Annotated in this window: 407 protein-coding genes, 17 tRNA genes, 1 other RNA gene, 39 pseudogenes and 1 riboswitch (1 of these 465 running past the window's edge); of the genes and pseudogenes, 185 read left to right on the plus strand and 279 right to left on the minus strand. The window is 43.8% G+C overall.

The genetic code is table 11. The features are described from left to right. The 6 genes and pseudogenes from XBJ1_RS11585 to XBJ1_RS19945 all read left to right on the plus strand — a co-directional run. Nucleotides 1–2,486: the 3' portion of an MdtB/MuxB family multidrug efflux RND transporter permease subunit gene (locus tag XBJ1_RS11585; protein ID WP_012989141.1), read on the plus strand. 685 nt of this gene lie to the left of the window's left edge; only the last 2,486 of its 3,171 coding nucleotides appear in the window; its start codon lies beyond the left edge, outside the window; it ends in the stop codon at nucleotides 2,484–2,486. Then, a complete protein-coding gene (mdtC, locus tag XBJ1_RS11590) occupies nucleotides 2,483–5,566 on the plus strand; it encodes a multidrug efflux RND transporter permease subunit MdtC (protein ID WP_012989142.1) in 3,084 nt (1,027 codons plus the stop codon). The genes XBJ1_RS11585 and mdtC overlap by 4 nt, the downstream gene beginning before the upstream one ends. An 8-nt stretch (nucleotides 5,567–5,574) precedes the next feature. Continuing rightward, a complete protein-coding gene (gene baeS, locus XBJ1_RS11595) occupies nucleotides 5,575–6,963 on the plus strand; it encodes a two-component system sensor histidine kinase BaeS (protein WP_038198996.1) in 1,389 nt (462 codons plus the stop codon). Further along, entirely contained in the window at nucleotides 6,960–7,667 is a 708-nt protein-coding gene (gene baeR / locus XBJ1_RS11600; protein ID WP_012989144.1) for a two-component system response regulator BaeR, read from the plus strand. The genes baeS and baeR overlap by 4 nt, the downstream gene beginning before the upstream one ends. A 379-nt stretch (nucleotides 7,668–8,046) precedes the next feature. After that, nucleotides 8,047–9,423: a tRNA 5-hydroxyuridine modification protein YegQ gene (gene yegQ, locus XBJ1_RS11605; protein WP_012989146.1), complete on the plus strand. Its 1,377-nt coding sequence runs from the start codon at nucleotides 8,047–8,049 to the stop codon at nucleotides 9,421–9,423. Between the two features lie 508 nt (nucleotides 9,424–9,931). Next, nucleotides 9,932–10,157, plus strand: a pseudogene (locus XBJ1_RS19945) (class I fructose-bisphosphate aldolase); the annotation flags it as partial. 84 nt (nucleotides 10,158–10,241) lie between these two features. Here the strand turns inward: XBJ1_RS19945 and thiD are convergent. The 4 genes from thiD to mgrB all read right to left on the minus strand — a co-directional run bounded on the left by thiD (nucleotide 10,242) and on the right by mgrB (nucleotide 14,480). Further along, a complete protein-coding gene (gene thiD / locus XBJ1_RS11610) occupies nucleotides 10,242–11,042 on the minus strand; it encodes a bifunctional hydroxymethylpyrimidine kinase/phosphomethylpyrimidine kinase (RefSeq protein ID WP_173346417.1) in 801 nt (266 codons plus the stop codon). Nucleotides 11,043–11,083: 41 nt separating this feature from the next. Further along, nucleotides 11,084–11,176, minus strand: a riboswitch (TPP riboswitch). A gap of 120 nt (nucleotides 11,177–11,296) precedes the next feature. After that, entirely contained in the window at nucleotides 11,297–11,506 is a 210-nt protein-coding gene (cspE, locus tag XBJ1_RS11615; protein WP_012989151.1) for a transcription antiterminator/RNA stability regulator CspE, read from the minus strand. A 940-nt stretch (nucleotides 11,507–12,446) separates the two neighbouring features. Beyond that, the gene (locus XBJ1_RS11620) at nucleotides 12,447–13,817 is read right to left on the minus strand and encodes an amino acid permease (RefSeq protein WP_012989152.1); all 1,371 of its coding nucleotides are present in this window, start codon (nucleotides 13,815–13,817) and stop codon (nucleotides 12,447–12,449) included. A 507-nt stretch (nucleotides 13,818–14,324) separates the two neighbouring features. Continuing rightward, nucleotides 14,325–14,480: a PhoP/PhoQ regulator MgrB gene (gene mgrB, locus XBJ1_RS19950; RefSeq protein ID WP_071822495.1), complete on the minus strand. Its 156-nt coding sequence runs from the start codon at nucleotides 14,478–14,480 to the stop codon at nucleotides 14,325–14,327. 171 nt (nucleotides 14,481–14,651) lie between these two features. Between mgrB and XBJ1_RS11625 the strand changes: the two genes are divergently transcribed. Continuing rightward, nucleotides 14,652–15,038: a helix-turn-helix domain-containing protein gene (locus XBJ1_RS11625; protein ID WP_012989155.1), complete on the plus strand. Its 387-nt coding sequence runs from the start codon at nucleotides 14,652–14,654 to the stop codon at nucleotides 15,036–15,038. A gap of 110 nt (nucleotides 15,039–15,148) precedes the next feature. Here the strand turns inward: XBJ1_RS11625 and XBJ1_RS11630 are convergent, their stop codons facing one another. Next, entirely contained in the window at nucleotides 15,149–15,979 is an 831-nt protein-coding gene (locus tag XBJ1_RS11630; protein WP_173346418.1) for an N-acetylmuramoyl-L-alanine amidase, read from the minus strand. Between the two features lie 208 nt (nucleotides 15,980–16,187). Then, entirely contained in the window at nucleotides 16,188–17,642 is a 1,455-nt protein-coding gene (locus XBJ1_RS11635; RefSeq protein ID WP_012989157.1) for an alanine/glycine:cation symporter family protein, read from the minus strand. A gap of 782 nt (nucleotides 17,643–18,424) precedes the next feature. On the opposite strand from XBJ1_RS11635, the gene XBJ1_RS21900 reads away from it, so the two are divergent. The 3 genes from XBJ1_RS21900 (at nucleotide 18,425) to XBJ1_RS11645 (ending at nucleotide 20,005) form a co-directional block, all read left to right on the plus strand. Beyond that, nucleotides 18,425–18,616, plus strand: a complete 192-nt coding sequence (locus XBJ1_RS21900; protein WP_012989158.1) for a hypothetical protein — start codon at nucleotides 18,425–18,427, stop codon at nucleotides 18,614–18,616. A gap of 424 nt (nucleotides 18,617–19,040) precedes the next feature. Beyond that, nucleotides 19,041–19,523 carry a PliI family lysozyme inhibitor of I-type lysozyme gene (locus tag XBJ1_RS11640; protein ID WP_012989159.1) on the plus strand — a complete coding sequence of 161 codons (483 nt, stop codon included), beginning with the start codon at nucleotides 19,041–19,043 and terminating at the stop codon, nucleotides 19,521–19,523. A 110-nt stretch (nucleotides 19,524–19,633) separates the two neighbouring features. Beyond that, nucleotides 19,634–20,005, plus strand: coding sequence for a hypothetical protein (locus XBJ1_RS11645; protein ID WP_012989160.1), 372 nt, complete (start codon nucleotides 19,634–19,636; stop codon nucleotides 20,003–20,005). A 43-nt stretch (nucleotides 20,006–20,048) separates the two neighbouring features. Here the strand turns inward: XBJ1_RS11645 and prfH are convergent, their stop codons facing one another. Together prfH and XBJ1_RS11655 are read right to left on the minus strand one after the other, a co-directional pair. Continuing rightward, nucleotides 20,049–20,666: a peptide chain release factor H gene (gene prfH, locus XBJ1_RS11650; RefSeq protein ID WP_012989161.1), complete on the minus strand. Its 618-nt coding sequence runs from the start codon at nucleotides 20,664–20,666 to the stop codon at nucleotides 20,049–20,051. Then, a pseudogene (locus XBJ1_RS11655) lies at nucleotides 20,663–20,971 on the minus strand (RtcB family protein); the annotation flags it as partial. The pseudogene XBJ1_RS11655 and the gene prfH, both read right to left, overlap by 4 nt. 118 nt (nucleotides 20,972–21,089) lie before the next feature. On the opposite strand from XBJ1_RS11655, the gene XBJ1_RS11660 reads away from it, so the two are divergent. After that, nucleotides 21,090–22,127, plus strand: coding sequence for an IS630 family transposase (locus tag XBJ1_RS11660; protein ID WP_041573280.1), 1,038 nt, complete (start codon nucleotides 21,090–21,092; stop codon nucleotides 22,125–22,127). A 69-nt stretch (nucleotides 22,128–22,196) separates the two neighbouring features. Here XBJ1_RS11660 and XBJ1_RS11665 read toward each other — a convergent pair whose 3' ends face one another. The 5 genes from XBJ1_RS11665 to XBJ1_RS11685 form a co-directional block, all read right to left on the minus strand. Next, entirely contained in the window at nucleotides 22,197–22,934 is a 738-nt protein-coding gene (locus tag XBJ1_RS11665; RefSeq protein ID WP_012989163.1) for an ankyrin repeat domain-containing protein, read from the minus strand. Between the two features lie 668 nt (nucleotides 22,935–23,602). Continuing rightward, entirely contained in the window at nucleotides 23,603–24,850 is a 1,248-nt protein-coding gene (locus XBJ1_RS11670) for an amino acid permease (RefSeq protein ID WP_143827674.1), read from the minus strand. A gap of 38 nt (nucleotides 24,851–24,888) precedes the next feature. Continuing rightward, nucleotides 24,889–25,125 (minus strand): hypothetical protein, encoded by a 237-nt coding sequence (locus tag XBJ1_RS11675; protein ID WP_012989166.1) that lies wholly within the window; start codon nucleotides 25,123–25,125, stop codon nucleotides 24,889–24,891. Between the two features lie 96 nt (nucleotides 25,126–25,221). After that, on the minus strand, nucleotides 25,222–25,578 hold the full coding sequence (locus XBJ1_RS11680; protein ID WP_012989167.1) for a hypothetical protein: 357 nt from the start codon (nucleotides 25,576–25,578) through the stop codon (nucleotides 25,222–25,224). Between the two features lie 503 nt (nucleotides 25,579–26,081). Further along, nucleotides 26,082–26,351: a hypothetical protein gene (locus XBJ1_RS11685; protein WP_012989168.1), complete on the minus strand. Its 270-nt coding sequence runs from the start codon at nucleotides 26,349–26,351 to the stop codon at nucleotides 26,082–26,084. A 136-nt stretch (nucleotides 26,352–26,487) separates the two neighbouring features. On the opposite strand from XBJ1_RS11685, the pseudogene XBJ1_RS20845 reads away from it, so the two are divergent. From XBJ1_RS20845 to XBJ1_RS22560, 4 genes and pseudogenes are all read left to right on the plus strand, one after another. Then, nucleotides 26,488–26,731 (plus strand): annotated as a pseudogene (locus XBJ1_RS20845) (IS5/IS1182 family transposase); the annotation flags it as partial. A 142-nt stretch (nucleotides 26,732–26,873) separates the two neighbouring features. Next, nucleotides 26,874–27,170 (plus strand): hypothetical protein, encoded by a 297-nt coding sequence (locus tag XBJ1_RS11690; protein ID WP_038199000.1) that lies wholly within the window; start codon nucleotides 26,874–26,876, stop codon nucleotides 27,168–27,170. A gap of 207 nt (nucleotides 27,171–27,377) precedes the next feature. Beyond that, nucleotides 27,378–27,563: a hypothetical protein gene (locus XBJ1_RS22555; RefSeq protein ID WP_012989170.1), complete on the plus strand. Its 186-nt coding sequence runs from the start codon at nucleotides 27,378–27,380 to the stop codon at nucleotides 27,561–27,563. 12 nt (nucleotides 27,564–27,575) lie between these two features. Beyond that, a pseudogene (locus tag XBJ1_RS22560) lies at nucleotides 27,576–28,115 on the plus strand (hypothetical protein); the annotation flags it as partial. Here XBJ1_RS22560 and XBJ1_RS20855 read toward each other — a convergent pair. Together XBJ1_RS20855 and XBJ1_RS11705 are read right to left on the minus strand one after the other, a co-directional pair. Next, a protein-coding gene (locus XBJ1_RS20855; RefSeq protein ID WP_143827675.1) for an IS5-like element ISXbo1 family transposase occupies nucleotides 28,003–28,820 on the minus strand; the annotation gives its coding sequence in 2 pieces (ribosomal slippage) (nucleotides 28,003–28,460 and nucleotides 28,460–28,820; 819 coding nt in all). The pseudogene XBJ1_RS22560 and the gene XBJ1_RS20855 sit on opposite strands and share 113 nt — an antisense overlap. A gap of 34 nt (nucleotides 28,821–28,854) precedes the next feature. Then, nucleotides 28,855–29,196: a hypothetical protein gene (locus XBJ1_RS11705; RefSeq protein WP_012989173.1), complete on the minus strand. Its 342-nt coding sequence runs from the start codon at nucleotides 29,194–29,196 to the stop codon at nucleotides 28,855–28,857. Between the two features lie 262 nt (nucleotides 29,197–29,458). On the opposite strand from XBJ1_RS11705, the gene XBJ1_RS11710 reads away from it, so the two are divergent. Beyond that, nucleotides 29,459–30,496 carry an IS630 family transposase gene (locus XBJ1_RS11710; RefSeq protein WP_041573280.1) on the plus strand — a complete coding sequence of 346 codons (1,038 nt, stop codon included), beginning with the start codon at nucleotides 29,459–29,461 and terminating at the stop codon, nucleotides 30,494–30,496. 10 nt (nucleotides 30,497–30,506) lie between these two features. Here the strand turns inward: XBJ1_RS11710 and XBJ1_RS11715 are convergent, their stop codons facing one another. After that, on the minus strand, nucleotides 30,507–30,878 hold the full coding sequence (locus XBJ1_RS11715) for a hypothetical protein (protein WP_012989175.1): 372 nt from the start codon (nucleotides 30,876–30,878) through the stop codon (nucleotides 30,507–30,509). Nucleotides 30,879–31,024: 146 nt separating this feature from the next. Beyond that, nucleotides 31,025–31,438: a hypothetical protein gene (locus XBJ1_RS11720; RefSeq protein WP_012989176.1), complete on the minus strand. Its 414-nt coding sequence runs from the start codon at nucleotides 31,436–31,438 to the stop codon at nucleotides 31,025–31,027. Nucleotides 31,439–31,840: 402 nt separating this feature from the next. Between XBJ1_RS11720 and XBJ1_RS11725 the strand changes: the two genes are divergently transcribed. Then, entirely contained in the window at nucleotides 31,841–32,515 is a 675-nt protein-coding gene (locus XBJ1_RS11725; RefSeq protein WP_012989177.1) for a DUF7424 family protein, read from the plus strand. Nucleotides 32,516–32,721: 206 nt separating this feature from the next. After that, entirely contained in the window at nucleotides 32,722–32,943 is a 222-nt protein-coding gene (locus tag XBJ1_RS11730) for a hypothetical protein (protein WP_012989178.1), read from the plus strand. Here XBJ1_RS11730 and XBJ1_RS11735 read toward each other — a convergent pair. Beyond that, on the minus strand, nucleotides 32,912–33,835 hold the full coding sequence (locus XBJ1_RS11735; protein WP_012989179.1) for a DMT family transporter: 924 nt from the start codon (nucleotides 33,833–33,835) through the stop codon (nucleotides 32,912–32,914). The two genes, XBJ1_RS11730 and XBJ1_RS11735, sit on opposite strands and share 32 nt — an antisense overlap. A gap of 117 nt (nucleotides 33,836–33,952) precedes the next feature. Between XBJ1_RS11735 and XBJ1_RS11740 the strand changes: the two genes are divergently transcribed. After that, on the plus strand, nucleotides 33,953–34,888 hold the full coding sequence (locus XBJ1_RS11740) for a LysR family transcriptional regulator (protein ID WP_012989180.1): 936 nt from the start codon (nucleotides 33,953–33,955) through the stop codon (nucleotides 34,886–34,888). A gap of 99 nt (nucleotides 34,889–34,987) precedes the next feature. Here the strand turns inward: XBJ1_RS11740 and XBJ1_RS11745 are convergent, their stop codons facing one another. Then, nucleotides 34,988–35,482: a GNAT family N-acetyltransferase gene (locus XBJ1_RS11745; protein ID WP_012989181.1), complete on the minus strand. Its 495-nt coding sequence runs from the start codon at nucleotides 35,480–35,482 to the stop codon at nucleotides 34,988–34,990. A 142-nt stretch (nucleotides 35,483–35,624) separates the two neighbouring features. Between XBJ1_RS11745 and XBJ1_RS11750 the strand changes: the two genes are divergently transcribed. Beyond that, nucleotides 35,625–36,032: a DUF4440 domain-containing protein gene (locus XBJ1_RS11750; protein ID WP_012989182.1), complete on the plus strand. Its 408-nt coding sequence runs from the start codon at nucleotides 35,625–35,627 to the stop codon at nucleotides 36,030–36,032. A gap of 53 nt (nucleotides 36,033–36,085) precedes the next feature. Here XBJ1_RS11750 and cycA read toward each other — a convergent pair whose 3' ends face one another. The 4 genes from cycA to XBJ1_RS11770 all read right to left on the minus strand — a co-directional run bounded on the left by cycA (nucleotide 36,086) and on the right by XBJ1_RS11770 (nucleotide 39,993). Beyond that, nucleotides 36,086–37,492 (minus strand): D-serine/D-alanine/glycine transporter, encoded by a 1,407-nt coding sequence (gene cycA / locus XBJ1_RS11755; RefSeq protein ID WP_012989183.1) that lies wholly within the window; start codon nucleotides 37,490–37,492, stop codon nucleotides 36,086–36,088. Between the two features lie 211 nt (nucleotides 37,493–37,703). Beyond that, nucleotides 37,704–38,048 carry a hypothetical protein gene (locus tag XBJ1_RS11760; protein ID WP_012989184.1) on the minus strand — a complete coding sequence of 115 codons (345 nt, stop codon included), beginning with the start codon at nucleotides 38,046–38,048 and terminating at the stop codon, nucleotides 37,704–37,706. An 11-nt stretch (nucleotides 38,049–38,059) separates the two neighbouring features. Beyond that, complete coding sequence (locus XBJ1_RS11765; RefSeq protein WP_012989185.1) at nucleotides 38,060–39,205, minus strand: peptidogalycan biosysnthesis protein; 1,146 nt, start codon at nucleotides 39,203–39,205, stop codon at nucleotides 38,060–38,062. After that, nucleotides 39,199–39,993 carry a class I SAM-dependent methyltransferase gene (locus XBJ1_RS11770; protein ID WP_012989186.1) on the minus strand — a complete coding sequence of 265 codons (795 nt, stop codon included), beginning with the start codon at nucleotides 39,991–39,993 and terminating at the stop codon, nucleotides 39,199–39,201. Before XBJ1_RS11770 ends, XBJ1_RS11765 begins: the two co-directional genes overlap by 7 nt. 171 nt (nucleotides 39,994–40,164) lie before the next feature. Here XBJ1_RS11770 and XBJ1_RS21490 point away from each other — a divergent pair. Then, nucleotides 40,165–40,304, plus strand: a pseudogene (locus XBJ1_RS21490) (IS6 family transposase); the annotation flags it as partial. Nucleotides 40,305–40,694: 390 nt separating this feature from the next. Here the strand turns inward: XBJ1_RS21490 and XBJ1_RS22025 are convergent. Beyond that, nucleotides 40,695–40,787 (minus strand): annotated as a pseudogene (locus tag XBJ1_RS22025) (IS6 family transposase); the annotation flags it as partial. A gap of 220 nt (nucleotides 40,788–41,007) precedes the next feature. Between XBJ1_RS22025 and XBJ1_RS19965 the strand changes: the two are divergent. Together XBJ1_RS19965 and XBJ1_RS19970 are read left to right on the plus strand one after the other, a co-directional pair. Next, nucleotides 41,008–41,378 (plus strand): annotated as a pseudogene (locus XBJ1_RS19965) (helix-turn-helix domain-containing protein); the annotation flags it as partial. An 861-nt stretch (nucleotides 41,379–42,239) separates the two neighbouring features. Further along, nucleotides 42,240–42,416: pseudogene (locus XBJ1_RS19970) on the plus strand (IS1 family transposase); the annotation flags it as partial. On the opposite strand, the gene XBJ1_RS11775 reads toward XBJ1_RS19970, so the two are convergent. Beyond that, nucleotides 42,339–43,025 carry an ArsR/SmtB family transcription factor gene (locus tag XBJ1_RS11775; protein WP_012989191.1) on the minus strand — a complete coding sequence of 229 codons (687 nt, stop codon included), beginning with the start codon at nucleotides 43,023–43,025 and terminating at the stop codon, nucleotides 42,339–42,341. The pseudogene XBJ1_RS19970 and the gene XBJ1_RS11775 sit on opposite strands and share 78 nt — an antisense overlap. Nucleotides 43,026–43,280: 255 nt before the next feature. Between XBJ1_RS11775 and XBJ1_RS11780 the strand changes: the two genes are divergently transcribed. Next, a complete protein-coding gene (locus XBJ1_RS11780; protein WP_232503280.1) occupies nucleotides 43,281–43,937 on the plus strand; it encodes an IS4 family transposase in 657 nt (218 codons plus the stop codon). 21 nt (nucleotides 43,938–43,958) lie between these two features. On the opposite strand, the gene XBJ1_RS20860 is transcribed toward XBJ1_RS11780, so the two are convergent. After that, a protein-coding gene (locus tag XBJ1_RS20860) for an IS3 family transposase (RefSeq protein WP_430515360.1) occupies nucleotides 43,959–45,331 on the minus strand; the annotation gives its coding sequence in 2 pieces (ribosomal slippage) (nucleotides 43,959–44,860 and nucleotides 44,860–45,331; 1,374 coding nt in all). 43 nt (nucleotides 45,332–45,374) lie between these two features. On the opposite strand from XBJ1_RS20860, the pseudogene XBJ1_RS11795 reads away from it, so the two are divergent. Next, nucleotides 45,375–46,004 (plus strand): annotated as a pseudogene (locus XBJ1_RS11795) (transposase); the annotation flags it as partial. Nucleotides 46,005–46,184: 180 nt separating this feature from the next. On the opposite strand, the gene XBJ1_RS11800 reads toward XBJ1_RS11795, so the two are convergent. Then, nucleotides 46,185–46,949 (minus strand): hypothetical protein, encoded by a 765-nt coding sequence (locus XBJ1_RS11800; protein ID WP_012989197.1) that lies wholly within the window; start codon nucleotides 46,947–46,949, stop codon nucleotides 46,185–46,187. An 881-nt stretch (nucleotides 46,950–47,830) separates the two neighbouring features. On the opposite strand from XBJ1_RS11800, the gene XBJ1_RS11805 reads away from it, so the two are divergent. Then, nucleotides 47,831–48,109 (plus strand): type II toxin-antitoxin system HicA family toxin, encoded by a 279-nt coding sequence (locus tag XBJ1_RS11805; protein ID WP_173346397.1) that lies wholly within the window; start codon nucleotides 47,831–47,833, stop codon nucleotides 48,107–48,109. After that, entirely contained in the window at nucleotides 48,106–48,462 is a 357-nt protein-coding gene (locus XBJ1_RS11810; RefSeq protein ID WP_012989201.1) for a type II toxin-antitoxin system HicB family antitoxin, read from the plus strand. Before XBJ1_RS11805 ends, XBJ1_RS11810 begins: the two co-directional genes overlap by 4 nt. Before the next feature lie 510 nt (nucleotides 48,463–48,972). On the opposite strand, the pseudogene XBJ1_RS23025 reads toward XBJ1_RS11810, so the two are convergent. Then, nucleotides 48,973–49,635 (minus strand): annotated as a pseudogene (locus tag XBJ1_RS23025) (lysis system i-spanin subunit Rz). 14 nt (nucleotides 49,636–49,649) lie between these two features. On the opposite strand from XBJ1_RS23025, the gene XBJ1_RS11825 reads away from it, so the two are divergent. From XBJ1_RS11825 to XBJ1_RS11840, 4 genes are all read left to right on the plus strand, one after another. After that, nucleotides 49,650–50,630: a tyrosine-type recombinase/integrase gene (locus XBJ1_RS11825; protein ID WP_012989205.1), complete on the plus strand. Its 981-nt coding sequence runs from the start codon at nucleotides 49,650–49,652 to the stop codon at nucleotides 50,628–50,630. A 1,522-nt stretch (nucleotides 50,631–52,152) separates the two neighbouring features. Further along, nucleotides 52,153–53,190, plus strand: coding sequence for an IS630 family transposase (locus XBJ1_RS11830; protein ID WP_041573280.1), 1,038 nt, complete (start codon nucleotides 52,153–52,155; stop codon nucleotides 53,188–53,190). Between the two features lie 219 nt (nucleotides 53,191–53,409). Further along, entirely contained in the window at nucleotides 53,410–54,327 is a 918-nt protein-coding gene (locus XBJ1_RS11835; protein ID WP_012989206.1) for a hypothetical protein, read from the plus strand. 261 nt (nucleotides 54,328–54,588) lie between these two features. After that, nucleotides 54,589–55,461, plus strand: coding sequence for a phosphorothioated DNA-binding restriction endonuclease (locus XBJ1_RS11840; protein WP_012989207.1), 873 nt, complete (start codon nucleotides 54,589–54,591; stop codon nucleotides 55,459–55,461). A 431-nt stretch (nucleotides 55,462–55,892) separates the two neighbouring features. Here XBJ1_RS11840 and XBJ1_RS11845 read toward each other — a convergent pair whose 3' ends face one another. Further along, on the minus strand, nucleotides 55,893–56,435 hold the full coding sequence (locus tag XBJ1_RS11845; protein WP_012989208.1) for a chorismate mutase: 543 nt from the start codon (nucleotides 56,433–56,435) through the stop codon (nucleotides 55,893–55,895). 151 nt (nucleotides 56,436–56,586) lie between these two features. Here XBJ1_RS11845 and XBJ1_RS11850 point away from each other — a divergent pair. After that, nucleotides 56,587–57,343, plus strand: a protein-coding gene (locus tag XBJ1_RS11850; protein WP_268987534.1) for an IS5 family transposase whose coding sequence is annotated in 2 segments (ribosomal slippage) — nucleotides 56,587–56,652 and nucleotides 56,654–57,343 — 756 coding nt in all. Because the reading frame shifts where the segments join, the coding sequence is not laid out codon by codon here. Between the two features lie 94 nt (nucleotides 57,344–57,437). Here the strand turns inward: XBJ1_RS11850 and XBJ1_RS11855 are convergent. Beyond that, the gene (locus XBJ1_RS11855) at nucleotides 57,438–58,397 is read right to left on the minus strand and encodes a hypothetical protein (protein WP_038199014.1); all 960 of its coding nucleotides are present in this window, start codon (nucleotides 58,395–58,397) and stop codon (nucleotides 57,438–57,440) included. Between the two features lie 421 nt (nucleotides 58,398–58,818). Between XBJ1_RS11855 and XBJ1_RS22810 the strand changes: the two genes are divergently transcribed. The 4 genes from XBJ1_RS22810 to XBJ1_RS22765 all read left to right on the plus strand — a co-directional run bounded on the left by XBJ1_RS22810 (nucleotide 58,819) and on the right by XBJ1_RS22765 (nucleotide 60,583). Continuing rightward, a complete protein-coding gene (locus XBJ1_RS22810) occupies nucleotides 58,819–59,046 on the plus strand; it encodes a hypothetical protein (RefSeq protein WP_329840787.1) in 228 nt (75 codons plus the stop codon). A gap of 96 nt (nucleotides 59,047–59,142) precedes the next feature. Continuing rightward, the gene (locus tag XBJ1_RS11865; protein WP_012989214.1) at nucleotides 59,143–59,583 is read left to right on the plus strand and encodes a lysis protein; all 441 of its coding nucleotides are present in this window, start codon (nucleotides 59,143–59,145) and stop codon (nucleotides 59,581–59,583) included. A 28-nt stretch (nucleotides 59,584–59,611) separates the two neighbouring features. Next, nucleotides 59,612–59,983 carry a Gp49 family protein gene (locus XBJ1_RS11870; RefSeq protein WP_012989215.1) on the plus strand — a complete coding sequence of 124 codons (372 nt, stop codon included), beginning with the start codon at nucleotides 59,612–59,614 and terminating at the stop codon, nucleotides 59,981–59,983. A 474-nt stretch (nucleotides 59,984–60,457) separates the two neighbouring features. Beyond that, entirely contained in the window at nucleotides 60,458–60,583 is a 126-nt protein-coding gene (locus tag XBJ1_RS22765; protein ID WP_012989217.1) for a hypothetical protein, read from the plus strand. Nucleotides 60,584–60,761: 178 nt separating this feature from the next. Here XBJ1_RS22765 and XBJ1_RS11875 read toward each other — a convergent pair whose 3' ends face one another. Both XBJ1_RS11875 and XBJ1_RS22565 read right to left on the minus strand, forming a co-directional pair. Then, on the minus strand, nucleotides 60,762–61,133 hold the full coding sequence (locus tag XBJ1_RS11875; protein ID WP_012989218.1) for a LecA/PA-IL family lectin: 372 nt from the start codon (nucleotides 61,131–61,133) through the stop codon (nucleotides 60,762–60,764). Between the two features lie 42 nt (nucleotides 61,134–61,175). Then, a complete protein-coding gene (locus XBJ1_RS22565) occupies nucleotides 61,176–62,186 on the minus strand; it encodes a tail fiber protein (protein WP_012989219.1) in 1,011 nt (336 codons plus the stop codon). A gap of 52 nt (nucleotides 62,187–62,238) precedes the next feature. Between XBJ1_RS22565 and XBJ1_RS20875 the strand changes: the two are divergent. Then, nucleotides 62,239–62,923: pseudogene (locus tag XBJ1_RS20875) on the plus strand (IS1 family transposase). A 383-nt stretch (nucleotides 62,924–63,306) separates the two neighbouring features. Further along, complete coding sequence (locus XBJ1_RS11890; RefSeq protein WP_012987939.1) at nucleotides 63,307–63,849, plus strand: hypothetical protein; 543 nt, start codon at nucleotides 63,307–63,309, stop codon at nucleotides 63,847–63,849. Between the two features lie 12 nt (nucleotides 63,850–63,861). Here the strand turns inward: XBJ1_RS11890 and XBJ1_RS20880 are convergent. Beyond that, nucleotides 63,862–64,556, minus strand: a protein-coding gene (locus XBJ1_RS20880) for an IS1 family transposase (RefSeq protein ID WP_143827632.1) whose coding sequence is annotated in 2 segments (ribosomal slippage) — nucleotides 63,862–64,301 and nucleotides 64,301–64,556 — 696 coding nt in all. Because the reading frame shifts where the segments join, the coding sequence is not laid out codon by codon here. A gap of 1,135 nt (nucleotides 64,557–65,691) precedes the next feature. Between XBJ1_RS20880 and XBJ1_RS20010 the strand changes: the two are divergent. Continuing rightward, nucleotides 65,692–65,859 (plus strand): annotated as a pseudogene (locus XBJ1_RS20010) (NADP-dependent isocitrate dehydrogenase); the annotation flags it as partial. 123 nt (nucleotides 65,860–65,982) lie between these two features. Here XBJ1_RS20010 and XBJ1_RS11900 read toward each other — a convergent pair. Further along, nucleotides 65,983–67,091: pseudogene (locus tag XBJ1_RS11900) on the minus strand (phage integrase Arm DNA-binding domain-containing protein). Between the two features lie 333 nt (nucleotides 67,092–67,424). Between XBJ1_RS11900 and XBJ1_RS11905 the strand changes: the two are divergent. Then, nucleotides 67,425–67,697 carry a hypothetical protein gene (locus XBJ1_RS11905; RefSeq protein WP_012989223.1) on the plus strand — a complete coding sequence of 91 codons (273 nt, stop codon included), beginning with the start codon at nucleotides 67,425–67,427 and terminating at the stop codon, nucleotides 67,695–67,697. A 78-nt stretch (nucleotides 67,698–67,775) separates the two neighbouring features. On the opposite strand, the gene XBJ1_RS11910 is transcribed toward XBJ1_RS11905, so the two are convergent. Next, nucleotides 67,776–68,051, minus strand: coding sequence for a hypothetical protein (locus tag XBJ1_RS11910; protein ID WP_012989224.1), 276 nt, complete (start codon nucleotides 68,049–68,051; stop codon nucleotides 67,776–67,778). 226 nt (nucleotides 68,052–68,277) lie between these two features. On the opposite strand from XBJ1_RS11910, the pseudogene XBJ1_RS11915 reads away from it, so the two are divergent. Beyond that, nucleotides 68,278–68,577 (plus strand): annotated as a pseudogene (locus tag XBJ1_RS11915) (tyrosine-type recombinase/integrase); the annotation flags it as partial. Nucleotides 68,578–68,700: 123 nt separating this feature from the next. On the opposite strand, the gene icd reads toward XBJ1_RS11915, so the two are convergent. Further along, nucleotides 68,701–69,954, minus strand: coding sequence for an NADP-dependent isocitrate dehydrogenase (gene icd / locus XBJ1_RS11920; RefSeq protein WP_012989226.1), 1,254 nt, complete (start codon nucleotides 69,952–69,954; stop codon nucleotides 68,701–68,703). A 141-nt stretch (nucleotides 69,955–70,095) separates the two neighbouring features. Between icd and rluE the strand changes: the two genes are divergently transcribed. From rluE to XBJ1_RS11960, 8 genes are all read left to right on the plus strand, one after another. Further along, nucleotides 70,096–70,725 carry a 23S rRNA pseudouridine(2457) synthase RluE gene (gene rluE, locus XBJ1_RS11925; protein ID WP_038199019.1) on the plus strand — a complete coding sequence of 210 codons (630 nt, stop codon included), beginning with the start codon at nucleotides 70,096–70,098 and terminating at the stop codon, nucleotides 70,723–70,725. Then, nucleotides 70,718–71,170, plus strand: coding sequence for an NUDIX domain-containing protein (locus XBJ1_RS11930; protein WP_012989228.1), 453 nt, complete (start codon nucleotides 70,718–70,720; stop codon nucleotides 71,168–71,170). The genes rluE and XBJ1_RS11930 overlap by 8 nt, the downstream gene beginning before the upstream one ends. A 109-nt stretch (nucleotides 71,171–71,279) precedes the next feature. Continuing rightward, nucleotides 71,280–72,383: a tRNA 2-thiouridine(34) synthase MnmA gene (mnmA, locus tag XBJ1_RS11935; protein WP_012989229.1), complete on the plus strand. Its 1,104-nt coding sequence runs from the start codon at nucleotides 71,280–71,282 to the stop codon at nucleotides 72,381–72,383. Nucleotides 72,384–72,385: 2 nt separating this feature from the next. Next, nucleotides 72,386–73,012 carry a high frequency lysogenization protein HflD gene (hflD, locus tag XBJ1_RS11940; protein ID WP_012989230.1) on the plus strand — a complete coding sequence of 209 codons (627 nt, stop codon included), beginning with the start codon at nucleotides 72,386–72,388 and terminating at the stop codon, nucleotides 73,010–73,012. Between the two features lie 23 nt (nucleotides 73,013–73,035). Then, entirely contained in the window at nucleotides 73,036–74,406 is a 1,371-nt protein-coding gene (gene purB, locus XBJ1_RS11945; protein WP_012989231.1) for an adenylosuccinate lyase, read from the plus strand. Nucleotides 74,407–74,703: 297 nt separating this feature from the next. Then, complete coding sequence (phoP, locus tag XBJ1_RS11950) at nucleotides 74,704–75,387, plus strand: two-component system response regulator PhoP (protein ID WP_012989233.1); 684 nt, start codon at nucleotides 74,704–74,706, stop codon at nucleotides 75,385–75,387. Beyond that, nucleotides 75,377–76,837: a two-component system sensor histidine kinase PhoQ gene (phoQ, locus tag XBJ1_RS11955; protein WP_038199020.1), complete on the plus strand. Its 1,461-nt coding sequence runs from the start codon at nucleotides 75,377–75,379 to the stop codon at nucleotides 76,835–76,837. Before phoP ends, phoQ begins: the two co-directional genes overlap by 11 nt. A 96-nt stretch (nucleotides 76,838–76,933) precedes the next feature. Beyond that, nucleotides 76,934–78,055 (plus strand): cupin domain-containing protein, encoded by a 1,122-nt coding sequence (locus tag XBJ1_RS11960; RefSeq protein ID WP_012989235.1) that lies wholly within the window; start codon nucleotides 76,934–76,936, stop codon nucleotides 78,053–78,055. A gap of 179 nt (nucleotides 78,056–78,234) precedes the next feature. On the opposite strand, the gene cobB is transcribed toward XBJ1_RS11960, so the two are convergent. The 4 genes from cobB to lolC all read right to left on the minus strand — a co-directional run bounded on the left by cobB (nucleotide 78,235) and on the right by lolC (nucleotide 82,374). Continuing rightward, complete coding sequence (gene cobB, locus XBJ1_RS11965) at nucleotides 78,235–79,065, minus strand: Sir2 family NAD+-dependent deacetylase (protein ID WP_038199021.1); 831 nt, start codon at nucleotides 79,063–79,065, stop codon at nucleotides 78,235–78,237. A gap of 165 nt (nucleotides 79,066–79,230) precedes the next feature. Then, entirely contained in the window at nucleotides 79,231–80,478 is a 1,248-nt protein-coding gene (gene lolE / locus XBJ1_RS11970; RefSeq protein ID WP_012989237.1) for a lipoprotein-releasing ABC transporter permease subunit LolE, read from the minus strand. After that, on the minus strand, nucleotides 80,478–81,179 hold the full coding sequence (gene lolD / locus XBJ1_RS11975) for a lipoprotein-releasing ABC transporter ATP-binding protein LolD (protein WP_038199022.1): 702 nt from the start codon (nucleotides 81,177–81,179) through the stop codon (nucleotides 80,478–80,480). Before lolD ends, lolE begins: the two co-directional genes overlap by 1 nt. After that, nucleotides 81,172–82,374 carry a lipoprotein-releasing ABC transporter permease subunit LolC gene (gene lolC / locus XBJ1_RS11980; RefSeq protein WP_038199024.1) on the minus strand — a complete coding sequence of 401 codons (1,203 nt, stop codon included), beginning with the start codon at nucleotides 82,372–82,374 and terminating at the stop codon, nucleotides 81,172–81,174. Before lolC ends, lolD begins: the two co-directional genes overlap by 8 nt. Before the next feature lie 558 nt (nucleotides 82,375–82,932). Between lolC and mfd the strand changes: the two genes are divergently transcribed. Next, nucleotides 82,933–86,373 (plus strand): transcription-repair coupling factor, encoded by a 3,441-nt coding sequence (mfd, locus tag XBJ1_RS11985; protein WP_012989241.1) that lies wholly within the window; start codon nucleotides 82,933–82,935, stop codon nucleotides 86,371–86,373. A 72-nt stretch (nucleotides 86,374–86,445) separates the two neighbouring features. Here the strand turns inward: mfd and umoD are convergent, their stop codons facing one another. The 19 genes from umoD to yceD all read right to left on the minus strand — a co-directional run bounded on the left by umoD (nucleotide 86,446) and on the right by yceD (nucleotide 102,571). Beyond that, on the minus strand, nucleotides 86,446–86,913 hold the full coding sequence (umoD, locus tag XBJ1_RS11990) for a UmoD family flagellar biogenesis regulator (protein ID WP_012989242.1): 468 nt from the start codon (nucleotides 86,911–86,913) through the stop codon (nucleotides 86,446–86,448). Between the two features lie 299 nt (nucleotides 86,914–87,212). Then, nucleotides 87,213–88,517, minus strand: a complete 1,305-nt coding sequence (locus XBJ1_RS11995) for an NAD(P)/FAD-dependent oxidoreductase (protein ID WP_012989243.1) — start codon at nucleotides 88,515–88,517, stop codon at nucleotides 87,213–87,215. A gap of 414 nt (nucleotides 88,518–88,931) precedes the next feature. Further along, nucleotides 88,932–89,951, minus strand: a complete 1,020-nt coding sequence (gene nagZ, locus XBJ1_RS12000; RefSeq protein ID WP_012989244.1) for a beta-N-acetylhexosaminidase — start codon at nucleotides 89,949–89,951, stop codon at nucleotides 88,932–88,934. A gap of 90 nt (nucleotides 89,952–90,041) precedes the next feature. Further along, nucleotides 90,042–90,872: a phosphotransferase gene (locus XBJ1_RS12005; RefSeq protein WP_012989245.1), complete on the minus strand. Its 831-nt coding sequence runs from the start codon at nucleotides 90,870–90,872 to the stop codon at nucleotides 90,042–90,044. 19 nt (nucleotides 90,873–90,891) lie between these two features. After that, on the minus strand, nucleotides 90,892–91,458 hold the full coding sequence (gene lpoB, locus XBJ1_RS12010; protein WP_012989246.1) for a penicillin-binding protein activator LpoB: 567 nt from the start codon (nucleotides 91,456–91,458) through the stop codon (nucleotides 90,892–90,894). A gap of 50 nt (nucleotides 91,459–91,508) precedes the next feature. Continuing rightward, nucleotides 91,509–91,859, minus strand: coding sequence for a purine nucleoside phosphoramidase (hinT, locus tag XBJ1_RS12015; RefSeq protein ID WP_012989247.1), 351 nt, complete (start codon nucleotides 91,857–91,859; stop codon nucleotides 91,509–91,511). An 84-nt stretch (nucleotides 91,860–91,943) separates the two neighbouring features. Further along, the gene (locus tag XBJ1_RS12020) at nucleotides 91,944–92,729 is read right to left on the minus strand and encodes a metal-dependent hydrolase (RefSeq protein WP_012989248.1); all 786 of its coding nucleotides are present in this window, start codon (nucleotides 92,727–92,729) and stop codon (nucleotides 91,944–91,946) included. A gap of 13 nt (nucleotides 92,730–92,742) precedes the next feature. Next, nucleotides 92,743–93,741 (minus strand): DNA polymerase III subunit delta', encoded by a 999-nt coding sequence (holB, locus tag XBJ1_RS12025; RefSeq protein WP_012989249.1) that lies wholly within the window; start codon nucleotides 93,739–93,741, stop codon nucleotides 92,743–92,745. After that, on the minus strand, nucleotides 93,738–94,379 hold the full coding sequence (gene tmk / locus XBJ1_RS12030) for a dTMP kinase (RefSeq protein WP_012989250.1): 642 nt from the start codon (nucleotides 94,377–94,379) through the stop codon (nucleotides 93,738–93,740). The genes holB and tmk overlap by 4 nt, the downstream gene beginning before the upstream one ends. Beyond that, nucleotides 94,376–95,398, minus strand: coding sequence for an endolytic transglycosylase MltG (mltG, locus tag XBJ1_RS12035; RefSeq protein ID WP_038199028.1), 1,023 nt, complete (start codon nucleotides 95,396–95,398; stop codon nucleotides 94,376–94,378). Before mltG ends, tmk begins: the two co-directional genes overlap by 4 nt. Before the next feature lie 45 nt (nucleotides 95,399–95,443). Further along, complete coding sequence (pabC, locus tag XBJ1_RS12040) at nucleotides 95,444–96,268, minus strand: aminodeoxychorismate lyase (protein WP_038199040.1); 825 nt, start codon at nucleotides 96,266–96,268, stop codon at nucleotides 95,444–95,446. A gap of 171 nt (nucleotides 96,269–96,439) precedes the next feature. Further along, nucleotides 96,440–97,681 (minus strand): beta-ketoacyl-ACP synthase II, encoded by a 1,242-nt coding sequence (gene fabF, locus XBJ1_RS12045; RefSeq protein ID WP_012989253.1) that lies wholly within the window; start codon nucleotides 97,679–97,681, stop codon nucleotides 96,440–96,442. Between the two features lie 74 nt (nucleotides 97,682–97,755). Next, nucleotides 97,756–97,992 carry an acyl carrier protein gene (gene acpP, locus XBJ1_RS12050; protein ID WP_012989255.1) on the minus strand — a complete coding sequence of 79 codons (237 nt, stop codon included), beginning with the start codon at nucleotides 97,990–97,992 and terminating at the stop codon, nucleotides 97,756–97,758. A 151-nt stretch (nucleotides 97,993–98,143) separates the two neighbouring features. Beyond that, the gene (gene fabG / locus XBJ1_RS12055; RefSeq protein ID WP_012989257.1) at nucleotides 98,144–98,878 is read right to left on the minus strand and encodes a 3-oxoacyl-ACP reductase FabG; all 735 of its coding nucleotides are present in this window, start codon (nucleotides 98,876–98,878) and stop codon (nucleotides 98,144–98,146) included. Nucleotides 98,879–98,889: 11 nt separating this feature from the next. After that, nucleotides 98,890–99,819 (minus strand): ACP S-malonyltransferase, encoded by a 930-nt coding sequence (gene fabD, locus XBJ1_RS12060; protein WP_012989258.1) that lies wholly within the window; start codon nucleotides 99,817–99,819, stop codon nucleotides 98,890–98,892. Between the two features lie 18 nt (nucleotides 99,820–99,837). Beyond that, on the minus strand, nucleotides 99,838–100,791 hold the full coding sequence (locus XBJ1_RS12065; RefSeq protein ID WP_012989259.1) for a beta-ketoacyl-ACP synthase III: 954 nt from the start codon (nucleotides 100,789–100,791) through the stop codon (nucleotides 99,838–99,840). A gap of 6 nt (nucleotides 100,792–100,797) precedes the next feature. Beyond that, the gene (gene plsX / locus XBJ1_RS12070) at nucleotides 100,798–101,835 is read right to left on the minus strand and encodes a phosphate acyltransferase PlsX (protein ID WP_071822501.1); all 1,038 of its coding nucleotides are present in this window, start codon (nucleotides 101,833–101,835) and stop codon (nucleotides 100,798–100,800) included. A 28-nt stretch (nucleotides 101,836–101,863) separates the two neighbouring features. Beyond that, the gene (rpmF, locus tag XBJ1_RS12075; RefSeq protein WP_004247080.1) at nucleotides 101,864–102,034 is read right to left on the minus strand and encodes a 50S ribosomal protein L32; all 171 of its coding nucleotides are present in this window, start codon (nucleotides 102,032–102,034) and stop codon (nucleotides 101,864–101,866) included. Nucleotides 102,035–102,046: 12 nt separating this feature from the next. Next, on the minus strand, nucleotides 102,047–102,571 hold the full coding sequence (yceD, locus tag XBJ1_RS12080; protein WP_012989261.1) for a 23S rRNA accumulation protein YceD: 525 nt from the start codon (nucleotides 102,569–102,571) through the stop codon (nucleotides 102,047–102,049). 145 nt (nucleotides 102,572–102,716) lie between these two features. On the opposite strand from yceD, the gene XBJ1_RS12085 reads away from it, so the two are divergent. Next, nucleotides 102,717–103,310, plus strand: coding sequence for a Maf family protein (locus XBJ1_RS12085; RefSeq protein WP_012989262.1), 594 nt, complete (start codon nucleotides 102,717–102,719; stop codon nucleotides 103,308–103,310). Here XBJ1_RS12085 and rluC read toward each other — a convergent pair. Further along, nucleotides 103,304–104,260, minus strand: coding sequence for a 23S rRNA pseudouridine(955/2504/2580) synthase RluC (gene rluC / locus XBJ1_RS12090; protein ID WP_012989263.1), 957 nt, complete (start codon nucleotides 104,258–104,260; stop codon nucleotides 103,304–103,306). The genes XBJ1_RS12085 and rluC overlap by 7 nt on opposite strands. A gap of 555 nt (nucleotides 104,261–104,815) precedes the next feature. On the opposite strand from rluC, the gene rne reads away from it, so the two are divergent. Together rne and XBJ1_RS12100 are read left to right on the plus strand one after the other, a co-directional pair. Further along, entirely contained in the window at nucleotides 104,816–108,001 is a 3,186-nt protein-coding gene (rne, locus tag XBJ1_RS12095) for a ribonuclease E (protein WP_012989264.1), read from the plus strand. 180 nt (nucleotides 108,002–108,181) lie between these two features. Then, nucleotides 108,182–108,808 carry an NAD(P)-binding oxidoreductase gene (locus tag XBJ1_RS12100; RefSeq protein WP_038199031.1) on the plus strand — a complete coding sequence of 209 codons (627 nt, stop codon included), beginning with the start codon at nucleotides 108,182–108,184 and terminating at the stop codon, nucleotides 108,806–108,808. A gap of 40 nt (nucleotides 108,809–108,848) precedes the next feature. Here XBJ1_RS12100 and tmaR read toward each other — a convergent pair whose 3' ends face one another. Then, entirely contained in the window at nucleotides 108,849–109,169 is a 321-nt protein-coding gene (gene tmaR / locus XBJ1_RS12105; protein WP_012989266.1) for a PTS system regulator TmaR, read from the minus strand. Between the two features lie 458 nt (nucleotides 109,170–109,627). On the opposite strand from tmaR, the gene sbcB reads away from it, so the two are divergent. Further along, a complete protein-coding gene (gene sbcB, locus XBJ1_RS12110; RefSeq protein WP_012989267.1) occupies nucleotides 109,628–111,055 on the plus strand; it encodes an exodeoxyribonuclease I in 1,428 nt (475 codons plus the stop codon). Between the two features lie 137 nt (nucleotides 111,056–111,192). Here the strand turns inward: sbcB and dld are convergent, their stop codons facing one another. From dld to yieE, 8 genes are all read right to left on the minus strand, one after another. Further along, nucleotides 111,193–112,902 (minus strand): D-lactate dehydrogenase, encoded by a 1,710-nt coding sequence (gene dld, locus XBJ1_RS12115; RefSeq protein ID WP_012989268.1) that lies wholly within the window; start codon nucleotides 112,900–112,902, stop codon nucleotides 111,193–111,195. A 179-nt stretch (nucleotides 112,903–113,081) separates the two neighbouring features. Further along, nucleotides 113,082–114,464, minus strand: coding sequence for an APC family permease (locus XBJ1_RS12120; RefSeq protein WP_012989269.1), 1,383 nt, complete (start codon nucleotides 114,462–114,464; stop codon nucleotides 113,082–113,084). A gap of 661 nt (nucleotides 114,465–115,125) precedes the next feature. Next, nucleotides 115,126–117,099, minus strand: coding sequence for a ligand-gated channel protein (locus XBJ1_RS12125; protein ID WP_012989272.1), 1,974 nt, complete (start codon nucleotides 117,097–117,099; stop codon nucleotides 115,126–115,128). 152 nt (nucleotides 117,100–117,251) lie between these two features. Further along, nucleotides 117,252–118,040, minus strand: coding sequence for an ABC transporter ATP-binding protein (locus XBJ1_RS12130; protein WP_012989273.1), 789 nt, complete (start codon nucleotides 118,038–118,040; stop codon nucleotides 117,252–117,254). Beyond that, a complete protein-coding gene (locus tag XBJ1_RS12135) occupies nucleotides 118,037–119,122 on the minus strand; it encodes a FecCD family ABC transporter permease (protein ID WP_012989274.1) in 1,086 nt (361 codons plus the stop codon). Before XBJ1_RS12135 ends, XBJ1_RS12130 begins: the two co-directional genes overlap by 4 nt. A 20-nt stretch (nucleotides 119,123–119,142) precedes the next feature. Further along, entirely contained in the window at nucleotides 119,143–120,243 is a 1,101-nt protein-coding gene (locus XBJ1_RS12140) for an ABC transporter substrate-binding protein (protein WP_269763708.1), read from the minus strand. Between the two features lie 261 nt (nucleotides 120,244–120,504). Continuing rightward, a complete protein-coding gene (locus XBJ1_RS12145; protein WP_012989276.1) occupies nucleotides 120,505–121,992 on the minus strand; it encodes an amino acid permease in 1,488 nt (495 codons plus the stop codon). Between the two features lie 168 nt (nucleotides 121,993–122,160). Further along, a complete protein-coding gene (yieE, locus tag XBJ1_RS12150) occupies nucleotides 122,161–123,024 on the minus strand; it encodes a DNA-binding transcriptional regulator YeiE (RefSeq protein WP_012989277.1) in 864 nt (287 codons plus the stop codon). 190 nt (nucleotides 123,025–123,214) lie between these two features. Here yieE and XBJ1_RS12155 point away from each other — a divergent pair, with 190 nt between their 5' ends. Both XBJ1_RS12155 and nfo read left to right on the plus strand, forming a co-directional pair. Then, on the plus strand, nucleotides 123,215–124,303 hold the full coding sequence (locus tag XBJ1_RS12155) for a YeiH family protein (protein ID WP_012989278.1): 1,089 nt from the start codon (nucleotides 123,215–123,217) through the stop codon (nucleotides 124,301–124,303). 102 nt (nucleotides 124,304–124,405) lie between these two features. Further along, nucleotides 124,406–125,248: a deoxyribonuclease IV gene (gene nfo / locus XBJ1_RS12160; protein WP_012989279.1), complete on the plus strand. Its 843-nt coding sequence runs from the start codon at nucleotides 124,406–124,408 to the stop codon at nucleotides 125,246–125,248. Here the strand turns inward: nfo and fruK are convergent, their stop codons facing one another. Further along, the gene (gene fruK / locus XBJ1_RS12165; RefSeq protein WP_012989280.1) at nucleotides 125,249–126,187 is read right to left on the minus strand and encodes a 1-phosphofructokinase; all 939 of its coding nucleotides are present in this window, start codon (nucleotides 126,185–126,187) and stop codon (nucleotides 125,249–125,251) included. It abuts the gene before it with no gap. Between the two features lie 243 nt (nucleotides 126,188–126,430). On the opposite strand from fruK, the gene XBJ1_RS12170 reads away from it, so the two are divergent. The 3 genes from XBJ1_RS12170 (at nucleotide 126,431) to efpL (ending at nucleotide 128,977) form a co-directional block, all read left to right on the plus strand. After that, on the plus strand, nucleotides 126,431–126,850 hold the full coding sequence (locus tag XBJ1_RS12170; protein ID WP_012989282.1) for a nucleotide triphosphate diphosphatase NUDT15: 420 nt from the start codon (nucleotides 126,431–126,433) through the stop codon (nucleotides 126,848–126,850). Between the two features lie 179 nt (nucleotides 126,851–127,029). Beyond that, nucleotides 127,030–128,274, plus strand: coding sequence for a tryptophan permease (gene mtr / locus XBJ1_RS12175; RefSeq protein WP_012989283.1), 1,245 nt, complete (start codon nucleotides 127,030–127,032; stop codon nucleotides 128,272–128,274). Between the two features lie 130 nt (nucleotides 128,275–128,404). Further along, a complete protein-coding gene (gene efpL, locus XBJ1_RS12180) occupies nucleotides 128,405–128,977 on the plus strand; it encodes an elongation factor P-like protein EfpL (RefSeq protein WP_012989284.1) in 573 nt (190 codons plus the stop codon). A gap of 69 nt (nucleotides 128,978–129,046) precedes the next feature. On the opposite strand, the gene XBJ1_RS12185 is transcribed toward efpL, so the two are convergent. Together XBJ1_RS12185 and XBJ1_RS12190 are read right to left on the minus strand one after the other, a co-directional pair. Further along, nucleotides 129,047–129,310 carry a type 1 fimbrial protein gene (locus XBJ1_RS12185; RefSeq protein ID WP_232503281.1) on the minus strand — a complete coding sequence of 88 codons (264 nt, stop codon included), beginning with the start codon at nucleotides 129,308–129,310 and terminating at the stop codon, nucleotides 129,047–129,049. 330 nt (nucleotides 129,311–129,640) lie between these two features. Then, nucleotides 129,641–129,958, minus strand: coding sequence for a type 1 fimbrial protein (locus tag XBJ1_RS12190; protein WP_230578783.1), 318 nt, complete (start codon nucleotides 129,956–129,958; stop codon nucleotides 129,641–129,643). A gap of 471 nt (nucleotides 129,959–130,429) precedes the next feature. On the opposite strand from XBJ1_RS12190, the gene XBJ1_RS12195 reads away from it, so the two are divergent. Together XBJ1_RS12195 and mepS are read left to right on the plus strand one after the other, a co-directional pair. Beyond that, the gene (locus XBJ1_RS12195) at nucleotides 130,430–131,134 is read left to right on the plus strand and encodes a phosphatase PAP2 family protein (RefSeq protein ID WP_012989288.1); all 705 of its coding nucleotides are present in this window, start codon (nucleotides 130,430–130,432) and stop codon (nucleotides 131,132–131,134) included. 343 nt (nucleotides 131,135–131,477) lie between these two features. Beyond that, a complete protein-coding gene (gene mepS / locus XBJ1_RS12200; protein ID WP_012989289.1) occupies nucleotides 131,478–132,062 on the plus strand; it encodes a bifunctional murein DD-endopeptidase/murein LD-carboxypeptidase in 585 nt (194 codons plus the stop codon). Between the two features lie 73 nt (nucleotides 132,063–132,135). Here mepS and XBJ1_RS12205 read toward each other — a convergent pair whose 3' ends face one another. From XBJ1_RS12205 to rsuA, 3 genes are all read right to left on the minus strand, one after another. Next, nucleotides 132,136–132,480 (minus strand): YejG family protein, encoded by a 345-nt coding sequence (locus XBJ1_RS12205; RefSeq protein WP_012989290.1) that lies wholly within the window; start codon nucleotides 132,478–132,480, stop codon nucleotides 132,136–132,138. Nucleotides 132,481–133,150: 670 nt separating this feature from the next. After that, nucleotides 133,151–134,338: a Bcr/CflA family multidrug efflux MFS transporter gene (locus XBJ1_RS12210; RefSeq protein WP_012989291.1), complete on the minus strand. Its 1,188-nt coding sequence runs from the start codon at nucleotides 134,336–134,338 to the stop codon at nucleotides 133,151–133,153. Between the two features lie 46 nt (nucleotides 134,339–134,384). Beyond that, nucleotides 134,385–135,092, minus strand: a complete 708-nt coding sequence (gene rsuA / locus XBJ1_RS12215; protein WP_012989292.1) for a 16S rRNA pseudouridine(516) synthase RsuA — start codon at nucleotides 135,090–135,092, stop codon at nucleotides 134,385–134,387. A gap of 269 nt (nucleotides 135,093–135,361) precedes the next feature. Between rsuA and XBJ1_RS12220 the strand changes: the two genes are divergently transcribed. Together XBJ1_RS12220 and rplY are read left to right on the plus strand one after the other, a co-directional pair. Beyond that, nucleotides 135,362–137,119 carry a DEAD/DEAH box helicase gene (locus tag XBJ1_RS12220; RefSeq protein ID WP_012989293.1) on the plus strand — a complete coding sequence of 586 codons (1,758 nt, stop codon included), beginning with the start codon at nucleotides 135,362–135,364 and terminating at the stop codon, nucleotides 137,117–137,119. 162 nt (nucleotides 137,120–137,281) lie between these two features. After that, nucleotides 137,282–137,563, plus strand: coding sequence for a 50S ribosomal protein L25 (gene rplY, locus XBJ1_RS12225; protein WP_012989294.1), 282 nt, complete (start codon nucleotides 137,282–137,284; stop codon nucleotides 137,561–137,563). Between the two features lie 97 nt (nucleotides 137,564–137,660). Here rplY and yejK read toward each other — a convergent pair whose 3' ends face one another. Further along, nucleotides 137,661–138,668 carry a nucleoid-associated protein YejK gene (yejK, locus tag XBJ1_RS12230; RefSeq protein ID WP_012989295.1) on the minus strand — a complete coding sequence of 336 codons (1,008 nt, stop codon included), beginning with the start codon at nucleotides 138,666–138,668 and terminating at the stop codon, nucleotides 137,661–137,663. 277 nt (nucleotides 138,669–138,945) lie between these two features. Between yejK and XBJ1_RS12235 the strand changes: the two genes are divergently transcribed. From XBJ1_RS12235 to XBJ1_RS12255, 5 genes are all read left to right on the plus strand, one after another. Continuing rightward, nucleotides 138,946–139,173: a YejL family protein gene (locus tag XBJ1_RS12235; protein WP_012989296.1), complete on the plus strand. Its 228-nt coding sequence runs from the start codon at nucleotides 138,946–138,948 to the stop codon at nucleotides 139,171–139,173. A gap of 29 nt (nucleotides 139,174–139,202) precedes the next feature. After that, on the plus strand, nucleotides 139,203–140,942 hold the full coding sequence (gene yejM, locus XBJ1_RS12240) for an LPS biosynthesis-modulating metalloenzyme YejM (RefSeq protein WP_012989297.1): 1,740 nt from the start codon (nucleotides 139,203–139,205) through the stop codon (nucleotides 140,940–140,942). Between the two features lie 75 nt (nucleotides 140,943–141,017). Beyond that, nucleotides 141,018–141,094, plus strand: a tRNA-Pro gene (locus tag XBJ1_RS12245). A 489-nt stretch (nucleotides 141,095–141,583) separates the two neighbouring features. After that, a complete protein-coding gene (locus XBJ1_RS12250; RefSeq protein WP_012989298.1) occupies nucleotides 141,584–141,865 on the plus strand; it encodes a hypothetical protein in 282 nt (93 codons plus the stop codon). A gap of 350 nt (nucleotides 141,866–142,215) precedes the next feature. Continuing rightward, nucleotides 142,216–142,971 (plus strand): hypothetical protein, encoded by a 756-nt coding sequence (locus XBJ1_RS12255; protein ID WP_012989299.1) that lies wholly within the window; start codon nucleotides 142,216–142,218, stop codon nucleotides 142,969–142,971. A 442-nt stretch (nucleotides 142,972–143,413) separates the two neighbouring features. Here XBJ1_RS12255 and XBJ1_RS22570 read toward each other — a convergent pair. The 4 genes and pseudogenes from XBJ1_RS22570 to XBJ1_RS21510 form a co-directional block, all read right to left on the minus strand. Beyond that, nucleotides 143,414–143,709, minus strand: a pseudogene (locus tag XBJ1_RS22570) (Ref family recombination enhancement nuclease); the annotation flags it as partial. Between the two features lie 16 nt (nucleotides 143,710–143,725). Next, complete coding sequence (locus XBJ1_RS12265) at nucleotides 143,726–144,319, minus strand: DUF1367 family protein (protein ID WP_012989302.1); 594 nt, start codon at nucleotides 144,317–144,319, stop codon at nucleotides 143,726–143,728. 99 nt (nucleotides 144,320–144,418) lie between these two features. Further along, nucleotides 144,419–145,624, minus strand: a complete 1,206-nt coding sequence (locus tag XBJ1_RS12270; RefSeq protein ID WP_038199038.1) for a helix-turn-helix domain-containing protein — start codon at nucleotides 145,622–145,624, stop codon at nucleotides 144,419–144,421. Nucleotides 145,625–145,634: 10 nt separating this feature from the next. Beyond that, entirely contained in the window at nucleotides 145,635–145,850 is a 216-nt protein-coding gene (locus tag XBJ1_RS21510; RefSeq protein WP_012989303.1) for a hypothetical protein, read from the minus strand. Between the two features lie 272 nt (nucleotides 145,851–146,122). Between XBJ1_RS21510 and XBJ1_RS12280 the strand changes: the two genes are divergently transcribed. Then, complete coding sequence (locus tag XBJ1_RS12280; RefSeq protein ID WP_012989028.1) at nucleotides 146,123–147,244, plus strand: ISAs1 family transposase; 1,122 nt, start codon at nucleotides 146,123–146,125, stop codon at nucleotides 147,242–147,244. 4 nt (nucleotides 147,245–147,248) lie between these two features. Here the strand turns inward: XBJ1_RS12280 and XBJ1_RS12285 are convergent. From XBJ1_RS12285 to hexA, 15 genes and pseudogenes are all read right to left on the minus strand, one after another. Beyond that, nucleotides 147,249–147,560 (minus strand): annotated as a pseudogene (locus XBJ1_RS12285) (IS6 family transposase); the annotation flags it as partial. 214 nt (nucleotides 147,561–147,774) lie between these two features. After that, entirely contained in the window at nucleotides 147,775–149,232 is a 1,458-nt protein-coding gene (gene nuoN, locus XBJ1_RS12290; RefSeq protein ID WP_012989305.1) for an NADH-quinone oxidoreductase subunit NuoN, read from the minus strand. A gap of 6 nt (nucleotides 149,233–149,238) precedes the next feature. Next, nucleotides 149,239–150,759, minus strand: coding sequence for an NADH-quinone oxidoreductase subunit M (nuoM, locus tag XBJ1_RS12295; protein ID WP_012989306.1), 1,521 nt, complete (start codon nucleotides 150,757–150,759; stop codon nucleotides 149,239–149,241). A gap of 19 nt (nucleotides 150,760–150,778) precedes the next feature. Next, nucleotides 150,779–152,629: an NADH-quinone oxidoreductase subunit L gene (gene nuoL / locus XBJ1_RS12300; protein ID WP_012989307.1), complete on the minus strand. Its 1,851-nt coding sequence runs from the start codon at nucleotides 152,627–152,629 to the stop codon at nucleotides 150,779–150,781. Continuing rightward, nucleotides 152,626–152,928, minus strand: a complete 303-nt coding sequence (nuoK, locus tag XBJ1_RS12305) for an NADH-quinone oxidoreductase subunit NuoK (RefSeq protein ID WP_012989308.1) — start codon at nucleotides 152,926–152,928, stop codon at nucleotides 152,626–152,628. Before nuoK ends, nuoL begins: the two co-directional genes overlap by 4 nt. Next, nucleotides 152,928–153,455 carry an NADH-quinone oxidoreductase subunit J gene (gene nuoJ, locus XBJ1_RS12310; RefSeq protein WP_012989309.1) on the minus strand — a complete coding sequence of 176 codons (528 nt, stop codon included), beginning with the start codon at nucleotides 153,453–153,455 and terminating at the stop codon, nucleotides 152,928–152,930. The genes nuoK and nuoJ overlap by 1 nt, the downstream gene beginning before the upstream one ends. Nucleotides 153,456–153,467: 12 nt before the next feature. Then, a complete protein-coding gene (gene nuoI / locus XBJ1_RS12315; protein WP_012989310.1) occupies nucleotides 153,468–154,010 on the minus strand; it encodes an NADH-quinone oxidoreductase subunit NuoI in 543 nt (180 codons plus the stop codon). A 15-nt stretch (nucleotides 154,011–154,025) separates the two neighbouring features. Then, nucleotides 154,026–155,003: an NADH-quinone oxidoreductase subunit NuoH gene (nuoH, locus tag XBJ1_RS12320; protein ID WP_012989311.1), complete on the minus strand. Its 978-nt coding sequence runs from the start codon at nucleotides 155,001–155,003 to the stop codon at nucleotides 154,026–154,028. Continuing rightward, on the minus strand, nucleotides 155,000–157,726 hold the full coding sequence (gene nuoG / locus XBJ1_RS12325; RefSeq protein WP_012989312.1) for an NADH-quinone oxidoreductase subunit NuoG: 2,727 nt from the start codon (nucleotides 157,724–157,726) through the stop codon (nucleotides 155,000–155,002). The genes nuoH and nuoG overlap by 4 nt, the downstream gene beginning before the upstream one ends. 82 nt (nucleotides 157,727–157,808) lie before the next feature. Next, nucleotides 157,809–159,173, minus strand: coding sequence for an NADH-quinone oxidoreductase subunit NuoF (gene nuoF / locus XBJ1_RS12330; protein WP_012989313.1), 1,365 nt, complete (start codon nucleotides 159,171–159,173; stop codon nucleotides 157,809–157,811). Continuing rightward, entirely contained in the window at nucleotides 159,170–159,715 is a 546-nt protein-coding gene (gene nuoE, locus XBJ1_RS12335) for an NADH-quinone oxidoreductase subunit NuoE (RefSeq protein ID WP_012989314.1), read from the minus strand. The genes nuoF and nuoE overlap by 4 nt, the downstream gene beginning before the upstream one ends. Before the next feature lie 2 nt (nucleotides 159,716–159,717). Further along, complete coding sequence (nuoC, locus tag XBJ1_RS12340) at nucleotides 159,718–161,517, minus strand: NADH-quinone oxidoreductase subunit C/D (RefSeq protein WP_173346399.1); 1,800 nt, start codon at nucleotides 161,515–161,517, stop codon at nucleotides 159,718–159,720. An 80-nt stretch (nucleotides 161,518–161,597) separates the two neighbouring features. Continuing rightward, nucleotides 161,598–162,272 carry a NuoB/complex I 20 kDa subunit family protein gene (locus XBJ1_RS12345; RefSeq protein WP_012989316.1) on the minus strand — a complete coding sequence of 225 codons (675 nt, stop codon included), beginning with the start codon at nucleotides 162,270–162,272 and terminating at the stop codon, nucleotides 161,598–161,600. Between the two features lie 16 nt (nucleotides 162,273–162,288). Continuing rightward, a complete protein-coding gene (locus XBJ1_RS12350; RefSeq protein ID WP_012989317.1) occupies nucleotides 162,289–162,732 on the minus strand; it encodes an NADH-quinone oxidoreductase subunit A in 444 nt (147 codons plus the stop codon). Nucleotides 162,733–163,440: 708 nt separating this feature from the next. Next, nucleotides 163,441–164,397 carry a transcriptional regulator HexA gene (hexA, locus tag XBJ1_RS12355; protein WP_012989319.1) on the minus strand — a complete coding sequence of 319 codons (957 nt, stop codon included), beginning with the start codon at nucleotides 164,395–164,397 and terminating at the stop codon, nucleotides 163,441–163,443. Between the two features lie 812 nt (nucleotides 164,398–165,209). Between hexA and XBJ1_RS12360 the strand changes: the two genes are divergently transcribed. After that, nucleotides 165,210–166,424, plus strand: coding sequence for a pyridoxal phosphate-dependent aminotransferase (locus tag XBJ1_RS12360; protein ID WP_012989321.1), 1,215 nt, complete (start codon nucleotides 165,210–165,212; stop codon nucleotides 166,422–166,424). Between the two features lie 191 nt (nucleotides 166,425–166,615). Beyond that, entirely contained in the window at nucleotides 166,616–167,197 is a 582-nt protein-coding gene (gene yfbR / locus XBJ1_RS12365; RefSeq protein WP_038199049.1) for a 5'-deoxynucleotidase, read from the plus strand. A gap of 85 nt (nucleotides 167,198–167,282) precedes the next feature. Here yfbR and XBJ1_RS12370 read toward each other — a convergent pair whose 3' ends face one another. The 3 genes from XBJ1_RS12370 to yfbV all read right to left on the minus strand — a co-directional run bounded on the left by XBJ1_RS12370 (nucleotide 167,283) and on the right by yfbV (nucleotide 170,672). Next, nucleotides 167,283–169,112: an SLC13 family permease gene (locus XBJ1_RS12370; protein ID WP_012989324.1), complete on the minus strand. Its 1,830-nt coding sequence runs from the start codon at nucleotides 169,110–169,112 to the stop codon at nucleotides 167,283–167,285. Between the two features lie 162 nt (nucleotides 169,113–169,274). Then, nucleotides 169,275–169,943, minus strand: a complete 669-nt coding sequence (locus XBJ1_RS12375; protein WP_173346421.1) for a sugar phosphatase — start codon at nucleotides 169,941–169,943, stop codon at nucleotides 169,275–169,277. 273 nt (nucleotides 169,944–170,216) lie between these two features. After that, nucleotides 170,217–170,672 (minus strand): terminus macrodomain insulation protein YfbV, encoded by a 456-nt coding sequence (gene yfbV, locus XBJ1_RS12380; protein WP_012989326.1) that lies wholly within the window; start codon nucleotides 170,670–170,672, stop codon nucleotides 170,217–170,219. Nucleotides 170,673–170,936: 264 nt separating this feature from the next. Here yfbV and ackA point away from each other — a divergent pair, with 264 nt between their 5' ends. Continuing rightward, on the plus strand, nucleotides 170,937–172,139 hold the full coding sequence (gene ackA, locus XBJ1_RS12385) for an acetate kinase (RefSeq protein WP_012989327.1): 1,203 nt from the start codon (nucleotides 170,937–170,939) through the stop codon (nucleotides 172,137–172,139). 162 nt (nucleotides 172,140–172,301) lie between these two features. Next, complete coding sequence (pta, locus tag XBJ1_RS12390) at nucleotides 172,302–174,446, plus strand: phosphate acetyltransferase (RefSeq protein ID WP_038199052.1); 2,145 nt, start codon at nucleotides 172,302–172,304, stop codon at nucleotides 174,444–174,446. 265 nt (nucleotides 174,447–174,711) lie between these two features. Here pta and XBJ1_RS12395 read toward each other — a convergent pair whose 3' ends face one another. From XBJ1_RS12395 to XBJ1_RS12420, 6 genes are read right to left on the minus strand one after another with little or no spacing between them, the layout of a single operon-like run. Then, nucleotides 174,712–176,136 (minus strand): amino acid permease, encoded by a 1,425-nt coding sequence (locus XBJ1_RS12395; RefSeq protein ID WP_012989330.1) that lies wholly within the window; start codon nucleotides 176,134–176,136, stop codon nucleotides 174,712–174,714. A gap of 21 nt (nucleotides 176,137–176,157) precedes the next feature. Beyond that, nucleotides 176,158–177,132, minus strand: coding sequence for a succinylglutamate desuccinylase (gene astE / locus XBJ1_RS12400; RefSeq protein WP_012989331.1), 975 nt, complete (start codon nucleotides 177,130–177,132; stop codon nucleotides 176,158–176,160). Nucleotides 177,133–177,144: 12 nt separating this feature from the next. Further along, a complete protein-coding gene (astB, locus tag XBJ1_RS12405; RefSeq protein WP_012989332.1) occupies nucleotides 177,145–178,488 on the minus strand; it encodes an N-succinylarginine dihydrolase in 1,344 nt (447 codons plus the stop codon). 36 nt (nucleotides 178,489–178,524) lie between these two features. Then, nucleotides 178,525–180,003, minus strand: coding sequence for a succinylglutamate-semialdehyde dehydrogenase (gene astD / locus XBJ1_RS12410; RefSeq protein WP_012989333.1), 1,479 nt, complete (start codon nucleotides 180,001–180,003; stop codon nucleotides 178,525–178,527). Further along, entirely contained in the window at nucleotides 180,000–181,046 is a 1,047-nt protein-coding gene (astA, locus tag XBJ1_RS12415; protein WP_012989334.1) for an arginine N-succinyltransferase, read from the minus strand. The genes astD and astA overlap by 4 nt, the downstream gene beginning before the upstream one ends. A gap of 20 nt (nucleotides 181,047–181,066) precedes the next feature. Continuing rightward, nucleotides 181,067–182,278, minus strand: coding sequence for an aspartate aminotransferase family protein (locus XBJ1_RS12420; RefSeq protein ID WP_012989335.1), 1,212 nt, complete (start codon nucleotides 182,276–182,278; stop codon nucleotides 181,067–181,069). A gap of 1,409 nt (nucleotides 182,279–183,687) precedes the next feature. Between XBJ1_RS12420 and XBJ1_RS12425 the strand changes: the two genes are divergently transcribed. Beyond that, nucleotides 183,688–185,439 (plus strand): ABC-F family ATP-binding cassette domain-containing protein, encoded by a 1,752-nt coding sequence (locus XBJ1_RS12425; RefSeq protein WP_012989336.1) that lies wholly within the window; start codon nucleotides 183,688–183,690, stop codon nucleotides 185,437–185,439. 63 nt (nucleotides 185,440–185,502) lie between these two features. Here the strand turns inward: XBJ1_RS12425 and XBJ1_RS12430 are convergent, their stop codons facing one another. The 12 genes from XBJ1_RS12430 to yfcD all read right to left on the minus strand — a co-directional run bounded on the left by XBJ1_RS12430 (nucleotide 185,503) and on the right by yfcD (nucleotide 208,292). Further along, nucleotides 185,503–186,600: an ABC transporter permease gene (locus XBJ1_RS12430; RefSeq protein ID WP_012989337.1), complete on the minus strand. Its 1,098-nt coding sequence runs from the start codon at nucleotides 186,598–186,600 to the stop codon at nucleotides 185,503–185,505. Next, a complete protein-coding gene (locus XBJ1_RS12435; RefSeq protein ID WP_012989338.1) occupies nucleotides 186,593–187,537 on the minus strand; it encodes an ABC transporter ATP-binding protein in 945 nt (314 codons plus the stop codon). Before XBJ1_RS12435 ends, XBJ1_RS12430 begins: the two co-directional genes overlap by 8 nt. Before the next feature lie 71 nt (nucleotides 187,538–187,608). After that, a complete protein-coding gene (locus XBJ1_RS12440) occupies nucleotides 187,609–188,358 on the minus strand; it encodes an AMP-binding protein (RefSeq protein WP_012989339.1) in 750 nt (249 codons plus the stop codon). Nucleotides 188,359–188,413: 55 nt separating this feature from the next. Next, nucleotides 188,414–188,557: a hypothetical protein gene (locus XBJ1_RS21805; RefSeq protein ID WP_012989340.1), complete on the minus strand. Its 144-nt coding sequence runs from the start codon at nucleotides 188,555–188,557 to the stop codon at nucleotides 188,414–188,416. 12 nt (nucleotides 188,558–188,569) lie between these two features. Continuing rightward, a complete protein-coding gene (locus tag XBJ1_RS12445) occupies nucleotides 188,570–189,373 on the minus strand; it encodes an amidohydrolase (protein WP_038199053.1) in 804 nt (267 codons plus the stop codon). Nucleotides 189,374–189,492: 119 nt separating this feature from the next. Further along, on the minus strand, nucleotides 189,493–190,725 hold the full coding sequence (locus XBJ1_RS12450; RefSeq protein WP_012989342.1) for a thioester reductase domain-containing protein: 1,233 nt from the start codon (nucleotides 190,723–190,725) through the stop codon (nucleotides 189,493–189,495). Nucleotides 190,726–190,817: 92 nt separating this feature from the next. Next, a complete protein-coding gene (locus XBJ1_RS12455; protein ID WP_012989343.1) occupies nucleotides 190,818–191,585 on the minus strand; it encodes an SDR family NAD(P)-dependent oxidoreductase in 768 nt (255 codons plus the stop codon). Continuing rightward, nucleotides 191,582–194,662 (minus strand): PfaD family polyunsaturated fatty acid/polyketide biosynthesis protein, encoded by a 3,081-nt coding sequence (locus XBJ1_RS12460; protein WP_012989344.1) that lies wholly within the window; start codon nucleotides 194,660–194,662, stop codon nucleotides 191,582–191,584. The genes XBJ1_RS12455 and XBJ1_RS12460 overlap by 4 nt, the downstream gene beginning before the upstream one ends. Next, complete coding sequence (locus tag XBJ1_RS12465; RefSeq protein WP_012989345.1) at nucleotides 194,659–199,023, minus strand: beta-ketoacyl synthase N-terminal-like domain-containing protein; 4,365 nt, start codon at nucleotides 199,021–199,023, stop codon at nucleotides 194,659–194,661. The genes XBJ1_RS12460 and XBJ1_RS12465 overlap by 4 nt, the downstream gene beginning before the upstream one ends. 145 nt (nucleotides 199,024–199,168) lie before the next feature. Beyond that, nucleotides 199,169–205,993, minus strand: a complete 6,825-nt coding sequence (locus tag XBJ1_RS19095) for a type I polyketide synthase (protein ID WP_012989346.1) — start codon at nucleotides 205,991–205,993, stop codon at nucleotides 199,169–199,171. 547 nt (nucleotides 205,994–206,540) lie between these two features. Continuing rightward, nucleotides 206,541–206,924, minus strand: a complete 384-nt coding sequence (locus XBJ1_RS12475; protein WP_038199054.1) for a DUF6347 domain-containing protein — start codon at nucleotides 206,922–206,924, stop codon at nucleotides 206,541–206,543. An 834-nt stretch (nucleotides 206,925–207,758) separates the two neighbouring features. After that, a complete protein-coding gene (yfcD, locus tag XBJ1_RS12480; RefSeq protein WP_012989348.1) occupies nucleotides 207,759–208,292 on the minus strand; it encodes an NUDIX hydrolase YfcD in 534 nt (177 codons plus the stop codon). Between the two features lie 205 nt (nucleotides 208,293–208,497). On the opposite strand from yfcD, the gene XBJ1_RS12485 reads away from it, so the two are divergent. Both XBJ1_RS12485 and XBJ1_RS12490 read left to right on the plus strand, forming a co-directional pair. Next, nucleotides 208,498–209,118, plus strand: a complete 621-nt coding sequence (locus XBJ1_RS12485) for a glutathione binding-like protein (RefSeq protein ID WP_038199056.1) — start codon at nucleotides 208,498–208,500, stop codon at nucleotides 209,116–209,118. A gap of 140 nt (nucleotides 209,119–209,258) precedes the next feature. Then, nucleotides 209,259–210,173, plus strand: a complete 915-nt coding sequence (locus tag XBJ1_RS12490) for a TIGR01777 family oxidoreductase (RefSeq protein WP_012989350.1) — start codon at nucleotides 209,259–209,261, stop codon at nucleotides 210,171–210,173. Here XBJ1_RS12490 and XBJ1_RS12495 read toward each other — a convergent pair. From XBJ1_RS12495 to XBJ1_RS20895, 11 genes are all read right to left on the minus strand, one after another. After that, nucleotides 210,170–210,754, minus strand: a complete 585-nt coding sequence (locus XBJ1_RS12495) for a UbiX family flavin prenyltransferase (protein WP_012989351.1) — start codon at nucleotides 210,752–210,754, stop codon at nucleotides 210,170–210,172. The genes XBJ1_RS12490 and XBJ1_RS12495 overlap by 4 nt on opposite strands. Nucleotides 210,755–210,802: 48 nt before the next feature. Then, nucleotides 210,803–212,320 carry an amidophosphoribosyltransferase gene (gene purF / locus XBJ1_RS12500; protein ID WP_012989352.1) on the minus strand — a complete coding sequence of 506 codons (1,518 nt, stop codon included), beginning with the start codon at nucleotides 212,318–212,320 and terminating at the stop codon, nucleotides 210,803–210,805. 14 nt (nucleotides 212,321–212,334) lie between these two features. Continuing rightward, complete coding sequence (cvpA, locus tag XBJ1_RS12505; protein ID WP_012989353.1) at nucleotides 212,335–212,841, minus strand: colicin V production protein; 507 nt, start codon at nucleotides 212,839–212,841, stop codon at nucleotides 212,335–212,337. 192 nt (nucleotides 212,842–213,033) lie between these two features. Continuing rightward, a complete protein-coding gene (gene dedD, locus XBJ1_RS12510) occupies nucleotides 213,034–213,723 on the minus strand; it encodes a cell division protein DedD (protein WP_012989354.1) in 690 nt (229 codons plus the stop codon). After that, a complete protein-coding gene (folC, locus tag XBJ1_RS12515) occupies nucleotides 213,713–215,011 on the minus strand; it encodes a bifunctional tetrahydrofolate synthase/dihydrofolate synthase (RefSeq protein ID WP_012989355.1) in 1,299 nt (432 codons plus the stop codon). The genes dedD and folC overlap by 11 nt, the downstream gene beginning before the upstream one ends. Then, a complete protein-coding gene (gene accD / locus XBJ1_RS12520) occupies nucleotides 215,004–215,951 on the minus strand; it encodes an acetyl-CoA carboxylase, carboxyltransferase subunit beta (RefSeq protein WP_012989356.1) in 948 nt (315 codons plus the stop codon). The genes folC and accD overlap by 8 nt, the downstream gene beginning before the upstream one ends. A 114-nt stretch (nucleotides 215,952–216,065) precedes the next feature. Further along, nucleotides 216,066–216,755 (minus strand): DedA family protein, encoded by a 690-nt coding sequence (locus XBJ1_RS12525; protein WP_012989357.1) that lies wholly within the window; start codon nucleotides 216,753–216,755, stop codon nucleotides 216,066–216,068. A 46-nt stretch (nucleotides 216,756–216,801) separates the two neighbouring features. Then, nucleotides 216,802–217,641 carry a tRNA pseudouridine(38-40) synthase TruA gene (gene truA / locus XBJ1_RS12530; RefSeq protein WP_012989358.1) on the minus strand — a complete coding sequence of 280 codons (840 nt, stop codon included), beginning with the start codon at nucleotides 217,639–217,641 and terminating at the stop codon, nucleotides 216,802–216,804. Further along, nucleotides 217,641–218,651, minus strand: a complete 1,011-nt coding sequence (locus tag XBJ1_RS12535; RefSeq protein ID WP_012989359.1) for an aspartate-semialdehyde dehydrogenase — start codon at nucleotides 218,649–218,651, stop codon at nucleotides 217,641–217,643. The genes truA and XBJ1_RS12535 overlap by 1 nt, the downstream gene beginning before the upstream one ends. Before the next feature lie 53 nt (nucleotides 218,652–218,704). Further along, complete coding sequence (pdxB, locus tag XBJ1_RS12540; protein WP_038199067.1) at nucleotides 218,705–219,832, minus strand: 4-phosphoerythronate dehydrogenase PdxB; 1,128 nt, start codon at nucleotides 219,830–219,832, stop codon at nucleotides 218,705–218,707. Between the two features lie 163 nt (nucleotides 219,833–219,995). After that, nucleotides 219,996–220,690, minus strand: a protein-coding gene (locus tag XBJ1_RS20895; protein ID WP_143827612.1) for an IS1 family transposase whose coding sequence is annotated in 2 segments (ribosomal slippage) — nucleotides 219,996–220,435 and nucleotides 220,435–220,690 — 696 coding nt in all. Because the reading frame shifts where the segments join, the coding sequence is not laid out codon by codon here. A gap of 118 nt (nucleotides 220,691–220,808) precedes the next feature. Between XBJ1_RS20895 and XBJ1_RS12550 the strand changes: the two genes are divergently transcribed. Further along, nucleotides 220,809–221,696, plus strand: coding sequence for a DMT family transporter (locus tag XBJ1_RS12550; RefSeq protein WP_012989362.1), 888 nt, complete (start codon nucleotides 220,809–220,811; stop codon nucleotides 221,694–221,696). Here XBJ1_RS12550 and XBJ1_RS12555 read toward each other — a convergent pair. Together XBJ1_RS12555 and tctD are read right to left on the minus strand one after the other, a co-directional pair. After that, a complete protein-coding gene (locus tag XBJ1_RS12555; RefSeq protein ID WP_038199069.1) occupies nucleotides 221,661–223,094 on the minus strand; it encodes a sensor histidine kinase in 1,434 nt (477 codons plus the stop codon). The two genes, XBJ1_RS12550 and XBJ1_RS12555, sit on opposite strands and share 36 nt — an antisense overlap. Beyond that, nucleotides 223,094–223,759 (minus strand): transcriptional regulator TctD, encoded by a 666-nt coding sequence (tctD, locus tag XBJ1_RS12560; RefSeq protein WP_012989364.1) that lies wholly within the window; start codon nucleotides 223,757–223,759, stop codon nucleotides 223,094–223,096. Before tctD ends, XBJ1_RS12555 begins: the two co-directional genes overlap by 1 nt. 362 nt (nucleotides 223,760–224,121) lie before the next feature. Here tctD and XBJ1_RS12565 point away from each other — a divergent pair, with 362 nt between their 5' ends. Further along, nucleotides 224,122–225,099, plus strand: a complete 978-nt coding sequence (locus XBJ1_RS12565; RefSeq protein ID WP_012989365.1) for a Bug family tripartite tricarboxylate transporter substrate binding protein — start codon at nucleotides 224,122–224,124, stop codon at nucleotides 225,097–225,099. Nucleotides 225,100–225,348: 249 nt separating this feature from the next. Here XBJ1_RS12565 and fabB read toward each other — a convergent pair whose 3' ends face one another. After that, nucleotides 225,349–226,563, minus strand: coding sequence for a beta-ketoacyl-ACP synthase I (gene fabB, locus XBJ1_RS12570; RefSeq protein WP_012989366.1), 1,215 nt, complete (start codon nucleotides 226,561–226,563; stop codon nucleotides 225,349–225,351). A gap of 199 nt (nucleotides 226,564–226,762) precedes the next feature. On the opposite strand from fabB, the gene mnmC reads away from it, so the two are divergent. Next, the gene (mnmC, locus tag XBJ1_RS12575; RefSeq protein WP_012989367.1) at nucleotides 226,763–228,814 is read left to right on the plus strand and encodes a bifunctional tRNA (5-methylaminomethyl-2-thiouridine)(34)-methyltransferase MnmD/FAD-dependent 5-carboxymethylaminomethyl-2-thiouridine(34) oxidoreductase MnmC; all 2,052 of its coding nucleotides are present in this window, start codon (nucleotides 226,763–226,765) and stop codon (nucleotides 228,812–228,814) included. Between the two features lie 90 nt (nucleotides 228,815–228,904). Here mnmC and XBJ1_RS12580 read toward each other — a convergent pair whose 3' ends face one another. The 12 genes from XBJ1_RS12580 to hutI form a co-directional block, all read right to left on the minus strand. Next, on the minus strand, nucleotides 228,905–229,438 hold the full coding sequence (locus XBJ1_RS12580; RefSeq protein ID WP_012989368.1) for a GNAT family N-acetyltransferase: 534 nt from the start codon (nucleotides 229,436–229,438) through the stop codon (nucleotides 228,905–228,907). 165 nt (nucleotides 229,439–229,603) lie between these two features. Continuing rightward, complete coding sequence (locus tag XBJ1_RS12585) at nucleotides 229,604–229,897, minus strand: YfcL family protein (protein WP_012989369.1); 294 nt, start codon at nucleotides 229,895–229,897, stop codon at nucleotides 229,604–229,606. 22 nt (nucleotides 229,898–229,919) lie between these two features. Continuing rightward, nucleotides 229,920–230,471: an elongation factor P hydroxylase gene (locus XBJ1_RS12590; protein WP_012989370.1), complete on the minus strand. Its 552-nt coding sequence runs from the start codon at nucleotides 230,469–230,471 to the stop codon at nucleotides 229,920–229,922. A 22-nt stretch (nucleotides 230,472–230,493) separates the two neighbouring features. Further along, entirely contained in the window at nucleotides 230,494–231,294 is an 801-nt protein-coding gene (locus tag XBJ1_RS12595; RefSeq protein WP_012989371.1) for a sulfite exporter TauE/SafE family protein, read from the minus strand. Between the two features lie 89 nt (nucleotides 231,295–231,383). After that, a complete protein-coding gene (gene aroC / locus XBJ1_RS12600; RefSeq protein WP_012989372.1) occupies nucleotides 231,384–232,469 on the minus strand; it encodes a chorismate synthase in 1,086 nt (361 codons plus the stop codon). Between the two features lie 150 nt (nucleotides 232,470–232,619). Next, on the minus strand, nucleotides 232,620–233,552 hold the full coding sequence (prmB, locus tag XBJ1_RS12605; protein WP_038199072.1) for a 50S ribosomal protein L3 N(5)-glutamine methyltransferase: 933 nt from the start codon (nucleotides 233,550–233,552) through the stop codon (nucleotides 232,620–232,622). Between the two features lie 260 nt (nucleotides 233,553–233,812). Then, nucleotides 233,813–235,186, minus strand: a complete 1,374-nt coding sequence (locus XBJ1_RS12610) for an amino acid permease (protein WP_012989374.1) — start codon at nucleotides 235,184–235,186, stop codon at nucleotides 233,813–233,815. Between the two features lie 90 nt (nucleotides 235,187–235,276). After that, a complete protein-coding gene (gene hutH, locus XBJ1_RS12615) occupies nucleotides 235,277–236,809 on the minus strand; it encodes a histidine ammonia-lyase (protein WP_012989375.1) in 1,533 nt (510 codons plus the stop codon). 14 nt (nucleotides 236,810–236,823) lie between these two features. After that, entirely contained in the window at nucleotides 236,824–238,533 is a 1,710-nt protein-coding gene (gene hutU, locus XBJ1_RS12620) for a urocanate hydratase (protein WP_012989376.1), read from the minus strand. A 280-nt stretch (nucleotides 238,534–238,813) separates the two neighbouring features. Further along, nucleotides 238,814–239,545 (minus strand): histidine utilization repressor, encoded by a 732-nt coding sequence (gene hutC / locus XBJ1_RS12625; protein ID WP_012989377.1) that lies wholly within the window; start codon nucleotides 239,543–239,545, stop codon nucleotides 238,814–238,816. A 20-nt stretch (nucleotides 239,546–239,565) separates the two neighbouring features. After that, a complete protein-coding gene (gene hutG / locus XBJ1_RS12630) occupies nucleotides 239,566–240,525 on the minus strand; it encodes a formimidoylglutamase (protein ID WP_012989378.1) in 960 nt (319 codons plus the stop codon). A 16-nt stretch (nucleotides 240,526–240,541) separates the two neighbouring features. Beyond that, on the minus strand, nucleotides 240,542–241,795 hold the full coding sequence (gene hutI, locus XBJ1_RS12635) for an imidazolonepropionase (RefSeq protein ID WP_012989379.1): 1,254 nt from the start codon (nucleotides 241,793–241,795) through the stop codon (nucleotides 240,542–240,544). 261 nt (nucleotides 241,796–242,056) lie between these two features. Here hutI and smrB point away from each other — a divergent pair, with 261 nt between their 5' ends. After that, entirely contained in the window at nucleotides 242,057–242,599 is a 543-nt protein-coding gene (gene smrB / locus XBJ1_RS12640) for an endonuclease SmrB (RefSeq protein WP_038199077.1), read from the plus strand. A gap of 18 nt (nucleotides 242,600–242,617) precedes the next feature. Here smrB and sixA read toward each other — a convergent pair whose 3' ends face one another. The 4 genes from sixA to XBJ1_RS12660 all read right to left on the minus strand — a co-directional run bounded on the left by sixA (nucleotide 242,618) and on the right by XBJ1_RS12660 (nucleotide 247,389). Beyond that, entirely contained in the window at nucleotides 242,618–243,100 is a 483-nt protein-coding gene (sixA, locus tag XBJ1_RS12645; protein ID WP_012989381.1) for a phosphohistidine phosphatase SixA, read from the minus strand. A gap of 322 nt (nucleotides 243,101–243,422) precedes the next feature. Then, nucleotides 243,423–245,600, minus strand: a complete 2,178-nt coding sequence (fadJ, locus tag XBJ1_RS12650; RefSeq protein ID WP_012989383.1) for a fatty acid oxidation complex subunit alpha FadJ — start codon at nucleotides 245,598–245,600, stop codon at nucleotides 243,423–243,425. Further along, nucleotides 245,600–246,910 (minus strand): acetyl-CoA C-acyltransferase FadI, encoded by a 1,311-nt coding sequence (gene fadI, locus XBJ1_RS12655; RefSeq protein WP_012989384.1) that lies wholly within the window; start codon nucleotides 246,908–246,910, stop codon nucleotides 245,600–245,602. Before fadI ends, fadJ begins: the two co-directional genes overlap by 1 nt. A gap of 182 nt (nucleotides 246,911–247,092) precedes the next feature. Then, complete coding sequence (locus XBJ1_RS12660) at nucleotides 247,093–247,389, minus strand: YfcZ/YiiS family protein (RefSeq protein WP_080516004.1); 297 nt, start codon at nucleotides 247,387–247,389, stop codon at nucleotides 247,093–247,095. A 351-nt stretch (nucleotides 247,390–247,740) separates the two neighbouring features. Here XBJ1_RS12660 and fadL point away from each other — a divergent pair, with 351 nt between their 5' ends. After that, nucleotides 247,741–249,057, plus strand: coding sequence for a long-chain fatty acid transporter FadL (gene fadL / locus XBJ1_RS12665; protein ID WP_012989386.1), 1,317 nt, complete (start codon nucleotides 247,741–247,743; stop codon nucleotides 249,055–249,057). 62 nt (nucleotides 249,058–249,119) lie between these two features. On the opposite strand, the gene mlaA is transcribed toward fadL, so the two are convergent. Then, entirely contained in the window at nucleotides 249,120–249,869 is a 750-nt protein-coding gene (gene mlaA, locus XBJ1_RS12670; protein WP_012989387.1) for a phospholipid-binding lipoprotein MlaA, read from the minus strand. Nucleotides 249,870–250,339: 470 nt separating this feature from the next. Here mlaA and XBJ1_RS12675 point away from each other — a divergent pair, with 470 nt between their 5' ends. From XBJ1_RS12675 to XBJ1_RS12690, 5 genes are all read left to right on the plus strand, one after another. After that, entirely contained in the window at nucleotides 250,340–251,134 is a 795-nt protein-coding gene (locus tag XBJ1_RS12675) for a tail fiber protein (RefSeq protein WP_232503282.1), read from the plus strand. 74 nt (nucleotides 251,135–251,208) lie between these two features. Then, nucleotides 251,209–251,340, plus strand: a complete 132-nt coding sequence (locus tag XBJ1_RS22575; protein WP_012989389.1) for a hypothetical protein — start codon at nucleotides 251,209–251,211, stop codon at nucleotides 251,338–251,340. A gap of 311 nt (nucleotides 251,341–251,651) precedes the next feature. Beyond that, on the plus strand, nucleotides 251,652–252,560 hold the full coding sequence (gene hemF, locus XBJ1_RS12680; RefSeq protein ID WP_012989390.1) for an oxygen-dependent coproporphyrinogen oxidase: 909 nt from the start codon (nucleotides 251,652–251,654) through the stop codon (nucleotides 252,558–252,560). A 202-nt stretch (nucleotides 252,561–252,762) separates the two neighbouring features. Then, a complete protein-coding gene (locus XBJ1_RS12685) occupies nucleotides 252,763–253,830 on the plus strand; it encodes a M4 family metallopeptidase (protein WP_012989391.1) in 1,068 nt (355 codons plus the stop codon). A gap of 280 nt (nucleotides 253,831–254,110) precedes the next feature. Beyond that, nucleotides 254,111–254,332: a protealysin propeptide domain-containing protein gene (locus tag XBJ1_RS12690; RefSeq protein ID WP_012989392.1), complete on the plus strand. Its 222-nt coding sequence runs from the start codon at nucleotides 254,111–254,113 to the stop codon at nucleotides 254,330–254,332. A gap of 206 nt (nucleotides 254,333–254,538) precedes the next feature. Here the strand turns inward: XBJ1_RS12690 and der are convergent, their stop codons facing one another. The 25 genes from der to trmJ form a co-directional block, all read right to left on the minus strand. Then, nucleotides 254,539–256,029: a ribosome biogenesis GTPase Der gene (gene der / locus XBJ1_RS12695; RefSeq protein WP_012989393.1), complete on the minus strand. Its 1,491-nt coding sequence runs from the start codon at nucleotides 256,027–256,029 to the stop codon at nucleotides 254,539–254,541. Nucleotides 256,030–256,186: 157 nt separating this feature from the next. Further along, entirely contained in the window at nucleotides 256,187–257,359 is a 1,173-nt protein-coding gene (gene bamB / locus XBJ1_RS12700) for an outer membrane protein assembly factor BamB (protein ID WP_012989394.1), read from the minus strand. A 14-nt stretch (nucleotides 257,360–257,373) separates the two neighbouring features. Next, entirely contained in the window at nucleotides 257,374–257,994 is a 621-nt protein-coding gene (locus XBJ1_RS12705) for a YfgM family protein (RefSeq protein ID WP_012989395.1), read from the minus strand. 11 nt (nucleotides 257,995–258,005) lie between these two features. Then, nucleotides 258,006–259,283 carry a histidine--tRNA ligase gene (gene hisS, locus XBJ1_RS12710; RefSeq protein WP_012989396.1) on the minus strand — a complete coding sequence of 426 codons (1,278 nt, stop codon included), beginning with the start codon at nucleotides 259,281–259,283 and terminating at the stop codon, nucleotides 258,006–258,008. Nucleotides 259,284–259,403: 120 nt separating this feature from the next. Beyond that, nucleotides 259,404–260,525 (minus strand): flavodoxin-dependent (E)-4-hydroxy-3-methylbut-2-enyl-diphosphate synthase, encoded by a 1,122-nt coding sequence (gene ispG / locus XBJ1_RS12715; RefSeq protein WP_012989397.1) that lies wholly within the window; start codon nucleotides 260,523–260,525, stop codon nucleotides 259,404–259,406. A 135-nt stretch (nucleotides 260,526–260,660) separates the two neighbouring features. Further along, a complete protein-coding gene (rodZ, locus tag XBJ1_RS12720; protein ID WP_012989398.1) occupies nucleotides 260,661–261,632 on the minus strand; it encodes a cytoskeleton protein RodZ in 972 nt (323 codons plus the stop codon). Between the two features lie 114 nt (nucleotides 261,633–261,746). Next, entirely contained in the window at nucleotides 261,747–262,157 is a 411-nt protein-coding gene (locus tag XBJ1_RS12725; protein ID WP_012989400.1) for a hypothetical protein, read from the minus strand. A 72-nt stretch (nucleotides 262,158–262,229) separates the two neighbouring features. Then, on the minus strand, nucleotides 262,230–263,408 hold the full coding sequence (locus XBJ1_RS12730; protein WP_012989401.1) for a bifunctional tRNA (adenosine(37)-C2)-methyltransferase TrmG/ribosomal RNA large subunit methyltransferase RlmN: 1,179 nt from the start codon (nucleotides 263,406–263,408) through the stop codon (nucleotides 262,230–262,232). 207 nt (nucleotides 263,409–263,615) lie between these two features. Next, on the minus strand, nucleotides 263,616–264,044 hold the full coding sequence (gene ndk / locus XBJ1_RS12735) for a nucleoside-diphosphate kinase (protein ID WP_012989403.1): 429 nt from the start codon (nucleotides 264,042–264,044) through the stop codon (nucleotides 263,616–263,618). Between the two features lie 410 nt (nucleotides 264,045–264,454). Then, nucleotides 264,455–264,781: a hypothetical protein gene (locus XBJ1_RS22580; protein ID WP_012989404.1), complete on the minus strand. Its 327-nt coding sequence runs from the start codon at nucleotides 264,779–264,781 to the stop codon at nucleotides 264,455–264,457. A gap of 50 nt (nucleotides 264,782–264,831) precedes the next feature. After that, nucleotides 264,832–265,038 (minus strand): helix-turn-helix domain-containing protein, encoded by a 207-nt coding sequence (locus XBJ1_RS12745; RefSeq protein ID WP_012989405.1) that lies wholly within the window; start codon nucleotides 265,036–265,038, stop codon nucleotides 264,832–264,834. Nucleotides 265,039–265,046: 8 nt separating this feature from the next. Next, nucleotides 265,047–265,583, minus strand: a complete 537-nt coding sequence (locus tag XBJ1_RS12750) for a DUF2975 domain-containing protein (RefSeq protein WP_158304288.1) — start codon at nucleotides 265,581–265,583, stop codon at nucleotides 265,047–265,049. A gap of 198 nt (nucleotides 265,584–265,781) precedes the next feature. After that, nucleotides 265,782–268,118 (minus strand): peptidoglycan glycosyltransferase PbpC, encoded by a 2,337-nt coding sequence (gene pbpC, locus XBJ1_RS12755; protein WP_012989407.1) that lies wholly within the window; start codon nucleotides 268,116–268,118, stop codon nucleotides 265,782–265,784. 57 nt (nucleotides 268,119–268,175) lie between these two features. Beyond that, the gene (locus tag XBJ1_RS12760) at nucleotides 268,176–273,236 is read right to left on the minus strand and encodes an alpha-2-macroglobulin family protein (protein ID WP_012989408.1); all 5,061 of its coding nucleotides are present in this window, start codon (nucleotides 273,234–273,236) and stop codon (nucleotides 268,176–268,178) included. A gap of 138 nt (nucleotides 273,237–273,374) precedes the next feature. Beyond that, entirely contained in the window at nucleotides 273,375–273,806 is a 432-nt protein-coding gene (locus XBJ1_RS12765) for an enhanced serine sensitivity protein SseB C-terminal domain-containing protein (RefSeq protein ID WP_012989409.1), read from the minus strand. Nucleotides 273,807–273,929: 123 nt separating this feature from the next. After that, a complete protein-coding gene (gene pepB / locus XBJ1_RS12770) occupies nucleotides 273,930–275,240 on the minus strand; it encodes an aminopeptidase PepB (protein WP_012989410.1) in 1,311 nt (436 codons plus the stop codon). Nucleotides 275,241–275,397: 157 nt separating this feature from the next. Then, nucleotides 275,398–275,592 carry a Fe-S cluster assembly protein IscX gene (iscX, locus tag XBJ1_RS12775; protein ID WP_012989411.1) on the minus strand — a complete coding sequence of 65 codons (195 nt, stop codon included), beginning with the start codon at nucleotides 275,590–275,592 and terminating at the stop codon, nucleotides 275,398–275,400. 14 nt (nucleotides 275,593–275,606) lie between these two features. Then, nucleotides 275,607–275,942 (minus strand): ISC system 2Fe-2S type ferredoxin, encoded by a 336-nt coding sequence (fdx, locus tag XBJ1_RS12780; protein WP_012989412.1) that lies wholly within the window; start codon nucleotides 275,940–275,942, stop codon nucleotides 275,607–275,609. Nucleotides 275,943–275,944: 2 nt separating this feature from the next. Next, nucleotides 275,945–277,792: a Fe-S protein assembly chaperone HscA gene (gene hscA / locus XBJ1_RS12785; RefSeq protein ID WP_012989413.1), complete on the minus strand. Its 1,848-nt coding sequence runs from the start codon at nucleotides 277,790–277,792 to the stop codon at nucleotides 275,945–275,947. Nucleotides 277,793–277,848: 56 nt separating this feature from the next. Beyond that, nucleotides 277,849–278,370: a co-chaperone HscB gene (gene hscB / locus XBJ1_RS12790; protein ID WP_012989414.1), complete on the minus strand. Its 522-nt coding sequence runs from the start codon at nucleotides 278,368–278,370 to the stop codon at nucleotides 277,849–277,851. Nucleotides 278,371–278,428: 58 nt separating this feature from the next. Next, nucleotides 278,429–278,752, minus strand: a complete 324-nt coding sequence (gene iscA / locus XBJ1_RS12795) for an iron-sulfur cluster assembly protein IscA (RefSeq protein WP_012989415.1) — start codon at nucleotides 278,750–278,752, stop codon at nucleotides 278,429–278,431. 79 nt (nucleotides 278,753–278,831) lie between these two features. Next, nucleotides 278,832–279,218: a Fe-S cluster assembly scaffold IscU gene (iscU, locus tag XBJ1_RS12800; RefSeq protein ID WP_012989416.1), complete on the minus strand. Its 387-nt coding sequence runs from the start codon at nucleotides 279,216–279,218 to the stop codon at nucleotides 278,832–278,834. A 24-nt stretch (nucleotides 279,219–279,242) separates the two neighbouring features. Continuing rightward, nucleotides 279,243–280,457, minus strand: a complete 1,215-nt coding sequence (locus XBJ1_RS12805) for an IscS subfamily cysteine desulfurase (protein WP_012989417.1) — start codon at nucleotides 280,455–280,457, stop codon at nucleotides 279,243–279,245. 50 nt (nucleotides 280,458–280,507) lie between these two features. Continuing rightward, complete coding sequence (gene iscR, locus XBJ1_RS12810; RefSeq protein ID WP_012989418.1) at nucleotides 280,508–281,002, minus strand: Fe-S cluster assembly transcriptional regulator IscR; 495 nt, start codon at nucleotides 281,000–281,002, stop codon at nucleotides 280,508–280,510. A gap of 160 nt (nucleotides 281,003–281,162) precedes the next feature. Beyond that, nucleotides 281,163–281,897, minus strand: a complete 735-nt coding sequence (gene trmJ, locus XBJ1_RS12815) for a tRNA (cytosine(32)/uridine(32)-2'-O)-methyltransferase TrmJ (protein WP_012989419.1) — start codon at nucleotides 281,895–281,897, stop codon at nucleotides 281,163–281,165. A gap of 125 nt (nucleotides 281,898–282,022) precedes the next feature. Here trmJ and suhB point away from each other — a divergent pair, with 125 nt between their 5' ends. Next, on the plus strand, nucleotides 282,023–282,826 hold the full coding sequence (gene suhB / locus XBJ1_RS12820; protein WP_012989420.1) for an inositol-1-monophosphatase: 804 nt from the start codon (nucleotides 282,023–282,025) through the stop codon (nucleotides 282,824–282,826). 72 nt (nucleotides 282,827–282,898) lie between these two features. Here suhB and XBJ1_RS12825 read toward each other — a convergent pair whose 3' ends face one another. Then, nucleotides 282,899–284,140 (minus strand): 3-phenylpropionate MFS transporter, encoded by a 1,242-nt coding sequence (locus XBJ1_RS12825; RefSeq protein WP_038199083.1) that lies wholly within the window; start codon nucleotides 284,138–284,140, stop codon nucleotides 282,899–282,901. 88 nt (nucleotides 284,141–284,228) lie between these two features. Next, entirely contained in the window at nucleotides 284,229–285,482 is a 1,254-nt protein-coding gene (glyA, locus tag XBJ1_RS12830) for a serine hydroxymethyltransferase (protein ID WP_012989422.1), read from the minus strand. 448 nt (nucleotides 285,483–285,930) lie between these two features. Between glyA and hmpA the strand changes: the two genes are divergently transcribed. Further along, a complete protein-coding gene (hmpA, locus tag XBJ1_RS12835; protein ID WP_268987535.1) occupies nucleotides 285,931–287,136 on the plus strand; it encodes an NO-inducible flavohemoprotein in 1,206 nt (401 codons plus the stop codon). Between the two features lie 84 nt (nucleotides 287,137–287,220). Here hmpA and glnB read toward each other — a convergent pair whose 3' ends face one another. The 6 genes from glnB to purL form a co-directional block, all read right to left on the minus strand. Next, nucleotides 287,221–287,559, minus strand: a complete 339-nt coding sequence (gene glnB / locus XBJ1_RS12840; RefSeq protein ID WP_012989424.1) for a nitrogen regulatory protein P-II — start codon at nucleotides 287,557–287,559, stop codon at nucleotides 287,221–287,223. Between the two features lie 15 nt (nucleotides 287,560–287,574). Continuing rightward, nucleotides 287,575–289,197: an NAD+ synthase gene (locus tag XBJ1_RS12845; protein WP_012989425.1), complete on the minus strand. Its 1,623-nt coding sequence runs from the start codon at nucleotides 289,195–289,197 to the stop codon at nucleotides 287,575–287,577. A gap of 105 nt (nucleotides 289,198–289,302) precedes the next feature. Further along, complete coding sequence (glrR, locus tag XBJ1_RS12850; RefSeq protein WP_012989426.1) at nucleotides 289,303–290,640, minus strand: two-component system response regulator GlrR; 1,338 nt, start codon at nucleotides 290,638–290,640, stop codon at nucleotides 289,303–289,305. 2 nt (nucleotides 290,641–290,642) lie between these two features. Beyond that, complete coding sequence (gene qseG, locus XBJ1_RS12855) at nucleotides 290,643–291,518, minus strand: two-component system QseEF-associated lipoprotein QseG (protein WP_012989427.1); 876 nt, start codon at nucleotides 291,516–291,518, stop codon at nucleotides 290,643–290,645. Nucleotides 291,519–291,523: 5 nt separating this feature from the next. Further along, nucleotides 291,524–292,963 carry a sensor histidine kinase gene (locus XBJ1_RS12860; protein WP_012989428.1) on the minus strand — a complete coding sequence of 480 codons (1,440 nt, stop codon included), beginning with the start codon at nucleotides 292,961–292,963 and terminating at the stop codon, nucleotides 291,524–291,526. A gap of 881 nt (nucleotides 292,964–293,844) precedes the next feature. After that, nucleotides 293,845–297,732, minus strand: a complete 3,888-nt coding sequence (purL, locus tag XBJ1_RS12865) for a phosphoribosylformylglycinamidine synthase (protein WP_012989429.1) — start codon at nucleotides 297,730–297,732, stop codon at nucleotides 293,845–293,847. A gap of 264 nt (nucleotides 297,733–297,996) precedes the next feature. On the opposite strand from purL, the gene mltF reads away from it, so the two are divergent. Then, a complete protein-coding gene (gene mltF / locus XBJ1_RS12870) occupies nucleotides 297,997–299,493 on the plus strand; it encodes a membrane-bound lytic murein transglycosylase MltF (protein ID WP_012989430.1) in 1,497 nt (498 codons plus the stop codon). A 28-nt stretch (nucleotides 299,494–299,521) separates the two neighbouring features. On the opposite strand, the gene tadA is transcribed toward mltF, so the two are convergent. From tadA to XBJ1_RS12905, 9 genes are all read right to left on the minus strand, one after another. Beyond that, nucleotides 299,522–300,031 carry a tRNA adenosine(34) deaminase TadA gene (gene tadA, locus XBJ1_RS12875; protein ID WP_012989431.1) on the minus strand — a complete coding sequence of 170 codons (510 nt, stop codon included), beginning with the start codon at nucleotides 300,029–300,031 and terminating at the stop codon, nucleotides 299,522–299,524. Nucleotides 300,032–300,109: 78 nt separating this feature from the next. After that, on the minus strand, nucleotides 300,110–300,754 hold the full coding sequence (locus XBJ1_RS12880; RefSeq protein WP_012989432.1) for an HD domain-containing protein: 645 nt from the start codon (nucleotides 300,752–300,754) through the stop codon (nucleotides 300,110–300,112). A gap of 283 nt (nucleotides 300,755–301,037) precedes the next feature. After that, a complete protein-coding gene (locus XBJ1_RS12885) occupies nucleotides 301,038–301,934 on the minus strand; it encodes a DNA-3-methyladenine glycosylase family protein (RefSeq protein WP_038199085.1) in 897 nt (298 codons plus the stop codon). Between the two features lie 59 nt (nucleotides 301,935–301,993). After that, nucleotides 301,994–302,206, minus strand: coding sequence for a hypothetical protein (locus tag XBJ1_RS22585; RefSeq protein WP_012989435.1), 213 nt, complete (start codon nucleotides 302,204–302,206; stop codon nucleotides 301,994–301,996). Continuing rightward, on the minus strand, nucleotides 302,190–302,807 hold the full coding sequence (locus XBJ1_RS12890; RefSeq protein WP_012989436.1) for a hypothetical protein: 618 nt from the start codon (nucleotides 302,805–302,807) through the stop codon (nucleotides 302,190–302,192). Before XBJ1_RS12890 ends, XBJ1_RS22585 begins: the two co-directional genes overlap by 17 nt. Beyond that, complete coding sequence (locus tag XBJ1_RS20040; protein WP_193786118.1) at nucleotides 302,804–303,583, minus strand: DUF2515 family protein; 780 nt, start codon at nucleotides 303,581–303,583, stop codon at nucleotides 302,804–302,806. Before XBJ1_RS20040 ends, XBJ1_RS12890 begins: the two co-directional genes overlap by 4 nt. 13 nt (nucleotides 303,584–303,596) lie before the next feature. After that, a complete protein-coding gene (locus XBJ1_RS21810) occupies nucleotides 303,597–303,767 on the minus strand; it encodes a hypothetical protein (protein ID WP_012989438.1) in 171 nt (56 codons plus the stop codon). A gap of 125 nt (nucleotides 303,768–303,892) precedes the next feature. Beyond that, nucleotides 303,893–304,510: a hypothetical protein gene (locus XBJ1_RS12900; RefSeq protein WP_012989439.1), complete on the minus strand. Its 618-nt coding sequence runs from the start codon at nucleotides 304,508–304,510 to the stop codon at nucleotides 303,893–303,895. Continuing rightward, nucleotides 304,507–305,028: a DUF2515 family protein gene (locus XBJ1_RS12905; protein ID WP_012989440.1), complete on the minus strand. Its 522-nt coding sequence runs from the start codon at nucleotides 305,026–305,028 to the stop codon at nucleotides 304,507–304,509. Before XBJ1_RS12905 ends, XBJ1_RS12900 begins: the two co-directional genes overlap by 4 nt. A gap of 51 nt (nucleotides 305,029–305,079) precedes the next feature. Between XBJ1_RS12905 and XBJ1_RS12910 the strand changes: the two are divergent. Next, nucleotides 305,080–306,105: pseudogene (locus XBJ1_RS12910) on the plus strand (IS701 family transposase); the annotation flags it as partial. Between the two features lie 182 nt (nucleotides 306,106–306,287). Here XBJ1_RS12910 and XBJ1_RS12915 read toward each other — a convergent pair. Continuing rightward, the gene (locus tag XBJ1_RS12915) at nucleotides 306,288–306,785 is read right to left on the minus strand and encodes a hypothetical protein (protein WP_012989442.1); all 498 of its coding nucleotides are present in this window, start codon (nucleotides 306,783–306,785) and stop codon (nucleotides 306,288–306,290) included. Nucleotides 306,786–307,205: 420 nt separating this feature from the next. Here XBJ1_RS12915 and XBJ1_RS23030 point away from each other — a divergent pair. Both XBJ1_RS23030 and XBJ1_RS12925 read left to right on the plus strand, forming a co-directional pair. Next, nucleotides 307,206–307,481 (plus strand): annotated as a pseudogene (locus XBJ1_RS23030) (phage tail protein); the annotation flags it as partial. Nucleotides 307,482–308,364: 883 nt separating this feature from the next. After that, complete coding sequence (locus XBJ1_RS12925) at nucleotides 308,365–309,630, plus strand: IS4 family transposase (RefSeq protein ID WP_041573276.1); 1,266 nt, start codon at nucleotides 308,365–308,367, stop codon at nucleotides 309,628–309,630. Between the two features lie 21 nt (nucleotides 309,631–309,651). On the opposite strand, the gene XBJ1_RS12930 is transcribed toward XBJ1_RS12925, so the two are convergent. From XBJ1_RS12930 to XBJ1_RS12935, 3 genes and pseudogenes are all read right to left on the minus strand, one after another. Further along, the gene (locus XBJ1_RS12930) at nucleotides 309,652–309,981 is read right to left on the minus strand and encodes a transposase (protein ID WP_049778822.1); all 330 of its coding nucleotides are present in this window, start codon (nucleotides 309,979–309,981) and stop codon (nucleotides 309,652–309,654) included. 42 nt (nucleotides 309,982–310,023) lie between these two features. Beyond that, nucleotides 310,024–310,718, minus strand: a protein-coding gene (locus XBJ1_RS20900; RefSeq protein WP_143827612.1) for an IS1 family transposase whose coding sequence is annotated in 2 segments (ribosomal slippage) — nucleotides 310,024–310,463 and nucleotides 310,463–310,718 — 696 coding nt in all. Because the reading frame shifts where the segments join, the coding sequence is not laid out codon by codon here. Nucleotides 310,719–311,005: 287 nt separating this feature from the next. After that, a pseudogene (locus XBJ1_RS12935) lies at nucleotides 311,006–311,266 on the minus strand (IS630 transposase-related protein); the annotation flags it as partial. A gap of 674 nt (nucleotides 311,267–311,940) precedes the next feature. On the opposite strand from XBJ1_RS12935, the gene XBJ1_RS12940 reads away from it, so the two are divergent. Further along, complete coding sequence (locus XBJ1_RS12940) at nucleotides 311,941–312,426, plus strand: cupin domain-containing protein (protein WP_012989449.1); 486 nt, start codon at nucleotides 311,941–311,943, stop codon at nucleotides 312,424–312,426. A 641-nt stretch (nucleotides 312,427–313,067) separates the two neighbouring features. Here XBJ1_RS12940 and XBJ1_RS12945 read toward each other — a convergent pair. The 4 genes and pseudogenes from XBJ1_RS12945 to XBJ1_RS22590 all read right to left on the minus strand — a co-directional run. Beyond that, entirely contained in the window at nucleotides 313,068–313,607 is a 540-nt protein-coding gene (locus XBJ1_RS12945) for a YopT-type cysteine protease domain-containing protein (protein ID WP_012989452.1), read from the minus strand. Between the two features lie 547 nt (nucleotides 313,608–314,154). Further along, nucleotides 314,155–314,568: an antiterminator Q family protein gene (locus XBJ1_RS12950; protein WP_230578785.1), complete on the minus strand. Its 414-nt coding sequence runs from the start codon at nucleotides 314,566–314,568 to the stop codon at nucleotides 314,155–314,157. 820 nt (nucleotides 314,569–315,388) lie between these two features. Further along, nucleotides 315,389–315,565 (minus strand): annotated as a pseudogene (locus tag XBJ1_RS21535) (IS630 family transposase); the annotation flags it as partial. A gap of 275 nt (nucleotides 315,566–315,840) precedes the next feature. Then, nucleotides 315,841–316,030: pseudogene (locus XBJ1_RS22590) on the minus strand (IS110 family transposase); the annotation flags it as partial. A 1-nt stretch (nucleotide 316,031) separates the two neighbouring features. On the opposite strand from XBJ1_RS22590, the pseudogene XBJ1_RS12960 reads away from it, so the two are divergent. From XBJ1_RS12960 to XBJ1_RS12965, 3 genes and pseudogenes are all read left to right on the plus strand, one after another. Continuing rightward, nucleotides 316,032–316,388: pseudogene (locus XBJ1_RS12960) on the plus strand (transposase); the annotation flags it as partial. A gap of 16 nt (nucleotides 316,389–316,404) precedes the next feature. Then, nucleotides 316,405–316,539, plus strand: a complete 135-nt coding sequence (locus XBJ1_RS22770) for a hypothetical protein (RefSeq protein ID WP_269763709.1) — start codon at nucleotides 316,405–316,407, stop codon at nucleotides 316,537–316,539. 112 nt (nucleotides 316,540–316,651) lie between these two features. Next, the gene (locus XBJ1_RS12965) at nucleotides 316,652–317,539 is read left to right on the plus strand and encodes an IS982 family transposase (RefSeq protein ID WP_012989457.1); all 888 of its coding nucleotides are present in this window, start codon (nucleotides 316,652–316,654) and stop codon (nucleotides 317,537–317,539) included. Nucleotides 317,540–317,551: 12 nt separating this feature from the next. On the opposite strand, the gene mltD is transcribed toward XBJ1_RS12965, so the two are convergent. Continuing rightward, nucleotides 317,552–318,883 (minus strand): murein transglycosylase D, encoded by a 1,332-nt coding sequence (gene mltD / locus XBJ1_RS12970; RefSeq protein ID WP_012989458.1) that lies wholly within the window; start codon nucleotides 318,881–318,883, stop codon nucleotides 317,552–317,554. 72 nt (nucleotides 318,884–318,955) lie between these two features. Next, nucleotides 318,956–319,711: a hydroxyacylglutathione hydrolase gene (gene gloB / locus XBJ1_RS12975; protein ID WP_012989459.1), complete on the minus strand. Its 756-nt coding sequence runs from the start codon at nucleotides 319,709–319,711 to the stop codon at nucleotides 318,956–318,958. Nucleotides 319,712–319,751: 40 nt separating this feature from the next. On the opposite strand from gloB, the gene XBJ1_RS12980 reads away from it, so the two are divergent. Continuing rightward, a complete protein-coding gene (locus XBJ1_RS12980) occupies nucleotides 319,752–320,468 on the plus strand; it encodes a class I SAM-dependent methyltransferase (RefSeq protein ID WP_012989460.1) in 717 nt (238 codons plus the stop codon). Nucleotides 320,469–320,525: 57 nt separating this feature from the next. Here XBJ1_RS12980 and rnhA read toward each other — a convergent pair whose 3' ends face one another. Beyond that, on the minus strand, nucleotides 320,526–320,996 hold the full coding sequence (gene rnhA, locus XBJ1_RS12985; protein ID WP_012989461.1) for a ribonuclease HI: 471 nt from the start codon (nucleotides 320,994–320,996) through the stop codon (nucleotides 320,526–320,528). 63 nt (nucleotides 320,997–321,059) lie between these two features. Here rnhA and dnaQ point away from each other — a divergent pair, with 63 nt between their 5' ends. The 4 genes from dnaQ (at nucleotide 321,060) to XBJ1_RS13005 (ending at nucleotide 322,761) form a co-directional block, all read left to right on the plus strand. Continuing rightward, entirely contained in the window at nucleotides 321,060–321,809 is a 750-nt protein-coding gene (dnaQ, locus tag XBJ1_RS12990) for a DNA polymerase III subunit epsilon (protein ID WP_012989462.1), read from the plus strand. A gap of 138 nt (nucleotides 321,810–321,947) precedes the next feature. Continuing rightward, a tRNA-Asp gene (locus tag XBJ1_RS12995) sits at nucleotides 321,948–322,024 on the plus strand. Nucleotides 322,025–322,252: 228 nt separating this feature from the next. Further along, nucleotides 322,253–322,507 carry a YoeB-YefM toxin-antitoxin system antitoxin YefM gene (gene yefM / locus XBJ1_RS13000; RefSeq protein WP_012989463.1) on the plus strand — a complete coding sequence of 85 codons (255 nt, stop codon included), beginning with the start codon at nucleotides 322,253–322,255 and terminating at the stop codon, nucleotides 322,505–322,507. Further along, nucleotides 322,507–322,761 carry a Txe/YoeB family addiction module toxin gene (locus tag XBJ1_RS13005; protein WP_012989464.1) on the plus strand — a complete coding sequence of 85 codons (255 nt, stop codon included), beginning with the start codon at nucleotides 322,507–322,509 and terminating at the stop codon, nucleotides 322,759–322,761. The genes yefM and XBJ1_RS13005 overlap by 1 nt, the downstream gene beginning before the upstream one ends. 56 nt (nucleotides 322,762–322,817) lie before the next feature. Here the strand turns inward: XBJ1_RS13005 and XBJ1_RS13010 are convergent, their stop codons facing one another. Beyond that, nucleotides 322,818–323,363 (minus strand): GNAT family N-acetyltransferase, encoded by a 546-nt coding sequence (locus XBJ1_RS13010; RefSeq protein ID WP_012989465.1) that lies wholly within the window; start codon nucleotides 323,361–323,363, stop codon nucleotides 322,818–322,820. Between the two features lie 397 nt (nucleotides 323,364–323,760). Between XBJ1_RS13010 and tkt the strand changes: the two genes are divergently transcribed. From tkt to fbaA, 4 genes are all read left to right on the plus strand, one after another. After that, nucleotides 323,761–325,755, plus strand: a complete 1,995-nt coding sequence (tkt, locus tag XBJ1_RS13015) for a transketolase (RefSeq protein WP_012989466.1) — start codon at nucleotides 323,761–323,763, stop codon at nucleotides 325,753–325,755. Nucleotides 325,756–326,031: 276 nt separating this feature from the next. Then, the gene (gene epd / locus XBJ1_RS13020) at nucleotides 326,032–327,051 is read left to right on the plus strand and encodes an erythrose-4-phosphate dehydrogenase (protein WP_012989467.1); all 1,020 of its coding nucleotides are present in this window, start codon (nucleotides 326,032–326,034) and stop codon (nucleotides 327,049–327,051) included. A gap of 87 nt (nucleotides 327,052–327,138) precedes the next feature. Then, on the plus strand, nucleotides 327,139–328,305 hold the full coding sequence (gene pgk, locus XBJ1_RS13025; protein WP_012989468.1) for a phosphoglycerate kinase: 1,167 nt from the start codon (nucleotides 327,139–327,141) through the stop codon (nucleotides 328,303–328,305). A gap of 57 nt (nucleotides 328,306–328,362) precedes the next feature. Next, the gene (fbaA, locus tag XBJ1_RS13030) at nucleotides 328,363–329,439 is read left to right on the plus strand and encodes a class II fructose-bisphosphate aldolase (protein WP_012989469.1); all 1,077 of its coding nucleotides are present in this window, start codon (nucleotides 328,363–328,365) and stop codon (nucleotides 329,437–329,439) included. Between the two features lie 151 nt (nucleotides 329,440–329,590). Here the strand turns inward: fbaA and XBJ1_RS13035 are convergent, their stop codons facing one another. Further along, nucleotides 329,591–332,296 (minus strand): RHS repeat-associated core domain-containing protein, encoded by a 2,706-nt coding sequence (locus XBJ1_RS13035; RefSeq protein WP_012989470.1) that lies wholly within the window; start codon nucleotides 332,294–332,296, stop codon nucleotides 329,591–329,593. 196 nt (nucleotides 332,297–332,492) lie between these two features. On the opposite strand from XBJ1_RS13035, the gene XBJ1_RS13040 reads away from it, so the two are divergent. Continuing rightward, on the plus strand, nucleotides 332,493–333,551 hold the full coding sequence (locus XBJ1_RS13040; RefSeq protein ID WP_012989472.1) for a serine hydrolase domain-containing protein: 1,059 nt from the start codon (nucleotides 332,493–332,495) through the stop codon (nucleotides 333,549–333,551). Nucleotides 333,552–333,716: 165 nt separating this feature from the next. Here XBJ1_RS13040 and XBJ1_RS22775 read toward each other — a convergent pair whose 3' ends face one another. Then, nucleotides 333,717–333,839: a hypothetical protein gene (locus tag XBJ1_RS22775; RefSeq protein ID WP_269763710.1), complete on the minus strand. Its 123-nt coding sequence runs from the start codon at nucleotides 333,837–333,839 to the stop codon at nucleotides 333,717–333,719. Between the two features lie 44 nt (nucleotides 333,840–333,883). Here XBJ1_RS22775 and uhpT point away from each other — a divergent pair, with 44 nt between their 5' ends. Then, nucleotides 333,884–335,263 (plus strand): hexose-6-phosphate:phosphate antiporter, encoded by a 1,380-nt coding sequence (gene uhpT / locus XBJ1_RS13045; RefSeq protein WP_012989474.1) that lies wholly within the window; start codon nucleotides 333,884–333,886, stop codon nucleotides 335,261–335,263. A gap of 139 nt (nucleotides 335,264–335,402) precedes the next feature. Continuing rightward, nucleotides 335,403–336,032 carry a transcriptional regulator UhpA gene (gene uhpA / locus XBJ1_RS13050; RefSeq protein WP_012989475.1) on the plus strand — a complete coding sequence of 210 codons (630 nt, stop codon included), beginning with the start codon at nucleotides 335,403–335,405 and terminating at the stop codon, nucleotides 336,030–336,032. Nucleotides 336,033–336,122: 90 nt separating this feature from the next. Here the strand turns inward: uhpA and XBJ1_RS13055 are convergent. Continuing rightward, nucleotides 336,123–336,377, minus strand: a pseudogene (locus tag XBJ1_RS13055) (transposase); the annotation flags it as partial. Nucleotides 336,378–336,832: 455 nt separating this feature from the next. Between XBJ1_RS13055 and sra the strand changes: the two are divergent. Further along, on the plus strand, nucleotides 336,833–337,069 hold the full coding sequence (gene sra, locus XBJ1_RS20050) for a stationary-phase-induced ribosome-associated protein (RefSeq protein ID WP_012989477.1): 237 nt from the start codon (nucleotides 336,833–336,835) through the stop codon (nucleotides 337,067–337,069). Nucleotides 337,070–337,218: 149 nt separating this feature from the next. Here sra and cysS read toward each other — a convergent pair whose 3' ends face one another. Continuing rightward, a complete protein-coding gene (gene cysS / locus XBJ1_RS13060) occupies nucleotides 337,219–338,601 on the minus strand; it encodes a cysteine--tRNA ligase (RefSeq protein ID WP_012989478.1) in 1,383 nt (460 codons plus the stop codon). Nucleotides 338,602–338,875: 274 nt separating this feature from the next. Between cysS and ppiB the strand changes: the two genes are divergently transcribed. The 4 genes from ppiB to purK all read left to right on the plus strand — a co-directional run bounded on the left by ppiB (nucleotide 338,876) and on the right by purK (nucleotide 341,848). Continuing rightward, nucleotides 338,876–339,370, plus strand: coding sequence for a peptidylprolyl isomerase B (ppiB, locus tag XBJ1_RS13065; RefSeq protein ID WP_012989479.1), 495 nt, complete (start codon nucleotides 338,876–338,878; stop codon nucleotides 339,368–339,370). A gap of 11 nt (nucleotides 339,371–339,381) precedes the next feature. Continuing rightward, entirely contained in the window at nucleotides 339,382–340,104 is a 723-nt protein-coding gene (lpxH, locus tag XBJ1_RS13070; RefSeq protein ID WP_012989480.1) for a UDP-2,3-diacylglucosamine diphosphatase, read from the plus strand. Between the two features lie 134 nt (nucleotides 340,105–340,238). After that, on the plus strand, nucleotides 340,239–340,784 hold the full coding sequence (gene purE / locus XBJ1_RS13075) for a 5-(carboxyamino)imidazole ribonucleotide mutase (protein WP_012989481.1): 546 nt from the start codon (nucleotides 340,239–340,241) through the stop codon (nucleotides 340,782–340,784). Further along, complete coding sequence (gene purK / locus XBJ1_RS13080) at nucleotides 340,781–341,848, plus strand: 5-(carboxyamino)imidazole ribonucleotide synthase (protein ID WP_012989482.1); 1,068 nt, start codon at nucleotides 340,781–340,783, stop codon at nucleotides 341,846–341,848. Before purE ends, purK begins: the two co-directional genes overlap by 4 nt. Nucleotides 341,849–341,935: 87 nt before the next feature. Here the strand turns inward: purK and XBJ1_RS13085 are convergent, their stop codons facing one another. Beyond that, nucleotides 341,936–342,187, minus strand: coding sequence for a riboflavin synthase subunit alpha (fragment) (locus XBJ1_RS13085; RefSeq protein WP_012989483.1), 252 nt, complete (start codon nucleotides 342,185–342,187; stop codon nucleotides 341,936–341,938). Between the two features lie 343 nt (nucleotides 342,188–342,530). Between XBJ1_RS13085 and XBJ1_RS13095 the strand changes: the two genes are divergently transcribed. The 5 genes and pseudogenes from XBJ1_RS13095 to XBJ1_RS13110 all read left to right on the plus strand — a co-directional run bounded on the left by XBJ1_RS13095 (nucleotide 342,531) and on the right by XBJ1_RS13110 (nucleotide 344,838). Then, nucleotides 342,531–343,571: a zinc-dependent alcohol dehydrogenase family protein gene (locus tag XBJ1_RS13095; RefSeq protein WP_012989484.1), complete on the plus strand. Its 1,041-nt coding sequence runs from the start codon at nucleotides 342,531–342,533 to the stop codon at nucleotides 343,569–343,571. Between the two features lie 289 nt (nucleotides 343,572–343,860). After that, a pseudogene (locus XBJ1_RS22035) lies at nucleotides 343,861–343,944 on the plus strand (IS6 family transposase); the annotation flags it as partial. Then, nucleotides 343,937–344,014, plus strand: a pseudogene (locus XBJ1_RS23035) (IS6 family transposase); the annotation flags it as partial. The pseudogenes XBJ1_RS22035 and XBJ1_RS23035, both read left to right, overlap by 8 nt. A 174-nt stretch (nucleotides 344,015–344,188) precedes the next feature. Further along, nucleotides 344,189–344,443 (plus strand): annotated as a pseudogene (locus XBJ1_RS23040) (DDE-type integrase/transposase/recombinase); the annotation flags it as partial. A 143-nt stretch (nucleotides 344,444–344,586) separates the two neighbouring features. Continuing rightward, nucleotides 344,587–344,838, plus strand: a complete 252-nt coding sequence (locus XBJ1_RS13110) for a hypothetical protein (RefSeq protein WP_012989487.1) — start codon at nucleotides 344,587–344,589, stop codon at nucleotides 344,836–344,838. Nucleotides 344,839–344,999: 161 nt separating this feature from the next. On the opposite strand, the gene XBJ1_RS22595 is transcribed toward XBJ1_RS13110, so the two are convergent. Next, on the minus strand, nucleotides 345,000–345,446 hold the full coding sequence (locus XBJ1_RS22595) for a hypothetical protein (protein ID WP_012989488.1): 447 nt from the start codon (nucleotides 345,444–345,446) through the stop codon (nucleotides 345,000–345,002). Between the two features lie 47 nt (nucleotides 345,447–345,493). Between XBJ1_RS22595 and XBJ1_RS22600 the strand changes: the two genes are divergently transcribed. Next, a complete protein-coding gene (locus tag XBJ1_RS22600; protein WP_230578786.1) occupies nucleotides 345,494–345,583 on the plus strand; it encodes a SymE family type I addiction module toxin in 90 nt (29 codons plus the stop codon). A gap of 45 nt (nucleotides 345,584–345,628) precedes the next feature. Here XBJ1_RS22600 and cdiI read toward each other — a convergent pair whose 3' ends face one another. From cdiI to XBJ1_RS13150, 7 genes and pseudogenes are all read right to left on the minus strand, one after another. Continuing rightward, on the minus strand, nucleotides 345,629–345,994 hold the full coding sequence (gene cdiI, locus XBJ1_RS13120; protein ID WP_012989490.1) for a ribonuclease toxin immunity protein CdiI: 366 nt from the start codon (nucleotides 345,992–345,994) through the stop codon (nucleotides 345,629–345,631). 8 nt (nucleotides 345,995–346,002) lie between these two features. After that, a complete protein-coding gene (locus tag XBJ1_RS13125) occupies nucleotides 346,003–346,305 on the minus strand; it encodes a CdiA family toxin C-terminal domain-containing protein (protein ID WP_012989491.1) in 303 nt (100 codons plus the stop codon). A gap of 66 nt (nucleotides 346,306–346,371) precedes the next feature. After that, nucleotides 346,372–346,533: pseudogene (locus tag XBJ1_RS22115) on the minus strand (transposase domain-containing protein); the annotation flags it as partial. Nucleotides 346,534–346,590: 57 nt separating this feature from the next. Continuing rightward, nucleotides 346,591–346,944, minus strand: a pseudogene (locus XBJ1_RS22045) (transposase); the annotation flags it as partial. A gap of 32 nt (nucleotides 346,945–346,976) precedes the next feature. Continuing rightward, nucleotides 346,977–347,756, minus strand: a pseudogene (locus XBJ1_RS13135) (ISAs1 family transposase); the annotation flags it as partial. 32 nt (nucleotides 347,757–347,788) lie between these two features. Further along, a protein-coding gene (locus XBJ1_RS20910; RefSeq protein WP_143827682.1) for an IS1 family transposase occupies nucleotides 347,789–348,483 on the minus strand; the annotation gives its coding sequence in 2 pieces (ribosomal slippage) (nucleotides 347,789–348,234 and nucleotides 348,234–348,483; 696 coding nt in all). Between the two features lie 297 nt (nucleotides 348,484–348,780). Continuing rightward, nucleotides 348,781–349,818, minus strand: a complete 1,038-nt coding sequence (locus tag XBJ1_RS13150) for an IS630 family transposase (RefSeq protein WP_143827736.1) — start codon at nucleotides 349,816–349,818, stop codon at nucleotides 348,781–348,783. 234 nt (nucleotides 349,819–350,052) lie between these two features. Here XBJ1_RS13150 and XBJ1_RS13155 point away from each other — a divergent pair, with 234 nt between their 5' ends. Both XBJ1_RS13155 and XBJ1_RS13160 read left to right on the plus strand, forming a co-directional pair. Next, nucleotides 350,053–350,955 (plus strand): isocitrate lyase/PEP mutase family protein, encoded by a 903-nt coding sequence (locus XBJ1_RS13155; protein ID WP_012989497.1) that lies wholly within the window; start codon nucleotides 350,053–350,055, stop codon nucleotides 350,953–350,955. Nucleotides 350,956–351,280: 325 nt separating this feature from the next. Beyond that, the gene (locus XBJ1_RS13160; RefSeq protein WP_038199129.1) at nucleotides 351,281–351,646 is read left to right on the plus strand and encodes a YkgJ family cysteine cluster protein; all 366 of its coding nucleotides are present in this window, start codon (nucleotides 351,281–351,283) and stop codon (nucleotides 351,644–351,646) included. 127 nt (nucleotides 351,647–351,773) lie between these two features. On the opposite strand, the gene XBJ1_RS13165 is transcribed toward XBJ1_RS13160, so the two are convergent. From XBJ1_RS13165 to XBJ1_RS13195, 7 genes are all read right to left on the minus strand, one after another. Further along, nucleotides 351,774–351,849: transfer RNA gene (locus XBJ1_RS13165), tRNA-Val, on the minus strand. Between the two features lie 6 nt (nucleotides 351,850–351,855). After that, a tRNA-Lys gene (locus XBJ1_RS13170) sits at nucleotides 351,856–351,931 on the minus strand. A gap of 29 nt (nucleotides 351,932–351,960) precedes the next feature. After that, nucleotides 351,961–352,036: transfer RNA gene (locus XBJ1_RS13175), tRNA-Lys, on the minus strand. A 30-nt stretch (nucleotides 352,037–352,066) separates the two neighbouring features. After that, nucleotides 352,067–352,142, minus strand: a tRNA-Lys gene (locus XBJ1_RS13180). A gap of 42 nt (nucleotides 352,143–352,184) precedes the next feature. Continuing rightward, nucleotides 352,185–352,260 (minus strand) — tRNA-Val (locus tag XBJ1_RS13185). Nucleotides 352,261–352,302: 42 nt separating this feature from the next. Next, nucleotides 352,303–352,378: transfer RNA gene (locus XBJ1_RS13190), tRNA-Val, on the minus strand. Nucleotides 352,379–352,413: 35 nt separating this feature from the next. Further along, nucleotides 352,414–352,489 (minus strand) — tRNA-Val (locus tag XBJ1_RS13195). Nucleotides 352,490–352,758: 269 nt separating this feature from the next. Between XBJ1_RS13195 and gltX the strand changes: the two genes are divergently transcribed. The 3 genes from gltX to XBJ1_RS13210 all read left to right on the plus strand — a co-directional run bounded on the left by gltX (nucleotide 352,759) and on the right by XBJ1_RS13210 (nucleotide 354,592). Then, nucleotides 352,759–354,174 carry a glutamate--tRNA ligase gene (gltX, locus tag XBJ1_RS13200; RefSeq protein WP_012989499.1) on the plus strand — a complete coding sequence of 472 codons (1,416 nt, stop codon included), beginning with the start codon at nucleotides 352,759–352,761 and terminating at the stop codon, nucleotides 354,172–354,174. Nucleotides 354,175–354,370: 196 nt separating this feature from the next. Further along, nucleotides 354,371–354,446 (plus strand) — tRNA-Ala (locus XBJ1_RS13205). A gap of 70 nt (nucleotides 354,447–354,516) precedes the next feature. Further along, nucleotides 354,517–354,592 (plus strand) — tRNA-Ala (locus XBJ1_RS13210). Between the two features lie 128 nt (nucleotides 354,593–354,720). Here XBJ1_RS13210 and XBJ1_RS13215 read toward each other — a convergent pair. The 4 genes and pseudogenes from XBJ1_RS13215 to zipA form a co-directional block, all read right to left on the minus strand. Further along, complete coding sequence (locus XBJ1_RS13215; protein WP_038199138.1) at nucleotides 354,721–354,939, minus strand: DUF3820 family protein; 219 nt, start codon at nucleotides 354,937–354,939, stop codon at nucleotides 354,721–354,723. A 75-nt stretch (nucleotides 354,940–355,014) separates the two neighbouring features. Continuing rightward, nucleotides 355,015–355,296: pseudogene (locus tag XBJ1_RS13220) on the minus strand (NupC/NupG family nucleoside CNT transporter); the annotation flags it as partial. A gap of 318 nt (nucleotides 355,297–355,614) precedes the next feature. Then, nucleotides 355,615–357,633, minus strand: coding sequence for an NAD-dependent DNA ligase LigA (gene ligA / locus XBJ1_RS13225; protein ID WP_012989502.1), 2,019 nt, complete (start codon nucleotides 357,631–357,633; stop codon nucleotides 355,615–355,617). A gap of 61 nt (nucleotides 357,634–357,694) precedes the next feature. Next, on the minus strand, nucleotides 357,695–358,624 hold the full coding sequence (gene zipA / locus XBJ1_RS13230) for a cell division protein ZipA (RefSeq protein ID WP_038199132.1): 930 nt from the start codon (nucleotides 358,622–358,624) through the stop codon (nucleotides 357,695–357,697). Nucleotides 358,625–358,843: 219 nt separating this feature from the next. On the opposite strand from zipA, the gene cysZ reads away from it, so the two are divergent. The 5 genes from cysZ (at nucleotide 358,844) to crr (ending at nucleotide 363,920) form a co-directional block, all read left to right on the plus strand. Further along, the gene (gene cysZ, locus XBJ1_RS13235) at nucleotides 358,844–359,620 is read left to right on the plus strand and encodes a sulfate transporter CysZ (protein WP_012989504.1); all 777 of its coding nucleotides are present in this window, start codon (nucleotides 358,844–358,846) and stop codon (nucleotides 359,618–359,620) included. 287 nt (nucleotides 359,621–359,907) lie between these two features. After that, nucleotides 359,908–360,861 (plus strand): cysteine synthase A, encoded by a 954-nt coding sequence (gene cysK, locus XBJ1_RS13240; protein WP_012989505.1) that lies wholly within the window; start codon nucleotides 359,908–359,910, stop codon nucleotides 360,859–360,861. 382 nt (nucleotides 360,862–361,243) lie between these two features. Then, nucleotides 361,244–361,501, plus strand: a complete 258-nt coding sequence (ptsH, locus tag XBJ1_RS13245; RefSeq protein WP_012989507.1) for a phosphocarrier protein Hpr — start codon at nucleotides 361,244–361,246, stop codon at nucleotides 361,499–361,501. Between the two features lie 133 nt (nucleotides 361,502–361,634). Then, entirely contained in the window at nucleotides 361,635–363,362 is a 1,728-nt protein-coding gene (ptsI, locus tag XBJ1_RS13250; RefSeq protein ID WP_012989509.1) for a phosphoenolpyruvate-protein phosphotransferase PtsI, read from the plus strand. 48 nt (nucleotides 363,363–363,410) lie between these two features. Continuing rightward, entirely contained in the window at nucleotides 363,411–363,920 is a 510-nt protein-coding gene (gene crr, locus XBJ1_RS13255; RefSeq protein WP_012989510.1) for a PTS glucose transporter subunit IIA, read from the plus strand. A gap of 207 nt (nucleotides 363,921–364,127) precedes the next feature. Here the strand turns inward: crr and cysM are convergent, their stop codons facing one another. The 6 genes from cysM to XBJ1_RS13285 all read right to left on the minus strand — a co-directional run bounded on the left by cysM (nucleotide 364,128) and on the right by XBJ1_RS13285 (nucleotide 369,808). Next, nucleotides 364,128–365,009, minus strand: coding sequence for a cysteine synthase CysM (gene cysM, locus XBJ1_RS13260; RefSeq protein ID WP_012989511.1), 882 nt, complete (start codon nucleotides 365,007–365,009; stop codon nucleotides 364,128–364,130). Nucleotides 365,010–365,142: 133 nt separating this feature from the next. Then, a complete protein-coding gene (cysA, locus tag XBJ1_RS13265) occupies nucleotides 365,143–366,231 on the minus strand; it encodes a sulfate/thiosulfate ABC transporter ATP-binding protein CysA (protein ID WP_012989512.1) in 1,089 nt (362 codons plus the stop codon). 20 nt (nucleotides 366,232–366,251) lie between these two features. Then, nucleotides 366,252–367,091 carry a sulfate/thiosulfate ABC transporter permease CysW gene (gene cysW, locus XBJ1_RS13270; RefSeq protein WP_012989513.1) on the minus strand — a complete coding sequence of 280 codons (840 nt, stop codon included), beginning with the start codon at nucleotides 367,089–367,091 and terminating at the stop codon, nucleotides 366,252–366,254. Continuing rightward, nucleotides 367,091–367,924, minus strand: a complete 834-nt coding sequence (gene cysT, locus XBJ1_RS13275; protein WP_012989514.1) for a sulfate/thiosulfate ABC transporter permease CysT — start codon at nucleotides 367,922–367,924, stop codon at nucleotides 367,091–367,093. Before cysT ends, cysW begins: the two co-directional genes overlap by 1 nt. Beyond that, nucleotides 367,924–368,961, minus strand: a complete 1,038-nt coding sequence (locus XBJ1_RS13280; RefSeq protein ID WP_012989515.1) for a sulfate ABC transporter substrate-binding protein — start codon at nucleotides 368,959–368,961, stop codon at nucleotides 367,924–367,926. Before XBJ1_RS13280 ends, cysT begins: the two co-directional genes overlap by 1 nt. Nucleotides 368,962–369,187: 226 nt before the next feature. Next, entirely contained in the window at nucleotides 369,188–369,808 is a 621-nt protein-coding gene (locus tag XBJ1_RS13285) for an RpoE-regulated lipoprotein (RefSeq protein WP_012989516.1), read from the minus strand. A 189-nt stretch (nucleotides 369,809–369,997) separates the two neighbouring features. On the opposite strand from XBJ1_RS13285, the gene XBJ1_RS13290 reads away from it, so the two are divergent. Further along, on the plus strand, nucleotides 369,998–370,423 hold the full coding sequence (locus XBJ1_RS13290) for a hypothetical protein (protein ID WP_012989518.1): 426 nt from the start codon (nucleotides 369,998–370,000) through the stop codon (nucleotides 370,421–370,423). A 26-nt stretch (nucleotides 370,424–370,449) separates the two neighbouring features. Here the strand turns inward: XBJ1_RS13290 and XBJ1_RS13295 are convergent, their stop codons facing one another. After that, complete coding sequence (locus tag XBJ1_RS13295; RefSeq protein WP_012989519.1) at nucleotides 370,450–370,872, minus strand: GNAT family acetyltransferase; 423 nt, start codon at nucleotides 370,870–370,872, stop codon at nucleotides 370,450–370,452. 315 nt (nucleotides 370,873–371,187) lie between these two features. Next, nucleotides 371,188–371,544, minus strand: a pseudogene (locus XBJ1_RS20915) (IS1634 family transposase); the annotation flags it as partial. 64 nt (nucleotides 371,545–371,608) lie between these two features. Between XBJ1_RS20915 and XBJ1_RS22050 the strand changes: the two are divergent. Further along, nucleotides 371,609–371,851, plus strand: a pseudogene (locus XBJ1_RS22050) (IS5/IS1182 family transposase); the annotation flags it as partial. A 23-nt stretch (nucleotides 371,852–371,874) separates the two neighbouring features. Here the strand turns inward: XBJ1_RS22050 and XBJ1_RS13305 are convergent. Beyond that, nucleotides 371,875–372,240, minus strand: a pseudogene (locus XBJ1_RS13305) (transposase); the annotation flags it as partial. A gap of 136 nt (nucleotides 372,241–372,376) precedes the next feature. After that, entirely contained in the window at nucleotides 372,377–372,700 is a 324-nt protein-coding gene (locus tag XBJ1_RS13310; protein WP_012989522.1) for an IS630 transposase-related protein, read from the minus strand. A 69-nt stretch (nucleotides 372,701–372,769) separates the two neighbouring features. Between XBJ1_RS13310 and XBJ1_RS13315 the strand changes: the two are divergent. Continuing rightward, a pseudogene (locus tag XBJ1_RS13315) lies at nucleotides 372,770–373,051 on the plus strand (phage minor tail protein L); the annotation flags it as partial. Between the two features lie 307 nt (nucleotides 373,052–373,358). Next, nucleotides 373,359–373,619: a YfhL family 4Fe-4S dicluster ferredoxin gene (locus XBJ1_RS13320; protein WP_012989524.1), complete on the plus strand. Its 261-nt coding sequence runs from the start codon at nucleotides 373,359–373,361 to the stop codon at nucleotides 373,617–373,619. Between the two features lie 2 nt (nucleotides 373,620–373,621). Here XBJ1_RS13320 and acpS read toward each other — a convergent pair. From acpS to trmN, 12 genes and pseudogenes are all read right to left on the minus strand, one after another. After that, nucleotides 373,622–373,988: pseudogene (gene acpS, locus XBJ1_RS13325) on the minus strand (holo-ACP synthase). Beyond that, nucleotides 373,988–374,719 (minus strand): pyridoxine 5'-phosphate synthase, encoded by a 732-nt coding sequence (gene pdxJ, locus XBJ1_RS13330; protein WP_012989527.1) that lies wholly within the window; start codon nucleotides 374,717–374,719, stop codon nucleotides 373,988–373,990. The pseudogene acpS and the gene pdxJ overlap by 1 nt, the downstream one beginning before the upstream one ends. Nucleotides 374,720–374,787: 68 nt before the next feature. Further along, nucleotides 374,788–375,525, minus strand: coding sequence for a DNA repair protein RecO (gene recO / locus XBJ1_RS13335; RefSeq protein WP_012989528.1), 738 nt, complete (start codon nucleotides 375,523–375,525; stop codon nucleotides 374,788–374,790). Between the two features lie 9 nt (nucleotides 375,526–375,534). After that, nucleotides 375,535–376,440 (minus strand): GTPase Era, encoded by a 906-nt coding sequence (gene era / locus XBJ1_RS13340; RefSeq protein WP_012989529.1) that lies wholly within the window; start codon nucleotides 376,438–376,440, stop codon nucleotides 375,535–375,537. Beyond that, nucleotides 376,437–377,117: a ribonuclease III gene (gene rnc, locus XBJ1_RS13345; protein WP_012989530.1), complete on the minus strand. Its 681-nt coding sequence runs from the start codon at nucleotides 377,115–377,117 to the stop codon at nucleotides 376,437–376,439. Before rnc ends, era begins: the two co-directional genes overlap by 4 nt. A gap of 186 nt (nucleotides 377,118–377,303) precedes the next feature. Beyond that, on the minus strand, nucleotides 377,304–378,272 hold the full coding sequence (lepB, locus tag XBJ1_RS13350) for a signal peptidase I (RefSeq protein WP_012989531.1): 969 nt from the start codon (nucleotides 378,270–378,272) through the stop codon (nucleotides 377,304–377,306). A gap of 20 nt (nucleotides 378,273–378,292) precedes the next feature. Further along, a complete protein-coding gene (gene lepA / locus XBJ1_RS13355) occupies nucleotides 378,293–380,089 on the minus strand; it encodes a translation elongation factor 4 (protein WP_012989532.1) in 1,797 nt (598 codons plus the stop codon). Between the two features lie 190 nt (nucleotides 380,090–380,279). Next, nucleotides 380,280–380,744, minus strand: a complete 465-nt coding sequence (rseC, locus tag XBJ1_RS13360; RefSeq protein WP_012989533.1) for a SoxR-reducing system protein RseC — start codon at nucleotides 380,742–380,744, stop codon at nucleotides 380,280–380,282. Then, complete coding sequence (gene rseB / locus XBJ1_RS13365; RefSeq protein WP_012989534.1) at nucleotides 380,744–381,703, minus strand: sigma-E factor regulatory protein RseB; 960 nt, start codon at nucleotides 381,701–381,703, stop codon at nucleotides 380,744–380,746. The genes rseC and rseB overlap by 1 nt, the downstream gene beginning before the upstream one ends. Before the next feature lie 21 nt (nucleotides 381,704–381,724). After that, entirely contained in the window at nucleotides 381,725–382,375 is a 651-nt protein-coding gene (gene rseA / locus XBJ1_RS13370) for an anti-sigma-E factor RseA (protein ID WP_012989535.1), read from the minus strand. Nucleotides 382,376–382,407: 32 nt separating this feature from the next. Continuing rightward, on the minus strand, nucleotides 382,408–382,983 hold the full coding sequence (rpoE, locus tag XBJ1_RS13375; RefSeq protein WP_012989536.1) for an RNA polymerase sigma factor RpoE: 576 nt from the start codon (nucleotides 382,981–382,983) through the stop codon (nucleotides 382,408–382,410). A gap of 288 nt (nucleotides 382,984–383,271) precedes the next feature. Continuing rightward, entirely contained in the window at nucleotides 383,272–384,012 is a 741-nt protein-coding gene (gene trmN, locus XBJ1_RS13380) for a tRNA(1)(Val) (adenine(37)-N(6))-methyltransferase TrmN (RefSeq protein WP_012989537.1), read from the minus strand. Between the two features lie 143 nt (nucleotides 384,013–384,155). Here trmN and srmB point away from each other — a divergent pair, with 143 nt between their 5' ends. Next, nucleotides 384,156–385,499, plus strand: a complete 1,344-nt coding sequence (gene srmB / locus XBJ1_RS13385) for an ATP-dependent RNA helicase SrmB (RefSeq protein ID WP_012989538.1) — start codon at nucleotides 384,156–384,158, stop codon at nucleotides 385,497–385,499. Between the two features lie 96 nt (nucleotides 385,500–385,595). Here srmB and XBJ1_RS13390 read toward each other — a convergent pair whose 3' ends face one another. Continuing rightward, nucleotides 385,596–386,525 (minus strand): alpha/beta hydrolase, encoded by a 930-nt coding sequence (locus XBJ1_RS13390; protein ID WP_143827684.1) that lies wholly within the window; start codon nucleotides 386,523–386,525, stop codon nucleotides 385,596–385,598. Here XBJ1_RS13390 and XBJ1_RS21565 point away from each other — a divergent pair. After that, a complete protein-coding gene (locus XBJ1_RS21565) occupies nucleotides 386,519–386,719 on the plus strand; it encodes a hypothetical protein (RefSeq protein ID WP_143827685.1) in 201 nt (66 codons plus the stop codon). The genes XBJ1_RS13390 and XBJ1_RS21565 overlap by 7 nt on opposite strands. A 346-nt stretch (nucleotides 386,720–387,065) precedes the next feature. After that, nucleotides 387,066–387,746, plus strand: a complete 681-nt coding sequence (gene ung / locus XBJ1_RS13395) for a uracil-DNA glycosylase (protein ID WP_012989540.1) — start codon at nucleotides 387,066–387,068, stop codon at nucleotides 387,744–387,746. Between the two features lie 67 nt (nucleotides 387,747–387,813). Here the strand turns inward: ung and grpE are convergent, their stop codons facing one another. Further along, complete coding sequence (gene grpE, locus XBJ1_RS13400; RefSeq protein WP_012989541.1) at nucleotides 387,814–388,395, minus strand: nucleotide exchange factor GrpE; 582 nt, start codon at nucleotides 388,393–388,395, stop codon at nucleotides 387,814–387,816. 123 nt (nucleotides 388,396–388,518) lie between these two features. Between grpE and nadK the strand changes: the two genes are divergently transcribed. The 3 genes from nadK (at nucleotide 388,519) to bamE (ending at nucleotide 391,625) form a co-directional block, all read left to right on the plus strand. Further along, complete coding sequence (nadK, locus tag XBJ1_RS13405) at nucleotides 388,519–389,397, plus strand: NAD(+) kinase (RefSeq protein WP_049778823.1); 879 nt, start codon at nucleotides 388,519–388,521, stop codon at nucleotides 389,395–389,397. Between the two features lie 96 nt (nucleotides 389,398–389,493). Beyond that, entirely contained in the window at nucleotides 389,494–391,167 is a 1,674-nt protein-coding gene (recN, locus tag XBJ1_RS13410) for a DNA repair protein RecN (protein ID WP_012989543.1), read from the plus strand. Nucleotides 391,168–391,280: 113 nt separating this feature from the next. After that, on the plus strand, nucleotides 391,281–391,625 hold the full coding sequence (gene bamE, locus XBJ1_RS13415) for an outer membrane protein assembly factor BamE (RefSeq protein WP_012989544.1): 345 nt from the start codon (nucleotides 391,281–391,283) through the stop codon (nucleotides 391,623–391,625). 64 nt (nucleotides 391,626–391,689) lie between these two features. On the opposite strand, the gene XBJ1_RS13420 is transcribed toward bamE, so the two are convergent. Both XBJ1_RS13420 and XBJ1_RS13425 read right to left on the minus strand, forming a co-directional pair. Then, the gene (locus tag XBJ1_RS13420) at nucleotides 391,690–391,983 is read right to left on the minus strand and encodes an RnfH family protein (RefSeq protein WP_012989545.1); all 294 of its coding nucleotides are present in this window, start codon (nucleotides 391,981–391,983) and stop codon (nucleotides 391,690–391,692) included. Continuing rightward, a complete protein-coding gene (locus tag XBJ1_RS13425) occupies nucleotides 391,976–392,410 on the minus strand; it encodes a type II toxin-antitoxin system RatA family toxin (RefSeq protein ID WP_038187003.1) in 435 nt (144 codons plus the stop codon). Before XBJ1_RS13425 ends, XBJ1_RS13420 begins: the two co-directional genes overlap by 8 nt. A gap of 157 nt (nucleotides 392,411–392,567) precedes the next feature. Between XBJ1_RS13425 and smpB the strand changes: the two genes are divergently transcribed. The 4 genes from smpB to XBJ1_RS13440 all read left to right on the plus strand — a co-directional run bounded on the left by smpB (nucleotide 392,568) and on the right by XBJ1_RS13440 (nucleotide 395,932). Continuing rightward, nucleotides 392,568–393,050: an SsrA-binding protein SmpB gene (gene smpB / locus XBJ1_RS13430; RefSeq protein WP_012989547.1), complete on the plus strand. Its 483-nt coding sequence runs from the start codon at nucleotides 392,568–392,570 to the stop codon at nucleotides 393,048–393,050. 50 nt (nucleotides 393,051–393,100) lie between these two features. Beyond that, nucleotides 393,101–393,464, plus strand: a transfer-messenger RNA (tmRNA) gene (gene ssrA, locus XBJ1_RS20075). A gap of 893 nt (nucleotides 393,465–394,357) precedes the next feature. Beyond that, entirely contained in the window at nucleotides 394,358–394,735 is a 378-nt protein-coding gene (locus XBJ1_RS13435) for a LecA/PA-IL family lectin (RefSeq protein WP_012989549.1), read from the plus strand. A 159-nt stretch (nucleotides 394,736–394,894) separates the two neighbouring features. Next, nucleotides 394,895–395,932: an IS630 family transposase gene (locus XBJ1_RS13440; RefSeq protein ID WP_041573280.1), complete on the plus strand. Its 1,038-nt coding sequence runs from the start codon at nucleotides 394,895–394,897 to the stop codon at nucleotides 395,930–395,932. On the opposite strand, the gene XBJ1_RS19110 is transcribed toward XBJ1_RS13440, so the two are convergent. From XBJ1_RS19110 to nagE, 4 genes are all read right to left on the minus strand, one after another. Then, on the minus strand, nucleotides 395,929–396,675 hold the full coding sequence (locus XBJ1_RS19110; protein ID WP_012989550.1) for a glycosyltransferase: 747 nt from the start codon (nucleotides 396,673–396,675) through the stop codon (nucleotides 395,929–395,931). The genes XBJ1_RS13440 and XBJ1_RS19110 overlap by 4 nt on opposite strands. A gap of 291 nt (nucleotides 396,676–396,966) precedes the next feature. Further along, nucleotides 396,967–397,661, minus strand: a protein-coding gene (locus XBJ1_RS20920; protein WP_143827632.1) for an IS1 family transposase whose coding sequence is annotated in 2 segments (ribosomal slippage) — nucleotides 396,967–397,406 and nucleotides 397,406–397,661 — 696 coding nt in all. Because the reading frame shifts where the segments join, the coding sequence is not laid out codon by codon here. Between the two features lie 37 nt (nucleotides 397,662–397,698). Continuing rightward, nucleotides 397,699–398,340, minus strand: coding sequence for a phytanoyl-CoA dioxygenase family protein (locus tag XBJ1_RS13455; RefSeq protein ID WP_012989552.1), 642 nt, complete (start codon nucleotides 398,338–398,340; stop codon nucleotides 397,699–397,701). A gap of 678 nt (nucleotides 398,341–399,018) precedes the next feature. After that, the gene (gene nagE / locus XBJ1_RS13460; protein ID WP_012989553.1) at nucleotides 399,019–401,052 is read right to left on the minus strand and encodes an N-acetylglucosamine-specific PTS transporter subunit IIBC; all 2,034 of its coding nucleotides are present in this window, start codon (nucleotides 401,050–401,052) and stop codon (nucleotides 399,019–399,021) included. A gap of 332 nt (nucleotides 401,053–401,384) precedes the next feature. On the opposite strand from nagE, the gene nagB reads away from it, so the two are divergent. The 9 genes from nagB to XBJ1_RS13505 all read left to right on the plus strand — a co-directional run bounded on the left by nagB (nucleotide 401,385) and on the right by XBJ1_RS13505 (nucleotide 405,401). After that, nucleotides 401,385–402,191 (plus strand): glucosamine-6-phosphate deaminase, encoded by an 807-nt coding sequence (gene nagB, locus XBJ1_RS13465; protein WP_012989554.1) that lies wholly within the window; start codon nucleotides 401,385–401,387, stop codon nucleotides 402,189–402,191. Nucleotides 402,192–402,211: 20 nt separating this feature from the next. Next, nucleotides 402,212–403,375, plus strand: coding sequence for an N-acetylglucosamine-6-phosphate deacetylase (nagA, locus tag XBJ1_RS13470; protein ID WP_012989555.1), 1,164 nt, complete (start codon nucleotides 402,212–402,214; stop codon nucleotides 403,373–403,375). A gap of 12 nt (nucleotides 403,376–403,387) precedes the next feature. Then, nucleotides 403,388–404,611, plus strand: a complete 1,224-nt coding sequence (gene nagC, locus XBJ1_RS13475) for a DNA-binding transcriptional regulator NagC (RefSeq protein ID WP_012989556.1) — start codon at nucleotides 403,388–403,390, stop codon at nucleotides 404,609–404,611. Nucleotides 404,612–404,766: 155 nt separating this feature from the next. Then, nucleotides 404,767–404,843 (plus strand) — tRNA-Met (locus XBJ1_RS13480). Between the two features lie 5 nt (nucleotides 404,844–404,848). Further along, a tRNA-Leu gene (locus XBJ1_RS13485) sits at nucleotides 404,849–404,933 on the plus strand. A gap of 71 nt (nucleotides 404,934–405,004) precedes the next feature. Beyond that, nucleotides 405,005–405,079, plus strand: a tRNA-Gln gene (locus XBJ1_RS13490). Nucleotides 405,080–405,109: 30 nt separating this feature from the next. Beyond that, nucleotides 405,110–405,184, plus strand: a tRNA-Gln gene (locus XBJ1_RS13495). 53 nt (nucleotides 405,185–405,237) lie between these two features. Continuing rightward, nucleotides 405,238–405,314, plus strand: a tRNA-Met gene (locus XBJ1_RS13500). Nucleotides 405,315–405,327: 13 nt separating this feature from the next. Beyond that, a tRNA-Gln gene (locus XBJ1_RS13505) sits at nucleotides 405,328–405,401 on the plus strand. 122 nt (nucleotides 405,402–405,523) lie between these two features. Here the strand turns inward: XBJ1_RS13505 and XBJ1_RS13510 are convergent. Continuing rightward, complete coding sequence (locus XBJ1_RS13510) at nucleotides 405,524–406,480, minus strand: IS110 family transposase (RefSeq protein ID WP_012987297.1); 957 nt, start codon at nucleotides 406,478–406,480, stop codon at nucleotides 405,524–405,526. A 245-nt stretch (nucleotides 406,481–406,725) separates the two neighbouring features. On the opposite strand from XBJ1_RS13510, the gene XBJ1_RS13515 reads away from it, so the two are divergent. Then, nucleotides 406,726–407,730 carry an IS110 family transposase gene (locus XBJ1_RS13515; protein ID WP_012987226.1) on the plus strand — a complete coding sequence of 335 codons (1,005 nt, stop codon included), beginning with the start codon at nucleotides 406,726–406,728 and terminating at the stop codon, nucleotides 407,728–407,730. Nucleotides 407,731–407,755: 25 nt separating this feature from the next. Here XBJ1_RS13515 and XBJ1_RS21910 read toward each other — a convergent pair whose 3' ends face one another. The 6 genes and pseudogenes from XBJ1_RS21910 to XBJ1_RS13535 form a co-directional block, all read right to left on the minus strand. Further along, nucleotides 407,756–407,962, minus strand: a complete 207-nt coding sequence (locus XBJ1_RS21910; protein ID WP_162467458.1) for a hypothetical protein — start codon at nucleotides 407,960–407,962, stop codon at nucleotides 407,756–407,758. Between the two features lie 197 nt (nucleotides 407,963–408,159). After that, a pseudogene (locus XBJ1_RS19115) lies at nucleotides 408,160–408,321 on the minus strand (tail fiber assembly protein); the annotation flags it as partial. Nucleotides 408,322–408,341: 20 nt separating this feature from the next. Beyond that, on the minus strand, nucleotides 408,342–408,530 hold the full coding sequence (locus XBJ1_RS13525; protein ID WP_012989558.1) for a phage baseplate protein: 189 nt from the start codon (nucleotides 408,528–408,530) through the stop codon (nucleotides 408,342–408,344). A 131-nt stretch (nucleotides 408,531–408,661) separates the two neighbouring features. Beyond that, nucleotides 408,662–409,095: pseudogene (tnpA, locus tag XBJ1_RS13530) on the minus strand (IS200/IS605 family transposase). Between the two features lie 164 nt (nucleotides 409,096–409,259). Then, nucleotides 409,260–409,502 carry a type II toxin-antitoxin system RelE family toxin gene (locus tag XBJ1_RS20085; protein WP_012989560.1) on the minus strand — a complete coding sequence of 81 codons (243 nt, stop codon included), beginning with the start codon at nucleotides 409,500–409,502 and terminating at the stop codon, nucleotides 409,260–409,262. A 40-nt stretch (nucleotides 409,503–409,542) separates the two neighbouring features. Next, nucleotides 409,543–409,797 carry a type II toxin-antitoxin system RelB/DinJ family antitoxin gene (locus tag XBJ1_RS13535; RefSeq protein WP_012989561.1) on the minus strand — a complete coding sequence of 85 codons (255 nt, stop codon included), beginning with the start codon at nucleotides 409,795–409,797 and terminating at the stop codon, nucleotides 409,543–409,545. A gap of 202 nt (nucleotides 409,798–409,999) precedes the next feature. Between XBJ1_RS13535 and XBJ1_RS13540 the strand changes: the two genes are divergently transcribed. After that, a complete protein-coding gene (locus tag XBJ1_RS13540; RefSeq protein ID WP_143827686.1) occupies nucleotides 410,000–410,254 on the plus strand; it encodes an Arc family DNA-binding protein in 255 nt (84 codons plus the stop codon). 222 nt (nucleotides 410,255–410,476) lie between these two features. On the opposite strand, the gene XBJ1_RS13545 is transcribed toward XBJ1_RS13540, so the two are convergent. The 5 genes from XBJ1_RS13545 to ubiF form a co-directional block, all read right to left on the minus strand. Further along, a complete protein-coding gene (locus XBJ1_RS13545; protein WP_012989563.1) occupies nucleotides 410,477–410,740 on the minus strand; it encodes a hypothetical protein in 264 nt (87 codons plus the stop codon). 264 nt (nucleotides 410,741–411,004) lie between these two features. Next, entirely contained in the window at nucleotides 411,005–411,481 is a 477-nt protein-coding gene (locus XBJ1_RS13550; protein ID WP_012989565.1) for a DUF2846 domain-containing protein, read from the minus strand. A gap of 141 nt (nucleotides 411,482–411,622) precedes the next feature. Next, nucleotides 411,623–411,982 carry a hypothetical protein gene (locus tag XBJ1_RS13555; RefSeq protein WP_012989566.1) on the minus strand — a complete coding sequence of 120 codons (360 nt, stop codon included), beginning with the start codon at nucleotides 411,980–411,982 and terminating at the stop codon, nucleotides 411,623–411,625. A gap of 123 nt (nucleotides 411,983–412,105) precedes the next feature. Then, a protein-coding gene (locus tag XBJ1_RS13560; protein ID WP_232503283.1) for an IS1 family transposase occupies nucleotides 412,106–412,803 on the minus strand; the annotation gives its coding sequence in 2 pieces (ribosomal slippage) (nucleotides 412,106–412,554 and nucleotides 412,554–412,803; 699 coding nt in all). Between the two features lie 158 nt (nucleotides 412,804–412,961). After that, entirely contained in the window at nucleotides 412,962–414,149 is a 1,188-nt protein-coding gene (gene ubiF / locus XBJ1_RS13565) for a 3-demethoxyubiquinol 3-hydroxylase (protein WP_038199170.1), read from the minus strand. A gap of 203 nt (nucleotides 414,150–414,352) precedes the next feature. On the opposite strand from ubiF, the gene miaB reads away from it, so the two are divergent. From miaB to ybeD, 20 genes are all read left to right on the plus strand, one after another. Next, nucleotides 414,353–415,783: a tRNA (N6-isopentenyl adenosine(37)-C2)-methylthiotransferase MiaB gene (gene miaB, locus XBJ1_RS13570; protein ID WP_012989570.1), complete on the plus strand. Its 1,431-nt coding sequence runs from the start codon at nucleotides 414,353–414,355 to the stop codon at nucleotides 415,781–415,783. 24 nt (nucleotides 415,784–415,807) lie between these two features. Then, a complete protein-coding gene (locus XBJ1_RS13575) occupies nucleotides 415,808–416,854 on the plus strand; it encodes a PhoH family protein (RefSeq protein ID WP_012989571.1) in 1,047 nt (348 codons plus the stop codon). Beyond that, a complete protein-coding gene (gene ybeY, locus XBJ1_RS13580; RefSeq protein ID WP_012989572.1) occupies nucleotides 416,851–417,318 on the plus strand; it encodes an rRNA maturation RNase YbeY in 468 nt (155 codons plus the stop codon). Before XBJ1_RS13575 ends, ybeY begins: the two co-directional genes overlap by 4 nt. A gap of 73 nt (nucleotides 417,319–417,391) precedes the next feature. Then, nucleotides 417,392–418,270 carry a CNNM family magnesium/cobalt transport protein CorC gene (gene corC / locus XBJ1_RS13585; RefSeq protein ID WP_012989573.1) on the plus strand — a complete coding sequence of 293 codons (879 nt, stop codon included), beginning with the start codon at nucleotides 417,392–417,394 and terminating at the stop codon, nucleotides 418,268–418,270. A gap of 10 nt (nucleotides 418,271–418,280) precedes the next feature. Further along, the gene (lnt, locus tag XBJ1_RS13590) at nucleotides 418,281–419,810 is read left to right on the plus strand and encodes an apolipoprotein N-acyltransferase (protein ID WP_012989574.1); all 1,530 of its coding nucleotides are present in this window, start codon (nucleotides 418,281–418,283) and stop codon (nucleotides 419,808–419,810) included. Nucleotides 419,811–420,240: 430 nt separating this feature from the next. After that, a complete protein-coding gene (locus tag XBJ1_RS13595) occupies nucleotides 420,241–421,134 on the plus strand; it encodes an amino acid ABC transporter substrate-binding protein (RefSeq protein WP_038199173.1) in 894 nt (297 codons plus the stop codon). Nucleotides 421,135–421,287: 153 nt separating this feature from the next. Then, nucleotides 421,288–422,028 (plus strand): amino acid ABC transporter permease, encoded by a 741-nt coding sequence (locus XBJ1_RS13600; RefSeq protein ID WP_012989576.1) that lies wholly within the window; start codon nucleotides 421,288–421,290, stop codon nucleotides 422,026–422,028. 4 nt (nucleotides 422,029–422,032) lie between these two features. Continuing rightward, nucleotides 422,033–422,707 carry a glutamate/aspartate ABC transporter permease GltK gene (gltK, locus tag XBJ1_RS13605; RefSeq protein WP_012989577.1) on the plus strand — a complete coding sequence of 225 codons (675 nt, stop codon included), beginning with the start codon at nucleotides 422,033–422,035 and terminating at the stop codon, nucleotides 422,705–422,707. Then, entirely contained in the window at nucleotides 422,707–423,432 is a 726-nt protein-coding gene (locus XBJ1_RS13610) for an amino acid ABC transporter ATP-binding protein (protein ID WP_012989578.1), read from the plus strand. The genes gltK and XBJ1_RS13610 overlap by 1 nt, the downstream gene beginning before the upstream one ends. Before the next feature lie 198 nt (nucleotides 423,433–423,630). Further along, the gene (leuS, locus tag XBJ1_RS13615; protein ID WP_012989579.1) at nucleotides 423,631–426,213 is read left to right on the plus strand and encodes a leucine--tRNA ligase; all 2,583 of its coding nucleotides are present in this window, start codon (nucleotides 423,631–423,633) and stop codon (nucleotides 426,211–426,213) included. A gap of 32 nt (nucleotides 426,214–426,245) precedes the next feature. Further along, on the plus strand, nucleotides 426,246–426,791 hold the full coding sequence (gene lptE, locus XBJ1_RS13620) for an LPS assembly lipoprotein LptE (protein ID WP_038199159.1): 546 nt from the start codon (nucleotides 426,246–426,248) through the stop codon (nucleotides 426,789–426,791). Then, on the plus strand, nucleotides 426,788–427,828 hold the full coding sequence (gene holA / locus XBJ1_RS13625; RefSeq protein WP_012989581.1) for a DNA polymerase III subunit delta: 1,041 nt from the start codon (nucleotides 426,788–426,790) through the stop codon (nucleotides 427,826–427,828). Before lptE ends, holA begins: the two co-directional genes overlap by 4 nt. Continuing rightward, entirely contained in the window at nucleotides 427,812–428,492 is a 681-nt protein-coding gene (nadD, locus tag XBJ1_RS13630) for a nicotinate-nucleotide adenylyltransferase (protein WP_012989582.1), read from the plus strand. Before holA ends, nadD begins: the two co-directional genes overlap by 17 nt. A 95-nt stretch (nucleotides 428,493–428,587) precedes the next feature. Next, entirely contained in the window at nucleotides 428,588–428,914 is a 327-nt protein-coding gene (rsfS, locus tag XBJ1_RS13635; RefSeq protein ID WP_080516005.1) for a ribosome silencing factor, read from the plus strand. Between the two features lie 2 nt (nucleotides 428,915–428,916). After that, nucleotides 428,917–429,387 carry a 23S rRNA (pseudouridine(1915)-N(3))-methyltransferase RlmH gene (gene rlmH / locus XBJ1_RS13640; RefSeq protein WP_038199161.1) on the plus strand — a complete coding sequence of 157 codons (471 nt, stop codon included), beginning with the start codon at nucleotides 428,917–428,919 and terminating at the stop codon, nucleotides 429,385–429,387. Between the two features lie 36 nt (nucleotides 429,388–429,423). After that, a complete protein-coding gene (gene mrdA, locus XBJ1_RS13645; RefSeq protein ID WP_038199163.1) occupies nucleotides 429,424–431,319 on the plus strand; it encodes a peptidoglycan DD-transpeptidase MrdA in 1,896 nt (631 codons plus the stop codon). Between the two features lie 8 nt (nucleotides 431,320–431,327). Further along, nucleotides 431,328–432,440: a peptidoglycan glycosyltransferase MrdB gene (mrdB, locus tag XBJ1_RS13650; protein ID WP_012989586.1), complete on the plus strand. Its 1,113-nt coding sequence runs from the start codon at nucleotides 431,328–431,330 to the stop codon at nucleotides 432,438–432,440. Nucleotides 432,441–432,452: 12 nt separating this feature from the next. Next, a complete protein-coding gene (gene rlpA / locus XBJ1_RS13655) occupies nucleotides 432,453–433,496 on the plus strand; it encodes an endolytic peptidoglycan transglycosylase RlpA (RefSeq protein ID WP_012989587.1) in 1,044 nt (347 codons plus the stop codon). 182 nt (nucleotides 433,497–433,678) lie between these two features. Next, entirely contained in the window at nucleotides 433,679–434,887 is a 1,209-nt protein-coding gene (dacA, locus tag XBJ1_RS13660; RefSeq protein ID WP_012989588.1) for a D-alanyl-D-alanine carboxypeptidase DacA, read from the plus strand. 109 nt (nucleotides 434,888–434,996) lie between these two features. After that, the gene (ybeD, locus tag XBJ1_RS13665; RefSeq protein WP_012989589.1) at nucleotides 434,997–435,260 is read left to right on the plus strand and encodes a DUF493 family protein YbeD; all 264 of its coding nucleotides are present in this window, start codon (nucleotides 434,997–434,999) and stop codon (nucleotides 435,258–435,260) included. A gap of 256 nt (nucleotides 435,261–435,516) precedes the next feature. Here ybeD and XBJ1_RS13670 read toward each other — a convergent pair whose 3' ends face one another. After that, nucleotides 435,517–436,977 carry a TrkH family potassium uptake protein gene (locus tag XBJ1_RS13670; protein ID WP_012989590.1) on the minus strand — a complete coding sequence of 487 codons (1,461 nt, stop codon included), beginning with the start codon at nucleotides 436,975–436,977 and terminating at the stop codon, nucleotides 435,517–435,519. Nucleotides 436,978–437,148: 171 nt separating this feature from the next. Here XBJ1_RS13670 and lipB point away from each other — a divergent pair, with 171 nt between their 5' ends. The 3 genes and pseudogenes from lipB to XBJ1_RS13685 all read left to right on the plus strand — a co-directional run. Continuing rightward, nucleotides 437,149–437,796: a lipoyl(octanoyl) transferase LipB gene (gene lipB / locus XBJ1_RS13675; RefSeq protein WP_012989591.1), complete on the plus strand. Its 648-nt coding sequence runs from the start codon at nucleotides 437,149–437,151 to the stop codon at nucleotides 437,794–437,796. 117 nt (nucleotides 437,797–437,913) lie between these two features. Beyond that, nucleotides 437,914–438,879 carry a lipoyl synthase gene (gene lipA, locus XBJ1_RS13680; RefSeq protein WP_038180165.1) on the plus strand — a complete coding sequence of 322 codons (966 nt, stop codon included), beginning with the start codon at nucleotides 437,914–437,916 and terminating at the stop codon, nucleotides 438,877–438,879. Nucleotides 438,880–438,898: 19 nt separating this feature from the next. Then, nucleotides 438,899–439,093: pseudogene (locus XBJ1_RS13685) on the plus strand (CrcB family protein); the annotation flags it as partial. A gap of 113 nt (nucleotides 439,094–439,206) precedes the next feature. Here XBJ1_RS13685 and cspE (XBJ1_RS13690) read toward each other — a convergent pair. Then, complete coding sequence (gene cspE / locus XBJ1_RS13690) at nucleotides 439,207–439,416, minus strand: transcription antiterminator/RNA stability regulator CspE (RefSeq protein WP_012989594.1); 210 nt, start codon at nucleotides 439,414–439,416, stop codon at nucleotides 439,207–439,209. Nucleotides 439,417–439,601: 185 nt separating this feature from the next. Next, on the minus strand, nucleotides 439,602–440,087 hold the full coding sequence (locus XBJ1_RS13695; RefSeq protein WP_012989595.1) for a methylated-DNA--[protein]-cysteine S-methyltransferase: 486 nt from the start codon (nucleotides 440,085–440,087) through the stop codon (nucleotides 439,602–439,604). A 903-nt stretch (nucleotides 440,088–440,990) separates the two neighbouring features. On the opposite strand from XBJ1_RS13695, the gene proV reads away from it, so the two are divergent. The 8 genes from proV (at nucleotide 440,991) to emrB (ending at nucleotide 449,273) form a co-directional block, all read left to right on the plus strand. After that, complete coding sequence (proV, locus tag XBJ1_RS13700) at nucleotides 440,991–442,193, plus strand: glycine betaine/L-proline ABC transporter ATP-binding protein ProV (RefSeq protein ID WP_012989599.1); 1,203 nt, start codon at nucleotides 440,991–440,993, stop codon at nucleotides 442,191–442,193. After that, nucleotides 442,183–443,277 carry a glycine betaine/L-proline ABC transporter permease ProW gene (gene proW, locus XBJ1_RS13705; RefSeq protein ID WP_012989600.1) on the plus strand — a complete coding sequence of 365 codons (1,095 nt, stop codon included), beginning with the start codon at nucleotides 442,183–442,185 and terminating at the stop codon, nucleotides 443,275–443,277. Before proV ends, proW begins: the two co-directional genes overlap by 11 nt. A 44-nt stretch (nucleotides 443,278–443,321) precedes the next feature. Continuing rightward, nucleotides 443,322–444,326 (plus strand): glycine betaine/L-proline ABC transporter substrate-binding protein ProX, encoded by a 1,005-nt coding sequence (gene proX / locus XBJ1_RS13710; protein WP_038199179.1) that lies wholly within the window; start codon nucleotides 443,322–443,324, stop codon nucleotides 444,324–444,326. A 192-nt stretch (nucleotides 444,327–444,518) separates the two neighbouring features. Beyond that, nucleotides 444,519–445,310, plus strand: a complete 792-nt coding sequence (locus tag XBJ1_RS13715) for an AzlC family ABC transporter permease (protein WP_012989602.1) — start codon at nucleotides 444,519–444,521, stop codon at nucleotides 445,308–445,310. Then, nucleotides 445,306–445,638: an L-valine transporter subunit YgaH gene (gene ygaH / locus XBJ1_RS13720; RefSeq protein WP_173346423.1), complete on the plus strand. Its 333-nt coding sequence runs from the start codon at nucleotides 445,306–445,308 to the stop codon at nucleotides 445,636–445,638. Before XBJ1_RS13715 ends, ygaH begins: the two co-directional genes overlap by 5 nt. Before the next feature lie 129 nt (nucleotides 445,639–445,767). Next, nucleotides 445,768–446,295: a transcriptional repressor MprA gene (mprA, locus tag XBJ1_RS13725; protein WP_012989605.1), complete on the plus strand. Its 528-nt coding sequence runs from the start codon at nucleotides 445,768–445,770 to the stop codon at nucleotides 446,293–446,295. Nucleotides 446,296–446,537: 242 nt separating this feature from the next. Continuing rightward, nucleotides 446,538–447,716: a multidrug efflux MFS transporter periplasmic adaptor subunit EmrA gene (gene emrA / locus XBJ1_RS13730; protein ID WP_012989607.1), complete on the plus strand. Its 1,179-nt coding sequence runs from the start codon at nucleotides 446,538–446,540 to the stop codon at nucleotides 447,714–447,716. A 15-nt stretch (nucleotides 447,717–447,731) separates the two neighbouring features. Next, complete coding sequence (gene emrB, locus XBJ1_RS13735; protein ID WP_012989608.1) at nucleotides 447,732–449,273, plus strand: multidrug efflux MFS transporter permease subunit EmrB; 1,542 nt, start codon at nucleotides 447,732–447,734, stop codon at nucleotides 449,271–449,273. 96 nt (nucleotides 449,274–449,369) lie between these two features. On the opposite strand, the pseudogene XBJ1_RS13740 reads toward emrB, so the two are convergent. The 9 genes and pseudogenes from XBJ1_RS13740 to XBJ1_RS13780 form a co-directional block, all read right to left on the minus strand. Then, nucleotides 449,370–450,017 (minus strand): annotated as a pseudogene (locus tag XBJ1_RS13740) (Qnr family pentapeptide repeat protein). Between the two features lie 399 nt (nucleotides 450,018–450,416). Continuing rightward, nucleotides 450,417–452,825, minus strand: a complete 2,409-nt coding sequence (locus XBJ1_RS13745) for a GNAT family N-acetyltransferase (protein ID WP_012989611.1) — start codon at nucleotides 452,823–452,825, stop codon at nucleotides 450,417–450,419. Continuing rightward, entirely contained in the window at nucleotides 452,825–454,144 is a 1,320-nt protein-coding gene (locus tag XBJ1_RS13750) for a lysine N(6)-hydroxylase/L-ornithine N(5)-oxygenase family protein (protein WP_012989612.1), read from the minus strand. The genes XBJ1_RS13745 and XBJ1_RS13750 overlap by 1 nt, the downstream gene beginning before the upstream one ends. Nucleotides 454,145–454,430: 286 nt before the next feature. Then, complete coding sequence (gene fhuF / locus XBJ1_RS13755) at nucleotides 454,431–455,198, minus strand: siderophore-iron reductase FhuF (RefSeq protein WP_012989613.1); 768 nt, start codon at nucleotides 455,196–455,198, stop codon at nucleotides 454,431–454,433. Between the two features lie 68 nt (nucleotides 455,199–455,266). Beyond that, nucleotides 455,267–456,082: an ABC transporter ATP-binding protein gene (locus XBJ1_RS13760; protein ID WP_012989614.1), complete on the minus strand. Its 816-nt coding sequence runs from the start codon at nucleotides 456,080–456,082 to the stop codon at nucleotides 455,267–455,269. Further along, nucleotides 456,082–457,128, minus strand: coding sequence for a FecCD family ABC transporter permease (locus XBJ1_RS13765; protein WP_012989615.1), 1,047 nt, complete (start codon nucleotides 457,126–457,128; stop codon nucleotides 456,082–456,084). The genes XBJ1_RS13760 and XBJ1_RS13765 overlap by 1 nt, the downstream gene beginning before the upstream one ends. 3 nt (nucleotides 457,129–457,131) lie before the next feature. Further along, complete coding sequence (locus tag XBJ1_RS13770; protein WP_012989616.1) at nucleotides 457,132–458,139, minus strand: FecCD family ABC transporter permease; 1,008 nt, start codon at nucleotides 458,137–458,139, stop codon at nucleotides 457,132–457,134. Continuing rightward, nucleotides 458,129–459,157 (minus strand): iron-siderophore ABC transporter substrate-binding protein, encoded by a 1,029-nt coding sequence (locus XBJ1_RS13775; RefSeq protein ID WP_012989617.1) that lies wholly within the window; start codon nucleotides 459,155–459,157, stop codon nucleotides 458,129–458,131. Before XBJ1_RS13775 ends, XBJ1_RS13770 begins: the two co-directional genes overlap by 11 nt. Before the next feature lie 70 nt (nucleotides 459,158–459,227). Beyond that, nucleotides 459,228–461,372, minus strand: coding sequence for a TonB-dependent siderophore receptor (locus tag XBJ1_RS13780; protein WP_012989618.1), 2,145 nt, complete (start codon nucleotides 461,370–461,372; stop codon nucleotides 459,228–459,230). Between the last annotated feature and the right edge of the window lies 1 nt (nucleotide 461,373).

The raw sequence follows: 461,373 nt of genomic DNA on the forward strand, positions 1-461,373 counted from the left end.
TTGATGGCCCGACTCGCTCAGTGACGTTAACCACCAATGATCAAATGAAATCCATCGACGAATACCGCAATTTGATCGTGGCCTATAAAAATGGTGCTCCTATTCGTCTGCGTGATGTCGCGACTATTGAACGAGGCGCGGAAAATACCAAATTAGGCGCTTGGGCAAATGAGAAACCCGCCATTGTTATCAACGTTCAACGTCAGCCTGGTGCCAATGTCATCGATACCACGGACAATATCCGTGCCATGCTGCCAGAGCTGATCAACAGTTTGCCCAAATCGGTTAACATGGATATTTTGACAGATCGGACTGTCACTATCCGTGCGTCGGTACAAGATGTTCAGTTTGAGTTATTATTGGCCATTGCACTAGTCGTGATGGTGATTTATGTGTTTTTACGTAATGCAACAGCGACCTTGATTCCAAGCATTGCAGTGCCACTTTCTCTGGTTGGCACATTTGCCGTCATGTATTTCTGTGGCTTCTCTGTCAATAACCTCACGTTGATGGCATTAACCATCGCAGCAGGTTTCGTTGTAGATGATGCAATTGTTGTGATCGAAAATATCTCCCGCTATATCGAACGAGGAGAAAAACCGATGGCTGCTGCCCTGAAAGGAGCAGGAGAAATCGGTTTTACCATCATATCCTTAACGTTTTCATTAATTGCCGTTCTGATCCCACTTTTGTTCATGGGAGATATTGTCGGCCGGCTGTTCCGAGAATTCGCCATTACACTTGCTGTCGCCATCTTAATTTCTGCCGTGGTATCACTTACATTAACGCCAATGATGTGTGCACGGATGCTGAAAGCAGAAGCTGAAATTAAACATAACCGCTTTGAACAGGCCAGTGAACACTTCTTTGAGCGAATAATTGCAATATATGGCGGATGGCTGAAACGGGTTCTGAATCATCCTTGGATAACTCTCGGAGTTGCATTCAGCACATTGGCATTCACCGCCCTGCTCTATTTAACGATCCCAAAAGGATTTTTCCCATTGCAGGATAACGGCTTGATTCAGGGTACACTGGAAGCGCCACAATCTATTTCATTCAATGCCATGTCAGATAAACAGAGAGAAGTTACGGCTCTGCTGCTGCAAGATCCTGATGTGGAAAATGTGACAACGTTCATTGGTGTTGATGGCAGCAACTCAACGCTGAATAGTGGGCGTCTGCAAATCACCTTAAAACCTCTCAATCAGCGTGATATCCGAGTTGATGAGATCATCCCGCGTCTACAGGCTCGCGTCGCTAACGTACCTGACGTCAAACTGTATCTACAACCGACACAGGATTTAACGATTGATACCCAAGTTGCCCGCACGCAATATCAATTTACATTGCAAGGGACTGTCTCCAATGACCTTAACATTTGGGTTCCCAAACTACAGGAAGCACTGAAACAGCGCCCTGAATTGGTGGATGTTGGTACTGACTGGCAGAATCGGGGGTTAGTGGCTTATATCAATGTCAATCGTGATATGGCCAGTCGATTAGGTATTTCCATGACTGCCATAGATAATGCACTGTACAACGCTTTTGGCCAACGTTTGATTTCAACAATTTACACCCAAGCTAACCAATATCGGGTGATCCTTGAGCAGGATACACAAAATGAAGCGGGTATGAATGCATTCAATAATGTTCACCTGATCGGAACCGATAACAAGGTAGTGCCACTCAGTACAATTGCCACTGTTGAGCAACAATTGGGGTATTTATCCATCAATCATCTGCAACAATTTCCTGCTGTCACTTTTTCGTTCAATGTCGCACAAGAAGCTTCCCTTGAAGCAGCAGTTAATGCAGTCAAAGAAACAGAACGGTCGATTGGGATGCCAAAAAACATCAATACGCAATTTCAAGGAGCAACACTGGCGTTTCAGGATGCGCTTGGCAATACCCTATGGCTGATTTTGGCTGCCGTTATCTCCATGTATATCGTGCTTGGTATTTTGTACGAAAGCTTTATTCATCCTGTTACGATCCTGTCAACTTTGCCCACTGCCGGCGTAGGGGCATTGTTAGCCCTGATGGTAGGTGGCTATGAGTTGGATATTATTGCCATTATCGGGATCATTTTGCTGATTGGTATTGTGAAGAAGAATGCCATCATGATGATCGACTTTGCCCTGGCAGCGGAACGTGAAAAAGGCATGTCGCCTTATGACGCGATTTTTCAGGCTTGCCTTCTGCGTTTCAGACCCATTTTGATGACGACTATGGCTGCACTGCTGGGAGCATTACCGTTAATGCTCAGTACAGGAATCGGGGCAGAGTTACGCCGTCCATTAGGTATCTGTATGGTGGGCGGATTGATCATGAGCCAGATCCTGACGCTATTCACAACGCCTGTTATTTATCTGTTATTTGACCGATTAGCGAATTATTTTAAAAACAAGCGCCAAAACAGACTCCAGAGTCAGAATCAAAGGGAATTAGATCATTCACCGGTTAATCATCAGGAGCCGCTGTGAAGTTTTTCGCCCTATTTATCCAACGGCCTGTCGCCACGACGCTACTGAGTTTAGCCATTACTTTATGTGGCGCACTCAGTTTTATTCTGCTGCCTGTATCACCGCTGCCGAAGATGGACTACCCCTTCATTTCAGTTAGTGCTTACATGCCAGGCGCATCACCTGAAACCATGGCATCTTCCGTTGCTACACCACTGGAACGTTCACTCGGTAAGATTGCTGGCGTGAAGGAGATGTCCTCCAACAGTTCGCTAGGTAACACTAACATTACGCTGGAATTCGAGCTTAGCCGGGATATCAATGGCGCCGCACGGGATGTCCAAGCGGCGATCAATGCAGCAGAAAGCCTGCTGCCTTCCGGTATGCCAAGCCGGCCAAGGTACTATAAGGCGAATCTCTCTGATTCCCCGATTATGATTTTGACTTTAACGTCAACTAATCATAGTGTAGGGCAACTGTATGATATTGCCTCAACCTACCTTGCTCAAAAGCTTTCTCAAGTAGAAGGTGTCAGTAATGTGTCTGTCGGAGGCGGTTCTCTGCCTGCGGTAAGGATTGAACTGAATCCCAATGCCCTGTTTAATCAGGGTGTTTCACTCAATGATGTCAGCCAAGCCATCAACAGTGCCAATGCCCAACGCCCAACAGGACATGTGGATTCAGCGCAACAGAACTGGCAAGTACATACCAATGACGAACTGAAGAACGCAGACAGTTATCGTTCTATTATTGTGCATTATCGTAATGGTTCTCCTGTGCGTTTGCAGGATGTTGCTAATATCAAGGATTCCGTCGAAAATACCCGAGTAGCAGGAATGTCCGGAGGTGAGCCCGCCATCGTACTGGTTATTCGTCGTGAATCGGGAGCCAATATCATTGCAACCATAGACCGAATTCGTGCTGAACTTCCTGTTCTGCGTGAATCTATTCCTGCCAATATTCAGTTTAATATTGCACAGGAGCGCTCACCGACCATTCGTGCCTCCCTGCAAGAAGTGAAACAGTCACTTGCCATTGCTGTCGCTTTAGTGATTCTGGTGGTTTTTCTGTTTTTGCGTTCAGGCCGCGCCACCCTGATTCCCGCAATTGCAGTACCTGTATCACTCATTGGTACATTTACTGCCATGTATTTATGTGGTTTCAGCCTGAATAACCTTTCTTTGATGGCATTGACCATTGCGACAGGATTTGTTGTCGATGATGCCATTGTGGTACTGGAAAATATTTCCCGCCATCTGGAGGCTGGGTTGAAGCCTGCCCAAGCCGCACTAAAGGGGGTCAGAGAGGTTGGATTCACGGTTCTTGCCATGAGTGTTTCACTCGTCGCCGTTTTCATTCCGCTTGTATTGATCGATGAATTACTCGGCAGGATGTTCCGCGATTTTGCTGTGACACTCGCAACAGCTATCGGAATTTCACTACTGATTTCTCTTACCTTAACCCCAATGATGTGCGCACACCTGCTCAAATCATCACCGCAAAAATCGCAAAAACGCATTAGAGGTTTTAGCAAGGTACTGTTAAAAATTCAGCAGGGATATGGGCGTTCTCTGAAATGGGTACTCAATCATACCCGCTGGGTACTGCTAACATTAATTGGCATCGTTGTGCTGAATGTTTGGCTCTATATCAACATCCCGAAAACCCTTTTTCCTCAGCAAGATACCGGACGGATTTTGGGATTCGTCATTGCCGATGAAAACAGTTCATTCCAGTCCATGCGCGACAAGATGAAACATTTTATGCAGGTCATTAATGCCGATCCAACGGTCGAAAATGTGGAGGGATTTACTGAGAGCAGCTCAGGATTTATGTTTATAGCACTAAAGCCACTAAAAGAGCGTACTGAAAGTATCGAAAAAGTGATCATCCGTTTAAAAGGGAAACTCTCGAATGAAGCGGGTGCCCAACTGTATTTGCTCCCCATTCAGGAACTCAAATTGGGTGGACGCGGCGGAGCGAAATCAATTTATCAGTTTGCGTTGTTGTCCGATGATCTTGGTGAACTGCGCAAATGGGAACCGATTATTCGAAAAGCATTGGCGAAATTGCCCCAATTGACTGATGTTAATTCGGATTATGAAAATAAAGGCTCAGAAATAGCCATTATCTATGATCGCGATCTGATGGCTCGTTTGGGCATTAGTGTCAATGAAGCCAATGCCTTGCTTAGCAATGCTTTCGGTCAGCAGTCTATTTCCACAATTTATCTGCCCCGAAATCAATACAAAGTGGTTATGGAAGTCGCACCTGAATATACACAAGATGCCAGCTCGTTGGAAAAAATGTTTGTAATCAATGCCAAGGGTGAACGTATTCCACTTTCCTATTTTGCCCGCTGGCAACCTGCGAATGCACCATCAGGTGTTTATCATCAGGGGCTGTCAGCCTCCTCGACTATCGCTTTCAATGTTGCAGAAAACTATACACTGTCGGATGCAATCAGTGCGATAGAACGAACAATGACAGAGTTGAGTGTCCCTTCCGCAGTACGCAGCTCTTTCGCAGGCATAGCCCAAGATTTTCAGAAAACTCAGAGCTCACAATTGTGGGTGATCCTCGCAGCTATCGTGACCGTTTATCTGGTTTTAGGGGTACTTTATGAGAGTTATATCCACCCTCTGACCATTCTTTCAACTCTGCCTTCTGCGGGTGTTGGCGCTTTACTTGCACTAGAGCTGTTCAACACACCATTTAGTCTGATCGCCATGGTTGGGATCATGCTGCTAATTGGCATTGTGAAGAAAAATGCCATCATTATGGTGGATTTTGCCCTTGAAGCGCAGAAAAGCGGAAAATTGAGTGCACAAGAAGCGATACTTCAGGCCAGTTTATTGCGCTTCAGGCCAATTATGATGACTACCCTTTCAGCATTATTCGGTGCCTTACCTTTAGTTCTGAATAGTGGTGATGGGGCTGAACTGCGTCAGCCTCTGGGTATTACCATTGTCGGGGGGCTAGTGATGAGCCAGCTTCTCACATTATATACCACGCCTGTTGTATATCTGTTTTTTGACCGACTGCGTAAAAAATGGCACCACCGCCGTACGATAAAATCTCAGGTGGTAAAATCATCATGAGACACATGATAAGAACAAGTGTCAGTGGTAAGCTATTTTTGGCTATTTTCGCGACCTGTATGCTGGTGCTGGTGACAATGCACTGGGGGATTCGCCTCAGCTTCCAGCATAGTTTCATTGGTTATATCAAGCAGAATAGCCAAATACGCGCCAATAAAATGGCAGAAGCACTGACAGAACAATACCAGAAATATGGTAATTGGGATTTCCTGCTTCAAAACGATCGGATGATCTTTCAACTCATTCGAGCCATTGAACAAAACAGTGATAGCCACCAAAACCCGTCATCCCGTGGCTGGCGCAGTCAATTCTGGGTAGTTGACAATAAAATGCTTCGTCTGGTCGGTCATTCGGGTAAGATCCCTACGGACACCTATCGGAAACCAGTGATTTATCAAAATAATATCGTCGGATGGGTCATTGTCAGCACATCAGACAAAATCACTCGTCAAGCGGATATCAGTTTTGACCACCAGCAGCAATTAACCAGTTGGATTATCGCTGGTTTTTCAACCTTGCTGGCGCTGATTGCCACTTTTCTCCTGTCCCGTGGTTTTCTAAAGCCCGTTAAACGGTTGGTAGAAGGAACACATAAACTTGCTGCGGGTGATTTCAGTGTTCGGGTGAAGCCATCCAGTACAGATGAGATTGGTCAATTAGCATCAGACTTTAATCGGCTTGCCAGTACACTGGAAAAAAATGAACAAATGCGCCGTGATTATATGGTGGATATTTCTCATGAACTGCGTACTCCGCTTTCTGTGCTGCGTGGTGAACTGGAAGCTTTGCAGGATGGCGTTCGCCAATCAACGCCAGAGACAATCCACTCATTACTGACGGAAATCACCACACTGACAAAGCTGGTGGATGATTTGCACTTATTATCCCTTTGTGATCGTGGTTCGTTAGCCTACCGACAGGAACTGACCAATGCCAACGATCTGCTGCAAATCACCTTAGCCTCTTATCGTGGACGTTTTGCTGACAAGCAGATCACACTGGAACTGAACTTGACGGAAAACGCAATTTTGTTCGCAGACCCAGGTCGGCTAACACAGTTATTCCAAAACTTGCTGGAAAATAGCCTGCGCTATACCGCTGCTCCCGGAAACATCATCATTCGGACACATCTCACTCCCCAAAAGTGGATCCTGGATTGGCAGGATAGCGCACCCGGACTGACTGTCGAACAGTGCCAACAGATTTTTAAACGTTTTTACCGCTGTGAGTCTTCCCGTAATCGCGCCAGTGGTGGTTCAGGTTTGGGGCTGGCTATCTGTTACAATATCGTCGAAGCACACGATGGCATTATTTATGCTGAAAGATCACCTTTAGGCGGTCTTAAAATTCACGTAGAATTACCGCTGGTTGAACTGCCTGAATATAAAGCACAATGAGTACACATTCTATACAATACACCATTTTAATCGTTGAAGACGAGCCAAAATTAGGGCAACTGCTCATTGATTATCTGCAAGCCGCAGATTATCAGACACAATGGCTGATACGTGGTGATGAAGTTATTGCCCATGTTCAGAAACGCCAACCTGATATTATCCTGCTTGATATCATGCTACCCGGCCTTGATGGGATATCGATTTGTCGCGAAATTCGCCGGTTTTCTGATGTTCCCATTGTGATGATGACCGCCAGAACAGAAGAAATTGACCGGCTACTAGGGTTGGAAATCGGTGCCGATGATTATATCTGCAAGCCTTATAGCCCAAGGGAAATGGTTGCCAGAGTGAAAACCATTTTGCGCCGTTGCTATCGTCCACAAGATATCATCAGCGAACATGGCTCCCTGACAATTGATGAAAATCATTTTCAAGCACGCTATCTTGATCGCGTTCTTGAGCTGACGCCTGTTGAATTTCGCTTACTGAAGATCATGTCCAGCCAGCCGGGGCGAGTATTCTCCCGCGATCAATTGTTAAATAACCTCTATGATGATCACCGCATTGTTAATGATCGTACTATCGACAGCCATATCAAGAACTTACGCAGAAAACTGGAACAATTAGATGAGGATAAGTCCTTCATTCGTTCCATCTATGGGTTAGGCTATCGTTGGGAAGCGGAGATATGCCGTTTGGTATAAATGTTCATCATCACACTCACTATATTGAAAGCGTGATGCCGCTTTAACACACTATCACAAGCGTAATACCCACTCTTTGATATGACTCCAATGAAAATTCATCCAACTGGAACCGTGATAGTCAACCTCATCTGTCGGCTCCCGAAAAGATACCCAAAATACCACTGTTAATTATTTCCAAACCGAAGTGACTTTTCATAACCCTTCCGGCGATAATCACAAAAGCCAAGTTTTTTCCTTTTCCATCGACTGTAAGCACAAATCTATTCCCACAATAAATTTGTGCCATAGATAGATTAAACGTTAAAATTCTTGTTCCCGTAGCCTTGCTTTTAATGACAAGGCCTGATTTGAACTCAGATCGAGAACGTTATTAATGATGTTTACTCCAGAATTACTGTCTCCTGCCGGCTCCTTGAAAAACATGCGCTATGCGTTTGCTTATGGTGCAGATGCTATCTATGCCGGGCAGCCCCGTTATAGTCTGCGTGTCCGCAATAACGAATTTAATCATGAAACTCTGGCTCAGGGGATTAAGGAAGCGCACGAGTTAGGCAAACGTTTTTATGTGGTCGTCAATATTGCTCCCCACAATGCAAAGCTGAAAACGTTCATCCGCGATTTGAAACCTGTCGTTGAAATGGAGCCTGATGCGTTGATTATGTCCGATCCTGGCTTAATTATGATGGTACGTGAAGCATTTCCTGAGATAGATATCCATCTTTCAGTTCAGGCCAATGCCGTTAACTGGGCCACGGTTAAGTTCTGGAAACAGATGGGACTGACACGCGTTATTCTCTCCCGTGAGCTTTCGCTGGAAGAAATTACTGAAATTCGTCAGCAAGTTCCTGATATGGAGCTTGAAGTTTTTGTTCATGGTGCACTTTGTATGGCTTATTCTGGTCGCTGTCTGTTATCAGGCTATATCAACAAACGTGATCCAAATCAGGGTACATGCACCAATGCCTGCCGCTGGGAATACAATGTGCAGGAAGGCAAGGAAGATAATGTCGGTAATATCGTTCATATGCATGATCCTATTCCGGTCAAAAAAATGGAGCCGACACTTGGGCAGGGAACGCCGACAGACAAAGTTTTCATGATTGAAGAAGCTAAACGCCCAGGCGAATATATGAGTGCTTTTGAAGATGAGCATGGCACTTATATCATGAATTCGAAAGATCTTCGTGCGATTGAGCATGTCGAAAAATTGGCCAGTATAGGGGTTCATTCACTGAAAATCGAAGGACGCACTAAATCCTTCTATTATTGTGCCCGTACTGCACAAATGTATCGCCGTGCTATTGATGATGCCGCTGCTGGCAAGCCTTTTGACTCCACTCTGATGACCACACTGGAAGGTCTGGCACACCGTGGTTACACAGAAGGGTTCCTGCGGCGCCATACTCATGACGCGTACCAGACTTATGAATACGGCTATTCAATGTCAGATACCCAGCAATTTGTCGGCGAATTCACTGGCAATCGTGTAAATGGTCTGGCTGAAGTTACCGTAAAAAATAAATTTCTGGTCGGAGATCAACTGGAACTGATGACACCATCAGGTAATATCAACTTTACGCTGGAATCTATGGCAAATAAAAAAGGCCAGGCAATTGAAGTAGCACCCGGAGATGGTCATATCGTCTATCTGCCCATTCCTGAAGAAATTATTTTGAACTATACGCTGCTTATCCGAAATTTAAAGGGAACCAATACCAGAACACCACAACCAAAGGAAATACAAGAAAAATAACCGAAAATAAATTTTTAAAGAAATTGTTCTGTTTTTTTAGAAATAGATCACATCAATGCTATTTTATTTCTCGTATTATCGAGCTTGAAAAATGAAGAACTAAAAAAGTTTTACTGTAAGACTAGGAACCACCTCCTTGGCTGGCTCAATCTCCCTTGAGCTGGCCTTTTCTTTTTATTCGGAAATAAATAAAATTCAATAAATTCAAATAGTTAAAATTAATCCCATAATAAAAATATGTTGTTTTAATTAATACTTTCTGTTTCTTCATTACAAATACCCTAACAAATAATTAATAACTCTATTTATTATAAATAAAAAAATCATCTTATGATAAATATCATTAATAATCCTTCAGTTTAGTGAAGGAAATTTTAGGAAAACTCTTTTCAAATTATTAGATTGAAGAACAATACTTATGTTTAATTTTCATCATGCCAAACCAAATGATGATTATTTAACTTAACTACCCTGCAAGATAGTTAAGTTTTAATAAGTACTGTTCTAACTGGTTCGTTATCAGCTTGCTAACTGTTATATGGGACGTGCGGGATTGATCAACTCTGGCGGTGCATCCTGAGCGACTCTGTCCGCACTGCCTTCATCAACAAACGAGCGGTGGTATGGGGCTGATTCTTGGCCGTAAGGCGTTCAAAAAATCAATGAAAGAAGGAGTAGAATTAATCCACTCGGTTCAGGATGTTTACCTCAACAAGACAGTAACCATTGCCTAACCGCACTTCTTCAACTCGCCATTTTTCATGATGGGGATATAGTTATTCCCATTATTTAATCACCATATGGCTATGATGCCACTACTACCACCATTGATGAAAATGGTGCACTGGCCCTATTCCCTTTCCAACATCCAGTGTATCCGCCTGCGCCAGTGCATTCTGCAAATAAGTTTTCGCCGCTGGCAGTGTGTTTTTCCAATCAGGATAACGGGGACGTAATGCTGCAAGCGCTGCGGAGAGCGTACAACCTGTGCCATGAGTATGTCGCGTATTGATTCTGGGAGCAGTAAAACGCCACTCTCCTTCAACAGTAAACAGCCAATCTGGACTTTCTTCATTAACCAGATGTCCCCCCTTCAGTAAAACCGCCTGACATCCCATTGAAAACAGTTCACGCCCCTGCTGCAACATTTCACCTTCCGTTTCGGCAATGTTACATTTCAGTATGGCCGCCGCTTCTGGCAAATTTGGCGTAATTAGTGAGACGTTTGGCAAGAGTTGCTCTACCATCGTAGTTATTGCTTCTGGGGATAATAAGGGATCACCACTCTTAGCCACCATAACCGTATCCAACACGATATGGGGAACAGGGTAACGATTCAGAGCTTCTGCAACTACATTGACATTAGCAACATTGGATAACATACCTATCTTGATGCTATCCATTCTGACATCAGAAAGCACCGATTCAAGCTGCTCAGCGACAAAGCGGGGATCAATGTCATAAACTGATTGGACTCCCATTGTATTTTGAGCAACCAGAGCGGTTATTACTGTTGTGCCATAGGCTCCAAGTGCGGAGAAAGTTTTTAAATCAGCCTGAATGCCGGCACCACCGCTAGGATCGGTTCCTGCGATGGTCAATGAATTAATTCTCATGATGGTGACTCCTAGCACCAGCCAAAGAAAAGCCAGTATCAGAATAGGAGATACCATGACTTCCCTACGCTGGCATTATCCAGATCAGGTAATACGGGTACTTCTCAGCTCAATCAAGAACGCCCCGAGTCAAAATAAAAAATCACTCTATTAGTAACGCAATAGAGTGATTTTTGCAATCAGTTATCGTCAAGAAGCCAAACTAATGATAAATATATTTGGTCAGTAATCAAATACCAGCCAAAATAAGTTTGTTACTATAAAGCTGTGACGTTTGCAGCCGCAGGACCTTTAGGACCATTCTGAATTTCGAACTCAACTTGTTGGCCTTCAGACAATGTTTTAAACCCATCGTTCATAATTGCAGAAAAATGTACAAATACATCTTTGCTACCATCAGCTGGAGTAATAAAACCAAAACCTTTAGACTCGTTGAACCACTTCACAATACCAGTGATTTTTGCCATTTCAAAAATTTCCTTTGAATCGCTTTATTCGCCGATTGACATAAAAATAAACAAACCCATATTCGTCGCTGTTATTCATTAACAGAACCAATACTTCGTTTACCCATGTGTTTTATCACATACTCTTTATATAATCGCAAGCCATTTTTTTCAGGGGCTGAACCCAACGCACACATTTAAAACCCTTAACAACTGTTCCTGTTTTTAAATTACTAAAAAGTCCATAAATAACACAACAATATGAATTTATGTAAAAATAAAATTTTAACCCCAGGAAACCAATTTAAATAATCTAATACTTTATGCTGTTTTTCACACCTATTATGAAGCACACCAGAGATTTATAATTTCCAAAAAATATTTCAGATAACAATAAAAATTATGACTAACTTCATTTCAAGGCTGGTATATACAATATAATTATTTTAAACATAACTAAGTTATATTTTATTTATCCTTTATTAAATATTATTCAATCCTAATATGGAGCCATATTCATCCACTATTCTATTAGAGCAATATTTTATTTCATAAAGCTTACAGCGTGTGGATATCAGGCACTTTGGATAGTTTCAGAATCAGAATCAGAATGGGATTGGGATTGACATTAAATGTCACAGCAAATAATAATTATTATATCCCCCTCCTCTTGCCATTACCGATTTTTTATCGAATATAACAGGCTGTCATTTTAGTCAACTTATATTTCCGGGACCTACAATAGCAGGAATATGCTTTTTGGCTGGCTACGCTGGCAATGGTGATACAAGATAACTGAACGGAGAAGTTAGACTGAGTGGTACACATTATGTTACGCAAATTCTACTTCCTGTATCATTTCCCTGCTGAATATGATACTGGCTATAGGAAGTTTAATAAAACTAATCATAAGACCAGCCGGAAATAGATCCGGCTGGAAGAATACTGAACAAATTTACCGTTAGATAACTCGCACCTTTGCCTTTTTAGCCTTGGAAAACAAGTAGCCTCCCCATAACATGCCAATCCAGAACGGCATCAGGATAACTGAGATACGTATTTCCGGTGTCATCAGAATAATGACGAGAATGAATGCAAGGAATATTAAGCACAAATAGTTACCGAATGGATACCAAAATGCCTGAAACTTCGTCTTAATTCCTTCTGCATTTTTTGCAGTTCGGAATTTCAGATGTGCCAGACAGATCATGATCCAGTTAATGACCAACGTTGTCACTACCAACGCCATCAACAGTTCAAATGCTTTTCCGGGCATAATATAGTTAACCAGCACCCCTATAGATGTTGCCAATGCTGACAATCCTATTGATAAAACAGGTACACTGCGCTGATTAACTTTTGTCAGGATGCGAGGAGCATTACCCTGTTTTGCCAAACCATACAGCATCCGGCTGTTACAGTACACGCCACTGTTATAAACAGATAATGCCGCCGTTAATACAACCACATTCAGGATATTAGACACCCAAAAGTTATCCAAGTGATCGAAAATCAAAACAAATGGGCTGCCGCCTTCGACCACATTCATCCATGGGTAAAGCGAAAGCAGAATAGACAATGAACCAATATAAAACAGCAGGATTCGATAAACGACCTGATTAGTTGCCTTTGGAATATTTTTTTCAGGATCTTCAGCTTCTGCCGCAGTAATCCCGACCATTTCCAGCCCACCAAATGAAAACATGATCACAGCCATCGCCATAATCAGACCGGAAACCCCGTTTGGCATAAACCCGCCATACTGCCATAAATTGGTTACACTAGCCTGTGGCCCGCCAGTGCCGCTGATGAGCAAATAAGCCCCAAAGATAATCATGCCAATAATGGCAGTAACTTTGATGATAGAAAACCAGAATTCCGTTTCACCATATAACCGGACATTAATCAGGTTAATGGCATTAATCAGCACAAAGAATATTGCAGCGGAAATCCATGTTGGGATTTCCGGCCACCAATAATGAATATACATGCCGACTGCCGTCAATTCTGCCATTCCGACAAGAATGAACATTGCCCAGTAATTCCAGCCAGACAGAAAACCGGCAAAATTACCCCAGTATTTATAAGCAAAATGGCTAAACGAGCCAGCGACAGGCTCTTCGACAACCATTTCACCCAGTTGGCGCATAATTAGAAATGCAATAAAACCACCAATGGCATATCCGAGAAGTACCGAAGGCCCAGCCATTTTTATGGTTTGAGCAATCCCCAAAAACAATCCCGTTCCTACTGCACCACCGAGGGCAATAAGCTGAATATGCCTGTTCTTTAAACCACGCTTAAGCGTAGATTGTTCTGCTTGTTCTACCATCTAGTCCTCTTAATTATAATGCTTAGAACCCGTCTCATTAAGCTATTTTATTTGTCGTTTTGAACCTGAACAGGGCGAGAAATTCTCTCATTTCCCCTAATTTCTGCGCGATTTGTCGTGCTCAAACTACCTTAACAATTGTAGCTATTGGGTTAAGCTCTGATTTTAGCGCAACATTTAAACTAACCCCATTAAGCTATCTTATTTATCACTTTGAACCTAGACTGTGTTCATACGAAAGCAATAGTTTTTAAACGCGTTTTAGTACAACCCAAAGGGGAAGCTCCGCGAATCATCTTCACGTGCTACCCCTTAAGAAACTACGTTTATACTCCGGTTTCTACACACAGTCCGTGTTCGAACTGCCGTCAACAATTAACGCCTGCTGGGATAAGCTCTTAGTCCGCTAATTAGAATCAGATGAATATTAAAACATCATTTCCCAAGAATGAATACTGCAAACGTATGTTAGCACAGATAGTTGCAAGAGGATGATTGAGGTGAATATCAAAAAGGCAGGTATCGAGTAATTGAACAGATCCCCAACTCAAACCCTTCATTACCTTGATCACAATGGATATCCAATGCTAATAAATATAAAAACAGACACACTGTTATTAAACATAGCACTAAAAAAGTTTTTTTTATGTTCAATTGAGTCACCTTACAATAATTTCATTGTAGTTAGCTTTATAATAAAATATTATAGAGAGTTTTTATGTGGAAAAATTAAATTTCACGTTTGATTACTGAAAATACCTATGCTGATGGGTTTTGTCATCTTGAAAGGAAGTTGTGTATACTCCTTAAACCTTCAATCAATTTAAAATTGTAATGCCACAAGATAACCACTTAGCACTTGTATGCGCACTGAGTAAATGGATCGAAAACCACCTTGGACGAGTTATCCATCTTGAAGAGCTTGCTGCTTATTCTGGCTATTCGCTTTGGCACATGCAGAAAATATTCAAGGAAGTCACGGAAATTTCGCTTGGGAAGTACATACGCCAACGGCGGTTGGCCGGCGCTGTTCACCTGCTGAGAAACAGCTCCTTGTCTATTTTTGATATTGCCTTAGATTTCGGCTTCGGCTCTCAATCTCATTTCACCTATATGTTCCGTAAAGAATATGGCATTACACCTTACGATTTTCGTCAAAGTACAGATATAGAACTTGAGGTTAAGCTTCCATTGCATTTGACTTATAATTGCCAGTTATGAACTCTAGCACCATCAGCGGCCATTCGTTAAGGCCGCAGTTTCCTTCCCTCACGTCATGATACCTATTCCAGTGTTCTGAATAGCACAGCACTATCGTGCTATATTAATCATCATTTATATTTTTCGACTAATGCCAAAACAATCGCTTCCGTTTCCGCATCAGGAACACCACTGATATCTGATGGACGGAAGTGCATCTGAAACGCCTGAATGATTTTATGAGTATCTTCATCCAAATGACCTGTCTGAGGTATGGAGTAGCCATAAAGAGCCAACGCTTTCTGTATACCAATGACGGGAACAGGCATACTCGGCACCCTGTTGGCCAGATATTTATTAACCGTTATGAGATCCGGCCAAGCACCAATACCTTGTTGATAAAGTGCTTGCCACGGAAAAACAGGACCAGGGTCTTTTTTCCTGAGTGGCGCGATATCACTATGGCCAACAACATTCACAGCCTCAATTTGATACCTCTGAATAATATCTTTTACCAATCGGATTAATGCATCAATTTGTGATGGGTGGTATAAGCACCATTCTTTTTTGATAAAGTGCTGCTTAAAACCACAATTAACGATTTCAATCCCAATAGAATTACTATTTAAACTCTTATATCCCCTCCAGCCACTCGTCCCTGCATGCCAGGCCTTTTCATTTTCAGAAACCAACTGAAAAATAACGGGTTCTTTATTCTCATATTCTGGCCGCGATGGGATGAGATAATGGGCACTGACATTACCTCCGGTCAATATCTGTAAAGAATTTTGATCATTCAATGCCGTATAATGCAAAACAAGAAATCGGGCTGAATCGATACCTTGCTTAGTCGAATAAGAATACGAGTGATCAACGATATAATCATTTCTGACTTCCCGTTGAGGCTGATGACTACAACCAATCAACAACGTAATACATGCACCTAATCTTAATCTTCTTATCATTTTTGATGAGTGATTATGGAGGAAAAATAGAATCATCATGACTATATGTTACTCATAATGAATGTATACACTCACCTTTCAAATTGTTGCTTTATTTGTGGCTTTCACTCACCCCAGAAATATAGCTAGCTATATTCCTGGGGATTCGCTTCGCTCATTTACCACCGCGCTGCAACATGCAATTTATTAAGCATAAAACTCAGTATCAATGACTACACTTTTGGCTGTCCTGAGATAGCTTATTATCCCAGATGCCTTCTTCAACTTCCTTCTGAAGTTCTGGATACATATTGATATCGAATGTCGGCAACTGCCCTGCTTTTCTCTGCTGGTTGTAGTCCTTAGCCAGCTTTATCGCAATACCTGATAGCAAAAGAATAGCAATCAAGTTAACAATCGCCATACATGCCATCGATAAGTTCGCCATATTCCAGACTAATGGCACTTCTGCCAACGAACCAAACATCACCATGCCTAACGTAGCCAAGCGTAGGATAAACAAACCTGCGGTGTGGTTACGCTCCAGGAATATCATGTTACTTTCAGCATAAGCATAGTTGGCAATAATCGATGTAAAAGCAAAACAGAAAATTGCAATGGCAATGAATGTCGTTCCCCAATGCCCAACAGCCGATGATAATGCCCGCTGAGTCAATTCAATTCCACTGATAGCAGTCACATTTTCATTGAGAATACCAGAAGACAGGATAATGACAGCGGTTGCACTACAGATAACAATCGTATCCATAAATACCCCCAGCATCTGCACATAGCCCTGAGAGGCTGGATGTGGCGGATATGGAGATGCGGAAGCCGCCGCGTTTGGTGCAGAACCCATCCCCGCTTCATTCGAGAATAGCCCCCTTTGAACACCCTGAATCATCGCCTGAGAAATGCCATAACCCAATGTTCCCGCAATCGCTTCCTGAAGACCAAAGGCACTTTTGATAATTAATGCAAATACTTCTGGAATACGCTCAATATTGTGACCAATAACCCAAAACGCCAGTAACAAATAAGCACCAGCCATAAATGGTACAATTAATTCCGCAACCCGTGCAATCGAACGCAACCCGCCGAAAATAATCGCGCCACTGATAATGACTAATACAATACCGACATAAATAGGTTTGACATGAAAGGCAAAAGCAGCTGCTTCCGCAATTGAGTTTGCCTGAACAGAATTAAATACAAGACCAAACGCGATAATAAGGAAGACTGAAAACAATACCCCCATCCATCGCTTCTTCAACCCTTTCTCCATATAGTAGGCAGGGCCGCCACGATAATTCCCTTGATCGTCCTTCGTCTTGTACAACTGGGCAAGTGTGCTTTCCACAAAAGAAGTTGCCATACCAATAAAGGCGACTACCCACATCCAAAAAATAGCGCCAGGCCCACCAGCCGTAATCGCAATTGCAACTCCCGCCAGATTACCCGTTCCAACACGTGCTGCAAGGCTAGTACATAAAGCCTGAAAAGATGAAATGCCAGAATCATCTGACTTATTACTATTTTTCAAGACTGAAAACATGTGGCCAAAATGACGAAGCTGTATAAGACCAGTGCGCAGTGTGAAGTAAAGGCCAACTCCAAGGAGTAAATATAATAATACGTAGTCCCAAAGCATGTTGTTAATGAAGTTAATCAGATCCGTCAAGATATTTTCCCCTTACTATTAGCAAACATTAGCTGACCATAAATCAGTATCCTGCAAAATTTATTGTGCTCAATATCCTTTATAATTAACCAGTCACAAGCAACACAATTCTGTATACAAAAATACAGAGATACCTACCAGTAAAACGAAAAGAATGTAACACAATATCTATTTCAATGGGTAACTTTTAATAATTTTTTTACATTTACTTTAGCATTTATTAAGATTTACACTAAGTTTCACTGGATATTTATTGCCCATTTCAAGCCTCTCAAGCGCATTTTACCAGTAATATATGCTACGTAATCTTGTTTCCGGATATATTGCAAAAATACAATTTAATTAACATTTTCACCCATAATAAACAACCATTTGGCAATCAGAATACAACCACCACAAAGCAATCTCAATACAATACACTTATAAAAAACGTGCTTTAATCAGAAGTTCCCTTACTACAAGAATACCAAATGTATCACTCACTTTGCCTCCCTTCCATATACTGTCATGTACCTTATGTAGCAATAACTCTATTTATTAAAAATAATAAAATAATTACAAAATTTAATATTGAAATTTCTCAGATTTACGAAAACATATAGTAATATTCTTCTTCAAATGAGATTATTAAATTTTAATACTGTGATAGTTGGAAAAAACCATCATGGCATATTAAAATTTTCAATTGTTATTTTTACAGTAGAAACAACAACGATAAGTTAATAAGATGTTAATGTTCCACTATCTGGCCATCAGATAATCTGCTAGTGAGGTTATAATTGATGTTAGAGCGAAAAAGAAAAAACCCCGCAGACAACATTTTGCCTAAACGGGTTTATAGAGGAAAATCAAAATACGAGTATCACCCAGCAACAGGCGGTTCGATCTCTATCTGTTGTTTAAGTTCACCAGTATCCGTTGTTTGGAAAGAATACAACAAGGTTGTAGAAAAAATTGAAAAAAACAGCACGTAGAGTTTGATATATGTTGAGATTAATAAAGCGGGAGTTTCCACTCCCGTTGATTTTTTGGCTTTCAATTAATTTCATTCATACTTTCAAACAAAAAATAACCAATGTGTAACGAATTGTTGGATATTTCTCAAGAATGATATATCTCAATTAGAATAAAATTCAGCATCCATATCAAAAAAAACCATATTACGAAATATTTTCTTGTTATTTATAGTCAATAACCACACTTTTAATATTAAAATAATAATAAAATTTACTAATAATCCGCACTGAAATCACATTTTCTTACTTATAGGCTATCAACCTAACCCAATTGACAACTTCATCCGGCCAGTAAGCATCTCAGCTTTTGAAATCCATGCTACGATATAAATTTAATACCACCCACACGTTGAAACAAACAATAGCCAATGGAGTATTGCTTATGTATTTGTGTAAAATACTAAAAATTGCTGTTATCCCTGCTCTACTCGTTCTATCACTATCAACCCCGGCTCTCGCAAAAGACGCAGCATTGATTAATTTACCTGATAAGAGATTTGCCGTCATATCCGTTAGCGATCTGGAAAGTAGATCAATCGGCAGCTACTCTATCGCTGTTTTCAAAGATCGGGATCTGACGGAATTCGAAACCGGAGCTGTTTTTTCCCGTGATGGTTCGGTGTTCGAAGATAACAATAAGCCAAGAGTGACATTTGCAGATATTAACGGTGATGGCGTCAAAGAGTTGATTGTGTACAAACTTACGGCAGGCTCTGGGAATTATCTTGAAGTTGATGCACTCAAGATAACAGATAAAAATGTCAGATTCCTCGCCCGAATCAATACAGATAGTAAACATGACCCAATTCAGTTACTCCGCATCCTGTGTAAAAAAGGCCAGTGCACAGGTCAGCTACACCATTAATCACATAACCAAGGCACCCAGTTTTCCACCGGAATTCGGGGCAAGCCATGAATAATGTACTATTGTTAATGTTGTCACCACTACCCCGGTCTAGTCGATAAGAGGAAACTATGAAACGTCTTTTACTACCACTTTTCCTTGTCCCATTCTTCTCTTATGCCGCACATATGAATGCAGATAAAACAGCGGAAACCTATTGTGATTTATTTGGAAAAGCCTCTGTAGAAGCATTCAAAACTAATGCTTCACCAGATGCTATAGCTCAAAAAACCTTTAATGAGTTGAACAAGAAGGGATTCGATCTTAAGGAAATCCATAGCAACAAGGATGAACTGATTTCCTCTGTCAAACAAACAGTCATAGAAGTCAGAAAGAATAAACAGGTATTTCCGAGCCATAAACATTTTGACGAATCATTAGATAAGTCCGTCAAGACCTGCAAGGCTCAAATAAAAGATACCTTATCTCAAAGTACTCAATAATCGCGTCTAGAGCGACGGACACCCTTCGTCGCTCTATTTATCATCAAATTTGCGGACTAAACTGCATACCTGCAAAGGTACGTACAGGATTACCCCTTTCTATTTGATTGTGAAACAAACGTCGTTCAGCCTTAAGTTGGGCCTGATGCATATCCTGTTGCTGCTGTAGCCGATGCTCCAATAACAAACAGGCAAGCCGCCGATTAGCATGTTGGCTGCGCTCTGACTGTACCTTGACACTAATTCCACTAGCAATATGCACTGCCCGAATTGCTGATTCTGTTTTGTTGACATGTTGCCCACCAGGACCTGAGGCTCTCAATGTTTCAAAACGTATTTCACTTTCCATTATTTGCTGTAAAGGCTTAAACTGCGCCACACCAATAAACCAGTTTTTACGGCCGTCTCCTTTTCGCCACGGGCTTGCACAAATCCATTTGATGGTTCCGTCCCAGCGCTCAAAAAACTGCTGTTCATTTTCGCCCTGAATAGCAACCATCACAGAACGTAATGTACGAGAACGCCTCCCTGACTCTTTCTCCAATATATTGACCATAATACCTAATTCGTCGGCTTCATCGATCAACCGTTCCAAAGCCTTTCTGACGGCCAGCGCACATTCATCTGGCCCCTGAGCAGCGGAAATCTGCAACAATATCATTCCTTGTTACCCCGCGTTTTATATGTCAGAACCGGCTTAAGCCGCGCTATCAATTTCACCAGCCCCGATTGCAGCATAGCATCCATCACGCCGCCTATAGGTTTATAAGCCTCTGGAGCTTCCTGAAAAATCAGTTGTTTATCCAGGCAAATCACACGACTGCCAAATGCTGTACGAGAGAGCTGTTCTGCATTGTAACGCCCGGTTAAACGTGCTTTACACTCACCACGCATCCATTTCCGCCCCGCACCATGTGCAAGAGAAAAGAGACTGCGATCACTGGCCAGTGGCTGAACCAAATAGCTGGTAGTGACATATTTATATTATTACAAACAGATATAGCCATCTGTTTTCATAGATGACTATACCCGTCGTCATTGAAGATGCTTGATTTTTCATTTGTATCAGATCATGATTGCGCCCATGAAAATTAATCTAACAGATGCCCAAAAAGACGCCCTCGAATTGATGCATGATACGACTCGCGATGGACGAGTACGTGACCGCATCAAGGCCGTGCTTTTGGCCTCAGAAGGCTGGACTGCCCAGATGATTGCTCAGGCTTTGCGGATCCATGAAAGTACGGTGAGCCGCCATCTGAAAGATTACTTCTCTGAGGAAAAACTCGCCCCTGAAAATGGGGGCTCTGAAAGCCGTTTGTCTGCCGAACAAACAACAGAATTAGTTGAGTATCTGATGGCAAATTTGATGCACACTACCGCACAAATTGTGGCCTATGTTCGGGCACGATGGCAGGTGACTTTCACTGTCGCAGGAATGACGAAATGGCTTCACCGTCAAGGTTTCAGCTACAAGAAGCCAATGGGTGCTCCGCATAAATTTGATGCGGATAAACAGCAACAGTTTATTGAAACCTACAACGCGCTGAAAGAAGAATGTGGCCAGAATGCGCCTATTTTATTTATTGATGCGGTTCACCCGACCCTGTCCACAAAATTAAGTTATGGCTGGATGAAGAGCGGGCGGAAGCACGTCAAAGTGGTTGAAACCACAGGCAGTCGTACTCGACTCAACATCATGGGTGCCCTTAATTTACAACGGATTGAAGAGACTATTGTTCGTGAATATCCGACGATTAACGCGAAAAATGTCGTCCTTTTTTTCGGCTCAATCCGGGAAACCTATCCACTTTCGCAAAAAATCCACATTATTCTGGATGGTGCGGGTTATCACCGTTCCGGAGTCGTCCAATTTTTTGCCGAGGTTTTGAATATTGAGTTGCACTACCTGCCGCCTTACAGCCCTAATCTCAACCCGATTGAGCGATTATGGAAGTATGTGAATGAGCAGGTACGAAACAATGTCTATTTTCCGGATACCAAAACATTCCGTGAAACGCTGCGCCACTTTTTTCATGTCACATTGCCAGAAAAAGCGAAAGAACTCACCACTCGGTTGACTGATAACTTCCAGATTTTAAAACCCGCATCTTCAAGTTAATTGCGTATATATCTATAGTGATTACAAGTGAATTCGACTTTAATAATTATTTAATTATATCTTACAAAATTAATTACATGATGGATTATGTGTTTTGTGATTTAACGCCCCGTGCTTAATGAGTAATTTTTGCATTTCTTCTAAATTACGCTCACAGGCATAGGTTAATGCGCTTTGATCATAAGAATACATACTTTTATCATCCGTTATCGTAAATAGATTCAGATTCGCACCCTGCTCAACCAGGTATTTTACTGTCTCAATTCTATTATTGCTTGCTGCGATCATTACCGGTGTTTCGCCGTCATCCTCAATAGTTTGATCATTTAAATCAAGTTCATGTTTCATTAGGTTATGTATTTTCTTCACTATGTTGGTATTTTTACCTAAAATTGCCGATTTTAAGGTATGATGAACATCTCTTGTGTCTGTCGCCCACAAATTAGCTTTCTTTGATATTAAATAATCCACTATATCTTCATAACCAATAAAGGCAGCCCAACCCAGTGCGGTTTGATTTAAGCTACCGGTATCTTTGGCTTCAATATCCTGACCACTCTCAACCATTTTTTTGACGGTTTCAAAATCACCTTGCTTAATAGCATCAAACCACTTGCTGTTTTCTCCGGTAGAAGGCTCTTCATAAAAAACTCTATACGATAACCTTTCTGGGTTAGCCAGATCGACCATCTCCACATAATCCAGCCTGAATTTCTTGTACTTATCCGGATTATTCTCATTTAATACTTGAGCATTAACATTAATCGAAGTAAATAGTAACGTAAAAATCATTATTATCTTTTTCATAATTTCCTCATTATTTAACCTAATTTCACGTTTAAAAGAGTAAAGTACAACAATAAAAATATATTATTTTTTCTACTGTTATTCCTTATTATCGTTGAGTTACAATTCTTTAATATCTTACACTACTGATTAATCTTATCAATCGTTACCATGATGGACTGTGGTGAGTGACTCTGATATATTCATGACATCTACAATGGTATTTCATAATGGAGTATGTATGGCGGAATCAGTAAAATTCATAAGTTCAATTTTTTGTGATTATATTTTTTTATTTTGTTTCTTTTGGTGCATTTCTGTTCCTGTAGGACTGATTTTTACAGCTATGGCATGTGTATTCAAAAAAGCAACCTACAGAATTTCATGTTCAATATTGGCTATATTATTTTTATTTCCATTAATATTCACGCTTATGTATATTGCACTATCTAAATAAGTCATTAAATTAAATACCAGCCTCGCAAATGAGGGTGTTATTACCGGAACAACAGAAAAATATTATGGCACATAACGAATTTCTTGAGAGTTTTATTGATGTAAACACTCCCATTGTATTTCCTGTAAACATGAAAAATAAAGATGGGATGACCGAATGTCAGTTCCCAGATGTGGTCATAATGAAAGCATGGGGATTCTATTATTTTCAGAAACCCCATTGAAAATGGCTATCAGCTAAAAAGGCTAAACACAGCAATACCAAAACTACCAAGACCGACTAATAGAACCATCAAATTAGAAAAAGAACGATAGGGTCGTAGTGGTTCAACCAAGTATGTTGATAGAGATGGTAAAACAAACAAAATAAGCGCAATCATAGGTCCAGTGATGCCTGCGATAACGTTCAGAGTATTAGGATTCCAAATAGTAATCATTAAAGTAAGGACAAAAACGATAGCCATGCCGATCAACTTATCACGCACTTTATTTTCTTTATGATGGAGAATCTTACTCTCCAATGCTCCGACTAATCCTCTGACCCCTTCCAATGCCCCAAAGTAAGTTCCTAAGAATGATTTTGTCATAGCAATAATAGCAACAGGGGTTGCCGTTATTGCTATCCAATACAAGCCTTCTTTCTGCGCGATTGCACTGAGAATGGTAATATTGTTGTCTTTGGTTGCCTGTATTTCCTGAGGTGATAACGTTAAAACACAACTAAATACAAAAAACAAAATGACTACGCAAATTAGCGCATAAGTGGGTTTCACAATCTGTTTAATGTGATATTCCGCATCTGTTTTATAGGCTCGTTTACAGTGGTTAGAAAAAGTAGACATGATTGGGGTGTGGCTGAAAGAGAATACCATAACTGGCATTAGTAACCAAAGTGCTCTCACTGAATCCCAGTCAGTATGAATATTGCTGATAAGATGTTTAATGTTTGCACTATCCCATTGAGATACAAGCGTCACAGATAATGTCAGCAAGTAAAGAATGAGTGGAAGAACTAACACTCCCATGAATTTCAGTGTAATTTTTTTACCCAATAAGAAAATTAAGTGTAACCCTAGAACTACCATAAACGCTATTAATGTGCGTGGAAACTGAATCTTCCAAAATTGCTGCAACAAAATGTTAACGGAATTAGTGATAGATATTGCATAAACAAAAATAATAAGCAGGAAAGTTAGTGCATAAAAAAAGTTGATGATACGAGCTATCCTGATCCCATAATATTGTTTGGTTGCACTGAGTAGTGTGGGAGAATCGGAATTGCTGGTAATGATATAACGTGCAAGACCCAGGTGGGGATAATAGGTAAATGGGAATGCTATCAATAGCATAACCAACATAGCAAGTGGTCCGGATAGTCCTAATTGTATAGGGAGAAACAGAGTTCCTGCACCTACTGCCGTTCCGAATAGTGCATAAAACCAAATATTGTATTCATTAATCCACTTTTGTTCCATCTTCAAGTACGTCTCCTACTAAGTTTATAGTTTTTCATGTTTTCCTAAACCAGGATAAAAATAAATCTTTTCAGGAAAAACAGTGTGCCAACCACCGCCACCACACTCACTGCAAGCCATGCAATAAACCGATATTGCAGTCGGCTGTTAACATTTTCCAGTCTGTCACAAGCTGCTTTGAATCTTTTATCCAGTGCATCAAAAGATGCTTCTGTTATCTCCAGCCGTTGCGATAGTTTTTTGCCAAACGTTTCATTGAGCTTATCAAAGCTGCTCTGCATACCCTTGGTAACTTCACCCTGCGACTATTCAGGCACGTTGTGGCCTCACAGACAGTTTCGTGATGTCTGCCTTATAGAAAGTCTAAACGGGTTGTTTCAGGCTCTACAATGTTGCCAGCATCTCCCGAGACTGTTTATGCAGCAAGTCTGTCCGGCTGTCATTCTCCGGTGCATGAAGGTGTTGCATTGCCGTAGCTTTTCATCACGAGTCTGACTGCCGGCTATGATCAGTGCCTTTGTCGTTTTCTGGATTTCTTCCACGATGCGTTTCAGGCGCAGTGCACGTTCAAAATGCGGATTGCAGATATTCTGCCAGTTCTCACGAAACTGCATCAGACGTGCTTTACGGGTTGCAATGATCCGCCCGGAATAGGCTTCTGACAGCCTCGTGTTCGGGATTTTTGGGGTTATAACGTCGGAAATACTATTCAGAGTCACTGCGAATAGCATCATTGATGCGGACAAAAAACATCAGGTGACAGTGTAGCTGCTTCCCTCCGTCGACGGAGGTGGAAACGTGAATAGATCAACGCTTCAAACCCCATTAAGCGCGCCTTCTGCATTACTGCATTTTCTGGAAGGATAACCCATTATCAGCAATACTGGAAGTTTTGTTAAATTATCAGACTGGTAGTGGGGAAAAATAGCTGTTCATGTATCAGTTTATCTTGACGGTCGATTAGTACGGTTTTTATGACTTAATAGGCTGGATTTTAAGTAATTCTCAGTCTGCTATATGACGCAAATTATGTCATGTGTGCTCAGTGCTTACCAAGCGCAGTACTTACAACGAGTTTAAGTTATTTTCATAATATATGTCATACTTAGATTCGCCTCATAAGTATTTTCATCTATCAATACATCTCTATCATATATTTTTTCCTCCATAAACCATTTATTTACATACTTCCATATTACACAAATATAAATATGTCCATCGCAAATTACTGTGTCAACTATATACTCTCACCTTTAAGAAAAGATTGAACCAATATTTCTTTATTATCAATACCAAATATATTTTTATTTTTCAAAACAACTTCACAAGCATCAAAAACATCCCTTTCGTGAAAATAAATGGTAACACCATCAGTTGACGCTGAACTTAATGGTTTTATTACAAATGAATACCCACTTTTACTATTAATCCAATCAATACTATTTTTGTCTGATGATTTAATTTGACAAGCCGCTTTAATATTATTTTTATGAAGTATTTCACTCATATCATATTTATCTCGCCCTGTCCCAATAGAAGGTATTTGATATTATAGTCAGCCTATTTTCCTACAGTTAGGGGATTTTTTCATGAATAAGAAATCAATAGCCCAATGGTTCATTTCTGATGAATTCTGACAGAAAATTGAATCCTTACTCCCTCCTCATAAAACCCATCATCCTTTGGGCTGCCATCGTCGCCGTGTCGATAATCGAGACGAGATGAATGCTATCTTTTTTGTGTTACGAACAAACAGACCGCAATCCAATAGACCGGGGAAAACAAGGCGTAAAGCAAAGTTTGCTCACAGATGGACAGGACTTGCCATTAGCGATTGCCGTTGCGCCCGAGAATATTCATGATATCAGATTTGTCATAACCACCCTGGTCTGTAAACCGACCAGGGTGGTTATGACACCCAACTCCATCTGGATAAAGTTTATAAGGCGGAATGACTGTAAAAAGCAATGAATAATTTCGGTGCTCTGGCTATCTGTGCCTTGTCACCAGAGGTTAACCACTCAAGGGAATGAGTAAGGGAATATTGGCTTTAGTTTCAGGTGTTGACCAATTGTTGAGCGTTATTGGATTATTGTTAGGTGGAGCTAATATTATTAAGCTTATTAATTTTTCGATAATAACGTTACATGTGGAGAATAATATGAAGAAATATATTCTTTCTTGCCTGCTGGCAAGCACTACGCTTTTAGCTTCAATGCAGTCTTATGCTATAGCTTGTAATTTTTTCCCCCCAGATAGTCAAGAATGGAAAGCTTGCATAGAAGTCTGCAAACTGCTGCCCATTAGTCCCAAAATTTGTTTATAATAACATCAAGTAGGACGGTTCATTACTGCCGTCCTACTCCTAGCTTACTGCGCTGACTCCTAACATACTCCTTGCAACCCCAGAATCATTTGCTCTGCGGTAGTAATGTGTTATTTACTATCTGATTGTTGCCTATAATCCTAATCACTAGGCCGCCTTTCGTAGCTATCTTCATAGTCTGACCGTCCTGTATCTGGTCAAATCCAAATGCTAAAGCTTGTTAACAGCCTTCTGCTTTCGTTCTTCTTTACGGCGATTGTCATAGTAGGCATCGTTACAACACCGGAATATGTCAAAGATTCAATCAAAGAAGCCATTGAAGAACACGCTGCAAGCCGCAATCACCCATACGCAACTCAGGTAGAACCGGGATTTGTGACACTAAATAATTAGACAGACAGTGATAACGAGATAACCGTTGCAACCTATAAAGCTGTTAAAAAAGCCTACGACCTAGCCAATACCGCCAATCAAAATGTTAACTCTCGGTTGGAGAAAAATCAAAATGGTGAAGACATTCCCGATAAAACTGAGTTTGTAAAAAATATCGGTTTATCGGGAACGGTGGAATTAGCAAGAAATTCAGTGCAGGGAAAACAATATATTTATGATTTAACGTATGCCACGGCAGCTTGGATAAAAATTGCTGAAGTGACAATGGGAGTACCCAGCACTATCAATATTAATCTCATCGGCGGCTCTGGGTACAATGTAGGGTTCTTTGGACAATGTGCTATCACCAATATAGTTTTAAGGACAGGAAATAACAATCCTCACGGAGTCAATGCAGTGATGTATACAACTAATAGTGGTGCACCTACTGACTTAGAGTCTATCCCAATAGGATTATATTCCAGACAATTAAACTACAAGCCAAATGAAGCATGGCTTCATAATTTTCAACCCGTTTTTCCCAACGGACCAGAATCCGACGAAAACGATTAAGCCAACTGTGTGTCCTTTCAACAACCCAACGGTTCACTTTAAAATCCTCTTGTTCGGCCAGCGCATCTTGTTCTTCTTTTCTTGATTGTATGCAGGGGACGTATCCACGGGTTTTTAATTCTTTTTCCAGCCATTCCGCCTCATAAGCTTTATCCCGATGGAGTTTGGTTCCATAACCCCGGCATCCTGTCTGTAAACCGTCCAGGGTGGCTATAACAAGTCTGATATCATGAATATTAGCGGGCGCAACGGCAATCGCTAATGGCAAGCCCTGTCCATCCGTGAGCAAACTTCGCTTTACGCCTTGTTTTCCCCGGTTTGTTGGGTTGCGGCCTGTTTTTTTGAGCCGGCCAGGGGCGCTTTAGTCAAACAGCCATCCAGTGCCAATTTGCCCCAGTCGATAGCCCCTATTTTTTCACTGGCGAGTAAGCCATTTTGCCAGAGTCGCTCAAAGACGCCTCCCGCCACCCATTCCTGAAAACGGCGGTGAGCACTGCTTGAAGAACAAATCCCTGTGGCATTGAGGGCATTCCACTGGCATCCGGTTCGTAACACAAAAAAGATAGCATTCATAGCGGCCCGATTATCGACACGGCGGCGATGGCAGCCCAAAGGGTGATGGGTTTTATGTGGAGGGAGTAAGGGTTCAATTTTCTGCCAGAGTTCATCAGAAATGAACCATTGGGCTATTGATTTCTTATTCATGAAAAAATCCCCTAAATGTAAAAAAACAGGCTGACTATAATATCAAATATCTCCTATTGGGATACACTCTTAATGCCCGCGCCCCTATTTCAGGATCAATATCATCATCCGCACCTTTTCCGCCTAAATCACTTCTTTCTACATCTGATAGCGGTGTAAAATTGGTCATTCCTCGTCTAACAGCCCACCTATGTGCAGTCTTAGAGTATGTTAATATGCGGATACCAATTGATGGCACTTGCTTTGAAATATCTGCAATTAAAGAAAGCCAAACATGAAGCGGTACTTCATCATGAGGTAATTTGCCAATTTTGGGGAAAACATATAACTCAAAATAGCGCAATACATATTCTGCGTTAACCTTTAAGCCTTGCATTGTTGTTTTCTACCACTCCCGTATTAACTCTTCTACAGTCACGGCACTCAAGGCAGATCCTTTCCGAACACGTTTAACTATTTTGGGATTGCGGTGCTGCTCCAGTTCCCCGCGATAAAAAATCACGGAGTCGCGAGTATCTTTTAAACTTGTTGCTAGATATATACCAATGTCAATGCGATCACCTTTACCTCCCCACCTATATACCCGTCGTCATTGAAGATGCTTGATTTTTCATTTGTATCAGATCATGATTGCGCCCATGAAAATTAATCTAACAGATGCCCAAAAAGACGCCCTCGAATTGATGCATGATACGACTCGCGATGGACGAGTACGTGACCGCATCAAGGCCGTGCTTTTGGCCTCAGAAGGCTGGACTGCCCAGATGATTGCTCAGGCTTTGCGGATCCATGAAAGTACGGTGAGCCGCCATCTGAAAGATTACTTCTCTGAGGAAAAACTCGCCCCTGAAAATGGGGGCTCTGAAAGCCGTTTGTCTGCCGAACAAACAACAGAATTAGTTGAGTATCTGATGGCAAATTTGATGCACACTACCGCACAAATTGTGGCCTATGTTCGGGCACGATGGCAGGTGACTTTCACTGTCGCAGGAATGACGAAATGGCTTCACCGTCAAGGTTTCAGCTACAAGAAGCCAATGGGTGCTCCGCATAAATTTGATGCGGATAAACAGCAACAGTTTATTGAAACCTACAACGCGCTGAAAGAAGAATGTGGCCAGAATGCGCCTATTTTATTTATTGATGCGGTTCACCCGACCCTGTCCACAAAATTAAGTTATGGCTGGATGAAGAGCGGGCGGAAGCACGTCAAAGTGGTTGAAACCACAGGCAGTCGTACTCGACTCAACATCATGGGTGCCCTTAATTTACAACGGATTGAAGAGACTATTGTTCGTGAATATCCGACGATTAACGCGAAAAATGTCGTCCTTTTTTTCGGCTCAATCCGGGAAACCTATCCACTTTCGCAAAAAATCCACATTATTCTGGATGGTGCGGGTTATCACCGTTCCGGAGTCGTCCAATTTTTTGCCGAGGTTTTGAATATTGAGTTGCACTACCTGCCGCCTTACAGCCCTAATCTCAACCCGATTGAGCGATTATGGAAGTATGTGAATGAGCAGGTACGAAACAATGTCTATTTTCCGGATACCAAAACATTCCGTGAAACGCTGCGCCACTTTTTTCATGTCACATTGCCAGAAAAAGCGAAAGAACTCACCACTCGGTTGACTGATAACTTCCAGATTTTAAAACCCGCATCTTCAAGTTAATTGCGTATACCTAAACTGAAATATAATTTTTCCCACCAACTATGTATCCACTCCGACGTAATGCATCAATCGATACATTAGGAAGCGCTATTATCGACTTCATGCTTTTATTAATTTTCTCGATAATCTCTATTTTGGGGCCATTGATCCAACTATCGCTGCTATAAAAAGCAGTCAAAATATTATTCATTTCATCAAAATCACTAAAAGCACGAATCAGATAATATGAATCAGAGTTGTGCAATGAATTACCATAACTAATAACATCTATGCCAGTTTTCTCATGCAATGGCACACTAATTTCTGTCATTATTCGATGAAACTCCTTTCCTGTTGCTGCTTTTAACTCATATTGCAATATTTCTATAATTTTTTTATCCATATGGCACCATATGATTTTTGATCAGAATAATGACAAATCTTGTCCATTTCCCGAAAGAAAAAAAGCAAATTATCTTTTTTATTCGTGCATTGTCACAAAATTATAGAAAACCCCATCAATATCCGATAGGGTTTTTTATTTAAATCTTATTTAGCTTCAGACAATACGGCATTGGCTATTTTTGGGTGTAGCGTATACATACCTCCATTGAGGGGATCTACAATCAACCAGCCAATCAAGCCACCAAATACAAAATTACCCCCGATATACCATCCGTTAGGCTTTGCTACCAGCGGCAAAGTGAAAGATTTAAAATGTTCTTTCACAAAAGTTATCTGATAGTTCTTTTTACCAAAATAATGGCCATTTGATTTTTCAAGCATGACATTTTGGGGTGTATTTCCATGTGCAACCACTTTGCCAGTTTCATCTTTGATTGAAAATTCGGCGCCTGAAGGCTGGCTATTGACTTCAATAAGTTGATTTTTTTCACCAATGATGGTGGCACAACCACTGCACAACATCACAGCAGATAATAATAACGTACAAATTTTATTCATTTATAGTCCATGAAAGAAAAAATTATCAAATGTGCGGCGAATAGTACCAGAATCCTTCTTTTATATACAATAATTTTAATATATTTATATTGGTTATTAATATAAGGGATAGATAAAATCTACTATTTAAAAGGAAAAATAAAAAATCAAGATAGTCAATTCATTTAAATAAAAACATTTCATTAATTTATTTATTGATGTAATTAATAAATAAATTAATGAAATGTTTTTATTTATTGATGTAATTAATAAATAAAACGATCCTATCTTGCATGCAATCATGAAAATACCAAGAATACTTTATGTAATATAATGAATTTTGTGACCTGAATAATTGACGATATAAGCGTAAAAATATAGTTTTCTCTATTGCCAATTTTAAAAAATAATTTGAGGTAAGGAATGCGTAAATTATCTGTAATTGCTTTATCCGTACTGGCATTAACTGGTTGTAAAGTCGGTTTAGATACAGAAGTAAACCTCAGCGATATTCTTGCTCAAGAACACAAAATCGTGCAAGGTAACCTGAATGTTGAAGTCACTTCTTGCTCAACTTCCGGCGATTCCCGTCAAGAGTCTAAGAGTTTGATCGAGGCGAAAAAAAAGATCCCGACTATTTTTAAAAATGCCGAATTTGTGGAATGTTATCGAAAAGATTTTGATTCCTTCGCTCATTTCACCATTCCGATTGATGTCGGCAGTGCACAAGATCCTATTAATCAACAAAATACCGATGTCTATATTTATTCAAATAAAAAGCAGAAAATTATTGCTGAATTGAAATTAACAGATGCTCTAATTGGCCGTATTAACAAAGCGAAAAAAGATTTAAGCTCAATGAAATTTAATTTCTCTGTGAAAATACATAGAACCAAAGAACCGATTAATGTAAAAGCCCTTGGTGTATTTATGACAAGTGATAAAGGTCAAACCACCCCCATGGTTTATGAAGACTTTGAATGGTCTAAGTCCAAATATGCTACCTTTAAATTATCTGATGTTGCCGTCAATTCGTTGTTAGCTAAGGGTAAACATCCGTTATTATTAGAGATTGATTATTTTGAGAAAAATAAATAACATCGCAATTCATAATTAAATTTGACTTACAGCCCTGAAATGCCAGGGCTGTATTCAGTTATAAAAAAACGCCGAATTAAAATAACGATAAAACACTTTAGGTATTTCCCATAAAAACACCTAATAAATTAAAATTGTAGCACAGTAACAAGTGAATCAATTATCAGGAGCAATATAACCACCAATATAATAAATGGAGAGGGAATATGAAAAGCCGCATAATAAAGCAATACTACACCATCTATGCTTTAATAGCGGGTGTCTTTGATAGGATGTTTACCGTATCAGAAATCAGTCATGGCGGAGGGTTTGATATTGGCTGCTCACATGCACTCACAAGTGAGATTACGCAATTATCGGAAATAGCAAGGCAGAAAATCCTGCCTGCTCTTCCCCTTAATGTTTTTCCAAAATGCCTTTGGATGTGAACCACGCCGTGATAATACCTTGCCCTAAGAGCACTCCCACAATAGTCAGCATAATGCCAACAAGTTGTGGCAAACTTGGCGAATTTCCCATCATTAGCTGTATTATCAGGGCAAAAATAGGCACAAAGTTAAAGAATATCGCTGTCTTCCCTGCTCCTCTAAGCGCAACCCCTATGTTCCAAAAAAGATAAGCTAAAAATGAACCCGCAATCCCCATATAAGCGCTCGCTAAATGACTCTCAAACGTTCCTGATCGCATTGAAGAAATTGGTGATTCAACAAAAAAAGCGATCATCGCTAATATCACCACTCCAAAAAGCATCGTCCAACTGGTTATCTCAAGTGGCGTAGCATTGGTAATGAATTTACGGGTTCCCACCGTATAAATGGCCCAGCCGAGACTACCCGCGAAAATGATTGCATCTCCCGATGCCATATGAACCATACCGCCCACCAATTGACCATTAGTGATCACCAAAACAACACCCAGTAAGCTAATACCCATTCCTAACACACGGATAAGTTCAGGAAAACGACGATTCATGATGGCTTCCAAGATATTGGCAGAAATGGGTGTCGTTGCCATGATGAGTGCAGCCGTGATAGGACTGGAGCTTTGAAGGCCAACAAATAACGCTCCGTTGAATCCAGCCACACCAATTGCCCCAAGACAAATAAATGCCAGCAGGTTTTTCCTCAGCACTTTGCCATGAATGCCACTTTTTAATGCCATAAAAATAAAAATCGGTAAGACAGCAAAAACAAAGCGTTCAACTGAGGCTGTCCACGGAGGCAAGCTCTCTAGCGCAAATTTTGTCACTTGAAAATTTGAGCTCCAAAAAAATGTTGCAAATAACGTTAAAACAACAGCTGACTGTGGTGTATTTCGCATAGTAATGACCTTATTTTTAATTCTGCACACGTTAGACTGGATTGCTTTTATCGAGATCATTGTGGCATATTTCAAATTCGGAATATGCAGACAAAAATAGAAATCGATTTTCCAAAAATGAAAAATAAAACAGCGCAATCATTGGTTTGGGATGATATCCGTGTATTTCTGGCGATAGCACGGACAGGCACATTAAGTCGGGCGGCAGATGTTCTAAAAATCGGTATTGCAACGGTCTCACGAAAAATTGAGCGACTTGAAACGACCTTCGGGATGCCTCTATTTCTCCGCCATCAGGCTGGCTATCGGCTCACCGAAGACGGAAAAGAACTGCTGGAAAAAGCCAAAGCGATGGAAATAGCCGCCAGCTCTTTTCTGCTTGAAGCCGATACTCGGATTGCAATTTCAGGGAAAGTCCGACTCGCCACCACAGAAACATTCGCGAGTGACTTAGTAATACCGAGTTTACCAACCTTACAGAAAAACTATCCCGACCTCACATTGGAAATCACAACGGATATTCATACCGTAGATCTACATCGTCGGGATGCGGATCTGGCACTTCGTATCGTCAGGCCTGAACGAGGGCATGTTACCGTCCGTCAATTGGGAAAATTAGGATTTGGGCTTTATGGCAACAAAGATTATTTGGCAACTTGTTCACCTGACATACTGAGGGGTAAATATGAAAAGGCACGTTTTATTGGTTGGGCAGAGACCTACTCGTACCTTCCTTCATTCCGATGGACTGAGAAAAACCTCAAAAGCCGACCGTTATCTGTGGCTACAACTTCACTGAACGCACAATTGGCTGCCGTAAAAGCGGGGCTGGGGTTGGCGGTACTACCGCATTTCATTGTTCAATATACTGAACTTAAATGCATTTCTCATGATTTGGGAATAGATCAATCCATCTGGCTTGTGATTCAGGCCGATTTGGCACACTCTCCCAGAATACGTAAAGTCGCTGATTTTTTAGCGGAAATTGTTTTTCAAAACCAGGGGAAGCTTTCAGGACAAACTGGAATTAATTCTGTGATATTACCTGATTAAGTGTAATCAGCCAGAAATATAAGGAAGAAGGAAAAGCGACCAAAGGAACGCTTTTCCTCTGCCTACTTAAACACCATAAATCATTCAGTGTCATAATAATTAATTTTTTATTATAGACATAGCCATAACATCACAATATTGGCCATTTCTCAGGGAAGCCTTACGTAAAACACCTTCCTTTTCAAAGCCAAATTTGGTGTATAGGGCTATTGCTTTTTCATTATCGGTAAAAACTTCCAACTCAATTCTAACCGCAGCCAGCCAATTAAAAGCATAATCAATCGCGAATTCCATCATTTTTGAACCAATACCTTTGCCAGAATAATCAGCATCAACACTAATCCCAACTCCTACTACATGCCTGCGTCTTGGATTATCCAGAGTAAATAAACTCACCTTACCCACAACCTTACCGTCTATCTCAGCAACAAAATGGATAGTTCCCCTAGTTTTATTTTCCTTAATACGTTCCCGCCACATTTCACGCGAAGGGCATGGAAGTTGTAATGTATTCGGATACACATCGGGGTGGCTAAAAATTCGTTGAAAGTGCTCGGCATCTTCTGACTCAGCGGCCCTAATTATAATTTCCATATGAACCTCTTTTTCAACTTGACCCTTTTATAACTACCTGATAAAAAAATAAATGTAAATAGCATATTTAAAATTTATTTAAATAATAACAAAAGTATCGTCAAAATTATTCTTACATACCTGTCTATTCTCGGAGCCGTATATGCATCAAAAAAATTCAGCTATTTTTGAATTACTCAAAAATCTCGAAATCAGCCTGCATAAAGAAAAAAGAAATAATATCGATTGGCTAAACACTATCTTGCATGATGATTTTCTAGAAATCGCAAAATCGGGTTATGTTTATTCTAAAAAAGTCGTAATCGATGAATTAACCACAGAATTTAAAATGGTCTTGCCAATATTTTCGCAGGATTTTAACATCAAATGGCTGGATAAAAATATTGCACTGATTACCTATCAATCCTACGAAATAAATAAATCAGGCCATCCATTCAATAAAGCGCTTCGTTCATCTATTTGGCAATTATCTGTATCCGGTACATGGCAACTTAGGTTCCATCAGGGAACAATCATGGCAGCCCAACCGCTCAGCAATATCACGCTGTAGGTAAAAAAATGGCCCTGGATCCGGGCCATTGATTAATTAGGATTGATCCTTACTCAGCGATAAAGGCGAGTTCTGCGTTTTTTCACAATCTGGAACCCGATCACTAAAATAATGAACCAGACTGGTGTGGCGATTAATGCCTGTCGGGTATCTGGCTGCAAGGACAGTAATACCAGTACAAAAGCAAAGAAAGCCAAACACAGCCATGACATAACGATGCCAAAAGGCATTTTATAAATAGATGCCTTATGCAGCGCAGGGCGGCGTTTCCGATAAACCAGGTAGGAACACAAAATCATGCTCCAGATAAACATGAACAGAGTAGCAGAAACGGTTGTCACCAGTGTAAAGACCCGCATCACATCAGGAATAAAATAAATCAGAATGACGCCAAAAGAGAGGCATAAGCAGGTAAAGATCAATCCCGATGCAGGAACCGAACGGCGGGATAAACGACTAAACTGCTTCGGTGCATCCCCTTCTTTCGCCAAACCAAATAACATCCGGCTAGTAGAAAAAACCCCACTGTTTGCCGAAGATGCCGCAGAAGTCAGCACTACAAAATTCACAATGCTGGCCGCAGCCGGTAGCCCAATCAGGACAAACAGCCCCACAAACGGACTTTTATCCGTAACAACCGAACGCCAGGGCGTGACTGACATAATCACAATCAGAGCCAGCACATAGAATGTGATAATCCGGATCGGAATGGCATTAATTGCTTTTGGCAGGGATTTCATCGGATCTTTGGTTTCTGCGGCGGCGGTTCCCACCAATTCAATACCGACAAAAGCAAATATCGCAATCTGAAATCCGGCAAAAAACCCACTCAGCCCCATCGGGAACATACCACCATCATTCCAGACGTTGGATAATGCAGCAGTATGCCCCGCAGGAGATTGAAAATGGGTGCCAATCAAAATACCGCCTATGACAATCAGAGCAACAATCGCAACGATTTTGATCATGGCAAACCAGAATTCCAGCTCTCCGAACAATTTTACCGTCGCGAGATTCAATGTCAGCAATATCAAAACGCACAATAGCGAAGTTGCCCACTCAGGAAAGTCAGGCGTCCAATAACTGACATAAGAGGTAATCGCGACAACATCAGCAACGCCAGTAATTACCCAGCAAAACCAGTAAGTCCAACCCACAAAAAAACCGGCCCACGGCCCTAGCAAGTCTGCCGCAAAATCACTGAACGATTTATAGTGCAGATTGGAGAGTAATAGCTCGCCCATTGCGCGCATAACAAAAAACAACATAAATCCGATGATCATATATACAAAGATGATCGATGGCCCCGCAAGAGAGATGGTCTTGCCTGATCCCATAAACAGACCAGTCCCTATAGCACCACCAATTGCTATAAGCTGTATATGTCGATTAGTGAGACTTCTCTGTAGATGCGAGCCTTCAGTTTCAGGTGTGTGGGTAGATTGTATTTTTTCTTCCATAATTGTATCCCATTTATTCTCACAGCATGGAGCTAGACTTAATCCCCTCAGGCTGTGTTTAAGCTATCATTGTGACATAGACAGCCAAGGAATTAACAGAGGGATTTCAATTGAAAAGAGAGATGCTGACATTTCAATCTAGGGAATCTCCAAAAACTTTTCACAGCGACCAAATTGAGTAAAATACAGACTGCGTTGTATTAGATTCATATTATTTCCTGAGATTGACGATAAAAGGTGCGTCGTTCAACAAACTTGAATCAAGGATTTCCCACCACAGAGATTGCTCGGTGCGGATTTTTTCCCATTCGGGATCTTTGCAGAGTTTTGACACCGCACTGCGGTACTGTCCCCACGCGGCTTCGTCGGCGAATGTAACGTAATGTTCCAGACAATGGACGTTATCGCCAATAGTGCGGACATACCAACGGCGTTCTCCAGTCATTTCTAGTGTACGGTAGAACCATTCGTCGCGTTTTTCCACCCAATGCCAAAATGCGGTCATATCCAAATGGGCTTTTTGTGTCGGTTTCAGTAAATACATCAGATGCAGCATCAGGTTCTCCTTCAATCAAGCAGCGCCCAGTCGTGGGTCAGGTGTGTGCCGAATTGTTGTTGGTAATGTTGGTAAAAAAGGCGGTTATAGTCTTCACATTCACTTATTGATAGAGGGACGGCATTTTCGAACAGCAACAGCGCGGCGAGCGGCTCTATTTTTGCACCACGCCGCGTTTTGGCTCTAAGGGCGGAGATGGACAGCCGGCATTCACGGATCCCGTTTTTCGCCGCGTAATCTAATGAGGAGTAATAGTTCAGCACGAAATAACGGAAGTCGTTATCGTCTATCTGATAATTCGAACCGTAATAACGGGCATGAAGGGTTTCACCAAAACGGTAGAAGATGGTTACCCCCAGGATCTGCTCATCGCGTTTGGCTACAGCAGCCACCGCGGTGTTGATGACTGAGGATTTTTTTTGTCCATCAAATATGCGCTGCATCCAGTCAATACCTTGATGGCTACCGTATTTTCCCCGGTTATTAGCAATAAGTTCTGCCGCCGCCTCCAGTAGATAATCGTCCAGTCGGCACCATTCCACCCGGTTTCCTAAGCGGGCAAAAGCAGCCAGTTCCGCGTTGGCTCTTACCCTGTGGTGGGAGCATAATTGTTGTAATTGCGAATCAAGCCCCCCGGCCGGTACCGATAGGGTCGCTTCCCCTGAATGCATCAATACCCGAGCATGGGGATAGTAACGGGCAACCTCGAGGGCCTGATGCAGCGGCATAAAAGGCATAATCGTTGCGTAATATCCCCGGGTCCCGGCCAACTGGGCAAGCATTTCAGCCATGGTCGACAATGTTTCACCCCGGCAGCTCCCCTGCACGCAGGGGATTTCATTGTGCGTGGAACGGCGGGCTCCGCCCCACAAGAAGGGGTATTGCCAAGGACCGTCCAATCCGGGGAAGTAGTCTGGCAGATAGAACAGCCCGGACTGATCTTCGCCACCCCAGAGTGCGCAACCGCCTAACAATCCCGCATTGCCGTACAGTGTAAAAACGTCTCCCTTGCCCAAGGCGTAATCCAGTCCACCTAACCAGCCGTGACTGTGAAAAAAGTCATTATCGGAAACCAACGCATCCCACTCATGCCGGTCGATATGCTCAATGTCGGAAACTAAAGGGGAGAAGGCGGACTGGCCAACATTGATTAACATGCATCCCCCCTTATACATTCAAGAATGGCGGCATGCGGGCATTGAACGTAGGATGAAAGATTCGGGATCAGGGTATTGACCGGCACATTCAACGATTTCCAGTTTACCGTCTGAAAACCGACCTGTTGTAGCGTATTTTCCAGTGTCGGACGCGACCAATAGTAGGCCTGTATATTGATATCGTAAGGTGGCTGGCAGATATGAAGCCGAAGGGCGCTACCGTCCGTGCGCGGCTGCTCTTCAATCAGACGAAAGCCAAAGGGGCGATAATATTCGGGATCTGAATTGAAATCAGGGTGGATAGGGAGTGTGAGCAGCCGCCCTCCTGGTTTTAATACCCTGGCCATGGTTTGGCTCATCGCCATTAAGTCCGCGTAGTTAGCCGCATAAGGCATCACATAAACAGCAAGGACTATATCGAAATATACGTTATAATCTTCATTAATCTTTGAAATATAGTGAATTCTGCGCTGGTCTTTTTCCTCACGTCGGCGGGCATAACTAAGCATGCCTTCGGAAATATCATAGCCGACAATGCGTTTTGTGCCCCGTTCATTCAACCAACGTGAAATTACGCCAGGCCCACACCCGAAATCCAGAACATTTAAACTGGAGAGATCTCCAAGTAATTTTGCTAACGTTGGAAGCTCTAATTCCTGGCGATAAGGCCAAGAAGTCATTCTTTCATAGAGTTCTGCGTACTTATCAAACGTGGCCGGGTTAAATTTAGGTAAATTAGCCTGTTTTTCCCTGACAGATAAAGAGTCCGAAGATGGAGCTAAACGCATAATAATTCACCAATTACTCGTGATAATACAATAAATTAACAGTTTAATCTCTTACGACTTCGCCTATTTTTGCTCAAGGCAAATATGGACTGGAAAGAGTAAAATCTGTCGGTTCTGTCGCATTAGCGGAACATCGGATAAGCGCCTCTGTTTTTGAGCAAATCCAGAACGATGTCCCTGATCCGAAACGCATTTAAACGCCTCCATTACTCTGTCGATATCATGGCCCAATGCTGTCCTACGCTCTGAGCCTGCGCAATCTCGAGGAAATGAGGACGGAGCGGGGAATTAAGGTTAATCACGATACCGTATTAATTATGTTATTTAATGAATATAAGGAATGTCATCAGGTGATATCATTAAATTTACTTTTTTCAAAGTTATTTTACTTTCACGAAAACGGCGACATTCCATCATAAATTTGTAATTTTTTCATCATCATGTGGTGAATTGCACTCTTGGTTTTCCATACTAATTACATAGTTCTCACTATAAATAATTTAATTTAATTTAATTTAAATAGAAATTTCATTTTTTATTATTTTAATAACTATTTATGATGGTTATCCATATAAAATAAAATTTTCTAATAATTATTTAAGTATCTTCAGAGGGTTCTGTCGCATTAAGGTGAGGTCAGGTAATATGGTTCTGTTGCATTAACAGAGAAAGTCTGAGTCAATGTGGAGTTGGTTTGCTTTTTATTCAGCCAATCGATAAAACATCTCTGCCGGTGACAATGTCATATCTTCGGATTGTGAGTATTGTCCTTTACGCAGCATCGAAACGAGTTCTGTCCTCAGGGGTTACGCATGAAATTTTGGTAGGCTAAAATTGATTAAATAACCGCGCTTCCATGTAGCCATTATTCCACCCGGCTGATTTCCTTCGGACACTCAAACTCAACTTACTTATGATTCTGCTATAACTCAGCGATCACTTGAAGGGAACTCAGTCCGGTTTTTGCGATCTGATTAATCGCCAAATCAAAAAAATCCCAAAATAGACTGAGTGATGCCAATCATAGCACCCATACCCCGAAGTGAACGACGTCAGATGAAAAAATTTATTCATAAAACCTGGGATAAAGATTATGCACGCCGACTCATGGCACTCTTAATGTTACATGAAGGAAAAACCGTTTCTGCCCTCTCCAGAGCCCTTCATTGTTCACGTTTTTCGGTTAATCGTTGGATAAATTGGTTTACGTTGTATGGGCTGGAAGGATTAAAAAGTTTACCGTCAGGAAGACCTGCGATCTGGAATTTAGCGCCACTTTTTTTAGTTTGCTGTCGTTCTTATTACAGCACTCCCCGCAGTATTTTGGCTGCCTGCGTTCACGTTGGAGTATTGAGCTGATTACTTGGATAATCAGAGAGATATTGTATGGTACGTAACAATCTTCAAGATCAAAAAAATAGTTTATGAAGCATATGATATGCTTTGTCACGCAAACCCAAAATCATATATTCTGAATTATAAGAAAATATTTCGTTGATTATAACTCTCATCTAAATCTTAAAACACATCAACAATTTTTAACCCGCAGTCTCCCGCGAGTTAATCATTCCTTTACTTTGCCTGTTTACCCATTTCAACACCATCCACCTCATTCTGCTTCAAATTCCACACCAGCTCTGTCGGCATCTGGACACGGACGTCTAATTAATCTTTTAGGAGATCAGCCCCACGAGGTAGCATCAGCCATAAGCTGATTCCTCAAAGATTCATTCCTTTAACCAATCAAGGGAATGGGTAAAGAAATATTGACTTTAATTTCAATCATTGACTAATTATTGAACGTTATTGGATTATTGTTAGGTGGAGCTAATATTATTAAGCTTATTAATCTTTCGATAATAACGTTACACGTGGAGAGTAATATGAAAAAATATATTCTTTCTGGCCTACTGGCAGGCGCTACGCTTTTAGTTTCAATGCAGTCTTATGCCCTGGCCTGTAATATATTCCCCCCAGATAGCCCAGCATGGAAAGCTTGCACGGAAATCTGCAAACTGCTACCCCTTGGTATTCCAATTCCAATTTGTTTCTAATAACATCAAGTAGGACGGTTCATTCTTACCGTCCTACTCATAGTTCACCAACACAGCCCCCTAACATACTTCTGCAATCCCAGTATCATTTGTTCTGGGTGGTACTTGAGGCCTGTCTCATCCCCAATATATCGCCGGAAGTCACTCATAGTATGAAGCAGATAGTGGCGCATGTATTTGGTGATCGCAGCAGGAAAAAAATTTACTCAACGTATTGAGAGAACTAAATTCACCCTTCGTATTCGGATAAAGAGGCTGAATTTAAAAACGGTAGGCTATTCCAAATCACTATCAATTTATATCCACACCAAACTTTTGCATAAGCATTCTTTTTCCTTGCTCCGTCAATATCAATTCACGGCTATCTAATTGTCTAATCGCCCATTTTTTCTGTAAAAATGTCTTAAACAACGAGGCACCCAGAAATCCGCCAATATGAAAATGCCGTTCACTCCAATCAAGGCAAGAACAGGCAAATTTACGCCTTGACGAGGATTCAGCATCACAACACACGCCAATAGAAAGCAAAAAATCGTTCCCCCTCTGCGTCAATTGATAATCACGAGTCATCCAATGGTTCGTAAGCAGACTGTTATGGATTTTTACCGCAATTTCCCCTGCCATATGGTCATAGCAGGTTCGGAAAAAACGCAGTGATTTTGGTGTGGAAATTATGGCGATATTCCTGTGATTGCGATTGGCAAAGTGCATCATGCTTTCCAGCAATGCAGCCACTTCTTCGCTGTGAATTTTAAAATAACGATGCCGTCCCTGTTTAACGCAGATCACCAGTTTCCCTTCTGCCAATCGATTTAAATGAACACTGGCTGTCGAAGGTGCAACATCAGATGCCGCACTTAATTCCGTTGCAGTATAAGCGCGACCATCCATCATCAGAAACAACATACGGGTACGAGTGCGATCTGCAAGCACCGCCGCAATCATCGCAACGCTTTCTTCAAGGTTAAAGTCATTCATATTTCGTTAATTACCGAAGTAATAATGAAACCAGCAAGATATCTTAGCGTTTTCTGTCCTTCAAGGAGATAATCATGTTAGCTGTTATATTTGAGGTCGAAATCGCAGAAAACCAAAGTGATCGCTATTTTGATACCGCAGCCACATTCATATACAGGATCTTAAGCAATAACGCGTTATTTTAGGTAGAAAAAAGGCTTCATTTATGATCTGATAATCGTCGCCAAACTCATATCAAAACCACGGATGAAGCCTGTGACGATTATCGCTATAAAACACCAGTTAATGCAATTCTTCAGTGACATTTCTTTGCAACATATTGCCTTCCAATGTGCGTTTATGAAACGCATCAGAAATATCGAGCCCCACGTGTTGATCCTCAGCCTTATCGCTGCACTGAGCACGGGTAAAATCACGTCTATTGCCCAGTTACACCAAAAATTTAATGGCCTGTGCCCGGATAAAAAGCAACCAGTCAGTTACCGCCCCTTTTATAACCAGCTCCGTAAAGCGGCTTTTGTCGAATTTGTCAAAATATTGGTCAGATTTGCCATGGCGCAATGGGTGGAGAAACAGGTCTCCTCACCCCAAAAACTCATGAAATTTAAACAGGTTATTCTCCAAGATGGGAGTTCGTTCAAAGTCCATTCTGCCCTGGCCGATGTTTTTCCCTATCGCTTCAGGACAACGGGGGCCGCGGTGGAATGTCACATGACAATGTCCTTGCTGACTCAGTCACCGGTAAAAATGACCGTGACCGCAGATACCGCCCCTGAGCGGGCTTACCTGCCTGTACCGGCGATGTTACGTGACCAATTATTATTGGCCGATGCCGGTTATGTCGACTTTGCGTATTTTGAGCAAGTGTCACTTTCCGGTGGTTCGTTTATTGTCAGGGGAAGCATGATCTGACCCCAAAAAGTTAGACATATATTATATCCCCATAATGGATTGAGTTCTGTGCTCAACCGGACTCAATCCATTCAATTTAATTTTGATTCCGTCATGATTATAGTAATAAATATAATCGGTTATCGTCTTTTCCAACTCATCGATTGAGCTAAATTCCACTCCGTGATAACACTCAGATTTCAATATTCCAAAAAAACTCTCCATAGCGGCATTATCTAAACAGTTACCTTTGCGAGACATGCTTTGTATGAGCCCGTTTTCTGTTATTTGGTTCTGATAATGAATCATCTGGTACTGCCAACCCGGGTCGGAATGAATCAGGGGTTTCTCATGTGATTTCAGCTTTTCCATTGCATCAGATAACATATTTTTAACCAAATCAAAGACCGGCTTACGGGAAGTTCGGAAAGCAACTATTTCTCTATTAAAGAGATCCATCATGGGTGACAGGTACAGCTTTTCCCCCCGGTGGTTAAATTCTGTGACATCTGTCACCCATTTCATATTAGGCTGTTCTGCTTCAAATTGACGGTGCAAGAGATTATCCGCAACAGAGCCGGTTTCTCTTTTGTATGAATAGTATTTTTTAGCCCTTATCCGCGATTTCAGCCCCATCGTCTGCATTAACCGCTGCACGCATTTATGATTTAAATGAATCTGTTGTTTTCTCAGTGCTAACGTTATCCGTCTGTACCCGTACCGACCTTTATGCTGATGATAAATATCATAGATATGGATTTTTACATCAGCATATTTATCTTTTTGCTGAGTCTTTTTCTGGTGGTAGTAGGATGTACTGCGTGATATCTCTGCAACCTTCAGTAAAGTTTTCAGCGGGAAAAATTGCCTCAATTCGGTGATAATTTTTGTTTTTGCTGATATGTGTTTTTTTCCTTCCGAATTAAGGCGGTGAGCTTTTTTAGATAGGCGTTCTCCGCCCGTAAATAAGCTAACTCATCCAAAAGTTCAGGGGGCGATTTTGCGCTTTTTGTGGACTCCGGTTTATATTGGGTGGCAGCGTTGCGCGTACATGCTTTTCTGCTCCTTTTGCGGGGCTTCAGTAGCTCAATGCCCCCTTTTCTGTACAAAGCCAACCATCGAGATATCATCCCTGTATCTTTCAGTTTAAAGCGTTTCATGGCTTCAGATAATGAAAGTCCTTCGTGTTGGATGGTCAGTACGACATGCTTTTTAAATTCAAAAGAATAAGACCTGTTCAATGATTTTTTCAGTCCATGCTCACCATGAACGCGATAAATATCAATCCACTTGTTTACCAAATTACGATGCAGTCCGAAAAGTGATGCGGTTCGACTGTATCCGCAATCTGGGTGTGATAAGTAGTGCAGAACCACTTTCAGCTTGAATGTCTGAGAATATCTTTTCTTCTTCATAAAAAGCACCCCTTAAGTTGAAGTATAGCGTCCAACTTTTGGGGTGCAGATCAGCAAGTCCCTTAATCCTCAGATAGTGGTGGCCCGCAATGGTCAGGGGAAATTATTGTCCAAGCTGCTCAATAAGCCGCTGAAATCCATCACTCGCCGAACCAACCGTTCCGAAGTGCTGGATCTGATTTGTCGGCGTAATGGCTATGAATTTCGCTTAATTCGTCGCTGGTTTGCCGAAGAAAAACGCTTTTGTCTCTGGTTGAGCAACTTGTCCGTGAAAGAATTTACGGCTAATGACATCATGGATATTTATCGTTGCCGCTGGCAAGTAGAACTGCTGTTCAAAGAGTTAAAATCACACACAAACTGGCATCGATTTGCCACGAGAAAAGAAACGTTAGTCACGGGCCTCATTTGGCTGAGTTTGCTGGCTCTGTTGCTCAGACGTTCGCTGGCCAGCAGATTATTCCCCGCCGTTTCATTGCTCAAAGCAGCCCAAAATACGGAAGTCTGGCTGTGGCCCATAATCGAAAACCTACTCCAACGGGCGTGGTCGGAAACCTGTTTTTGGCTGGAAAAAGCCCAAGCGTATTTATGTCAGAACGCGTTCAAAACACCACAAAGAAAATCATGTAAGTACAAGACATTGGATGCGTGTTTTGAAAGGCTTAATGCTTAAGAGCCTGTATATGAGTTGATACTACAACATGTAGATTGCCTTTCAGGGCAATCTACTCTATCGCTTATTAATTGGCTTATTGCGACCATTACTACTTACAGATAATCAACACGTTGGAGACGTCATCAATCTATATTATAAGAATTGTTTTTATACTTGTATTAAGTCATGTATTTCTTTTTATTTTGGTAAGATAATTGCTTTAGAACCGTGGAGCACATCCCTATTGTCACTTTCATGCCGAGATGTGAAATTACCTATTTTTTCTTCTAGAAAATCAAACCATTTTCTGCCTAGGTTATCTATAAATTCAACAAATGAAACTTCAGCTCTATTGCTATAATTAGGTGACCAAATTAACTGTGGTTCATTCGAATTAGAAATCTCTATATATCTGTTTAAAGTCATATATACAAAGCAATCTATTGATGAATAAGAATGTAACAGAGCATCACAAGCTATATCCTGAACTAAGTTAGGTGGAACCCCAGTAAATCCATCATTAACAAAGAATAAAACCCCATAAGCTTCGGGAGCATGGAAGTGTTTTTTTGTTTCTTTAATCTGTGTGTTAGCTTTTTTTAAAATCCTTGTTATTCCTGGTCTGAATAATCTTATAAGTTCACTTTTAAACCATTCTGGGTAGAAGTTCCCTTCCTTAAGAGTTGATTCCCAATCTGGACATTCTTCCCGAAGTTTCTCCATCATTATTCCGAATTTTTTTTTCGCTCCTTTTTGATTAAGAAATTCAGTCTCAACTTCTTTCAATTCACCAAATACGCCATTCTCTTTAAATGAATAATCAGCGTTTTTAAAATCAGGATTTCCCGGCAATGCATCAGAAATAACAGACCCACCATATCCTCGAACGAACGCATGAAAGGTATGTTCAACAGGTAAAGGTGAGTGTGGGCCAATATCCCAAAAGTTTTCATACTTGTTCATATTGATATCTACCTAATAGTTACATTTTCACAACACATGACATGGTAAAATAGCACACAATGGAATATTACAACCATAAGGATTCTCTCTGTCAGCATAGTTGCATTCATTGTCAATAGAGCGCTTAAAAAATCTCTCTTCCGGTACTTGTTTTGTCTCCAAGACATGATTTATTTTCCCCGTAGTTAATATACCAAAGGTCAAATTTTGGACTTTATGATGTTGATGTCGGTAGCTGATCGTCTCAAATTGCGACTAATACATGTAAATAATCTTTCATCAACTCATCGAGCGCTCGTCATCAATATTCTGAATAACTGTAAAGTCAGTAAATCTGTAAATAACAGAGTTAGGGTTGACTATTATTTAATCTATTTTATAAATATTGAAAATTTATGGGGGGTCGGAAAAGCGTTACAAACGTTACAAAATTAAAATAGTCTTTTATCTTATTGATTATTAATAAAAATATAGAAACCTAAAAACGTTACAAAAGCATTACTTTGCCGTTACGTGTAACGGTTCTGAAAGGTTACAAATCAAAAATATAACCTATTGATTTATAAGGGTGTAATGTTTTACTCCCTGTTTTGTAATGCTTTGTAACGGTTAAAACGTTACATGAGAATTGTTTATCATCAGTAGGTTATAGGGTGTTTTTGGGGGTTGTAACGCTTTTCCGAAGGGGTCAGGTAAATCAGCAATCAAATTCAGGCATAACGCAGGTAATACACTGCTATTGTGAGGGTGTGATCTGTCACGAATAACGATAAAACCCGCTGTTACCGTGCGGGTTGTTTATTTTTATGACTTCATAATTGACTTCACTCTTTCTCTTCATTAATATGACTTCATTATTTGAAGTCGTGGTGTATTGGAATATGAACAAACAGATTTCCGCGCTCCGAACGAGGCAACAACGTACCTTAGAACAAATTTTTAAAACGCCGGTATCGTCGGGAATTAAATGGTCAGATATTGAATCGTTAATCAAGGCATTGGGCGGTGAAATCAAGGAAGGTCGGGGTTCGCGTTGTAAATTTTTGCTGAATGGGAGTATTGCCAATTTTCATCGCCCCCATCCGTCACCCGACACAGACAAAGGGGCTGTGGCGGGATTACGGGAATGGTTGGAAAGTATAGGAGTCACACCATCATGAGTAAGCAAAATACGAATATTATGGAGATCGCCGGACTCTCGGCGGTGATTAGTTATGTCCCTGAACTCGGTATGTTTCGGGGGAAGTTTTTAGGGTTATCCGGTTATTGTGATTTTGTGGCTGACAGTATTGCTGGGCTGCATGCTGAAGGACGATTGTCTTTGAATGAATATCTAGAAGACTGCCGTTCCGCCAATATCGAGCCTTATCAGAAACGTGAAAAAACAAAAACGTTTACTTTACGTTATCCCGAATCGTTTGGCGAACGGTTAAATCAGGCTGCAACCGAACACCATATTTCGGTCAACGCGTTCATTTTGGAGACATTGGGTGAGCGCCTGAGAAACATCTAATCAGTAAGATAATGGCATGATTGACGATCCATGCGTTGTTGCACCTAAAGCCATTTTTCTTTCATCCACAAATAAGGCGGGATTATATTACCCGCCTCTTGGTGTTAAGTTTCAGCTTAAAAACCGTCAAATTCATCCAGTTCTTTTTTCATGTTAACGCCCTTACCTATCGTGCAGCTTCACTGAATGGCGAGTCATGATGAAAACTTATCTCACAGAGCATCTGCCGTCAAATACCGGTGTTTTTTGCCTGTAAAATCGCATCACAATTTTGCGTAAAATTGCACAATTTTTCCCGGCATAACTACCCCGCCCAAGGCCAGTGCGGGCAAGGTCTCCGCGCCGATGCACAACTGCACAAAAACACGCCCTTTTTGTGTGCGGGCGAGGCGGGGGAGCAAGCGCCCGCAATGGGGGCGGATGGACGCGTTTAATCACCATTGTGAAGCATTGCTAAGACTCTATTTCTCAAATACTGGTTTTGGTCTATACCGAGAGTTAGCACGTTACTCATTTATTCCTCCTACACTCTGTATTAACGTAATCCTGCAAATATTTCAGTTTTGCCCGGTCGTTGATGATGTCTTCTCGGATATCGAGAACAGTTGATCCAGTTTCTCCAGAGAGTTCGACGGTGGTTGCATCGACCATGCTGCGGGAGGAAGTAGTTTCAGACACGGGACAGATGGCTTTGATGCGCAACTTGCGACGGCCAGCGGCAACATCAGCCCGAAGAGTGTCAATTTCAGTCTTGGCATTGGCGAGTACCCTACGCCGAGTCAGGCCGTTCATCACCTTACCAGCCGCCTTATTCCATCGGGGAAATTCTGACGCTGCACCTGCATAATCACCGGCATTGATTTTCTTTAGCAAAGTAGAACCGGAGAAATTGCCGGTACCGCAATTGAAGATAAAGGAGCACAGAGCATCAAACTAGCCTTGAGTCAGTAGCATCTTAACCAATCGCTCCAGTGTGGCGTAAGCGGGTATGAGGTCATCATGCAAGAAAGCTTCGGCCTGCTGCTCTGTGATTACTTGACCGGGCTTCACATCTTTCGTATGGCCATAACCAATCGTCCACGGGATGCCACCTGTTGCCGGGTCAGGGTAGGCTTTCAGCTTTAGTCCTTCCCATTGCTGGATGAATTCCAGTCCTTTATTGCTGATTTTCATCAGAGGATAACTGGATGCCTCCCCGAGTGTTTCGTGGGAGGTCTGCGTACGAATTCAAGCACCCAGATGGTCGCACAATACGTCTATGTGCTCTGATCGTCGATAAATCCGTTGTATGGAACCATTATGAGCAGTTAGTGAACGAAGAAAAAGCCACGTTTACTTACGGATCACTGGTAGATGATTTTTTACATTCAGCGGATTTTATTGAGCTGGCAAAAGATACGCAGAGTGACTATCGGAAGTATTCAAAAAAGGTCGTTCCGGTTTTCGGCAAGATGAACCCAAACAACATTAGACCCGATCATATCCGAAAATACATGGATAAGAGAGGATTACAGAGCAGAACACAGGCTAACAGGGAAAAATCTTTTATGTCGAGGGTGTTCCGCTGGGGATACGAACGCGGATTGGTGAAGAAAAACCCATGTCAGGGTGTTAAACAGTACCGAGAAAACTCACGGGAACGCTATATCACAGATGCAGAGTATCAAGCGCTTTATGAAGTATCCCCTACTGTTATTCAGGTTGCAATGGAGATCGCTTACCTTTGTTGTGCAAGGCAAAAAGATATTTTAGCACTGAGTAAATCCCAACTCATGGAAGCAGGAATTTATATCAAACAGCACAAGACAGGGAAAAGTCAGATAAAGGGATGGTCTGAACGATTAAGGAAAGCTATCAAGCTGGCTAATTCTTTGCCACTGAAAGAAGGCCTGCACAGCCTGTATGTCATCCACCAAGCCAACGGTAAGATATATTCCAGAGATGGATTTAATAGCCGCTGGCTCAAAGCCAAAGAAATTGCCGCACAGAAATATCCTGAATTACGTTTCAACTTTACCTTTCACGATTTGAAAGCAAAAGGCATCTCTGATCTGGAAGGAACGCTACAAGAAAAACAAGCTATTTCAGGCCACAAAGATATCGGTCAGACAGCTAGGTATGACAGAAAAACTGAAATTGTTCCCGTGGTAGGTAATCAGAAAAAATGACTGGCTATTCAATGAAAGGAAATTATCTTTTGAAAATGTTCTGAAAGGTGATTTGAGTCATAAAAAAAGCCACCTTTACGGTGGCTCTTTCTTAACGCTAACTCGCTGATACTAAAGCAAGTTTTTATTTGGTCAGGACGGGACTGGAAAATAAAAATAACTTATTGAATAAATTACATTTATTTTTAACTAATTTCTTTAGTGCCCCTTTTTATGCCCCCTAAATATTTTGTTACCTTCCACTGTATTAATCTATTTCCTTCGTCGTTATCTGATATCCCCATAATCAATGAAGTGAGGTCAATACACTAAATGTACTGAGCTAATGACTGACGACGAATATCGTATTCAGTGAGTAGGTTGGTACGTTTAACGTTCCGAGCTATAGAAGTCGCGACGAATTTCGTCGGAACCTATTGAGTGATTGAGCTGACAGCTAACTGATAGCCCTTCCAGTAAGAAGCCTTTCCCATAACAGTGATCGCCTGACCTTTCTGTAACAGCATCACCGAGAGCGCCATCTCATTAAAGCAATGGCACTCAATGGGTAATCACTGCGCTTTTACATAGTAGCGTTACCTGTCTGGCACTTTATACGCTTGGAGGCAACGGTAATCTTCCCTGTAACTGTGGTGACTATCGAGGGGCATTCTTCTGTCTTCGTGCTATTTTCCACAGCCTTTAGGTGATCTGGTTTTTTCATCATGATAAAAATCAATCAATTATACGAAAATGACCCACTGCGAACGTAATACGTACTCAGTCACTCAGTTACATTAAGTAACCTTGTGCTGGACGGCTTAAACTCAAGCCCTCCTGTATTGTGATTTTCACAATACAGATTTAGCGAATTTATTCAAAAATCACGCCTCAGCGAAAAAAACGCAAAATAACTGCGCTATATCTGTACCACGCACACGGGATAAATGACCAATTGCAACTATTACGATTTCCGTGATGGTTGATTAACTCATTGATTTGTCCGAGGTGGTCACTTTGACCACCCGAGACATATCTTCCGTAAATTCGTCTTTATTTCAACGGTTGGGAAAATCCCAATGGTTACTTTATGTGCTGGACAAAACGAATTAACCCCTTGTTTTTGACTCACTCTTTTGTCCACACCTCTTATTGAGTTGTGCAAATTTTGTGCGTAAATATCATTTACGCTCACCGTCATTTGCGAGTAACTATCAGTTACGTACAAAGTCCGATTATCAGATATTGGGTTTTGCATACCGACATTATCGTCGCTCAAATTATAAGCAGATCCCAGAATTCGAGGTCTGCTTAAATATCAATATCTTACCACCAAATCCCGAATTAGGGCTTTGCTCTGCCGTCAGATTTGTCGTTAGTCATTAAGTTACATGAGGGAAAATCCCGTATGTACAAAAGCATCAACTGCAAAAAATTTTCAGTTGTGAGAATCCCACATGAGCAGTTGAAAATAATCACCATGTATACCCGTCGTCATTGAAGATGCTTGATTTTTCATTTGTATCAGATCATGATTGCGCCCATGAAAATTAATCTAACAGATGCCCAAAAAGACGCCCTCGAATTGATGCATGATACGACTCGCGATGGACGAGTACGTGACCGCATCAAGGCCGTGCTTTTGGCCTCAGAAGGCTGGACTGCCCAGATGATTGCTCAGGCTTTGCGGATCCATGAAAGTACGGTGAGCCGCCATCTGAAAGATTACTTCTCTGAGGAAAAACTCGCCCCTGAAAATGGGGGCTCTGAAAGCCGTTTGTCTGCCGAACAAACAACAGAATTAGTTGAGTATCTGATGGCAAATTTGATGCACACTACCGCACAAATTGTGGCCTATGTTCGGGCACGATGGCAGGTGACTTTCACTGTCGCAGGAATGACGAAATGGCTTCACCGTCAAGGTTTCAGCTACAAGAAGCCAATGGGTGCTCCGCATAAATTTGATGCGGATAAACAGCAACAGTTTATTGAAACCTACAACGCGCTGAAAGAAGAATGTGGCCAGAATGCGCCTATTTTATTTATTGATGCGGTTCACCCGACCCTGTCCACAAAATTAAGTTATGGCTGGATGAAGAGCGGGCGGAAGCACGTCAAAGTGGTTGAAACCACAGGCAGTCGTACTCGACTCAACATCATGGGTGCCCTTAATTTACAACGGATTGAAGAGACTATTGTTCGTGAATATCCGACGATTAACGCGAAAAATGTCGTCCTTTTTTTCGGCTCAATCCGGGAAACCTATCCACTTTCGCAAAAAATCCACATTATTCTGGATGGTGCGGGTTATCACCGTTCCGGAGTCGTCCAATTTTTTGCCGAGGTTTTGAATATTGAGTTGCACTACCTGCCGCCTTACAGCCCTAATCTCAACCCGATTGAGCGATTATGGAAGTATGTGAATGAGCAGGTACGAAACAATGTCTATTTTCCGGATACCAAAACATTCCGTGAAACGCTGCGCCACTTTTTTCATGTCACATTGCCAGAAAAAGCGAAAGAACTCACCACTCGGTTGACTGATAACTTCCAGATTTTAAAACCCGCATCTTCAAGTTAATTGCGTATATAAGATATTGTTATTATTGGATTCGCCTCATAAGCGACCGCCTTGCGAACGACAGCTTTAAATTTATCGGATATAAATATCATTATATTTCATAATAATAGATAAAAAATTAATTTCATATGTGATTATGTGTTTTTGTTATTTTATTTTTGCTCTTGAATGGTGTAAGTTTGATTTTCCTAGCCCGACAATGCTATATAGGAGGTCGTTTTGTATAAACAGAAAAAAAAGAGAGATAATCGAGTAATTTCCCTGAGAGATCCCATCAGAAATAAAAAGATAGAAATCACCCTGCATCAGGAGATGGATTTTACAGATTGTTATCGTGATAATAAAGTTATCTTATCCAAGAGTTATATTTGTGGCATTAAGCTCAAAATCTTCGGCAAGGATGAAGAACATTCCAAGGATGAAGAACATTCTAAACAAATTAAAATGGAGTTTCTTCTTCCCATTTGTTACGCTATTAATAAAATTCATGCAAAAGTTAATAACTTATCTAAAATAGTGAGAAGTATTCACATTTATATAGAAGAGGAAAAAGGAAAAACTGAAGTTAGATGGCCAGCAAGAGAAGACAAAATAGCAGATAATACATCGATAACAAAAACAGGAGGTACAGTAGGTATTGGCCTCCCCCATCTTCATATAAATGCTAAAAAAGTTAAGGAAATAAAATCTCCTCAATATTCCTTCTGGAGAAGGAATAAGAATATAACAAATCAAATTGGATGGGGTGTACCAGATCAACTTCATCACGAAGCTATATCAGTAAGCAGGAAGTCATTGGAATTGAACTCCGAAAACTCAACAAAGGTCATTGCTACCATCGTACATGAAATTGGACATATCATTCATGCACAACGAACTGAATCAGAAGAAAAATTTTGGCTAGCCAAAAGGATTGATCAAAACAATATACATATTATTCCGGCAAAAATTGTTGAACAAGTGAGCGGTTATGCTATAGAGAAACAGAATTCTAATGAGTTTGTTGCAGAAGTTTTTACTGGTTTAGTGTATGGAAAAAAATACAGTCAAGAGGTATTAGAATATTATCAATATTATTCAGGGCCTGAACTCACTGGAATAAAACTTCCCAAATTACCACCTAATTGGAGTCCCTAAAGATCATAACGATTCACTTTCTTCAGGAAAAATTATTTTACTGCATTGAAAGCGAAATCTATTGGTTCGCGAATCGAATAGGATTCTTGCTCCATATGAATCTCATTTACATGTCATTCTAAATAAAAGGTGTATGGCTTACGTTCTATTACTCATACACCTTATTCAACAAGTCATAACCCCTTCCAAATCCACCACTTGCCCTCCACCACTTTTGCGAGCATGATCGCAATACCATCACCCATTAATCAAACAGCTTATATGTCCACCATCAAAGAACTCCAAGTCGCTATCTCAAACCTTTCTATTTGGCGCAAAGGCGATCAACGCGCACCACATAAGCCATTGTTGTTGCTTTATGTGCTCTCTCAATATCAGAAAGGCCATGAGCGACTGTTTGATTATGGTGAGGAGATCCACCAGCCATTACTGGCGTTGCTCAATAACTTTGGCCCAAGACGCAAAAGCCACTATCCCTCTTTGCCTTTCTGGCGCTTACGCGGCGACGGGTTTTGGGAATTGCAAAATAGCGAACGCTGTACGCCACAAAAAGGTAGCAAAGAGCCGCCAAAACGTGAGTTGATTGAGTTTGGCGTCAAAGGGGGCTTCGACCAACAAAGTTATCAGTTACTACGCAAGAAACCCACTACCATTAATAAACTGGCACAACAAATCCTGAGTGAACACTTCCCTGACAGCATACAGGAGCTTCTCGCTAATCAATTGGATTTTTCTTTAAGTGATATCCGCAAAATACGTGATCCGCATTTTCGCCAGCAGATACTGCGCGCCTATAACTACGAATGTGCAATATGTGGCTACAATCTGCGCCATGACAGTACTCCTGTTGGGCTGGAGGCGGCACACATCAAATGGAAACAATACGGCGGCCCCTGTACCGTCAATAACGGGCTTGCCCTCTGTTCACTGCACCATTCCGCATTTGATATGGGTTCAATCAGTATTGACGATAATATGAAATTATTAGTTTCAGAAAGTATTAATGGTGGCCCGATGGTAAAACAACTTTTTTGGAATTTTGCAAAACAGCCGATATTACTTCCCAAAAACAGAGATTATTTACCTTTAGAAAGTTTTATTACCTGGCATCGCAGCCAGGTATTTAAGCAATAATCCACAAAGGTATGGTGAAAATCCCCATACCCTCACCGTGAGTATAAAACCAAAGTAGGCATTCCGTTTGAAACGGAAGGATTGAATTAAAAGGTGAGAAATTCCCACCTTTAGATAACTTGTTGACTTTACTTAATTCTGTCACTGTACCAGAGATTAATTAAATCAAGGGGTTGGGTTAAATGGGAGGATTGTCCCCTTTAGATTGCATCATAACGCTACCTGATAATCATCTAAATAATACAATCCCATTTAAAAACAATCAATTATGTAACTACATTCAGGTTTCACACATTCAGTAAATTCCGATCTACCAATTTGCCTAATTAGTATAAGGTTAAGTTGATTACTCAAGATTAATAAGATTCTGGCGAATTGTATAGATAGGCTGACCATAATGCATAGTGGGATATGTCTATGGCTTATGCGAACTACTTTTTCAAAGTGATTTGTTTCATTGAGGACCATAGGCGTTCTTTATCGCCGTCTTTTAAGTGAGTTTGGTCAAGTACTTTAGTAAAGGCAGTTTTGTCGGTAAATAGATCACCCGTTGTTAATCTCGTACTGACCTCAGTAAGAATGTCGGTGTTTAAGACGCTAATTTTTGATCTTACCTGCTCCAGTGGCTCAGGTTGCCAACCTTTTTCCGATATAGATAGCCAGTCAGCACGGTAGCGATATTGAATCGCCTTGGCAGCATCCATCTGCGCTTGTATGAAGGGTTTTACCGACTCACCATCTAACCCCAACTTTTCTGCCTCGAGCACTGAGCTGGATAATACTTTGGCTTCCTGACGTAAATCTTCAATGGCAAGATGATTGTTCGCTTTGTATCCTGCTACATCCTTCATGTAAGACAAACGCTGATTAACCAATGAAGCCATCTCGTCGTTTTGTATTGGCATCGCCATAGCGGTTGCAGAAAAAAATAATCCAACCAAAAGCAGCAGTATTCCAGACAGTTGACTATCCATTTAACTTCACCTCTTTTTAATTAATTGATCCACATTTTTAATCAATACCTAATTTTATACTAGGGGCTGTTGACGTTTTGTGAAGGGAATTTGAACAGCATGATGATTGGGTATAATCGTTTTCGCCAAATAATAACTCAACTTTACCATTATGCTGCAAACTATGTTAACAGATACACAATGGGATAAGCTATCTGCATTCATGCAACATACTGGACTTATTTAACACAAAACATCGCCAAACATTTGAAGGCATTCTTTATCGTATGAAAACAGGCATTCCATGGCGCGGCCTGCCTTCCGAATTCGGGAAAGGGAATAGTGTCTTTCAGCGTTTTGATGCCTGGTCAAAGAAAGGTGTTTTTGATTTATTATTCAAAGAATTATCTAAAGACTCTGATACGGAATGGCTGTTCATTGATAGCAGCATTGTCCGCGCTCATCAACACAGTTCAGGCGCAACATCAAAGAAAGATGAAGCGATTGGGAAAAGCCGGGGAGGACGCTCAACCAAAATCCATTTAGCCGTAGACAGTTATGGACTGCCGGTGAATTTTGAATTGTCCGGAGGGCAAGTTCACGATATTGTTCATGCAGAAAGTTTGGTGGTGCAGTCACCGCCTTCGGGCGTTGTGATAGCTGACAAGGGGGTACAATGTCAGGCATTCAGAACTGATATCGAACAACAAGGGGCAACACCAGTCATTCCCTACCGAAAAAATAATCGAAAATTGGATCAAAAGATTGACAAATGTTTATATTGTTACCGACATTTGGTGGAGAATACCTTTGCCAGAATCAAGCATTTTCGTGTAATAGCAACAAGATACGATAAACTTGAACGGAATTACACCAGCACATTGGTACTGGCGTTTATTATTGTCTGGTTGCCAATGTGGGTTGATTGAATTATGACCTTAAAACATCAACAGCCCCTATTGTCCGACTGCTGCCGCGATTTTATCCGGAAAAGACCCTACAGTATGATCTCGCGACTGTTACCTATTTCTTAGCTAACCAGGGAGACGTCGTGCTCCAAAAAATGATATCTGCACCGAGATAATCTTCTGCAAATTGTACAAACTCATCCTTGCTAAATGGCTTACCCGTATTAGGGTTCTTGTAGGTCAAGGTCGGCTCCTGTACTGCCATGGCAATGAGTGCCAGTTTGCTTTTGTATTTATTGAAGAACGGGTATGAGTTCTTCATTTGCGCCTTGCGGTTGGGAACAATATCTGGGCCACCAAGTCCAATATTATTGGCACTGGCGAACTCAAACAGCCGGCCCATGTAATTGTGGTCGTTGTTCCATTCGCACGGCCAGAAATTGACATATTGTACTACATGTGATTTGGTGAACACCTTTCGCGCAAAGGTGAGATTTTCCATTTCTCCTGCGAAATAGTTATCGCAGGAGAATCCTTTGGGTAGCTTTTTCTTGTCAAAATCAATAGCTGTTTCGGGTAAGTTGACACCATAGACTTGACCATCGAAACGCTCTGCAATCGCTGCCAACAAAGCCTGATAACGTTGGCGCACAGCAGGATCCCATTGCTGTGCTACCCAACCCGACCCAATTGGCTTCCCTTCGCCAGGATTATCAAATTGTGGCGATATCCCACCGCCATACCTGGCATCATTCATCAGATAATCAGGAACGTACCGGGCATCTTGTTCGAAAAACCGGTCCTGAATTTGGATGAAAAGTTTTTTATTAGCTACCTTGAGGCGAGCCAGATCCCTCTCAATCTGCGAGAAGTCGTATTTGTTCTTCTCAGGTTCGAGTAAACGCCAATTGTAAACGATCTGCGCACCGCCAATGTCGCTACGCGCCATAATGACAGACGCTGTTTCGAGGTCACCAGAGCTGGTATAAATAAAGTTTTCTGGCATTTTAGCTAATACAGGCAGCGTTGCAGCAAGCAGTGTTACTGCAACAGTAAGCCTAATGCTTATGGTCATGGTCATGGTCATGGTCATGGTCATGAGATTGTCCTTTTTTGAAGGTTCATGAGGGTAAACATGATCTCCAGTCGTTAGCACTGGTGAGTTATTAAAATAATAGAAGTCCATAATCAGACCTGACCAAGCAGTTTCTCCCCATCAGGGCGCAACTTCCCATTTGGGGAAACATGCGGCAACACCACTTTTGCTAACTTGCCGCCGTTAAAGCGACATTGCCGTTAGCTTATTCCATAAAGGTTTTGATAACATTGTTCTTGGTATGATGGTCTGGGTAATGGTTTTTTCGCGAAGACAATGATACCAGACTCATCATGCTGTTCAAATTCCCTTCACAAAACGTCAACAGCCCCTAGTACTACAGCCGTACGCCCCATTGTGGCATGATAACGCCTGACATTTTTTCCTGAAATACGGGGAGGTGTTCAATGCACTTACTGCATCAGGCACTGGATCTCATGACGTCACAGGCCGACGCGGAAAAAAAGTCAAAGAGCCACTGACCTTCTTCATGATGACACTGGCGCTGCGGCTCGGCAAAACCCTGTATGAGCTGCAACGGGATCTGAGCGCCAGTGAACTCCTGTGCTGGATGGCCTACGACCAAGGCGTTAGGTGTCGATCATCATCAGGTGATTACGGTCGATAAAGTGACGTTGATTGTGTTGGCCAAGTCCATCATCCGGCACGAGAACGGCAAGCAACCTTATTCAGAGGCAACGTTTGAGAAAGCGTTTGAGCTTTTATGAAGTGGAAAGTTAAAGCTGTTTCAGTGGTAGTCGGTATCGTTCTGATTGGTTCGGCTGCATATTCCATCTATTCAGTGTATGTGGAAAATGGACGGCTCACAGATGAGAAAAAGTCACTGACTACTCAGCTATCAGAGAAAAACGCCATCATCACCAATCAGCAAGAGCGCATCCAGCACCTTGCTGAACTGGACACCAAGCACACTCAGGAACTCACCAATGCCAAATCTGAAATTGACACTCTTCGGGCTGATATTGCCGCTGGCCGTCGCAAGTTGCGCGTCCAAGCCGTCTGCCCAGTGCCTGAAACCACTTCCTCCCGCAGCATGGGCGACGCAGGAACCCCACAACTTACAGAAGCAGCTCGACAAGATTATTACGATCTCCTCCGAATGATGGCGGAGAACGAGCGGCAGACGAAGTACTTGCAGGATTAGTTAATACTGAATGTTATGAGGTGAAGAAATGACAAACCAAGATATTGAAAAAGAAACTCAAGAAAAAGGCAAAACAGCACCGCGTATTACTCCGCAGCACATTGAAGATACTATTACTTATGAAATGTATTTCACTGCTTACGATGGATTCTCTGCTTCAGCTAAAGACAATCCAGATGCGGTGTATGCTCCTATTGGAGTGAGAATAAACGCAAAGACTCTCACTTTTTGTGTTCTTACACTGAAAAACGGCTTCACTGTCACCGGTGAAAGTGCATGCGCAAGCCCTGAAAACTTCGATGCCGAAATGGGTCGTAAGATTGCCCGTCAAAATGCAGTTAATAAGATTTGGTCATTAGAAGGTTATTTGCTCAAACAAAAACTGCATGATGAGAAATAAAAACTGCAACCTCAGAGCAAATGATTCTGGGGTGGCAAGAGTGTGTTAGGGGGCGGTGTTGGTGAGATATGAGTAGGACGGCAGGAATGAACCGTCCTGATTGATGTTATTTTAAACAAATTTTGGGATTAAGCGCCAGTTTGCAGACTTCCATGCAAGCTTTCCATGCTTGACTATCTTGGGGGAAATAACGACAAAGAGCATAAGACTGCATTGAAGCTAAAAGCGTTGTGCTTGCCAGTAGACAAGAAAGAATATATTTTCTCATAATACTCTCCACGTGTAACATTATTATAGAAATATTAATAAGCTTAATAATATTAATTCCACCTAACAATAATCCACTGGAGCTCAATAATTAATCAACGATTAAAATGAAAGTCAATATTCTTTTACCCATTCCCTTGAGTGGTTAAAGGAATCCCCCATGCCATCAGTTAACGCTGGTGGCATTTTCTTTTTGGAGAATAGAACATGACACAAAGTACAGGCACAGCAACATATGACATCACTGTTGGTATCAAATATGACACTGACACACTGAACCAGCTTGAGACACAACTACCTAAGATCCAGACAAAACACAGCCCCATGCGATGATATAACGCCGCGAACGGACGTATTCAGCTGTCAATAAATAGCCAATAGGGGAGACTAGCGGGTAGTGGGGTGAATTGGGGAAATTGTGGGCGGGCGTTGGGGGATTTGGGGCAGGGGGAGGTGGAAGAATGAGGTGGATATGAACCCGCAGAAAGTTGCGGGTTAGAATTTTAGTTATTTATTTTATTTCTTCGAGAGGAGAATATCGGGACTCTATTATAACGTTGACGTGAAATTCACCAGAGTTATTATTATATTCACCGGGGGAATCATCATATAAAAGGATTAACTCGCCATCTACTGGAACCGTTTTATGAAGAACCCCATTACCAATCCCGTAAGTTTTGTCAGCAATTTTTGCTCTTAGATCATAGCTTATTTTTGGAATGCTTCTTGTATCACCTTGGGGCGCACTCCATTCATTATTTGCACTCCCGAACTTTATCCATCCCTTGGCAATGATAGATATTATATCCCCTTTTAGAAGAATAAGTCCGGTGGGTTGACCTTGTTCAGCGTTCGCGGGAACACTTCCAGACCAATCGTACATAGTATTACCTCCAATCATTATGTTTTGAAAGTGACAAAAGAATTAAGCCTGTGATTCTTTATCCTCAGTGGCTGGCATTTGCACTCGAACAGAGACAAATCGGCCGCTGGGAATATCAATCAAATCACCATCAGAGTAGCCTTCTCGTGTATTTCTGGCGAATGCTGGTGCGTCGGAGTGTTCCCGGTGGTAGGTCATCAGTTTGACAGTACCATCGGAGAGTACTTCATGGTTGACCCAAATTAATGGCAGCTTGTTCTGGCATAATGGGATCTCTATATTATTCATTGTTCCATCGATATTAAATCCCTTAACACCTTTAATAAGGTATATACCCTCGGAAATACGTTCTACTGTAGCTCCTTTGGACTCATTATTTGTTTCAAATTTCCCATCACTCCAAAGATTGATTATGGATGAGGATAACTTGAAGTTACCATTTGCATCCATGAAGGTGTTTACTCCCAATATGGAGAATTGGCTCCATTTTTGAAAAGATTTGCTCGCTGCTATTCTGGAGCGTATCCATGCTATATTACGATATGCATCGAATGCCAATTGCGTAGCCCACCAACCGGGTCCTATTGACAAATATTTCATTGCCTCCGTTCCTCGCGGGGAATCAGGTGGTATTGGCGATGACCCCCTCTGATAAAATCCTGTTTTTCCTGCCAAATCCTCCACAGTTTGACCTGGTTCTACTGTGATACCAGGGCCTCCTATTCCATAATCCCCAACCTTTAGCGCATTATCTAAGCCAATATTTTTCACAAACTCCGGCGTATTGGGAATATCCGCCCCGTTCTGCTCCTTGGCTAAACGAGTATTGGCATTAGCTCCTGCATTATTAGCATTTTGGTTTGCTGTGTTAGCCAAATCATACGCTGCTTTCACTGCTTTTGGTGTTGCTGCATTATTTTCGCTATCACTGCCAACATCATTACTCAGAGTAACAAATCCTTTATCTTGTAGTGTTGCATCTGGATGATTACGACTTTTAGCATGATCTTCAATCGATTCTCTAACCGAATCTTTGACATAATCCGGGGTCATGTATTAAATGGTTAGTTGCTGTGATATGCTTCCGGCTTTTTAAGGATGAAGTATGGCCAAAGTTGATGTCTATTGCCGTTATTGCCACAAATCAGAACAGGTCAAAGGACATGGGAAAGGAAATGGCGGACATCCTCGTTATCGCTGTTATAGCTGCTGTAAGGTCTTTCAGTTGGCGTATACCTATCAGGCCTGCAAACCCGGCGTTAAAGAACAGATTGTCGATATCGCGATGAATAACGGGGGAATTCGTGACACCGCTCGGATCCTGAAAGTCGCCACCGCCACCGTCATGAAAACATTAAAAACCTCAGACCCCGAAACGTAACGACACTTCCCCTTGCGGAATGTGGCATCCAGATTGTCTGTGAAATCGACGAGCAATGGTCGTTTGTCGGCAATAAGAAAAACCAACGCTGGCTTTGGTATGCTTGGGAACCCCGCCTGAAGCGAATAGTGGCTCATGTTTTTGGCGATCGCAGTCGAAAAACGTTAGACAAGCTGCTTACCCTTTTACTATTCGGTTTTACTGCACGGATGACTATGTTGTTTATGACCCACTTCCCGAGGAAGAGCACTTGACTGGAAAGGCGTTTACTCAGCGTATAGAGAGAACGAATTTAACGCATCGTACCCGAATCAAAAGGCTGAATAGAAAAACCATTGGGTATTCAAAATCGGAAGAAATGCACGATAAAGTGATAGGAACCTTTATTGAACGTGAACATTATTTTTAATACCTAATCTAATCATTTAATACATGACCGCTTAAATCCCCATCTCTCCCCATTATTTTATGATGTGGGCTTTAAATATTTAACTATGGGAATAGTTTATTTTCAGTATTACTTTCAATGAAGAAAACTTACACACTTTCAATCTAACGTTATTTTATATAAATCATATATCCTTACTAAAAAGTGAGATTGGGATTTACTAATCTACTATGTAATTATAGTATCATATACTATAGAAGCCTACATTTTAACGTAAAACAACAAAATTGTAACTTTGTGTTAATCCAGCAAGAGTCTTCTATTAAGTAGCCGATTAATTACTTTATGTACTATTATGTGTTCTAAAATTTTATAGTGTATTTAACTAAATTACAGGAGGTTCCATGAGTAGTAGAAGTGATGTAATAAAAGGAAGGTTAGTTTATACCGAAAAATTAGGATGGGTAGATACTGGGCATTCAAAAGGTAATGATGCCAGAATGTTAATGGCCGCTATAAATTCAGGTGATGATACTAAAGAACCATACTTTACCATTAAGTACACACAATACATGGGGCTTGGATTAAAATATGGCACATCTAAAATAACAAGATGGAAAGTAAGAAGAGGACTATCTTTACACGATAAAAAAAGAGTTGCCCTTACTATTATGATGCATACAACTCATCTATTTGAAGCACATCAAGATTCTTTTCCTTTTAATTGGTATACAGATAGTGGGTACAGTGGTGAAGATTTGGTTTCAAATCTACTTGGTTTTTATCAGGCTATAAATGGAGTTGATTATTTACCTCAGCTTCAACCTATAAGTAAAGATGATGCACTAAAAAGATGGGATTATTATGGCGCTATAGGAAAGTATAAAAATAAAATGTTTAAGCCTTTATTGTTCCCTGACCCCCAAAAATGGTCATGTATTAAATGATTAGATTAGGTATTAAAAATAATGTTCACGTTCAATAAAGGTTCCTATCACTTTATCGTGCATTTCTTCCGATTTTGAATACCCAATGGTTTTTCTATTCAGCCTTTTGATTCGGGTACGATGCGTTAAATTCGTTCTCTCTATACGCTGAGTAAACGCCTTTCCAGTCAAGTGCTCTTCCTCGGGAAGTGGGTCGTAAACAACATAGTCATCCGTGCAGTAAAACCGAATAGTAAAGGAAGATAAGAGGGTAAGCAGCTTGTCTAACGTTTTTCGACTGCGATCGCCAAAAACATGAGCCACTATTCGCTTCAGGCGGGGTTCCCAAGCATACCAAAGCCAGCGTTGGTTTTTCTTATTGCCGACAAACGACCATTGCTCGTCGATTTCACAGACAATCTGGATGCCACATTCCGCAAGGGGAAGTGTCGTTACGTTTCGGAGTCTGAGGTTTTTAATGTTTTCATGACGGTGGCGGTGGCGACTTTCAGGATCCGAGCGGTGTCACGAATTCCCCCGTTATTCATCGCGATATCGACAATCTGTTCTTTAACGCCGGGTTTGCAGGCCTGATAGGTATACGCCAACTGAAAGACCTTACAGCAGCTATAACAGCGATAACGAGGATGTCCGCCATTTCCTTTCCCATGTCCTTTGACCTGTTCTGATTTGTGGCAATAACGGCAATAGACATCAACTTTGGCCATACTTCATCCTTAAAAAGCCGGAAGCATATCACAGCAACTAACCATTTAATACATGACCTAATCCGGTGTTGTAACGATCACAAGATTGTTATCGTCTAATACCGTTGTATCAGGCTTATTATCTTGCATATTTATTCCCTCATTTAATCAACAGTAAACATTGCTAAATAACATGAAGGCGGGTTACTTCTCCGCCAGTGAACATCCATAAAATAGGTTCATCAATACTGGAGAATGCGTTTTGACTAAGCTCGTTTTAACGATTAGGTGAGTGGCATATTTTGATGGCAGGATGACATAAAATAACAAACGGGGGATCAATAAAATCTATTCCTCTACTGATAAAACATGATTCTATTTAAAGGGGGGCAATCCTCCCCTTTAACCCAACCCATTGATTTAATTAAATTCCCGCCCCATGCCGGAAATAAGAAAAATCAACAAGTTATCTAAAGGTGGAATTTTCTCACCTTTTAATTCAATCCTTCCGTTTCAAACGGAATGCCTACTTTGGTTTTATACTCGCGGGTGAGGGTATGGGGATTTCCACCATACCTTTTGCTTTCATATTTATAGGGTTACTTAATGTAACTGAGTGGCTAACGACAAATCTGACGGCAGAGTAAAGCTCTAATTCGGACTTTGGTGATAACCTATTGATATCTAATCAGACGCCAGATTTGTCGTCTGCTTGCCCAGCCCCTTGCGCTCAAGCAATACGTTAAAACACAATACATTTATCGCGTTTGTCCAGAACATAAAGTAACCATTGGGATTTTCCCAACCGTTGGGTCAAAGTGACGGCCTCGGATAAATCAACGGGTTAATCAACAGTTGGGGAAATCCCTATAGTTGCCGCAAGGTGTGATATCCCATCTTAAGGGCAGGTTTCTGACCTTTGGGATTACTCTGCTTTCTGTGGCATGAGCTTATTGAATTTTTCGTGCATTCATTATCGAAAAAGTTACTTTAAATGGTGGAATTTGTAATAGTCTGGGCGATTTTTGCATTCTGCAAAACTTTTATTGAAAGTATATAAAACAACGTGTTATTTAAGTGATTTTATATACATAAAAATGATGTTGTAGTTATTAAATATTCAATATATACAGTAACTTAATATTATAATCTTATCCTGTTGCTGCGCCACATGGGATGGCTTGAAGCTGCTGACCTTATTGTTAAGGGAACGGAAGGGGCGATTGCTGCCAAGACCGTAACTTACGACTTCGAACGTTTGATGGATGGCGCTAAGCTGCTGAAATGTAGTGAGTTCGGCGATGCACTTATCTCTCATATGTGATTGATTGCGTAATTGAATAGATAACGGGGGCTTAATGGTTCCCGTTTATTTTTTGTACATCGAAAAGCGGTTATCAAAACGTTATCAAAATGATTTATCAAAACTAGACAAAATTTAATCAATTTAGAGTGTGATTTTTATCCAATCTTTCCCGCGATCATCATGATATTTGTCTGTCTGTTGTTGGTTCTTATGCCCCAATAAATCTTTCGTGTTTATACCTTGCTCACGGTACAACCGTTCTGATAGTGAGCGCTGTTCGTGGAAAGTTGCTGGAGTTCCTTCTCCCCAATCTATATCTATCTTGTCTCGTGCTTTTTTGAAATTTGTTGTCAATGTATTCGCTGTTACTTTTTCGCCTCGTTTAGATTGTGATGTGGTGTGAAAATAGTGAATTAAATACGGACTAAGGACACGATCACGGCACTGTGCAACAACTTCTCTGAGGGAAGTATTAAGTGCATTGCATCGTAATGCTAAGGGAATGGCTAATCTTGCTCCTGTTTTTTCCTGAGAAATATGAAGGTGATCATCCCAAATATCAGAAAATTTCATTTCTGAAATATCACCTAATCGTTGTCCGGTCACAATAGCCAATAGCATGGCATTACCCATATATCGATGCTGCGAGTTTGCAATTTCGAATATCTGCTTCCATTCCTCCAAGTTCAGCCGTTGGCGGGTAATTTTTCTACGAGGTTGCTTAGTTGCTAATGCAGGGTTATAGCCGGGGGGAACCTCTCCTGCATGTTGCGCCTCTTTGAATACATCTATCAGAACTGAGCGAACAACCTGTGCCATGCGCGGCTGACCTGCGGTTTTATATTCGTCCAAAATACCTGCAATGTCACGAGCATCAACAGCGGGCAACGGTTTCATAGCAAGAGCCTGTCGCATTAAATCTACAGGCTTCCGCTTTTGTTTAAATGTGTTGAATTTGATATCATTAGTTTCTAAACGTTCCTCCTGAATTTTCCAGTATTTATCCAACCAAGTATTAACAGTAATCTCTTTACCCTTGATTTTTGCTACACGATCACTAATCGCCATAACTTGACGGCTGCGTTGCTCGGCTAATCTATTATTAGCCTCAATAGCAATTTCCTTTGCTTCCTGTTCGTTATCACCAAGAGCGTGATATTTACCTGTGACAGGGTGACGATAGCGCCAATATATTTTATAGCTTTGCGGCTAAATAATGGGTATAGATTAGTCAACTGAGAGCCGCCCACTTACGGTAGAATTTACGCTGTTGCCAAGCTAATCTATTCAATGCACGATGATTAGTAGAACGTGGCTCATGATCCATAGCCCATTGACGAAAATCTAGATAATTTCTTTTACATTCAATTACGTACCTAATAGCAGACTGACGGTCACGTTTCATTGATGCCCGAATTTCGTTGGTGAATTCTATATTCATATCACACCCTCGCTGTTACTGTTGTTAATTTGATGTGCCTGCATGTTTCACCACATCAGGCGGCAGTGGTTCCTCGCATTCCCCAGCGCAAAGAAATCGGTTAGAATAAATCCCCTACTATAATGAGAATAAAATTTAATCTATGGATAGAAATAAATGGAAAAAGGTTGTTGGTTTGCTGGGTAAGCAAGCTAACAAATCGAATTTTGCTGCATTGGTTTGCGGCCTGTTAGTCGCGTTTAGGCTTGAGCCACTCGAATCATGGCTACGCGAACACGTTCCTGATTTTCAGCCAGAAACCGTAACTTATTTCGTTACGATGTACCTTATCAGCGCGGCTATAGTTTATATTTCATCGATGCCGATTAAATATCTGAGAAAGAAAATCTCACCCCCTCGCCGTAACGCCGCCTGACTCCAGTATCTGATTGCCAGCTCTTTGCTTGGTTGAGTAAAGAGCTACATGTGGCAAGCAGCAGTTATTGAAGCTGTCTTATTGTGGCTCATTAGCAAGCCCTTTGGCCTGAACAATCAGATTGGCTATTACGTTAACGCCATCATTTTGTGGCTTACGCTGGATGGTTAATACCTTGCGCGGTTCGGTCTCCAATCCAAATGCCTGATCGATCATATTTTCAAGCGCTTTTATTTCAGACTGGCGAATATTTTCTTCTAAACGGCGGCGAGTCATTAAATTTCCTCGTTCCAGATGACGACTCATTTTGGAACTCAAACGACCGCCTTTAGGTAAAATAGTGATATTTTCCATTTGTTTATCCCCATTAGTAAGTTTTGGGGCGCAGTTAATAACTGAGAGGTTGTTTAAAATTTGCAGTCCACTAAATGAAGCAGGCAAACTCCACAGCTCTGTGTCTATCCTTAGACTCTGCTAACCACTCCCCAAAAATCACTTTGGGTAGGGACTCCCCACACGGGCGGGGCATTCACCCTCTCTATCAGCGTTGTTAGTGGGGGTGACAACTATGCTAACAGAGAGGGATCGTGTCCTTAGCCCGTATTTAATTCACTATTTTCACACCACATCACAATCTAAACGAGGCGAAAAAGTAACAGCGAATACATTGACAACAAATTTCAAAAAAGCACGAGACAAGATAGATATAGATTGGGGAGAAGGAACTCCAGCAACTTTCCACGAACAGCGCTCACTATCAGAACGACTGTACCGTGAGCAAGGTATAAACACGAAAGATTTATTGGGCCATAAGAACCAACAACAGACAGACAAATATCATGATGATCGCGGGAAAGATTGGATAAAAATCACACTCTAAATTGATTAAATTTTGTCTAGTTTTGATAAATCATTTTGATAACGTTTTGATAACCGCTTTTCGATGTACAAAAAACAAACGGGAACTGTTAAGCCCCCGTTATCTATTCAATTACGCAATCAATCACATATGAGAGATAAGTGCATCACCGAACTCACTACATTTCAGCAGCTTAGCGCCTTCCATCAGGCGTTCAAAGTCATAAGTTACGGTCTTGGCAGCAATCGCCCCTTCCGTTCCCTTAACAATAAGATCAGCAGCTTCAAACCATCCCATGTGGCGCAGCATCATCTCAGCAGAGAGAATTACAGAGCCTGGGTTCACTTTGTCCTGACCGGCATATTTAGGTGCAGTACCGTGTGTCGCTTCAAACAATGCGCATTCATCACCGATATTTGCCCCTGGTGCAATACCAATACCGCCTACCTGTGCCGCCAATGCATCAGAAATGTAGTCACCGTTCAGGTTCATACAAGCGATAACATCGTACTCAGCCGGACGCAGCAGGATTTGTTGCAGGAAAGCATCCGCGATCACATCTTTAATGATGATGTCTTTATCACTCTTAGGATTCTTGATCTTCATCCATGGACCACCATCCAGTAGTTCACCACCAAATTCCGTAAGAGCTAGTTCATAACCCCAGTCTTTGAAAGCGCCTTCCGTGAATTTCATGATGTTGCCTTTGTGAACCAAAGTCACTGATTCACGGTCGTTATCGATGGCATATTCAATCGCAGCACGTACCAGACGCTTAGTCCCTTCTTCCGAACATGGTTTCACACCAATACCACACTCCTGAGGGAAACGGATCTTAGTGACACCCATTTCATCCTGCAAGAATTTGATCACTTTATCCGCTTCCGCTGAACCTGCTTTCCATTCAATACCCGCATAAATGTCTTCAGCATTTTCTCGGAAGATGACCATATCAGTTAATTCAGGTTGTTTAACCGGGCTTGGAGTACCTTGATAGTAACGAACCGGACGTAAACAGACGTATAAATCTAATTGCTGACGCAGAGCCACGTTCAGAGAACGGATACCGCCACCAACAGGTGTCGTCAGAGGGCCTTTGATAGCAACACGGTAGTCACGGATCAGATCCAGAGTTTCCTCTGGTAACCAGACATCTTTGCCATAAACCTGCGTAGATTTCTCTCCGGTGTAGATTTCCATCCAAGAAATTTTGCGCTCACCGCTGTAAGCTTTCTGAACTGCAGCATCAACAACTTTCAGCATGACCGGCGTTACATCAATACCAATGCCATCCCCTTCGATATAAGGGATTATCGGGTTATTCGGAACATTTAATTTACCTTTGGCATCAATAGTAATTTTTTTACCTTCCGCCGGAACAACTACTTTGCTTTCCATTAACCTCTCCTTTCAAGATAAGCGCAATAACTTGTTAATTTTTTGTAAGGGACGTGTCAATACTACTTGAATATTCTGCAAACGCCAATGGTCACAGAATTAAGGTATAATACGCACCCTCATTTTGCACGATGGCTTATCATGACAAATATCTCTTTTAAAAAACGTAAACTTAACCGATTCAGCCAAAGAAAAAATAAAGATACTCTAAAAAAATTAACAGGCCCTCGCAGGGTACTGATCTTTAACAAACCTTATGATGTGCTCCCACAATTCACCGATGAAATGGGGAGGACAACGTTAAAGGATTTTATCCCATTTCCTGATGTTTATGCCGCAGGTCGTCTGGATCGCGATAGCGAAGGATTGCTAATTTTAACCAACGATGGGAAATTGCAGGCCAAGTTGACGCAGCCCCATAAAAAAACAGCTAAGGTTTATTATGTTCAGGTTGAAGGAATTCCTGATGAGAGCACTCTGAACAAGCTACGCAATGGCGTCACATTGAAAGATGGCCCAACACTTTCCGCTGGTGCCGAGTTGGTAGAAGAACCAGAGTGGCTCTGGGAAAGAACTCCTCCTATTCGGGAACGGAAAAATATTCCGGTAAGCTGGCTTAAAATTACCCTTTTTGAAGGACGCAACCGTCAGGTACGTAGAATGACTGCCCATGTTGGCTTTCCAACGTTGCGCTTAATCCGTTTCAGTATAGGTTCGTTACAATTGGGGCAGCTATCCCCTGGAGAATGGAGGGAAATTGATTTTGTTTAATCCACACATCACAGTTGCCTGCATTGTGCATGCAAAAAGCAAATTTTTGATCGTCGAAGAATTCATTAATGATATTCCCCTCTGGAACCAGCCTGCCGGTCATCTTGAAGCTAGCGAAACGTTGCTGGAAGCCGCTGAACGCGAATTATGGGAAGAAACCGGTATTCGTGCCAAGCCACAGGCATTATTGAAATTACATCAGTGGAATGCCCCTGATGGTACGCCTTTTATCCGTTTTCTGTTCCTGATTGAAATGGAACAAATCGTAGATACCGAACCACAAGATAGCGATATTCACTGCTGTCACTGGCTAAATGCAGAAGAGATCCTCAGCAGCCCACAGTTACGATCACCGCTCGTTGCTGAAAGTATCCGCTGTTATCTGGAAAATCAGACTTACCCATTATCAATATTAGATAGCTATGGGCCACCTTTCACCAAATGAATTTTTAAATAACAAGCCGAATAAGAAAGCGCGCGAAGACGTTTGGTGCACCTTATCTACCGACGTGTTAAAGTATTGCGCTTGTTTTTTTCCGCAGTGAGATATATCCATGTTAGATAACAGCCAGAAAAAAGTCATTGTCGGGATGTCCGGCGGTGTAGATTCATCCGTTTCCGCCTACCTTCTGCAACAGCAGGGTTATAAGGTAGCTGGTCTGTTCATGAAAAACTGGGAAGAAGACGACGATGAAGAATATTGCTCGGCTGCCGCTGATCTTGCGGATGCCCAGGCAGTTTGTGACAAACTGGGTATTGAGCTGCATACCATTAATTTTGCAGCTGAGTATTGGGATAATGTATTTGAACATTTCCTTGCTGAATATAAAGCGGGCAGAACGCCAAATCCCGATATCCTCTGTAACAAAGAGATTAAATTCAAAGCATTTCTGGAATTTGCTGCTGAAGATTTAGGTGCTGATTACATCGCAACAGGCCATTATGTCCGCCGTCGGGATGTGGATGGTATCAGCCAGTTACTTCGTGGACTGGATGGTAATAAAGATCAAAGCTACTTTTTGTATACCCTGAGCCACCAGCAAATTGCGAAAAGCCTGTTTCCAGTCGGGGAATTGGAAAAACCCGAAGTTCGCCGCCTTGCTGAAGAAATCGGTCTGGTAACTGCCAAGAAAAAAGACTCTACAGGTATTTGCTTTATTGGTGAGCGTAAATTCCGCGATTTTCTGGGGCGCTACCTGCCTGCCCAGCCAGGTTCTATTATTACGGTTGATGGACAGACCATCGGTCAGCATACTGGCCTGATGTACCACACACTCGGCCAACGCAAAGGGTTGGGGATCGGTGGAACCAAAGATGGCAGCGAAGAGGCATGGTATGTTGTCGATAAGGATGTCGAAAACAATACGCTGATTGTTGCTCAAGGCCATGATCATCCTCGTCTGATGTCTGTCGGTTTGATTGCACAACAGCTTGATTGGGTTGATCGTCAGGCGTTAAAAACAGAAATTCGCTGCGTGGTAAAAACGCGCTATCGTCAACATGATATTCCCTGCACAGTCATTCCCTTGAGCGAAGACAAAATTGAAGTTCGTTTTGATAGCCCCGTTGCCGCTGTCACCCCAGGTCAATCGGCCGTATTTTATCAGGGGGAAATCTGTCTAGGCGGTGGCGTGATCGAACAACGTATACAGGAGTAGTCGTGGCTAAAAATTATTATGACATTACACTGGCACTGGCAGGCATCTGCCAGTCAGGCCATCTGGTTCAGCAGCTTGCCCATGAAGGCCAGTGTGATGACGATACTTTTGAAGTGATGATCAACAGTGTCCTGAACATGAATCCGTCATCCACACAGGATGTCTTTGGCAATAATGCCTGCAACCTCCGCATTGGCCTTGATGCCATTCAGGGCATGTTCAATAACACTCGCAGTGGTATCTCTGCTGACCTTACCCGCTATATGCTGAGTTTGATAGTGCTGGAGCGTCGGCTCAGTAAAAATCAAGCGGCAGCTAATGAACTTGCTCATCGTATTAACCAGCTAGAACGCCAACAAACTTACTTTGAACCTATGTCAGAAGGTATCTTCAATGCCCTTGCAGGTATCTATGTCGATGTTATCAGCCCGCTAGGGCCTCGTATTCAAGTCACAGGTTCACCTGACATATTGCGCAATACGTTGATACAGGCGAAAGTCCGAGCAGCATTACTGGCAGGTATCCGCAGTGCTGTATTATGGCAGCAAGTTGGCGGTAGTCGCCTGCAAATCATGTTTTCTCGTCAGCGCCTGATCCGACAGGAAAAAGACATTCTTGATCATTGTTAAATAAAATCCGGGAGTTGCTACCAATGGAATTATCCTCACTGACCGCTGTTTCTCCAATTGATGGCCGTTACGGCGACAAAGTTAGCGCACTGCGCGCTATTTTTAGTGAGTTCGGCTTACTGAAATTCCGCGTACAGGTTGAAGTACGTTGGCTGCAAAAACTGGCCGCCACAACAGAAATTAGAGAAGTTCCTGCGTTTGATGCAAACGCAAACGCTTACCTGGATGAAATTGTTGCAAATTTCAATGAACAGGACGCATTACGCATCAAAGAAATTGAACGCACAACCAATCATGACGTTAAGGCCGTTGAGTATTTTCTGAAAGAAAAAGTGGCACACATTCCTGCTCTTCATCAAGTCGCTGAATTTATTCATTTTGCCTGCACATCAGAAGACATCAATAATTTGTCACATGCATTGATGCTCAAAACCGCCCGTGAGGAGATTCTACTGCCTCAGTGGCGTCAGTTGATCGACACTATCAAGCGTATGGCCCACGACTACCGTGACTTGCCTTTGCTGTCACGTACACACGGACAACCCGCAACCCCTTCTACTGTCGGTAAAGAATTTGCTAACGTGGCTTATCGTATGGAGCGTCAATTCCGCCAGCTTGGACAGATTGAGATCCTCGGTAAAATCAACGGAGCTGTCGGCAACTACAATGCTCATCTGTCTGCCTATCCGCAGGTGAATTGGCACCAGTTCAGCGAATCATTCGTCACATCTCTGGGAATTCAGTGGAATCCATATACCACTCAAATCGAGCCACATGATTACATTGCGGAACTGTTTGATTGTGTAGCACGTTTTAACACTATCCTACTGGATTTTGATCGTGATACCTGGGGTTATATTGCCCTGAATCATTTCAAACAGAAAACCGTTGCGGGTGAAATCGGCTCTTCTACCATGCCACACAAAGTCAATCCAATTGATTTTGAAAATTCTGAAGGAAATCTGGGATTGGCAAATGCGGTTCTGGGGCATCTTGCCAGCAAACTACCCGTTTCCCGTTGGCAGCGTGATCTGACGGATTCAACGGTATTGCGCAATCTGGGTGTCGGTCTGGGCTACGCTCTGATTGCTTATCAAGCCACCATGAAGGGGCTGAATAAATTGGAGATCAACAAACAGCACCTGTTGGATGAGCTGGAGCAGAACTGGGAAGTGCTGGCTGAACCTATCCAAACCGTCATGCGCCGTTACGGTATCGAAAAACCCTATGAAAAATTGAAAGAACTAACACGCGGTAAACGTATTGATGCCGAAGGTATGAAAACCTTCATTGATGGCCTTGAGCTTCCCGAAGAGGAAAAATCTCGTCTCAAATCCATGACACCAGCAAACTACATTGGCTATGCCACTTCACTAGTCGATGAATTAAAATAAAAATTTTTCATATATCTCCCCATGGACAGGAAATTTTCCTGTCCATGCCGGAAAAAAACATGCGCAAAATTACATAAAACATAAATAGAAGCAAAGTCATCTACTCCCATCAATTCTAATCCCTTGTTTTTAAAAGTCACTTTCATTAATATTCCGGCTTGTCCAAAATAGTTACTATACTTAATTCAATCATAATAATGATATATATAATTTTATTTAATACCTGTTGACGAAATTGACTATTTAGCTATTTTAAATCTACTTAGTAAACGTTACTGATTAGTATAAGGAATCATTATGCGTATACTCATTATTGAAGATGAGGCGATACTTCGCCATCATTTGACAGTACAGCTCCGAGAACTCGGTCATCAGGTTGATGCGGCTGAAAATACCAAAGAAGCTGATTATTATCTGAAAGAAAATCATCCTGATATTGCTATCGTCGATCTGGGGTTACCCGGAGAAGATGGCCTCAGCATGATACGACGTTGGCGCAGCGATCAGGTTAATTTACCGATTTTAATCCTCACAGTTCATGACAGCTGGCAAGAAAAGGTCACAGTACTGAATGCTGGAGCAGATGATTATGTTACCAAGCCTTTTCGTTTGGAAGAGATTAACGCGCGCATACAGGCATTAATGCGACGTCATAGTGGGCTAGCATCTCAACTCGTTGAATTATCGCCATTCTTAATTGATCTCTCTCGCAAAGAGTTTTCAGTTAATAAAAACAGTATCAAATTGACTGCGTTCGAATATACGATTATTGAAACGCTGATGCGTAATAATGGCAAAGTTGTCAGTAAAGAATCACTGATGCGCCAGTTATACCCTGATGCTGAATTACGTGAAAGTCATACAATTGATGTATTAATGGGACGCTTAAGAAAAAAAATATCGAATGAGTGGTCAGACGAAGTCATTGTTACAGTCCGAGGCCAGGGGTATCGTTTCGATGTGAAACAACATGATATTTAAATTCTCGAAAAAGCATATCTCGCTGAGAACTCGATTTCTCATGGCGACGTCGGCCATTATCCTTGCGCTGACGCTGTCATATGGCCTTGTCGCCATTATTGGGTATTTAGTGAGTTTTGATAAAACAATTTATTCCATACTCCGTAGCCAAAGTAATTTATTTAGTACTTTGGCTAAATGGGATGGTAGCAAGCTGGTTATTAAAATCCCCCCCAATTTATCCATGACTAATCGTTCTCTGGCTCTGATTTATGACAATCAAGGTCGTATTCTCTGGCGCCAAAGTTATACGCCAGAATTGGAAAAAAAAATTCCTGGGGAATGGCTGAAAAAAGATGGCTTGCATGACTTATCTATCTCTTTTAAAGATAAGGAAGGTTTTCTCTACCCTAAAACACCGACTCAGTCAGACAATTCAACCAAAACCAACTGGAGCGATAATAATGAGTTATTAACCTATTCTGTAGCAGTCAATTCTTATGCTAAGACCGATAAGCTGCCTGCGATGACAATTGTTATTATTGATACTATCCCACAAGATATGCAGAGTTCAGTGAAAGTCTGGGCATGGTTTGGATATGTATTGCTTGCCAACCTGATTTTAATCATCCCATTAATCTGGCTTGCTGCCGACTGGAGTCTGCGTCCAATTAAATTTGTAATTACCCAAATAAGCTCTCTGGAAAGAGGTGAACGTGAAAAATTGGATGAAGAGCCTCCCAACGAATTAAAAGGTCTGGTCAGAAACCTGAATGCATTATTAAGCAATGAACGTCGACGTTATACTCGATATCGCACGACACTTTCTGACTTGTCACATGGCCTAAAAACCCCATTAGCCGTGTTGCAATCCACCCTACTTTCATTGCGCTCAGGTAAACAAATGTCCATTACACAGGCTGAACCAATCATGCTTGAGCAAATCAACCGGATGTCTCAACTGGTTGACTACTACCTACGTCGTGCCAATATGCACAGCGATCATAACCTACTCTTGAGACAGATTTCTTCCGTCTCAATTTTGCTGGATAGACTGATCATCGCACTGACAAAAGTTTATCAGTACAAAGGCGTCGATATTACACTGAATGTTTCTTCCGAAATCAATTGGTTAGGCGAAAAGAATGACTTCTTGGAGGTGATGGGAAATGTTCTGGAGAATGCCTGTAAATATTGTCTGGAGTTCGTCGAAATCACCGCCTTAATGGGAGATAATTCTGTCACTATTATTGTCGATGATGATGGCCCAGGTGTACCGCCAGAAAAACGTAACATGATTTTCGAACGTGGTCTACGTGCAGATACATTACGCTCTGGTCAAGGATTAGGGCTGTCAATTGCTGCTGAAATTGTCATGCAATATGACGGAAGCATCAGCGTTGAAGATAGCCCACTTGGGGGGGCTAGGGTAAATGTAGTATTCCGCTCACAGCAAAGCAGTGAATACTGAGTGGGAGCGAGCTCGAAATATTTCAACCAAAACTGATATCGTGATTGACTATTCGTTATAATGGCCTGAAATTCACTTGTCACTCAGGATATCACCATGGATTATCAGCTAAATCTGGACTGGCAATCGTTTTTGCAGAACTATTGGCAAAAACGGCCACTGCTGATTAAGCAGGGTTTCCAGCAATTTATCGATCCCCTTTCTCCCGATGAACTGGCGGGACTGGCGATGGAAAATGAAATCGATAGCCGTTTGGTCAGTCAGAAAAACGGTCGTTGGGAAGTTTCACATGGTCCATTTGAAATTTATGACCATTTAGGCGAAAAGGATTGGTCATTACTTGTACAAGCTGTTAATCACTGGCATCTTCCTTCTTCTGCCCTTATGAAACCATTTCGTATGCTGTCCGACTGGCGAATGGATGATCTGATGGTCTCTTTCTCTGTATCAGGCGGTGGTGTCGGTCCTCACCTTGACCAATATGATGTCTTTATCATTCAGGGACAGGGACGCCGTCGCTGGCGTGTAGGCGAAAAAATACCAATGAAACAGCATTGCCCTCACCCTGATTTATTACAGGTTGATCCTTTTGAGGCAATCATTGATGAAGAAATGTTGCCAGGGGATATTCTTTATATTCCCCCTGGATTCCCGCACGAAGGCTACGCTATCGAGGATTCACTAAATTATTCCGTAGGCTTCCGCGCACCCAATGCCCGTGAACTCTTCAGTGGTTTTGCTGATTATATTCTGGCAAATGAATTGGGGAGCCATCGTTATAGCGATCCAGAGCTGGCATTGCGTGATAATCCAGCGCTAATTCAGTCAAATGAACTGGATACTCTGCGAATAATGATGCGCGATCTGCTGGAACAACCAACAACTTTTCAAAATTGGTTTGGCGAATTTATCTCCCAATCACGCCATGAGTTGGACATTGCCCCACCAGAACCTCCTTATGAAAGCGATGAAATTTATGAACTGCTGAAGCAAGGTGAAAGTTTGAATCGCTTAAGTGGGTTACGCGTCCTGCGAGTTGGTGATCAATGTTTTGTCAATGGCGAATTAATAGATACTCCTCATATCCATGCCGCTGATGCGCTTTGTCAGCATGATCGAGTGGATGCGGGTATTCTGGGTGATGCCATTGATGATGTTCGTTTTATCAGCCTGCTAGCTGCGTTGGTCAATAGCGGTTACTGGTATTTTAATGATTAATCTATGAGTAGAAAATCCATCTGCTATGCAGATGGATTTTCTATAGGTCAAATAATGAATTGTTTTCACGGATAGCTGTCAGTTCAGTAAAACGCTCTAATAATCTGTCCACCTTCTCCTCTCCCTGAATCATCTATTTTCATTATGGAGAAGAGGAACAGTATACATATTGTGTCAAATCAGCTTTTATCTGTCTTCATTTGCTGAAGTAATGACTGAACATATTGCGTGACAATTTTACTGGCATGACCATAGTGTTTTTCATCAAATAAGCTTTCGACCTGGCTGGGTTCCAGATTCAACTCAATAGTAAGTGCGCCAGATAACTTAGCTTCATGCACAAAACCTGCGGCAGGATAAACGTGACCAGACGTCCCTATGGCAATAAAAAGATCAGCATCCGCTAAAGCAGAATAAATCTGCTCCATCCCCAATGGCATTTCACCAAACCATACGACATGGGGACGTAGTGGAGATGGAAACTGGCAACAATGGCAGCGGTCTTCGGTTGTCAATTCTGTCTTCCATTCAATCATCTGACCAGACTGGCAACAGCGAGCTTTCAACAATTCACCGTGCATATGCAAAACACGACGGCTTCCTGCTCGTTCATGCAAGTTATCGATATTTTGTGTCACGAGCAGAAAATTATCACCCAGTTGCTGTTCTAGCTCTACCAAGGCATAGTGCGCGGCATTAGGCTGAATTTCCGGCTGCTGGAGCTGTTTTCGACGCGCATTGTAAAATGCCTGAACTAATTCAGCATCACGTTGGAAACCTTCTGGCGTAGCAACATCTTCAACACGATGTTCTTCCCACAGGCCATCAGAAGAGCGAAATGTTCGAATGCCTGACTCAGCGGAAATACCCGCCCCCGTCAGCACGACCACACGAGGCCTTTTTATTTTATTTGCCAATCGAATGTCCCTGTAAAAATTTTTTCTATTTAATCGCTGACACCGCAATCGTTTAACCTTGCAAAACTTACCAAACCGATGACGAACACGCATAAAACTATTTCCTTAGCATTGCCCTAATCTTCCCTTCACCCGGCTCTGTTCTGTTTAAAACATGCTCAGATTGTCTATTCTGCTGATTAGGACCCTACCCGTTAAATCACTATCGATTAAACCGACACGATAGCGCGCTTAGAGGATTGTTGATACTTTGGCATATTATTGACCGCTCAAAATCCGTGCTGGATCAAGTTTACTGGCCCGACGAGCCGGATACCAACTGGCCAACAGACTCAATATCAATGCCGTTAACAGGACATAGAAAATATCCATAGCATGTAATTCTGACGGCAGAAAATCAATAAAATAGATATCACCAGAAAGGAATTGATGACCGAGCAGCTTTTCCAGCCCTTTGATAATAGTCGTCAGATTCAGCGATGTGAAGATGCCAGCTATCGTGCCAATAACACTGCCGACCATGCCAGTCAGTAATCCATACCATAAAAAAATCGCTCTGATATGACCATCTTTAGCCCCCAGAGTACGCAAGATAGCAATATCACTGCTTTTGTCTTTCACAGCCATAATCAGTGTTGAAACAATATTAAAGCAAGCCACTCCAATAACCAGAACCATTGCTAGGTACATGATGCCGCGCACCATCTGGATATCGTTGTACATATATCCGTAGTCCTTTATCCATGTACTGATATAGACATACTTTTCTGTCGATTTGCCAGCATCCAAAACCCGCTGTTCTGCGGCAAAAACATTATCAGCTTTGATGGCAATTCCCGTAATAGCATGACCATAATCCAGATATTGTTGCGCATCAGATAAAGGAACCAAAGCCAGACGATGATCCAGCATGCCACTTAACTGGAAAATTCCAGCAACCTGTAGGCGAATGCGTTTCGGCTGCAAAAGTTTCAAACTCGGATCACTATTGGGGATCATGACCGTCAGCCAGTCACCTTGTTTCACATGCAGCGAATGCGCCACACCCTGCCCTAAGATCACCTGATGTTTGCCAGCATGAAACGCTTTCCATGCATCATCACCGACAAATTGAGGCAAAGCACTGACATCAGCTTCGGTGGTCGGCTCAACACCTTGTATCTGTACAGCGTGGAGTTTTTCGCCTTTCTCCATCAATCCGGTAAATTCAATATAAGGGGAAGCACCAACAATACCCACTGTCTGTTTTACTCGCTCAAGTGCCTGTTCCCAATGCTGAAAAGGCTGCTCTACCGTGTAGATCTGCCCATGTGGTACAACAGAAAGCACCCGGTTTTTCAGTTCTCGTTCAAAACCGTTCATGGCACTCAAGCCGATAATCAGCACTGCAACACCAAGCATAATGCCTAATGTCGAAATGACAGAAACCAGAGAAACCATTCCTGCACGACGACGTCCTCGGCTAAACCGTAATGCGGTAAATAATGCAAGAGGCAAATTCGCCATTACCTCTCTCCCACCAGAACGAGCTCATCCTGTAAAAACCCATCGCGCATTTCGACCTGACGAGCCAATCGGCCAGCAAGTTTCAGATCATGAGTCACCACCAGAAACGCAGTCCCTTGGCGTTGATTCAATTCCTGCAAAATTTCAAAGATGCTGTCCGCATTACGCTGGTCGAGGTTGCCTGTTGGTTCATCCGCCAGCACCAGTGATGGTTCATTCACCAATGCACGGGCAATAGCGACACGCTGGCGCTCACCGCCGGACAGTTCAGCAGGCCGATGGTGTGCCCGCTTTTCCAATCCAACCGCCGCCAGCATTTCCAGCGCTTTTTGTGAAGCCTTGCGCTTTTTACTGCCAATCAATAACGGCATAGCAACATTTTCCAACGCACTGAAATCAGGCAACAGATGATGGAACTGGTAAATAAAACCGATTTCACTGTTGCGTAACTCGGCTCGTACAGAGGCAGACATTTCATTCAATGATCGCCCTTTAAAAAGAACTTCTCCGGACGTAGGCGAATCCAGTCCGCCAAGCAAATGCAGAAGTGTACTTTTACCCGATCCCGAACTGCCGACAATTGCCATCATTTCTCTCTGCCGTATGGAAAAAGTGACATTCTTTAACACTTCTGTGGAAACCTGCCCTTCCTGATATTTTTTGCACAGATGATGACACAGCAATAAGGGTTGATTACTCATAACGTAAAGCCTCAGCAGGTTGAATGGCAGCCGCGCGCCAGGAAGGATATAGAGTCGATAATAGGGAGATCAACATGGCACTGGTGGCAATAAGCACCACTTGGGTAATATCAATCGCAACAGGTAATTGGATACCTTCAGTCAACAGGCCAACAAGAGGCATTAAACTGTTTAACTGACTGGAAAGCAGAACACCCAGCCCCGTTCCCAACAAAGCACCAATGATGCCAGCACTCCCCCCTTGGATCATGAAGATCGCCATTACCTGACGGCGGGTTAGTCCCTGCGTCTGCAAGATGGCAATTTCACCCTGTTTTTCCATCACCAATAAAGAGAGGGAAGTGATGATGTTAAAAGCAGCGACTGCGATGATCAGGCTCAACAATAACCCCATCATATTTTTTTCCATCCGAACCGCCTGAAAAAATTCGCCCTTGCGTTCACGCCAATCTTTCCACACTAATCCTTCCGGTAAAGTTTGCTGGCTTAATACATCCACCGTCAGCGGTTGATTGAGATACAGACGCCAACCAGTGATATTATCCATGGGATAACGGAATAAGCGCACCGCATCTTGTTGATTGACCAGCATTTCCGTGTCATCGACTTCACTATTGGCAAAAAATGTTCCAATCACCGTGAATAACCGCTGGCTGGGAATTCTACCCATCGGCGTAAGCTGGCTGGCACTTGGTACGATAACGCGGATCTGATCACCTCGTTTAACACCCAGCTTTATAGCCAACTTCTCCCCCAAAATGACGAAATAACGTCCGGGTTGTAACTGAGTACGATCGGTATCAGCAACATGCGCCGCCAGTGGCGTATATTCATCAGGAGTGATACCCAACATGACTCCCACACCAACATTACGGGCACTTTGTAGCACCACATCGCTTTGTACAATCGGAGTAATACGGTTAACTCCTTTTAGACCCGAAAGCTGATTCATCGGATGCTCATCAGGATTGATAGAGCCTTTTTCTGATGTGATGATTGCCTGCGGCATAAAACCCAAAATACTGCTTTCCAATGAACGTTCAAAACCATTCATGACTGACAACACAGTAATAAGTGCAGCCACACCCAGCGTAATACCAATGGCCGATAACCAAGAGACAAAACGGCCGAATTTATCGACCGCTCGTCCGCGCATATAGCGCAATCCTATAAATAATGAGACAGATTGAAACATGAAATCCGCCGTATCAAAATGATGTTTTTAAAAACAATGAGTTAAGAAAAAATGTCATATTTTATCTCTAGTTATGTATGCCAATATGTACAAAACCAATATCTATCCCATCAGCCTTACTTATCACATAGTATCATCGTTTCGCTCAGATTTGATTATCGTCAATTTCAAGTGAAAAATAAAAAAAGCAGCTATTATACTCAACCCTCGAAAATTTTGGCTTGATACAGAAAAAGGCTACACCGATGCGTAGCCTTGAAATCGCCATAATCTAATATTAACAAGAGTTTCTGATGTCATCCAATCTGACTTGCACTCCTCTGGAAGTACTGCCCAGATATTGTTGCCAAAATCAATAAACATGAAATCTATTACTCTCCTGTTGCCAAAGCAAAGTGTTCAGTGATAATAAAGGGCAGCAGTACTGTATGGAACCACTCATACCCCGGTTCTGTGTTTTTTTACTTTCTCTCAACCTGCCAGCGTATTTGTTGCAAGGCTACTTGGTCAAAAATGTGTTGGGAATGGACTAAACCTTAGAGAACACATCAAACGCTTATGTCCGCAAAATACCGTTATCAACTTCCTGAACGTCGCGGTGATATCCGCCAGTTGGGTCATTTGACTGGTGCCGCCTGTGCAGTCGAATGTGCCGAAATTATTGAACGTCACTCAGGTCCAGTGCTACTGGTGACACAAGATATGCAGAATGCTTTGCGATTGCGTGATGAAATTCTGCAATTCACCCACGCACCAATAAATATGCTGTCAGATTGGGAAACATTACCTTACGATAGTTTTTCACCCCATCAAGAAATCATCTCAAATCGCTTATCCACGCTTTATCACTTACCGTTCATGACGAAAGGTGCACTGATCCTACCCGTCAATACGTTGATGCAGCGTGTTTGTCCACATGAATATCTCAAGAGACATGCCTTGGTTATGTTCAAAGGTCAGCGCCTTTCACGGGATAAACTGCGGACAGAACTGGAACAGTCCGGTTATCGTAGTGTTGAGCAAGTACTTGAACACGGTGAATTTGCTACACGCGGCGCCTTGTTTGATATGTTCCCGATGGGAAGTGAACATCCTTACCGTATTGATTTTTTTGATGATGAAATCGATAGCCTGCGTACTTTCGATATAGATAGCCAGCGAACACTGGTTGAAGTGGAAACAATCAATTTATTGCCAGCTCATGAATTCCCGACTGATCAAGAGGCGATTGAATTATTCCGCAGCCAATGGCGTGAGCAGTTTGAAGTTCGCCGCGATGCTGAGCATATCTACCAGCAGGTCAGCAAGAAAATGCTGCCGGCTGGCATTGAGTACTGGCAACCCCTGTTCTTTGAACAGCCCCTGCCTGCGATTTTTAATTATCTACCCGAAAATACCCTGCTCATTACACAGGATTTAGTCAGTGCAGCAGAGCGTTTTTGGCAGGATACAGCACAACGCTTTGAAAGCCGAAAAATTGATCCAATGCGGCCATTACTATCTCCTGAGCAGATTTGGCTACCTGTCGATAAATTATTCGCTGAATTAAAAAATTGGCCCCGCATTCAGGTTAAAAATGAAGCACTCCCTCAAAAGGCAGGAAACACCAACCTTGCTTATCAGGCTCTCCCTGATTTATCGGTTACTGCACAGCACAAAACACCTTTGGATAAGGTGCGCCGTTTTATCGAACAGTTCAATGGCAGGATCATTTTCTCGGTAGAAAGTGAGGGGCGCCGGGAAACCGTACAAGGGCTGTTGTCACGTATAAAAATTAGCCCGATAAAAATAAAACAGTTAATAGATGCCAATAAATCTGGCTGCTTCTTAATGGTAGGAGCGGCAGAGCATGGTTTCATTGATGAAGATAATAAACTCGCACTTATCTGCGAAAGTGACATGCTCGGTGAGCGCGTAAGCCGGCGCCGGCAAGATAGCCGACGTACCATCAATACTGATATTTTGATCCGCAACCTTGCTGAACTGCGTCGCGGTCAGCCCGTTGTTCACCTTGAACATGGTGTTGGCCGTTATCAGGGGTTGATGATGCTGGAGGCGGGTGGCATTCAGGCAGAGTATCTGATCCTGACCTATGCCGGAGAAGACAAACTGTATGTGCCAGTCTCCTCTCTGCATCTCATCAGTCGTTATGCTGGCGGTGCTGAAGATAGCGCACCACTGCACAAATTAGGTGGAGAGGCATGGAATAAAGCCCGTCAAAAAGCGGCTGAAAAAGTACGTGATGTCGCAGCTGAGTTACTGGATGTGTATGCGCAGCGTGCCATTAAACCGGGCTTTGCCTGCACACAGGATCCCGAGCAATACCAACTGTTTTGTCAAAGTTTTCCGTTTGATACGACACCGGATCAAGAACAAGCGATCAATGCGGTACTGGATGATATGTGCCAACCCGTTGCCATGGATCGGTTAGTGTGTGGTGATGTTGGATTTGGGAAAACCGAAGTCGCGATGCGCGCCGCTTTTATGGCCATCACTAATAACAAACAGGTAGCCGTTCTCGTGCCGACAACCCTGTTGGCACAGCAGCATTATGATAATTTCCGGGATCGCTTTGCAAACTGGCCTGTGCATCTTGAAGTACTGTCACGCTTTCGCAGTGCAAAAGAACAACAGCAGGTTATTGATATGGCCGCTGAAGGCAAAGTCGATATCATCATCGGTACCCATAAACTTCTACAAAATGATCTGTGCTGGAAAGATATTGGTTTATTGATTGTCGATGAAGAACACCGTTTTGGGGTTCGCCACAAAGAACGTATCAAAGCCATTCGTGCTGATGTCGACGTCCTGACTCTAACCGCGACGCCCATTCCCCGCACGCTTAATATGGCAATGAGTGGTATGCGTGATCTGTCGATCATCGCCACGCCACCTGCCCGGCGTCTGGCGGTCAAAACCTTTGTACGTGAGTATGACAGTTTAGTCGTTCGTGAATCCATCCTGCGGGAGATTTTGCGTGGTGGTCAGGTTTATTACCTCTATAATGATGTCGAAAATATTGAGAAGGCCAAAAATCGGCTGGAAGAATTAGTTCCTGAAGCCAGAATCGTCGTCGGCCATGGACAGATGCGTGAACGTGATCTGGAACGGGTCATGGCAGATTTCCATCACCAACGTTTTAATGTACTGGTATGTACCACCATTATTGAAACCGGAATTGATATCCCCAGTGCCAATACGATTATCATTGAACGCGCTGATCACTTTGGATTGGCTCAGTTACACCAGTTACGCGGGCGTGTCGGGCGTTCCCATCATCAGGCATATGCTTATCTGCTGACTCCAAATCCAAAAGCCATGACTACCGACGCCCAAAAGCGCCTGGAGGCCATTGCATCCCTTGAGGACTTAGGCGCAGGGTTTGCACTCGCCACTCATGATCTGGAGATCAGGGGGGCTGGTGAATTGTTAGGTGAAGACCAAAGTGGTCAGATGGCCAGCGTCGGTTTTACACTCTACATGGAACTGCTGGAAAGTGCCATTGATGCACTGAAAAACGGACGTGAACCATCACTTGAAGATCTCACCAGCAGCCAGACCGAGATTGAACTGCGTATGCCGGTATTTTTGCCTGATGATTATATCCCTGACGTGAATATGCGCCTGTCTTTCTATAAGCGCATTGCCAGCGCCCACAATGATGCTGAACTAGCTGAACTGAAAGTTGAATTGATTGACCGATTTGGTTTACTGCCTGATCCGGGTCGCCAGTTATTGCAATCTGCCTCAATTCGTCTGACCGCGCAGAGTTTGGGTATCAAGCGCATTGAAGCGCATGAGAAAGGTGGCTTTATCGAGTTTAGTGATAACAATAAAGTCGACCCAAATTATCTGATCGGTTTATTGCAGACACAGCCTAACATTTATCGGCTGGATGGCCCCTCGAAACTGAAATTTATTACTGATTTAACCGAGAGATCTACACGTTTGTCTTTCATCCAGCAATTATTAGAAGCCTTCGTTCAGCATCAGATATAACACAACGATTGCACTGTTTCGCCGATACAGTTCCAAGCGAAATAGTGCAATCATCTTCTGAAAAAAGTATAGCTACAAATATGGCTGGAGAATTAATTGCCCTTTTTCATTTAACGGAATGGTTTGCTCCGGTTTGTACGTCACTCGCACTTTTCCAGGGTTATCCCCAATAGTATAAACAACATCATACCCAACGGTGCGGTGCTCCCTCACATAAACCATCAGACAGTTTTTTAATGCTGAATGGTTGAATGCAAGATATTCTCTGCTTGCTTTTAAATTGTCAAAAAGAGTCAATATACGGTATTCATATCCCGTAAAGACCCCTCCTGTTATATCTTCTGATCTAATAGGAATGACGAATACTGCCTCATGGCAATAGTGATGAGGAGCAGGAACCGTTATTCTGATAGGCTCTGAAGATAATACTTGCGCAACTTTGGGTTGTGGGGATTCAAAATAAAGTGTTGCGGCAGTGCCAATGGCAGCAATAGCAATTATAGAGCCTATTCCATACTGTCTTATCTTTAAATTACCCACATAGCACCTTGATATATTAATAATTTTATACACATTTTCATTGAAGCATGCCCTCTTAATATTTAGGAGAACTAAAAATGCGTTCAATTTATTATTTAAGAAAAATCCTATTTCATTAATTTAATATAATAAAATCATTAAATTTATGCTCTTTTAATAAAATACGCTTGTTGATTATAATAAATAATTCAGAATTAAATTAGATAAGAATAATTATGATAGGTGTAATAATAAATATAACAGGTAAATAAATGGCTCATCTGTGTTAATTAAATTCAGATGAGCCATTTTTCAGTAAATTAGTGCAATTTCAACCGCGGACGAATAACACGATTGATTCCACCAACCAGCATCATCAAACCTGTTTTTATATATCCATGCAGTGCTACCTGATGCATACGATACAACGAGATATAAACCACACGTGCAATACGGCCTTCTACCATCATTGACCCGCGCATCAAGTTGCCCATCAGGCTACCAACTGTACTGAACTTAGATAATGAAACCAATGAACCATGATCTTTATAAACATATTCTTTCAATGGCTTTTCATTCAATAAAGCCAGAATATTATCATAGCAACGACTCGCCATTTGGTGAGCAGACTGAGCACGAGGAGGAACAAATCCACCCTCTTTTTTCGGGCATGATGCACAATCACCAATGGCGAAAACATAAGCATCCAACGTCGTCTGCAACGTTGGCTTCACAACCAACTGGTTAATGCGGTTTGTTTCCAGCCCACCAATGTCTTTCATAAAGTCAGGCGCTTTAATTCCTGCTGCCCATACCATCAGGGAAGCCTTGATCAGCTCTCCGTCTTTGGTATTCAGGCCATGCTCATCTGCGCTGGTCACCATAGTCTTGGTCAACACCTTGACACCGAGTTTGGTCAATTCCTGATGTGCCGCACTGGAAATCCGTGGAGGCAATGCAGGAAGAATACGCTCACCCGCTTCAACCAGAGTGACATTCAGCGCGTCTGAATTCAAACTTTCAAAACCATAGCTATTAAACTGCTTAACAGCATTGTACAGTTCTGCCGAAAGTTCTACGCCAGTTGCACCACCGCCAACAATCGCGATGTTGACTTTTTCTTCCGTGCATTGGTTGGCAGAATATTTCAGAAACAAATTCAGCATTTCATTGTGGAAACGATGTGCCTGCTGTGGATTATCGAGGAAAATGCAGTTTTCCCTTACACCTGCCGTACCGAAATCATTCGACTGGCTACCCAATGCCATAACAAGAATATCGTAAGTCAGCTCTCGCTCCGCTACCAGCAAATCATTGCTTTCATCACGGATTTCCGCCAGAGTGATTTTCTTTCCATCACGATCGATATTCGTGAGCGTGCCTAACTGGAAGTGAAAATGATGGTTACTGGCATGAGCTAAATAGCTCAATGCATCGACGCCATCGTCAAGAGAGCCCGTTGCTACTTCATGTAATAATGGTTTCCATAAATGGCTGTTGTTGCGATCCACCAAAGTAATTTCGGCTTTTTGCTTACGCCCCAATTTGTGCCCTAAACGCGTTGCCAGCTCTAAACCACCAGCGCCCCCACCAATAATGACAATTCTTGTCTTTGGCGTTGTCATGACTACCCCACTGAAAATACAACTAATGTTATGTAAGGCGCTAAAGCCGTTTCTTTTAATAACGTTCTTAAATAACATCAGATTTGACAAGTTTCATATTGTAAATATCTCCAGAATATCATGGCTGGTTAGTTGGTCATACCAAAAATAGTCACGATCAAATTCTTTTGATTAATTAGACGCCAGTCACAAAATTTTCGTGCTTACTTTCAGTTAACTGGATGTATATCCTATTTATGAACAATAAAAATTTACAATGTTAATGCTGTGTAAATATAAAGTTTGATTTGATAAAACAAGGTTTCATCTGGAAATACAAAAAGGAAGAATCGAGAAGAAATACAAAAAAGGGATAGAATTGCCAACTAGCAACTCCATTCCCAATTTTATTAAAATCAATATATAAAACAATGATTAAATATAATTTAACCACTGTTCACACAAGCCATTCAATTCTTTATTTGCCTGTTGCCAGCGTTCTGATTTCTTCAACTCTTCCAGACTGTATTGACTGCCCTGATGATATAACCGTGCTACCCTATCAGATCTGATCATCGGCAAATTATCCAGCACGCTGATTGCCCCCTGCCGATTGTTGCACACCAGAATCATGTCACAACCCGCTTCCAATGAGGCTTTTCCTCGCTCGGCATAGCTGCCCATGATAGCCGCACCTTCCATCGACAGATCATCAGAAAAAATAACACCTTCAAATCCCAGTTGCTGACGCAAAATAGATTTCAACCAATAAGGTGAACCACTGGCCGGGCGATCATCTACTTGAGAATAAACCACATGAGCAGGCATAATTGCATCAAGCAGGTTACGCTGGATAAAATCGCGAAAAATATGCATATCATGACAACTAATGGCATCCATCGAGCGATTATCCCTTGGCGTTTCTTTGTGAGAATCTGCTACAACTGCTCCATGCCCCGGAAAGTGCTTACCTGTCGATTTCATCCCTGCGGAATGCATGCCCTTGATAAATTTTTCTGCCATCATCACCGCGAGTTCAAGCTCTCCGTGAAATGAGCGCTCACCAATCGCAGTGCACTGGTGTCCTAAATCCAGTACAGGAGCAAAACTGATATCAATGTCCATTGCAATCATTTCTGATGCCATTAGCCAACCCGATTCTTGCGCCAAATGCGTTCCCATAAGCGAGTCATTCAAGCAGGCAAAAGACTGTGCGGCAGGTAAACGAGTAAAGCCTTCATGAAAACGCTGAACACGTCCCCCTTCCTGATCGACCGCAATCACCAAACGGTGGTAGGACGCAGCGCGGATTTGGCGAATTAATTCACGCAATTGTTGCGTATCCTGGAAGTTGCGGGTAAACAGGATTAAACCGCCCACTAATGGATGTTGCAGAATTTCGCGTTCTTCATTATCCAATTCATAACCAACAACATCTAACATTACTGGCCCCATAACACTCCTCACCTCTATATCATTGGTTACCATCTATAACTCATTGTCACTAATGGCGATTGATACTATCCAGCGTGTTAAAACGCCAGTTTAATGCTCTAATTTAAACCCCTGGCGCAGAGGGTTCGCTAATGCTAAAAATTGTGGATCTTTCGTCTGCTGCCAACGTACTTCATACCACATCAGCATCATATATCTGACCCACGGTCCCCACTGTTTAATTCTCTGCTGCAATAATATGATATCCGCGTATCCTGATGCGTAATTACAATAATAATCTAAAAAAATCTGTTGCTGTATCTCATCCCACTGATTGCCTTTAAACAACACAGCCAATGAAAAACCAATATCGACATCAGCGGCATATTCCCAATCAATCAATTTTAATCCCTCTACAGTCATAAGTAGATTATCGGGGTGAATATCCATGTGAGCAGGTGCTATTTTCAGGGTTGTTGGCGTTCTGGCTGCCATAAAAAATTTCTGCAAACGCAGCCAGCGAGGAGATAAGCGGCTTTGGTCAATCTGCTGCCACTGAGATGCAATTTGCTTTTTGAGTTGGAGGGGATAACCCAATCGGTGATGGTTATGAAGAGTGGCAAGTATCTGTGCCAGTAACTGCTGCAATAATGGTAAGTTCAACGTTTCGTGAGTTATTGTTGTTCCCGAAAACCATTCCAGCAATAGCCAATCACCGTTCATGGCTATTACTTTAGGAGCGATGCCAGTGGAAGATAACCTGCGTAAAACCTGATTTTCCCGCTGACGATCCACACCCAGTGTTTCACTATTCTGTGTTTGTATGCGCCCAACCATCTGGCGCACACCATCTGTAATAGAGAAACTTCCCTGTGTCAGCCCATTTAATTGCCTGATTTCCCAATTTTTTACTGGAATGCCAGGCCATTGCTGACATAGCATTCTCAGCAAGCTGTTATCGCTAGTTAACGTCACCGCTACCTGACCAAAGTATTTCACCCGTTTTAACCAGCATCAGCTGCATTTCTATACTACGTTGATTGTTACTACCCGAAACCACGGAATAGAGCACATAATCAGCGCTCAAATAACGTGCCAAGCCAATAGATTTACTGCGCAATCCCAAGCTATCTTCCGATGACAATCCCAATGCCTGTTGAGCGCTACGCACTTGTTTTTTCGGTACAATCTGAAAAAGCTGTTTACGACTTACAGCATCAGTAATGATATCAGTCACTTGCAGGGCTCGCAGCGAACCATTAGTGTTGTTTTTAACAGTATCGACAAGTAATACTTTTCCCGTTTCCACACCATTGGCCTTAACCATCTGCGCAACCAACGGTTGAACAGTGCCATTCCAATTAATCGACTGAATCTTGGGTGGCTGAGGAACTTTATCCGATGGCTGTACTTGTGGTTCCGTTTTTTTCTCTGGCTTCACAGGTGTAACCGGAGCAGGCGGCTGTATTGGTAAGTTACAACTCGCCAGAAACATCGCTGATAATATAACAAAGAGAATTCTTTTCATTAATCTACTCCGGTTACAGCGCTATCGTGTACCAATAATGGTGAATCACATTACTTTACCAACAGTGGCCCCAATGGACGTCCACCCACCATATGCATATGGATATGGAAAACTTCCTGCCCGGAATGGCGATTACAGTTCATGATGAGGCGATAACCATCTTCTGCGATGCCTTCTTGTTCTGCAATTTTCGCTGCCACTGTGAACAGACGCCCCAATGCAAGTTCATGCTCTGAAGTGACATCGTTAACCGTTGGGATCAGTACGTTTGGCACAATCAGAATATGGGTGGGCGCTTGTGGCGTAATGTCACGGAATGCTGTCACCAGATCATCCTGATAAACAATATCAGAAGGAATTTCACGACGAATGATTTTGCTAAAAATAGTTTCTTCTGCCATCTCACCTCTCCTTTTTTGCCATTAAAGATGACTCATGATTAAGTCTAAATACTAAACTAAAACATAAAAGGTTATCTAGATAACTTAATTTTCTGGGATGTTGATATGAAACAGGTTACAAAAATTTCTGGTTGTCACTGCGGCCAATTCATCAAGAGTCACCCCTTTCAATACTGCCATATATTCAGCAATATCACGTACATAGGCAGGCTGATTCTGCTTGCCTCTATGAGGTATAGGTGCCAGATAAGGTGAGTCAGTTTCTACCAAAACCCGATCGAGTGGGACAAACCTTGCCGCTTCACGGATCTGTTCTGCATTGCGAAATGTCACGATACCAGAGAAAGAAATATAAAAACCCAGATCCAGCAAAGCTCTCGCCGTGTCTTTATCTTCCGTAAAACAGTGCAGCACACCGCCACATTCCTGTACTTTTTCTTCTCGCAAAACCAAAAGGGTATCATCCTTTGCATCGCGGGTATGAACAATGACAGGCTTATTTAACTTACGTCCAATGCGGATATGTTCACGAAAGGAAGTTCGCTGTAACTCTGCATTGTCTTTTTGATAATAATAATCCAGACCGGTTTCTCCCATTGCGACGACATCATCGTCCGCTGCAAGCCGGGCAAGTTCATCAAAATCGTAGCCTTCATCCAGATTCAGTGGATGAATACCGCAGGAATACGCGATATTTTCACGTTTACCAATCAAATTCTTCATTTGCTGGAATCCCGGCAGCGTAGTCGCCACCGCCAACATATACTTTACATCCCGTTCTGCTGCCTTAGCCACAACATCATCCACACTCTTGTGTAGAGTTTCATAATCAAGGCAATCGAGATGACAGTGTGAATCAACTAAAAACATAATATGCTCGTATCTAAATGAGTTTCCGTGTGGAACAAAGCTGCTTTTCCCAATTGAGTAATTGTCCTGTCAACAATAATTCCCGATTGACGCCCACCACAGAGAGTAATTGATGACGACAATGTACCCAATCATCAACTGTACTTAATAATTTTCCCACACTTTGAGTGGAAGCCAGATGATGGATCAAAGCCTGCTGATCTTGGTTGACGCAGTAATCCTGCGCCTGCTGCTGCCATTTCACCGCATCGGATAACAGGCTAACCAGCCAATACAAAGATTGCTGTGCATCATCACGATTCAATAAGGGTAAAAGTGACAGGGTATCACAGTTATGCAATGCCTGTTCAATTGCCTGACAAAACACATTTCTCTGCTGCCATTTTTCAGTCTGAAGCAACTGTTCAGCAGCAAGAGGCGCACCTTGTGAAAGTTTTAACGCCGTCTGCGCATCCAGAGATGATATTGCAGGGAGTTGATGTTGCAGCCAGTAAAGCCCTACACGCTGTTCAGGCACAGGTAGAAAATAGTAAAAACAGCGACTGCGCAGCGTTGCCAGCAAGCGAGCTGGACGCTGGCACTGCAACAGGAAATAGGTATTTTGAGGGGGTTCTTCCAATGTTTTCAGCAAAGCGTTGGAAGCAGCATCGGTCAGAGACTCGGCAGAAGGTAGCCAGACAATTTTAGCTCCACCTTGTTGAGAATATTCGTAAAGCCTTTCGTTGAGCTGACGCACAGCATCAACTCCAATAGTACTTTTTCCCTTTTCAGGGGCAAGAGCATGCCAGTCAGAATGCGTTTCTGCCAGCATCAGATGACAACCGTGACACTTGCCACAACTTTTCATTCCTTGTTTGTCCTGACACATCAACCAGCGGCTCAATCCATACAATAACGCACCTGCACCCGTTCCTTCATGAGCATGAAGCAAAAGGGCATGGTGTCCACGCTCCTGTTGATGGGATTCAATCAACAGGCGATATGCATGGTTAAGCCACGGATACCAGTTCATGCCTGCACGTCCTGTTGTTTCAACCACTGTAATAAGGTCTGACGAATAGCACCCTGCACTTTTTCCAGCGGTTGTGTCGCATCTATTTTTTTGATGGTGTCATCTTGTGCCACAAGCTCGAGATATCTTTCACGGGTACGGTGGAAAAAATCCAAGGATTCTTTTTCAATGCGATCCAATTCACCCCGTTCACGAGCGCGCTGTAAACCAACCTCTGGTGGCAAATCGAGATAAATAGTCAAATCCGGGTAGAAATCGCCGAGTGCCGATTCGCGTAATGATGTCATCAGTTTCTGATCAATGCCACGGCCACCGCCCTGATATGCCTGAGAGGAAAGATCATGACGATCTCCAACCACCCAAGTTCCTTTTTCCAGTGCTGGCTTGATAACATTTTCTACCAATTGGACTCTGGCTGCATATAGCATCAATACTTCTGCCTTATTCGTCAGTGATTCACCTTCAACACCCTGTTTGATAAGTTGACGTAATTTTTCTGCCAACGGAGTTCCACCCGGTTCACGGGTAAAAATCAGATCAGAAATGCCATACTGCTTCAATGTTTCAACCACTGTTCGGATTGCAGTCGTTTTCCCTGCCCCCTCAAGCCCTTCAATAACAATAAATTTGCTGTTCATTTATCCTGCTTTAATCTCTGACGATAAAGATTTACCGCCCTATTATGTTCTGCCAGATTCACCGTAAATGTATGACCGCCATTACCATTTGCAACAAAGTATAAGTACCCTGTCACAGCAGGGTGTGCCGCAGCTTTAATCGAAGCCAGGCTTGGCATAGCAATAGGCGTCGGTGGTAATCCTTCAATCATATAAGTATTATATGGCGTAAAAGCAGTCAGGTTACTACGGAAAATAGAACCCATATACTTATCCCCCAACCCATATATTACTGTCGGATCAGTTTGTAATCTCATCTTTAACCGCAGCCGATTAATAAATACCGAAGCAACTTTTGTACGTTCAGAGTCTATTGCTGTCTCTTTTTCAATGATGGATGCCATGATCAACATTTCATAAGCATTCTTATATGGCAGATTTTTTTCGCGATTTTTCCACTCTTGCTCTAGTGCCCTGTTCATGTTTTGATGAGCACGTTTTAGCAATTCAACATCACTGGTTCCTGCGGTATACAGGTAAGTATCGGGATAGAGCCAACCTTCCAGTGGTTCTTCCGCTTTCATGTCTAAAGCGTCAGTCAATTCCTTTGGTGATTTGCCCTCTGCTTCATGTTTTAAGTATGGCGCATTCTGTAATATTTTCTCCCAGTCAGACAATCGACTTCCTTCAACGAAACGGATAGAAAATTGCACTTCTTTACCGCTGGAAAATAGTTGCAAGATTGCTCTCAATGACATGCCTTGTTGCAAACGGTAAGTGCCAGCCTTAAATTTCGCCAATTCTGGTTTTAATCGGAATAGCCACGGCAACAATTGGTGATCTTTGATTAAGTTATGCTGAACCAACAATATTCCCAGCCCGGCACGCCCTGTTCCTGCCGGTACAGTAAATATCATTTCTTGATTAAGATTAATTTTCTGATTAGCAAAGCTTTCTATTTTTTTCACAAAAGAAAAAAACATGATTGCTACAATAATAATCAAGCTGGGTAAAATGAAAATACGCTTTTTAAGTTTCATGGGTAATCACTTTTGACCGATCCTTCAATGATGAGTATTGAATAACTACAGCCTTAAACATCCAGGCAATAAATACTCATGCAATTCTCTTGATTGATATTTCCATGCAGGCTGATTTTTGTGCGCCTGAATTTGGTTTACTGCGATAACAGGCATCAAGGAATTGCAGATAATCACCTCATCAGCATGAGCCAATACCTCAGGATAACGCATGACACATGACAGGTTATAATCACTTTCTGCCAATAATTGCATAATCTTCTGCCGCATCACCCCTTCTACACCACATTGATTCAAATCAGGCGTATAAACGTTTTTACCTTTCCGCCAGAAAATATTAGCAGTACAACACTCAACCAATAACCCATCACTATCAAGAACCAGTGCTTCATCAGACCTTGCCTGCTCAATGAATCTTTTTATCAGAACCTGTTCCAAGCGGTTCAAGTGTTTAATACCTGCCAAATGGGGATTGATACCCATCATAATTGGGCTAAGAACGAGTGAAACACCATTTTTACGCTGGATAGCATACTGTTCTGGATATGAACTCAACGAGAGAACCTGATTTGTCTCGATAGCATCACTAATACCATAACCACGACCACCAACTCCTCTGGAGAGAATAATTTTCAGGACACCTGATTCACAACCGGTAGCCACCTGCTTAATGTGATCCTCAAGTTGCAACCAATCCAGTGCTGGCATAAACAGTTTTTCAACGCCTTTTTGTAACCGTTTTATGTGCAAAGGTAGCAAAGCTGCCTGACCTTGCTCAACTCTTATTGTTGTAAAACAGCCATCACCAAATTGTACCGCACGATCATTAACAGGTAATTGATTACACGGTTTGCCATTAATCCAATACATCATTTCATTTTCTAATTTTCGATAAGAAGGCGTGATAACCTCAGACATTAAGGAGCGTTATCATATTATATGAACCGTGGCAGTGCAAAAATGCCTATTCAAAAAAATCATAAAATCAGGAATAAAAAAGCCTCAACAAATGTTGAGGCTCTTCATAAAAAGAGGACGTTTTTATATCTTACGGAAAATCAGTGACCCATTAGTCCCACCGAAACCGAAAGAATTACACAGTGCGTATTCCATCCCTTCAACTTTACGTGCTTCGCCTGGAACAAGATCCAAACGGCAGTTTTCATCCTGATTTTCCAAATTAATGGTCGGAGGAACAATCTGCTCACGTAAAGCAAGAATAGTGAAAATTGATTCAATCGCTCCCGCAGCACCCAGCAAATGACCTGTCATTGATTTGGTTGAACTCACCAATACTTTAGTGCCTTCACCAAAAACAGATTCTACCGCACGAGCCTCTGCAAGATCACCAACTGGCGTTGAAGTCCCATGAGCATTAATGTAGCCCACTTGGTCTGGGGAAATATCCGCATCTTTCAGGGCATTCTCCATTGCAAGCGCAGCACCCGCTCCATCTTCAGGTGGTGATGTCATATGATAAGCATCACTGCTCATACCAAAGCCAACGATTTCAGCGTAAATTTTTGCACCACGTTTTTTGGCATGTTCGTATTCTTCAAGAACCAGTACACCGGCACCATCACCCAGCACAAACCCATCTCGATCTTTATCCCAAGGGCGGCTTGCACCTTGAGGATCATCATTACGGGTCGATAATGCACGAGCAGCACCAAACCCTGCAACGCCAAATGTAGTACTGGCTTTCTCAGTACCACCTGCCAGCATAATATCAGCATCATTGTACGCAATAATACGAGCTGCATGACCGATATTGTGCACGCCAGAGGTACAAGCAGTTGCAATGGAGATGCTAGGACCACGAAGACCATAAAGGATGCTCAGATGGCCTGCAACCATATTGATGATGGTCGAAGGTACAAAGAATGGGCTGACCTTGCGAGGTCCCGCCGAAAGCAATGTACTGTGGTTTTCTTCAATAAGACCCAAACCACCAATACCAGAACCAATAGCAGCACCAAAGCGGCTAGCATTGGCTTCTGTTACTTCGATTCCTGCATCTTCGATAGCTTGTACACCAGCAGCAATTCCATACTGAATAAACAGATCCATTTTTCGCGCATCTTTGCGCGAAATATTGAAATCTTCATGATTAAAATTTTTCACCACACCAGCAAACTTAGTTGCATGGTTAGCGGTGTCAAAATGTTCGATAAGGCTGATACCACTCTGTCCGGCACAAACAGCGTTCCAAGAAGACTCTACTGTATTGCCGACAGGAGATAACATGCCTAGTCCGGTCACGACTACTCGACGCTTAGACACGGTTATCCTCCAGGGAGGGAAAAAATTTAGGACGAAGAACATAGGCGGTCGAACGACCGCCTAGGTGTGTGTGCTTATTTACCTGCGTTTTCAACGTAGTCAATAGCAGCCTGAACTGTAGTGATTTTTTCAGCTTCTTCGTCTGGGATCTCGATATCGAACTCTTCTTCCAGAGCCATTACCAGTTCAACTGTGTCAAGAGAATCAGCGCCCAAGTCATCAACAAATGAAGCTGTATTTACAACTTCTTCCTCTTTAACACCCAGTTGTTCAACGATGATTTTCTTAACGCGTTCGTCGATAGTGCTCATACTATTAAATTTCCTATCAAAACTCGCTTTCGCGATGGTTTTCGTAGTTTATAAAATACAGGAAAAGATGCAACCAAATCCCGGCTGGTCGAACCACAAACTGTGTCTTTTTGTATAAAAAATACATCAGAAACAGCGAGTTCGCTCATTTTTAGATCATGTACATGCCACCATTGACATGTAATGTTTCACCCGTAATGTAAGCGGCCTCGTCAGAAGCAAGAAACGCTACAGCACTGGCAATTTCCTTTGCATCACCGAGACGACTAGCAGGAATTTCAGATAAAATGCCTACTCGTTGGTCGTCTGTCAACGCTCTAGTCATATCCGTTTCGATAAAACCAGGTGCAACAACGTTGACGGTGATGCCACGAGAAGCGACTTCACGAGCCAATGATTTACTGAAACCAATGACTCCTGCTTTCGCTGCCGCGTAATTCGCCTGCCCTGCATTTCCCATTGTTCCAACAACAGATCCAATGGAAATAATACGTCCATAACGTTTTTTCATCATAGAGCGCATTACTGCTTTTGACAGACGAAAAATCGAAGAAAGATTGGTGTCAATAATGTCTTGCCACTCTCCATCTTTCATACGCATCAACAAGTTATCACGAGTGATGCCTGCATTATTTACCAGAATGTCTATTTCACCAAATTCAGCACGAATATTCGAGAGTGTTTTTTCTACGGATTCTGAATCTGTGACATTCAATACAAAACCTTTGCCTTTATCACCAAGGTAGGCACTAATTGCTTCGGCTCCATTCTCGCTGGTTGCTGTGCCGATAACACGAGCACCACGTTCAACCAATAATTCTGCAATCGAGCGACCTATGCCACGGCTAGCGCCAGTGACCAGTGCAATTTTTCCATCAAAGCTCATGTTTTCCTCAGTCATTTATTCAGAGCAACTGTGAGTGATGATACATCATTTACTGCTACAGCATTTAAAGTATCAACAATCCGTTTCGTTAAACCGGTTAATACCTTACCTGGCCCCATTTCCAACAGTTGTTCAGTACCTTGTGCCGCTATATATTCAACAGACTCCGTCCAGCGTACAGGATTATACAACTGACGAACCAGTGCATCGCGAATCCCATCAGCAGATTCTTCTACTTTGACATCCACATTATTAACAACAGGGAACTGTGGCTGATTAAACACAATTGATTGCAATGCAACAGCTAACTGAGCGGCTGCCGACTTCATCAGTGCACAATGTGAAGGGACGCTGACAGCCAAAGGCAGAGCACGTTTTGCGCCAGCCGCTTTACAAGCAGCACCGGCACGCTCTACAGCCTCTTTCTCACCCGCAATAACGACTTGCCCAGGCGAATTAAAATTCACAGGTGAAACAACCTGACCCTGTGCAGACTCTTTACATGCCTTTGCAATGGATTCATTATCCAATCCGATAATAGCGTACATCGCCCCTTGCCCTTCTGGTACAGCTTCCTGCATCAATTTCCCGCGTAATTCGACGAGCTTAATCGCCTGCTGGAATTCAATCACACCAGCACAAACCAGCGCCGAGTATTCGCCAAGGCTATGGCCAGCCATCATGGAAGGCTGCTTGCCTCCCTTTTCCTGCCATATACGCCAGATAGCAACTGAAGCTGCGAGCAATACAGGTTGGGTTTTCCATGTTTTATTCAGCTCTTCTGCTGTCCCCTGCTGAACTAATGCCCATAAATCGTATCCCAAGACCGCAGAAGCCTCTGCGAAAGTCTGTTCCACCAGCGGAAATTCTGTGGCTAAATCAGCCAACATACCAAGTGACTGAGAACCTTGACCGGGAAACACCATTGCAAAATCAGACATGTTTATTTTCCTGTTAAATTAAAAACGTACTAGCGCTGAGCCCCAGGTAAAGCCACCGCCAAATGCTTCAATTAAGACAAGCTGGCCGCGTTGAATCCTTCCATCACGTACCGCTTCATCAAATGCCGTCGGAACAGATGCTGCTGAAGTATTACCATGACGATCGAGTGTTACAACCACTTTATCCATCGTCATGTCCAATTTCTTGGCAGCCGCCGAAATGATACGTAAATTCGCTTGATGTGGCACTAACCAGTCAAGCTGAGAATGATCCAGATTGTTTGCTTCCAGTGTTTCATCAACAATACTGGTCAACTCACGGACAGCAACTTTAAATACTTCATTGCCAGCCATTGTAACGTATTCAGGTGAACCCCGTTTCAATCGATCCTGATTAGGTAATGACAGTAAATCGCCATAACGACCATCCGCATGCAGATGGGTTGACAGTATACCCGGCTCTTCTGAAGCCCCTACTACCATTGCGCCTGCTGCATCACCAAAGAGGACAACTGTACTGCGATCTTCAGGATCGACAACTCTTGAGATAATATCTGCCCCGATAACCAGGGCATGTTTAGCCGCACCAGTCTTGATAAATTTATCGACAATGCTTAACGCATAAGTAAATCCAGCACAAGCTGCCGCAACATCAAAGGCAGCGATACCTTGAATGCCTAAAGAATTCTGAATCTGGCAGGCTGTACTCGGAAACGCATGGGATGAAGTTGTTGTTGCTACAACAATCAAATCAATTTGTGTTTTATCGATACCAGCCATTTCAATAGCTTTTTCGGCTGCATTGAATCCCATAGTGGCAACGGTTTCACCCTCAGCCGCAATACGACGCTCACGAATGCCTGTACGAGTAACAATCCACTCGTCAGTCGTATCCACCATTTTTTCTAAATCTGCGTTAGTACGCACCTGCGAAGGCAAATAACTGCCTGTACCTAAGATTTTTGTATACATTTATGCTTATTCACTCTTGGGTAATACTGCATCCAGCCGGGCAGCGATTCTATCAGGAACCTGATTCTGTACGGTCTGAACTGCTTGATCTATAGCAGCTTTGAACGCACGTTCATTCGCGGCACCATGACTTTTTATGACGATACCACGCAATCCTAATAGTGTTGCGCCGTTATACTGGTCAGGGTTTAGGTGGCCGAAGCGTTTTAATATCTGTTTTAACAACCACTTCTTGAAAATTTTCCTCAACCACGATGATTTTTTCTTCTGGCTATCCGGTGATTTAACCAGAGATAAAATCACCCTGATCGCACCTTCCATCGTCTTCAGCGTAACATTACCTGCGAAGCCGTCACACACGAGTACATCGGTTTTTCCCGTCAGTAACTCATTCCCTTCTACATAACCTATATAATTGATTGTTGGGGTATTCTGTAAGGTCATAGCAGCTTCGCGGATATTATCTAGCCCTTTGGATTCTTCCTCTCCGATATTGAGTAATGCCACACGCGGATTTTTCACACCTGTAACATCCTCTGCCATTACTGCTCCCATAATGGCAAACTGGACTAACATACGACTATTACAATTAATATTAGCTCCCAAATCTAATATAACAGTTTTCTGCTGTTTTAAATTAGGGATCATCGTCATCAATGCAGGCCGCTCAATACCCTCGATGGATTTCAGCATCAATTTGGCCAGCCCCATCAATACGCCTGTATTTCCTGCACTGACACATGCCTGCGCTTCACCAGTTTTAACTAAATTTAGTGCAATACGCATCGAAGTACCATGACTGGAACGGATCGCCTGAGAAGGTTTTGCATCGTTAGAAACAACGTGTTCCGCAGGAATAATTTGCAAACGACTAAGCTGCTCAGCATTTTTATTTGCAAGCAAAGGGGAGATGGTTTCGGGATCTCCAACCAACAATAATTTTAATTGCGGATTAGATGCCAGTGCCTGCAATGCAGCAGGCACCGTAACACGAGGACCAAAATCCCCGCCCATAGCATCTAACGCTAAGGTTAGATTAGCCAAGATATCAACTTGCTAATAGTTAGCCGAATTACTTGTTGATTACCTTGCGGCCACGGTAGTAGCCGTCAGCAGTCACATGGTGACGCAGGTGAGTTTCACCAGAAGTCTTGTCTACAGAGACATGTGTTGCAGTCAGTGCGTCATGGGAACGACGCATACCACGTTTAGAACGAGTTGGTTTATTCTGTTGTACGGCCATTGACCTTACTCCTTAAGTACTTTTCTTTAAACTGGCTAATGCGGCAAATGGGTTTGGTTTTTCTGCTTCAGGAGGCAGTACACCAAATACCATTTCCGCGTCGGACACTTCACAGTGTTCAGAATCATGTACCGGGACTACCGGCAGAGAAAGAATTATTTCATCTTCAATCATTGCCAGCAAATCTATTTCGCCAAATTCATTAATGTTAATTGGCTCATACTCTTCCGGTAATGCCTCGGCCCGCTCATCATTGACGACCGGACTAAAACAATACGTTATGTGAACATGATGGCTGAAATTACTGCCACAACGTTGGCAGGCAAGTGTGACATCCACATCGGAATGCCCTTTTACAACTGCCAGACGCAGATTATCAATTTGAAATGATAATGAGCTATTTATATCACCATCCACACTGACCACAGACTCTGCGAGACGAGAAGCTTGTTCAGCAGAATAACTACCTTCGTAGTCTAATCTTTTCTGAGCTGCACGAAGCGCATCAATGGTCAGGGGTAATTTTACCTTCTGCATAAGGCGCGCATATTATCTTTGTAATGGAACATAGTCAAAGAAAAAGGCCACACACCTGCACCTTTCCACCAAATATTCGCCTATTAAGCGGCGTATAGTTTAAAATGCCTGAGAATATTTCTCTACGTATTTTATGGAAAAAATGATGCTTCCGATTGTTTTATCATCAACGTCGATATACCGCCGCCTATTGTTGGAAAAAATGGGGCTACCTTTTGTCTGTACTACTCCCAATATTGATGAAAGCCCACAAGAGAATGAAAGCCCCACACAACTGGTAATGCGTCTGTCACAGGCAAAAGCTACCGCATTACAACCGAGTTATTCTAGCCACCTGATTATAGGTTCAGATCAGGTTTGCGTTTTAAGTGGAAAAATTACAGGTAAACCCCACAATTTTGAGAACGCTTTCGCACAACTCAAAAAAGCCAGTGGGCAGTGTGTCACTTTTTATACTGGAATTACGCTATTTAACAGCAAAACAGGAAACACTGATACCCGCTGTGAATTATTTCATGTCCATTTCAGAGATCTGACAGAACCCGAAATTATCAGCTACCTAAACAAAGAACAGCCTTTTAATTGTGCAGGTAGCTTTAAAAGTGAAGGTTTGGGAATTACATTATTTAAAAAACTCGATGGCAGAGATCCCAATACGCTAATCGGTCTGCCATTGATTACTCTGACAGAAATGCTCATCCGTCAAGGGATAAACCCACTGACGGTATGTTATCAATAATTATTTTGTCGTAATGTTGTTAAACATTGCCGTAACTCATCATCCATTTGAGCTTCGAAACGCAAAGTTTCTCCCGTGGATGGGTGAGTAAATTTTAATGAACTAGCATGCAGAAACAATCGGTTAAGCCCTGTTTCTGTCAGTTGTGCATCAAACGCCCTGTCACCATAGCGGTCATCAAATGCAATAGGATGACCAGCATGCAAGGTATGCACACGGATCTGGTGCGTACGTCCCGTTATTGGGCTTGCGCGCACCAAGGTCGCAAACTCATACCGCTCTTCAACTTTAAAACGTGTTTCCGATGGTTTGCCCTCACTGCTGACTTTCACTATCCGCTCACCACTTTGCAGGATATTTTTTAATAAAGGTGCCTGCACCACTTTGCAATGTGACTGCCATTGCCCTCGTACCAACGCAAAATAATCTTTCTGCATCTGTTTCAAACGCAACTGTTCATGCAGTGTACGCAATGCGGAACGCTTCTTCGCAATCAGCAGAACACCCGATGTATCGCGGTCGAGACGATGCACCAGTTCGAGGAAACGCGCTTCGGGACGTAATGCACGAAGCCCTTCGATTACACCGAAGCTCAATCCGCTTCCACCATGCACCGCAGTACCTGATGGTTTATTAATGACTAGTATGTAGTCATCCTCATAAAGGATGCATTCTGCCAGAGCGACTACTTTACCCAGCTTGGCAGATACTGGTGGCTGCTGTTTTTCCGCTATCCTGACCGGCGGAATACGGATAACATCAGCCGCTGCCAATTTATACTCAGGCTTGATTCTTCCTTTGTTAACTCGAACTTCACCTTTGCGCAAGATCCGATAGATCATACTCTTAGGCACACCTTTCAAGCGCGCCAGCAAAAAGTTGTCAATTCGCTGACCGGCTTCATCGTCGTCAATCGTGACAAACTGTACAATTGGATTATTTGTTTTCATAAGCGAGATTTTAATTATCCGGCAATCAAAGCGCCACTCATTTTTAAATATGTATAAATAACATCCATGATTTCATTTTTCATTGTTTCTAATGTCTTAGGATAAAGACTAAAGATTAACAACTTATCGCTATTTCCTGATAAAAAACCGCTAAAGAGATAAAGTCACCTTGCTATCACCCCAATAGCAATGGAATAATGCTTTCTGGCCACAGTTTACTAAACTATGAATGGCAAGATTGAAATTGTTTGTTATCTGTTTGATTGAACAAAAACGCAGCAATGGCGTAAGACGTAATGTTTAATCAAACAATTTATGGGCTGCGAGTTGCAGCTTACTGGATTGGGTGAGATCTGTACCGGTTTATTACAGTGTCCCAATAAAGAGTACTGTATTTAAATGAAATTCAGACTCGCCGACAATATAGGCGCCTCTATACAAACGATAGCCGTGAGGCTGACGGCTTTGTAAAAGACACGAGGCCATCGGTTACCAGTAGTGCATCTCTTTTTGCTCGCAGCTCTATACCAATGTAAAAATAATGAGTAAGTTAGAATGAAAAGAATGCTAATCAACGCAACTCAACAGGAAGAGTTGCGTGTCGCCCTTGTTGATGGGCAACGTCTTTATGATTTGGATATTGAAAGTCCTGGACACGAGCAGAAAAAAGCAAATATCTATAAAGGTAAAATTACACGGATTGAACCTAGTCTGGAAGCTGCTTTTGTCGATTATGGTGCGGAGCGTCATGGTTTCCTGCCCATTAAAGAAATTGCTCGCGAATATTTCCCCAGTAGTTATCATGCTCATGGCCGACCTAACATTAAGGATATCCTTAAAGAAGGTCAGGAAGTCATCGTCCAGGTTGATAAAGAAGAACGAGGCAATAAAGGTGCAGCCTTAACAACTTTTATCAGTCTGGCTGGTAGCTATTTAGTTCTGATGCCGAATAACCCCAGAGCAGGTGGTATTTCTCGCCGTATCGAAGGTGATGACCGTATCGAATTAAAAGAAGCGCTCTCCTCTCTTGAATTACCCGAAGGCATGGGGCTTATTGTTCGTACTGCCGGAGTAGGCAAATCCGCCGAAGCTTTGCAGGGAGACCTGAATTTTCGCCTGAAACACTGGGAAGCTATCAAGAAAGCCGCAGATAATCACCCAGCTCCGTTCCTGATCCATCAGGAAAGTAATGTTATCGTACGCGCCTTCCGTGATTACCTACGCCCGGATATCGGGGAAATTCTGATCGACAATCCTAAAATTCTCGATTTGGCACGCCAGCATATCACTGCGCTTGGACGCCCTGATTTCGCCAGCAAAATCAAACTGTACAGTGGTGAAGTTCCCCTGTTCAGTCACTACCAGATAGAATCACAGATTGAATCAGCTTTCCAGCGTGAAGTTCGGCTGCCTTCTGGTGGTTCAGTAGTCATCGATACAACTGAAGCTCTGACCGCAATCGATATCAACTCATCCCGGGCAACCCGTGGGGGAGATATTGAGGAAACAGCCTTTAACACCAATCTGGAAGCTGCGGATGAAATTGCACGTCAATTGCGCCTGCGTGACCTCGGTGGCCTTATCGTTATTGATTTCATTGACATGACACCTGTACGCCACCAGCGTGAGGTTGAAAACCGTTTACGTGATGCGGTGCGTCAAGATCGTGCCCGTATTCAGATTGGCCGTATTTCTCGCTTTGGCCTACTGGAAATGTCACGTCAGCGTTTAAGCCCATCTCTGGGTGAATCCAGTCACCACGTCTGCCCTCGCTGTAGCGGTACAGGAACCATTCGTGACAACGAATCACTTTCTCTGTCGATTCTTCGCCTGATCGAAGAAGAAGCACTGAAAGAAAATACCCATCAGGTTCATGCGATTGTTCCCGTTCAGATTGCGTCCTACCTGCTGAATGAAAAACGTAAGGCGGTCAGCGCCATTGAACATCGTCAAGGTGATGTAGGTGTTGTTATCGTACCAAACGATCAGATGCAAACTCCGCATTTCTCTGTTCTACGTGTTCGTAAAGGTGAAGAAATTTCTACCCTGAGTTATCTGCTTCCACAATTACATGAGGCAGAAATGACGAATGCTCAGGATGATGGACAACATGAACGCAAGCGTCCTGAGCAACCTGCTATTTCAACTTTTGATCTGCCTGCAGAAACTGTCGCCCCTGTGGCAGCAAAAACAAAAGAGAAAAAGGTAGTAGTGAGCAATAATCAGCAAATAGAACAGCCAGGTCTGTTCAGTCGCTTCCTCTGCGCCCTGAAAAAAATATTCAATGGTGAAGAAGAAAAACAGGAGCAAGAAAAGAGCAATAAATCTTCTAGTAACGATAACCGACGTTCCCCAGAACGCCGCAATTCACGTCGTCAGAATCAAAGACGTGAACGTAACGAGAATGACACTCGCAATAATCATAACCGTGAGCGCGGCGATGAACAGCGTAAGGGTCGTAATGTTCAGCAGAAAAACAACGCGCCGGATAATATTGCGGTAGATATAGATAATGAAGCTCGTGAAGCACAGCAGCAACAGCGCCGTGAACAACGGGCGGAACGCCAGCGCCGCCGTCAAGAAGAAAAACGTCAGCAGCAACTGGAAACCAAGGTTCAACAGACGAGTAGACCTGAAATTACAGAAGAGGAAGTTGAAGAGCATCAACCTGTAATGCCTCGTCGTCAGCGTCGTCAGCTTGAACAGAAAATTCGTATCACAGACAATGTGAAGGAAGAAGTTGTTGTTGCCTCTTTACCCGTTGTAACAAAGGCGATCATTCCGGCGATTACAGAAGAAGAGAAGAAAGTTTCTGTACCAGCCATTATCGATACGAATGTAGAAGCAGCTAATCAGCCTTCAATACCACAAGGCTCAATCGCGCAAAATAATGAGCAGCAAGACAACATCATGCCTCGCCGTTCTCGCCGCTCACCACGCCATTTACGTGTCAGTGGTCAGCGTCGTCGTCGTTATCGTGATGAGCGTAACCTGACTCAATCACCTGTACCACTGGTAATGGCAGTTGCATCGCCAGAGCTGGCATCAGGTAAAGTTTGGGTGCGCTACCCTGTTACACCTGTGACACAACCTGCTGAACCAGAAGTATCTACTGTGGAAGAAACAGTAATAGGGGCAGAGCAGAAAGAGAGTGTCATGCCGATACCTGCTGTTGCTGAATCGGTATCGGTATCAGTTTCAACTGTTGCTGATACTCAGGTTGCCGAGCAAAATGCAGTTACTCATGATGATATTAAGTCTGCGACCAATGGTGACCCGCTCGTAGAACCCGTGCCTGAGAAACCTGAAGTATTAGTATCGGAAAACCTGGAACCCGTCGTTAACCATGACACCCAATATCAGCCTGAAGCCTTACATGACATGTTAGTACATGACACAGAAGAAACACGTCACACAGCAGAACCAATCATTGTGACGTCTATCGCTGAACAGGAACAGCATGAAGAACAGCCAACTGTCACAACGGAAATATACGCTAAGGCAGAGGAAGTTAAAGCGGAAGAGACAAAAATTGCTGAGTCTCCGATTATCGTGGAAAAAAATCATCACGCTTCTTCCCCAATGACAAAAGCACCAGCACCAGACTTAGCAGCACAGCCTGTCATTATCAACGAATGGCAACGTCCTGCTTATCCGTTCGCTGGAAAAGGCGGCGCGGGTGGACATTCTGCAACAAATATCGCAACATCTGCGATGTCAAAACCACAGTCATTCGAATAGTAATTGGATGTTGTAATTTCCAGAAAAATCAAAAAGGGCTCCTTTGTATGGAGTCCTTTTTTATATTAAAAATGATAAAAAACCTGTCTGTCTCATTTCATTCACTCTCCGATTCCAATAAACTTAGATAGTTATCATTATCATTTAAAGTGGCTGATTTTTATGGAGAACATTCCGGCGATGAAATCTTGGCTAATTTTCGGTGCTGGCAAAGGCGTTGGACGCCATTTAGCTACTATAGCACTGAAACAACACCGCCCCGTAACGGTATTAATTCGTAATCTACAACAAGCCGTGGAGCTAAGTGCAATGGGTGCTAATGTCATACATGGCGATGCCTGTGACAAAATGAGTATCGAAAAAGCTATTGCTCAGGCTGGAGAAAACCCCATTGTTTTCTCAACTATTGGCGGAGGAGACGCTGATCACCATGGTAATATGTCCATCATAGATGCATTGGAACAAGCTGAAGTTTCACGCATGCTACTGGTTACATCCATCGGATGTGGAGATAGTTGGAAAACGTTGTCACCACGTGCCAAATCATTATTTGGGCAATCAATCAGACATAAATCGCTGGCAGAAAGTTACCTGCAAACCAGCAAATTGGATTTTACGATCATTCGTCCCGGTGGACTCACTGATAAATCAGGTACTGGACATTGCCAACGCTATCAAGGTGAAGTTCACGGTATGGTGAGCAGAGAAGATGTTGCACAGCAATTGGCACTGGTGGCTGAAGATGAAGAAACTTATTACCAGATTTACGCTTTAGTCGATCCAGAGTTAAAACCTCACTGGGGCTGACAAAATAACCACGCCCAAAAGGCGTGGTTGCAACAAGATTTTATTTTACTCCGCCATCCATTGCCTTAAGTTTTTTAGACAGCTCACGACGCTCTTTAGACAACTCTGCATTTTTGATGATATATTCATCAACACGTTCTTCATAATCACTGCGCATATGAGCGATAATTCCTTGAATATCTTCAACTGACATTCCCGGTTTAATGTAATCGCTCAGGTTATCCAGCAATAATACACGCTTTTGGTTATCTCGAACTTTCTTCTCGTTGTCTACTATTTCGCGCTGTAATTTATTCTTGCGGCGAAATATACGCACAAACTCCAGTACATTATGGAATGTTGGTTTATTTGCGTTGTCCATTTTTACACCTTTTTTAATCAGACCGATAATTTTTATGCTGACTACACAATACAATTTCAGGTAACGAATAGACAAGTCAGTTTCGACAATTTATTGACATGATAAACTTTAAGTATATTCCTTAATCAATCATTTTCATCGTCCCAGCATCTGATGACCAAGAGTTTCCGCTGCCATAAGAGGTTTCAGTTCCTATCCGAAAAGAGATTTTTCTCCACATGCGAAATGATAATCAACAATTTTCACCCTATATCATTAGAGAGTTCAGATTGTCCAAGATATGGTTTACCATATCTTTTCGCATCGTTTAGCCTCGTAGAAACCAAAGATTTAGTACACAATTTGTCATAAACTAAGCCGTGCAATAAAACTTATATCAACACGATCAATACACAAAAATAAGATAATACATTGAAATTAAATTAATTAAACCAATAACCAACGGATGCAGAATTGCCTTGAGTAACGATAAAACCCCCACTTTCTATGTTCATGATTATGAAACCTTCGGCAAGCACCCTGCCTTAGACCGCCCTGCCCAGTTTGCGGGAATTCGCACCGACAGTGATTTTAATATCATCGAAGATCCTTTGGTGGTGTACTGTTTGCCTGCTGACGATTACCTGCCCGATCCTGAAGCTGTGATGATTACGGGGATTACACCACAGTTAGCATTAAAAAAAGGGGTCAATGAAGCTGAATTTGCCCGCCAGATCCATGAAGCATTCAGCAAGCCCAATACCTGTATTATCGGGTATAACAATATTCGTTTTGATGACGAAGTCAGCCGAAATATCTTTTATCGCAATTTTTACGATCCTTATGCCTATAGCTGGCAAAAAGGTAATTCCCGCTGGGATCTGCTTGATGTATTACGTGCCTGCTATGCCCTACGCCCAGAAGGCATTATCTGGCCAGAAAATGAGGATGGTCTGCCCAGTTTTAAGCTAGAAAACCTGACGAAAGCCAACGGAGTTGAACATACTCAGGCTCATGATGCTATGTCCGATGTTTATGCCACTATCGCGATGGCAAAACGGGTAAAAAAAGCCCAACCTCGCTTGTTTGATTACTTTTTCCAATTAAGAAACAAACAGAAGGTCAGTAACCAGATTGATATTCCGCAGATGAAGCCACTGGTACATGTATCAGGAATGTTCGGAACTCTGCGCAGCAATATCAGCCTTATAGCACCTTTGGCATGGCACCCGACAAATCGCAATGCGGTCATCATGTGTGATTTAGCGGGTGATATTTCCCCGTTACTAGAACTCAGCGCAGACGAATTGCGCGAGCGCTTGTATACCCGACGTAATGAACTACAGCCAGGCCAAGCTCCAGTACCCATTAAATTGATGCATATCAATAAATGCCCGATTATTGCTCCTGAAAATACACTACGGACAGAAGATGCGGAACGAGTGGGATTGAATCGCGATCAATGTGCAAAAAATCTGGCTATATTGCGCAGTAATCCGCAAATCAGGGAAAAAGTGGTTGAGCTATTTTCTCAACCAGAGGAATTCCCTGAGTCCGACAATGTCGATACCAAGCTATATAGCGGTTTTTTCAGTGATGCCGATAAAACTGCGATGGAAATTATCCGGGAAACTGCACCCAAAAACTTACCGGCACTGGATTTAACATTTCAGGATCCACGGATTAAAACACTCCTGTTCCGTTACCGCGCCAGAAACTATCCGGCAACGCTGAATTATGATGAACAACAGCGCTGGCTATATCATCGCCGGGAGATATTGACACAGGAAAATATCAGCCAATATCTTGCGGCCATTGAACAGCTCTTTGTTGAATACCAATCTGATGAAGAAAAGTGCCGCCAGTTAAAAGCACTAGTTGATTATGCAGTTCAGCTGGCTGGCTAACGGCCCCGCATCATACTGGCTTATTTCAGAAAAAGAAAAAGACAAAATTCTCTGTTTTGTCTTTTTTATCCTCATTCCAGCATAATTATGGTTTAACCATGTCGATGGCCGGAAAGCCGACAATCACACTTTCCATCTTATCTTCCCCAATTTTTCAGCTTGGAGGTTTTGCCAATACCCGGATTCAAAGTATTAGTGGGATCAGTCATCTGATAAAACTGTTTAAGCTGCGGTTTAGCCTGATATAAATGACCAACGTTATGTTCAGCAGGATATTCCGCTCCTCGTTGGTTCAGGATCTTCAGCATTTTTACTTTCAGCGCATGAACATCTATGCCTTTTTTAACAATGTAATCCTGATGGAATACGTGGCACATAAAATGTCCGTAATACAGACGATGCACCAATGCTCCATCAATTTCTGGCGGTAGATGCTCAAACCATTCGTGGTCATTGCGGCGCAGGGCAATATCCAATGCTAAAATATCCTCAACTTCATTGCTATGAATAGCTTGATACCGAATGGCCGCTCCTGCCGCTGCGAAACGGTGTAAAAATGCCTTTGTACCCTCTTCTGGCGTACAGGCGAAAAATTCTCCCTCTGCCTGTTTAAAGTAGCTTTCCAACCACTCACTAGCTTCTTTTATGCCTTCACCAGACATTTTCAACATCAAGTGATGTTCGAAGCGATTTCGGTACTCTTTCAAACGTGTGGGCAGATGTGAAGGTAATAAACGGTTCAAGCCCTGTATTACGCGATCTGTCAGGTGTGATGGCAAAAAAGGAATTTTGCCAAACATGGCATCCATACGTCCTTTCAGGCTGAAAAACATTGGCATTTTATCCGTACCAAGTTTATCAATCATGACAAAGGTGTCTTTGCCATACACTTCAGCGATATCAAAAATATCCCGATGCATATATTCGCCAGCAATCGGTAAATGCTGGAAATTAGCCAATATATGCCGGCGTAATTCTGTCAATACTTCAGGTTGGTTGGTGCCGATATAGAAAACTTGAGAAGTCGACTGTGCAGGAAAAGTATCCAAACGGACAGCAAAAACAACTAATTTACCAGCACAACCAGAAGCTTCAAACAACCGACGCTCATCGGCATTAAAACGTGATGGGGTCTCTGCATTGATATCTCGAACACGCTGTGCATACTCATGATCAGAAGCAACTCGGTCATCCAGCTGAATATCCTCAGCTCGATAGCGCTGTTCTTCCAGGCAAGTCAGAATATCTTCTGGCGTATCTCCTAACCATATACCCAAATGATTAATCAGTTCAGCTTGTCCCTTCTCATTCACACGTCCATACAACGCCATTTCTGTATAGGCTGGACCCCGCTGTACCAAAGAGCCGCCAGAGTTATTGCAGATCCCTCCAACAACTGACGCACCAATGCAGGAAGAACCAATAACAGAATGAGGCTCACGACCTAACGGTTTCAAGACTTTTTCCAAATGCCACAATGTACTGCCAGGAAATGCAATGACCTGATTGACTGATGTAAGAACCTGAATTTTATCCATCCGCAGTGTACTGATAATAACAATATCGCGGTCATAATCATCACCGTTGGGTGTGGAACCTTCCGTCAATCCGGTATTAGCTGCCTGCATTAAAATAATTTTGTCGGCTAAAACGCAGGCTTTGAACACTTTCCATTGCTCTAATAATGAAGCCGGAAATACAACAGCAAGGGCATTTCCCTGTCCAGAGCGAAAGCCTTTGCGATAACGTTCTGTTTTTCGAGATTCAGTGAGAATGTGGGGAGATCCAACAATATTAGTGAGAATTGCAATAAGTTGCTGGTTGTGAGGGATTTTAGCATCATTCATAATGGTTCTATTACCTCTACTTAGCGTTAGATATATAGGCTCTTAATGAGATCACGCATGGCATAGTGAGTATTTATTATATGACGCCTTTTGGTGATTTTTATGCTATTGATATTTTTTATTTTAATTAAAAACAGCACCCGAAGATGCTGTTTTATAAATAAGTATGCGAATAAAGATTACACTGATTCAGTAAACTGAGGCATTGGCTGACGGAAACTACGGGTCAGGAAGAACATATAGATCATACCGATTCCTCCCCAAATTAGACCTAATTTCATCGAACTTGACTCCAGATTCATCCACAACACACCTACTGTCGCTGCACCAAGAACCGGCAGAATCAAAAAGTGAATCGTATCTTTCAGTGTGCTGTTACGCTGTTCACGAATATAGAACTGCGAAATCACTGACAGATTAACAAAAGTAAATGCGACTAACGCCCCGAAGTTTATCAATGCGGTTGCTGTTACCAAATCCAGCCAACCCGCTGACAGAGCAACAATCCCAACCAATATGACATTAATTGATGGGGTACGCCATTTTGGGTGAATATAAGCAAATACTTTTTCAGGCAGTACACCATCACGCCCCATCACATAGAGCAAACGGGATACACCTGCATGTGCTGCCATCCCTGAAGCCACTACCGTAACACAGGAGAACATAAGAATAATGTACTGGAACAGCGCACCAGCAACATACAGCATAATTTCTGGCTGAGAGGCGTCTGGGTTTTTAAATCGAGAAATATCAGGGAAATAAAGCTGTAAAAAATAAGATACTGCAATAAAGATAGCTCCACCAATTAATGCAGTCATGAAGATCGCCTTAGGGATCACTTTTCCAGCATTAGGTGTTTCTTCTGACAGGGAACTGATACCATCAAACCCGAGGAATGAGAAGCAGAGTATCGTCGCTCCTGTGATCATTGGAATCAACTTCGCTTCATCTGACGTGAACGGTTGAATACTCAGTAATGTTCCAACGCCTTCGCCATTATAGACACCATGAACCAAGAAACCGACGAGTACCAACATAACGGCAACCTGAACAATCACAATAACACCATTGAGATTCGCGACTACATTAATGCCGCTCAGGTTGAAAATCGTCATCAGTATTGTCAACGTGACTACGAAAATCCATGGGTCAATGCCTGGGAAAAGAGCCTGAAGATAAATTTTTGCCAGCAGAATATTGATCATCGGCATAAGCAGATAATCCAGCAATGATGACCAACCTACCATAAACCCAAGATGGGGATTTATTGATTTTTGTACGTAAGTATAGGCAGATCCTGCTGATGGGAAGCGTTTTACCAATTTCCCGTAACTCAATGCTGTAAATAAAATGGCGATCAGCGCGAGAGCATAAGATGTTGCAACATGTCCGCTGGTTAATCCGGAAACAATGCCGAAAGTGTCAAAGATAGTCATTGGCTGCATGTAGGCAAGCCCCATCATGACCACCTGAAACAGGGTCAGTGTTCTTCTTAGTTGAACACGATCGCTGGCACTGGTTTGGTTAGTGTCAAGTGTGAGAGTGGTATTATGCGACATGAGCGAAACCTCCCATAACTTCGATCTGGGTACTAATGCAACTACTTAATCGATAGTTAGTGGGTAGACTTCGCATCTGTCTATAGACAGAAAAGAAAGAAGAGTTATTAGAAGACAGCGAACTGACGGTGGGCCATGCCCCATAATCATCGTTGCAGCAGCAAGCGCCAATTGGCACGAGTGCAAAAGTGAATAATTGCTCCATGTTTGTATTCCTCAGTGCAGCAGCCCGTTCTTATAATGGCCGCTTATGGTCAGTATCGATCCGGAACAAAATCCGGCCTCTTGGTGTTGTAAAAAATAACTCAAAGCAAAAAAATAACTGGTGTATATTTACACACCAGCTATTTTTTAGTGCACGCATTTTGCATTTCACACCTAGAAATAGCAAGAGCTATCACACTAAAAATTCATTATTTTTTACAATACCGGAGAGCCTGATGGAATAGGCTTTCACTGAACCTGTAAGGAAACTTAACGCTATCCTATCCCTTGTTTGACATTTAATAAATTTTTAGCACAGAAGGAAGCTATTTGCTATTTAATTGTGGTAATTATGACATCAAAAAGCTCAACCTTTCATCATAGAACTGATGAAAGGTTGATTTAATATTACATTTAAATGTTAATTAAAATGACTAATAAAAAACCGAAGTATTAATTAAAAATCATAATTAATGCCGATGTTATAACGACGGCCATCTAGTACCGCATCGTGGGTTTTCTCAGTAACGCGCTTGTCAAAGACGTTGTAGATACCACCTAATACACGCAAGTTTTTCGTCAAGTTATAGGTCATGCCTAAATCAACGAAAGTGTAAGATGGTGTACCATTCTTCACACCAGAGCGATATACATAATTTGTTGATTTACTTCTGAAATTAATGCGAGTCCACGTAGCCATTTCTGGTAGTACCTGCCAATTCAAGGTAGAGTTGGCCATATGTTTTGGCATTTTATTCAATGCCTGACCTTTATACTTACCGCTTTTCTGCTCCGACTCGGTATAAGTATAACTTGAGGCTAAGGACAAGTTTTCTACGATATCCCAATTCAGGGTGGCTTCTATTCCACGGATGTTCGCTTTATCCAAGTTTGTACGCTGGTTGATAAAATCATAAGTAATATCACCTGTTGGTTTACATGGATTTTCAGTATCTTTATCACACACTCCAACCTCAGTGATCTTGTCTTTAAAATCTGTATTAAAGACTGTTACACCGACGTTAAAGTTATCTTGGTTATTCCAAATAACACTAATTTCTTCACTAACACTTTTCTCTGGCTTAAGATCCGAGTTCCCTATAATCATTCCATTAAGGGATCTACCACCCGTTGTCTGTCCCCAATTAGGGGCAACCTGCCGCAATTCAGGTGAACGGTAACCAGTAGAAACACCACCTTTGATCGTCCACTGTTCATCTGCGTGCCATACACCATACAAACGAGGCGTCCAATGTGCTCCAAAGTTTTCGTCTTTATTTAAACGAGCACCACCCGTCAGAGCAAAATCATTGGTCATTTGCCATTCATCTTCCGCAAATAATGCCCAACTCCAACGTGTTAATTTATTAACATCTTTTGCTGAATTTAATTTATTACCAGTATCTCGTAAATCTTCATAGCGATACTGTCCTCCTACACTTAACGTATGATCATCTAATATAAACGTAGTTTGGTTATTAAATAACGTATCGTTATATTTCATTTCACGCTCAGGGTTATGCGATTCATCCCTCTGAACATAAGAAGTCATTGTACCGAAGTCATAAACGCCATTATGGGAAATCGAATAGTTATTACGTTTATAGCGGCTCACGTCATCTTTACAAGATTTTGGCTGGCAATCACGAGTTTTACCAATGGTTGAGTCTCGATCCTGCTCATAACGCCCAGCCTCAAATTCGAAAGTATTCTGTTCATCAGGTGTCAAAGAGAACGTTGCTGCACCATTACGCATTTCCTGCTCTCTAAAGCCACCAATAAACTTATCTTCATTACGATGAGAAAACAGGCCATTGACTTTCAATCCTAACAAACCATCAATTAATGGCCCCGCAGCATAAGCGCTGGTTTGGTAGCTATTACCTGAATTTTTACGTTCGGTCAGAGTAGTATCTGCACGCAGGCTGGTATGCCACTCTTTCTGTACCTTACGGGTAATAATATTGATTACGCCGCCCATAGCATCAGAACCATAAAGAGAAGACATCGGCCCACGCACGACTTCGATACGTTCAATTGATGCTAATGGTGGCAACCATCCCTGTTCGATACCAGAACCATCACTATTTGGGCGGGTACTGCGAGTATCAACACGCTTACCATCAATCAGAATCATAGTATATTTTGAAGCCATACCACGAATACTGATGTCACTACTACTACCACCACCAGTCACAACTACCCCTGGTACATCTTTCAGTGCATCCGTGATATCACGATAAGATTTCGTTTCTAACTGTTCACGGCTAACTACCGAAATAGAAGCGGGTGCATCTTCAATCTTTTGCTGGAAGCCCGCTGCGGTAGTTACAACAATTTTGTCATCACCATTATTGGCAGCTAAAACAGCGCTGGATGAAATAGCGGCAATAATTCCCAATACGATTTTTCTTTTTACAAAAACAGCCATTCCCAGTTCTCCAAAAGGCAGAATAAAATTATTTAATAATTAATATGGATAATCGATATACGCTCAAAGTACAGGGATAATTATTTATCCCTGTCAGTGTTATATTTATTAAGCTTTAGTTTTAATAAAACTATCTATTTCTCTTTATTATTCTAATTAGCCAATTCCGTCACTAAACCATCAATTAATACCTGAGGCACTCCCTGAGAGCAACGCTCAATGCGGCCTTTAACACCATAAACCTGCGCCAGACTATCTGGTGTAATCACCTGTTCAGGTGTACCTTCGGCAATTAACTCGCCTTTTTTCAGCATTAATACATGGTCACCATGACGCAATGCAATATTAATATCGTGAACAACAACAACCGTAATAATATTGCGACGACGAGTTTCACGTGCCACTAAATCCATGACATGGTACTGGTAATTTAAATCCAGCGCACTTAATGGCTCATCCAATAATAACAGTGTCGGCTGCCTGATTAATGATTGAGCCAATCCCACTAACTGTTTCTGTCCACCTGATAATTGATCCAGATAGCTGAGCGCTAGATGTTCAATGCCAAGCTGACGTAACAGTTCCATGACTTCATTTTCACATTGTTTGCTGCTTACACCACCTGATGCTCGCTGGGCAACAATCACGGATTCCAGTACATGGAGATGAACCCCCTCCGGCAATGACTGAGGCAGGTAAACTACACCCTGAGCGCGTTGAGCGAAATTCATCTGCATCAAATCCTGCCCATTGAGCAACAATTCACCTCTAGCTTTATTAAGCCCCGCCAATGAACGAAGAAGTGTGGACTTTCCACTGCCATTAGGCCCCAGCAATACCGTGATTTGACCACGAGGCAATGACTTGACATCCAGATTTTCAATCACCGGATGCTTAGGATACCCGGCCGTGAGTCGGTTGATTTTCAGTCCCTGATTCATATACTTCCCTTATGGCGTAAAATAATGCTCAGGAAGAACGGAACACCAATCAGCGATGTGACGATGCCCACCGGTATGATAATTCCGGGGATCAGGTTTTTGGATGCAATAGACGCCATCGATAACACTAATGCACCAATCAACGCGCTCGCAGGTAAGTAGAAACGGTGATCCTCACCGAACATCATTCTGGCAATATGAGGGGCGATCAGCCCGATAAACGCAATCGGCCCGACAAACGCTACCGCCAGAGCGGTTAGAATACTGATGCGCAGCAATGTTCCCAGACGAAGACGACTGATGTTGATACCAAAACTGGCTGCACGATCTTCACCTAAACGCAATGCTGTCAGCTTCCAAGAGTTCATCATTGAGATAGGCATAATAATGAGAAATACCAGCAACATAATGCCGAGCTTTTCCCATGTAGCCCTTGCAAGGCTACCCATCGTCCAAAAAACCAGCCCCTGTAAAGTGTCTTCTGTAGCGATAAACTGCATCATAGAAACCAGCGCTTCGAAGGTAAACACCATCGCAATGCCAAACAACACAACGCCAGACGTTGCCACTCTTGTCCAGCGTGTAATACTATCAAGCATCAAAGCAGCCAATAAAGCGAAGATAAAAGCGTTTGCAGAGATGAGCCATTGATCCGGTATTCCCGGAATGCCAATGCCAAGCACGATGGCCAGTGCTGCGCCAAATGAGGCGGCATTGGAAACGCCCAAGGTAAATGGACTGGCCAGTGGGTTATTCAGGACAGTCTGCATTTCAGCGCCTGCCAACCCAAGCGACAAGCCGATGACTACCGCCATCAAGGCATAGGGTAATCGGATATCCCAAACGATTACCCGCGTTCCTACATCAACACTTTCCGGCGAAATTAGTGTCTGCCAAAGGGCTTGCAGTGATAATCCTGATGGCCCCATTGTAAAATCCAATATCAAAGAGGCACCAATCACCAAAATAATGGTAAATATCAATGTAATACGTCGATGCAAAATATGACGATAGCGTGCTTTTACATCGCACTCACTCAATTGTTGTTTTACCATTGGCATAGGTTTGGTAGTGATACTCATTTTTATTACCCGTTTACTGCTTACTTCTCACTGATCCAATACGTGCCTGCTGGTTCAACAGCCAAGAATTTATTATGAAGTTCTTTCAATGTTTGCTGTGGATCTAGGTCAGCAAATTTTTCAGGGTAGAACCATTTAGCAAAGACCTGAGTTACCACAACGTTATAAGGTGAATTGTAGTAATGATGCCAGATACCGTAACTACGCCCTTCTTTCACTGCGGTCAAAGTATTGATACCTTTACGTACAGTGATAGTTTTCAGTCCAGCGCGGGCAATATCCGCAGAAGTTTGGGCACCCATTTGAACACCCCCATCTTTATCACCCGGATCCTGTGCACCACTCGCAATATAAATATAAGGATCTGCGACAATCACTTTTTCCAGATTCATCATCCCCAACGGTGACGGCAATACATCTTTGGCTATGTTTTTGCCTCCAGCCAAGTCAATGAAATTCCCCATATTGCCATTACCTGCCGTACCACAGCAATCGCCGCTGAAACCCGCTAGCAACTCAATAAAGACTGAAGGTTTCTGAGCTTCCGCTATTTGGTCAGTAATATCGGTAACTAATTTTTGATTCTTTTCATAAAAATCAGCGTAAGCGTTAGCTTGCTCTTCACGATGCAGCATTTTACCCAGCATGCGGATGCTCGGTAATGTGTTTTTCAAAGGGTCGTTGCGGAAATCGACAAAAACAACAGGAATACCTGCTTTTTCCAACTGTTTAACCAGCTCACTGTTTTTTCCTGGCCCATGCCCAGATAAGCCGAAAATAGCGACATCAGGATTAAGCGTCAGCACTTTTTCAGAACTGACACTGTCAGCACTGGTGTTACCTATCAGGGGAATATTATCAATCTCAGGGAATTTAGCTTTATAAATAGAGTAAGTTTGTGGATCCAGTTTACGGAAATCACCTTGCCAGCCAACGATACGCGCTAAAGGCTTGTCTCCTTCCAATAGTGCAAGGGAATGGAATAAACGCCCTTCTCCCAACAAAATACGATTGACTTTTTCAGGCACCTCAACAGTACGCCCAGCAACATCCGTGACTGTTTCAGCCCAAGATGCAAAACTCGCCATCATAGCGGAGCTTGCCAGTAGACTGATATTCATACCCTTCACGACTGCTCGAAATACAAACTTCACTTTAGTTAGCCTCTTCATACAACAATTATGGCGCTAACAATAAAGCAAATAAGAATACTTATCAATGCGATTAATTCAGGATCGCTACAATTTACTGACTATATTCTTCCCGTAATACCATGAAAAATAAAAACCGCCAATTTCATCACAGAAGAAGCGGTTTTTTGTAATATATAAATAATAATAAGTTAATTAATAAATATCAATTTATTGATGTTTATTAACAAATTATTCATTACCTGTAAATTTTAATGATGGAAATTCCATCTCACTACATTTAACAAACCGAGTTTTCTTTTTCAGTTTGTAGCTGAACCAGATAATCAAGAATACCGGAATACCGATGTAAGTCGCAGTTACACCGTACCAATCGATATTATCTTGCAAAAACGCCTGATAGTTCTGGCCCAATGTGATCATCAAACACAACACAAACGCAAAAATCGGCCCGACAGGGAAAAAACCTGAGCGATAGGGTAGCTCATTCAAGTCCCGTCCTTGTGCGATATAGCCTTTACGGAAACGGTAGTGGCTGATTGCAATCCCTAGCCACGCAATAAACCCTGTCATACCTGAGGTATTCAATAGCCACAGATATACTGTCTGGTTGCCGAACATTGAGCTGAAAAAACACAACCCTGCAACCACGGTAGTCGCGTAAAGTGCGTTACGTGGAACGCCTCCTTTTGATAAATGACCAAAAATTTTGGGGGCCTTACCTTCCCTCGCCAACGTGAACAACATGCGAGTAGAAGCATACATACCCGAATTTCCTGCTGAAAGCACAGCCGTCAATATCACTGCGTTCATCATCGCAGCCGCAGACAACAACCCCGCATTTTCAAATACCAGCGTGAACGGGCTGACACTGATATCTTTCACACCATTACGCAATAAGTTGGGGTCAGTATAAGGAATGATCAAACTAATAATCAAAATGGCAAAAACATAGAATAACAGGATCCGCCAAAATACTTTGCGTACAGCTCGTGGAATGTTTTTCGCCGGATCTTTTGATTCTCCTGCTGTAATACCAATCAGTTCGGTTCCCTGAAATGAGAAACCGACAATCATCGCTACCCCAATCATGGCAGCAAACCCACCGGCAAATGGCGCATCACCCACTTGCCAATTTTGCCAGCCGGCACTTTCAGCCCCTTTCATGATACCGATGATCATCAAGATGCCAACAATAATGAAGACAATAATCGTAGAAACTTTAATCAGGGAAAACCAGTATTCAGCTTCACCAAAACCTTTAACAGAAATAAAGTTCAGCAGAAAAATTATGCCAAGGAACAACGCACTCCATACCCAACCTGGCACATCATTGAACCAGTACCCCATGACCAACTGTGCTGCCACAAGGTCAACAGCTATCGTAACGGCCCAGTTATACCAGTAGTTCCACCCCAACGCGAAGCCAAAACCTTCATCAACATATTTGGATCCATAGGTTGAAAATGAACCCGAAACTGGCATATAAGCTGCCAATTCGCCCAAGCTGGTCATCAGGAAATAAACCATCAGACCAATTAATGCATAGGAAAGTAAGGCTCCACCAGGACCAGCCTGTGAAATTGTTGCGCCGGAAGCAACAAATAACCCTGTGCCAATTGACCCTCCAATGGCAATCATCGCCATATGCCGCGCTTTTAATTCACGGCGCAGGGTTCTTGGAGGCTGCTCCCCTAGTGTGCTTTGTTCTTGAGACATTCTATCCCTATATCATTGAAAGTAGTTCTAATGTGAAATTGTAACAAATCCCCGTCTCGAGAATAGCGGCTATTAGCGATTATAAGATACCTTCATAATTGACCGCCGATTATAAGCTACACGATTATTTTCGTATTACTAGTTCCATGTAGGTATACTGGATTGTTATTATTTACAATAGCTCAACAATTTTTGTAGTGCATTGGACATATGTTTCTGACGGTGATAAATCAGATAGAGTGTACGATAAAGATTCAGTTCAGGGATCACCAACTCAACTAATGTGCCATTTTTCAATTGCTCTTGGACGACCCGTCGCGAAAGGCAACTGATACCCATACCATATTGAACTGCATGTTTAATCGCTTCCGAATTTCCCAATTCCATTGCAATATTGAATCGAGGCATTTTCGAGAATAAAAGGTGATCTAGCACTTCCCTTGTGCCTGAACCTTTCTCTCTCAGTATCCAAGGCTCTTTAATCAAATCTTCCACAGTAAAGTCACGCTGTGAAAGTGAATTTTTCGGTGAGCAGAAGATAATCAATTCATCTTCCATCCACGGTTGAGTAATCAATTCAGGATTGTGACATAAGCCTTCAATCAATCCTAAATCGACGCGAAATTCGACAACCGCCTTTATGACATCTTCAGTATTACTGATATTCAATTCCAATGGTGTATCAGGATAGTCCTGACGATAATTCGACAACATTTCAGGTAACATGTAATTGCCAATGGTGCTGCTGGCCGCTAACCGCAGCGCTCCTAATTCCAGTTTAAAAAGCTGTTCTACTTCACCAACCTGTTCAAGTAATGCTAATGCTTTGGGATACAGCAAACGGCCATGTTCATTAGTCACTAATCGCTTTCCCACTCTATCAAAAAGCTGTACACCCAATTGCCCTTCGAGATCCGTCAGTGAAGCGCTCACCGCAGATTGTGATAACGCTAAATGCTGAGAAGCCTGTGTCGTTGAACCACTTTTCAGAACTTCTGCAAAAATTTCCAGTTGTCTCAGAGTGATACGCATATGGCCTCGCGGGAAGCAAAAATAAAAGTTTAAGATAGTCTTGATTCTAGACAGTATTAAGCAACTTAACAAAAGTCACACTTAATTAATCCATTTTAATGGTTATATATATAAATATTATCAATTTTATTGATTAAAAAGCTTGGCATATGCTTATTCTCAAAATACATAAGCAATATGAGTAGCAATAATGTCTGAAAGTCAACTTGGCAGAATCGACAGGTTCCAGCACAATCCAGTACTGATATTAATTCCCGGATTCGTACTAACCGCAGTTCTGACCGCAATCGCTATCCATGTAGGCAACATGCCGTGTTTTATCAATATGGGATTAAGTGCCCTGACACTTGCAATTCTTTTAGGGATTATTGTCGGAAATACGCTTTATCCTCTTTTGAAGCCCACATGTGATAAAGGGGTTCATTTCGCTAAATACTACCTTTTGCGCGCTGGTATCATCCTTTACGGCTTTCGTCTAACGTTTCAACAAATCGCAGATATTGGTACAACAGGGTTACTGATTGATGCCATTATGCTTTCTTCCACCTTTTTCATTGCCTTATGGCTTGGACGTACCTTTTTGGGGTTGGATAGCCAAACCGCAGTATTGATTGGTGCAGGAAGCAGTATTTGTGGAGCCGCAGCCATCATGGCAACCGAGCCAGTGGTCAAGGCATCTGCCAGTAAAGTGGCCGTTGCAGTTTCTACCGTGGTAATTTTCGGAACGCTCGCAATATTTATCTATCCATGGTTTTACCAGCTCAATGCCCATTACCAATGGCTTCCTTTCTCTCAAGAAACATTCGGCATCTTCTCTGGTTCAACGATTCACGAAGTCGCTCAAGTCATTGCTGTTGGGCATACATTAGGCAACAATGCCGAGAATGCAGCCGTTATCAGCAAAATGATCCGTGTCATGATGTTAGCTCCCTTTCTACTACTGCTCTCTGGTTATATTAGTCGGATAGAGGCTAAAAACTTTGGCAGTGATCAAGATCAAAAAAAATCCCCAGTCAGTATTCCGTGGTTTGCTATATTTTTCATTGCTACGGCAGGACTAAACTCTTTTCATTTATTACCTGGCTCCCTTATCAAACATATTATTACCGCCGATACCATCATGCTAGCAATGGCAATGGTTGCATTAGGTTTAACGACTCATGTCAGCGCCATTCGTCAGGCTGGAGTTAAACCGATTCTGCTGGCATTCTTCCTGTTTATCTGGCTTATAGCTGGAGGATTAGTTGTCAATCAAGGAATCCAACGGATATTGGGTTAAGTGAGAACAAGCGTTAAATTGTATTCTCTGTTTTTGACAGAGATTTTTTTGGCAGGATGAACAATGCCATAATAGTGAAACAAAATTAGAAGAGGAAAAAATATGAAATTTGTTGGAGCCCATGTGAGCGCTGCTGGTGGTGTTGATCAGGCGGTGATCCGAGCGCATGAGTTACAGGCAACCGCCTTCGCCTTATTCACGAAAAATCAGCGCCAATGGCATGCCCCACCATTATCGGCAGATGTCATTGATAAGTTCATAGCCAATTGTGAACGTTATGGCTATGGCAGCCAACAAATTCTTCCCCACGACAGTTACCTGATCAACCTTGGTCATCCCGAAGCAGAAGCGCTGGAAAAATCCCGCGCCGCCTTTTTTGATGAAATGCAGCGTTGTGAACAACTAGACATTGATTTACTTAACTTCCATCCAGGAAGTCATCTCAAAAAAATCGATATTGATAAATGTCTCGCCCGAATTGCCGAGTCTATCAATATCGTGCTGGACAAAACACAGGGTGTAACCGCTGTCATTGAAAACACGGCCGGTCAGGGAACCAATCTAGGCTTTAAATTTGAACAACTTGCAGCCATTATTGAAGGTGTTGAAGATAAAAACCGTGTTGGTGTCTGTATTGATACCTGCCATGCTTTTGCAGCAGGTTATGACTTACGCACGGAAAAAGACTGCGAAGCAACTTTCGAGGCATTCGATAAAATTGTTGGGTTTAAGTACCTGCGAGCTATGCATCTCAACGACGCCAAGAGCGAATTTTCCAGTCGTGTTGATCGCCATCATAGCCTTGGAGAAGGCAATATTGGCAATACACCGTTCAGCTACATTATGAAAGATGACCGTTTCAATGGCATTCCATTGGTTCTTGAAACGATCAATCCAGGCATCTGGGATCAGGAAATTGCTTGGCTGAAATCCCAACAGAATTGATTACCTGAAAGAAGTCAGCTCAATCTTTGACATCATTGATGCAAGTTCCGTGCGGCTCTTGATCCCTACATTCGGCTGGCTGACCGTAAGTGCAGAAACTGCGGTTGCCAGACGCAAAGTGTGTTCACTGGTTTCACGCATTAATAAGCCGTAAACTAACCCTCCTACCATCGAGTCCCCAGCCCCAACAGTACTGACAATTTCACAATACGGTGGTTTTGCCAGCCATGCGCCTGAGGCATTGACCCATAACGCCCCTTGTTCTCCCAATGAAATGACGACATGGGCAATCCCTCTATTACGCAATTCATGGGCGGCATTAATCACGCTATCTAGGTCAGGCAATGGCTTACCAGCCCAAATTTCCAACTCATCACGATTAGGTTTTACCAGCCACGGTGACGCCTCCAGACCAGCAACAAAGGCTTCCCGGCTGCTGTCAAAAATTATACAGGGGCAACGTTGTTTCAATTGCAGCATCCAATCCGCAAATGATTCCGGTAAAACGCCCTCTGGCAAACTACCACTGACTACCACCATATCGAACTGCCCCAGCCAGTCGAGAGAATCACTGACAAAATAATTCCACTCTTCTGCTGTCACATGGAAACCTGAAAAATTGAAATCCGTCACTTCACCGTATTTTTCTGTCAATTTCACATTGATACGCGTTCGGCCTGAGACCAAATGAAATCGGCTTATCATATTGTTTTTACCAAAGAACTTTTGAAATCCTTCCTGATTTTCTCGTCCCAGAAAACCGCTGACCGTGACATCAATGCCCAAATCACGCAGCACCTTCGCAACATTGTTCCCTTTACCCGCAGCATGCAATCCTGCGGTCTGTACGCGATTAACAGTTCCCTTGGTAATATTTGGGCATAAACCAACTAAATCATAAGCTGGATTTAAGGTAATTGTGGCAACTCGACGACTCATCTTGCCCGGTGTCTCCTGAGTAAACAATCATAAGTAATATTAAGATTTCTCTGTTATTTATAACATCAAAATTGAATCGTTTCAGTTAAAATTACCACTTGATTGATCGTTGTGTTATCTCGATCTAAAAGTAAAAATATGCCGAGAGAAGATTGCTTGTCAGATGACGAAAATAAAACCACTACAGATAATTTAAAATCTATCTTCATCATCATGGATAAATTCCAGCCGGAGGAATATACAGTGTCAGTTGTTGTCGGAGTTGGTGTCATCATTATTAATGATAAAGGTGAAGTCCTGCTGGGAAAACGCACCAGCCAGCACGCACCCTATTGGTCAATCTTTGGTGGGCACGTCGATCCAGGTGAAACTTTTGAAGAATGTGCCATCCGAGAAATTCAGGAAGAAACTGGATTAACGATTCAAGATCCTAAAGTCTATGGTGTCTGCAATAATCTCGAAACCTACCATGAAGAAGGAAAACATACAGTTTCTGTCTGTTTATTGGCACATCACCCTGGAGGTGAGCCACAACTAATGGAACCTGAAAAATGTGAGCAGTTAATCTGGTGTGATCCTCATCAGCTACCAGAACCCCACTTTGAAGCCAGCCGCAATGCCATCAAGCTATGGCAAATGGAAAAATTCTATCTTATCGCTTAAAACAACCCATCTTCTCAAGTGCTTTTCAGGCGGGTTATTTCATATAACCTGATCCCACATTTGTATGAAAAATACAACAAAAGGAATTTACTTATCATCCATAAATATTTGTTTACACATATCATTCATTAACGTATCGTCAAGCTAGTACAAGGTAGTACTATTAATTAGGAGTCTACATGACCATTGAGGTAACGCAAAATTTAAAACGTCCCTCCATACTTGGAGGCACAATGATCATTGCCGGCACTGCCGTCGGTGCAGGTATGTTTTCCATTCCTATTGCTACTTCAGGTGTATGGTTTACAGGATCAATAATTTTGCTGGTATATACTTGGGCATGTATGTACTTCTCTGGCTTAATGATTCTGGAAGCTAATCTTAATTATCCGTCTGGCTCTAGTTTCCATACTGTTACTAAAGATTTACTGGGTAAAGGCTGGAGTACACTCAATGGCCTATCTATCGCCTTCGTTTTGTATATCCTGACCTATGCTTATGTTTCAGCCGGCAGCTCGGTTTTGTTTCATAATTTTACGCATTTCCTTCCCCTGCCTCAATCGGGAACTGGGTTGCTGTTCGCGCTGATCGTTGCCTTTATTGTCTGGATGTCCACCAAAGCAGTTGATCGCTTAAGTACCATTTTGATAGGCGGCATGGTAATAACATTTATTATGTCAGTTGGAAGCATGTTTACCGAAGTCAAATTAACTGTCTTATTTGATCAAGCCAATACTGAAACCAGCTATTTACCATATACTTTCATGGCGCTACCTTATTTGCTGGCCTCATTTGGCTATCACGGAAATATCCCAGGTCTGGTGAAATATTACCATAAGGACAGTAAAGCTGTTGCACTCAGCCTGTTCTACGGCACATTAATTGCTTTGGTCATCTACATTTTGTGGCAGTATGTGATTCAGGGAAATATTCCCCGTGAAGCCTTCAAGCAGATCATCGCCGATGGGGGTAATATCGCTAATTTACTGCAACAGATGGATAATACGTCCAACAATACTACCATAGCCCAACTCTTAAATGCTTTCTCATATATGGCATTGGCGAGTTCATTCTTGGGTGTATCTCTGGGTCTATTTGACTATCTGGCTGATTTTTTTGGATTCGACGACAGTGGAGAAGGTCGTTTTAAAACCGCACTGGTGACATTCATTCCGCCAACGGTACTGGCGTTAATCTTTCCAAACGGCTTCCTATATGCGATCGGTTTTGCAGGACTGGCGGCAACAATTTGGGCGGTCATCGTTCCAGCCCTGATGGCTCGTGCTAGCCGTATGCGCTATCCAAATGCCAGCTATCAGGCTCCCGGCGGTAGTTTCCTGATTGCCTTTATCATTCTGTTCGGACTGATAAATGCTACAGCTCATGTTCTCTCCCTATTTGATGTGTTACCTGCTTATCATTGATATATCCCCATGCCCCAGTATTTTCACTGGGGTTTTCATATCATTTCTTGCCTAATGTGCTGACTGCGAGTAATTTTGTCGCCACTTCAACATTCATTCCATTATTTCCTTGTTTTTACGGAAGGTATCTATGGCTAAAGCCAATGAAATTAAGCGCGGAACTGCAATCAGTCACAATGGCAAACTATTATTAGTTAAAGACATCGATATTCAAACACCCAGTGCGCGTGGTGCCAGCACACTGTATAAGATGCGCTTTACTGATGTTAGAACGGGTCAGAAAGTGGAAGAACGTTTCAAAGGTGATGATATCCTCGAAACCATCACATTGACCCGCTGCAGCGTCAGTTTTTCCTATATTGATGGTGATGAATATATCTTCATGGATGATGAAGATTTCACCCCTTATCACTTTAAAAAAAATCAAATCGAAGAAGAATTACTGTTTATTCCTGAAGAAGGTTTGCCGGGAATGCACGTTTTGACAATGGATGGGCAATTACTGGCTCTCGAATTACCACAAACTGTTGATATGATCATCGAAGAAACCACGCCGAGTATTAAAGGAGCATCAGCAAGTGCTCGTACAAAACCCGCTAAAATGAGTACAGGGCTCACTATTCAGGTGCCTGAATATCTGAGTTCAGACGAAAAAATCCGCATTCATATTGCAGAACGTCGTTATATGGGACGTTGTGATTAATTCTATATCCTTAAAATATGAATTGCTCTTTCCCTTTCGATGAAAAGAGCAATTCATCACCTATTAAAATCAGAAGTAATCCACATTAATGATCGCCACACGTTTTTGGCTATCAGTCCACTTCACACTGGAAACACCTATATTGCCAGGAAGCATGACCTCGCCGGTTGTTTTCTGAGTTGAAATAATTTGCTTTACAGTAAGGTTTTTCCCCAACCGATAGCAAGAGATATTGGCCTGAGTATTCGATACGACAACTTGACATCCTGGGTCAACAATAGAACCTGAAAACTGAATTTTCCCTCCTGTAGATTGCGCATATCCATAAGACATCCATGAAACCAACAAACAGCTAATTAACAACTTAAGATAATTTTGCATGGTTACCTCACTTTCGTTTTTCCATTAACTAAAACTCAGTTACCTTTATTCCTTCATCTCCATCATAATTATTTCACATGAAAAAAATACAACATTGACACATTTTATTGATTCATATCAAAAATGAATTTTCAGCTCAAAAAAAGATACTGTTTTTATTAAATCATTTACAAAACGGTTATTAATAACCATTATTTAAACAAAATTATAAAAAAATTTACAATTAATAATTATATTTATAAATCAAATAAACAATATGATTAAAAAGGTATTATATAATTTTTAGTGATAAGTGATAGTAACAATCCCTGACTTTTTGTTTTCTTCTATCCACCTTATTTTTTCTATTCTAATATGCTTTGATAATGGATAATAACTATCTTTTTGACATTCTAATTTTTTATCTTGATTAATCTGTTCGCCATTGTGCCAATAGGCTACTTCAGTACGTTTTTTACCCCAATTAAACTGACATGGAGGCTCAACAATAGCGCCATGAAATTGAAGAAACTCAGAACTTGAGGGTGGCGGATCATGCGCCATTACAGGATAAGACAAAGATATAAACAAAAAAGTCGTCGTTTTTCGTAACATAAGCATTTAACCTCCACTACAAGTATTATTATCTTTTTTCAGCTTTAGCCCCACGCTAAGTTAGAAAACCAGATAATGGTACAACGCTCTGCTATCTATATAACGATATAACAGAAAATGAAACAATTTCTTTATGATTTTTATTTATAAAGACTACATTTCAACATAATATTCTAACAAGTTAGGATATGGGGAAAGCAATTTGTGGTTATTTAATAATAGTCAGTGCTCAAAATTGAGACAAATATATATTATCGGTACTGAAGTGGGGATTTAGCTATTTTTCCGATATTACAAAATAATTCGCATACTAATAATAGTTACGCCAGTCCATAAATGGTATAAATATGCTGATATCTCCATGTCTTAGCAACAACATGCCAGAGCGATTACTCTTTGCCATAAATTTTGCTATAGTGCTCCCCCCAGTTAATTTGACTACCACCAAAATTTACTTTCGTTTTAAATAGGTATCTCATGACCCGCAGTAATCCATTATCAATATTTATACTTAACATGTTCGGTATTGCCCTATTTTTCTCATGGTATTTGCCTGAGAATCACGGTTTTTGGTTTAACATTGATGCAGCCATTTTTCATTTCTTTAATGAAAAACTGCTTCCAAATTCCAGATTTGCACTGTTTGTCGCCATCGTGAATATCAGGGCATTTGATGTTATATCGCTTCTGTGTATGGGCTTGCTCTATTACAGCGCATTTCGCAAACAGAGCTATGCGGGTAAACGCCGTCTTTTCATGATAGGGCTGGTAATGCTAGTCACTGCTGTCATTATTAACCAAATAGGCCACAAAATTCCCGTCAGCCGCCCAAGCCCAACATTAACATTCGAAAATGTTAATCGCGTGGACGACATGATCAGTTGGCATACAAAAGATGCTTCCAAAGACAGTTTCCCTGGTGATCATGGATTAATGCTATTGATTTTTAGTTGTTTTATTCTTCGCTATGTCTCTCGCGGCGCATTTTTCATTGCCCTGCTCATTATGATCACCTTTACCCTCCCACGCATTATGGCAGGTGCTCATTGGTTTACAGATATTGCTATCGGTTCATTATCCCTGACATTAATTGGAATGAGCTGGGTATTACTAACACCCTTAAGTGATATTATGGCAACATGGCTGGATAAAAAATTACCGTATATTAGGCGTACTAGTTAAAATAGTAATGATGAGGAGATATTGCTTATCTCCTCAAAACTACACAATTTTTACCAAACAAGTATAAAATAGCAACAATCATTCTAACCCCTTAGTTCCTAATCTAATTTTTTGTAAAGAACGCTTTTTGTATCTCGCTTTTTACTTATCATTTCTGTACCCTTCTCTGCTCCCTATGATTAAAATAATGCGCTTTGTAAAGATATTAATAAAATGTGTTGGTTCGCACACTTTAGGGACAGAAAATTTGTTAATTCATCATCTTCTGACTACGCTTTAGAACGTTTAGTGTTTCCATGATGGCGATAAGCCACGTTAAGGGCTGCAAGGGAAAATCAATATAATGGTCAAGTCTCAACCAATACTGAGATACATATTGCGGTTGATACCCGCAATTCTCGCGGCAGTGGTACTAACCGCATGTAGTTCGCCAGACTCCCAAATGCGTAGCAAAAAAGCTGATACTCATGCAGTAAACAGCCAAAAGCACTTCTTACTGCAAGCGTCTCAGGATGAGTTTGAAACTCTAGTTAAAAATTTGGATACTAAATCCAAAATCCTTAACCAATATGCAGACTGGAAAGGTGTTGCCTATCGGCTTGGTGGGAGTACAAAGCGCGGTATTGATTGCTCTGCTTTTGTCCAACGTACTTTCCATGATCAATTCGATATAGATTTACCGCGTTCTACATCAGAGCAGCAAAAAATTGGTCAAACCGTCAGCCGTTCTAAATTACGGGCAGGTGATTTAGTTCTGTTCAAAACAGGCATTTACATGCGCCATGTCGGTATTTACATCGGCAATAACCAATTTGTACATGCCTCGACCAGTAATGGAGTGATCGTTTCCAAATTAACCGATACCTACTGGACTAAACGGTACTACGGCGCAAGACGAATTCTGCGAGACGTGAACAAAGTCTCCTGACTATACTTAATTCCCTTGCAGACATAAAAAAACGCTTCCCTTTGGAAGCGTTTTTTTATCCAATTGTTATCCACTAAAGCGGGTACAACGCCGTTATGTTTTCTGCAATCGCAGCACCTAATGTCTTGAGTCGACATATCACTGCACTCTCATCCTCTTTAGCAAAAAATAAACATGGCTCACTTTCCCACTCAATTACTGCGCTCAATATTTGCATATCAGCAATAGATTGATTCAAATTATGCAAAATAACCCAAGCATTTTCACCTTCATGGCTTAACAATTTCAGCCCCATCAGGCTATTTTCTATATCTGTTTCTTCTGTTGGTAAAATTTCAACTTTCGTACCAACGAAGCCAGATGACCACCGATAACTTTGCGGCAGTCTATGTACTACCGAAAGTTGGATATTATCCACGTATTATTCCTATCAGAAACAACATTAATACATCTAACCACCAGCTGTAGGCTATCGATTCGTCAAAACCGAATAACCCCCCAACAAAAAGCAAACAAAAAAGTAAATAAAAAGTTAAAATAAAATCCGATTTATCACACGTTTTTCATCTTCCATTTTAAAAAAGTGAGATCAAACTCTCATTTTGTATATATTTATACTGTTTAGGTAAAAAATTCAACTTATTTTTATGCAAATAAGCAACTTTTCATTTACATATTTATGTGTAATAAGCCATACCACATACTAGGGAAATAATATTTTTATATTATAATCAGTTAATTAACAACAAAATTATTTTAATCTATAGTCATGAATTTAATAGCACAAAGTTAACAAAAAACCAACAACCCAACATTGATTAGCATCATCAAATTAACAAATTTCTACATTTGTCTGCTTATTGCTCGGCATTTCCTATCTATCCAAAAATCAATAGCTTCTTTTGCTATTTCAAGATCTTGGGGAATTACCTCTAAATGCAGCTACTATCAGGACAGGATAAAAAAATATTGGGAAAATTCTATGATTTCTTAATGTAGCGATAGTCAGTACGGCAAGCGTAAGGAAGCAATATATGAATTAAAAAACAGAGGCTACCTTATGCTATCTGGTAGCCCCTCTGATTATTTTATTTTTTGGCCTTATTCGCATAAATAATAAGTAACATTGCCAATATTACGCATAATGCCATTGAGCCCACCATAGGCCATGCGCTTTTTGCAGATACTGAAGATAAAATTGTGCCCACCAGCGCAGCAATACTGAAACGAATAGTTCCAGCCAGTGACGCAACCGTTCCAGCCATATGAGGATAATCGTCCAGCACAACAGCCATAGCATTAGAAGTGATCATGGAAATACCACTGATATAAATTGCAACACCCATTACAAGAGAAATAAACCCTAAATCAAGTACAGTGCTAAATAATAACCATAAACCCATGACAAATTGCACAAACACGCCGAAATGCAGCATTTTCGATGCACCATATTTGCGGACACATTGACTATTAATCATGGTCATAATGAACAGAAAAATAATGTTCAACCCAAAATAGTAACCAAAATGTTGTGCAGAAACCCCGTTCAAGTCAATGTAAACAAATGCACCGGCACTAAGAAAAGAAAACATGCCTGCAAAAGAAAACCCACTTGCCAAGATGTAAAACAGCACCTGACGCTGCCGAAATAACATAGCAAATTGGTTAAAAATAGTTTTTAAATTGAATCGCTGCCTTCTCTCTTTCGGTAATGTTTCCCGGATAAAGAAAGCAACAAGAAACGCGGTTATCACTCCAGCAATCGAAATTGACCAAAAAATAGCATGCCAATTGAACCATACCATCATCAACCCACCTAACATGGGAGCCAACAACGGCGCAATGATCATCACCAATGTCACAAAAGACATACTGCGGGAAAATTCATCTTTCGTGAACATATCTCGCATCAAGGCGTTGATCACAACACTTGCTGCTGCTGCAGAAAACCCGTGCAGAAAGCGCATAGAAATAAAGGTATCAATATCTTGTGACAAAGCACACGCAGCAGAAGCAATGGCAAAAACAATTACACCACCTACAATGACTGGCTTACGTCCCAGACTATCTGACATTGGCCCATAAACCATCTGCCCAATGGCAAAACCCAAAATGTAACTACTCAGCGTCATTTGTACTCGACCGGCATCGACGCCAAAATTGGTGGCAATCGTTGGCATACTTGGCAAATACATATCAATTGCCAATGGCATCAACATAGAAAGCAAACCAAGGATCAAGACTAATCCCAAATAGGATAATCGTTGTTGTTGCACGCTTTAACTCCCGTAACAACTTGTTAAATAGATAGATAAAAGAGGGTTAAGGTGTTGGCACCTGTATGCTGTTAATTTCATGTTTGGTCAATGCTCGATATTCTCCTGGCTCCAATGTAGAGTCCAAATAAATTTGACCAACTCGTTCACGATGAAGCTCAACAACATGATTACCCACTGCAGCGAACATCCGTTTCACTTGGTGATATCGTCCTTCACGGATACTCAAACGTACACGGTGAGGCTCAATAATTTCTAATTTCGCTGGTTTTGTCAGTGTTTTTTCGCCATTCAACTGCACACCTGCAAGAAATTTCATCTCGGTATCGTCTGATATTGGATATTCCAATGTAACAAGATAGGTTTTTTCACAATGATGTTTGGGTGATGTAATACGATGTGACCATTGCCCATCATCTGTCAGCAAAACCAAACCTGTGGTATCAATATCCAAACGACCTGCTGAATGTAATTTATGGGCAACAGGTTCATCGATAAAATACAAAATTGTCGGATTTGTTGGATCATCCGTCGAACACACATATCCCTGTGGTTTATTCAGCATAAAATAGCGGGAACCACCTAATTGTTCCAATACTGAACCTTCATAGGCTATCTGATGATCGGGCTTCAATTTATACGCACCGCTCTTAATGACCTCGTCATCAACAGTAACCCGACTAGCCCGTAGTTCACGACCTACATCGTTACGACTTATACCTAACTGCTGTGATAAAAATTTATCCAATCGCATGAATAGATGTACCTGACAGAAAATAAAAACATATGAACACACCCTTGATATTGCAAGCACTTCAAGGGTCACTATTGGAGTACAAGATTAACCAGATAATATTCAGAGTCATCGTAACATCAATAATTATAACAATAATAAACTACATGTTATAGCCATCTTACTTTAGCAACTGAATGGAAAACGCTTTCCCGACGGCAAGACCACAGAAAAATGTTATCCTCTCTATCAACTATCTTTTATCTAATACCCATGACAGTAACATAACAATGGCTTTTACTTTACGCCCTTACCAACAAGAAGCGGTAGATGCTACCATCCGCCATTTTCGTCAGCACAAAGATCCTGCGGTCATTGTTTTGCCAACAGGGGCGGGTAAAAGCCTCATCATCGCAGAATTAGCAAAACTGGCTCACGGCCGAGTTTTGATACTGGCACACGTCAAAGAACTTGTTGCACAAAACCATAGCAAGTATTGTGCCTATGACCTGCAAGCGGATATTTTTTCTGCGGGATTGCATCAAAAGCAGAGTGAAAGAAAAGTTGTCTTTGGTAGTATTCAATCCGTTGCTCGCAATCTGGACTGTTTTGACTATCATTTCTCACTGTTAATTATTGATGAATGCCATCGCATCAGTGATGATGAAAATAGTCAGTATCAACAAATTATCCAGCAACTCAAGAAAAACAATCCCCAGATACGTATCTTGGGCTTAACCGCCACGCCCTACCGTTTAGGCTCTGGCTGGATATACCAATATCACTATCATGGCATGATACGTGGAGATGAACACTGTTTTTTTCGTGATTGTATTTATGAACTTCCGTTACGTTATATGATTAAACATCACTTTCTGGTGCCCCCAGAAAGATTGGATATGCCCGTAATGCAATATGATTTCAGTCAGGTTCGTACCAGCCAGCAGGGAATTTTCCATGAAGCTGACCTGAATCGGGAGATAAAACGACAAAAACGCATTACTCCTCACATCATCAGGCAAATCATCGAATATGCCCAAGACCGTAGAGGAGTCATGATTTTCGCTGCCACAGTGGAACATGCTAAAGAGATCTTCCAATTGCTGCCTGCTGAACAGGCTGCATTGGTCAGCGCAGATACGCCAGCAACTGAACGGGATCTATTGATCACTGCTTTCAAGGCGCAACAACTCCAATATATGGTCAACGTCTCCGTACTGACAACAGGGTTTGATGCGCCTCATGTCGATTTAATCGCCATATTGCGTCCAACAGAGTCCGTCAGCCTCTACCAACAAATCATCGGACGGGGATTACGTTTATCTCCTGACAAAAAAGAGTGCTTAATTCTGGATTACGCCGGAAATCCTCATGATATTTATTCCCCCGAAGTCGGTAGTAGCAAGCCCAATTCTCAAAACCAGCCTATACAGGTATTTTGCCCTATCTGCCAGTTTGCCAATACCTTCTGGGGGAAATGTACAGAGGAAGGTGAAATCATTGAGCATTTTGGCCGCCGTTGCCAAGGATGGGAAGAAGATGAAAGCGGCAAACGGCATCAATGTGATTTTCGCTTTCGTTTTAAATCATGCCCACATTGCGGTGCAGAAAATGATATCGCGGCACGACGCTGTCACCGCTGTCAGGAAGTCCTGGTCGATCCTGATGATATGCTGAAAGCCGCCCTTAAGCTCAAAAATGCACTCGTACTACGTTGTGGCGGTATGCAATTAACGTCGGGTCATGATAATAAAGGGGAATGGCTGCAAATCACTTATCACGATGAAGATGGTGCGAGCGTATCAGAACGGTTCCGTTTAGCAACACCCGCTCAGAGAAAAGTATTTGAGCTTCACTTTTTGCGCCAGCACCAGCGCGCGCCGGGTATTCCTCTGCAATGGAAAACAGCTGAGGACATTGCACAACAGCTTCCTCTATTACGACATCCCGACTTCGTTGTCGCACGAAAAAAAGGCCAGTTCTGGCAAATTCGGGAAAAGATCTTTGACTATCAAGGGCGGTTTCGCCGAGCAGATGATCTGTACTGAGCCGATTAAATCAGCCCAAAAGTACTTTCTATTTGCTGTCATATAGGTTTTTCGTTAAAATGCCGCCCGCTTAGTGTAGTACATTATATTAAGCCAAGTCTCGAACCTGCTGCTGGGTCGCCTGTAGCAGGATTTATTTTCTTCTTTTACAGAGAAAAAATAATGTTAACTATTAATGCAGAAGTACGTAAAGAGCAGGGCAAGGGTGCGAGCCGCCGCCTGCGTAGAGCTAACAAGTTCCCAGCTATTATCTATGGTGGTAACCAAGAACCAGTTTCTATCGAACTGGATCACGATGCAGTTATCAACCATGAAAGTAAACCAGAATTCTATGAAGTTCTGAATCTGGTTGTTGATGGTAAAGAAACTACAGTTAAAGTGCAGGCAGTACAGCGTCATCCTTTTAAACCTAAGCTGACGCACATCGATTTCCTGCGTGCTTAATTAGCCACAATCGAGCTTTTATCGGGACGCCGAGTAAATAACGCCGCATTTGCGGCGTTATTTATTTCTACTGCTTTATTCTTACTACTGATAGGCGTTAGTCATTACCACTACCGCGACGTTGCAGTTGGTCACGCAAGTTTGGTGGTGTGCCTTTAATTGTCAGAGTATCCGTCACTGGGTCCCAAAAAATTCGCTCTCCCAACAACATTGCATCAAAGTTGATGGTCAACCCACCACCACTGCCAGCAAATTTTGTTAATTGACGCAATGTACCGCGATCTGCTGGGAAACTATCTTCCAATGCGTATCCCTGTTCCTGCGAAAATTGCTGGAAATTCTGCTCGCCTAATGGTGGCAATTCTTGGGACAACTCTTGTAGTTTAATCTCTTCACCGGCCTGTAACTGCTCATTACAATAGCTGTAAACCTGCTGGCGATAAGCCTGACGTTCATTTTTATCAATCTGGGCTGATTCGCAATAATCGTCCACCGCCTGCAATAGCCCCTTATTCTGCACTTTGGCATTCATGCCTTCACTAGCAGCCAAAAAATCCATAAAAAAGTCAGAAACCTTACGCCCTACCCGTCCTTTCAGAAAAGTCAGATAACGACTGGATTCGGGATTAGTTTCCCACTCAGTCAAGTCAATTCTCGCAACGATATCAGCATGAGGAATATCAAGATACTGCGTAGTGTTCACATCCAGCTCGTCATTGACAGACATGCTGTTGCAACTATTGAGAACCGAAATCAGTAAATATTCGACGGCCAGATATCGGTACTGGCAAAATAGCACCGTACCACCTTCCGCAAACGGATATTTTGTCAATTCATCTTTCAAGCGAACGGTTGCAGCACGGCTAAAACCGAGAAAGTCTTCATCTCCCTTACGTTGATGACGGAGTGATTCCGCCAGTTCACTTTCATCATTGAATAAACCATAGGCTTTGCTTTTTGCGCTATACACACGATGTAATTCAGCCATCATATCTTCTACGACCTGATTGGTGGTCAGCAAAGAATCACGCAGAATGACTTCAAGTGTTTGTTCATCACGTTTAATCAATCGGTGTAACGCGATCTGGGTGATTTCCAGACTCATTATTTATACTCCTTTTGCAGCTTTGACCGTTGGGCCTTGCGGTTAGCGGCGTATTCAAACACCGTTACCTTTCTGCTGCAACCAAAAAACCAAGTGATGGAAAAGTGTTCACAATGTAATGATCCACTCCTCTCATTTCAAATGGCAAAAATGATGCAACAGACTTCAGAATGGCAACAATTCACACAGTCGGGAAATTAATTTGTCATAAAAAAGCAGAAAATTGCCCTTCTATACGGTAGTATATAGGGCTTTGTATATTCAGGATCTTTGATTTATGCCACAGTCGTCTCGCTACAGCGATGAAAAAGTTGAACATTTATTAGCTGAATTGGTAAATGTTTTCGAGAAAAACCATACGCCTACTGATTTATCCCTGATGATCTTGGGCAATATGGTAACGAATTTAATCAATACGAGCATTGCTCCTGCACAGCGCAGGCACATCGCAGACTCGTTTGCACGCGCGTTACAGTCCTCGATTAATGAAGACAAAGCGCATTAATTTTTCATTAAAACCTTAACGTAAAAAATATGGTGACTAGTCGTCAGCATTACCGCGAAAAAGTTTCTCAGATGATCAGCTGGGGGCACTGGTTTGCACTGTTCAATATTATGTTCAGTCTTGTGCTGGGCAGTCGCTATTTATTTGCGTCTGACTGGCCGGGTTCACTGTTTGGTCGCATTTATGCGCTACTCAGTTGGCTCGGTCATTTCAGTTTCATTGTCTTTGCTATTTACTTACTTATTTTATTTCCGCTGACGTTTATTGTGATGTCACAGCGGTTATTGAGGTTTCTTTCCGCTGCACTGGCCACAGCAGGGCTAACCCTGCTGATATTAGATTCCTCTATCTATATTCGCTTTCACCTGCACCTGACACCGTTGGTTTGGGACTTAGTCACCAACCCAGACCAAGGTGAGCTGACAAGGGAATGGCAACTGATGTTCATCTGCATACCGGCTATTTTTCTGGTGCAGATGCTATTTGGCACATGGAGTTGGCAAAAATTACGTAGCCTGAATCGTCAACGGTTTGGTAAGCCATTGGCGGCGGTATTTATTATAGCTTTTATCGCTTCCCATTTGATGTATATCTGGGCAGATGCCAACTTCTACCGCTCAATTACCATGCAGCGTTCAAATTTACCACTGTCTTATCCAATGACAGCACGCAAATTCCTTGAAAAACACGGATTACTGGATCAACAAGAATACCAGCGCCGTATGAATCAACAAGGAAACCCGGCTGCCCTATCCGTTGAATATCCACTGAATGGCTTATCCTATCAAGATAACAAGCAAGGTTATAATTTACTGTTGCTAGTTGTAGATGGTCTGGATAACAAAGACATTACCAACGCCATGCCGTCCCTTGAGCGCTTTACTCAGAACAATATCCAATTTACACAGCACTTCAGTACTGGCATTCAAAACGATACTGCATTGTTTGGATTATTCTATGGCATATCATCAGGCTATCTAGATGGTATTCTTAATAGTAGAAAATCCTCAGCACTTCTTGATGCACTGACTCACCAGAGGTATCAATTTGGTCTGTTCTCTTCGGATGGGTTCCAAACACCTCTTTACCGCCAGGCTCTTTTGACCGATTATTCATTCCCTGTCCCAACCAAGAAAGATGATAGCCTAACTGTGACAAAATGGCGTCAGTGGCTGGATCTTAATCATGGCACTACCCCGTGGTTTTCATTTTTGGGCATTAATGGTTTTACACACTCAACGAGCCAATTTGACAAAAAAGCACTTGATACCGAAATCAATAATGTTTTAGAAACACTAACCAATAAAGGTATGTTGGATAAAACCATCGTGGTTATTACAGCCAAACACAGTGAATTGTCCGCGGGACACTCACCAAAATGGCTTACTGGCGATAAATTCAATCGTGAACAAATACATGTCCCACTCATCATTCACTGGCCGGGTACACCTGCACAGGTCATCAACAAGTTAACCAGTCATCAGGATGTCATGACTACCCTGATGCAACGTTTATTACATGTCAGTAATTCTCCAGATGATTATTCACAAGGTGAAGACCTCTTTACCGCTCAGAGAGATAACCCATGGTTAATCACGGGTGATGACGGCTCATTGATTGTCACAACGGCTACAAATACCATCTATCTTTCCAAGAACGGAGAATATTATCTGTATGATTTGGATGGTAATGAAATTCAAGGAGCCAAACCTAACCTCGCTCAGTTATTACAAATACTAACTGAGGTTAAACGATTTTTAGCAAACTAATCGTCGAAAAATCAAGCACTCACTAAATTAAGTGCTTGCTTTGAAAATAAAAAACGGTAGTATAGGAAAAGTCATCGGCATGTAGCGCAGCTTGGTAGCGCACCGTCATGGGGTGTCGGGGGTCGTAGGTTCAAATCCTATCATGCCGACCAAAATTCCCTAGAAAAGCCAACCTGTTAAGGTTGGTTTTTTTATGCTTCAAATTTGCTTGGTGTAAAACTGGTGTAAAATCCCACCTCAATATCTCCATTTTATCTCGCTGTTTTAGACTAAATTTCAAACACAAAACCACGCCCACCCACCAGCCCACTGATTACATTGATGAGATATCGGGATCTAACCACACCTAAAGAAAAACGTGAGATTGTGGAACGGTGGGAAAGAAAGCTACTGTCACTATAGGGCAGAAACCTGCTCTTTGACATATGGGGTATCTGCACACACAAAAGGTATTGTGATTTTCGCAATACCCAAGATGGGATATCACACCTTACGGCAACCGTGGTGATTTCCTCTATAGTTGAAATAAAAATGCCACCACGGAATGTGATGACATGGGAGTGTTGGTGGTGCACTGTTCAAGTAATCTTAACTACCTATATAGACAATATTGATACATTAACAATAAGGTACGAAGCTTTATGAACTTCAATACTAAAGTAAGAATATTTACTCCGATATATTTGGTAATTGCATGCGCTCTTGCTCTACCAGTAATTGCGTTTATCAGTGATATGATCATGGGTGGTGTTGCAATTGATTTAATAAAAAAAGAATACACTTTTTACGAATTCATTCTATTCAGATGGTGGCTATACACCAAGCTTGCAGCAATTGGTGCAGTGCTAGGCTTTGTCTTTTGGTTCATCGAATACAGAAAATACCGATACCACGATGAGTTAGATAAATACTTCAAGCGCTGACTTGAATACCACCTCAAATCACCTGCTTTGAGATGATAATGCCCCCGATTTTAAATCTGGAAAATTAGCCACCTTTCGGCGGGTTTATTGGTCGAAAATTTGACTGATTCGGAATGAGCGAAAGATTTAGCTGATATTTAACGCCTTGTATGCCCATTTCTTCCACTGCCTCCGTTTCAACCGGAAGCGTGCCTGTACCATGCCGGAGATACTATCTATCAAAAGGTTAAAAGGTGAGAAATCCCACCTTTATACTTTTATGAAGTTCCCACTTTTTAACCTCTTGGGGTGTCATATTGTTTTTTAATACCACTAGGTTATTATAACCAGAGTTTAAATGAGGTATTAAAATGAAAAAATTGATTTTTTTATTAGCTGGGATTGTTTTGTTGTCTGGGTGTGCTGAATTCGAAAGGGTTGATGCTTTACTGACTGAAAAGAAAGCTGCCACTACAGACGTTCAAAAATTTAACTATTTGATGCAAGTTTCAAAAGGGCAAACTTACATCTATGAACACTCATCCACAGAACCCGAAACTTTTGAAAGTATTAGAGATAGATACTTTAAAGAGGCTGGGTTAACGGAAGAACCAAAAATTGTCAAAAAAGATTTAGTTTATAAATGCTTTAATAAAAAAACTTACCCATATGAAGATTTTGAGTGTGTATATAAATTTTACTCAAAAGAGATAGATATAGAAAAATCCGTCAATGAGGCTAATGATAGTGCAGCCAGATTGCACCAAATCAGAATGGAAGATGCCCACAATATAGCCAAAACCGTAACCGAAGAAGGTGGGGCAGAATTCACAGAAGTAAATATAGGTAGATTCTGTCGTGCATCATCCAGAGTGGTTGCAACTGCTTATGCAAGCGTTGTAAATACTTATCATATTTATGATCTCGAAGCCGATAAGATTATGCTTCTTGGTCTTACGGATAAAGCTTTTGTACGCCTTAAGAAAAAAGTGACCTCAGATAAGCGAGGTATTGCTATGGTGCGTAACAATCCTCAAGATCAAGAAATAGTTTATGAAGCATATGATATGCTTTGTCACGCAAACCCAAAATCATATATTCTGAATTATAAGAAAATATTTCGTTGATTATAACTCTCATCTAAATCTTCAAACACATCAATAATTTTTAACCCGCAACCTCCTGCGGGTTAAAAATTCCTTACTCTGCCTGTTTACCCACTTCAACACCATTCACCGCCTTCTGCCTCAAATTCCAAACAGAATCCTCCGGCATCTGGACACGTACGTCTAACCGGGTGCCTGCGGGCAAATCACAGGCCTCATCATCGGTGTAGTGCGTCTGCTCATCCTGTGACTTAATGCGCCTGTTCTGTAACCGGGCAGGCATATGCGCGTTCTGTCGGTGCGTCACCCTGATTTCAATAGCCCCATCCGGCAGCACCTTATCATCGACATACACTAACTCATTGCCGTTGACGTCACGGGGAACACTGATACCGCCATGAACACCCCATGCACCGTCTGAGTTATAGCCAAGGACGCCGGATAGTTTGTAGTGGCCGAGGCCGAGTTTGGTTAACCGCACCTCTCCTACTTCCCTTTTAACCTGTTCTAATAATTCAATTTCTGTCCCGTGGGTTGCCTGCCAACTTTTCGGATCAGCATGAAAACCCGTGGGATAACATGCCCGGTGAGACGAGGACAAAGCGGCAGAACGCTGAGGTGAGCGGCGCGTTGTGCCATTCCCTGTCCGGTTCTCACATGATGAATGTCCGCTGGAGACATCCCCATCCCCTGATTCCTGCAGGCAATACAGCCCAGCGAAGCCACATCTGACAGCCACTGTTTTTCATTTCTGGTCATTGGTCTTGCTTCTTGCTCACACAAAATCAAATAACTGAGCAGCGGCATTTTCAGCTGCGTCTTTGGTAGGGAAGTTGCGGTATAAGATGAAATTCCACAGCACATTCAGTGTGGATTGATAGAGGGACTGAAATTCCAGTTCATCCATTTTGGCGAAGCTGACTGAACGGAGTTCACGGTACAGGCGGCCATCCGGCATTTCGTAGGTGTCATAGTGGCCGGACTCGACTATTATCCAACGTCTAAAGGCATCAAAGTATTTAGTGGCCGTGATGTTATGGGCACGGTTTTTGGATAAGCCCGCAAGGTATTCATCCTCAGCGGATTGTAAGGCATCTTCTCTACCAGCAAAGTGAGCCAGAAATTGTACGTAACCGCGCACAATGGCTTTTTCTTCCGGGGAAATCGTGCCACCAACCGGTTCCCAGTATTCAAAACCGAGATTCAGCAGGGCAAAGTATTTGCGGTGGAAACGAGGATTACGGACTTTCTTAAAATCAGCTTGCAGCACATCACTACATTTGATTTTCGAATGCAGGTATTCTCTGGTCGCTGGAGTAGCAGGCCGTAGGGTGTCGTTGGAAATTTTGATAAAACTATGCTGCGCCATTCTTGATCCCTTAAGGTAATGGCACAGCAGCGTATGTTTAGGTTCGGATGTTCAGGCCGATGCGAATAGAATAACAGGTGTTAGCGTGAATACCCAACTTTACTTTCTATTGAATAAGTTAACGACATTTGTATCTTGCCGTACAGAAGATACATTCACATTCATACTATTCTTTAATTGTATTCGGGATTGAAAATCAAGTATCGGTGACTCTGACAAAAAACCTTTAGGCACTGAACATAAATCCTCCAAATCACCTTTAGGGAAACCAAATTCCTCAAGAAATGTTTTTTTATTAAATGTTCCAGAATCCAGTAATAAATTCAGGCATCGAGGTAATAAGCGAACCAATTCTGGTTTTCTAAGCTCATCAAGCGGCTCTCCTTTTCTCCACCCTCTGGCCGAAATACTTTTATACAATCTTTGATATTCCAAAGGTGATATTAACTCCAAATTCCGTGCTCTCAAGATCATCGCTTGTGCAGACATTCCCCAACGACTTTTTAACGCTAAAAAGTTCTCTAATGTCGGGTAAGGCGGAAGCTCCACAGAAAAAGATTCTTCCGGCAACATGAAGCACGATGCAAACATATGTGCCTGTTCTTCTATCGGGGTAAAGTTAATATGATCAAACTTATTAATATATCGATGTAAAACAATATGACCTAACTCATGTGCAGCATCAAACCGACTGCGATAATAATTATCTTTGTCACTTGCTAATATTACGTAAGGTCTATTTTCTACGTCATTCCATTGAGAATAGCCATCCATGACAGTGCTACCCTGTTCAAATCGAGAGCAAACGACGCCTGCATTTTCCATTACGAGTAACAAATCATCTATCGGGGCAATACCTAATCCCCACGCTTTCCTGCATTCAAAAGCCATTCTTTCAATTAACTGATCATCTATTGCTCTGTAATCCCTGACATCGAGATGAGGAATGTCAACATCCGGATAATCAAGATATTCTTGCATCTTAAATGATAGTTCTTGAAACCACCCCATGTATCGTTCTGCAGAAATACATAAGTCTTTTGCTGTGCTTGAAAGTGTTCGAAAGAATACTGGTTTCTTTTCATACTTGATAACAGGCTTTGTAAACCAACCCACTGGGCAATTCAGCACTCGACTTAAGCTGTGCAGTATTTCTGCATCCGGGGAATGGTTACCGTTCTCCCATTTAGTCACCGTTGATGGAGAACGCTCCACTAACTTACCCAGGCTAATTTTAGATAACCCTCTAGCCTCTCTCATCTGTGTCAGCCTTGCGGGTTGGAAACCAGAAATTCCCACTCTCATAATGTCTCACCTATTTACTTTCCTGATCCTTCAGGCGCTGTTTAAGCTTAGGTACGACCATATCAGGAATAACTACCTTCTTCTCTCCGGTGTAGAGCATTAAAAGCTCCGTGACAGATTTATCGTAGTGATAACCTTTCATGTCAGTGAAAGGAACCACTATCCTCAAATCCATCATGCTGACCTGAGACTCATGATATGGAGGGTTAATATTTATTAACAACATACCTAACGTATTAATGTCACTATGCTTACTATCAGTTTCCTTAAAAAGATCCGGCGTATAGCCTTCGAGCTCTTCATTTAATTGAGCTATTAAAGAACGATGTTTAGCTTTTCTTACGCGGGGTTCATCATGATTGATCCCGATCCGGCTAATTTTAACACCTTCTGACTCAATAATAATGTAACTCTCCCCTTTAGGCAGGGCAATCGCATCTAAAATTCATTGACAATGGTTTAATTTCATGTCGTTATGCAGCTTTTAAATCCATCCTTATGTCCTCTGTCAGCCCTTTGTTACAGCATTTTGCCTCACTTGAAGATCCCCGAGTTCAACGAACTCAGTTGCATAGTTTGGAAAATATCCTGACTATCGCCATCTGCGCTGTGATTTGTGGCGCTGAAGGTTGGGTCGAAATTGAAGAGTTTGGCGAATCTAAACAGGATTTCTTTACCCAACTGCTTGATCTCACTAATGGCATCCCCTCTCACGATACCTTTGGTCGTGTCTTTGCTGCACTTGATGCGCAGGCTTTTGCCGACTGTTTCACCTCCTGGATATCTACGCTGGCACAAGGAGTTGATCAGGGTATCATCGCTATTGATGGCAAAACCATGCGCCGGTCACTCGATAAAGCCAACGGCAAGGCGGCAATCCATCTGGTCAGCGCCTTTGCCTGTACCAATCGCTTAGTTCTGGGACAAGTGAAAGTGGAGAGTAAATCCAATGAAATCACCGCTATTCCTGAGTTACTTCGACGATTGGTTTTGTCTGGAAGTCTGGTGACTATCGATGCCATGGGATGCCAGAAAGCGATTGCTCATCAATTACATGAAGCGGGCGCGGATTACGTACTGAGCCTGAAAGAAAATCATCCCGGCCCGTATAATGATGTCAGCCATTATTTCGATTATGTCTCATCCCAACCGGAGCGCCTGAGCGAATATGAAGACGTGGATGCCGGACATGGCCGCATTGAGCGACGCACAGTACAAATGACCCATGTTGATTGGTTGCCGGAAAAGGCGTGCTGGTGTGGTTTACACAGCATAATACGGGTGATCCGCGAACGCTATGTAGGAAATGAAGTGAGCCGGGAGAGCTGTTATTTTATCAGCACTTTACGTCCGACAGAGGCTCAACGGGCAGCGACAGCGATCCGCAGTCACTGGCAAATAGAAACGCAACTCCATTGGTGTCTGGATATTGCTTTTAATGAAGATCAGCAGCGGATGCGGGAAGGCAATGCAGCCGCCAATATGGCATTACTCAATAAAATCGCGTTGAATTTACTGCGCTTAGCTCCCACCAAAGCGGGAATTAAAGCACGCCGTAAACGGGCTGGTTGGGATGGTGAATATCTACTTACAGTACTGGGCAAAGCGCATCAAATTTAGATGCGATTGCCTTGCCGTCTGAATCCACAGCACGGTAAAGGTAACTCCATTTCCCTTTGATTTTGATAGAGGTTTCGTCCATTTGCCACCGACGCCCAACAGCAGGCTTGCTCCGTCGATAGCGTTTGACCATCAACGGGATCAGACGATGAACCCAGCGGGAGAGCGTGAAATGATCGACGGTTATCCCCCGCTCAGCTAGCATTTCCTCCAGGTCACGCAGGCTCAGTGCATAGGCCAGATACCAGCGAACACACTGAACGATGATATTAACAGGGTAGTGCAGGCGTTTGAATGCTTTTCGGATAAGGGACATCGGTGAATCACTCAACAAAAAAACGGCATGATACCCGGACACTGCTTAATACGACAGAACCTACACATGGACGATTTCTTATTGCTGCATAATAGAAACCATTCTGATGCTACTACCGTAATAAATGCTATTTCATGATACTTTCCTCGTGTCTCAAAAAAAGGCCCAGCCAAAAATGGCTGAGTCTTCAGTAAAGTTTTATTAAGATTATGCTCTACATGGCGCTTTTCGCCTGCTGAACGATATCAATTACTGGTTGTGGCCAAATGCCGAGGATCAACACCAGCAACCCAGAGATCAACACAACAATCCCACCTGAAGTCAACGCCCAGTTGCTTGGCGTATCGCGATTCAGTGTCTTCGGTGCAGGCAGATACAGACTAACCATCACGCGCAAATAGTAGTAAAGACCAATGGCACTGCCCAGCACGACAGCCCCCGTCAGCCACCATAATTTTGCTTCTACCGCCGTAGCGATAACATAGAATTTACCGATAAACCCGAATGTTAACGGTATTCCTGCCAGTGACAGCATTATGATGGTCATTACTGCCGACAGGATCGGTTTATGCCAGAACAGGCCACGGTATGAATACAGTGAGTCAGCATCTGGCCCTCGGTATGGACTGGACATCAGACTAACCACCCCAAATGCGCCGATGCTGGCAAACAGGTAACCCGCCAGATAAATACCCGCCGTTTCTTCTGCCAATGTGTGACTTCGGATGGCAACCAAAACCACCAGCAAGTAACCCAAGTGCGCAATCGATGAGTAACCGAGCAGACGCTTGATATTACTTTGTGTCAGTGCCAGCAAGTTACCAAACAGAATGGAAGCAATTGCCATCACGGTCAGCACAATGCGCAGCGTTTCACTTTCAGCCACAGGTGCTTCGAGGAATAAACGCATTATCACCGCAAAAATAGCGACTTTGCTGGCCGTCGCCAGAAAAGTCGATACAGGTGCCGGGGCGCCTTGATAAACGTCAGGTGTCCAAAGTTGGAAAGGTACGAGAGAAAGTTTGAAACCCACCCCCACCAGCATCATTCCCAGCCCTGCCAAGATCAGCGGCTCATGCAGTTGACTGTCACTCAGGTTTCTACCCAGTGACGCAAAGGACAAGTCACCTGATTCTGCGTACAACAGTGCAATACCGAATAGTAGAAACGAAGATGCTGCTGCGGACAGCAGCATATATTTAATACTCGCTTCCAGTGAACGTTTCTGGCGGTACGCATAACCAATCAAGCCGAATAATGGCAGAGTAATTAATTCAATGCCGATAAACAGTGATGCCATATGGTTAGCAGAAGAAAGCAGAATTCCTCCGACAGCTGCAATCAGCACCAACAGGTAAAATTCTTCTTTATTATCGGGATAATTCTCCAGCCATGAGTAAGCAAATGTGGTCGTTGCGAGGCTCGCAATCAACACAAGGCTGGTATAAAACATTGCAAATCTATCCACATGAATCAGTGGCGTGACATCCATCGGCTCCTGCTGTCCAACAAAATAGAGAGAAAGCAGGGCTAGATTCAGACCAATTACCGTTAAGGTGAAATTGATCAAATGATCGCGTCGCCACGCAATGGACAGCATCACAACCACCACCGTCAATCCGACGATCAATAGCGGCAACAGTGCGATCAATTGTTCAGAAGTTATTGTCATGGCGAGTTACGGCCTTGTAGTTAAAAGTGAAGCTGAATACCAATTTTGGATGTTACTCATCGCCGCCGCTGAGGTATCAAGGACAGGCTGCGGATAAACACCCACAATCACCAGCAAGACGACTAACAGTAGCAAAATGGAGATTTCACGCACATCCATCCGTTGTAGTGGCTTATCAGTTGTTGGTGTGCCGTAATACGCTTTCTGCATTAAATACAGTGCGTAGACGGATGCAAAAACTAAACCAAACACGGATACGGTAGTAATAAGGGTGAATTTGCTGAAACTACCGAACAGGATCATGAATTCACCAACAAAGTTACCGGTTCCCGGCATACCCAGTGTCGCTACAGCGAAAAACAGCGAGATCGCAGGCAACAATTGAATTTTTCCCCATAAACCGCCCATATTGCGCATATCGCGGGTATGCAGACGTTCATATAATTGTCCACACACGATAAACAGGCCAGCGGCTGACAGACCATGTGCAATCATCTGGATGACCGCCCCCTGATAAGCCAGTTGGCTGCCGGTGTAGATGGCAATAAGTACGAAACCCATGTGAGAAACACTGGTATAGGCAATCAGGCGTTTGATGTCAGTCTGGCTGAAAGCCATCCACGCACCGTAGAAGATACCAATGACACCCAGCCACATCGCAATCGGCGCAAATTCCGCAGAGGCTTGTGGAAACAGAGGCAAACTAAAACGCAACAGACCATACGCCGCTGTTTTCAACAAGATCCCCGCAAGGTCAACTGAACCTGCAGTCGGTGCCTGACTATGAGCATCCGGCAACCAGCCATGCAGAGGCACAACGGGCATTTTTACGGCAAATGCGATGAAGAAACCCAGCATCAGTAAGTATTGAACTGTATCTGACATCGGTGTATTCAGCAGTTTTTCATAGCTGAATGACCATTCTCCCGTTGCATCGTGATAAACGAAGGCTAATGCCAGAATCGAAATCAGCATTACCAGACCACTGGCTTGGGTATAGATGAAGAATTTCGTCGCTGCCGTAATACGGGTTTTGCCGCCTGAACCTCTGTGTCCCCACAGAGCGATCAGGAAATACATCGGCACCAGCATCATTTCCCAAAAGAAAAAGAACAGGAACAGGTCGATGGCAAGGAAGACCCCCATCACACCGCCAAGTATCCATAGCAAGTTCAGATGGAAGAATCCCTGATATGGCTGGTTTTCATTCCACGAACAGAGAATTGCCATCAAACCCAACAGTGCTGTCAAGACCACCATCAGCAGTGATAAACCATCCAAAGCCAGATGAATGGAGATGCCAAAGCGAGGTATCCACGGGATCAGAAATTCTGATTGCCACTGTGGAATGCCCTGTGGGTTGGTCAGCGTATAACCGCCCTGTAACCAAAGTTGCAGGGAAAGCAGCAGAGTCAGTCCCATCGCCAGAAGCGCTATCCAACGCGGCATACGGGTGCCGAAGCGCTCCGCCTGCCAGCATAGCAAGCCTCCGATGAAGGGTAGAAGAATTAGCCAAGGTAGTAGCATGGCGCAATGTGTCCCTTAATTAAATCAAAAGCAGCAGAGCCAAAACCAGCACTGCACCCAACCCCAAAGAGGCAGCGTACCAACGGACTTGTCCGTTCTCACTTAAGCTAAGTCCCTTATTGCCCCAACGTGACAATATGGCAGGAATATTCATCAGTGAGTTCAAAGGATCATTCTGTAATAGTTGAGTAATACCTTTGAATGGTTTCACGAATATCCAGTCATATAGTGCATCAAATCCCCATGCATGGAACCACCATGTGGATAAGAAACGCCCCGGTATACTGTTTGCAGTGGCCTTAACCACAGCACGTTTGCCCAGGTACAACGCTGCTGCCAGCAAGATACCGAAAACAGCGACCACACCAGAAACAATCTCCAATGTCAGTTTGTCATCATGCCCTGCCGTTGTACTTCTTTCCGGCAGAACTCCCGCCAACGGTGGCACAATCAGCGCTCCCACAAAAGTAGAGAGCACCAGCAGTACCGATAGAGGTAAAGTATGGGTAATCCCTTTGACTGGATGAGCCTTGGTATTTTCTTCACCGTGAAACACGATAAAGATCATGCGGAAGGTATACAGTGATGTCATCAAAGCACCGACAAGCCCTGCCAGCATCAGGTTCATATGACCATTCGCCAGTGCGCCCCACAGAATTTCATCTTTACTGTAGAAACCAGCAGTCAGAAGTGGCAGCGCTGACAGTGCCGAACCACCTACGATGAAGCAGAGATAAACAAACGGAATACGCTTACTCAAGCCACCCATTTTGAAGATATTCTGTTCGTGGTGACAAGCCAGAATCACGGAGCCAGAAGCAAGGAATAACAGTGCCTTGAAGAATGCGTGAGTCATCAGGTGGAAGATGGCGGCATCCCACGCCTGAACGCCCAGAGCCAGAAACATATAACCAATCTGACTCATGGTGGAATAGGCCAGCACACGTTTGATATCGGTCTGCACCAGCGCTGCAAAGCCTGCCAGCAGCAAGGTAATAGCCCCAATAGTACCAACCAGATGAAGAATATCCGGCGCCATCAGGAACAACGCATGGCTGCGGGCAATCAGGTAAACCCCGGCAGTAACCATAGTGGCCGCGTGGATCAAGGCAGAAACTGGTGTCGGACCTGCCATCGCATCTGCCAACCATGTTTGCAGTGGTAACTGAGCCGATTTACCCACAGCACCACCCAGAATCATCAAGGTTGCCCAAGTAATCGCCGTAGAGCCTGCTTCGATATGCTGCGGTGCCAATACCGCCAATTCGCGGAAACTCAATGTGCCAAGCTGGTCATAAAGGATGAACATCCCAATGGCAAGGAACACGTCACCTACGCGGGTTACGATGAAGGCTTTCATTGCCGCTGCACCATTGGCAGGCGTTTTATAGTAGAAACCGATCAGCAGATAACTACACAGCCCAACACCTTCCCAACCGAGGTACATCAGCAGCATGTTATCTGCCAGTACCAAAACCACCATACTGGCGATAAACAAATTGGTATAAGCGAAGAAACGGGAATAACCCTCTTCACCGCGCATGTACCATGAAGCATAAATATGGATCAGGAAACCAACGCCCGTCACGACACTCAGCATGGTCAGAGATAGCCCATCCAGTACCAGATTAACCGGAATATTGAAGTTATCTGCCTCCATCCAGTTCCACAATGTCTGGCTGTAAACCAGCCCCTCTGCCCCATTCTGGGCGTGGAAATCCATCCCGGCCCAGAGTGTGACTAATGCTGCCAGCCCAACAGAAGCACTCCCAATGATAGCTGACAGATTTTCAGACCAGCGGCCACGAGAGAATGCCAATAGTAAAAAACCCAGCAGTGGCAGTAGAATTGTTAAATAGAGTAGGTTCATCCGCGCATCTCACTGACTATATCAATATTCAGACTCTGGCGACGACGGTACAACTGTAGTAGCAGTGCCAGACCTATACTCGCCTCGGCGGCTGCCAGAGTAATGGCCAGAATGTACATCACCTGACCATCAGGCTGGAGCCAATAGCTGCCGGCAACAACAAACGCCAGAGCCGAAGCATTGATCATGATTTCCAGCCCGATCAGCATAAATAACAGATTGCGGCGGACAATCAGGCAAACAAAGCCCAATACAAACAAAATAGCCGCCAGAATCAGACCATGTTCTAAAGGTATCATTATTGATCCTCCGTACGATTACTGATCACTTCACCCTGACGATTTTCACGGCCAATGTGATAAGCCACTACCAGCCCTGCCAGCAGTAACAGTGATGCCAGTTCTACTGCCAGAACATAAGGCCCGAACAGGCTAATTCCCACTTCTTTGGCACTGACCACTTCACCGCTGATCTCAGCCGTTGGCAGGCTGCTGATAGCAAAGATCAACACAATCAGCAGCACAGCAGCCAGAATAGCCGGGCCGATCCAAACGCGGAGCTGCAACCATGCCCGTTCTTGCTCGACAACAGATTTACCGAGGTTGAGCATCATCACGACGAAGACAAACAACACCATGATCGCACCCGCGTAAACGATAATTTCCAGTGCGCCGGCAAAATATGCGCCCAGTGAAAAGAACACGACCGAAAGTGCCAACAGGGAAGTAATCAGGTACAGCAACGCATGTACTGAGTTAGTGTGCGTTATCACCCTGAGTGTAGCGAGGATGGCAACCAGCCCTGCGACATAAAATGTAAATTCCATGAATATCGCTCCTTACGGCAACAGGCTTTTAACATCGATAGGTTTAGCTTCATTGTCGGCTTCCCCTTTATCTTTGCCATCAATCGCCATGCCTGTCTTATGGTAAAAGTTATAATCAGGATATTTACCCGGTCCTGAAATCAGCAGATCTTCTTTTTCATATACGAGATCTTGACGCTTGAATTCACCCAATTCGAAATCCGGTGTCAACTGGATAGCGGTCGTCGGGCAAGCCTCTTCACACAGTCCGCAGAAAATGCAGCGCGAAAAGTTGATGCGGAAAAATTCAGGATACCATCGGCCATCTTTATGTTCGGCTTTTTGCAGTGAGATACATCCTACTGGACACACCGCCGCACACAAGTTACAGGCGACACAACGCTCTTCACCGTCAGGATCACGCGTCAGAACGATGCGCCCACGGTAACGGGGTGGCAAATAAACCGGCTCTTCCGGATACATTTTTGTTTCGCGTTTATGGAAGGCATGAAGCCCTATCATCCAAATACTGCGTACCTGGGTGGCGAAACCAACCACTAACTCTTTCAATGTCATGGTTCAATCCCCCCTTTATTGAGCGTTGTATAAAATTACTGCGGCAGTCGCCAGCAAGTTGAGTAAAGTTAACGGCAGGCAGACTTTCCAGCCAAATGACATCACTTGGTCATAACGCGGACGCGGCAATGCGGCACGGATCAGAATGAACATCACCATGAAAAATGCCGTTTTCAACGCAAACCAGATGAAGGAAGGCAATAAAGGCCCATGCCAGCCACCAAAGAACAGTGTGACGATTAAAGCAGATACCGTCACGATACCGATATATTCCCCGACAAAGAACAAACCGAATTTCATGCCGGAATATTCGACGTGATAACCATCCGCCAATTCCTGCTCTGCTTCCGGCTGGTCAAAAGGGTGACGGTGACACACCGCCACACCAGCAATAGCAAAGGTCAGGAAACCAAAGAACTGGGGAATGACATTCCACATATGTTGTTGTGAATTGACGATATCCACCATGTTGAAGGAGCCAGCCTGTGCTACGACACCCATCAGAGCAAGACCAAGGAAAACTTCATAGCTCAGTGTCTGTGCCGATGCGCGCATTGCCCCCAACAGGGAATATTTATTGTTGCTCGACCAACCGGCAAACAGCACAGCGTAAACCGACAAACCTGCCATCATCATAAAGAACAGAATGCCGATGTTCAGATCCGCCACCATCCACGTTGGGCTGACTGGCACGATAGCAAACGCCAGCAGTAACGAGCAGAAAGCAATGATTGGAGCCAGAGTGAAAATAGCCCGATCGGAGAAACGCGGTACCCAGTCCTCTTTAAAAAACATTTTGAGCATGTCAGCGACGAGCTGCAATGAACCGCCCCAACCCACACGGTTTGGCCCGTAGCGGTTCTGGAATAGCCCAAGCAGGCGGCGTTCACCGAAACTCATGAACGCCCCGCAAACAACAACAACCAGCAGAATGACAACCGCTTTCAGAATAGTAATCAAGACTTCAATCACATCGGGAGTAAACCAACTCATTGTGCCATCCCCCGTAAGTTATTGACTGATTTACCCGCCAGAACAGGTGGAATACCCGGCATTCCCAGCGGCAGGCCAATCTGACCCTGCACCAGATTGCCGCTTAAGCGCACAGCCAGACGCAATTGTTGACCCGCACAGTCAAATTCCATCATGGAACCTTCTTTCACATTCAGATGTTCAGCATCCTGATGATTTATCATCACATACGGCTCAGGCATACGTTCCTGTATTACTTCTGCACGCTGTGACAATTCTTCACTGCCGAACAGGTGGAAATAAGGCGCGACATACCATTGGTTTTTCTGTGCAGCAAATGCAGCCGGAATGCTGTCAAAGTAGTTCAACCCACCATCGGTCGTTTCAATCAAACGCATACCAGGATCACCGAAACGCAGTTTGCCACCGACTTCCGCCTGGAATTTGTTCCATGCCTGCGGGGAGTTCCAGCCGGGCGCCCATGCAAATGGGATTTGCTGACGTTCGGCAAACGGGCTGTTGTTCCCTTCCATTGAGAAAGCAAATGCCGTGTCGATATCCTGCGGTTGGCGCTGCTCATGGACACTAACATTGGCCAGCATTGCCGTACGGCCACTGTAACGATGAGGTGAACGAGCCAATTTCTGACCACGGATACGGAATGTGGAATCCGGAGCGGCATTAACGATACCTTTGAATTGAGGCATAGCTTTGACACAAGCTTCAATCACATGGTCAAGTTGCGCCCAGTCAGTCTGGCATTGTGCGTAAGTGGTATACAGGGAATGCATCCAGCGCCAGCTTTCCAGCATAACGACAGATTTGTCATAGAATGACGGTTCATAAACCTGAAAATAGCGCTGGGCACGGCCTTCCTGATTCACCAGCGTACCATCACTTTCGGCAAAGCTGGCAGCTGACAGAATCAAGTGAGCCTTATCCATGATAGCAGTACGTTGATGATCAACGACGATCAGATTTTTCAGGCTGCCTAATGCACTGTCAATCTTATCGGCTGCCGCATGCCGATAGAGATCATTTTCCACTACAATCGCGGTATCAGAATCGCCTTTGGCAATACGCTGCAAAGCGACATCCAACGGCTGTGCTTCCATCATCGCCAGACCGAGGCTATTAGCATAAGCCGCAACAAAGGAAAGCCCAACATTTGCACCTTTGTCTTTCAATGCCCATGCGATATTGGCCGCCGCCTGAATCAATGCATCACTGCCAGCATTACTACCACTGATAATCAATGGTTTTTTCGCATCACGCAGTGCCTGTGCAACAATTTCTACCTTCGTTTTCAGCTCATCCGGCAGGTCATTGACGGCGGGTGCAATGCTGTTCAGGGCATGCGCCACAGCAAAACCAAATCGGGCTTGATCATCAGTTGGTGCACGGTAATTCCATGCTGCAATATCATCCAGTCGGGTATCATCAACGCTGGTTAAAAACAAAGGATATTTGGCGTGCTGACCGATATTCATCACTGCGGCAATCTGCCAATCAGCCACTTTCTGAGCCGCCGCCATTTCACGCGCCTTGCCCTTGACCGCCTGGCGTACAGACAGTGCCATGCGAGCCCCCGTTTGGGTCAGATCTTCACCCAAAATCAGTACTGCATCGTAACCTTCGATCTCACGCAGGGATGGAGTATAGACGCCGCCTTGCTGAAGAATTTCCAGTATCATATCGAGTCGGTTCTGTTCTTCCACGGATATGCCGCTATAGAAGTTTTCTTCACCAACCAGTTCACGCAGAGCAAAGTTGCTTTCAATGCTGGCGCGTGGCGAACCGATACCAATAGCATTTTTGGCCTGACGCAAAATATCCGCCCCACCCTGCATAACCTGCTCGGCATTCAGTGAAATCCACTGATCACCACGCAATTGCTGTGGCTGACGAGGACGATCGTCACGGTTAACATAACCGTAGCCAAAACGACCACGGTCACACATAAAGTAGTGGTTAACGGTGCCATTGTAACGGTTCTCAATCCGGCGAACTTCACCATGACGTTCACCGGGACTGGTATTACAGCCAATACTGCACTGTTGGCAGATGCTTGGTGCAAACTGCATATCCCACTTACGGTTGTAACGCTCTGAATGGGTCTTGTCGGTAAATACCCCTGTCGGGCAGATTTCAACAAGGTTGCCGGAAAATTCACTCTCCAGCGTACCACTTTCAGTGCGACCAAAATAAACGTTGTCATGAGCACCATAAACGCCAAAGTCTGTGCCGTCCGCATAATCTTTGTAGTAGCGAACGCAACGGTAACAGGCGATGCAGCGGTTCATTTCATGGGCAACAAATGGCCCCAGTTCCTGATTTTGGTGAGTACGTTTGGTAAAACGGTATTTACGGAATGAATGCCCCGTCATCACCGTCATATCCTGCAAGTGACAGTTACCCCCTTCCTCACAGACAGGGCAGTCATGGGGATGGTTGGTCATCAACCATTCCACGACACTTGCGCGAAATTGCTTCGCTTCTTCATCATCAATGGAGATAAACGTGCCTTCTGTCGCTGGTGTCATACAAGACATCACCAGACGACCACGCGTATCTTCCGCGTTCTGATATTGCTTCACCGCACACTGGCGGCAAGCGCCAACGCTTCCCAGCGCTGGATGCCAGCAAAAATAAGGTATATCCAGCCCCAATGAGAGGCAGGCTTGTAACAGGTTATCAGCCCCGTTTACATCATATTCTTTGCCGTCTACATGTATCGTAGCCATAGTCAGCATGCTTCCCAATGGCCTGCCGTGGCAGGCGTTAATCAAAAATTCTGCTTGAGCGAACCGTTCTTGCAAACAAGCCTTACCAGCGCTGCTTAAGCAGGTTTGGCTGAATGCCCGCAATCAGATTGGTGTTGCCGTAGTCTTTGGTGACAATTCCCGCTTCAAATTCATCACGGAAATATTTAATAGCACTCTGCAAAGGCTCCATAGCGCCGGGCGCATGGGCACAGAAAGTTTTGCCGGGGCCGAGGAAACGGCAGAGTTGTTCCAAAGTTTCGATATCACCAGGCTGACCTTTCCCGTTCTCAATGGCGCGGAGGATTTTAACGCTCCACGGCAAACCATCACGGCATGGCGTACACCAGCCACAGGATTCACGGGCGAAAAACTCTTCAAGGTTACGGGTCAGGGAAACGATGTTGATCTCATGATCAACGGCCATTGCGAGTGCAGTTCCCAAGCGGCTGCCTGCTTTAGCGATATTTTCAAAATCCATCGGCAGATCAAGGTGATCCACAGTCAGGAAATCGGTTCCCGCTCCGCCGGGCTGCCAAGCCTTGAATTTCAGACCGTCACGCATACCACCCGCATAATCTTCGAGAATTTCACGGGCAGTGGTGCCAAAAGGCAGTTCCCAAACGCCCGGATTTTTGACCCGACCGGAAAAGCCCATCAGTTTGGTGCCGGCATCTTTACTTTTGCCTTCGCTCAGACCGATGTACCACTCTTTACCATATTCAAGGATCGCAGGGACGTTACACAAGGTTTCAACATTGTTTACACAAGTTGGTTTACCCCATACGCCGGACGTAGCCGGAAATGGAGGTTTTGAACGGGGATTCGCCCGACGTCCTTCAAGGGAGTTAATCAACGCGGTTTCTTCACCACAGATATAACGCCCTGCGCCGGTATGAACAAACAGTTCAAAATCAAAACCACTACCAAGAATATTTTTACCGAGCAAACCGGCCGCTTTAGCTTCTTCAATTGCTCTGCGCAGATGTACCGCCGCCTCGACATATTCGCCACGCAGGAAGATGTAGCCGCGGTAGGCTTTCAACGCAAATGCGCTGATCAGCATCCCTTCCACCAGCAGATGAGGCAGCTGCTCCATCAACAGGCGGTCTTTGTAGGTTCCCGGCTCCATTTCATCCGCGTTACACAGCAAATAGCGAATGTTCATGCTTTCATCTTTTGGCATCAGGCTCCACTTCAAGCCCGTGGAAAAACCTGCTCCACCACGCCCTTTCAAACCAGCATCTTTCACCAGCGTGGTAACTTCATCAGGAACCATGCCCTTCAGTGCTTTTTCAGCTCCTTTATAACCACTCTTGCTACGGTATTCATCCAGCCAGACAGGTTGTTGGTCATCACGCAACCGCCATGTCAGGGGATGAGTTTCCGCTACGCGGATAATTTCTTTCACTCCTGAGTGCGTTGTCATGGATACTGCTCCAGTAGTTTTTCAATTTCTTCTGGTTTCACGTAACTGTGAGTGTCCTCATCAATCATCATGGTAGGCCCCTTGTCACAGTTCCCCAGACAACAGGTTGGCAACAGTGTGAAACGCCCATCTTCCGTAGTTTGCCCCGGACGAATGTTCAAGTGCATTTCTATCGCTGCCTGAACATCCTGATAACCTGTGATGTGACACACAACGCTATCGCAATAGCGAATAATGTGACGCCCTACTGGCTGGCGGTAAATCTGGCTGTAAAACGTCGCCACCCCTTCCACATCACTGGCGGGAATACCCAAAACTTCAGCAACGGCATAGATGGCGCCGTCCGGCACCCAACCACGCTGTTTCTGCACAATTTTCAGTGCCTCAATTGACGCGGCACGCGGATCTTCGTAATGGTGTTTTTCCTGCTCGATGGCATCACGTTCTGCGGTACTCAGTACAAACGCACCCTGTGTCTGAGCGTCCGTTACGTTAATCACATCAAGACGTACTTGCTTGTTTGCGTTAAATTCACTTTGCATCGTTAGCGATCCACATCAGACATAACAAAATCGATACTGCCCAGATAAACGATCAGGTCAGAAACCAGACTGCCGCGGATCACCGATGGGATCTGCTGCAAGTGAGCAAAACTCGGTGTACGGATGCGGGTACGGTAACTCATAGTGTTACCATCACTGGTCAGGTAATAACTGTTGATACCCTTGGTTGCTTCAATCATCTGGAATGATTCATTGGCAGGCATAACCGGACCCCATGACACTTGCAGGAAGTGGTTGATCATGGTTTCGATGTGTTGCAGGGTACGCTCTCTGGGTGGTGGAGTGGTCAGTGGGTGATCCGCCTTGAACGGGCCTTCTGGCATATTCTTGAGACACTGCTCAAGGATGCGCATGCTCTGGCGGATCTCTTCCACTTTCAGCATGACACGGTCGTAACAGTCACCGTTATAACCTGTTGGCACTTCAAAATCGAAGTTCTCATAGCCGGAATAAGGGCGCCATTTACGCACGTCAAAACCGATACCAGTTGCACGCAAACCTGCACCTGTCACGCCCCAGTCCAATGCCTGCTTGGAGTTATAAGAAGCTACGCCTACAGAACGCCCTTTCAGAACACTGTTTTTCAGCGCTGCCTTGACATAGGAATTCAAACGTTTTGGCATCCAGTCAAGCAGTTCACGCAGAAGTTTATCCCAGCCTCGGGGCAAGTCATGAGCAACACCGCCAATACGGAACCATGCTGGATGCATACGGAATCCGGTAATCGCCTCGACGACATCGTACACTTTCTGACGGTCTGTAAAGGCGAAGAACACTGGAGACATTGCGCCAACGTCCTGAATAAATGTACTGATATAGAGTAGGTGGCTGTTAATGCGGAACAACTCAGACAACATGACGCGGATAGTTTTCACGCGATCAGGCACATCAATGCCAGCCAGTTTCTCAACGGCCAGCACGTACGGCATTTCGTTGACACATCCTCCCAAATACTCGACACGATCGGTGTAAGGGATATAACTGTGCCATGACTGACGTTCACCCATTTTTTCCGCACCACGGTGGTGGTAGCCAATATCGGGAACACAATCAATGATTTCTTCGCCATCAAGCTGAAGAACAATGCGGAATGCGCCGTGAGCTGAAGGATGATTGGGGCCGAGGTTGAGGAACATGAAATCCTCACTTTCGGTACCGCGTTTCATACCCCACTCTTCTGGTTTGAAAGTCAGTGCTTCCATTTCCAGATCTTCTTTCTGCTTGGTCAACATGAAAGGGTCGAATTCCGTAGCGCGTGCGGAATATTCCTTGCGCAGCGGGTGTCCTTCCCATGTATCCGGCATCAGGATGCGACGCAAATTCGGATGACCATTGAATGTAATCCCGAACATCTCCCACGTTTCACGCTCATACCAATTAGCATTAGAGTAAATTGACGTGATGGTTGGGATATTCAAGTCTTTTTCATTGAGTGCGACTTTCAGCATGATGTCACGATTACGCTCAATGGAAATCAAGTGATAAAATACCGAAAAGTCTGCCGCAGGAAGCCCCTGTCGGTGAGAGCGCTGACGCTCATCGACACCATGCAGGTCAAACAGCATGACATAAGGTTTGGGCAATTTTTTCAGAAACGTTATTACTGCCAGTAATTGTTCTCGCCTAACCCAGACAACCGGCATACCGGTACGGGTAGGCTGGACGGAAAAGGCCTCTGGGCCAAATTGACGATTAAGCTCGCTTACAACCGGATCATCAAAGTGATCCTGAGTTTCCCAAGCAGGCCGTGCGCTTTCTTGCGCTATCTGATCTGTCATCATTCTTCACCACAACGCTTGATCAGGGTTTATTGTGATCGCAACACATTGCTCTGGTTACGTACGCTATATGGCTAAAAGCCTTAAATTTCGTCTGGGGTACGCAGGTTTTTCACTGCAATACGTTCACCGCGCTTCCGTTCTCTTTCTGATTGCATATTAGCGCGGTAAACCCCCTGATCGCCGACAACCCATGATAGAGGGCGGCGCTCTTTGCCTATAGACTCCTGCAACAGCAGCAGTGCTTGCATATAGGCTTCGGGGCGGGGAGGACAGCCCGGGATATAAACATCAACAGGGATAAATTTATCGACCCCTTGAACTACAGAATAAATATCGTACATACCGCCGGAGTTTGCACAGGCACCCATGGAAATTACCCATTTTGGCTCAAGCAGCTGGTCATACAGACGTTGAATAACGGGTGCCATTTTGACGAAGCAGGTTCCTGAAATCACCATGAAGTCGGCCTGACGTGGGGATGCCCGCAATACTTCTGCGCCGAAACGCGCAACATCGTGAACGGCGGTAAATGACGTCACCATTTCTACATAACAACAGGAAAGTCCGAAGTTATAAGGCCACAAGGAATTCTTTCTTCCCCAGTTCACCATGTCATGCAAAGCATGTTCCAGTTTACCCATATAGACACTGCGGTGAACGTGCTGCTCCAGGGGATCATTGACAAGTTCCTGTTTTTGCAGGGGATAACGGTCATTCTCACCGTTCGGTTCTATGCGGGTGAGCGTATAATCCATCTTTATGCCTCGCTATTTACTGCATATGACTGTTGTTGGTATGAATGTCAGCACTGGGTTGACTGACTTGACGTTGTGAGCGTACAGGAGTCCAGTTCAGTGCTCCGATGCGAGCCAGATAAACCAAGCCTGCCAATAACACCAAAATGAAAATACTTGCTTCGGCAAAACCCAGCCAGCCACTTTCTTTAATAGAAACTGACCATGCGTATAAGTAAAGGGCTTCAACATCGAAGATGACAAAGAACATGGCGACCAGATAAAACTTCGCTGACAGGCGGAGACGGGCGCTGCCGACAGAATCGATACCCGATTCATAAGGTATGTGTTTCGCTCTGCCTTTTGACCTGCCCCCCAGGAAGTACGCACCCAATAACATAAGCGCACACAGACCAAAAGCACCTAGCAGGAAAACTGCAAACGCCCAGTGATGGGCAAAAACTCCAGTGGATGTAGACATACTCGTTGCTTACTCATCAAAAGTGGTGTCAAGATGTCTGCTTTTTTGCCGGCAGTGTTGCACCACATCGACTCATGGGAAGGGATAACAACCAAATATGAAACAGTGCTAATCAATATCATTAATAGCTTGAATCGTCTTGGTTTTTATTCCTCTAAACAATATTTTGCCTGCATGGCAAAAGCGACTACCTATTTATTTACAAACAAAAAACCATTAATTAACAGATTGTGCTTATATATCGCTAAAACGTGTCAGTCGAGTAAAAAGCCACCAACACGCTATAACTAGTTTAACCGATAACTCGACTTTACTACACTATTATCTCAGGAAAAACCTGTCTTTCCACCGCACTGATCAGAGTATTTTTATGATCGAGTGCACAATTTCATTGAAAAATATTCAACACTTGAATGTAATTCATTCAATCATTAATAAATTATTTCTAAAAAGGACTATAGAACCGTAATCTAGCAACTATTTCCAAAAGCGAGTTTATTTTATCAATTTAAAAAAATGAAAGTTGTTAACAAAACAACATTCCTTTAACTAAAATTCGAAAGAGATAGGAAAATTAATAGGGTATATTTTTGGAGGGAAATATCAGAAATGGAAACGAAAACCTGAAGAACTATTAATAACAGTTTAGAGAAAGGCTAATATCTCTACAAATAAAATGGAAATATTAGCCTATAAAACACGTAATACTTACTCGTCTATATTTTCAACAGAGGATATTTCAACTGATTCATCAATCTCGTCGGTTTCATTAGATTCGATAGTAGTTACGGTATAAGGTGTTTTCTTATTTTCTATTGCATCAAAAACAGTCAGGACAGATTCATTCTGTTCGTTACTGTTTCGATACAAGAAAAATTGTATTTCTGGCAGGCGTGGCAACCCTTCACTTTCCCCCAAAATTCTTAGATCTGCATTCTGCATTTCCAGAGGGCGGGCAGTAATGCCAACTTCAGCATTCACAGCTGCACGAACAGCTGATAGGGAAGCCGCTTCATAAGCAATACGCCATGAAATACCGGCCGTATCCAGCGTATCCAGCGCGATCTGACGGAATGGGTTGGTTTCATCCATTACAACCAACGGTATAGCTTCGTTCGTCTGCAACTGAAAATCAGGCGCACAGTGCCATAGTACAGGCGAGGAGCGCAGAACCGTTTTTGGATGGTGATTAATTTTTGCTGTGGTCAATGCCAAATCAATTTCATGGTTATCCAGCATGCTTTCAATAAACTGAGTGCGTTTGATTCGCACATCAACAGCCATGCGTGGATAGACAGAAGCAATGCGATTTAACAGGAAAGGAAGAAGGGTATCAACAGTATCATCAGATGCCCCTATTCTTAATTCACCGTCAGCATCATTGTACGTCAATGATGCAGTAGCATCGTCATTGGCACGCAAAATCTGGCGTGCATAACCAAGAAGTTGAAGCCCATGTTCAGTCAGGAGCTTGTTACGTCCGTGGCGAGCAAACAATTCTCTCCCCACAAGATGCTCCAGACGTTGCATTTGCTGACTCACAGCCGATTGCGTTCTACAAACTGCTGCTGCTGCGGCTGCAAAAGTATTTAAGTCAGCAACGGCAACAAAAGTTCTTAGCAGATCGAGATCGAGGTTTATTATCTGACGATTTGCATTTATCATTGTTTATTCATCACTTTTTTTTGATTTTAATTACTAACTAACCTGGTGTTTTTACTTCAGCAGTATCAAATAAAATAATACCGATTGTGACATTACTCTACTCTATTAAAGAGGGCAAAGGTTTACTGCTTTTTTTTTACTATCTATATAATCATGGGTTTTAATTTCTCCTTTCTTAACAAAATTTATGCAATCTCCAAATTAAAGCGGAGATAAAACTCTATTTACATCACATAATCACTAATTTCCAGTACAAATATCCTTTTTCTGACTTACCTCAAAGAATAGAGTAACTGAATGAAGAAAATTTATCTCAACCGAAAAATATTAACATTCTTAATGGTTTTACTTTTTCATTGAAAAGTCCTGAAAATGTTACGGGTAAAAATTCAAAAACATTGTCAAAGTATCATGTGATAAAAACCTTAATTAACTTTACGTCAGTAAAGATAAATTATAAGAATACATTATACAAACCTTCTTACTTTTATTGACAATTCGAGTTCCATTTAATGTTACAGACTAAAAATTCATCATTAAATTACCTATTTTTTCATTCAACCAACTAAAAACACGTCATTATTTGAAATATAAAACCAAGAATAAATAAAAATAAAGAATAAAACACCAATAAAATACGCATTTTTAGAGGGCAAACTTATACATTAGTCTTTAAAACAACCGTTTTCACCAAAGATATCAAAGCATCTTCAAAATACAGACCGGGAGGAGTACATTAATCATTACACTTTAATCACCACACCTTGTATGCCGGGTAAAACCCACTTATTGCCACGAGGTTAAGGCACTCTATGTTTTCCATTAATAAATCCAGCAAATTAGATAATGTCTGCTATGACATCCGGGGTAATACCCTCAAAGAAGCCAAACGACTTGAAGAAGAAGGCAATAAGATACTGAAATTAAACATTGGTAATCCGGCGCCATTTGGCTTCGAAGCACCCGATGAAATTCTGGTCGATGTTATTCGCAATCTTGCAACCGCTCAGGGATACTCTGATTCGAAAGGGCTGTACTCCGCGCGCAAAGCAATCATGCAGCATTATCAAGCCAGAAATATGCTGGATATTACCGTTGAAGATATCTTTATTGGTAACGGTGTTTCTGAGCTTATCGTTCAATCCATGCAAGCTCTGCTCAATACTGGGGATGAAATGTTGGTACCTGCGCCGGATTATCCTCTCTGGACAGCAGCGGTATCACTTTCCAGCGGCAAGGCTGTTCATTACCTATGTGATGAACAACAAGGCTGGTTCCCTGATTTAGATGACATTCGCCGTAAAATCACCCCGCGTACCCGGGGGATTGTCATTATTAACCCGAACAACCCAACCGGAGCGGTATATAGCAAAGAGCTGCTACTGGAAATCGTGGAAATTGCCCGTCAGCATAATTTGACTATTTTCGCCGATGAGATTTACGACAAAATTCTGTACGATGATGCCCAGCACCATTCCATCGCGGCACTGGCTCCCGATCTCTTTACCGTTACCTTTAATGGTTTGTCAAAAACCTATCGCGTTGCGGGTTTCCGTCAAGGCTGGATGGTACTGAATGGTCCGAAAAAACAGGCCAAAGGCTATATTGAAGGGCTGGAGATGCTGGCATCCATGCGTCTTTGCGCCAACGTCCCTATGCAGCACGCCATTCAAACAGCTTTGGGTGGCTATCAGAGCATCAGCGAATTTATTTTTCCGGGCGGTCGCCTTTATGAACAGCGTAATCGTGCATGGGAATTGATTAATCAGATCCCAGGTGTTTCCTGCGTTAAGCCCATGGGTGCTCTGTATATGTTCCCGAAAATAGACACCAAACGTTTCAACATCCATGACGATCAAAAAATGGTACTGGATCTGTTATTACAGGAAAAAGTGCTGCTGGTTCAAGGTACAGCGTTCAATTGGCCAGAACCTGACCATTTCCGTATTGTCACATTGCCACATACAACTGATCTGCAAATAGCGATTGAGAAATTTGCCCGATTTATCGGCAATTATCGTCAATAAGCATAACCACCCTGCGTGAATATTAGAGCCGTTTAGGCTCTAATATCTCTATGCCGCACATATCCCCCACACTCTCATTCAGTACAGATTCCAATTGCCTTTCACAACTTATTTTGGCTCTTAATGGGTTTACTTCCGTCCTGACTCCGCCCACAATTAATCACATTGTTGTCCCGCAGCAAGAGGAAATTATGAGTCATTTTTTCGCCCAGTTATCTCGCCTGAAGTTGATCAATCGCTGGCCTCTCATGCGAAATGTACGTACAGAAAATGTTTCAGAGCACAGTTTGCAAGTCGCTTTTGTCGCCCACGCACTGGCGGTGATCAAAAACCGTAAATTCAACGGCAGTCTTAATGCCGAACGGATCGCCCTGCTGGCCATGTACCATGATGCCAGCGAAGTCATCACCGGAGATCTGCCCACCCCAATTAAATATTACAATCCCCAAATTGCCCACGAATACAAAAAAATAGAAAAAATCGCCCAACATAAATTATTGACTATGCTGCCTTCTGAATTACAGGATGATTTTCGCTCTATTTTGGATGATCAGCTTCACACGGACGAAGAAACTGCCATTGTCAAACAGGCCGATGCGTTATGTGCTTATTTGAAATGTCTGGAGGAGCTATCGGCTGGCAACGCTGAATTCAATCAGGCCAAATCACGATTGGAAAAAACATTGGCCGAACGCCACAGTGAAGAGATGGATTACTTTCTGACAGTGTTTGTGCCAGGTTTCAGTCTTTCGCTTGATGAAATCAGCCTGTAACCACAATGCAGCTTCCTTGATGCGGAAGCTGTACTATTTAAACTTAGCCACCTGAAATCCCTGAAACAGTCGATTGGGAAAAAGATCAAAATGGAAAAAGTATCGGGATCATCGCCACACTAATCCCCATGACGATCAGCGTAAAAGGTACGCCAAGTTTCAGGAAATCAGCAAACCGATATCCACCAGGCCCCAGTATCAGCGTATTAACAGGAGATGAAACAGGTGTCATAAACGCAGCCGAAGCCGCAACACCAATAATCATCGCAAAGGGCAAGGGTGAAACAGACATCTGTTTCGCCGCAGCAATAGCAATCGGCGCCATCAATACGGCAGTCGCTGTATTGGAGATAAACAACCCGATCAGCGCACAGAGTACAAACAGGCACAACAGCATCACCCGCGGCCCCATGTTGCCGGCAATATCCATCAAGCCTTTGACAATTAAATCAATACCGCCCGTTTTTTGTAGTGCCAGAGCAAAAGGCATCATCCCGACAATCAAAATGATGCTCGGCCAGTGAATGGCACGATAGGCGCTTTCCATATCGATACAGCGAAATTTTCCCATTAGCAGGCAGGCAATCAAGGCAGCAACAAAATTGGGAATTTCATTGGTCAGCATCATCGCCACCATAAGGGCAAGGCAAAACAGAGCATGAGGCGCCTGTGATGCTGCAGGAGCGGCACTTTCCACTTCAACGGGCAGGTTCAACACAATGAAATCAGGTGTTTTGGTTTTCAATGCCCGAATCAGTTTCCAGTCGCCAATCACCAGTAAGGTGTCACCAAGGTGTACAGGTTCATCGACTAATTTTTCAACAATGGCTTTACCGCTACGACGAATCCCCACCACGTTGAGACCATAACGTGTGCGAAATTTCATATCACGCAACGATTTTCCCAATAGCTCTGATTCAGGGATCACAGAAACTTCGGCCATTCCCACATCACGGGACTGTTCCGAAAAATATTCCCCGCGCAATATCATCGGCTCTAACTGTTGCTCGCTGCAAAATTCTCGCAAATCCACATCGCTATCGGACATATCCACCAGCAGCACATCCTGCTGATGTAACTCAGTTTCACCGGTGGCAGCTACCATCACCCGACGAAACTTCCTCCAGCGTTCAATACCAACCACATTGGCACCATAGTGGGTACGCAGACTCAATTCATCCAGTGCATGACCAATCAATGGGGAGCCTTCGCGGACAGCAAGACGGCGGGCACGACCCGTTAATTTATAGTCACGGATCAAGTCACGAAACGTACGATGGTAACGTTCGTCCGGTTTCTGAAGTGCTTTCACGCCTAGCCAACGACGGGTAACAAGCATGTAAACAATTCCCGCCAGCAACACTAAAATACCTATCGGTGTAATGGAAAAAAAGTCAAAACCCCGCAGACCTTCACGCACCAATTCACTATTGACCACCATATTGGGTGGTGTTGCGACCAGCGTCATCATGCCACTAATCAAGCCAGCAAAACCCAACGGCATCATCAGCCGGCCTGGAGAGGTTTTCATTCTAGCGGCGACACTCAGGACAACAGGAATAAAGATAGCCACAACCCCCGTGGAACTCATGAAAGCCCCCAGCCCGGCAACTGACAGCATCAGCAGAGCCAGCATTTTGGTTTCACTGCTACCGGCAACACGAACCAGCCAATCCCCCATCTGGTAGGCAACGCCTGTCCTCACCAGCCCCTCGCCAATGACAAACAGAGCAGCAATCAACAAGACATTCGGATCACTGAAACCGATAGTGGCTTCATTCAGGGAGAGCGTACCACTCAGGACAAATACGATGATCACCAATAACGCCACAACATCCATTCTGACTTTATTGGTGGTGAAAAGAACAATGGCTACTAATAACAGGGTCAATACCCACAACAGTTCGCTATTCAATATGGCCTCTATCAACAGTATCTAATCAGCTATACCTTAAGGAATATCCCATCAGCAATACCAATCTGCCGATAGGCAGATTGGTCGTTATCAAGAGCCTATCGGTATAGGCATTAAGCGCGTAAGTAGACCATTTTTCTCAGGATAAATCCCTCGTTAAGATCAACAATTTTCCTCATTTAAGGCATAAATTGTTACATAACCGCCAGATTTGCTAATTTCAATGTCTTCCAGATTATTGAGCACAAGATGAAGTTCATCACGACGTGGAATACCCGGCGAATTATGGACAACCACCACCTGACAGCCAGCATCCAGACCCGCATGAATACCAGCAGCAGCATCTTCAAAAACCACACACTCCTCTGGCGACAGCCCCAGCATACTGGCTCCCAACAGATAAGGCTCAGGGTTCGGTTTCCCATTTTTGATACTCTCAGCAGTAACCCAATGAGCGGGCTCAGGCAACTCCGCCACTTTATGACGGACAGAAGCAAGGGGAACCGTACACGAAGTCACTATCGCCCACGGAATATCCAGCGCATTGAGTTTATCAATCAGTGCAATCGCACCGGGTAAAGCAGTAACCCCTTCTGTATCTTCTGATTCAATTTTTTCAATCCACTTAAAAGTGCGATTGATCTCCTCTTCACTTGCATCAGGCATAAAATGACGTAGTGATATCATAGCCGGAGTACCATGAACAAAACTCAACACTTCATCTCTATCGATGTCCATTTTATCTGCAAACTGGCACCATGCACGCTCAACTACCGGTAGTGAATCAATCAACGTGCCATCCAGATCGAATAAGAAACCTCTGCATTTCAGTACCACACCCAAATCCTCCAAACGCAATCATGCGTTAATAATCTGACATATCTCAACGGTGCTCAGGTGATATTGGCGAGGACAGCCAACATACGCTGACACTTATTTCACATCGGTGTCTAGGAGTTGAAACCATGACTGCCGAAATCAAGATGAGTATAACGCCCTTCTGTATCCATTTTTTATGAGTAGCGCAAAACAACCATTTATTGATCTGAAAGGGGGTTTATCAGTTAATTGATTCAGCAGCCGTCAGGGAGGGGATCTGACGGTTCAAATATCATCAAGGAAAGCGTTATCTAGTTGCTTGAATGCCCGTTTAAGCAATTCAGCCAGCGAGAAGTAAGTTGGTGTGCTTTCCACAGGCATCATGGCAATTCCCGCTTCGGCAAATTTCTCACGAATTTCATAAAACCATTTCAGCAGCCCTTCTGGTAAAGGCGTTGCTGCACGTTTTCCCAACCACCATAATCCCTGCAACGGCAAACTACAGGCAAACAGCGCGGTTGCGGCAGATGGCCCCAATTGCCCACCCAGTGCAATTTGCCATGTCAAAGTAAAAATCGCCAGCGGCGGCATGAAACGAATGCCAAAACGAGTCGCTTTGATAATGCGATTTTCAGGGAAAATTGGCGCGAGCTGTTTTTCCAGCGGCCACGTTTTCAAATATTGCTGCCCTAATTGTACTCTCTTAAACCAACCTTGGTTGACAGGTGGCGTCGTATTCATCATGACCTCAATCAATTAAAGGTATAATTTTTAAAAAATTCCTACAACAGATAAAATCTTTTTTGTAGTATTAATACTATTAAGTATATTTTGTCTTTATTGCTAGCAAACGGTATCCTACACAGACTTTTATGTCGTTGCAGTAGCAAAACAGAAAAATTGTCCTTTTTCGCAACACTTTGGTTCAGTTTGTTAACAGATTATTTCATTTTTTAACATCATTCTTATTCAAGATTAGATCACAACAAGATAATAGGTATTTCCATGTCAAGTAAGCTGGTACTGGTTCTTAACTGCGGTAGCTCCTCCCTGAAATTCGCTATCATCAACCCTGCCAATGGTGAAGAATATCTTTCCGGTCTGGCAGAATGCTTTGGCCTGCCTGAAGCCCGTATTAAATGGAAAATGGATGGCGCGAAAAACGAAGCTGCTTTAGGTGCCGGCGCAGCACACAGTGAAGCACTGAACTTTATTGTTAATACTATTTTGTCTGAAAAGCCAGAACTTTCTGCGCAAATTTCAGCCATCGGCCATCGTATCGTTCACGGCGGTGAAAAATTCACGTCTTCCGTTATTATCACTGATGAAGTGATCCAAGGTATTGAAGCCGCTATCCCATTCGCACCGTTGCACAACCCTGCTCACCTGATTGGTATCGCAGAAGCGAAAAAAGCATTCTCTCATCTGGTTGAGAAAAATATCGCCGTATTTGACACTGCATTCCACCAGACTATGCCGGAAGAATCATACCTATACGCTCTGCCATACAACTTGTACAAAGAGCATGGCATCCGTCGTTACGGCGCACATGGCACCAGCCATTTCTACGTTACCCGTGAAGCCGCCAAAATGCTGAACAAGCCAGTGGAAGAACTGAACATCATCACCTGCCATTTGGGTAACGGTGGTTCTGTTTCTGCCATTGTTAACGGCCAATGTGTTGACACTTCCATGGGTCTGACTCCACTGGAAGGTCTGGTAATGGGAACTCGTAGTGGTGACATCGATCCTGCTATCGTATTCCACCTGCACGATGCAATGGGCATGAGCGTTGATCAGATCAATACTCTGCTGACTAAAGAATCTGGTTTACTGGGTCTGACTGAAGTCACCAGCGACTGCCGTTATGTAGAAGATAACTACGAAACCAAAGCTGATGCTAAACGTGCAATGGACGTTTACTGCCACCGTCTGGCGAAATACATTGGTGCATACAGTGCACTGATGGAAGGCCGTCTGGATGCGATTATCTTCACCGGCGGCATCGGTGAAAACTCCTCACTGGTTCGTGAACTGGCAGTGAAAAAAATCGCTCTGCTGGGCTTCGAATATGATCACGAGCGTAACCTTGCAGCTCGCTTCGGCAAATCTGGCGTTATCACTACTGATAACAGCCGCCCTGCTCTGGTGATCCCAACTAATGAAGAATTGGTGATCGCTCAGGATGCAGCGCGCCTGACTGCATAAGTCATATGATTTCAAGAACTGCCAGCAATGCTGGCGGTTCTCTATTCATGAATGCATTGATTAATATTTCATTGATATCTATTGCGTTGACTCATTTTTCATCTATTTATATAGCATTGAGTCACGTTGATTGACTGACGAGCAACCGTTAAAGAGGTTTCCGTGTCCCGTATAATTATGTTGATCCCTACTGGCACCAGCGTTGGTTTAACCAGTGTCAGCCTAGGCGTAATTCGCTCCATGGAGCAAAAAGGCGTTCGCCTGAGTGTTTTCAAACCTATCGCACAACCACGCCATAGTGGTTCTCAGGATCAAACCACATCCATCATCCGTTCTCACTCCAGCATGCACGCTGCTGAACCTCTGGATATGGCGTATGTGGAATCCCTGCTGACCACCAATAAGAAAGATGTGTTGATGGAAGAAATCGTGGCTCGTTACCACGCAAACACCAAAGATGCCGAAGTGGTTCTGATCGAAGGTCTGGTGCCAACTCGCAAGCATCCATTTGCACAGTCACTGAACTATGAAATTGCCAAGACACTGAATGCAGACATCGTGTTTGTCACGGCACTGGGTACCCATTCCCCAGAACAGTTAAAAGAGCAGATTGAACTGAGCCGTGCCGAATACGGTGGTATAAAAAACCAGAACATCATCGGTGTGATTGTTAACAAACTGAATGCACCTGTTGATGAACAAGGCCGTACTCGCCCAGATTTATCAGAAATCTTCGACGAAGCCTCCAAAGCGACCGTTGCCTACATCGATCCAAAAACCGTATTCAAAAACAGCCCACTACCTATTCTCGGTTGCATTCCGTGGAGTTTCGACCTGATCGCAACCCGTGCAATCGACATGGCGAAACACCTGAAAGCAGACATCATCAACGAAGGTGCCATTCAGAGCCGTCGTATTAAATCGGTGACTTTCTGTGCTCGCAGCATTCCTAACATGCTGGAATACTTCCGTCCGGGTTCTCTGCTGGTCACTTCTGCTGACCGTCCTGACGTGCTGATCACGGCATGTCTGGCCGCAATGAATGGTGTTGACGTAGGTGCAGTTCTGCTGACCGGCGGCTACGCTATTGATGATTCTATCCGTGAACTGTGCGAACGTGCATTCAACACTGGCCTGCCGGTTTTCACAGTGAAAACCAACACCTGGCAGACTTCCCTGAACCTGCAAAGTTTCAGCCTGGAAGTCCCTGCTGATGATCATGAGCGTATCGAAAAACTGCAAAACTACGTTGCACAACACATCAGCAGCGAATGGATCGATTCTCTGGCTGCTACTTCTGAGCGTCCAAACCGTCTGTCTCCACCTGCATTCCGTTATCAACTGACCGAATTGGCACGTCAGGCTGGCAAACGTATCGTTCTGCCAGAAGGCGACGAACCACGTACGGTCAAAGCAGCGGCTATCTGTGCTGAACGTGGCATTGCAGAATGTATCCTGCTGGGTGATCCGGAAGAAATCCGCCGTGTCGCTGCGGCTCAAGGTGTTGAGCTGGGCACGGGCATTGAACTGGTTAATCCAGCCGCTGTGCGCGAACGTTACGTTCCGCGTCTGGTTGAACTGCGTAAAAGCAAAGGCATGACCGAAGTTGTGGCGCGTGAGCAACTGGAAGACAACGTTGTTCTGGGTACGCTGATGCTGGAACAAGGCGAAGTTGACGGTCTGGTTTCCGGTGCAGTTCACACCACGGCGAACACCATTCGTCCACCGTTGCAGTTAATTAAAACAGCACCAAACAGCTCACTGGTTTCTTCTGTCTTTTTCATGTTACTGCCAGAACAAGTACTGGTTTACGGCGACTGTGCGATCAACCCAGATCCAACCGCAGAGCAACTGTCTGAAATCGCCATCCAATCTGCGGATTCAGCCAAAGCATTCGGCATCGATCCTCGCGTTGCGATGATCTCCTACTCCACGGGTAACTCTGGTGCGGGCAGCGATGTAGAGAAAGTTCGCGAAGCGACGCGTCTGGCACAGGAAAAACGTCCGGACCTGATCATCGATGGTCCATTGCAGTACGACGCAGCTATCATGGCAGACGTAGCAAAATCCAAGGCACCAAACTCACCAGTTGCTGGTCAGGCTACCGTGTTCATTTTTCCGGATCTGAACACCGGTAACACTACTTATAAAGCGGTGCAACGTTCTGCGGATCTGGTTTCCATCGGGCCAATGCTGCAAGGAATGCGCAAGCCAGTTAACGATCTGTCCCGTGGCGCATTGGTTGATGACATCGTTTATACTGTTGCACTGACTGCGATTCAGGCAGCTCAACAAGAAAACGCGTAATCTTCTATTTCTAAGTCGTTTTCTCTGATTGTGAGAAACATGATGAGATAACTGCGACAGATAAAATAACCCCATACTTTTTGGCTGGGGTTATTTTTTTATAGCAATAATCATCTTTTTTATTGGTAAGGTAATAAAAAGGGATCATCGTTAATTCATTTATATAAGTGAATTAAATATCCAATAAATTTTTTATAAAGATAATAATATTAAAAACCGACCTAAATCTTTTTGCTCCATTTAACTGACTATTTGTGAATATAGATTAATTTACCACTCTTTTTTCTATTACACGCTGCTTCCGATTTTTCCGCATACGCCACAAAACCTCCAATATCACAAACCATATCGGTGTGCCATATAATGCAACGCGGGTATCGTAATCAAACACCATAATCACTACTGTGAAAGCAAAGAATATCAAGGTACACCATGTCATTGGTATGCCCATAGGCATTTTATAGATGGAAATTTTATGCAAATCAGGACGTTTTTTACGATAAGCCAGGTAAGCAATCAATATCATTCCCCAGCTATAAATGACCATAATAGCCGCCACCGTTGAGACAATAGTAAATAATTTCATCACGTTGGGGACAATGAACAGCAGGAATACCCCGCTTGCCATGCAGATAACAGAAAATATCAAACTGAAGATAGGAACCGCACTGCTCACTGAGAGTTGTGCGAATTTACCATGCGCCAGCTTTTCTGTGGACAAGCCATACAGCATCCGGGTACACGCGTATAAACCACTATTAGCCGAAGACATCGCCGAAGTCAGAGCGACAAAATTAATCACTGCCGCCGCCGCAGGCAACCCAGCCAATGCAAACAGCGTCACAAACGGGCTGACTTCCGGGGAAATATTCGTCCACGAAGTCACGGCGATAATGCACATAATAGAAAGCACATAGAAAATGATGATCCTGATGGGAATAGTGTTGATGGCTTTCGGTAAAACTTTTTCTGGTTCTTTAGTTTCCGCAGTCACGGTGCCAACCAGCTCAATGCCAGTAAAAGAGAAAATGGCAATCTGAAAGCCTGCCAGAAACCCAAACATCCCGTTCGGCAAGAACACTTCAGGATCAGTCAAATGACGAACAGACGCTGTCACGCCATTAGGCGATGTCCATCCGACAAACACCATGCCGACACCGACGATAATCAGTGCTACGATTGCCACGACTTTGATCATAGCGAACCAGAATTCAGTTTCGCCGAATAACTGTACCGAAAAGAAGTTACACAAACATATCAGCCCCAAAAGTGACAGAGCTGTGAACCAGAGTGAGACATCAGGAAACCAATATTGGATATAGCCACCGCACACTACAACATCCGCAATACAGCTGACTACCCAGCTCATCCAGTATGTCCAGCCAAGAAAATAACTGGCTTTCTCACCGAGATAATCCGCCACAAAATCAGCAAAGGTTCGGTAATCCAGTTTTGTGAGCAACAGTTCTCCCATCGCCCGCATGACCATGAAAGCAAAAAAACCGATCAGCAGGTAAGTCAGGATTATTGAAGTGCCTGATACAGCAATGGTTTTTCCCGTTCCCATAAACAACCCTGTACCAATAGCCCCTCCAATAGCAATTAATTGAACATGACGTTTGCCTAATCCGCGGTGAAGTTTCTGCGCACCTGCGGATTGCTCCACAGGTGTTTTTACCGTCCTCGTCATCGATAACCTCCATAGGATTCTTTACGTTAATTGCACCAGCAATAGACCCGCACGCTGACCAATGGCAACATGAGCGTTGGGAAATAGAATAAAGTTTGCAGGAGAAGTAATTTTCCAGAATTGATTCGGCTGGCTGGCAATTTCGAACCCGTCCGGCAGCGCAGTGAAGTTTTTCGTATCCTCAGGAATATGGAGCCGAAAACTGTCCTCTTGTTTGATAATCGCGTCTATAACACGGTAACGCTTCATTGTCGGTTTTTCCCGTTTAATCAAAAACGAACCCGCCACGACATCACGTAATGCAAGCGTAATATTATTAAATCTGCTCAGGTCGTTCTGTCCAAAAGGACGTGCTTTACCCACCTCCATCGTACAACTCTCTACGTTGAAATGTTCACTGGTAAAGTGACTGAACGTCCCGCCGGCTGCGTTATGGAAGACCAGAGCATCAATATCGCTCCCCTCCAGCCACTGTAGGAAATCAGATGCATATTCACGAGCCTGAAACGGCAGCAAAGCAAACTGTTCATGGCAGGAGCCGCGAATTGCCGTATGCAGATCAAGGTGCCAGCGCCGTGTTGATGCCCTAACTGCTGGCTCACGAAAGAACTGGCGAACAACCGTTTCCAGCTCCATCGCTCGTTGGGATTCATTCCCTGAAGGAAAATTCTGGTGGCGGCCGCCAAACATGCGATTGAGATCATTATCGATATAACGCTTATTTTCACGCATGGCGGGTACATTACCGAAAATCAGCAGAAGGTTGTGCTGCAACGGTAGGCTTCCCAGAGCAAGTTGCGACACTAACTGAATCAGGAGCTCCACGGGCGCGGTTTCATTACCGTGGATACCGACGGAGAGAATCAACGTATCCGCTTTGCTCTCCTGTGGCAGCAATTGCAATACTCCCTCCGCCAGCCATGAGGCTTTTAAAGCAGGTGGGAAATGCAGAACTTTCTCCAGTTTCTTTTCAAACAATAAGGTCAATAAATCCATTTTTTCTCCTGATTAACGCTGAAACTCATAGATCGAGCCGAGCTTGAGGATCTGGGTCAATTCATCAAGGGCAAAATAGACTTCATTCAGCAATTGGGGATCAACCAAATCTGCGGTATACAGGGAATCGCGATAATACCGTTCAACCCAAGAGGTCAGGCGTTGATACAGTTCCGGCGTCATCAGAGCAGCCTGATTCACCGCCGCTAACTCCTGTTCTTTCAAGACGACACGTAACCGCAGGCAGGCAGGGCCTCCGCCATTACGCATACTTTCCCGTAAATCAAAAAAGTGGAGTTTCTTAATAGGGGAATCGGCACCAGCAACCAAAGCCTGCAAATACGCCCAGACATTGACATTCTGGCGACACTCTTCTGGCAAGATCAACATCATATCGCCATTAGGTTGGCTCAATAATTGACTGTTAAAAAGATAGGATCCAACCGCATCCTGAAGCGTCACTTGTGATGAAGGGACTTCAACCGCAATCAATTTTTGCCCAAGCCGCACCATTTTTTTCTCAAGTTCAGCCAATACGGACTGCTGATTCACAAAGGCCTGCTGATGATGGAAAAAAACATTGCGGTTACTGACAGCGATCACGTCGTTATGAAACACTCCGCTATCAATAGCGACCGGATTCTGCTGGGCAAATACCGTTTGAGCGGCCTCAAGTTGGTGCAGACGAGCGACCGCCTGACTGGCTTCCAATGTCTGCCTTGCCGGATAGAGTTTAGGTGCCGTGCCTTCCTGTAAGGCACTGCGACCATACACAAATAGCTGCACACCCGCTTCACCATATTCGCCGCAGAAACGATTATGGTTTGCCGCACCTTCATCTCCCCAGTCCCCATGTTGAGGCAAAGGATCATGATGGGCGAAACAAGCCTGATCAGGAAAGACGGCTTCCAGCACTCGCGCGGTGACTGTACTTTCCAATGAACGATGCAGTTTGTTATTCAGGTTCGCCACCGTAAAATGGACTCGTTGATCAGCACTGTCAGCAGAAGGTGAAACCGTTGCTGCATTTGCTGTCCACATGGAAGAAGCGGAACTGAGATTGGACAGCAACAAGGGTGAATATTGTGCAGCTTTGCTTAATACCTGCTCATCACTGCCAGTAAAACCCAACTGCCGCAGTGCGGGAAGGTTAGGGCGCTGCTGCGGGGGCAGAACCCCCTGAACCAGCCCCATATCAGACAGCGACTTCATTTTCATCAATCCCTGAAGCGCAGCTTTGCGGGGATTGGACTGTTGCCCCCGATGAGTCATCGAGGCTTCATTACCCATTGACAGCCCGGCGTAATGGTGAGTCATACCCACCAGGCCATCAAAATTTGCTTCAATTCCTGACATAATTACCTCTGTTCTCTAAGCTATTAATGACAAAAATCAGGAACGGAAAAAATCCAGACCCGGCGCCGGTGCATCAGGTAAAACCAGCTTGTCTGCCGTCAGAGATGCCATTGGCCAGGCACAATAATCTGCGGCATAGTACGCACTGGGACGATGATTGCCCGATGCACCAATACCACCGAACGGGGCAGCGCTGGAGGCGCCGGTCAACGGTTTGTTCCAATTCACAATCCCTGCCCTCGCCTCCTGCAACAGATGCTCGAATAGAGCGGCATCCGGCGAAATTAACCCCGTTGCAAGACCAAAGCGCGTATCATTTGCGATAGAGATGGCTTCTTCAAAAGTGTCATAACGCTTCAAGGTTAACAGAGGTCCAAAATATTCTTCGTCAGGAACCTCTTTGGCATCGGTCAGATCGATAATGCCGGGTGTCATAAACGTTGAGTCAGGATCAGGTTGAGTCATAGTCAGCAGCGAAACGCCGCCCAATGCCTGTAATCGTGACTGAGCATCCAGCAGATTTTCTACTGCGGGCAACGAGATCACCCCGCCTATAAACGGTTGGGGATCGGCATCCCAGCGAGACGGGATAATCTGACCTGCGGTATCAAGTAGCCGTTGAATCAGAGCATCCCCCTTCTCTCCACGTTTTACCAACAGCCTGCGGGCACAGGTACAGCGCTGCCCAGCAGAAATAAACGCAGATTGGATGATGGTGTAAACCGCGGCCTCAAGATCGTCATAATCATCCACAATCAGAGCATTGTTGCCGCCCATTTCCAGCGCCAGCATTTTTTCAGGCTGACCCGCAAGTACGCGGTGGAAATGAAACCCTGTCGCTGCACTGCCGGTAAACAACACACCGTCAATCTCACGGCTATCCAGCAATGCACCGCCAGTTTCCCTTCCCCCTTGAACCAGATTCAACACACCCGCAGGCAACCCCGCTTTGATCCATAATTGCACGGTTTTTTCCGCCGTCATGGGGGTCAGTTCACTCGGCTTAAACACCAGTGTATTACCGGCAATCAACGCCGGAACAATATGGCCGTTAGGTAAATGGCCGGGAAAATTATAAGGGCCGAAAACCGCCATCACGCCGTGGGGACGGTGCTGTAATATCGCCTTGCCATCTGGCATAGGCGTTTCTGAATAGCCAGTCCGCTGTTGCCATCCCTCAATGGAAATAGCAACTTTGCCAATCATAGACTGAACTTCTGTCCTTGTTTCCCACAAAGGCTTACTGGTTTCTTCGCTGATCACACGGGCAATGGCCTCTTTTTCCTGTGTGAGTAAATCAGCAAACGCCTGAATAATAGCTATACGTTTTTCAGCCGTCAGTTTCGCCCATGCCGGGAACGCCCTGCGGGCAGATTGACACGCGTCATTTACTTGACTGACAGAAGCACTGTTTGCCTGCCATAAAATCCGCTGATCAAGAGGGGAATATTTGATGACGGGTTCGCCTTGCCCTGCTACCCACCCGCTACCGATATAATTTGCTTGATGATTCATTGTGAAGATCCCTCAGAAAAAAGAGAAATAAAGCGCACAGCATCCCCCTCATCCACATGGAGCACTTCCATCTCCGCAGGAGTCAGTTGCAGTTCATCATAACTAAACGGATCAGGGATATTCAGGAGCAGTGCCTTAAAGTCCTGAAAGTGCACATTGGAAACAATACACGGCACCCCATTACTCTGTCGGGAGACCTTTTCGCTTTTTTTGACATAGGCAAGCCGACTTGCCTTGATCGAACGCACATTATCAATTTCTGCTTGCAAGATGGCACCTGCATCAAAAATATCGACCCCATCGTTATAGAAGAAACCTTCCTTTTCTAAGATAGCGCGAGCGGGTACGGTATTTTCATGCACCTGACCGATGGCTTTCTGCGCATCTTCCGGCAGTAGAGGTACATAAATGGGATGGAATGGCATCAATTCCGCAATAAACGTTCTTATACCAATGCCGGTCAAGTAATCGGCCTGAGCGAAAGGGATATTGAAAAAGTGTTGCCCAAGGGCATTCCAAAACGGGGATTCTCCCTGTAGATCCACCACCCCACGCATTTCCGCAAAAATAGATTTTGGAAAGAGATGCCTGAATGCCGAAATAAACAGGAAGCGGCTTCTGGAAAGGAAAACACCATTACCTCCCCCCTGATAATCAGGGTCGAGGAACAACGTACATAACTCACTACACCCCGTATAATCCTGCCCCACCATAAGCGTTTCAAATGTGTTGTAAACGCCCAGTTCACGGGATGCACGCACCGACCGCTGTAAACGGAAATTATAGAATGCGTCTTCCAGCCCTACCGCAACTTCCAGTGCACTAACACCAACAACACGATGCTTCTCCGTATCTTCCAGAGTAAATAGGAATCCCTGCTGTGCTCGTCCATTTACATCGTTAAATGAATCAATGCTGCGTGAAATCCGTGCCGTCAGGTATTCCTGATTATGTGGCAGCGATGTCAGACCAACGCCAGCACGGGACGAAAGATCGAGAATATCTCCTAAATCTTTATGTTGAACGGATCTAAATAGCATCATGATATCACCTCAAACCTGTATTATTCCTGAACAAATCGCTTGAGGGCGTTTTCAAGACGGGCGAAACCGTCATTGATGTCCTGCTCTTCGATATTTAACGCAGGGGCAAAACGCAACACATTTGGACCGGCAATCAAGGCAATCAACCCTTCTTCCGCAGCGATATTGCTCAGGGTTTTAGCCTTACCCTGATATTTTTTCTCCAGTTCGGCTCCCAGCAGCAAGCCTTTTCCACGTAATTCACTGAACACGTGATAACGTTGGTTCAAATCTGACATACGCTTGATAAATTTATGATGACGCTCTTGTACTCCCGCCAGAAACTCCGGTTGGTTAACTAAAGCAACTACCTGATTGGCAACCGCCGCCGCCAGCGGATTACCGCCGAATGTTGTACCGTGTGAACCCGGCTGGAAAACGTCTGCTATAGGCTGTTTAACCAGCATGGCTCCGATAGGAAAACCGCCACCAAGACCTTTGGCGCTAGTCAGGATATCTGGCTCAACACCTGTTTCTTCGTAAGCATAAAAATACCCTGTCCGACCAACTCCTGTCTGGATTTCATCAAAAATCAACAATGCCTGATGTTGGTCACACAGTTCCCGCAAAGCTTTCAGGAAGGCAGGATCAGCAGGAATGACACCGCCTTCACCAATGATAGGTTCCACAATCACAGCGCAAGTATTTTCCGAAATGTGGGCTTTGATAGCGTCAATATTGTTATAGGGAAGATGGCTAATTTGTTGCGGCAATGGCGCGAAATCTTGTGAGTATTTGGGTTGGCCGCCCACAGTCACCGTAAATAATGTTCTACCGTGGAAGGAATTTTCAAATGAAATGATTTCGTTTTTATGACTGCCATATTTATCTAAAGCATATTTTCTCGCAATCTTTAGTGCAGCTTCATTTGCTTCAGCACCCGAATTACAGAAAAAAACCTTATCAGCAAAGGTATTTTCGACAAGTGTTTTTGCCAGTTTCAAAACAGGTTCATTCGTATAACCATTACCAACATGCCACATACTTTCTATTTGAGAAGTTAATACTTTCTTTAACTCATCATTGGCATGTCCCAATGAGTTCACCGCGATACCACCGGCAAAATCAACGTATTCTTTCCCTTCCTGATCCCATACACGAGAACCTTTGGCGCGGACAGGAATAAATTGAGCCGGTGAAAAACAAGGGACCATATACTGATCAAACCAGCTTCTCTGAATCGTGTTTGACATTTATTTTTCCTCAAAAAAGTTAATCACTAAAATAAAAATGAATTGATATACCATGAAATGTATTTGTTTAATTAATAGGTTTACTCATATTTTCTATTAATTATTTCAATTAGTTTCTAATTACATTCTATGAGTATCTTTTTCCACCCTTTAAGATTGCAAGCTGAATGCATCATCTCTTTGGGAGTTAACAAAGTCAATACAATGAAATTACAAATAATTTACTTTATGATGTTTTTCACAATTTATAAAAGCAGTTTTATTTACAATTTATGCATAGTTTATGCATAAAAAATAAATAAAAAGAGGCATGAATTGAGGAAATAATAGGAATCAACCTGAATTGTTCAATAACTATTCATTTATCATGTCAGTATTTTACGATTACAATTTCAATAAAAATTTGCAAATGGGCATTTTACTTTAAAATAAAATAATATACTTAAAAATCAATACATTAATAAATATAACGCTGAAAAATCCATATTCCAGAGACAAAAACCACGATAAAAACGGCACAAAGGTTCAGCAATTTACCTTTAGGTCATCAGTTAACTAAAAATCTATCCCAATAAGCGTAATTTTTGCACACAGACTGCACGTAAAAATCGGAGCATGCATGTAGTTTATCAATGGTTAGTACATGAGAATGATTCACTGCTCCTTCTTTCAGTCCATACTAAAATGCGTCCAAAAGCTATCGCTTTTATCTGAACACAGCCCAAGTTCAAAATACCTAATAAAATAGCCCTAATAGGATGGAATTTATACCCAATGGGTTTTGACTAATCAAGACCATAAGTTATTATTAAATATATATCTTAATTATCAGAGAAAATAATTTTTCACCATGACTTTAAATATATTAATAAATAAAAATAGCATCATTTATTAATCTAAATCAGGTAAAAATTGAATTAACCATTTAAAAAAACACTCCCAATATAAAAGGCATCCGTCACATTGGTATATCTGTTGTGGCAGACTGATTTTGGTCACTGTAATTAAGACAGGAACGGCAAGGAAAATCGACTACGGCAATGCCCATCACGCCTGAACATTGCTACACCCAAGTCTTGGCTAATCAAACACGATTCTGCCCTTTCGCTTAAGTCAACTTAAACAGGTTCTCGTTGTCTACTTATAATTGCAGATGATATAAAGATGCTATAATCTATCCATCATCCATTTACCCACAGAGAAGAAAAGGAGGTTAATTATGATGTTAAGTGATGTGATTGAATATTCACATTTCTTTGGTAATCGTCAGCACTCAGGCTTATCCACTAACGCATTGCGTTAATCCTGCCTGAGTGAAGTTTTTACCAATTTAATATCTCTTCCTCAGCTTACAGGGTTATCGCGTTTTATGACCCAAGGTGTTATCACGCCTAAAATTTGAGTAAGCTATGAGTACATTATTATCAACCCAAAATCTGTCATTCCATCACGGTCACACTCCACTGTTAGCCGATATTTCTATCTCCATTAATAAAGGCGAGAAAATCGGTCTGATCGGGTATAACGGTTGTGGAAAAAGTACGCTACTGAAATTACTTTCTTCCAAATTATCACCGAATGAAGGAACCGTAACACTGGCAAATCACTGCATTCTGGCCTACACCGAACAGCATTTACCGGTTACATTGCACAGTATGACGCTGATTGAGGCTGTGTTGGATAAACTGCCGGCAGAACAACGAATTGAGGACAATTGGCGGGCGGAAATTTTGTTAAGTGAAATGGGGTTTCAGCCGGAGCAACACAGTCTGGCGATCTCAGCACTCAGTGGCGGTCAGCATACGCGCTTATTACTGGCGCGGGCGCTTATCATTAACCCAGATTTATTATTGCTGGATGAGCCGAGTAACCATCTCGATTTGCCGACAATTCTCTGGCTTGAGCAATTTCTGACACAGTGGTGCGGCAGTTTTATTCTAGTTTCTCATGACAATACACTGTTGGATCACTTAACGAATTGCACCTGGATATTACGCGACGGTAATGTGTCTCTCTATCGTCTTCCGTGCTCGCAAGCCCGTGAAGCGCAGACAGCACAAGATCTCAGTGATGAACACCGCCATAACGCGCAGCAAAAAGAGATTGATCGCATCGCGCACAGTGCCAAACGTCTGGCTATCTGGGGCAAAGTGTACGATAACGAAGCGCTTTCCCGTAAAGCCAAACAAATGGAGAAACACGTCGACCGTTTGCAGGACTGTCAGGTTGAACTGGCTGTTAGCAGCCAATGGCGGTTGAAACTGACCGGTGATATTTTGCGTGCAGATCGCCTGTGTGAGTTCAATCAACTGACGGTGATCCCGGCACCGTCCTGCCCACCACTATATAAAACGGACAATTTATCCGTGAAAAGCGGTGATCGCATTGCAATTATGGGTGCGAACGGAACCGGAAAATCATCTCTGTTAAGAATGATTTTGGCACAATCGCAATCTCAGACTCTGACGCTGCCGGATAGTCCTCTTGTACTGCATCCGCGTGTCAATCTTGGGTATTACGACCAGAAACTGGCACAGTTGTCCGATAGTGATACGCTGTCTGATGCCTTAAAACCGTTTGCTGCCCTGCTAGACAAACAGCGGAAAATGGCGTTGATCAGCGCGGGGTTTCCGTATTTGCGCCATCAACAAACAGTCGCATCATTGAGTGGTGGTGAACGCGCCAGACTGTTATTCATCGGCCTGAGTTTGGCGAAATATTCATTATTGATGCTGGATGAACCAACCAACCATTTGGATATGGATGGTAAAAATACGCTTCGCGATGAAATCCGGCTGTTCGCGGGTGGATTATTGCTGGTCAGCCATGATCGTGAATTGATTGAGCAAAGCTGTAACCGTTATTGGTATATTGATGGTCAGCGTTTAACGGAATACCACGATTTGGATGCGGTATATCAGAAAATCCGTCACGCTAATAGCAATACACAAACGGGCAGCGCACCCGTATCTACGTTTTCTCTCGAACCATCATCGGAAGTGCTCTCTAATGATGACGAAATGAAACTGGCAGAGCTGATTTCACTAGAGGAAAAACTGGCGACAGATTTGCAACGCAAGGCTGCACACCAGAAACCGATATTACAGCAGCAATGGCGTGAGCGAGTAGCCCAGTTGCGTCGACAATTGTCGTTGGATTGACATATATCTGTTTTGAAAATAAACATCCGGCAAACCATCCGCCGGATGTTTATAATAATCCCTTCAATACCAGCGAAATATTTTCATACCCAACACAAATGTCACAATCCCAATGACACTCAAGATGATTGCTGCGGGCACGGCCTGCAATAAATCACCACCTTCAATAAATACTTTGCGCATATTGTCGGCCAGAATGGTTAATGGCAGGTATTCAATAATATTCGCCATCCACTGCGGGAAGTTTTTGTAACTGAAAAAAATCCCTGACAACAAAACCTGAATCAAAATGGAAACTTCCAACAATCCATTCGCGGTTTGGGCTTTGCGGGCGCGGGATGCCACCAGCACTGCCACACCGGAAAAGCAAATATTCCCCGTGAGCATCAAGAGCAGGAAAGCGTAAAACGAGCCTTGTATTTCTACATCAAAATAGAGGTCTGCAAACAGGTAGATGATTAATATCTCGGTAATGCTGATCAAAAGGCAGGAAAGGATATGCGCCAGCAGGAATGTGGATTTGCGCATCGGGGTAATGCACATCTGACGAGTGACCCGTGTGATGCGCTTTTCCGCCAGTGCCCAGCCAACCGCAATCAGGCAAGTCTCCATAATCGCCATTGCCAGTAAGCCCGGTACCAGAAAATCCACATAGCGCAGTCCCGGTGTTTCCAGTATAAACAGGTTTTTTTCAACCTCTATTCCCTCTTGCTGGTTAAGCAGGTAATAGGTCAGTAAGGCGTCGCTGTTCTGTGGGTCAAGGTAATGGACACGTTTTCCCTCTTTATCCTGTTCAATGAACATCTGGATATCCCCTCGCTTCAGCCCGCGCACGACAGACTCATGATCAGGATAGTAGGTGATGTTGTACCGAACTTTGACCAGCCTTTCACGCTTGATTTCTTTTTTATTGATAATGCCTGAGATCATGTGCTCCTGCGCAGTAAGCTGCTCTCCCCACTGTTTGACTTGCTGCTGTTCTACGGCTTCCACAGGCAGCACGATGCCGATTTCTCTTTCGGGAATGTCCTGAGAGGAGAACGAAACCCCTAGTAGCCAGACCAGCAATAGAGGAAAACCAAACGACCAGAACAAAATTTCCGGCTCACGGATATATTGCCGGAATTGAGTTTTCATCAAGTTGAGCAGTGCACTATTCATGTAACCTTCTCCCGGCCAAAGTCATGAACAAGTCATCCAGCGTTTTCTTCCTGACCATCAGTTCAATGATGTCAACCTCGACTTGTTTGGCAAACTCAAAAAGATGAGCAACAAAACTGGTGGAATCTTCAATCAGCATACAGATCTTATCTTTCCTTTCATCGTACTCATAGTTTAAGACTTGAGCATGTTGACTCAGTACCTGCAAGCGGTCAGGAAAATGGGTACGGAATTCAATGAGATCGCCATCGCAGTGTTTTTTCAACAACTCATCCATACTGCCCTGTGTGATAATTTCTCCCTTATTCATGATACAAATGCGATCACAGAGATACTCAGCTTCCTCCATATAGTGGGTAGTTAAGATCATAGTTGAGTGCTTTTCACGGTTGAGCTTACGCAGGATATCCCAAGTATCATGACGAATGCGCGGGTCAAGCCCCGTGGTGGGTTCGTCCAGGATCAGGATTTCCGGCTCATTGATGATGGACACACCCAATGCGAGACGCTGACGCTGACCACCGGATAACCCCTCTACATAGGTTTTGCGTTTTTCTTCCAGCTCGACCAGTTCCATCACCTCCTGCGCTCGTTTACGTGAACAACCATAAAAGCTGCCAAACAGGTTAAGTGTTTCTTCTACACTGAGCTTATCGATAAACAGGGTCTGCTGTAAGACACCGCTGAGGTGCTGACGCAGGTAAGGCGCGTCCTGCTGCCATGTTTTGCCTAATACCCGAACCGAGCCTGAATCCGGCGTTTTCAGCCCTTCCAGTATTTCGACCAGTGTCGTTTTACCCGCCCCATTCGGACCAAGCAGACCCAGGAACTCTCCGCGATAGACATCCAGGGAAATTCCTTTTAGCGCTTGATAGTCCTTGTAGTGCTTCTTGACCTGTTCAAACTCAATCACTTTCTCGTTGTGTTGAATACCCATAAAATTCTCTGTGTCTCATTTGGTGATAAGTTGTGCTCTCACTAAAGAGTGTGACATAAATATTGGTAACGTCATTTTCCCATCGTGTGAACTTCAAAAGTACTGGCGTCAAGCAGTGTCCAAATGTCATTTTCTGTCGAGTTATTTTCTGTCAAATCAAGATGATGTTTCTCAGCACGAAGCAATCTCATGGCACTCAGTCGCATCGCGCTGGTATGGGATATGTCAACGCTTTTCGAGACACCGGCAGTCTTAGATACGTAGGCGATACAAGCCAATGAGTCAGAATGAATACTCACATCCGGGTTATGTAATGGCATGGTCTGGATAAAGGCTTTTTCGCTGTCAATGCAGAGGTAATCTACCTTACTTTCATCAAATAGTGATTGATACTGCAAGACGCCAATGACAAGCTTGACACCCGCATCTTCAATGTAAAAACCGATTCTTTCCGCTCCATGGGTGCTGTTAATGGGCAGGTAAGCCAGTCCCGCTTTCAGGATTGCCAGAATGGATACCAGCATCTCTTCATCATGCTCCAGACAGATTCCGATAACGGGTGAAAAGGCGTCCGTTTCCCCCATCTGCTGTTTGATTTGCAGGATATAGTGCGCCAGTTGATTGGCTCGCTGATTAAACTGCTCATAAGTCAGCCCCAACCCGTTCTCAGTATTCAGCACAATGGCGTGTGGATAGCGCTGTACCTTCTGCTCAAACGCCTGATGCAATGTCTGAGTCAATCTCAACTGTTTTTGCTCCAGGGGGGCTTTGGGTTGAAATGTATGTTTTTGCATATGCATACGACCTCCGGCAAATTTCATTGTTATCCCTCTTATCTTTCCAGTTTTGGCTTTGTCGGCTGCAACTGGAAATCTATTAGGTATGGATGGAGTGAGTTTGATTCAGCATCAGGACGATGTTCCCAAACAATACGATCATGATGGCTAATGCTGCTGCTCCCAGAGGAATATTCTTTTCAACGAGGTGAAACAGGCGGCAGTAGCCATCTTCCTTCAACAATGCAGAGTTACGTTAGGTATCATTTCCTAACACATCGTTGTTCAAAACAAAGAGATCAGCATCTTTCAGAAATGGGAAACGTTCCCTGACACCCTGCACATGGGAGAGTGACAGATGCACAGTTTTCACCACTTCGTGATTCATTTCGTGCAGCAGTATTTCACCCAGTGGGTCGATCAACATGGTGTGGCCGTCATAGTCTAGTTGGTTGCCATCCTGCCCAACACGGTTAACCCCGATAATGTAGCTCTGGTTTTCAATGGCGCGAGCCTGAAGAAGCGAGCACCAGTGAGCCGAACGTCTTGCCGGCCAGCTGGCGATGTAGATCGCCGCATCATAATGACCATTGACGTTACGCGACCAGACGGGGAAACGCAGGTCATAACAGATAAAGGCAGCGATTTTCCAACCCTTAAAATTCACCACCAGCGGGGCATTGCCTGCGGTGTATTCGTGATCTTCCTGGGCGAAAGTAAAGAGATGTTTTTTGTCATAATGAGCGACAGAGCCATCGGGATTAACCCACAGCAGACGGTTATAAAAGCGCTGGTTTTCCGTGATAATGATGCTGCCGACAATGGCACAATCTTTCTTGGCAGCCATCGCCTTCATCCACTGAATACTTGGCCCTGTCATTGTCTCAGCAATGGCCTGTGGCTTCATGCTGAAACCCGTGGTAAACATCTCCGGTAAGATAATCAGATCACTACCTGTGATCTGATCGATGTGCTGTTCGATATGTTCACGGTTTTGTTCTGCATTTTCCCAAACCAAATCGGTTTGAACCAACGTCACCTTAAGATTTTGTTCAATCATTGCAAGCTCCGATTCAATACATATTTCTGTCATTACTTGTCTTTTATTAGATTGTTTTATAAACAACCCTTGAAGAAGATCAGGATCCAGATGCAGCCATGTCGCCTCGTATATCCTCATTACAAATCAGCATCAAACAGTTGTTCCAGATAACTCCCCCGTACAGATGCTTCCCGTATTTCAGCCCTTTCTCCCTGCTGTTGTGGCGGCGCAATAAACTCACATTCGACCAGGTAATTGAAGTAATGGAAAAGTAACGTTCTATCCGACAGGGGGCACTGAATTCCACTGCCACTGAGTAATTCAGTTGTCAGTTGTGTGGAATATTTGGCTTTTTCGGTCAGTTCCATGCCGGAATAAAATAGCCCCAGCAGATCGGTAAAAACCGAGCGATAAGGCTGGTCATAACGGTACAGACGGTTTTGTGACAGTGCTTCCATGTAATCATTCATGTTAATGGTATCAATACGATAACCAAAATCACGCAGGAAAGAGACGATATCATTGAACGTAATCGGGTTAGGATTAGTCAGATTAAGCGTCTTCCCATTAAATTTCTCAATATTGAAAATGGCATACAGCGAGGCTTCCGCCACGTAATCCACAGGAGTGATATCAAAATCGTCCTGTGCATTGAACGTCAGACCAGTTTCCACTAATGCCTTAACCATTTCGTAATAAATGCCCTTGACCTTCGTATGCGCTAATGGGTAACGCCCATTTGTACTTTCTCCCCAAATGTTGCCCGGGCGCACAATCACCCACTTCAGCCCTTTTTTTCCGGCACTGTGAATAATTTTTTCGGACTCAAATTTGGAGCGTTCGTAATCCATGTCATCAAATCGTTGCCCCACGTCCAGATCTGTTTCATGCAGGACAAAACCGTCCTTATACAGGCGATCCCCTGCCATGCTGAAACTGGAAGCATGCAACATCGCTACATTGCCCCGGAGACAGAAATCAATGACATTCTGTGTCCCCTGCACGTTAACAGGCGCAATCTTTTTATAAGACGCCACAAGACTAACGTTAGCAGCGCAATGAATGACCCGGTCAACTTTGTCAGCCAGTTCGCGGTAAAGCTCTTGTGTCAGCCCCAATCTTTTTTTAGAGACATCCCCCAGTACCGGAATAATCCGATGATGAGTGTGCTCACTTTGTTTTTCCTGATCATAAGCAAACAAGATACCTTTCAGACGTTCCATTGCCTGCTGGCTGTTTTCTGCCCGTATCAGACAGTAAACCTCAATATCCGTCGTCGTCAGAATTTCCAGAAGGATCCTTCCCCCCATCACGCCAGTTGCACCGGTAAGCAAGATACTACTGACGTCCTTTTTATTATGGTCGAACATATTTATCCCCTAAAAGTCATCACATAGCGGCGAAAGTATGAGATCAGGCAGAAAAGCGCCTGATCTTCCTAACTTTTTATTCCCCTGCGCGGCTATAACGTTCCGACACGCATTCCGCCATCCAATGGGATCACTGCGGAATTGAGGTAGTTAGTTTTGCAACTCGCCAAAAATCCCACAACTTCAGCCACGTCATCTGGCGTTCCCCAACGCCCGACCGGAACAATGGAACGTACAACCTTATCCTCTCCCGCCGACTCCATCGGGCCTGATTCCACAAACTGCTCCAGCATGTCGGTTTTACAGACCCCCGGAGCAACGGCTGTCACACTGATATTCAGTGGACCCAATTCACGCCCCCAGGATTCTGTCGCAGAGATCAGACCTGCTTTTGAAGCGCCATAAGCGGAACTACCTGCCGCTCCCCAAATGCCCGCAACCGAGGCAATGTTGATGATGCGCCCATATTTCAGGCGCGCCATGTAGCGGACAAAAATTGATGTGCTGTTGAAAGCACCTATCAAATTGACGTTTATAACCTTGGTTGTCTCACTAAACCCTTGGCCGGAAAGACAGAATGCCCGATTAATAATGCCTGCGTTGTTCACCAGCACCGTAATGGTGTCACCGAATGTTTCAACAATCTGTTGCGCCGCCTGTTCTACTGAGGCTAAGTCAGTTACGTCCATTTCAAAGGTTGCAAGGGATTCAGGGTGTCCGAGACGCTCCTTCAGGAGCGCCAGTTTTTGACTGCTGACATCCGTTGCCGCCACCAGATAACCAATATCCAGCAACACCTTGCTAATCGCTGTGCCGAATCCCCCCGCAGCCCCAGTGACGACAGCAATTTGTCGGCTCATGCATCAATTCCTTCTTTGAATGCGATATCAATGACTTTGCGAGCATTTACCATCGCATCAAAGATCCTCTCTTCGAAGAAACGCACGTCATCCTGTGACATCAATAGGTTAGAGTACATGCGAGACAATGGTGAGAACTGAATGCCATAGCGTTTGGATATTTCACGAATGATGATGTCGCAGAATTTGACTTTATCGCTGTAGCCTTCCGTAGAACTGACGGGGATGCTCTGGGAGTGATAAACCAGCGCGGTTGGCATTCCCTGTACCACGAGTGGCAGGTCAACCGCTTTGGCCGCTTTCACGAACACGTCGGAGATCTGACGCATGATATTCCCCATACGGTCATAGCAGCCGGGATCTTGTTCAATCAAATTAAAGGTCGTCTGAATTGCTGCCAGACCCAGTGGGTAACCGTTGAAAGTGCCTGCATGAATCACTTTTCCACGGGTGTACAGGTTCATGATGTCACTACGACCGACAATAGCAGAGATTGGCATGGAGCCGCCGCCAAGAGCTTTCCCGAAGGTCGCCAGATGTGGTGTCACGCCCAGTATTTTTTGTGCTCCCCCCAGTCCTAAACGAACACCCGTGATGATTTCATCAAAAATCAACACAATGTTATGTTTTTCACATAATGCTTTGGTTTTTTCCAGATAACCTTCTTCCGGGAAAATCCCGCCACCATTGATGCAGAGAGGTTCCATCAGAACAGCGCCGATTTCATTGTGATAACGTTCAATAGTCGCCGTCAGAACATCAATGTCATTCCAGGGCAACATGAACGTTTGGTCTACCATGATTTTGGGATCACGTCCCAGTGTATCCAGCAGGTCCCCGTTGAACTGCTCTGGTACGGGGTAAGTGAGATCCTGCTTTTTACGCCAGCCCATGATATTGTCGGCGTTACCGTGGTAATGGCCGTGGAAGCGAATAAAGCGATTTTTGCCCGTAAAGGCACGGGCAAGACGCAACGCATTCTGTACTGCTTCTGTTCCGCTCAGGCAGAAACGCACCATTTCTGCACAGGGAATATGTTTAACCAACGTTTCGCAGACACCCACTTCCAGATCGCAGGTATCAACTGAAGTCACTTTACCCATATATTCGATCAGGGATTGGTTATAAGCCTCATTGTGGTGTCCAACCAGTAATGCACCAAATTTACAGAACAGATCAAGATGTTCATTACCATCCAAATCCCATACACGGGAATTGCGCCCACGGTTGAAAGGGATCACCAGCGGGCGCTCAGGATCACCAAAGTTGTAGTGCGTACCACCAGGCATCAGCTCCCAACATTTTTTATAAAAGTCCTTTGAATTATCCAATACCAGTTTTGTTGAAGCGTCCATAGGTTCTTTACCCCTCACCTGTGATTTTTGAATTGACATTAAATTAAGATGACGATTCTCAACCTGACTGTGGTCAGTAAGATCGTCGTTAGATGGTTCATGACTAAATTCATTTGGCGGGGAATTTTCCCCGCCCGTGTAGAAATGCAACGGTAGATACCGTTTAATCTGCTCAGGAACAGCAACATTGAATAATTCAAGTAGGGTAATGCGAGTGAGATAAGCCGCCCCCTTCATCAGCAATTGGGCAATGTCGCTGACATGCCTGTTTTCCACTGCTTCAAAAGGCGTTCCTTGCAGCCATTCGTTCATGGCACCCATCGCCGCACCACACCAGATCTGGTAATCCAGATTGCGGACTGGATCACCCGTGATCGCCCAGCGGGATGACTGGCCGAGATACCATTGGAACACCAACGCCATCTTTGTCTTCGGCTGTTTTTCCGCTTTGGCAATGATGTCCAGTTGGTGAATACTCTGGAAATAGGCAATAGTTTCCTGCCAGATTTCCGTCAGTGGTTTGTGGAATATCTGTTTTTCCAGCAGAGCGATTTCCTGTACAGGCAGGGTGTCCAGACTGTCGTGCTGCTTATACAGATTGTATAATTTCTGTGCTCGCACTGCATACATACTGCCCTGTTTCAGTACCTGTACTTTTGCTCCCAGTTCAAACATGTCCGCTGAGGGTGCAGTGGCAACATCATTAATGTGAGCCTGCCCCAGCATTTTTTTCACCGCGCGGGATGTGCCGGCTTCCACACAAGCCTGATTGATCGAGCCAGTGACAACATAAGCCGCGCCCAGAGCAAAAGCGGCCAGAATGGCATGAGGTGTTCCCAGACCGCCCGCCGCACCAATCCGCACCTGATAGTCATGCTGAGTTTCGTCTGCAATTTCATCCCGTAACTGGACGACTGAACGAAAAATGCAGGCGAGCACGCCCTGATCAGTATGACCCCCTGAATCCCCTTCTACCGTGATATCATCTGCCATCGGTATTTGGCGAGCCAGTTCTGCCTGCTCAGGTGTGATAAGCTCCTCTGCCAGTAATTTTTGCAAAATCTTTTCCGGCGCTGGCCGCAGGAAGTTCTGAGCGACTTCGCGACGGGAAACTTTGGCAATCAGACGATGATGACGCAAGATAGTGCCGTCAGCTTGTTGTACCAGACCACTGGCGCGGTAATAGACCAGCGCCGAACTAAGGTTGATGTAAGCCGAGGCTTCAATCACCCGCACCTGATTTTCTATGCACAGACGTACACAGGCCATTTCCCACTCAGGATTACCCGGGTTATGCAGCAGGTTGACACCAAATGGGCCTTCGGGTAATGCCTGCCGGATACGGGCAATCGCCTCAGCAATCCGTGGAATACGCAGGCCACCTGAACCAAATATCCCAAGAATGCGCTGTTTTCCCAGCGCAATAACCATTTCTTCAGAGTGGATGCCATTTGCCATCGCACCCGCGTAATAGGCGTAATTCACGCCGTAATCCGCCATGAAACCTGCATCCCCCAAACTGCCTGCCGTCACTGCTGGCAGGCGACCAAGCAGGGTCGTCTGTTCTGCTATTATGTCATCTGGCAATAACAGTGATATTGATTCACCCACCTTTACGACACGCAGTTCAGTCGACAACGCCTGCAAGTGGGAGATCCCTATCGTTAGCGGTAACGCTGTCAGTTGATGGTTCGATTGATTCACAGATAAGCGCTGACTCATTTTAAAGCTTCCTGTTTCAGTTCTGCCGCCATGATCTGGTGTGGCTGGCGTCGCTCGTATCTCACGCCCATGTTGTCACTCACGCCAACTACATTGCCGCGATAGAGCGTCTCCGCAATGAAAAACAAAGTAATAGACTCCAGCTTGTCATCAGAATAGAGGGCATCAATGGCTTTACAGGTCAGCCGGAACTGCACCACATCCCGTTCGCATTTCACTTCACCACGGAATTTGGCACCGGATGTATGTTCAGTCAGCGTATGCACTTCCAGATCAGGCTGTGAGTTCAGTCCGAGATAGAACAGATAGAACTTCATCAATTGTTCAGAGCCTTCTACCAGTAAAGTCCCCGGCATCACCGGATCGTTCTTGAAGTGAGCTTTGAATGCCCAATGTGCGGGATCGATATCTAATTCCGCCACAATCTGCCCCAGACCGAATGCGCCACCCGCTGTATCGACATTCAAGATCCGACTTAACATGCGGGTATCCGGGACGCATAATTTGCCTTCCCGGTTATATTGATACTGCGACCCGAAACAGGCAGCGAGATCACCATTCATGACGTTAGTGATATCCTGCTCATTGAATGTTGTCCGATCACAGTGCAGCAACGGTGTAAAGGGTTTTGCTGGAATGCCATTTTTGCCTTTGGCGAAATAAGCGCTGGTATCAAAGTTACCTGCGTTCTCAATTTCTTTGCGGCCAAAGAAACCGGAGTTGGCCACCAGCCGGAATACCAGACGTTCCTCCACATAACAAAGATATTCATAAGCGACTAGAATCAAGCCGCCTACCCGCACAACAGAGGTGATATTGACGCGGCCACGCAACACATCTCCCGTTTTCGGCATCTCGCTGTAAATCGTGGTATTGCAGTCCACCGCACGGTAACAGCGCTGTCCTTTGAACATCAGGTCACAACCAATCACCGTAAACGCCACGATCATCGCATGGGACGATTCCAGCGCGACGAACGATGGCACACGGCCATTTACGGCATACCACGCATCTTCAGGCACGTCGTATTCCCATTCGATATAGCAGGGTTCTAACTTGCCCTTGACGGCAGAAAGTGCCGTAATGCGCGAAACAAACATGAAAGGAGGTGATGGCATACGCGTACGTATCGGATAGCTATCGACTTCGGCATAATCAGCACCCAAAACTTTTTCTACACTGCCGTCTGTCAATTCCAGAACTTGCTGCTCGTCGAAAACGACGGGTGAGGTTGTCACTCTCTTTTTCGTCGGTGCAACCAATGCAGATTCTGTGGTTGTAGACTGAATTAAGGGCAGCTCCGCCAGATGCTGTTTAAGCAACTGATAATACGTCTGCTCCAATTGCAGGTAATGCAGTTGAGTATGGGCATTGCGTATGAAGTGATTAAGTTCCATCGGCAATGGCATCGTCAGGGTTGATACTTCGGGATATACCACTTTTGTTTCGGCATCTGCCGGGGTCACCGCCATATTGACATGTGCAGCCGTAGCCAGTGACGCAAAACGCGCCAATGTCTGTTCATTGAGGATTAACTCTTCAACGGTTTTTTCTCTTGCGGTATACGATAGAACTTTTAAGCCTGCCTGATTTGACTCTGGACGACTCGTTGGGCGAGCGCGCTTTCCGCTTTGTGGTTCACTTAAGATCACATGACTGTAAGCCCGGTCAATACCCAAATGACTAATTGCTGCACGGCGGGGACCTGTTGCCGGTGCAGGCCAGGATTGGGTATGAGCCGGCAGTTGGAATTTCCCTTCTGCATAATGCGCCAATTCCTGATGCTGCGGATAATCTGGCAGTGCCGGTAAGTATCGCTGTGTAAGCTGTAACGCAGATTTGATGATTCCAAGCAGGCCCGTGGTCATAAACAAATGTCCGTAGTTGGCCTTAACGGTGCCGATAGTGGCGGTCAGTTGCCTGTTTTGTGAAGCATAAACCCGACCTAATGCCGACATTTCAGCGGCGATTTCGCCTGGTTTTCCACCTGCATACAGTTCAATGTAATCAATCTGATCGGCTGTGCAACCTGCTGCTTCTAATCCGGATCTCGCTGCCGCCAGAATCGCGTCTTCGTTTCCTTTGAAATCAATAGAGTGATCAGGCATATAGGTGATGCTGAGCCCATCCAGTACAGCATAAACAGGCGTATTATCACGAATAGCATCCTGTTCACGCTTAAGAATAATCACACCACCCGCATCGCCAACGATTTGGTTACCGTGATTGGATTGATGATCCCACAGCACATTTTCCAGACTGCCACCGAAACTGCTGCTGGCAATCATGACGGCATCAACATGCTGTCTGCTCAACATGAACTGAGCCAATTCCAGTGCCTTGAACGGGGAATTTTCTTCTCCATAGAGCGTAAACGCCGGGCCATTCAACTTCAAATGAGCCGCCAGACGGCTTGCTACAATATTACCTATACCGCCGGTAATACCTTCAGGATAAGGTTTAGGAAACAGGCCATCTTTAACGATTTCCTGCAAGGCTACGGTATCTTCTTCTGACAGATGAATACCTCTGCTGGCCAAACTCTGGCTGAGTTGCCAACTAATTTCATTACGTGCCTGATAGCGCAAAGAGCTATAGTCCACGCCTCCTGCTACAATGACGGCGATATTACGTTTACTGCCATTCAGCGTATAACCCGCATCAATAAAGGCACGTTCCGCGATGGGCAACAAGAACATATGGCAGCTTAAATGCGCACCTACCACATTGGGCGGCAATTTGAAGTGCTTGCAGTCAAATTCAAACGTTTCAATATAAGAGCCTAAAGGCGGTTGGCTGATCCCCTGCATTGCCAAGACATCGTGACGCTTTTCTATGCCAATCCAGCGGGTTTTCGGCAGGGGATAAAAATGTTGTATCCCTTGCTGCAATGTCTGATCCAGCGTTTTGCCATCTTCGGTTTTCGCCATATGCACACCAATACCGACGATAGACAGACGCTCAATTTTCTGACGGTTCTCCAACTTCGCCTGTGTGCATGCTGCCCGCCGTTCAGGTGTATCTTCACCAATGACCATGTGCGCATTGACCCCACCAAAACCAAAGGCGTTAATGCCGGCACGCTTAGGTCCATTGCTGACAGGCCAGGGTTTGGCTTCCCGCACGACGTGATCAATGTTCAGCAGCCCTTTTTGTGTCGAAACCAATTGTTCGACACGCGGGGTGGCAGGGATCATATTATGCTGCATAGCCAACAGCACTTTCAGTAACCCCCCCATACCTGACGCGGTGAGCATATGGCCATTGATAGCTTTGTTGGCGCCAATCAATGGCATTGTTCCACGTTCACCAAAGAAGGATTCAATTGTCGATAATTCGACTTGATCACCAATGTTTGTACCGGTCGCATGACATTCAACATAATCAACACGCTGCGGATTATCCTGATAGGCGCGCTCCAGAGCGATACGCTGCCCCTGTAGATCTGGCACTAATAAGTGTTTCGCCCCCGCATCGTTGGACAAACCGAACGATTCAATGACACCATAAATCTTGTCATTATCACGTATCGCATCAGAGTAGCGTTTGATGGCAACAATGCCGCTTCCCTCGCCCGCTTTCACCCCTTTGGATGATCTATCAAAAGGAATGGATTCCCCTTTTGCAGGGAATACCTGCAACATATTGAAACCATGATCGATATAGATATGGTCTGTATGGCAAATCGCCCCAACCAGCATCATGTCAGCCTTATGACTGAGGAGATAATCTATCCCCAGTTTGATGGCATACAGTGCTGATGCACAGGCAGCATCAAGACAATAACGAGGACCCAATAACCCCAGTGCCAGCGCTGCAATCGTGGCATTGTGTCCACCCGTAATTAAATTCTGATCGGAATGGTTTGCTTGTGGCCAAACCGAATCAAAATGAAAATCAGGTCGCCCGATTAATTGCTGAATATAAGGTTGCAATATTTTTTGATAAAAAGGACTCATTAATCGTTTGGTTGAATGAGTCGGCATACCAATACTACCGAGAATTAATCCGGTTTTTTCTAAAACTGTTTTATGTTGGCGATAGCCACTATCATTCAATGCCTGCTCAGCAGAATAAATAGTCCATTTAAATAAATTATCCAGCGAATTTAATTCTTCTTCCGGCAAGTTATATCCTTTGCCGTCAAAATGAAAATCCCGGACATGTCCATTCTTAACATAATTGATTGTATCCGGTTTACCTGCAACCGGAGAATAATAACAGTCCAGATCTACGCCCAGTTCCAGAGCAGATAAGGGAGTTGTGCAATCCTTTTCCCGCAGCAAGTTATCCCAATATTTCTCAAGGGTATCTGCACCGGGAAATAAGCACCCCATCCCAATAATTGCAATATTTTCCATCTAGGAGAGACTCCTGAATATGACAGAGTTTCCCTGAGCGAATACTTTCGCTCAGGTATATTATCAATCTGCTTTCTAATTATAACGATTAATTATTTTCGCTATTCACCCTGTTCGATAGTTGACTGAGGAAAGATAATTTCCTCTATTCAACAAACACGGTAAATTTTGCATTATGAAACCGACTATAAATATAGCCTTGTTCATCATAAAAAATAATATCTATTATTATTTCCGTTGACATTTGGTGCTTGATTTCAATTGACGCGTAGAATTCCTGACCAAACTTCAACTCAGCATATTGTTCTATTTTTTCAATTGCATTGGGTAAACACATTTCATTTCGTTGCAGAAACCATATTGCAGGCAACTGAAAAGCAATATCGTTAATGAACAAATTAAATAAACGGGTCGAGAACTGCCCCTGCATTTCAAGCTGTACCGGCATAACACAGCACTTCAATGTAATATTATCATCATCAACATGGACGACTTTCTGGACACCATGGAATGATTCCCCATGGAACAATATGCCCTCTCCCCCGACACCGTCATAGAATGGCAGCGTCTGCGGAACCTCTGCGTTCAGATCGATACCGACTACTTCATGCTGCGCTTCACGGCTTTGCAGGCTCAGGATCAAGGTCGCCTGATAATGTTTCATTCGTTTACTGGTAATGACAACATCCAGTGCCAGCCGCCCATCACCCGATTCATCAAATGTATTCGGAACCCATGCCACACAGTAAGATTCAGCCAGCGTGTTATCAAAGACAATACCTTTCAGAACCTTGAAATCAGTGATGGTTTCCAGTTTATAACCGGGGAAACGATCTTCACAGATCCGCGCCATCCAGGCAATCGCCGCCGTCATGGGCAATACGGATTTACCCTCGATAACATGGTGATACAAAAACGGGTTCTTATCGAGACTCAATTGACGGTCAACCTGCTCTCCGATCCCCAACGCCTTAACTGTCTTCTCAGCCTTGTAGTTTGCCCCGCCAATCGTGATCTGGAGTGAACCGGGATCCCGGAACTCACGCACAAAACGTTGAGTGCCTTCTTCGAGCGGAATAATCGCCATATTCTGTGCGTCATATACCCGTTTGAGAACATCACTGACCATACCGCCATCCCACGGCCCCCAGTTCACTGAACGGATTATCTGACTGTTTTTACCCTTGAAAGGCAGGTAGATAAATTTATTCAGTGTTTCGTTCGCCAACGAGTAGTCGGCCTGCCCGGCATTGCCGAAGAAACCGGAAACCGATGAGAACAACATAATATGGCGCAGGGATGTAAAGTCTAATTCGCGGCACAGGTTTTCCAGCCCTTTGACCTTGGCATTAAAGACCGAATGTAAATCCGCCAGTGTTTTCTTTTCAATTCGCTTATCCGCCAGATTGCCGGCACCATGGATCAGACCCGTTATCTGCCCAAGTTGCTGCTGTGCTTTGGTCAGTGCGATTTTCACCTGCTTTAGATCAGTGATATCGCAGTGAAGGTACATGACCCGTCCCCCAGCCTGTCTGATTGCCTGCAATGTGCCATTGATTTCATCAAGATGCGTCAAGCGGCTCAACATCCCATTAATCTTAACAGGTGTGAGTTGAATACCCTGCGCTTTCAGATAAGCCATAGCCGCAGTTTTGCGCTCATCCTGCGTCGTCTTGCCTTCTGCCCATTCCGGTAATGGTTCGGTGATATCCGTACGCCCAAGCAGAATAAAAGTGGCCTGACTCTGTTTCGCCAATTCAATAACGCATTGTGCGGTAATGCCACGGGCACCTCCCGTCACAATCAGCACATCACCCGCATTGACCTGATTGACGAATGCCGCTGACAGTACATTTTCTTCTGTCAGTGCCAATGTCATACGCTCGCCATTCACGCCGCGTCCCACTTCCCCCATATCCGTCCGGCTATCTTGAAGCTCTTCTACCACCATCTTCGCCGCATCACTGTCCTTGACTCTGGCATCAATATCGACTGTTCGGCAGAAGACATTTTTCCATTCAATATTCAGCGACTTAGTCAGCCCTGTGAGCCCAGCCGAAACGATAGACAAGTGTTCCCGCCCAGAGGTGAGTAACTCACCATCACCGCGCATGATAACCATAAAATAACCCGTTTTCTGTTCATCATGGTTAAGGCTTCTTTGCAGACGTTTTGCCAGTAGGAACGTGGTTTCAACTGAGCGGTAATCCTGTTCATTGAACACCTCAGCTAACGCCTTAACGCTCTGCTTAGGTGTCTGCAAGTAAATAACGCCCTCAATCGTGCCATGTTGCTGCTCAATGTCTGCTAAAGCCGCGTCTAACGCAGCTTCACTCTCCATCACCGCCGGGTTTTGCTTCAGCATTAGGACAGCAACCTGCTGTCCCTGTTGCCTGAGTGCGTTCACTACGTCATCCACGGTGGTTGTCCCCTCATCAACGACCAGCCAGCGTTTAGGGGATGAAAACACCCCCTGTAGACGATCTGGCATAGGCAGGGATTGTTTCACCACGGCAAAACGCGAAACGGGTGAGCCGGCAAAAGACTCTTCTTCATTTAAGACAATTTCATTCTTTAGTACAGGCTGAACCACAGAAGGTACAATCAGTTGCGGTTCAGCTAATGGCTTTTTTACGCTGTCAGCCTCAGGTGAAGTTACTGTTGATGTGAAAAACCCGAGAGACTGTAATTTGCCTGTTGCTCCCCCGCTATCAGGGACAACGTTGCTTTTGGTGTTTTCATGTTCACGGGTTTCGACTGATGGCGGTGATTGCTCTGCTACGGCTTCATCACCCCCGTTGCCGAGCAAGTCATTCATGACATCGTCAAGCATTTGCTTAAAGAACACGCCCATCTTGCTGATATTACTCAAGGAATCGACTTCGAAGTTTTCCAGATCTTTATTTCTAGAAGCCTCATTGTAAAGACCCACGTTCGCAGAGAACGCGTCAAACATTGCACCAAAGATTTCCAGCCGCTTAATGGAGTCAATACCCAAATCAGCTTCCAGATCCATTTCTGGCGTGATCATATCCTGCGGGTAACCGGTTCTGTCACTGACGATGGAGATTAATTGGTTGACAATCTTCTCTTCAGTGATTTGTGACAAGATCTGGAACTGTTTTTCTACTTTCGGATCAAGGACTTTCGCCTTTGTCTCAATCACTACAGGTGTAGGCTGACTGACAGGTGTGTCATTCACTATTGGTTTAACAGCTTCCTCTACCACTGATGGCATGACAGGCATTTCTGGCATCATTGAACGCACTGGCTCAATTTCCTTTATCGGATCCACAGGCTTGGCCTGTACAGGAGCCGTGTCAACCTTCACTGCTGGGGCAGTTGTCGGAATCGGAGTTGGAATTGGCGTTGATACTGGAGCAGACGCTATTGTCGCCGAAGTGGTCACTTTGGCCAGAGCAGAATAATCCACCACCGGCGATGACGTACGATGGGTGGGTGCTATCATCGGTGTCACTTGACCAGACTGGAACAAGCTTTGTTGAGCCATGAAATAGTGTTCATGGTTGGAATGATACAACTCAAGATTTTTGTCCAGTAATTGAACGCTTTGACTCAGACTGGATAACATGCTCGGCAAGTTCTGATGATCCTTACAGGTTTCCAGCAGGGTATATTGTTTATCCAACAACATTCCCAGCAGTTGAATATAGTCTTTCTGGTTAGCTTGAAATTGTTGGTGAAGCTGGCTCATGACCTGTTGAGCCTGCAACAGTCCATTTAACATGTTTACATCTACGTTTTCACTCAACTGATTGTTCTGTTCCATCGTGCTCTCTCGTCTTTGAATGATTGTCAGCATATTTTGTTGAATAAATTGGGCAGAAATTGTTTTGTTTTCGGCGATTTTTTCGACTTTATTTTCAACTTTTTCTACCACAACTTCTTGTGTTGGATGTACTTCTTGTGTTGGTTTGACTTCTTTGCCTGAATGTTCTTCTTTGATGTTGACTTCTTTTTGGGAATGCAAAGGCATAACCGGAGCCATCGGTACAGGTGCAGATTCAGCGATAAATTGTTCGACAATCGCGCTGTCGCCATCACGTAGCGCACGTTGGCGTCGTGCCTTATTTTTTTGGGACAGGTAAAAACCCCCACTCATTCTGAACGTCAGACGTTTGCTTTTGTCTTCTGCCATCGGTTGGGGCCGTATGTGCTGATTTATTTCTCTGAGTTTGACACCTACCGCCAGCAATTTAGCTTGAGCACGGGCAAACTGTAACCGATCTTCCCCTTTGTCATTGGGATTAACGGAAATAACCTCATGTTCTTTATCTTTCAGGATATCGGCCACCAGTTTGCCCAAGACCCCTTTAGGCCCTACTTCGACAAACAACCGACCCCCCTCCTGATAAATGGCTTCAATGGTTTGGCGGAATTGCACTGGCTTGATCAATTGCTCCGCTAACAATTCCCGGATCGCCTGTGGAGAATTTCCATACGGTTCCGCTGTTGCACTGGAGAACAGTCTGCATTGCGGTGACTGGAAATTGATTCCTGCCAGACGTTCACGATAAGGCTGATAAGCCGGCTCGATAAATGCGGTATGGAAAGCGGCTGAAACCGGCAGAATACGGCAGTGCACATCACGCTTTTTCAACTCATCATGGAGCTGGTGGATCAGGGGTGTCGCACCGCCGAATACCACCTGCTGCTGAGAGTTGTCATTAGCAATGATAATGCCGCTATAGCGTTCCAGGATCTGCGCACGTTGTGCAGAGTTGAGCGACGCGGCCAGCATTGCGCCAGCATCAGTATCTGCCCCACGGTGATCGCTGGCAGATGCTGCTGCCCAGCCTCTGGCAAGAGAAACGCGGTGGAAATTCTTATCGGAAAACACCCCTGCCGCCCAGAGTGCCGTGACTTCACCATAGCTGTGTCCGGCAACAAAATCAGGGACGAATCCCATCCCTTTCAAAATATTGAAATAACCGGCACTGATAGCACCCAATGCGGGCTGGGCATTAGCCGTGTCCGTCAGCCGTTGTTGGTGTATCTGGCGCTCGTCATCTGAAAAGGTCGGTACGGGATAAACCACTGGCGATAATTCATGCCCTAATTCGCTGATGGATACTTCATCCAGTGTTTCCAGCGATTGCCGCATTTCAGGGTAATCGTTGGCAATATCGCGCGCCATGTTGACATACTGCGACCCCTGACCGGGGAACAGAGCAACAATTTTGCCATCCAGCATTTTTCCTTGGGGCTGGTAATAGATCCCGCGCGGATGTTCCCAACCATGAGTGCTATTCTGCTGCAACTGTTTGATGGCAATCGACAACAATTCAACGGTCTGTTCTGCGGATTGAGAGACAAACAGCACTCTGGCCTGTTGCGGCTGTAAGCTGTCAATGTCCTGCTGCTCAAGATGTTGGCGGATGGCGATATCAGGCAAGTTACCACTGAAACGGGTCAGAGCTTCTTCACACTGTGCAAGCAATTCCGCCGGATTATGACCTTTAAACAGCATAACCCAAGGTGATTCATTCAGCCGGTAACGCCCATGTGTATGTTTTTCATACTCTTCGAGAATGACATGGAAATTGGTGCCACCGAAACCAAAGGCACTCAGTGCCGCACGACGCGGTGCACTGTTGAATGAACGCAACCATGGCCTGGCTTCGCTGTTGACATAAAACGGGCTGTTTTCTGCTTTCAGCAAGTTTGTCGGCTTATCCACATTGAGAGTGGGAGGGAGGACTTTATGATGCAGTGCCAACGCGACTTTCATCATAGACGCAGCACCCGCTGCACAACGAGTATGGCCGATCTGAGACTTGATGCTGCCAATTGCCACCGATTTTGCAGGCACCTGATATTCACCAAACACAGTGTGTAAGCTTTTTAGTTCTGTATCATCACCTGATGCCGTACCCGTGCCGTGCGCCTCAACCAATTGAATATCATTGGGCGAGAGCCCTGCGCTGGCATAAGCCCGCCTCAAGGCTTTGGCCTGTCCTTCCAGACGAGGGGCAAAAATACTCTTGGCTCTGCCGTCACTGGAAGCTTCAATGGACTTGATGACAGCATAAATTCTGTCACCATCCAGTTCCGCATCTTCGAGACGTTTCAGTACCAGCATTCCCACGCCATCGCCAAGCATCATACCGTCAGCACTCTGATCGAAAGGACGGGACAAATTACTTTTTGACAATGCCGGTGTTTTACTGAAACACAGGAATGAAAAAATGGAGTTTTCCAAATTGACGCCACCTGTTAACACGGCATCACAACTACCAGAATGCAGTTCACCGATAGCGGCCTTAATTGCCGCAAGGCTACTGGCACAGGCAGCATCTACCATATAAGACGTGCCACCGAGATCAAAATAACTGGCAATCCGGCCACAAGCGACGTTACCCAAAAACCCCGGGAAACTGTCTTCATTCCATTCAAGGTACATGCCATGCATCCGTTCGATGATGTCATTTGCCACTTTTTCTGACAGGCCGGATTTGACCATAATTTTACGTAAGTAAGGTGCCTGCTGGCGTGAAGCCAGTGAAAATGACGTGTTGCCATTTCCTGCGCCACCTAAAATGACGCCGATACGATCACGGTCTACCCTGCTATTCTCCTGTCCAACCAAGCCCGCATCCAGCATGGCCTGTTTAGCAACATAGAGTGCAAACAACTGCGCCGTACTAATTGAGTCAATAATCGCGGGTGGAATTTTGAACTCCACCGGATCGAAGTCAATCGGAGGCACAAAGCCAGCACGATGGCCATAGGTTTTATCTGCCACTGCCGGGTTGGGATCGTAAAAATCCTCTTTTTGCCAATATTCGTCTCCTAACATGGTAGAGACATCAGTCAGCGAGTCCTTTTTGCCGATGATATTTTCCCAGAATTTATACAAATCCGGTGCATCCGGGAAATGACTGGCCATACCAACAATCGCTATATCCCCACGAACTTTCCTATCATGCAAAAAATATGTCTCAGACATACATTCCTCGTGTATTGAATAAAACACCCCCGTAAACAGCATAGATTTATATACTGAGTGAGTGTTTTCACCGCCATACTCAACCAGAAAAAATAATTCTGTATCTACCCAATACCTCCTTGATATATGATCGAATCATATATTAGCCAAAGTAGATTACCGTAATATTCTTACAAGAATATTATATATATTTTTCTGGGGTAATTTTTTTTATTCTTTTTTCCGTAGCACAGTGTTTTGAACTGTTATAGCTACTTTTACTCTGCCTGTTATAGCTATTTTTATACTGCCAAAAATTTCAATTATCTTTATCTAAAAATAATATGCTTTCTTTGATATCGATCAGTATTCTTTGCTATTTAATACAAAAAGACCATTACAAAATAATATAGACCACTCTGACTAATTAAAATACCATTATCGAAACAATAACGTTCATAAATAGATTACAACAAAAAATCAGCAGGACAATAATTCAAAACTAATATAACAACGTTATGGAAAAATAAACAAAGTAAAAAACCACTAAAAAGCCATGACAAAACTCTTATTTTTGATAATAAGGAGTAAATAGGTAGTATTTATAAAAAATGAAACACCAGTACATAGAGGTAATCAGTCCCCACAACTGATAAAAACCTCGATAATTTCCCTTAACTTCAATTAGTGCCATAACATTATTTAACAGAGTCTGATTAAGGTATTTCGAAGAAAAGCTATTGATATTATCATAAATTATTTCAACAGAAATTTGAATGCAAGAAAAAAATAAAAAAAAGATCAGATAATCGCCAATAGATGAAGCAACTCGCGATATATTCATCAGGAAAAAGTAAATTACACCAACAATAGCAATATTAATAGCTTTACACCAAAAAGAATTAGCGTAATTTATCATAGTTAGACCTCTTTTGAGGTTAAATGCAATCATAAAGCTTTTTCCTTGTTACAATTTTGACAGGTGATCATCTTATATTTATCATTTCCCATGTTACAAAATTGATTATGAATATCATTTGGAACATAAAATTCTGATGTTTTTCCTTAACACTATATTGGTATACCTTTAATTTATTTTTCTTTCAATTCCTTAAAAAAATCACCTGAATCGTATGTGTTTTTGATTTTTTTTAAAAAAACAAATAGTTAATAACAAGCCATTAATATATAAAATCGCAATTACTGGTAAACTGGCAAAAAAAAGAATATTAAACCATGACAATACAGAAGATTAGTTAATTATTGCCGATAATTTATTTTAACAGACCCATAAGAAAATATCATACCTAATGTATGATTTTATAAATAATATCAATATTATATTGTCATGCTTATTTAATCATACTTACCTAATCATTTTTACCATAAACTCATCAATCAGAATCATTCAGTAATGAATATTTGATATTTCATGATTTGAAATTAATGCTTTAATCATATCTATTGATTTAATTTACTTAGAATTTTTATTTAATTGAATTCTATGCTGCATATAATAATTTTTATTTTTAATCACTGTGAATAGTAAAATTCTCTAATTTATAAAGGGCGTTTTTAAAACAATAGACTAAACTATTTTATTCATTTTTATTCACATACATATATTAATTAATCAGCAATAACCTGAATATTCATAAGGGATATATTCCAAGCTCATCAATCATAATGTCAACTAGATCTCATACCGCTAACTTGCAAAAGAGACAAATAAAAAGCTCCTCATAAAGAGGAGCTTGCACATTAAGGGGTAATGAAAGTCATTACGTCATCCATTTTCAGGCAGTTCCCTCTGTCTGTTACGCGCTAGCCACAAAGACAGGGCTTTCAGAGAATCCGGCGTAAATTCATCACAACGGGCAGTAATTTCTTCTGGCGACAACCAGTAAACAGCCGAGACTTCTTCTTCCTGTAATGCAAACGGCCCGTGGCTGACACAACTGAATAACCCTCCCCATGTCCGGCAGGTTTTTTCTTCATAATAGAAGATACCATGTTCAGCAAAAGGCACACCCGCGATCCCCAGCTCTTCTTCTGCTTCCCGGCGGGCAGAATCAAGCATGTTTTCTCCCACCATGACCACGCCACCGGCCGTTGCATCCAATCTTCCAGGGTAAAAATCTTTCGTTTCTGTACGATGCTGAACCAGAATTTTGCCCATACCATCATGCACAACAATGTAAGTCGCACGATGCCTCAAGTTTTGGCTACGCATCTGCTGCCGAGTCGCCTGCGCGATCACTTCATTGCCTTCATTGACGATATCAATCCACTCAATACCTGCTGATTTCTCTTCCACCATCCCAAAAACCTTAATAAACGATTTGCATGCCAGTTTCTACTGTAACGCGCCTAATTAAAAGGCCAAAGATAAAGGTTGCCATAACTGAATAAAATAAATCCACGCACAGTGAAATGACGGATGGGTGGCATTTTACAGACAACTCAAATCAGTGGTAATGTACTGAAACTATATTTACCAATCCGTTATTATTACCAGAGGTTATATGATAGACCTATATTATGCTCCAACGCCAAACGGCTATAAAATATCATTGTTCCTTGAAGAAGCCGGCCTACCTTACACTATCTACCCAATCAATATCGGCACCGGAGAACAATTCAAACCCGAATTTCTGGCCATTTCGCCTAATAATAAAATTCCGGCAATTGTTGATCACCAACCCGCCGATGGAGGAGAACCCATTTCCATCTTTGAGTCAGGCGCTATTCTACTCTATCTGGCGAATAAAACCGGTCAACTGTTAAGCAAGGATGTACGTGAACGCAATCAGCAATTGCAATGGCTATTCTGGCAGGTTGCCGGCTTTGGCCCTATGCTCGGCCAAAATCACCATTTCAATCATTACGCTTCTGAAGTCGTACCTTATGCCATTAATCGCTATATGGAAGAATCACGGCGTTTAGTCAATGTTCTGAATACCCAACTGGAAAAAACGCCGTATCTTGGCGGAAATGAGTACAGCATCGCCGATATCGCTACCTATCCGTGGGCTAGATGTCATGAACATCAAAAAATTAATCTGAATGATTACCCTGCGGTTGAAAAATGGCTTAAGAAAATTGAACAACGCCCTGCAACACAAGCCGCATACAACAATGGCTAATCATGCTTACTCGGCTAACGACAAAATTTTTCACCGAAAAACTTGATACTGCTAACAGATAACAGCATTTTTCGCTGTTACGCAGGCCATCCCCTGCTATAGTCAATAATCGACTATCTATTTGGTCACTGGGGGTGGCTATGCGTATCTTAATTACTGGGGGTACGGGGCTGATTGGTTATCGATTGACTTGCCAATTACTTTCGCTTTCCCATTCCATCACCATTTTGAGCCGTTCTCCACAAAAGGTATATTCTCTGTTCTCCGAACAAGTTGAATGTTGGGCAACACTGAATAATAAAAATAACCTGAATGATTTTGATGCAGTCATCAATCTTGCTGGTGAACCCATTGCAGATAAGCGCTGGACATCAGCACAAAAAACAAAACTCTGTCAAAGCCGCTGGCAACTCACTGAGAAATTAAGTCATTTGATTAATGCCAGTGAATTTCCGCCTTCTGTATTTATTTCCGGTTCAGCCGTTAGCTATTACGGTGATCAGGGGCAAGCGGTAGTCTCTGAAAATGATCTTCCTCATGACGAGTTTGCCCATCAGCTCTGTAAGCAGTGGGAAACACTGGCATTACAGGCAGAAAGTGAAAAAACCCGAGTGTGCCTGCTGCGGACAGGAATTGTGCTGGCAAGTAACGGCGGAGTGCTGAAAAAAATGCTGCCACTATTTCGATTGGGTTTAGGCGGTAAAATGGGTGATGGGAAGCAATATATACCTTGGATCCACATTGATGATATGGTCAATGGTATCTATTACCTGCTGGTATCACCTGAACTGAGCGGCCCATTCAACATGACAGCCCCTTATCCTGTGCATAATGATCTGTTTAGTGCAGCACTGGCGAACGTGCTGCATCGCCCCGCTTTCATTCGCATGCCTGCTTTTGTATTAAAAATAATCATTGGAGAGGCTGCTATGCTGGTTTTAGGTGGACAACAGGCTATTCCCAAGCGGCTGGAAGAAGGAGGATTCGGCTTCCGCTATTTTGAATTAGAGGAAGCCTTCAAAGATTTATTAAAGGAGGAAGCTAATTCACCTTAAATTTCAATTTGTTTCGCTCCCTGCCACCGGTTGAATAAATCTTGTGGCAGCTCGATATTAAACTGATCGAGTACTCGGTTGACCGTCTGGTCAATAATGTCCTGAATATGATCGGGACGGTGGTAAAATGCCGGCACAGGCGGCATAATCACCGCCCCTATTTCAGCCGCCTGAGTCATTAATCTCAAATGCCCTAAATGCAGAGGCGTTTCCCGGACACTCAATACCAGCTTGCGTCCTTCTTTCAAAACAACATCAGCAGCACGGGTGATCAAGCCATCAGTATAACTATGCACGATACCCGACAGGGTTTTTATCGAGCAGGGCAAGATAACCATCCCTAAGGTTTTAAATGACCCTGAAGAGATAGAAGCAGCGATATCGCGGTTATCATGCACCACATCAGCCAGTGCCTGCACATCCCGCAGCGTATAATCCGTCTCCAGAGCCAATGTTTGCCGGGCAGACTGGCTGATAACCAGATGCGTTTCAATGCCCTCAACCGACTGCAAGACCTGCAATAATCTGACGCCATAAATCGCGCCACTTGCTCCCGTCAGCCCGACAATCAATTTTTTCATGCTTCCCTCTGAGATACTGGAAATAATTTGATGATAATAAATATGTTATTATCCCTCATTATATATTTCCAGATCCTCAATTTCGCTCTGCCCACGCAATTTCATGGCATCATCTTTACGAAGATTCTCCAGATAATCGAGGTAAATCTGGTCGATATCTTTCGTAACATAGATACCATCAAATACAGAACATTCGAATTTTTCAATATCAGGGTTTTCTTCACGCACCGCGTTGATAAGATCGCGAAGATCCTGATATATCAGCGCATCAGCACCAATGAGCTGGCGAATTTCATCAACTTCTCGACCGTGGGCAATCAGTTCATTAGCATTAGGCATATCTATACCATAGACATTCGGGAAGCGAACTTCCGGTGCTGCCGAAGCAAAATAGACCTTCTTAGCGCCAGCTTCGCGAGCTAATTCCACAATTTGCTCTGAGGTCGTACCACGTACAATTGAATCATCTACCAACAAGACATTTTTACCACGGAATTCAGCACGATTGGCATTCAGTTTACGACGAACCGATTTGCGGCGTTCCTGCTGGCCGGGCATGATAAAGGTGCGCCCCACATAACGGTTTTTGACAAACCCCTGACGGTAGGGTTTATCCAGAATATGGGCTATTTCCAGTGCGGTATCACAAGACGTTTCAGGAACAGGGATCACGACATCAATATGCAGATCTTCCCATTCGCGGGCAATTTTTTCGCCCAGTTTCCGGCCCATCCGTAACCGCGCGTTATATACTGATATTTTGTCAATAAAGGAGTCAGGACGGGCAAAATAGACAAACTCGAATAAACAAGGCGTTAATGCAGGATTTTCTACACACTGGCGGGTAAATAACTGCCCTTTTTCAGTGATATAGATCGCTTCGCCAGAAGCCACATCACGCAGGAATTCAAAACCCAATGTATCCAGTGCCACGCTTTCCGATGCGACCATATATTCATTGCGCCCATCTTCCAGCACACGTTTCCCCAGAACCAAAGGCCGGATACCGTTCGGATCACGGAAAGCCACCAAGCCATGTCCAATAATCAGGGCAACACAGGCATAAGCTCCACGGATTTTTTTGTGCATCTCTGCAATCGCCGCAAAGATATCATCTGGCTCCAGTGGAAAATCCGGGAATTGGGTAAGTTCATTGGCAAAAATATTGAGCAGGATTTCAGAATCTGATGTGGTATTAACATGGCGGCGTGCATGTTCAAACAGCATTTTTTTCAACTTATGTGCGTTTGTCAGATTGCCGTTATGCGCCAGTGTGATACCAAAGGGCGAATTCACGTAAAAAGGCTGCGCTTCAGAGGCGCTGGAACTACCCGCTGTTGGGTAACGGACGTGTCCGATCCCAGTTGTTCCCTGTAAACGCAGCATGTGCCGTGTCTCAAACACGTCCTTGACCAAACCATTGGCCTTGCGTAAACGGAACTCATTGTTACCATCAATAGTTGCAATGCCTGCTGCATCTTGCCCACGGTGCTGAAGCACCGTTAATGCATCATAAATCGACTGGTTAACCGGTGTAAAACCGACGATACCGACAATACCGCACATGTAGTTTTTCCTCATCAGCCAAGCGGAGAGAGTGATTTCTCCGGTAGGAAACTCGACGCGTTTTGCAGGTAGTCAAAAAACCACCTGATAATTTGACTGAACTGTGGGATGAGTTGTGACTGTTGCCAATCCTCACTTTTAGGGAGCGGCGTGAAAGAATCTGCAATAAATAAAATTGCAGAAACAATTAATACACCACGCAGTGCCCCAAAACAGATCCCCAGAACCCGATCAGTACCTGACAGGCCTGTCCGCTGAACAAGTGAACCAAGCACATAGTTTACGACTGCACCAACAATCAGTGTTGCAATAAATAAGATAGCAATCGCTACCCCATTACGCACCAGTTCATCTTCCAGGCGGGTGAAATAAGCCGCCAGATAAGTATAAAAGTGACTTGCAACAAAGAAAGCACACCCCCAAGTGACCAGTGAGAGCGCTTCGCGAACAAAACCGCGTATCAGGCTAACCAGTGCCGAGAAACCAATGATGGCAATAATTGTATAATCAATCCAGACCATATTCTAATCCAAAACAGGCTCCCGACATTCAGGTCGGGCGCATTCTAACAGAAAACGAAAACGTTTGCGTAGCAGATTTTTCAGTCTACTGAAAATAATTCGTAACAGATTCAAAAACAACAATCGCCGCAAAAACCTAACCTGTAACTATCACGACGGGAAGCCAGACACTTCCCGTAAGACGCCAATAAGTCAGGGACTGTAGTTTTTGATTTGCCCTTGCAAACCCGTCAATTCTTTCAATTCAGGCAAAGTGGATTCAAGGGTTTGCCTTGATGCATTCGGCCCGACATAAATCCGCGTTAGTTCTCCCTGTACTGGAGAAGAAGGAATAACATAGACCTGATGACCCGAAAGACGCAGCTTCGCCACAATCTCATCCACTTTACCCGCATTCTTCAATGCACCAAGCTGAACAACATATGCCACTCCCTGCGGTGCCTTTACTGGCGTGGTTTTGCTTTCAGACTTAACTTCAGGTTTGGTTTCAGCCCTCGTTTCCCGTTTAACGTCCACCTTTGGCTGAGGATTGGGTTCAGATTTAACCGTCGCTTTGGGCGCTTGTGTGATCTCCACAGGCGGCGGTGCCATTGGCGCAGGCTCTGACAATAACGAACTGGACAGCATATCTGGCTGTAGCTCTTGTGCTTGCTTTGCCATCGCTTCAGCCGCCCCTTCCGGTGGTGTCGATGGCATATCCTGCGTCAGGGGTGCAATCAAATCGATATCTTCTTCATCACCAGGCTTGAGTGCCAGCGGGATGGAAGCAAACTGGCTTTCATTATGTTTCTTATCGCCGTCAAATAGCACCGGTAACACAATTATACCCAGTGCCACAAGAACGAGGGTTCCAACTAAACGATTTTGAAATTTACTTGCCACCTTCCTTCACCTCCTCCAGAGCCTCCATGACATGAGCAACAGTATGGAAAGAGCCGCAGACCACGATGATATCCTGCACTGAGGCTTCTGCCATGGCCTGATGCCATGCCTGCTCAACTTCCACAAATGTTCGGGCATCGCCAAGGTGCTCGGCCAATATGTTTGCTTCTGCCCCACGGAATTCATGCAATGATGCGCAGTACCATTCGTCAACCTGCTGGGCAAGACAAGCAAGCGTACCCGCTATATCCTTGTCTTCCAGCATGCCAACGACACCACGGATCTTACTGTCTGGTGCGCGGGGCAATTTTGCCAGTTTCTGTACTAGATAACCTGCTGCATGGGGATTATGTGCCACATCCAAAATCACCAGCGGGTTTTCCCTGACGATTTGGAAACGCCCCGGTAACTGAGCCTTACTTAACCCTTCACGGATCGCCTGTTCATTAATGGCCTGACTGACGTTATCATTCTGCTGCAACAGACAGTAAATCACTCCCATCGCTGTTGCAGCGTTCGCCAGAGGCAGATTAGGGACGGGTAATTCACTGAACTGTTGATCTCCTGTGCGCCAGTACCAACTGTTCGCATCCTGTGAGAAATCCCAGTCAGCACCGCGACGAAACAATTTCGCTCCCAGCTCATCAGCCACTTCAGCGATGGTATGTGGCATATCAGGCTCCCCCACCACGGCAAAACGCCCCTGACGGAAAATACCTGCTTTTTCACGGCCAATATGTTCGCGATCCGCACCCAGCCAATCAATATGATCGAGTGCAATGCTGGTGATTGCCGCAACATCTGAATCCACAATATTGGTCGCATCCAGACGCCCGCCCAGCCCCACTTCCAGAATGACGACATCAAGATCAGCTTCTTTAAAAAGCTGTAACGCAGCCAAAGTACCGTATTCAAAATAGGTTAGTGTGATATCACCACGTTGAGCTTCGATGTCCGCGAATACACGGCAGAAATCCTGTTCCGCCGGCTCTTTACCCTGTATACGTACCCGTTCGGTATAACGCACCAGATGCGGGGAGCTGTACACTCCGACCTTCAGGCCAGCGGCCAGTAGAATGGATTCAAGGGTATGACAAGTCGTCCCCTTGCCATTCGTGCCGGACACGGTGATGACTTTCGGCGCCGGATGCAGCAAATCTAACTGATCGGCGAGTGCTCCCACACGTTCAAGCCCCATATCAATGGCTTTTGCGTGTAGATTTCCAAGATAGGAAAGCCACGTTATCAGTGACGACGTGGCTTGAGGAATTTGCAATATATCAGACATCTTCTTTATTAGGATTGATGTTTATGTCAGTTTCAACCTCAGCGGGTTCAGCAACCATTTCCGCTACCGTTTCTACTTTTGTGCCGGGATGAGGCTGACGAGTCAACATCGAAAGCAGATTGGCTATTTTCTCACGCATTTCTGGACGACGTACAATCATGTCAATTGCGCCTTTTTCCAGCAGAAATTCACTGCGTTGGAAGCCTGCCGGCAGTTTTTCACGCACGGTCTGTTCAATGACGCGGGGACCAGCAAACCCAATCAATGCCTTAGGTTCAGCAATGTTGATGTCACCCAGCATTCCCAGACTTGCTGTCACTCCTCCCATCGTCGGGTTAGTCAGGACACAGATATAAGGCAGACCTCGATCTTGCATTTTCGCCAGCGCGGCACTGGTTTTTGCCATCTGCATCAGAGACATCAGCGCTTCCTGCATCCGTGCGCCACCACTGGAAGTAAAACAGACGAGTGGGCAGTTGTCTTCCAGTGACTGTTCGACAGCGCGGACAAAACGCGCACCGACTACAGAGCCCATGGAGCCACCCATAAAGGCAAATTCAAATGATCCTGCTACAACTGGCATTTCGTACAGTGAGCCTTTCATCACAATCAGCGCATCTTTTTCCTGCGTCTGCTTCTGGGCTGCTACCAAACGATCTTTGTATTTTTTAGTGTCACGGAATTTCAGAAGATCTTTAGGTTCCAGTTCACTGCCTAATTCGATACCGGTTCCTTGATCCAGAAATGTATGCAATCGCTCACGGGCTGAAATCCGCATGTGGTGGTCACACTTCGGGCACACTTCAAGGTTACGCTCTAATTCAGCACGATAAAGTACCTGACCACAACTATCACATTTTGTCCAAACTCCCTCAGGTATACTTGCCTTACGAGTTTGCATGATTTTGCTTTTATTGAGAATCTTTTCAATCCAGCTCATTAATGAACCTTTCCGTCTGATTCTGGCCTATGCCAGCTTTTGTTTTACGTGCCATTAAACCACAATGCCATTACAGTGTGGATAAAAAAACTGTTCAAACCTACTAACGGTTATCTACTTGCCATCTACTGCTTTTTTGGATGCAGCTCGTCGATGACGCCAAATTTCAATGATGCCTGGCAGGATAGAAATAAAGATAATTGCAACAATCAATAATTTCAGGTTCTGCTGTATGATTGGCATATCGCCGAATAAATAACCGGCATACGTGAATAATAGCACCCATATAAATGCACCGATTACATTATAAGCAGCAAAATGGCGGTAAGACATTTTCCCCATTCCCGCAACGAACGGTGCAAATGTTCTAATAATCGGCACAAATCGTGCCAGAATTATCGCTTTTCCACCGTGTTTTTCATAAAACTCATGGGTTTTATCCAAATAACTGCGGCGGAAAATCTTTGAATTCGGGTTGGTAAATAATTTTTCACCAAAAATACGACCAATTGTATAGTTTACAGCGTCACCAATAATTGCCGCTGTAATCATCAACGCCACCATAATATGCACATTCAGATCATTGGAATCTAATGCAGATAATGCGCCTGCCACAAACAGCAGCGAATCTCCCGGCAAAAATGGCGTGACCACCAGACCCGTTTCACAAAATATGATCAGGAATAAGATGCCATATACCCAATTGCCATAATCACTGACCAATTCCTTCAAATGTGCATCAATGTGTAAAATAAAATCGACAATGAACTTAGCAAAATCAACAAAATGAGTTAAAAATTCCATAATATTCCTCGTTATGCTCGAACATCCCTGTCACATTTTGAAAATGTCAGATTAAATCATTAGCTAGAAACAACGGCCCCATAGTGGGTGCAGGTAAACCAAAGTGCTCAGGATAATCCACCGCAACTAAATATAATCCCTCAGCTTTGGCTGTTGCCGCCGCTTTTGTTCTGTCTTTCAGTGCCAGTAGTTCAGCCATCCAGCCGATATCCTGATTACTACAACCAATTTCCAGCAAACTGCCAACAATATTACGTACCATGTGATGAACAAATGCATTCGCTTTAATGTCCACCACCACATAATGCCCGTGCCGACTGACATTAATGTGCATCATATTGCGCCACGGTGAATTAGATTGGCACTGTACTGCCCTGAAAGAAGTAAAGTCATTCTCTCCCAGTAAACTCTGCGCCGCTTCATGCATTTTTCTCTCATCGAGTAGATAGTGAAAATGCGTGACGCCCTGTGCTAACACCGCAGGGCGATAGCGATGGTTAAAGATTATATATCGATAACGACGTGCCGTTGCACTGAAACGGGCATGAAATTCATCATCCACCGTTTTTACCCAGCGCACTGCGATATCGGGTGGCAAATGACTATTGACTCCCATTGTCCAGGCAGCATCTTTACGTTGTGCTGAGGTTTTAAAATGCACTACCTGCCCAGTAGCATGTACCCCCGCATCCGTTCTGCCTGCACAGAAAACCGAAATCGGTTCATCTGCCACTTTTGACAAAGCTTTTTCCAGACATTCCTGCACACTTTTTACTTCTTGCTGGCGCTGCCAACCATAATAGCGGCTGCCATCATATTCAATCCCCAGTGCAATTTTCACTTTTTCTGCCTCTGGTACAGACTGACTCAGCTCTGCATCAGACATCAGTAGAATTGCTCCTGCATCAGTTTTTCTGCGATTTCAACCGCCATCAGCGCACCGCCAAAACGGATATTGTCGGCAACCGACCAGAATTGCAGCATCTCCGGCATACCATAATTATTACGCAGACAGCCAATACTCAACCTGTCACTACCGGATGCATCCGTGACCTGAGTGGGATAATCTCCCTCTTCTGAGACCTGAATTTCTGCAAAACGTTCAAGCTCTTCACGCGCTTCTTCTGTGCCGACTGGACGCAGTGTTTCCACACTCACCATCTGGGCAATTCCGTAGAAAACCGAAGATTGAACACAACTGACTGAAATAGGTAGCCCTTCGTCCTGTAATATTCTGCGAATTTGATCGACAATGCGACGCTCTTCACGTACTGAGCCTTCGGCATCAGGCAATAAAGGCAGCAGATTGAAAGCTAATTGTTTGTTAAAAAGACTTTCATCCGGCGGAACGCCGCTCAATAAACGGGCACTTTGCCCTGCCAATTCATTAATGGCGGCTTTGCCATGTACGGAAACCGGCAATAAATTGGTCAGATTTAAACGTGCAATACCTGCGAGATCGATCAATGGCTTAATGGCCGTCAAAACCTGGCTTGTTGAGCTGTCCGCCACAGCAATAATGTTGCGGTTGCGATATTCAGCCAAAGCGTGTGGGTTAACTCCCGGTACGACCAGAGGTACATCCGGCTCTGCGGCAAACAATCCGCTGCTGTCGATCACCAGACAGCCCGCTTCCGTTGCCTTTTCAACATATTGTGCCGTTGCTTCTTTCGTCGCAGCAAAAAACGCAAGCTGCACCTGTGACCAATCAAATTCTGCGGCATCATAAACGGTGATGCTTTTACCATTAAAACGCTGAATTTTCCCAGCATTTTGCTCACTGGCAAGAAGATGCAGTTCACCAACCTGAAACTGGCGCTCCTGTAATAACGCCAATATCGCTTCACCTACTGCGCCTGTTGCACCCAAGAGCGCAATATTCCAGCCTTCTGACATGTTGGTTTTCTCCACTTCTTTATTTTGCTGACAGGCAGGAACGCCTGCCTGTATTAAATCACTTTGGCGTTAAACCCAATTTCAGACAGTAATTGGGCGCTGCTTTCTGAGTCACAATGCACCGTCAGGGAAGACCATTCCCGGCGCTCTGGATAGTTTTTACGCAATCGGTCAAAAGCGCCATTCTGTTCAGCGACCTGACGTAGTGGTGCGTCATCACGGCGCACATCATACACTAAATGTATCAAGCGCTTCAGGATGCTTTGTGTCACTTCGCCATGTACGGTGATATGGCTGAAATCAGGTTCAGGCAAAAGGTCGGACAATTCCGCCCTGTATGGTTGCCCCAGAAATTCGCAGTAAGCCTCAAAGACCTGAGTCGTACCACGTGCTTTGCCTTCCAGAGTGTACCCTGCAATATGGGGTGTACCGATATCAACCAAAGCCAGTAAGGGTAATGAAAGGTTAGGCTCTGGTTCCCAGACATCAAGCACAACACGTAATTTTTTTCCACTTTGCAATACTGAAAGTAGTGCTTGATTATCAACCACTTCACCACGGCTGGCATTAATCAAAATTCGGTTGTCCGGTAATGCAGAAAGTAATCCTGCATCGGCCAGATGATAAGTCTGATAACGGCCTGATTGATTAAGCGGAGTATGGAAAGTCAGAATATCCGCTTCCTGTACTAATTTTTCCAACGGCCAGAATTCACCTTCATCACCCCGATCGACACGAGGAGGGTCGCACAGTAAGGTTTTCACACCCAAAGCAGCCAGCCGATCAGCCAGACGCCCCCCGACATTACCCACACCGACAATGCCGACAGTTTTATCTTTGAGTTGAAATTGATCCCGTTCCGCCAATAACATCAGTGCAGAAAATACATACTCAACAACCGCAATCGCATTGCATCCCGGCGCGGCTGAGAAGCCAATTCCTGCCTGCGACAACCATTGCTGATCAACATGATCCATCCCCGCAGTGGCAGTACCCACAAATTTAACAGAACTGCCTTTCAACAAGGATTCATTAACTTTAGTGACAGAACGCACCATAAAGGCATCAGCCTGTTCCAGAGCACCCGCAGGGACTGGGCGCCCCGGGATTGCCTGTACTTCGCCTAATTGCTGAAAAAGTTGTTCAGCGTAAGGCATATTTTCATCAACCAAAATTTTCACTTTTCTCATCCAACGACTTAAATGGGCGTGATCCCCTATTCTGCCACTTAATCGACATAAAACCTATTGTCAGAAATGAGAGAGTTATCTGGATTGCCACATCTGTTGTCTGATTATCACTATATACAAAAAACGGTCATGTATTAAATGATTAGATTAGGTATTAAAAATAATGTTCACGTTCAATAAAGGTTCCTATCACTTTATCGTGCATTTCTTCCGATTTTGAATACCCAATGGTTTTTCTATTCAGCCTTTTGATTCGGGTACGATGCGTTAAATTCGTTCTCTCTATACGCTGAGTAAACGCCTTTCCAGTCAAGTGCTCTTCCTCGGGAAGTGGGTCATAAACAACATAGTCATCCGTGCAGTAAAACCGAATAGTAAAGGAAGATAAGAGGGTAAGCAGCTTGTCTAACGTTTTTCGACTGCGATCGCCAAAAACATGAGCCACTATTCGCTTCAGGCGGGGTTCCCAAGCATACCAAAGCCAGCGTTGGTTTTTCTTATTGCCGACAAACGACCATTGCTCGTCGATTTCACAGACAATCTGGATGCCACATTCCGCAAGGGGAAGTGTCGTTACGTTTCGGGGTCTGAGGTTTTTAATGTTTTCATGACGGTGGCGGTGGCGACTTTCAGGATCCGAGCGGTGTCACGAATTCCCCCGTTATTCATCGCGATATCGACAATCTGTTCTTTAACGCCGGGTTTGCAGGCCTGATAGGTATACGCCAACTGAAAGACCTTACAGCAGCTATAACAGCGATAACGAGGATGTCCGCCATTTCCTTTCCCATGTCCTTTGACCTGTTCTGATTTGTGGCAATAACGGCAATAGACATCAACTTTGGCCATACTTCATCCTTAAAAAGCCGGAAGCATATCACAGCAACTAACCATTTAATACATGACCCAAAAAACGGGTCATTGTTACACTAAATACACTATGCACTTACATGAATAAATTAATTCAATGATAAATTTCTTGTTTCCCTTTATTGCTGTTCTGATTTGGTCAATTAATGCCGTTGTCAGTAAAGCAGCAGCCACTGCAATTGAGCCTGCTGCCATTGCTTTCTATCGTTGGTTCATTGCGTTTCTGGCTTTAACTCCTTTCGTTTTATGGCCTGTCCTGAAACAGCGGAAAATGGTTATCCAGTATTGGTGGAAGTTATTGATTCTGGGTACTCTGGGCATGGTACTTAACCAAAGTATGGCCTATTACGCTGCTCATACTGTGAGTGCAACATTGATAGGAATCTTTACTTCACTGATTCCGTTGTTGACGGTTATCATCAGTATCTTTGCCTTACGGATTGCTCCCACAGTAGGTATCACCCTGGGTACTGTGTTTTCGTTGTTCGGCCTAGTGTGGCTGGTCAGCAAAGGTGAACCCGCTTCCTTATTAGAGCACGGTCTGGGGATCGGCGAAGTGATGCTATTTATTGCATCCGCTTCCTACGCCTTATATGGGGTGTTGACAAAACGTTGGGCGATCCCATTACCCAATTGGCAATCACTTTATATACAAATCGGGTTTAGCCTTTTGCTGCTTTTGCCTAATTTCATGATGACAAAAGATGTCCAGTTAACTAGCGATAACATTTCCTTAGTCCTGTTCGCGGGCATCCCCGCCTCAATTCTTGCGCCCTATCTGTGGATACAGGGCGTGACTCGCCTAGGCGCGAATATGACTTCTGTATTTATGAATCTGGCTCCTGTATTTACCGCCATTATCGCCATTGTGTTTCTGCGTGAGAAAATGCAAAGCTATCATCTGATCGGCGGCGGCATTGTTCTGGCAGGGGTTATACTCGCCCAGCGCCTACGTATTCCTCTCACCCGCAGGAAGGCGGAATAAAATTCTCACCAGCAAACCGCCCAGTACAATACTGGGCAAAAGCTGGAGAGTCGCACCGTGGTACAGGCTGATATCCTTAACAATAGTCAGCCCCAATCCAGCGCCTTCCAGCCCCGCTGCATTATCCAGACGGTTAAACGCCATCAACGATTGAGTAATATTTTCTTGCGCGATGCCCGGCCCTGAATCATCAACTTCGAGGCAACAGTATTTTTTGTCCGCTGTCATACTTACTCTTGCCGTCACCATTCCCGCAGCAGGCGTATATTTAATGGCGTTATCCAACAAGTTAGCACACATTTCTGTCAACAATACGGGTTCTCCCTTGATCCAAAAGGTATTTTCTCCTTCATAACCCAAATCAATATTTTTACTTTCCGCCTGTTGCAAACGGGAAAAACAGGCTTGCTGTAATAATTCCACAATATTGACGGGCTGATAATTCTGGATAGCTTCTTTCTCATGCACTTTCAACTGTGAAAGATATAACAGACGATCAGTCAGTGAGATCATGTTATCTACGGTCTTGTTAATAGAGTTGATGATTTTTCTGCTCGGATAAGGATCTTTATCATTGAGTGCCACGGCTATCTGTGTTTTTAATACACTTAAAGGTGTCCTGAGTTGATGAGAAGCATCAGCACTGAACCGGGCTTGACGCCCAACCATCAGTTTTAACCGTTCTATGTAGCGATTAAATGCCCGAAGCAATGGTGAAAGCTCTGACCACGGCAAAATATCCGGCAATGGGGTTAAGTCATTGGCTGAACGGAGCACCATCATGCCTGATAACCTGCGCAGTGGTTTAAGAAGCTGCTTTAACAGGAAATAGGCAAGAATCAGTGTCAATACCACTACGGTTCCCTGGCTTATCAGGGAAGAAATCAGTAATTGTCGCGCTAAATATTGGCGGGAATCCACAGTTTCAGCCACCAGTATCAATGCCATGCCCATTACCCCTCCTTCGTTGATCGGCTGATACAAGGCCGCAACACGGATGGGGTATCCCTGATATTCCGCGTTATAAAAATATACCAAGGCCGTATACAGTTGCGAACGCTGGGTATATTGAGGAATGGGAGGTAAATTATCGTAACCGGAAATGGTTCTCCCTGCCGGTGATATCACCTGATAGTAGAGACGATCATTCGTATTACGTTCAAAACTGTCCAAAACGATATAAGGCACATCAACGTTTAACTGTTTATTCTTTACTGTCAGACGCTCCGCAACTGTTCTTGCCGATGCAAGTAACGTCCGATCATAGGCAAGTGTCGCCGCATTTTCCGCACTAAAATAATGGGTATACACAGAAGCCCCGCCCAATAACAACAATGGCGCACCAAAGAACAGGAGTAACTGATGAAACAATGAGCGTGGGGCTTTGAACAGTTTCATTATTTTTGCAATTCCAATCGATATCCCAATCCTCGCAATGTACATATTCCGACATCACTGTTAAAAAGCTTCTTCCGTAACCGATGCACATACAGTTCGATGCTTTGTGGATTTGCTTCATCAGATAAAGAAAATACCTGCTCAAACAGTTGTTGTTTCGAGACAGGGCGTCCACGACGGTGAAACAGGGTTGTTAAAACTGAGAATTCCCTGGGAGTCAACGCCAGCGGTTGATTATCCAATAAGAAATAACCTGCGTCTTCGTAAACCAATGAGCCAAATTGCTGTATCCCTAGCGGCAATCCCATGCCACGGCGTAACAGTGCTCGAATACGAGCTTCTAATTCTTCAAAATCAAAAGGCTTAGTTACATAGTCATCAGCGCCCGAATTTAACCCTTTCACGCGATCGGCAACATCCACTTTGGCAGTCAATAACAACACGGGCAAATTTTGCCCGCGCTTACGCAGCCGTGATAACAGGGAGATTCCATCCAATCTGGGTAAGGCAACATCCAAGATTAGCAGGGTATAATCTTCCGTCAGCAAAAGCTGATCCGCCGCAATTCCATCTTCAGCAATATCAACTGCAAATCCAGAACTGCTTAATGCTTTTTGCAGCCAATGTGACAAGTCAGGGTGGTCCTCAACTAATAAGAGACGCATTTTTAAGTATCTCCTTGCTTTTTTATGGTTTCAAGAATCAATAATATTTATAATCATTAATCAATACCTCAACATATTCAGTGCGCTGAATATGTTTACCTCATATAAATTGGCAAGATAAATAAGAAACCTGCTGTTTTTTTCATTTTCCCACACTACAACAAGATCATAAGCAAAAGAAAGTTGGTAATCATTTATTAGCACCGTTATCCGAGGTGTTATGTAAATTGAGTGACTAACGTCACATCCAAATAAATTTTTCTGATTAATGAAAGGTAAATGAAAGGTTTTATATCTATAAATGGTGTAGCCCAACAACTTGCCTGAGTTATCTCATTTACTGATACGATGAGAAGAAACAAATGGAAACAATATTAATCAAGGTATTAGCTGTTGCTACTTTACTTGCCTGTACCAATACATTTGCAGACAATGCTCCCGATAAAACGGAATGTATTGCTCCAGCCAAACCTAGTGGTGGGTTTGATTTAACCTGTAAGCTAGCACAAATAACATTATTAGATACTAAAGCTATCAACTCTCCTATGAGCGTGGCTTTCATGCCTGGAGGAATCGGAGCTGTCGCTTATAATACCATCATCGCTCAACGTCCCGCAGAGCCTGGAACCATAGTGGCATTCTCTGGTGGTTCTTTGCTTAACCTTTCTCAAGGAAAATTCGGTCGTTACCATGTGAATGATGTACGCTGGTTAGCTAGTATGGGTACTGACTATGGAATGATAGCTGTGCGCGGAGACTCTCCCTATAAGACTTTAAAAGACTTAATGGGTGCCTTCCAAAAAGACCCTAACAAGATAGTATTCGGTGCAAGTGCATCCATAGGAAGTCAAGATTGGATGAAAACAGCACTACTGGCGAAAGAAGTGGGTGTTGATCCGCAAAAAATACGCTATGTTGCGTTTGAAGGCGGTGGAGAACCTATCACTGCTCTACTAAGCAATCACATTCAAGCCGTTTCCTGGGAACTCAGTGAAACCGTACCTTACCTCACTGACGATAAAATCCGTGTTCTTGCTGTCTATGCTGAACAACGTTTGAAAGGTAAGCTAGCAAATATTCCAACCGCAAAAGAACAGGGATATAACATCGTTTGGCCAGTTGTTCGTGGTTTCTATATGGGTCCAAAAGTCACAGATGAACAATATCAATGGTGGATAAAAACATTTAAAAAATTACAGCAAACAGAAGAGTTTAAAAAGGAACGTGATTTACGTGGATTATTTGAATTCAACATGGTCGGCAAAGAATTAGATGATTATGTAAAAAAACAAGTTGTCCAATATCATGGGTTGGCTAAATCCTTTGGCTTAATTAAATAATGTAGGAGTAACCATAAACGATAGTATCTATGCGACTGTATAGCTAATGCTGTATGAGGGGTGCCGAAACATTCACAGTGAATATTCCTATGAATTTCTAAACACCACTTTATTGATAATAATTGTTCCATTTATTTTACTAAAAATAAAACGCGGTAACAGACGTACAACAATATAATAAAAAACCAACCCATCTAATCAATGGATTGGCTTTCATTTTAACTGATGAATTTTTCAGCCGTCAAAAAATCAGTTCGAATATTTGCGCATCACCAGGGATGCATTTGTACCGCCGAACCCGAAGCTATTGGACATTACTGTTCTTAGCTCGCGTTCGGTAGGTTCAGTGATAATATTCATGCCTAACGCTTTCTCATCCAAGTTATCAATATTGATACTTGGTGCAATAACACCATGTTCCAGCATTAATAAACTGTAAATGGCTTCGTGCGCACCAGCCGCTCCTAAAGAGTGCCCCGTCATCGCTTTGGTGGCCGAAATAGCAGGGGTGTTATCACCAAACACTTCGCGGATAGCTCCCAACTCCTTCAAGTCACCAATCGGGGTTGATGTTCCGTGGGTATTGATGTAATCCACGCCACCTTCAATACCATCAAGAGCCAGCTTCATGCAGCGAACAGCCCCCTCGCCAGAAGGTGCAACCATATCCGCGCCATCAGAATTTGCCCCATAACCGATGATTTCAGCATATATGTGCGCACCACGAGCTAATGCGTGCTCTAATTCTTCAACCACAACGATACCGCCACCGCCTGCGATGACAAAACCGTCACGCCCCTGATCATAAGTGCGGGAAGCAAGTTCTGGTGTTTCGTTATATTTAGTAGAAAGCGCTCCCATTGCATCAAACTCACAGGCCATTTCCCAGCTCAGTTCTTCACCGCCGCCGGCAAAAATAACATCCTGCTTACCAAGCTGGATCAATTCAACTGCGTGGCCAATACAGTGTGCAGAAGTTGAACAGGCAGAACTAATGGAATAGTTCACCCCTTTGATTTTGAATGGTGTTGCCAGACAGGCTGATACACCAGAAGCCATTGCCCGCGTCACCATATAAGGCCCAACGCCACGCAGCCCTTTGGCTCGCATACCATCCGATCCACTAACCTGATTACGTGGAGAACCGCCACCTGAACCCACAACCAGACCCGTGCGCAAATTGGAAACTTGCTCATCGGACAAACCAGAATCTTTAATCGCTTCATCCATTGCAAGATAAGCATAAACAGATGAATCGCTCATAAAACGCTGAGTTTTACGATCAATTAGACCAGATATATCCAGTTTTATATTACCCCAGACGTGGCTACGAAGCCCCATCTCTTTGAATTCTTCAGAAAAAGTTATCCCGGAACGGCCTTCTCTCAGAGACTCCAGCACCTCTTTCTGGTTATTACCAATACTGGAAACAATCCCCAGACCAGTGATTACTGCACGTTTCATTCATTACCTCATCATTTTTACCTGCGGGATTTCTGCCCTGCACTTTAGCGTACACTTGTACGCCGAACAAGTCCGATCAGGTTAAAAACTCACGGAAAAGTTGATCTGGACTCAAGTGCTAACTTTTCTCACGGGTGGTACAACAGTATGAACACCGTTAAAATCTCATATTATTTTTATCAACCATACAGGCATTATTGTGAAAAAGAGTGCTATCAGCAGCGCAACCCTAAACTGGAATGAACAGGGTACACCTGTTTCTGAGCAGTTTGATGATGTTTATTTTTCAAATCAAGATGGCTTGGAAGAAACTTTATATGTTTTTTTAAAAGGTAATCATTTTCCCCAACGTTTTAATACGCACTCCCGCCCTGATTGTATTATTGCTGAAACTGGATTCGGTACTGGGTTGAATTTCCTGACACTTTGGCGAGCTTTTTCAACCTTCAGACAACAATATCCTGATACACCTTTAAAACGGCTTCATTACATCAGTTTTGAAAAATACCCATTAACGACAGCGGACTTGAAGACTGCGCATCAGCGCTGGCCAGAACTTCAAGTATTTTCTGAAGAGTTATGTCAGCAATGGCCTTTACCTCTTGCAGGCTGTCACAGGCTAATGCTGAATAATGGCACTGTCACACTGGATCTCTGGTTTGGTGACGTAAATGATCTATTACCGAGGATAAATTCGAATTTAACTGGAAAAATTGATGCTTGGTTTTTAGATGGTTTTGCACCATCCAAAAATCCGCAGATGTGGAGCGAACAACTGTTCACTGCAATGGCAAGATTTTCTCGTCCAGAAGGAACATTTGCAACATTTACGTCAGCGGGAATCGTTCGACGTGGATTGCAGGGAGCCGGATTTGATGTCAAAAAAATAAAAGGCTTTGGACATAAAAGAGAGATGCTGACAGGGGTTCTGGCTCCATCTGCACATTTCCTTTTTTCCTCATCAGATACTCCATGGTTTGCCCGACAAGCAGCTACCGATACCGATGATATCGCCATCATTGGTGGCGGCATCGCCAGTGTATTAACTGCACTTGCACTATTACGCCGGGGCGCGAAAGTGACACTGTATTGCCAAGATAACCAACCCGCACAAAATGCATCAGGCAATCAGCAGGGAGCCATTTATCCGTTACTGAATGGCCGTGACGACTTACTGGAACGTTTCTTTATCTCCGCCTTTACCTTTGCCCGCCGTCAATATGATCAGCTAATTGATGAAAATGTTTCCTTTGATTATCAATGGTGCGGTGTCAGCCAGTTGGCTTACGATGAAAAAAGTGACAAAAAAATTGCCAAGATGCTGCAAACATCGTGGTTAGAAGAGATTGCAATTGGAATGGATCGCCAGAAATTGAGCCAAGCGAGCGGATTAGATGTTAATTATCATGGTATCCACTATCCACAGGGAGGATGGTTATCTCCGGCTCAATTGACTCAGGAAGCCATCAATCTGGCAGAACGGCGTGGAATGCTCACCTATTTCAACCACAAAATGACTCAATTAGTTCAAGATGAATACGGTTGGCAGTTGCATATTGAGCACCAGGGGCAATCACTGCACAAAAACCACAGGGTCGTTATCATTGCTAATGGACACTGCCTGACGCAATTTGCACAAACTGAAAAACTGCCCGTTACTGCTGTTCGTGGACAAGTCAGCCATATCCCGACCACTACCCGTCTCAGTCAACTGAAAAACGTACTGTGTTACGATGGCTATCTGACTCCTGCGAATCCTCAAAATCAACATCATTGTATCGGTGCCAGCTATCAGCGAGGGAACGTTGATACTCAGTATTCTCCCGCAGAACAGCAAGAAAATCGTGATCGTTTATTAAAATCTTTACCCGATGTCGATTGGGTGAAACAAGTCAATATTTCAGAAGCGAAATCCCGTCAAGGGATACGATGTGTTATTCGGGATCATATGCCGATGGTAGGCAATGTACCTATTTTCAGTCAAATTATGGTCAAATATGCTGGTTTATCTCAAAGGATAAACACTGATGAGACAATTGAAGAATCTCCTTATTATCCTGATTTATTTGTTATTGGTGCATTAGGTTCCCGTGGATTATGTTCTGCTCCGTTGAGCGCAGAATTACTCGCAGGGCAGATTTTTGGGGAAGCTCTACCACTTGATGATGAAACATTGGCGGCCTTGCACCCAAACCGATTCTGGGTCAGAAAATTATTACGAGGCAGGGAAGTTAAAGCTGGAAAACCTTAAATCACACACTATAAAGTCATATATCTGCATCAGGCACAGTCAAACAGTGTTTGGTGCAGAGTAACAACCCGCAGTCTCTATTCTCAAAACTCAATCGTGATAATCTGTTGTAACAACCAAACGCTTCATCGCACAGCGTTGATTTTCTGCAAACCCGTATTCAATTTCACGTTGCAGGATCTGACACAAAGCACCAGCAATTTGTCGAGGTTCTAAGATAAAAAACCCCAGTCGCCGATAAAATGGGGCGTTCCAGTTTATATGACGAAAAGTTGTCAATGTGACAGCCTGAAAGCCGCGCTGCTCAGCGACCTGAATAACGGTATCAATCAACGCTTTTCCTATACCTTTCTTCTGCCAATCCCTATGCACCGAGAGTTCCATAATATGTAAGCCATCATCCAGCGGTTTTGCCAGAATAAAACCGACAGGCTGATTATCGCCATTCAAGGCAACCCAACTATTCTGTTGCAAAATATAATCTAAATGCTGCTGTTCCGTTTGGGTATGGCCATCAGCAATCCATGCCAATTCAGGTGTCGAGAGAAATAGCTGGCTCGCTGACCGTTCTATTGCTGGTAATACTCCTGCATCTAATATCTGTGTTGGACGAATAAAAAACATGCCTTCCCTCTCAATTTGTTAAAGACATTTATATATCCTGATAAATTTAATATCCTATTTTATTTAACCTTAAAAAATAAATTAACATTTATATATTTACAGATGATAATTACACCAACATAACAGAAAAAATAAAGGGGCTATATGAATAACCCCACATATAAGTTATTTATAATCAATTAATTGGTCTTTCGCACTATCCAGTAGATTTTGCCATGTCGATAAAACCAAAACCTGATCTGGTGGAGCCAGCTCTCCTGCCCTGATCGCCCTATGGATGCTCTCTTCAACACGCTGATGAAGCTGTTCAATGGTATTAGCGCCTTCTTGTTCCAACTCAGCAACAGCCAATGTCAGATGCCCACGGAGGTATCCACCAGCAAATAATTCGTCATCACTGGCATGTTCAACCATGTTATCTATATGTGCCAGAATGCGTGTTTCAAACTCTGCGAGCATTATATTTCCTCAAAATCAAATATCAGTTAGCAAAAGGATTTTCCGGACAAGGAAAGTGTTCTGCTGTCAGTGAGGGCGTATTGTAGAACGAGTGCAGTCCTTGAATAAAGCGCGCTGCTCGTGTGGGTATTCCGTTTTCAAGATATGCGATAACTTGTGTATGAACTTTACGCTGAAAAGCAAAGCGATCTGGCTCACAATCCCCTTCAAGATTGTCACAACTGACGTTGAAAGGAAAACCCGCTGCCATACAGAATAGCCATTCCAGTGCCTGTGGTTTGATTTCGACTTGCTCAAACTCAGACTGAGTTTGGGCATCACGCCCATCAGGGCAGTACCAGTAACCAAAATCGACCCGTTTGCGACGCTCTTTACCCGCAATGCACCAATGCGATATTTCATGCAAACCACTGGCATAAAAACCGTGGGCAAACACTACCCGATTATAGCCGACTTGATCATCTACAGGCAGATAAATCGGCTCGTCATCACCTTTTATTAAACGGGTGTTACAGTCATCGCTAAAGCAATTATCAAAAATTTCAATGAGTTGTTGATAGTGATGTGCAGTCATGAGTTAAGGCAGGATCCTAAAATCAAAAATAAAATGCTAACCAAGAGCGGATAGTATCGCCATGATGGTCATGGAGTAGTTTGATACTCATCAGAAAAGAAATTGTTACCAGCATCGGACGGATCATTTTTTGCCCTCGGCTCAGGACTAAACCCGCTCCTAGCCGAGCACCAATCGCTTGCCCTATTAGCATCACAAGACCCAATAGCCACAAGACCTGCCCACCAAGAATAAAAAAGCCCAGTGAACCTATATTGGATGCAAAATTCAGCACCTTCGCATGTGCCGTCGCTTTCGCCAGATTGTAACCGTAGAGCATCACATAAGACAGCGCCAGAAAGGAGCCTGTTCCCGGCCCAAATACACCATCATAAAAGCCAATTCCGCCTCCGGCAAGGCAACCAAATGCCAGAGGCTCCAAGCGACGCGGCCGATCTTCAGCGCCAATATTCGGCACTAGCAGAAAATAAAGACCAATGATAATCACCAGAACCGGCAGGAGATAACGCAGAAAATCTGGGGATACAAATTGAACCAGCAAGGCTCCCAGCATGGCACCAAGCAGAGTCATAGCTATCGCAAAACGTTGGGAGCGCCAATCCACTGCGCCACGACGAATAAAATAAAGGCTGGCGGAGAAAGAACCGCCAACCGCTTGAAGTTTATTCGTCGCCAGCGCCTGAACAGGAGAAACACCGACTGACAGTAATGCAGGAATGGTCAACAACCCACCACCACCTGCAATAGAATCGATAAACCCAGCAACTATCGCAACCAAAAACAGGAAACCGTAAATTTCCGGACTTAATAATGACCATTCCATGATTTATTTCACCAGAAAACTGCTTACCAATGATCATGATGCCTGCCGCATCACCCAGATGCTTGTATTTCAGACGTTCTCTTACCGATTTACCAGCGTGGCAATGGAAAGATGACGTCAGCACATTGCGCCCGCTGACGCAGTAAGTGATCCATCAGTACAATCGCCATCATCGCTTCTGCAATCGGTACAGCACGTATCCCTACACAAGGATCGTGGCGGCCACGGGTCACCATATCGACTTCTTCACCCTGGCGATTAATAGTTTTGCCGGACACCATAATACTGGACGTCGGTTTCAGAGCGATATGAGCGATAATCGGCTGGCTGCTACTGATCCCGCCCAGAATGCCGCCAGCATGATTACTGGTGAATCCCTGAGAGGTAATTTCGTCTCGGTTTTCACTACCGCGTAAGTTGACAACACCAAAACCATCACCGATTTCAACGCCTTTCACTGCATTAATGCTCATCAAGGCGTGCGCGATATCTGCATCCAGACGGTCAAAAACAGGCTCACCCAATCCGACAGGCACATTCTCAGCAACAAGGGTCACTTTGGCACCAATAGAATCACCTTCTTTTTTCAGGGTGCGCAATAATTCATCAAGCTGGGTCAGTTTACTTTCATCAGGGCAGAAAAAAGGATTCTGTTCAACGAGATCCCAATCTTTCAATTCGCAATGAATATCCCCCATCTGAGTCAGGCAAGCACGAATTCGGATACCGTGTTTTTCCAGTAGATATTTTTTAGCAATTGCGCCAGCCGCGACGCGCATCGCTGTTTCACGGGCAGAGGAACGCCCGCCTCCGCGATAATCACGCAGCCCATATTTTTGTTCGTAGGTATAATCAGCATGTCCCGGGCGAAAAACATCTTTAATTGCACTGTAATCTTGTGAACGCTGGTCGGTGTTTTCAATCATCAGGCCAATGCTGGTGCCCGTTGTTACTCCTTCAAAGACACCTGAAAGAATACGGACTTGATCAGGTTCGCGGCGCTGTGTCGTATAACGGGAGGTTCCCGGACGTCGCCTGTCCAAATCGATTTGCAGATCAGCTTCAGTAATGGCAATTCCTGGAGGAACGCCATCGACAATACATCCCAATGCAATTCCGTGAGATTCACCGAATGTGGTAACACGGAAAAATTGCCCAATACTATTTCCAGCCATTCCTACCCTGCCATCAATTAATTATGCGTTAAAGATTAGATTAATTAACAATAACTCACTCAATGATTAAAACCTATCTTATTCCGGCACTTTTATTTGCCTTGAATTTAATCAAGAACAGCCTTATCCATTGAGTATGATGAAAAAATATTAATCTTTAAACAGGCGAAAATATTCGTGATGTTCGACTAATTGCTCGCGTGTCAGCATAAAGACACCATCACCACCGTTTTCGAACTCCAGCCATGTAAATGGCACGTCAGGATATTGATCAATCAGATGCACCATGCTGTTACCCACTTCACAGATCAGCACCCCTTCTTCGGTCAGGAAATCCGGCGCATTCGCAAGAATACGACAAGCCAGTATCAACCCATCAACTCCCGCAGCCAATCCCAATTCAGGTTCACGGAGGAATTCATCGGGCAGATCGTTCATGTCTTCTTCGTCCACATAAGGAGGATTAGTGACAATCAGATCGTATTTCATCGGTGGCATATCACGGAATAAATCAGAAAGGATAGGAATAACGCGATTCAAAAGCCCATGATTTTCAATATTCTGTTCAGTCACTGCCAATGCATCACCTGAAATGTCAACGGCATCAACTTCGGCTTCAGGGAACTCATGTGCGCAGGCAATCGCGATACAGCCACTTCCGGTACACAGATCCAAAATAGTAGATGGCTCCTGTGGAAGCAATCCTGCAAATTGGTTGTTAACTAATTCACCAATCGGTGAGCGGGGAACCAGCACACGTTCATCAACATAAAATTCATGACCGCAGAACCAGGCCCGGTTAGTCAGGTAGGCAACCGGAATACGTTCATTAATACGGCGCAGAACACGTTCCACAATACAATGACGCTCGGTTGAGGTCAGACGAGCTGCCATCATGGATTCAGGAACGTCCAGAGGCAGGTGCAGTGTTGGCAGAACCAACTGCAAAGCCTCATCCCACGAATTGTCCGTCCCATGACCGTAATAGATATTGGCGGCATTAAAACGGCTGGCTGACCAGCGCAGCATATCCAGAATGGTATGCAGCTCCGCGACGGCCTCATCCACAAAAATCTTATCCACAAGCATCTCCAAGCCACAAAAATGTATTAGCGCGTTATTTTGCCATGATCCCAGTCACAAATCAGCTATCTGAGCATGGGAATTATGTCAGTGAATAATGAGCCTATCTCAGTGAGTACCTATGTTACAGCCAGTTTGTACAGAAAGAGTACGCAAATAAGCAAATAGAATGGCCTACTGGGAGAGTTCAATAAAGCGCAATTATTTTCTGGAGAGGGTAAGAAAACCACCCTGTATTCACAGGGTGGTATATTTGGGCGTTATCTCGTTTTTTTCACCCACAACTTTTTCACCCACAAGAAATAACTAAGGGTGAGTAATGCTATCCATGCTATCCCGACGTACAGCGCGATGCGGGTACTGGGGAAATATCCCAATACGACGATGATAAATGCCATGAATGAAATCGTCAGAATAGGTGCTGCAGGCCAAAGGGGAACAGGGAATTTTAACTTTTTGACCTCTTCCGCCGGTATTTTTCGGCGCATGATGAATTGTGACAACAAAATCATCAGCCATACCCACACCGTTGCAAATGTCGCAATGGAAGCAATGATCCCAAACACTTTTTCAGGTAACAGGTAGTTCAAAACGACACCGATTAGCAGTACACACGACATCACCAGCACAGTGATCCACGGTACGCCGTTTTTGGTTAATTTCGTGAAGGCTGAGGGCGCTTGTTTCTCCTGTGCCATGCCATACATCATCCGTCCTGAGCCGAAGATATCACTGTTGATCGCTGAAATCGCCGCAGTAATTACGACAACATTCAGAATATTAGCCGCAGAATCGATTCCCAGACTTGAGAATATCTGGACAAATGGGCTGCCATTTTGGCCAATTTGATTCCACGGATAGATACACATCAGGACAAACAGAGTGAGTACATAAAACAGCAAAATACGGAATGGAACAGCGTTGATTGCCTGGGGGATGGATTTTTCTGGATTTTTCGCTTCACTGGCTGTAATACCGATTACTTCGATACCACCGAATGCAAACATGACCACCGTAAACGAAGCAATCACTCCCGCAATGCCATTTGGCATAAATCCGCCATGTTCCCACAAGTTTGACAGGCCAGTGACATGACCCGCTTCCTGGCCGAAGCCATACATCATGATCACAAAGCCACCGACAATCATGGCAACAATTGCAGTGACTTTAATGATAGAAAGCCAGAACTCCATTTCACCAAAAACTTTGACGTTACACAGATTTATCGCCCCAATGAAAAAGACGATGCTGAGTACCCAAATCCATTGGTCAACATGCGGAAACCAGAGTTTCATATAGAGACCAAATGCGGTGATATCAGCAAGGCAGACAACCAGCATTTCAAATACGTAAGTCCATCCCGTCAGAAAACCTGCCAATGGCCCTAAGTAGTGACTGGCATAATGAGAGAAAGAACCCGCCACAGGGTGATGAACCGCCATCTCCCCCAATGCCCGCATGACCATGAAAACGGCCGCCCCACCAATGGCATATGCCAATAATACCGCAGGACCCGCGGCTTTAATGGCTTCTGCTGAACCATAGAAAAGCCCAGTCCCGATTGCTGACCCCAACGCCATAAACCGAATGTGGCGAACGCTCAAGCCTCGCTTGAGTTGTGAAGTGTTTTGCATGATTTATCCTTGTGTCTTTATTATTAGATATGAAAGATAAATACAACGATAAGGCCGGGCAGAAACCGGCCTTAGACGACTTATTTATGTTTAATTTATCAATAATTTTCCGGTAGGTAGCAGTGCTGAAAGTTGTTGTTCAATCAACAGTTGGATAGCTGCGTCAATATCTGGTGCAAAAAAGCGATCTTTATCGTAATAAGCGACTTTATTACGGAGGATATGACGGGCTTTTTCCAGTATCGGGCTGCTCTTCAATCCGTCACGGAAATCCATGCCCTGACAGGCAGTCAGCCACTCAATCGCTAAAATACCCCGCACGTTGTCAGCCATTTCCCATAAACGACGACCTGCCGCCGGAGCCATAGATACATGGTCTTCCTGATTCGCTGATGTCGGCAAGCTGTCAACGCTGGAAGGATGCGCCAATGCTTTGTTTTCACTCGCCAACGCTGCCGCTGTCACCTGAGCAATCATAAAGCCGGAGTTCACCCCGCTGTTATTGACGAGGAACGGCGGTAACTGGGACATGTTGCTATCCATCAGCAAAGAGATACGGCGTTCTGACAGTGCACCTATTTCCGCCAGTGCAATAGCCAGATTATCCGATGCCATAGCAACAGGTTCAGCATGGAAGTTACCGCCAGAGATCACTTCATCTTGGTCGGTAAAGACCAACGGATTATCAGAAACCGCATTGGCTTCAGTCATAATCACGTCGGCAGCATGACGGATCTGTGTAAGGCAAGCGCCCATTACTTGTGGCTGGCAACGCAATGAATAAGGGTCTTGAACTTTCGGACAGTTTTTATGAGATTCAGATAGACCACTTTGTTCTTCCAATACCAGACGATACAGAGCAGCTACATCGATTTGCCCCTGCTGGCCTCGTGCTTCATGGATACGCGCATCAAATGGTTTACGAGAACCCAGTGCCGCTTCAACAGACATCGCGCCACAAATCACTGCTGAGGCAAGTAAGTCTTCTGCTGCAAAAAGTCCTTTCAAGGCAAAAGCAGTAGAGGTTTGTGTGCCATTAAGCAACGCCAGACCTTCTTTTGCCGCCAACCGAATCGGTTTAAGATTTGCCTTCTCCAAGGCGTCTTTAGCTGGCAGCCATTCCCCACGGTAACGCGCTTTACTCTCGCCCAGCAATAACAGGCTCATATGCGCCAGTGGAGCCAAATCTCCCGAAGCGCCCACAGAACCTTTGCTCGGAATACAGGGATAAACTTCTGCATTAACCAAAGTGATCAACGCTTGAATGACGTCTAAACGAATACCGGAATAACCACGGGCAAGGCTATTGATTTTCAATACCATAATCAACCGGACAATCTCATCCGGCAAAGGCTCACCGACACCAGCAGCATGTGACAACACAAGGGAACGTTGCAGTTCTTCTAAATCCTGCTCGGCAATCCGAGTACTCGCCAGCAGGCCAAAACCCGTGTTGATACCATAGGCTGTTCTGTTTTCATTGATAATACGGTTAACACAATCAACGCTGCGTTCAATGGCAGGAACGCATTGCTCATCTAAGGTAATTTGCACCGGATACTGATAAATGTGGCGTAACTCTTCAAGCGTCATTTTTCCGGGATGAATAGTAATGTGTTTCATATTAATGACGCTCCTTATTTTGTTTCGACGGTTTTTGTGTCTGATGATTTTGTATCAAGCATCGGCAGGTTTAAGTCCCTCTCTTTGGCACACTGGATGGCCTGTTCATAACCCGCATCAGCATGACGCATGACACCAGTTGCAGGGTCATTGTGCAACACACGAGCAATACGTTCTGCGGCTTCATCCGTGCCATCACAGACAATCACCATACCGGAATGCTGTGAGAACCCCATACCAACTCCGCCCCCATGATGCAGGGAAACCCATGTCGCACCACTGGCCGTATTTAATAAGGCATTCAGCAATGGCCAATCTGAAACGGCATCAGAACCGTCCTTCATGGATTCGGTTTCACGGTTGGGACTCGCCACGGAGCCGGAATCCAAATGGTCACGCCCAATCACGAGCGGTGCTGAAAGTTCGCCGCTACGTACCATTTCATTGAATGCCAATCCCAATTTAGCGCGGTCTCCCAAGCCAACCCAACAAATACGGGCAGGTAAACCCTGGAAGCTGATGCGTTCCCGCGCCATATCCAGCCAGCGATGCAGGTGTTCATCATCTGACAGTAACTCTTTAACTTTAGCATCAGTTTTGTAAATGTCTTCAGGGTCACCGGAGAGCGCGACCCAACGGAAAGGCCCAATTCCCCGACAAAAAAGAGGACGAATATAAGCAGGAACAAAACCCGGGAAATCAAAGGCATGCTCAACACCCATTTCTTTCGCCATTTGACGGATATTGTTACCATAATCGAAAGTAGGAACACCCTGTTTCTGGAAAGCCAGCATCGCTTCCACGTGTACTGCCATCGATGCTTTCGCGGCTTGAATCACGACTTCTGGCTCAGTTTCGGCACGGCGACAATATTCTTCCCATGTCCAGCCTGCCGGCAAATAGCCATGCAGTGGATCATGTGCACTAGTTTGATCCGTCACCATGTCCGGACGAACGCCACGACGTACCAACTCAGGGACAATTTCTGCCGCATTACCACACAATGCCACCGATACTGCCTTACCTTCTTGGGTATATCGCTTGATACGCGCCAACGCATCATCCAGATCGGTTGCCTGTTCATCGACGTATTGGGTACGCAGACGGAAATCAATGCGACTTTGCTGACACTCAATATTCAGTGACGAAACACCTGCCAACGTTGCCGCCAGCGGCTGTGCTCCCCCCATACCGCCCAAACCCGCAGTCAGTACCCAGCGTCCGGTCAAATCACCGTTATAGTGCTGGCGTCCCGCTTCAACAAACGTTTCGTAAGTGCCTTGCACAATGCCCTGACTGCCAATATAAATCCAACTACCTGCCGTCATCTGACCATACATTGCCAGCCCTTTAGCATCCAGTTCGTTAAAATGTTCCCACGTTGCCCAATGCGGAACCAGATTCGAGTTTGCAATCAATACACGCGGTGCGTTTTCATGAGTTTTAAAAACACCCACTGGCTTACCTGACTGCACCAGTAATGTTTCGTTATTTTCTAAATTTTTCAGGGTTTCCACAATTTTTTCATAACATTCCCAATTTCTGGCGGCACGGCCTATCCCTCCATAAACGACCAGTTCATGAGGATTTTCAGCCACATCAGGATCGAGATTATTCATGAGCATGCGGAGCGGGGCTTCCGTTAACCAACTTTTTGCTGTGAGCTGCGTTCCTCTGGGGGCACGGATGACCTCGTTGCTGAATTTATTATTTTGCATCGTCACGGTTTTTTCCTTTTCATCGTTATAAAGTTTGTTAATTGTATAGTTGTATATACATGTAGATTCAATAGAAAAAAATGTGACACAGATAAAGTCAATAATTTGGAGGATGGTATCTTTTATGCTAGATATCAATAAGATGATAATGATTTATTCTTCAGTTGGCAGGTGAATGTTTTTATTATTTTTGTGTTTTACATCACATCGGATTTACATGATGGTCACAATTGTTTGTGAAAAAATCTCCCTATATTAAAAACAAAGGGAGATTTTTTTATGCAAATCATGAGCTGAAATGCCCTTTCAATTTATATCGATGCCCGGGAAATAATAATTTAGCACTTGAGACAATATGTTCTTTCGACCATGTTCGGCGGCTAATTAAAAGACAAGGCGTATCTGCCTCAATTTGCAGCAACCGACAAGAACGGACATCTCCCGCAACCGCTTCAACAATATGCTCCCCTTCCGTCAGGGGAGCCACCATTGATAAGTAATCGTGGGTAGTTTGCTGGTTGAAATCTTGTCGCAGATACGCCGGCACAGCCTGAGCGTTGACATAACGATTTTCAATCTGCACAGGGACATCATTTTCATAGTGCACAATAATCGAATGGTAGATTGCCGTACCAGCCACAATTCCCAATTCTGCCGCCTGTGTTATATTGGCATTCACTTCTGCAAGTTTCAGTACCTTACAACTATGCTGGTTAGAACGTTCCGCAATCTCATCGGCAATACTGTGAATTTCAAACAGAGCGGACTGTCCTTTGGGTTCAGACACAAACGATCCCACTCCTTGCAAACGAAATAGAAAACCTTCTGCCATCAACTCCCGCAACGCCCTGTTTGCCGTCATGCGGCTACAGCTAAACTGTTTAACCAATTCAGATTCTGAGGGAACCCGATCATGGGGTTTCCATTCTCCTGTATATATTTTTTCAATAATCGCCTGCTTAACTTTTGCATACAAAGGCACAGGTTTGACAAATGTATCTGATAAATCGACTGTCACAATAAATCCCTTCTCATTAGCTACCCATTCCACCAATGCACCAATTGCCACGTAAGGCGAGCCGCTGCTTTGCCTCCCATTCCTTGAATGTCATACAAAGGATTAAGCTCAACCAAATCGACAGCCTGTAACTTTTTGCTTTGGCAGATGAGTTGAATTAACGGCAACAAACGCTCTAACGGCACTCCCAGAGCAGCGGGAGCAGAAACCGACGGCATTTGCCAGATTGGCAGTACATCCAAATCGATGGTCATATAAATTATATCAACTTGATTAATCACATTTTGAATTTGTTCCTTTACTTTATCCAGCATCGACTCAATACATTGAGTATCCCAAATGATGGTGACATCAAGATGATTGGCTTCGTCCAACAAAGCCTGAGTATTTGATGCCAAACTGGCTCCAATACAAGTGTAATTGAACGGACGCTGATGCTGCTGGCAATAATCGGCAAGCTGCCGGAAAGGAGTTCCTGATGTAGGTTGCGCCGAATTACGCAGATCCAGATGCGCATCAAAATTAATAATACCTACGCGTTGTGTCGGAAACGCGCGGTAAATTCCCATTCCATGAGCAAATGCCGTTTCATGCCCACCGCCAAAAATGAGTGTTCGCATGTTCTGGTGTTGACACTCATAGACAGCTTCACTCAGCACGTTCTGTGCTTCAGCCAATTTTTCAGGATCAGCGCGAATATTTCCCAAATCCACCAGCCGCTCATGACCATCATAACTGGCCATATTGGCCAATGACTGACGCAGATATTCCGGCCCTAATTTCGCTCCCGGCCGACCATGGTTAAGTTTAACGCCTTCATCACACTCAAATCCCAATAACGCAATATGGTGAGGAAATTCTTCCGGAGAAAAATTGGCGGGTTGTTTTATTGTCTGGAACACACGCAGGGCATTATCCGCTTCTGCGAGATCATTACGTCCTTGCCAAATGTTTTCTGATGTCGGGTGCCATAATTTCATGTTGTTTCTCTCACCATTATTGAACATTGTGTGTAATTTCACCACGATAGATACGATGAATCAGTGGGTTACGTCCAAGTTCATATAAGATATCCACCGGGTTCTCGGCATCCCAGACAATAAAATCTGCCATATAACCTTCCGCCAACTGGCCGTGGCTTTCAGCTCTCCCCAATGCACGGGCGGCATGAATGGTTACGCCCTGCCATGCTTCTTCTGGGGTAAACCCAAATTGCACGCAGGCCATATTCATAATCAGACGCAAAGAAGCAAAAGGACTGGTACCCGGATTGAAATCTGTCGATATTGCCATCGGCACTCGGTATTGACGCAATAGCGAAATAGGGGGGAGTTTTTTCTCTTTAAGGAAGTAAAATGCGCCGGGCAGTAACACGGCCACACTACCGCTACGACTAATGGCTTCAATACCTTTTTCATCCAGATATTCAATGTGATCAACCGACCAGCCTTGATAATCAGCAACCAATTCACTGCCTCCCATGTTAGACAATTGCTCAACATGGCCTTTTACAGGAATATTCAGGCGTTGTGCCGCATCAAACACACGTTTGGTCTGGTCGAGATTAAAACCGACGGTTTCGCAAAAAACATCTACAGATTCAAATAATTGTTTTTGCCACAGTGTAGGAAGAATGGAATCACAAATTAAATCGATATAAGCATCAGAGTTGTGTTTATATTCAGGTGGAACGGCATGAGCAGAGAGTAATGTGGGGCTGATTTCGATGGCATTTTTCTGCGCCAGTGCCTGAACGACATTCAACTGTTTTTCTTCATTTACCAGATCCAGCCCATAACCTGATTTCATCTCAATCGTCGTTACCCCTTCAGCGATCAAAGCATTGAGTCGCTTCTGGGCGGCCACTTCCAATTGTTGCGCGGAATTGTTTCGGGTCGCATTGACCGTAGAATTAATTCCTCCTCCTTTAGCACTGATTTCCTCATAAGAAGCGCCATTGAGACGCTGCTCCCACTCTGATGCCCGATTGCCACCAAAAACCAAATGAGTATGGCAGTCAATTAATCCGGGGGTGATCAGCCGCTGTTCCACATCAATAATGTGACAATGGTGAGTTGGCATGCTAGCCGTCGGAATAATCGCCAATATTTTTTCACCCCGAACGATCAGATCATGCTGCTCCAGCATGCCATAATGATGTTTGCCATCAATGTTGTTGATTGTAGGGTTCATTGTGGCAAGTCTGGCATTACGCCAAATAACGTCAGTATCTTTCAGCTCAATAGGCATTGTATCGTCCTGTTATTTTTCTTGTTGGTATCAACCTTTATGTTGTATATACATTTATTTTATAACCAGCCAAGATTGTCAAATAATTTTATGGGCAGGGATGAATATCATGAATTTTTCAGAAGCTATCCGCCACGATGCGAATATTTTACAATTTACACAGTCACCTGAGTGCACATATTAATCTTATGCAATAGCTTCTAAGCAAAATCGCAAAAAATCGGGTACAATTACCAAAATTTGTCAGTGAATTAGAGAGTAATGAAGAAGAAAAACCTGATGAGTGAAGAAGATATCAGTCTATTTCGAACGTCTGTCACGGGAGCCCGCCGCATCGTTCAAGACACCGTTTTGCACTCCCCTCAAAGAAAAAAAATGAGCTATATTGCACCTGAACGCTTGATGCAAGAACAAGTCGATGCCAGTTACTATTTTTCCGATGAGTTCCAACCTAATTTGGATATGGAAGGCCCAACCCGCTATATTCGAGAAGGTGCCAATCATTATGAATTGAAGAAGCTACGTCGTGGTGATTATTCCCCTGAGCTTTTTCTGGACTTACATGGATTAACCCAACTACAGGCCAAGCAAGAAATTGGCGCTCTGATTGCGGCCTGCCGTCGTGAACACATTTATTGCGCCTGCGTCATGCATGGTCACGGTAAACATATTCTTAAACAGCAAACGCCTTTATGGCTTGCCCAGCACCCTGATATTATTGCTTTCCATCAAGCCCCCAAAGAGTGGGGAGGTAACGCTGCACTGCTCATTTTGATAGAAATGAATGAACTCATGGAGCGTTAATTTATCCTCTGGATGAAGTTAATCTTTTGCTGCTAACTGCGCCGGAGAGGTTTGCCATAACAGGCGACCTTTCTCTGTTTGAGGATCTAATTCCACACAGGCAATACTGGAAGTCGAAAACATAGGTGGCGTTTGTTCAGGGCAAAGCTCAGAAACTAAATATCCCACTAAGGGTAAATGAGAAACCACCAATACAGCGTTGTACTTTTGCGTTGCCAAAACTTGCAAATAACTCGCCACCAATGCGACATCTCCCGACGGTGTCAACTCCGCCAGCTCTTCCTCATTGCCGGGCAACGTTAAGTTTTCACGAACCACCTTTAAAGTCTGCTTTGCCCGGATATAAGGGCTGACTAAGATACAATCAACATCAGGCTCTTGTTGCGTAAGCCAGCAGGCCATTTCCTGTGATTCTTGCTGCCCACGGGGAGTCAGCTCCCGTGTTACATCGCTGATCGAATTTACGGCAGCATCACCGTGGCGCATAATAAAAACGTACATAATCCACCGTTTAGTTAATTTCAGAACCTGTCTTAATCCAATATATAATTAAATATTTATGAGACAAGCCATTGGTTTACGGCATTAATAATGAAATCCAAGTAATATTATCAAGATAATCTTTTAGAACTAACTGGCATTCTGCCCTAAAACAAAAACAAATAAAATGACTAAAAATGATTTATATCTGATTGTCTCAATATCATTATCTCCTGCTATTCAGTGGGTTAAAATAATCAAAAAAATATCAATTATTTTTCATAAAAAAATCGGCTCCGATGACAAGAGCCGATATAACTGATTTTGCGAATGAAACTGTTATTTATTTGTAGAATTTCTTTTTCTGTTCAGCCATCTGAACTAAATACTCACAGGGCGTAAATCTCTCTCCGTACTGCTGTTCCAGACGATGTAAAATTGCCACAACTTTATCGCTGCCAAGCCTATCGATATAACGGAATGGCCCCCCCAGGAATGGAGGGAAACCGATGCCAAATACCGCACCAATATCACCATCACGGGGGCTTCTGATAATACCTTCATCTAAACAGCGAACTGCTTCATTCAACATGAGCATCATGCAACGCTGGGCAATGTCTGATGGTTGCATTTTTGCATGTGGCTTAATTTTTAACAGGGAATAAATCGAGACATCCACCTCTTTGGTTTTGTTACCAAAAGGCCAGAATTTGCTCTTTTTAGCGCCATATGAATAGAAACCACGGCCATTCTTTTTACCTTTTCGGTTATCTTTTAAAACTGCATCCAAGAAGCCCGGTGCGGTAAATCTGCTCCCCAATTGCGCCACCAGAATAGGAATAATTTTTGTACCAACATCAATGCCGACTTCATCCAGCAAATTAATGGGCCCAATCGGGAAACCAAAATCTACCAGTGCCTTATCGATATGATCGATCGGTTCACCTTCCGCCAGACAATAACCCGCTTCATTAATGTAAGGGGACAAAATCCGGTTAACATAGAACCCGGCTTTATCACCCACGACAATAGCCGTTTTTCCCTGTTTTTTGGCTAGTGCGACTGCGGTGGCAATCGTTTTTTCATTTGTTCCCGTATGTGGAATAACTTCCACCAATGGCATTTTATCAACGGGACTGAAATAGTGGAGGCCAATCACTTTCTCTGGTCGAGAGGCTATTTCAGCGATCTGGCAAATTGGCAACGATGAAGTATTCGAAGCAAAAATAGTTTCAGGTTTCGAATGTTCTTCAACTTCTGCAACCATTTTTCGTTTCAGCGCCAAATCTTCAAATACGGCTTCAACCACAATATCGACCTGCCTGAAGCCACTGTAATCTGTGGTTCCCGAAATCAAAGCCATCTGGCGAGAACGATCGCTTGATTTCAAACGACGCTGTTTTACTCGCTTGGAAAGGATATCCCAGGTATATTTCAAAGCCTGATTGATGCCGTTCTGATTGATGTCTTTGATACGAACAGGCAAATTCCCGCGTGTCATGGTCACGTTGGCAATACCGCCCCCCATCAAACCGCCACCCAAAATTCCCACAGACTTGATCTCGGCAGGCTGTTCCGACGAGCCGGTTTCATTTTTTAGCGACGTTGAGGCAAAAAATAAGCTGCGTAAGGCTGCCGATTCCGGTGACATTGCCAGTTCACCAAACGCCTTGGCTTCTGCCTGAAAGCCTTTTTTAAGCCCCTTTTCCAATCCTGTGCGAACGACATTAATAATCAGCTCTGGTGCAGGATAATGCCCATGGGTTTTCGCACGCGTTTTTTGATGAACCATATGGAACAACAATGGCCTGCCCAGAGCGCTCGCCAAAATACGCTGAGACCATGCCAATGGCTTACGCTTGGGGGTGCCTTTCTTAACATACTGAACAGCCACATCCAGCAAAATATCCAAGGGAACTGCATCATCCACCACACCCAGACGCTGTGCCTGCTTAGCCTTGAGCTGTCGGCCAGTCAATATTATGTCCAGTGCTGCGCTGACACCTATCAGGCGAGGTAATCGCTGAGTTCCTCCAGAGCCCGGCAATAATCCAAGCTGAACCTCCGGCAAACCAAGACGAGTTTTATCATCCAGAGAACAGACACGTATATGACAGGCCAAGGCCAGCTCCAGCCCTCCCCCCAAACACGCACCGTGAATGGCGGCAACTACAGGTAAAGGATAATTGGCAATCTGAGCAAATAATCTCTGACCTTTTTCAGCCAGTTCCGTCGCATCTTCTTCGGTTTGGCAGCCTGCTATCATCGTGATGTCGGCACCAGCGATAAAAGTATCAGGCTTACCAGACACGATTACCAACCCTTTCAAGCCGGAAGCCTGTTGTGCCTTCTCAAAGACTGTCAGAAATTGCTCAACAAATTCAGCTTTCAGTGTGTTTACTTTTTCACCTGGTACATCAATAGTAATCACACCAACCTTGTCATCTCTGACCGAAAAATTGAATACCGATTGCTTCGGTTGTGTCTCTGACATAATGGTTTCTTTTTCGCCCTGAGCCATTATTCTACCTCCAATACCATCGCTACACCCAATCCACCTGCGGCACAGGCTGTCGTCAGCCCAAACCCGCCACCACGACGACGCAATTCGTTCAATGTCTGGGTGACCATTCTGGCACCTGTCGCGGCAAATGGATGACCATAAGCTATTGAACCACCTAATACGTTGAATTTATCCATATCTACGTCACCCACTGCCTGAGAGCGCCCCAGTTTTTCACGCGCAAACTTTTCACTGGCAAACATTTTCAAGTTCGCCAGTGTTTGAGCGGCAAACGCTTCATGCATATCAATAAGTGAGAGTTCATTCAAAGTGATACCCGCCCGCTCCAGCGCAATCGGCGTCGCATAGGATGGCCCCAACAGCATATCCTGCCAGACATCAATCGCAGAAAACGCATAACTACGCAAATAACCCAGCGGAGTCATACCAAGCTCTTTGGCGACCGATTCGCGCATTAACATGACTGCGGCAGCACCATCAGTCAACGGAGTACTATTCGCCGCGGTTACGGTTCCGTACTTACGATCAAAGGCCGGCCGCAATTTGGAGTAAGACGTGAGAACTGAATTTTTTCGGATGTTATTATCTTCTGTCAATGTGTCTCGGTATGGCGGAAAATGCGCCGCTACCACTTCCTCATTCAAACAACCCTGCTGCCAGGCTTTAGCTGCCAGTATATGGGAACGGTGTGCCAACTTATCCTGCTCTTCGCGGCTGATATGGTAGGTTTTAGCCATTTGTTCCGCCGTATCGCCCATCCTCAATCCGGTGGAATATTCAGCAACCGCAGGAGATACTGGCAGTAAATCCCGCAATTTCAATCGACTGATTAATTTTAAGCGCTGTGACAAACTCTTGGCTTTGTTCATATCGACCAAAGTGCGAGCCAGTGATTTTGTTACCCCAATCGGTAACACAGATGAGGAATCAGCGCCGCCGGCAATGCCTACATTCACTGTGCCAGCCATAATGCTTTCAGCTACATTCGCAATCGCCTGAAAGCTGGTTGCACAGGCACGGGAAACACTATAAGCATCAGTGCTAACACTTAATCCTGCGCCTAATACAATTTCCCTTGCGATATTTGGTGCTTCCGGCATTTGAACGACTTGTCCAAACACCAGTTGGTCGATCTTCTCTGGCGACAATCCGCTTCTGATGACCAGTTCACTGACAACGGCTTTTCCCAAATCGACAGCTGGGATACCATGGTAACTCGTTGCCTGTTTCGCAAAAGGAAGGCGCAACCCACTGACAATAGCAACACGCTCCTTTTGCTGTGCCACTTTTGTTGAAGAACGACCCATAGCAACTCCTGACAATAATTATTAATTAAATCAATTGATTGATTAAAAACATTTGCTCACCTCACAAGAGGTCAGACCTGATGGAGCATTGTTAACGCAATGTTGGAAAATAGCAAACAGGAATAGACGAAAAATGCGAGCAAAAGCAACAAACCGCGATAGGAAAACGGTTATGAAGATAATTAGCGTAATCCTAATTGAAAAATCAGAGCCTCAGCCTGACAGCTAAACGTAAAATCTATAGTCAGTTTCACCCCATCGTCAACTGCTTCGATTTTATGGCTTATTACGCATGGCTCTGACTCTCCTGATTTTGCCTTTACAGTCAATATATTAAGCATCATTTCCGCTTCCTGATTATTGGCAAAAACACTCTGGTAAGAGGCAGTGCAGTTTTCATTGTCAATGATGGTACCGACATCAACACAACAGCAAGCAGCGGTTTCTTCCGCATTACAACGTTTAATTGTATCAGGCATTTTTTTCTCCTGCGATGAAAGCCTATCGATGATTTTACGTTGTTCCAACCCCCGATAACCAGCGTTTACGCTGTTTGGCATCACTTATTTCATTATTTATTGATCTCATCGCGCTAACAAACTAGCCATCACAATTCGTTAACATGCGCTGACTGTTTTTTGTTAAGTTCGTCCCATTTCGGCAATCATTTTGAACATATCTTAAAAACATTCTTGCAACATCTTCTAATGTCAGGCCTATACTTCCTGCACTGGTCTGATTTGTCATTATGATAAACCGACTCTACAATCCCGCGCTCTCAGCTACTTGAGTAGCATGTTAAATAATAATTAAATAATGAGGTTTTGGTTATGAGCCAAAAAAACCTGTTTACACGTTCAGCATTAGCAGTGGCGGTTGCAGTCATTTCATCCAACGCTAGTGCTGCCGGTTTTCAATTAAATGAGTATTCATCATCAGGACTCGGTCGTGCTTTTTCTGGAGCAGGTGTCGTTGCAGACAACGCGTCTGAGGGTAGTCGTAACCCCGCAGCCATGACCCTATTTGATCGCCCATCATTTTCCAGCGGTTTGGTTTATGTAAATCCAAATGTTGATATCACGGGTAGATCTCCAGTTCCTCAACTAGGAACTGGCGTTAAAAACAGCACTGATGCTAAAAATATTGCCCCACATGCATGGATACCAAACTTACATTTTATTACACCGATCAATGATCAGTGGTTCCTTGGTGCATCAGCGACTTCCAATTTTGGCTTAGCAACCGAATTCAGTAATAACTATGCTGCTGGCTTGGTTGGAGGCAAAACCTCACTTAAAACCGTTAACCTGAATCTGAGCAGTGCATATAAGCTTAATGATCAATTTAGCTTTGGTTTGGGCGTAAACGCCGTCTATGCAGATGCCACAATTGTTCGTCACATGGGTGAAGTTGGTCCTTATAACCCACGAGCACCTATTCCAGCAACCTATGAAGCTTCCCGTTTAGAAGGCAAAGATTGGGGCTATGGCTGGAATGCAGGCATTTTGTATCAGTATGATGAGAATAACCGTTATAGCCTGACTTACCGTTCAAAAGTCAAAGTGAAGTTTAAAGATGGCGATTTCAGCAATGACTTACCAGAACCCCGTGGCACTGGCGGCAATACAATTAAAGGTACGCTGGATCTGAATTTACCTGATATGTGGGAAGTCTCCGGCTATAACCGCGTCGCACCTCAGTGGGCCATTCACTATAGCTTCCTCTATACTGGCTGGAGTGAATTTAAGGAGTTGAGAGGTAAGAATAAAGACAACGGTAAGACGCTGTTCCAAAAAGATGAAAATTTCCGTAATGCTTACCGCGTCTCTCTGGGTACAACTTACTACTATGATGACAACTGGACATTCCGTACCGGTATCGCCTTCGATGAAAGCCCTGTGCCCGCCAAAAACCGCTCTATCTCCATTCCAGATCAGGATCGTTTCTGGTTAAGTGTGGGAAGCACTTACGCATTCAATAAAGACGCTTCTGTGGATATCGGTGTTTCCTACATGCGTGGAAAGAAAGTACGTGTTAGCGAAAAATTACCAGAAGATGCTCAACAAGGACCTTTTAGTCAACCCTATGAGTTCGATTCCAAAGGAACTGCATGGTTGTACGGTATGAACTTTAACTACACGTTCTAACCGAATACTGAAATCGAAAAAAGGATAGCGGGTGCTATCCTTTTTTGATCATGGTTCCATCATTAATCAATGGAATCCAATTCATCCTGAATCACCGTCGCATTAGGGTTTTGTTCTGGCAAAAGCTTGCCTCCATTGACCATAAAATCATGGCGCTGGAAGTACGCTTCACGCATCATCAAATATGGATCGGAAGAGTTTTTCAATAGGCCATCGGAATCCAACAAACGTGCGCGGGTTTCAATACCTCCAAATACCCATTTTCCTACGGACATCCAAGGTGTGAGATAGCTTAATACGGGGTAAGTCATATCCGCGACATTCCCTCCATCGTCACGCAGAGTGAAATTGCCATAACCAGGCAAAACAACATAAGGACCATAACCAACATTGTAATACCCCAACGTACTACCAAAACGCATTGGATCTTCTTTTGCCAGCTTCGGATTCGCCATTGAAGCGACATCAATCAACCCGCCCATTCCCAGAAGGGTATTCAAAAAAAATCGGTTGAAATGCTTCGCGCCATTATGGAGATCACCGCGCAGAATACTGTTGACCATACTGGCCGGCTCTTCAAGGTTACTCACGAAGTTACCAATGCCATTTCGTGCTGGCATCGGCACATAATCTCGCCAAACTACAGCAACGGGTCTCAGAAGATAAGGATCGAGAACATCATAATTAAAGTTGAACATGGCACGGTTGAAGCCCTCCAGCGGGTCAGAACGCCCTTGTTCCACCGAATTCGAACTGGCACATCCCACCAATAATACTGCTGTAAGAGCCACCCCGCTCAGACGATACTTCATGTTATTCTCCACGTAATCACTTTTAGACACTGGCTCTCACCTTGCATTCTGCCAATATTTACCAATGCGTTAAATATACTTTCAATTTCTCATTATTGGTAATCAAAAAGAGTGGTGATTAAATAGGCAAACAGAACGTCATGTCTTATCTCAAGCAAAAAGGAGTTAAGTTAAAGGGGACAATTATCTCCTTTAAACTCTAAGTTTTATCAGTGGGATATGGATTTTATTAATTTCCAAACCGTCATTTCGTGTCATCCTGACATCACAAACATACAATTCACCAACCGAACTTAGTCAAAACGTCCTCTCCAGTATTGATGAACCTATTTTATTGATGTTCACTGGCGGAGAAGTAGCCCGCCTTCATGTTATTTAGCAATGTGTATTGTTGATTAAATGAGGGATTAAGTATGAGTATTCAAAATAATAAGCCTGAGACACCATGCCCTTGTGACTGTGATCTTTTCGTGGTACCCAGTCGTAATTATGTAAAAGAATCTATTGAAGAACACGCCCAAAGCCGTAATCACCCCAATGCAACACTACAGGATAAAGGTTTTGTTGTTCTGAGTAATGATGTCGGTAGTGATAGTGAAACTATGGCGGCAACACCAAAGGCAGTGAAAGTAACGTATAATTTGGCTAATACAGCTAATCAGAATGCCAGTAATGCGAATGACAATGCCAATACTCGTTTAGCAAAAGATCGGAATGGAGCTGATATACCTGATAAAAAAGAGTTTGTTAAGAACCTTGGAATAGAGCCATTAATGGAAGGGTTGTCCTTACCTGTCGGCGTTCCTGTTCCCTGGCCTACAGAAACACCGCCAGAAGGCTGGCTGATATGTAACGGTAACTCGTTTGATATAGTAAGATATCCGAAACTTGCCCTTGCTTATCCCTCTGGTGTACTACCCGATTTGCGAGGGGAGTTTATTCGCGGCTGGGATAATGGGCGAGGAGTGGACACTGGGCGACATCTGCTTTCTAATCAAGCAGCAGATATCGCTCCACATAGCCACAGAATTAACCGCATGTGGTCCAGCTCAACTGCTGGAGCCGAGAATTTAGGTACAGGGAACCGCATTTTCAATAGCATCCAGGAAAACATTAACTACGGAGCTGATCCTCGGGGATTGGGTATTGCTATAGGAATGGGTTCGGGTGGTTATGGTTACATGGATAATGCGGTTGCTAATTCAACAGGAACAGAAACCCGACCCCGCAACATAGCATTCAATTACATAGTAAGAGCCGCCTAATTCTGAGCTAACAATTAAACCCGCAACTTTCTGTTGTGCTTTAATAAATTCGGACACTTTGGTAAAGGAATAGAATGACTTTATCCCCGGTTGGGTTGTTGAGCAAACTGAGTCGCAGTCAGTTGCTCATCCTGGATGACCGGAGACTGGAGAGTCTGACTGCCGACCAGCGCAGTGATTTACTGGAGATAGTCGATCAACTGTAAAAATGGTGCGTCTTTAGCCGTAGCGGGGTATCTTCTCACTAACAGTAACATTCGTTATTGTCACCTCAATAGATTTCTTGGCGAAGTGCATTGCAACCTCTCACAAGGTCAGAACGCTTAGCGTACTGACCTTGTTTTATTGATCTCAAATTCATTCTTATGCTTTCTTTTCTTCCACATTGTTCTTATCTTATGTTTTGTTTATAGGTTTGTTCAGCGTTTTATGTATAAACAACTTCATAAATAGACAAAAATAAACTCGTTAAAAAATGATATTTATCTAAACATTATCAATAGGTTGTGCTTTAATCATGAATATACCTAACATATCCCAAGTTAAGAATTTTTTCCTCTCATTACAGGATGAAATCTGCAAACAACTTGAGCGACTTGATGGTCACTCCAATTTTATGGAAGAGTGCTGGCAGCGGGAAGAAGGCGGTGGTGGTCGCAGTCGCGTATTAAAGGCAGGCAACGTTTTTGAACAGGCTGGCGTGAATTTCTCCCATATCACTGGGGCTTCACTTCCTCCATCAGCAAGCGCCCACCGTCCTGAATTAGCAGGTCGTAGCTATCAAGCACTGGGCGTTTCCCTTGTTATCCACCCACTCAATCCCTATATTCCGACTAGTCATGCCAATGTTCGCTTTTTTATTGCGGAAAAAGAAGGGGAAGCACCAGTATGGTGGTTTGGTGGTGGTTTTGATCTCACTCCTTATTACGGCTTCAAAGAAGATGCCATTCATTGGCATACCGTCGCCAAAACATTATGCCAACCTTTTGGCAACAATGTTTATCCTGAATATAAAAAATGGTGTGATGATTATTTCTTTATAAAACACCGTAATGAACCACGCGGAATTGGTGGATTATTTTATGACGACTTAAATACCCCTGATTTTGAAACTTGTTTTAACTTTACGCAAGCTGTCGGTAATGGTTTTTTGGCCGCGTATTTGCCTATTGTAGAAAGAAGGAAAAATATAAACTGGGGAGAACGCGAAAGAGAATTCCAATTATATCGACGTGGCCGTTACGTTGAATTTAATTTAGTTTGGGACAGAGGAACATTATTTGGCCTGCAAAGCGGTGGACGCACTGAATCAATATTAATGTCCATGCCGCCATTAGTACGTTGGGAATATAATCATTCTCCTGAGCCAAACTCTCCAGAAGCTGAATTTTACACCTCCTTTCTAATAAAAAAAGATTGGATATGATAATTAAAATCAGGAATATCGGATAACACCTATATTCCTGTTCTATATCAGAACACTAATAATTTAATTTATTATTTTTCATTGGCAATTCCCTGACATAAAAAATCAATATTTACCCTAGTGACTAACTCAACTATTATAGTTAGTATTCAAACGGGCCCAAAAAACACAAACATAACATCTAATAATAAAGGGGATAATCATGAAAAATAATGAAATCAACAGATATAGCTTAATCCCTCCATTTGTTTTAGAACACATCTCTAGCGATTGTGATGAGTGCTCTAATCATTATGTACTAAAAACATTAGATCATGTTCATCACTTAATGAATATCTCTATTGGAGAAGAGCTTTTACAACAGGAAAATGAAGTAGAATTTGATGATGAATTAAATCGAACTATCTACGATGCAGAATATGAAGAGATATTTCCAGGTGATAGGGTAGCACGACGCGAAGGTATGCCTGAGAGTGAGGATGTTGCTGTCAATGAAGCCTATGAGTATCTCGGTAAGACCCATGAATTCTACAAAAAAGTTTTTGGCCGTAATTCACTCGATAACAAAGGCATCAAGCTAGTCGCAACTGTACATTATGGTCAAAACTACATGAATGCATTTTGGTCTAGAAAACAGATGGTTTTTGGCGATGGAGATAAAAGTGGAAAATATTTCAATCGCTTCACTTCTGCCATTGATGTTATAGCACATGAATTAACGCATGGTGTGATTGAGAGTGAAGCACGACTTTTTTATGCTTATCAATCTGGCGCGTTAAATGAATCCATCTCAGATGTGTTTGGTATTATGGTAAAACAGTACTTCGATAAACAAAAAGCCAGTGAATCCGATTGGCTTATCGGAAAAGGACTACTTGGATCTAAGTTTAATCCAGACAATAAACCGGATGTTGCCTTACGTACATTTGTAAATCCGGGAACGGCTTTTTCCGGAGACAAGCAAGTTGGTCATATGGATCAATATAAAGAGCTACCGTTCACAAAGGACAATGGCGGAGTTCATATATATTCTGGTATTCCTAACAGAGCCTTTTATCTACTGGCAGTGGAGCTCGGTGGTTATTCATGGGAACGTGCAGGTAAAATCTGGTATGAAACGTTACTCGACGAACGTTTATCTTCAGATGCCAATTTTGATGATTTTGCAGAATTAACCATTAAAAACGCTGAAAAATTATTTGATAAAGAAATTTCAGATATCGTGAATAATTGCTGGAGCAAAGTTGGGATTATCATTCCAACAAAATAATTAACACCAACATCAATATAATCATTAATACAATATCAATTATTATTAAACAGAATAATTGATATTAAACAAGAAAGGGCTAAGGATAGCCCTTTCTTAATATTTATAGCTCAATATATTTTAGATTTAGACTACCCTTGCATTAATACATTGATTTTAATAAAAAAACATAGAAATACAATAAATTTACATTTCTACCAGTGACTAATATGATTATTTTAGCTAATATCTAAGTACCCTAAAACAGATACATATAACAACACACAAACTGGTTAACATTATGCGTAATAGTAAAATAGACAAGTACAATATCATTCCTCCCTATCTACTGGAATATATTGCCAATAATTGTGATGAAAATGACAGGGAATGTGTGATAAGGACGTTAAAACATGTTAATAATACAATGAAAAATTCAGCTAAAGAAGAGGAGGCGTTACATCCGGAAGATAATTTATCAACTGATAATAAAAAGATAAATAAACCTGACAAGTTGCAATAATAAAAAATAATTATACATTAATAAATTGAATTAGTTTTGGCTGTAAATTGATAACAAATTTCCATTCAGACAGTAGTAATGAAATTATTTTATTACCTTAAAAAGAATCAAAAATAAATTAATAAGATAGCTAAGTAAATCATATATATCAGTAACAATAAAGGGCTAAAAATAGCCCTTTATTTCATGCATATTTATTTTAATATTTAACGCTTTTTCAAATGCGACATTAAACGTTTACGTTTACGAAGCTGTGTGGCCGTCAAAGTATTCTTCTTATCCGCATAAGGGTTAGTCCCTTCTTTAAATTGAATGCGAATAGGTGTTCCCATGACTTTTAAAGAGCGACGGAAGTAGTTCATCAAGTAACGTTTATAAGAATCAGGCAAATTTGTCACCTGATTGCCGTGGATCACCACGATAGGTGGGTTATATCCCCCTGCGTGGGCATATTTCATTTTAACTCTGCGCCCACGTATCATCGGCGGCTGGTGATCTTCTTCTGCCATATGCATGATACGAGTCAGCATGGAAGTACTAACGCGATGGGTAGCACTTTCGTAAGCTTCCAGAATCGAGTCAAATAAGTTGCCAACCCCACTGCCATGCAGCGCAGAAATAAAGTGAACACGAGCAAAATCGACAAAACCGAGACGCAAATCCAGCATATCCTTAACGTGATCTCTGTCTTCCTGGCTCATGCCATCCCACTTGTTGACCGCAATAACCAAAGAGCGCCCACTATTGAGAATAAAACCGAGCAGAGAGAGATCCTGATCAGAAACCCCTTCACGGGCATCAACTATCAGCAAAACAACATTAGCATCTTCAATGGCCTGAAGCGTTTTGATAACAGAAAATTTCTCAACCGTTTCGGTTACTTTGCCACGTTTACGAACCCCTGCTGTATCAATCAGGATATATTCGCGGCCATCACGCTCCATTGGAATATAAATACTGTCTCGGGTAGTTCCCGGCATGTCATAAACAACGACTCGCTCTTCGCCCAGAATACGGTTAGTCAATGTGGATTTACCCACGTTTGGACGACCAACAATCGCCAATTTCAGCGGCAAAGTAGTAGGATCAAAAACGGCCTCCTTCTCTTCCTCTTCAGCAGCCTCCAATTCAGCCTGCTCTATTTCAGACCAATAAGCTGCATTGGCTTCTTCTTCCGTTAATTCAACTTCTTCCGTTTTCTCTTTTTCGGAGAATGGCAACAACACATGCTCGATCAGTTGTGTCACACCACGGCCGTGGGAAGCGGCGATGGAATATATATCCCCCAACCCCAGTGAGTAGAACTCAGGGATAGCAGTATCGGTATCAATACCATCGGTTTTATTCGCTACCAAAAAGGTGGCTTTTTCACGGCTACGCAGATGTTTTGCAATCGCATGATCGGCTGGCATCATTCCGGATCTGGCATCGACCATAAACAGGACGATATCCGCTTCTTCAATTGCCATCAAAGATTGCGCAGCCATATGCGTTTCTACGCCATCTTCTGTACCATCGATACCACCGGTATCAATGATGATGAATTCCTGCCCTTCAACCTCTGCCCGTCCATATTTACGATCACGGGTCAAACCAGGGAAATCCGCTACCAACGCATCTCGGGTTCGGGTTAAACGGTTAAATAAGGTGGATTTTCCGACATTCGGGCGCCCAACCAGCGCAACAACAGGTATCATTTTTTTGATGCCTCATAACTAGATGTAAATCGATATCCTGCTGAAAGTGATCCACTCGAAGCTCCACTACAACAGATACTAAAAAGACGAAACGGCTCCTGTTACTGTCAGCACAGGAGCCGTGTTATTTCGTGTTGTGTTAAAACACGTGATGAAATTAGCGCGTATACAGGTAAACCTTACCGTCCTTCGCCTGTACCATCAGCTTATCTCCGGCAACAACCGGGCGACTCAGCAAGCCAGAACCATCAACTTTATGCTGAGCCACAAATTTGCCATCAGCCATATTCAACCAATGTAGATAACCTTCAGAATCGCCAGCAACCAGATAACCATTGTACATTTCCGGTGCTGTCAGGTTACGGTGCAATAAATCGCTTTGCGTCCACAGTGTTACCCCGTCATTTTTACGCAGGGACAGAATACGGTCGTTTTGGTCAACAATGAAAATATGGTCATCCGTCACAACCATATCATTCACAGAACCGATATCACGTTTCCAGATAAGCTGGCCGGAACGCATATCCATTGCCACCAAATTGCCATTATAAGCAATGGCATAAATAATATTATTAGAAATGACCGGAGTCATATCAACATCATTCAGGCGGCCGATTTCAGTTGAACCTGTCATCTGAGCAATACGCTGCTGCCAAATCAATTGCCCTTGTGACATCAGAACCGCACTAATACGGCCATTATCACCACCAACAATCGCAGCACCATAGGCTACGGCTGGAGCCGATTCACCACGGACTGACAATGAAGGTGTATCCATATTGACTGACCAGACAGCGGAACCATTGGTTTCGTTCAATGCCTGCAACAAACCGTTACCCGTGTGGATTAACACAAGGCCATCACTCACCACGGGACGTGACAACGCTTCACCCGCAACGCTTGATTCCCATTCAACTTTACCGTTAGTAGTATCCAGTGCGATGACTTTTGCCTGTTCTGTACCGACATACAGGCGCTCACCTGACACGGTCAAACCACCAGAAAGCAATGCAGGTAAACGGGATGACAGAAAACCGGCTTTTTCCGACAGGTCTGTGGCCCACAGCTCTTTACCCGTATCTACTTCAAGTGCTTTAACGACACCGGTGCGATCAGCAACATAAACCGTTGAACCTTGCCAGACAGGTGACAAGTGAGAATAATATTGCCCAACACCGCTTCCGACTGATTTATCCCAAATTACACGGGGATTGAATTGATTTTCAACCTTCGGCAGCGGTGACATTGCTAGCGTATCCTGTTCGCTTGAACAACCAGCCAACAGAATAGAAGCAACCAGCCCAACCAAGAGTGTTTTTCGCAGTTGCATTAAAGTTAGCTCCCTTAGCTGGATAAATTATTAAGTTTAATTTGAATACTACTTTTCAAAGACTGTGGGCCATCAGCTTCCAGCCCCCTGGAATAGGCTGCACGCGCACCCGCAATATCCCCTTTTTTCGTCAGAATATCACCACGAATGTTCTCAACAGCTACCAACCAACCTTTCCCCTTGACCTGTTCCAGCGTTTTCAGTGCAGCATCCGTTTTATCTTCTGCGAATTGAACTCGAGCCAGACGAATACTGGCCAAAGCCTGCATATTCTCGTCTTTGGCTTTGCCAGAGGCGGCCAACAAGCGCTTTTCTGCCTGAGCCAAATCATTCTGCTCAACTGCACGCTTTGCCAGATCCATATCGGCCATGACACCATAGATATTATTCGTTTCATTAGCGAATTTTTCTGTGGCAACAACACTTTCTTTCGAGCCCGATTCCAATGATTTATTCAATTTTTCAAACGTCGCTGCAGTATCCTGCAACTGGTTTGTCTGATGAGACTGCCAGTAATGCCAGCCAGCCAGCACCCCAATGCCCAGCACCAAGCCAACAGCAAGATATTTACCGTTGTTGGCAAAAAAACGCTTTATCACATCAATTTGTTCAGTTTCAGTGGTATAGACTTCCACAGAGTCTCTCCTTAGCCTAACAGTTCGCTCAAACGTGCTGCAATCGCTTGTTGTGACAACGTTTCTTGTTCACCATTACGTAAATCTTTCACAGTGATATTACCTGCACGAATTTCATCTTCTCCAAGGATCAGGGCAACTTTGGCACCATGCTTATCTGCACGCCCCAACTGTTTCTTGAAGTTGCCACCACCATGATTGGTCATCAAGCGTAATTCAGGCAACTCATCACGGATCTGCTCCGCCAGATTCAATGCCGCCTGCTGACTACCTTCACCAAAGGAGGAGAGATAAACATCCGCAACAGCCAGATCTGCAACGAACTCAGGATTGACTTCCTGAACTAACAGAACCATACGTTCCATTCCCATTGCAAAGCCTACTGCTGGTGTAGATTTCCCACCCAATTGCTCAACCAGGCCATCATAACGACCGCCCGCACAGACTGTTCCCTGTGCACCCAATGCAGAAGTTACCCATTCAAAGACAGTACGATTGTAATAATCAAGGCCACGAACCAGACGCTGATTGAGGTGATACTTGATACCTGCACTATCCAGAATCCGGCACACCCCATCAAAATGTTCTTTTGATTCGGTATCAAGATAGTCAAACAGTGCCGGCGCATCATTAAGAAGAACCTGAATTTCAGGATTTTTGGAATCCAGTACACGCAGCGGGTTGGTATACATACGGCGCTGACAGTCTTCGTCCAGCGTTTCTTTATGCTGTTCAAGGAACGCCACCAAAGCTTCACGGTAATTCGCACGGGCGTCCAGTGAACCAATGGAGTTTAATTCAAGTGTAACGTGTTCAGCGATGCCCAGTTCACGCCACCAGCGAGCAGTCATTAAAATCATTTCAGCGTCAATATCCGGCCCTTGCAGGCCAAAAACTTCAGCACCCAACTGATGGAATTGACGGTAGCGGCCTTTTTGTGGGCGTTCGTAGCGGAACATTGGCCCAATGTACCACAAGCGCTGTTCCTGATTGTACAGCAGACCATGCTGAATACCAGCGCGGACACAACCTGCGGTATTTTCTGGGCGCAGGGCCAGGCTTTCCCCATTGCGGTCGTCAAATGTGTACATTTCTTTTTCGATCACATCGGTGACTTCGCCAATTGCGCGTTTAAATAACGGGGTCTGCTCTACAATCGGTGTTCTGATTTCACTGAAACCATAACCTGCCAGCACACGCTTAACCGTAGATTCAACACGTTGCCAGATGGCGGTTTCAGCAGGAAGGCAATCGTTCATGCCACGAATAGCTGGGATATTTTTTGCCACGTTTTATCTCTTATTAATATTTCTACAATAGCGTCGATTATAAAAGCGAAAGCTCGCGGGGTTCAATCAGCAATCAGAAACAATACTGGCTCATGATAGCATGAGCCAGTATCAGGTATATTATTCATCAAGCTGATTGATGTTAATCCGGTTACTTGCATCAAGGATCGTGGCCTTGGCACGGATCTTCGCTTCAAGTTGATCAATTAAATTATTGTTGTCAAAACGCTCTTTCTGACGGATGCCATCTTCATAAAAACCGCTTTTATTTTTTGCACCAGTCACACCGAGTGTTGAAACTTCAGCTTCCCCGGGACCATTCACGACACAGCCAATAATGGAGACATCCATCGGCGTAATCAAATCCTCAAGGCGCTGTTCAAGCGCATTCACGGTACCGATGACGTCGAATTCCTGACGGGAGCAAGTCGGGCAGGCAATAAAATTGATCCCCCTTGAGCGGATACGTAATGCCTTAAGGATATCAAAACCGACTTTAACTTCTTCCACCGGATCAGCCGCCAGCGAAATACGTAATGTATCACCAATCCCTTCAGACAACAGAAGCCCCAGACCAATTGAGGATTTCACCGCACCTGCACGAGCGCCCCCCGCTTCGGTAATACCCAAATGTAATGGTTGATCGATTTTCTGTGCCAGCAAACGGTAAGCACCGACAGCCAGAAAGACATCTGACGCCTTGACGCTCACCTTGAATTGATGAAAGTTCAAGCTATCAAGTATATCAACATGCCGCATTGCCGACTCAACCAAGGCTTCTGGTGTTGGTTCTCCGTACTTTTCCTGTATATCCTTTTCCAGCGACCCACCATTAACCCCAATACGAATAGGGATATTGTAATGACGAGCACAATCCACAACCTGACGGATGCGTTCTTCATTGCCAATATTGCCGGGGTTAATACGCAGGCAGTCAACGCCATATTCTGCGACTTTCAATGCGATACGGTAATCGAAATGAATATCAGCAACGAGAGGAATATTGACCTGCTGTTTGATGGATTTGAACGCTTCCGCAGCGTCCATGGTTGGAACAGAAACACGGACGATATCAACACCTACACGCTCCAGCGATTTGATCTGCCTGACCGTCGCTTCTACATCATTTGTCCGTGTGTTCGTCATTGATTGCACCGCAATAGGTGCGCCATCGCCAATGGGCACATTACCGACATAAATACGTGTAGATTTACGTCTTTTTATCGGTGATTCATTATGCATTTTTACATTACTCCCCTACATCCCTGTATTTTGTTTATAAAAATTACAACTATGCTGTGGTGAATAATACACACAGGCGAACTTGAATTTCTATTCAATATTCGCCTATAAATGTTCGCCAATTTGCCAAAATTGTTAATTATTTTCTGGCAATTTCAGTTGGGCAATACGGTTCACCTTGACAAAACGAGTCATGTCCACGGTTTTTCCCTGAAACTGGATATCAACCGCCGTAGGCGCACCAATTTTCAGCTTATAAGGCAAGGCACCTGAAAGTTTCAGACTACTGCCTTTATCTTTTGTGCCCATGAACAAAGTCTTACCATTGGCATCCGTAATCTGTAACCAGCATCTTGCCTTAAAATTCATCACCAGTTCATTACTGTTAACCGCACTGGTATTATTCACGTCAGCCGATAATGTATTCACAGCAGAATTTGGTGCTGTATTAGTTGTCGCTGGTACTGAATTTACAACTGATTGATTGCCCGGCGATGATGTATTGCTGTTCGCTGCCGGATTTGCTAATACTGAAGAGGTTTCTTCTTGAGCCGCAGCAACTGAGTTATCATCTTTAGCATGGTCAGGTAGTTGACTTAGATCTGTTGTTGAAGTGCCCAAGTCACTTTCATCTCCTTGCGTCTGGGCGTTATAAGCATCAGATTGTGTTGTCATTGAAGCTAAGTCTTTTTGCTGCGCGGTGTAATTCTGCCACCACCACCACCCAGTCATTCCCAGCAGCACAATGAGCACGCCCCACGTTGTTTTCATCAACCAACCATCACGTTTTTTCCGCTTTTTTCCTGACGAAAAGCTTTGCATCGGGGAAACTTTCCCAGACTTAGCGGGCATTTGTTTATTTAATGTACTTAAAATATCGGATTCAGGGACTTGGACAAGTTTCGCATAAGCCCGAATATATCCACGTAAGAATGTCAGGGCGATATTTGACTGCGTATTATCTTCTTCAATATCACGAACAGTGGACAGTTTGAGACACAAACGATCTGCCACAGTTTGCTGAGAAAGCTCAAGTTTTTCACGAGCCTGGCGCAGAATCTGACCCGTTGTCAGATTGGCTTCTTCTGGGTAAGTTTCAGTCTTCATTAGCTAAGGGCACTGGTACTGTTCAGGTTAAAGTATTTACGCAAATTAATTTGATAGAACATCCAACTTAATTTGTGCAGCGAAATCATTTCATACTGCGTCGAACGCAGAAAATCATTTATCACAAGTGTAGTGGCTTGTGTTGTTTCCCGTGACCAATTTTTTAGCCTCTTCATTCCGCTTTTGTTCACAGAGAAAAGCAGCATAATGACGTATTACAGTATCATTTCCTGCCGCATACTGCATGGCCATTCTATAATGCTGATCGGCAGCTTTGGGTTGACCTGCATAATATTCATACAACGCCATACCCAAATGCGCTTCTGGATGGCGAGGTTTCGCCAGCAAAACCTTTTGAAAATGATATTTAGCAGCCGATAAATTTCGTTCCGCTAAATAGGCTTTCCCTAGCTGTAATCGAGTATCTATTGCAACGATCTGATGACCGTGATGCGGGGCACGTTCCGCACAACCCGTGATCAGGCCAAAACAAACTATAGACCAAATTATTGATTTCCGTATCATACCATTTTCATTTATAAGGTTATGTTAAACTTCGCCAGATTTTTAACCATTAATCGCTATTAAACAAACAAATTAGACTGGTTTTACCTGAATTGGTTCACCTGCCAGACGTTTTTTCAGTGTCCGTTTTGTTCTATCAATAACATCACCAGCAAGCTGCCCACATGCGGCATCAATATCATCCCCTCGCGTTTTACGCACAATAGTCGTAAAACCATATTCCATCAGGACTTTCGAAAAACGGTCAATCCGGCTGTTGGAGCTACGCCCATAAGGTGCTCCCGGGAACGGGTTCCATGGGATCAAGTTGATTTTGCTTGGTGTATCTTTTAGGCATTCCGCCAATTGATGTGCCTGTTCCACGCTGTCATTGACGTGATCAAGCATCACATATTCCACCGTAACCCGCCCTTGATTGGCATTAGATTTTGCCAAATAGCGACGCACTCCCGCCAAAAATTCTTCGATATTGTACTTGCGGTTAATCGGCACGATTTCGTCACGGACATCATCGGTAGGTGCATGCAGGGAAATTGCCAGTGCAACATCAACCATATCGCCCAATTTGTCTAAAGCAGGCACTACACCAGATGTTGACAACGTCACGCGGCGTTTTGACAATCCAAAACCGAAATCATCCATCATGATTTCCATAGCGGGCACGACATTGTTTAAGTTAAGCAATGGTTCTCCCATCCCCATCATGACGACATTGGTGATTGGGCGACGACCACTGGATTTCAGCGAGCCAATAATTTTAGCGGCACGCCAGACTTGACCAATAATTTCGGAAACCCGCAGGTTACGGTTAAATCCCTGCTGGGCAGTGGAACAGAATTTACACTCTAAAGCACATCCGACCTGAGATGAAACACATAATGTCGCGCGCTCATCCTCTGGGATATAAACCGTTTCAACCTGTTGATCACCAACAGTAATTGCCCATTTAATGGTGCCATCCGCAGAACGCTGTTCTTCTGCCACTTCAGGTGCTTTGATTTCTGCCACCTGCTGCAATTTCATTCTGAGCACTTTATTGATATCAGTCATCTGCTCAAAATCGTCATAGCAATAGTGGTACATCCATTTCATGACTTGATCGGCACGAAAAGGCTTTTCCCCCATATCGATAAAAAATTGACGCATTTGTTTACGGTTAAGATCAAGCAGATTGATCTTGCCGTTTTTCTTTTCAGGAGTGACAGATACAGCGGCGGTTGAAGGTTGTACGGTTTCGTTAAGTTGGGACATTTTTACATCGCCTCGTTGTTACACTTTCGGCTCTGTGCTGATTTAATTTCAGCACTAAGTTTTGATTCGGTGACTATCAATTCAATAACCACTATATACAGTGATAATTGAGTATTGAGATAAAATAATAAACACCCCACTAAATCAAATCAGTGAGGCGCGACATTGTACAAACTTTACTGTTCAGATGCTACGAGTAACTGAATATCAGTGGCGGGGGAAGATTTCATCATCACTGAAAAAATAAGCAATCTCACGGTTTGCAGATTCAATGGAGTCTGAACCGTGAACCGCATTTTCAGTAAAGCTATCTGCATAGTCCGCACGCAGAGTACCGGCCAGTGCATTGTCCGGGTTGGTAGCACCCATCAGATCACGATGGCGCTGAACCGCATTTTCACCTTCCAGAACCTGTACCACAATTGGGCCAGAAGTCATAAATTCTACCAGACCATCAAAGAAAGGACGGCCTTTGTGCTCAGCGTAAAAACCTTCAGCCTGCTCACGTGTTAAATACAGCATTTTGGCTGCGATGATTTTAAACCCTGCACTTTCAAAACGGGCATAAATAGAACCGATAGCATCTTTCTTCACAGCATTAGGCTTAATAATGGAAAAAGTACGTTCAATCGTCATTAGATAACCTCTTTGGCACTTTCAGCGATGATTCATTTTAATTTTTTATTCTCCCTTTGCTAAAACAGGGAGACGAGATTTATCCTGTACCTGACAGGAATAAAAATAGGCGTTGATTATAGGAGGAGACTTTCTGCTTGCCTACAAAAAACATAACATTTTATTAAAGCTTTCTTAGCGAAAATTATCATTTTTTAGCATAAATCACATTTTTACTATACAGACACTTTGAGACAAAGCGAATTAAGCTGTTTTTTACACCAATCCAGGATATTGGAGATCACTTACTTTCTGCCAATGCATACCATCCTGCCCGATTGATTCTATAAAATAATACCTATTCAGGCGATAAAATCCCAAATAGGCATTCTGATCAAGATCATTGACTCAGCGTTTTAATGCAGTTCCGATTACAGAACCGTCTCTGTTACGCATTGAATAAAAGGTTTACTCTCTTCATTTCTTTTCTTATCCAATGGCTTTTTACTTCCACTCGATAGTTTAAATTCCCCTTTGAACTGCTTATTGGCCTCTTTTGTTGTCTTATCTGATGTACCAATAATGCTAATGGTATACTTATGACCTTCAGGCAATAGATGTGTACATTTTCTCAACGCTCCTTGATTACCTGATTGTTTATTCTCCATTTTATTATCAACACCTTTTGCTGACGAATCTGCAAAAGAAACAGGAATGTAAAATAACCCCAGTAGCAAAGCATATAAAAAAATTTTCATCTTTTTTCCTCGCGATTTAAATTAATAGAACTACCGACATGATTTACTGATTAATCATCTTTGGATTCCAATATATCCCCAGGCTGACAATCTAGATATTGGCAGATGGCATCAAGAGTAGAGAATCGAATCCCTTTAATTTTTCCCGTTTTCAGCAAAGAAAGGTTTTGTTCAGTAATACCAATGGCTTGTGCTAATTCTTTAGATTTAACCTTTCGTTTTGCCATGAGCACATCTAGAGTGATATAAATTGCCACAATATCTCCTATATAATGCTCTTATTTTCGTCATATATATCACATGCTTGATAAAGAATACGCGAAATGACAGCCAGGCAAACCGAAATAAAAATAGCAACAAGATGGCTAGGACTTAGACTCAATGAAAAAAATCGCTGACCCGCTGGCGCTCCCATGGTGAGCCAAACAGTTAATAAAGGTTCAAAAAGAATATCTAACATAGCCCAGATGATGACCCCCCAACCTGCATATTCCAAATATTTCACCGTATTCTTGGAAAAATAATTACTCTTCCGATAATTGCTGAATAACTGATGAAAAGCCCAGAGGCTCCCTCCCAAGAACAATAATGGGATTGTCGATATAAATATCCCACTGGTCAGTTTCCACGGGCTAAGAGTATTCTCATTAAAATGCAATAATATTCTATTTGTCAGCGAAAATCCTAACCCATATTTCTCTAATATTAACTTTGGCTCCAGCCAGCTATAAATATTAATTACTATCAATATGATAATAATTAATAAAGATAATTTAGATATCACCAAACTGCAAGCCGTCATTCTTGTAAATTTTGAAGAGTGCATCATGTTTATGACCCATTATTTAGCGTGATCAAATTATAGCTTTAAATTATCGTAAAACAATAATTTTTTATTGTTTTACGATAAAAATAAGGTGTTGAGATTTAAAGGATATGGTTAAGACCATGTTTTAAAAGCAGAATATTTCTTTAATCAAGGTCACAAACACACCATCAATCACTTCAAAACAAAATTGATTGCACTGATTTGCCCACTCAAATCTAAAACACTAAGTTGATATTTCCCAGGCTGTGACAAAGTTTCCCCCCACGACTGGTTGTTTTTTGTCACAAAAACTTGTTCACCATTCAAAAACCACCATTGCTGACCGCTACCACCCTGCGTTGTTATCCGTAAGTCCAGCGTATTTTTCCCCGGAATGCGTTTCAGGATATCCCCTTCACGAATTCCCACAATGAGCAAGGGAGCCACATCTATTTTCAGAGGGGGACATTGGGGATTAATCGGTGGTAACCGATTCGACCGACGTTCTTTTGCCGGTAGCCATGCTTCCAACGTAATCGGCCACAAGACTACGGTTTCAGGCCGGGCATCAGGACAATCGGAAGCAACACGTAAACCATTTTTATCTATCCATATCTGTTCGTTAATACCCGAAATCCCTTCTTGCCCAACGGCAGGCAACGTTGGTGGAATTGTATTATCCAAAATCCAGCTTAAGCGACGCTGACGGCAATTACTGCCTCCTTTAGCAATTATTTCTTTAGTAAACATTGTTCCGCTCGGCCAGCAAATAGTTGCCTGACTGACACTTATCGGTCGCGGATCAACAGGAATACGCTGTGAGCTATAGCGTAAATTTTCCATTAACAGCCCGTTGATCTGGTTCATAATGGGGATCGCCGTAGCATAACCAAATTGCCCTACTACGGGAGTGCCATCTGGCCTGCCGACCCACACGCCTATGGTGTAACGGGCATTCAGGCCTATCGCCCATGCATCACGATAACCGTAACTCGTACCTGTTTTCCACGCTAAAGGGACTTCGGCAGACAGGCTATCATCAGGCTTTGGTCGTCCTTCACCTGCCATGACCCTCCTGACAATCCAAGCTGCCCCTGCTGAGAATAATTGTCTGTCACGAATTTTCTGCTGTGGTGTAAAGCGCAACGGCGAAGCTTTCCCCTGACGGGCGAAAGCGCTGTAAACAGATACCAGTTCATCCATCCGAGCCGCCGTTCCTCCCAAAATAAGCGATAAGTTCGGCTCACTGCCAAGCGGGAAACGCAGTACCATTCCCACATTACGCAAATTAGCGGTGAATCGTTTAGCACCATAAGATTCGAGAAGTTGTACTGCTGGCAAATTCAACGACCGCGTCAGCGCTTCACTGGCACTGACAGGCCCATTAAAGCCGCTGTCAAAATTTCCCGGACGGTAATCATTAAAACGACGGGGAACATCCTGCAATAAGGATTCCCCATGAATCAATCCATCATCCAGCGCCATGGCATATAAAAAAGGTTTGAGTGTGGAGCCCGGTGAACGCCATGCGCTTATCATATCCACATGCCCAAAACGACTGTCATCCTGAAGGTCTACCGAACCAATATAGGCTTTAACTGCCATATCCGTATGATCAACAACCAACACCCCAATCGATGTTTTGTCCGCCAGTTGGTATTTCCAATTGAGAACCATATCCTCCAGTTGGCGCTGTAATCCTGTATCAATGGTTGTCTGGATCACTTCCTGCGGGTTTCCATTTGCCACTCGCCTTACCAGTAAAGGCGCAAGGTGAGGAACCTGACGAGGCGCCAGCCATACATTTTCTTCTTTGATATCAGCGACGTTTTCCGCTGACCAGACATTGTATCGCTTCAGTCGCTGTAATACTTTGTCTCGAGCAGCCTGTGCACGTTCTGGGTAGCGATCTGGCCTTAAGCTACTGGGAGCTTGTGGTAATACCGCCAATAATGCCGCTTCACCCGGCGAAAGTTCTGACGGCGGCTTGCCCAGATACGCCCAGCTTGCTGCTCCAACACCCTGCAACGTACCACCGAATGGTGCACGGTTCAGGTACATTTCCAAAATTTGATCTTTTGAATAATGCCATTCAAGTTGCAACGTGCGCCAAATCTGCCTGAATTTTCCTGCGAAGGTGCGCGGATGTGGATCAATCAATCGAGCCACTTGCATGGAGATTGTGCTGCCCCCCGACACAATTTTTCCTGCACGGATGTCCTGCCATGCCGCCCTCAGCAAAGAAACAGGATTGATGCCCGGATGTTTGTAAAACCAGCGATCTTCGTAGGTCAGCAATGCCTGAATATATTCAGGAGAAACCTGCTCCAAAGTAACAGGATAACGCCAGACCCCCTCATTGTCGGCAAAACGCCACAGTGGCGAGCCATCTTCTCCCACCACAACACGCGCCATTTTGACATTATGCAGTGGCAGCGGCCAGATTTTATCTGCCAGCCACACTGCCGCAAGGAGTGCGAATAAAATAACCAACGCAATCAGATAAATGCGGGAAGACAATCTTCTCATTAAAACCGTATCCGAAAGGGAACAGCCCCTATCACTAAGGATTGGGGCGGGTAGTGATTAGCGGACAACTTCCAGTTTTTCGTTTGTTTCACCCACGGCACGCCAGTGAGGAACATACATGGATTCGACCTGTGGTGCGGGCACCTGATAGACACCCGGCGCAACCGCACGAGCAAGATACAACAGTGTCACGGTCTGGTGAGGCTGGACGGCAACAGCAGCGACAAAACGATCATCGCGGTATTCCATGTGGCGGATATTCGCCTGTTGCATGCCTTCGACAATATCCTGCAATCCCGTAGCACTTTCGCTCAGGCTAGCACTGCTACTTGCCAGATTCTGATTCTCAATTTCCAACCCAGCCGGCAGTAAATCCACAACTAATGCATCCGGCACTGACTGTGTCGCATTAACCTCAAGTTTCACAACCACCATTTCACCACTTCTCATACGCTCGGTAGGGAAATAGTGACCCTCTAAGTCAAGGTAAGTACGCTTAATTTTCAAAACATTTGAGGAAGGTTCTGGGGTGGCCAATGGATATCCCACCACATTCAGGCGCGAATACAATGTGCTGTCACCACGATTACTGATATCGATGCCTTCTAGGATCTGTTTCGCTGTCAATGTTTCAGTCAATGCACTGTCACGGTGAAGGGGTGGCATTTGCTGATTAATCTCTGCTTTCCAAGATTGCTCAGAAGCGTCAATCAAGTAACGCCCCGCCAGATAAAGCGAATTACTTTCCTGTGTCGAGAAGTAATGGCGAGTTGACAATTCATTGGATAAGTCGAGCAGCTTTTCATCACGCTCTTTCTGCAACATTTTGTTCTCCGTCAGTAGAGAAACAATCAATGCGTTATCACGAATTGTGCTGCCATAATCACCTAATCCATAGCCAGATTGGCGGGCCTTATTAATCCCTAAACGAACTGCCTCATGACTACGGGTATTATCCCCCATCATTTTCAGTGCAATACCCAACTGAACCAGAGATAAACCATTTCCTGCCTGTTGATGGCGTTCATAAAGCTGTCTCAGACCGCTCAACGGCGCTTTTTGCTGACTTGCCAAGACCAAACCCGCATAGGCCTGCACAGAAAATTGTGTTTCGATGCGGGAACCACTGTAACGATCAGTAATAACACTTTTATCCTGTAAGTAGCGCAGCAGGCGACTATTCGCCGACTTCAGAGCATCAGCAGGAACGCTGTAACCTTGTTGAGTTGCGCGGAACAGGAAATCTGTCGCATAGGCGGTCAACCAAAACTCTTCATCACCATTACGGTTCCATAGAGAAAAAGCACCATCATGACGCTGCATACTCAGCAGATGGGTAATACCTGCATCAATGGCTGACCGACGTTTTTCATCAGTTTGCGTATCGATGCCCAGTTTTTTCAACTCAGCTTCATTGGAATAGAGTGATGGATAAAGCCCGCTTACTGTTTGCTCCAAACAGCCATAGGGATAAGCATACAATTCGCGGATATAACGTGCGATTTGCAGTGGTGGCCGACTGGTCAGCAATAATTGCCCCTCCAGAGTATCCAGTACCAGACCAGCAGTGGCTGTCTGCGGTAATTGCCAGTTTTGCCCTTGGTGAATCACATCTGCAAACTGAATGGTTTTGGCCGGGTGCGCCGGACGAACGCCAATTTTCCAGCTATTTTGGTACTGTTTCAGCTTTTCATCAGGCAAATTCAATCCATCAATGGTCAGGAAAACTTCTCCCTGCCCAAATCCATAATCAGCCTTGACCGGAATTTGAATGGTGGTTCGCTTTCCTGTCTCCAGAATGATTTTTTTGCTTATCGGGTCTTGTAATTTGATCAGCCCTTTCGCTTCTAAATTCACGGTAATAGCCTGCGGCTGTTCGGTCAGATTCGTGAGATCAAGCGCCAATTGGGATTGATCACCACCTGCCATAAAGCGAGGCAGTGACATCTGAGTAATAACAGGAGCAGCCACGATGATTTTGCGTTCACTGTGACCAAATTCCTCCCCCCCCCACGCCTGAGCCATCAGTCTGAGCTCACCGTTGAAATCAGGAATAGGTAAGGTAATTTCCCCTTCCCCATTAGCATCCAGAGTAATCGGTTTAGCCTGTTCTGCGATGATTTTTACTTCCGTCAGTGGCTTTTTACCGCCTCTATCGAGTACATTTTCATCACCATCTCCCCCAAAACGCAAATTCGCCTTACGCCCTTCGGCTTCAATCAGATGGCCATAAACATCATACTGATCAACACTGTAACGCTTACGTCCAAAGAAAGCGTCATAAGGGTCGGGGGTTTTAAAGTCAGTAATGCTCAGAACGCCAGAATCTACGGCAGAAAGCAGGACATAAATTTGTTTAGGCAGTTTTTGCCCCTGCTGAGAAGTCGCTTTGATTTTAACGGTGAGATCCTGATTTGGACGCATCTTATCAGGGGCATTCAAGGTCAGATTCAATTTGCGCCCTTCATCCATCAACGGCAAGTGTAATACCCCAATCGCCCGTTTCGGCGTGGCCTGACGGGATTTATCCCCTGGACGCACGATAACTGCGGTCAGATACAAATCATGACGAGCCCATTCCTGATTGATTGGCACATCAATATCCAGACCTTTTTCCGGTACATCAATTTCCTGCCACCACAGTGGGCCATCACTGGATTCCACCAGCAAGTAACCTTTACCTTCCTGTGGCGCAACCATGTGCAACTTCACTTTATCACCCGATTTATACGCGGGTTTATCTAATGACATCTTGACCTGATCCGGACGAATGGCGCCTGTACCTCCGGTATTATCCTGCCATGAATAACCTGCCCAGAAATTCAGGCTGGTCACGAGCTGATTTTGTGGATTCACCACTTCAATGCGATAAGAACCCCATTCAACAGGGAAACTGACTTTGGCTGTGCCATTTTCCGCAATTTGAATAGTGTCATCAGCCATGACTAAATCTTTCTGGTCATACCCTGAATCCCAGCCAGTACTGTCTGACCAACGCCAATAATAATCCCGGCGCTCATATATCAGACGGGTTCTTAAATCATTCGTGGCATATTTTTTACCGCTGGCATCCGCATAAACCACGTCAAATTCTGCCAGTGAATTTTCATCGACGTTATAGCGGTTTTCATCATGTCCTGTTCGGTAGTTGTAAATAGATTTTTTATTGAAAAGTGGGCGTATACCAGCCAGTTTTTCGGCTGGCCACACCGCCTGTTCAGCACGGCGCGTCACCGGACGTCCACCGGATTCAAGCAGACTGGCCTGAACGATAACTTTCACGGGGGATGTCACCTGTTTCCATTCATCCTCACTAACTGAAAGATTAGCCTTTCCTTCGGCATTCAGCGTGAAATCAAATTCGTCCAATGTTCGGCTCAACCCCTCTTCTTTTGAAGAGCCAAATTCATATCCCGGTAATTTTGCCACTGCATCACGGGCAGGACGCAGGAACAGTTGCCCTTGTAGGCGATTATCAGCAGCAGGTGCGCCATATAAGTAACGACCTGTTATAGCGAAATTAACACTTTCATTCTTCAGCAGTGACTGATTATTAGATGCACTTTTAATTTCCAACGCCATGCGTTCCGGCATGAAATCTTCGACGTGGAATTTGTAATAACGCGGGGTATTATCACCTAAATCGAATCTCAGTGACCATATCCCCGTTTCAGCCTCGCGGGGAATTGGGTAACGGTATTGGTACAGTTCATTTTCCGGTTGCCAGACAAAACTGCGAACGACCTGATTATCCGCTTTCAATACATCAACCTTGACGGGTTGCGGCTTAAGCGGACGGCCATCCGCATCACGCAATAAGCCATTGACAATCAACATTTCTCCGGGACGATACAGATCCCTTGGGCCAAATACAAAGAATTGCTTGCTATACCCCTGTGAGCCACCGATATCAAATTCAGACAGATCAAGTGCAGGAGATGTCAGGTCTATCATGCTGGTTAGCCTACCCTGGATCGCCAGCAATAATTTTGCCTTAGCATTTTTTTCCAGTGTGGCATGTCCATCACTATCTGTCGTGGCTTTTGACAGAAGTTGCCCCTTTGCATCCAGCAGACGAATTTCAACACCTTTCAGACTGGAACCTTGTTCCAATGACTGAGTGAATACGTCTACCCTATTCAGATAGCTGTGCATCGAAACGCCAATGTCACTCAGGGTAAACAGAGTGCTCGGATTACTATAGGTATATTTTCCTGCCTGCTGCATGACTGCCAGATAAACACCCTCTCTTTGCAGCTCTTTGATGTCACTTAATGGCAGCAGTAATTTTTCACGGGTATTAGCAGTAGGATTAAGGTCGAAGCGGCCAGTGTAGACTAACTCAGTATCTTTCAGTAACTCTTTGGAATTCCAGTAATTCATGTTGTTGCTGTATTGCCAATCAGCAATAAATGACGGCAGGGCCTCATCTTTTATACGGAAAAAGTTTACATCTACACGGTCAACATTGAGCGCCAGAACAGGCAGGCCTTCTGCTGCTTTGCTTGGCAAAAGCAGCCCTTTGCTGGCGAAACCAACAGTTGGTGTAATTGGAGCAGTCTTGAATTTTTTCTCATATGCGGTTGCCAATTGGCGTTCATTGATACCCTTCACGCCTTCGTCCACGGTTAGCTGCAATTCACGGTCAGGCGGTAAATGACGGAGTCTAAGTTCCATCTGGTTATTGGACAGTTCCCATGCACCCTCTAATTTCCCCGATTTCACATCAACCAGATGTATTTTCTGTGAAAAATCTTGATTAGAGTCTAAAGGAACGGAAAATGTCACAACCATCGCACTGGCACCATCCAATTGCAGATCTGATGCATCCAGGATCGTGACGTCTTTACCCGCATAGCGCTGTGCTGACGATTGGGGTTCCTGTTTTTTTGCCGTAGCTTGTTTGTTCTCAGGCGATGTAGCTGCCGATTTTGCATGACCATTGGCAGTATCACTATTCTTAGACAATGATGTCTGTCGTTCTTCTGTATTTTCTTTCGCAGGACTTTCGGATTGATCGCATGCAGATAGCGCGAATAGCGTAAATAACGTGGCAAGCATGACCGCGAGATATCGCTTTTTCCTTGCCGACCATTGCCAAGATTGACGTTGAGACATAACAATAACCCTTGTAGTTTGCCGGATATTTAGAAATATTATTTTTTATAGATAGTTATTATGATACTTCCTATTTTGCATAACCAAAGCACAGAAAAAATAACTGAACTTTCATCTAGTACAAAATTTTTCCTGCATTTATTCCCGATTAACAACAGGAATGGTATCGCGCAGCCAGCTTCCTAATTTTCGCTGGTAGAAAGGCTGAGTATGCTGAATCAGGTAATGGCTAATACCCCTTTCGTTTTCATTGATCAGGCAAAAATCTACCGATTCATCTTCCGTAAGGTATTCACAGGCCACTTCCCCTGCCTCTTGAATGAGCACATTGATATCATTGTCTATCGGTGCGTCACTCAATTCTAGCCCAATTAATAGATTGGGTTTCTCATCCAGATTTTTGTCGTGAGCCATAATCAGAAAAGCCCGTCGCACAGGTTTGTGCTGCTTAAATAAACCACTCAAGGCGTCAATAAGCTGGCTTGGTTGTTCCTCTGGCTGACTGAGGGTAATGCGACTTCCACTGAGAACCTCCATTTCGGTGGCAACAGACCCATTTGATAAGCTCATGAAAATCTCCGAACAGTGATATTTGAATTGAAGTTAAAGACTATTGAAAGGTTCAATCATAGTCTTCCCTTTTTAAGGGAGACTATGAATAAAGGTAATCTTAAATCTATTGGGTATCGCTGTTTATTTTGCTTTAGCCAGCAATAGATTAGCAATTGTGCGCACACCATACCCTGTTGCACCCGCCGCCCACTGTTCAACAGCCGATTTGCGGTAAGTTGCTGAACAATCGATATGTACCCAGCCTTTTTTGTAGTTTTCCACAAAATGAGACAAGAAAGCCGCTGCTGTACTTGCGCCTGCTGAGTGAGAAGGTGAAGCAATATTGTTCAGGTCAGCAAAATTGGATGGCAGTTGGCTACGATGAAATTCAGCCAATGGCAGACGCCAGAACAATTCATTTTCAGCATCAGCCGCTGCCAGCAAGTCTGCTGCCAATTGATCATCAAAACTGAATACAGAGTGGTAATCGTTACCTACCGCCATTTTCGCCGCACCGGTTAAAGTTGCAGCATCAATGATAAGGGGTGCTTTCTCCGCACTGGCATCAATCAAGCCATCAGCCAGTACCAAACGCCCTTCCGCATCAGTGTTCATCACCTCAACAGTTTTACCATTGCGATAACGAATGATGTCGCCCAGTTTGAAGGCATTGCTGCTCACCATATTGTCCGCGATGCACAGAAATAATTTGACCCGCTGTTCCAAACCCCGGCTGATCGCCAATGCCAGTGCGCCCGTCAATGTTGCAGAGCCACCCATGTCTGATTTCATGGAATCCATGGAATTAGACGGCTTCAGGCTGTAACCCCCTGAGTCAAAGGTGATGCCTTTACCTACCAAACAGGCAAATACAGGTGCGTTTTCCTCTTTTGTCGGATTGAAATCCAACGCCAGAAAAACCGGATCACGGGAAGAACCACGGCCAACGGTATGCACCCCAACATAACCTTGCTCACGTAAATCGTTGCCTTTTATGATGCGATAACTAATGGCATCACCCGCTACACCATTCAGTAGGTCAATCGCTCGCTGAGTAAGTTGCTCTGGCCCTAATTCTTCTGCCGGCATGTTGATGGTATCTCGCACCCAATCAACGAATTTGATTCTATTATCCAGTTCTTTTTTGTCTACCGCAGGTAATTGTGGCCATTCAATGGTACGCAGCCCCTTTGAACCACGAAAGCCTTGCCAGAATGCCCAGCTTTTTTCCAGATCCCAACCTTCACCTGTCAAAGCGACGTTGTGGATACCCTGCCCATTAATTTTACGTCCAGCACGTTGGATTGCTCCGGATTTACCATTACCCTCCAAATGGATGGTAATTCCTTGCTCACTTGAACTAACTAGCGCTTTTTCACCCCAGCAAGCGTTAGCTGGCTCATAAGACAGTGTTATCGGCATGATTTGCTTTGATATAGCTTGCTTTGTCATTTTTTCTCACTTCTTATCTTATTTTCACTGTTTTCACAGTAAGGGTTTATTAATGTAAAAAAACTGGCGATTGCCAGTTTTCCATTAAATGCAGGTTATGCCAAGCTATTGAGCAATGATAGGTGAACTTGTGCTATTTTTTTCACACTTCATTTGACTACTCAAATTCATCTAGCCAAACCAGCAAAATAGCTTCTAGGATTTTTTCGTTGGATTTCTGAGGATCGTCATCAAAACCATCCAGTTCACAAACCCACTGGTGCAAATCGGTGAAACGCACCGTTTTGGGGTCTAAATCCGGAAATTTATCATACAGTGCTTCACCAATGTCACGACTGTCAGCCCATTTCATTTTCCATTCTCCTATCAGTGCTCGCGCGCGTGGTTAATGGAGTATTTGGGGATTTCAACAATCAAATCCTCATCAGTGACTTTGGCCTGACAACTCAAACGGCTTTCTGGCTCCAGCCCCCATGCCTTGTCCAGCATATCATCTTCCAATTCAGAGCTTTCCTTTAATGAGTCAAAGCCCTCTCTGACAATGCAGTGACAAGTGGTACACGCACAGGATTTTTCACAGGCATGTTCAATTTCGATACCATTGCGTAGTGCAACATCCAGAATCGATTCGCCTTCTTTGGCTTCCAATACTGCACCTTCAGGGCAAAGTTCGTTATGAGGTAAAAATACAATTTTAGGCATAATTAAATCTCATCCACAGAATGACCCGCCAAAGCCCGGCGGATTGATGTGTCCATGCGACGCGCTGCAAACTCCTGCGTTTGTTTGTCCAATTGTTTAATTGCACTTTCAATCGCATCAGAAGAGGTTCCCTGTGCGCTCTCGATTAATACTTCTACGGCAGCATCAATGGCAGCCTGTTCTTCCTGACTCAGTAAGTCGGCATCTTTTTCCAGTGCGCTGGTTAAACTTTCCAGCACCCGCGCCGCTTCTACTTTTTGTTCAGCCAGTTTACGCGCCTGAATATCTTCCTGCGCATTGGTCATTGAGTCTCTGAGCATTCGGGCGATTTCCGCATCAGACAGGCCATAGGAAGGTTTAACCTGAATGGAAGCTTCAACGCCCGTGGATTTTTCCAGGGCGCTGACACTCAGCAAACCATCCGCATCGACCTGAAAAGTCACGCGAATATGTGCACCACCAGCCGGTAATGGAGGAATACCACGCAGCGTGAAACGAGCCAGTGAACGGCAATCATTCACTAACTCCCTTTCTCCCTGAACCACATGGATACTCATCGCACCTTGGCCGTCTTTGAATGTGGTAAACTCCTGCGCTCTTGCCACAGGAATGGTGGTGTTGCGTGGAATGACTTTTTCGATCAGCCCACCCATGGTCTCCAGACCGAGTGATAACGGGATAACATCCAGCAGTAACATTTCGCTATCAGGCTTATTACCGACCAGAATATCAGCCTGAATCGCTGCCCCAACAGCAACGACTCTGTCAGGATCGATAGAGGTCAGTGGTTCACGGTCGAAAAATTCGCCCACCATGCTGCGTACCAATGGTACGCGCGTTGAGCCGCCGACCATCACTACCTGCAAAACTTCATCCGTTGTGACACCCGCATCTTTCAGGGCTCGACGACAGGCCAGTAATGTGCGTTTGACCAGAGATACGATCAACTCATTAAATTCGGTACGAGTAATATTGCCCTGCCAGCCTGCAATGTTGATCTCAGCCGTATCTGCATCACTCAAAGCAATTTTAGCCTGCGTCGCGACATCCAACAGTTGACGCTGTAACCCGTGGTCACTATCGCTGATCCCGGCCTGTTCACGGATCCAATTCGCCAGCAACAGGTCAAAATCGTCACCGCCCAGTGCGGTATCACCACCGGTTGCCAGAACTTCAAATACACCACGGCTAAGGCGGAGAACAGAAACGTCGAATGTTCCGCCACCAAGATCGTAAACAGCAATAATACCTTCCTGACCAGAATCAAGACCATAAGCAATAGCAGCGGCAGTCGGTTCATTTAAAAGGCGCAGGACGTGCAGACCTGCTAAACGCGCAGCATCCTTTGTTCCCTGTCGCTGCGCATCATCAAAATAGGCCGGAACAGTGATAACAACACCATCAAGTTTGCCATCCAAGGTTTCTTCTGCCCGTTGTGCCAACGATTTTAATATTTCAGAAGAAACCTGAATAGGATCCACCAGACCTGCCACAGTATTGATTAACGGCAGCCCGTTTTCACTTGCCTGAAGCTGGTATGGCAAATTTGGGTAACGCTGCTGAATGTCAGCCAAAGAGCGTCCCATCATGCGTTTGACGGAAATAATGGTATTAACAGGATCGGATGCCGCTTGCTGACGCGCCTGCCAGCCGACCTGAGTTTCATCTTTGCGATATTGTACAACGGAAGGAAGTAAGTGACGGTTTTCACTGTCTGCCAAGGTTTCTACCTGACCACTGCGAACTGTCGCAACCAGAGAGTGTGTTGTACCAAGATCAATCCCCACGGCCAGACGACGCTGATGTGGTTCGGCAGATAAACCAGGTTCACTGATTTGTAATAAAGCCATGTGTGCCCCTATAAAAACTATTCAGCCAAAAGCGATTTTACTAAAAAGCTATCCAGCTAAAAATCATCCAGCAACCGCTCTTCCAGTTGTTCAACCTGCTGTTGCAATTTATCCAGAAAGCGTAATTTACGGACGGTATCGGCTGCAATTAGCCATTGTGCAGCATCAAGCTGCTGTTCCATCTGCTCACTGCGTGTTTTGATCATTTTACTCAAGCGAGATGAAAAATCGGCCAATGCGATTTCTGGCTCCGCGCTATGCTCAATGGCATCAAGCTCTTCACGCAACTCCAACTGTTGCATCAGGAACGCGGTATCCTGCATGGTATGCTGCTCGCCGGACAAATTGAACCCTTGCTGAGACAGCATATATTCTGCACGTTTTAAGGGATGTATCAGAGTATAAAGAGCATCATTAATGATGGACGCTTGCTGAAGAGCCTGCGCTTTTTCACGTTCTGGCTGGTTAGCAAAACGATCAGGGTGAAACTGACGCTGCAATTCCCGATAACGGATCGACAATTGTTCACGGTCAATCACGTAGCGTACAGGCAGCCCGAATAAAGTAAAATAGTCCATAAGTTACTCATGTTTTGCAAATACAGATATTTCGTAAAGTGCTCAGTCAAAAAATGGGTTAAACGTGAAAACTTTCCCCACAACCGCACTCGCTGGAAACATTGGGGTTATTGAATTTGAAGCCTTCGTTCAGACCTTCTTTAGCAAAATCCAACTCAGTACCATCAAGGTAAACGATGCTTTTACCATCAACGATGACTTTCACGCCCTTGTCTTCAAAAACTTGATCTTCTTCGTTAACGGTATCAGCGAATTCAAGTATATATGCCATACCAGAGCAGCCGGATGTTCTCACTCCCAAACGCAACCCTACCCCTTTCCCACGATTATCAAGAAAAGCCAAAATACGCTGGGCTGCACTTTCTGTCAGGGAAATTGACATACAACACCTCACTTTTAAAACTAGTAAAGGTGGATATTGAATCAATATCCACCAGAATTATGTCTTCTTGTTAAAAGAATTACTTAGCTTCGCGCTTGCTTTTATAATCCGCAATCGCTGCTTTGATAGCATCTTCTGCCAGAATAGAGCAGTGAATCTTCACGGGTGGTAATTCCAGCTCATCGGCAATCGCTGTATTTTTAATAGCCTCAGCCTGTTCCAGCGATTTTCCTTTCATCCATTCTGTTACCAGAGAACTGGACGCAATCGCAGAGCCGCAACCATAGGTTTTAAAACGCGCGTCTTCGATGATACCTTCGTTATTGACCTTGATTTGCAGTCTCATAACGTCACCACAAGCAGGTGCACCAACCATGCCACTGCCAACTGAAGGATCTTCACTGTCAAATGAACCCACATTACGTGGGTTTTCGTAGTGATCAATTACTTTATCGCTGTAAGCCATTTCGTTACTCCTGAAACTGTTTGATTAATGATGAGACCACTCGATGGCGCTGATATCCACACCTTGCTTGAACATTTCCCATAATGGAGAAAGCTCGCGCAGGTGACCAATCGCGTTGTGAATCAATTTGATTGCATAGTCTATTTCTTCTTCTGTGGTAAAACGTCCCAAAGAGAAACGAATAGAACTGTGTGCCAGCTCATCATTCATGCCCAGCGCACGCAGGACATAAGAAGGTTCCAGACTCGCGGAAGTACATGCTGAGCCAGAAGAAACAGCCAAATCTTTCAACGACATCATCAATGATTCACCTTCAACATAGTTGAAGCTGACATTCAGAATGTGTGGTGCACCCAGTTCCAAATCACCGTTCAGGTAAACTTCTTCAATATCTTTAATACCGTTCCACAAACGCAGGCGCAAACCGCGCAGACGTTCTGATTCTGTTTCCAGCCCTTCTTTTGCGATGCGGTAAGCTTCACCCATCCCCACGATCTGATGAACAGGCAATGTACCGGAACGCATACCGCGCTCATGACCGCCACCATGCTGCTGAGCTTCAATACGGGCGCGTGGTTTACGGCGAACATACAGTGCTCCGATGCCCATTGGCCCATATAATTTGTGAGCAGAGAAAGACATCAGGTCAACTTTCAATTTGCTGAGATCGATAGGTAATTTACCAACGCTTTGAGTTGCATCAACGTGGAACATGATGCCACGGCTGCGGCAAATATCACCAATGGTGACAATATCCTGAATGACACCGATTTCGTTGTTCACATGCATGATGGAAACTAGAATAGTATCGTCGCGCATGGCGGCTTCCAGTTCTTTCAGATCAAGCATGCCATTGCTCATCGGCGCAAGATAAGTCACTTCAAAACCTTCACGCTCTAACTGGCGACAAGTATCCAAAACGGCCTTATGTTCAGTTTTGCAGGTAATAATGTGCTTGCCTTTTTTCTGATAAAATTTTGCAGCACCTTTGATCGCGAGGTTATCTGATTCTGTTGCACCTGAAGTCAACACGATTTCACGCGGGTCAGCTCCAACCAAATCTGCAATTTGATTACGCGCAATATCAACCGCTTCTTCAGCCTGCCAGCCAAAACGGTGTGAACGGGAAGCAGGGTTGCCGAAAACCCCGTCCATAGTCAGATAGTTCATCATCTTTTCAGCTACACGCTGATCAACCGGTGTAGTTGCTGAATAGTCCAAATAAATGGGTAATTTCATTGCTCACATGCTCCGTAAAACACTTTTAATACTTCTGTTTGCCGCAAAGTTTACGCACGCAGGTTAACGTTAATCGTCTCTTGAGGCCTGCCGTTAGGTGTACGGCGTTTATCGCTGTCTTGACGATCAGCAACGTCTAAGACTTCTTGATTCTTAACTAATTCTTCTAAACTAATACTGCTGAGGAAACTCGTGATGCGATCACTGAGATCACGCCACAGTGTATGGGTCAGACAACGATCACCACCTTGACAGCCTTCCCTGCCCTGACAGCGAGTTGCATCAACAGATTCATCAACAGCAGAAATCACTTCGGCAACGAAAATATTACCGGCATTTCTGCCCAGCAAATAGCCGCCACCTGGACCACGGACACTAGAAACCAAACCATTTTTACGCAGGCGGGAAAACAATTGCTCAAGATAGGAAAGGGAGATTCCCTGACGCTCAGAAATGTCGGCTAATGGCACCGGCCCTTCTTGTGAATGCAACGCCACATCTAGCATGGCTGTTACCGCATAACGTCCTTTTGATGTCAGTCTCATAACAAAAACTCCATGGTGAAATATGAGTGAAATTGTGGCATTCCTGAGTGTTTTAGTCAACTATTTAACCTACTAATTTAGTCAACTATTATTTTGGTTGCCTGTCACTTTTTTTTCACCTGCTATCCACCCGATTTCTGGCTGTTTCCTGCTATTCCGGTTATTTTCCAGACCATTTTCCCATGGAAGTCAGTATACCACGCAGAATATTCAGCTCCTGAGTTTCTGGACGTGCACGGGTATAAAGACGTCTTAACTTGTTCATTATTTGTCCTGGATGCGCCTTGCGAATGAAACCAGAATCATTCAATACCTGCTCAAGGTGCTGATAAAAACGTTCCATATCCTCGACAGGGGGATATTCTACCTCATGTTCCGTGGATTCCACGTGTTCTGACTTTTCCTGAACTGCGAGATAAGCCATGCGAATCTCATAGCTGGCCAATTGAACAGCCATTGCCAGATTTAACGAGCCATATTCTGGGTTGGTCGGAATATAAAGGTGGTAATTACACTTCTGTAATTCTTCATTTGTCAGGCCAACACGTTCACGGCCAAACACAACTGCAACCGGGGAATGGCCGGCTGCCTTAATACAGCGTTCTCCACATTCACGTGGTTCAACCATCGGCCAGGAAAGCGTACGGGAACGGGCACTGGTTCCGATGACGAGCTCACATCCAGCCAATGCTTCATCCAGTGTATTCACAATTGTTGCATTACCAATGACATCACTGGCACCTGCTGAAAGTGCAATAGAGTGAGAGTCAGGTTGAACGAGCGGATTCACCAGATAAAGGTTGGTTAATCCCATTGTTTTCATGGCCCTGGCAGCTGACCCCATGTTGCCCGTGTGGGAAGTTTCTACCAGAATAATGCGGATATTCTCTAACATGACGGCTTTTAGATTCGGTATAAGAGTCGAATATCTTAACACAGCATTAGTTATTTTGCCGAACTACTGCTATAGTACGACCCGATTTATTTCCCGTTCTTTAACATCCCGGTGGAAGATACCCCATGCATCCGATGCTAACCATCGCTATACGCGCTGCGCGTAAAGCCGGCAATTACATTGCCAAAAGCTACGAAACACCTGATGCCGTCGAAGCTAGCCAAAAAGGCAGCAACGATTTTGTAACTAATGTTGATCGTGAAGCAGAAAGGCTGATCATCGATATTATCCGTAAGTCTTACCCTAAGCACACCATTATCACTGAAGAAAGCGGTGAGCACTTAGGTGAAGAAGACGATTTCCACTGGGTGATCGATCCACTGGATGGCACCACCAACTTTATTAAACGTCTTCCCCATTTTGCTGTTTCCATTGCTGTGCGCATCAAAGGCCGTACCGAAGTGGCTGTAGTTTATGATCCAATGCGCAATGAACTGTTCAGCTCAGCCCGTGGCCAAGGCGCACAATTGAATGGTTATCGTCTGCGTGGCACCAATGCCCGTGATCTGGATGGCACGATCCTTGCCACTGGTTTCCCATTCAAGGCAAAACAGCACACTACCCCTTATATTAAAATCCTGGGCAAATTATTTGACCGCTGTGCAGACTTCCGTCGCACTGGTTCTGCTGCTCTGGATATGGCGTATGTTGCCGCCGGGCGTGTTGATGGTTTCTTCGAGATTGGTCTGAAGCCTTGGGATTTTATGGGCGGCGAATTGCTGGTACGTGAATCAGGTTGCATCGTTACCGACTTTGTCGGGGGTCACAATTATATCAACTCCGGTAATATCGTTGCAGGTAGCCCACGTATCGTTAAAGACATGTTGTCTGAAATGCGTGAAGAATTAAGCGAAGCATTAAAGCGCTGATTTTTATTATTACAATAATGACTATTTGAGCAATATTATTTTCAGGGCACCATCTGGTGCCCTTTTTTGTTGTTATTTAGGTAATGAGTGCACTCGTGCTTCTACTTTAGGCCTTAGGAAAAGCGCCGGAAATGCCACTAACGCCATCACCCAATAGATGCCACTTTGCATATATTCGTATAAGAATCCAGCAATCACACTCATCACGGCAATACCTCCCCCCATCGCCAACCCGGAGTAAATTGCCTGCAATCGAATAATTTCATTTTCTTTTCTGGCACCAATAAAACGCATAGCCGCCAAGTGGCAAACTGTGAAAGTTCCGCAATGCAGGAGCTGAATGATGATCAGCACTGGCAATTCAGTTGATATGCCCATCAGTCCCCAACGAAGAACGCCACAAATAGCAGAGAGCAACAGTAAGTTACGGGCATTCCAACGACGGAACAACTGCTTACTGAAAGTAAAAATAATGACTTCTGTCACAACGCCCAGCGACCAGAGATAACCGATGGTTGCTGAAGAATAGCCTGCATTTTCCCAATAAATGGAACCGAAGCTGTAATAACCTGCATGTGCTCCCTGTAATAAGGTGACACACAATAAAAACTGCCATACAGACTTCTCAGACAGCAGTTCTTTAAACGATACCATATGAGTATTTACGGCTTTGATCTTACCCGCAGGCATAATGGATGGTTTTAACATCATACCCAGCAACATGACAGAAAGGCTGAAAATCAAGAAGGCAAGAATGATATGGTGATGGCCAAACAAATTGCTTCCAACCCAATTATTTATTCTGTCAAAAGAAAGACTCAATTCTAAATTGCTGATTGAAAAGTTGATGCCATTGGAAGACATCAATATACCTGTTAGCGAAGAACTGATAATAAAGGCAATCGACCCCCAGACCCGTACCTTGCCATAATCAAAAGTAAACTGTTTTTGCCACGTTCCCGCCAAGGCGTCCGATAAGGGAACCAGTGGCGAAAAGAACAGATTGAAACCTATCATGACAAAGAAAATCCATGCCCAATGGCTACCAAATGTAAAACCAATAGCAAAGAGCAGTGCCAATAGGGACAGTAATCGCAATGCAGTGATTAATTTCGAAGGATCTTTAACTGTAGGTGCAATAAACATACTACCGAGGAAACGGGCAACTAAGCCTACTCCCAACAATATTCCGATAATGGCTGGTTCAATTCCCTCACCTTTCAACCAGACCGCCCAAAATGGCAAAAAGATGCCAAAAGAAAAAAAGTAAGTGAAATAACTTAACCCCAGCCAAAATGTCGATGGAACAACCATCAAATCCCCCATTTTTCAAATGTAAAAAAACCCGCTCAAAACTAATGTTATGAGTCGGGCTTAGTATTAGTAATATTTTTATTCTAAATTATGCGTAAACCGGGTATTTAGCGCAGATTGCCAAAACTTTTTGTTTAACGTTTTCAATGATCGCTTCATCATTGATGTTATCCAGCACATCACACATCCAGCCAGCCAGTTCGCAAGTTTCTGCTTCCTTGAATCCTCGTCGGGTGATTGCAGGAGTACCAATGCGGATACCAGAAGTCACAAAGGGACTGCGAGGATCGTTAGGAACGCTGTTTTTGTTAACGGTAATATTAGCGCGCCCTAATGCAGCGTCAGCGTCTTTACCCGTAATCTCCTTATCCACCAGATCCAGCAGGAACAGATGGTTTTCAGTCCCACCCGAAACGACTTTATAACCGCGCTCTAAAAATACATCGACCATTGCTTTGGCATTTTTAGCCACTTGCTGCTGATATATTTTGAATTCAGGTTCCATCGCTTCTTTCAGTGCAACCGCCTTGCCCGCGATAACATGCATCAGCGGGCCACCCTGGCCACCTGGGAAAACAGAAGAGTTCAATTTTTTGTACAGTTCTTCATCGCCGCCTTTCGCTAAAATCAGGCCGCCACGTGGGCCAGCCAGTGTTTTATGCGTTGTCGTTGTGACGATATGAGCATGAGGAACAGGGTTTGGATAAACACCTGCTGCGATCAGGCCAGCAACGTGAGCCATGTCAACAAACAGATAAGCCCCGATTTCATCGGCAATTTCACGCATCTTCGCCCAATCAACAACACCGGAGTAGGCAGAGAAGCCGCCGATGATCATTTTTGGCTGATGTTTCTGTGCCTGAGAACGGATATCGTTGTAATCGATTTTGCCACTCTCATCAATACCATAAGGGACTACATTATAGAGTTTACCGGAGAAGTTAACTGGAGAACCGTGAGTAAGATGACCACCATGAGCCAGATTCATTCCTAAAACGGTGTCGCCTGGTTTCAACAGAGCCATGTATACTGCCGCATTTGCCTGAGAGCCGGAGTGTGGCTGGACGTTGGCATAATCTGCACCAAACAGTTCTTTTGCACGGTCAATTGCAAGCTGTTCAACCACATCAACATATTCGCAGCCACCGTAGTAACGTTTACCCGGATAGCCTTCCGCATACTTGTTGGTGAGTTGAGATCCTTGAGCCTGCATAACTCTTGGGCTGGTGTAGTTTTCAGAAGCAATCAGTTCAATGTGTTCTTCCTGACGACGAACTTCTTGTTCCATCGCTTGCCACAGTTGGGGATCGTAATTCGCAATATTCATTTCACGCTTTAACATTAGGTTCTCCTGACTCAGCTACATCTCTAAAAAAATACCCCTGAGGGCCAGAATGTCACACAGTGTAAACTCTTTTTATCAAATGAGATAGCCTTGACAGGATATTTTACGCAAACGATTGCATGCAGATGGCAACAAGGTATCCGGACTAGGTATCTGGTCATACGGGTTACTGATTTCCAATCTGTTATTGATATTTGTGACCTTAGTCAGACCTTGTGGTGATACAAATCGCTTTTTCACAGATATAGAGGTGAGTGTTTACCCCTGATCTTGCTATAGATTGGCATTTTCACTTGATTCACATGTGACAAATTTCACTAGGGGCTGTTGATGTTTTATGTTCATAAATCAAAACACCCTCTCTCTTTTCTATTTACAAAAAGCGCCAAAAGCTATAAGTTGTATTTAAAATGCATGTTATAAATTTCAACGCTATTTGAGAAAAATTCAGGAGCTTCCTATGTTGGATAGCCAAGTTATCGCTACCGTAAAATCCACCATCCCACTGATCGTTTCTACCGGCCCAAAACTGACCGCACATTTTTATGAACGTATGTTCAAACACAATCCTGAATTGAAAGATATTTTCAACATGAGCAACCAGCTAAACGGTGCTCAGCGTGAAGCGCTTTTCAATGCTCTTTGTGCTTACGCTTCCAATATCGATAATTTACAGGCGCTATTACCTGCCGTAGAAAAAATTGCTCATAAACATACCAGCCTGAATATTCAGCCTGAGCATTATCAGATTGTTGGCACTCACCTGCTGGCAACACTTGATGAGATGTTTCATCCAGGCGATGAAGTCCTGAATGCATGGGGTAAGGCTTACGAGGTATTGGCAGATGTCTTTATCAATCGAGAAGAAGATATTTATCAAAGAGGTGAATCTGAGGAAGGCGGTTGGCGTGGATTACGTCAATTCCGTGTCAACAAGAAGCAACCGCAGAGTGACGTTATTACCAGCTTCGAGTTTGTGCCCGCTGATGGGGGTAAGGTCATAGATTACAAAGCAGGGCAATATTTAGGCATCTACCTGGACACTCCCGTTTTTGAAAACCGAGAAATACGTCAGTATTCACTGACAACAGCACCAAACAACCACAGCTACCAAATCGCGATTAAACGTGAAGCACAAGGTAAAGTATCAAACTATATGCATGATAATGTGCAGGAAGGCGATACCATATTACTGGCACCACCACGCGGTGACTTTTTCCTTGATGTCCAATCAGATACACCCGTTACACTGATTTCTGCTGGTGTCGGGCTGACTCCGATGATGAGTATGCTGCAACATCTGCATAACCAACACCATGTCGGTACAGTGAATTGGTTCCATGCCACAGAGCATGGCGGTTATCATGCTTTCGCAGATAAAGTGAATACGATTACCCAATCCATGACCAATTTACATACTCAAGTTTGGTATCGCGAGCCAAGAAACGAAGATCAACAAGGCGCAGATTACCAGCATATGGGACTCATGGATTTATCTGTCGTGAAAGATTCAATCACTGAGGAAGGAATGCAATTCTATTTCTGTGGCCCCGTCGTATTCATGCAATATATCGCCCAACAGCTCTTGGCAATCGGCATTGATAAACAGCATATTCATTATGAATGTTTTGGCCCACATAAAGTACTTTAACGCTGTGTTATTACTCGATTAAATGATAAACCATTCAGGGCGTATCTTTACTACATACGCCCGTTATCACTTCAGCCGTTTTTGTTAAATCGCTTCTTCGTCCTGTTCACCAGTACGAATACGCACAACACGGGCAACATCAAAGACGAAAATTTTACCATCGCCGATTTTGCCCGTTTGCGCAGTCTGAATGATAGTTTCGACGCAGGTATCAACAATATCATCCGGTACTACAATTTCTATTTTGACCTTTGGCAGAAAATCCACCATATATTCTGCACCGCGATATAATTCAGTATGCCCTTTCTGGCGACCAAATCCCTTCACTTCTGTCACGGTCATACCAGTGATACCCACTTCTGCCAGCGCTTCACGCACATCATCCAGCTTGAAAGGTTTGATAATTGCATCAATCTTTTTCATGAAGTTTTCCTGTTATTACCAGTTTTTACGCCCAAAACCAGAAGTAATCGGGTAGCGCCTGTCTTTACCAAAATCACGCTCTGTAATACGTGGGCCGATAGGTGCCTGCCGGCGTTTATACTCGTTGATATCAACCAACCGGATCACCTTACGAACGATGGCTTCGTCAAAACCTTGAGCAACTAAGTCAGCCACGGATTTATCTTTTTCTACATATCCTTCAAGAATAGCGTCCAACATGTCATATGGCGGCAAACTATCCTGATCAAGTTGATCAGGTGCCAGTTCTGCGGATGGTGGTCGATCAATCACACGTTGAGGAATGGCAGGAGATACTGTATTACGGTATTTCGACAACGCAAATACCATAGTTTTAGGTACGTCTTTCAATGCATTAAAGCCACCCGCCATATCGCCATACAGGGTCGAGTACCCTACCGCCGATTCACTCTTGTTACTGGTTGTCAGTACCAGACGGCGGCGTTTGTTCGACATCGCCATCAGAATGACTGCGCGGCAACGTGCCTGCAAATTCTCCTCTGTCGTGTCTTTTTCTGTCCCCGCAAACATCGGTTCGAGTTGCGCCATAAACGCATCAAACATCGGTTCAATGGATACCACATCAAATTCAACACCCAGTAATTCCGCTTGTTCTCTGGCATCATGAATGCTCATTTCGGAGGTATAGCGGAATGGCATCATCACTGCCTGTACGTGATCTTTACCCAAGGCATCCACCGCAATCGCCAGTGTCAGGCCAGAGTCAATTCCGCCTGATAAGCCCAGTAATGCACCTTTAAAACCATTTTTATGCACATAATCACGAACAGAAAGCACTAGTGCCTTGTAGATTTGCGCAAGCGGCGACAATTGAGGGATCAAATTTGCCATTGGCTCAATATTCATCTCATTGAAACGGCACTGCTCAATCTGTTCTTCAAAAGCCGCCATCCGATGGGTAATTTTGCCATTTGCATCAAAGACTTTCGAGCAACCGTCAAAGATTAGCTGATCTTGTCCCCCCACCTGATTGAGATAGATGATCGGCAATTGAGTTCGCTGACAGTGCGATTGAATCAATGTGCTGCGAATATTCGGTTTTTCCCGGTTATAAGGCGAAGCGTTAAGGGAAAGAATGATATCCGATCCTGCTTGTTTCAACGCGTCAATCGGCGCATCAAACCACAAATCTTCGCAGATTAATAAACCGAGATTATAGCCTTTGAATGGTACAACACAGCTTTGATCACCCGCTTTGAAATAACGATCTTCATCAAAAACGCCATAGTTAGGCAGTAATTGTTTGAAATAACGGGCAATAATTTCGCCTTTCCAAAACAGAGAAAGTGCGTTGTAAGTCTTACCGTCCTGTTGCCACGGATGACCAACCAGAATAGCGACCTGAGAGCTTGCCTCCTGCAAACGTACCAATTGTTCACGGCAACGTTGATGCAGATCAGCACGAAACAGTAGATCTTCAGGAAAATAGCCCGACAGCGCCAATTCAGAAAACATAACCAGATCAGCACCTTTTTTCTGCTGTTCCTGTACTGTCTGCAACATACGTTCGCTGTTACCTTCGATGTCTCCCACCAGCCAATTTAGCTGGGCAAGAACGATATTAAGAGTACGACTCATAGATTGCGGCTCTCCTGGGCCATAATTCATCTCTCTGTCTTATCAAGACAGTGTATCTCTATATAATTTATATCCAGTGTAAGAACTTCTGGAGTGGCAGAAAAGTTATTCCTTAAAATCGTTGGCATCCAATTCGTGACGAGCCAGCAATTTATAAAACTCCGTCCGGTTACGTCCTGCCATACGGGCAGCATGGGTGACGTTGCCTTTGGTCATTTGCAGCAATTTACGCAGGTAGTGCAACTCAAATTGCCCACGAGCCTCCACAAATGTCGGCAATGCCGTGTTTTCCCCTTCCAGCGCCTGCATGACCAGTGCATCACTAATCACCGGTGCAGTCGTCAGTGCGACACACTGCTCGATAACGTTGACCAACTGACGTACATTGCCCGGCCAGCTCGCTGCCATCAGACATTTCATCGCATTAGTCGAAAAACTGCGGACAAAAGGTTTATGGCGTTTGGCAGATGCACGTAACAGGTGATTAGCCAATAAAGGAATATCTTCAGCCCGTTCGTTCAGGGCAGGAATTTTCATGTTGACGACGTTCAGTCGATAGTAGAGATCTTCGCGGAATTCATTACGCTGCATCGCCTTGGGTAAGTCACGGTGAGTGGCGGAAATAATTCTGACATCGATGTCTATATCACGGTTACTCCCCAATGGGCGAACTTTGCGTTCCTGTAAAACTCTCAATAGTTTGACTTGCAGTGCCAAAGGCATATCACCGATTTCATCAAGGAATAATGTTCCTCCCTGCGCCGCCAGAAACAGCCCTTCCCGACTGCTGACCGCACCAGTAAATGCGCCTTTGGCGTGGCCGAATAATTCAGACTCCAGCAATTGTTCAGGCAAAGCGCCACAGTTGATCGCAATAAAAGGTTTCTTCACTCTGGGGCTTACCCGATGGATAGCTTGAGCCAACACTTCTTTACCCGTTCCGCTTTGTCCATTAATCAGGACGCTGACATCTGATTGAGCGACCATTTTTGCCTGTTCCAGCAAACGCAGCATCAAGGGGCTTCGCGTTACAATCTGTTCGCACCACTGCCCATCTATGGCCGGTTTTGACAGTTCCAACGCAGCATCAATGGCTTTATAAAGAGCGTCACGATCAACGGGTTTAGTCAAGAAACTAAATACACCTTGCTGTGTCGCCGCAACAGCATCGGGAATAGAACCGTGAGCCGTCAGAATAATCACTGGCATACCGGGATGCTGCTTCTGGATTTCCGCAAACAATGCCATGCCATCCATCTCATCCATGCGTAAGTCACTGATGACTAAATCCACTTTTTCTTTCGCCAATAGACGCAACGCTTCATGACCACTCTCTGCCGTCGTGACACGAAACCCTTCGCTGGTCAGACGCATTCCCAATAGTTTTAGTAAGCCTGGATCATCGTCAACTAAAAGAAGACGGGCGGGATTGCGCACAGTCATTATTATTCAACTCCTTTTTCTTCTGGGAGATTGGCTTCTGATTCGGTTTTCTGGTGCATTTCCGGCTTAGCTTCCGGTTTTAATTGCTCAGAGGCTTCTACATTGCTTAAATGCTCTGTTTCACCCAATGTGGCAACACTGCTCTGATCTTGTTTGCGCGAGGAAAGCTGGCGTTCAATATCAGTCAAATTTTCCAGCTTGCGGGAAATTGAACGAAGATCATGCTCCAAACGTGCCCGTATTTCTTTCAGTCGATCAATTTTACTGTCACTATCAAACTGCAATCGCTGGAATTTCAACCTTTCTTCTGCAAGGTTAATTTTCAAATATTGCTGTTCCCGCCACAATTGCAGTAGCGGCCTCAATGCAGACGGAAATTGTGGACTATATCGGTTGAGGTTTTCTACAATTTTGCGACGTTCAATCAGCGTAGGAGTGGCTCGATTCATCAAGATACTTTGTTTGAAAACGTGCCCCCAATCAGTCGGTGCAGCCGGCGTAAAACGTTTGGCAGTATCGCGGGCTTCCAGCGAGGATAGTCGATCCGTGCAATCCATCACCTTCAACCAATAAAGACCGTTTTCCATTGCCGCTGGTTTGACGATATTCCATATTCCATCACATCCCTTAAGCCGGTAATCCGTAACCCGCTGTTCTGGCATAATGGCTTGGGCTATTGTCAATAACTCATCATTTCCGGTAGTTTCAGCGCATCCTGACAGCAAATAGGGAATAAACAATAGTATCATGACACGGAAACGCAAGGCTGAAGCCCGCTCAAGAAAATGCTGCATGACAGCAGGTTTTTTCATCGGTTGAATCACAATATTCTGCTGCTCCGTCTTCATCATAAAACGGTAAGTAAACCTGTTATACATATTATTTAGTCATTCTCTGCGGTTAATGGCAGTTCAATTCGAAAACATACGTCAGCAAATTCGGGTTCTATCAGATGCAGTTCTCCCCCCATCTGTTTAATACAATCTTGCGCAATACTCAAGCCAAGACCGCTTCCTTTGACCGCGCCTTTGCGTTGCAGCTTTCCTTGATAAAATGGCTCAAAAATCATGCTCTTCTCTAATTCAGGGATAGGCGTCCCCGTATTAGCAATGTCAATCTGAATATTTTTACCTACTTGCCGACTGGAAATCCAGATGTTACCGGATTCAGCACCATAGTGCACTGCATTGGAGTAGAGATTATCAATCACCCCCATTAATAGTTTAGGCTCTGCCCAACAAAAAAATGTATCCAATTGAATTTCAGTATTAATATTTTTTGCACGTGCTGGCAACTGATGTGACAATACGACGCTATCGACAATTTCTTTTAAAGATACAATCTGATGCTCGACAGAGCTATCTGCCAATCTGCGGTTATATTCGAGCAACTGTTCAATGAGCCGTTGTAAATGTTTACTACTGCTGTCCAGAATACTCACCACTTCTTTTTGATCTGCCGTCAGTGGCCCTGCTATTTCATCTGCCAGTAATTCTGTGCCTTCACGCATACTCGCAAGAGGCGTTTTTAATTCGTGGGAGATATGACGTAAAAATTCGTGACGCTGAGATTCAAGCCAAGACAAACGTTCACTCAGCCAGATAATACGCTGCGCCAGTGATCGCAATTCCCGGGGTCCCTGAAAGGATTCAATCTGATTATCCAGTGTTTGTCCCGCCCCCAGCCGATTAATCATATTCTCGATCCCTTTCACTGGCCCGATAATCATACGGGTAAAAAGGGTGATCAAAAAAGCGCTCAGCAGGAATAAGATTAGGCTCTGCCAGCCAAATAACTGCCCTTTGTCTGCAATATCTTTTTGTAGTTGCTCACCACGAATAAAGATGATGTTACGGGTTTCTTGCACCAGGAGATTATTGGCTGTGGAAAATTGTTCAAGCCGCTTGTTTGCCACCGGTTCTGGCATGCCATTACTACAGGAAATTTTGGTAAGACCGGACAGTAATTGATTAAACCGCTGGGTATATTCCTTATTAGCCAGCATCATCATCTGATTGCCAAGCATGTTGAGGTACTGTCGGTATTGACGTTGATAGAGCTTTTCAAGCCTGACATCCCCCAATACACAATACTGGCGATAGCTCCGTTCCATCTCAAGGGCTACGCCTATCATCGCTTCGCTACGGCGGGCATCTGCCAAAGTCGTGCGGTTAATTTCGGCAGCTTGTGTACTGAGTTGATCAAGACTTTGATAAGCCTGATAAGCCAGTACTAAGAGTGGCAATAACACCAGCCAGAAAGCCATTAACACCAATTGGCGCAATGAACGGGGAAATAAACGCCATTTATTCAAAGAAATCATCTCATAACCTGTAATTACATTGATGCTAACCGACATGAGGCGGAGAAAAAAGCCTACCAGATGATGAATTCTATTGTTACTTTTTCTCGTTTTTGAAAATAGTGGATTATTGAGAGCTATGCGGGTGCATATACAAACGGATGCCTGCATGAACACAATGGATAGGAGTTACCTGTAATAATGACGGCGGGATAGTATCTTATCTACTATCCCGCCAGTGAGGATCCTTCATACTGCTTGATGAGTATGTAGGTGGTGCCTCACTCCACGTGTCGCCCGTAGTTTGATAAGGCCCGAAAGCGAGTATCATTAAGTTGGACGGTAGGCACCTTACTTCGGCATCATTCTAGGCTTATGTGGCATATTTCCACCTAATTGTGGGCCGACATAAAAAGGTGAATGAGCAACTACATTCTATTAAGCATATTACATGCCAACATTCAAATAAAAATATTAATTTATTGATTTTATTGAAAATAAAAATAACATATTCATATACGCCGCTTTGTGATGAATATATTTTGATATCAGCGATATATTTTTGTCGCCAATTTATGACACTTAACTGCATAAAATGATTTTATTAATAAAATCAAATCATTAAATGTCTCTTATTTGAGACGCATTAAGAGGCCATTGTCGCGATATAGAGACAATGAGAGTGTATGTTGCATCGCAGAAAACACCGGAATAGTCCCCCTTATCTCCCCACTGTTTTGTTTTATTTAGCAAAAACTTTGAGAGCTTACGCAACATTCGTAAACAACCACTCCTCATTGCTAAACCACAAAACCCGTTTTACGCGGGTTTTGTGGTTTTTAACTTAAGACCCTAATAAATCTTCAGGGACTTATATAAAGGGAGAATGATAACGAAAGAAATTAACCTAACTGCCTGCGCGCATTACGGAAAATACGCATCCATGGGCCGTCTTCCCCCCACTCTTTGGGATGCCAAGAATGGCTGACAGTACGGAATACCCTTTCAGGATGCGGCATCATCGCCGTCACTCGTCCATCAAGGCTAGTCACCGCAGTAATACCGTTCACAGAGCCATTCGGGTTAGCAGGATAGTTTTCTGTCGCCAGACCGTAGTTATCAACAAAACGTAATGCAACCTGCTGGTGTTTTTCCAGTTCAGCCAAGCTCTGGCTATTCCTGAATTCAACCTGCCCTTCACCATGAGCAACCGCAATTGGCAAACGGGAACCCGTCATTCCTTGCAAAAATAGTGAAGGACTATCTGCCACTTCCACTAAACTGAAACGTGCTTCATAGCGTTCTGAACGATTACGTACAAAACGCGGCCAGTGCTCAGTGCCCGGAATCAATTCATGTAAGTTGGAGATCATCTGGCAGCCGTTACACACGCCAAGGGCTAAAGTATCCGGTCTTGCGAAAAAGTTCGCAAAATCATCCCGTACCTGTGAATTAAACAGAATAGACTTTGCCCAACCTTCGCCCGCACCCAGTACATCACCGTATGAGAAGCCGCCACAGGCAACCAGTGTCTGGAATTGATCCAGCGTAATCCGCCCACTCAGCAAGTCACTCATGTGAACGTCCACAGCGTCAAAACCAGCACGATGGAATGCCGCCGCCATTTCGACATGAGAGTTCACACCTTGTTCGCGCAATACTGCAACTCTCGGCCGCACTTGTTTCGAAATATAACAAGCAGCAATATCTTCTGCCGGATCGAAGGTTAACTTTACATTCAAGCCGGGATCGTTCACATTCTGTTTCGTCTGATGTTCTTGGTCAGCACACTCTGGGTTGTCACGCAAGCGCTGCATCTGCCACGTCGTTTCCGCCCACCATAAGCGCAATGTGCTGCGATTTTGGCGATAGACATCCATATCGTTGCTGGAGATCACGAAATCCTCTCCCGCCTGAGCCAGCCCCAAATAGTGTACGCATTCTCTCAGTCCATAATCAGCCAGCAGTTTTTCAACCTGTTCTCTGTCGGTCTGACGAATTTGAATCACTGCGCCCAATTCTTCACTAAACAGTGCTGCCAAAATATCTTCATCGAATGCACTGATATCGGCACGCAGTCCACAATGACCCGCAAAAGCCATTTCTGCCAGTGTCACCAACAAGCCACCATCAGAGCGATCGTGATAGGCCAGCAGCTTTTGTTCTGAAATTAATTGCTGAATCGCATTAAAGAAACCTGCGAGTTGCTCAGTACTGCGAACATCTGCGGTTTTGTCACCAAGCTGACGATAAACTTGCGCCAGTGCTGTTCCTCCCAACGCATTTTGCCCTTGCCCCAGATCAATCAGTAGCAGTGCGTTATCATCATCGGTAGATAACTCTGGTGTCACGGTACAACGAACATCCTCCACCCGTGCAAATGCAGTGATAACCAATGAAAGCGGTGCGGCCATTTCACGTTCTTCACCGTTTTGGTTCCAGCAAGTTTTCATCGACATGGAATCTTTGCCGACAGGAATCGTTAATCCCAGCGCCGGACACAGTTCTTCGCCCACTGCTTTGACCGCAGCATATAATCCGGCATCTTCCCCGGCATGGCCTGATGCTGACATCCAGTTAGCCGATAACTTCACCCGTTTCAGATCTTGTACATAGGCAGAGGCGATATTGGTCAGCGCTTCCCCGACCGCCATACGCGCTGATGCTGCAAAATTCAATAGAGCGATAGGCGCGCGTTCACCTATTGACATCGCTTCACCATAATAGCTGTCCAAACTGGCCGTAGTAACAGCGCAATCCGCCACTGGAATTTGCCACGGGCCAATCATTTGGTCACGAGCAACCATCCCAGTAATTGAACGATCGCCAATCGTAATCAGGAATGTTTTCTCTGCCACTGCCGGTAAGTGCAAGACTCGTTTTACTGCTTCAGCTAAATCAATATCTCTGCGTTCTAAACTATGACCCTGCGCTTTCAGGGTCATCACATTTTTCAGCATCTTTGGCGTCTTGCCGAGTAAAACATCCAGCGGCATATTGATAGGTTGATTATCAAAATGATTGTCATTCAGTAGCAAATGACGTTCTTCCGTCGCCTCTCCAATCACTGCGTACGGAGCACGTTCACGACGGCAGATTTCCTCAAACTGTACAAGTTGTTCTGGTGCCACTGCCATGACATAACGTTCCTGAGATTCATTACACCATACCTGCAATGGACTCATTCCCGGTTCATCATTGAGAATGTTGCGCAACTCAAAGCGACCACCCCGGCCGCCATCGCTGACTAACTCAGGCATTGCATTTGACAACCCACCCGCACCCACATCATGAATGAACAAAATCGGATTTTTATCCCCTAATTGCCAACAACTATCGATCACTTCCTGACAACGTCGTTCCATTTCTGCGTTGTCACGCTGCACTGATGCAAAATCCAGCTCTGCATCAGATTGGCCTGATGTCATTGAGGAAGCAGCACCGCCACCCAAACCGATATTCATGCTTGGGCCACCCAGTACGATCAGCTTCGCGCCAATAGAAATATCGCCTTTCTGGATATGTTCTTCACGGATATTCCCGATCCCTCCCGCCAGCATGATGGGCTTGTGATAACCACGCAATTCTGCGCCATTATGGGAATTCACCTTTTCTTCATAAGTTCTGAAATACCCTAGCAACGCTGGACGCCCAAATTCATTGTTGAATGCGGCACCTCCCAACGGGCCTTCCAGCATGATATCCAGCGCACTGACAATCCGATCAGGCTTACCGAAATCTTCTTCCCACGGTTGTTCAAATCCGGGAATTTTCAGATTAGATACCGAAAAACCAACCAATCCGGCCTTGGGTTTTGCACCTCGCCCTGTTGCCCCTTCATCCCGAATTTCCCCGCCTGATCCCGTTGCCGCACCGGGCCAAGGAGAAATGGCGGTTGGATGGTTATGTGTTTCAACTTTCATCAATATGTGGGCGGGTTCCTGGTGGTAATCATACACACCACTTTCAGGATGAGGGAAAAAGCGCCCAATCTGCGAACCTTCCATCACGGCGGCATTGTCTTTATAAGCAGAGAAAACATAATCCGGCGTCTGTTCAAACGTGTTTTTGATCATCTTGAACAGTGAATTAGGTTGTTCCTGACCATCAATCACCCAATCCGCATTGAAAATTTTGTGGCGGCAATGCTCAGAGTTCGCCTGCGCAAACATGTAGAGTTCAACATCAGTCGGGTTGCGGCCTAATGTCTGAAAGGCTCTCACCAGATAATCAATTTCGTCTGCTGCCAAAGCCAATCCCAATTCAATATTGGCTGATTCCAATGCAGCACGCCCTGACTGCAAGATATCGATCTGTTTCAGTGGTGCAGGCTGTTGGTGAGAAAACAGGGCTTCAGCCTGTTCAGATTGAGTGAACACACTTTCCATCATTCGATCATGCAGTAATGCAGACAGCTCCTGCCACTGCCCATCGCTCATTTCATCACTCTGGATATAATAGGCAATCCCCCTTTCCAAGCGGGTAATCTGTTTCAGACCACAATTGTGCACAATCTCTGTCGCTTTCGATGACCAGGGAGATATCGTGCCCGGACGAGGAGTCACCAGCAATAGTTGACCTTTAGGGTCATGTTCATCCAAAGAGGGGCCATATTTTAATAACCGATTTAATTTCTCCCGCTCATCTCCTGTGATAGGCGAATTAATTTCTGCAAAATGCACATATTCCGCATAAATCTCTGTAACGGGAAGCTGCTGATCTTGGCACTGGGAAAGGAGCTTAGTAATACGAAACGCTGATAAAGCGGGCGATCCACGCAGAATTTCCATAGTAATAGGTTCTCTCATCTTAGAAGCAAAGCCTGACTGATGCCACAGGGGGAAACGCCGACATTATAGAGGAATGTTTCCTTTGACGAAACCGTTTGCGTGACTGTTATTCAATCGAATAATACAATTAGTAGAATTTAAAAATTGATTCAATAAGGTTGCACATCCCAGTTTTGTTACGCAAAATGCTCAATTACTGGAAATTTAACCATTCTATATTTCACATTTCTTACGGAACCTACCGCACTGACGAGAGATAACTATTTGAGCAATATCAAGATAAATTATTTTGTCATCGTCATTATCGCGCTCCTCTCTGCTGCAATCATTGGCCGTAATATCAGTTGGCCCAACAAACAGCAGGAGCAGATAAACAGGATTCTGGCACGGGGAGAGCTTCGGATTAGTACCATCAGCTCCCCTCTGATTTCTGCGAACAGCAAAAATGAAGCAACGGGGTTTGACTATGAATTAGCCAAACGGTTTGCTGAATATCTAGGCGTAAAACTTGTCATTCATTTTCGCACTAATATTAACCAGATTTTTGATGACTTAAACAACGATAACGCAGATTTTCTCGCTGCTGGCCTTATTTATAATGAGGAGCGGTTAGACCAGGCACGCATTGGCCCTGCCTATTATTCAGTCTCACAGCAACTGATTTACCGCAAAGATACACCCCGCCCACGCACGTTTGGCGATTTAAACGGCACACTGGTTGTCACTGAAGGATCTGCCCATGCCAGAGAACTCAAAAAATATAAAGAAGAGTCTTATCCCAATTTAACTTGGGAAGATACATCACGCGATAACACACTAGAACTACTTGAGCAGGTGTCCGAAGGCAAAATTAACTATACGATCAGCGATTCGATCAGTTTTTCTCTGCAACAGCGTATTCATCCTAATTTGGCCCTTGCTTTTGAAGTAAATGGGGAACGTCCTCTGACTTGGTATTTGAAGCGCAGTGATGACTATACCCTTTACTCTGCTATGCTCGATTTTTTCAATCAGATGTCAGAAAACGATGTGATACCACAGCTGGAAGAAAAGTATTTCAGCCATATCTACCAATTCGATTATTTTGATACTATTTCATTCATTCGCGCTATCAATAGCACATTACCGATATATCAGCCTATTTTTGAGAAATACGCTGGCTCACTTGACTGGCAATTAGTTGCAGCCATCGCATGGCAAGAGTCACATTGGAACCCGCAGGCAACTTCACCCACAGGTGTTCGCGGTATGATGATGCTTACTCGCCCGACCGCAGAATGGGTCAAGATCAGTGATCGACTTGATCCGGAGGAAAGTGTAAAAGGGGGTATGGTTTATCTGCATTATCTGATGGAGCGGTTGCCGAAAACCATTCCTGAAGATGAACGTATCTGGTTCGCCCTAGCTGCTTATAACATGGGTTATGGGCATATTCTCGATGTCCGGAAACTCACGGCAGAACAAAAAGGTAATCCTGACCGTTGGCTGGATATCAAATCTCGCCTTGATCTGTTAAGCAAGAAAAAATTCTATACCAACACAACATATGGCTATGCCCGCGGACATGAAGCATATCGCTATGTCGAAAACATTCGGCGTTATTACCAGAGTCTGGAAGGGTACTTGCGAGCAAAAGATAAACACAGCAAGAAAGCAGAATATGAAACACCGATTGATAAGATCATCGTGCCTCTTTCAGATAGGGAAGGAAATAAAGCCGTGGTTAATGAAAAAACGCCGGAAGTCAAAACACCGACGTAATCTCAAAAAGTTCCTTAGCAAGAACCGACTATAGCGTTTCCTGCTGTTGTATTTTTAGTTTTTTTAATGCCTTATGCTGTTCTCTGCGTTGTTTAAAGAACGTACTCAACATCGTGGCACATTCTTGCGCCAGTACGCCAGCCGTGATTTCAATCTGATGATTCATGCCCGGATGCCGTAGGATATCAATCAATGACCCGGCTGCGCCGGTTTTCATATCACTTGCACCATATACCAGCCGCTGTATCCGGCTATGCACCATCGCGCCTGCACACATAACACAGGGTTCCAGAGTGACGTATAGGGTTGTATTCAACAAACGGTAATTCTGCAATTCGATGCCACCACGCCGCAGAGCAATGATTTCTGCGTGGGCAGTGGGATCATGCTCGGTAATCGGATGATTATAGCCTTCTGCAATAATTTTATTATTGGCAACCAGCACAGCCCCGACGGGAATTTCGTCCTGAGATTGTGCCTGCATTGCCAGCTCCATTGCCCGCCGCATCCAGTATTCATCACTATATATTTCTGTCACTACAAGTTCTCTTACTTATGAAAATCTCGCTAATTATAACTGTTAGTCATTAATATTGATTCACTCATCTCAATTTGCTTATGTGACCTGAATTTCATTCAAAAAAGCCTCAAGAAAGTGTTCCATGCGTTCTGTCCTTTCACGAGCCATTTGTCTACCCGTTTCCGTTTGAAAGCCAGATTCTATTTTCAATATCTTGGTATAAAAATGATCGAGCGTATAGGCAGAGTCATTATATTCACGGTGTTTTGCCAGAGGATCGTGAAAATTATACAGTGCGGAACCCATACGACCGGCAATGTAAAAACAACGAGCAACACCAACCATTCCAATGGAATCCAATCGATCAGCATCTTGTACAATTTTGGCTTCCAATGTTCTGGGAGTTAAACCGGCTGAGAAACTATGAGCTTCAATGGCATGGCAGACAGCAGCGATATCTTCTCCACCCCACCCTAAATTTTTCAGTATCAATGCGGCTTTTTCTGCGGCCATATGAGAAGCAAGATGTCGATTGGGATCATTTTTTTCAACACTGACGCAATCGTGTAATAAAACTGCGGCCAATACCCACTGTAAATTTCCAGATTCAACCTCACAAATTCTCTTCGCGTTTCGCCATACTCGATGCAAATGGGCAATATCATGAGCGCCATAATCACCTTCTACTGCAATAGGCAAAAGTTGTTGGGCTAAATCTTCAAATGGTGAAAAAAATAACATAGACAAAACCTCTCAATGAATGAAAATTAAAGGACAACTATCCATGTTGACAGGCCTTAACCATCTGACACTAGCAACCTCAAATCTTGAGCATAATCTCAATTTCTATATAAACCTGTTAGAGTCTACTCCCCATGTCCGCTGGTGAGGGAGAATCAATTTATCTTCTCGCCACTGACGAACATCAACTTGGAGCCCGTCCATGTTGGTTCCCTTGCAAGTTGCCTTAATACATTGCGTAAAACACCTTACAAAGGATTAGAGTGGTATTAATGTCTCCCCATCAATACCCACTACTGGACTGCTGCCTCCATAAATGTGCAGCCACAAGAGCCTTCCAAGGAGAAAACCCTGACAGCCATGCTTCTGTTTGCTCAGCGTTGACCTTGTCTTCCTGCCTGAGTAAATATTGGAGGTTGCGCCTTACAGCTACATCGCCATGTAGTGAACCATTTAAATAATTAAATCCGCGCGACAAAGCGTAATTGATTGTCCACATACCAATTCCTTTAATGGCGAGCAGATTATCCGTAAGCCGTTTAATTCCACCTTCTATTATGGCTAATTTCAACTCACCCGAATCAATTAATTGGCTAACATTCAGCAACGCATTGGCTTTACTGACAGAAAAACCACATTGGCGTAGATCGTGTTCTGAACACTGAATTATTTGCTCATGAGTCGGATGACACAACAATCCTGAAGAATGTTTAACGCCAATAGCCTGAATAAATCGCCTACGGATAGAAATTGCCGCACTTAAGCTAATTTGCTGACCAATGATTGCCCAACTAAGTGCCTCAAAAGGTGTTGCTGACTGATAAATTCGTAACCCCGCCTGTCTGGTAACCAACTCGCCAATAACCGGATCAGCTTGATACATAGATTCAAATTCTTCAACAGGCTGCAACAATCCCAGCATATGTGAAGCTAGCATGGATAAAGCCTCCTCGGATTGATGTGCGTCATCACCATCAACCTCAAGCTGAATCTGCGCCCGGTGTTTATTAATAGATACAGTCAGTAAAGCCGGATTTCCGTGCCAAATAATTCCCTTTTTCATTCGACTTTGTTGCACTATTTCAGAAGCACCCTTTTCATCTCTGTGATGAAAGGCCAAAAAATCTTGAACGTGATAATTACTCGGTAATATTATTTCCGTAAAAGAGCTTAGTTTCATGACAAAAACTCCAGAGACACACAGAATCGAAAGATATTATCACAATCATTCACAACAACTTAGTTGGAAGAAAGCCTATAATTATCCACCGTATCCCGTAATCCGAGATTATTAACAAACTCCGGTTTGTTCGGAATGTCTGCGCCGTTCTGGTTCTTCTCCAGACGAGAATTAGCATTCTGATTTGCATTGGCCGCACTTTGGTTCGCGGTGTTTGCGTTGGTGATAGCGTTTCCGGCATCTGTTCTTGCTTGGTTATCGCGCCTTGGCAATATCCATCGTGATCATAAATCGTTCTTCATCAGGATGTTTCTTGTCGTTAAAGCATCCCAAATTCATCATAATTTGATATTGATCACCAGCTCTCCAGTAGGTTGTTTCAGAACATTTTAAACTGCGAAGTTGGGTTCGCAATTCTGGCGTATTAGCCAGAGGTGGGAACGTCCTATCATAAACAGGTATCCAACCTGCTTTACGCCACTGATTTTGTAAATCTAGTACAATTTTGATCACATCATCGAAGAGTAATGGCTCAATTTGTGGAGATATGCGTACACTCTCGATTATTCCATTATTATACTTAACAACAAAAAACCGGGCAGCTGGTGTCATAAATCCATATTTTGGATCGGTAAAACGTAAGCGTGCGTCCATTTTTGGAACGTTATACCAAATTTTACCTGGAAGAGCGGGATTAATAGCAGCACTGGAACGTTGTCGCATATCTTCGTAAGGTTCACCAATCATTAGGGCTATCTCAGGTTCATGAGAATAAAAGATTTGGTAAATGTAGATACCTGCCAGCCCTAGAATGACGAATAACACGAAGATTAAGCCACCGTGCCGCCAGTCTATACGCTGTAAGAGATTCATTTTACACCTCTCCCTGCCTCAATATCTTGTAAAGATTTTTCAATCAAATGCCGGTCTCTACCACGCAGCAATTCATCAAAACGCTCCGCTGCATTAAGTACGAAAGGCATACGCTGATCTGCATCGGCAAGATTAGCCACATCATCGCTAAATTTGATAGTTCTTTCATTATCAATGAATTGGCATTGACTAGCCAACGTTAACTCAACAGGTTGTGCCACATTATCAGGTAAAAAGCCTGTGACATAGGAGAATTGGTTACCCCACAAGAACACTATTAATTGCTCGTCACTGTACATTGTGGTTTGCAATATATTGATTTGCTCGTGATAGGCGAGATGTACAACACCTTGAGCAATATTTCCTGCTTCTATCGCCTCAAAAGCGAGTAGAATATCGTCATAGGGAAGGCCAAACTTCAAATTATTTTGTCCTATTGGCCACAATATTGGAAATTGGCTATTACCGTAGATATCTTGGCGTAAATTTAGGCAAGTTTTGAGGTCTTCCAATCCACGTTGCTTGCAGAAAGCATGAAGCTGGTATACATCCAAAAATAGCGTCGTATTTCCCAGTGCCATCTTTTCATACACATAGTTGAATGAATACTGTGACAAACTTGATATTCCCTGAAGGCCGGGTACATAGGAAGATATTGATAATCTATTGTTTTTACTGGCTTGCCTTGCTTCTTCCACAGCTTGAGCAAAATCCTCAACTTTATTTTCTGCTTGCGCCTTCAGCTTTGGATGAAGAAAGTAAAATGGATTATCCATTGTGTTTTCTAGCTCACTTGCGCACGCGTCGGTCGGCATCATTATTAGCTTGTATCTGTTCATGCATATCATGACGACAGCATCTAGCATAAGCCTGATTAATACGTTTGTTCCGTTCTATGGGATCTGCAATCAGTTTACCACCGGGTGCGACGGTATCTTCTGCCTCTTTCTGATAAACCACTGTGTCGTTGGTCTATTCGTTGTAATAGACTCATTTTATATCTCATCCTGAAGTAATATCCTGAATAATAGTGGGCGTGAGAAAATAATATTCTCACGCCCATGTAATTTTGCGTTATCGCTTGCTTACCATGGCTTGGAAATCACCAATGTGATCAAATAGCGTTCTTCATCAGGATGCCTATCATCTTTGAAACGCCCTACGTCCATCATGATTTGATACTGCTCACCAGCTTGCCAATAGGTTGTTCCTGGGTTTTTCATCTTGCGAAGGCTATCATGTAATTCTGGTGTATTAACCAAGGGTGGGTACTCCCTGGTACGAGTAGGTATCCAACCCGCTTTGCGCCACTGATCTTGTAAATCCAACACAATCTTGATCGCATCCTCGTAGAGTAATGGCTCTATTTGTGGCGACATGCGTACACTAGTGATGATTCCATCATCATACAAAATAGTAAAGAATCGGGCAGTAGGCGTGACAAATCCATATTTCGGGTCGATAAAGCGTAAACGTGCATCTGTTTTTGGGATATTATGCCAAATTTTACCTGGAAGGTCGGGATCAATAGCGGCACTGGAACGCTGTCGCATCGCCTCATAAGGTTCGCCGATCATCAGGGCTATCTCAGGTTCGCGAGAATAAAAGACTTGGTAGATATAGATACCTGCCAGTCCTAGAATGACGAATAACACGAAGATTAAACCACTGTGCCGCCAGTCTATACGCTGTAAGAGGCTCATTTTACACCTCCCCATGACGCAATATCTTGTAGAGACTCTCCGATCAAAGATCGTTTACTGCCACGTAGCAGTTCATCAAAACGATCTGCTGCCTTTAAAACAAAAGGCATACGTTGCTTTACATCTGATAAATCAGCTATAGGGTTATAGTCGCTAAACGTAATAGTTCTTTTATTATCGATACGTTTGCACTGGCTGGCCAATGTTAGCTCAACAGGTTGTGTTACACTAGAAGGCAAAATATTTGTGACATAGGCGAACTGGTTGCCATTTAATGCAAATACTAAATCAGAATCACTATACATTGTGGGTTGTAATATATTGATTTGTTCGTGATTGGCGAGATGTACAACACCTTTAGCAATATTCCCTGCTTCTATCGCTTCAAAGGCGAGTAGAATATCTGGATAGTCACGACCAAAACGCAACTTATCTTGCCCTATTGGCCATAGTATTGGGAATTGGCTGCTGTAGTCAATTTTTTGGCGTACACCTAGTACTACAGTCGTATGCTTCATTGTGGCATGATAACGCCTGACATTTTTTCCTGAAATACGGGGAGGTGTTCAATGCACTTACCGACTCACGCCTGGGAACAGGAACTGCTCTCACTCCATACCCGTCTGGCTCCGTTGTTTCACCATCACGCCCCACAGCAACGCAGCCTCGCTTATCTCCGGGGACTGCTCAGTGACGTTGAGCGTAAAAATGGCTGGCAACTGGCGGAATGGATAGGCGAACGTACGCCTGATGGGGTTCAGCATCTGCTGGAGCGCGCCCACTGGGATGTTGATATCGCCCGCGATATTTTGCGCGACTATGTCACAGAGCATTTGGGGGATGAACACGGGGTGCTCATTGTGGATGAAACCGGCTTTATCAAAAAAGGCACGCATTCTGCCGGTGTGCAACGTCAATACAGTGGCACCGCCGGTCGCGTCGAAAACAGTCAAACAGGCGTCTTTCTCTGTTATGCCGGTCAGGGCGGTCATGCCTTTATTGACCGGGCGTTATACCTGCCCAGACAATGGACGGATGACCGGCCCCGCTGTGAAGCTGCCGGCATTCCTGACGCCGTCCCCTTTGCCACTAAACCCCAACTCGCCCGGCAGATGCTGGAACGCGCATTCGAGGCCGGCGTGCTCTGCCGCTGGGTGACGGCAGATGCCATTTATGGTCAGGATCGCCGCCTGCGTTGCTGGCTGGAATCCCGATATCAACCGTTTGTGCTGGCGATCCCCAAAAATGAACCGTTGTGGTGGCAAGGGCCAACTTTTGTCAGAGCGGACAAGATTGTAGACAATCTGACACCTCAGCGATGGGAAACCCATTCGGCGGGGTGGGGAGCGAAAGGCGAACGTCAGTATGACTGGATTCGGGTGCCGCTCTGGCGTTTACAACTCAGTGAGAAAGAACGGGAATATGGCCATTATCTGCTGGTTCGTCGCAGCCGGGATGAAAAACAGGAACGGGCTTACTATATCGTGTATGCGCGCAGAGACCAGGCGGCTCTGAAACCCCTGGATCAGGTGGCAGGTTGCCGCTGGGAAATTGAATGTGGTTTTGAGGAAACAAAGGGAGAATGCGGTCTGGATTCCGTTTGAAACGGAAGGATTGAATTAAAAGGTGAGAAATCCCCACTTTTAGATAACTTGTTGATTTTTCTTAATTATCTCTAAGGACAGGAATTTCGGTTTTCTGACGGAAATAAAGGATATCAATGGATTGGGAGGAAGGCCACGCATTGCGCAGCCTTGAATCTAAATGTAAGGTAGGGTTAACGCCAGTTGCAATAGAAGCGCTTGGTTTGGCCTGTTTGTTTCAATATAGTGCTTAATTTTAGCGCGTCCTCACTATTATAACGCGCATTGTATATACGCTTGCCGATTTTTTCATAAGAATCATAAGGAGCGCCAAGATCATAGGTTACATTATCAACAGTGACATAAAAATTGCCCTGAAATAAGGGGGGAACGCTATTTGGCTCACCTTGCCTCTTATCAGAGGGTATTCTAAACGACAACGACAACGACAACGACAACGACAACGACAAAAAATTAGGCGAATTCCAATAGAAATTGGATATATTTTTAATATCTATTTTGTTCTGTATTACTCTTAAAGTACCAAAGAATCCGCGTGGACCATCCGATGCCTTGCCACTCATATATCCCCAGCCTTGAGTACCATCATCAAGTTCACCAGTCGCTGAATTAAGATCAAAAACCAGCATATAATCTTCCAAATTCATTTCGGGATTAATAACGTCAGACATACTATTTCCTTATATTTATAAGTTATTGGAAGCAATGCAGGATTGAACTTCCGTCCGCTGTAACAGCCCGAATATAGTAACCAATGCTTATAGTTGAATGAATTGATTGGGGTTGTGTGGGGGATTGTACAAGTGGGTAATTTGGGGTTTGAAGGTCGGTGAATATTGTCTCTATCACACCAAATTTTATCAGTAGAGGAACAGATTTTATTGATCCCCCGTTTGTTATTTTATGTCATCCTGCCATCAAAATATGCCACTCACCTAATCGTTAAAACGAGCTTAGTCAAAACGCATTCTCCAGTATTGATGAACCTATTTTAGGGATGTTCACTGGCGGAGAAGTAACCCGCCTTCATGTTATTTAGCAATGCTTATTGTTGATTAAATGAGGGAATAAATATGCAAGATAAGAAGCCTGATATATCAGAATTAAAAGATACTACATTAGAGCAGCAATCTTATGAAGACCTTGGTTATACAGTGATACCTATTGGTGTTCCTGTTCCTTGGCCATCAGAAATCCCACCAGACGGTTGGCTTAAATGCAATGGTGAAGTATTTGATACAGTAAAATACCCAAAACTCGCCCTTGCCTATCCATCCGGCAGATTACCTGATTTAAGAGGTGAATTTATCCGTGGTTGGGATGATGAGCGTGGCGCGGATTCTAATCGCAATGTTTTATCTTGGCAGGAAGGTTCTTATTTAGTTCAAGAAGTGTACAATCCGCCTGATCGTATCGTTAATTTTTCACTTGATGAGAGGAAGGATTTAAATTGGGATATTCCAGACACAGAGGTGATCAAATTGCGTGGCAAAGCAGTAACAGCAGATAAAAGTGGAACCTGGAGTATAGATAAAAGATACCTAGGCGTAACCCGCCCCCGCAACATAGCATTCAATTACATAGTCAGAGCAGCTTAATTCTGAGCTAACAATTAAACCCGCAACTTTCTGCGGGTTCATATCAATCATGCAAATCACCCACCAATAATATAACAAAAGATACTGTTTAGAATTTAAATAATAACTTCTAGTTGATCTCTAAGAGAATTAATTATGTCCATAATCTCACAGATTAAGCATTTTCTGATCAACAGATTAGTGGAGGTGATTTAGTGTGGCGCGCCATACATTTTGGGGTAATTGTGGAGCATTTGAACTGTATGTAGCTTGGTAGTTTAAATTTGCGTTCAACTGTTTTTATGTGTTTAATATATTTTTCAGGTAAATATACAATCAAATGGATGCCTATAATTTTTCAAAGAGACTGAAACACATAGGTATACTGGTTATAGATTATGACTAATAAACCGTCAGCAAAAAAAGTAAAAAAGTTAAGGGTTGGATTTTATACCAGCAGTGACGCAACAAGGAAAAGTGGAGTCTCCATAGCGATGGAGGCATTTGAGCGGCTTTACAACGAATGCACTTCAAATAATTGCAATCATAAAATATTAGACTCCTATCATATACAGGATCTTAAGCAATAACGCGTTATTTTAGGTAGAAAAAAGGCTTCATTTATGATCTGATAATCGTCGCCAAACTCATATCAAAACCACGGATGAAGCCTGTGACGATTATCGCTATAAAACACCAGTTAATGCAATTCTTCAGTGACATTTCTTTGCAGCATATTGCTTTCCAATGTGCGTTTATGAAACGTATCAGAAATATCGAGCCCCACGTGTTGATCCTCAGCCTTATCGCTGCACTGAGCACGGGTAAAATCACGTCTATTGCCCAGTTACACCAAAAATTTAATGGCCTGTGCCCGGATAAAAAGCAACCAGTCAGTTACCGCCCCTTTTATAACCAGCTCCGTAAAGCGGCTTTTGTCGAATTTGTCAAAATATTGGTCAGATTTGCCATGGCGCAATGGGTGGAGAAACAGGTCTCCTCACCCCAAAAACTCATGAAATTTAAACAGGTTATTCTCCAGGATGGGAGTTCGTTCAAAGTCCATTCTGCCCTGGCCGATGTTTTTCCCTATCGCTTCAGGACAACGGGGGCCGCGGTGGAATGTCACATGACAATGTCCTTGCTGACTCAGTCACCGGTAAAAATGACCGTGACCGCAGATACCGCCCCTGAGCGGGCTTACCTGCCTGTACCGGCGATGTTACGTGACCAATTATTATTGGCCGATGCCGGTTATGTCGACTTTGCGTATTTTGAGCAAGTGTCACTTTCCGGTGGTTCGTTTATTGTCAGGGGAAGCAAGTCCCTTAATCCTCAGATAGTGGTGGCCCGCAATGGTCAGGGGAAATTATTGCCCAAGCTGCTCAATAAGCCGCTGAAATCCATCACTCGCCGAACCAACCGTTCCGAAGTGCTGGATCTGATTTGTCGGCGTAATGGCTATGAATTTCGCTTAATTCGTCGCTGGTTTGCCGAAGAAAAACGCTTTTGTCTCTGGTTGAGCAACTTGTCCGTGGAAGAGTTTACGGCTAATGACATCATGGATATTTATCGTTGCCGCTGGCAAGTAGAACTGCTGTTCAAAGAGTTAAAATCACACACAAACTGGCATCGATTTGCCACGAGAAAAGAAACGTTAGTCACGGGCCTCATTTGGCTGAGTTTGCTGGCTCTGTTGCTCAGACGTTCGCTGGCCAGCAGATTATTCCCCGCCGTTTCATTGCTCAAAGCAGCCCAAAATACGGAAGTCTGGCTGTGGCCCATAATCGAAAACCTACTCCAACGGGCGTGGTCGGAAACCGGTTTTTGGCTGGAAAAAGCCCAAGCGTATTTATGTCAGAACGCGTTCAAAACACCACAAAGAAAATCATGTAAATACAAAACATTGGATGCGTGTTTTGAAAGGCTTAATTCTTAAGCGCCTGTATATGAACCTGACCTATTCAATATGCTCCGTAAACAACTCATCAACTGAACATCTTTTTTGCCTCCTTATCGCTTTTGCTCCGCCCCATTTGTGTTCTATAGGGTTTAAATCCGGACTATAAGCGGGAAGCCATTCCAGTTGACATCTGCTGTCTGCTATCGCTTGTGTCGTGTCATTCCGTTTATGGAAAGGCGCATTATCCATCACTATCACTGCTCCGTGTGGAAGCTTTGGCCGCAAATCTTGCGTCATCCACGCATAAAAAACATCGGCATTAATATTCCCGGTAAATAAGCTTAAGGTGACGAAGGTATTTTCGAGAATGGCGCCAATGACGTTGATACAGCCTTTTGCGGGTCATGTATTAAATGATTAGATTAGGTATTAAAAATAATGTTCACGTTCAATAAAGGTTCCTATCACTTTATCGTGCATTTCTTCCGATTTTGAATACCCAATGGTTTTTCTATTCAGCCTTTTGATTCGGGTACGATGCGTTAAATTCGTTCTCTCTATACGCTGAGTAAACGCCTTTCCAGTCAAGTGCTCTTCCTCGGGAAGTGGGTCGTAAACAACATAGTCATCCGTGCAGTAAAACCGAATAGTAAAGGAAGATAAGAGGGTAAGCAGCTTGTCTAACGTTTTTCGACTGCGATCGCCAAAAACATGAGCCACTATTCGCTTCAGGCGGGGTTCCCAAGCATACCAAAGCCAGCGTTGGTTTTTCTTATTGCCGACAAACGACCATTGCTCGTCGATTTCACAGACAATCTGGATGCCACATTCCGCAAGGGGAAGTGTCGTTACGTTTCGGGGTCTGAGGTTTTTAATGTTTTCATGACGGTGGCGGTGGCGACTTTCAGGATCCGAGCGGTGTCACGAATTCCCCCGTTATTCATCGCGATATCGACAATCTGTTCTTTAACGCCGGGTTTGCAGGCCTGATAGGTATACGCCAACTGAAAGACCTTACAGCAGCTATAACAGCGATAACGAGGATGTCCGCCATTTCCTTTCCCATGTCCTTTGACCTGTTCTGATTTGTGGCAATAACGGCAATAGACATCAACTTTGGCCATACTTCATCCTTAAAAAGCCGGAAGCATATCACAGCAACTAACCATTTAATACATGACCCTTTTGCGTGCCAGTCATGCGTACCAAAACAGCGTAACCCTTTTTCCGAATATCCCTGTTTACGTGGCATCGATTGAGCAAAACCACTTTCATCCAAATAAACAATGGGTCTGCCAGTCTGTTCATCATCGCTGATGCGCTCGATAAATGCCTGACGAGCTTGAGGATCAGCGCGAGGGTGTTGGAGCGTTTTTTTCGGGGTGATCCGAAGCCGTTTCAAGGCGTAATGAATAGCCGATTGTGAGACACCTAAACGTTTTGCCCTTTCCCATTGATAGTCATCAGAAAAATTTTGGACATCCGCAATGAGTACCTCATCAGGGATTTTCGTGGCGGGTTTATCGCGGGTCATGCAAGGTTCTATTTTACTGCACCACCGGAACAAGGTACGAATGGAGATCTCAAAATGGGCACTCGTCTGTTCGAAAGTCAACGAATGCTTGTCTTTGTATGCCAGTACTCGCTTTCGAAAATCTAAGCTGTAGCCCATCTCATTTTATGCCTTGTTATCTTAGAGTTAGATATTATGTCATATTAATATGATTTAGCTATATAATTCCCTCTTTAAATCATAGTTCAACGTGTTTTTCTGTCACATGAAAATTAGGTTCGGTCGCGTTGAGCAAGTCTACTGCAACACTAATTGGAGGGTTTTCGAATGCACATATCAGAGGTTTCATCACGCCCGCCTTATAACGTTGTGCCTTAACAATTGAAGGTGATGAGGCAGGCAGTAAGGCGCACTACTTTTCTCCCCGTCGGAATAGACTCATCGAATATCATTGTGCTATAGCGGGTAGCTTTTGTCCAAAGTCTAATTGTGCCGAAATAGAACAATTAAACATTATCAACAAGCTAGGGTGAGTTAACGCTAACTCATTGGTAATCTTGGAAACCTCAAATTGAGGAAGCTGGACAGAAAGAAAGAAGATCACCGAGGATAAGGTAAGGCATAACTTGCTGAATTAACCTTATATATTAATTATCACTTTTACAGAGCGATGATCAAGATATAAGGTTAATCATTAATAGTTCTTGGATGTAACACTGAAGCAAACACCAGAACTGATGATACAAAGAGGAGTATTAAAGGAAATAAATTAAAAACTCCATAACGAATTAAAGGTGGTTTCACATAATAATCTAACAGCACCCGGAGAATTCATGAACCCTGTCATCAATCTTAAAAATCTTACTCTCAAGCCTTGGAAGCAGGGCGAACGTTATGAGGGATCAGATATTTCCTTTGGACAACAGCTTGATCTCAAGCATTTAGGCATCTCCTATAACGAAGTGCCGAAAGGTAAAAGTAGCTGTCCGTTTCACAACCATCATAGTGTAGACGAGCTTTTCTTTATTCTTGAAGGTAACGGCACTTACCGCTTTGGCTCCGATGAATTTCTGGTCAAGAAGGGTGACGTTGTAGGCGCTCCTGCGGGAGGGCAAGAAACTGCCCATCAAATAATCAACACCGGGTCAGTTCCATTGCGCTATCTTGCTATGTCAGCGAATGTTTCAGCAGATGTGATTGAATATCCGGACTCAGGCAAGTTTCAGTCTGTGTTAAAGCAACAAGATGGAAAGTTGTTTCATTTTGTCGGACGGCTCAGCAGCGAAGTTGATTATTGGGACGGAGAACCTGGAGCATAACAACCAGAAGTGGCTGCGGTTACTCACTCCAGTTACATAGTTAACCAGAATTCAGTAAGTTACGGCTTGGCATAGCTACAGCGGCGGTTACTATAGGGTTGCTAAATTCATCGTGTTACTTTCTGCATTAGGGTTAGGGGTTGCCAGAGCCTTTAATCCATTTCCAAAGATTGACAAATTAGAAGCCCCGTTGGTTGCCACTGTCGGGGTTTCGCTTCTTATACCGCACCTAACCAAACTCCCTATTTCAGGGTATTTGAATTTTATCAATGAGTTACTCTTACCCTGTGAGCTAAACCCTGAAAAGGGCTTCGTATTGCCCGTAATACCTGAGATTTCACCCTGTGGGCTGTCGGAGCCGTTCGCGCAGGTTGTCGGGCAATGAAAGGGCTTTCGTTTATTAAACTCTCAATGCTGAACTGGACAGATTCATTCTGTTCACTTGGAAGCCATAGATTAGGCCTATTTCTAACTTACTCCATTGGAGGTAGTTAGAAAGTCTGAGATATTGCGAGGAGTGTTTAATTGCTGAATTGGGTTAATTCCGTGTGCTGTACGGGATCACTTTGATGGTGGGTTTACGGGCAAGATGTAGATATGCAGCTTGGCGGCGATGTGCGAGCATGGTTTGTAGCACTCGTTTATGCAATTGAGTGTACAATAATTTTATCACATGGCCTTGCAATCGCCCCTATTCCATCACGGTTAGGCCAATATTTTTCCTTAAACCATGTTCTAAAATTATGGCCTGTCGGGAAATGGACGCAACCAAAATTAGGATCAAAAAAATCAATACCATTGGCAGTTACTGCGAGTCCAATAGCATGATCTCCATACGCCAAAACGTCATAACCCTTATGGATAGTGGCTAAGTTTTCTACAATACTGCCCCCACCATAACAGCTTACATGCCTATAAGATAATCCGTTTTCATTAAGAAATAGAAGGCCATCCATGCTTTTCGCTTTAAGATTTTCAACTATTTTTATATAACTAGGTAGTCTTATATTTCCTAGGAATAAGTGAGACTTTCCTAATTTGTGCATCTTTACCCAAGCCATTACCAAACTACTACAGACCCCATTTTGCATAGTCGAAGAGAACTTAAGGGGAAAATTCAGAGTTTGATTGAAGCGAAATACCCAATTTCCTTCAAATTCATCAGCATCTAATAACGACATTTTTAAATATATCCCCATTCACTATGAGTTTAGTTTACGCCAAAAAAGTTAAAGATAAAAATATGTTAAAAACAGAGTTTATGAATACTACCTAATGTAAAGGGTTTTAAAAGAAATTTTAAAGACTCTGAACAAGCTCTATTTATTCCAGTGAATTAGGTCTATTCCGGTAAAACGCCGGAATTAAACCTAACCTTTTGATATTATTAGAAACCTCACTCTGAGGAAGCCGGGCGATATTGGAATTCCCATATCGGCTAAAACTCTGCGTTTCACCGTATTTAAGTTTTATCAATGGGTTATGCGGTTGTGTAAAGATTTTACGCGACCCTGCGGGCTAAGCCCGTTAAAGGGCTTTGTATTGCCCGTAGTACCTAAGCTTTGCCCCTGCGGGTTGGATTGACCAAAGGCGGGATCCCGCCTTAACCCGACAGGACAAATTCGTCCAGTTAATGCCATTTGCGAGTAAATAATATTTACGCACAACCGCTAAATATGGCGGTAGCCGTTCGCGCAGGTTATCGGGCAATGAGAGGGCTTTCGATTATTAAACTCTCAATGCTGAACTGCGCTTTTCTGCATAGTTACCGTGGAAGCCATAAATGAGGTCAATTTCTAAAGGCTCGTCGATCACCTCCAGGCACCCGAGGATAAAACTTTCAGCCACCAGCATTCGCTTTCTGACTTCGCTCTCACTGAGCTTGAACTTGCGGCCAATTGCACGTTTGGATATGCCTTTAACGTAGTGGTCTTCAATAAAGTCACATTCCTGAGACATACCGACGTTACGTAGCTTGGCAACGTAGCCATCGATGACCATGCCGTCCTCGTCACTGCACGATAGCTTGTCACTGCAGGTATAAGTCACCGCGTTTTCAAACCCTGCGGAAACAGACTTCCAGCCAATGTTAACCCTACCTTGCGCTACCCACCTGCCCCAATGCGATAGTATTTTTTGCATGTCTCTATACATGGTTTTTTTATCCGCCTCAAATGTACTTGTTAACTAGTACACAATGTCATCACTGGTGGATAAGGGGAAATGTGGCCAAGAGTAGATAGTCAATATTTTGACCATGATACAAATCAAGGCGTTGGGTGCATGCCCCTTTTTCGGACGATAATGATTTTAAAGGACTTTTTCAATTTCGGCGAATCGACGGAATTAAGTTTAATCAAGAAGTTACCGGGGAGTTTCTCAGTCATGCGTTATGATCGCGTTTTTGCTTCATGAATCAAAGCCCCAATTGGGCTTTGCCCTGCCGTCAGGTGGGTCGTTAATCATTAAGTTACATGAGGGAAAATCCCGTATGTACAAAAGCATCAACTGCAAAAAAATTTTCAGTTGTGAAAATTTCACATGAGCAAAAGGTATGCGAAAAATTTCTCACACCCTCACCTGTGAGTATAAAACCAAAGTAGGTATACAGGGCTTGAAGCTGATATCTTTGCTCGGGAGTCAACTGTCGGTACTGTCTGGTTTGTTTATGCATATCAGGCCATGATTTCAGGTGTGAGAGCCATGAAATGTATCACAGTTGACTCACTCCTTTGAATATCCCGCCGATTGCACTTAATATGTTAACTCAGCTGTCATGGCTAATACAGGCAGACGGCGATAACCCGGCGCGGTGAAATGCAGATACAAAAATGCCACCAGTGTTAACTAATGGCATGAGGGATTCCTTTAACCGCTCAAGGGGATGGGTAAAGAAATATTGACTTTAGTTTCAAAGGTTAATTATTTATTAAAAATTATTCGCTTGTTATTATATACGCAATTAACTTGAAGAGGCGGGTTTTAAAATCTGGAAGTTATCAGTCAACCGAGTGGTGAGTTCTTTCGCTTTTTCTGGCAATGTGACATGAAAAAAGTAGCGCAGCGTTTCACGGAATGTTTTGGTATCCGGAAAATAGACATTGTTTCGTACCTGCTCATTCACATACTTCCATAATCTCTATATGAACGCATCCCATTCGCAAGACAAAAATCACGTTGACACAGGCGGTAGGTTGCAGCTCTATATTCGGCCTTATTACAGCCGCAGGGCTGTGGGCCTCGATGTAATCCGCTGGCTTGTTCCTCATTCAATCAACGATCTTTATGATCACGCGATTATTCAGGTTTAGCAAGTCACGGTCTTACCTGTCTTTGTCATCGTTGCTCTTTGACTCAGCAATCTTTCTGCATTCATCCTTGTCGTTAAATGTGAAAGTTGACCAGTAAAACGATTCAATAAGGCCTGACGCTGACGTAATCTTGCTGGTAGTCCCGTTGATGGGCGACCAGTGCCCAGACCGTTCGAGCCAGCTTATTGGCCATTCCTACAACGGCTACGCAAACCGGACGTCGTTTTTTTAAGTTCCGTCACCCAGGGCGACGGCGTTTTCGTGAGTAAGGTGGCCGTTCTTGCACCGTGGATACCACTCTGGCGTTTACAACTCAGTGAGAAAGAACGGGAATATGGCCATTATCTGCTGGTTCGTCGCAGCCGGGATGAAAAACAGGAACGGGCTTACTATATCGTGTATGCGCGCAGAGACCAGGCGGCTCTGAAAACCCTGGTTCAGGTGGCGGGTTGTCGCTGGGAAATCGAAAGTGGCTTTGAGGAAACCAAAGGGGAATGTGGGCTGGATCACTACGAAGTGCGGCGATGGCAGAGTTGGCACCGGCATATTACCTTGTCGTTACTGGCCCATGCAGTCCTCGCGGTTCTGCGGGTACAGGAGAAAAAAAACACCGGTAGGCCGGGTTCCGCTCAGTGTAGCGGAACTCCGTAAGCTGCTGTCAAAACTGATGGAAAAAGCAGGAAAGACAATCGAACAGATTTTCCATTGGTCAGACTGGCGACGACGGCATCAATACCGGGCACAACAATGTCATTATCGTCGCCGGGCAAATCATCGGCTTACAGAGCAATTACGGCTGTAGTACTAAGTAACCTGAACTCGGGATAAGAAAAACAAAAAAGAAGGGAACTAAAAGCGGGTTCTGTGATCAGATCTTTTGACCAAAAAAGAAACTTTTCACTGAGGAACCCGCTATGCATAATTTAGTTGACTTATTTTGTCATGTCGATGATTTTTGCAAATTGTTCATGCCTCAATGGCAAAAATATCTGATTGAAAGTGGTCAACGCCAGCGGTTACGCCCAACAAGAATGACAACCAGTGAAATCATGACGATTATCATTGCCTTCCATATGTCCCATCAGCGTGATTTTAAACATTTTTATATTGGGTTCATGACGGTATACCACAAAAAAGACTTTCCCTCATTATTGAGCTACACACGTTTTCTTGAGGCCATGCCGACGGTTTTGGCTCCATTAAGCTCCTTCTTTACCCACCTAAAAGGTCAGCCAACAGGCCTCGAATTCATTGATTCAACCCGCATTAAAGTGTGCCATAACCTGCGAATACCACGGCATCAAGTTTTTAAAGGGGCAGCAGCTAGAGGGAAAGGAACAATGGGATGGTTCTACGGATTTAAGCTACACATTATCGTGAACCATCTTGGTGAGATTGTCGCCGCGAAGCTCACGTCAGCCAATGTTGATGATAGAACCCCAGTTAAGGCGTTCTCCAAGGGGCTTTTAGATAAACTCTATGCAGACAAAGGCTATATAAGCAAAGCCTTAACGGAAGAGTTAGAAATGGAAGGCATCACATTGGTCACAGGGCAACGCAAAAATATGAAACCCAAATTATTAGCGGCTTGGGATAGAGCGATGCTCGCTAAGCGATTCATTATTGAGACTATTAATGACCAACTGAAAAATATCACTCAGATTGAGCATTCTCGCCATCGGAGCTTACATGGCTTCATGTTGAATTTGCTGGGCAGTTTGATTGCCTATTGTTTGAAGCCAAAAAAGCCATCACTGAATCTCTCAAATACCGAGAAAACAGGACTTCAAGTAATGGCTTAAACCGATCTCAGGTTAATTAGGATAAAGCGTCAGATTGATACCTGGTTTAATATCTTTGATTCTGATGCTTTTATTCCAGCTCATCAGGTCGTTGAGGTTGACGCCGTGGTGTTTGGCGATGCTGAAAAAGGAGTCTCCCTTACGAACCTGATATGTGATAGGACCACTGCTATTAATTTTCAAAACTTGCCCGATCTTGAGTCGATCTACAGTTTTCAAACTGTTCAATCTTTGTAATTCTCGGTGAGATGTCTTGAAACGTTTTGCAATGGCGGACAGCGTATCACCAGAACGAACCGTATATTGGCTTTGTTGCAGTAGCTGGCGAGTATTTTGAGCAACAGCCAGACGGATATCCTTCAAAACTTTTTCATCTGTCAGCAAGTTCTTAAACTGTTTGACGTTCCTTTTGGGCAGCATGATGTAATGCGGCCCATCAGGGGATGTTATGCCCTGCTTATAACCAGAGTTATATGCCCTGATTGATGTCAGGGACAGCCCAGATAACTCTGCCGCTTGTGACAGCGTGATCTGCTGACCAACCTCAACTTTAGCAAGTGCCTGCTGATTGTTAGGTCGCGGCAGCTTCAAGCTAAACTTGTCGTTATGGCGAATGATATTGCTGAGAGCCACTATTTTTGGAACATACTGCATCGTTTCCCGTGGTAGCGACAAAGACCAAAAATCCGTTGGTTTGCCCTTAGCCTGATTGTCTCTGATTGCACGTATAACCCGACCTTCGCCGCTGTTGTAAGCCGCGATAGTCAACAACCAATCTCTGTTAAACCGTGCATTCAGATACTCAAGCATCTCCAGCGCTGCTGTCGTGGATGCAGCCACATCACGACGGGCATCGTACCATTTATTCTGTGTCAAGCCATAATGGTGGCCTGTACTCGGAATAATCTGCCATAAGCCAGCCGCTTTGGCATAAGAAGTGGCATGAGGATTAAAAGCACTCTCCACTATGGGAAGAAAAACTACTTCCATTGGCATATGCCGTTGATCAAGCTGATCAACTATCCAATACATATACGGTTCTGCCCGTAACATCACATTTTGGAGATGACTCTTGTGTTTCAGATAATAATTTTGTTGTTCACGCACCCTGTTATTGTCAGGAATTTCCATCTTCAACTCATCACGGATATGTCCCCACAAATCTTGTTGGGTTGTCGGACTCTCCTTCCAGTTTGCAGTATCCTTTGGTTCTGCAATACCGTCTGTCTGCTGATTCGTCGAAGACATCTTCTGTGTATTTTGCTGGGAAGGGGTTTTTAATTGCAGACCCGATTGACACCCGGCAAGTAGAACAGAGGCGAACAAGATCGCTTTTGTCTTCATGTTCTCTTTTTATGTTTGCCTAAAAGGTGAGCGATCATACTGACCTATTACGCAGAAGACAACCCAACAAAGTCAAAATCGATCTTTATAAATTCTTAATTGCTGAAAAACAGAAGAAAGTGGTTTTGAATTAGGTTTAATGCCGATATTTTTTTGTAAATCAATGTTGTGACAATTCAGGAAAACGTTAACTTTTTTCTCTATTTGTAAAGTTGTTGGTACTGTTGGTTTATTATTTTCGCGAATACTTATTATTTTATTATAATAATCATGAATAGTTTCATTCTCAGGCAAAACTGCCCGTGCAAATTTCATATTGGCGGCAGTATATTCGTGAGCACAGCAGATTAAAGTCTCATCCGGCAATGACATGATTTTCTCAAGAGAAGAAAACATTTGTTCCGCTGTACCTTCAAATAATCGACCACAGCCACCAGAAAACAGAGTGTCGCCACAAAACAAATAGGGAGCCTGATAGAATGCAATGTGACCCAGGGTATGGCCGGGTAACTCCATAATGTGGAAACAATAATGACCTGTCTCAATGGTGTCATGTTCATGGACAATATGAGTGGTGCCTTTGCTCCGGGTCTCTTCCGGACCATATACGGGTAAGTCGGCATATTGTTTAAGTAGGCCAGCCACGCCGCCAACATGGTCGTGGTGATGGTGAGTCAACAGGATAGCCGCAGGAATGAGTTGGTTGGCCGCTAAGATATCAATGACGGGCTGTGACTCAGATGGATCGACAATGACACAATGTTTGTCTTCATCACAAAGTAACCAAATGTAGTTGTCTGAAAGGGCAGGGATCCTGATAAGCTCCATTATATGCCTCATATTTATAGTAGGTTGAAAGGAAGATGACATGCAATCAGCGCGTTCAATCAAGCAAATAACATCCCCTGCTTCTTGGGCTGAGTTACCGTGGGGAGAGTATTACCGCGTCGCTCTGGAACGTCAATTGGAACTGTGGTGGCCGAAGATTTTTGGGCTTCATTTGGCGAAACTGGGTAATCTGAGTGCAGAAATTGACAGCCGTACCTGCCCGATCAGTCATCAGTTCAATATCGGCTTAATGGAGGGAAGCATGGATGTTATTGCTGATCCTTACTGCCTGCCTTTTGAAGCTAAATCTGTTGATGCCTGCCTGCTGGCACATATGCTGACTTACAGCGCTGATCCCCACTGGCTGCTACGGGAAGTTGACCGTATCATAACTGATGATGGCTGGTTGATTATCAGTGGTTTTAACCCGATCAGCCTGTTGGGATTAAGAAAAGTGCTGTTGCCGATACACCGCCGTCAGGCTTATGAGGCTCAAATGTTTTCCATGCTTCGCCAAGTGGATTGGTTAAGTCTTCTCAACTATGAAATTGTTCATCATGTCAGTTTTCATGTTTTACCGTGGCAAAGCGGGAAAAGTTTTTGTAATCGTTCTGCATCGATGTTTGGCTGTATGAATATGATAATTGCCCGCAAGCGGACAATTCCCCTGACATTAAATCCCATGTGGGCGACATCGCTGAAGCCGAAGTTCAGAAATGTATTGGGAGCGGCAAAAGATCTTCACCGACGCCAATAATTTTTACCAAAATCCGCTGTAAACCCTCGCATTGGGCGAGGGTTTACAGCGCAATTGTTAATTTGCACTTTCAGTATAACCATTATCAGGCAACGTGGGTGAATTGGCGGCGGTACGAGCCAATTCATCACACTGTTCGTTTTCTCGATGTCCTGCATGCCCCTTGACCCAGCGCCAATCGATATCATGGTCTGCTATGGCTTGATCCAGTCGCTGCCAGAGATCAACATTGATGACGGGGGATTTGTCGGCTTTTTTCCAGCCGCGTTTTTTCCAGTTGTGTATCCATTGGGTAATCCCTTGACGAACATACTGGCTATCGGTAGTCAGGATCACATTGCATGGACATGTGAGCGATTCCAGCCCTGCAATGGCCGCCATCAATTCCATTCGGTTGTTGGTCGTACGAAAATAGCCTTTGCTCAAGGTTTTTTCATGCTGCTGGTAACGGAGTACAACACCGTACCCGCCGGGTCCGGGATTACCGAGGCAAGATCCATCGGTGAAAATTTCTACCTTTTTGCTCATATTTGGTAGACTCTTCCTATATCAACTTCAATCTAAACTCTAAGTCTGACACAAAAAAACACTATGAGCACTGCAATTACCCGCCAAATTGTCCTCGATACAGAAACAACCGGTATGAATAAGCTGGGTGTTCACTATGAAGGACACAACATTATCGAAATTGGAGCGGTAGAAGTGATCAACCGTCGTCTGACGGGGCGTCATTTTCATCTCTATATTAAACCTGAGCGTCTGGTTGATCCTGAAGCGTTTGAAGTTCACGGTATCAGTGACGAATTTTTGCAGGATAAACCAACGTTTGCCGATATTGCCGATGAGTTCATCGAATTTATCCGGGGCGCCGAGCTGATTATTCACAACGCGACGTTCGATATCGGCTTTATGGACTATGAATTCCGCAAGCTTAATCGTGATATCCCGCCAACCGCAGATTTTTGTACGATCACGGATAGCTTGGTGCTGGCAAGGCAATTGTTCCCCGGCAAGCGAAATAACCTTAATGCGTTGTGCGACCGTTATCAGATCGATAACTCGAAGCGTACTCTCCACGGAGCCTTGCTTGATGCTGAGATCCTGTCTGATGTCTATCTGACAATGACAGGTGGCCAGACATCGCTGACCTTTTCGATGGAAGGAGAGATCTCAGGTGGCGCTCAGATGGCAGAAATCCAGAAAATTACGCGTCCCCAGACGGGATTGAAAGTGATCTATGCTTCTGATGAAGAATTGCTTCAACATGAATCCCGCTTGGATCTGGTTGAAAAGAAAGGTGGAAGCTGTCTATGGCGTCCGAAACCTGAACAATTACAGTGATAGGAGCCGCAATAAGATTAAGTAACTTCGTCATTAAGGTGAAAAACTGTGCAAGTGCGCCATTTTGTTATAAAAAGCGATTGACGGATTATGCTGAGGCTCGTATTATCCACCCCGTTCTCAACCAGAACAGCATGCGGTGCGGTAGTTCAGTTGGTTAGAATACCGGCCTGTCACGCCGGGGGTCGCGGGTTCGAGCCCCGTCCGCACCGCCAGAATCTATAAGCCCTGAGTTTTTAACTCGGGGCTTTTTCTTTTTCCGGTTACTCTCAGCTACAGCCAGCAAAATAGCCCTTTCTTGATGACTGATCACGACCATGCAGGCACTGGTTGAAATATCGTTATGCTCAAGTGTTGACTGAATTTTGAACGTACAATACATTGTACAGATAATCCTTGTGAATGAGTTTACCCCCTCAAAAAGCTGAAATTGGATGGTCATAATGAAAGTCTTAACATATAGCGAAGCTAGACAGAATCTTTCTGAAACCATGATTAGCGTGGTCAACGATTGCAGCCCCGCCATTATTACCCGAAAAAACGGTGAAAGTTGTGTGTTGATGTCTTTGTCTGATTATGAATCCTTACAGGAAACTGCATACTTGATGCGTTCTCCAAACAATGTGAATCGTCTAATGGACTCAATTGCAGAATTGAGAGCAGGAAAGGGTAAGGCTAAAGAGTTGGATTTAGATTAATGAAAATTACTTTTTCCGACAGTGCCTGGGAAGATTATCTTTACTGGCAACAAACAGATAAGGCAATACTGAAACGCATTAATCAACTCATTAAAGATATACGTCGGCAGCCTTTTGAAGGGATTGGTAAACCAGAACCTTTAAAACATAACTTGTCAGGGTTCTGGTCAAGGCGTATCACTGAGGAACACCGTTTGATATATGCTATTGAAGAAGATCAAATAATGATAGCAGCCTGTCGTTATCTTTATTGAAAGATGTCTGAGTTTTTAACTCGGATTTTTTCTTTTTCCGGCAACGACCAAAAGCCTCAAATCAGCTTATAAAAAAATGTAGTTCCCGCGAATTCCCCGCTGGAATTTAATGCAAACTGTGGGATCTGCCCGGCTTCAATAAAACCGCATTTTCGATAGAGTGCTGACGCGGGGTCACCAGTACGGGTATCTAATACCAGCAAACGACGCTGATATTGCCTTGCCAGCCGTTCCAGTGCATTCACTAACATTCGGCCAATGCCGCGCTGACGGTAAGCTGTATGCACTATCAGTTTTTCCACTTCGGCACGGTGCAGGCTATTCTTTTTCTGGCAGAAAGAAAGTTGTACCGAGCCAGCGAGTTCTTCTCCCTCCAGAGCTATCAACAGCACGCGGCTACCCGACACCATATCTGCTTCAACATTTTGCCAGTATTGCTCTGCTTCGTTCACATCAAGTGGAGCAATAAAACCGATAGAAGCATCACTTTCGACACAATCATGCAGTAAGTTAATAAGCTCATCACGTTTTGCATGGATAGAATCCAATAGTATGATGGCCGGAATTGAGGTTGAGTCAGATGTAAGATTGAATTTTGACATTTATTATTAAGTTTGGGATGAGTAATGACCAAATACTATACAAAATCATCAATATTTCAATTCAAATAAGCCTCAATATCAATTAAATATCATTATCCTCATAGGCAAAAAACTCGCTCTTTTTGCCTTGATCAACCTATAAAATATCATGTCTAATACGTGACTTCCCTTTGCGCAAGTCACGGTATGAAATTATCTCCCATTTGCGCAAATGCACCTTCAGTTGTACAAATTGATCTGAAAATTTGTCATAACAACGGGATAAATCAAAGAATTTATGCCAGAGGAAAATTAAGATTGTTTCCGTTATCTGGCATTAATGATTGCGGTTTGTATGCCGCGCTGCGAAAATTAGTTCTTATGTACATTAACGCTTTCATCCGACTTGGAGTAAAGAATGACCACTCGTAAAACCCTTGCTAATGCTGTCCGCTTCTTGAGCATGGATGCTGTGCAGAAAGCAAAATCAGGGCATCCTGGCGCACCAATGGGAATGGCTGACATTGCCGAAGTGCTGTGGCGCGACTATTTGAATCATAACCCGGTGAACCCTAACTGGGCTGATCGTGACCGTTTCGTATTATCCAACGGCCACGGCTCTATGCTGATTTACAGCTTGCTGCACCTGACTGGCTATGATGTTTCTATCGATGATCTGAAAAACTTCCGTCAACTGCATTCCAAAACCCCTGGACACCCAGAATATGGCTATACTGCGGGCGTAGAAACAACAACTGGGCCACTGGGTCAGGGCGTCGCCAATGCCGTGGGTTTTGCAATTGCGGAACGTACACTGGCAGCACAGTTCAACCGTCCGGGTCATGATATCGTCGATCACCACACTTATGTATTCATGGGTGACGGCTGTATGATGGAAGGGATCTCTCATGAAGTCTGCTCTTTGGCAGGTACACTGAAACTGGGCAAACTGATTGCGTTCTATGATGACAATGGTATCTCCATTGATGGTGAAGTAGAAGGTTGGTTCACTGATGACACCGCCGCGCGCTTTGATGCGTATGGCTGGCACGTTATCCGTGGCGTAGATGGTCATGACTCAGACGCTATCAAAGCCGCAATCGAAGAAGCACAAAAAGAAACAGGCAAACCTTCTCTGCTGATGTGTAAAACCATCATCGGTTTTGGCTCACCAAACAAAGCAGGCAAAGAAGAGTGTCACGGTTCTCCGCTGGGTGATGCGGAAATCGAAGCGACCCGCAAAGCGTTGGGCTGGGAACATCCTGCGTTTGACGTTCCTCAGGATATTTACGCTGGATGGGATGCTAAAGCAGCAGGTAAAGCTAAGGAAGCGACATGGGAAGAAAAATTTGCCGCTTACGCAAAAGCACATCCAGAACTGGCAGCAGAATTTAACCGCCGTACCCGTGGCGAGCTGCCTGCAAACTGGGAAGCAGAATCCAAAGCATTCATTGAGAATCTGCAACAGAACCCAGCTTCTATTGCCAGCCGCAAAGCATCACAAAATGCGCTGGAAGCATTCGGTAAAGTTCTGCCTGAATTTATGGGCGGCTCCGCTGACTTGGCTCCAAGTAACCTGACCATGTGGTCAGGCTCTAAACCCCTGAATGAAGTTCAGGACGGCAACTATATTCACTACGGTGTCCGTGAATTCGGTATGTCTGCCATCATGAACGGTATCGCTCTGCATGGCGGTTTTGTGCCTTATGGCGCGACATTCCTGATGTTCGTTGAATATGCCCGTAACGCGGTGCGTATGGCTGCGCTGATGAAAATCCGCAGCATTTTCGTATATACCCATGACTCCATTGGTCTGGGCGAAGATGGCCCGACCCATCAGCCGGTTGAGCAAATTGCCAGCCTGCGTGTGACGCCAAATATGAGCACATGGCGTCCATGTGACCAGGTGGAATCAGCGGTTGCGTGGAAATATGCGATTGAACGTCAAAATGGCCCGACTGCCCTGATCTTCTCCCGTCAGAATCTGGCACAGCAGGCGCGTACGGCTGAACAACTGGCGAATATTGAGAAAGGGGCTTATATCCTGAAAGATTGTGCAGGCCAGCCTGAACTGCTCCTGATTGCTACCGGCTCTGAAGTTGAACTGGCGGTGAAAGCGGCTGACCAACTGAGCGCAGCAGGCCGCCAGGTTCGTGTTGTCTCTATGCCATCTACTGATGCATTTGACAAACAGGATGCCGCATACCGTGAAGCTGTATTGCCAGCCGCAGTTTCTGCCCGTGTTGCCATCGAAGCTGGTATCGCTGATTACTGGTTCAAATACGTTGGCCTCAACGGTGCTATCGTGGGTATGGAAACATTCGGTGAATCTGCACCAGCTGATCTTCTGTTCAAAGAGTTTGGTTTCACCGTCGAAAACGTGGTTGCCAAAGCAACATCTCTGTTGAAATAATCAGCAAACGAAACGATAAGCGCATTCGCATCAATATCTGAGCGAATGCGCTCTTTTTTTATACAATATTTACTTCGTTATCTCATTAATGACTCTTGCCATTGCGCTTTTTTTCTCGTAATCTGCGTCTATATTAGCTGAACCGTTTCAGTTTTGGCGCGTAAAATGTCTTGTCTGTCACAATCTGATTAATTTTGTGATGAATCATCCGTACAATCGGCAGTTGCTCAGTTATCCTAAGCGGTTGCATGACCACAGAGAAATTCAGGGAGTAACATGACAATCAGGATAGCGATTAACGGTTTTGGGAGAATCGGGCGCAGTATCTTACGTGCTCTCTACGAATCCGGGCGTCAAACTGAAATTTCGGTGATCGCTATTAATGAGCTGGCTGATGCGGAAGGTATCGCTCACTTATTGAAATACGATTCCAGTCATGGGCGTTTTGCATGGGATGTACGCCTGAACAACAACCTCTTGCTAGTGGGGGATGACAGCATCCGGCTGTTTCATCAACCGGATATTTCAGCGTTGCCGTGGAAAGAGTTGGGTATTGATATCGTACTTGACTGTACGGGCAAATATGGCGACCGGGCGGATGGTGAAGCACATATTGCCAGCGGCGCCAAAAAAGTTCTGTTTTCCCATCCGGGAGGGAATGATCTGGATGCGACCGTAGTCTATGGTGTGAATCACCATGAGCTGGTGGCGGAGGATTGTATCGTTTCCAATGCATCCTGTACGACAAACTGCATTATTCCAATCATCAAATTATTGGATGATGCATTCAATATTGAATCTGGCACGGTGACAACTATTCATGCTTCTATGAATGATCAACCCGTGATTGATGCTTATCACAGTGATTTACGTCGAACCCGGGCAGCCAGTCAATCCATTATTCCTGTCGATACAAAACTGTCTGCGGGGATTACACGTATCTTCCCCAAATTCAGTGATCGTTTTGAAGCCATCTCGGTGCGAGTGCCGACTATCAATGTGACCGCGATTGACTTGAGCGTGACAGTCAGCGCCGCAGTGGATGTTGGGGATGTGAACCAGCTACTGCAAGAATCAGCGGGAAGTTCGTTTCGTGGTATAGTGGATTACACTGATTTACCGTTGGTTTCAACGGATTTTAACCACGATCCCCACAGTGCCATCGTGGATGGTACACAAACTAGGGTCAGCGGGAATCACCTGATCAAGACCCTCGTGTGGTGTGATAATGAGTGGGGCTTTGCCAATCGTATGCTTGATACGACGCTGGTAATGGCTGCTACGGGTTTCAAATAATCTTCTGTTGTGCCGGATGTTACTTGGACAAACTGCACACAGCGGAGGATTGAGCAATTTTATAGAGAATTAATGAGAGGATTCACCATGTCTGTAATTAAGATGACTGATTTAGATCTGGCGGGTAAACGCGTACTGATCCGTGCTGATCTGAATGTGCCGGTAAAAGATGGCAAAGTTACCTCTGATGCACGTATTCGTGCGTCTTTGCCGACGATTGTGTCTGCGTTGAATCAGGGAGCCAAAGTCATGGTGACTTCTCACCTGGGGCGCCCGACTGAGGGAGAATACAACGAAGAGTTCTCACTGCAACCTGTCGTTGATTATCTGAAAGAAAAACTTTCATCTCCTGTTCGTCTGGAAAAAAATTATCTGGATGGCGTTGAAGTAGCGGAAGGCGAATTGGTTGTACTGGAAAACGTTCGCTTCAATAAAGGTGAGAAAAAAGACGATGAAACGTTATCAAAACACTATGCAGCATTGTGTGATGTGTATGTGATGGATGCCTTTGGCACCGCACACCGTGCTCAGGCGTCCACTCACGGCGTTGCTAAATTTGCGGCAATTGCCTGTGCGGGTCCACTGCTATCCGGTGAACTGGAAGCCTTGGGTAAAGCGCTGTACAACCCTGCTCGCCCAATGGTGGCGATTGTGGGGGGATCCAAGGTCTCAACTAAACTGACTGTTCTTGATTCACTGTCTAAAATCGCTGACCAGCTGATTGTGGGCGGTGGCATTGCCAATACTTTTGTTGCCGCAGAAGGGCATAATGTTGGCCGTTCTCTGTACGAAGATGATTTGATCCCTGAAGCGAAAAAACTGCTGGAAAGCTGTGATATTCCGGTTCCTACCGATGTTCGTGTTGCTACTGAATTCTCTGAAACTGCGGAAGCAACGCTGAAATCCACCAGCGAAATCAAAGACGAAGAGCAAATCCTGGATTTGGGTGATGCTTCTGCAGAACGTCTGGTTGAAATCTTGAAAGATGCCAAAACCATTCTGTGGAATGGTCCGGTGGGTGTTTTTGAATTCCCTAATTTCCGTAAAGGAACCGAAATTATTGCTCGTGCGATTGCTGAAAGTGACGCTTTCTCGATTGCAGGTGGCGGTGATACCCTAGCCGCTATCGATCTGTTCGGCATTGCTGATAAGATCTCTTACATCTCAACCGGTGGTGGTGCTTTCCTTGAGTTTGTCGAAGGCAAAAAACTGCCAGCCGTTGTCATGCTGGAAGAACGTGCTAACAGTAATTAAGTTGTGATAACGAGCAGCATTTGCTGCCTGTTCAATGTCAATACAGGACCACGTAACATGTCTAAAATTTTTGATTTCGTAAAACCGGGTGTCATCACTGGTGATGATGTTCAAAAAGTCTTTGCTGTCGCAAAAGAAAACAACTTCGCTTTACCAGCTGTTAACTGCGTCGGTACTGATTCCATCAACGCAGTGTTGGAAACAGCGGCAAAAGTACGTGCTCCGGTAATCATCCAGTTTTCCAATGGCGGTGCGGCATTCGTAGCAGGTAAAGGCTTGAAGGCAGAAGGCCAGCAGGCGGCGATTCTGGGTTCAATTTCTGGTGCTCATCATGTTCATCAGATGGCAGAATACTACGGCGTTCCTGTTATCCTGCATACCGACCACTGTGCACGCAAACTGCTGCCGTGGATTGACGGCCTGCTGGATGCCGGTGAAAAACATTATGTGCAGACCGGCAAGCCGCTGTTCTCTTCCCATATGATTGACCTGTCAGAAGAGTCTCTGGAAGAAAACATCGAGATTTGTGGCCAATATCTGGCACGCATGGCGAAAATCGACATGACACTGGAAATCGAACTGGGCTGTACTGGCGGTGAAGAAGACGGCGTTGATAACAGTCATCTGGACAGCTCTTCTCTGTATACTCAGCCAGAAGACGTGGCTTACGCTTATGAAAAACTGAACGCTATCAGCCCACGTTTCACTATCGCGGCTTCTTTCGGTAACGTTCACGGTGTCTATAAGCCAGGTAACGTCAAACTGACGCCAAAAATCCTGCGTAACTCACAAGACTACGTGTCTGAGAAGTTCAATCTGCCACACAACAGCCTGGATTTTGTTTTCCACGGCGGTTCCGGTTCTACCGCAGAAGAGATTCAGGAAGCGGTCAGCTATGGCGTAGTTAAAATGAATATCGATACCGATACCCAGTGGGCAACTTGGGAAGGTATTCTGAACTACTACAAAAAGAACGAAGGCTATCTGCAAGGCCAATTGGGTAACCCAGAAGGTGCAGACAAACCTAACAAAAAATTCTACGATCCACGCGTTTGGCTGCGGGCTGCTCAGGTTTCCATGATCGTTCGTCTGGAACAGGCTTTCAAAGAATTGAATGCGGTTGATGTGTTGTAAAAATCGTTATTGTAGAAAATTACAATAATCAATATGATTATTACTAAACCTGATAATCAGATACTCAACACTGAATTTTTCAAATAGTACAAGAGCTGGCTAAACTTTTTCTGGGTTAGTCAGCTCAATATTAATGATACAAATTTAAAATTCAGCTATATCTGTGTTTAGGTTGATAGCTACTCCATTTAGCCTCAGAGAATACTTCGCTATGAGGTACGGCTTTCCCATCTCGCCAAAATTTTAAATTCTCTTTCACTTCTTTGGTATCTTTATGGCGATATAACCAGCGTAATTCGCTAGATGTTATACTTGCACCATGACCTTGTTTTGATATCACCGTATTAATATCATCACCAATGGTATCAACCAAAAAATGAACAGGGGCTTTCCTCTCAAAGAATTGATAGCCTAAGCCAGCTTTACTTGTTTTTTGCCAAAGTGGCACTGATGTAGTTATTGATGGATTATTAATTAGCGCAGTTATAAGTTCATTATCATTTTTAACATTGTATTTAGGATGTTCTGATAAAAACGCTCTAAATCCAATGACACGCTGGTAATCATGTACCTCTTTTTTGATACTTTTATCAGTAGCATATTCTCTGGGTTTACTGGCATCCCAAGTCGCATTTGTGATGTCATTTTGTATCAGTATATTTCTTTTGGTGTTATTTTTTTTTCGAAAAGATTGCCTGAGCCTAGAAAACACGTTACCTGAATTAGCTGTAGATTTACTCATACGTTTAAAGCCGACTTTTTCTAAATCTGATAAAGCAGTAGTTCTGGGATTATCTAAACCATACAAAATATCTCCTTCTTTAAATTCATGTATGAGGAGTTGTGTTTCTGTTTCTTGTGGTGGTTCAGGCGCTAGACCTTTATCATCCTTAAATGTGATAGGGTTATTTCTCACCATCCGATATAAATTCAGCCCGTCTATAGTTCCTGCCGGATCAGCACTTAACCATCTTCCCACCCGCGGCTGATAATAACGGAAGCCATAATAATACAATCCCGTCGCATCCCGCTCTTTGCCGGAATAACGAATCGTTTTGTAATGGGCTTCGGTCTCGTTTCTTGTCGCCCATACGGATGTACCGCCATAAGGATAATACTCTTCCTCAGTGATAATTTGCCCTGTGCCATTTAATTCAAGTTGGCTGCTGCTAAGAAGATTGTCATAGCTGTATCGCAGTTGATTGTTATCGATATCCTCCGGTTTACCGCTCTCCCAATGCAGAACCCTCACTTGCGCCCGACCTGCTTCACCAACGCTGATAACCTGCAAATCTTCGGTAATACTATTCCCGTTTTTGGTGGTGCGTAGTTCCAAACCTGTCAGGTAGGTAACTCGCTGCTGCTCACCGATTTTCAGCACCCGTTTGCCGCTGCTGTCATAGCGATACTCTTCAAGGTTGTCGCTGCTGCCTGTTTTGTTCACCTGATGTAACTCTCCCCGTGAATTCCATTTCAGGCTTTGTCCCGGTATCAGATTCATTTGATGACCGCCGGCATCAAACTGTGCATCGACCTGTTCCGGTTTTTCGGCCAAATCTTGGGAGACGGCGTGGTTGTTGCGATTGGAAACGGTGATATTTAAGGTGTAATTATTATTCGTCGCTGGTGAACTGTGGCGGATTTGCAGCAGGTTGCCGGCATTGTCATAGGAATAATTGCGGGTGTAGTTGGTATAGGTGCTGCTATCAATAGGTGAAACAGGAGGAGGAAGTTTATTGCTTTGCTGCCCGATATTCGCCATTTCGCGCCCTGTGGCATTGATAAGCTGATACAGCGAATCATAACTGTAGCTGTTCTCCGGCACGACTTTCTGATTACGCCAGAAGCGGGTGGCTTCGGTATCATTGCGGATATTGAGCACGTTACCGACCGGATCATAATCGTAACGTAAATCTTGCAGCACTTTGGCATCAGACGGGCGGTGGGTGGTGATGCTGATTAACCGCTGAGTCTCTGGTTCGTAGGTATAATCGGTGATCACGCCATTGCCATGCACTTCTTGCAGTTTTTGTCCGGCAGCGGAGTAAGTGAGTGATTTGAGAATGATTTGTTCATTCTGGTCTTTCAACGTCAGCCAGCTTCCTTTCAGTTGACCGGCAATATCGTAATCCAAACGCTGTAGATTACCTTTGGTATCAGTCTGAGTGAGAAGGGCGCTTGTGGCATCTACTGTGCTCTGGGTTGTGTGAAGAGTATTGTCCAGTGCACCAAGATTGTTATCTGTCCAATTGACTTTCTGGTCATCAAGGATAAATTGCCGGGATTGCCTGAGCATGGCACCTGTCAGTGAACCGCTTTGCAGTTGACTCAATCCGGCGGGATCATAATGTTTGACGCACTGCCCGACAAGGTTATTGTCTTTGGCTTGCTGATTATTGTCAGACCAGAACAAGCGTTCCGTGATACGGGGTGAAACATTGACGGCCTGCTCGCTGACACTCAATAACCGCCCCGGCAGGGAAGGTGCTTCATACTGCCATTTCTGTGTGACCTCCGTTGCTGTGACAGCCATTATTGGGCGCCCTTCAATATCATTCAATGTGACGGTTCGTCCTGCATCAACACTGTCTGTATGTAAAATCTGGCCGTTTAAATCATACTGCCAGATAAAATTGGGCTTGATAGTACTGTCATTCTGCTGGCTGGCATGCAGCCGAGGATCAATACTCTGGCTCAAATAACCTTGGGTATTATATTGGTGGCGGGTAATACGGGTATCGGTTGCACTGCCCACTTCGGCACGGTGATAACCCATATCTCTAACGTTTAAACCCCGATTATCAAGAACACTCACGCCCGGGGTTTTGTTATAAAGTGCGGGATTAAAACGGCTCATTTACGACCTCCTCTAAATGTAATTTGAGAGAACTACCCTAGCATGATACAGCGAATAGGCAGGATGATATTTATTAGATTTTGATTAGGTATATCAGGCGAAAAAAATATACCCTTCATCTTTTAATTTGAAATCTATTGGGTATATATTTGTTGCATCTGTACGGAAAATATAAATTTTAGGTTGCTTAATAACAATGATTGATACAGTTGCTTTACAGCGGGCACTTGATAATTGGCTGCTTTTCTCTCCCTGTCTGGGGGTTAATGTCACTCTGTCTGATTCCCTTGGTAATAATTGGCATAGTGCTAGCGGGTTTGAACAGTTTGAAAATAAAACGGAAATGAAAGCATTACAGCAATGTTATATCTATAGCATTACCAAAACATTTACGGCGATCCGAATACTGCAATTAGTTGAACAAGAAAAACTGGCATTGGATTCACGATTGACGGAAATCCTTGGTCATTGTGGGCTCGATCCGGCTATCACGATCAGACAGCTTTTGAATCATACCGCGGGAGTCCCTAATTACACCGAGTTCGATGGATATGATGCGGCAACGAAAGCGAGTCCGGGGACTCCTTGGAGCTATGACTATACGCTGGCGTTGAGTGGTGAAAAAGGCATGAAATTCTCTCCGGGGGAAGGGTGGGATTACAGTAATACCGGGTACATGCTATTAGTTAAAGTGATTAAGGTGGTGACGGGAGAATCATTTCAAAAAAATATTAATGACGGCATCATCTTGCCGTTAGAACTGACTAAGACATATGTCGCCAGTGATATTGATCGTGGCACCGTTATTCCGGGTTTTAGCCGTTGGCTTAATAATAATGATGTGATGGAAAATATAACGGGAATATATCATCCTCACTGGTGCAAGACAGAGTTGATGGTTTCAACGACCAAAGAGATATGTCAGGTGTATCAAGCACTGTTTCAAGGGAAAATCCTCAGCCCTGCTTTATTAGCGGAAATGTGTAAACCCATTTCGATTGGCAGAAGTGCTGGCCTTTTTTATCGTAAGCCAAGTTATGGAATGGGGTTAATGATCGATCCTGAATGGGGACACGGAGGGTTGTTCGGTCACGGTGGTGAAGGGCCGGGATTTAACACATGGGCACTTTATCTGCCGGATTATCAGGGGCGCGCCCTGGCAATATGCATTTTTTGCAATACCAGTATGGCAGGACAGCCTGTTTATTTAGTGAAAGATTTTTTGCGCGTACTCGGCGCACCATTCGCTGAATAACAAAATATTCCGATTTCTTTTGAAGGGGTGGCAAGGAAAAATGAGATTTGTTTTTCCTACGGTGGGTTTATACCGTTTAAAATAACCGAATTTCAGGTTCAGTATACAGAAATTGTGACCCCTATCACGCTTTATAACCGATAAGAGTAAAATTAGGAAAAATTCCTAATTCAACCAAGACAGTAGCTCAAGCCAATCTTTCTCCACTTTTTTAAACTCCCGGGTAATGACAATACCGACGAAAACTCTCGCTTTTCTGCGATCTTCCTTTTTTGCTTCCTCTTGCATCAACAAAAAAGGTTTTCCTTATCGTGATTATCTGAGGATTTCACATGTTTAAAATTCTAGATCAAATTCGCAAGCCGACGCTGGATCTTCCGGTCGAAGAGCGCCGCAAAATGTGGTTTAAGCCCTTCATACAGTCCTACTTGGTAGTTTTTATTGGCTATATGGCCATGTATCTGGTGCGTAAAAACTTTAACATCGCCCAAAACGACATGATCTCCACTTATGGACTGTCGATGACGGAGCTGGGCTTGATCGGGCTGGGGTTCTCTATCACTTACGGGGTCGGCAAAACCGTAGTGTCTTATTATGCCGATAGCAAAAATACCAAACAATTCCTTCCCTTTATGCTGATCTTGTCTGGCCTTGCCATGATCGGTTTCAGTATGAGTATGGGCAGTTCCAACATCAGCGTTTTCCTGATGGTGGCGTGTTATGCCCTCAGTGGCTTTTTCCAAAGTATTGGCGGGCCTGCCAGCTATTCCACCATTACTAAATGGACTCCCCGTAATAAACGCGGAACCTACCTTGGCCTCTGGAATATGTCACACAACGTAGGAGGGGCAGGGGCTGCCGGGGTCGCACTATTTGGTGCTAATTACCTGTTTGATGGCCATGTGATAGGGATGTTTGTTTTTCCTTCTATTATTGCCCTAATTATTGGTTTTATTGGTTTACGCTACGGCAGTGATTCGCCAGAAAGCTATGGCTTGGGCAAAGTCGAAGAATTATTTGATGAAGCCGTCAGCGAAGAAGATATCGCGGCAGAAGAAAATCAAATGACCAAACGCGAGATCTTTGTTGAATACGTACTGAAAAACAAAGTGATTTGGTTACTCTGCTTCGCCAATATTTTCCTTTATGTCGTACGCATCGGTATTGACCAATGGTCAACCGTGTATGCGTATCAGGAATTGGGTCATTCAAAAGAAACCGCGATTTCCGGTTTTACTTTGTTTGAAGTTGGGGCGCTGGTAGGTACGTTGATGTGGGGATACCTGTCAGACTTAGCCAATGGTCGTCGTGCGCTGGTTGCCTGTGTTTCTCTGGGCTTAATTATTGTCTGTCTTGAATTCTACCAACATGCCACCAGTGAGTTCATGTATTTGTCCTCTCTGTTCGTACTCGGTTTCTTGGTATTTGGCCCACAATTGCTGATCGGCGTGGCTGCTGTTGGTTTTGTACCGAAAAAAGCGATCAGTGTGGCCGATGGGGTTAAGGGGACTTTTGCTTACTTAATCGGTGATAGCTTTGCCAAACTTGGCTTGGGCATGATTGCTGATGGCGTTCCCATCTTTGGTTTAACCGGCTGGAAAGGTACCTTTGTTGCACTGGATGCTTCGGCATTTATCTGTATCGGCTTGCTTGCTTTTGTTGTCATTGCGGAAGAGAAAAAAATCCGAAAAGCAAAAAAAAGCAGTCGATAACCCTGAAGAAATACATTGACGCCATTGCCTGAACGCAGTGGCGTTTTCTGCTTATCTTTTATCTCAATGTTCAGTCTATTGCGAAGCGACATCGATAACGGTAGTTTATGTTGATTCCCACATCCGGTAATAAATAACAATGATTAAAGTAGCATTGGTCGATGATCATGTTGTGGTACGTTCTGGTTTCGCCCAATTAATGAGTTTAGAATCCGATATCGAAATCGTCGGCGAATTCAGTTCATGTGCTGAAGCCAGACATGGGCTGCCAGGCTCAGGAGCAACGGTTTGTATTCTTGATATTTCGATGCCAGATGAGAGCGGACTTTCATTGCTGCAAGATCTCCCTTCCGGTATTCACTGCATTATGCTCAGTGTTCATGATTCTGTCACTATGGTAGAAAATGCATTGAAAGCGGGGGCTCGTGGTTATCTCAGCAAACGCTGTAGTCCGGATGAGCTGCTTCAGGCAGTGCGTACGACGGCAAATAATGGCTGTTATCTCACGCCGGATATTGCGCTGAAACTGGCGTCATCAAAAAATAGTCAGACTTCATTAGATCACTTGACCAAGCGAGAGCGACAAGTGGGTGAAATGCTTGCCAGAGGCATGGATGTCAAGGTTGTAGCGGCCGAGTTGGGATTGAGTCATAAGACAGTGCATGTTCATCGCGCTAATGTGATGAGTAAATTGGGGGTAACAAATAACGTGGGTTTAGTGAATTATTTTACGACTAGTGATCTCGACCCTGTTCACCATTTTGTGTAAATGCCATTTCTTAGTAATGACCGTCAAGGCGGTTAAATTAGCCCAGTTAGCCCGCCAACTACGACTTATCTGGGGATAGCGGTGATCTCAGGTTTCACTGAACGCGTCCAAGGCTTGAAGCGCTGCGTCTTCTGTCGGAACCTGATAAATCGTTTTCAGATCGCGTGTGACCGCTTTGTTATCTTTCCCGGCCACGAACCGCAGATTATTACGGAGCATGTGGACAATAGACAACTGGATGCGCGTTTCTGAATAAACGGCATTTATTGCGTCCGGGAAACCTTTCAGCCCATCAACGCAAGCGATGAGGATATCATTCAGCCCGCGATTTTTAAGCTCTGTAAGCCGATCATTTCCCCGACCGCGACAGTGACATTGTTGTGCCCGGTATTGATGCCGTCGTCGCCAGTCTGACCAATGTAAAATCTGTTCGATTGTCTTTCCCGCTTTTTCCATCAGCTTTGACAGCAGCTTGCGCAGTTCCGCTACATTGAGCGGAATCCGGCCTACCGATGTTTTTTTTCTCCTACCCCCGCAATATCAATCATAACAATAATGCAGATAATTTATCGTATTATCTTAAACTCCAGAACAAATAAAATAGAAACCCCGGAAAATAAGAAATCAGAAATAAATACCACAACAATATTAAACTGGAAAAAATAATAGATTCATCCGGTTTTATTCTCAGGAAATGTGATACAAGCGATATCCTGATAAATAATCAACATTACAATGTGTGGCTTTTCTAACAAGTTGCTATACTGAGAAGCTCACGTACAACTGAAAAGGCGTTGATTATGTTAAGTAATAGAGCTGCAAGACGGTTGTTGGGTATGCCTCATAAATTGAGTAATTCCAAGCGTAAGGTAATAATTTCTCTTCTTAATCTCACTTCCAGTGATAGTAAACATCAAATCCCAGAACAACTGAGACATTCTTCTTTTGTCTGTATGAAAAAAGATGCTTATTCAGGAAAAATAACCTATCACCCAGGAAATACATTTTATCCTGAACATTTGAATACCAGTCGATAAAATTGCCTGCTTTTATTCTAAAAAATTTATTGCGGCAGAATTCATTATCACTAAAATGATTATCGTGATAAAAAAGCGCTAAAAACGAACCGCCCACTGATGGGGCGGTTTATAGTTATTTTATGAATCAGTAATCAATCAAAAATTGATTATTTGCGACGCCATGTCGTTCCCTGTGGGCCATCTTCCAACTCAATTCTCATCGCGTTCAACTGATCACGCGCAGCATCTGCCAACGCCCACTCTTTGTTTGTTCGGGCATCGTTACGCTGCTTGATTAATGCTTCGATTTGGGCAACGTCATCATCCACATGAGCCCCTCCTTGTAAGAACTGTTCAGGTTCCTGTTCCAACAGCCCCAGTATCCCCGCCAGTTTACGCAGTTCAGCAGCCAGGCCGTTCGCCGCTGCCAGATTTTCAGTTTTCAGGCAGTTGATCTCACGAGCTATGTCAAATAATACAGAATAGGCTTCCGGTGTGTTGAAATCATCGTTCATTGCTTCAGTGAAACGGGCTTCAAATGCTTCGCTACCCGTAGGCTGAGCCGATTTATCCGTGCCACGCAATGCAGTGTACAGGCGCTCAAGAGCGGTACGTGCCTGTTTCAGATTTTCTTCCGTATAGTTCAACTGGCTGCGATAGTGGCCGGACAGCAGGAAGTAGCGCACGGTTTCAGCATCGTAATATCCCAGTACATCTCGGATGGTAAAGAAGTTGCTCAATGACTTGGACATCTTTTCTTTATCGACCATTACCATGCCGGAATGCATCCAGTAATTCACGTAAGGGCCACCATGAGCACAGGTAGACTGTGCAATTTCATTTTCATGATGTGGAAACATCAGATCAGAACCACCGCCGTGAATATCAAAATGCTGACCCAGTTGTTTGCCGTTCATGGCAGAACACTCAATATGCCAGCCCGGACGACCAACACCCCACGGCGACTCCCAGCTAGGCTCACCCGGCTTAGACATTTTCCACAGCACAAAATCCATTGGGTTACGTTTCACATCAGCAATTTCGACTCGCGCTCCCGCCTGTAACTGCTCCAGATCCTGACGTGAAAGCAGACCATAATCAGGATTAGTATCAATGGAGAACATCACATCGCCGTTATCCGCAACATAAGCGTGTCCACGGTTGATCAGCTCTTCAGTGATCTGAATGATTTCAGATATATGCTGAGTGGCACGAGGCTCCGAGTCTGGACGCTGAATATTCAGCGCATCAAAATCGCTGTGCATCTCGGACAACATACGTGTGGTAAGTGCATCACAACTTTCATTATTTTCAGTGGCACGTTTGATGATTTTGTCATCCACGTCAGTGACATTACGGACATAGGTTAAATCATAGCCCAGATAGCGCAGGTAACGGGCAATGACATCAAATGCAACAAAAGTTCTACCGTGGCCGATATGACACAAATCATAAATCGTGATGCCACACACGTACATGCCCACTTTTCCTTCATGGATCGGCTTAAATTCTTCTTTTTGGCGACTGAGAGTATTGAAAATTTTTAGCATCGGTGGGTTTTCCGTAAAAAGTGACGTACGTGTAATAAAAACGAACGAATCTGCTGATTATAGACTTCTTTATCAGCGATATAAATAAACTAGAATATGAAAAGCCAGATGAGATATTTCACCTTGATATGAAACGCTTTGCAAGCGCCGCGAGCGACCTTGTTCACAGACGCTTGCAGAGTACTGACTCAAGATCACAGATATGATATAACAGCGGATGTTCCGAACACCCTAGAAAATAGGGTCAATCAAAACTATTATTAGGATTTCTATTATGGTGACTTTTCATACCAACTTTGGCGATGTTGTGATTAACACTTTCACTGATAAAGCGCCTGTAACTGTTGAAAACTTCTTGAATTACTGCCGTGAAGGTTTCTATGACAATACAATTTTCCACCGTGTTATCAATGGCTTCATGATTCAGGGTGGTGGTTTTGAACCCGGTATGAAGCAGAAAACGGTTAAATCACCTATCCAAAACGAAGCCAATAACGGCCTGAAAAACACCCGTGGCACTCTCGCAATGGCACGTACCAATGATCCACACTCTGCAACTGCCCAGTTCTTCATCAATGTTGTTGATAACGATTTTCTGAATTTCCGTTCAGAACGTCCAGACGGATGGGGTTACTGCGTATTTGCCGAAGTGGTAGAAGGTATGGATGTGGTTGATAAAATCAAGGGCGTTTCCACTGGCCGCAGCGGTATGCACCAAGATGTACCAAACGAAGATGTGATCGTTGAACGTGTCACTATCAGCGAGTAATTAATCGTTACATGTGTACGCTGTTTATTGCAGATCTTCATCTCAATGAGCAAGAACCGGCAATTACTGCCGGTTTTCTGCGTTTTTTGCGTGAAGATGTTATTTATGCCGAGAGTTTATATATCCTCGGTGATTTTTTTGATTACTGGATTGGCGATGATGACCCCAATTCCCTGCACAGTGAAATTGCCCAAGCACTCAACGAGCTGAAACAAAAAGGTATTTCCTGCTATTTCATTCATGGTAATCGTGATTTCCTGCTTGGCTCCCGATTTGCCAGAGAGAGCGGTCTGATCCTGTTGCCACAGGAAAAGGTGCTGGAATTATACGGTAAGCGTATTCTGATCCTGCATGGCGACACGCTGTGTACAGATGATACAGGTTACCAGCAGTATCGTAAGCGGGTACACACGCCGTGGATACAACGGCTGTTTTTACTTCTTCCTTTGTTTATCCGACTGAAAATCGCAGCCAAAATGCGTGCAGGAAGCCAATACGCCAACAGCCAGAAATCTGAATCGATCATGGACGTCAATCAACAGGCGGTGATTGAGCATTTTGAAAAGTATCAGGTTGATTGGATGATCCACGGCCATACTCACCGTCCTGCAATACATGATATTCAAATCACGGATAAAACCGTACATCGCGGTGTTCTGGGCGCATGGCATCATCAAGGTTCAATGTTCAAAGTGACGAAAACGTCGATTGAACTGATGTTTTTCCCCTTCTGATCCCTGTTGAGAATTTCTGTAAAAATCGATAAATCAAACAACGCAAACGTTTTCCTTGTACCATTCTCATGATATGATCCGCCTCCTCATATATATTCGTTCTGCTGGACACCCAATACAGGAGCATCTGAGTTATGACGGCCCGCCCTGATCCCGCAACCGCTATTTCTGCAACTTCAATGCAACACCACGCCAAAATCGCCATTGTCATGGGTTCAAAAAGTGACTGGGCGACAATGCAACATGCCGCTGATATTTTGACGTCACTCGATATTCCCTTTCACGTTGAGATCGTTTCGGCACACCGAACTCCGGATAAACTTTTTCATTTTGCCGAGAAAGCCAAAGAAAACGGTTATGACGTGATTATCGCAGGTGCAGGCGGGGCAGCGCATCTGCCAGGTATGCTGGCAGCCAAAACATTGGTTCCGGTCTTTGGTGTCCCTGTGCAAAGTGCTGCACTCAGCGGAGTCGATAGTCTCTACTCCATCGTACAGATGCCAAAAGGCATCCCCGTTGGTACGCTGGCTATCGGAAAAGCCGGGGCAGCAAATGCGGCGTTACTGGCAGCGCAAGTGCTGGCATTACATGATGGTATGCTGTTTCAGCGTTTGTCAGACTGGCGTTCAGCACAAACACAAGATGTTTTGAATAATCCTGATCCACGGGAGGACGCATGAAACCAGTCTGCGTATTGGGTAATGGTCAGTTGGGTCGGATGCTCCGTCAGGCAGGCGAGCCATTGGGGATCGCTGTCTATCCGATTGGGCTGGATGCCGAGCCTGAATCAGTACCATACCAAAGCAGCGTCATCACCGCAGAAATTGAACGCTGGCCCGAAACCGCATTAACCCGCGAACTCGCCCATCATAAGGCTTTCATCAACCGTGATATTTTTCCTCTGTTGGCGGATCGCCTGCCACAAAAACAGCTCATGGATAGTTTGGGTTTGGCAACGGCACCGTGGCGATTACTTTCCGACCCCAGCCAATGGCCGCAACTGTTTGCGGAGTTAGGTGATTTTGTTATCGTCAAGCGCCGTACCGGCGGCTACGATGGACGTGGTCAATGGCGCATTCGACCGGGTGATGAAGCGGAATTACCTGCCGAAATTTACGGTGAATGTATTGTGGAACAAGGCATTCCGTTTTCAGGCGAAGTTTCACTGGTTGGTGCCCGCAATGTGCAAGGCCAATCCGTGTTTTATACACTGACCCATAATCTGCATCAGGAAGGTATTCTACGCACCAGCGTTGCCTTACCAAATGCGGGTAATCAGTTGCAGCAACAGGCAGAGAAGATGCTGTCTGCCCTCATGGATCACCTGAATTATGTCGGTGTCATGGCGATGGAATGTTTTATTGTTGGCGATAACTTATTAATCAACGAACTGGCGCCCCGGGTACACAATAGCGGTCACTGGACACAAAATGGCGCTTCCATCAGCCAATTTGAACTGCATCTTCGTGCAATCCTTGATCTCCCGATGCCTCAGCCAGAAATAATGGCGCTATCGGTGATGGTTAATCTGATCGGTACGGAACTCAATCCAGAATGGCTCGGTTTGCCTCTGGTACATTTGCATTGGTATGAAAAGGAAGTCCGCCCAGTGCGCAAAGTTGGGCACCTAAACCTGACTCACGCAGACAAACACGCATTGCAAACAACGTTACAGGCGTTGATCCTTCTACTACCTGCGGAGTACCAAAGCGGTTTGGAATGGGCAAAAATTAAATTGAATTGATGAGTGGTATTTGACTTTATGAATTCAAGGAAGTGGTAATATTTGAAAATAACTTACCACTTCCTATTCTAGCTCCAGCAATTATTTTTATTTCTTCAATAACGTTCTGGATAGTGTATCTACAGTGGTTCTTGTCATTTGGTCGATTTCATTATTGAGGAGATCACCCGCTTTGATCTTGTTGAAATTGGTCATTCTTAATGTTTCTGGAATCAGGTTCAAGGCTACGGTTTTATTCTCTTCATCAATGCCATTAATAGTTAAACTACAACCATCAAGACCAATAAAACCTTTCAGGAAGAAATACTTAATATAGTTGATAAATATCGTTAACCGCATTTTCTTGTTCAGCCTTGGAAAATTGCTGATATATGACAGAACCACTTCCTAAGTACAAATTCCTGAAATCATCAGGGCTCGAAAAATCAATAGCTTCTTCAATTCTATAGCTTTTAAGTATTTGAAAAAAACAATATCTTGCGAGTCAGTCTTGCCAAATGCTGCCGCAAAAGATGGGGAGAAGTGGCGTGTTCTTCGCCTGCTGGACGGTAACGGAGAAACGATATCTTTATTCCAATTTTATTGTGAAAGAGACTACACTTTTTAATATTGATTGGTTTTTACTCATTAATGGAATTGGACTAACACGGCAAAAAACAAACAACCTGATGGGAGAGACCTTATGAAAGCACTTGTTTATCATGGCACAGGCAAAAAGCAGTGGGAAACAAAATCCCCTCCTCAACTTATTGAGTCAACCGATGCAATCGTCCGCATTATCAAAACCACCATTTGCGGAACAGATCTACATATCCTCAAAGGGGATGTTCCAACTGTGGATGCAGGGCGAACATTGGGTCATGAAGGGATTGGGATAGTCGAATCCGTTGGAGAATCTGTCCGTAATATCAAAGTGGGTGATAAAGTAATTATTTCCTGCATCACCGTTTGTGGTCGTTGTCGTTATTGTAAACGCCAGCTTTATTCCCATTGTGAAGATGGCGGTTGGATACTTGGACATAAGATCGATGGCACGCAGAGTGAAAAAGTGCGTATTCCCCATGCAGATAACAGCCTACATCGTCTGCCGGAAGGCATTGATGAAGAGGCGGCATTAATGCTCAGTGACATCCTGCCTACGGGTCTTGAGATTGGTGTCATCAATGGCAAGGTTCAACCGGGCAATACCATCGCCTTGATCGGCGCAGGCCCTGTAGGGCTTTCTGCGTTACTGGCATCCCAGTTCTATTCACCCGCCCATATCATCATGATTGATACCGATGATAACCGCCTTCATGTTGCACAACAGTTTGGTGCTGACACAGTCATCAACCCCACACATCAAAATGTGGTGGAAGTCATCCAAAAGCTGACTGATGGGATTGGTGTCGATGTCGCAATTGAGTGCGTTGGTATCCCTGCAACATTCAAGATCTGCCAAGATATCATTACTGCTGGTGGATATATCGCTAACGTTGGTGTTCATGGAAAATCAGTTGAATTGCACTTAGAAGATCTTTGGATCAAGAACATCACTATCACGACAGGATTAGTGAACACAAGCAGCACACCGATGCTGTTGAAAAGCCTCCAATCCGGCAAAATTTCACCCGAAAAGCTGGTCACTCATCGCTATTCGCTAAGTGAAATTAAAACCGCCTATGAAGTTTTTGGTAACGCTGAGAAGGAAAAAGCACTGAAAATTGTTCTTACCGCAGAGTAAATAAAGGGATGATAAGGTATAACGCAATTTGGACATAAAAGTTGTATTCATAAGTAAAACGATCACCGACATCAAATTCAAAGTCATCAGGCGTGATTTTGTAAGGATTATACGGAAAGGCAATCCCGCCAGAATAGGAGATTCCGTAATTTTTGCCATAAATATGGAATTGATGAAGGTGATCATCCGGTTCTGTTGCATTAAGGGAAGAACAGGTCATATGCGATCTTTTACAGAATGAGTTGCCCGTGTCTTTAATTCAAAAACCTTCAAGCGGTTACATTATCCTATCGGGATCACTGCTCAGTGTATTCGCGGGTACCTCGCTTATACTTTGAGCCTGGGCAATCTCGAAGAGATGATGGCAGAGCAAATACCTCAATAATCTTATTGAGCAAGATCATCGGAACATTAAACGTCGGATATGGCCGATGTTAGGCTTTATTAAAAAAGGCGAGTGCCTTCTTTGCGAAAGAACTGCTGTAAGATGTGGGTTCATTAAAGAACAGGCAGAGCCATTTCCCATTCACCAATTATGTCGATTTATGCCTGGCAGGCAAAATCCATTCGGTTACTTTCTGATGAACAACGAGAATGACACCGAAAGGCAACCGCGCTATTTAAAGACCCCTGAGGGTTGGTCATATCTGGCGATAGTGATGGATTTGTATTCTCGCCGGCTAGTGGGATGGGATATGTCAACGGAGACAGATACGACACTGATTAGTCAGGCGTTGATGAAAGCGTATCACTGACGCCAGCCGTTAAAAGGTTGTGTTTTTCATAGTGATAGAAGGAGCCAATACACCAGCCAACAATACAGGGATCTACTCAGCAGTTATGACATGAGAGCGAGCCAGGGGGATGCAGGGCCTGTTGTTTAAACTCTCGCTGTTACTGTTGTTGATTTGATGTGCCTGCTTTTCACCATATCAGGCGAGGTGGTTCTGCTACTCCCCAGCAACAAAATCGATTAGAATAAATTTCCTACTATAATGAGAAGAAATTTTAATATATGGATAGAAATAAATGGAAAAAGGTTGTTGGTTGGTTTCGTGAAAAGATCCAGAATAATTTCTGGGCAAAATGGGGCTACATTCCGATAATTATGTTTTATCCTAATTCACTCAAATTCTGGTTCCGTGAATATGCCCCGGAATTTTTGCCGAACTTTGTAACTGATATTATTTTCTCAATCCCTATTGTTTTTGCTGTAATTTATATCCCACTGTTATTAATTGATTATCTGGAAAAAACAAGAAAGTGAATCTCACCTCGTGGTAACTCCGCCTGATCCCAGTATCCGATTGCCAGCTCTCTGCTTGGTTGAGTAAAGAGCTATGTCACTCATGCAGCAAGATCTGCCGTTGTCGTCCTTGATATCTTTCTTCAATCCAATCATCAGTTGCGTCAGTACGTCAATTTCGTCTACTGATTTAATGATTGAGTCCCAGATTTCCTCGGTCGTTCTGGGAGCAGCAGCCCGAGCTTCCATCTCAACTTATAACGTTGTCGTGAGTTCATATGTCCTCCGCAAATAATTGTCACTCCGTTTACTGATCCCCTGCGAGGTCGACTTACCACACCTTCGGCTTCAATCTGCTGAGCCAACAGGGAAGACATGTCATTTTTCATCCGTGAAGGCACATCATCACCCAGTACACGATCGATGGCTTGACGTACCAGAATACCGTTAGCCGGGATATCGCCGTATTTTTCCTTGCAGACCGCCGGGTTTGCGGCACAGACCGCAATCAGCTCTTGCTGCTGTTTGAGGCTCAGATCTTCCATTTCTTTCACGATTTGCTTGCAGTCGCCACGCGCCTCACACTCTTTGGCTTTCGCTGCAAAGTCATCGATTTGCTTCGCAGTCAAAAAGTTATTCTCAACAGCATCCCAGTTGGCATTTAAAGGGTAACTGGCTGGAAGCAGCCGGGTTTACCACTGGGCAACCGATGCAAGTCTGCATTGAGCATGGGCAGTTGATTATCCGGCTGGTTGAGGACAACTGACGGTTAAAAGGAAGATCCCAGCTCTTGTGGGCTGGGATCTTGATGTTAACAGGGCAGTTGATCTAGTAAGATACTTAGCTTGTCTTTATCTTCCGGGTGTAGTTGAAGATACTTTTCACAGGCTAATCTGACGTAATGGTAACAAGTTTCTTCAGTCACAATGACCCTCTCTTCTTCTGTTGGAGGATACCCAATAGCAAATTCAACACCTTCAAAATGCTCAGTTTCATCATAACTGTCCATGTCCGGAAAATTACAATAAGCCCCATCAACACTTAATGTCCATTTTTTTGATAGTAGCTCTATAGCATCTAAAAATTTACCATCCTCATACATTCGTTCAAAATATGACACGATAATTAAATCTAAGCCTAAACCCATATCAAACTGACTAAATAATTCTTTTTTCATATCAAATCTCAATTAGGATGAAAATTTTTTACTCTTCCTGTTGTTTTATCGACATATATTCTGAAACTAACCCCATCAACAACAGCAGTAGCTTGCCCATTACTACTAGCCATAGCATCTTTATAACCTTTTGTAGAAGCTTGCTGACCCAATTCTAAAATTTTTTGATCAGTAAAAACTTTAGGGTCATAAACAGTTTTTGTTTGAATTGCTGGCTTATATTCCCCAGTAAGATTTCCTGCTCGATCTTTTGTGGGTACTTGATATTTGATTTCTGTAATTCCTGGTACTTTAGTGGGAGCCTCACTCAATATCTTCACATTATATTGAGTTACCGCACTATAAAAGTAAGCGACTCATTTGAACCGTATTGACGATTAGATGTTGGTAAGGCTGAATTTCCAGGGAAGCAGCTCGTGTACCTTGTTTGATGGCCAGTCAGCTATATGGCTGATGGTGTACCGCAACCACGCCTCCGGTTCTACACCATTAAGACGACAGGAGCCGATTAATGAGTACAGGATGGCCGCCCGCTCACCCCGGATGCGCAATATTCCGGAGGGAAGCGCCAGTTCACAACAGGGCTCCTTGGCTGCGGGTTGCTGCATGGCGGGGACCGGCTGCTCAACAGGCACAGTGATTTCAGCCAGCGTAACCGGCAGGAGCCATGAACTGTCATTCCGGGAGCTCAGAAGTCCGCGTTTATAAAGGTTACGCCAGTTAAACAACAGGTTGTCGTTGATGCCATGTTCACGCGCCAGTTGTGCTACATTGGCGCCAGGTTGCAGTGATTTTTCAGCCAGAGAGATTTTAAACGCGAGCGGAAAATTCGGGCGGCGTGACCGCTTGCGTACAACGGGCTCACCCGCTAAAACCGGCTCAGGGATATCCGTCATGACGGGATTGGTACGCGCGGGGTAAAGTTGCGATTCGAGCTTATCGGAGGTCATATTATCAGGCAACGGCCAGCTAATTCCCTGCCTTCTGAAGCGAACAAAGAGATGGTCGGCCACCTTTCCGCTATATCAGGGGTAAATTGCGGCTTGAGTTGAAACACATAACGTTCTTCCCGGCGACCATGCGCTTCTTGTTTAATTTCAGTGATAATTTTTTCTTTTCCTGCATCAAACACACACTGAAACTGAAACTGAGACTGAACGGCATCCCACAGACGGGGCTGGTTTTTCTTCACCTGAACAACGACGTGGGCTTTCTTTTCACTGATTTTTTGCAGGGTTTCACGCTGACAATGCAGGGCATCAAGTGTCACAATACTGCCTTTCAGATTGAGGATATCCAACATTTGACGGACGACACTGATTTCACCATTTTTTGTGGCCGTGGCTTTCTGGCTCAGCACTAATCCCCGTTCGGTATCATACGCGGTGACCAGCTGGACAGCGTTTTTCTTTTCATTCCGGTAAGCCCGTCGCAGGACTTTTCCGTCAAAGGCGATAACCGATTTACCATCCTGCTCACGCTGTTCATTAACCCAGTTCAGTAAAGCTTCCAGTAAAGAATCCAGCTCGATAGCTTGCAGTATTCTTGCAATGGTATGTCGACGGGGTATCCCATGGAGAAAGGTACGGTATTCTCTCAGCCACTTAATTTTGGCTCGGCCATAAGTCTCAATGTCTTGCCAGCCCTCGGCACCAGCCATAATGGCACTGACAACGAGGAAAATAACATCAACCAGATCATACTGACGGTTGATATCAGAGCGGGTTTCTTTCACAACGGATAAATGTTCAATCAGGGTCATAGGGGGCGTGTATTCAACCTGTTGATTGGCCATCAATAATAGAACTCACGTTCGATGAATGTGCCAATGATCTTGTCATGCATTTCAACTGACTTAGAATAACCCAGCGTCTTGCGATTGAGTCGCTTTAGCCTGTTACGCAGGTTCAGATTTTCTCGTTCAATACGTTGAGTATAAAGTTTACCGGTGATATGTTTCTCATCAGCCAATATGTCATATGCCCCGAAATTATCGGTGCACCAGAATGCCACATCAAAAGCGGATAACTTTTCCAGCAACGTCCTGAGTGTCTGTTTGCTACGAGCGCCAAAAGCGTGAGCGACAATACGTTTCAAGCGAGGCTCCCACGCGTACCACAGCCAGCGTTGCCGTTTTTTGTTACTGATGAATGACCCCATTTCATCGACTTCACAGATAAGCTGAAGCTCAGGGGTATCCAGCGGCAGCGTGGTTACACATCGCAGCGCGAGTTTTTTAAAGTGCGTACAACAGCGTTAATGCTGACATGAAGTGCCCGTGCCGTATCACGAATACCGGCGTTATTCATGGCAAGCTCGACGATTTGCTCTTTCATACCCGAATGGCAAGCCCGGTAAGTGTATTCGAGCTGGAAGGTTCTACGACAGGACTGGCAATAATATCGTTGATGCCCACCTTCTCCTTTACCGTGTTTTTTAACAGGCGTGGTTTGGCCACAAAACCGACACTTCACTTCAACTAATGCCATCACTATCCCTCACGTATTTACCCTCATTATACGTGAGAAACAACGGGATGAATACGTGACCAAATTATGAAGCCATGCTTCATTTGGCTTGTAGTTTAATTGTCTAGAATATAATCCTATTGGGATAGGATCTTAATTATTCTTATAAAATTTTCACCACTTCAATTCGCTGTAGAACAGAATATATCTTTAGATACGGATAATTAATTTTCGACATAAAATTTATAATAAAATAATTTATAGTCGTTAAAATTAAAAACCATATAATTACCAAATCATTATAACTTAGATACGCAATTAACTTGAAGATGCGGGTTTTAAAATCTGGAAGTTATCAGTCAACCGAGTGGTGAGTTCTTTCGCTTTTTCTGGCAATGTGACATGAAAAAAGTGGCGCAGCGTTTCACGGAATGTTTTGGTATCCGGAAAATAGACATTGTTTCGTACCTGCTCATTCACATACTTCCATAATCGCTCAATCGGGTTGAGATTAGGGCTGTAAGGCGGCAGGTAGTGCAACTCAATATTCAAAACCTCGGCAAAAAATTGGACGACTCCGGAACGGTGATAACCCGCACCATCCAGAATAATGTGGATTTTTTGCGAAAGTGGATAGGTTTCCCGGATTGAGCCGAAAAAAAGGACGACATTTTTCGCGTTAATCGTCGGATATTCACGAACAATAGTCTCTTCAATCCGTTGTAAATTAAGGGCACCCATGATGTTGAGTCGAGTACGACTGCCTGTGGTTTCAACCACTTTGACGTGCTTCCGCCCGCTCTTCATCCAGCCATAACTTAATTTTGTGGACAGGGTCGGGTGAACCGCATCAATAAATAAAATAGGCGCATTCTGGCCACATTCTTCTTTCAGCGCGTTGTAGGTTTCAATAAACTGTTGCTGTTTATCCGCATCAAATTTATGCGGAGCACCCATTGGCTTCTTGTAGCTGAAACCTTGACGGTGAAGCCATTTCGTCATTCCTGCGACAGTGAAAGTCACCTGCCATCGTGCCCGAACATAGGCCACAATTTGTGCGGTAGTGTGCATCAAATTTGCCATCAGATACTCAACTAATTCTGTTGTTTGTTCGGCAGACAAACGGCTTTCAGAGCCCCCATTTTCAGGGGCGAGTTTTTCCTCAGAGAAGTAATCTTTCAGATGGCGGCTCACCGTACTTTCATGGATCCGCAAAGCCTGAGCAATCATCTGGGCAGTCCAGCCTTCTGAGGCCAAAAGCACGGCCTTGATGCGGTCACGTACTCGTCCATCGCGAGTCGTATCATGCATCAATTCGAGGGCGTCTTTTTGGGCACCTGTTAGATTAATTTTCATGGGCGCAATCATGATCTGATACAAATGAAAAATCAAGCATCTTCAATGACGACGGGTAGATATCTCCTTCATAAAAAAGAATAAGAATATTGATAATAAGGATATTTTTACAAAAAAATAATCCTGGTAATTAATTACATTTTAGAAATTTAATTTAAAATTATTTTTTATTGATCTACATATTGACTGTATAAAAAACCAGTGTAATGATAAGCTAGATATTCATCATAAAGTATGAATATCAACATATTAATTACATCGATAGCAGTCGAAAAATATTCGACAAAAAATAAATCACCTCGAGAAACCAATATGCAAACAGTAAGCCTAAATGAAAAAATTCAAATTTTCCGTCAACTCCATGAGGAAGGTCGCCTAATATTAGCCAATTCTTGGGACGTCATGAGTAGTCGTTTAGCTGAACAAAGTGGTGCCAAAGCGATAGCCACAACAAGTTCTGGGATATCTTGGAGCTTGGGGTACCCTGATAATCAATTAGCCGATCGGAAACTGGTGATAAAAGCGCTAGGTTTAATTACAGACTGCACCAACCTTCCAGTTTCTGCTGACATTGAAGATGGTCTGCTGAGTATTGATGAAAATATGGATCATCTTGTACAAGACTTATATTCTGTCGAATGTGTCGGTATTAATATCGAAGATGCTCAAAATGGTAAGTCAATGTCTATAGAGGATGGTGCCGAACGCATAGCTGCTGTACGTACTTCCGCGAATAAATTGAATTACAATTTATTTATCAATGCTCGTATTGATTCATGGCTTCGTGGTGAAAATACCGAACCAGCTCACTTGATTTCCCGTGCTAATGCTTACCTTGCCGCTGGCGCAGATTGTATCTTTATCCCCGGTCTAACCGATTTAGCTATCTGCCAAACGATCAGTACTCATATTAACGGACCGTTAAATGTAATGGCACACTCTGGGGCCCCCAGCGCAGAAGAATTTTTTGCGGCTGGAGTGAAAAGGATTTCTGGCGGTTCTTTCTTTGCTGAACAAGCATACGGAATCACTTTGGCAAGTATGGAGAATTTTGTACGAAATGGTATGTTACAGCCAAATGATAAGGCAAAACTGAATTATATGGAGCTAAATGCTCTATTGGATCAGAAAGTATAATCAATACGTTGCAGGAAATATGGCATTCTATCCTGCAACATTAAACAAAAATCTAAAATACTGAGAATATAGTTCCTTATGTTACAATTTAAATATGAAATTAAAATAACAATTTTACTCTATTAATAACTAATTAAGAAAACAATACAGTATTAAAATAATTTCAATTAGATAAAAACAAAATAAATTTTCTCTTGAAAATTCACACAGCTTAGAAACATAATCTGTTTTCAAAGAAGTCATCTTTTCACAAAAGACAGACTTTTGAGGGTTAGGTATTTTATACCTGAGTGTATGTCTTAAACATCAGATAATGGCGTCTGGTATGAGTCAAACGTTAACTTCTCAATCTAATTTACAAGATAATCCCTGTATAAGCTGTGGTGCTTGCTGTGCATATTTTCGTGTTTCATTTTACTGGGCAGAAGCCGAAGATGGCGGAGGTACTGTTCCTATCTTTATGACCGAAAAATTAAACGCTTTCATGAGTTGTATGAAAGGTACAAATGAACCTAATCCCCGCTGTATAAATTTACGTGGTGAAATTGGTCAATCAGTCTCTTGTACCATTTATGATAAAAGACCTTCTCCTTGTAGGGAATTTACTCAAGCTTGGGAAACCGACGATTACAATGAAGCCTGTGATCGTGCCAGAGCCGCTTATGGACTTCCGCCACTGCCAAAATTGTAGGCCTAATCCACCATATTTCCGTTACCTGTCATGAATTATAATGACAACTGATTCATTAATATTGTTATGGATAAATATTACTATGAGGAAATATTACGATGAGAAGAGTTAAGACATTTAGATGAAGTGGTGGGCGATACCAGATTCGAACTGATGACCCCCTCCTTGTAAGGGAGATGCTCTACCAACTGAGCTAATCGCCCACTTCATGGTGGGTCGTGCAGGATTCGAACCTGCGACCAATTGATTAAAAGTCAACTGCTCTACCGACTGAGCTAACGACCCGATTAGGTAATTCTGATTTTATATCTAAATGGTGGGTCGTGCAGGATTCGAACCTGCGACCAATTGATTAAAAGTCAACTGCTCTACCGACTGAGCTAACGACCCAATTAGATAATTTTGATTTGATATTTAAAATGGTGGGTCGTGCAGGATTCGAACCTGCGACCAATTGATTAAAAGTCAACTGCTCTACCGACTGAGCTAACGACCCATTTTAAATATCAATGTGATACTGCGAAACAATCTGATGAAGTGGTGGGCGATACCAGATTCGAACTGATGACCCCCTCCTTGTAAGGGAGATGCTCTACCAACTGAGCTAATCGCCCACTTCAATGACTATAACGACATCAATACCACTGATTTATGATTGGTGGGCGATACCAGATTCGAACTGATGACCCCCTCCTTGTAAGGGAGATGCTCTACCAACTGAGCTAATCGCCCAATCATAAAATCATTTTTTATCACTACGAGAGAGATGGTGGGCGATACCAGATTCGAACTGATGACCCCCTCCTTGTAAGGGAGATGCTCTACCAACTGAGCTAATCGCCCCGTCGTGATGGAGTCGCATTATAGGGATAGTTCGAGGTGAGTCAACGGTTTTTATTATTAAAATCTTCGTTCGTCGTAAAATTAAACAGAATGAAACAATTATAATCACGTTAGGGTATCATTTAAGGCAATAGATATTGGCTTTTCTCAATAACTACTGTTAACGCCATTGAGGAATTGAAGTGCAGTGATAAAATACCTCCCACTATTGTTACTTTGACCATCCAAAACGTTCTCTAAAAAATGAAACGTAATTAAGGCAATTCCCGATGAGTAAAATGAAAACCCGTTTTGCACCAAGTCCTACTGGCTATCTCCACGTTGGTGGTGCGCGTACTGCTCTTTATTCCTGGTTATACAGTCGCCACAACAAAGGTGAATTTGTACTGCGCATTGAAGACACCGATCTGGAGCGTTCCACTCAAGAAGCCATCGATGCAATTATGGACGGAATGAACTGGTTAAATCTGAATTGGGATGAAGGCCCTTATTATCAGACCAAACGTTTTGACCGTTATAACCACGTTATTGATGAAATGCTGGAGCAAGGTACTGCTTACCGCTGCTACTGTTCCAAAGAGCATTTGGAACAACTGCGCGAAACCCAGATGGCGAATGGCGAAAAGCCACGTTATGATGGCTGCTGCCGTGATAGCGAATGCCAGCACAGCCATGATGAGCCACACGTTGTGCGTTTCCGCAATCCTCAGGAAGGTTCCGTCATTTTTAATGACAGCATCCGTGGCCCAATCGAGTTCAGCAACCAGGAGCTGGACGATTTGATCATTCGCCGTACCGACGGAGCGCCAACTTATAATTTCTGTGTTGTAATTGATGACTGGGATATGGAGATTACGCACGTTGTACGTGGTGAAGACCACATCAATAACACGCCACGCCAGATTAATATTCTGAAAGCCCTCGGTGCTCCTGTTCCAGAATATGCCCACGTTTCCATGATCCTGGGTGATGATGGTAAAAAACTGTCCAAGCGTCATGGCGCAGTCAGTGTGATGCAATACCGTGATGATGGCTATCTGCCGGAAGCGCTGTTGAACTATCTGGTTCGTCTGGGTTGGTCACATGGCGATCAGGAAATTTTCAGCGTTGAAGAAATGGTCAATCTGTTCAGCCTTGATGCCATCAGCAAATCAGCCAGTGCATTCAATACTGAAAAGCTGCAATGGTTGAACCATCACTACATCAATACCCTGCCAGCTGAACAAGTCGCGGTGCATTTGGCATGGCACATTGAGCAGCAGGGTATCGATACCCGTACTGGCCCAGAACTGGTTGCTCTGATCAAACTACTGGGTGAACGCTGCAAGACACTAAAAGAAATGGCAGGTTCCTGCCGCTACTTCTACGAAGAATTTGCAGAATTTGATGCTGATGCCGCGAAGAAACATCTGCGCCCTGTTGCCCGTCAACCACTGGAAGTTGCTCGAGCGAAACTGGCTGCTGTCACTGAATGGACACCAGAAAATATCCATCATGCCATTCAGGCGACTGCTGATGAACTGGAAGTTGGTATGGGTAAAGTCGGTATGCCACTGCGTGTTGCAGTCACCGGTGCCGGCCAATCTCCAAGTGTTGATGTCACTATTCATGCCATCAATCAAGCACGTTCATTGTCTCGCATTGATAAAGCACTGGCCTATATTACCCAGCGTGAAGTGCAATAAATCGCACCGTAAATCGTCATTTATCTAAATGACACAAAATAGTAAAGGCACTCAACTTATTGCAGTGCCTTTATTGTTACTATCGCAGGCGAATATTGATGACTTTTTCAGCGCTTACACAGAGAATATTAATGAATCCATTGACAGAATTCTCTGGGTTTCATATTATGCGCCCCGTTCCACAGGATTTTGATTTGGGGCTATAGCTCAGCTGGGAGAGCGCTTGCATGGCATGCAAGAGGTCAGCGGTTCGATCCCGCTTAGCTCCACCAAATACTTATCCTTTTTCGTAATGAAAAACGATAATCGATACTTGGAATTCAAAACTTGAACCACATTTGTGGGGCTATAGCTCAGCTGGGAGAGCGCTTGCATGGCATGCAAGAGGTCAGCGGTTCGATCCCGCTTAGCTCCACCAAAATTCTGAATCCCTGAAGACGCAAGTTTTCAGGGATTTTTCTTATATGCCTATCTCTGGTGTGTTTAGCTCTGTATGTTATTGTACTGTATGTTTGAGAAGGACAAATGCCGGAAACAAAGAGTGTTTTAGTCACGATTTTTTAATGGCTTGACCAACGAATCCAACCCTTCAATTTTGATAGCAAGAGTTATCTCCATTAATGCCCCAAGTTTGCCTTGTGGAAACTCTCCCTTACGGGCAAACCAGAGTAAATATTCTTCTGGGAGGTCTATCAGCATCCGCCCCTTATATTTGCCGAACGGCATGGCCGTGTTGGCAATCTCCAGTAGATTTTCTTTATTCATCATGTCAGCCTTTTTAATTTGAATGCGAATCAAACTTTGCCATTCGTGCAGATTGTTCATTTGGATATCCCCTTAGCTCTCGACAGAGTAAGGGTTGATCAGTGACAGAACGATAAAGCTACTGAACATGTTAAGTACCAGTGCAGCGACTACGATAAACATAGAGACCGTAGACATTGCCGCCGCCATCGTGTACATACGACACTCAGACATTCTATCCAGCACATTTTTATAAGCAACGAAGTTTTCTGACTGCCCCAGAATCAACGAGCCAACCGCATTGAAAGACTCCAGTTTACCCATGCCATTCACTTTGGACAACACAGTACCAATCGCACGAATGATAATTGATAGTACTTATATGAGACATAAAGAGAATCCCAGACATGGCGAAGCACAAATTTATAATTACATTTTATGTAACGCATAATAGTGAATTATTGTGATAACAATAATTCACTATTATGCGGAAACAAATTCCCATTTAGCAAACTCGTTCACACTTTAGTCAGGAACGTGTTGGCTGGGTATGCAAAAAGAAACATCAAGTATAGGGTGCTATCAAGATCTATTCTCAGTAGCCCCCCTTATTTTTATTTAATAAATCATTTTTATCCCCTTCATCTTTCAAGTCACCCGCTTTATTGGCTGCAACTTGAAATCTATTGGGTATATTTATTCACCTAACAGACGAAGCATTTCTTCTTCATCAATGACTTCTATTCCTAATTCCGTGGCTTTGGCTAATTTAGAACCCGCAGCTTCGCCAGCAATGACTAAATCCGTTTTCTTGGAAACACTGCCTGTCACTTTCGCGCCCAGCGCTGTCAGCTTATCTTTGGCCTCATCCCGGGATAAACGGTTTAGCGAGCCTGTCAAAACCACAGTCTTGCCAGCAAATGAGTTACCAACTGTGTCTGACTGCAACGTTTCAACTGATTCCCAGTAAATTCCGATATTGTCAATGAGGTCATCAATCACAGTCTGATTATGCGGTTCATTAAAGAAATTCACGACATGGCTAGCAACTACACCTCCCACATCCTGCACCGCGATTAACGCTTCAGTATCTGCTGCCCGCAGTTTTTCTAATGTGACAAAATGTGCAACCAAATTAGCTGCAGTCGCCTCCCCGACTTCACGAATTCCCAGAGAGTAGATAAAACGAGCGAATGTGGTTTTCTTGGATTTTTCCAAGGCATCAATCGTATTCTGAGCAGATTTAGGTCCCATTCGCTCAAGACCCGTTAATTTTCCAGCGCTCAGACGGAAAAGATCGGCAGGTGTTTTAACATATTCTTTATCGACAAGCTGCTCAATGATCTTTTCTCCCATACCATCGACATCCATGGCTCGACGGGAAACGAAATGTTTGAGCGCTTCTTTACGCTGCGCACCGCAAAACAATCCACCAGTACAGCGCGCCACGGATTCCCCTTCGACTCGCTCAATATCCGAGCGACAAACTGGGCAGTATTCAGGAAAAATCACTTCCTGACTTTCGGCTGGCCTTTTATCCTGTACAACACCAACAACTTTTGGGATCACGTCACCCGCACGACGAATAACCACGGTATCCCCAATACGCAGCCCCAAACGTTCAATTTCATCCGCATTGTGTAGTGTGGCATTACTGACTATTACCCCTGCAACTTGCACCGGCTTCAAACGTGCAACGGGTGTGATAGCGCCAGTACGTCCCACTTGAAATTCAACGTCACGCACGATGGTCATCTGTTCCTGAGCAGCAAACTTGAAAGCCGTTGCCCAACGGGGCGCTTTGGCAACAAAACCCAACGTTTCCTGTAATTCAAGGGAGTCAACTTTGATAACAATGCCATCAATATCAAAACCCAATATCGGGCGCTGCTGTTCAATGTTATGGTAGAAGTCGATGACTTGCTGAGTTCCCTGGCATAATTTCACGTTGTCACTGACTGGCAAACCCCATTGTTTGAACTGCATCAGACGTTCGTAATGGCTCGCCGGTAATTCTCCACCTTCCAGAACACCGACGCCATAGCAATAAAAGGTCAATGGCCGTTTGGCCGTAATACGCGGATCAAGCTGGCGCAGTGATCCTGCTGCCGCATTACGTGGATTAGCGAAAACTTTGTTACCCTTACGACGCGCTTCGTCATTGAGTTTTTCAAACCCACCCTGCTTCATAAAAACTTCACCACGAATTTCAACACGGGCTGGAATATTATTCCCCTTCAGGCGCAGGGGGATAGCATGAATAGTACGAACATTAACAGTGATATTTTCCCCTGTCGTACCATCACCACGAGTCGCAGCCTGTACCAACTCACCATCTTCGTACAGCAAGCTAACCGCCAGTCCATCGAGTTTCAATTCACAGCAAAACACCAAATCCCGACTATCTTTCAGACGATCACGAACACGCTTGTCAAATGCCAGATAACTTTCTTCATCAAAAACATTGTCCAAAGACAGCATCGGGATCTCATGACGAACCTGACCAAATGCCGTTAATGGTGCCGCACCAACACGCTGGGTTGGAGAATCAGCCGTAATCAACTCTGGATGCTGCTCTTCCAGTACTTTTAATTCTCGCAGTAAGCGATCATATTCTGCATCAGGGATCTCTGGCGCATCCATAACATGATACAAATACTCGTGATGACGCAATGTTGCTCTTAGTTTGTTGATTTTTTCGATAATACTTTCCATAACTTCTCACCAGACATGAAAAACCCCCGGCTAGCGGGGGCTTGGTACTAAAAAAGAAGATTTATTCGCAGGCATTGAGCGTATTGCGAATACGCGCCTTATAGTGTTCGATCATTTGTGGCGTGAGCATTTTTCGCTCACCATCCAACACAACGCCACCCACATCAGAAGCAATCCGCTGTGCTGCCTGCAACATCAGTTTAAAGTTCTGATTAGCATCACCATATGATGGCACAAGCATAAACATGGAAACTCCAGGGGTGCTGAAATCGTCCATGAGTTCTGGATTAAACGAGCCTGGTTTTACCATATTAGCCAGACTGAACAACACCGCTCCACTGCCCGCCGGGTTCAAATGACGATGAAAGATATTCATATCACCAAACCGGAAGCCAGATTGCAAAATACTTTGAAGCAGTGCTTCGCCATCAAGCTCCTGACCATGATGGGCAGAGACATGTAATACCAGCACTGTTTCTTTTTTGACTTGCTCAACTTCACCCACAGCTTCATTTTCCAATACGTTCAGTTGTTCTTCCACAACTGCTGTATTGACAACCGATTCTGCTGCCTCAGCACTCTGCTCAGTAGACTCAAATAAGCCAAGCTGTGGCTCTTCCTGATATTCCTCAGCGGTTTTTACTTTTGCCGCTGATGCTTCAGATTGCTGATTTGAAAGCAAAGGATCAAAAGCCTCATCAGGCGCTTCCGCTGATAACTCAGGTACAGAGCGTTTAATAACAGGCTCTTCACGATGTTCATTACGAGGCTTGACTGACTCTTGAACATGCGACTTTGACGAATTATCAAACAGTTTATCGCCATCATTATCGTCGAGCTCTTCCTGACGCTCCTGTTTATGACGTTTAACTGGGCGATCACGAAAGAGTGACGAACGCTCTTTGCGGCTGGTCCACAACCCATGTAATAGCAAAGCTATTATGGCTATCGCACCAACAACGATTAATATCAGACGCAAATCCTGCATCATTGCTATCTCTGTTGTTTAAATTAATTGCCACCACGGCAGAATATTCTTTAGATAAGAGTATTTGTCAAATAGCACAAGTGCAAGTCTCTACATACTTTTCTTACCATAAAGGAGATATACCCTGTTTTTTCGGATATTTTTTACGCACAAAACTACTGGTCAGTAGAAAATCCTGCCTATATCATACCGTCTCAATCATCTAGGAGAGAATAAGAAAATATGACGAATTCGACAAAACTGCCAAAACATTTGAGCGGGTTTCATTATATTGTACAAGGTTGGCATCTGATAACCCGCTCTGGCATCAAGAGATTCGTTTTATTACCCTTACTGGCCAATATTTTATTGCTGGGTGGTTCATTCTGGTGGTTGTACCATAAACTGGATGGTTGGATACTATGGGCGCTCGATAAAATACCAGATTGGATGCAATGGCTAAGTTATTTGCTGTGGCCATTGGCTGTCGTCTCAATTTTGCTGATCTTTACCTATTTTTTCAGCATACTGGCTAATTTTATTGCCTCACCATTCAATGGATTACTGGCCGAAAAATTGGAAGCGGAATTAACTGGCATTCCAGCGCCGGACACTGGCATGGTCGATTTGATAAAAGATACACCCCGTATTTTGAAACGTGAGATAGTAAAAATCCTCTACTATATTCCGCGTGCGCTCGTACTGCTGTTGCTATATTTCATTCCGGGTATTGGTCAAACTGTCGCTCCTGTCCTCTGGCTTATTTTCAGTGCCTGGATGTTGACTATCCAATACTGCGATTATCCGTTTGATAATCACAAAATCAGTTTTTCTACTATGCGCAGTACCCTGCGACAAAACAAAATTGACAATCTTCAATTTGGTGCAGCCGTTAGTGTATTGACCATGATCCCGGTAGTAAACCTGTTCATTATGCCCGTTGCAGTCTGTGGAGCTACAGCCATGTGGGTTGATCGCTATCGCGCTCAACACGCCTTACACCATAACCCATCCCATTAAACCACTTTTTCCTTTTTAAATAACACCATGCCCTGATGTATCAAGAATACACCAGGGTTTTGTATTAGCCATTACCTTTAATTAACTGTAACCATCACGGCGCAGAAATAACTATATAAAATCATAAATGGAGGAATAGTTATTCTTATAATAAACAACGTAAATAATATAAAAAATCAACGAATATTCTTTTATATAATAAGAATAGACTTAAACTCTATTTCCATAAATAAGATGTTAGCGTATGGTTATCTGATGTTTAAAGGTATTTAAGGGGCAATCGAATAATGAGCAAAATTTATGAAGACAATTCGTTGACTATTGGTCACACTCCACTCGTACGTTTAAAACATTTTGGTAATGGCCGCATTCTAGCAAAGATAGAATCCCGCAATCCAAGTTTCAGCGTAAAGTGCCGAATTGGTGCCAACATGATTTGGGACGCTGAAAAACGTGGCATCCTGACCAAAGATAAAGAACTTATTGAACCAACCAGTGGCAACACCGGTATTGCTCTTGCTTACGTTGCGGCTGCCCGTGGCTATAAGCTGACCCTTACTATGCCTGAAACCATGAGTCTTGAGCGCCGCAAGCTGCTGAAAGCGCTGGGAGCCAGTCTGGTGCTGACCGAAGGCGCGAAAGGCATGAAAGGTGCCATTGATAAAGCTGACGAAATCCGTGATAGCGATCCAGACCATTATATTCTCCTGCAACAATTCAGTAATCCGGCGAACCCTGAAATTCATGAAAAAACCACAGGCCCAGAAATCTGGGAAGCTACCGATGGCAATATCGGTGCTTTCGTTGCAGGTGTAGGGACTGGAGGCACAATCACAGGGGTTGCTCGTTACCTGAAAAATACACAAGCCGCACAAGTCACTATCGTTGCTGTAGAACCAGAAGATTCTCCTGTAATCAGCCAGAAACTTGCTGGTGAAGAACTTAAGCCTGGCCCACACAAGATTCAGGGAATTGGAGCTGGTTTCATCCCTGATAACCTAGATTTAACATTAGTTGACCGTGTGTTTAAAGTCAGTAATGAAGAAGCCATTAAAATAGCGAGAGAAGTCACTGAAAAAGAAGGAATTCTTGCTGGAATTTCCTCAGGAGCCGCTGTCGCTGCCGCCGTCAGGTTATCTCAGGAAGACGAATATAAAGATAAAAATATCGTGGTTATTTTGCCTTCTTCGGCTGAACGTTATCTCAGTACCGCCCTGTTTGCCGACTTAGCCAATGATTAAAAATCACTCTGAGTTTTTGCAATTTCATTGACAAAAAAGCACCTTAAGGGTGCTTTTTTGTGCATCAGATCAAAGTTTAAAACTTTCCTAGATGATTTATTCAAGTAGCTTTAGTATTTAACCAGTAATTATTTTGATGCACGAAATTAATCGCTGAGCCAGAATGAAAAGCACCATCCAATTCAACAAATACTCGGATAGTGTTTATTAACATAAAATCAACAATTGAATGCATCGAGTATGTTAATTTTTTGATAATGCCTAAATACACCTTATTTCATTATCAATTTAACGGTTGTACAAGCCAGAACGGGTTCAGCTACACTAGTTTTAGAATTTTCTAGGGCTTATCAACGAATATTTAAGTTATTGAGGAAATACTATGTTCCAGCAAGAAGTCACGATTACTGCACCAAATGGCCTCCATACTCGCCCTGCTGCGCAGTTCGTCAAAGAAGCAAAAGGTTTCTCTTCTGACATCACTCTTACTTCTGGTGGCAAATCTGCCAGTGCGAAAAGCCTGTTTAAGCTGCAAACGCTGGGACTGACTCAAGGTACTGCTGTAACAATTTCCGCTGAAGGCGAAGATGAACAGCATGCTGTTGAACATTTAGTTAAGCTGATGGGTGAATTGGAATAATCGCCCGCTTAATAAAGCCAATTTGTTTCATTTCACCGAGTTCCATCCCCAGATAAATAAAATTTGGGGATATTTATAGCCTCCCCCCTGAAGGCTTAATGGAAGGTAATCACCCGCAGTAAGGTCATATAGTATGATTTCAGGCATCTTAGTATCACCAGGCATTGCTTTCGGCAAGGCATTATTGCTGAAAGAAGACCCCATCATTATCAATCAGAAAAAAATTACTACAGAACAAACCGAACAAGAAATTTCCCGTTTTAAACAAGGTCGAGACAAGTCTTCCGTACAGTTAGAAATAATTAGAAAAACAGCCGAAAAAAATTTAGGTGCAGAAAAGGCTGAGATCTTCGAAGGCCATATTATGTTGCTGGAAGACGAAGAGCTGGAACAGGAAATTGTTACCCTGATTAAGAAAAATCTGGCAACAGCAGATGCCGCTGTTTATTCCGTTATTGAAGATCAGGCTAAGGCACTGGAAGAACTAGACGATGAATATTTGAAAGAACGTGCGGCCGATGTTCGCGATATTGGTAAACGCCTGCTGAAAAATATTCTGGGTATGCCGATTATCGATTTAGGCACTATTGAAGAAGAAGCTATCCTCATTGCCAATGATTTAACTCCATCGGAAACCGCACAACTCAATCTGGACAAAGTGCTAGGTTTCATCACTGATTTGGGTGGCCGAACATCCCATACCTCGATTATGGCCCGCTCTCTCGAATTACCCGCAATAGTCGGTACTACCAATGCAACAACTCAAATCAAAAATGGCAGTTACCTGATTCTGGATGCAGTTAATAACCAGATTTATGTGAACCCGTCTAATGCTGAAATCGATCAACTGAAAAAGGCAAAACACGAGTATCTGTCAGAAAAAACAGAACTGGCAAAACTGAAAGATTTACCTGCTATTACACTGGATGGCCATCAAGTTGAAGTTTGTGCCAATATCGGTACAGTTCGTGATGTCATGGGTGCAGAGCGCAATGGTGCCGAAGGTGTAGGACTATACCGCACCGAATTCCTGTTTATGGATCGCGATACGCTGCCTACTGAAGACGAGCAGTTTGAGGCATATAAAGCGGTTGCAGAAGCCGTTGGCAACCAAGCCATCATTATCCGTACCATGGATATCGGCGGTGATAAAGATTTGCCTTACATGAACCTGCCAAAAGAAGAGAACCCATTCCTTGGCTGGCGTGCAATTCGGATTTGCCTTGATCGTAAAGAAATCTTACATTCTCAATTGCGTGCTATCCTGCGAGCCTCTGCATTTGGTAAACTCCGCATTATGTTCCCAATGATTATTTCAGTTGAGGAAATTAGGGAGCTGAAAGCAGAACTGGCGTTGCTCAAAAACCAGTTACGTGATGAAGACAAAGCATTTGATGAATCTATTGAAGTCGGCATCATGGTGGAAACACCCGCTGCTGCAACCATTGCTCATCATCTTGCAAAAGAAGTTGACTTTTTTAGTATTGGGACAAACGATCTAACTCAGTATACTCTTGCGGTAGACCGTGGTAATGAGCTGATTTCTCATCTTTATAACCCAATGTCACCCGCAGTGTTGAGCCTCATCAAGCAGGTTATTGATGCCTCACACGCAGAAGGTAAATGGACGGGAATGTGTGGAGAGCTAGCTGGTGATGAACGTGCCGCGCTGTTACTCTTAGGCATGGGATTGGATGAGTTCAGCATGAGTGCGATATCAATTCCACGCATCAAGAAAATCATTCGTAATGCCAATTACGATGATGCGAAAGCGCTGGCAGAGCAAGCCTTATCTCAGCCGACTGCAAAGGAATTGATGGATTTGGTTGACACCTTTACCAGAGAAAAAACACTCTGCTAGCTACATCAGCCAAAACACGGTCCCATTAAAACAATTAGGAGAAGATTCATGGGTCTGCTTGATAAACTGAAATCTCTGGTTTCAGACGATAAAAAAAACAGCGGCAGTATTGAAATTATCGCCCCATTGTCAGGTGAAATAGTCAATATCGAAGATGTTCCAGATGTTGTTTTTGCCGAAAAAATCGTTGGGGATGGTATCGCGATTAAACCTGCCGGCAACAAAATTGTCGCTCCTGTTGATGGCACCATTGGTAAAATCTTCGAAACTAACCATGCTTTTTCTATCGAATCGGATAGCGGAGTTGAACTGTTCGTTCATTTTGGTATTGATACCGTTGAGCTGAAAGGTGCGGGCTTTAAACGCATTGCCGAAGAAGGTCAACGAGTACAGAAAGGCGATCTGGTTTTAGAGTTTGATCTGGCATTTCTGGAAGAAAGGGCTAAATCAACATTAACTCCTGTTGTTATTTCTAACATGGACGAAATTAAAGAATTGTCTAAAGTGAGTGGATCTGTAGTTGTAGGTGAATCTGTCATCATGCGTATCAAAAGATAACAGAAAAATCATCGGGAACACGTTTTCCGCTCTTTTCCTGTTTACAGATCCTTCTTATTTTTCAGATGGTTGATTAATCGCCCCTGTATTATCAGGCATTTTACCGGATTAAGCCTGATAATACAGGGGCGATTTTTTTGTGGTTTGCTGCTCAGTCAAAAAGCGACGTTTAATGCCAAATAACATATACCCAAAGGGGATAGGCGTTTAATTAAATACCCCAGTAGACAAATACCTGTCACCACGATCACAGACAATCGCTACAATGACTGCCCCTGGATTTTTAGCCGCAATGCGCAGTGCCCCTGAAACAGCACCGCCAGAACTGACACCACAAAAAATGCCTTCTTTCTGCGCCAATAGCCGCATTGTCGTTTCAGCTTCCATTTGTGTGATATCCAAGAGCTGATCCACTAACTCTTTTTTGTAAATACCAGGCATATAAGCGGGAGACCAACGGCGAATACCGGGGATCTGGCTATTTTCTGCAGGCTGCAATCCCGTAGTGTGCACTTTATCTGATTGAGATTTCAGGTAGCGGCTCACTCCTGTAATTGTCCCCGTCGTTCCCATACTGGAAACAAAATGCGTTATGCGCCCCTGCGTTTGCTGCCAGATTTCCGGACCAGTTGTATTGAAGTGCGCCAGTGCATTATCCATATTATTAAATTGGTCAAGAACCTTCCCTTCTCCCTCTTGTTCCATTTTCTGCGCTAAGTCCCGAGCACCTTCCATGCCTGATTCTTTACTGACCAGAATCAATTCTGCACCGTAAGCCCGCATTGACGCCTGCCGTTCAAGACTCATATTTTCAGGCATTAATAATTTCAATTTATAATTTTTAACTGCCGCAATCATAGCCAGTGCAATGCCAGTATTGCCACTCGTTGCTTCTATGAGCACATCTCCCGGCGCAATTTCTCCTCGTAATTCAGCCTGCTGGATCATTGAAAATGCAGCCCTGTCTTTCACGGAACCAGCAGGATTGTTACCTTCCAGTTTTACCCAAATTTCCGCATCAACACTTTCGGTGAGTCGTTGTAATTTAACCAGCGGAGTATTGCCTATAAAATCTTCCAAGCTTGCCACAGCATTACCTAATTCATATGAGAGTGGACAACAAAATAATCATATTCAGAAAACTGTAGCAAGATCTTAAACAAAAAATACCCGCTCCCCCAAATGACGAGAGACGGGTTGACGGTAATAAAATATAGCTAAATCAAGCTGATTCAGCGAGTCTGAGCACTTTTAATGGCAGGTCACCTGCATACAGTCTAGCTCCAGTGCCTCCCATAAAATACTGGTTTCCCCTAACAGGAACAGGTGAATCACCCTGCCAGATAACCGATAAGAGGTCTTTTCCCCACCCTACTGGCAAGACAGACAACAAAGAAAAATGGCCGCGTGGGCTGATTTCCACAATTTGAACAGGTAAAGGACAAGATGCAGTTTGTTGGGTACTAAGAGTCATTTCCCATGGGCGGAGAAACACGTCAACATTTCCCTGATGTAATGGTGTCACATTCAATGGGAAAATTTTCCCCCCAACCCATAATTGGGAACCTTTTATTTCACCGTGTAATTGATTGACCTCTCCCATAAATTCGAGCACAAAACGGCTTTCTGGCTCTCTCCACACCTGTTGCGGCGTACCAACTTGCTCAATACACCCTTGATTCATCACCACCACTCTATCCGCTACTTCCATCGCTTCTTCCTGATCATGGGTAACGAATACACTGGTAAATTTCAGTTCTTCATGAAGTTGCCGTAACCAGCGGCGCAATTCCATACGTACCTGTGCATCCAAAGCACCAAACGGCTCATCCAGCAACAGGATTTGCGGTTCCACTGCCAATGCCCTTGCTAATGCCACACGCTGTTTCTGCCCACCAGAAAGTTGTGACGGGTAACGATCAGCAAGGTGGGATAACTGAACCATATCAAGCAATACCATCACCTTACTGCGGAGCGCCTCACCACTGAGGCGTTGACGACGCGGAAGCACAGTCAAACCAAAAGCGACGTTATCAAAGACGTTCATATGGCGAAATAGGGCGTAATGCTGGAATACAAAGCCAACTCGCCGATCTTTCGCATGCACTCGACTGACATCCTGACCATTAAACTTCAATTGCCCTGCACTTTGCTGCTCAAGCCCTGCAATGATCCTCAGGAGAGTCGTTTTACCAGAACCGGACGGGCCAAGTAGCGCAACCATTTCACCAGATTCAATACCTAATGAAATCTCACTCAGTATCTGGACCCGGCCAAAAGACTTGCTGATTTTACTGATTTCAATACTCATATCTTGCTCCTGATCTCCCGTTACTGGTGGCTTAATCGCCACTGCACAGCACTTTTGACCATCAGAGTGATAATCGCCATCACTGCCAATAAAGCCGCAGCCGTAAATGCACCCACAGTGTTGTAATCTTGGTACAGCAGCTCAACCTGCAAAGGCAGCGTATAGGTTTCACCCCGAATCGCCCCTGATACCACAGAAACTGCGCCAAATTCCCCAATCGCCCGAGCATTGGTCAAAACGATGCCATATAGCAATGCCCAGCGAATATTCGGTAATGTCACACGCCAGAACATCTTCCAGCCAGAAGCGCCCAGCAATATTGCTGCCTCATCTTCCTGACTACCCTGACTTAACATCACCGGCACCAACTCACGGACAACAAATGGGCATGTCACAAATACCGTCACCAGTACCATACCCGGCCATGAAAACATTAATTGCATATCATAAGAACCCAGCCAGCCTCCCATCCAACCATTGACACCGTAAAACAGCAGATAAAGCAGCCCTGCCACAACAGGTGAAACAGCAAACGGAATATCGATCAATGTCAGCAATAACTGCCTACCGGGAAATTGGAATCGAGTAACTAGCCAAGCAGTCATCACACCAAAAATCAGATTGATAGGGACTGTGATAAGCGCAATCATCACGGTCAACCAGATAGCATGCAGCATATCGGGATCAAGAAGATTCTGTTTAACGAGATCGAAACCTTTCGAAAAAGCGGTCAAAAAAATCCACATTATCGGGATTACCAGCAGCAGAGTAGAAACGAGTATACCCGTACCAATCAGTACCCATTTTCCCCAGTTGATAGGAGAGCGCTGTGCCACTGTGTATGCAGATAACTCAGTCATCAATGCCCCCCGATCCGTTTACCAAACCGACTCTGCAATATATTGACGCTAAACAGCAGTAACAACGATGCCGCAAGGATCACAGAAGCAATCGCACTAGCAGCCGGATAATCAAATTCTTGCAAACGGACAAAGATCATCAGGGAAACCACTTCTGTTTGCCATGCAATATTGCCTGCAATAAAAATTACTGCCCCAAACTCCCCCAAGCTGCGAGTGAAAGAGAGTACGGTTCCGGCCATCAATGCGGGTGAAACTTCAGGCAGAATAACTCGCCGGAAAGTCTGCCAGCGGCTAGCGCCCAATGTCTGCGCCGCTTCCTCATATTCAGGGCCAAGTTCTTCAAGAACGGGCTGCACTGTGCGGACGACAAACGGCAGGCTTGTAAATGCCATCGCAACTGCAATTCCCAGCCAAGTATTCACTACCTTGATGTCAAAATTGCCCAGCCAAGCGCCATACCATCCTGTTGCAGAGAACAGGGTCGCCAAAGTTAAGCCTGCCACGGCAGTCGGCAAAGCAAAGGGCAAGTCCATCAACCCGTCAAGCAAACTGCGACCAGGAAAGTGATAACGCGTCAGTATCCACGCCATCAACATTCCGAAAACCATGTTGAAGAAACTGGCGGCCGCAGCAGCCAGCAATGTCACCTGATAAGCGGCAACAACCTGCGGATTTACAATCACCTGCCAATATTGAGTCCATGTCATACTCGAAAGCTGTATAGCCAGAGCGCTTAATGGCAATAACAAGATCAGACAGGTATAAAACAAGCTACTGCCCAAACTCAGCCCAAATCCGGGCAGGACGCGTTTACCGGATGCCACTAACATCATTTATGTCCTTCCGCCAATAACTGATCCAACATACCGCCCGTGTTGAAATGTGTTTTCATCACCAGCGGCCAGTTACCGAATTGTTCTTCCAGACGAAACAGTCTGGTTTCAGGAAAACGAGGTTTCTGTGCTTTCATGACATTTTTATCATTCACTCGATAATTGAAGCTCGCAATAATCTGCTGCGCTGCGGGGCTATAAAGGTAATTCAAATAGGCTTTAGCCACTGCTTCAGTTCCATTTCTGCGGACATTTTTATCAATCCAAGTCACAGGGAACTCAGCCAAAATATCTACCGGAGGCACAATAACTTCATAATTGTCAGTACCATACTGTTTACGAATGTTATTGACTTCAGATTCAAAACTAATCAAAACATCACCCAGACTCCGCTCAATAAATGAAGTCGTTGCACCCCGCCCCCCAGTATCAAATACCACAACGTTTTGCAAAAGACGCCGCATCAGTTGGCGAACTTTCACCGGGTCATGCTCATTTTGCTGTTGGAAAGCGCCCCATGCCGCCAGATAGGTATAACGCCCATTACCCGACGTTTTCGGGTTTGGAAAAACCAACTTCACATCATGACGTACCAAATCATCCCAAGTATGGATCTGTTTGGGATTACCTTTGCGAACCAGAAAAGCCATAGTGGAATAGTAAGGTGAACTGTTATTTGGCAAACGTTGCTGCCAGTCGGCAGGAATAAGATTGCCGCGATCATGCAGGATCTGGACATCCGTAACCTGATTGTACGTCACGACATCAGCCCGTAACCCCTGTAGAATACTCAATGCCTGTTTGGATGAACCTGCATGGGATTGCTTAATAATTAATTTATCTTGCGGATGCTGTGCATTCCATTGTTTTTCAAATTGAGGGTTCAAGGTAGAAAATAACTCTCGCGAAATATCGTAAGAACTATTCAATAATCCGACGGCATAAGCGTTGGCACTGTATGCGTTGATAAGACCCAAAAATGCTAAGGCAACCAACCCGCCCAATAATTTATTGTTTATTGCCACTATTTTCATCCAACACCTTACCCGTCACGCCTATTCGACAACGATTTCTTCATACTGTATCCAGAATATTTATAACAGGGTAGTTTACTATCCCCTGTTTTATATACCGAGTTTTTATGAGAAATGATGAAACGCGATAAGCTATAGGAAATGTAGGAATTATCAATTCAAAAGATAATATATAAACAGATGAAAAGAGAGCTCTGCTTCAGCGCAAACTCTCTTTAAGGCTTTGTCAGGATTTCCAAATGATCCGCGAAATTTTCCAATTTTTCAGGGCATCATCAGAAGGCATTAACCCTTCTGGGCCATCCCACTGCCCGGTAAACACATAGCTGATATGCTGGCTTTGCGGTGCAATACAAATCACGGTTGGCTGCATAATGAAATCACTGGAACGATGACATACACCAAACGCTTTGCCATACAGCTCGGAGAAAGGTGTGCCTATTCTTGTTCCCCATACGGTTTTCACCCTATCATCCAACACATCAATACGATTAACTTTCCCCTTAGCCAAACCAGACAATTCGATTTTTACCTGATCACCCTCCATTCCCTGAATGATGCTGACGAATTTGCCATTTTGAGTTTCCATCCCACTGCGCAGGCGGTATTTGCCTTTCAAGCCTTGTTCAATCGCAGATTGATCCATGTCTGTCTGTTTATTCACTTCCCCAACACCTTGTTCAGAGACACGTAAGGCACTGCCAAACCACTCCCAAGGTGATAACGAAGACCATGAAAATTCTGGTATTCCAGCACAGGCACTTAGTAACAGCGAACTTCCCAATAAACTACTAACGGCTACAACTCGCTGTTTGGACAATAAATTAAATACAAAAAATTTACCCATTACTGTTTTTACCTTTATATCTATTGACGGGTTATGCAAAACACACTCTTAAAAAAACATTCATTTGTAAATACGAAAAATTTCATCAACAAAAATGCAAAAAAAACAAGAACAATACAACATTGATGATAGATTGACACAATGACCGATAACATCACTTTCATCTAAAGAATGATGTTACGGTAGAATATGATGAATGAAAAGGTGATTATTGCGGTATTTATTATCTCTTTAAGCGTATCTGTCATGGCGAGAGCCTCAGATCAAAAATCGGTTTTGCCTTCTAATATTCATGACAAGTTGAATCACATTACAAATCAGGAAAAGCATCAGGAAAAAACCACGATATTTCAGGAGAGAAAATTTCATATTCAATCTCCTTGTAGCTTTATTATATTAGAAGGGAAATCAGAATCTCCCATCCATGATCATTATCAACTATATAGAAATAACGAAGGAAAAATTCAAGTTAGAATTGTCTCTAGTATCGGAGATAATATCCCCATTGCGTCAAAAAAATTATTTATTTTACAAAATAAACATCAGATATTCTTGAGTCATCTTATTATAAAGATAATTAATTTAGTACTGTATAATTCAATAATGGCTGAATAAAATAATACTGTTCAGCCATTTTATATTTAATCAATAATCAGGCGCTTACTAAAAATAGTATTTTCTTGCCCCAAATAATCATATTCCATTTTTTCACACATACAAATCGTTGCATCATTTTCTTCTGAAACCAAAATCAAAATACTCGGACAACCTCTCGCCAATAATTTTTTTTCCAAGCGGGATATCAAAGCATTAGCAATTCCCCTGCCCCTGAATTCAGGGTGAACACTCAGATAATAAGCATGTCCACGATGCCCATCATAGCCGCCCATAACTGTACCAACTACCTCTCCCGCAACTTCAGCAACTAGAAATAAATCAGCATCATGGGTTAACTTACGCTCAATATCTACTTCTGGATCATCACCGGGATTAATCAAATCACAGCGTTCCCAAAGTGTGGTGACGGCCTCAAAATCATTTTGCCGAAATACCCGAATTTCCATAGTTAGTCAGCCTATTTAATAAACGGTTGAATCAACGTTAATTATCACTACTTTTATTTTGGAATCAATATGAAAATGCGTTTACTGAGACTAAAAGGTATACTGTCTATCGCCATAAACTAACCCAAATGAAAGCAGAAATGAATACACCTAACATATATTAGTTTCATGTTTCGGTATTTGTCGATGTTTATTATTTTTATATAAAAATCAAATAATTAAAAATCCAATCAACTGTATATTGTTCCAGTGCTTATTGACGTTTTCCTACTCTTGCAGCGCACTACGTATAAACTCGTCATTCCACATCCAAATTCAAGAATAAACCGTTTGATATTGTGAGCCTAATAAACTTAAAAGTTCATTGTGGTAAGACTGTATTCCAGTTATCATTTTATGTTATTGAAATTCAAAGGAGTTTATCCCTTCTATAATCAGAAAGACCTCACGCGCGGCTGGCGATTGTGTCCGTTTGTTCCTCATATCAGGGAAAAACGGGACGCTTTTTTTCAGTTCGCGGCGGATCTTATGCTCCAGCGCTGCATAGACCATCAGACAACAGGTCATCACCATTAATAGCGCTTCTATCCGATCCGGTTTTTGTTGTGCCTTATAATTAGCCAATAAAGTCGCCATATCAAGCTATTCTTCACCCCGTTCATTGGCCGCTAAACTCCACAACCACCGACTAAAGTCGGTGGTTGTGGAGTTATTATTCAAGTAATTATATAAAGACTCTGATACGGAATGGTGGTTCATTGATAGCAGTATTGGCCGCGCTTATCAACACAGTTCAGGCGCAACATAAAAGAAAGATGAAGCGATTGGGAAAAGCCGAGGAGGACGCTCAACTAAAATCCATTTAGCCGTAGACAGTGATGGACTACCAATGGGTTTTGAATTGTCCGGGGGGCAATTTCACAATATTGTTCATGCGGAAAGTTTGGTGGTGCAGTCACCGCCTTCGGACGTTGTGATATAGCAGAATTAACATAACCTGACCTATTCAATATGCTCCGTAAACAACTCATCAACTGAACATCTTTTTTGCCTCCTTATCGCTTTTGCTCCGCCCCATTTGTGTTTTATAGGGTTTAAATCCGGACTATAAGCGGGAAGCCATTCCAGTTGACATCGGCTGTCTGCTATTGCTTGTGTCGTGTCATTCCGTTTATGGAAAGGCGCATTATCCATCACTATCACGGCTCCGTGTGGAAGCTTTGGCAGCAAATCTTGCGTCACCCACGCATAAAAAACATCGGCATTAATATTCCCGGTAAATAAGCTTAAGGTGACGAAGGTCTTTTCGAGAATGGCGCCAATGACGTTGATACGGCCTTTTGCGTGCCAGTCATGCGTACCAAAACAGCGTAACCCTTTTTCCTAATATCCCTGTTTACGTGGCATCGATTGAGCAAAACCACTTTCATCCAAATAAACAAGGGGTCTGCCAGTCTGTTCATCATCGCTGATGTGCTCGATAAATGCCTGACGAGCTTGAGGATCAGCGCGAGGGGGTTGGAGCGTTTTTTTTCGGGGTGATATTCAGCCGTTTCAAGGCGTAATGAATAGCCGATTGTGAAACACTTAAACGTTTTGCTCTTTCCCATTGGTAGTCATCAGGAAAATTTTGGACATCCGCAATGAGTACCTCATCAGGGATTTTTGTGGCGGGTTTATCGCGGGTCATGCAAGGTTCTATTTTATTGCACCACCGGAACAAGGTACGCATGGAGATCTCAAAATGGGCACTCGTTTGTTCGAAAGTCAACGAATGCTTGTCTTTGTATGCCAGTACTCGCTTTCGAAAATCTAAGCTGTAGCCCATCTCATTTTATGCCTTGTTATCTTAGATTTAGATATTATGTCATATTAATATGATTTAGCTATATTTACCAACGTCAATGGATTCATTACTGCGATAAACCAAGACTTCAATGATGCTTTGGGAGCGGTTGTGACACGCCACCAAGTGCCGGAAATTTATCTTGATGCGGTCAATTTTCCCAATGGCAATCCACAGGCAGACCCAACCAGAGAAGCCGTGAGTAAGTACCTGATAGAGCAGAAGCAGGATTCAAACGCTGATTTTGTTACCTATGTGCTGGCGTTACCCAGTGAAACCGATGGTGCCTTGATTCCGGCGAGAGTGATTCAAGCGGATATTTGTTGTTGGCAATAAAGGGGTTTGCATGACTCCCAACTAGCTAGAGCGCTTAAATATTCGTCATTTTGATGAGATTTGGGTAAATGTGTTACTGCATTTTTCATTAAGAACTCCGTAATATCATTACGTTGATATAATAGCTCACACATTACTATATTTTAGGCATCAGAAATAAGTATGTGTTGCGGTTTTGTGTTACGGTATACGGTTTTTCAATGTAAACCATACTGTATAAAAACACAAGAACCGGACAAACGTAACGAATACGGAAGTGATTTAATTATATGATTTTAAATGATAATTTATATAAGAGACTGAAATGGCGCTATTAATTACTAAACGCTGCATCAATTGCGATATGTGTGAACCTGAATGTCCCAATCAGGCCATCACAATGGGCGCAGAAATTTATGAAATTGACTCAGAACGCTGTACTGAATGCGTCGGACACTATGAAAAACCAACCTGCCAGTCCGTCTGCCCGATCACCAATACTATTATCCTTAACCCTGACTATCAGGAAAGTGAAGAGCAACTGTGGGATAAGTTCGTGCTCTTACATCACGCAGATAAGATATAAAATCAACTTTCCAATATCACCGTCGCACAGGCATAACGCCGTTCATCCGGCAGGGATCTTACATTCAGTTTGTCAGCCAGAGTTTCTGCTTTACTATGAAGTTTTAATGTAGTTTTTCCCAAGGAATCATTAATAACTTCAAACTGATTGAAAAACAGACCATTTCGAATACCTGTTCCCGGCGCTTTGCGGCGGCTTCCTTAACAGCAAATCGTTTTGCAAGGAAACAAATCGGTTAGTTATGATGCTGATATTATTGCCATTCTCTGTCACTTAAAACACGTTTGCCAAGCGTTCACCAGAACGCTCGACAATTTTTTTAATGCGGAAAATTTCAACTATATCTGTGCCTAATCCAACAATAGCCATTAACTGCGCGCTTCCCGCAACAACGTTTTCATATCGGCCACAGCAGCAGACAAACCACTAAATACGGCACGGCCAATGATGGCATGACCGATATTTAATTCATAAATCTCAGGTAAGGCAGCAATACGCTGTACATTGTGATACGTCAAACCATGACCCGCATTTACTTTGATGCCTTTACCCGCGGCGTAAGTCACCGCTTCTTTAATACGCAAAAATTCTTGTTCCTGCTGGATATCATTTTCTGCATCTGCATACGCACCTGTGTGGATCTCAATAAATGGCGCTCCCACTTCAGCCGCAGCGGCAATTTGCTGGTGATCTGCATCGATAAACAGGGAAACAAAAATACCTGCTTCCGATAAACGCTTAACGGCAGCAGCAATATGCACTTTTTGCCCTAATACATCCAAGCCACCTTCCGTTGTCACTTCTTGGCGCTTTTCAGGAACCAAACAACAGAAAACGGGTTTAATTTGGCAAGCAATATCAATCATTTCATCGGTTACTGCCATTTCAAGGTTCATACGGGTTTGAATCGTTTTTGCTAATAGTTGAACATCTCTATCAGTAATATGGCGGCGATCTTCACGCAGGTGAACAGTGATCCCATCAGCTCCTGCTTGCTCTGCAACAAATGCAGCCTGTACCGGATCAGGATACTGTGTCCCACGGGCATTACGTACCGTTGCAATATGATCAATGTTAATACCTAATAATACCTCAGCCATTTTTAACTCCTGTAATAACATAAGATTCAAGAAAGTATACACTTGCCATCATAAAGAAAAATCACATTTCAATTTTCATTTTTCTTATTAGGAATATCAGTTTTTTTACGTACGAATTGGCGAAATAACTCACGACTTTTTAAGGGCTTCCCCCCCAAATAAGGCTTCAGCGCAATGCGAGTAAAACGTTTAGCTGCTTTCAAAGTAAGCGAATCAGTAAATTCACCGGTTGCCAACGCTTTTAGTTCATTACCAGTAAAACTGAAGTGATCAACAACCAGGCTAGCAATAAAGCCTTTTTCTTCACGGTAACGATAATTCATTGTATCTGACACAGGTTCACCACTACCTGCACAATGAAGATAGTCTACTCCATACCCCATATTAGTTAGCAAGGCGAGTTCAAAACGACGTAAAGCATATTCAGGCGTGTATTCACTCGCCGCAAGAATTTGTAAACATTGAAGATAATCAAAGAAAAGCGCAGGATATGCCGCGCCTTGTTCAAGAACTCTGGATAATAGCTCATTGACGTATAAACCGCTGTATAGCACACTTCCTGTCAAGGGAAGCGCTAATGAGATAGGTTCAGCATCCCGTAATATTTTGATTTCACCCCGTCCACTCCAACGAACAAGCAACGGGGTGAAAGGTTGTAGACAACCTTTCAGATGGGAGCGACGACGGCGTACACCTTTCGCTAAAACACGTACCCGCCCTTCATTTTCAGTAAAGAAATCCAGTAGTAAACTAGTCTCGCTGTAAGGGCGCCCATGAAGTACGAAAGCTCTCTGCCAGCCGTCCACAAATCAACCTTATAAGTCGTCGATGTAACCGAGGCTGCGCAGCGCTCGCTCATCATCAGCCCAACCCGCTTTCACTTTTACCCACAGTTCTAAATGAACTTTATTATCAAACAGCTTTTCCATATCCTGACGGGCTTCTATGCCAATCGTCTTGATTTTGCTGCCTTTATTACCAATAACCATTTTTTTCTGGCCTTCACGCTCTACCAAAATTAAACCGTGAATGGTATAACCACCGCGTTCATTAGTAACGAATTGTTCAATTTCCACTGTCACAGAATAAGGCAGTTCATCACCCAGAAAACGCATCAGTTTTTCACGGATGATTTCTGATGCCATAAAACGCTGTGAGCGATCAGTAATGTAATCATCTGGGAAATGGTGTCCAGCTTCCGGGATATGAGCACGCACAATTTTGGCAATAGTATCAACATTCATGCCTTTTTCTGCACTAATCGGCACAACATCAAGGAAATTCATCTGTTTGCTGAGAAAACCGATATGGGGCAGAAGGATGGCTTTATCCGTGACATTGTCCACTTTATTAATGGCCAATATCACTGGGCAATGCAAATTACGCAGTTTATTAACAACCATTTCGTCATCTGCAGTCCAGTGTGTACCTTCGACAACGAAAATAACCAGTTCCACATCACCAATTGAGCTGCTCGCCGCACGGTTCATCAAACGGTTAATAGCACGTTTTTCTTCTATGTGAAGCCCCGGTGTATCAACATAAATGGCTTGATAAACTCCTTCCGTATGGATACCCATAATACGATGCCGCGTCGTCTGGGGTTTACGGGAAGTGATGGATATCTTCTGGCCCAGTAACTGATTCAATAAAGTCGATTTACCGACATTAGGCCGCCCGACTATTGCCACAAATCCGCAATAGTTTTTTTCTTCGCTCATTCAAGCTCCAGTTGTTTTAATGCTTGTTCCGCAGCCGCCTGTTCTGCCTTGCGACGGCTGGAACCTACTCCTCTAACAGGTTGTTCAAATCCACTGATTTGACAGTGGATTGTAAATTCCTGATCGTGTGCTTCCCCACGAACCTGAACAACCAGATATGATGGCAACGGCAAATGACGCCCTTGCAGATATTCCTGTAAACGTGTTTTGGGATCTTTTTGCTTGTCGCCCGGGCTAATTTCATTCAAACGAGTTTCATACCAACTCAATATAATTCTTTCAATTGTCTGAATATCGCTATCCAGAAAAATGGCCCCAATCAAAGCTTCAATGCTATCTGCTAAAATAGATTCGCGGCGATGCCCACCGCTTTTTAACTCACCTGGCCCCAAACGCAGACATTCACCTAGCTCAAATTCTCTGGCCAATTCAGCCAGCGTATTGCCTCGCACCAGTGTTGCCCGCATACGGCTCATATCCCCTTCATCAACACGGGGAAAACGGTGATAAAGTGCATTGGCAATAACAAAACTCAGGATTGAGTCGCCAAGAAATTCCAGACGCTCATTATGCTTACTGTTGGCACTACGATGAGTGAGCGCCTGAAGTAACAAATCATGCTGTATAAAGGTATATCCCAGCTTACGCTGTAACCTATTAATTATTATGGAGTTCATGTGCTACCAATTCAGTCAGAATTCATCAAAAAAGCACACGCAACAGACCTGTGGGGATAGATCCTACAAAACTGTTGCGTTTGCACTGGCTTCCTAAAATGTCCATCATTCTAAAAAGCCAATCATCTCGTTTGGCAGAATATTCTACACTGTGAGATGAATTAATGCTTCGCTAATATATAAATATTAGTGAATTCTTCCAATTCGACTCAGGCGTACGCCAGTAGGCCACTCGCCTTCCTGTTTTTCAAAACTTATCCAGATGGCTGTTGCTCGCCCTACCAGATTTTTCTCCGGCACAAACCCCCATATCCGGCTATCCGAACTATTGTCACGGTTATCGCCCATCATGAAATAATGGCCTTCAGGGACAACCCAAGTTCCAAGTGGCAATCCTGGCTGACTGAAAAACGGGATATTTGATGCTCCAGGGACAATCAAAATGTGGTGTGACACATTACCTAAATGCTCAACCCGTTCCCCCTGGCGAATACTGTTTGACCCCAGTTGTTCTTCGATAGGAATTGGATAAACTCCTCTCACACGTGCGCCTTCAGGAGTAATATCCTCTTTGATAGTCCATTCACTTGGGAACATATCTCGATAAGTAACAGGTAAATTCTTACACACCGTATTCCAACCACAACCAGGAAAAACCTGAAGTTCTTTATTTATGTCATCGTAAACAATTTTATCTCCAGGCAAGCCAATGACACGCTTTACAAAATCCAGACTCGGATTAACAGGATATTTAAAAACTGCAATATCTCCACGCTTAGGCTTACCTGTTTTAATCAAAGTTGTCTGTGTAATTGGATCTTTCAGACCATAGGCGAATTTTTCAACTAGGATGAAATCCCCAATCAGCAGCGTTGGCATCATTGAACCTGAAGGGATCTGGAAAGGTTCATAAACAAAAGAACGCAGAAGCAAAACAATGGCTAACACAGGAAAGACAGATGCAAATGTCTCAACCCATGAAGGTTTGTTAATCTCTGTAGCCAAAGCTTCCTGAGATTCCGCACCTGCTGTTTGTTCCTGAATCTGAGCAAGTTTTTTCCTGCGTTCAGGGGCGAATTTAAACCGATCTATACACCAGATAATACCAGTGATTAACGTTGCTAACGTTAAGATCAAGGCAAAAGTGTTAGCCATTTAGACTCCTTACAACCTTGTTAGTTATCTTTTCCAACATGCAAAATTGCTAAAAACGCTTCTTGCGGTAGTTCAACGTTTCCTACCTGCTTCATACGTTTTTTACCATCTTTCTGTTTCTGCAATAATTTTTTCTTACGGCTAACATCACCGCCATAACATTTCGCAAGTACGTTTTTACGTAACTGTTTAACAGTAGCACGCGCAATAATGTGAGCACCGATGGCAGCCTGAATCGCAATGTCAAATTGCTGACGCGGGATCAACTCTTTCATTTTATCCACCAGTTCACGACCACGATATTGTGAGTTCTCACGATGAGTAATTAATGCCAATGCATCAACACGTTCACCGTTAATCAAAACATCTACTCGTACCATGTCTGAGTGTTGAAAACGGATGAAATTATAATCCAGAGACGCATAACCACGAGAAGTAGATTTCAGACGGTCAAAGAAATCCAGCACAACTTCAGCCATAGGTATTTCGTAAGTCAGTGCAACCTGATTACCGTGATAAACCATATTAGTCTGTACACCACGCTTTTCCACACACAGTGTTATAACATTACCGAGGTATTCCTGCGGTAACAGCATGTTACATTCCGCAACCGGTTCACGCAGTTCTTTAATATTGTTTAATGGCGGTAATTTGGACGGACTGTCCACGTAAATAATATCATCACTGACTGTCTCAACTTCATAAACAACTGTTGGTGCAGTAGTAATCAGATCAAGATCATATTCACGTTCCAGGCGTTCCTGAATGATTTCCATATGCAGTAAGCCCAAGAAGCCACAGCGGAAACCAAAGCCCAATGCAGTAGAACTTTCTGGCTCGTAAAATAATGAAGCATCGTTTAGGCTCAATTTACCCAAAGCGTCGCGAAAGGCTTCATAGTCTTCAGAACTGATAGGAAACAGACCTGCATAAACCTGTGGTTTAACCTTTTGGAAACCTGGCAGCGCTTTGTCCGCTGGCTGGCGCGCAGTTGTCAGAGTATCCCCGACTGGCGCGCCCAAAATGTCTTTGATCGCACAGACCAACCAACCTACTTCACCACAGTTCAATATATCACGGTCGATACGTTTCGGTGTAAAGATCCCCAGACGGTCAGCGTTATATACCTGTCCCGTGCTCATCACTTTAATTTTATCGCCTTTACGCAATACACCGTTTTTAACACGGACAAGCGAAACAACACCAAGGTAATTGTCAAACCATGAGTCAATAATCAAGGCCTGCAATGGTGCATCGGAATCCCCCTCTGGTGACGGGATCTCTTTAACCAGACGTTCAATGACATCCTGCACACCCACACCTGTTTTCGCAGAGCAGCGGACAGCATCTGTCGCATCAATGCCAACAATGTCTTCGATTTCCTCAGCTACACGCTCTGGTTCAGCGGCGGGCAAGTCAATTTTGTTCAGGACAGGAACGACTTGCAGATCCATTTCGATGGCGGTATAGCAGTTAGCCAGTGTCTGAGCTTCAACACCCTGCCCCGCATCAACAACGAGTAAAGCCCCTTCACAGGCAGCCAGAGAGCGGGAAACTTCGTAAGAGAAGTCAACATGGCCTGGCGTGTCGATAAAATTTAGTTGATAGACTTGTCCGTCAATTGACTGGTAATCAAGAGTGACGCTTTGTGCCTTGATGGTGATACCGCGTTCACGCTCAAGATCCATTGAGTCGAGTACTTGTGCTGCCATTTCGCGATCGGACAGCCCCCCACAGATTTGAATAATCCGATCAGAGAGTGTGGATTTACCGTGGTCGATGTGGGCGATAATGGAGAAATTTCTTATTTGCTTCATTATTAAACTTTTTTGCCTTAATATTTCTGAATCATTCGCCTATGGACACACAGATGGACATAAAGCGACAGTTTATAGGTTTGGCCACAGGCCAAAGAGGCGTATTCTACATGCCAAACCTGTGAAAACCTAGTCATGCCTGTGGTTTTCGGTATGACCAAAAAGTGAGAGCTGTTAATGGTAAAGCAGATTATTCCTGCTGTAGAACCTTAATCGTATCAGGAGGTAAACCAATTTGTAACACAACGGGTTGGTACACTTGCTGATCATCCCAATACTTAGCTATCTTGCGGGCAAAGAAGAAACCAGTAACCCCGCCGATAACGCCTCCCATAACTACCCATAACTGGTCAGTTACCCAATATTGGAAGAGCCCCCCCCCTAAGAACAACCCTAATAATGGGGTCAAATAAACTAACATTGCTGAACGCAGTAAGCTACTTTCAGGTATACCTACCTCTACTTTTTGACCGGGTTGAAGAGGTTGGTAAATTTCTAGTTCCAACTGATGAATATTCTCTGGCCCCAGTTTTTCCAATAAATAAGAGCCACAGACGGCGTTGGCCTGACAACTGCCACAACCTGAAGATGAGCCATAACGCAATAGTGCACGACCTTTTTGCCAACGGACAACCGTCGCCCATTCTTTAACCATCAATGATCTCCCGTAAACGTCACACTTGCTACAATCTGCTTGGCGGTTGCGAAAGGCAGTTCGCCAACGATTGCAATGGTATTTTTACCTCTGACCAAAGTATAAACCGTTCGCCGACCTTGTCTAAATGGTTGTTTATTGACCGTTCCTTTATCAGCATGGGTCACATTTACAGAAAATTGAAACAGTCCATCACTATACATGATGGATTCCAACGATTCTGTTTCTGATAGTTTGAGTCTATTACGGGAGATTTCTTTGAAACCTTCAGGTATTTTTTCCACCTGCCAATCGAATTTCACTTTTTCAGACGGCGAAATAGCCAGCATTGGCGGTAATTTCAAATCGACAATAGCAATCAGATCTTTTTTTATACTGTCATTCACTGTTGATGACACTACGCGGAATTGCTCAATAACAATATTATGATCCTTGTCCAACAGATCAATCAGCAAGGGAAGATGACTTTTTGCATCAATCAACAGGTTATAATTATAACGAGTTTCATCTTTCGATATGATACGAACAAAGTACACAGGGTGATCACCAACGTGGGTACTGCCCGCATCAATGAAGCGATAATACTTCTGTAATCGCGAGAAATCCGCAAAAATAATCGGTGGGAAATAATCCACAATGTGGTTGCCACGTAGACTAAAAGAATCCAAGCCTGGCTCGTAATAGCTGATTTGGTTACCGCGTTGGATAATTTCGCGACGCGATCCATCCATCTGTATGATTTGAGCAATGGGTTGACCATCAATAATAGCATGGCGGTAACGCAGGGGGATCAGAAGTTCTCGCCCTAGATTAATGAAAGCGAGCTCATAATTCAGAGTGTGTACGGCATTTCCCATATCCTGTAACAAAGCCTCGGTGTCGCTTTGCTGCGCCGAGGCTTTCAAAGGATTGAACAGGCTACCTGCCAACAAGAAGATGAAAAAACAAATATGTTTCATTAACTTCTCAGATACGTTTCATTATTGCTGTGGAGCCTGTTGTATTTTTGCTGCTACAGGTTGAGTATTATCAACCGGTGGCAACCTCTGGTTTTGTTCTGAATAAATGCGCCGGGAAAGTTCATACTGTTGCAGCATAGCATCAATGCGTTTATTGCTTTCCCTCACTTGCATGTTCAAATCACTGCCTAAAGCTTCATCATCTACAGGCGCAGCTAAACCGACAGGTGAAGCGGAACCCATAACAGGTAATGTATTGAAGACTGGCGTATCGGATTGTGTATCCACATCAACACTGCCATCGCTGTTATATTGCTGGACTCCAACAATCACCGCCAGTGACACACACGCAGCAATGCCGACTTGCGTCATCTGGCTCGCCCACGGGCGAATTTTGTTCCAGAACGGCATTTTCTGCCATGTTTCAGGCTTTGGCTGAGATTCTGGAATAGCGGCTGGATTGATATGAGCCGGCTCTTTTTCAAGTGCCAATGCGACTCGGCTCGCGATATCCAAATGTAATACATCACCTACATCACCACGCAATGTGTCACGGATGAGGTGATATCTTTCCCACTGTTTCTGCATCACAGTGTCTTCAGCGATCAAACGAACGACTTCACTATCAAGAGCTTCGCCATCCATTAATGCGAAAAGTTTCTCTCTTTGCATGCCAAAGTACCCTTCAATATTGTTTTGTCCCACTACTGTTGGATCAGTGGTTTGACTTTATTATCAATGGCTTCCCTTGCCCGGAAGATTCGTGAACGGACAGTCCCGACAGGACACTCCATGATCTCAGCTATTTCTTCATAGCTCAACCCATCCAACTCCCTGAGCGTAATCGCTACCCGCAAATCATCTGGGAGCGATTCGATGGTACGGAAAACCACTTCCTTTAGTTCTTCAGACAACATTAAGTTCTCAGGGTTCGAAATTTCTTTTAATGAACTTGACGCATCATAATTTTCTGCATCGTTGGCATCCAAGTCATTGGATGGTGGGCGACGTCCCTGAGCAACTAAATAGTTTTTCGCAGTATTAACGGCAATACGGTACAACCACGTATAAAAAGCACTATCACCCCGGAAAGAATAAAGCGCACGATAAGTCTTAATAAACACCTCTTGAGCGACATCAGGAACGTCGCCTTGAGGTACGTAACGAGCAACCAGGCTCGCCACTTTGTGCTGATATTTTATAACCAGCAAATTAAATGCTTTCTGGTCGCCCTTTTGTACCCGTTCGACCAGCATTTGATCCGTTAACTGCTCGCTCATCCGAGGCTCACTCTCCTGAGGTAAAACTCCACATTTATACTTAATTACGCCAGTCATGATGCCTTTCTTCCCAAACAAGCATGACTTCGAGTTTCTATTTCGTGTGAAGTTCAACTTTGATCGTAATTTTATCTTACAACCACCTGTTATTTCGTATCTCACCTTTTATGTATAGTACAAATCATAGTCTCTATTTCCCAGGAAATACGATTTTAAAACAAGAAAAAAGAACGATTCATTTCATTGAGTAATAAAACCCATATCATTACTCCATTGATAGTAACCTTATCAATAATAAAGATAAAAATCTGTTACTAACTGACGAAATTCGGTTGAATATACGCCATTTGAGACACGAATGGTCAATTCACTCACCTGAGTCTCCTGCCCTTGTCGAGAAAATGCCAGCAACAAACGATGCAGCGGTTTATCCTGCCTATCACGAATATTGACACGATGATGAGTAAACCACCCCCGTTCTGCCGCCATTTGCTCAAATGTCTCGCCGATGTTATAGGGTAATACAACACAAAATAGCCCTGTGGGCTTAATCAAATGTTCAGCACAATCCAATAATCCACGATGCGTCAATGATCCCGTGTAGCGCGCCTGACTACGTGCTTCATTTCTACACGCGTTGGCAGGTTCAAAATAGGGCGGATTACTCACGATCAAATCATATTGCAAATGGTTTTGCTGAGTAAAATCATGAATATCCTGCTGATATACTTTAACACGATCAGCCCATGGGGATTCCTGCACATTCTCGATTGCCTGTCTCGCAGCATGAGTATCCAGCTCCACGGCATCAATAACCGAATGATCGTCAGTACGCTGTGCTATCATCAAGGCAACCAAACCGCTGCCACAACCGATATCCAGACATTTTTTCCGATTACCCACCGGAGCCCAGGCGCCTAATAACACGCCATCTGTCCCAACTTTCATTGCACATTTATCATGTCCAACAAAAAACTGTTTAAATGTAAAACCACCGCAGCGAAAAGCGGGTTTATGTATCAATCCCATGAATCATGTCTATTGAAATTAAAATGGGTCATAGCATAAATCTTATAGCCCACGGATAAAAGCGACCTGCCCACAGGATATTTTTATAGGATGAAGAATACGACCAACCTGTTTATAATCGGCGACCCAAATAGAGGTATATGATGACTGCGACAAACTTTTCCGAATTCGAACTTGATGAATGCCTGCTTAATGCACTGAACGAAAAAGGCTACGAACGCCCGACAGCAATCCAGGCTGAAGCCATTCCTGCTGCCATGGATGGCCGTGATGTACTTGGCTCCGCGCCGACTGGCACAGGCAAAACCGCTGCGTACCTGCTACCAGTTCTACAGCATTTACTGGATTTTCCACGTAAAAAATCCGGCCCGCCACGTATCTTGATTTTGACCCCTACCCGCGAACTGGCAATGCAAGTTGCAGAACAGGCACAATCATTTGCGGCTCATACTAATCTGGATGTCGCCACAATCACTGGCGGTGTTGCTTACATGAATCACGCAGAAGTGTTCAGTGAGAATCAGGATATTGTTGTCGCAACTACAGGACGCCTACTGCAATACATCAAAGAAGAAAATTTTGATTGCCGTGCGGTGGAAACGCTGATCCTTGATGAAGCAGACCGCATGCTGGACATGGGGTTTGCCAATGATGTCGAGACCATTGCCGGTGAGACACGCTGGCGCAAACAAACGTTGCTATTTTCCGCAACGTTAGAAGGTGAAACCATCCGTGATTTTGCAGAGCGTCTGTTAACCGATCCTGTTGAAATCGATGCAGAACCTTCTCGCCGTGAACGCAAAAAAATTCAGCAATTCTATTATCGTGCCGATAATCTGGAGCATAAAACAGCTTTACTGTGTCACCTTCTTCAGCAACCTGATGTAACAAAATCGATTGTTTTTGTGCGCAAACGTGAGCGTGTGCGTGAAATTGTTGATTATCTACATAAGGCAGGCATTCAGGCCTGTTTTCTTGAAGGTGAAATGGTGCAGACCAAACGTACAGATGCCGTCAAGCGACTGAATGATGGCAGAGTCAACGTTATGGTTGCAACTGATGTTGCGTCCCGTGGGTTGGATATTGAAAATATCAGCCATGTCTTTAACTTTGATTTACCACGTACTGCCGATGTTTATCTGCATCGGATTGGCCGTACTGCCCGTGCAGGCCGTAAGGGAACCGCTATTGCACTGGTTGAGTCTCACGATCATCCACTGCTTGGTAAAGTCACCCGTTATCTCAACGAACCATTGAAAGTACGGGTTGTCGATGAATTGCGCCCACAAACTAAAGCACCCAGTGAGAAAAAGAGCTATAAGCCTTCTAAGAAAGTTCTGGAGAAACGTAAAGAGAAGAAAAAGGTAGAAGAAGAAGCGAAGAAAACACGAGTGAAAGTTCGTCATCGCGATAGTAAAAACATTGGAAAACGCCGCACTCCTTCCGGTGATCCCAAACCAGAAACGTCAGAACCAACCAACGATTAATCTCACTGGCAAAAGCGGGCAAACAGCCCGCTTTATTATATCCGACAAACAGAAACAATGGATTCAGCCTTACTCATTATTCCATTTGTACGAATATTATACTGAATAATACTTCTCAAGCTGTTGTGAAACCAATTGATGACGCTCTTCCCTTAGCTGGTCGCTGATTTCGGCCTCATTCATATTCATTCCCCATGTATTCAAAGCCTGTTTTTGCATAGAAATAGCCTTATTTTGCATACTGTCCTCAGTAGCAGCTATCATTTCACCTGCTTTATTCAACCAAGGTTTATGGACGGTCAGCAATTCCTGCACGGCTTCCATAAAATGCGCCTTGAATGAGTGAAAAGCATACCGATAGGCAAAAATGGAATCTAATATCCCTTCCGGTTCGTACTCATATTCAAGCAAAATTTTATTTCCCATGGGCTGGGGAATTGGCAAAGTTTTTTGCAGGTTATCAAGCCAGTCATGTTCAACAATATAATTTCGGATTAACCCATTTTCTGCCACTTCACGACTTGCTTCCGGTGATAACCCCATACTTCTCAATGTCGAATCTGACACACCTGCAGCATTAAAAATAACTGCGGGTTTTCCTGTTGTCAGCGCTGCCACAGATGCCAATCCTCCCCCCATTGAGTGACCTGTGAAAATGACATTTTCACCAAATGCTTTTAACGCTGCTTGTGCCAACGTTACAGCCTGACCATATTGCTCTTCTTTAAATCCAAGCCCTTGACGAATACTTGCCATGAAATCCTGTATTTCGTTCGAGCCAGTAAATGACACTATATATAAACCCTTATTTCGATAAACGCCTGCCTGAAATCCTGTTGAACTATCCTCCAAGATAGCAGGATCAATGCCCGCTTTTGATATTTCATCTTTCGTAAGACGCACATAATCACCAATTCCCATGCTATTCATACGGTAAACATCACGGGTGACCAGAGACAGATCATAATCGATGCGTTTAGAATGTTTTCCTGCAATATCATTGGCATGTAATTCAGGTAATGCCATGGCACTTAGATGACGATCGCGAATCAATGATTGATAAAGATTATTATTTTGCTGGGTATTTTCTGAAAGCGGAGCTGTTGTGGGTTGTGTTGTGGAGTGAGTCACATCAGCCTTGTCAGATGATGATTTGGCCGGAGAACTCGATTGAAGTTGTAGTGGACTTCCCTGTAATGAATAAATCCCTAATTCGCTGAAAAAACTGCCATTTATTGATAAAGTCATAAAACTCTCCTACAGATTATTCAGGTTAGGCATAATTAACAAACCTAAACTCTCTATCGGCAAAAAATCGTAACACATTAACAACAAATTTAATTTTTATTTAACAAAATTAATACCCATATATAATGAAAGGAATATCAGTAAATGAATTTTTATAAAAGAAAAACACGAAATTATTTTTATAAATTTTCAAAATAATTTATAAAATCAGAATTTCACCCTATCAATTAGCTTCAGATGAAGATCAGAGGGTTTCCCTATACGAAGGGAATCGGTAAGCTTAAGCCTATCTGACAATCATATAGAAAGGGATTCGCGATGTCCGCATCTCTCACATGGCACGAAGTCATCGGCCATGAAAAGACACAGCCCTATTTCGTTGACACATTGACCTATGTTGCCAATGAACGTAAGGCCGGAAAGACGATTTATCCGCTACAGCAGGATGTTTTCAATGCATTCCGCTATACCGAACTGTCCGATGTAAGAGTCGTGATTTTGGGGCAAGACCCTTACCACGGCCCAAATCAGGCACACGGTCTGGCTTTCTCAGTACAGCCTGGTATTCCTGCACCACCTTCTCTTGTCAACATGTATAAGGAGCTGGAATCGGATATTACTGGGTTTAGCCGCCCTAATCATGGCTGCTTGGTCAGTTGGGCAAAGCAGGGCGTATTGCTGCTCAATACGGTGCTGACCGTTGAACGTGGCAATGCGCATTCACATGCGAATTTAGGCTGGGAAACCTTCACTGACAAAGTCATTGCGGCAATCAATGAACATCGTCACGGCGTCATTTTCCTACTTTGGGGTTCCCATGCCCAGAAAAAAGGACACTTCATCAATACCCAACAGCACTATGTTCTAAAAGCACCACACCCTTCTCCTTTGTCAGCTCATCGCGGTTTTCTGGGATGCAAGCATTTTTCACAGGCAAACAGTCTACTGGAAGCTCAAGGATTGACGCCAATTGATTGGTATCCCACACTGCCTGAGTGACAATAGAATAACCACAAAAATGCCGCCCTGTGTATGGCGGCATTGTAATCACGGGATAGCGTAATTTTTATTTAGAAACAGCAACCATTGCAGGGCGCAATAAACGACCATTCAAGGTATAACCTTTCTGCATCACTAACATAACGTGATTGGGTTCATGCTGATCGGATTCCATCATGGTCATCGCCTGATGTACTTCAGGATTGAAAGGAACATTAGTGTCACCCACCACTTCAATGCCGAATTTACCTACAGCATTAGTGAATGATTTTAATGTTAACTCAACGCCTTCAATCATTGGCAACAGCGCGTCATTAGAGCGATCAACCGCTTCCAGTGCGCGTTCCAGATTGTCGATCACGGGCAGAAGCTCATTCGCAAAACGTTCCAGTGCGAATTTATGTGCTTTTTCTATATCCAGTTCTGTGCGACGACGGATATTTTCCACTTCAGCACGAGCACGCAGCATTGCATCGCGTTCGCCAATTTGAGCCTGTTTTAGCTGTTCTTCCAACTCGGCAACACGCGGGTCAACAATGCTCTCAGTCTCTGGCGTGTCTGCCTTTTCTGCATCCATTTGTTGCTCAAATACATTTTCTGTATTTTCTGAGACTTGCTCGTCAGGTACTTTTTGGTCTTTACTACTCATGAATATCTCCGCGTATTTTGTATTATTTGCGCTACTCCCGCTTATTATGGGGATCAAAACGAGGGATTCAAGGGAACAATCATATTGTGAGGGCAAAACCATATGCTGAAGGAAACAACAGCAATGAATAACGAATTCAAATGCATCGGTATTGTCGGCCGTCCACGTCACCCTGAAGCGCTGGCCACCCATGAAATGCTTTATCACTGGCTGGTATCCAAAGGATACTACGTCATCATGGATAGACAAGTTGCTAGAGACATTGGTTTAAAAGGTGTTCAGACTGGAGGATTGACCGAAATCGGCAAAATAGCTGATCTGGTGATTGTTGTTGGCGGCGATGGCAACATGCTGGGAGCAGCCAGAGTATTGTCACGCTATGACATCAAAGTAATTGGCATTAACCGTGGTAATTTAGGCTTTCTGACGGATTTAGATCCCGATAATGCCTTGCAGCAGCTTTCCGAGGTACTCAATGGAGAATATCGAGACGAAAAACGTTTCCTATTAGAAGCTCAAGTCACGAAAAAAGGACAGAAATCACGGCGCAGTACGGCGCTGAATGAAGTCGTGCTACATCCGGGCAAAGTCGCTCACATGATTGACTTCGAAGTTTATATTGATGAGCGTTTTGCGTTTTCCCAACGCTCCGATGGCTTAATCATTGCGACTCCTACAGGCTCAACAGCCTACTCGTTGTCTGCTGGTGGGCCAATATTGACACCAAACTTGAACGCCATTGTGCTGGTACCGATGTTTCCACACACGCTTTCAGCGCGCCCTCTTGTTATCAGCAGTGAAAGCAGCATCCGTCTGAAATTCTCCCGGAACAGCAATGACTATGAAGTAAGCTGTGATAGCCAGATAGTGTTACCGATCCAGGACAGTGAAGAAGTCATTATCAAACGCAGTGAATATAACCTGCATTTGATACACCCGAAAGATTACAATTATTTCAATACATTGAGTACGAAGCTGGGTTGGTCGAAAAAAATGTTCTAAAAACGTAAGCCTCCCACTTTACTGTATAAAGAACCAGTTTATACTGTGTGAAAGTACAGACATGTTTTTATATACAGGAAAGGTAGGAGGAACGCGATGCTGACTCAGTTAACCATCAGTAATTTTGCTATCGTTCGCGAACTGGAAATTGATTTCCGCTCAGGAATGACTGCAATCACAGGGGAAACCGGCGCAGGTAAATCCATCGCCATTGATGCTCTGGGCTTATGCCTTGGCAATCGAGGCGAAGCCAATATGGTTCGTGCTGGTGCTACCCGTACTGACATCTGTGCCCGTTTTTCACTGGCGGATGCACCTTCTGCCCGTAAATGGCTTGAAGCCCACCAACTTGATGAAAGTCGTGATGACGACAATGAGTGCCTGTTGCGGCGCACAATTACCGCAGATGGGCGCTCCCGTGGTTTTATCAATGGCACGGCTGTCCCCCTTTCCCAGCTACGTGAATTAGGTTCACACCTGATCCAAATCCATGGGCAACATGCCCACCAGTTACTTTTAGAAAACCGTCACCAAAGGCGTTTACTGGACATTTACGCTGGCGAATTTGAACGGCAACATGAAATGAAGCAGGCTTACCAACAATGGCGGCAAAGCTGTCAGGCACTCGCCCGATTTCAACAGCAGGCTCTTGAACGCCGCTCTCGCCAGCAATTACTCGAATATCATTTGAAAGAACTAAACGAACTGGCACCACAAGTGGGTGAGTACCAAGAACAGGATAGCGAATATAAGCGGCTGGCAAATTGCGGGCAGTTTCTATCTGTCAGTCAGAACGTTCTCCAGATCTTAAATGATAATGATGAACAGAACATTGTCAGCCTTCTGAATTACGCACGAAACGAACTGACTGAACTGGCCAGCATGGATCACAAATTCAACGAACTGCTTAACATGCTGGAAGAAGCAGCCATTCAAATTAATGAAGTCAGTGATGAATTACGCCATTACAGTGATCTACTGGAATTAGACCCTAACCGCCTGTTTGAATTGGAACAGAAAATTTCACAACAGATCAGCATGGCTCGTAAACATCACGTTGCTCCAGAAGAACTACCTGCCCTGCACCAACAACTTTTGGAAGAGCAGCATCAGCTCTCCCAACAGGAAGATGATTGCGCCCATCTCAGTGAACTTGTCAGCCTGCATTATCAACAAGCGCTCAATGTGGCAGAAAAACTGCATCAGGTTCGCCAACAATATGCTGCGGAATTAAGCCAACTGATTACCAACAGCATGCATCAACTCTCCATGCCTCATGGTCGTTTTACCATTGACCTCACATTTGAACCCGAACATTTGAATATTGATGGTGCCAGCAAAGTTGAATTTAACGTAACAACTAACCCGGGCCAGCCTCATCAGTCACTGGCAAAAGTTGCTTCTGGTGGTGAACTTTCCCGTATCGCACTAGCTATTCAGGTCATTACAGCCAAAAAAATGGAAACGCCTGCATTAATCTTTGACGAAGTTGATGTCGGTATCAGTGGCCCAACCGCGGCAATCGTTGGCCGATTGCTACGCGAATTGGGAGAGTCGACCCAAGTTATGTGCGTAACGCACTTACCGCAAGTCGCAGGATGTGGGCATCAACATTTTTATGTCAACAAACAAACCGACGGGGAAGAAACAGAAACCCATATGCAATTATTGGACAAAAAAGCCCGACTTCAAGAACTGGCGCGACTTCTGGCGGGTAATGAAGTTACAAAAAACACACTGGCCAACGCAAAAGAGCTATTAGCGGCATAAATTAATACAACTTTTTTGTATACTTGAAGTCATAGGTAAAACGCTGAGAGGTTTTCAATCTCTTCAATGTTTATTATCATCGACAGCCTCACTCCTAAAGGAATGTAATTACTATGCGCTGTAAATTGTTGACTGCCGCTACCGTATCACTTGTTATGCTGACTGCGGGTTGCTCCATGTTTGAGCGAGTTGTTTATCGTCCTGATATTAATCAAGGGAATTACCTGACACCGGCTGCGGTATCAAAAATCCACAAAGGAATGACTCAACAACAAGTCGCTTACACTTTGGGAACACCAATGCTGACTGATCCGTTTGGAAGTCAAATTTGGTACTACATATTCCGTGATCAGCCAGGCCATAAGAAGGCCACACAAGAAACATTGACGCTCACCTTTGATAGTAATGGTGTGTTGACTGATATCAAGAATGAAAAAGCTTTTCCAGAGGATCAGTAAGACGCGGAATTTTATTTATTCGCCAGTAATGCATCTGGCGAATAAATAGATATCGGAATAGATGTTATTGAGTGCTATTTTTAGCTCGTTCAGCCCGTTTACGACGCATTTCTTTTGGATCGGCAAGAAGGGGACGATAAATTTCTACACGATCCCCTTCTACCATCGTATCGGTCAATTTAACCGGACGACTATAAATGCCGATTTTATTCTTAATCAAATCGATATCACTACGTAATGTCAAAAGACCAGATGCGACAATCGCCTGTTCGACAGTCGATCCCTGAGGTACTTTCACATTACACAGATATTGACGTTCAGGCAGAGCATAAACGACTTCGACATTGATATCAGACACTGTAAACCTCACGCGCACGTTGGGTAAAAGCCTGAACCATATTACCGGCCAATTCCTTAAACACCTTACCAAAAGCTAACTCAATCAACTTGTTGGTAAACTCAAAATCGAGATGTAGCTCAACTTTACAGGCATCCTCGCTAAGTGGGGTAAAATGCCACCCGCCCATCAGCTTTCGAAAAGGCCCATCAACAAGCTGCATACTAATACTTTTATTATCAGATAACGTATTACGCGTCACGAACGTCTTACTGATCCCTGCCTTGGAGACCTCAACGGCAGCCGTCATTTCATTATTACTACGGCTTATTACACTGCTACCCACACACCCCGGTAAAAAATCCGGATAAGACTTCACGTCGTTGATCAATTTGTACATTTGTTCCACGCTGTAAGGCACTAACGCAGAGCGACTAATCTGTGGCATATCATTTCCTGTAAAACGTAACAGCACTGAATAGTATCATTTAAATGTGGTTAAATAAAAACCTGATGGCGTTTGGAACAATAAATATGCATTTATTGCTAAATATCACTCAGAAGAGATTTATTTCATTAACGCATACAGTATAATACAACGCATTATGACAAAGAAAAAAGCACACAAACCCGGTTCGGCAACAATTGCCATGAATAAGCGAGCCCGCCATGAATACTTCATCGAAGAAGAATTCGAAGCTGGCTTATCGCTACAAGGTTGGGAAGTAAAATCGCTGCGCGCTGGCAAGGCAAACATCAGTGAGAGTTACGTTTTGCTCAGAGATGGTGATGCTTATCTTTTTGGTGCCACAATCACACCATTAAATGTCGCTTCTTCCCATATAGTCTGTGATCCGACACGGTCACGCAAATTACTCCTTAACAAGCGCGAACTTGATTCACTATATGGTCGAGTCAATCGTGAAGGTTATACAATCGTTGCGCTTTCCATGTACTGGAAGAACGCTTGGAGCAAAGTCAAAATTGGCGTTGCGAAAGGTAAAAAAGCGCATGATAAACGTTCAGATATCAAAGAACGTGAGTGGAAAGTAGACAAAGCAAGAATAATGAAGAATTCAGGGCGTTAATCACTGGCATTATCATCCAATATTCTGATATACTCGCTTTTAACATACTTGGGGCTGATTCTGGATTCGACGGGATTCGCGAAACCCAAGGTGCATGCCGAGGGGCGGTTGGCCTCGTTAAAAGCCGCAAAATAATAGTCGCAAACGACGAAAACTACGCACTAGCAGCTTAATAACCTGCTTAGAGCCCTCTCTCCCTAGCCTCCGCTCTTAGGACGGGGATCAAGAGAGGTCAAACCCAAAAGAGATCGCGTGGATGCCCTGCCTGGGGTTGAAGCGTTAAATCCAATCAGGCTAGTTTGTTAGTGGCGTGTCTGTCCGCAGCTGGCAAGCGAATGTAAAGACTAGACTAAGCATGTAGTACCGAGGATGTAGGAATTTCGGACGCGGGTTCAACTCCCGCCAGCTCCACCAAATTTGGTGGGTCAGTGTCAGGACAACAACTTGAAAAACAGTCAGTTAGCAAAGTTGATGGGACACTGCCATGACAGTAAAAGGACTTAAAAAGATACGCAAAAGATACGCGGCTCTTTTTCTAAACGCCTCAGACTCCCCCTCTGAGGTGTTTTTATTTCTGACTAATGTATTTCCACTTGTAAAAAAGTGTAACAAAAATACACGCCATTTTTGCCTGTTTTGGGTCTGATTTACCCCTCAGATCACTCTCTCTGGAATTCATATCGAAGAACGGACATCATTATTTATTCGAAAAATTCACCGCCAAAATCCCTCTCTAAACTGACGCATTTCTGTACACATAAACCGTGCTTTTAAATATTCAGATTTTTTGATGATATTTAGCTGACGTACGCTTTTTGCCAAAAAATGGAGAGTCCCGAGATTGTGGAACGGCGGGAAAGAAAACTACTGTCACTATAGGGCAGAAATCTGCCCTTTGACATACGGGGTATCTGCACAAACAAAAGGTATTGAGGAAATCCCAATACCTTCACCGTAAGTATAAAACCAAAGTAGGCATTCCGTTTGAAACGGAAAGATTGAATTAAAAGGTGAGAAATTCCCACCTTTAGATAACTTGTTGATTTTTCGTAATTACCGCTCAGGGTGGGAATTTAATGAAATCAAGGGGTTGGGTTAAAGGGGAGTATTGTCCCCTTTTAAACTCATAGTTTTATCAGTGGGATATGGATTTTATTAATTTCCAAACAGCCATTCCGTGCCATCCTAATCAGAAGTTCTCTCCAGTATTGATGAACCTATTTTATGGATGTTCACTGGCGGAGAAGTAACCCGCCTTCATAGACTGATAAAGTCGCTTTCAAAGCATAATGATTGGAGGTAATACTATGTACGATTGGTCTGGAGCTGTTCCTGCTAAACTTGAACAAGATCAACCTACAGGACTTATTCTCAAAAAGGGGGATGTTATATCTATTGTTGCTAAGGGATGGGTGAAGTATGGCCATCCAGACAACTACTGGGCAGCCCCCCAAGGTACTCTACTTAGAAAACCAACGCTACGCGACTCACTCATTGCTAAAATCGGTAATAAAACCTATGGAATAGGAAACGGCGTGCTTCATAAAACGGTTCCTGAGGATGGGGAGTTAATATTTGTGTTCTTTGACTCCCCAGGTGATTACGGTGATAATTCTCGTGAATTCCTTGTTAATGTTAAAATAGAGTCACGCTATTCTCCTCTCGAAGAAATAAAAAATAACTAAAACTCTAACCCGCAACTTTCTGCGGGTTCATATCAATCATGCAAATCACCCACCAATAATATAACAAAAGATACTGTTTCTAATTTAAATAATAACTTCTATACCCGTCGTCATTGAAGATGCTTGATTTTTCATTTGTATCAGATCATGATTGCGCCCATGAAAATTAATCTAACAGATGCCCAAAAAGACGCCCTCGAATTGATGCATGATACGACTCGCGATGGACGAGTACGTGACCGCATCAAGGCCGTGCTTTTGGCCTCAGAAGGCTGGACTGCCCAGATGATTGCTCAGGCTTTGCGGATCCATGAAAGTACGGTGAGCCGCCATCTGAAAGATTACTTCTCTGAGGAAAAACTCGCCCCTGAAAATGGGGGCTCTGAAAGCCGTTTGTCTGCCGAACAAACAACAGAATTAGTTGAGTATCTGATGGCAAATTTGATGCACACTACCGCACAAATTGTGGCCTATGTTCGGGCACGATGGCAGGTGACTTTCACTGTCGCAGGAATGACGAAATGGCTTCACCGTCAAGGTTTCAGCTACAAGAAGCCAATGGGTGCTCCGCATAAATTTGATGCGGATAAACAGCAACAGTTTATTGAAACCTACAACGCGCTGAAAGAAGAATGTGGCCAGAATGCGCCTATTTTATTTATTGATGCGGTTCACCCGACCCTGTCCACAAAATTAAGTTATGGCTGGATGAAGAGCGGGCGGAAGCACGTCAAAGTGGTTGAAACCACAGGCAGTCGTACTCGACTCAACATCATGGGTGCCCTTAATTTACAACGGATTGAAGAGACTATTGTTCGTGAATATCCGACGATTAACGCGAAAAATGTCGTCCTTTTTTTCGGCTCAATCCGGGAAACCTATCCACTTTCGCAAAAAATCCACATTATTCTGGATGGTGCGGGTTATCACCGTTCCGGAGTCGTCCAATTTTTTGCCGAGGTTTTGAATATTGAGTTGCACTACCTGCCGCCTTACAGCCCTAATCTCAACCCGATTGAGCGATTATGGAAGTATGTGAATGAGCAGGTACGAAACAATGTCTATTTTCCGGATACCAAAACATTCCGTGAAACGCTGCGCCACTTTTTTCATGTCACATTGCCAGAAAAAGCGAAAGAACTCACCACTCGGTTGACTGATAACTTCCAGATTTTAAAACCCGCATCTTCAAGTTAATTGCGTATAATCCAGTAAATTTTAATAGAAAAAACCCCTAAAATCATAATGCTATAATTAATAATCGTCCTCATCAAACTCCAGTTTTCCCTTGTATCCTCCCAAATAACAGGAAATTGATATAGTGTCTTCGAAAGCCTATTCATAAGGTAAATAATTTCAGCATCAAATGCATACCCCTTAATCCTTTGCTTAGAAAATACTTCTTTTGCCACATCAGACTTTAACATCTTGAATGGACACTGAGAATCAGATACTTTACAGTTTAGTATCAAGTTAACAATTTTTAAAAAAAACTTACTTGTTATTTTTCGATATAGATTCGCTTTTGATTTACTCTTTGAGAATCGCTCTCCAATAACGAGATCAACATTGGATGTTTCAATTTTTTGATATGCACTAAAAAAATCACTCTCTTTTATCGGGAAATCAATATCAGTATAAAAAATATATCTTCCTTTCGCTAAATCAACGCCTCGTCTAATGCTATATCCTTTTCCATAGTTACCACAGTTAGAGACAACTTCAACATCAGGGTACTGTTTTTTTACCTTGATAATATCTATATCATGGAAAGTATTTTTATTTGAATCATTAATTATAATGACCTGTACTTTCAATACTTCTTGAATATTTTTAATGCGCTGTATGGTTTTTTCTATAACTAAATAATTTTCATTATACCTAGGAAGAATAATTGAAACATCAATATTATTCTCTCCGTGATGCATTATTTCATCCATAATAACACCTTAAAGACAATATGCTAACTCCCCAACAATAATTCACCCAGCTCTGTTAAATTTATGCTGGATGTACCTTGTTGATTGATTTTTTTAACCGGGAAAGGTTTACCCGTTATAGATGTAGTAGGTAATCCTTGTTTATAAGCAGCAATTCGTTCTGTAATTTGCTGCTCAGTGAGATCAGTCCTTGGAAAACAACAAAAATATTGAGCTAATCTTGGCTTGTCCGAAATATTAGGTTTATTTCCATGAGGCAGCGGGTCATGTATTAAATGATTAGATTAGGTATTAAAAATAATGTTCACGTTCAATAAAGGTTCCTATCACTTTATCGTGCATTTCTTCCGATTTTGAATACCCAATGGTTTTTCTATTCAGCCTTTTGATTCGGGTACGATGCGTTAAATTCGTTCTCTCTATACGCTGAGTAAACGCCTTTCCAGTCAAGTGCTCTTCCTCGGGAAGTGGGTCGTAAACAACATAGTCATCCGTGCAGTAAAACCGAATAGTAAAGGAAGATAAGAGGGTAAGCAGCTTGTCTAACGTTTTTCGACTGCGATCGCCAAAAACATGAGCCACTATTCGCTTCAGGCGGGGTTCCCAAGCATACCAAAGCCAGCGTTGGTTTTTCTTATTGCCGACAAACGACCATTGCTCGTCGATTTCACAGACAATCTGGATGCCACATTCCGCAAGGGGAAGTGTCGTTACGTTTCGGAGTCTGAGGTTTTTAATGTTTTCATGACGGTGGCGGTGGCGACTTTCAGGATCCGAGCGGTGTCACGAATTCCCCCGTTATTCATCGCGATATCGACAATCTGTTCTTTAACGCCGGGTTTGCAGGCCTGATAGGTATACGCCAACTGAAAGACCTTACAGCAGCTATAACAGCGATAACGAGGATGTCCGCCATTTCCTTTCCCATGTCCTTTGACCTGTTCTGATTTGTGGCAATAACGGCAATAGACATCAACTTTGGCCATACTTCATCCTTAAAAAGCCGGAAGCATATCACAGCAACTAACCATTTAATACATGACCAGGCAGCGCGCCATGAAATATAACATAATCCCCAGCTTTCAATGGGATAGATACAATTTTCATTCCTGTCGTATCAGGGAATCGGCTATTATACCCTTCTGGTTGTTTTGACAGCCATTCATAAATTACTTTATGAAACCCCGGTACACATTGAAATCCACCAGAATTACCATCATCGTCAGTTAGGCTCAATAAGCCTTGTATTTTACTCTCTAACGGACGTTTTGAAACATCAATATCCCAATGAATAAAACCTTCGTATTTCCAATCATCATTAACAGGTGGATTCATATTGACCCTATCAATACTCACCAATAGTTCTTTTATACCAAAAATTTTTTCATATACAGAATAAATTATTTGACTTTGCCGATTATCCCACAAGGTCTGATGATGATAAAAAGGAATACGCCCCATTTCATCAATTCCTGAGCGAGAACGGATATCGGTGTTATAAAAATTAACGGGATCATTTTTATCCATTTCCAAAAAATAGAATATAGCATCGACTGTTTTCTGTGTTTGCTCTCTACTAACCGCTGATTCTATAACTATATAACCGTTATCATCCCAGCTTTTTAAATACTGCTCCATTTTTTCTTCAGAAAGAAATTCAGACATAATTCCTCCTACCTAATTATTAGATATAAACTAAATGTAATAATATATACTGAAATAGAATTAAATATAGAAAAATATAAGCAACAAGAATCAAACATAAACGCATTAAAATAAACTACAGCAAGCAATGTGAAATTCAAATAAAAAAATACTTTTTTTAAAAAAAGTTGATGCAAATCACACATTAATGTTAACCAAATAAATAAATTTCAAAATTATATTCATAATAAATTATTATTAATAGAAAGAATAACAAAAATCAATTAATGAATTATTAAATAAAAAACAAAATAAATAATCACAATAATATATTTAAATTTTTATTTATCATTTTTATACTCAATGGATTTCGAGTTGCAACGCGACGGTAAGGGAACGAATCCCCGGGAGCATAGATAACGGTTTGGCTGGGATGAAGGAATACAGCCAACAAAACTACAATGCAGAAGATAAAGGGTATATATAAAGTAATAACAGACAAGGCTCTCATAATGCCGTAGCGTACAAATGTTGGATGTTCAGCTGAGGCTTTAAAAAAGATAAGCCATCACTGAATACCTCACTTTTGAAAAGGAAGATGTTAGTGACGGCTTAATCCATATTCGCTCACACAAAAAAATATCAAATACAAATCCGAGTGATTCTTGAAACTTAAGCGATATGATTACCCTAAATTCATTATATCACCTGAAATAAATTTGATTCTCTGGCAATAACAGAGTCTTTAGCGATTATAATGACGCCAGAATAATCATCGATATTGCTGATAATAACCGGGCTGATCATCGATTTAGCATGAGCATTCAAGTACTCAAGATCCAGTTTCAACAACGGTTCACCGGCTTTAACTGTCACCCCTTCTTCAATCAAACGCTCAAACCCTCTGCCATTAAGAGTGACGGTATCAATACCTATATGAACAATGACTTCAACACCATTATCTGCCGCAATACATACTGCATGATTTGTATCGAAAATTTTCACAACAGTCCCGGCAATAGGAGAAAAAACAGTATCCGACGTCGGCTTAATAGCAATGCCATCCCCTACCAACTTGCTGGAAAAGGCTTCATCAGGGACATCTTCCAGTTTGACCAATTCCCCTGTAACAGGAGCGATTAAAGTCAAGATTGGAATGCCTGTTTGCTGGCTATCTTCCTTTGTCTGAACATCAGACTCAGAGTATTGAGTTTCTATGATTGCCGCTACCGGGCCTTTTGCCAATACTTCTTTCATGGCACTGGCAATCAACTCTGCGCGGGTTCCAACTATGATTTGGGCGTTCTGTTTATTCAGACGGATAATTCCCGAGGCACCAAGATGTCTGGTCAGTCTATTATTGACCAATCCTGAGTCTTTGACGGATAAACGTAAACGGCTGATACAGGAATCAATCCCTGTCAAATTATCGGATCCCCCCACTGCGGCAATGTACTGACGTGCTTCTTCCTGAATGTTATTTACCCCATTCCTTCCTTGTTTTGCCGTATCAACATCATAACCATCGGTTTCATCCGTGGCTGATAACTCACGCCCCGGTGTCATCAGGTTGAATTTTTTGATGGTGAAACGGAATACAACATAGTAAAGGCAGAAGAATACCAAACCTTGTGGGATCAGCATGTACCACTTAACCGCCAGCGGGTTGCGCGAGGAGAGCAACATATCGACGAATCCGGCACTAAAGCCGAAACCTGCAATCCACTCCATTGTGGCCGCGATATAAACAGAAATTCCCGTTAAAATGGCGTGCAAAACATAAAGCACAGGTGCGACAAACATGAAAGAGAATTCAAGTGGCTCAGTCACCCCCGTGAAGAAAGCCGCAATAGCGCCCGCTATCATGATACCAGCAACTTTAGCTTTGTTTTCAGGACGTGCACAGTGGTAAATCGCCAATGCGGCTCCCGGTAATCCAAACATCATAATGGGGAAGAAACCTGCCTGATAACGCCCGGTGATACCCGCAATGGCCGTACCAGCCTCAATCGATTTCTGACCACCGAGGAAGTTAGGAATATCATTGATGCCGGCAACGTCAAACCAGAATACCGAGTTTAACGCATGATGCAGACCAACAGGAATCAACAGACGGTTAAAGAATGCGTAAATACCCGCACCTGTTGACCCAAGATTAGTGATACTTTCACCGAATGCCACCAGCCAGTCATAAACCACTGGCCAAATGAACATCAGGATAAAAGAAACCAGAATCATCAGGAAAGAGTTTAAGATAGGTACTAAACGGCGACCACTAAAGAATGACAACGCCTGTGGTAACTCGACGCTACTGTAGCGGTTGTACAGTTCAGCAGAAAGTACCCCAACCAAAATCCCGACAAACTGGTTCTGGTTATTGATCTTCCCGAATGCCTTTGGTACTTCATCAATCGGTATACTTTTAATCATGGCGATAGACGCGGGAGCACACAGGTTTATGACGACGATAAACCCGATTAAACCTGCCAGTGCAGCAGCGCCATCTTTATCCTTCGACATGCCATAGGCTAACCCAATTGCGAACAACATCCCCATATTGTTAAGGATGGCATTACCGGATGTGATAAGCAGTGCTGCCAGCGCATTATCAGCGCCCCAACCCGTCGGATCGATCCAGTACCCTATCCCTACCAATATTGCCGCTGCCGGCAATGTCGCCACAGGCACCATCAATGCCCGACCAATACGTTGTAAGTAGCTTAGAATGTTCACTCTTGCCCCCTTGAAGCTCCGTTAATGGAGTCTTTTTGTTAATTCATGATCTGATGACATCACTTATGTATTTCTTGTTAAAACATTTTTTAGTCTAAAAAGATTATTTTGTATCGCAAATTAAATCCTTCTGATATGTGATAAACGTCACCACATTTGATAAATTTTTAATCAATTATCTAGCTGGCACACAAAACTTATTTTATGATTAAAAATATCTTCGAGGTATTGAATGGGTCAAACCCGTCGACAGAACAGGTATGATAGGTGCTTTTGCCCTACGGCTATCCAGTCGCCCCCATAATTAATAACAAATGATTTAAGAGGTAATCATGAGGCTGATCCCCCTAACAAATGCAAGCGATGTCGGACGTTGGTCTGCTCACTATATTGTTAGCAAAATCAATAAATTCAATCCGACCGCAGAGCATCCTTTCGTGCTTGGCCTACCCACTGGCAGTACGCCACTGACCACCTATAGAGAACTTATTGCTCTGTATCAGGCGGGAAAAGTCAGTTTCAGGCATGTAGTGACATTTAATATGGATGAGTACGTCGGTATTCCTGAAGATCATCCCCAGAGCTACCATACGTTCATGTACCAAAGCTTCTTTAGTCATATTGATATTCCAAAAGAAAACATCAATCTGCTCAACGGTAATGCAGCAGATATTGATGCTGAATGCCTGCGTTACGAAAATAAGATCAAGTCCTACGGGAAAATCCACCTGTTTATGGGCGGGGTTGGTAATGATGGTCATATTGCGTTTAATGAACCCGCGTCTTCCCTCTCTTCACGCACTCGTATCAAAACGTTAACCATTGAAACGCGAACCGCAAACTCCCGTTTTTTCAATAATGATGTGGAACAGGTTCCGAAATATGCATTAACGGTCGGTGTAGGAACTTTGATGGATGCCGAAGAAGTCATGATTCTGGCAACAGGAATGAACAAAGCACTGGCCCTGCAAGCTGCAATAGAAGGCAATATCAACCATATGTGGACAGTAAGCTGCCTACAAATGCATCCTAAATCGATTATTGTCTGTGATGAACCCGCAACAATGGAATTGAAAGTGAAGACAGTGAAATATTTTCGCCAGTTAGAGGCGGATATTCTCAGTGAATTCGCTAGTTAGTATTTATTCAGGAGGCCAGAATGTACGCTTTAACTAACTGCGTTATCTATACCGGGTACGAGAGGCTTGATAACCACGCGGTTATCATTGCAGACGATTTGATTCAGCACGTTTGCCCGGTAAATGAATTACCAGAACATATTGAAAAACACGATTTGCAGGGCGCAAACCTCTCTCCAGGGTTTATTGACCTACAAGTCAATGGCTGTGGTGGCGTCCAATTTAATGAGCGACTGGAAGATCTTACGGAAGATACGCTGAATATCATGCAGAAAACCAATCAGCGCTACGGTTGTACCAGTTTCCTGCCGACGTTGATCACCAGTCCCGATGAATTGATGATAACGGCAATCGAAGTGATGCGTTCCTATCTGACAAAGCATCCTAATCAGGCGCTGGGGCTGCATCTGGAAGGGCCTTATATTAATCCCATAAAAAAAGGGACTCACAATCCAGCCTATATACGCAAGCCAACCTCCGAAATGGTCAACTATCTGTGCATTAATGCCGATGTGATCACTAAAATCACACTCGCTCCTGAAATAGTGGAAAGTAAGTATATTCATCAGTTGACCGAAGCCGGCATTATTGTTTCTGCTGGCCATTCCAACGCAACCTATGAAGAGGCTCGTCACGGTTTCCAGCATGGTATCTCTTTTTCCACCCACTTATATAACGCCATGCCCGCCATTTCCGGCCGCCAGCCAGGGCTAATCAGTGCCATCTATGACTCTTCCGAGGTCTATGCCGGCATTATCTGTGACGGAATGCATGTTTCATGGCCGAATATCCGCAACTCCAAGCGATTAAAAACCGACAAATTAATCTTAGTGACGGATGCCATCGTCCCTGCTGGCCTTGACCCGAAAACCAATACACTAGAACAATTTACCTTTGCCAATAAAACAATATACTATCGAAATGGCTTATGTGTTGATGAGAATGGCACACTGAGCGGTTCATCAATCACGATGATTGAGAGCGTCAAGAATAGTGTTGAATATGTTGGTATTGCTTTGGATGAAACATTGAGGATGGTGACGCTTTATCCAGCCCGAGCAATCGGTGTTGATAAACGCCTCGGTACGATTGAACCCGGTAAGGTCGCGAATCTGACTGCATTTACTCATGATTTCAACATCTGCAAAACCATCGTTAATGGAAATGAAATCGAACTATCGTGAGTATATCGCCTGATGAGTAATCATAATGCACAGAAGCAAATCGGTAATATTGATCTGGTCAAACAGCTTAATGGCGCCGTGGTCTATCGGCTGATAGACCAACATGGGCCAATATCCCGCATCCAGATTGCAGAAGAAAGCCAGCTTGCTCCCGCCAGCGTAACCAAGATTACTCGTCAGTTACTAGAACGGGGCTTGATAAAAGAAGTCGAACAGCAGGCTTCCACCGGAGGGCGGCGCGCGATCTCAATCATCACCGAAACTCACCACTTCCATACCATCGGAGTCAGGCTTGGCCGCCATGACGCCACGGTGGCGCTATTTAATATGAGCGGTAAGACGCTAGTGGAACAGCACTATTCAGTTCCAGAGAATACGCAACAGGAAGTCGAAAACCGGATTATCTCCGCCATTGAAGATTTCATCGAGAAAAATCAGCGGCGGCTCCGTGAACTGATCGCGATTTCAGTCATTCTGCCTGGCCTGGTTGATCCCGATGACGGTGTCATTCGCTATATGCCTCACATCAAGGTAGATAACTGGCCACTGGTCAAAAACCTCAACAATCATTTCAATATCTCTTGCTTTGTTGGTCATGATATTCGCAGCCTTGCACTGGCTGAACATTACTTCGGGGCAACCCGCAATTATGAAGATTCACTTCTGGTACGTATTCATCGTGGCACGGGAGCAGGAGTCATCATCAATAAGAATATTCTGCGCAACAAACGTGGCAATCTGGGTGAAATAGGCCACATCCAGATCGAGCCACTTGGCGAACGCTGCCATTGCGGTAATTTTGGCTGTCTGGAAACGATCGTATCCAATTCAGCGATAGAAACCAGAGTTCAACATCAATTACGACAGGGTTTTCCAAGCCAGCTAGCCTTGAATAATTGCAATATCCATGCGATCTGCCTCGCAGCCAATGAAGGTGATCCACTGGCAGTAGAAGTTATCAGACAAGTAGGGCACTATCTTGGCAAAGGGATCTCGATTGCGATTAACTTATTTAATCCTCAGAAAATCGTCATTGCCGGTGATATTACCGAAGCGGAACAGGTTTTACTCCCCGCGATTCAAAGTTGCATCAATACGCAGGTGTTAAAAGCATTCCGTGAGGATCTTCCGGTGGTAGTTTCTGAGCTAAATCACTGTTCTGCGATTGGTGCATTCGCCTTGACGAAACGTGCGATGCTAAACGGTGTACTGCTGCAACATCTTCTTGGCGGATAATTTTAACCTCCTTTGCCGATAAAATCGGCAAAGCGATTACAAGCCAAACAAACAAACATTTTTGTGCATAATTCTTTAAAAAAGCAGTTGACGCATCGGTCTGATATACGCATAATTCGCCCCGCACCGCCGATGAAGGCAAAGCGAAAAAAGATGGCTACGTAGCTCAGCTGGTTAGAGCACAGCACTCATAATGCTGGGGTCACAGGTTCGATTCCCGTCGTAGCCACCATCTTTGCGGGAGTGGCGAAATTGGTAGACGCACCAGATTTAGGTTCTGGCGCCGCAAGGTGTGCGAGTTCAAGTCTCGCCTCCCGCACCATTTCTTTCATTGGGTTGTACTTAAAATGTTATTTCAAATAACAGTTTAAGTTTTAGTGTGTTGTTTTCAGGTGGGGTATCGCCAAGCGGTAAGGCACCAGGTTTTGATCCTGGCATGCCCTGGTTCGAATCCAGGTACCCCAGCCATATTATTGAAAACAAGTGATGATATTCAGGTGGGGTATCGCCAAGCGGTAAGGCACCAGGTTTTGATCCTGGCATGCCCTGGTTCGAATCCAGGTACCCCAGCCATCATAATGAATACTGTTACAAACTTTACGATTTGATCATTATACATCGTAAATGGCTACGTAGCTCAGCTGGTTAGAGCACAGCACTCATAATGCTGGGGTCACAGGTTCGAATCCCGTCGTAGCCACCATTAACAATTCAATTGGGGTATCGCCAAGCGGTAAGGCACCGGATTCTGATTCCGGCATCCCAGGTTCGAATCCTGGTACCCCAGCCATATTCATCAATGTGTTGCATGAAACGATATATTGAAAAAAAATAGAAAAAGAATATACAGGAAGAATATTCTTTGATGATGACAGCTACCAAATGGTGGTTAATGAGCAACTGTCTTTCACTTTACACCGTGTGGAATGATTCGTCCCACGGTCTATTTGTTTTTATCATTGCATTGAGAATGACCAGTAATTTACGCATACACGCAACGATGGCGACTTTGTTTGGCTTGCCTGCTTCGGTCAATCTCTTGTAGAAAGCGCAGAGAACGGGGTTAAATCTAATTGCCGTTAACGTGGCCATATATAGCATTCGACGCACCATTGCTCTTCCTCCAAAGATTGTTCGTTTCCCCCGGAAAAATCCAGAATCTCGATTAAACGGTGCAACACCAATCAAGGCACTAATTTCCCGGCGTGTTAACTTACCCAACTCCGGTACATCAGCGATCAAAGTGGCTATTGTGGCAGGCCCAACGCCTTTTACTGTAGATAATAAATCGAGTTTGGAACGATGATAGGTTTTAATGTGTTTAGACAAGGCAGATTCAATGACCTTAAGCTGTTCCTGTATAAAGCTGATCATTAAAGTGATGCTTTCTCGAATGTCTGGATGGCAATTCCCCAACCTTTGGCGTTCTGAGATGGAAAGTACGACCAATTGGCGACGACGTGCGATCATGGCTTGCAAGACTCGTTGCTGAGCAGAGGGCAATATCCTGACTATTTTATCCCGGTCTGTTCGTTGAGATAAAACCAGGGCTAACTGTGCCAGCACCTGAGCATCTATTTTATCGGTTTTGGCTAAGTTACCCATTGCCTTAGCAAAGTCACGGGCTTGTCGGGGATTGACGATAGCAACAGCCAGCCCTATGGTCTGTAAAACACAAGCAACGGATACCTCATAACCCCCTGTTGCTTCTAATACAACTAAATCAATCTCATAGTTGGTCAGTGTAGCCGCTAGTTCATCATGACCTTCAGGGGTATTTGGATATGTCATTACGGTTCCCTGAGCACCAAGTGCAATTTCAAGTGAAGCTTTGGCAACATCAATACCGATACAAATCGTTTTAGTCATGGTTCTTCGGCTCCCATTCTTGCAAATACGAATTGTGTTTCAAGCAACTGTTCGGGTTTCTCGAAGAAAAGTCACAATCATGCGTCGAAAGCTCATTAACGGGCTTAATCCCTTGATGGTTATCTGACTGCATGATTGTTACCAATCTAACTTAACCATAATAAACCAGATTAAAGATACAAGATGGTCCCCACCACCCTGTGAGCGGTATGCTGGCAGGGTGTTTCTTTCAGGAGAAGACCATCATGCAAAACGTTACGCTTATTGGTATTGATCTCGGCAAACATTCTTTCCACGTTCACTGTCAGGACAAATCAGGAAAGGCCCTGCTGCGTAAAAAATTTACCCGCGCCAGACTGATGGAGTTTTTAGCGGGATCGCCATCAGCGACTGTTGTAATGGAAGCCTGCGCCGGTGCTCACTTTATGGCTCGCCGGATCGCTGCTTTTGGTCACGAAGCGAAGCTGATTTCTCCACAATTTGTTCGTCCTTTTGTAAAGAGCAACAAGAACGATTTTGTGGATGCTGAAGCCATATGCGAAGCTGCATCTCGTCCCTCCATGCGATTTGTGCAACCACGAACAGAGGCGCAACAAGCTATGCGCGCCCTGCATCGGGTCAGAGAATCACTGGTCAGAGACAGGGTTAAAACCACTAATCAGATGCACGCTTTTTTACTGGAATTTGGCATCAGTATGCCGATCGGAACCGCCGTGATAAAAAGACTTTCAACCGTCTTGGCAGAGAACGAACTTCCTCCCTATCTGGCACAGTTGCTGATGCGCTTACATGCCCATTATCTTTATCTTGTCGAACAGCTCACCGAGCTTGAGACGGCACTGGAGCAGGAGCTGAGACGTGATGAAACAGGACAGCGTCTTCAGACAATACCGGGCGTGGGTCCGATAACTGCCAGCGTCTTATCATCGCAGCTGGGCGATGGTAAGCAGTATGGCTGTAGCCGGGATTTTGCTGCTTCAACCGGTCTGGTACCACGCCAGTACAGCACGGGTGGCAAAAATACGCTTTTAGGGATAAGTAAACGCGGAGACAAAAATCTGCGACGGTTACTTGTCCAGTGCGCCAGAGTCTTTATCCAGAGAATCGATTATCAGTCAGGAAGGCTGGCTGAATGGGTAAAGGCTCAGCTTGAGCGAAAACACTCAAATGTTGTGGCCTGTGCGCTGGCCAACAAATTAGCCCGGATAGCCTGGGCAATCACAACACGGCAAACTGTGTTCGAAAGGTAACGACGACGCCAGTCTGACTGGCAGGTTAATCGTTAATTAAAGCAGTTCCCAATCTGGTTTTGCGAAGACTGATTATTGATGACATGAACGGCTTATCGACCTGATGGAATCCTGACATAAAAAATGGCTCTCTGAAGCCGTGCGGTTTTTTAGGCTTATCAGGTGCGGAACTCATCGAGGCGCGGGCATCCCTGCCCATAGTGACGCCGGATAGATTTAAGCAAGCCAACATCAATCAAAAATCAGTGTTGCAAAAAAGGTGGGGACCATAGATTTTTTTGTTTTTCTGCCGCTAACTTTACCCGCCACTACGCGATGGCTTTTCACACCTATCACGGCTATAAATCCCCCTGACTCAAACTCCACCCCACTACCTGCTAATCTCCCTTATGGGCTAGTTATTGAATGAAGGGGCATCAAGCCTTGTGTTCACTTCGGCTGCTCCGGCCATTGGATATCAGGTGCGGTAGTGCAATCCACCCGATTGAGCAGCACCCGGTATTTACGCCATTCGGTTAGTGCGGATTTCTCCGAGTCGGTGGCCATATCCAAATCAACCGCATCCTGTAACGGCGGGATATCGCCCCATGCAGGTAAACCATTCTCGCCCACTACGCGGCGCTTGCCCTCGGGTGACCAACCATGATCCCTGCAATCGTAATCTCTTTTGGTTCCAGAACAGCATGGTCAGCAATTGCCGCTCCCGATTCGATAGGGTTTTCAGTAATGCGTAGATTTGAACTGTGATTCTCGATAACCACGCAGTCAAATTGAAACTCACCAATAGAACGCGTTATCACCGAAGCTCACATGGTGTTGAAAGCGCTTAGTAAGTCCATAGTCAGATCCAGTAAAAATCCCCCTTCATAGAAGGGGGCATTGATTTCGCCCCAAAGGGGCGCTATTAGTTCAGACTCTGAGAGCCTTCACTTCACATCCCTTTCAACGATAATTGATTGTCCTCATGTTCGTGCTTCTCTTGATACTTCACATACTTCCTTATCATTTCTTCATTTATACCTACGGTATCTACACAGTAGCCTCTTGACCAAAAATGATTTCCCCACAACTTTTTCTTTCTCAAATAGGGAAATTTATTAAATAGACGAATAGCTGTTCGGCCTTTTAGATGACCAAGCACTTGAGATACTGATAATTTTGGCGGAATTTTTACTAAAAGATGCACATGATCTATTTGAACATTCAATTCCACAATTTCTATTCCGAGCTGCTCACTGGAAATCCTTATCTGCTTATTTCCTTTCCTACATTATTTTTCAGGATCCTAAATCGGTATTTGGGTGTCCATACGATATGGTATTGACAACACCAAAGCACATGCGATGCTTTCTTGAATCTACTCATGGTTAAATCCTTCTCTGTTATGGGGATAACGGATTCGGATTTTCCCATGAGTAGCATTATTGGCAGAGCCAACCTGTTGCTAACCACCTCCGCAGGAGGTGGTTTTCAGTTAAGAATAAAAAAGGTCGCAAATGCGACCTTATATTAAGTTATGAATTTATTACTTATCGTACAATACGTTCACTGGCTATCTTATAGGCTTTAGAGTCTTCTCTTTTACCTACAGCAATAACCCATATCACAATATCTTCATCTATCACCTGATAGACAAGACGAAATCCAGAAGAGCGAAGCTTTATTTTGAAGCAACCTGCCAAATCACCGTGTAATCTGGCAGATTCAATATAGGGATTATCCTGTAGCTTCCGTAGCTTCTTTTTAAACTGTTCACGAATGCTGTTATCCAGCTTCTACCATTCTTTTAAAGCGCGTTCGTCAAACTCAATATTAAATGTCATCGAGATTTACCCGAATTCGTTTGGCGGGATTTTTTAGGCGATCGCGTACTACATCCAAAATATCTTCATCTTCATCATGCTCTGCAACCATCACTGATACCTCAGTAAATGGCAGTTTTTCATTCTCTGCCACATAACGCAGGAAGAGTCGCATTGCATCGGAAGGAGATAGATTCAGTTTCTCAAATGCCTGATATGCATTCTTTTTTAGTTCTTCATCCACTCTGATCTGAATTGTGCTCATAGTGTTACCCTTTGTAATGACACTTGTATTACATTGTATGTTACTTCACCTATGATGCAATGAGTTTTACAAAATTTTCGTAAAGCCAGCCATCCGTGGCTTGGGGTTATACTGGTAAAGACTCCTGCCTGAGATTATTTAGAATCCGCGAGTTATCAAAAGTGTTCAGCGTAAGATGAGCGGTCAATCTCTTAAGTATTGATTGCACCTCTCCGGAATTCCATTCGCTTTCTCTCGGGGAAGATCAATGAACTCCGAAATTGTCCAAATCTTGCAAGATGCACTTGATACTGGTGTTAGCCAGATCGACCCAAGTATGTCGCCAGAGGATGCTCAGGCCACGTTCGAGGATGGAATGGAAGAATTGAGAAGATTGCTTACCAAAAAACAGGAAGAAATATTAAATACAGCCAGAGTGTTTGCAAAGTTAACCAGCTCCAACAAAAAAGCCCCGTGATGGGGCTTTATGATTACATTGAAGCTAGATTTTTTGATAAGAGATAGAAGAACATAACCACGAATGCAACAACTGCAATTATAATTGTCTGCTTCTTATTTTTCATTTTTTATCCATAATGTTTTGAGTAAAAACTTTTATATATTAGAGTATTATAAGAAAGCAATCCATAAAAAAAGCCCGTGATGGGGCTGTTTGGCTTTCAGAGAAAACTAAAAGGCATTATTCTTGTTCTTGCTCTTTTTTACAGTTAGTTAGATGCTGCGTTATCCCGCCATAACGTGGATTACCAATCGTAAGTGTCGCTATGCGGTATTTTGGAGAAAAATCTTCACTAAATTCGCCATCGTCATATTTAAATTCTCTTTCTGACATTAGCTTCCTGCCATCCCGCGTTACTGGCGGCGCAGTCATAGCCATCTCATGACCGACATAATCACCTGATTTCATCCCATGAATTGTCATAGCCCCATTTTTAAAGGTCATTTTGGCTTTCACTACCGTTAGCGGGAAAGAATATTCACTTCCTTAGTCTACTGCTACGGCATTCATTGACAGACCTATTTTACAAGTATAAACGCCATTAAATTCACTGTAGTTATCACCGCACCCTATTAAGGTAAGCGCTGTACATACTATTAGTATCCTTTTCATAACATCCTTACATTTTTTGCGGTAATCATAACAGTTGATTGCTTAAAATAATCACAAGAAAAGCCCGTTGGGGCTTCTCTTGGCTTTCAGAGAAAATCAGCTATCACAATGTCCTTCCTTTGCAAGACGAACACCCGCCTGAGATATTACCCTTTTTCCTTCTTCCTCTGTTGATGCACTCAAACCAGCACCACCAACAAAAACTCCCATTTTTATGTATTGCCTTATGAAGTAATTTTTTCCAGATTCGGTGAAAATTACTAGGTCATTAGGGGAGAACTCTGATTCGGTTGATATTTTGTGGTTTTGGCTGCCTGATACTTGTGTGTAGAAAAACGTTTTATCTGCTGTTTCTCCAATACACTTCCCATCAACATAAATGTCTTTTTTTAGAGCCTTACCGACAAAGCTGTCGCGGTAGATATATAAGCCAGATTTGCTTTCCTCTGGGGCAGAAAAGCTTTTAGCTTGTGCTGATTTTTGTTCAGTTGCAAGAGGTACGCTGGCACAACCATTGAGAAACAAAGCGCCTAAAAGAGAAGCTGATAAAAGTAATTTTTTAGTATTCATCATAAAAAACAGAACCTTTTGTATAAAAGTAAAAAAACTAACCTCGCAACTGAGGTTACTTAGATAGAGTTTGTGTGATGGATGTCCAGTTAAAATCTCTCTTTAAGGCACGGATGGTTTTAAAGCCCCGTCTGGGACTGTTTTCTAACGCTCAATGACGTATAAATCGGATTTATTTATTTCCATTCTAATATGAGCTATCCCATTAACTATCAATGAGTTTGGAGGACGAGGCGTATCGCTTATATCAATCATAGCTTCGACTTTACCGCAAAATACTTTATCTCGCCCCTCTGATAGGATGTTCGAGGGATTTGCATTGGCATCAATATCAAATGTAACCAAACATGTTTTCTCAATCCCTTTATCCTGATCCATTATGATAATGTTAGACAAAGATTTTATAACCAAATCCGAATATGTTTGCTCAGGTGTCTTTTGTTCTTTTTCGCCACACCCTGCTAATGCCATTAATGACAACAATAAACAAACTGACTTTTTCATCACATTCTCATTGTTAAATATTTCCTACATTTAACCACTGAGATAATGATAAGTGTTACTGATTATTTGATCAGCAATTTCAGAAGTGTGAGAGGAGTTACAAAAGTCGGTCATGACTCTATTTTATTGATAGTGATGAATGTTCAGATAATATCCTATAATTCTGTCATGCATTTCTATGGATTTTGAAAAAGACAATGTTTTGCGAGTCAGTCTTGCCAAATGTTGACGAAGATTCAGGTTATGCTTCTCTATGCGTTGGGTATAACGCTTGCTGGCCACATGGCGTTTCCCTGCGAGTGCTTTTTCGTAATTTTTCCAGCCATCTGTCATATAAATAATAATGTTGAAAGGTGCCAGTAAAGCTAATAGGCGCATTAATGTCTTTTTTGTTCTTGGACCAAAAACATGGGCGATCACTTTTCGTCTTATCCTGTCGTCGGCATAAAAGAGCCAACGAGGCGGCTTCTTTGACTTTACGTAAGACCATTGTTCATCCATTTCGCAGCAGACAATCACTTCAGTGCCAGGTTTAATCGCTTCTGTTACCGATTTGGGTTTGAGTTTTTTAAATGCCGAAGTACGGTATTCAGGCCAATCCCCATCACTCGTGCTGTCGCCCGACATCCCATTCCATTCATAGCCATATCGACGATTTGCTTATGGGTACCGAGACGACAAGCGGCATAAGTGAACTCCTGTTGCCAGGAGTGACGGCAGGATTGGCAAAGATAACGTTGGTGACCAGAACGCGAGCGCCCATTGCGATGGATCCCTTTCACTGCGGAACAAGAGGGGCAAGTTACATCAATCTTTGCCATTTGAATGTTTTCCAAATAGACAGACTATACATGATTCAATAAATTGATGTCACGACCTACACGACCCCAGAGCCGGACTTCGTAGCCATCCAAGCCCTGTTTCTTCAAAATCACTTTCTATCTCCCAGCACTGATCCGTTTGAATTACTACAGATTAACTACAACCCCAATGCATATTTCAGCGCCAGCTTTTTCATCGCCCCTGAACGTTGTGCCGCCATCAGCGCTAAATTCCGCATGGTTTTCAAGCCCGGCAAATCATAGCTGAATGCGGTGTGGAAGAGATCCATACCCGCCTGCATCACTAAATTATCCGGCATCCTGCGACGCTGATAACGCACCAATACCGCTTGAGAATCCCACTCTTCCTGTAATTCTTTAGCGTTTATCAGCACCTTAAGCAAAACCTCAACATCTCGATAACCTAAATTCACGCCCTGCCCGGCCAATGGATTAATGGTATGAGCCGCATCGCCAAGCAAGGCCAATCCCTCACGCACATAGTGGCTGGCATGGTGACGAGTAAGAGGAAACGAACCCACAGCAATTGGAGTCACTTTGCCCAAGCGGGAGGGAAATGCCTGAAAGATTTCTCGCTCAAGCTGTACCATCGTCATCGATTGTAATTGACGAATTCGGGCAGGAGAATCGTACCAGACCAATGAAGCCCACTGATCAAACAGAGGTAGGAAAGCTCTCGGGCCAGAAGGGAAAAACTGCTGCCATGTGGTGTCCTGCTGAGGTTGTTCAGTTTTGACGGTAATTAACATACATGACTGCCGGTATTGCCACCCATTGCTGCCAATACCGGCCAGTTGTCGAACCTGAGAGCGGGCACCATCTGCACCAATGATCAGACGCGCATTCATTTCCGTGCCATCCATCAATGTTACTTGCCATATTTGATGTGCATGCTGCCGTTGCATCGATTTCAGGGCGGCCGGGCAAAACAGTGTCAGATTCGGGTAACGTTCAAACTCCTGCCACAGTGCCAATTGCAGGATGTAGTTCTCTACCATATAGCCCAACTCTGTCAGCCCAAGACTTTGAACATCGAAAGTCACGTTGGAATCATGCTGCTCCCACGTCTCCAATTTCCGGTAAGGTGCACTGCGCATCCGCAAAACATGGTTCCAAACACCCAATTGTTTCAATAAATCCACGGAAGCGCAGCTAATTGCAGATACGCGAATATCCGGTTCATTACCTTCATTATAAGGCTGCGGCAACTGATGCTCCAGTAACGCGACACGCCAGCCCTCTTGTGCGAGTCCCAAAGCCGTCGCTGCACCAACCATACCCGCACCCACGACGACGATATCGAATTTTTGCTGTGGATTATTCATATTCATCACGCCATTAACTTCCTGATTAAAATAGTGTACCGGAATTTTCCCTTTCCGGCTGTGAATATCCGATGTTACAGTCTGGTCACTGGTGCCTCAAATGACTACAATAGCCTGTAATATTATGCTAAATACATTATGTTCAATACACTGCGCTTTTCAGTGTTGATGCAACATTTCACTGGAAATACCGGATACATAAAATGTCGACGATAAAAAAACTGTATATCAAAACCTGGGGCTGTCAGATGAACGAATATGATTCATCCAAGATGGCCGACTTACTGGAAACCACTCACGGTTATCAGTTAACCGATGTCGCCGAAGAAGCAGATATCTTACTCCTGAACACCTGTTCAATCCGTGAAAAAGCCCAAGAAAAAGTCTTCCATCAGCTCGGGCGCTGGAAGGGTTTAAAAGACAAAAATCCCGAAATTATTATTGGTGTCGGTGGCTGTGTTGCATCTCAGGAAGGGGATTTCATCCGCCAACGCGCTCCTAGCGTTGATATTATCTTCGGGCCTCAAACCCTGCATCGCCTGCCTGAAATGATTAATCATGTGAAAGGCACCCACAGTCCAATAGTTGATATCAGCTTCCCTGAGATCGAAAAATTCGACCGAATGCCAGAACCTCGGGCAGAAGGCCCGAGCGCATTCGTCTCCATTATGGAAGGCTGCAATAAGTACTGTACATTCTGCGTCGTTCCTTACACCCGAGGAGAAGAAGTCAGCCGTCCTTGTGATGATATTTTGTTTGAAATTGCCCAGCTTGCTGCTCAAGGCGTACGTGACGTTAACCTGCTCGGTCAGAACGTTAACGCTTACCGAGGCGCAGCATTCGACGGGGATATCTGCACATTTGCGGAATTACTGCGTCTGGTCGCGGCCATTGATGGTATTGACCGCATTCGCTTCACCACCAGCCATCCTATTGAATTTACCGATGATATTATCGCGGTTTACGAAGACACACCGGAGTTAGTCAGCTATCTGCACCTACCCGTACAGAGTGGCTCTGACCGTATCCTGACCCAGATGAAACGTGCACATACCGCACTGGAATACAAAGGGATCATCCGCCGTCTGCGCAAAGCACGTCCTGACATTCTGATCAGTTCTGACTTCATCATCGGTTTCCCTGGTGAAACACAGGATGACTTCGAAAAAACCATGCAACTGATTGCCGATGTGAATTTCGACATGAGTTTCAGCTTCATCTATTCAGCGCGTCCGGGAACCCCTGCGGCCGATTTGCCGGATGACGTGAGTGAAGAAGAAAAAAAACAGCGCCTGTATCTGCTCCAGCAGCGTATCAATCAGCAGGCCATGAGCTTCAGCCGCGCAATGGTTGGCAGTACACAGCGTATTCTGGTTGAAGGCACATCCCGCAAAAATATCATGGAGCTTTCCGGCCGTACTGAAAATAACCGCGTGGTTAATTTTGAAGGAACGCCTGACATGATTGGCAAGTTCGTTGATGCCGAAATTGTTGACGTGTATGCCAACTCCCTGCGCGGTAAAGTTATCCGTACAGAAGATGAGATGAATTTGCGCATCCATGAGTCACCTGAGTCAGTCATCGCCCGTACCCGCAAGGAAGATGAAATCGGCGTTGGCATTTATCAGCCTTAACAGGCCCTAACATAGAGATAATCAGTGACACAAATAAACTCACAAGTAGCAACACAAGAGATCTTTCTGGAACCCGCAGATAATCAACGGCTGATGAGTCTGTGTGGCCCACTTGATGACAACCTGAAACAACTTGAGCGTCGTCTTGGAGTAGAGATCAGCCGCCGCGACAATCGTTTCAAACTGGTGGGTAAGCCATTGTGTGTCAGTGCAGTAGCCGGTATCCTGCGCCATCTTTACGTCGAAACCGCACCTGTCCGCAGCGTGATCCCAAACATTGAACCTGAACAGATTCATCTGGCCATCACAGAAAGCCGCGTGCTGGAGCAATCGGCAGAAAGTATTCCTGACTACGGCAAGGCTGTGAATATCAGAACCAAGCGGGGTGTTGTGAAGCCCCGTACGCCCAACCAAGCACAATACATTGCCAATATCCTTGATTATGATATTACCTTTGGGATTGGGCCAGCAGGGACAGGGAAAACTTATCTGGCCGTTGCCGCCGCCGTTGATTCACTGGAACGTCAGGAAATCCGTCGTATCCTGCTAACTCGTCCAGCAGTTGAAGCGGGTGAAAAGCTGGGATTTCTGCCGGGTGATCTGAGCCAGAAGGTCGATCCTTATTTGCGCCCGCTTTACGATGCGTTGTTTGAGATGCTGGGATTTGAAAAAGTTGAGAAGTTGATCGAAAGAAATGTTATTGAAGTGGCTCCACTGGCCTATATGCGTGGACGTACCCTCAATGATGCCTTTATTATTCTCGACGAAAGCCAGAATACCACCATTGAACAGATGAAGATGTTTTTAACCCGCATTGGCTTCAATTCCAAAGCGGTGATTACCGGTGACGTGACTCAGATTGACTTGCCAAAAGGCCAGAAATCCGGCCTTAGCCACGCAGTAGAAGTCTTGTCTGAAGTTGATGAATTAAGCTTTAATTTCTTCCATAGCGAAGACGTTGTCCGCCATCCGGTGGTCGCCAAAGTCGTTATCGCCTATGAAGCATGGGAATCTGCGGAACAGAAACGGAAGCAAGAGCTTAATGATAAACGCAAGCAGGAAGCGCAATGAATTCAGTTATATTAGATTTACAAATTGCATGTGAAAATCCAGAAGGGCTGCCTGATGAAGCCCTTTTCCAGCGCTGGCTGGAGAGTATTCTGCCACAATTTCAGGCAGAAAGTGAAGTAACAATCCGCTTGGTCGATGAGGCAGAAAGCCACGATTTAAACCTCACTTATCGCGGGAAAGATAAACCAACCAATGTGTTATCCTTTCCGTTTGAAGCACCGCCTGAAGTGGAATTGCCTTTGCTCGGTGATTTAATCATCTGTCGTCAAGTTGTTGAACAAGAAGCAGAGGAACAACAAAAAACAGTTGAAGAACACTGGGCACACATGGTAATTCACGGTTCTCTCCATCTGCTTGGATACGACCATATCGAAGACGATGAAGCAGAAGAAATGGAATCTCTGGAAACAGAAATTCTACAAAAAATGGGTTATGCTGATCCCTATCTTGCGGAAAAAAAATAACCGTTAGCATCATTTTTATGCTAAAAATTACGATTTACAATATTAATTAATGGGGAATTTTCATTCAAACGCCATGAGCGACGACCATCCTTCAAATAACGATAGCCCTGGCCCTAAGAAAGGCTTTCTTGCGCTTCTTAATCAACTTTTTCACGGTGAACCAAAAAACCGTCATGATTTGGTTGAACTGATCCGTGATTCTGAACAGAACGATCTGATCGATCCCGATACTCGAGAGATGCTCGAAGGGGTAATGGATATTGCTGACCAACGCGTGCGCGACATTATGATCCCTCGCTCACAAATCGTTACCTTAAAACGAAATCAACCTCTGGACGAATGTCTGGATGTAATTATCGATTCGGCTCACTCACGCTACCCTGTAATCAGCGAAGACAAAGATCACATCGAAGGCATTTTGATGGCAAAAGATCTTCTGCCATTCATGCGCACGAATGCAGAGACTTTCAGCATTGATAAAGTGCTGCGTCAGGCTATTGTGGTGCCAGAGAGTAAACGTGTTGACCGCCTGCTGAAAGAGTTCCGCTCCCAGCGTTACCATATGGCAATTGTGATCGATGAATTCGGTGGTGTTTCCGGTCTGGTCACGATCGAGGACATTCTTGAGCTGATTGTTGGCGAAATAGAAGACGAATACGATGATGATGACGATAACGATATTCGTGCCTTAAGCCGCCATACTTATTCAGTACGGGCATTGGCTCAAATCGAAGATTTCAACGATGTTTTCGGCACCAATTTCAGCGATGAAGAAGTTGATACCATCGGTGGGCTAGTGATGCAGGCATTTGGTCATCTACCTTCCCGGGGTGAATCTATCGACATAAATGGTTATCTTTTCAAAGTAGCAATGGCAGATAGCCGGAAAATCATTCAGGTTCATGTCAAAATACCGGATGATGCTGACGTTCCTGGCCTTGATAAACAATAATAGGATCTGGATGAACAAAGCCTCATTACTGAGTTGCCAGCGGCTGCGCGCCTTGCTGGCACTTTTCTTAGGAGCCAGTGGAACACTGGCTTTTTCACCTTTTGATTTCTGGCCTGCTGCATTTCTGTCCCTTTTCGGCCTGCAAATTCTGACACTCAACAGAACCACTCGACAGTCTCTCTTTATTGGTTTCTGCTGGGGATTTGGCTTATTTGGCAGTGGTACAAATTGGGTTTATGTCAGCATCGCTGATTTTGGCGGCATGCCCACTGTCGTCAATATCTTTCTGGTTATCCTGCTATCTGCCTATCTCGCTCTTTATCCCACTCTGTTTGCTGGCCTGCTCAACCGTTTTTTTCCGGCCGCCAACGGGATCAGGCTGGTCATTGCCAGTCCAGCACTGTGGCAATTGACTGAATTCCTGCGTGGTTGGGTATTAACCGGGTTTCCATGGCTGCAATTTGGCTACAGCCAGATCGATGGCCCAATGAAAGCTATTGCCCCTATTCTGGGGGTAGAAGGCATTACCTTCCTGATGCTAATGATCAGTGGTCTGCTGGTGCTTGCCACTACCCGGAAAAAACTTTCACTAGCTATCGCTGCGGTTATTCTGCTGCTACTGCCGTGGCCAATGAGATATTATCAGTGGTATACCCTATTGCCGGAGAAATCTGCCGATATCGCACTGGTTCAGGGCAATATTCCCCAAGTCATCAAATGGAATCCCTCAGAACTGGAAAATACGCTGGACACCTATCTGAATAATAGCCGTCCTTTTATTGGTAAAATACCCATCATCATCTGGCCGGAATCTGCCATTACTGCTTACGAAATCACTCAAGGTAATTTCCTGACCGAACTGGATTCTTTGCTAAGACAGCGTAATACCCGCCTGATTACCGGGATTCCTGATGCTCGTCCCACATTGGAAGGCTATAAATTCTATAACAGTATTATCGTGTTGGGAGATAAAACACCTTACCGATATCCAGCACCGATCCGCTATGATAAACATCATCTCGTTCCGTTCGGTGAATTTGTTCCGCTGGAGTCAATATTGCGCCCATTGGCCCCCTTCTTCAATTTGCCAATGTCTTCCTTCAATCGTGGTGGTTATATACAGCCACAGCTTTCTGTAGCAGGGCATAACATAACTGCTGCAATCTGCTATGAAATTATTTTGGGCGAACAAGTACGTGATAATTTAAAGCCCGATACTGAATTTTTACTGACAATTTCCAATGATGCCTGGTTTGGGCGCTCTATTGGCCCGTGGCAACATTTCCAAATGGCACGAATGCGCTCTCTTGAATTGGGACGCCCATTGCTTAGAGGAACAAATAACGGTATTACTGCGGTTATCAGGCCAGACGGCTCAATACAAGCCAGACTTCCACAGTTTACCCGTCAGGTGTTGGAAGCTAAGGTTACTCCAGCTAGTGGTAACACACCTTATTTTCGCGTTGGTTATTGGCCGATATGGGGATTAGCACTGCTGTTCATTAGCTTCGGATTGATAAGCAACCGCCGCCGAACTTAATTTCCTATTCAGTAGATCCCTCAATAGAAGATAAGGGTATATTATTTATACCCTTATCTTCTCTATGCCTAATACACTCCACAGAAAACCCCAATAAAATGCAATAATTCATTACATTTACCACAAATTTAACCAAATACACTTTATATTATTCTTAATAAGAATTAAATTTAAACATATTGACCTAAAAATTACAAACTGTGAACAGAGTCCAAAATTATTTTCTCTTTAATCGTACATAAGTAAAATTGTTTATTTATAGTGCGAGGCAGGTCGCGAAACAGAAACATTATGGTTTCAAAAAACTAACATTATGAATTACTTTTTTACAGCATATAAACAAAAAGATTCAGGAAATCGTTTCTACAAAAATGTAAACGCCACTATCTGCAAGCAAACCCAATCTTCAAAGAATAACCCGATAAAGGAGCTGTATATGCGTAAGTTGATGTTAACCATGATGTTGCTTAGCGCGGTAGGAGCTGCCCATGCTGAGGAATTAACTGGAACACTGAAAAAAATCAAAGACAATGGGATTATCGTTGTTGGACACAGAGAATCTTCTGTTCCATTTTCTTATTACGATAATCAACAAAACGTTGTCGGCTATGCTCAAGATTATTCCAACCTGATTGTTGATGCCGTCAAGAAAAAGCTGGATATGCCCAACCTGCAAGTCAAATTAATCCCGATTACCTCCCAAAACCGTATTCCGTTGCTGCAAAACGGCACTTATGATTTTGAATGTGGCTCTACCACCAATAACCTTGAGCGCCAAAAACAAGCTGCATTCTCCAACACTATCTTTGTCGTCGGTACGCGTCTGCTGACCAATAAGGATTCAGGAATAAAAGGGTTTGACGATCTGGCCGGGAAACACGTTGTCGTTACGTCTGGTACAACATCTGAAATTCTGCTGAACAAACTCAATGACGAGAAGCAAATGCAGATGCGTATAATCAGTGCCAAAGACCACGGTGATTCATTCCGTACTCTGGAATCAGGCCGTGCTGTCGCTTTCATGATGGATGACGCATTGCTGGCGGGCGAACGCGCAAAAGCGAAAAAACCTGATCAGTGGGTTATTGTTGGTAAACCACAATCAGAAGAGGCTTATGGCTGTATGCTGCGCAAAGATGATCCTCAGTTCAAGAAATTGATTGATGGCACGATTGTGAAAGTACAAACCTCCGGTGAAGCAGAAAAATTCTTTGATCTCTGGTTTAAACAACCGATTCCACCTAAAAAACTGAATATGAACTTCTCCATGTCAGATGAGATGAAGACCTTATTTAAATCACCAAATGATAAGGCTTTAAATTAATGAATTAACTAAAAACACTCGATTTTATTGGCACGATGGGGGTGAGGTAGTCGTTCCCTACCTCATTTTTTAGCCTGTTCTTTTGAGTCAATGAGTTACCACTAATAGAACGTTTTAGGCGTGACAGCCAACCCCATTTCAGGGAGCACGATTATGTCTGTTGATTGGAATTGGGGCATCTTTCTACAAGCTGCCCCTTTTGGTAATACCACCTATTTGGGGTGGCTTATTTCTGGATTTCAGGTGACGGTTGCACTTTCCGTCTGCGCTTGGGTTATTGCGCTCGCTGTTGGATCGTTGTTCGGTATCCTCCGCACCGTTCCGAACAAATTTCTAGCAACATTAGGCGCTTGTTATGTTGAGCTATTCCGCAACATTCCTTTGATCGTCCAGTTTTTTATATGGTATCTGGTGGTACCAGAATTCCTGCCCAAAAATTTGAGTAATTGGTTCAAGATGGAACTGGATCCCAATATTCAATTTTTTATTTCCTCGGTAATCTGTCTGGGGCTATTCACTGCCGCCCGTATCTGCGAGCAGGTTCGAGCTGCCATCCAGTCACTGCCACGGGGGCAAAAAGCCGCAGGCCAGGCCATGGGCCTGACTCTGCCACAAACCTACCGTTATGTCCTGCTGCCAAACGCCTATCGTGTCATTATTCCTCCGATGACCTCAGAGATGCTTAATCTGGTGAAAAACTCTGCTATTGCCTCCACCATCGGACTGGTGGACATGGCAGCACAGGCAGGCAAATTACTCGATTATTCAGCACATGCTTATGAATCATTTACGGCGATCACGCTAGCTTACGTTGGTATCAATCTGGTGATCATGCTTGCCATGACTCTGCTTGAGAAAAAAGTGCGCTTGCCAGGCAATCTTGGAGGGAGATAGAAAAATGTATCAGTTTGACTGGAGTTCTATTATTCCCAGCTTGCCATTTCTGCTGAATGGATTGGTGATAACCGCCAAAATTACCGTGATAGCCATTATCATTGGCATTGCTTGGGGAACCTTGCTGGCAATGATGCGCTTATCTTCTATCAAAATACTGAGCTGGTTTGCTACTCTGTATGTCAACCTCTTTCGCTCAGTGCCACTGGTGATGGTATTGCTGTGGTTCTACTTGATTGTGCCGAACTTATTACAAAATGTTCTAGGCATATCACCAAGAACCGATATCCGTTTAATTTCTGCAATGGTCGCGTTTTCGCTATTTGAAGCGGCCTACTACTCCGAAATCATTCGGGCGGGTATTCAGAGTATTTCCCGGGGGCAGTCATCTGCTGCGCTGGCGCTGGGTATGACCCACATGCAAAGTATGCGTCTGATTATCCTGCCACAGGCATTCCGCGCAATGATCCCATTGTTGTTAACGCAAGGCATTGTATTATTTCAAGATACATCGCTAGTATATGTACTGAGTCTGGCCGATTTTTTCCGTACAGCAACGAATATAGGTGAGCGCGACGGTACTCAGATTGAAATGATTCTGTTTGCCGGCGTTGTTTATTTTGTGATTAGTTTTGCCGCTTCCATGCTAGTTAACTATTTAAAGAAAAGGACTGTTTGATGATTTCCCTGAAAAATGTATCCAAGTGGTATGGCCAATTTCAGGTTCTGACTGACTGCTCGACTGAAGTCAAAAAGGGCGAAGTAGTCGTGGTCTGTGGCCCCTCTGGCTCCGGTAAATCCACACTAATAAAAACGGTTAATGGCCTTGAACCTGTCCAGCAGGGTGAAATTCGGGTAAACAACACGCCAGTCAATGACAAAAGCACCAATCTGGCTCAATTGCGTTCTAAGGTTGGCATGGTGTTCCAGCATTTTGAGCTGTTTCCCCATCTGTCAATCATTGAGAACCTGACACTGGCTCAGATTAAGGTTTTGAAACGCGATAAAAAATCCGCCACCGAAAAGGCGTTGAAACTCTTGGAGCGAGTCGGGTTGACCAGTCATGCTGATAAGTTCCCCGCACAACTTTCTGGTGGTCAACAGCAGCGTGTCGCCATTGCCCGTGCACTCTGTATGGATCCCATCGCCATGCTGTTTGATGAACCCACATCAGCGCTTGATCCTGAAATGATCAATGAAGTACTGGATGTGATGGTTAAGCTGGCTAATGAAGGCATGACCATGATGGTTGTGACTCATGAAATGGGATTTGCCAAAAAAGTGGCTCATCGCGTCATTTTCATGGATGAAGGAAAAATTGTCGAGGACAGCAAAAAAGAAGATTTCTTCGCCAATCCTAAATCAGAACGTGCCCGTGATTTTCTGGCGAAAATTCTACACTGATTTTCTCCCTGTCGGCGGATAACACGACTTCCGCCGACCTTAATCTGCTCCGAAAATAGGTAAATTTCAGCGATCTCACTTTAACAAGTGTTGTTGCCCCTATCCCTTATCAGCTATGCTATGAGGTCTTAGATTTCATAAACAAACTATGCGCGTTACAGGCGCAGCTTTATTACTCACCATAGGATTATCGGTGCCATGCAAGAACAATATCGTCCAGAAGACATAGAGCGACAAGTACAGCTTCACTGGCAAGAGAAGCAAACTTTTAAAGTGACAGAAGACAGTAACAAAGAAAAATACTATTGCCTGTCCATGCTACCTTATCCTTCTGGCCGACTACATATGGGCCACGTCCGTAACTACACCATTGGTGATGTGATTTCCCGTTATCAGCGTATGCTTGGCAAAAACGTCCTGCAACCTATTGGTTGGGATGCATTCGGTCTGCCGGCAGAAGGCGCAGCGGTCAAAAATAATACCGCACCTGCTCCATGGACCTATTCCAATATTGAATACATGAAAGCCCAGCTGAAAACTCTGGGATTTGGTTATGACTGGGATCGTGAAGTCACAACCTGTACGCCAGAATACTACCGCTGGGAACAATGGTTCTTCACCAAACTGTACGAGAAAGGTCTGGTTTATAAAAAAACCTCTGCCGTCAACTGGTGTCCACATGACCTGACCGTTCTGGCTAACGAACAGGTTATTGACGGCTGTTGCTGGCGCTGTGATAGCCAAGTTGAACGCAAAGAGATCCCTCAGTGGTTTATCAAAATCACTGCCTACGCTGAAGAACTGCTGAACGATTTGGATAAGCTGGAAGATTGGCCAGAGCAGGTCAAAACTATGCAGCGTAACTGGATTGGTCGTTCAGAAGGTGTCGAAATCACCTTTAATGTGGCTGACAGTCAGGAAACACTGACGGTTTATACGACTCGTCCAGATACATTTATGGGAACGACCTATGTCGCTGTTGCGGCAGGTCATCCTCTGGCAAAACAGGCAGCAGAAAATAATCCTGAGCTGGCTGAGTTCATCAACGAATGCCGTAATACCAAAGTTGCCGAAGCTGATATGGCCACTATGGAGAAAAAAGGTGTGTCAACAGGCATGTTTGCAATTCATCCATTGACCAACGAAAAAATTGCTATCTGGGTCGCTAACTTTGTCCTGATGGAATACGGTACAGGCGCAGTGATGGCAGTCCCAGCCCATGATCAGCGCGACTGGGAATTTGCAACCAAGTACAACCTGCCAATGAAAACCGTCATTCTGGACAACGACGGCAATGTGCCAACCGTTCAGGAAGGTGCAGCTACCGATAAAAACGCACTGGTTAATTCCGGTGAGTTCAGTGGACTGAGCAATGAAGAAGGCTTCAGTGCTATCGCAGATAAACTGGTCGAGATGGGGGCTGGCAACCGTAAGGTTAACTATCGTCTTCGTGACTGGGGCGTTTCCCGTCAACGTTATTGGGGGGCGCCAATTCCAATGGCAACACTGGAAGATGGCACTGTCGTCCCTGTTCCAGAAGATCAACTGCCAGTTATCCTGCCAGAAGATGTTGTGATGAATGGTATCACCAGCCCAATCAAAGCAGATCCTGAGTGGGCCAAAACGACTATCAATGGTCAACCAGCGCTGCGTGAAACCGATACTTTCGATACTTTCATGGAGTCATCATGGTACTACGCACGCTATACCTGCCCAGATTATGACAAAGGTATGCTCGATCCGGCCGCTGCTAACTATTGGCTGCCAGTGGATCAATACATCGGTGGTATTGAACACGCCATCATGCACTTGATGTACTTCCGTTTCTTCCACAAGCTGATGCGTGATTCTGGGATGGTCAATTCTGACGAACCAGCCAAACACCTGCTGTGCCAAGGTATGGTTCTGGCAGATGCGTTCTATTACACCGGCAACAGCGGCGAAAAAATCTGGGTATCCCCAGCTAACGCGATTGTTGAGCGTGATGATAAAGGCCGCATCGTGAAGTCGGTGGATCAAGACGGTCATGAGCTGGTCTATACTGGCATGAGCAAAATGTCTAAATCCAAGAATAACGGTATCGATCCACAAATTATGGTCGATAAATACGGCGCTGATACCGTTCGCTTGTTCATGATGTTTGCTGCGCCACCAGAGCTGACACTGGAATGGCAGGAGTCTGGCGTAGAAGGCGCTAACCGCTTCCTGAAACGTGTCTGGCGTCTGGTTTATGAGCACAGCAGCAAAGGTACAACCCAGCCGCTGGATATCGCCAGCCTGACGACTGAACAGAAAGATTTGCGTCGTGACTTACATAAAACCCTTGCGAAAGTCACCGATGATATCGGACGTCGTCAAGCATTCAATACCGCCGTTGCAGCTATCATGGAGCTGATGAACAAACTGACTCGTGTCCCACAGGAAACCGAGCAAGATCGCGCTTTAATGCAGGAAGCACTGACTGCGGTTGTACGTATGCTTTCCCCTATCACGCCACACGCTTGTTTCGTGATGTGGAAAGAACTTGGTAATGAAAGCGATATTGACACGGCTGCATGGCCACAGGCTGATGAGCAGGCAATGGTGGATGATACCAAGCTGGTCATCATCCAGATTAACGGTAAGGTTCGTGGTCGTATTACCGTACCCGCAGATGTGACAAAAGAGTATGTTCAAGAGATGGCGGCAAAAGAGTACAGCGTTGCGAAATACCTTGAAAGCATCAGTATTCGTAAAGTCATCTATGTTCCAGGCAAATTGCTGAATCTGGTCGTCGGCTGATAACAGGAGTCCATATTTTGGTAGGAAATAATGTGCGGCATGGTATTTTCACGTTGTTTCTGGGGTTAGCGGTGCTGGTCACCGCTGGCTGTGGTTTTCATCTTCGTGGCACAACACAGGTACCAAAAGAACTTCAAACATTACAATTAAGTTCAGCTGATCCCTACGGGCCTCTGGCCAGAGCAGTACGCCAGCAACTTCGTCTGAACGACGTCAAGATTGTTGAACGTGGCGATGCCTCAGTACCGATCCTGAAACTCTTGGGCTCTAATGAGCACAAAGAGACCGCTTCTGTATTTCAGGATGGTAAAGCGGCGGAACGTCAACTAGTCCTGTATGTTGATGCTCAAGTGCTTATGCCGAATGGCGGTATCTATCCATTGCGGGCAAGAGTTGATCGTTCTTTCTTCGATAACCCGCTGGAAGCACTGGCAAAGGATGCGGAAAATGAACTGATTCAGCAGGAAATGCGTGAGCAAGCAGCCCACCAGCTTATGCGCCAGTTGCTAACTGTTCACAGTGCAGAACTCTTGAAAACTGAAGAAAAACAGCAAGCAGCGACTGCACAAAAACAATGATCCGACTCTATCCTGAACAACTCCTTTCGCAGCTCAATGAAGGGCTGCGAAACAATTACCTGCTATGGGGCAACGAGCCGTTGCTGTTGCAGGAAAGTCAGGACAGCATCCGCAGAGTGGCTGAACAGCATGGCTTTCTGGAGCATTTCACCTTTTCTCTGGATAACCATACTGAATGGGATGAAATATTCAGCCTGTGCCAGTCACTCAGCCTGTTTTCCTCTCGCCAGTCACTTACCCTGCTACTGCCGGAAAATGGCCCAAATGCAGCAATGGTAGAACGGCTAACCAAGCTGTCTGGATTGCTGCACGCAGATATCTTATTGATATTACGTGGGCACAAACTCACCAAAGCGCAGGAAAACAGTCCGTGGTTCAAAACACTTGGGCAGAATGGTGTGTACGTCAGTTGTCTGACTCCTGAACAAAACCGTCTTCCTCAATGGGTGGCACAACGAGCCAGAAGCATGGGGCTATCACTGGAAGATGAAGCTAACCAACTACTGTGCTATTGCTATGAAGGAAATTTATTAGCACTGGCTCAGGCACTGGAACGTCTTTCTCTGCTCCATCCCGATAATCGGCTGACGCTTCCCCGAGTCGAAGAAGCTGTCAACGATGCGGCACATTTTGCCCCCTATCACTGGGTTGATGCCCTGCTGGCAGGCAAAATCAAACGGGCGTGGCATATACTGAAACAACTTCGACAAGAAGATACTGAATCGATCATCCTGCTTCGCACCATACAACGGGAGCTGATACTGCTGTTAACCCTCAAACGTCAGGATAAGACAACTCCTTTGAAGACACTGTTTGATCAGCACAAAATTTGGCAAAACCGGCGATCACTGCTGACAGCCGCATTACAGCGCTTGTCACAGCAAGATCTTCAATCAGCCATACATTTGCTGACTCAGATGGAACTGTGCGTCAAACAGGATTATGGCCAATCGATTTGGGCTAACCTGGAAACACTTTCCATGCTGTTATGCGGAAAAACATTACCAGAGAGCTTCTTGAATGCTTCATTCCACTGATTCAACAATAGACCCGAGTTCCCCGATTATTCAGGCGCTGTTTGGTGGCACATTCGATCCCATTCATTATGGTCACTTGCGCCCTGTGGAGGCATTAGCGAAACAGGTGGGGCTAAAACAGGTCATTTTACTGCCAAACCATGTTCCGCCACATCGTCCACAACCTGAAGCAACCGCCAGTCAACGGTTGGAGATGGTTCGTCTGGCCGTACAGGACAACCCGCTTTTTACCGTCGATACCCGTGAACTGGAACGTCAGACGCCCTCTTATACGATAGAAACGCTGAAATCCTTTCGTCAAGAAGTCGGCGAACAACGGCCACTGGCATTCATCATCGGACAGGATTCACTGCAATCCATCCATACATGGTATAAATGGGAAGAATTACTGGGTATCTGCCACCTTCTGGTCTGCTCACGTCCGGGTTATCAAAGCCAACTTTCAACCTCAGATATGCAAAAGTGGCTTGAACAGCACAAAATTGACACTCCGATATCATTAAGACAAAAGCCACACGGTTGTATTTATCTGGCCACTACTCCGTTATTAAACATCTCTGCAACTGATATCCGTCAACGCCATCAGCAAGGGCTGAGCTGTGATGATTTACTGCCTCCAGCGATACAAAATTATGTCAATTCACAGGGGCTATATCGACAATAACGAAAACATACTGTGATTTGCCGCTGAGTCGCTTACTTTTACAGAGATTGGCATGCTATTATTCTGCATTATTCAACCAATTTGATGAAATTAAGGTGATCCTTTTGCAAGGCACAGAACTACAAAAATTTGTTATTGATAAACTTGAAGATTCCAAAGCACAGGATATTGTTTCTATAGATGTTCGTGGAAAATCCAGTATTACCGACTGCATGGTTATCTGCACAGGCACATCAACCCGTCACCTGATGTCAGTGGCAGACAATCTGGTTGATGACTGCCGCGAAGCCGGAATTATGCCACTGGGTGTTGAAGGGCAAGGCATCTCAGACTGGATAGTCGTTGACCTCGGCGAAATAATGATACATGTCATGCAGGAAGACAGCCGTCGCATGTATGAACTGGAAAAACTCTGGAGTTGAGTTTGAAGTTACAATTGGTCGCTGTAGGAACAAAAATGCCGGACTGGGTTCAGACCGGCTTTATCGATTATTTGCATCGTTTTCCCAAGGATATGCCTTTTGAGCTGATTGAAGTCCCAGCAGGAAAACGAGGTAAAAATGCCGACATCAAACGTATTCTTGAAAAAGAAGGCGAACAAATGCTGTCGGCTGTCGGCAAAGGCAATCGCATTGTGACACTGGATATTCCCGGATCTCATTGGGATACCCCACAGTTAGCACAACAGCTAGAACGCTGGAAACAAGACGGCAGAAATGTCAGTTTGCTTATTGGTGGCCCAGAAGGTCTGGCTCCGGCCTGCAAAGCTGCCGCAGCGCAAAGTTGGTCACTTTCTCCACTGACGCTGCCACACCCTCTGGTACGGGTTCTGGTTGCTGAAAGCCTTTATCGGGCGTGGAGTATCACGACTAATCACCCCTACCATCGGGAATAAATTGGGTAATCTATCACCGTGAATTCTGGCAATGGGATGAAGAATAAACGAACCCCTTTTCGCGATCATACGGCTGAATCAGCCCTTTTTATGCGCCGCGCACTCGTGGCGTTCATTGGCATTATCATTTTAACGGGAATTCTGATTGCCAATCTTTATAATCTCCAGATCATTCGCCACGAAGATTACCAGACCCGCTCAAATGGGAACCGCATTAAGCTCGTTCCCATTGCTCCAAGTCGGGGTATCATTTATGATCGTAATGGAACACCATTAGCCACTAACCGCACTATTTACCAATTAGAAATCATTCCACAGAAAATCGATAATCTTGACAAAACGCTGGATGAATTGCGCGCCATAGTTGATCTGACCGATGAAGATATAGAAAACTTCAAGAAAGAACGTCAACGCGCACGTCGTTTTACCTCCGTTCCTTTGAAAACATCCCTGAACCAAGTACAGGTTGCCCGGTTTTACGTCAACCAATATCGTTTTCCAGGACTGGAAATCAAAGGCTATCAGCGTCGCGAGTATCCTTTTGGTTCTGCTCTCACCCACGTGATTGGTTATGTCGCCAAAATCAATGATAAGGACGTAGAAAGACTTGAGAAAGAGGGTATTCTCGCTGACTATGCAGCTACCCATGATATCGGTAAGCTGGGCATTGAGCGCTATTATGAATCAACTCTGCACGGCAAACCCGGCTATGAAGAAGTTGAAGTCAACAACCGTGGCAGAGTGATCCGACAGTTACATGAACAACCCCCACAGGCAGGTAAAGATGTTTACCTGTCGATAGATTTGAGTCTGCAAAACTATATTGAACAAATCCTGACAACCAGCCGGGCTGCTGTCGTGGTCACTGATCCTCGTACTGGTGAAGTGTTGGCAATGGTATCGAACCCAAGCTATGACCCCAACCTGTTTGTGGATGGGATTTCCAGTAAGGATTATAAAAATCTGCTCAACGATCCTAACCGTCCGCTAATTAACCGCGCAACCCAAGGGGCTTACCCACCGGCATCAACGGTCAAACCTTTTATTGCCTCTGCGGCACTGAGTAGCGATATCATCACAAAGAATACCACGATATTCGATCCCGGCTGGTGGCAGCTACCCGGTTCAGAAAAACGTTATCGTGACTGGAAACGCTGGGGACACGGTAAGCTGAATGTGCATAAAGCTATCGTTGAATCGTCAGATACTTTTTTCTATCAAGTAGCCTATGATATGGGTATCGACCGGCTTTCCGAATGGATGTCAAGGTTTGGTTATGGTCAATTTACGGGTATTGATTTGAGGGAGGAAACTCCCGGCAACATTCCAACCCGAGAATGGAAAGTGAAACGCTATAAAAAACCGTGGTATCAAGGTGACACCATTTCGGTCGGCATCGGTCAGGGATACTGGACAGCCACCCCTATGCAAATGGTGAAGGCTCTGATGACATTAATCAATGATGGGGAAGTAAAAACGCCACATTTCTTGCTGGGGACTCGCGTGAATGGCGAAATGCATCCTTACCAACCTCCTGTAAATCATTCGATTGGTGATATCCATTCAGGCTACTGGGAAATTGCCAAAGATGGCATGTACGGTGTTGCCAATGCCCCAAACGGCACCGCACGCAGGTTCTTTGCCGGTACACCATACAAAGCAGCCGTAAAATCAGGTACCGCACAAGTATTCAGCTATGAAACCTATAATGCAAGCAAACTGGCAGAACATCTGCGTGACCACAAACTAATGATAGCCTTCGCGCCCTATGACAGCCCAACAGTTGCCATTTCTATTATTCTGGAAAACGGCGGCTCAGGACCTGCGGTTGGAACGATAATCCGTCAAATCCTGGATCATATTTTAATCAAGGATAGCAAGCGCATCACTCCCGTTGCAGCTCCGGCCGTAACCGGAACACAAGCTAATTGAGTAACGCCATGACAGACTCTCAGAAAAAGGTTCCTTTCTGGACCAGAGTACATATCGATATCCCACTGCTGCTGTGCATTCTAGCATTGCTAGTCTACAGCCTTTTCATTATGTGGAGCGCCAGCGGACAAGACGTTGACATGATGGAACGTAAAGCCGGGCAAGTTATCATGGGGCTGATAGTCATGATCGTCTTGGCTCAAGTCCCGCCACGCATATACGAGAACTGGGCACCTTATCTTTATATTGGATGCGTGTTCCTGCTAATCCTTGTTGATGTTTTTGGGCAAATAAGTAAGGGTGCGCAACGTTGGCTGGATCTGGGCATTGTGCGCTTCCAGCCATCGGAAATTGCTAAAATTGCCGTTCCTTTGATGGTTGCCCGTTTCATGAACCGTGATCTTTGCCCTCCCTCGTTGAAAAATACGGGGATTGCACTGATTCTGACATTCTTGCCTACCCTACTAGTCGCCGCACAGCCAGACTTGGGAACTTCTATCCTGATTGCCGCCTCTGGTGTATTCATTCTGTTTCTGGCAGGAATGAACTGGCGGTTAATCACCATTGCCATTTTACTGATTGCCTGTTTTCTTCCAATATTGTGGTTCTTTTTAATGCATGACTACCAACGTGCCAGAGTCATGATGCTGCTGGATCCTGAAAGTGATCCGCTGGGTAAGGGCTATCACATCATCCAGTCCAAAATCGCCATTGGCTCAGGAGGGGAATTTGGCAAAGGCTGGTTGCAAGGAACACAGTCGCAATTGGAATTTCTACCTGAGCGCCATACGGATTTCATTTTCGCTGTTCTCTCTGAAGAGCTGGGGCTGGTGGGTGTTCTTGTCTTGCTGGCTCTCTATCTGCTGCTCATCATGCGGGGTTTGGTTATTGCCGCCAGAGCACAAAATACTTTTGGGCGGGTGATGGCGGGTGGTTTAATACTAATTCTATTTGTCTATGTCTTCGTAAACATCGGCATGGTGAGCGGTATCCTGCCTGTAGTCGGCGTTCCCCTACCGCTGATTAGCTATGGCGGCTCGGCATTAATTGTCTTAATGGCAGGATTCGGCATTATTATGTCAATACATACGCATCGCAAGTTATTGTCCAAAAGCTTATAAGGAAGAGGTTTCATGCGTCAACAATGGCTTATACTCGGCATCGTGGCTGTACTGATATCAGGCTGTACAACAACAGGTAATAAAAGGGAGGACTCCTCCATTCCTCCTGTTCCAACCCGTGAGGTATTGGGTGCAGAACCTCAATATGAGCCTTATCATCCAAGTGCCAACCAAGACTATCAAAGGGATGGGCAAACCTATCGCATCGTGCAGGACTCAGCTAACTTCACCCAGACGGGTTATGCCAGTGGGTTCGGTGAAGAAGCGAATGGAAAACTGACAGCAATTGGTGAACGGGCTAGTCCTTATGCTTTAGCGGCTGCGCACCCCACATTACCTATTCCAAGCTATGTGCGGGTCACTAATTTGAGCAACGGGCGCATGATAATTGTCAGAATTAATGACCGTGGCCCTTACAATAAGCCGGGCAAAATCATTGAATTATCGCGGGCAACGACGGAACGCCTGAACCTGATGCCACAAAGCAGAGTCAAACTGGATGGAATTCAAGTTGCACCTGATGGATCAATTTCTGGCTTGGGGACAGAAGGCGCGATTATCGTCAAACAAAGTTATGCTTTACCTGACAGACCCGATATTGGCGCACCAGCTATGATGGACAGCCCATCTGAACAAAATATCGCAGAGCAAAATACGGTGAGCCAACCTGCTGTTGAGCAGAATCTGTCTGGGAATACAGAAAATCCGTTTCTCACTTCACCGTCCGCAGGAACACCATCTGCACCAAAGCAATCAGAGACAAAATGGATATTGCAGCCACAGACTGAACCTGTTGCGACTTCCCCCGTTATACCTGAATCTGCCGCCACATCAACGGGCGGTTTCATGGTACAAGTTGGTGCCATCAGTTCTGAACAGAAAGCCAAAGAGTGGCAACAATCATTAAGCCAGCGCTTTAATGTACAGGGCCGTGTTATGCAATTTAGTAATATCTATCGCGTTCAACTGGGGCCTCTCAGTCGCCAGCAAGCAACGGAACTACAAAAGAAATTAACTGACCAGATGCATCAATCCTCCTTTATTGTTGCCCCCTGATTAGCCAATCACCTGCTGATATTCGACAATTCCGTCAATATCAGCAGGTGGATAAAAAAACAACCGGGTAAAAAAGTGTAAACCTTCAACTCACTCAATTTTGTTTAATGTCAGCTTTTTTATCATTTGTTATTATGTCGCTTATTATCAATCCCTTTCTCACGGATGCTACCTAATCAATCATGAAATACATAGTTACTTCCCGTTTTATTAAAAATGCCACTTTAGGCATCGCTCTGGCTACCAGCGCTTCTGCATTCGCTAACACGGATGATAATTTCAAAACCATGATCCCCGGCGTTCCACAAACCGATGCAGAAGCCTATATTCTGATTGATTACAACTCAGGTAAGATATTGGCAGAAAAGAATTCAGATATCCGACGTGATCCCGCCAGTCTGACGAAGATGATGACCAGCTATGTGATTGGTCAAGCCATCAAATCAGGGAAAATCGGTCCGAATGACACCGTTACCGTCGGTAAGGATGCTTGGGCAACGGGCAATCCGGTGTTTAAAGGCTCCTCACTGATGTTTTTGAAACCCGGTGATCAGGTTTCTGTTGCCATGCTATCCCGTGGTATCAACCTGCAATCCGGTAATGATGCCTGTGTCGCAATGGCTGACTATGTCGCAGGCAGTCAAGATGCGTTCGTCAACCTGATGAATAAGTATGTGCAGAATCTAGGGTTGCAAAACACACACTTTGAGACTGTCCATGGCCTAGATGCAGCAGGCCAATACAGTTCTGCCCATGATATGGCACTGATTGGTCAGGCTCTGATCCGTGATGTACCGGATGAGTATGCCATCTACAAAGAGAAAGAATTTACTTACAACAATATCCATCAACCCAACCGTAACGGGCTGCTATGGGATAAAAGCCTGAATGTGGATGGCATCAAAACCGGCCACACCAGTGGCGCCGGTTACAACCTTGTTTCTTCCGCCACCGAAAGTAATATGCGCCTAATTTCTGTTGTCATGGGCAGCCCAACATTCAAAGGGCGTGAAACCGACAGCAAAAAACTACTGACTTGGGGATTCCGCTTCTTTGAAACGGTCTCACCATTGCAGGTAGGTAAAGAATTTGCCTCAGAGCCAGTCTGGTTTGGTGATGCTGATAAGGTACAATTGGGCGTCGATAAAAATGTTTATCTGACTATTCCTCGTGGCCGCCTGAAAGATCTGAAAGCCAGCTACGTATTGAACAATACCGAATTACATGCCCCACTCGCCAAAGATCAAGTCGTCGGTACTATCAACTTCCAGCTTGATGGTAAAACCATTGAACAACGTCCATTGGTCGTGATGCAGGAAATCAAAGAAGGGGGTTTCTTCAGCCGTATGATCGATTACATCAAATTGATGTTCCATCATTGGTTTGGTTGATCCCTTGAAAGGTAAGCATTGAACCTTATATTAGTCACTAATTGTTAGAAAATAATCACGCCACGGCAAAAACTACCACATTGCCGTGGCAAGTAAACTAGGAGTGCCCATGAAAACAAAATTAAATGAACTGCTTGAGTTCCCCTGCTCATTCACTTACAAAGTGATGGGTTTAGCTCAACCTGAGCTGGTGGATCAAGTTATTGAAGTGGTTCAGCGCCATGCGCCGGGCGATTACTCCCCAGTGGTGAAACCAAGCAGCAAAGGCAATTACCACTCGGTTTCCATCACCATCAATGCCACACATATTGAGCAGGTTGAAACGCTGTATGAAGAGTTGGGTAATTTGGAGCTGGTGCGAGTGGTTCTGTGATTAAACAGCCACAACGTGATTGATTAAGTATTTAATGCCCCAGTCGGGGCATTTTAAAAGCCACAATTCATGGTGAAACTCATCAAATCATGCGTGATCATCCTCGGATGAAGATTTCGACCAATACGCCATGAAATTGATTAATGAACGATCTAAATGACGTCCCTGAAGCAAATACTGATGCAGTTTCTTTGATAGTTTGAATCAATATGATCAACTATATATCAAACACAACCCGCTCGTGTTTACTGCCACCTCAAAAACGCCAGAATGCCTTCGAACAGAGGATCAGGATCGGATAAATTTCAAGACGCCCCAATAACATGGCCGCACACATCATCCATTTCGCGATAGCATCAAGATCACCAAAACCTTGCGCGGTTGCGCCATAACCGACTCCCATATTATTGATACAGGCCGCAACGGTAGCAAACGAGGTTACTAAATCATAACCCAACAAATTCAATGCCCAGATAAAAAAACAACTGAAAAAAACATACAAAAAGAAAAAACCCCAGACGGAGCGCAATACCCTTTCATGAACCGAAGACTGGCCAACTTTAATCGTTGAAATGGCATTCGGATGAACAAGTTGATTAATTTCGCTGATACTCTGCTTTGCCAGAATCAGGAAACGGAGTGCCTTAATACCGCCACACGTCGATCCCACACAGCCCCCAAAGAAACTGACTGCCAATAGCATCAATATCGTGTGAGAGGGCCATTGGGCATAATCTGAAGTCGCCAGACCATTATCGGTCATCATGGAACTGGTCATGAAAAAACCATGAACGAAAGCTTCCTTCACACCATACATACCCGAGCGATATAACTCCAGCCAGATAATGCAAACTACCGCCGCCAGTACCAGCAGAAAAAATTTCAGTTCGGCATTTTTCAATAGTGGTTTTAGGCTTCTGCGTGTCAGTGCAACAAAATAGAGCGTAAAGTTGACTGCCGCCAATACCGAGAAAATACCCCCCACCATTTCAATAGCGGCACTGTCATAATAACCAAGGCTTTCATTGCGGGTCGAAAATCCACCTAAAGAAACGGTCGAAATTCCATGACAAACGGCATCAAACCACGACATTCCCGCTACTTTAAAACTCACCGAACATAAAGCGCCCAACAGCAGATAAACCAGCCATAAACTTTTAGCACTATCGGCAAGGCGAGGGGTCAGGCGCTCTTCTTTAAAGGGGCCAGGCATTTCTGATTGATAGAGTTTTACCCCACCAATACCGAGCAATGGCAGAATCGCAACAGCCAGTACGATAACTCCCAATCCACCAATAAAATTAAGCTGTGCACGATAATAGAGCATAGACTTGGGTAATGCAGACACATCATTCAGTACCGTTGCTCCTGTCGTTGTAATACCCGACACACCTTCAAACACCGCATCCACAAGGTTGATATTCAGGCTTTTATCAAGGACAAAAGGCAAAGCACTGAGCAGCGAAAAGAGCAGCCAGAACAGCACGATAATAAGAAATCCATCTTGGGTACTGGGTTGTGCTTTGGTTTTGCGGGTAAAATACCAACCAACGCTTCCGATACTCAATCCAATGAGCAACGTATCAAAAAAGGCAAACACACTTTTTTCTTTATAAAATAGTGCAACAAAAATAGGCAGCAACATAGAGAGGCTGTAAAGGAGCACCAGAAAACTACAAAGATGCCCCACAATCAGGAGTTGGTTTTTTCTGACCATCTGTTAGCTCAAACAGAGATTAAAGGAGAAATCATCGAAATATATAACCATCATAATATAAAATTTAAATATATTCGTCTAATTAACAATATTAGTGCATTAAAGCATTCTCAAACTGGTGGGAATCCTTTTAGGGCGTTATACTGGCGGATAATTTTTTGTTAACGAATGATGAAGTTTCCATTGCAACATAACACCGTTATTTTACGCCAGTTGGGTATCCAGCCTTACGAACCAGTTTCTGATGCTATGCACCAGTTTACTGAGCAACGTACTGCGGAAACATCTGATGAAATCTGGCTCGTCCAGCACGAAAAAGTGTTTACGCAAGGTCAGGCAGGTAAAGCCGAGCATGTGCTTACGCCAGGTGAGATTCCCGTTATTCAATCCGACAGGGGCGGCCAAGTAACCTATCATGGTCCTGGGCAACAGATCATGTATGTCTTAGTCGATTTAAAGCGGGCAAAAATTGGTGTGCGTCAGTTGGTGACGGCAATCGAGAATGCCGTAATCGAAACCTTGGCTCATTTTGGTGTAGAAGCGCATGCCCGTCCAGATGCTCCGGGTGTCTATGTCCAGAACAACAAAATATGTTCACTTGGGCTGCGTATCCGTAAAGGATGCTCTTTCCACGGTCTGGCACTGAATATTGCAATGGACTTACAGCCATTTTTACGCATTAACCCATGTGGTTATGCGGGAATGCAGATGACTCAACTCAGTGACCTCGCAGCAGAGGTCACTGTTGAAGATGTACAACCTGTTCTGGTGGAAAAATTCTGCCGGATCTTGGGATTTCAACTAATCAATGAAAGATGATATAATTTTTTAACATTTTTCAAAAAAAATTGAATGGATTTATTGATCTGATGGCTCTGACATAGGGATTAGACAATAAATCAAAATCTGAAGAATATAACTGGAACCGGCACGATTATGAGTAAACCAATTCAGATGGAACGCGGTGTTAAATATCGCGACGCAGATAAAATGGCTCTGATCCCTGTAAAAACAGTGGCCACAGAACGTGAAGCACTCTTGCGTAAACCTGAGTGGATGAAAATCAAACTTCCTGCGGATTCCAGCCGCATTCAGGGCATCAAAGCTGCAATGCGCAAAAATGGCTTGCATTCCGTCTGTGAAGAAGCCTCCTGCCCTAATCTGGCCGAGTGCTTTAACCACGGAACAGCCACCTTTATGATCCTTGGTGCGATTTGTACCCGTCGCTGCCCATTCTGTGACGTGGCACATGGCCGCCCGACTGCACCAGATACCAATGAACCCACTAAGCTCGCGCAAACCATTCAAGATATGGCTCTGCGTTATGTCGTGATCACCTCTGTTGACCGTGATGATCTGCGTGATGGCGGCGCACAGCATTTCGCCGACTGTATCTCTGCCATTCGCGAAAAAAATCCATCAATTAAGATCGAAACACTAGTACCTGATTTCCGTGGACGTATGGATCGTGCGCTGGAAATTCTGACAGCCACACCACCTGATGTATTTAACCACAATCTGGAAAACGTACCACGGGTATATCGTCAGGTTCGCCCGGGTGCTAACTACGAGTGGTCGTTGAAGCTACTGGAAAAATTCAAGGAAACTCATCCAAATATCCCAACCAAGTCAGGTTTGATGGTGGGATTGGGCGAGACCAACGAAGAAATTTTAGAAGTGATGCGTGATTTACGTCGTCATGGCGTCACCATGCTGACATTAGGCCAATACTTACAGCCGAGTCGCCATCACCTGCCTGTCCAGCGTTATGTCAGCCCTGCTGAATTTGACGAGATGAAAGAAGCAGCACTGGAGATGGGCTTTACCCACGCTGCCTGTGGTCCATTTGTCCGCTCCTCTTACCATGCTGATATGCAGGCCAAAGGCATGGAAGTCAAATAACCTACCTACCGTCACCATCATGATAAATATTATTTTTGCTGTATTTATAGGTGGTGGCTTGGGCAGTGTATTACGCTGGTTAATTAGTCTCCGCCTGAATAATGCCTCTACTCCTCTTGCCGTTGGTACGCTGACGGCTAACTGCGTTGGGGCATTTATCATTGGGTTGGGACTGGCTTATTTTAATAAGGCCACACATCTTGATCCAGTTTGGTAATTGATGCTAACCACGGGCTTCTGTGGATGAGTAGGTTCTAAATCAAGTTGAACTTAAAAACATAAAAAACCCGTTGTAATAAACGGGTTTTCAAAATACGGGGATAGAAATTAGATTGGGACAACGTTTGCAGCAGATGGACCTTTCGCACCCTCAGTGATTTCAAACTCGACTCTTTGACCTTCAGCCAAAGTTTTGAAACCATTAGACTGAATGGCGGAAAAGTGTACGAAAACATCTTTGCTACCATCTTCTGGAGTGATAAAACCGAATCCTTTGGATTCATTAAACCACTTAACGTTACCTTTAATTTTTGACATCAAACTTACCTTTAATAAATAAGACACAAACTCTGTATCACACACAGTACAACAATAATATAGTCTACTGTCTGTAACGTAGATCACGAAATATATAACAAAATGTGAAAAACGCACGTTTTGCTTTATTTCATAAAGTTATTTTATACTTTAGTAGCTATTTCATAAATAAACTAGTATTTTGTTCAACTCTGTTTAGCTTTAATTTTTTTATTCTTTTCATGTTCCAGCAGCCATCCTTTGATATCCAGCCCACCAGTATAGCCGACTAACTTACCATCATGCCCAATCACTCGATGGCAAGGTACAATCAGGGAAATGGGATTACGTGAGTTTGCCATTCCTACAGCACGGCAATAATTAACGGATCCCAAAGTCAATGCCAATTGTTTATAACTCCACATGTCGCCAAAAGGGATGTTGCAGAGCTGCTGCCAGACTCGCTTCTGGAATTCTGTTCCCTTCATGCTCAAAGGAACCGTGAATGTATGTCGTTTTCCTTTGAAATATTCCTGTAACTCTTTTACACACTGCTTAGTAATCGTGTTTTTAGATTCTAATTCTTTCTTTTCATTAACAAAGTAGATGCTAGTGACTCCTTCATCATCTGCAGTGATATGTACATAAGGCTTAGGAAAGCCTTCTGGAGTATTCAGGTAATGATGATACATAAACTACCTCCATTTAATTTATTGTTAATAATTTCTATACTAGCCTAAATCTCTCCTTCATCAATTTGCAATGATGAATTCAGTTACACATCTGACAATTTGATAAAGAAACCATTCCGCCCTCTGACAATAAAAATCAGAGGATTGCCAATCTAATTGAACACCCTATTTTTAATGAGGTTCAATTAAAAAAGATAAAGATACTATATATAGTGTCTTTTATAAAAAAAGACAACGTATATTGTATTTATTTCATAAATAGATTATCCGAATATAATACAAAGATGTTAGTTTTTATTATTAGCTACAGCGATACTCAGAAAGTAATTTTACCAGAAGCGTTATCATTTATGGCAAACACAGTTGTGTTCGGTACAATTTTGTCTGCCTCCTCTACAACGCAAGATCTGTCTGATGAGATATTTAAGTAATTACTATACTGTGTCTAATAAATTTCAAGTTGCAGTACGGTAACGAATTCCCAAAGCATAGATATAGATAACAATGTGGCTAGAGTAAGTGAAAGCTGTCATAATAAATTAAAATATCTTATTTATTCCAATATTTTTATTGCCAGTGAAATCAAAATACAGATTAATTCAAATTTCCTGCAATATTTCAAAAATCGACACATCAAAAAAAATAAAAAACAATTATATAACAGATATATATATCACTAATGCCACCTAAAATACGTTTTTATCATTACATATTTACTTTCTTAAAAAAGATTAAAAATCAAATTGCAGTCACAAACATTACGCCATAATAAATGTCTATTTGATTAATAATTCTAAACAAGGGGTTGTCAACATATTTCAGTGTGCTAGGGTAGATATGTGAAAAAAATGATTCGGAGTAATAAAGAAAATATATCATTAACAAACGGAAAATATTTATTGCATGACAATTAAACTCGAAGTTAGAAATCTATATAAAATATTCGGAGATCATCCAGAACCCGCATTTAAGTTATTAGAATCCGGTTTTAACAAGGAACAGATTTTTGAAAAAACCGGTCTGGCGATTGGAGTGCAAAATGCCAATCTGGCCATTGAAGAAGGCGAAGTATTTGTCATCATGGGGTTATCCGGTTCAGGTAAATCTACGCTGGTACGCCTTCTCAATCGTCTGATAGAACCCACCAGAGGTCAGGTTATCATTGATGGAAAAGATATTGCTGCTATTTCAGACACCCAACTGAGGGAGGTTCGCCGCAGTAAAATCAGTATGGTTTTCCAGTCATTTGCACTCATGCCCCATTTAAATGTTCTGGAAAATACCGCGTTTGGGATGGAACTTGCCGGTATTCCCAAAAAAGAGCGTCACTACAAGGCACTTGAAACCTTGAAACAAGTGAATCTGGAAAACTATGCTCTGTCATATCCCGATGAGCTTTCCGGCGGTATGCAACAGCGTATCGGGTTAGCTAGAGCATTAGCCAATGATCCCGATATTCTGTTGATGGATGAAGCCTTCTCTGCTCTCGATCCTCTGATCCGCACCGAAATGCAGGACGAAGTACTACGTCTGCAGGGCGAGCACCAGCGCACGATTATCTTTATTTCCCATGACTTGGATGAAGCAATGCGCATTGGTGATCGCATTGCGATCATGCAGGGGGGCATCATTGTACAAGTGGGTACACCTGATGAGATCCTGAATAATCCTGCCAATGATTACGTCAAAACGTTCTTCCGAGGTGTAGATATTAGCCATGTATTCTCAGCAAAAGATGTTGCTCGTCGTCGGCATGAAGCTCTGCTCCATATAGCCACAGGTTTTGGCCCTCGCTCGGCTCTGAAAGTTCTGGATGATGAAGACAGGAATTATGGATATCTGATCGAAAAAGGCCAAAAATTTATTGGCGTGGTTTCGGTCTGCTCTTTACAAAAAGCGCTGACAGAAAAGCAACCGATTGAATATGCCACGTTGAAAGAACCCGCCGCCGTCTCGGCTGATATGCCGCTGCATGAATTGATATCTATCGTGGCGCAATCCCCCTGTGCTGTTCCTGTTGTGGGTGATAATGACCGTTATTTAGGTGTCATTTCCAAAGGGATCCTGTTACAGGCTTTAGATAAGGAAACACCGAATGAGCAGTAAAACCCTACAGACAGCATCTGATCAGGCAACCTTCAGTGATCCTTGGATCAATAGTGCCACAGTCGATCCATCATCAAATAATGATTGGCTGGATACTTCCGCAACTGAGATTTCATCAGAACACTTCAATATTATGGCGCCTTTTCAGCATAAATTGATTCCGTTTGATTCATGGGTAACCCACGCTATTGACTGGCTCGTCCTGCATTTCCGGCCTATTTTTCAGGGTGTACGTATTCCGGTGGATTTTATCTTAACTGGGTTTGAACAGTTTCTGATTTCCATGCCTGCTCCCGTGACTATTCTGATTTTCGCACTGCTTGCGTGGCAGCTTACAGGAGCGGGAATGGGGGTCACTTCCTTCATTTCACTGATCCTGATCGGTGCTATTGGTGCATGGTCTGAAGCCATGATAACACTGGCACTGGTGCTCACGGCTCTGCTGTTCTGCATTCTCATTGGCTTACCGCTCGCTATCTGGCTAGCACACAATGAACGGGTTGCCCGAATTGTCCGCCCCTTGCTGGATGCAATGCAGACAACGCCAGCTTTTGTCTATCTCGTTCCTATTGTGATGTTGTTCGGCATCGGTAATGTGCCTGGGGTCATGGTCACGATCATTTTTGCCTTGCCGCCCATTGTTCGCCTGACAATTTTAGGGATCAAACAAGTTCCGGCAGATCTCATCGAGGCAGCCCAATCCTTTGGTGCAAGTCCACGCCAAATGTTGTTCAAAGTTCAGCTTCCCCTTGCTATGCCTACAATTATGGCCGGCGTGAATCAGACATTGATGTTGGCACTCTCCATGGTCGTCATTGCCTCCATGATAGCCGTTGGTGGTTTGGGGCAGATGGTATTGCGCGGAATTGGCCGTCTTGATATAGGGCTGGCAGCCGTTGGGGGCGCAGGAATTGTTATTCTTGCCATTATCCTTGATCGCCTGACCCAATCTCTAGGGAAAAACAACCGTGCCAGAGGAGGACTTTGGTATCACTCGGGGCCGATAGGGCTGTTCATCACACTTTTTGCCCGAAAATGGGCACAAAAGTCCTCCTGTGACAATAACACTCAAACCGATAAATAACGGAGGGAAACACTATGCGTATCATAACTCGGTGTAAAAAAATCATGAATAAGAATACGATCTTGGGATTAGCCCTGTCATCATTAGTGAGCATACCGCTATTTGCCTCTGAACTGCCCGGTCAGGGCATCAGTGTACAACCGCTTCAAAGCACCATCAGCGAAGAAACTTTCCAGACATTAATTGTCTGCAAGGTATTGGAAAAACTCGGCTATGACATCAAACCCATCAAAGAAGTCGATTATAATGTTGCCTATGCTTCCATTGCCGCTGGTGACGCCACATTCATGGCCGTTAATTGGGTTCCCCTTCATAACTCGCAATACAAAGCCGCAGGTGGTGATAAAAAACTCTATCGCAAAGGAACATATGTTGAAAATGCTGTTCAAGGTTATTTGATTGATAAAAAAACGGCAGAAAAATATCGCATCACCAATATCGCACAACTGCAAGATCCCCAACTTGCTAAGTTGTTTGACAGCAATGGAGATGGTAAGGCAGATTTAACCGGTTGTAACCCCGGTTGGGGATGCGAAAAGGCAATTAACAGCCAACTAAAAGCCTATGGATTGGAGAATACCGTCGAACATAATCAAGGGAACTATGCTGCTATGATGGCTGATACAATCGCTCGCTATCGAGAAAGCAAACCTATCTTCTATTACACGTGGACACCTTACTGGGTCAGTGATGTACTGAAACTAGATACGGATGTGATATGGCTACAGGTTCCCTTCTCTGCGCTCAATGATGACGAAGTGGTTGATACCCAATTGCCAAATGGCCGCAACTATGGTTTTCCTCCCAGTACTATGCATATTGTGGCAAACAAGATCTGGGCAGAGAAAAACCCGGCGGCTGCAATGCTTTTTGCTGTTATAAAATTGCCAGTTGCTGATATCAACGCGCAAAATCTGCGCATGCACAGAGATAAAGTTTCTGAAATCGATATTGAGCACCATGCTGAAGGTTGGCTCAGAGCACACCAGACAATCGTTGATGAATGGCTTGAGGCTGCCAGAAAAGCGACTGACCAAAAAACAAGCTAATCCTGAACTCTTAAAAAATAGTTGTAAATTCATTAACAAAAATTTATGGCTTTTATCTCCATACTGCTAAAAACCTATCAAAAACACGGGACTTAATAATATTAATTAAATAATTTATATATTTTATATTTTCACTTTCACCATATTTTGTTAATGTTGTTTCACCTATTAACAAAAAAACTAGTCAGTTCCATGCCAATACCTGATAAACCTGTGCCCGATATCCCAAAATCTGGTGCATCGATACCTGAGCCTCCCATTCCGAACAAAATTTCTTCGTTCTCAGAAGGCATTATTGATAGCTTACCCATTGCCATTGGCTATATTCCCATCGCCTTCGCATTTGGCCTGAGTGCCGTGAAGCTGGGCTTTGCTCCCCTCGAAGCCATATTTTTTTCATGTGTCATTTATGCAGGGGCAAGCCAATTTGTCATCACCGCTTTGCTTAGTGCAGGTATGTCTTTGTGGGTTTCTGCTTTGACCGTCCTGGCGATGGATATCCGCCATATTCTATATGGCCCAGCTCTGCGTTATCGCATCAAACAAAAATTATCAGAAAAGAAAACTGCGATCTGGGCTTTTGGTCTGACTGATGAGGTTTTTGCCGCAGCGACCGCTAAATTGATTAAAGACCAGCGTAGCTGGAGTGAAAACTGGATGGTCGCGATCGCTGTGTGTTCATGGCTATCTTGGGTACTCGGAACCGTAGCAGGCTCCCTACTGGGAAATGGTTATCTGGACTCATATCCAGCCGTTGAAGCCGCCATGACCTTTATGCTTCCAGCCCTGTTTTTAAGTTTTTTATTGGCATCTGTCAAAAAACAAAATAGCTACTGCGTTACTGCGTCTTTGGCGGGTGCGTTGATAGGTGTCACATACTTTTCCATCCCGATTGCCATTCTTGCGGGAATTTTGGGTGGTTGCCTGGCAGCACTTCTTCAATTTCACACCACACAGTTGAATAAGAATAAAACTGATGATTGATAATAGAATACTTCTAATCGGTATTGTTGTAGGGGTAGCCAATTTTTTATTCCGTTATCTACCCTTGCGCTTTGGTGTCAATCGCTCGCCTATGACCAAAGCGGGAAATACTGGGGTTGTACTGGATAGTATTGGTATTGCATCAATTTGTTCGCTCCTTATTGTTTCAGGTATTCCTGAAGTCATACGCGAACATAATAAATTTTTTCCGACTTTGATCGGCAGCCTGACTATCTGTTTACTGTTCTATAAAACACGAAGTATCAGCATTGCCACACTGTCTGGAGCCACTGTTTTTGGATTAACATTCAAGGTATTTATGAATTAGGTATCAATATCAAAAGAAATATGATGATAATAAATAACTACAATTGCTAAATTTAACTTTTAATATAGTATTTGTAGGGTTTTTAACAGAAGTTACTTTACCGGTTGAAACTAATAAGGTATCTAAACAATGGAAAGTTCATTCACTCCCACTGAAGAGTTGCTTAATTGCCGTGTTACACAGCAAAAAGAGTTGAACAAAAGTTTGCCCTATCAAGAGATATTACTCACTCGCTTATCGATGCATGTCCAGGGTAAATTACTGGAAAATCGTAATAACATGCTGAGAGCGCAAGGAATCAATGAAACCTTGTTTATGGCACTGATGATCCTGGATACCAAAGAAAGTCGTAGCATTCAGCCATCAGAACTTAGTGCTGCATTGGGTTCTTCCCGCACAAACGCAACTCGAATTGCTGATGAATTAGAAAAGCAAGGCTGGATAGAAAGAAAAGAGAGCCATAACGATCGTCGTTGCCTCCATCTTCATCTAACAGATAAAGGTACAGATTTCTTAAATAGTTTACTTCCACCTCAACATGACTGCCTGATTAAACTTTGGTCTGCGCTTGAACAGGAGGAACAAAAACAGTTAGAGAAATTGATGAGAAAATTATTGGCTCGATTGGATAATATCGGGGATTGTTTTAAAAAGTGATTCTATTTGTACCGAACAGTTCGCATCAAGAAAAACGTGTTATGGCAACATGACCTAAAAAATCTTTTCTGCTAGCCTGTATCATCTGATACTTCATATGGCTGACTATTATCCTCAGATAATATTTGAATCCATGTAATTCACCCTTTCCAGTAGTGTAAATGCACACTACTGGAGGTGTGTTCTGTCTACAGTGGTTTTAAAAAACAGCAAGTTCAACAAGAAAAACACGGAGATTCGCCATGAATATCAAAGAGGAAATAAAATCCCCGACAGCTACAGGCCGCAATAAGAAAAGACAGCGCCGAAATATAATCATATTACTGACTTTACTCTTTCTTATCCTTGGTGCCGCTTATACTGTTTATTGGTTCCTCGTTTTACGTCATCATCAGGAAACCGACAATGCCTATGTGACAGGAAATCAGGTACAGGTCATGTCTCAGGTCACTGGCAGCGTGACTACCGTCTATTTTGACAATACCGATTTTGTAAAAAGCGGCAGTGTTCTCGTACAACTCAATCCCCTTGATGCTGAACTGGTACTGAAAAAAGCCGAAAATGAGTTAGCTATAGCCGTTCGAACTACCCACCAGCGCATACTCGATAATCAACAATATCAAGCCGTCATCAACCTGAAAAAGATTGCTCTCAGCAAGGCACAAAACGATCTAAACCGCAGGGAAATACTCGGTATTAAGGAAGTCATTGGTAAAGAAGAGCTGCAACATACGCGTGAGAGTGTCGCGATTGCCAAAGCTGATCTGGATGTAGCAATCGCGCAGTACAACAGCAATCAGGCCACCATTCTGGATACTCCACTGGATAAACAACCTGCGGTAGAAAAAGCCGCTTCCGGGGTTCGTGATGCCTGGCTAGCCTTGCAGAGGACTAAAATTGTCAGTCCTGTTGATGGATATGTTTCTCGGCGTCATGTTCAGGTAGGCTCCCGCATTAATTCAGGAACACCTTTAATGGTCATCGTCCCTGCCAGCAACATGTGGATTGAAGCCAATTTCAAGGAAACCCAACTCGCCACCATGCGTATCGGGCAGCCAGTAAAAATCATCAGCGATTTTTACAATGATGGTGTCGTGTATACTGGCAAAGTAGCAGGCCTTGATATGGGAACCGGTAGTGCGTTTTCTCTATTACCCGCCCAAAACGCCAGCGGTAACTGGATTAAGGTTGTTCAACGCTTGCCTGTCCGTATTGAGCTGGATCCTGAGCAATTAAAGCAGTATCCCCTGCGTATTGGGTTATCGACAAAAGTCACAGTAGATACAGCAGATACCCGTAAAATGACACTGGCAACCTCTGAACGCCATCATCCCGCTTATCACACGAATGCACTGACGATCGATATGGCTCCTGCCAATAAAATAATTAATGACGTCATTAATAGTCATTCAAGAAATTAGTTTTAAGGGGACGTTATGGTGACACGAGAACCACTTACAGGCGCTAAATTGGCGCTACTGACCATTTCCCTTGCAATGGCTACTTTCATGTTGGTTCTGGACTCCACAATTGCCAATGTCGCCATACCGACGATTGCGGGCAATCTGGGGGCATCAAACTCACAGGGAATATGGGTCATTACCTCCTTTGGTGTTGCAAATGCAATCTCCATTCCTATTACCGGCTGGTTAGCAAAGCGCATTGGCGAGGTCAAGCTGTTCATTTGGTCTACAGCACTCTTTACTTTCTCCTCATGGCTATGTGGTATCTCCAACAGTTTGGAAGTACTAATTTTCTTTCGCGTTATCCAAGGAGTGGTCGCAGGGCCGATAATTCCGCTTTGTCAAAGCCTGTTATTGAATAATTATTCTCCTGCCAAACGAAATATGGCACTGGCACTCTGGTCTGTGGTGATCATTGTTGCGCCGATTTGTGGCCCGATTCTGGGGGGATATATCAGTGATAATTACCACTGGGGATGGATTTTCTTTATTAACATTCCCCTTGGAATCGCCATTATCTTTGTCGCAAGACACACACTGCGGAACAGGGAAACTAAAACAGAAATCCACGCCATAGATACTGTCGGATTAGTACTGTTGATCCTTGGGATTGGTTGCCTGCAAATCATGCTTGACCAAGGAAAAGAACTTGATTGGTTCAACTCCACTGAAATTATTGTTCTTACCGTGATCGCCGTTGTCTCATTAACCATTCTAATTGTCTGGGAACTCACTGACGATCATCCCATTATCGATCTATCACTGTTTAAAGAGCGTAACTTCACCATTGGTACACTGTGCCTCAGCCTTGCTTTCATGTTTTACTTTGGCACGATAGTCTTGTTGCCACAGCTATTACAGGAAGTCTTCGGTTATACCGCGACATGGGCAGGTTTAGCTGCCGCACCAATCGGATTGATGCCTTTACTGCTCTCACCGCTCATTGGAAAGTATGGCCATAAGATCGACATGCGTTATATCGTGACAGCCAGTTTCATTATTTACACTGTTTGTTTCTATTGGCGGGCATATACATTTGAGCCAGGCATGAATTTTGCCGCGATTGCATGGCCTCAGTTTTTTCAGGGATTTGCCATGGCTTGCTTCTTCATGCCTCTGACCACGATCACTTTGTCAGGTTTACCACCGGAACGTATGGCGTCAGCTTCCAGCCTGTCCAACTTTATCCGCATATTGTCAGGTTCAATCGGAGCCTCCATTACAACTACGATATGGACACAACGTGAAGCTATGCATCACTCCTATTTTACAGAGCATATCAATCCGTATGATTCTAATTATCAGCAAACGTATCAGCAGTTGACGCAGTTGGGCATGAATGATCAGCAAATTTCAGCTTATCTGGCAAAGCAGATCACTCATCAAGGGTTAATTATCTCTGCCAACGAAATTTTTTGGCTTGCGGCGGGAGTATTTTTGGTTTTGGTGCTACTGGTATGGATGGCAAAACCCCCATTTAGCGTAGGAAGCAAAGATAGCGGAGGCGCACATTAGGACTATTCATCTTTAATCTATCTGTTTAGATCGACTACTTATCAACGGGAGTGAATGCTCCCGTTCAATTAAGCTCAGAATTTAATTCATCATCCCTTAATCCATTACCACAATACCAATTCGTTCTAACAGTTCTGCGACCTGATAAGACTCTAATTTAACGCCTTTCAAATCAACTTTCCGAATATCAAGCTCACCCAGTGTAGAATTGGTCAGATCACAATAAGTAAAGTCGGCCGCATTCCAATCAAAAGAGATAAATTCACCACCGGAAAGATCGGAACCACTGAGCCTCGCTCCCAGAATATGGGTTTCATGCCAGCGGTTTTCCCATAATTCACATTTTTCAAGAATAACATCCGCAAAGTTTGTGTAACTTAAGTTACTTTTGGTGATATAAGCAGAGCAGAACTGGATGTTGGCACTCACCCTATTCATAAAACTGGCACCCCGAAAATCAGCGCCTTGAAGCCTGCACCCGCAAATCTCTATACCAAGGGCATTAATATACCTGAAGTCTGCCATGGACAAATCACAGTTTTTGAAACTAGCCTCTTTCAGCATAGCGTGTTTGAAATTACAGCCCAGATAACTTGTTGGCTCATAAAACTAGCAATCGATAAACTGAGTATCTCTCAAATCGCTACTCGAAAAGTCGCAATTTAAAAACTTACTGTTTTTAATAATTTCCCCACGAAATTGGTCACGTTCGATTTTCTCTTCATATAATTCAAGTCCTTGCATAATAACTCCAACTGTTGAGGCAGAACTGTTCTTAGCAGAGATCTTGAAGCATTCGTACTGATGTGTCTACCCGATGGCTATAAAAATTCTGTTAACTTAATTATTCATCATAAAATTAAATCATAATAAAATAGTATTTTTATAAAATCATCTCATTATACATTAGATAAATTAGCGTATATTTTAATATAACTTATCTATTATTAAACTTAACCACTCTATTCAAAGTAAATTGCATGGTGGTTTTTCAGTATAGATTATTTAACTAAATAAAATTTAGAGATATGAACATATAATAAAACCTCATCATAATTATCTGTCTCTTGAGTCAAACTTATAATCAAGAGACAGTCGTGGCTGATGAGGTTTAAATCGTTTCAGATACAGATAAGTTGATAATTAAACAACATTTGCAATGTTCTTAACAAACGGGGCAATTGGATTAGTCAGATTATCAGCAAACTTAAAACTCAGTGCGGGATCAGATAAATCCAGCATTTGTCGATTATTGGCAATTTGCAATCTGTTCAAGCAGCAGCGTTTTATTTCTGGCGTAAACAGTTCATAACGCAAAAATTGTTTACTAAATTCTGGATGATGAGATTGGTAATCCAGAATGCAATCCGCCACAGCCTGCCAGAATCGTTCTTGCGAATATCCGCCCTGCTCATCAAGAATTGCCGATAAATAGCGGAACACACCATCGAACACATCAGATAAAATAGTCAATGTTTTCATCTCTTCCGGCATACTGACTTTCACTCGGCTGGCCTTTTCTGGCAAATCCGCATCGGGGTTTACGACCAGAATTTCTTCTGCCAGATCTTTCATGAAGATGTATTGCGGAATATGATTCTCCAGCACCATAATGATATTTTCACCATGTGGCATAAACATCAAATCGTAAGCATACAAACAGTGCAGTAATGGCGACAAATAGCAATCCAGATAACGACGTATCCATTCCTGACTCGGCAGACCTGAGGCAGATATCAAAGCTGGCAGGAAGGCTTTCCCCTGCTGATCATGATGTAATAATGCAGCCATCGTCATCAGCTTCTGATTTGGTTCAATCAATGGCAGAGGATTTTCCCTCCACAGCATCGCCATCATTTTCTTATAAGGCGTATCACCATGAATGGCCTGCTCATAATAACTGTTTCTAAAACCGATGCTCGCAACTTCCCTCAACAACCGAAAACCATAGCCCTGTAAAACAGCGTCCTTTTGTACCAAATCAAACAGCCAGTCATTAATACCTGGCGTTGTTGCCATATAATAAGGTGACAACCCACGCATAAATCCCATATTGAGGATAGATAATGCTACTTTTACGTAATACCGTTGTGGGTGGCTGCGATTGAACAGGGTTCGTATCGATTGTTGAGCCTGATATACATCCGTTCCTTGCCCCAAATAGACCAGTTTTCGGTTGGCAAGGTCGTGCGCAAATACGGATGGTAGTTTATTTTGCCACTGCCACGGATGGAATGGCATCAACAGATATTCTTCTGGATTAAGCCCAAGAAGGAGCAGTTGATGGTTAAACTTGGCTATTTCTGCCTCCCCCAGTTCCTGCTCCATCAATTGTTGGTAACTAAGTTGCTCAATACAAGCAAAGTGAGCTTTACTTTTATGCGCCGCCAACCATACCAAACGCATGTCAGAAGCTGACTCAGGACTAAATTTGTGGAAATCTTCCGCATCAAAGCCGATACGCCCATTGTTAGCGACGAAGATCGGATGCCCTTCCATCATTTCAGCTTCGATTGTCTGAAAATCAGCATTGACCAGCTCTTCTACATCGATACCGTTTCGGTGATATTTGAATGCACTGCTATGCAGTGTGCTCGTCAGTTCTTCCAGGTAAGTCGGCATCACGGTATCACTGATACCAAGCTGTTGTTTGAATTCAATGATAAAACTGATAAAGTCCAGCTCGCACCAGTCACCTGCCTGCATTTTCCGCAACGAATCAGCATCAATCAACCAGTGATCTAAAGCCAATCGGCGCGCTCTGAAATGATAATTAACTGAGCATTCAGGATTATCCAAACGATAGTGGTGATAACCGTCTTGATCTGCTTTTTCTGTCAATTGTTCAGGGAACAGTAAACATTCATGGGAAAATTCAGAAATGGCTTTCCTCAAATGCAGCCGATTAACCTTCTGCCAGATGGCGGGATGTAAATGGCTGACAAGAGAATGAGTCTGGTTAGAAGGTACTGTTAATTTAGCTGATTGTAATGCCATTTGATGTTGCTCCCGAGTACAAAATGCCAACCCTGCGGTTTTGTGGGATAACTGCACAGTTTTGTCGTAAACAAAGCCAGCCCGCAAGTTGAGCCGATGGATTTTTTCATTTCGTATATCCGGCTCGACGACAATTCTGTTCACAGCAGGATTTTTAAAAATAAACGCGATAATGGTCTGGAAAATTCCCCATGTGAATTGACTGATTTTTTGTTCAGATGGCGCAACCAGAATATGCATTCCCATGTCATCCGAACGGGCTGGATAGTATTTTCCTATTTGATCATCCTGCGCCCAATAACACTCCAGTAAAAATACAGGCTGCTCTTGGTAAATTCCGATAAAGACAGAATCAGGCTGGCGATTCAACAGATCTTGATAAAAAGTTTTTACCTGTTGTTCGGTATGACTTTGCATCCCCCAATAATAGGCATATTCCTGATTAACCCAATCGGTAATAGCAGCAATATCTTCTGTCAGATCTAGTGGACGCAATGAAAAGGTGCCCAAATCAGGCAGCGTTTTTTCAAATGAAATAGTAGCAACGGCAGACATCAGAATACTCCTTCACTAGCAACACCAAACTGCTGAAACGCAATACTTTTCTCTATATCATAATGTGCCGTTCCAGTAATTTCCTGAATCAGGCAGGAGTTACGGTAACTGGCCATGCCTAAATCCGGCGTCACAAAACCATGCGTATGAAGCTCGACGTTCTGTACAAAAATTTCGTTTCTGCAATCGATGCTGTAATTACGCTGAACATCATAACGCCCCTGCTTATCCCAGCGGATAAGATGCTGGATACCCTCCATAAAACTTGGGATCTGGTATTGATAACCCGTGGCGAGTACCAATCCCTCTGTTTCCAAAGAAAATGCCGTTTCCTGTTCATGCTGGAATAAATCCAGTATCAATTTCTGTTCTTCTACGATGCCTTGTCTTTCCGCTATAAAATGTACTTGTCGCAATTCGCTGTTGGTATACAACGAGACATCTAATTCCCCACTCAATCGCTTGGTATACATCAAGTCAAAAATTTCATTGATAAGCGAACTGTTAATTCCTTTATAAAGTGACTGTTGTGAACGATTCAATGCTTCACGTTTGTTCTCCGGCAGGCTATAGAAGTAATCCACATATTCTGGTGAAGTCATTTCCAACGTTAGCTTGGTATATTCGAGAGGGAAAAAACGTGGGGAACGAGTTACCCAATTGAGTTGATAACCATGGGCATCAATATCCTCAAGCAAATCGTAGAAAATCTCCGCTGCACTTTGGCCACTTCCCAAAACAGTAATCGATTTCTTCTGCTGTAAAGCAGCCTTATTTTCTAAGTAATCTCCCGATGTCACCATATGATCAGCAAACGGTCTGCAACATTTTGGAATATAGGAAGACGGCCCGGTTCCCAACACCAATTTTTTGCAGGAAAATTGGTGTTTTTGCCCAGTCAGAGTATCAGCGCAATGCAAGGTATAAAGTGAAGTAGAGGCGTCATAAGTGATATTCTCAACCTGCGTATTAAAACGCAGATTAGATAGTTGTTCCGCCGCCCACTGACAATATTGGTTATACTCTTTGCGCATCAGGAAAAAACTTTCCCGAATATAGAACGAGTAAATACGGCCTTTTTGTTTAATATAATTGAGGAAGCTCAAAGGATGGGTAGGAGATGCCAATGTCACTAAATCCGCCATGAACGGCGTTTGCATTGTGGAACTCTCAAGCATCATGCCGGGATGCCAGTTAAAACCGGCTTTTTGATCAATAAACAGGCTGGTAATCTCTTTTATCGGTTGCACCAGACAAGCCAATCCCAGATTAAATGGGCCGATTCCAATCGCGATAAAATCATAAGTTTTAGTTGTCATAACCACTCCTAATAAATATAAGATGAATTTATAATTTCGATTACCATTTCAGCAATCACCGCTGGCAATATAAGCGGAAAATTAATGTATATAACATATTTGTGATGCTAAAAATAAAAGGAAAATTTATCTTATTTAATATTCTTTTTATTTTTATAATAACATCAATGGTGTTTTTAAAATAATGCTATTGATTATTTATATTCAATAAAAATTAATAAAATACATAATTATCAATAAATGATAATTTTTTACTTTTATAAAAAATGAATTTAGCTGATTCTATTTATGCTGTAGATTCAAGAGGGCAATCGTGACAATTCCCCACACCCGGCAATTTGTTTCTTTGGCAGCAACTGCGACGCTGTATGATATTATTTTTCAAGATCATAGTACGATAAAGCGGATTATCCCTACCATCTGGTAGTGCCTGTTCGAAGAAAAGATTTTGTATCAACGATTCATATTGTTCAGTGCTCATTCTTCCCTTGAAATTATCCAAGTACCAGTGAATCACATAACCAATATTGTTCCATAATAAGCGCCCATTTATTCCCCGATAAGATTCGATTTTCTCACACACAGGAATAATATGACGATCAAGCAAAGAATGATAACGTTCCAATAGAGATAAAGATTCGTTCAACCACGTTAATTGATAATACACAATATCTGGCCTGCCACTTTCATGAAATTCAATCTGAAAAAGATGATAATCTGTATCTATAGGTTGGGGATATTCCAGCAACATTAGCATCATAGGAGGAATAGTTAAACCAAAATACCATTGTGCCCATAGAGAATAAAGCCCTTTCTGATTTGGTTTCTGTTCATTATTACCATAATATGCATCTTGATAGCGTTTCATCAATAATGAGAATTCTTTTTCGCTCGACCATTGATAAAATTCCATACTATCTGAAGGAATATTCTCCGCATTCACTTTCATTGATGAATTAAAGTGACTGAATGCGCTATCAAATAGTCTAATAATATCTTCAATCTCTATTTTAGATGCCCATTCACTAGAGATGTCATTATTTTTGTTTATCATTAAAAATTCCCCTATTATATATTTTCATCCTAACCCAAACACGCGCTATATAAAAATAGCATTGTTGGTTATTTATTCATTTTGTATTTAGGAATGATCAATGGTTTGTGGGATTCAGGATCCCGGATAATTCTGCACTCTAAACCAAAAACATCGGCAATACTTTGTTCAGTGACAATATCTTCAGGTACACCTTCGGCATAAATCTGACCATTTTTCATCATGATCAAACGTGACGCATAACGCAGTGCCAAATTGATATCATGCAATACCAACACCAGCGTTTTCCCTTGTCTGTGCAGACGCTGACATAAATCGAGTAACTCAATTTGGTGCGTAATGTCCAGATAAGTGGTCGGCTCATCCAACAGAATGATCGGAGTTTGCTGTGCCAATGTCATAGCAAACCAAGCGCGCTGGCGCTGACCGCCTGAAAGTTCACTGACCAATTTCTGCGACATCTCATCTAAATCCACCGCCTGCAATGCTTCATTAACCACGCGCTCATCTTCTGCTGACCATTGCCGCAGGAAAGATTGATAGGCATAACGCCCACGGGAAACTAAATCATAGATTGTCATTGCTTCCGTCACGGTAGCGCCCTGCGTCAGCAGTGATAGCTCGCGCGCCACCGCCTTTGGCTTATAACGATGGATATTGATTCCATCAAGCTGAACTTCACCTCGCTGTGGCTGCATATTTCGGCTGATAGCGCGCAACAGTGTTGATTTTCCACATCCGTTAGAGCCAATAATGACACTGAATTCACTATCGTGAATCGCGAGATTCACCCCCTCAATAATGGTTCTTTTACCGTATGCCAGTGAAAGATCATGGGCTTTCAGCCGTGAAGTAACCACTGGGGAATTAGCATCCGATGACATTATCGCGTTCTCCTTAATTCGGCATACAGTAAATACATCAAATAGATACCACCAACCACCGCAGTAATCACTCCTACAGGCAAGCGAGCTACCGTTGGTAATATCAGGGTAATTAAATCAGAAGCCAGCATCAACAAAGCCCCCACCAGAGCAGAGCAAAACAATGCGGCTCCTTTCGCCCGTACCAACCGTCGGGCAATTTGTGGTGCAGATAGCGCAATGAAAGCGACAGGCCCTACGACTAATACCGACATTGTGGCAAAGGTTACGGCCAGCAATATGCTGACAATCCGGATGAAACGGACAGGTACACCAAGGGTATTAGCAATATCATCACCAAAATGGGTATAGTTCAATTGCCTACCCAGCCAACACAAAAAGGGAATAAAAATCACCATGCCACTGATAAGCCCGACATCCTGCCAGCGTCGGCTGGCAAGGCTGCCTCTCAATAGCGAGCTGATCTGCTGAGCCTGCTCAATACGAATATTCGAGATAGCAAAATCGACAAATGCCATGAAAAATGCGGCAACGGCAATCCCCGAAATCACTATTTTGTTAGCCTGCATGTTGCCAACACCTGAACCATTGCCGATATAAACCAGCAATACAGCAAGGCAGGCACCCAATAACGCTCCCAAAGGAACCGGCAATATACTTGGCCAGAAAAGCAATACAACCATGATACCGACAGCCGCTCCTGCATTAATGCCAATGATATCCGGGCTACCAAGTGCATTGCGGGTCGTCAACTGAAAAAGGGAGCCGGACAGTGCCAGCGTCATGCCTGCACCTATTGCCACCAGCGCTCTGGGTAAGCGGATCTGCAACAGGATAAATTCCTGATAAGGCGTTTCCATCGCCAGAAAAGGATTATCCATGCCTTCTCGGCCTAACGACAAAGCCAGATAAAAGAGCGCCACAAGCAGCAGCAATATCGACAGAATCACTCTACTCGTATGCAATGAAGGTGCAATAAAAACGGCATTGCCCAACGTGAAGGTTTTGATTTTTGGCTGCCCTGCCGTGAAATTTATCTGCGCCATGCTCTACTCTGCCATTATTTTCTGTGAACGATGTTTAGCGACCAGATAAAGCAACGGAGCACCCATGCCAGCCGTAATAATACCCACCATGATCTCTTGTGGTGCAATCAGCAACCGGGCCACGACATCTGAAATAAGCAGCAGACAGGGGCCAGCGAACAGGCAGTAAGGTAACAACCAACGAAAATCACTGCCTACCAGTGCACGCATTAAGTGCGGTGCGGCCAGACCAATAAATGCGATGGGGCCGGCCATTGCCGTCGCTGTGGCTGCCAGCATGGTAACCATCACCAGCGATAATATGCGGGTACGGGCAACATTCGCCCCCAGGGAACTGGCAATCCCTTCACCAAAGACCATCACATTCAGAGAAGCACTGAGCGAAAGTGTCACGACCACAGCCACCAGCAAATAAGGGATCAACAAACTGGCTTCGTTCAACGACATTGCACTTAAAGAACCAATTGTCCAGAAACGATAGTTGTCCATGGCCTGTGCATTTATCAGAACGATACCTTGCACCAACGCAAACAGGCAGATATTGATAGACGCTCCCGTCAAAACCAAACGTACAGGGTTTGTATTGCGAGGCCCTCCACTCAACAAATAGAACAACAATGTTGACAGACTTGCGCCAATAAAAGCGGTCCAAAAACGCGGCAGTATGTCCAGAGCAGGAATAAAAGAGAAGCAGACTACGGCAGTTGCCGCACCTGCATTGATACCGAGCAGACCGGGATCACCCAGCGGATTGCGTAGCAGCCCTTGGGTTACTGTTCCCGCAAGCGCCAGTGCCGCTCCCGCCATTAAACCAATCAGTGTGCGAGGTTCACGGGCATTAATGACCAAATCGTAATAACTGCCTTGATCTCCCAACCAATAATGCTGCCAGATCGCTGACAGCGGCAATGATTTTGAACCCAAACTCAAGCTGGCAGCAATGCAAAGACAGGTTAGCAATGCCATTAATACCAAACCCAATATGAGGGCAGTTCGCCGTTTAGCGTTCATTATGTTTTGCTATCTCCTGCTTCAGCAACGGCATAAACCTTGGCAACCCCCAACGCAGACTGAGTGGTGAGCCATAGGACATGGACACGACAATTGATTGATCGGTCAACGGAATATATCCCCCTTGGCGAACAGCACGGATAGAGCTAAACAGAGGCTGTGATTCCGTATCCTGACGCTCTTTTTCGCTGGAATACCAAGTCACCAGAATATCCGCACCATTGAGCAAGTCGGCATTTTCCAAACCGATATCGACTGAAAAACTACCAAAAGGTGCAGTTAAGGTGTCAGCCAATGGGAGCAAAGACAGGCCAAGATGTACCATCGTATCAACTCGTGGATCATTTTTGACATAGATCGACAAAATGCTCCCTGTCATTCCCGCCTTAATATAGGCAAAACGATAACGCTCTATATTGGGAACCGTACTGCCTGCCTGCGACAGCATGGTATCCAGTTCGGCACTGAGTTTTTCTCCCAGTTGTATTTTATCCAATGCATGAGCTACCAGCGCTATCTGCCGCTGTGGTGTCGTCTGCCACGGTTTTTCCGGATAAGTAATCACAGGGACAAAATAGGACAGATGATCGTACTGTTCCTGCGTGATGCCTGATTGCGTTGCCAAAATTAAATCAGGCTTCAGACTGATAATTTTTTCGATATCCAGTTCAGGGTACATCTCGATAATGGCTGGCAGTTTTTCGCCACGCCGTTCTATCTCATCCCTAAACCATGGCAAATAGCCTTCAGCGTCCCCGCCCCAGCGATGAGATTCAATCCCAATCGGAATGATTCCCAAATCCAGCAAGATATCTTCGCTGCCCGTTCCCAACGCCACAATCCTTTGCGGCGATTGGTTTATTACCGCCGTTCCCAGCGCGGTGGTAATCGTTTTAGGGTAGCCAACGGCATCCGTCGGTAAATTCTTTGAGGCCGTCGGCTTATCACAGCCTACCAGCAAACTTACCAGCAATATCAACGGTACGGCGACCAGCATTTTGCAACGTGTTAATACCATTACCAGTAACCCTTTACAGCCCGTTGTTGTTCAGATGAATAAAAATACATCGTCGCCGTCCGTGATTTTCTTAAAATTTATAACTCAATGTTGCTTCAACATTACGTGGTGCGCCGTAGTAGTACTGGGTATAACCACCGAACGAGGTGTAGTATTTCTTGTCAAAAAGGTTCTTCAAGTTCACGCTCAGGGAGAGATCCGGTGTAAATTGATAACGTCCCATCAGGTTAACCGTGGCAAAGCTGCCTTGCTCATCTTGGCGTTTACCAGTAGGTGTATCAAGCTCCAACCATGTTTTGTCCTGCCAGTTGACACCACCACCAAGCGTTAAATCGCTCATGGCACCCGGCAAAGTATAAGTTGTGAACAGTTTGAATAATCGACTTGGGTTATCCGTATTGATACGTTTACCCTTTGGATCAGTCGCTCGGAATTGGGTGTAACCCGCATAAACCCGCCAATCATCGGTAATTTGACCACTAACTTCAGCTTCGAAACCCCGGGTTTTTACCCCATTGATCACATAATAAGTTCTGATGTTATCTGGACGTCGTGGAGCAGTACTATCCAATTCCGTAAAATTATCCTGACGGATATCAAAAATTGCCAATGAGTAATCAAGACCGTTGTCCAGAGCAACCCCCTTCAAACCCAGTTCATAGTTTTCACCTGTGACTGGCTTAAGGAGTCGGCCATTACGGTTAATTCGACTTTCTGGATCAAAGATTTTGGTATAACTACCATAAACGGAGAAGTCTGGCGTAATGTTATAAACCAACCCACCATACGGTACAAATTCATCACTGTAGCTGGCATTTTGTGGCATACTAAAATTATCGCCACGAGTTTTCCAACTGGTGACTCGCCCACCAAGAATCAATGTTACAGGATCAGCCAGTGAGATTTGAGTGACGGCATAGCCCGCAGTTTGTTCGTTATAGCCATCAGAGCCATTGTTTCTAGTTTTGTTCCATGTTGGCTCAGCATAACCCCATGACGAATTAGTAAAATCACCTATTGGAGAAGTTGAACAATTACGTGGCATACAGGCAGCCCAGTAATAATCATTCTGGAAATTCTGTTTCTGATAATTCAGACCAAAGCTGGCGTGATGGGTACGCCCAAGCAATCTATAGTCACCGTTTACCTGCAAGTCGAAATTACGCTGGCGACGAGTTCCATCAATCAATGTCATGTTGCCCGGATACATTCCCTCATTCGTCGCCCGATCAGGAAAACCCGTTGCCCACAATACTTTTTGGTCAAGAGTACCGTGATCATAAGTAAAGGTTCCTTTCGCACTCCAGCCGTTATCAAATTGGTGTTGCAGACTGGTAAAGGTAGAGAATGAGCGGACTTTAGAAAACGCCCAATCAGGCGCATAACTGTTACTGCGTTTGTAATCGGTTTTACTGCCATCTTTAAAATAAATAGGCAAACCACCAAACATGCCGCCACGGGTATGGTTGATCTGGTAATCCGCACCGACGGTCAGCAAAGTATTTTCTGTCAGATCCGCTTCAAGAATGCCATAGAAGGGATACTTCTCATGTTTATCACGATCAATAAAAGAATTGGAACGTTGATAAGCGGTGACAAAACGCCCTCTGACTGTCCCGTCTTCATTTAGTGGGCCAGACAGATCAAGACCAGTCCGCCATTTATCCCATGAACCACCGCCCAGCGTTATTTCACCCCGGAAATTTTGGGTTGGACGTTTACGGATCACGTTAACCGCTGCTGAAGGTGTGCCTGGCCCCACCATTAAACCAGCCGCTCCACGCACCACTTCAAGGCGATCAAAAATGGTGGTATCCATCAGGTTATCACCATAATTAAAACGGATATCATAAAAAGTTGGCACACCATCACGTAGCATGTTTTTGATCGTCATGCCTCTTGAAGTGAAAGTAAAACGATCACTGTCAGCCTGACGGACAGTCATACCTGTAATACTACCAATAGCGCTCTCAACGCTGTTCAGATTTTCATCTACCATCCGCTGTTTGGTCATTACGCTAACACTTTGTGGTGTTTCACGCGCAGACATATTCAAACCTGTCGCTGTCACCATTGAAGATGTGTTGTACATTCCAGTGTCTTCCGTTACACCTTCATGCCTTGGTGCACCTGCCGTTACGATAATTTTATCGTTTTTGCTCTGTGCTTCTTCTGCCATAGCCGTGCTATTCCCCGCTAAAATCAGCGGGATCATG

Origin of the sequence: Xenorhabdus bovienii SS-2004 (genome assembly GCF_000027225.1) — a bacterium.
In the GTDB taxonomy this organism is placed as follows: Bacteria; Pseudomonadota; Gammaproteobacteria; order Enterobacterales; family Enterobacteriaceae; genus Xenorhabdus; species Xenorhabdus bovienii_C.

Coding starts and splice junctions, on each gene's coding strand:
- phoP (WP_012989233.1), top strand. CDS start 74,704: ATGCGTATACTCATTATTGAAGATGAGGCGATACTTCGCCATCATTTG.
- XBJ1_RS11890 (WP_012987939.1), top strand. CDS start 63,307: ATGAGTAGTAGAAGTGATGTAATAAAAGGAAGGTTAGTTTATACCGAA.
- cycA (WP_012989183.1), bottom strand. CDS start 37,492: ATGGAAGAAAAAATACAATCTACCCACACACCTGAAACTGAAGGCTCG.
- XBJ1_RS12550 (WP_012989362.1), top strand. CDS start 220,809: ATGATAAATTTCTTGTTTCCCTTTATTGCTGTTCTGATTTGGTCAATT.
- XBJ1_RS12460 (WP_012989344.1), bottom strand. CDS start 194,662: ATGAGTCAGCGCTTATCTGTGAATCAATCGAACCATCAACTGACAGCG.
- fabD (WP_012989258.1), bottom strand. CDS start 99,819: ATGTCTGATTTTGCAATGGTGTTTCCCGGTCAAGGTTCTCAGTCACTT.
- cysA (WP_012989512.1), bottom strand. CDS start 366,231: ATGAGTATTGAAATCAGTAAAATCAGCAAGTCTTTTGGCCGGGTCCAG.
- XBJ1_RS12350 (WP_012989317.1), bottom strand. CDS start 162,732: ATGTCTACATCCACTGGAGTTTTTGCCCATCACTGGGCGTTTGCAGTT.
- XBJ1_RS11845 (WP_012989208.1), bottom strand. CDS start 56,435: ATGGATAGTCAACTGTCTGGAATACTGCTGCTTTTGGTTGGATTATTT.
- mnmA (WP_012989229.1), top strand. CDS start 71,280: ATGTTAGATAACAGCCAGAAAAAAGTCATTGTCGGGATGTCCGGCGGT.
- XBJ1_RS11690 (WP_038199000.1), top strand. CDS start 26,874: ATGAGTAAGGGAATATTGGCTTTAGTTTCAGGTGTTGACCAATTGTTG.
- XBJ1_RS11875 (WP_012989218.1), bottom strand. CDS start 61,133: ATGTACGATTGGTCTGGAAGTGTTCCCGCGAACGCTGAACAAGGTCAA.
- gloB (WP_012989459.1), bottom strand. CDS start 319,711: ATGGAGCTTATCAGGATCCCTGCCCTTTCAGACAACTACATTTGGTTA.
- fadI (WP_012989384.1), bottom strand. CDS start 246,910: ATGGGTCGTTCTTCAACAAAAGTGGCACAGCAAAAGGAGCGTGTTGCT.
- XBJ1_RS12915 (WP_012989442.1), bottom strand. CDS start 306,785: ATGTCTGACGTTATTAATCCCGAAATGAATTTGGAAGATTATATGCTG.
- aroC (WP_012989372.1), bottom strand. CDS start 232,469: ATGGCTGGAAATAGTATTGGGCAATTTTTCCGTGTTACCACATTCGGT.
- hutI (WP_012989379.1), bottom strand. CDS start 241,795: ATGCCTATTGAGCTGAAAGATACTGACGTTATTTGGCGTAATGCCAGA.
- XBJ1_RS12880 (WP_012989432.1), bottom strand. CDS start 300,754: ATGTTATTTTTTTCACCATTTGAAGATTTAGCCCAACAACTTTTGCCT.
- pepB (WP_012989410.1), bottom strand. CDS start 275,240: ATGACAAAGCAAGCTATATCAAAGCAAATCATGCCGATAACACTGTCT.
- rlpA (WP_012989587.1), top strand. CDS start 432,453: ATGCGTCAACAATGGCTTATACTCGGCATCGTGGCTGTACTGATATCA.
- recN (WP_012989543.1), top strand. CDS start 389,494: ATGCTGACTCAGTTAACCATCAGTAATTTTGCTATCGTTCGCGAACTG.
- hexA (WP_012989319.1), bottom strand. CDS start 164,397: ATGATAAATGCAAATCGTCAGATAATAAACCTCGATCTCGATCTGCTA.
- XBJ1_RS19095 (WP_012989346.1), bottom strand. CDS start 205,993: ATGTCTGAGACATATTTTTTGCATGATAGGAAAGTTCGTGGGGATATA.
- lnt (WP_012989574.1), top strand. CDS start 418,281: ATGAACAAAGCCTCATTACTGAGTTGCCAGCGGCTGCGCGCCTTGCTG.
- XBJ1_RS12455 (WP_012989343.1), bottom strand. CDS start 191,585: ATGAGCCGACAAATTGCTGTCGTCACTGGGGCTGCGGGGGGATTCGGC.
- nuoF (WP_012989313.1), bottom strand. CDS start 159,173: ATGACAACGCACTCAGGAGTGAAAGAAATTATCCGCGTAGCGGAAACT.
- mtr (WP_012989283.1), top strand. CDS start 127,030: ATGACCATTGAGGTAACGCAAAATTTAAAACGTCCCTCCATACTTGGA.
- dacA (WP_012989588.1), top strand. CDS start 433,679: ATGAAATACATAGTTACTTCCCGTTTTATTAAAAATGCCACTTTAGGC.
- XBJ1_RS13040 (WP_012989472.1), top strand. CDS start 332,493: ATGATTGATACAGTTGCTTTACAGCGGGCACTTGATAATTGGCTGCTT.
- fbaA (WP_012989469.1), top strand. CDS start 328,363: ATGTCTAAAATTTTTGATTTCGTAAAACCGGGTGTCATCACTGGTGAT.
- rpmF (WP_004247080.1), bottom strand. CDS start 102,034: ATGGCCGTACAACAGAATAAACCAACTCGTTCTAAACGTGGTATGCGT.
- XBJ1_RS12765 (WP_012989409.1), bottom strand. CDS start 273,806: ATGAGCTTATCAAATGGGTCTGTTGCCACCGAAATGGAGGTTCTCAGT.
- pabC (WP_038199040.1), bottom strand. CDS start 96,268: ATGTATTGGATTAATGGCAAACCGTGTAATCAATTACCTGTTAATGAT.
- XBJ1_RS22580 (WP_012989404.1), bottom strand. CDS start 264,781: ATGAAAATTTTTTTATATGCTTTGCTACTGGGGTTATTTTACATTCCT.
- XBJ1_RS11625 (WP_012989155.1), top strand. CDS start 14,652: ATGCCACAAGATAACCACTTAGCACTTGTATGCGCACTGAGTAAATGG.
- XBJ1_RS13310 (WP_012989522.1), bottom strand. CDS start 372,700: ATGGGCTACAGCTTAGATTTTCGAAAGCGAGTACTGGCATACAAAGAC.
- folC (WP_012989355.1), bottom strand. CDS start 215,011: ATGTCTGATATATTGCAAATTCCTCAAGCCACGTCGTCACTGATAACG.
- mltD (WP_012989458.1), bottom strand. CDS start 318,883: ATGAAGACAAAAGCGATCTTGTTCGCCTCTGTTCTACTTGCCGGGTGT.
- XBJ1_RS11710 (WP_041573280.1), top strand. CDS start 29,459: ATGAAAATTAATCTAACAGATGCCCAAAAAGACGCCCTCGAATTGATG.
- lpoB (WP_012989246.1), bottom strand. CDS start 91,458: ATGAAAAGAATTCTCTTTGTTATATTATCAGCGATGTTTCTGGCGAGT.
- XBJ1_RS12490 (WP_012989350.1), top strand. CDS start 209,259: ATGCGTATCTTAATTACTGGGGGTACGGGGCTGATTGGTTATCGATTG.
- yfcD (WP_012989348.1), bottom strand. CDS start 208,292: ATGGTGGAAGAGAAATCAGCAGGTATTGAGTGGATTGATATCGTCAAT.
- XBJ1_RS13295 (WP_012989519.1), bottom strand. CDS start 370,872: ATGGAAATTCGGGTATTTCGGCAAAATGATTTTGAGGCCGTCACCACA.
- XBJ1_RS12730 (WP_012989401.1), bottom strand. CDS start 263,408: ATGTCCCAACTTAACGAAACCGTACAACCTTCAACCGCCGCTGTATCT.
- nagC (WP_012989556.1), top strand. CDS start 403,388: ATGAGTAATCATAATGCACAGAAGCAAATCGGTAATATTGATCTGGTC.
- efpL (WP_012989284.1), top strand. CDS start 128,405: ATGGCTAAAGCCAATGAAATTAAGCGCGGAACTGCAATCAGTCACAAT.
- lpxH (WP_012989480.1), top strand. CDS start 339,382: ATGTGTACGCTGTTTATTGCAGATCTTCATCTCAATGAGCAAGAACCG.
- yejM (WP_012989297.1), top strand. CDS start 139,203: ATGGTGACTAGTCGTCAGCATTACCGCGAAAAAGTTTCTCAGATGATC.
- proX (WP_038199179.1), top strand. CDS start 443,322: ATGAATAAGAATACGATCTTGGGATTAGCCCTGTCATCATTAGTGAGC.
- ackA (WP_012989327.1), top strand. CDS start 170,937: ATGTCAAGTAAGCTGGTACTGGTTCTTAACTGCGGTAGCTCCTCCCTG.
- XBJ1_RS12360 (WP_012989321.1), top strand. CDS start 165,210: ATGTTTTCCATTAATAAATCCAGCAAATTAGATAATGTCTGCTATGAC.
- XBJ1_RS13550 (WP_012989565.1), bottom strand. CDS start 411,481: ATGATGAATACTAAAAAATTACTTTTATCAGCTTCTCTTTTAGGCGCT.
- XBJ1_RS11735 (WP_012989179.1), bottom strand. CDS start 33,835: ATGCGAAATACACCACAGTCAGCTGTTGTTTTAACGTTATTTGCAACA.
- rsuA (WP_012989292.1), bottom strand. CDS start 135,092: ATGCGATTGGATAAATTTTTATCACAGCAGTTAGGTATAAGTCGTAAC.
- XBJ1_RS22565 (WP_012989219.1), bottom strand. CDS start 62,186: ATGACCCCGGATTATGTCAAAGATTCGGTTAGAGAATCGATTGAAGAT.
- XBJ1_RS21510 (WP_012989303.1), bottom strand. CDS start 145,850: ATGTTGTTAATAAATATTAACCCTCCATATCATGAGTCTCAGGTCAGC.
- cysW (WP_012989513.1), bottom strand. CDS start 367,091: ATGACTGAGTTATCTGCATACACAGTGGCACAGCGCTCTCCTATCAAC.
- XBJ1_RS12100 (WP_038199031.1), top strand. CDS start 108,182: ATGAAATCTTGGCTAATTTTCGGTGCTGGCAAAGGCGTTGGACGCCAT.
- XBJ1_RS13510 (WP_012987297.1), bottom strand. CDS start 406,480: ATGACTAAAACGATTTGTATCGGTATTGATGTTGCCAAAGCTTCACTT.
- nuoL (WP_012989307.1), bottom strand. CDS start 152,629: ATGAACCTACTCTATTTAACAATTCTACTGCCACTGCTGGGTTTTTTA.
- astE (WP_012989331.1), bottom strand. CDS start 177,132: ATGGATTTATTGACCTTATTGTTTGAAAAGAAACTGGAGAAAGTTCTG.
- XBJ1_RS13285 (WP_012989516.1), bottom strand. CDS start 369,808: ATGGGTAAATTTTTTGTATTTAATTTATTGTCCAAACAGCGAGTTGTA.
- acpP (WP_012989255.1), bottom strand. CDS start 97,992: ATGAGCACTATCGACGAACGCGTTAAGAAAATCATCGTTGAACAACTG.
- XBJ1_RS12450 (WP_012989342.1), bottom strand. CDS start 190,725: ATGTTCGACCATAATAAAAAGGACGTCAGTAGTATCTTGCTTACCGGT.
- yfbR (WP_038199049.1), top strand. CDS start 166,616: ATGAGTCATTTTTTCGCCCAGTTATCTCGCCTGAAGTTGATCAATCGC.
- nuoI (WP_012989310.1), bottom strand. CDS start 154,010: ATGACATTGAAAGAGTTAGTGGTTGGTTTCGCCACCCAGGTACGCAGT.
- XBJ1_RS11740 (WP_012989180.1), top strand. CDS start 33,953: ATGAAAAATAAAACAGCGCAATCATTGGTTTGGGATGATATCCGTGTA.
- uhpA (WP_012989475.1), top strand. CDS start 335,403: ATGATTAAAGTAGCATTGGTCGATGATCATGTTGTGGTACGTTCTGGT.
- fadL (WP_012989386.1), top strand. CDS start 247,741: ATGAGCCAAAAAAACCTGTTTACACGTTCAGCATTAGCAGTGGCGGTT.
- emrB (WP_012989608.1), top strand. CDS start 447,732: ATGGTGACACGAGAACCACTTACAGGCGCTAAATTGGCGCTACTGACC.
- mlaA (WP_012989387.1), bottom strand. CDS start 249,869: ATGAAGTATCGTCTGAGCGGGGTGGCTCTTACAGCAGTATTATTGGTG.
- XBJ1_RS12425 (WP_012989336.1), top strand. CDS start 183,688: ATGAGTACATTATTATCAACCCAAAATCTGTCATTCCATCACGGTCAC.
- rnc (WP_012989530.1), bottom strand. CDS start 377,117: ATGAACTCCATAATAATTAATAGGTTACAGCGTAAGCTGGGATATACC.
- ptsI (WP_012989509.1), top strand. CDS start 361,635: ATGATTTCAGGCATCTTAGTATCACCAGGCATTGCTTTCGGCAAGGCA.
- XBJ1_RS13290 (WP_012989518.1), top strand. CDS start 369,998: ATGATGAATGAAAAGGTGATTATTGCGGTATTTATTATCTCTTTAAGC.
- nagA (WP_012989555.1), top strand. CDS start 402,212: ATGTACGCTTTAACTAACTGCGTTATCTATACCGGGTACGAGAGGCTT.
- XBJ1_RS13010 (WP_012989465.1), bottom strand. CDS start 323,363: ATGTCAAAATTCAATCTTACATCTGACTCAACCTCAATTCCGGCCATC.
- nuoE (WP_012989314.1), bottom strand. CDS start 159,715: ATGCAAAGTGAATTTAACGCAAACAAGCAAGTACGTCTTGATGTGATT.
- XBJ1_RS12535 (WP_012989359.1), bottom strand. CDS start 218,651: ATGTCAGAAGGCTGGAATATTGCGCTCTTGGGTGCAACAGGCGCAGTA.
- crr (WP_012989510.1), top strand. CDS start 363,411: ATGGGTCTGCTTGATAAACTGAAATCTCTGGTTTCAGACGATAAAAAA.
- XBJ1_RS12420 (WP_012989335.1), bottom strand. CDS start 182,278: ATGTCAAACACGATTCAGAGAAGCTGGTTTGATCAGTATATGGTCCCT.
- ptsH (WP_012989507.1), top strand. CDS start 361,244: ATGTTCCAGCAAGAAGTCACGATTACTGCACCAAATGGCCTCCATACT.
- XBJ1_RS11775 (WP_012989191.1), bottom strand. CDS start 43,025: ATGAATGACTTTAACCTTGAAGAAAGCGTTGCGATGATTGCGGCGGTG.
- glyA (WP_012989422.1), bottom strand. CDS start 285,482: ATGTTAAAGCGTGAAATGAATATTGCGAATTACGATCCCCAACTGTGG.
- iscX (WP_012989411.1), bottom strand. CDS start 275,592: ATGAAATGGGCTGACAGTCGTGACATTGGTGAAGCACTGTATGATAAA.
- XBJ1_RS12950 (WP_230578785.1), bottom strand. CDS start 314,568: ATGCAAAAAATACTATCGCATTGGGGCAGGTGGGTAGCGCAAGGTAGG.
- XBJ1_RS12885 (WP_038199085.1), bottom strand. CDS start 301,934: ATGAAACTAAGCTCTTTTACGGAAATAATATTACCGAGTAATTATCAC.
- tkt (WP_012989466.1), top strand. CDS start 323,761: ATGACCACTCGTAAAACCCTTGCTAATGCTGTCCGCTTCTTGAGCATG.
- nadD (WP_012989582.1), top strand. CDS start 427,812: ATGCTTCATTCCACTGATTCAACAATAGACCCGAGTTCCCCGATTATT.
- fabB (WP_012989366.1), bottom strand. CDS start 226,563: ATGAAACGTGCAGTAATCACTGGTCTGGGGATTGTTTCCAGTATTGGT.
- rseB (WP_012989534.1), bottom strand. CDS start 381,703: ATGAAACATATTTGTTTTTTCATCTTCTTGTTGGCAGGTAGCCTGTTC.
- suhB (WP_012989420.1), top strand. CDS start 282,023: ATGCATCCGATGCTAACCATCGCTATACGCGCTGCGCGTAAAGCCGGC.
- XBJ1_RS22555 (WP_012989170.1), top strand. CDS start 27,378: ATGCTAAAGCTTGTTAACAGCCTTCTGCTTTCGTTCTTCTTTACGGCG.
- cysT (WP_012989514.1), bottom strand. CDS start 367,924: ATGTTAGTGGCATCCGGTAAACGCGTCCTGCCCGGATTTGGGCTGAGT.
- XBJ1_RS11645 (WP_012989160.1), top strand. CDS start 19,634: ATGAAACGTCTTTTACTACCACTTTTCCTTGTCCCATTCTTCTCTTAT.
- XBJ1_RS11660 (WP_041573280.1), top strand. CDS start 21,090: ATGAAAATTAATCTAACAGATGCCCAAAAAGACGCCCTCGAATTGATG.
- XBJ1_RS13425 (WP_038187003.1), bottom strand. CDS start 392,410: ATGCCACAGATTAGTCGCTCTGCGTTAGTGCCTTACAGCGTGGAACAA.
- trmN (WP_012989537.1), bottom strand. CDS start 384,012: ATGGGATTGATACATAAACCCGCTTTTCGCTGCGGTGGTTTTACATTT.
- XBJ1_RS11770 (WP_012989186.1), bottom strand. CDS start 39,993: ATGCGTTTAGCTCCATCTTCGGACTCTTTATCTGTCAGGGAAAAACAG.
- accD (WP_012989356.1), bottom strand. CDS start 215,951: ATGAGCTGGATTGAAAAGATTCTCAATAAAAGCAAAATCATGCAAACT.
- mltG (WP_038199028.1), bottom strand. CDS start 95,398: ATGAAACTTAAAAAGCGTATTTTCATTTTACCCAGCTTGATTATTATT.
- XBJ1_RS11825 (WP_012989205.1), top strand. CDS start 49,650: ATGCCTCCCCGAGTGTTTCGTGGGAGGTCTGCGTACGAATTCAAGCAC.
- XBJ1_RS12345 (WP_012989316.1), bottom strand. CDS start 162,272: ATGGATTATACGCTCACCCGCATAGAACCGAACGGTGAGAATGACCGT.
- XBJ1_RS12980 (WP_012989460.1), top strand. CDS start 319,752: ATGCAATCAGCGCGTTCAATCAAGCAAATAACATCCCCTGCTTCTTGG.
- mrdA (WP_038199163.1), top strand. CDS start 429,424: ATGAAGAATAAACGAACCCCTTTTCGCGATCATACGGCTGAATCAGCC.
- XBJ1_RS22765 (WP_012989217.1), top strand. CDS start 60,458: ATGACACAAAGTACAGGCACAGCAACATATGACATCACTGTTGGTATC.
- srmB (WP_012989538.1), top strand. CDS start 384,156: ATGACTGCGACAAACTTTTCCGAATTCGAACTTGATGAATGCCTGCTT.
- ubiF (WP_038199170.1), bottom strand. CDS start 414,149: ATGAATAATCCACAGCAAAAATTCGATATCGTCGTCGTGGGTGCGGGT.
- sra (WP_012989477.1), top strand. CDS start 336,833: ATGTTAAGTAATAGAGCTGCAAGACGGTTGTTGGGTATGCCTCATAAA.
- XBJ1_RS13095 (WP_012989484.1), top strand. CDS start 342,531: ATGAAAGCACTTGTTTATCATGGCACAGGCAAAAAGCAGTGGGAAACA.
- icd (WP_012989226.1), bottom strand. CDS start 69,954: ATGGAAAGCAAAGTAGTTGTTCCGGCGGAAGGTAAAAAAATTACTATT.
- nfo (WP_012989279.1), top strand. CDS start 124,406: ATGAAATTTGTTGGAGCCCATGTGAGCGCTGCTGGTGGTGTTGATCAG.
- XBJ1_RS12005 (WP_012989245.1), bottom strand. CDS start 90,872: ATGCTATGTCAGCAATGGCCTGGCATTCCAGTAAAAAATTGGGAAATC.
- XBJ1_RS11685 (WP_012989168.1), bottom strand. CDS start 26,351: ATGAGTGAAATACTTCATAAAAATAATATTAAAGCGGCTTGTCAAATT.
- XBJ1_RS12845 (WP_012989425.1), bottom strand. CDS start 289,197: ATGAGTCGTACTCTTAATATCGTTCTTGCCCAGCTAAATTGGCTGGTG.
- miaB (WP_012989570.1), top strand. CDS start 414,353: ATGTCGACGATAAAAAAACTGTATATCAAAACCTGGGGCTGTCAGATG.
- XBJ1_RS11750 (WP_012989182.1), top strand. CDS start 35,625: ATGCATCAAAAAAATTCAGCTATTTTTGAATTACTCAAAAATCTCGAA.
- XBJ1_RS13715 (WP_012989602.1), top strand. CDS start 444,519: ATGCCAATACCTGATAAACCTGTGCCCGATATCCCAAAATCTGGTGCA.
- XBJ1_RS13670 (WP_012989590.1), bottom strand. CDS start 436,977: ATGGTCAGAAAAAACCAACTCCTGATTGTGGGGCATCTTTGTAGTTTT.
- lolC (WP_038199024.1), bottom strand. CDS start 82,374: ATGTTTCAATCTGTCTCATTATTTATAGGATTGCGCTATATGCGCGGA.
- XBJ1_RS12265 (WP_012989302.1), bottom strand. CDS start 144,319: ATGGCGCAGCATAGTTTTATCAAAATTTCCAACGACACCCTACGGCCT.
- lolD (WP_038199022.1), bottom strand. CDS start 81,179: ATGAGTAATCAACCCTTATTGCTGTGTCATCATCTGTGCAAAAAATAT.
- XBJ1_RS12430 (WP_012989337.1), bottom strand. CDS start 186,600: ATGAATAGTGCACTGCTCAACTTGATGAAAACTCAATTCCGGCAATAT.
- iscR (WP_012989418.1), bottom strand. CDS start 281,002: ATGAGACTGACATCAAAAGGACGTTATGCGGTAACAGCCATGCTAGAT.
- cspE (WP_012989151.1), bottom strand. CDS start 11,506: ATGGCAAAAATCACTGGTATTGTGAAGTGGTTCAACGAGTCTAAAGGT.
- XBJ1_RS12085 (WP_012989262.1), top strand. CDS start 102,717: ATGCTTCCGATTGTTTTATCATCAACGTCGATATACCGCCGCCTATTG.
- yegQ (WP_012989146.1), top strand. CDS start 8,047: ATGTTTACTCCAGAATTACTGTCTCCTGCCGGCTCCTTGAAAAACATG.
- XBJ1_RS13775 (WP_012989617.1), bottom strand. CDS start 459,157: ATGGTATTAACACGTTGCAAAATGCTGGTCGCCGTACCGTTGATATTG.
- mprA (WP_012989605.1), top strand. CDS start 445,768: ATGGAAAGTTCATTCACTCCCACTGAAGAGTTGCTTAATTGCCGTGTT.
- XBJ1_RS13215 (WP_038199138.1), bottom strand. CDS start 354,939: ATGAATAAAGAAAATCTACTGGAGATTGCCAACACGGCCATGCCGTTC.
- hinT (WP_012989247.1), bottom strand. CDS start 91,859: ATGGCAGAAGAAACTATTTTTAGCAAAATCATTCGTCGTGAAATTCCT.
- smrB (WP_038199077.1), top strand. CDS start 242,057: ATGAAGAAGAAAAACCTGATGAGTGAAGAAGATATCAGTCTATTTCGA.
- XBJ1_RS12945 (WP_012989452.1), bottom strand. CDS start 313,607: ATGTCGTTATTAGATGCTGATGAATTTGAAGGAAATTGGGTATTTCGC.
- glrR (WP_012989426.1), bottom strand. CDS start 290,640: ATGACTGTGCGCAATCCCGCCCGTCTTCTTTTAGTTGACGATGATCCA.
- XBJ1_RS12825 (WP_038199083.1), bottom strand. CDS start 284,140: ATGGTTGTTCCATCGACATTTTGGCTGGGGTTAAGTTATTTCACTTAC.
- grpE (WP_012989541.1), bottom strand. CDS start 388,395: ATGAGTAGTAAAGACCAAAAAGTACCTGACGAGCAAGTCTCAGAAAAT.
- XBJ1_RS12235 (WP_012989296.1), top strand. CDS start 138,946: ATGCCACAGTCGTCTCGCTACAGCGATGAAAAAGTTGAACATTTATTA.
- gltK (WP_012989577.1), top strand. CDS start 422,033: ATGTATCAGTTTGACTGGAGTTCTATTATTCCCAGCTTGCCATTTCTG.
- bamE (WP_012989544.1), top strand. CDS start 391,281: ATGCGCTGTAAATTGTTGACTGCCGCTACCGTATCACTTGTTATGCTG.
- ligA (WP_012989502.1), bottom strand. CDS start 357,633: ATGGAAAGTATTATCGAAAAAATCAACAAACTAAGAGCAACATTGCGT.
- cspE (WP_012989594.1), bottom strand. CDS start 439,416: ATGTCAAAAATTAAAGGTAACGTTAAGTGGTTTAATGAATCCAAAGGA.
- rpoE (WP_012989536.1), bottom strand. CDS start 382,983: ATGAGCGAGCAGTTAACGGATCAAATGCTGGTCGAACGGGTACAAAAG.
- XBJ1_RS13780 (WP_012989618.1), bottom strand. CDS start 461,372: ATGATCCCGCTGATTTTAGCGGGGAATAGCACGGCTATGGCAGAAGAA.
- glnB (WP_012989424.1), bottom strand. CDS start 287,559: ATGAAAAAGATTGATGCAATTATCAAACCTTTCAAGCTGGATGATGTG.
- nuoJ (WP_012989309.1), bottom strand. CDS start 153,455: ATGGAATTTACATTTTATGTCGCAGGGCTGGTTGCCATCCTCGCTACA.
- rne (WP_012989264.1), top strand. CDS start 104,816: ATGAAAAGAATGCTAATCAACGCAACTCAACAGGAAGAGTTGCGTGTC.
- XBJ1_RS19110 (WP_012989550.1), bottom strand. CDS start 396,675: ATGGATGAAATAATGCATCACGGAGAGAATAATATTGATGTTTCAATT.
- bamB (WP_012989394.1), bottom strand. CDS start 257,359: ATGCAACTGCGAAAAACACTCTTGGTTGGGCTGGTTGCTTCTATTCTG.
- cobB (WP_038199021.1), bottom strand. CDS start 79,065: ATGCGTGTTCGTCATCGGTTTGGTAAGTTTTGCAAGGTTAAACGATTG.
- XBJ1_RS22770 (WP_269763709.1), top strand. CDS start 316,405: ATGGAAAAAGCAGGAAAGACAATCGAACAGATTTTCCATTGGTCAGAC.
- lepB (WP_012989531.1), bottom strand. CDS start 378,272: ATGGCTAACACTTTTGCCTTGATCTTAACGTTAGCAACGTTAATCACT.
- XBJ1_RS12860 (WP_012989428.1), bottom strand. CDS start 292,963: ATGATTTCTTTGAATAAATGGCGTTTATTTCCCCGTTCATTGCGCCAA.
- emrA (WP_012989607.1), top strand. CDS start 446,538: ATGAATATCAAAGAGGAAATAAAATCCCCGACAGCTACAGGCCGCAAT.
- rseA (WP_012989535.1), bottom strand. CDS start 382,375: ATGCAAAGAGAGAAACTTTTCGCATTAATGGATGGCGAAGCTCTTGAT.
- lepA (WP_012989532.1), bottom strand. CDS start 380,089: ATGAAGCAAATAAGAAATTTCTCCATTATCGCCCACATCGACCACGGT.
- XBJ1_RS12725 (WP_012989400.1), bottom strand. CDS start 262,157: ATGATACGGAAATCAATAATTTGGTCTATAGTTTGTTTTGGCCTGATC.
- XBJ1_RS12760 (WP_012989408.1), bottom strand. CDS start 273,236: ATGTCTCAACGTCAATCTTGGCAATGGTCGGCAAGGAAAAAGCGATAT.
- fadJ (WP_012989383.1), bottom strand. CDS start 245,600: ATGGCTCAGGGCGAAAAAGAAACCATTATGTCAGAGACACAACCGAAG.
- nagZ (WP_012989244.1), bottom strand. CDS start 89,951: ATGGGGCCAGTAATGTTAGATGTTGTTGGTTATGAATTGGATAATGAA.
- XBJ1_RS13555 (WP_012989566.1), bottom strand. CDS start 411,982: ATGAAAAAGTCAGTTTGTTTATTGTTGTCATTAATGGCATTAGCAGGG.
- XBJ1_RS13745 (WP_012989611.1), bottom strand. CDS start 452,825: ATGTCTGCCGTTGCTACTATTTCATTTGAAAAAACGCTGCCTGATTTG.
- XBJ1_RS13760 (WP_012989614.1), bottom strand. CDS start 456,082: ATGTCATCGGATGCTAATTCCCCAGTGGTTACTTCACGGCTGAAAGCC.
- XBJ1_RS12580 (WP_012989368.1), bottom strand. CDS start 229,438: ATGTTTTTTATTCGTCCAACACAGATATTAGATGCAGGAGTATTACCA.
- XBJ1_RS13610 (WP_012989578.1), top strand. CDS start 422,707: ATGATTTCCCTGAAAAATGTATCCAAGTGGTATGGCCAATTTCAGGTT.
- XBJ1_RS13160 (WP_038199129.1), top strand. CDS start 351,281: ATGAGTCAAACGTTAACTTCTCAATCTAATTTACAAGATAATCCCTGT.
- phoQ (WP_038199020.1), top strand. CDS start 75,377: ATGATATTTAAATTCTCGAAAAAGCATATCTCGCTGAGAACTCGATTT.
- pgk (WP_012989468.1), top strand. CDS start 327,139: ATGTCTGTAATTAAGATGACTGATTTAGATCTGGCGGGTAAACGCGTA.
- XBJ1_RS12965 (WP_012989457.1), top strand. CDS start 316,652: ATGCATAATTTAGTTGACTTATTTTGTCATGTCGATGATTTTTGCAAA.
- lipB (WP_012989591.1), top strand. CDS start 437,149: ATGAAGTTTCCATTGCAACATAACACCGTTATTTTACGCCAGTTGGGT.
- hutG (WP_012989378.1), bottom strand. CDS start 240,525: ATGAAATTATGGCACCCGACATCAGAAAACATTTGGCAAGGACGTAAT.
- XBJ1_RS11760 (WP_012989184.1), bottom strand. CDS start 38,048: ATGCTGCATCTGATGTATTTACTGAAACCGACACAAAAAGCCCATTTG.
- XBJ1_RS11810 (WP_012989201.1), top strand. CDS start 48,106: ATGAGTAAGCAAAATACGAATATTATGGAGATCGCCGGACTCTCGGCG.
- XBJ1_RS11800 (WP_012989197.1), bottom strand. CDS start 46,949: ATGAACAAGTATGAAAACTTTTGGGATATTGGCCCACACTCACCTTTA.
- nuoH (WP_012989311.1), bottom strand. CDS start 155,003: ATGAGTTGGTTTACTCCCGATGTGATTGAAGTCTTGATTACTATTCTG.
- cdiI (WP_012989490.1), bottom strand. CDS start 345,994: ATGAAAAAAGAATTATTTAGTCAGTTTGATATGGGTTTAGGCTTAGAT.
- XBJ1_RS12195 (WP_012989288.1), top strand. CDS start 130,430: ATGACCCGCAGTAATCCATTATCAATATTTATACTTAACATGTTCGGT.
- XBJ1_RS11705 (WP_012989173.1), bottom strand. CDS start 29,196: ATGCAAGGCTTAAAGGTTAACGCAGAATATGTATTGCGCTATTTTGAG.
- XBJ1_RS12270 (WP_038199038.1), bottom strand. CDS start 145,624: ATGAGAGTGGGAATTTCTGGTTTCCAACCCGCAAGGCTGACACAGATG.
- nuoN (WP_012989305.1), bottom strand. CDS start 149,232: ATGACAATAACTTCTGAACAATTGATCGCACTGTTGCCGCTATTGATC.
- sixA (WP_012989381.1), bottom strand. CDS start 243,100: ATGTACGTTTTTATTATGCGCCACGGTGATGCTGCCGTAAATTCGATC.
- pbpC (WP_012989407.1), bottom strand. CDS start 268,118: ATGAGAAGATTGTCTTCCCGCATTTATCTGATTGCGTTGGTTATTTTA.
- XBJ1_RS11720 (WP_012989176.1), bottom strand. CDS start 31,438: ATGAATAAAATTTGTACGTTATTATTATCTGCTGTGATGTTGTGCAGT.
- XBJ1_RS13390 (WP_143827684.1), bottom strand. CDS start 386,525: ATGGCATTACCTGAATTACATGCCAATGATATTGCAGGAAAACATTCT.
- XBJ1_RS13600 (WP_012989576.1), top strand. CDS start 421,288: ATGTCTGTTGATTGGAATTGGGGCATCTTTCTACAAGCTGCCCCTTTT.
- XBJ1_RS11960 (WP_012989235.1), top strand. CDS start 76,934: ATGGATTATCAGCTAAATCTGGACTGGCAATCGTTTTTGCAGAACTAT.
- XBJ1_RS12395 (WP_012989330.1), bottom strand. CDS start 176,136: ATGACGAGGACGGTAAAAACACCTGTGGAGCAATCCGCAGGTGCGCAG.
- XBJ1_RS12445 (WP_038199053.1), bottom strand. CDS start 189,373: ATGATTGAACAAAATCTTAAGGTGACGTTGGTTCAAACCGATTTGGTT.
- trmJ (WP_012989419.1), bottom strand. CDS start 281,897: ATGTTAGAGAATATCCGCATTATTCTGGTAGAAACTTCCCACACGGGC.
- hemF (WP_012989390.1), top strand. CDS start 251,652: ATGAATATACCTAACATATCCCAAGTTAAGAATTTTTTCCTCTCATTA.
- XBJ1_RS22775 (WP_269763710.1), bottom strand. CDS start 333,839: ATGCAAGAGGAAGCAAAAAAGGAAGATCGCAGAAAAGCGAGAGTTTTC.
- XBJ1_RS12750 (WP_158304288.1), bottom strand. CDS start 265,583: ATGACGGCTTGCAGTTTGGTGATATCTAAATTATCTTTATTAATTATT.
- XBJ1_RS12610 (WP_012989374.1), bottom strand. CDS start 235,186: ATGCAAAACACTTCACAACTCAAGCGAGGCTTGAGCGTTCGCCACATT.
- proV (WP_012989599.1), top strand. CDS start 440,991: ATGACAATTAAACTCGAAGTTAGAAATCTATATAAAATATTCGGAGAT.
- XBJ1_RS12280 (WP_012989028.1), top strand. CDS start 146,123: ATGTCCTCTGTCAGCCCTTTGTTACAGCATTTTGCCTCACTTGAAGAT.
- hutH (WP_012989375.1), bottom strand. CDS start 236,809: ATGAAACACATTACTATTCATCCCGGAAAAATGACGCTTGAAGAGTTA.
- XBJ1_RS12525 (WP_012989357.1), bottom strand. CDS start 216,755: ATGGAATTTTTAACTCATTTTGTTGATTTTGCTAAGTTCATTGTCGAT.
- cysS (WP_012989478.1), bottom strand. CDS start 338,601: ATGCTAAAAATTTTCAATACTCTCAGTCGCCAAAAAGAAGAATTTAAG.
- leuS (WP_012989579.1), top strand. CDS start 423,631: ATGCAAGAACAATATCGTCCAGAAGACATAGAGCGACAAGTACAGCTT.
- proW (WP_012989600.1), top strand. CDS start 442,183: ATGAGCAGTAAAACCCTACAGACAGCATCTGATCAGGCAACCTTCAGT.
- ispG (WP_012989397.1), bottom strand. CDS start 260,525: ATGCATAATGAATCACCGATAAAAAGACGTAAATCTACACGTATTTAT.
- gltX (WP_012989499.1), top strand. CDS start 352,759: ATGAGTAAAATGAAAACCCGTTTTGCACCAAGTCCTACTGGCTATCTC.
- XBJ1_RS12440 (WP_012989339.1), bottom strand. CDS start 188,358: ATGAAATTTGCCGGAGGTCGTATGCATATGCAAAAACATACATTTCAA.
- XBJ1_RS11905 (WP_012989223.1), top strand. CDS start 67,425: ATGGATAGAAATAAATGGAAAAAGGTTGTTGGTTTGCTGGGTAAGCAA.
- XBJ1_RS12145 (WP_012989276.1), bottom strand. CDS start 121,992: ATGTCTCAAGAACAAAGCACACTAGGGGAGCAGCCTCCAAGAACCCTG.
- purL (WP_012989429.1), bottom strand. CDS start 297,732: ATGGAAATTCTGCGTGGATCGCCCGCTTTATCAGCGTTTCGTATTACT.
- XBJ1_RS12890 (WP_012989436.1), bottom strand. CDS start 302,807: ATGAATCTCTTACAGCGTATAGACTGGCGGCACGGTGGCTTAATCTTC.
- XBJ1_RS11680 (WP_012989167.1), bottom strand. CDS start 25,578: ATGATGCTATTCGCAGTGACTCTGAATAGTATTTCCGACGTTATAACC.
- XBJ1_RS13435 (WP_012989549.1), top strand. CDS start 394,358: ATGTACGATTGGTCTGGAGCTGTTCCTGCTAAACTTGAACAAGATCAA.
- XBJ1_RS21900 (WP_012989158.1), top strand. CDS start 18,425: ATGTTAGAGCGAAAAAGAAAAAACCCCGCAGACAACATTTTGCCTAAA.
- XBJ1_RS11805 (WP_173346397.1), top strand. CDS start 47,831: ATGAACAAACAGATTTCCGCGCTCCGAACGAGGCAACAACGTACCTTA.
- nagB (WP_012989554.1), top strand. CDS start 401,385: ATGAGGCTGATCCCCCTAACAAATGCAAGCGATGTCGGACGTTGGTCT.
- XBJ1_RS12590 (WP_012989370.1), bottom strand. CDS start 230,471: ATGACTGCACATCACTATCAACAACTCATTGAAATTTTTGATAATTGC.
- XBJ1_RS12475 (WP_038199054.1), bottom strand. CDS start 206,924: ATGATTGCATTTAACCTCAAAAGAGGTCTAACTATGATAAATTACGCT.
- XBJ1_RS12020 (WP_012989248.1), bottom strand. CDS start 92,729: ATGTTTTTAGTTGATTCACACTGTCATCTCGATTGCCTTGATTATGAA.
- XBJ1_RS12495 (WP_012989351.1), bottom strand. CDS start 210,754: ATGAAAAAATTGATTGTCGGGCTGACGGGAGCAAGTGGCGCGATTTAT.
- XBJ1_RS12130 (WP_012989273.1), bottom strand. CDS start 118,040: ATGAATCAGGGACTGAAAATCAACCGACTCACGGCCGGGTATCCTAAG.
- zipA (WP_038199132.1), bottom strand. CDS start 358,624: ATGATGCAGGATTTGCGTCTGATATTAATCGTTGTTGGTGCGATAGCC.
- rseC (WP_012989533.1), bottom strand. CDS start 380,744: ATGGTTAAAGAATGGGCGACGGTTGTCCGTTGGCAAAAAGGTCGTGCA.
- XBJ1_RS13515 (WP_012987226.1), top strand. CDS start 406,726: ATGCAAAACGTTACGCTTATTGGTATTGATCTCGGCAAACATTCTTTC.
- XBJ1_RS11620 (WP_012989152.1), bottom strand. CDS start 13,817: ATGGTAGAACAAGCAGAACAATCTACGCTTAAGCGTGGTTTAAAGAAC.
- XBJ1_RS12220 (WP_012989293.1), top strand. CDS start 135,362: ATGGCTTTTACTTTACGCCCTTACCAACAAGAAGCGGTAGATGCTACC.
- pdxJ (WP_012989527.1), bottom strand. CDS start 374,719: ATGGCTGAGGTATTATTAGGTATTAACATTGATCATATTGCAACGGTA.
- XBJ1_RS13440 (WP_041573280.1), top strand. CDS start 394,895: ATGAAAATTAATCTAACAGATGCCCAAAAAGACGCCCTCGAATTGATG.
- XBJ1_RS13110 (WP_012989487.1), top strand. CDS start 344,587: ATGGATAGAAATAAATGGAAAAAGGTTGTTGGTTGGTTTCGTGAAAAG.
- tmk (WP_012989250.1), bottom strand. CDS start 94,379: ATGAACAGCAAATTTATTGTTATTGAAGGGCTTGAGGGGGCAGGGAAA.
- XBJ1_RS11855 (WP_038199014.1), bottom strand. CDS start 58,397: ATGACCATAAGCATTAGGCTTACTGTTGCAGTAACACTGCTTGCTGCA.
- nuoK (WP_012989308.1), bottom strand. CDS start 152,928: ATGATACCTTTAGAACATGGTCTGATTCTGGCGGCTATTTTGTTTGTA.
- cysK (WP_012989505.1), top strand. CDS start 359,908: ATGAGCAAAATTTATGAAGACAATTCGTTGACTATTGGTCACACTCCA.
- purF (WP_012989352.1), bottom strand. CDS start 212,320: ATGTGCGGTATTGTCGGTATCGTCGGTTTTACACCGGTTAACCAGTCG.
- XBJ1_RS13005 (WP_012989464.1), top strand. CDS start 322,507: ATGAAAATTACTTTTTCCGACAGTGCCTGGGAAGATTATCTTTACTGG.
- XBJ1_RS12805 (WP_012989417.1), bottom strand. CDS start 280,457: ATGAAATTACCCATTTATTTGGACTATTCAGCAACTACACCGGTTGAT.
- XBJ1_RS11640 (WP_012989159.1), top strand. CDS start 19,041: ATGTATTTGTGTAAAATACTAAAAATTGCTGTTATCCCTGCTCTACTC.
- XBJ1_RS13535 (WP_012989561.1), bottom strand. CDS start 409,797: ATGAGCACAATTCAGATCAGAGTGGATGAAGAACTAAAAAAGAATGCA.
- XBJ1_RS21910 (WP_162467458.1), bottom strand. CDS start 407,962: ATGTTGGCTTGCTTAAATCTATCCGGCGTCACTATGGGCAGGGATGCC.
- XBJ1_RS11865 (WP_012989214.1), top strand. CDS start 59,143: ATGAAGTGGAAAGTTAAAGCTGTTTCAGTGGTAGTCGGTATCGTTCTG.
- XBJ1_RS12065 (WP_012989259.1), bottom strand. CDS start 100,791: ATGTATACAAAAATCTTAGGTACAGGCAGTTATTTGCCTTCGCAGGTG.
- XBJ1_RS13155 (WP_012989497.1), top strand. CDS start 350,053: ATGAATATCAACATATTAATTACATCGATAGCAGTCGAAAAATATTCG.
- XBJ1_RS12185 (WP_232503281.1), bottom strand. CDS start 129,310: ATGTCTTATGGATATGCGCAATCTACAGGAGGGAAAATTCAGTTTTCA.
- XBJ1_RS12190 (WP_230578783.1), bottom strand. CDS start 129,958: ATGCTTATGTTACGAAAAACGACGACTTTTTTGTTTATATCTTTGTCT.
- XBJ1_RS13035 (WP_012989470.1), bottom strand. CDS start 332,296: ATGAGCCGTTTTAATCCCGCACTTTATAACAAAACCCCGGGCGTGAGT.
- nuoG (WP_012989312.1), bottom strand. CDS start 157,726: ATGGCTACGATACATGTAGACGGCAAAGAATATGATGTAAACGGGGCT.
- XBJ1_RS12905 (WP_012989440.1), bottom strand. CDS start 305,028: ATGAAGCATACGACTGTAGTACTAGGTGTACGCCAAAAAATTGACTAC.
- der (WP_012989393.1), bottom strand. CDS start 256,029: ATGATACCTGTTGTTGCGCTGGTTGGGCGCCCGAATGTCGGAAAATCC.
- fabG (WP_012989257.1), bottom strand. CDS start 98,878: ATGAGCTTTGATGGAAAAATTGCACTGGTCACTGGCGCTAGCCGTGGC.
- XBJ1_RS11725 (WP_012989177.1), top strand. CDS start 31,841: ATGCGTAAATTATCTGTAATTGCTTTATCCGTACTGGCATTAACTGGT.
- hscB (WP_012989414.1), bottom strand. CDS start 278,370: ATGGACTATTTTACTTTATTCGGGCTGCCTGTACGCTACGTGATTGAC.
- XBJ1_RS13750 (WP_012989612.1), bottom strand. CDS start 454,144: ATGACAACTAAAACTTATGATTTTATCGCGATTGGAATCGGCCCATTT.
- astA (WP_012989334.1), bottom strand. CDS start 181,046: ATGATGCTATTTAGATCCGTTCAACATAAAGATTTAGGAGATATTCTC.
- XBJ1_RS20040 (WP_193786118.1), bottom strand. CDS start 303,583: ATGGATAATCCATTTTACTTTCTTCATCCAAAGCTGAAGGCGCAAGCA.
- XBJ1_RS12250 (WP_012989298.1), top strand. CDS start 141,584: ATGAACTTCAATACTAAAGTAAGAATATTTACTCCGATATATTTGGTA.
- truA (WP_012989358.1), bottom strand. CDS start 217,641: ATGTCTGATGCAGAGCTGAGTCAGTCTGTACCAGAGGCAGAAAAAGTG.
- XBJ1_RS11745 (WP_012989181.1), bottom strand. CDS start 35,482: ATGGAAATTATAATTAGGGCCGCTGAGTCAGAAGATGCCGAGCACTTT.
- rluE (WP_038199019.1), top strand. CDS start 70,096: ATGACAAATATCTCTTTTAAAAAACGTAAACTTAACCGATTCAGCCAA.
- nuoM (WP_012989306.1), bottom strand. CDS start 150,759: ATGCTACTACCTTGGCTAATTCTTCTACCCTTCATCGGAGGCTTGCTA.
- cvpA (WP_012989353.1), bottom strand. CDS start 212,841: ATGGTCTGGATTGATTATACAATTATTGCCATCATTGGTTTCTCGGCA.
- rnhA (WP_012989461.1), bottom strand. CDS start 320,996: ATGAGCAAAAAGGTAGAAATTTTCACCGATGGATCTTGCCTCGGTAAT.
- purB (WP_012989231.1), top strand. CDS start 73,036: ATGGAATTATCCTCACTGACCGCTGTTTCTCCAATTGATGGCCGTTAC.
- ybeY (WP_012989572.1), top strand. CDS start 416,851: ATGAATTCAGTTATATTAGATTTACAAATTGCATGTGAAAATCCAGAA.
- XBJ1_RS13765 (WP_012989615.1), bottom strand. CDS start 457,128: ATGGCGCAGATAAATTTCACGGCAGGGCAGCCAAAAATCAAAACCTTC.
- XBJ1_RS13320 (WP_012989524.1), top strand. CDS start 373,359: ATGGCGCTATTAATTACTAAACGCTGCATCAATTGCGATATGTGTGAA.
- XBJ1_RS12155 (WP_012989278.1), top strand. CDS start 123,215: ATGTCTGAAAGTCAACTTGGCAGAATCGACAGGTTCCAGCACAATCCA.
- dld (WP_012989268.1), bottom strand. CDS start 112,902: ATGAATGATGCTAAAATCCCTCACAACCAGCAACTTATTGCAATTCTC.
- prfH (WP_012989161.1), bottom strand. CDS start 20,666: ATGATATTGTTGCAGATTTCCGCTGCTCAGGGGCCAGATGAATGTGCG.
- fhuF (WP_012989613.1), bottom strand. CDS start 455,198: ATGATAAACAAAAATAATGACATCTCTAGTGAATGGGCATCTAAAATA.
- XBJ1_RS11840 (WP_012989207.1), top strand. CDS start 54,589: ATGTCCACCATCAAAGAACTCCAAGTCGCTATCTCAAACCTTTCTATT.
- tctD (WP_012989364.1), bottom strand. CDS start 223,759: ATGCGTCTCTTATTAGTTGAGGACCACCCTGACTTGTCACATTGGCTG.
- ppiB (WP_012989479.1), top strand. CDS start 338,876: ATGGTGACTTTTCATACCAACTTTGGCGATGTTGTGATTAACACTTTC.
- purE (WP_012989481.1), top strand. CDS start 340,239: ATGACGGCCCGCCCTGATCCCGCAACCGCTATTTCTGCAACTTCAATG.
- XBJ1_RS13455 (WP_012989552.1), bottom strand. CDS start 398,340: ATGTCTGAATTTCTTTCTGAAGAAAAAATGGAGCAGTATTTAAAAAGC.
- XBJ1_RS12255 (WP_012989299.1), top strand. CDS start 142,216: ATGAAAAAATTGATTTTTTTATTAGCTGGGATTGTTTTGTTGTCTGGG.
- purK (WP_012989482.1), top strand. CDS start 340,781: ATGAAACCAGTCTGCGTATTGGGTAATGGTCAGTTGGGTCGGATGCTC.
- rluC (WP_012989263.1), bottom strand. CDS start 104,260: ATGAAAACAAATAATCCAATTGTACAGTTTGTCACGATTGACGACGAT.
- XBJ1_RS12140 (WP_269763708.1), bottom strand. CDS start 120,243: ATGAATATCAGTCTACTGGCAAGCTCCGCTATGATGGCGAGTTTTGCA.
- XBJ1_RS13695 (WP_012989595.1), bottom strand. CDS start 440,087: ATGTATCATCATTACCTGAATACTCCAGAAGGCTTTCCTAAGCCTTAT.
- era (WP_012989529.1), bottom strand. CDS start 376,440: ATGAGCGAAGAAAAAAACTATTGCGGATTTGTGGCAATAGTCGGGCGG.
- hscA (WP_012989413.1), bottom strand. CDS start 277,792: ATGGCTTTATTACAAATCAGTGAACCTGGTTTATCTGCCGAACCACAT.
- holB (WP_012989249.1), bottom strand. CDS start 93,741: ATGAACTGGTATCCGTGGCTTAACCATGCATATCGCCTGTTGATTGAA.
- uhpT (WP_012989474.1), top strand. CDS start 333,884: ATGTTTAAAATTCTAGATCAAATTCGCAAGCCGACGCTGGATCTTCCG.
- XBJ1_RS12565 (WP_012989365.1), top strand. CDS start 224,122: ATGGAAACAATATTAATCAAGGTATTAGCTGTTGCTACTTTACTTGCC.
- smpB (WP_012989547.1), top strand. CDS start 392,568: ATGACAAAGAAAAAAGCACACAAACCCGGTTCGGCAACAATTGCCATG.
- yejK (WP_012989295.1), bottom strand. CDS start 138,668: ATGAGTCTGGAAATCACCCAGATCGCGTTACACCGATTGATTAAACGT.
- XBJ1_RS11830 (WP_041573280.1), top strand. CDS start 52,153: ATGAAAATTAATCTAACAGATGCCCAAAAAGACGCCCTCGAATTGATG.
- astB (WP_012989332.1), bottom strand. CDS start 178,488: ATGTCAGGAATTGAAGCAAATTTTGATGGCCTGGTGGGTATGACTCAC.
- XBJ1_RS12555 (WP_038199069.1), bottom strand. CDS start 223,094: ATGAAACTGTTCAAAGCCCCACGCTCATTGTTTCATCAGTTACTCCTG.
- yefM (WP_012989463.1), top strand. CDS start 322,253: ATGAAAGTCTTAACATATAGCGAAGCTAGACAGAATCTTTCTGAAACC.
- XBJ1_RS12120 (WP_012989269.1), bottom strand. CDS start 114,464: ATGTCGCATAATACCACTCTCACACTTGACACTAACCAAACCAGTGCC.
- XBJ1_RS11665 (WP_012989163.1), bottom strand. CDS start 22,934: ATGAAAAAGATAATAATGATTTTTACGTTACTATTTACTTCGATTAAT.
- XBJ1_RS12940 (WP_012989449.1), top strand. CDS start 311,941: ATGAACCCTGTCATCAATCTTAAAAATCTTACTCTCAAGCCTTGGAAG.
- XBJ1_RS11730 (WP_012989178.1), top strand. CDS start 32,722: ATGAAAAGCCGCATAATAAAGCAATACTACACCATCTATGCTTTAATA.
- XBJ1_RS13770 (WP_012989616.1), bottom strand. CDS start 458,139: ATGAACGCTAAACGGCGAACTGCCCTCATATTGGGTTTGGTATTAATG.
- nuoC (WP_173346399.1), bottom strand. CDS start 161,517: ATGATGACAGATCAGATAGCGCAAGAAAGCGCACGGCCTGCTTGGGAA.
- XBJ1_RS11995 (WP_012989243.1), bottom strand. CDS start 88,517: ATGACAACGCCAAAGACAAGAATTGTCATTATTGGTGGGGGCGCTGGT.
- lolE (WP_012989237.1), bottom strand. CDS start 80,478: ATGGCGAATTTGCCTCTTGCATTATTTACCGCATTACGGTTTAGCCGA.
- dnaQ (WP_012989462.1), top strand. CDS start 321,060: ATGAGCACTGCAATTACCCGCCAAATTGTCCTCGATACAGAAACAACC.
- fruK (WP_012989280.1), bottom strand. CDS start 126,187: ATGAGTCGTCGAGTTGCCACAATTACCTTAAATCCAGCTTATGATTTA.
- XBJ1_RS13545 (WP_012989563.1), bottom strand. CDS start 410,740: ATGACCTTTAAAAATGGGGCTATGACAATTCATGGGATGAAATCAGGT.
- yieE (WP_012989277.1), bottom strand. CDS start 123,024: ATGCGTATCACTCTGAGACAACTGGAAATTTTTGCAGAAGTTCTGAAA.
- XBJ1_RS11870 (WP_012989215.1), top strand. CDS start 59,612: ATGACAAACCAAGATATTGAAAAAGAAACTCAAGAAAAAGGCAAAACA.
- XBJ1_RS12595 (WP_012989371.1), bottom strand. CDS start 231,294: ATGGAATGGTCATTATTAAGTCCGGAAATTTACGGTTTCCTGTTTTTG.
- mfd (WP_012989241.1), top strand. CDS start 82,933: ATGTCCGCAAAATACCGTTATCAACTTCCTGAACGTCGCGGTGATATC.
- XBJ1_RS22575 (WP_012989389.1), top strand. CDS start 251,209: ATGACTTTATCCCCGGTTGGGTTGTTGAGCAAACTGAGTCGCAGTCAG.
- yfbV (WP_012989326.1), bottom strand. CDS start 170,672: ATGAATACGACGCCACCTGTCAACCAAGGTTGGTTTAAGAGAGTACAA.
- holA (WP_012989581.1), top strand. CDS start 426,788: ATGATCCGACTCTATCCTGAACAACTCCTTTCGCAGCTCAATGAAGGG.
- XBJ1_RS11675 (WP_012989166.1), bottom strand. CDS start 25,125: ATGCAGAGCAGCTTTGATAAGCTCAATGAAACGTTTGGCAAAAAACTA.
- XBJ1_RS12135 (WP_012989274.1), bottom strand. CDS start 119,122: ATGAGTATCACTACCAAACCTATGCCAATGGTAAAACAACAATTGAGT.
- epd (WP_012989467.1), top strand. CDS start 326,032: ATGACAATCAGGATAGCGATTAACGGTTTTGGGAGAATCGGGCGCAGT.
- XBJ1_RS12435 (WP_012989338.1), bottom strand. CDS start 187,537: ATGGGTATTCAACACAACGAGAAAGTGATTGAGTTTGAACAGGTCAAG.
- iscA (WP_012989415.1), bottom strand. CDS start 278,752: ATGTCAATTTCCCTGACAGAAAGTGCAGCCCAGCGTATTTTGGCTTTT.
- XBJ1_RS12465 (WP_012989345.1), bottom strand. CDS start 199,023: ATGGAAAATATTGCAATTATTGGGATGGGGTGCTTATTTCCCGGTGCA.
- yceD (WP_012989261.1), bottom strand. CDS start 102,571: ATGCAGAAGGTAAAATTACCCCTGACCATTGATGCGCTTCGTGCAGCT.
- tmaR (WP_012989266.1), bottom strand. CDS start 109,169: ATGGACAACGCAAATAAACCAACATTCCATAATGTACTGGAGTTTGTG.
- XBJ1_RS13280 (WP_012989515.1), bottom strand. CDS start 368,961: ATGAAAATAGTGGCAATAAACAATAAATTATTGGGCGGGTTGGTTGCC.
- astD (WP_012989333.1), bottom strand. CDS start 180,003: ATGAATCATCAAGCAAATTATATCGGTAGCGGGTGGGTAGCAGGGCAA.
- XBJ1_RS12485 (WP_038199056.1), top strand. CDS start 208,498: ATGATAGACCTATATTATGCTCCAACGCCAAACGGCTATAAAATATCA.
- XBJ1_RS12125 (WP_012989272.1), bottom strand. CDS start 117,099: ATGGCTGTTTTTGTAAAAAGAAAAATCGTATTGGGAATTATTGCCGCT.
- XBJ1_RS11765 (WP_012989185.1), bottom strand. CDS start 39,205: ATGTTAATCAATGTTGGCCAGTCCGCCTTCTCCCCTTTAGTTTCCGAC.
- fdx (WP_012989412.1), bottom strand. CDS start 275,942: ATGCCTAAAATTGTATTTTTACCTCATAACGAACTTTGCCCTGAAGGT.
- cysZ (WP_012989504.1), top strand. CDS start 358,844: ATGACGAATTCGACAAAACTGCCAAAACATTTGAGCGGGTTTCATTAT.
- XBJ1_RS12585 (WP_012989369.1), bottom strand. CDS start 229,897: ATGCTCGCAGAGTTTGAAACACGCATTCTGGCACATATAGATAACATG.
- lipA (WP_038180165.1), top strand. CDS start 437,914: ATGAGTAAACCAATTCAGATGGAACGCGGTGTTAAATATCGCGACGCA.
- baeR (WP_012989144.1), top strand. CDS start 6,960: ATGAGTACACATTCTATACAATACACCATTTTAATCGTTGAAGACGAG.
- ndk (WP_012989403.1), bottom strand. CDS start 264,044: ATGACGATTGAACGTACTTTTTCCATTATTAAGCCTAATGCTGTGAAG.
- XBJ1_RS13085 (WP_012989483.1), bottom strand. CDS start 342,187: ATGCGGTTAACGATATTTATCAACTATATTAAGTATTTCTTCCTGAAA.
- qseG (WP_012989427.1), bottom strand. CDS start 291,518: ATGTATAACAGGTTTACTTACCGTTTTATGATGAAGACGGAGCAGCAG.
- iscU (WP_012989416.1), bottom strand. CDS start 279,218: ATGGCTTACAGCGATAAAGTAATTGATCACTACGAAAACCCACGTAAT.
- mepS (WP_012989289.1), top strand. CDS start 131,478: ATGGTCAAGTCTCAACCAATACTGAGATACATATTGCGGTTGATACCC.
- corC (WP_012989573.1), top strand. CDS start 417,392: ATGAGCGACGACCATCCTTCAAATAACGATAGCCCTGGCCCTAAGAAA.
- mrdB (WP_012989586.1), top strand. CDS start 431,328: ATGACAGACTCTCAGAAAAAGGTTCCTTTCTGGACCAGAGTACATATC.
- ybeD (WP_012989589.1), top strand. CDS start 434,997: ATGAAAACAAAATTAAATGAACTGCTTGAGTTCCCCTGCTCATTCACT.
- XBJ1_RS12900 (WP_012989439.1), bottom strand. CDS start 304,510: ATGAGCCTCTTACAGCGTATAGACTGGCGGCACAGTGGTTTAATCTTC.
- XBJ1_RS13150 (WP_143827736.1), bottom strand. CDS start 349,818: ATGAAAATTAATCTAACAGGTGCCCAAAAAGACGCCCTCGAATTGATG.
- XBJ1_RS12660 (WP_080516004.1), bottom strand. CDS start 247,389: ATGCCTGATACAATTAAACGTTGTAATGCGGAAGAAACCGCTGCTTGC.
- nadK (WP_049778823.1), top strand. CDS start 388,519: ATGAATAACGAATTCAAATGCATCGGTATTGTCGGCCGTCCACGTCAC.
- XBJ1_RS12685 (WP_012989391.1), top strand. CDS start 252,763: ATGAAAAATAATGAAATCAACAGATATAGCTTAATCCCTCCATTTGTT.
- XBJ1_RS12690 (WP_012989392.1), top strand. CDS start 254,111: ATGCGTAATAGTAAAATAGACAAGTACAATATCATTCCTCCCTATCTA.
- XBJ1_RS11715 (WP_012989175.1), bottom strand. CDS start 30,878: ATGGATAAAAAAATTATAGAAATATTGCAATATGAGTTAAAAGCAGCA.
- XBJ1_RS11910 (WP_012989224.1), bottom strand. CDS start 68,051: ATGGAAAATATCACTATTTTACCTAAAGGCGGTCGTTTGAGTTCCAAA.
- XBJ1_RS21565 (WP_143827685.1), top strand. CDS start 386,519: ATGCCATGGCACTTAGATGACGATCGCGAATCAATGATTGATAAAGAT.
- rplY (WP_012989294.1), top strand. CDS start 137,282: ATGTTAACTATTAATGCAGAAGTACGTAAAGAGCAGGGCAAGGGTGCG.
- rodZ (WP_012989398.1), bottom strand. CDS start 261,632: ATGAAGACTGAAACTTACCCAGAAGAAGCCAATCTGACAACGGGTCAG.
- ung (WP_012989540.1), top strand. CDS start 387,066: ATGTCCGCATCTCTCACATGGCACGAAGTCATCGGCCATGAAAAGACA.